The 461373-nt window shown below is 66.2% G+C and carries 393 protein-coding genes, 2 tRNA genes, 3 rRNA genes and 15 pseudogenes (2 of these 413 cut by a window edge); 204 read left to right on the forward strand and 209 right to left on the reverse strand.

Annotation, left to right across the window (positions count from 1 at the left end; translation table 11 throughout):
* Positions 1-476: the 3' portion of a glycosidase gene (locus ACHMXB_RS00755; RefSeq protein WP_395401892.1), read on the forward strand. The gene continues 388 nt to the left of window position 1, outside the view; the window shows 476 of its 864 coding nt (coding positions 389-864); the start codon falls outside the window, past its left edge; it ends in the stop codon at positions 474-476.
* 214 nt (positions 477-690) lie between these two features.
* Here ACHMXB_RS00755 and ACHMXB_RS00760 read toward each other — a convergent pair whose 3' ends face one another.
* A complete protein-coding gene (locus ACHMXB_RS00760) occupies positions 691-954 on the reverse strand; it encodes a hypothetical protein (protein ID WP_395401894.1) in 264 nt (87 codons plus the stop codon).
* A gap of 1 nt (position 955) precedes the next feature.
* Here ACHMXB_RS00760 and ACHMXB_RS00765 point away from each other — a divergent pair, with 1 nt between their 5' ends.
* Both ACHMXB_RS00765 and ACHMXB_RS00770 read left to right on the forward strand, forming a co-directional pair.
* Positions 956-1462: a hypothetical protein gene (locus ACHMXB_RS00765; RefSeq protein WP_395401896.1), complete on the forward strand. Its 507-nt coding sequence runs from the start codon at positions 956-958 to the stop codon at positions 1460-1462.
* A gap of 80 nt (positions 1463-1542) precedes the next feature.
* On the forward strand, positions 1543-1845 hold the full coding sequence (locus ACHMXB_RS00770; protein ID WP_395401898.1) for an acylphosphatase: 303 nt from the start codon (positions 1543-1545) through the stop codon (positions 1843-1845).
* Here ACHMXB_RS00770 and ACHMXB_RS00775 read toward each other — a convergent pair.
* A complete protein-coding gene (locus tag ACHMXB_RS00775; protein ID WP_395401900.1) occupies positions 1838-5677 on the reverse strand; it encodes a TM0106 family RecB-like putative nuclease in 3840 nt (1279 codons plus the stop codon). The genes ACHMXB_RS00770 and ACHMXB_RS00775 overlap by 8 nt on opposite strands.
* Positions 5678-5822: 145 nt before the next feature.
* Positions 5823-6125 (reverse strand): DUF1540 domain-containing protein, encoded by a 303-nt coding sequence (locus ACHMXB_RS00780; RefSeq protein ID WP_395401902.1) that lies wholly within the window; start codon positions 6123-6125, stop codon positions 5823-5825.
* 324 nt (positions 6126-6449) lie between these two features.
* On the opposite strand from ACHMXB_RS00780, the gene fdhA reads away from it, so the two are divergent.
* Positions 6450-7661, forward strand: a complete 1212-nt coding sequence (fdhA, locus tag ACHMXB_RS00785; RefSeq protein WP_395401904.1) for a formaldehyde dehydrogenase, glutathione-independent — start codon at positions 6450-6452, stop codon at positions 7659-7661.
* A 128-nt stretch (positions 7662-7789) separates the two neighbouring features.
* Positions 7790-8086: a hypothetical protein gene (locus tag ACHMXB_RS00790; RefSeq protein ID WP_395401906.1), complete on the forward strand. Its 297-nt coding sequence runs from the start codon at positions 7790-7792 to the stop codon at positions 8084-8086.
* A 69-nt stretch (positions 8087-8155) separates the two neighbouring features.
* Here the strand turns inward: ACHMXB_RS00790 and ACHMXB_RS00795 are convergent, their stop codons facing one another.
* Positions 8156-8890, reverse strand: a complete 735-nt coding sequence (locus tag ACHMXB_RS00795) for an HNH endonuclease family protein (protein WP_395401908.1) — start codon at positions 8888-8890, stop codon at positions 8156-8158.
* 361 nt (positions 8891-9251) lie between these two features.
* Between ACHMXB_RS00795 and ACHMXB_RS00800 the strand changes: the two genes are divergently transcribed.
* Positions 9252-9797, forward strand: a complete 546-nt coding sequence (locus ACHMXB_RS00800; RefSeq protein ID WP_395401910.1) for a YceI family protein — start codon at positions 9252-9254, stop codon at positions 9795-9797.
* Positions 9798-9874: 77 nt separating this feature from the next.
* On the opposite strand, the gene ACHMXB_RS00805 is transcribed toward ACHMXB_RS00800, so the two are convergent.
* Positions 9875-10606, reverse strand: a complete 732-nt coding sequence (locus ACHMXB_RS00805; protein ID WP_395401912.1) for a GntR family transcriptional regulator — start codon at positions 10604-10606, stop codon at positions 9875-9877.
* 203 nt (positions 10607-10809) lie between these two features.
* On the opposite strand from ACHMXB_RS00805, the gene ACHMXB_RS00810 reads away from it, so the two are divergent.
* The 7 genes from ACHMXB_RS00810 (at position 10810) to ACHMXB_RS00840 (ending at position 18026) form a co-directional block, all read left to right on the forward strand.
* Complete coding sequence (locus tag ACHMXB_RS00810; RefSeq protein ID WP_395401914.1) at positions 10810-12219, forward strand: MFS transporter; 1410 nt, start codon at positions 10810-10812, stop codon at positions 12217-12219.
* A gap of 93 nt (positions 12220-12312) precedes the next feature.
* Entirely contained in the window at positions 12313-13524 is a 1212-nt protein-coding gene (manD, locus tag ACHMXB_RS00815; protein WP_395401916.1) for a D-mannonate dehydratase ManD, read from the forward strand.
* Positions 13525-13562: 38 nt separating this feature from the next.
* Positions 13563-14534 (forward strand): PfkB family carbohydrate kinase, encoded by a 972-nt coding sequence (locus ACHMXB_RS00820; RefSeq protein WP_395405053.1) that lies wholly within the window; start codon positions 13563-13565, stop codon positions 14532-14534.
* A gap of 101 nt (positions 14535-14635) precedes the next feature.
* Positions 14636-16021 (forward strand): mannitol dehydrogenase family protein, encoded by a 1386-nt coding sequence (locus ACHMXB_RS00825; RefSeq protein WP_395401918.1) that lies wholly within the window; start codon positions 14636-14638, stop codon positions 16019-16021.
* Entirely contained in the window at positions 16014-16640 is a 627-nt protein-coding gene (gene eda / locus ACHMXB_RS00830; protein WP_395401920.1) for a bifunctional 4-hydroxy-2-oxoglutarate aldolase/2-dehydro-3-deoxy-phosphogluconate aldolase, read from the forward strand. The genes ACHMXB_RS00825 and eda overlap by 8 nt, the downstream gene beginning before the upstream one ends.
* 181 nt (positions 16641-16821) lie before the next feature.
* The gene (locus ACHMXB_RS00835; RefSeq protein WP_111902874.1) at positions 16822-17019 is read left to right on the forward strand and encodes a hypothetical protein; all 198 of its coding nucleotides are present in this window, start codon (positions 16822-16824) and stop codon (positions 17017-17019) included.
* A gap of 92 nt (positions 17020-17111) precedes the next feature.
* Positions 17112-18026 (forward strand): serine hydrolase domain-containing protein, encoded by a 915-nt coding sequence (locus ACHMXB_RS00840; RefSeq protein ID WP_395401922.1) that lies wholly within the window; start codon positions 17112-17114, stop codon positions 18024-18026.
* An 18-nt stretch (positions 18027-18044) separates the two neighbouring features.
* Here the strand turns inward: ACHMXB_RS00840 and ACHMXB_RS00845 are convergent, their stop codons facing one another.
* From ACHMXB_RS00845 to ACHMXB_RS00860, 4 genes are all read right to left on the reverse strand, one after another.
* Positions 18045-19241, reverse strand: coding sequence for a TerC family protein (locus ACHMXB_RS00845; protein ID WP_395401924.1), 1197 nt, complete (start codon positions 19239-19241; stop codon positions 18045-18047).
* An 86-nt stretch (positions 19242-19327) separates the two neighbouring features.
* Positions 19328-20083: an SRPBCC domain-containing protein gene (locus tag ACHMXB_RS00850; protein ID WP_190607954.1), complete on the reverse strand. Its 756-nt coding sequence runs from the start codon at positions 20081-20083 to the stop codon at positions 19328-19330.
* A 150-nt stretch (positions 20084-20233) separates the two neighbouring features.
* Positions 20234-21985 (reverse strand): RecQ family ATP-dependent DNA helicase, encoded by a 1752-nt coding sequence (locus ACHMXB_RS00855; RefSeq protein WP_395401926.1) that lies wholly within the window; start codon positions 21983-21985, stop codon positions 20234-20236.
* A gap of 156 nt (positions 21986-22141) precedes the next feature.
* Positions 22142-22447 carry a YegP family protein gene (locus ACHMXB_RS00860; protein ID WP_395401928.1) on the reverse strand — a complete coding sequence of 102 codons (306 nt, stop codon included), beginning with the start codon at positions 22445-22447 and terminating at the stop codon, positions 22142-22144.
* A 183-nt stretch (positions 22448-22630) separates the two neighbouring features.
* On the opposite strand from ACHMXB_RS00860, the gene ACHMXB_RS00865 reads away from it, so the two are divergent.
* From ACHMXB_RS00865 to ACHMXB_RS00875, 3 genes are all read left to right on the forward strand, one after another.
* A complete protein-coding gene (locus ACHMXB_RS00865; RefSeq protein ID WP_395401930.1) occupies positions 22631-23047 on the forward strand; it encodes an ester cyclase in 417 nt (138 codons plus the stop codon).
* Positions 23048-23455: 408 nt separating this feature from the next.
* Complete coding sequence (locus tag ACHMXB_RS00870; protein WP_395401932.1) at positions 23456-24535, forward strand: TM2 domain-containing protein; 1080 nt, start codon at positions 23456-23458, stop codon at positions 24533-24535.
* Positions 24536-25550: 1015 nt separating this feature from the next.
* Positions 25551-27515: a hypothetical protein gene (locus tag ACHMXB_RS00875; protein ID WP_395401934.1), complete on the forward strand. Its 1965-nt coding sequence runs from the start codon at positions 25551-25553 to the stop codon at positions 27513-27515.
* A gap of 123 nt (positions 27516-27638) precedes the next feature.
* Here ACHMXB_RS00875 and ACHMXB_RS00880 read toward each other — a convergent pair whose 3' ends face one another.
* Complete coding sequence (locus tag ACHMXB_RS00880) at positions 27639-28322, reverse strand: haloacid dehalogenase type II (protein WP_395401936.1); 684 nt, start codon at positions 28320-28322, stop codon at positions 27639-27641.
* Positions 28323-28512: 190 nt separating this feature from the next.
* Positions 28513-29592: a glycerophosphodiester phosphodiesterase family protein gene (locus ACHMXB_RS00885; protein ID WP_395401938.1), complete on the reverse strand. Its 1080-nt coding sequence runs from the start codon at positions 29590-29592 to the stop codon at positions 28513-28515.
* Positions 29593-29976: 384 nt separating this feature from the next.
* Here ACHMXB_RS00885 and ACHMXB_RS00890 point away from each other — a divergent pair, with 384 nt between their 5' ends.
* Positions 29977-30399 carry an ester cyclase gene (locus tag ACHMXB_RS00890; protein WP_395401940.1) on the forward strand — a complete coding sequence of 141 codons (423 nt, stop codon included), beginning with the start codon at positions 29977-29979 and terminating at the stop codon, positions 30397-30399.
* Between the two features lie 63 nt (positions 30400-30462).
* On the opposite strand, the gene ACHMXB_RS00895 is transcribed toward ACHMXB_RS00890, so the two are convergent.
* From ACHMXB_RS00895 to ACHMXB_RS00905, 3 genes are all read right to left on the reverse strand, one after another.
* Positions 30463-31392 carry an SAM-dependent methyltransferase gene (locus ACHMXB_RS00895; protein ID WP_395401942.1) on the reverse strand — a complete coding sequence of 310 codons (930 nt, stop codon included), beginning with the start codon at positions 31390-31392 and terminating at the stop codon, positions 30463-30465.
* Positions 31393-31517: 125 nt separating this feature from the next.
* Positions 31518-31670, reverse strand: coding sequence for a hypothetical protein (locus ACHMXB_RS00900; protein WP_190607788.1), 153 nt, complete (start codon positions 31668-31670; stop codon positions 31518-31520).
* Between the two features lie 217 nt (positions 31671-31887).
* Entirely contained in the window at positions 31888-32589 is a 702-nt protein-coding gene (locus ACHMXB_RS00905) for an HAD hydrolase-like protein (protein ID WP_395401945.1), read from the reverse strand.
* Between the two features lie 69 nt (positions 32590-32658).
* Here ACHMXB_RS00905 and ACHMXB_RS00910 point away from each other — a divergent pair, with 69 nt between their 5' ends.
* Positions 32659-33126, forward strand: a complete 468-nt coding sequence (locus tag ACHMXB_RS00910) for an Lrp/AsnC family transcriptional regulator (protein WP_395401947.1) — start codon at positions 32659-32661, stop codon at positions 33124-33126.
* 30 nt (positions 33127-33156) lie between these two features.
* Here the strand turns inward: ACHMXB_RS00910 and ACHMXB_RS00915 are convergent, their stop codons facing one another.
* Both ACHMXB_RS00915 and ACHMXB_RS00920 read right to left on the reverse strand, forming a co-directional pair.
* Entirely contained in the window at positions 33157-34581 is a 1425-nt protein-coding gene (locus ACHMXB_RS00915) for an aldehyde dehydrogenase family protein (protein ID WP_395401949.1), read from the reverse strand.
* Positions 34574-35626 carry a homoserine dehydrogenase gene (locus ACHMXB_RS00920; RefSeq protein WP_395401951.1) on the reverse strand — a complete coding sequence of 351 codons (1053 nt, stop codon included), beginning with the start codon at positions 35624-35626 and terminating at the stop codon, positions 34574-34576. The genes ACHMXB_RS00915 and ACHMXB_RS00920 overlap by 8 nt, the downstream gene beginning before the upstream one ends.
* A gap of 298 nt (positions 35627-35924) precedes the next feature.
* Here ACHMXB_RS00920 and ACHMXB_RS00925 point away from each other — a divergent pair, with 298 nt between their 5' ends.
* Positions 35925-37364, forward strand: a complete 1440-nt coding sequence (locus tag ACHMXB_RS00925) for an amino acid permease (protein ID WP_395401953.1) — start codon at positions 35925-35927, stop codon at positions 37362-37364.
* 123 nt (positions 37365-37487) lie between these two features.
* On the forward strand, positions 37488-38288 hold the full coding sequence (locus tag ACHMXB_RS00930) for an IclR family transcriptional regulator (RefSeq protein WP_395401955.1): 801 nt from the start codon (positions 37488-37490) through the stop codon (positions 38286-38288).
* Here ACHMXB_RS00930 and ACHMXB_RS00935 read toward each other — a convergent pair.
* Genes ACHMXB_RS00935 through ACHMXB_RS00945 form a run of 3 tightly spaced genes read right to left on the reverse strand, consistent with a single transcriptional unit; the run spans position 38285 to position 40292 of the window.
* The gene (locus tag ACHMXB_RS00935; protein ID WP_395401957.1) at positions 38285-39061 is read right to left on the reverse strand and encodes an IclR family transcriptional regulator; all 777 of its coding nucleotides are present in this window, start codon (positions 39059-39061) and stop codon (positions 38285-38287) included. The genes ACHMXB_RS00930 and ACHMXB_RS00935 overlap by 4 nt on opposite strands.
* 32 nt (positions 39062-39093) lie before the next feature.
* Positions 39094-39846, reverse strand: a complete 753-nt coding sequence (locus tag ACHMXB_RS00940) for a cyclase family protein (protein ID WP_395401959.1) — start codon at positions 39844-39846, stop codon at positions 39094-39096.
* Entirely contained in the window at positions 39843-40292 is a 450-nt protein-coding gene (locus ACHMXB_RS00945; RefSeq protein WP_395401961.1) for a hypothetical protein, read from the reverse strand. Before ACHMXB_RS00945 ends, ACHMXB_RS00940 begins: the two co-directional genes overlap by 4 nt.
* A 177-nt stretch (positions 40293-40469) precedes the next feature.
* Between ACHMXB_RS00945 and mmuM the strand changes: the two are divergent.
* Positions 40470-41432 (forward strand): annotated as a pseudogene (gene mmuM / locus ACHMXB_RS00950) (homocysteine S-methyltransferase); the annotation flags it as partial.
* A gap of 151 nt (positions 41433-41583) precedes the next feature.
* On the opposite strand, the gene ACHMXB_RS00955 reads toward mmuM, so the two are convergent.
* From ACHMXB_RS00955 to ACHMXB_RS01005, 11 genes are all read right to left on the reverse strand, one after another.
* Positions 41584-42990: a glycoside hydrolase family 32 protein gene (locus ACHMXB_RS00955; RefSeq protein WP_395401963.1), complete on the reverse strand. Its 1407-nt coding sequence runs from the start codon at positions 42988-42990 to the stop codon at positions 41584-41586.
* 25 nt (positions 42991-43015) lie between these two features.
* Positions 43016-44380 (reverse strand): glycoside hydrolase family 172 protein, encoded by a 1365-nt coding sequence (locus ACHMXB_RS00960; RefSeq protein WP_395401965.1) that lies wholly within the window; start codon positions 44378-44380, stop codon positions 43016-43018.
* Positions 44381-44407: 27 nt separating this feature from the next.
* On the reverse strand, positions 44408-45295 hold the full coding sequence (locus ACHMXB_RS00965) for a carbohydrate ABC transporter permease (RefSeq protein ID WP_395401967.1): 888 nt from the start codon (positions 45293-45295) through the stop codon (positions 44408-44410).
* Positions 45288-46244: a carbohydrate ABC transporter permease gene (locus tag ACHMXB_RS00970; RefSeq protein WP_395401969.1), complete on the reverse strand. Its 957-nt coding sequence runs from the start codon at positions 46242-46244 to the stop codon at positions 45288-45290. The genes ACHMXB_RS00965 and ACHMXB_RS00970 overlap by 8 nt, the downstream gene beginning before the upstream one ends.
* Positions 46241-47545, reverse strand: a complete 1305-nt coding sequence (locus ACHMXB_RS00975) for an ABC transporter substrate-binding protein (RefSeq protein WP_395401971.1) — start codon at positions 47543-47545, stop codon at positions 46241-46243. Before ACHMXB_RS00975 ends, ACHMXB_RS00970 begins: the two co-directional genes overlap by 4 nt.
* 93 nt (positions 47546-47638) lie before the next feature.
* Complete coding sequence (locus ACHMXB_RS00980; protein WP_395401973.1) at positions 47639-48634, reverse strand: LacI family DNA-binding transcriptional regulator; 996 nt, start codon at positions 48632-48634, stop codon at positions 47639-47641.
* A gap of 183 nt (positions 48635-48817) precedes the next feature.
* Positions 48818-49822, reverse strand: coding sequence for a LacI family DNA-binding transcriptional regulator (locus tag ACHMXB_RS00985; RefSeq protein WP_395401975.1), 1005 nt, complete (start codon positions 49820-49822; stop codon positions 48818-48820).
* A gap of 55 nt (positions 49823-49877) precedes the next feature.
* Positions 49878-50981, reverse strand: coding sequence for a hypothetical protein (locus tag ACHMXB_RS00990; protein ID WP_395401977.1), 1104 nt, complete (start codon positions 50979-50981; stop codon positions 49878-49880).
* A gap of 134 nt (positions 50982-51115) precedes the next feature.
* Positions 51116-52366 carry a S8 family serine peptidase gene (locus ACHMXB_RS00995; protein WP_395401979.1) on the reverse strand — a complete coding sequence of 417 codons (1251 nt, stop codon included), beginning with the start codon at positions 52364-52366 and terminating at the stop codon, positions 51116-51118.
* Positions 52367-52635: 269 nt separating this feature from the next.
* Complete coding sequence (locus ACHMXB_RS01000) at positions 52636-54081, reverse strand: SLC13 family permease (protein ID WP_395401981.1); 1446 nt, start codon at positions 54079-54081, stop codon at positions 52636-52638.
* A gap of 29 nt (positions 54082-54110) precedes the next feature.
* The gene (locus ACHMXB_RS01005) at positions 54111-55229 is read right to left on the reverse strand and encodes a PrpF domain-containing protein (RefSeq protein ID WP_395401983.1); all 1119 of its coding nucleotides are present in this window, start codon (positions 55227-55229) and stop codon (positions 54111-54113) included.
* A 221-nt stretch (positions 55230-55450) separates the two neighbouring features.
* On the opposite strand from ACHMXB_RS01005, the gene ACHMXB_RS01010 reads away from it, so the two are divergent.
* Entirely contained in the window at positions 55451-56410 is a 960-nt protein-coding gene (locus ACHMXB_RS01010) for a LysR substrate-binding domain-containing protein (RefSeq protein ID WP_395401985.1), read from the forward strand.
* A gap of 71 nt (positions 56411-56481) precedes the next feature.
* Here ACHMXB_RS01010 and ACHMXB_RS01015 read toward each other — a convergent pair whose 3' ends face one another.
* On the reverse strand, positions 56482-56955 hold the full coding sequence (locus ACHMXB_RS01015; RefSeq protein ID WP_395401987.1) for a DUF4383 domain-containing protein: 474 nt from the start codon (positions 56953-56955) through the stop codon (positions 56482-56484).
* 345 nt (positions 56956-57300) lie between these two features.
* Between ACHMXB_RS01015 and ACHMXB_RS01020 the strand changes: the two genes are divergently transcribed.
* Entirely contained in the window at positions 57301-59583 is a 2283-nt protein-coding gene (locus ACHMXB_RS01020) for a phytase (RefSeq protein ID WP_395401989.1), read from the forward strand.
* A gap of 34 nt (positions 59584-59617) precedes the next feature.
* On the opposite strand, the gene ACHMXB_RS01025 is transcribed toward ACHMXB_RS01020, so the two are convergent.
* Together ACHMXB_RS01025 and ACHMXB_RS01030 are read right to left on the reverse strand one after the other, a co-directional pair.
* Complete coding sequence (locus ACHMXB_RS01025) at positions 59618-60364, reverse strand: DUF2306 domain-containing protein (RefSeq protein WP_395401991.1); 747 nt, start codon at positions 60362-60364, stop codon at positions 59618-59620.
* Positions 60365-60373: 9 nt separating this feature from the next.
* Complete coding sequence (locus ACHMXB_RS01030) at positions 60374-61435, reverse strand: NAD(P)-dependent alcohol dehydrogenase (protein ID WP_395401993.1); 1062 nt, start codon at positions 61433-61435, stop codon at positions 60374-60376.
* 114 nt (positions 61436-61549) lie between these two features.
* Here ACHMXB_RS01030 and ACHMXB_RS01035 point away from each other — a divergent pair, with 114 nt between their 5' ends.
* Together ACHMXB_RS01035 and ACHMXB_RS01040 are read left to right on the forward strand one after the other, a co-directional pair.
* Positions 61550-62284 carry a TetR/AcrR family transcriptional regulator gene (locus ACHMXB_RS01035; protein ID WP_395401995.1) on the forward strand — a complete coding sequence of 245 codons (735 nt, stop codon included), beginning with the start codon at positions 61550-61552 and terminating at the stop codon, positions 62282-62284.
* 170 nt (positions 62285-62454) lie between these two features.
* On the forward strand, positions 62455-63552 hold the full coding sequence (locus ACHMXB_RS01040) for a TerC family protein (RefSeq protein ID WP_395401997.1): 1098 nt from the start codon (positions 62455-62457) through the stop codon (positions 63550-63552).
* A 69-nt stretch (positions 63553-63621) separates the two neighbouring features.
* On the opposite strand, the gene ACHMXB_RS01045 is transcribed toward ACHMXB_RS01040, so the two are convergent.
* On the reverse strand, positions 63622-64551 hold the full coding sequence (locus ACHMXB_RS01045; protein ID WP_395401999.1) for an NADP-dependent oxidoreductase: 930 nt from the start codon (positions 64549-64551) through the stop codon (positions 63622-63624).
* Between the two features lie 93 nt (positions 64552-64644).
* Positions 64645-65448 carry a FadR/GntR family transcriptional regulator gene (locus ACHMXB_RS01050; protein WP_395402001.1) on the reverse strand — a complete coding sequence of 268 codons (804 nt, stop codon included), beginning with the start codon at positions 65446-65448 and terminating at the stop codon, positions 64645-64647.
* Positions 65449-65544: 96 nt separating this feature from the next.
* Here ACHMXB_RS01050 and ACHMXB_RS01055 point away from each other — a divergent pair, with 96 nt between their 5' ends.
* The 3 genes from ACHMXB_RS01055 to ACHMXB_RS01065 are packed head-to-tail and all read left to right on the forward strand — an operon-like array spanning position 65545 to position 68611.
* Complete coding sequence (locus ACHMXB_RS01055) at positions 65545-66423, forward strand: carbon-nitrogen hydrolase family protein (protein WP_395402003.1); 879 nt, start codon at positions 65545-65547, stop codon at positions 66421-66423.
* A 10-nt stretch (positions 66424-66433) separates the two neighbouring features.
* Positions 66434-67783: an APC family permease gene (locus tag ACHMXB_RS01060; protein ID WP_395402005.1), complete on the forward strand. Its 1350-nt coding sequence runs from the start codon at positions 66434-66436 to the stop codon at positions 67781-67783.
* Between the two features lie 45 nt (positions 67784-67828).
* The gene (locus ACHMXB_RS01065; protein ID WP_395402007.1) at positions 67829-68611 is read left to right on the forward strand and encodes a carbon-nitrogen hydrolase family protein; all 783 of its coding nucleotides are present in this window, start codon (positions 67829-67831) and stop codon (positions 68609-68611) included.
* Positions 68612-68692: 81 nt separating this feature from the next.
* On the opposite strand, the gene ACHMXB_RS01070 is transcribed toward ACHMXB_RS01065, so the two are convergent.
* The 5 genes from ACHMXB_RS01070 to ACHMXB_RS01090 form a co-directional block, all read right to left on the reverse strand.
* Positions 68693-69541: a GIY-YIG nuclease family protein gene (locus tag ACHMXB_RS01070; protein WP_395402009.1), complete on the reverse strand. Its 849-nt coding sequence runs from the start codon at positions 69539-69541 to the stop codon at positions 68693-68695.
* Positions 69542-69616: 75 nt separating this feature from the next.
* Entirely contained in the window at positions 69617-70546 is a 930-nt protein-coding gene (locus ACHMXB_RS01075; RefSeq protein ID WP_395402011.1) for a hypothetical protein, read from the reverse strand.
* 278 nt (positions 70547-70824) lie between these two features.
* On the reverse strand, positions 70825-71556 hold the full coding sequence (locus ACHMXB_RS01080; protein WP_395402013.1) for an excalibur calcium-binding domain-containing protein: 732 nt from the start codon (positions 71554-71556) through the stop codon (positions 70825-70827).
* Between the two features lie 382 nt (positions 71557-71938).
* Complete coding sequence (locus ACHMXB_RS01085) at positions 71939-72607, reverse strand: class F sortase (protein WP_395402015.1); 669 nt, start codon at positions 72605-72607, stop codon at positions 71939-71941.
* 27 nt (positions 72608-72634) lie between these two features.
* A complete protein-coding gene (locus tag ACHMXB_RS01090) occupies positions 72635-73051 on the reverse strand; it encodes an excalibur calcium-binding domain-containing protein (protein ID WP_395402017.1) in 417 nt (138 codons plus the stop codon).
* A gap of 244 nt (positions 73052-73295) precedes the next feature.
* Between ACHMXB_RS01090 and ACHMXB_RS01095 the strand changes: the two genes are divergently transcribed.
* Positions 73296-74684 (forward strand): MFS transporter, encoded by a 1389-nt coding sequence (locus ACHMXB_RS01095; protein WP_395402019.1) that lies wholly within the window; start codon positions 73296-73298, stop codon positions 74682-74684.
* A 20-nt stretch (positions 74685-74704) separates the two neighbouring features.
* Here the strand turns inward: ACHMXB_RS01095 and ACHMXB_RS01100 are convergent, their stop codons facing one another.
* Genes ACHMXB_RS01100 through ACHMXB_RS01110 form a run of 3 tightly spaced genes read right to left on the reverse strand, consistent with a single transcriptional unit; the run spans position 74705 to position 77000 of the window.
* Positions 74705-75721, reverse strand: coding sequence for a TDT family transporter (locus ACHMXB_RS01100; RefSeq protein ID WP_395402021.1), 1017 nt, complete (start codon positions 75719-75721; stop codon positions 74705-74707).
* The gene (locus ACHMXB_RS01105) at positions 75718-76242 is read right to left on the reverse strand and encodes a PaaI family thioesterase (RefSeq protein WP_395402023.1); all 525 of its coding nucleotides are present in this window, start codon (positions 76240-76242) and stop codon (positions 75718-75720) included. The genes ACHMXB_RS01100 and ACHMXB_RS01105 overlap by 4 nt, the downstream gene beginning before the upstream one ends.
* A 41-nt stretch (positions 76243-76283) precedes the next feature.
* Entirely contained in the window at positions 76284-77000 is a 717-nt protein-coding gene (locus ACHMXB_RS01110; protein ID WP_395402025.1) for an SDR family oxidoreductase, read from the reverse strand.
* Positions 77001-77126: 126 nt separating this feature from the next.
* Here ACHMXB_RS01110 and ACHMXB_RS01115 point away from each other — a divergent pair, with 126 nt between their 5' ends.
* Positions 77127-77609 (forward strand): winged helix-turn-helix transcriptional regulator, encoded by a 483-nt coding sequence (locus ACHMXB_RS01115; protein ID WP_395402027.1) that lies wholly within the window; start codon positions 77127-77129, stop codon positions 77607-77609.
* A 59-nt stretch (positions 77610-77668) separates the two neighbouring features.
* On the opposite strand, the gene ACHMXB_RS01120 is transcribed toward ACHMXB_RS01115, so the two are convergent.
* Together ACHMXB_RS01120 and ACHMXB_RS01125 are read right to left on the reverse strand one after the other, a co-directional pair.
* Positions 77669-77992, reverse strand: a complete 324-nt coding sequence (locus tag ACHMXB_RS01120; protein WP_395402029.1) for a hypothetical protein — start codon at positions 77990-77992, stop codon at positions 77669-77671.
* A 7-nt stretch (positions 77993-77999) separates the two neighbouring features.
* A complete protein-coding gene (locus tag ACHMXB_RS01125) occupies positions 78000-78590 on the reverse strand; it encodes a hypothetical protein (protein ID WP_395402031.1) in 591 nt (196 codons plus the stop codon).
* Positions 78591-78825: 235 nt separating this feature from the next.
* On the opposite strand from ACHMXB_RS01125, the gene ACHMXB_RS01130 reads away from it, so the two are divergent.
* A complete protein-coding gene (locus ACHMXB_RS01130) occupies positions 78826-80343 on the forward strand; it encodes an MFS transporter (RefSeq protein WP_395402033.1) in 1518 nt (505 codons plus the stop codon).
* Between the two features lie 15 nt (positions 80344-80358).
* On the opposite strand, the gene ACHMXB_RS01135 is transcribed toward ACHMXB_RS01130, so the two are convergent.
* Complete coding sequence (locus ACHMXB_RS01135; RefSeq protein ID WP_395402035.1) at positions 80359-80487, reverse strand: hypothetical protein; 129 nt, start codon at positions 80485-80487, stop codon at positions 80359-80361.
* A gap of 436 nt (positions 80488-80923) precedes the next feature.
* On the opposite strand from ACHMXB_RS01135, the gene ACHMXB_RS01140 reads away from it, so the two are divergent.
* Entirely contained in the window at positions 80924-81457 is a 534-nt protein-coding gene (locus ACHMXB_RS01140) for a hypothetical protein (RefSeq protein ID WP_395402037.1), read from the forward strand.
* Between the two features lie 303 nt (positions 81458-81760).
* On the opposite strand, the gene ACHMXB_RS01145 is transcribed toward ACHMXB_RS01140, so the two are convergent.
* On the reverse strand, positions 81761-82996 hold the full coding sequence (locus tag ACHMXB_RS01145) for an MFS transporter (protein WP_395402039.1): 1236 nt from the start codon (positions 82994-82996) through the stop codon (positions 81761-81763).
* Positions 82997-83236: 240 nt separating this feature from the next.
* On the opposite strand from ACHMXB_RS01145, the gene ACHMXB_RS01150 reads away from it, so the two are divergent.
* Positions 83237-83485 carry a hypothetical protein gene (locus ACHMXB_RS01150; protein ID WP_395402041.1) on the forward strand — a complete coding sequence of 83 codons (249 nt, stop codon included), beginning with the start codon at positions 83237-83239 and terminating at the stop codon, positions 83483-83485.
* Between the two features lie 698 nt (positions 83486-84183).
* Here ACHMXB_RS01150 and ACHMXB_RS01155 read toward each other — a convergent pair.
* Positions 84184-84624, reverse strand: a complete 441-nt coding sequence (locus ACHMXB_RS01155) for a phosphohydrolase (protein WP_395402043.1) — start codon at positions 84622-84624, stop codon at positions 84184-84186.
* A 139-nt stretch (positions 84625-84763) separates the two neighbouring features.
* Between ACHMXB_RS01155 and ACHMXB_RS01160 the strand changes: the two genes are divergently transcribed.
* Complete coding sequence (locus tag ACHMXB_RS01160; RefSeq protein WP_395402045.1) at positions 84764-85246, forward strand: hypothetical protein; 483 nt, start codon at positions 84764-84766, stop codon at positions 85244-85246.
* Positions 85247-85267: 21 nt separating this feature from the next.
* Here ACHMXB_RS01160 and ACHMXB_RS01165 read toward each other — a convergent pair whose 3' ends face one another.
* From ACHMXB_RS01165 to ACHMXB_RS01205, 9 genes and pseudogenes are all read right to left on the reverse strand, one after another.
* Positions 85268-88552, reverse strand: coding sequence for a UvrD-helicase domain-containing protein (locus ACHMXB_RS01165; protein ID WP_395402047.1), 3285 nt, complete (start codon positions 88550-88552; stop codon positions 85268-85270).
* A complete protein-coding gene (locus tag ACHMXB_RS01170) occupies positions 88549-91377 on the reverse strand; it encodes a PD-(D/E)XK nuclease family protein (protein ID WP_395402049.1) in 2829 nt (942 codons plus the stop codon). Before ACHMXB_RS01170 ends, ACHMXB_RS01165 begins: the two co-directional genes overlap by 4 nt.
* A 173-nt stretch (positions 91378-91550) precedes the next feature.
* A pseudogene (locus tag ACHMXB_RS01175) lies at positions 91551-92246 on the reverse strand (sigma-70 family RNA polymerase sigma factor); the annotation flags it as partial.
* Between the two features lie 144 nt (positions 92247-92390).
* Positions 92391-94106: pseudogene (locus ACHMXB_RS01180) on the reverse strand (DEAD/DEAH box helicase); the annotation flags it as partial.
* A gap of 100 nt (positions 94107-94206) precedes the next feature.
* Positions 94207-95886, reverse strand: a complete 1680-nt coding sequence (locus ACHMXB_RS01185) for an NERD domain-containing protein (protein WP_395402051.1) — start codon at positions 95884-95886, stop codon at positions 94207-94209.
* Positions 95887-96293: 407 nt separating this feature from the next.
* Entirely contained in the window at positions 96294-97580 is a 1287-nt protein-coding gene (locus tag ACHMXB_RS01190) for a hypothetical protein (RefSeq protein ID WP_395402053.1), read from the reverse strand.
* 36 nt (positions 97581-97616) lie between these two features.
* On the reverse strand, positions 97617-97790 hold the full coding sequence (locus ACHMXB_RS01195) for a sigma factor-like helix-turn-helix DNA-binding protein (RefSeq protein WP_395402055.1): 174 nt from the start codon (positions 97788-97790) through the stop codon (positions 97617-97619).
* 76 nt (positions 97791-97866) lie between these two features.
* Positions 97867-99333 carry an ADP-ribosylglycohydrolase family protein gene (locus tag ACHMXB_RS01200; RefSeq protein ID WP_395402057.1) on the reverse strand — a complete coding sequence of 489 codons (1467 nt, stop codon included), beginning with the start codon at positions 99331-99333 and terminating at the stop codon, positions 97867-97869.
* On the reverse strand, positions 99330-100292 hold the full coding sequence (locus ACHMXB_RS01205) for an ARPP-1 family domain-containing protein (protein WP_395402059.1): 963 nt from the start codon (positions 100290-100292) through the stop codon (positions 99330-99332). The genes ACHMXB_RS01200 and ACHMXB_RS01205 overlap by 4 nt, the downstream gene beginning before the upstream one ends.
* 92 nt (positions 100293-100384) lie before the next feature.
* Between ACHMXB_RS01205 and ACHMXB_RS01210 the strand changes: the two genes are divergently transcribed.
* The 3 genes from ACHMXB_RS01210 to ACHMXB_RS01220 all read left to right on the forward strand — a co-directional run bounded on the left by ACHMXB_RS01210 (position 100385) and on the right by ACHMXB_RS01220 (position 102481).
* Entirely contained in the window at positions 100385-101056 is a 672-nt protein-coding gene (locus ACHMXB_RS01210; RefSeq protein ID WP_395402061.1) for an NUDIX hydrolase, read from the forward strand.
* Between the two features lie 100 nt (positions 101057-101156).
* Complete coding sequence (locus tag ACHMXB_RS01215) at positions 101157-101804, forward strand: hypothetical protein (RefSeq protein ID WP_395402063.1); 648 nt, start codon at positions 101157-101159, stop codon at positions 101802-101804.
* Between the two features lie 41 nt (positions 101805-101845).
* Positions 101846-102481: a hypothetical protein gene (locus ACHMXB_RS01220; RefSeq protein WP_395402065.1), complete on the forward strand. Its 636-nt coding sequence runs from the start codon at positions 101846-101848 to the stop codon at positions 102479-102481.
* 278 nt (positions 102482-102759) lie between these two features.
* Here ACHMXB_RS01220 and ACHMXB_RS01225 read toward each other — a convergent pair whose 3' ends face one another.
* Positions 102760-103899, reverse strand: a complete 1140-nt coding sequence (locus ACHMXB_RS01225) for an IS30 family transposase (RefSeq protein WP_395405055.1) — start codon at positions 103897-103899, stop codon at positions 102760-102762.
* 152 nt (positions 103900-104051) lie between these two features.
* A complete protein-coding gene (locus ACHMXB_RS01230) occupies positions 104052-104690 on the reverse strand; it encodes a hypothetical protein (RefSeq protein WP_395402067.1) in 639 nt (212 codons plus the stop codon).
* A gap of 1173 nt (positions 104691-105863) precedes the next feature.
* Between ACHMXB_RS01230 and ACHMXB_RS01235 the strand changes: the two genes are divergently transcribed.
* Positions 105864-105992 carry a hypothetical protein gene (locus ACHMXB_RS01235; protein WP_395402069.1) on the forward strand — a complete coding sequence of 43 codons (129 nt, stop codon included), beginning with the start codon at positions 105864-105866 and terminating at the stop codon, positions 105990-105992.
* 153 nt (positions 105993-106145) lie between these two features.
* Here ACHMXB_RS01235 and ACHMXB_RS01240 read toward each other — a convergent pair.
* Positions 106146-106472, reverse strand: a pseudogene (locus ACHMXB_RS01240) (Lsr2 family protein).
* Between the two features lie 125 nt (positions 106473-106597).
* Between ACHMXB_RS01240 and ACHMXB_RS01245 the strand changes: the two are divergent.
* Positions 106598-106846 (forward strand): helix-turn-helix domain-containing protein, encoded by a 249-nt coding sequence (locus tag ACHMXB_RS01245; protein ID WP_395402071.1) that lies wholly within the window; start codon positions 106598-106600, stop codon positions 106844-106846.
* Between the two features lie 125 nt (positions 106847-106971).
* Here the strand turns inward: ACHMXB_RS01245 and ACHMXB_RS01250 are convergent, their stop codons facing one another.
* Positions 106972-107991 (reverse strand): hypothetical protein, encoded by a 1020-nt coding sequence (locus ACHMXB_RS01250; RefSeq protein ID WP_395402073.1) that lies wholly within the window; start codon positions 107989-107991, stop codon positions 106972-106974.
* A gap of 934 nt (positions 107992-108925) precedes the next feature.
* On the opposite strand from ACHMXB_RS01250, the gene ACHMXB_RS01255 reads away from it, so the two are divergent.
* Positions 108926-109714, forward strand: a complete 789-nt coding sequence (locus ACHMXB_RS01255; protein ID WP_395402075.1) for a hypothetical protein — start codon at positions 108926-108928, stop codon at positions 109712-109714.
* Here ACHMXB_RS01255 and ACHMXB_RS01260 read toward each other — a convergent pair.
* The 5 genes from ACHMXB_RS01260 to ACHMXB_RS01280 form a co-directional block, all read right to left on the reverse strand.
* Positions 109649-109969 (reverse strand): hypothetical protein, encoded by a 321-nt coding sequence (locus ACHMXB_RS01260; RefSeq protein ID WP_395402077.1) that lies wholly within the window; start codon positions 109967-109969, stop codon positions 109649-109651. The two genes, ACHMXB_RS01255 and ACHMXB_RS01260, sit on opposite strands and share 66 nt — an antisense overlap.
* Positions 109970-110052: 83 nt before the next feature.
* Positions 110053-110523: a hypothetical protein gene (locus tag ACHMXB_RS01265; RefSeq protein ID WP_395402079.1), complete on the reverse strand. Its 471-nt coding sequence runs from the start codon at positions 110521-110523 to the stop codon at positions 110053-110055.
* Positions 110516-110707 (reverse strand): hypothetical protein, encoded by a 192-nt coding sequence (locus ACHMXB_RS01270; RefSeq protein WP_395402081.1) that lies wholly within the window; start codon positions 110705-110707, stop codon positions 110516-110518. The genes ACHMXB_RS01265 and ACHMXB_RS01270 overlap by 8 nt, the downstream gene beginning before the upstream one ends.
* Positions 110708-111301: 594 nt before the next feature.
* Positions 111302-111916, reverse strand: a complete 615-nt coding sequence (locus tag ACHMXB_RS01275; RefSeq protein WP_395405057.1) for a helicase associated domain-containing protein — start codon at positions 111914-111916, stop codon at positions 111302-111304.
* 122 nt (positions 111917-112038) lie between these two features.
* On the reverse strand, positions 112039-112911 hold the full coding sequence (locus ACHMXB_RS01280; protein ID WP_395402083.1) for a ribokinase: 873 nt from the start codon (positions 112909-112911) through the stop codon (positions 112039-112041).
* A 140-nt stretch (positions 112912-113051) separates the two neighbouring features.
* On the opposite strand from ACHMXB_RS01280, the gene ACHMXB_RS01285 reads away from it, so the two are divergent.
* Both ACHMXB_RS01285 and ACHMXB_RS01290 read left to right on the forward strand, forming a co-directional pair.
* Positions 113052-114485: an MFS transporter gene (locus ACHMXB_RS01285; protein WP_395402085.1), complete on the forward strand. Its 1434-nt coding sequence runs from the start codon at positions 113052-113054 to the stop codon at positions 114483-114485.
* A gap of 32 nt (positions 114486-114517) precedes the next feature.
* Positions 114518-115516: a nucleoside hydrolase gene (locus tag ACHMXB_RS01290; protein ID WP_395402087.1), complete on the forward strand. Its 999-nt coding sequence runs from the start codon at positions 114518-114520 to the stop codon at positions 115514-115516.
* A 24-nt stretch (positions 115517-115540) separates the two neighbouring features.
* On the opposite strand, the gene ACHMXB_RS01295 is transcribed toward ACHMXB_RS01290, so the two are convergent.
* Positions 115541-116704, reverse strand: a complete 1164-nt coding sequence (locus tag ACHMXB_RS01295; RefSeq protein ID WP_395402089.1) for an MFS transporter — start codon at positions 116702-116704, stop codon at positions 115541-115543.
* Positions 116705-116809: 105 nt separating this feature from the next.
* The gene (locus ACHMXB_RS01300; RefSeq protein ID WP_395402091.1) at positions 116810-118507 is read right to left on the reverse strand and encodes an amidohydrolase; all 1698 of its coding nucleotides are present in this window, start codon (positions 118505-118507) and stop codon (positions 116810-116812) included.
* Positions 118508-118790: 283 nt separating this feature from the next.
* Between ACHMXB_RS01300 and ACHMXB_RS01305 the strand changes: the two genes are divergently transcribed.
* Entirely contained in the window at positions 118791-120125 is a 1335-nt protein-coding gene (locus tag ACHMXB_RS01305; RefSeq protein WP_395402093.1) for an MFS transporter, read from the forward strand.
* A gap of 247 nt (positions 120126-120372) precedes the next feature.
* Positions 120373-121638, forward strand: coding sequence for a S8 family serine peptidase (locus ACHMXB_RS01310; RefSeq protein WP_395402095.1), 1266 nt, complete (start codon positions 120373-120375; stop codon positions 121636-121638).
* A gap of 616 nt (positions 121639-122254) precedes the next feature.
* Here the strand turns inward: ACHMXB_RS01310 and ACHMXB_RS01315 are convergent.
* Positions 122255-122746: a hypothetical protein gene (locus ACHMXB_RS01315; RefSeq protein ID WP_395402097.1), complete on the reverse strand. Its 492-nt coding sequence runs from the start codon at positions 122744-122746 to the stop codon at positions 122255-122257.
* Positions 122747-123996: 1250 nt separating this feature from the next.
* Between ACHMXB_RS01315 and ACHMXB_RS01320 the strand changes: the two genes are divergently transcribed.
* Entirely contained in the window at positions 123997-125265 is a 1269-nt protein-coding gene (locus ACHMXB_RS01320; RefSeq protein ID WP_395402099.1) for a S8 family serine peptidase, read from the forward strand.
* A 156-nt stretch (positions 125266-125421) separates the two neighbouring features.
* Here the strand turns inward: ACHMXB_RS01320 and ACHMXB_RS01325 are convergent, their stop codons facing one another.
* Both ACHMXB_RS01325 and ACHMXB_RS01330 read right to left on the reverse strand, forming a co-directional pair.
* Positions 125422-126150, reverse strand: a complete 729-nt coding sequence (locus ACHMXB_RS01325; RefSeq protein WP_395402101.1) for an SDR family oxidoreductase — start codon at positions 126148-126150, stop codon at positions 125422-125424.
* Between the two features lie 115 nt (positions 126151-126265).
* Positions 126266-126934: a nitroreductase gene (locus tag ACHMXB_RS01330; RefSeq protein WP_395402103.1), complete on the reverse strand. Its 669-nt coding sequence runs from the start codon at positions 126932-126934 to the stop codon at positions 126266-126268.
* 158 nt (positions 126935-127092) lie between these two features.
* On the opposite strand from ACHMXB_RS01330, the gene ACHMXB_RS01335 reads away from it, so the two are divergent.
* Positions 127093-127743 carry an FMN-dependent NADH-azoreductase gene (locus ACHMXB_RS01335; RefSeq protein WP_395402105.1) on the forward strand — a complete coding sequence of 217 codons (651 nt, stop codon included), beginning with the start codon at positions 127093-127095 and terminating at the stop codon, positions 127741-127743.
* A 210-nt stretch (positions 127744-127953) separates the two neighbouring features.
* Here the strand turns inward: ACHMXB_RS01335 and ACHMXB_RS01340 are convergent, their stop codons facing one another.
* From ACHMXB_RS01340 to ACHMXB_RS01370, 7 genes are all read right to left on the reverse strand, one after another.
* On the reverse strand, positions 127954-128439 hold the full coding sequence (locus ACHMXB_RS01340) for a MarR family winged helix-turn-helix transcriptional regulator (RefSeq protein WP_395402107.1): 486 nt from the start codon (positions 128437-128439) through the stop codon (positions 127954-127956).
* Positions 128440-128525: 86 nt separating this feature from the next.
* Positions 128526-129308 (reverse strand): GntR family transcriptional regulator, encoded by a 783-nt coding sequence (locus tag ACHMXB_RS01345; RefSeq protein WP_395402109.1) that lies wholly within the window; start codon positions 129306-129308, stop codon positions 128526-128528.
* 234 nt (positions 129309-129542) lie between these two features.
* The gene (locus tag ACHMXB_RS01350) at positions 129543-130190 is read right to left on the reverse strand and encodes a hypothetical protein (RefSeq protein ID WP_395402111.1); all 648 of its coding nucleotides are present in this window, start codon (positions 130188-130190) and stop codon (positions 129543-129545) included.
* A 435-nt stretch (positions 130191-130625) separates the two neighbouring features.
* The gene (locus ACHMXB_RS01355; protein ID WP_395402113.1) at positions 130626-130922 is read right to left on the reverse strand and encodes a prevent-host-death protein antitoxin of TAS system; all 297 of its coding nucleotides are present in this window, start codon (positions 130920-130922) and stop codon (positions 130626-130628) included.
* The gene (locus tag ACHMXB_RS01360; protein WP_395402115.1) at positions 130882-131460 is read right to left on the reverse strand and encodes an HNH endonuclease; all 579 of its coding nucleotides are present in this window, start codon (positions 131458-131460) and stop codon (positions 130882-130884) included. The genes ACHMXB_RS01355 and ACHMXB_RS01360 overlap by 41 nt, the downstream gene beginning before the upstream one ends.
* Positions 131461-131696: 236 nt before the next feature.
* Positions 131697-133097, reverse strand: a complete 1401-nt coding sequence (gene xylB, locus ACHMXB_RS01365) for a xylulokinase (RefSeq protein ID WP_395402117.1) — start codon at positions 133095-133097, stop codon at positions 131697-131699.
* On the reverse strand, positions 133094-134044 hold the full coding sequence (locus ACHMXB_RS01370; protein ID WP_395402119.1) for a sugar-binding transcriptional regulator: 951 nt from the start codon (positions 134042-134044) through the stop codon (positions 133094-133096). Before ACHMXB_RS01370 ends, xylB begins: the two co-directional genes overlap by 4 nt.
* Positions 134045-134259: 215 nt before the next feature.
* Between ACHMXB_RS01370 and ACHMXB_RS01375 the strand changes: the two genes are divergently transcribed.
* Genes ACHMXB_RS01375 through ACHMXB_RS01395 form a run of 5 tightly spaced genes read left to right on the forward strand, consistent with a single transcriptional unit; the run spans position 134260 to position 140121 of the window.
* Positions 134260-135606 carry an ABC transporter substrate-binding protein gene (locus tag ACHMXB_RS01375; protein WP_395402121.1) on the forward strand — a complete coding sequence of 449 codons (1347 nt, stop codon included), beginning with the start codon at positions 134260-134262 and terminating at the stop codon, positions 135604-135606.
* A gap of 26 nt (positions 135607-135632) precedes the next feature.
* Entirely contained in the window at positions 135633-136601 is a 969-nt protein-coding gene (locus ACHMXB_RS01380; RefSeq protein ID WP_395402123.1) for a carbohydrate ABC transporter permease, read from the forward strand.
* Complete coding sequence (locus ACHMXB_RS01385) at positions 136598-137527, forward strand: carbohydrate ABC transporter permease (protein WP_395402125.1); 930 nt, start codon at positions 136598-136600, stop codon at positions 137525-137527. The genes ACHMXB_RS01380 and ACHMXB_RS01385 overlap by 4 nt, the downstream gene beginning before the upstream one ends.
* Before the next feature lie 35 nt (positions 137528-137562).
* Entirely contained in the window at positions 137563-138636 is a 1074-nt protein-coding gene (locus tag ACHMXB_RS01390; RefSeq protein WP_395402127.1) for an NAD(P)-dependent alcohol dehydrogenase, read from the forward strand.
* Between the two features lie 12 nt (positions 138637-138648).
* A complete protein-coding gene (locus tag ACHMXB_RS01395; RefSeq protein WP_395402129.1) occupies positions 138649-140121 on the forward strand; it encodes a mannitol dehydrogenase family protein in 1473 nt (490 codons plus the stop codon).
* Between the two features lie 435 nt (positions 140122-140556).
* Here the strand turns inward: ACHMXB_RS01395 and ACHMXB_RS01400 are convergent, their stop codons facing one another.
* Together ACHMXB_RS01400 and ACHMXB_RS01405 are read right to left on the reverse strand one after the other, a co-directional pair.
* On the reverse strand, positions 140557-141270 hold the full coding sequence (locus ACHMXB_RS01400) for a hypothetical protein (protein WP_395402131.1): 714 nt from the start codon (positions 141268-141270) through the stop codon (positions 140557-140559).
* A complete protein-coding gene (locus tag ACHMXB_RS01405) occupies positions 141267-141653 on the reverse strand; it encodes a PadR family transcriptional regulator (RefSeq protein ID WP_395402133.1) in 387 nt (128 codons plus the stop codon). Before ACHMXB_RS01405 ends, ACHMXB_RS01400 begins: the two co-directional genes overlap by 4 nt.
* Before the next feature lie 175 nt (positions 141654-141828).
* Between ACHMXB_RS01405 and ACHMXB_RS01410 the strand changes: the two genes are divergently transcribed.
* On the forward strand, positions 141829-142257 hold the full coding sequence (locus ACHMXB_RS01410) for a YybH family protein (RefSeq protein WP_395402135.1): 429 nt from the start codon (positions 141829-141831) through the stop codon (positions 142255-142257).
* A gap of 122 nt (positions 142258-142379) precedes the next feature.
* On the opposite strand, the gene ACHMXB_RS01415 is transcribed toward ACHMXB_RS01410, so the two are convergent.
* On the reverse strand, positions 142380-143246 hold the full coding sequence (locus ACHMXB_RS01415; protein ID WP_395402137.1) for a GyrI-like domain-containing protein: 867 nt from the start codon (positions 143244-143246) through the stop codon (positions 142380-142382).
* A 138-nt stretch (positions 143247-143384) separates the two neighbouring features.
* Between ACHMXB_RS01415 and ACHMXB_RS01420 the strand changes: the two genes are divergently transcribed.
* Entirely contained in the window at positions 143385-143894 is a 510-nt protein-coding gene (locus ACHMXB_RS01420; RefSeq protein WP_395402139.1) for a hypothetical protein, read from the forward strand.
* Positions 143895-143914: 20 nt separating this feature from the next.
* Here the strand turns inward: ACHMXB_RS01420 and ACHMXB_RS01425 are convergent, their stop codons facing one another.
* The gene (locus ACHMXB_RS01425; RefSeq protein ID WP_395402141.1) at positions 143915-144547 is read right to left on the reverse strand and encodes a flavin reductase family protein; all 633 of its coding nucleotides are present in this window, start codon (positions 144545-144547) and stop codon (positions 143915-143917) included.
* A gap of 265 nt (positions 144548-144812) precedes the next feature.
* On the opposite strand from ACHMXB_RS01425, the gene ACHMXB_RS01430 reads away from it, so the two are divergent.
* Positions 144813-145253 (forward strand): VOC family protein, encoded by a 441-nt coding sequence (locus tag ACHMXB_RS01430; RefSeq protein WP_395402143.1) that lies wholly within the window; start codon positions 144813-144815, stop codon positions 145251-145253.
* Positions 145254-145258: 5 nt separating this feature from the next.
* Here the strand turns inward: ACHMXB_RS01430 and ACHMXB_RS01435 are convergent, their stop codons facing one another.
* Positions 145259-146938 (reverse strand): thiamine pyrophosphate-binding protein, encoded by a 1680-nt coding sequence (locus ACHMXB_RS01435; RefSeq protein ID WP_395402145.1) that lies wholly within the window; start codon positions 146936-146938, stop codon positions 145259-145261.
* Between the two features lie 121 nt (positions 146939-147059).
* Positions 147060-147560, reverse strand: coding sequence for an Lrp/AsnC family transcriptional regulator (locus ACHMXB_RS01440; protein WP_395402147.1), 501 nt, complete (start codon positions 147558-147560; stop codon positions 147060-147062).
* A 93-nt stretch (positions 147561-147653) separates the two neighbouring features.
* Here ACHMXB_RS01440 and hisC point away from each other — a divergent pair, with 93 nt between their 5' ends.
* The gene (hisC, locus tag ACHMXB_RS01445; RefSeq protein ID WP_395402149.1) at positions 147654-148763 is read left to right on the forward strand and encodes a histidinol-phosphate transaminase; all 1110 of its coding nucleotides are present in this window, start codon (positions 147654-147656) and stop codon (positions 148761-148763) included.
* 69 nt (positions 148764-148832) lie between these two features.
* Entirely contained in the window at positions 148833-150263 is a 1431-nt protein-coding gene (locus ACHMXB_RS01450) for an amino acid permease (protein ID WP_395402151.1), read from the forward strand.
* A gap of 95 nt (positions 150264-150358) precedes the next feature.
* On the opposite strand, the gene ACHMXB_RS01455 is transcribed toward ACHMXB_RS01450, so the two are convergent.
* From ACHMXB_RS01455 to ACHMXB_RS01465, 3 genes are read right to left on the reverse strand one after another with little or no spacing between them, the layout of a single operon-like run.
* Complete coding sequence (locus ACHMXB_RS01455) at positions 150359-150937, reverse strand: hypothetical protein (RefSeq protein ID WP_395402153.1); 579 nt, start codon at positions 150935-150937, stop codon at positions 150359-150361.
* Between the two features lie 2 nt (positions 150938-150939).
* Entirely contained in the window at positions 150940-151269 is a 330-nt protein-coding gene (locus ACHMXB_RS01460) for a hypothetical protein (protein ID WP_395402155.1), read from the reverse strand.
* A gap of 56 nt (positions 151270-151325) precedes the next feature.
* Positions 151326-151646, reverse strand: coding sequence for a hypothetical protein (locus tag ACHMXB_RS01465; protein ID WP_395402157.1), 321 nt, complete (start codon positions 151644-151646; stop codon positions 151326-151328).
* A 219-nt stretch (positions 151647-151865) separates the two neighbouring features.
* On the opposite strand from ACHMXB_RS01465, the gene ACHMXB_RS01470 reads away from it, so the two are divergent.
* Positions 151866-152294 (forward strand): YybH family protein, encoded by a 429-nt coding sequence (locus ACHMXB_RS01470; RefSeq protein ID WP_395402159.1) that lies wholly within the window; start codon positions 151866-151868, stop codon positions 152292-152294.
* Here ACHMXB_RS01470 and ACHMXB_RS01475 read toward each other — a convergent pair.
* The 4 genes from ACHMXB_RS01475 to ACHMXB_RS01490 all read right to left on the reverse strand — a co-directional run bounded on the left by ACHMXB_RS01475 (position 152197) and on the right by ACHMXB_RS01490 (position 155987).
* Positions 152197-154131 (reverse strand): glycoside hydrolase family 15 protein, encoded by a 1935-nt coding sequence (locus ACHMXB_RS01475; RefSeq protein WP_395402161.1) that lies wholly within the window; start codon positions 154129-154131, stop codon positions 152197-152199. The genes ACHMXB_RS01470 and ACHMXB_RS01475 overlap by 98 nt on opposite strands.
* A 25-nt stretch (positions 154132-154156) precedes the next feature.
* Entirely contained in the window at positions 154157-154633 is a 477-nt protein-coding gene (locus ACHMXB_RS01480; protein ID WP_395402163.1) for a hypothetical protein, read from the reverse strand.
* Between the two features lie 127 nt (positions 154634-154760).
* A complete protein-coding gene (locus ACHMXB_RS01485) occupies positions 154761-155312 on the reverse strand; it encodes a hypothetical protein (protein ID WP_395402165.1) in 552 nt (183 codons plus the stop codon).
* A gap of 75 nt (positions 155313-155387) precedes the next feature.
* A complete protein-coding gene (locus ACHMXB_RS01490) occupies positions 155388-155987 on the reverse strand; it encodes a helix-turn-helix domain-containing protein (protein WP_395402167.1) in 600 nt (199 codons plus the stop codon).
* Between the two features lie 92 nt (positions 155988-156079).
* Here ACHMXB_RS01490 and ACHMXB_RS01495 point away from each other — a divergent pair, with 92 nt between their 5' ends.
* On the forward strand, positions 156080-157153 hold the full coding sequence (locus ACHMXB_RS01495) for an NAD(P)/FAD-dependent oxidoreductase (RefSeq protein WP_395402169.1): 1074 nt from the start codon (positions 156080-156082) through the stop codon (positions 157151-157153).
* A 108-nt stretch (positions 157154-157261) separates the two neighbouring features.
* Here the strand turns inward: ACHMXB_RS01495 and ACHMXB_RS01500 are convergent, their stop codons facing one another.
* From ACHMXB_RS01500 to ACHMXB_RS01510, 3 genes are all read right to left on the reverse strand, one after another.
* Positions 157262-157420 carry a hypothetical protein gene (locus tag ACHMXB_RS01500; RefSeq protein WP_395402171.1) on the reverse strand — a complete coding sequence of 53 codons (159 nt, stop codon included), beginning with the start codon at positions 157418-157420 and terminating at the stop codon, positions 157262-157264.
* Positions 157421-157471: 51 nt separating this feature from the next.
* The gene (locus ACHMXB_RS01505; protein ID WP_395402173.1) at positions 157472-157681 is read right to left on the reverse strand and encodes a hypothetical protein; all 210 of its coding nucleotides are present in this window, start codon (positions 157679-157681) and stop codon (positions 157472-157474) included.
* 105 nt (positions 157682-157786) lie between these two features.
* Positions 157787-158038 carry a hypothetical protein gene (locus tag ACHMXB_RS01510; protein ID WP_395402175.1) on the reverse strand — a complete coding sequence of 84 codons (252 nt, stop codon included), beginning with the start codon at positions 158036-158038 and terminating at the stop codon, positions 157787-157789.
* Between the two features lie 227 nt (positions 158039-158265).
* Here ACHMXB_RS01510 and ACHMXB_RS01515 point away from each other — a divergent pair, with 227 nt between their 5' ends.
* Positions 158266-158412, forward strand: coding sequence for a hypothetical protein (locus ACHMXB_RS01515; protein ID WP_395402176.1), 147 nt, complete (start codon positions 158266-158268; stop codon positions 158410-158412).
* 152 nt (positions 158413-158564) lie between these two features.
* Positions 158565-159254 (forward strand): TetR/AcrR family transcriptional regulator C-terminal domain-containing protein, encoded by a 690-nt coding sequence (locus ACHMXB_RS01520; RefSeq protein ID WP_395402178.1) that lies wholly within the window; start codon positions 158565-158567, stop codon positions 159252-159254.
* Positions 159255-159273: 19 nt separating this feature from the next.
* Here ACHMXB_RS01520 and ACHMXB_RS01525 read toward each other — a convergent pair whose 3' ends face one another.
* On the reverse strand, positions 159274-159660 hold the full coding sequence (locus ACHMXB_RS01525) for a TfoX/Sxy family protein (RefSeq protein WP_190606247.1): 387 nt from the start codon (positions 159658-159660) through the stop codon (positions 159274-159276).
* A gap of 270 nt (positions 159661-159930) precedes the next feature.
* Between ACHMXB_RS01525 and ACHMXB_RS01530 the strand changes: the two genes are divergently transcribed.
* The 6 genes and pseudogenes from ACHMXB_RS01530 (at position 159931) to ACHMXB_RS01555 (ending at position 164210) form a co-directional block, all read left to right on the forward strand.
* On the forward strand, positions 159931-160398 hold the full coding sequence (locus ACHMXB_RS01530) for a hypothetical protein (protein WP_395402181.1): 468 nt from the start codon (positions 159931-159933) through the stop codon (positions 160396-160398).
* Positions 160395-161622: pseudogene (locus ACHMXB_RS01535) on the forward strand (Nramp family divalent metal transporter). The gene ACHMXB_RS01530 and the pseudogene ACHMXB_RS01535 overlap by 4 nt, the downstream one beginning before the upstream one ends.
* Positions 161619-162059 carry a hypothetical protein gene (locus ACHMXB_RS01540; protein WP_395402183.1) on the forward strand — a complete coding sequence of 147 codons (441 nt, stop codon included), beginning with the start codon at positions 161619-161621 and terminating at the stop codon, positions 162057-162059. Before ACHMXB_RS01535 ends, ACHMXB_RS01540 begins: the two are co-directional and overlap by 4 nt.
* The gene (locus ACHMXB_RS01545) at positions 162046-162393 is read left to right on the forward strand and encodes a PRC-barrel domain-containing protein (RefSeq protein WP_395402185.1); all 348 of its coding nucleotides are present in this window, start codon (positions 162046-162048) and stop codon (positions 162391-162393) included. Before ACHMXB_RS01540 ends, ACHMXB_RS01545 begins: the two co-directional genes overlap by 14 nt.
* Positions 162394-162622: 229 nt before the next feature.
* Entirely contained in the window at positions 162623-162826 is a 204-nt protein-coding gene (locus ACHMXB_RS01550) for a cold-shock protein (protein WP_190606256.1), read from the forward strand.
* A gap of 127 nt (positions 162827-162953) precedes the next feature.
* Positions 162954-164210, forward strand: a complete 1257-nt coding sequence (locus tag ACHMXB_RS01555; RefSeq protein ID WP_395402187.1) for a plasmid pRiA4b ORF-3 family protein — start codon at positions 162954-162956, stop codon at positions 164208-164210.
* Between the two features lie 142 nt (positions 164211-164352).
* Here ACHMXB_RS01555 and ACHMXB_RS01560 read toward each other — a convergent pair whose 3' ends face one another.
* On the reverse strand, positions 164353-166197 hold the full coding sequence (locus ACHMXB_RS01560; RefSeq protein ID WP_395402189.1) for a tetratricopeptide repeat protein: 1845 nt from the start codon (positions 166195-166197) through the stop codon (positions 164353-164355).
* A 120-nt stretch (positions 166198-166317) separates the two neighbouring features.
* Between ACHMXB_RS01560 and ACHMXB_RS01565 the strand changes: the two genes are divergently transcribed.
* On the forward strand, positions 166318-166485 hold the full coding sequence (locus ACHMXB_RS01565; protein WP_395402191.1) for a hypothetical protein: 168 nt from the start codon (positions 166318-166320) through the stop codon (positions 166483-166485).
* 57 nt (positions 166486-166542) lie between these two features.
* Here the strand turns inward: ACHMXB_RS01565 and ACHMXB_RS01570 are convergent, their stop codons facing one another.
* Both ACHMXB_RS01570 and ACHMXB_RS01575 read right to left on the reverse strand, forming a co-directional pair.
* A complete protein-coding gene (locus tag ACHMXB_RS01570) occupies positions 166543-167043 on the reverse strand; it encodes a hypothetical protein (RefSeq protein ID WP_395402193.1) in 501 nt (166 codons plus the stop codon).
* 273 nt (positions 167044-167316) lie between these two features.
* The gene (locus tag ACHMXB_RS01575; protein WP_395402195.1) at positions 167317-168051 is read right to left on the reverse strand and encodes a FadR/GntR family transcriptional regulator; all 735 of its coding nucleotides are present in this window, start codon (positions 168049-168051) and stop codon (positions 167317-167319) included.
* A 190-nt stretch (positions 168052-168241) separates the two neighbouring features.
* Between ACHMXB_RS01575 and ACHMXB_RS01580 the strand changes: the two genes are divergently transcribed.
* The 3 genes from ACHMXB_RS01580 (at position 168242) to ACHMXB_RS01590 (ending at position 170682) form a co-directional block, all read left to right on the forward strand.
* A complete protein-coding gene (locus tag ACHMXB_RS01580) occupies positions 168242-168802 on the forward strand; it encodes a gluconokinase (protein WP_395402197.1) in 561 nt (186 codons plus the stop codon).
* 72 nt (positions 168803-168874) lie between these two features.
* Positions 168875-170278 (forward strand): GntP family permease, encoded by a 1404-nt coding sequence (locus tag ACHMXB_RS01585; RefSeq protein ID WP_395402199.1) that lies wholly within the window; start codon positions 168875-168877, stop codon positions 170276-170278.
* 137 nt (positions 170279-170415) lie between these two features.
* Positions 170416-170682, forward strand: coding sequence for a hypothetical protein (locus ACHMXB_RS01590; protein ID WP_395402201.1), 267 nt, complete (start codon positions 170416-170418; stop codon positions 170680-170682).
* 105 nt (positions 170683-170787) lie between these two features.
* Here the strand turns inward: ACHMXB_RS01590 and ACHMXB_RS01595 are convergent, their stop codons facing one another.
* The gene (locus ACHMXB_RS01595) at positions 170788-171489 is read right to left on the reverse strand and encodes a type 1 glutamine amidotransferase domain-containing protein (protein WP_395402203.1); all 702 of its coding nucleotides are present in this window, start codon (positions 171487-171489) and stop codon (positions 170788-170790) included.
* A gap of 92 nt (positions 171490-171581) precedes the next feature.
* On the reverse strand, positions 171582-172901 hold the full coding sequence (locus ACHMXB_RS01600) for a class I SAM-dependent methyltransferase (protein WP_395402205.1): 1320 nt from the start codon (positions 172899-172901) through the stop codon (positions 171582-171584).
* 337 nt (positions 172902-173238) lie between these two features.
* Here ACHMXB_RS01600 and ACHMXB_RS01605 point away from each other — a divergent pair, with 337 nt between their 5' ends.
* The 3 genes from ACHMXB_RS01605 to ACHMXB_RS01615 all read left to right on the forward strand — a co-directional run bounded on the left by ACHMXB_RS01605 (position 173239) and on the right by ACHMXB_RS01615 (position 176172).
* On the forward strand, positions 173239-173706 hold the full coding sequence (locus tag ACHMXB_RS01605) for a hypothetical protein (RefSeq protein WP_395402207.1): 468 nt from the start codon (positions 173239-173241) through the stop codon (positions 173704-173706).
* A gap of 239 nt (positions 173707-173945) precedes the next feature.
* The gene (locus tag ACHMXB_RS01610; protein WP_395402209.1) at positions 173946-174413 is read left to right on the forward strand and encodes a hypothetical protein; all 468 of its coding nucleotides are present in this window, start codon (positions 173946-173948) and stop codon (positions 174411-174413) included.
* Positions 174414-174531: 118 nt separating this feature from the next.
* Complete coding sequence (locus ACHMXB_RS01615; protein ID WP_395402211.1) at positions 174532-176172, forward strand: alkaline phosphatase D family protein; 1641 nt, start codon at positions 174532-174534, stop codon at positions 176170-176172.
* Positions 176173-176197: 25 nt separating this feature from the next.
* On the opposite strand, the gene ACHMXB_RS01620 is transcribed toward ACHMXB_RS01615, so the two are convergent.
* Positions 176198-176569 carry a GYD domain-containing protein gene (locus tag ACHMXB_RS01620; protein ID WP_395402213.1) on the reverse strand — a complete coding sequence of 124 codons (372 nt, stop codon included), beginning with the start codon at positions 176567-176569 and terminating at the stop codon, positions 176198-176200.
* A 144-nt stretch (positions 176570-176713) separates the two neighbouring features.
* Here ACHMXB_RS01620 and ACHMXB_RS01625 point away from each other — a divergent pair, with 144 nt between their 5' ends.
* From ACHMXB_RS01625 to ACHMXB_RS01635, 3 genes are all read left to right on the forward strand, one after another.
* Positions 176714-176986 (forward strand): hypothetical protein, encoded by a 273-nt coding sequence (locus tag ACHMXB_RS01625; RefSeq protein WP_395402215.1) that lies wholly within the window; start codon positions 176714-176716, stop codon positions 176984-176986.
* A 155-nt stretch (positions 176987-177141) separates the two neighbouring features.
* On the forward strand, positions 177142-178197 hold the full coding sequence (locus ACHMXB_RS01630) for a hypothetical protein (RefSeq protein ID WP_395402217.1): 1056 nt from the start codon (positions 177142-177144) through the stop codon (positions 178195-178197).
* 161 nt (positions 178198-178358) lie between these two features.
* Positions 178359-179114 (forward strand): ZIP family metal transporter, encoded by a 756-nt coding sequence (locus ACHMXB_RS01635; RefSeq protein ID WP_395402219.1) that lies wholly within the window; start codon positions 178359-178361, stop codon positions 179112-179114.
* 80 nt (positions 179115-179194) lie between these two features.
* Here the strand turns inward: ACHMXB_RS01635 and ACHMXB_RS01640 are convergent, their stop codons facing one another.
* The 3 genes from ACHMXB_RS01640 to ACHMXB_RS01650 all read right to left on the reverse strand — a co-directional run bounded on the left by ACHMXB_RS01640 (position 179195) and on the right by ACHMXB_RS01650 (position 183515).
* On the reverse strand, positions 179195-181543 hold the full coding sequence (locus ACHMXB_RS01640) for a multicopper oxidase domain-containing protein (RefSeq protein ID WP_395402221.1): 2349 nt from the start codon (positions 181541-181543) through the stop codon (positions 179195-179197).
* A gap of 175 nt (positions 181544-181718) precedes the next feature.
* Positions 181719-183116, reverse strand: a complete 1398-nt coding sequence (locus ACHMXB_RS01645) for a GAF domain-containing serine/threonine-protein kinase (RefSeq protein WP_395402223.1) — start codon at positions 183114-183116, stop codon at positions 181719-181721.
* 141 nt (positions 183117-183257) lie between these two features.
* Positions 183258-183515: a hypothetical protein gene (locus ACHMXB_RS01650; RefSeq protein WP_395402225.1), complete on the reverse strand. Its 258-nt coding sequence runs from the start codon at positions 183513-183515 to the stop codon at positions 183258-183260.
* A 723-nt stretch (positions 183516-184238) separates the two neighbouring features.
* Here ACHMXB_RS01650 and ACHMXB_RS01655 point away from each other — a divergent pair.
* The 4 genes from ACHMXB_RS01655 to ACHMXB_RS01670 all read left to right on the forward strand — a co-directional run bounded on the left by ACHMXB_RS01655 (position 184239) and on the right by ACHMXB_RS01670 (position 191060).
* Positions 184239-185763, forward strand: a 16S ribosomal RNA gene (locus ACHMXB_RS01655).
* Positions 185764-186291: 528 nt separating this feature from the next.
* Positions 186292-189417, forward strand: a 23S ribosomal RNA gene (locus tag ACHMXB_RS01660).
* Positions 189418-189628: 211 nt separating this feature from the next.
* A 5S ribosomal RNA gene (gene rrf, locus ACHMXB_RS01665) occupies positions 189629-189745 on the forward strand.
* The 16S, 23S and 5S rRNA genes sit together here, the layout of an rRNA operon.
* Before the next feature lie 460 nt (positions 189746-190205).
* Positions 190206-191060 carry an SDR family NAD(P)-dependent oxidoreductase gene (locus ACHMXB_RS01670; RefSeq protein ID WP_395402227.1) on the forward strand — a complete coding sequence of 285 codons (855 nt, stop codon included), beginning with the start codon at positions 190206-190208 and terminating at the stop codon, positions 191058-191060.
* A gap of 26 nt (positions 191061-191086) precedes the next feature.
* Here ACHMXB_RS01670 and ACHMXB_RS01675 read toward each other — a convergent pair whose 3' ends face one another.
* The 6 genes and pseudogenes from ACHMXB_RS01675 to ACHMXB_RS01700 all read right to left on the reverse strand — a co-directional run bounded on the left by ACHMXB_RS01675 (position 191087) and on the right by ACHMXB_RS01700 (position 198842).
* Entirely contained in the window at positions 191087-191749 is a 663-nt protein-coding gene (locus ACHMXB_RS01675) for a hypothetical protein (protein WP_395402229.1), read from the reverse strand.
* Positions 191750-192068: 319 nt separating this feature from the next.
* Positions 192069-194216: a putative bifunctional diguanylate cyclase/phosphodiesterase gene (locus ACHMXB_RS01680; protein ID WP_395402231.1), complete on the reverse strand. Its 2148-nt coding sequence runs from the start codon at positions 194214-194216 to the stop codon at positions 192069-192071.
* 181 nt (positions 194217-194397) lie between these two features.
* A pseudogene (locus ACHMXB_RS01685) lies at positions 194398-195779 on the reverse strand (UDP-glucose dehydrogenase family protein).
* Complete coding sequence (locus ACHMXB_RS01690; RefSeq protein WP_395402233.1) at positions 195776-197032, reverse strand: glycosyltransferase family 4 protein; 1257 nt, start codon at positions 197030-197032, stop codon at positions 195776-195778. Before ACHMXB_RS01690 ends, ACHMXB_RS01685 begins: the two are co-directional and overlap by 4 nt.
* An 80-nt stretch (positions 197033-197112) precedes the next feature.
* Positions 197113-197358 carry a hypothetical protein gene (locus tag ACHMXB_RS01695; RefSeq protein ID WP_111902693.1) on the reverse strand — a complete coding sequence of 82 codons (246 nt, stop codon included), beginning with the start codon at positions 197356-197358 and terminating at the stop codon, positions 197113-197115.
* A 47-nt stretch (positions 197359-197405) separates the two neighbouring features.
* Entirely contained in the window at positions 197406-198842 is a 1437-nt protein-coding gene (locus tag ACHMXB_RS01700) for a flotillin family protein (RefSeq protein ID WP_395402235.1), read from the reverse strand.
* Positions 198843-199132: 290 nt separating this feature from the next.
* On the opposite strand from ACHMXB_RS01700, the gene ACHMXB_RS01705 reads away from it, so the two are divergent.
* A complete protein-coding gene (locus ACHMXB_RS01705; RefSeq protein WP_395402237.1) occupies positions 199133-199342 on the forward strand; it encodes a DUF2945 domain-containing protein in 210 nt (69 codons plus the stop codon).
* A 5-nt stretch (positions 199343-199347) separates the two neighbouring features.
* The gene (locus ACHMXB_RS01710; protein ID WP_395402239.1) at positions 199348-200646 is read left to right on the forward strand and encodes an NAD(P)/FAD-dependent oxidoreductase; all 1299 of its coding nucleotides are present in this window, start codon (positions 199348-199350) and stop codon (positions 200644-200646) included.
* Positions 200647-200768: 122 nt separating this feature from the next.
* Here the strand turns inward: ACHMXB_RS01710 and ACHMXB_RS01715 are convergent, their stop codons facing one another.
* From ACHMXB_RS01715 to ACHMXB_RS01725, 3 genes are read right to left on the reverse strand one after another with little or no spacing between them, the layout of a single operon-like run.
* Positions 200769-201410: a DUF3618 domain-containing protein gene (locus ACHMXB_RS01715; protein WP_395402241.1), complete on the reverse strand. Its 642-nt coding sequence runs from the start codon at positions 201408-201410 to the stop codon at positions 200769-200771.
* Positions 201407-201838, reverse strand: a complete 432-nt coding sequence (locus ACHMXB_RS01720; protein ID WP_395402243.1) for a phage holin family protein — start codon at positions 201836-201838, stop codon at positions 201407-201409. The genes ACHMXB_RS01715 and ACHMXB_RS01720 overlap by 4 nt, the downstream gene beginning before the upstream one ends.
* Positions 201835-202818, reverse strand: a complete 984-nt coding sequence (locus ACHMXB_RS01725) for a hypothetical protein (protein ID WP_395402245.1) — start codon at positions 202816-202818, stop codon at positions 201835-201837. Before ACHMXB_RS01725 ends, ACHMXB_RS01720 begins: the two co-directional genes overlap by 4 nt.
* A 414-nt stretch (positions 202819-203232) precedes the next feature.
* Between ACHMXB_RS01725 and ACHMXB_RS01730 the strand changes: the two genes are divergently transcribed.
* Together ACHMXB_RS01730 and ACHMXB_RS01735 are read left to right on the forward strand one after the other, a co-directional pair.
* Positions 203233-204105: a PRC and DUF2382 domain-containing protein gene (locus ACHMXB_RS01730; protein ID WP_395402247.1), complete on the forward strand. Its 873-nt coding sequence runs from the start codon at positions 203233-203235 to the stop codon at positions 204103-204105.
* A 101-nt stretch (positions 204106-204206) separates the two neighbouring features.
* Positions 204207-204956, forward strand: coding sequence for a MarR family winged helix-turn-helix transcriptional regulator (locus tag ACHMXB_RS01735; protein ID WP_395402249.1), 750 nt, complete (start codon positions 204207-204209; stop codon positions 204954-204956).
* A gap of 118 nt (positions 204957-205074) precedes the next feature.
* Here ACHMXB_RS01735 and ACHMXB_RS01740 read toward each other — a convergent pair whose 3' ends face one another.
* Together ACHMXB_RS01740 and ACHMXB_RS01745 are read right to left on the reverse strand one after the other, a co-directional pair.
* Positions 205075-205254 carry a hypothetical protein gene (locus ACHMXB_RS01740; RefSeq protein WP_395402251.1) on the reverse strand — a complete coding sequence of 60 codons (180 nt, stop codon included), beginning with the start codon at positions 205252-205254 and terminating at the stop codon, positions 205075-205077.
* 88 nt (positions 205255-205342) lie between these two features.
* Entirely contained in the window at positions 205343-205705 is a 363-nt protein-coding gene (locus ACHMXB_RS01745) for a hypothetical protein (protein ID WP_395402253.1), read from the reverse strand.
* A 997-nt stretch (positions 205706-206702) separates the two neighbouring features.
* Between ACHMXB_RS01745 and ACHMXB_RS01750 the strand changes: the two genes are divergently transcribed.
* Positions 206703-206885 carry a hypothetical protein gene (locus ACHMXB_RS01750; RefSeq protein WP_395402255.1) on the forward strand — a complete coding sequence of 61 codons (183 nt, stop codon included), beginning with the start codon at positions 206703-206705 and terminating at the stop codon, positions 206883-206885.
* Positions 206886-207087: 202 nt separating this feature from the next.
* Here the strand turns inward: ACHMXB_RS01750 and ACHMXB_RS01755 are convergent, their stop codons facing one another.
* The gene (locus tag ACHMXB_RS01755) at positions 207088-207483 is read right to left on the reverse strand and encodes a DUF4383 domain-containing protein (protein ID WP_395402257.1); all 396 of its coding nucleotides are present in this window, start codon (positions 207481-207483) and stop codon (positions 207088-207090) included.
* Between the two features lie 239 nt (positions 207484-207722).
* Here ACHMXB_RS01755 and ACHMXB_RS01760 point away from each other — a divergent pair, with 239 nt between their 5' ends.
* A complete protein-coding gene (locus ACHMXB_RS01760) occupies positions 207723-209042 on the forward strand; it encodes a DUF6350 family protein (protein WP_395405059.1) in 1320 nt (439 codons plus the stop codon).
* 39 nt (positions 209043-209081) lie between these two features.
* Here ACHMXB_RS01760 and ACHMXB_RS01765 read toward each other — a convergent pair whose 3' ends face one another.
* Positions 209082-209525 (reverse strand): hypothetical protein, encoded by a 444-nt coding sequence (locus tag ACHMXB_RS01765; RefSeq protein WP_395402259.1) that lies wholly within the window; start codon positions 209523-209525, stop codon positions 209082-209084.
* Between the two features lie 39 nt (positions 209526-209564).
* On the opposite strand from ACHMXB_RS01765, the gene purN reads away from it, so the two are divergent.
* On the forward strand, positions 209565-210143 hold the full coding sequence (gene purN, locus ACHMXB_RS01770) for a phosphoribosylglycinamide formyltransferase (RefSeq protein WP_395402261.1): 579 nt from the start codon (positions 209565-209567) through the stop codon (positions 210141-210143).
* A gap of 6 nt (positions 210144-210149) precedes the next feature.
* Here the strand turns inward: purN and ACHMXB_RS01775 are convergent, their stop codons facing one another.
* Positions 210150-210845: a GIY-YIG nuclease family protein gene (locus tag ACHMXB_RS01775; protein WP_395402263.1), complete on the reverse strand. Its 696-nt coding sequence runs from the start codon at positions 210843-210845 to the stop codon at positions 210150-210152.
* 264 nt (positions 210846-211109) lie between these two features.
* Positions 211110-212462 carry an MFS transporter gene (locus tag ACHMXB_RS01780; RefSeq protein WP_395402265.1) on the reverse strand — a complete coding sequence of 451 codons (1353 nt, stop codon included), beginning with the start codon at positions 212460-212462 and terminating at the stop codon, positions 211110-211112.
* A 204-nt stretch (positions 212463-212666) separates the two neighbouring features.
* Between ACHMXB_RS01780 and purH the strand changes: the two genes are divergently transcribed.
* On the forward strand, positions 212667-214337 hold the full coding sequence (gene purH / locus ACHMXB_RS01785) for a bifunctional phosphoribosylaminoimidazolecarboxamide formyltransferase/IMP cyclohydrolase (protein WP_395402267.1): 1671 nt from the start codon (positions 212667-212669) through the stop codon (positions 214335-214337).
* A 118-nt stretch (positions 214338-214455) separates the two neighbouring features.
* Here the strand turns inward: purH and ACHMXB_RS01790 are convergent, their stop codons facing one another.
* Together ACHMXB_RS01790 and ACHMXB_RS01795 are read right to left on the reverse strand one after the other, a co-directional pair.
* Positions 214456-214626 carry a hypothetical protein gene (locus tag ACHMXB_RS01790; protein ID WP_395402269.1) on the reverse strand — a complete coding sequence of 57 codons (171 nt, stop codon included), beginning with the start codon at positions 214624-214626 and terminating at the stop codon, positions 214456-214458.
* Positions 214610-215611 carry a trypsin-like serine peptidase gene (locus tag ACHMXB_RS01795; protein WP_395402271.1) on the reverse strand — a complete coding sequence of 334 codons (1002 nt, stop codon included), beginning with the start codon at positions 215609-215611 and terminating at the stop codon, positions 214610-214612. The genes ACHMXB_RS01790 and ACHMXB_RS01795 overlap by 17 nt, the downstream gene beginning before the upstream one ends.
* A 371-nt stretch (positions 215612-215982) precedes the next feature.
* On the opposite strand from ACHMXB_RS01795, the gene ACHMXB_RS01800 reads away from it, so the two are divergent.
* Positions 215983-218202 carry an NADP-dependent isocitrate dehydrogenase gene (locus ACHMXB_RS01800; RefSeq protein WP_395402273.1) on the forward strand — a complete coding sequence of 740 codons (2220 nt, stop codon included), beginning with the start codon at positions 215983-215985 and terminating at the stop codon, positions 218200-218202.
* 112 nt (positions 218203-218314) lie between these two features.
* Here ACHMXB_RS01800 and ACHMXB_RS01805 read toward each other — a convergent pair whose 3' ends face one another.
* The gene (locus ACHMXB_RS01805; RefSeq protein ID WP_395402275.1) at positions 218315-219202 is read right to left on the reverse strand and encodes an SRPBCC family protein; all 888 of its coding nucleotides are present in this window, start codon (positions 219200-219202) and stop codon (positions 218315-218317) included.
* 273 nt (positions 219203-219475) lie between these two features.
* On the opposite strand from ACHMXB_RS01805, the pseudogene ACHMXB_RS01810 reads away from it, so the two are divergent.
* Positions 219476-221693: pseudogene (locus tag ACHMXB_RS01810) on the forward strand (catalase).
* A gap of 73 nt (positions 221694-221766) precedes the next feature.
* Here ACHMXB_RS01810 and ACHMXB_RS01815 read toward each other — a convergent pair.
* From ACHMXB_RS01815 to ACHMXB_RS01865, 11 genes are all read right to left on the reverse strand, one after another.
* Positions 221767-222303, reverse strand: a complete 537-nt coding sequence (locus tag ACHMXB_RS01815; RefSeq protein ID WP_395402277.1) for a mucin-associated surface protein — start codon at positions 222301-222303, stop codon at positions 221767-221769.
* The gene (locus ACHMXB_RS01820) at positions 222300-223520 is read right to left on the reverse strand and encodes a serine/threonine-protein kinase (RefSeq protein ID WP_395402279.1); all 1221 of its coding nucleotides are present in this window, start codon (positions 223518-223520) and stop codon (positions 222300-222302) included. The genes ACHMXB_RS01815 and ACHMXB_RS01820 overlap by 4 nt, the downstream gene beginning before the upstream one ends.
* A gap of 256 nt (positions 223521-223776) precedes the next feature.
* Positions 223777-225450 (reverse strand): hypothetical protein, encoded by a 1674-nt coding sequence (locus ACHMXB_RS01825; RefSeq protein WP_395402281.1) that lies wholly within the window; start codon positions 225448-225450, stop codon positions 223777-223779.
* 87 nt (positions 225451-225537) lie between these two features.
* Complete coding sequence (locus ACHMXB_RS01830; protein ID WP_395402283.1) at positions 225538-226740, reverse strand: hypothetical protein; 1203 nt, start codon at positions 226738-226740, stop codon at positions 225538-225540.
* Between the two features lie 122 nt (positions 226741-226862).
* Complete coding sequence (locus tag ACHMXB_RS01835) at positions 226863-227933, reverse strand: Gfo/Idh/MocA family protein (RefSeq protein ID WP_395402285.1); 1071 nt, start codon at positions 227931-227933, stop codon at positions 226863-226865.
* A gap of 237 nt (positions 227934-228170) precedes the next feature.
* Entirely contained in the window at positions 228171-228878 is a 708-nt protein-coding gene (locus tag ACHMXB_RS01840) for an ABC transporter ATP-binding protein (protein ID WP_395402287.1), read from the reverse strand.
* A 2-nt stretch (positions 228879-228880) separates the two neighbouring features.
* Positions 228881-230323 carry an ABC transporter permease gene (locus ACHMXB_RS01845; RefSeq protein ID WP_395402289.1) on the reverse strand — a complete coding sequence of 481 codons (1443 nt, stop codon included), beginning with the start codon at positions 230321-230323 and terminating at the stop codon, positions 228881-228883.
* 221 nt (positions 230324-230544) lie between these two features.
* Positions 230545-231645, reverse strand: a complete 1101-nt coding sequence (locus tag ACHMXB_RS01850; protein ID WP_395402291.1) for a substrate-binding domain-containing protein — start codon at positions 231643-231645, stop codon at positions 230545-230547.
* A gap of 55 nt (positions 231646-231700) precedes the next feature.
* A complete protein-coding gene (gene mmsB / locus ACHMXB_RS01855) occupies positions 231701-232978 on the reverse strand; it encodes a multiple monosaccharide ABC transporter permease (protein ID WP_395402293.1) in 1278 nt (425 codons plus the stop codon).
* A 44-nt stretch (positions 232979-233022) separates the two neighbouring features.
* Complete coding sequence (gene mmsA, locus ACHMXB_RS01860; protein WP_395402295.1) at positions 233023-234579, reverse strand: multiple monosaccharide ABC transporter ATP-binding protein; 1557 nt, start codon at positions 234577-234579, stop codon at positions 233023-233025.
* Positions 234580-234708: 129 nt separating this feature from the next.
* Positions 234709-235899: an ROK family transcriptional regulator gene (locus ACHMXB_RS01865; RefSeq protein WP_395402297.1), complete on the reverse strand. Its 1191-nt coding sequence runs from the start codon at positions 235897-235899 to the stop codon at positions 234709-234711.
* 201 nt (positions 235900-236100) lie between these two features.
* Between ACHMXB_RS01865 and ACHMXB_RS01870 the strand changes: the two genes are divergently transcribed.
* Positions 236101-236925, forward strand: a complete 825-nt coding sequence (locus ACHMXB_RS01870; RefSeq protein WP_395402299.1) for a nitrilase-related carbon-nitrogen hydrolase — start codon at positions 236101-236103, stop codon at positions 236923-236925.
* Here ACHMXB_RS01870 and ACHMXB_RS01875 read toward each other — a convergent pair.
* Complete coding sequence (locus ACHMXB_RS01875) at positions 236912-238702, reverse strand: helix-turn-helix domain-containing protein (protein ID WP_395402301.1); 1791 nt, start codon at positions 238700-238702, stop codon at positions 236912-236914. The genes ACHMXB_RS01870 and ACHMXB_RS01875 overlap by 14 nt on opposite strands.
* A gap of 102 nt (positions 238703-238804) precedes the next feature.
* Here ACHMXB_RS01875 and ACHMXB_RS01880 point away from each other — a divergent pair, with 102 nt between their 5' ends.
* The gene (locus tag ACHMXB_RS01880) at positions 238805-240343 is read left to right on the forward strand and encodes an amino acid permease (RefSeq protein ID WP_395405061.1); all 1539 of its coding nucleotides are present in this window, start codon (positions 238805-238807) and stop codon (positions 240341-240343) included.
* Positions 240344-240381: 38 nt separating this feature from the next.
* Positions 240382-242115 (forward strand): FAD-dependent oxidoreductase, encoded by a 1734-nt coding sequence (locus ACHMXB_RS01885; RefSeq protein ID WP_395402303.1) that lies wholly within the window; start codon positions 240382-240384, stop codon positions 242113-242115.
* A gap of 66 nt (positions 242116-242181) precedes the next feature.
* Here the strand turns inward: ACHMXB_RS01885 and ACHMXB_RS01890 are convergent, their stop codons facing one another.
* From ACHMXB_RS01890 to ACHMXB_RS01900, 3 genes are all read right to left on the reverse strand, one after another.
* Positions 242182-242706: a gamma carbonic anhydrase family protein gene (locus ACHMXB_RS01890; protein WP_395402305.1), complete on the reverse strand. Its 525-nt coding sequence runs from the start codon at positions 242704-242706 to the stop codon at positions 242182-242184.
* 128 nt (positions 242707-242834) lie between these two features.
* Positions 242835-243155, reverse strand: coding sequence for a DMT family transporter (locus ACHMXB_RS01895; protein ID WP_395402307.1), 321 nt, complete (start codon positions 243153-243155; stop codon positions 242835-242837).
* Between the two features lie 96 nt (positions 243156-243251).
* On the reverse strand, positions 243252-244664 hold the full coding sequence (locus ACHMXB_RS01900) for a PLP-dependent aminotransferase family protein (protein WP_395402309.1): 1413 nt from the start codon (positions 244662-244664) through the stop codon (positions 243252-243254).
* Between ACHMXB_RS01900 and ACHMXB_RS01905 the strand changes: the two are divergent.
* Positions 244663-245630, forward strand: a pseudogene (locus tag ACHMXB_RS01905) (DMT family transporter). The gene ACHMXB_RS01900 and the pseudogene ACHMXB_RS01905 overlap by 2 nt on opposite strands.
* On the opposite strand, the gene ACHMXB_RS01910 reads toward ACHMXB_RS01905, so the two are convergent.
* Both ACHMXB_RS01910 and purU read right to left on the reverse strand, forming a co-directional pair.
* Complete coding sequence (locus ACHMXB_RS01910; RefSeq protein WP_395402311.1) at positions 245627-245986, reverse strand: class I SAM-dependent methyltransferase; 360 nt, start codon at positions 245984-245986, stop codon at positions 245627-245629. The pseudogene ACHMXB_RS01905 and the gene ACHMXB_RS01910 sit on opposite strands and share 4 nt — an antisense overlap.
* 81 nt (positions 245987-246067) lie before the next feature.
* Entirely contained in the window at positions 246068-246928 is an 861-nt protein-coding gene (gene purU, locus ACHMXB_RS01915) for a formyltetrahydrofolate deformylase (protein WP_395402313.1), read from the reverse strand.
* A gap of 304 nt (positions 246929-247232) precedes the next feature.
* Here purU and glyA point away from each other — a divergent pair, with 304 nt between their 5' ends.
* The 13 genes from glyA (at position 247233) to ACHMXB_RS01980 (ending at position 259138) form a co-directional block, all read left to right on the forward strand.
* Positions 247233-248537, forward strand: coding sequence for a serine hydroxymethyltransferase (gene glyA, locus ACHMXB_RS01920; protein WP_395402315.1), 1305 nt, complete (start codon positions 247233-247235; stop codon positions 248535-248537).
* Positions 248538-248540: 3 nt separating this feature from the next.
* The gene (locus tag ACHMXB_RS01925; RefSeq protein ID WP_395402317.1) at positions 248541-249440 is read left to right on the forward strand and encodes a bifunctional methylenetetrahydrofolate dehydrogenase/methenyltetrahydrofolate cyclohydrolase; all 900 of its coding nucleotides are present in this window, start codon (positions 248541-248543) and stop codon (positions 249438-249440) included.
* A gap of 160 nt (positions 249441-249600) precedes the next feature.
* Positions 249601-250797, forward strand: coding sequence for a sensor histidine kinase (locus ACHMXB_RS01930; protein ID WP_395402319.1), 1197 nt, complete (start codon positions 249601-249603; stop codon positions 250795-250797).
* On the forward strand, positions 250794-251459 hold the full coding sequence (locus tag ACHMXB_RS01935) for a response regulator (RefSeq protein ID WP_395402321.1): 666 nt from the start codon (positions 250794-250796) through the stop codon (positions 251457-251459). The genes ACHMXB_RS01930 and ACHMXB_RS01935 overlap by 4 nt, the downstream gene beginning before the upstream one ends.
* A gap of 139 nt (positions 251460-251598) precedes the next feature.
* Positions 251599-251907, forward strand: a complete 309-nt coding sequence (locus ACHMXB_RS01940; protein WP_395402323.1) for an SHOCT domain-containing protein — start codon at positions 251599-251601, stop codon at positions 251905-251907.
* A gap of 245 nt (positions 251908-252152) precedes the next feature.
* Positions 252153-253124 (forward strand): ABC transporter ATP-binding protein, encoded by a 972-nt coding sequence (locus ACHMXB_RS01945; protein WP_395405063.1) that lies wholly within the window; start codon positions 252153-252155, stop codon positions 253122-253124.
* Positions 253125-253218: 94 nt separating this feature from the next.
* The gene (locus ACHMXB_RS01950; protein ID WP_395405065.1) at positions 253219-254016 is read left to right on the forward strand and encodes an ABC transporter permease; all 798 of its coding nucleotides are present in this window, start codon (positions 253219-253221) and stop codon (positions 254014-254016) included.
* A complete protein-coding gene (locus tag ACHMXB_RS01955; RefSeq protein WP_395402325.1) occupies positions 254013-254846 on the forward strand; it encodes an ABC transporter permease in 834 nt (277 codons plus the stop codon). The genes ACHMXB_RS01950 and ACHMXB_RS01955 overlap by 4 nt, the downstream gene beginning before the upstream one ends.
* 62 nt (positions 254847-254908) lie before the next feature.
* The gene (locus tag ACHMXB_RS01960) at positions 254909-255472 is read left to right on the forward strand and encodes a hypothetical protein (protein WP_395402327.1); all 564 of its coding nucleotides are present in this window, start codon (positions 254909-254911) and stop codon (positions 255470-255472) included.
* Between the two features lie 10 nt (positions 255473-255482).
* On the forward strand, positions 255483-256316 hold the full coding sequence (locus ACHMXB_RS01965; protein ID WP_190606535.1) for an exodeoxyribonuclease III: 834 nt from the start codon (positions 255483-255485) through the stop codon (positions 256314-256316).
* Positions 256317-256334: 18 nt separating this feature from the next.
* Positions 256335-257423 (forward strand): tryptophan--tRNA ligase, encoded by a 1089-nt coding sequence (gene trpS, locus ACHMXB_RS01970; protein ID WP_111904062.1) that lies wholly within the window; start codon positions 256335-256337, stop codon positions 257421-257423.
* A gap of 16 nt (positions 257424-257439) precedes the next feature.
* Positions 257440-258036 carry a 2'-5' RNA ligase family protein gene (locus ACHMXB_RS01975; RefSeq protein WP_395402330.1) on the forward strand — a complete coding sequence of 199 codons (597 nt, stop codon included), beginning with the start codon at positions 257440-257442 and terminating at the stop codon, positions 258034-258036.
* 37 nt (positions 258037-258073) lie between these two features.
* Entirely contained in the window at positions 258074-259138 is a 1065-nt protein-coding gene (locus ACHMXB_RS01980; RefSeq protein WP_395405067.1) for a YihY/virulence factor BrkB family protein, read from the forward strand.
* Here the strand turns inward: ACHMXB_RS01980 and ACHMXB_RS01985 are convergent.
* From ACHMXB_RS01985 to sdhC, 5 genes are all read right to left on the reverse strand, one after another.
* Positions 259095-259865, reverse strand: coding sequence for an alpha/beta hydrolase family protein (locus ACHMXB_RS01985; RefSeq protein ID WP_395402332.1), 771 nt, complete (start codon positions 259863-259865; stop codon positions 259095-259097). The genes ACHMXB_RS01980 and ACHMXB_RS01985 overlap by 44 nt on opposite strands.
* 120 nt (positions 259866-259985) lie before the next feature.
* A complete protein-coding gene (locus ACHMXB_RS01990) occupies positions 259986-260768 on the reverse strand; it encodes a succinate dehydrogenase iron-sulfur subunit (RefSeq protein ID WP_111904067.1) in 783 nt (260 codons plus the stop codon).
* A 1-nt stretch (position 260769) separates the two neighbouring features.
* Entirely contained in the window at positions 260770-262572 is a 1803-nt protein-coding gene (gene sdhA, locus ACHMXB_RS01995) for a succinate dehydrogenase flavoprotein subunit (RefSeq protein WP_395402334.1), read from the reverse strand.
* Positions 262573-262677: 105 nt separating this feature from the next.
* Positions 262678-263169, reverse strand: coding sequence for a succinate dehydrogenase hydrophobic membrane anchor subunit (locus ACHMXB_RS02000; protein WP_395402336.1), 492 nt, complete (start codon positions 263167-263169; stop codon positions 262678-262680).
* Positions 263170-263172: 3 nt separating this feature from the next.
* Entirely contained in the window at positions 263173-263553 is a 381-nt protein-coding gene (gene sdhC / locus ACHMXB_RS02005; protein ID WP_076798412.1) for a succinate dehydrogenase, cytochrome b556 subunit, read from the reverse strand.
* A 257-nt stretch (positions 263554-263810) separates the two neighbouring features.
* Between sdhC and ACHMXB_RS02010 the strand changes: the two genes are divergently transcribed.
* From ACHMXB_RS02010 to ACHMXB_RS02110, 21 genes are all read left to right on the forward strand, one after another.
* Positions 263811-264944, forward strand: a complete 1134-nt coding sequence (locus ACHMXB_RS02010) for a mannose-1-phosphate guanylyltransferase (RefSeq protein ID WP_111904070.1) — start codon at positions 263811-263813, stop codon at positions 264942-264944.
* 158 nt (positions 264945-265102) lie between these two features.
* Entirely contained in the window at positions 265103-266302 is a 1200-nt protein-coding gene (locus tag ACHMXB_RS02015) for an amidohydrolase (RefSeq protein ID WP_102970631.1), read from the forward strand.
* A gap of 194 nt (positions 266303-266496) precedes the next feature.
* Complete coding sequence (locus ACHMXB_RS02020) at positions 266497-266931, forward strand: MarR family winged helix-turn-helix transcriptional regulator (RefSeq protein ID WP_395402340.1); 435 nt, start codon at positions 266497-266499, stop codon at positions 266929-266931.
* A 54-nt stretch (positions 266932-266985) separates the two neighbouring features.
* The gene (locus tag ACHMXB_RS02025) at positions 266986-267417 is read left to right on the forward strand and encodes an organic hydroperoxide resistance protein (RefSeq protein ID WP_395402342.1); all 432 of its coding nucleotides are present in this window, start codon (positions 266986-266988) and stop codon (positions 267415-267417) included.
* On the forward strand, positions 267414-268442 hold the full coding sequence (locus ACHMXB_RS02030; RefSeq protein WP_395402344.1) for an NADP-dependent oxidoreductase: 1029 nt from the start codon (positions 267414-267416) through the stop codon (positions 268440-268442). The genes ACHMXB_RS02025 and ACHMXB_RS02030 overlap by 4 nt, the downstream gene beginning before the upstream one ends.
* 201 nt (positions 268443-268643) lie before the next feature.
* Positions 268644-269075 carry a cytidine deaminase gene (locus tag ACHMXB_RS02035; RefSeq protein WP_395402346.1) on the forward strand — a complete coding sequence of 144 codons (432 nt, stop codon included), beginning with the start codon at positions 268644-268646 and terminating at the stop codon, positions 269073-269075.
* Entirely contained in the window at positions 269072-270385 is a 1314-nt protein-coding gene (locus tag ACHMXB_RS02040; RefSeq protein WP_395402348.1) for a thymidine phosphorylase, read from the forward strand. The genes ACHMXB_RS02035 and ACHMXB_RS02040 overlap by 4 nt, the downstream gene beginning before the upstream one ends.
* A 2-nt stretch (positions 270386-270387) precedes the next feature.
* A complete protein-coding gene (locus ACHMXB_RS02045) occupies positions 270388-271005 on the forward strand; it encodes a DedA family protein (RefSeq protein WP_395402350.1) in 618 nt (205 codons plus the stop codon).
* Between the two features lie 102 nt (positions 271006-271107).
* Positions 271108-271794: a DedA family protein gene (locus ACHMXB_RS02050; protein WP_395402352.1), complete on the forward strand. Its 687-nt coding sequence runs from the start codon at positions 271108-271110 to the stop codon at positions 271792-271794.
* 117 nt (positions 271795-271911) lie between these two features.
* Positions 271912-273057, forward strand: a complete 1146-nt coding sequence (locus ACHMXB_RS02055) for an adenosine deaminase (protein WP_395402354.1) — start codon at positions 271912-271914, stop codon at positions 273055-273057.
* A gap of 82 nt (positions 273058-273139) precedes the next feature.
* Entirely contained in the window at positions 273140-273763 is a 624-nt protein-coding gene (locus ACHMXB_RS02060; RefSeq protein ID WP_395405069.1) for a MazG nucleotide pyrophosphohydrolase domain-containing protein, read from the forward strand.
* Positions 273764-273883: 120 nt separating this feature from the next.
* Positions 273884-275164, forward strand: a complete 1281-nt coding sequence (eno, locus tag ACHMXB_RS02065; RefSeq protein WP_395402356.1) for a phosphopyruvate hydratase — start codon at positions 273884-273886, stop codon at positions 275162-275164.
* 88 nt (positions 275165-275252) lie between these two features.
* Positions 275253-276083 (forward strand): septum formation initiator family protein, encoded by an 831-nt coding sequence (locus ACHMXB_RS02070; protein ID WP_395402358.1) that lies wholly within the window; start codon positions 275253-275255, stop codon positions 276081-276083.
* Positions 276084-276158: 75 nt separating this feature from the next.
* A complete protein-coding gene (locus tag ACHMXB_RS02075; RefSeq protein WP_395402360.1) occupies positions 276159-276833 on the forward strand; it encodes a DUF501 domain-containing protein in 675 nt (224 codons plus the stop codon).
* Complete coding sequence (locus tag ACHMXB_RS02080; RefSeq protein WP_395402362.1) at positions 276830-277786, forward strand: exopolyphosphatase; 957 nt, start codon at positions 276830-276832, stop codon at positions 277784-277786. The genes ACHMXB_RS02075 and ACHMXB_RS02080 overlap by 4 nt, the downstream gene beginning before the upstream one ends.
* An 18-nt stretch (positions 277787-277804) precedes the next feature.
* A complete protein-coding gene (locus ACHMXB_RS02085) occupies positions 277805-279202 on the forward strand; it encodes a S8 family serine peptidase (protein ID WP_395402364.1) in 1398 nt (465 codons plus the stop codon).
* Positions 279203-279236: 34 nt separating this feature from the next.
* On the forward strand, positions 279237-280718 hold the full coding sequence (locus tag ACHMXB_RS02090) for an NAD(P)/FAD-dependent oxidoreductase (RefSeq protein WP_395402366.1): 1482 nt from the start codon (positions 279237-279239) through the stop codon (positions 280716-280718).
* Between the two features lie 183 nt (positions 280719-280901).
* On the forward strand, positions 280902-281852 hold the full coding sequence (locus ACHMXB_RS02095; protein ID WP_395402368.1) for an N-acetyltransferase: 951 nt from the start codon (positions 280902-280904) through the stop codon (positions 281850-281852).
* Between the two features lie 20 nt (positions 281853-281872).
* Positions 281873-281946: transfer RNA gene (locus ACHMXB_RS02100), tRNA-Leu, on the forward strand.
* Between the two features lie 173 nt (positions 281947-282119).
* A complete protein-coding gene (locus ACHMXB_RS02105) occupies positions 282120-283466 on the forward strand; it encodes an ABC transporter substrate-binding protein (protein WP_395402370.1) in 1347 nt (448 codons plus the stop codon).
* A 370-nt stretch (positions 283467-283836) separates the two neighbouring features.
* Positions 283837-284589, forward strand: a complete 753-nt coding sequence (locus tag ACHMXB_RS02110; protein WP_395405071.1) for an IS3 family transposase — start codon at positions 283837-283839, stop codon at positions 284587-284589.
* 120 nt (positions 284590-284709) lie between these two features.
* On the opposite strand, the gene ACHMXB_RS02115 is transcribed toward ACHMXB_RS02110, so the two are convergent.
* The 4 genes from ACHMXB_RS02115 to ACHMXB_RS02130 are packed head-to-tail and all read right to left on the reverse strand — an operon-like array spanning position 284710 to position 288793.
* Positions 284710-285480 (reverse strand): ABC transporter ATP-binding protein, encoded by a 771-nt coding sequence (locus tag ACHMXB_RS02115; RefSeq protein WP_395402372.1) that lies wholly within the window; start codon positions 285478-285480, stop codon positions 284710-284712.
* Complete coding sequence (locus ACHMXB_RS02120; RefSeq protein WP_395402374.1) at positions 285477-286523, reverse strand: ABC transporter ATP-binding protein; 1047 nt, start codon at positions 286521-286523, stop codon at positions 285477-285479. The genes ACHMXB_RS02115 and ACHMXB_RS02120 overlap by 4 nt, the downstream gene beginning before the upstream one ends.
* Positions 286520-287488 carry a branched-chain amino acid ABC transporter permease gene (locus ACHMXB_RS02125; RefSeq protein ID WP_395402376.1) on the reverse strand — a complete coding sequence of 323 codons (969 nt, stop codon included), beginning with the start codon at positions 287486-287488 and terminating at the stop codon, positions 286520-286522. The genes ACHMXB_RS02120 and ACHMXB_RS02125 overlap by 4 nt, the downstream gene beginning before the upstream one ends.
* A 9-nt stretch (positions 287489-287497) precedes the next feature.
* A complete protein-coding gene (locus ACHMXB_RS02130; protein WP_395405073.1) occupies positions 287498-288793 on the reverse strand; it encodes a branched-chain amino acid ABC transporter permease in 1296 nt (431 codons plus the stop codon).
* A gap of 348 nt (positions 288794-289141) precedes the next feature.
* Here ACHMXB_RS02130 and ACHMXB_RS02135 point away from each other — a divergent pair, with 348 nt between their 5' ends.
* The gene (locus tag ACHMXB_RS02135) at positions 289142-290035 is read left to right on the forward strand and encodes a Bax inhibitor-1/YccA family protein (protein WP_395402378.1); all 894 of its coding nucleotides are present in this window, start codon (positions 289142-289144) and stop codon (positions 290033-290035) included.
* A gap of 99 nt (positions 290036-290134) precedes the next feature.
* On the opposite strand, the gene ACHMXB_RS02140 is transcribed toward ACHMXB_RS02135, so the two are convergent.
* The 4 genes from ACHMXB_RS02140 to ACHMXB_RS02155 are packed head-to-tail and all read right to left on the reverse strand — an operon-like array spanning position 290135 to position 294732.
* A complete protein-coding gene (locus tag ACHMXB_RS02140) occupies positions 290135-291373 on the reverse strand; it encodes an acetyl-CoA C-acetyltransferase (protein WP_395402379.1) in 1239 nt (412 codons plus the stop codon).
* A gap of 49 nt (positions 291374-291422) precedes the next feature.
* On the reverse strand, positions 291423-292583 hold the full coding sequence (galK, locus tag ACHMXB_RS02145) for a galactokinase (RefSeq protein ID WP_395402380.1): 1161 nt from the start codon (positions 292581-292583) through the stop codon (positions 291423-291425).
* On the reverse strand, positions 292580-293773 hold the full coding sequence (galT, locus tag ACHMXB_RS02150; protein ID WP_395402381.1) for a galactose-1-phosphate uridylyltransferase: 1194 nt from the start codon (positions 293771-293773) through the stop codon (positions 292580-292582). The genes galK and galT overlap by 4 nt, the downstream gene beginning before the upstream one ends.
* Positions 293770-294732 (reverse strand): DeoR/GlpR family DNA-binding transcription regulator, encoded by a 963-nt coding sequence (locus tag ACHMXB_RS02155; protein WP_395402383.1) that lies wholly within the window; start codon positions 294730-294732, stop codon positions 293770-293772. Before ACHMXB_RS02155 ends, galT begins: the two co-directional genes overlap by 4 nt.
* A gap of 175 nt (positions 294733-294907) precedes the next feature.
* Here ACHMXB_RS02155 and ACHMXB_RS02160 point away from each other — a divergent pair, with 175 nt between their 5' ends.
* The 4 genes from ACHMXB_RS02160 (at position 294908) to ACHMXB_RS02175 (ending at position 299189) form a co-directional block, all read left to right on the forward strand.
* Positions 294908-295885, forward strand: coding sequence for an aldose 1-epimerase family protein (locus ACHMXB_RS02160; RefSeq protein WP_395402385.1), 978 nt, complete (start codon positions 294908-294910; stop codon positions 295883-295885).
* A gap of 68 nt (positions 295886-295953) precedes the next feature.
* A complete protein-coding gene (locus ACHMXB_RS02165) occupies positions 295954-297333 on the forward strand; it encodes an AI-2E family transporter (RefSeq protein WP_395402387.1) in 1380 nt (459 codons plus the stop codon).
* 3 nt (positions 297334-297336) lie between these two features.
* Positions 297337-298575: a threonine ammonia-lyase gene (ilvA, locus tag ACHMXB_RS02170; RefSeq protein ID WP_111904099.1), complete on the forward strand. Its 1239-nt coding sequence runs from the start codon at positions 297337-297339 to the stop codon at positions 298573-298575.
* 8 nt (positions 298576-298583) lie between these two features.
* Positions 298584-299189 (forward strand): rhomboid family intramembrane serine protease, encoded by a 606-nt coding sequence (locus ACHMXB_RS02175; protein ID WP_395402389.1) that lies wholly within the window; start codon positions 298584-298586, stop codon positions 299187-299189.
* A 108-nt stretch (positions 299190-299297) separates the two neighbouring features.
* Here ACHMXB_RS02175 and greA read toward each other — a convergent pair whose 3' ends face one another.
* Positions 299298-299792 carry a transcription elongation factor GreA gene (gene greA, locus ACHMXB_RS02180; RefSeq protein ID WP_111904101.1) on the reverse strand — a complete coding sequence of 165 codons (495 nt, stop codon included), beginning with the start codon at positions 299790-299792 and terminating at the stop codon, positions 299298-299300.
* A 216-nt stretch (positions 299793-300008) separates the two neighbouring features.
* Positions 300009-300479, reverse strand: a complete 471-nt coding sequence (locus ACHMXB_RS02185) for a DUF4307 domain-containing protein (RefSeq protein WP_395402391.1) — start codon at positions 300477-300479, stop codon at positions 300009-300011.
* 84 nt (positions 300480-300563) lie between these two features.
* On the opposite strand from ACHMXB_RS02185, the gene mca reads away from it, so the two are divergent.
* The 3 genes from mca (at position 300564) to ACHMXB_RS02200 (ending at position 304068) form a co-directional block, all read left to right on the forward strand.
* Positions 300564-301469, forward strand: a complete 906-nt coding sequence (gene mca / locus ACHMXB_RS02190) for a mycothiol conjugate amidase Mca (RefSeq protein WP_395402393.1) — start codon at positions 300564-300566, stop codon at positions 301467-301469.
* Positions 301470-301628: 159 nt separating this feature from the next.
* Complete coding sequence (locus tag ACHMXB_RS02195) at positions 301629-301907, forward strand: hypothetical protein (protein ID WP_395402395.1); 279 nt, start codon at positions 301629-301631, stop codon at positions 301905-301907.
* The gene (locus ACHMXB_RS02200; protein WP_395402397.1) at positions 301885-304068 is read left to right on the forward strand and encodes a thioredoxin domain-containing protein; all 2184 of its coding nucleotides are present in this window, start codon (positions 301885-301887) and stop codon (positions 304066-304068) included. Before ACHMXB_RS02195 ends, ACHMXB_RS02200 begins: the two co-directional genes overlap by 23 nt.
* Here the strand turns inward: ACHMXB_RS02200 and ACHMXB_RS02205 are convergent.
* Positions 304049-304690, reverse strand: a complete 642-nt coding sequence (locus ACHMXB_RS02205; protein ID WP_395405075.1) for a hemolysin III family protein — start codon at positions 304688-304690, stop codon at positions 304049-304051. The genes ACHMXB_RS02200 and ACHMXB_RS02205 overlap by 20 nt on opposite strands.
* A gap of 264 nt (positions 304691-304954) precedes the next feature.
* Here ACHMXB_RS02205 and ACHMXB_RS02210 point away from each other — a divergent pair.
* A pseudogene (locus tag ACHMXB_RS02210) lies at positions 304955-305717 on the forward strand (isoprenyl transferase).
* 303 nt (positions 305718-306020) lie between these two features.
* Positions 306021-307457 carry a PhoH family protein gene (locus ACHMXB_RS02215; RefSeq protein WP_395402399.1) on the forward strand — a complete coding sequence of 479 codons (1437 nt, stop codon included), beginning with the start codon at positions 306021-306023 and terminating at the stop codon, positions 307455-307457.
* 417 nt (positions 307458-307874) lie between these two features.
* Here ACHMXB_RS02215 and ACHMXB_RS02220 read toward each other — a convergent pair whose 3' ends face one another.
* The 3 genes from ACHMXB_RS02220 to ACHMXB_RS02230 form a co-directional block, all read right to left on the reverse strand.
* Positions 307875-308531, reverse strand: coding sequence for a GNAT family N-acetyltransferase (locus ACHMXB_RS02220; protein WP_395402401.1), 657 nt, complete (start codon positions 308529-308531; stop codon positions 307875-307877).
* A gap of 50 nt (positions 308532-308581) precedes the next feature.
* On the reverse strand, positions 308582-309136 hold the full coding sequence (locus tag ACHMXB_RS02225; RefSeq protein ID WP_395402403.1) for a hypothetical protein: 555 nt from the start codon (positions 309134-309136) through the stop codon (positions 308582-308584).
* A gap of 116 nt (positions 309137-309252) precedes the next feature.
* Positions 309253-310035, reverse strand: coding sequence for a hypothetical protein (locus ACHMXB_RS02230; protein WP_395402405.1), 783 nt, complete (start codon positions 310033-310035; stop codon positions 309253-309255).
* 58 nt (positions 310036-310093) lie between these two features.
* Between ACHMXB_RS02230 and ACHMXB_RS02235 the strand changes: the two genes are divergently transcribed.
* Both ACHMXB_RS02235 and ACHMXB_RS02240 read left to right on the forward strand, forming a co-directional pair.
* Positions 310094-310648, forward strand: a complete 555-nt coding sequence (locus tag ACHMXB_RS02235) for a prepilin peptidase (RefSeq protein WP_395402407.1) — start codon at positions 310094-310096, stop codon at positions 310646-310648.
* Positions 310649-310708: 60 nt separating this feature from the next.
* On the forward strand, positions 310709-311179 hold the full coding sequence (locus tag ACHMXB_RS02240) for an NUDIX hydrolase (RefSeq protein ID WP_395402409.1): 471 nt from the start codon (positions 310709-310711) through the stop codon (positions 311177-311179).
* Between the two features lie 15 nt (positions 311180-311194).
* On the opposite strand, the gene ACHMXB_RS02245 is transcribed toward ACHMXB_RS02240, so the two are convergent.
* From ACHMXB_RS02245 to ACHMXB_RS02265, 5 genes are all read right to left on the reverse strand, one after another.
* Positions 311195-312811, reverse strand: a complete 1617-nt coding sequence (locus ACHMXB_RS02245) for an MDR family MFS transporter (RefSeq protein ID WP_395402411.1) — start codon at positions 312809-312811, stop codon at positions 311195-311197.
* On the reverse strand, positions 312808-313500 hold the full coding sequence (locus ACHMXB_RS02250; protein WP_395402413.1) for a TetR family transcriptional regulator: 693 nt from the start codon (positions 313498-313500) through the stop codon (positions 312808-312810). Before ACHMXB_RS02250 ends, ACHMXB_RS02245 begins: the two co-directional genes overlap by 4 nt.
* 140 nt (positions 313501-313640) lie before the next feature.
* Positions 313641-315068 (reverse strand): class II fumarate hydratase, encoded by a 1428-nt coding sequence (locus ACHMXB_RS02255; protein ID WP_111904113.1) that lies wholly within the window; start codon positions 315066-315068, stop codon positions 313641-313643.
* Between the two features lie 87 nt (positions 315069-315155).
* Complete coding sequence (locus ACHMXB_RS02260) at positions 315156-315770, reverse strand: carbonic anhydrase (RefSeq protein WP_395402415.1); 615 nt, start codon at positions 315768-315770, stop codon at positions 315156-315158.
* 11 nt (positions 315771-315781) lie between these two features.
* Complete coding sequence (locus tag ACHMXB_RS02265; protein WP_395405077.1) at positions 315782-316450, reverse strand: DUF4245 domain-containing protein; 669 nt, start codon at positions 316448-316450, stop codon at positions 315782-315784.
* Between the two features lie 220 nt (positions 316451-316670).
* On the opposite strand from ACHMXB_RS02265, the gene glpX reads away from it, so the two are divergent.
* Positions 316671-317693, forward strand: a complete 1023-nt coding sequence (glpX, locus tag ACHMXB_RS02270) for a class II fructose-bisphosphatase (RefSeq protein WP_190243102.1) — start codon at positions 316671-316673, stop codon at positions 317691-317693.
* A gap of 293 nt (positions 317694-317986) precedes the next feature.
* Entirely contained in the window at positions 317987-318784 is a 798-nt protein-coding gene (locus ACHMXB_RS02275) for an endonuclease domain-containing protein (protein WP_395402417.1), read from the forward strand.
* 45 nt (positions 318785-318829) lie between these two features.
* Here ACHMXB_RS02275 and ACHMXB_RS02280 read toward each other — a convergent pair whose 3' ends face one another.
* From ACHMXB_RS02280 to ACHMXB_RS02300, 5 genes are read right to left on the reverse strand one after another with little or no spacing between them, the layout of a single operon-like run.
* Positions 318830-319789: a lipid II:glycine glycyltransferase FemX gene (locus tag ACHMXB_RS02280; protein ID WP_395402419.1), complete on the reverse strand. Its 960-nt coding sequence runs from the start codon at positions 319787-319789 to the stop codon at positions 318830-318832.
* 5 nt (positions 319790-319794) lie between these two features.
* Complete coding sequence (gene manA, locus ACHMXB_RS02285) at positions 319795-321045, reverse strand: mannose-6-phosphate isomerase, class I (RefSeq protein ID WP_395402421.1); 1251 nt, start codon at positions 321043-321045, stop codon at positions 319795-319797.
* 42 nt (positions 321046-321087) lie between these two features.
* Positions 321088-322752 (reverse strand): LCP family protein, encoded by a 1665-nt coding sequence (locus ACHMXB_RS02290; protein ID WP_395402423.1) that lies wholly within the window; start codon positions 322750-322752, stop codon positions 321088-321090.
* 9 nt (positions 322753-322761) lie between these two features.
* A complete protein-coding gene (gene purE / locus ACHMXB_RS02295; RefSeq protein WP_111904122.1) occupies positions 322762-323349 on the reverse strand; it encodes a 5-(carboxyamino)imidazole ribonucleotide mutase in 588 nt (195 codons plus the stop codon).
* Positions 323346-324539 (reverse strand): 5-(carboxyamino)imidazole ribonucleotide synthase, encoded by a 1194-nt coding sequence (locus ACHMXB_RS02300; RefSeq protein ID WP_395402425.1) that lies wholly within the window; start codon positions 324537-324539, stop codon positions 323346-323348. Before ACHMXB_RS02300 ends, purE begins: the two co-directional genes overlap by 4 nt.
* A 195-nt stretch (positions 324540-324734) precedes the next feature.
* Between ACHMXB_RS02300 and ACHMXB_RS02305 the strand changes: the two genes are divergently transcribed.
* Positions 324735-325301 (forward strand): GtrA family protein, encoded by a 567-nt coding sequence (locus ACHMXB_RS02305; RefSeq protein ID WP_395402426.1) that lies wholly within the window; start codon positions 324735-324737, stop codon positions 325299-325301.
* A gap of 52 nt (positions 325302-325353) precedes the next feature.
* Here ACHMXB_RS02305 and ACHMXB_RS02310 read toward each other — a convergent pair whose 3' ends face one another.
* Positions 325354-326052, reverse strand: coding sequence for a TIGR03089 family protein (locus tag ACHMXB_RS02310; protein ID WP_395402428.1), 699 nt, complete (start codon positions 326050-326052; stop codon positions 325354-325356).
* A 351-nt stretch (positions 326053-326403) separates the two neighbouring features.
* Between ACHMXB_RS02310 and ACHMXB_RS02315 the strand changes: the two genes are divergently transcribed.
* The 3 genes and pseudogenes from ACHMXB_RS02315 (at position 326404) to ACHMXB_RS02325 (ending at position 332062) form a co-directional block, all read left to right on the forward strand.
* Positions 326404-326964: a WhiB family transcriptional regulator gene (locus ACHMXB_RS02315; RefSeq protein ID WP_395402430.1), complete on the forward strand. Its 561-nt coding sequence runs from the start codon at positions 326404-326406 to the stop codon at positions 326962-326964.
* A 29-nt stretch (positions 326965-326993) separates the two neighbouring features.
* A pseudogene (locus ACHMXB_RS02320) lies at positions 326994-330357 on the forward strand (glycosyltransferase).
* Positions 330350-332062: a DUF5719 family protein gene (locus ACHMXB_RS02325; protein WP_395402432.1), complete on the forward strand. Its 1713-nt coding sequence runs from the start codon at positions 330350-330352 to the stop codon at positions 332060-332062. Before ACHMXB_RS02320 ends, ACHMXB_RS02325 begins: the two are co-directional and overlap by 8 nt.
* Positions 332063-332140: 78 nt before the next feature.
* Here ACHMXB_RS02325 and ACHMXB_RS02330 read toward each other — a convergent pair whose 3' ends face one another.
* Positions 332141-332653 (reverse strand): metallopeptidase family protein, encoded by a 513-nt coding sequence (locus tag ACHMXB_RS02330; protein ID WP_395402434.1) that lies wholly within the window; start codon positions 332651-332653, stop codon positions 332141-332143.
* Positions 332654-332775: 122 nt separating this feature from the next.
* Here ACHMXB_RS02330 and ACHMXB_RS02335 point away from each other — a divergent pair, with 122 nt between their 5' ends.
* The 4 genes and pseudogenes from ACHMXB_RS02335 (at position 332776) to ACHMXB_RS02350 (ending at position 336444) form a co-directional block, all read left to right on the forward strand.
* Entirely contained in the window at positions 332776-333159 is a 384-nt protein-coding gene (locus ACHMXB_RS02335; protein WP_102970687.1) for a DUF3499 domain-containing protein, read from the forward strand.
* Positions 333160-333251: 92 nt separating this feature from the next.
* On the forward strand, positions 333252-333491 hold the full coding sequence (locus ACHMXB_RS02340) for a Trm112 family protein (protein ID WP_111904130.1): 240 nt from the start codon (positions 333252-333254) through the stop codon (positions 333489-333491).
* Positions 333492-333543: 52 nt separating this feature from the next.
* On the forward strand, positions 333544-335025 hold the full coding sequence (gene ahcY, locus ACHMXB_RS02345; protein ID WP_395402436.1) for an adenosylhomocysteinase: 1482 nt from the start codon (positions 333544-333546) through the stop codon (positions 335023-335025).
* A 187-nt stretch (positions 335026-335212) separates the two neighbouring features.
* Positions 335213-336444: pseudogene (locus ACHMXB_RS02350) on the forward strand (Ig-like domain-containing protein).
* A gap of 24 nt (positions 336445-336468) precedes the next feature.
* Here the strand turns inward: ACHMXB_RS02350 and ACHMXB_RS02355 are convergent.
* A complete protein-coding gene (locus ACHMXB_RS02355; RefSeq protein ID WP_395402438.1) occupies positions 336469-337281 on the reverse strand; it encodes an RDD family protein in 813 nt (270 codons plus the stop codon).
* Positions 337282-337351: 70 nt separating this feature from the next.
* Between ACHMXB_RS02355 and ACHMXB_RS02360 the strand changes: the two genes are divergently transcribed.
* Both ACHMXB_RS02360 and ACHMXB_RS02365 read left to right on the forward strand, forming a co-directional pair.
* On the forward strand, positions 337352-338344 hold the full coding sequence (locus ACHMXB_RS02360; RefSeq protein ID WP_395402440.1) for a stage II sporulation protein M: 993 nt from the start codon (positions 337352-337354) through the stop codon (positions 338342-338344).
* A gap of 155 nt (positions 338345-338499) precedes the next feature.
* Positions 338500-339735, forward strand: coding sequence for a TIGR01906 family membrane protein (locus ACHMXB_RS02365; RefSeq protein ID WP_395402442.1), 1236 nt, complete (start codon positions 338500-338502; stop codon positions 339733-339735).
* A 24-nt stretch (positions 339736-339759) separates the two neighbouring features.
* On the opposite strand, the gene ACHMXB_RS02370 is transcribed toward ACHMXB_RS02365, so the two are convergent.
* From ACHMXB_RS02370 to ACHMXB_RS02380, 3 genes are read right to left on the reverse strand one after another with little or no spacing between them, the layout of a single operon-like run.
* On the reverse strand, positions 339760-341013 hold the full coding sequence (locus ACHMXB_RS02370; protein WP_395405079.1) for an AMP-binding protein: 1254 nt from the start codon (positions 341011-341013) through the stop codon (positions 339760-339762).
* Complete coding sequence (locus tag ACHMXB_RS02375; protein WP_395402443.1) at positions 340896-341183, reverse strand: hypothetical protein; 288 nt, start codon at positions 341181-341183, stop codon at positions 340896-340898. Before ACHMXB_RS02375 ends, ACHMXB_RS02370 begins: the two co-directional genes overlap by 118 nt.
* Positions 341184-341238: 55 nt before the next feature.
* The gene (locus ACHMXB_RS02380; protein ID WP_395402445.1) at positions 341239-342945 is read right to left on the reverse strand and encodes a dolichyl-phosphate-mannose--protein mannosyltransferase; all 1707 of its coding nucleotides are present in this window, start codon (positions 342943-342945) and stop codon (positions 341239-341241) included.
* Positions 342946-343139: 194 nt separating this feature from the next.
* On the opposite strand from ACHMXB_RS02380, the gene rsmI reads away from it, so the two are divergent.
* The gene (gene rsmI, locus ACHMXB_RS02385; protein ID WP_395405081.1) at positions 343140-343961 is read left to right on the forward strand and encodes a 16S rRNA (cytidine(1402)-2'-O)-methyltransferase; all 822 of its coding nucleotides are present in this window, start codon (positions 343140-343142) and stop codon (positions 343959-343961) included.
* Between the two features lie 209 nt (positions 343962-344170).
* The gene (locus ACHMXB_RS02390) at positions 344171-345670 is read left to right on the forward strand and encodes an NAD-dependent succinate-semialdehyde dehydrogenase (RefSeq protein WP_395402447.1); all 1500 of its coding nucleotides are present in this window, start codon (positions 344171-344173) and stop codon (positions 345668-345670) included.
* Positions 345671-345781: 111 nt separating this feature from the next.
* On the opposite strand, the gene ACHMXB_RS02395 is transcribed toward ACHMXB_RS02390, so the two are convergent.
* From ACHMXB_RS02395 to ACHMXB_RS02410, 4 genes and pseudogenes are all read right to left on the reverse strand, one after another.
* Positions 345782-347191, reverse strand: coding sequence for an MFS transporter (locus ACHMXB_RS02395; RefSeq protein WP_395402449.1), 1410 nt, complete (start codon positions 347189-347191; stop codon positions 345782-345784).
* Between the two features lie 248 nt (positions 347192-347439).
* Positions 347440-350051: pseudogene (locus ACHMXB_RS02400) on the reverse strand (transglutaminaseTgpA domain-containing protein).
* On the reverse strand, positions 350048-351472 hold the full coding sequence (locus ACHMXB_RS02405; protein ID WP_395402451.1) for a DUF58 domain-containing protein: 1425 nt from the start codon (positions 351470-351472) through the stop codon (positions 350048-350050). The pseudogene ACHMXB_RS02400 and the gene ACHMXB_RS02405 overlap by 4 nt, the downstream one beginning before the upstream one ends.
* Positions 351473-351486: 14 nt before the next feature.
* Complete coding sequence (locus ACHMXB_RS02410; RefSeq protein ID WP_395402453.1) at positions 351487-352599, reverse strand: AAA family ATPase; 1113 nt, start codon at positions 352597-352599, stop codon at positions 351487-351489.
* 258 nt (positions 352600-352857) lie between these two features.
* Here ACHMXB_RS02410 and ACHMXB_RS02415 point away from each other — a divergent pair, with 258 nt between their 5' ends.
* From ACHMXB_RS02415 to ACHMXB_RS02435, 5 genes are all read left to right on the forward strand, one after another.
* Entirely contained in the window at positions 352858-353745 is an 888-nt protein-coding gene (locus tag ACHMXB_RS02415) for a TatD family hydrolase (RefSeq protein ID WP_395402455.1), read from the forward strand.
* A 271-nt stretch (positions 353746-354016) separates the two neighbouring features.
* Positions 354017-355210: a ubiquitin-like domain-containing protein gene (locus ACHMXB_RS02420; RefSeq protein WP_395402457.1), complete on the forward strand. Its 1194-nt coding sequence runs from the start codon at positions 354017-354019 to the stop codon at positions 355208-355210.
* 187 nt (positions 355211-355397) lie between these two features.
* Entirely contained in the window at positions 355398-356285 is an 888-nt protein-coding gene (gene rsmA, locus ACHMXB_RS02425) for a 16S rRNA (adenine(1518)-N(6)/adenine(1519)-N(6))-dimethyltransferase RsmA (protein WP_395402459.1), read from the forward strand.
* Positions 356285-357253 carry a 4-(cytidine 5'-diphospho)-2-C-methyl-D-erythritol kinase gene (locus ACHMXB_RS02430; protein ID WP_395402461.1) on the forward strand — a complete coding sequence of 323 codons (969 nt, stop codon included), beginning with the start codon at positions 356285-356287 and terminating at the stop codon, positions 357251-357253. The genes rsmA and ACHMXB_RS02430 overlap by 1 nt, the downstream gene beginning before the upstream one ends.
* A 35-nt stretch (positions 357254-357288) precedes the next feature.
* Positions 357289-359115 carry an ABC-F family ATP-binding cassette domain-containing protein gene (locus tag ACHMXB_RS02435; RefSeq protein WP_395402463.1) on the forward strand — a complete coding sequence of 609 codons (1827 nt, stop codon included), beginning with the start codon at positions 357289-357291 and terminating at the stop codon, positions 359113-359115.
* A 162-nt stretch (positions 359116-359277) separates the two neighbouring features.
* Here ACHMXB_RS02435 and ACHMXB_RS02440 read toward each other — a convergent pair whose 3' ends face one another.
* Complete coding sequence (locus ACHMXB_RS02440; RefSeq protein WP_395405083.1) at positions 359278-359877, reverse strand: TetR/AcrR family transcriptional regulator; 600 nt, start codon at positions 359875-359877, stop codon at positions 359278-359280.
* 246 nt (positions 359878-360123) lie between these two features.
* Between ACHMXB_RS02440 and ACHMXB_RS02445 the strand changes: the two genes are divergently transcribed.
* The 9 genes from ACHMXB_RS02445 to sufU all read left to right on the forward strand — a co-directional run bounded on the left by ACHMXB_RS02445 (position 360124) and on the right by sufU (position 372324).
* Positions 360124-360195 (forward strand) — tRNA-Gln (locus ACHMXB_RS02445).
* Between the two features lie 122 nt (positions 360196-360317).
* Positions 360318-361808: a bifunctional UDP-N-acetylglucosamine diphosphorylase/glucosamine-1-phosphate N-acetyltransferase GlmU gene (glmU, locus tag ACHMXB_RS02450; protein WP_395402465.1), complete on the forward strand. Its 1491-nt coding sequence runs from the start codon at positions 360318-360320 to the stop codon at positions 361806-361808.
* 5 nt (positions 361809-361813) lie between these two features.
* Positions 361814-362794, forward strand: coding sequence for a ribose-phosphate diphosphokinase (locus tag ACHMXB_RS02455; protein ID WP_111904505.1), 981 nt, complete (start codon positions 361814-361816; stop codon positions 362792-362794).
* Positions 362795-363026: 232 nt separating this feature from the next.
* A complete protein-coding gene (locus ACHMXB_RS02460) occupies positions 363027-363635 on the forward strand; it encodes a 50S ribosomal protein L25/general stress protein Ctc (protein WP_395402467.1) in 609 nt (202 codons plus the stop codon).
* A 117-nt stretch (positions 363636-363752) separates the two neighbouring features.
* Entirely contained in the window at positions 363753-364337 is a 585-nt protein-coding gene (pth, locus tag ACHMXB_RS02465; RefSeq protein WP_395402469.1) for an aminoacyl-tRNA hydrolase, read from the forward strand.
* 174 nt (positions 364338-364511) lie between these two features.
* Complete coding sequence (locus ACHMXB_RS02470; protein WP_395402471.1) at positions 364512-367250, forward strand: LuxR C-terminal-related transcriptional regulator; 2739 nt, start codon at positions 364512-364514, stop codon at positions 367248-367250.
* A complete protein-coding gene (locus tag ACHMXB_RS02475; protein WP_395402473.1) occupies positions 367228-369993 on the forward strand; it encodes a LuxR C-terminal-related transcriptional regulator in 2766 nt (921 codons plus the stop codon). Before ACHMXB_RS02470 ends, ACHMXB_RS02475 begins: the two co-directional genes overlap by 23 nt.
* 513 nt (positions 369994-370506) lie before the next feature.
* Positions 370507-371832, forward strand: coding sequence for a SufS family cysteine desulfurase (locus ACHMXB_RS02480; RefSeq protein WP_395402475.1), 1326 nt, complete (start codon positions 370507-370509; stop codon positions 371830-371832).
* Positions 371833-371874: 42 nt separating this feature from the next.
* Positions 371875-372324, forward strand: a complete 450-nt coding sequence (gene sufU, locus ACHMXB_RS02485) for a Fe-S cluster assembly sulfur transfer protein SufU (protein WP_395402477.1) — start codon at positions 371875-371877, stop codon at positions 372322-372324.
* A 175-nt stretch (positions 372325-372499) separates the two neighbouring features.
* Here the strand turns inward: sufU and ACHMXB_RS02490 are convergent, their stop codons facing one another.
* The 3 genes from ACHMXB_RS02490 to ACHMXB_RS02500 are packed head-to-tail and all read right to left on the reverse strand — an operon-like array spanning position 372500 to position 374791.
* Positions 372500-372721: an SCO4848 family membrane protein gene (locus tag ACHMXB_RS02490; protein ID WP_395402479.1), complete on the reverse strand. Its 222-nt coding sequence runs from the start codon at positions 372719-372721 to the stop codon at positions 372500-372502.
* A gap of 4 nt (positions 372722-372725) precedes the next feature.
* Positions 372726-373223 carry a DUF2505 domain-containing protein gene (locus ACHMXB_RS02495; RefSeq protein ID WP_395402481.1) on the reverse strand — a complete coding sequence of 166 codons (498 nt, stop codon included), beginning with the start codon at positions 373221-373223 and terminating at the stop codon, positions 372726-372728.
* A gap of 47 nt (positions 373224-373270) precedes the next feature.
* Positions 373271-374791 carry an SDR family oxidoreductase gene (locus tag ACHMXB_RS02500; RefSeq protein ID WP_395405085.1) on the reverse strand — a complete coding sequence of 507 codons (1521 nt, stop codon included), beginning with the start codon at positions 374789-374791 and terminating at the stop codon, positions 373271-373273.
* A 363-nt stretch (positions 374792-375154) separates the two neighbouring features.
* On the opposite strand from ACHMXB_RS02500, the pseudogene mfd reads away from it, so the two are divergent.
* Both mfd and ACHMXB_RS02510 read left to right on the forward strand, forming a co-directional pair.
* A pseudogene (gene mfd, locus ACHMXB_RS02505) lies at positions 375155-378905 on the forward strand (transcription-repair coupling factor).
* A gap of 5 nt (positions 378906-378910) precedes the next feature.
* On the forward strand, positions 378911-379732 hold the full coding sequence (locus ACHMXB_RS02510; protein ID WP_395402483.1) for a metal-dependent hydrolase: 822 nt from the start codon (positions 378911-378913) through the stop codon (positions 379730-379732).
* A gap of 115 nt (positions 379733-379847) precedes the next feature.
* Here ACHMXB_RS02510 and ACHMXB_RS02515 read toward each other — a convergent pair whose 3' ends face one another.
* The 6 genes from ACHMXB_RS02515 to nirB form a co-directional block, all read right to left on the reverse strand.
* Positions 379848-380081 carry a hypothetical protein gene (locus ACHMXB_RS02515; protein WP_395402485.1) on the reverse strand — a complete coding sequence of 78 codons (234 nt, stop codon included), beginning with the start codon at positions 380079-380081 and terminating at the stop codon, positions 379848-379850.
* 46 nt (positions 380082-380127) lie between these two features.
* On the reverse strand, positions 380128-380871 hold the full coding sequence (gene deoC, locus ACHMXB_RS02520) for a deoxyribose-phosphate aldolase (protein ID WP_395402487.1): 744 nt from the start codon (positions 380869-380871) through the stop codon (positions 380128-380130).
* An 83-nt stretch (positions 380872-380954) separates the two neighbouring features.
* A complete protein-coding gene (locus ACHMXB_RS02525) occupies positions 380955-381815 on the reverse strand; it encodes an FAD-dependent oxidoreductase (protein ID WP_395402489.1) in 861 nt (286 codons plus the stop codon).
* 252 nt (positions 381816-382067) lie between these two features.
* Entirely contained in the window at positions 382068-383249 is a 1182-nt protein-coding gene (locus tag ACHMXB_RS02530) for a uroporphyrinogen-III synthase (RefSeq protein WP_395402491.1), read from the reverse strand.
* A gap of 14 nt (positions 383250-383263) precedes the next feature.
* Positions 383264-384298 (reverse strand): uroporphyrinogen-III C-methyltransferase, encoded by a 1035-nt coding sequence (cobA, locus tag ACHMXB_RS02535; RefSeq protein WP_395402493.1) that lies wholly within the window; start codon positions 384296-384298, stop codon positions 383264-383266.
* 2 nt (positions 384299-384300) lie between these two features.
* Positions 384301-386931 carry a nitrite reductase large subunit NirB gene (gene nirB, locus ACHMXB_RS02540; RefSeq protein WP_395402495.1) on the reverse strand — a complete coding sequence of 877 codons (2631 nt, stop codon included), beginning with the start codon at positions 386929-386931 and terminating at the stop codon, positions 384301-384303.
* A gap of 294 nt (positions 386932-387225) precedes the next feature.
* On the opposite strand from nirB, the gene nirD reads away from it, so the two are divergent.
* Entirely contained in the window at positions 387226-387591 is a 366-nt protein-coding gene (gene nirD, locus ACHMXB_RS02545; RefSeq protein ID WP_395402497.1) for a nitrite reductase small subunit NirD, read from the forward strand.
* A 58-nt stretch (positions 387592-387649) separates the two neighbouring features.
* Here nirD and ACHMXB_RS02550 read toward each other — a convergent pair whose 3' ends face one another.
* Complete coding sequence (locus tag ACHMXB_RS02550) at positions 387650-389434, reverse strand: phospho-sugar mutase (RefSeq protein WP_395402499.1); 1785 nt, start codon at positions 389432-389434, stop codon at positions 387650-387652.
* A gap of 130 nt (positions 389435-389564) precedes the next feature.
* Between ACHMXB_RS02550 and ACHMXB_RS02555 the strand changes: the two genes are divergently transcribed.
* A complete protein-coding gene (locus ACHMXB_RS02555; protein ID WP_395402501.1) occupies positions 389565-390059 on the forward strand; it encodes an RrF2 family transcriptional regulator in 495 nt (164 codons plus the stop codon).
* Positions 390060-390069: 10 nt separating this feature from the next.
* Here the strand turns inward: ACHMXB_RS02555 and ACHMXB_RS02560 are convergent, their stop codons facing one another.
* Positions 390070-390888 carry a purine-nucleoside phosphorylase gene (locus ACHMXB_RS02560; RefSeq protein ID WP_395402503.1) on the reverse strand — a complete coding sequence of 273 codons (819 nt, stop codon included), beginning with the start codon at positions 390886-390888 and terminating at the stop codon, positions 390070-390072.
* 118 nt (positions 390889-391006) lie between these two features.
* Between ACHMXB_RS02560 and ACHMXB_RS02565 the strand changes: the two genes are divergently transcribed.
* Together ACHMXB_RS02565 and ACHMXB_RS02570 are read left to right on the forward strand one after the other, a co-directional pair.
* The gene (locus ACHMXB_RS02565; protein WP_395402505.1) at positions 391007-392422 is read left to right on the forward strand and encodes an NAD(P)H-quinone dehydrogenase; all 1416 of its coding nucleotides are present in this window, start codon (positions 391007-391009) and stop codon (positions 392420-392422) included.
* Positions 392423-392602: 180 nt separating this feature from the next.
* Positions 392603-392983, forward strand: coding sequence for a hypothetical protein (locus tag ACHMXB_RS02570; RefSeq protein WP_395402507.1), 381 nt, complete (start codon positions 392603-392605; stop codon positions 392981-392983).
* A gap of 11 nt (positions 392984-392994) precedes the next feature.
* On the opposite strand, the gene ACHMXB_RS02575 is transcribed toward ACHMXB_RS02570, so the two are convergent.
* The 5 genes from ACHMXB_RS02575 to ACHMXB_RS02595 all read right to left on the reverse strand — a co-directional run bounded on the left by ACHMXB_RS02575 (position 392995) and on the right by ACHMXB_RS02595 (position 400068).
* Entirely contained in the window at positions 392995-393684 is a 690-nt protein-coding gene (locus ACHMXB_RS02575) for a hypothetical protein (RefSeq protein WP_395402509.1), read from the reverse strand.
* Between the two features lie 156 nt (positions 393685-393840).
* On the reverse strand, positions 393841-394494 hold the full coding sequence (locus ACHMXB_RS02580) for a hypothetical protein (RefSeq protein ID WP_395402511.1): 654 nt from the start codon (positions 394492-394494) through the stop codon (positions 393841-393843).
* Positions 394495-394872: 378 nt separating this feature from the next.
* The gene (locus tag ACHMXB_RS02585; RefSeq protein ID WP_395402513.1) at positions 394873-396435 is read right to left on the reverse strand and encodes an FAD-dependent oxidoreductase; all 1563 of its coding nucleotides are present in this window, start codon (positions 396433-396435) and stop codon (positions 394873-394875) included.
* Positions 396432-398633 (reverse strand): molybdopterin oxidoreductase family protein, encoded by a 2202-nt coding sequence (locus ACHMXB_RS02590; protein ID WP_395402515.1) that lies wholly within the window; start codon positions 398631-398633, stop codon positions 396432-396434. The genes ACHMXB_RS02585 and ACHMXB_RS02590 overlap by 4 nt, the downstream gene beginning before the upstream one ends.
* A 1-nt stretch (position 398634) precedes the next feature.
* Positions 398635-400068 carry an MFS transporter gene (locus tag ACHMXB_RS02595; protein ID WP_395402517.1) on the reverse strand — a complete coding sequence of 478 codons (1434 nt, stop codon included), beginning with the start codon at positions 400066-400068 and terminating at the stop codon, positions 398635-398637.
* A gap of 280 nt (positions 400069-400348) precedes the next feature.
* Between ACHMXB_RS02595 and ACHMXB_RS02600 the strand changes: the two genes are divergently transcribed.
* Positions 400349-401761: an MFS transporter gene (locus tag ACHMXB_RS02600; protein ID WP_395402519.1), complete on the forward strand. Its 1413-nt coding sequence runs from the start codon at positions 400349-400351 to the stop codon at positions 401759-401761.
* 73 nt (positions 401762-401834) lie between these two features.
* On the opposite strand, the gene ACHMXB_RS02605 is transcribed toward ACHMXB_RS02600, so the two are convergent.
* The 4 genes from ACHMXB_RS02605 to ACHMXB_RS02620 all read right to left on the reverse strand — a co-directional run bounded on the left by ACHMXB_RS02605 (position 401835) and on the right by ACHMXB_RS02620 (position 407765).
* Positions 401835-403646 (reverse strand): acetyl/propionyl/methylcrotonyl-CoA carboxylase subunit alpha, encoded by a 1812-nt coding sequence (locus ACHMXB_RS02605; RefSeq protein WP_395402521.1) that lies wholly within the window; start codon positions 403644-403646, stop codon positions 401835-401837.
* A gap of 102 nt (positions 403647-403748) precedes the next feature.
* Positions 403749-404408 (reverse strand): Maf family protein, encoded by a 660-nt coding sequence (locus tag ACHMXB_RS02610; RefSeq protein ID WP_395402523.1) that lies wholly within the window; start codon positions 404406-404408, stop codon positions 403749-403751.
* Between the two features lie 14 nt (positions 404409-404422).
* Entirely contained in the window at positions 404423-406978 is a 2556-nt protein-coding gene (locus tag ACHMXB_RS02615) for an MMPL family transporter (protein WP_395402525.1), read from the reverse strand.
* Position 406979: 1 nt separating this feature from the next.
* Positions 406980-407765, reverse strand: coding sequence for a TetR/AcrR family transcriptional regulator (locus ACHMXB_RS02620; protein ID WP_395402527.1), 786 nt, complete (start codon positions 407763-407765; stop codon positions 406980-406982).
* 183 nt (positions 407766-407948) lie between these two features.
* Here ACHMXB_RS02620 and ACHMXB_RS02625 point away from each other — a divergent pair, with 183 nt between their 5' ends.
* Entirely contained in the window at positions 407949-408512 is a 564-nt protein-coding gene (locus ACHMXB_RS02625; protein WP_395402529.1) for a hypothetical protein, read from the forward strand.
* A 56-nt stretch (positions 408513-408568) separates the two neighbouring features.
* Here the strand turns inward: ACHMXB_RS02625 and ACHMXB_RS02630 are convergent, their stop codons facing one another.
* From ACHMXB_RS02630 to ACHMXB_RS02650, 5 genes are all read right to left on the reverse strand, one after another.
* A complete protein-coding gene (locus ACHMXB_RS02630) occupies positions 408569-409273 on the reverse strand; it encodes an alpha/beta fold hydrolase (RefSeq protein ID WP_395402531.1) in 705 nt (234 codons plus the stop codon).
* A 121-nt stretch (positions 409274-409394) separates the two neighbouring features.
* Positions 409395-410798 (reverse strand): dicarboxylate/amino acid:cation symporter, encoded by a 1404-nt coding sequence (locus ACHMXB_RS02635; protein ID WP_395402533.1) that lies wholly within the window; start codon positions 410796-410798, stop codon positions 409395-409397.
* A gap of 210 nt (positions 410799-411008) precedes the next feature.
* Complete coding sequence (locus ACHMXB_RS02640) at positions 411009-412694, reverse strand: DUF885 domain-containing protein (protein WP_395402535.1); 1686 nt, start codon at positions 412692-412694, stop codon at positions 411009-411011.
* A gap of 50 nt (positions 412695-412744) precedes the next feature.
* Complete coding sequence (locus tag ACHMXB_RS02645) at positions 412745-412990, reverse strand: acyl-CoA carboxylase subunit epsilon (protein ID WP_395402537.1); 246 nt, start codon at positions 412988-412990, stop codon at positions 412745-412747.
* Complete coding sequence (locus tag ACHMXB_RS02650) at positions 412987-414570, reverse strand: acyl-CoA carboxylase subunit beta (protein ID WP_111904537.1); 1584 nt, start codon at positions 414568-414570, stop codon at positions 412987-412989. Before ACHMXB_RS02650 ends, ACHMXB_RS02645 begins: the two co-directional genes overlap by 4 nt.
* Before the next feature lie 230 nt (positions 414571-414800).
* On the opposite strand from ACHMXB_RS02650, the gene ACHMXB_RS02655 reads away from it, so the two are divergent.
* The 14 genes and pseudogenes from ACHMXB_RS02655 to ACHMXB_RS02720 all read left to right on the forward strand — a co-directional run bounded on the left by ACHMXB_RS02655 (position 414801) and on the right by ACHMXB_RS02720 (position 440849).
* Positions 414801-415703, forward strand: coding sequence for an SDR family oxidoreductase (locus ACHMXB_RS02655; RefSeq protein ID WP_395402539.1), 903 nt, complete (start codon positions 414801-414803; stop codon positions 415701-415703).
* Positions 415704-415764: 61 nt separating this feature from the next.
* Positions 415765-416796 carry a biotin--[acetyl-CoA-carboxylase] ligase gene (locus ACHMXB_RS02660; RefSeq protein ID WP_395402541.1) on the forward strand — a complete coding sequence of 344 codons (1032 nt, stop codon included), beginning with the start codon at positions 415765-415767 and terminating at the stop codon, positions 416794-416796.
* A complete protein-coding gene (locus ACHMXB_RS02665; protein ID WP_395402543.1) occupies positions 416789-417388 on the forward strand; it encodes a PH domain-containing protein in 600 nt (199 codons plus the stop codon). Before ACHMXB_RS02660 ends, ACHMXB_RS02665 begins: the two co-directional genes overlap by 8 nt.
* Positions 417378-418613, forward strand: coding sequence for an adenylate/guanylate cyclase domain-containing protein (locus tag ACHMXB_RS02670; RefSeq protein ID WP_395402545.1), 1236 nt, complete (start codon positions 417378-417380; stop codon positions 418611-418613). The genes ACHMXB_RS02665 and ACHMXB_RS02670 overlap by 11 nt, the downstream gene beginning before the upstream one ends.
* A 238-nt stretch (positions 418614-418851) precedes the next feature.
* Positions 418852-424965: pseudogene (locus ACHMXB_RS02675) on the forward strand (Ig-like domain-containing protein).
* Positions 424966-425024: 59 nt separating this feature from the next.
* Positions 425025-425996 (forward strand): MoxR family ATPase, encoded by a 972-nt coding sequence (locus ACHMXB_RS02680; protein ID WP_111904543.1) that lies wholly within the window; start codon positions 425025-425027, stop codon positions 425994-425996.
* A gap of 67 nt (positions 425997-426063) precedes the next feature.
* Entirely contained in the window at positions 426064-427338 is a 1275-nt protein-coding gene (locus ACHMXB_RS02685; protein ID WP_395405087.1) for a DUF58 domain-containing protein, read from the forward strand.
* On the forward strand, positions 427335-429776 hold the full coding sequence (locus tag ACHMXB_RS02690) for a transglutaminase domain-containing protein (RefSeq protein WP_395402547.1): 2442 nt from the start codon (positions 427335-427337) through the stop codon (positions 429774-429776). Before ACHMXB_RS02685 ends, ACHMXB_RS02690 begins: the two co-directional genes overlap by 4 nt.
* Positions 429773-431206 carry an RDD family protein gene (locus ACHMXB_RS02695; RefSeq protein WP_395402549.1) on the forward strand — a complete coding sequence of 478 codons (1434 nt, stop codon included), beginning with the start codon at positions 429773-429775 and terminating at the stop codon, positions 431204-431206. Before ACHMXB_RS02690 ends, ACHMXB_RS02695 begins: the two co-directional genes overlap by 4 nt.
* Positions 431203-432081, forward strand: coding sequence for a PP2C family protein-serine/threonine phosphatase (locus tag ACHMXB_RS02700; RefSeq protein WP_395402551.1), 879 nt, complete (start codon positions 431203-431205; stop codon positions 432079-432081). The genes ACHMXB_RS02695 and ACHMXB_RS02700 overlap by 4 nt, the downstream gene beginning before the upstream one ends.
* Positions 432068-433909, forward strand: a complete 1842-nt coding sequence (locus tag ACHMXB_RS02705) for a hypothetical protein (RefSeq protein WP_395402553.1) — start codon at positions 432068-432070, stop codon at positions 433907-433909. Before ACHMXB_RS02700 ends, ACHMXB_RS02705 begins: the two co-directional genes overlap by 14 nt.
* A complete protein-coding gene (locus ACHMXB_RS02710; protein WP_395402555.1) occupies positions 433906-435567 on the forward strand; it encodes a serine/threonine-protein kinase in 1662 nt (553 codons plus the stop codon). Before ACHMXB_RS02705 ends, ACHMXB_RS02710 begins: the two co-directional genes overlap by 4 nt.
* A 108-nt stretch (positions 435568-435675) precedes the next feature.
* A complete protein-coding gene (locus tag ACHMXB_RS02715) occupies positions 435676-436380 on the forward strand; it encodes a hypothetical protein (protein ID WP_395402557.1) in 705 nt (234 codons plus the stop codon).
* Positions 436377-440849: an FtsK/SpoIIIE domain-containing protein gene (locus ACHMXB_RS02720; protein ID WP_395402559.1), complete on the forward strand. Its 4473-nt coding sequence runs from the start codon at positions 436377-436379 to the stop codon at positions 440847-440849. Before ACHMXB_RS02715 ends, ACHMXB_RS02720 begins: the two co-directional genes overlap by 4 nt.
* Before the next feature lie 93 nt (positions 440850-440942).
* On the opposite strand, the gene ACHMXB_RS02725 is transcribed toward ACHMXB_RS02720, so the two are convergent.
* Entirely contained in the window at positions 440943-441290 is a 348-nt protein-coding gene (locus ACHMXB_RS02725; protein WP_395402561.1) for a hypothetical protein, read from the reverse strand.
* On the opposite strand from ACHMXB_RS02725, the gene ACHMXB_RS02730 reads away from it, so the two are divergent.
* The 3 genes from ACHMXB_RS02730 to ACHMXB_RS02740 all read left to right on the forward strand — a co-directional run bounded on the left by ACHMXB_RS02730 (position 441289) and on the right by ACHMXB_RS02740 (position 444951).
* On the forward strand, positions 441289-441621 hold the full coding sequence (locus tag ACHMXB_RS02730; RefSeq protein WP_395402563.1) for a hypothetical protein: 333 nt from the start codon (positions 441289-441291) through the stop codon (positions 441619-441621). The genes ACHMXB_RS02725 and ACHMXB_RS02730 overlap by 2 nt on opposite strands.
* A gap of 127 nt (positions 441622-441748) precedes the next feature.
* Complete coding sequence (ligA, locus tag ACHMXB_RS02735) at positions 441749-444115, forward strand: NAD-dependent DNA ligase LigA (protein ID WP_395402565.1); 2367 nt, start codon at positions 441749-441751, stop codon at positions 444113-444115.
* Positions 444112-444951, forward strand: coding sequence for an inositol monophosphatase family protein (locus ACHMXB_RS02740; protein WP_395402567.1), 840 nt, complete (start codon positions 444112-444114; stop codon positions 444949-444951). Before ligA ends, ACHMXB_RS02740 begins: the two co-directional genes overlap by 4 nt.
* 52 nt (positions 444952-445003) lie before the next feature.
* Here the strand turns inward: ACHMXB_RS02740 and ACHMXB_RS02745 are convergent, their stop codons facing one another.
* Positions 445004-445516: a cupin domain-containing protein gene (locus ACHMXB_RS02745; RefSeq protein ID WP_395402569.1), complete on the reverse strand. Its 513-nt coding sequence runs from the start codon at positions 445514-445516 to the stop codon at positions 445004-445006.
* Between the two features lie 182 nt (positions 445517-445698).
* On the opposite strand from ACHMXB_RS02745, the gene ACHMXB_RS02750 reads away from it, so the two are divergent.
* The 3 genes from ACHMXB_RS02750 (at position 445699) to ACHMXB_RS02760 (ending at position 448325) form a co-directional block, all read left to right on the forward strand.
* Positions 445699-446211, forward strand: coding sequence for a GNAT family N-acetyltransferase (locus ACHMXB_RS02750; protein ID WP_395402571.1), 513 nt, complete (start codon positions 445699-445701; stop codon positions 446209-446211).
* Positions 446212-446252: 41 nt separating this feature from the next.
* Positions 446253-446636: a RidA family protein gene (locus ACHMXB_RS02755; protein WP_395402573.1), complete on the forward strand. Its 384-nt coding sequence runs from the start codon at positions 446253-446255 to the stop codon at positions 446634-446636.
* A 165-nt stretch (positions 446637-446801) separates the two neighbouring features.
* Positions 446802-448325, forward strand: a complete 1524-nt coding sequence (locus tag ACHMXB_RS02760) for a DUF222 domain-containing protein (protein WP_395402575.1) — start codon at positions 446802-446804, stop codon at positions 448323-448325.
* A 130-nt stretch (positions 448326-448455) separates the two neighbouring features.
* Here ACHMXB_RS02760 and ACHMXB_RS02765 read toward each other — a convergent pair whose 3' ends face one another.
* A complete protein-coding gene (locus ACHMXB_RS02765) occupies positions 448456-449118 on the reverse strand; it encodes a response regulator (RefSeq protein WP_190606827.1) in 663 nt (220 codons plus the stop codon).
* A gap of 41 nt (positions 449119-449159) precedes the next feature.
* A pseudogene (locus tag ACHMXB_RS02770) lies at positions 449160-450861 on the reverse strand (ATP-binding protein).
* Between ACHMXB_RS02770 and ACHMXB_RS02775 the strand changes: the two are divergent.
* The 4 genes from ACHMXB_RS02775 (at position 450860) to gatB (ending at position 456306) form a co-directional block, all read left to right on the forward strand.
* Positions 450860-452533 carry a CitMHS family transporter gene (locus ACHMXB_RS02775; RefSeq protein ID WP_395405089.1) on the forward strand — a complete coding sequence of 558 codons (1674 nt, stop codon included), beginning with the start codon at positions 450860-450862 and terminating at the stop codon, positions 452531-452533. The pseudogene ACHMXB_RS02770 and the gene ACHMXB_RS02775 overlap by 2 nt on opposite strands.
* Before the next feature lie 402 nt (positions 452534-452935).
* Positions 452936-453232 (forward strand): Asp-tRNA(Asn)/Glu-tRNA(Gln) amidotransferase subunit GatC, encoded by a 297-nt coding sequence (gatC, locus tag ACHMXB_RS02780; RefSeq protein WP_190606833.1) that lies wholly within the window; start codon positions 452936-452938, stop codon positions 453230-453232.
* A 3-nt stretch (positions 453233-453235) separates the two neighbouring features.
* The gene (gene gatA / locus ACHMXB_RS02785; RefSeq protein WP_395402578.1) at positions 453236-454798 is read left to right on the forward strand and encodes an Asp-tRNA(Asn)/Glu-tRNA(Gln) amidotransferase subunit GatA; all 1563 of its coding nucleotides are present in this window, start codon (positions 453236-453238) and stop codon (positions 454796-454798) included.
* Entirely contained in the window at positions 454798-456306 is a 1509-nt protein-coding gene (gene gatB / locus ACHMXB_RS02790) for an Asp-tRNA(Asn)/Glu-tRNA(Gln) amidotransferase subunit GatB (RefSeq protein WP_395402580.1), read from the forward strand. The genes gatA and gatB overlap by 1 nt, the downstream gene beginning before the upstream one ends.
* Positions 456307-456398: 92 nt before the next feature.
* Here the strand turns inward: gatB and ACHMXB_RS02795 are convergent, their stop codons facing one another.
* The gene (locus ACHMXB_RS02795) at positions 456399-457307 is read right to left on the reverse strand and encodes a LysR family transcriptional regulator (RefSeq protein WP_395402582.1); all 909 of its coding nucleotides are present in this window, start codon (positions 457305-457307) and stop codon (positions 456399-456401) included.
* 135 nt (positions 457308-457442) lie between these two features.
* Between ACHMXB_RS02795 and tdh the strand changes: the two genes are divergently transcribed.
* The 4 genes from tdh to hutI all read left to right on the forward strand — a co-directional run.
* A complete protein-coding gene (gene tdh / locus ACHMXB_RS02800) occupies positions 457443-458489 on the forward strand; it encodes an L-threonine 3-dehydrogenase (RefSeq protein WP_395402584.1) in 1047 nt (348 codons plus the stop codon).
* A gap of 74 nt (positions 458490-458563) precedes the next feature.
* On the forward strand, positions 458564-459760 hold the full coding sequence (locus tag ACHMXB_RS02805; RefSeq protein ID WP_395402586.1) for a glycine C-acetyltransferase: 1197 nt from the start codon (positions 458564-458566) through the stop codon (positions 459758-459760).
* 45 nt (positions 459761-459805) lie between these two features.
* Positions 459806-460936: an NAD(P)/FAD-dependent oxidoreductase gene (locus tag ACHMXB_RS02810; protein ID WP_395402588.1), complete on the forward strand. Its 1131-nt coding sequence runs from the start codon at positions 459806-459808 to the stop codon at positions 460934-460936.
* An 11-nt stretch (positions 460937-460947) separates the two neighbouring features.
* Positions 460948-461373 carry the 5' end (the start) of an imidazolonepropionase gene (hutI, locus tag ACHMXB_RS02815; protein ID WP_395402590.1) on the forward strand. It continues 786 nt past the right edge of the window, so the window shows 426 of its 1212 coding nt (coding positions 1-426); its start codon is at positions 460948-460950; its stop codon lies off the right edge, out of view.

Raw genomic sequence — 461373 nt, forward strand, 5'->3', positions numbered from 1 at the left:
CGGAGGCAGCCCCGGCAGAGGCCGAGAAGGCTCCCTCCAAGGCAGCGAAGGTTGTCGACAAGGCGGCCAAGCTGATCGAGGACGCAGTAGCTCCCGTAGCCAAGGCTGTGCGCAAGAAGGCAGAGGCCGACGCCGAGGCGCAGGCTCCCGTGGTCGAAAACTCCGCGGAAACAATCGATCAGCCCGCCGCCGTGGCCGTGGCCGGTGACTTCAACACCCTGCTGGGAGCCCCGGAGAACTGGGCGCCGCAGTACGACGAAGCGCAGATGAAGCTGGACGAGCTGGACCAGCTGTGGAAGCTCTCGGCTGAGATCCCGGCCGGCTACTACAACTTCAAGATCGCCCTCAACCGCTCCTGGGATGAGAACTACGGCGCGTTCGGCGCCTTCGATGGTGCGAACCACGAACTGCACCACTCCGGCGGCCAGGTCACCATCCGCTACAACCACCGGACGCGGGACATCACGGTCAACTGATCCCGTCCGGCCGAAGCCCCGCTGCAGCACATGCTGCAGCGGGGCTTCGTCGTTCCCGCCCGCCTGTCGAGCTTGTCGAGACCCCGGGGGAGCCGCTTCGTTCGCGTGCCTTCAGAGCCGGTTCGTTATTGATGGCAACACTTTGGATGCGGTCCTCTCCAACGTCTTCCCCAGTCAATGGACAAAAGCCCAAAATGGGGAGCACGTTCGCAACTCAAGGAGGAGCCTTGCGCTGTTCAGGGTTTTTGTCCGGGGCCGCAGTCTTGGCCGCCGTCGTCGCGCTCGCCGGCTGCGGCGCGCCTGCCTCGCCCGGCGGAGGGGGCTCTGCGGCACTCACAACGACAGCCTCTTCGTCGAATGCGGCCTCTGCGACGGGAAGCGGTACTGCGACGGCAACCGACAGCCCCGCCTCTGCCACTGCCACGCCATCCGCAACGCCGCCGGAGGACTGGAAGACGTTCACGACGTCGGATGGCACGTTGGCCTTCGACCTTCCGTCCGAGTGGACCATCAAGGACCCTGCCGGACAGACGCCGCAGGGCGGCGGCGTGTTCGTCGAGGTCCGAAACCCTGCGGGCAAGGCGATGGCCACGCTGCGCACCAACATGGTGGTAGGCGCGGAATGCACAACGAAGCAGCCGTACGGCATGTACGACTCCGAACCGCTCCCGGCACTGAAGCAGTCCGGCAGCACGCCGAGGTTCACGTTCGAGTCGAGGCAGGACGATACCGCCACCGATCCCGCGAAGATGACGACGCTGGCCTACGGCATCACCTCGGCGCCGGAACCGACCGGGCCCACGGCCTGCCCGATAGCCCATTTCTTCACCTGGCCACCCAGTGGCGCGATGTTCGGCGGGGTCTACAACCCGTTCGACACCACCCCGGGTAACCCGCCGAACGTGGACACGCCTGAGGCGTACATGGAAACGCCCGAATACAAGAACATCCGCGGCATGATCACCTCCCTCCGCCCGGCGGGATAGCGCCGCTGGTCAAGCCGCATCTGGTTGAGCCCCTTTCGTCGAGCCTGTCGAGACGAAGGCGCCGGCGCTACATTGGTTCCATGACTGACTCGAACGCAGCCGACCCGGACAGCGTCCGCCTCACCGCACGGGTCACGGGCATGGTTCAGGGCGTCGGCTTCCGGTACTGGACCGCGCGCAAGGCCGATGAGCTGGGGCTGACCGGTTCGGTCAGGAACGAGAACGACGGTTCGGTTGCCGTCGTCGCCGAGGGCCCGCAGCCGGATATCGTCGAATTCAGGCGCTGGCTAGGATCATCCCACGCACCGGGGAAGGTGGCGCACGTCGACGAGAAGGTCTCCCCGGCTGAAGGCGGATTCCGGAGCTTTCAGGTTGTCAGCTGAATCTCCCCGGGCTGAGACCCAGGAAGGCCCCGAGCTCCTCGAGCGCGAACGGCCGTGACGGCATGTAGTTCGTGAGCTCAGGGGAGCGGACCACCATCGCCCGCCACTGGCCCCGGGACACAGCCACGTTGATCCGGTTGCGGTTGAGCAGGAACTCGGCGCCGCGCGGTGCCTCGGCGATGGCCGAACACGCCATGGACACGAGCACCACGGGAGCCTCCTGGCCCTGGAACTTGTCCACCGTGCCCACCCGCACCCCGGACAGGCCCTCATGGTCCAGGGCGTGCCGGATGGCCTGCACCTGGGCGTTGTACGCGGCCACCACCAGGACGTCCTTGGCTTCCAGCCGCCGGATCGGCTCGCCCTTGCCCGGCGTCCACTTGAGCCCGATATGTTCCCGCGCCAGTCCGACGACCGCTGCCGCTTCCTCCACCGAGCTGGTGGTGTTGCCGGCATGCGGCACCAGAACGGTTTCCACGCCCGGAGGTACCCCGTCAAGGTGGCGCAGGGATGCCGCCGGTGCGGATTCCAGCTTGCCGTCGTAACTGAGCACCGACACCTTGCGGCAGAGTTCCGGATGCATCCGCCAGGAATCGGCGAGGAAGTAGCCCCGTTCGGCAGGCATCGTGGCGTGCCCGGCAGACAGCCACCCCAGAGCCGACTCATCGACCGGCTCAGGATGCGAGCCCTGGGTGACCTGGGGAAGCTGCTGCGGGTCGCCGAGCAGCAGGAGCCGCCTCGCAGCGCAAGCCACGGCCAGGGTATTGGCCAGCGAGTACTGGCCCGCCTCGTCGATGACCAGCAGATCCAGGGATCCTGCTGGCACGCATTTGCCCGTCATGGTCCAGGCGGTACCGCCAACCAGGCAGCCGTCGTCGGCGTCCAGGAGCCTCGCGATGTCCTCGTCGGCGACGCAGGTCCACGGGACGTCGTGCGGTTGGGACAGTTTCTTGGCCACCACGGCGGGATCCACCCCGGCTTTCGCAATGGCCGTGCAGAGCATGTTCTCGACGACGGCGTGCGACTGGGCCACCACGCCCACCTTCCAGCCGGCCTGCACAAGCCGGGCGATGACGTGCGAGCCGACGAACGTCTTGCCCGTTCCCGGAGGGCCCTGCACCGCAAGGTAGGACCGGTCAAGGTGTCTCAGCGCGTGGGTAATCGCAGACACGTAGTCGGCGTTCCCGTCCGCATCATTGCCGACGGCAGGCAGATTCGCGATGCCGGCCAGCCGGGGTGCTGTCCGGCGCAGGATGTCCACGCCGGGATGCTTGGGAAGTTCTGGCAGCGAGGAGCCGACGAGGTGCGCGAGTTCCGCCAAAGCCGCTTCAATGCTGGCGGTGGGAATGGGGCGGTCGTCTGTCAGCGCCATGGGCAGCTGGAAGTACGGTGGCACCTTTCCCGTGGACTTCTCCGTGATGGTGATTACGGTCCGGCCGGGCTGACCGGGATGGTCCTCGACGGCTTCCACGAGCGTGCCGAAGATGCCGTCCCGCGAGGGCGGCATGGTGGCTTCGTAGCGTGCTTCAGCAGCGCCTCCAGCTGCATGCTGACTCGCTGCCGCGCGCCTCGGGGTCCGCCCGCCGTCGACCTCTCCGAGGCCGTCCGGCAGGGGGTCCTCGAACATCCTGAACCAAGCGGAACCGGGCTTGAACTCCGAGCCCTCGCTCATGATTCCGGTGAGCCGCAGGGTGCGGGACTCCGTCCGGGCACGGGCCGTGGGCGGCGCCCAGTCCGACACGACCTCAGCCGCTTCGACGATGAACACGTTGCGCTGGTCCCGCCACCTGTCGACCTCGGATTCGAGGCGGTCGAAGTGTTCCCACCAGAACTGCTTGCGTTCCCGCCGGTGGTAGCCTGTGGCCGCCGCGACCATGGCCACGGCCTGCTCGTCCGGCGTTAGCTCGCGGTGCTCCGGGATGGCGTCCAGGAAGGCGCGCAGGCTTGCTTCCTCCGGTGAAGGTTCAGCGTCCGGGACTGCATCCGACGGCGTTTCGGAGGGGGCAGCTGTCCCCGCGCCGGCAGTAGTGGTCCCCACACCGGGCGTCTCCAGGCCGGCCGCGCCCGTACCGGCCTGGACCAAAGGGCCGCCCTCGCCGGGCGCGCCACTGCCACGCAGTTCCAGCAGCCAGTCGCGGAGGCGCAGGGTGGAAAGGCAGTCGTACTGGTTGTAGTCGGAAATGGACGCCAGGATGGCCGCCGCCTCGGCCTGCGTCTCGGGTCCGGCGTCGCGCGCTTCGCAGTAGGCGGCGTATGCCACCACCGAAGCACCGGCGTCCTTGACGTCCCCGGAGCGCAGGTTGTCGCCCATGTACAGGGGCTCGAGCTTCTTGATGGAGTACGAGGCCTCGGAGATGCGGACTGAGTGCCGGACGGTCGCATAGAGGTCCACGAGGAGCCCGTCGCGAAGCCATGAGTCCACAACGTCTTCGCCGGCGACGTGATTCAGCGAGAGGTTGCGCAGGGCCGTTTTTTCGTAGGGCGCGTAGTGGTAGACGTGCATGTCCGGATACCGGGCCCGGCGTTCCTCCACGTAGGCGAGGAAGTCCAGGAACGCCTGCCGTTCCTCTGCGCGCGAGTGGGCCCAGAACGGCCGGAACACCGGTTCCTGGCCCGGCGGATCAGTGGGCCGCGGAGCCTCAATCACGCCGAAGAGGTACTCCAGGCCCCATTGGCCTCCGGGATCCTGCCAGAGGGGGTCGCCCTCGAAGTCGAAGAAGATGTCGCCGTCGCTCGGGGCAGGAATCCCGGCCAGCGCGTTTTCTGCCAGCACCTTGTAGGTAACGGTGCGCGGCTGGCCGTCCTTCACGAAGGTGCGTGAACCGTCCTCAACCTCACGGCCGGTCTGCATCCTTGCCTGGTCGCGCAGCCGCCGCCGCGAACCTGTGGCCAGATGCAGAGGCAGTTCGGCCAGGGCGTCGATGGTGGTGATGCCGTCCGCAACCAGCTTCTTCCGCTGGACGGAGCTCATGCCTGCCACCATCAGCAGGTCCCGGTGTTCGGCCACCTGCTCGGCACAGTAGGCGCACCTGCCGCAGTAGCTGACCCCGGGCTGCTGCCACGCCACGGGGGCATCCGTGTGGCGGTGCGCGGCGGTGAGCTCACGGAACCGTGCCCGGCGCTCCCGGTACACGGGCAGCAGGTCCGGCAGCGAGTGGAAGCTGCGCTCCATGTTGCCCAGCACCAGGGTAACGCGCGGGGCGGGTTCGAGTCCGAGACTGATCAGCTGGTCGCCATAGGCAGCGAGCTGCAGCAGGGCCCCCACCTTGGCGTGCCGCGCCAGCTTGGTGTCCCAGACCGCATACCGTGGGGCGCCGCGGTCCCCATCCGGCAGGCCGGGACCATGCAGACCGGGACCAGGCAGACCGAAACCAGGCAGACCGAATCCACGCACGTCAGAATCAGGCGAGCCAGCTTCCTCCCGCACCAGGAAGTCCGCATAGCCGAGGAATTCTCCGTCGAAGAAAGTGGCCTGGAAGACGACGTCGGCGCCGGTGCGGAGGGCTGCGGCAGTTTCCCGGGCTTTGTCCGCGAGGTCCGCACGGTCCATGGTTCCCCGCTCCACGCAGTAGACGCCGGCGCCGCGCGCCGGATCCCAGAGGCCGTGCTCGTCGATGAGGGAGGCGAGCACCTTGTGCTCGTGGAGGTCGCCCAGTTTGCCGGCGCGGGCCTGCATTTCGTCGGCGGGGAAATCGGCCTTGGGGGAGCGGCCAAGCTTCTCGTCCAGGATCCGCAGCGTGCGGTACTCGCACTCGCTCGCGGCAACGAGGTCGCTGGCTGAGAACACCAGATCAGCTGGCACTCCAGGCGTGGTCGGGTGGAGCAGGAACATGGGGCCTCCCCATTGGCAGCCTCGCTCCGGGACGGTTCCCGGTGCACTGATTTGAATCTAGCAAGAGGCTATGACAATCAAGCCGCATCGGGAGCTTTGCTGAGCGAGGAGCAGCGCCAATGGGGGACCCACACGCGTGCGCAGATTAGTGGGCGGCCTGCCGTCCGTTGTGGGAGTAGGTGAGGCAGTCGGCGTTGTCCGGGCCCGGGCCAACGTGGACTTCCGGTGCCTTGCACATCAGGTGGTCGTTGTGGACGCATTCCGCCCGCTGGCAGGCACCGACGCCGGCAAGGACCTTGGGCAGGCCGCCGTGCGTGCCGGTGTCGATGAACGTGGCACACGAGGCGTGGTCTGTGGTGCCGGCGACCGTGATGGCCTCGGCATTGCACTCAGAATGGTCGTTGAAGGAGCAGTTGGTGACGCTGCAATCGGCTACATGCGTGCTCATGAGATTCCTCCAAGAGTCCGGCCGCCCCGGGCTGGGCGACTCGCTCTTCCCAACGTAGGCCGGATGGGGCGGATCAAAAAGACCCAATTGTGTTGCGTAATTGACGTAATTGCTAAACCCAACTCCTGAGTGCCTGCTCTCAATTTCCCGTCCAACCCATGGACCCTTTGCGGGCACCGTTCTAGACTGTCAGGACCCTCCACCTGTAAGGCCCGACGGCGTCGTCCGGCCTTCCGGGGGAATGCCCTGGAGGGCGCATCACATCACTCATGAATTCACCGCCGACCCTTCACGGGAAGGGTCCGTGACGCCAGGAGGAAAGAGATGGAAGGGAACAAAGCCGTTGCCTACAAGGGACCCGGCAAGGTGGAAGTCATCGATATCGACTACCCCACGTTTGAACTTAAGGACGGGCCGGGCGTAAATCCGGCTAATGTTGGGCGCCAGGTTCCACACGGTGCGATTATCAAGACGGTGGCCACCAACATCTGCGGTTCGGACCAGCACATGGTTCGAGGACGGACCACGGCGCCGCCGGACTTGGTGCTGGGCCACGAAATCACCGGCGAGGTGGTGGAGGTGGGGCCCGGCGTCGAATTCATCAAGGTCGGGGACATCTGCTCGGTGCCGTTCAACATTTCGTGCGGCCGCTGCCGGAACTGCAAGGAGCGCAAGACCGGCATCTGCCTCAATGTAAACCCGGACCGGCCGGGCAGCGCCTATGGCTACGTGGACATGGGCGGCTGGGTGGGCGGCCAGGCCAACTACGTGCTCGTGCCGTACGCGGACTGGAACCTGCTCAAGTTCCCGGACAAGGACAAGGCCATGGAGAAGATCCTGGACCTGGCCATGCTCTCGGACATTTTCCCCACTGGCTACCACGGTGCCGTATCGGCGGGGGTCGGCGTCGGCTCCACCGTATATGTCGCAGGGGCGGGTCCTGTTGGACTGGCGGCGGCGACGAGCGCGCATTTGCTGGGTGCCGCCGTCGTAATTGTGGGCGACATGAACAGCGACCGGCTGGCGCAGGCCCGCAGCTTCGGCTGCGAAACGGTGGACCTCACCAAGGGCGGGCCCGCGGAGCAGATCGAACAGATCCTCGGTGTTCCTGAGGTGGACTGCGGCGTGGACGCCGTGGGCTTCGAGGCAAAGGGCCACGGCCAGGGTGCACAGGAGGCGCCCGCCACGGTGCTGAATTCGCTGATGGATATCACGGCGGCCGGCGGTGCGCTTGGCATTCCGGGGCTGTACGTGACCGGGGACCCGGGCGGCGTCGATGAGTCTGCCAAAAAGGGTGCGCTGAGCCTGAGCCTCGGCACGGGCTGGGCGAAGTCGCTGAGCTTTACCACAGGCCAGTGTCCGGTGATGAAGTACAACCGGCAGTTGATGATGGCCATCCTCAACGACCGCGTGAGCATCGCCAAGAACGTCAACGCCAAGCCCATTCCGCTGGAGGACGCACCGAAGGGGTACGCCGAATTCGACGCCGGCGCCGCCACCAAGTACGTGCTGAACCCGAACGGATACCTCAGCTGAGGTAGGTACAGCGACGGGGGACCGCGTGCGGCCCGGCATTAGGGGTCGGGCCGCACGCGGTCCCCATTGCCGTCGCCCGGGAGTAGGGCCAGACTCATGAAAGAGCAACCCCGCTCAGGAGGAGATCCATGAACAGCCAGCAGGACGAAACACCGCTCGAAGTGCCGGACGTCGATGCGTTTGAGCAGCGCCAGTCGGCGGGCGGGGAGCCCGGGGACGAGGAACAGCGGCCGTTGCCCGAGGACGTTCCCGAGGCGGATGCCCTGGAGCAGCGGACCCCGCTGAGATCCAACGGCCCGGCCGCCGCCCCCGATCTCTCTGCCGAGGAAGCCGCCGAGGCCGATGCCATTGAGCAGGCCGCGGGCACGCCCGGCAGCGACGAGGACGACTACCCGTTCGCGGGCGAGGTGCCGGAAGAGGGCTGAACCGGCCGTTTGGCCGGGCTCCCGACGGCGGTGCGGCCGTTGACTTGCCGCCCGTTACGGTGCCGCCGGTTACTTGCCGCCGGCCACCGTGCCGCCGCACTGGGCCAGGACAGCGGCCATCGCGGTGCGCTCGCCCTGGGTCACCCACAGCTTGTACTTCGCCTTGACCGAAATCTGCCGCGCGACGTACGGGCAGCGGTAGGCCTTGCTGCTCGGCAGCCAGGTGGCGGCGTCGCCGTCGGACTTTTGCTGGTTGGCGGGGCCGGACGCGGCCAGCAGGTTGAGGGGATCGTTGGCGAACGCGGTCCGCTGTGCCTTGCTGAGGCGCTGGGCGCCTTTCTGCCACGCGTCGCTCAGGGCAACGACGTGGTCGATCTGGACCGCGCTGCTGGTCTTGCTGCCGCGGGTGAAGGCGATGGTGGTGGCCGTGTACGGATCAGCCAGGGAGCCGGTCAGGACGATGCAGTTCTTCGTTCCGGGTTTGAAGGTTGTGGCCTTGAGGTCCCGGGCGAGGATGTCGTTGCGGGTGTCGCAGCCGTTGTGGTCCGTGTCCGACCATGCCGGCCCAAACTCTTCCCGGTTGTAGCCAGTTTTCGGTGCGCGTCCTTTGACCGGCAGCGTGGCGAGGAGGTCGGCTGCTTTGACAGCGTAGCCCGGCGCGTTGCCGGCTACGCCGGGAACAGTGTCCGACGACGGCTGCCGGGTTGCGCTAACGACCCCGCCGCAGGCGGTGGTGGCCAGGATGACGGCGGCAAGGGCGCCGGCTGCAAACCAGTTCCTTCTGCGGGGCGGTGCTTGGTGCAAGGCGGTGTACTCCCGTGGCGCTGGTGTCGATTCAACGATCGAGCGTACCGGCCGGCCGGGCGGAGCTGGCGGTGCCACGCGGATGACGTCCTGAAACGCAGAGAGCCCCGCACTGCCTGACGGCGTTGCAGGGCTTCTCCTAGCGGCAGGACCACCTCGGATGGGGGATACGCGGTGGGCCTGTTCCTAGGCTAGAGAAGTTTCCTGAAAATTAGCTAGGAATGTGCCAGATTTCTTTCTGACCCGGTTTGGGCGCCCGAGCGGCCCGCGGAGAAGCTACTCGTCCTTGACTTCACCGCCGGGCTAAACCAGTGTTGAAATCGCACTGACCAGCTGGTTTTTCCTTCAAAGGAGATGCGCCATGACTCTTCCCGCAGGCCTGACCCCCGGCATCTGGACACTTGATATGTCCCACAGTGAGATCGGCTTCAGCGTGCGGCACGCCGGGATCAGCAAGGTCCGCGGGCGGTTCCGGGAAGCAACCGGCGAAGCCCATGTTCGGGATTCCCTGGCCGATTCGTCGCTGCATGCCACCGTCAGCACCGCCAGCTTCGATTCCGGCGATGCCAACCGCGACGCCCACGTGAAGGGGGCGGACTTCTTCGACGTCGCGGAATTCCCGGAGATGACCTTCAAGGGCACGCACATTGAGGGCGACGGCGAGGACTACACTCTGACCGGCGACCTCACCATCAAGGGCATCACCAAGCCGGTCGAGCTCGAGGTCGAGTTCACGGGCGTCGCCGTCGATCCCTTCGGCGCCACGCGTGCAGGCTTCTCCGCCGAGACCGACATCAGCCGCAAGGAGTTCGGCCTGACCTGGAACGCGGCCCTGGAAGCCGGCGGGCTCCTGGTCAGCGACAAGGTGAAGATCAACCTTGAGGCTGCGCTGGTTAAGCAGGGGTAAGCCGACGCCGGGGCTGAGTGGGCCCACGCCGTCAGGGTTCCCTGGCCGAGCTTGCGAGGTTAGGGAGACGGTGGGGATTAGGAGAGCCGGGCGATGCTGCGCCTTACTGGGCGGGATGCTGTGCCGTCCGAGAAGAGCTCGGGTGATGAGGCCTGGATGCGCTTGACGTCCTCGAAGACGCCGCGCAGGTGCACGCGCAGCGAGCTGTCGGCTTCGGTGCGGTTGTTGGCTTCGAGTGCGTCCACTACGGCGGTGTGCTGTTCGATCAGCGTGGACACGGGCCGGGTATCGATCAGGCTGAGCCGGCGGGCACGGTCCAGGTGGGCCTTGGCTGAGTTGACCGCGGTCCAGGCCGACTCGTGCCCCGCCAGGCGAAGGAGCTCGCGGTGAAAGTCCTCGTCGAGCCGGAAGAACTCCTCGACGTCGCCTGCGGCCTCTGCGGTTCGCTGATCGGCCAGGATCTCCCGCAGTCCGGCGAGTCCGGCGGCGTCCACCACCGCCTCCTTCAGGGAGGCGCATTCAATGGCCTCGCGGACGAACTGGGCCTCGGCTACGCGGCCCAGGTCCACCAGCGAGACGAATGAACCGATCTGCGGGAAGACCTGCACCAGTCCCTCTTCGCGCAGCAGGATGAGGCTTTCGCGCACGGGCGTCCGGCTGACGCCGAGCTCCTGGGCGAGCTCGTTTTCGGACAGCGGCTCGCCGGGAGGAAGCTGCAGGGAGATGATGCGACGCCGGAGCGTATCCAGTGTCTGGTCCCGCACGGAAAGCCGCGGAGACTGCCCTTTTTCGGGTTTGCCGGTTGCCATGCATCCAGTGTAGCCATCGTTGACAAACTAGAATGGTAGTGCTTGTATGGTAGTCAACCGAGCGCGAAGACGGAGCAAATTCTTCCGCGAGTGCTCCTTCACCCGAGGCTTTGATCGGGTTCCCCAACTCAGTAGAACGGCATCCTCGCCGCGCTCTCAAAGCCTCCTCACAGCACAGAACCTCCAAGGAAGAAGGACTGGAAATGCAGGAACCAACTGCCGCATCGGCAGGCACCCCCGCCGCGCCTCCGAAGTACGATCTGAAGAAGGTCCGGCGCACGGCGGCCGCATCATTCATCGGAACGATGGCGGAATACTACGACTTCTTCATCTACGGAACAGCGTCCGCTCTCGTTTTTAACAAGATCTTCTTCCCTGAGATTGACCCCCTGCTGGGAACGCTTGCAGCCTTTTCGACCTACGCCGTAGGGTTCTTCGCCCGGCCCTTGGGCGGCATCGTCTGGGGCCTCATCGGCGACCGGATCGGCCGGAAGAAGGCCCTCGTCTACACGTTGCTCATCACGGGTCTCGGCACATTTGCAATCGGTCTTTTGCCCACTTACGAAACGATTGGCCTGTGGGCGGCAGTGATTCTCGTCCTCGTTCGCCTGATCCAGGGATTCGGAGTCGGCGGCGAGCAGGGCGGCGCAGTGCTCCTCACAGCTGAGGCTGCCCCGCCAAACCGAAGGGGCTTCTTCGCGAGCCTGGTCCAGCTGGGATCTCCGGCTGCCTACCTGGTTCCCTCCGCCCTATTCGCTTTCCTGACCACTCAGTTGTCCGAGGAGCAGTTCCTTCTGTGGGGCTGGCGCGTGCCGTTCCTCCTCAGCATCGTTGTTGTCGCCGTCGGCCTGTACATCCGGTTGCGGGTCGATGAGTCGGAGACCTTCAAAGCGGTAAAGGAAAATGCCGCCTCCCAGCAGGCGCCGATCAAGGTCATCTTCAAGACGAGCCGCCATGAAGTCTTTTTGGGCATGGGCTCCAAGTTCGTCGAAGCCGCAGTGTTCCCCTTCTACACCGTGTTCCTGGTCGCGTACTCCAAGCACCTCGGCAATGACTCGGCATTTGTCCTCCAAGCCATCATCATCGCCATCGTCGCCGAACTCATCATGATCCCGGTCTGGGGGCACCTGACCGACCGCTTCGGACGCAAGAAGATCTTCCTGGGCGTGGCCGTTCTGAATCTCTTCCTGATCTGGCCTGCCTTCAACGCCATTGCCAGCGGAGACCCGCTCCCGATCATCGCGATCCTCATCGCCGGTCTGGCTTTGGGACACGCCGGAACGTACGCACCGCAGGCTTCGTACTACCCCGAGCTCTTCCCGGTCCGCGGCCGTTACACGGGCGTCTCTATCGTGTGGCAGTTCGGAGCCATGATCGCCAGCGGTCCCTTCACTGTCGTTGCCACGGCGCTGCTCGCCGCCGGTGGTGGCTCGGTGACCGGCGTGGCTATCTATGTCTCAGTACTGATCCTGATCAGCGTCGTCTGCCTCGCGTTCCTTCCCGAGACCGCCCCGGGCCGGCTCGGAGGCAAGGAATATGCGGACTGGGCTCTCGACTCGCAGCCCTCCAACGACGGCAGCATCGACACCGCCCACCGGGCGCCCCTCTCCTGACCCAACTAAGTAGCAGCAGATGGCGTTCTGAGGGCTCATAACGCCATCTGCTGCGACCTACTTGCAACACTCGACACACAAAAGGACCCACCAGTGAAGATCACCGACGCACGAGTAGTGGTTTCGTCGCCAGGACGGAACTACGTCACGCTCGTTATCGAAACCGAGGACGGGATTACCGGCATCGGCGACGCCACCCTCAACGGACGTGAACTGGCCGTGGCGTCCTACCTGTCGGAGCACCTCTGCCCGCTGCTGATCGGCCGCGACGCACGCCGCATCGAGGACGCCTGGCAGTACTTCTACAAGGGTGCCTACTGGCGCCGAGGGCCGGTGACCATGACCGCGATCGCCGCGATCGACGTCGCGCTTTGGGACATCAAGGGCAAGGCCGCCGGCATGCCGGTGTACGAGCTGCTGGGCGGCGCCGCCCGTGAGGGCGTCATGGTTTACGGCCACGCTAGCGGCTCCTCGCTGGAGGACCTCAGCGCCGACTTCCAGCACCACCTGGACCTCGGCTACAAGGCGATCCGCGCGCAGGCCGCCGTGCCGGGTCTGGAGAAGACCTACGGGATCGCGCCGGTGGACGGCAAGACCTACGAGCCTGCCAGCGGCAACATCCCGCAGGAGGACCTGTGGGAGACGACGGCGTACCTGGACTTCGCGCCGAAGATGATGGCGCACGTGCGGGAACAGTTCGGCTACGGCGTGCACGTCCTGCACGACGTCCACCACCGCCTGACGCCGATCGAAGCGGGCCGGCTGGGCGCCTCGCTGGAGCCGTTCCGCCCGTTCTGGATCGAGGATCCGACGCCGGCCGAGGACCAGTCCGCGTTCCGCCTGATCCGCCAGCACACCACCACACCGATCGCCGTCGGCGAGGTCTTCAACTCGATCTGGGACTGCCAGCAGCTGATCACCGAACGCCTGATCGACTACATCCGCACCTCGGTCTCGCACGCCGGCGGCATCACGCACCTTCGCCGTATCTTCTCGCTGGCGGACCTGTACGGCGTCCGCTCGGGCTCGCACGGCGCTGGCGACCTCTCGCCGGTGTCCTTCGCCGCGGCCCTGCACGTGGACATGAGCATCCCCAACTTCGGCGTCCAGGAGTACATGGGCCACCGCGACCCCGCGAACGAGGTGTTCAAGACCTCCTACACCTTCACAGACGGCTACATGCACCCCGGCGACGGTCCCGGCATAGGCGTCGAGTTCGACGAGGAAGCCGCCGCAAGGTTCACGTTCGACCCCAAGTACCTGCCCATCAACCGCCGCCTCGACGGGTCGGTGCATGACTGGTGAATAACCCGACAGAAGCACAGCCGTTCGACGTCGTCGCCATGGGGGAGATCCTCCTCGAAGTGGCCACCGACGTCCCGTTCGGCCACGGCGTTCCGGCCCAGCTCGGCATCTCCGGCGACGCGCTGAACGTCGCGGCGGCCGCCGCTGCGGCCGGTGCCCGCACCGCGCTGCTGGCAGTACTGCCCGACGACGACCTCGGCCAGGCGGTCGCCGCCAGGATCGCTGAGCTCGGCATTTCCACCGACCTGCTGAAGTTCCGGCCCGGACAGCAGGGCGTGTACCTGGTGCACTGCGATCCCGACGGGCAGCGCGAGTTCTCCTACGCACGCAGCGGCAGCGTCGGCTCCACACTGGGGCCGGACGACGTGGACCCGGACGTGTTCTCGACGGCCGGCGCCGTGATTGCGGGCGGCATCGCCTGCGCCATCTCGGCCACGTCCCGCGCCGCCGTGTACCGGGCAGCCGAGGTTGCCCGCCGCTTCGTCTTTGACCCCAACTACCGGCCGCGGCTCACCTCCGTGGAGGAGGCGGCGGCGGCCGTGTTTGAGCTCGCGCCGAAGGCCTTCCTGGTGACTCCGTCCTTCCCGGGGGAGACGTCCGCTTTGCTGGGCACGTCCTCGCCTGCCGGGGCGGCCGCGAAGCTGCGCGCGCTGGGCACTGCCAATGTGGCAGTGACGTGCGGGGCCGAGGGGATCCAGCTGGAGAGCGACACGGAGTCCGCATGGATCGACGCCATCCCCGCGCCGGCTGTGGTGGACCAAACCGGGGCAGGCGACGCCTTCGTGGGCACGCTGACTGCGCGGCTGGTCCTCGGCGACAGCGTTCCAGAGGCTGCCCGGTACGGTGCCGCCGCGGCCTCGTTGGTGGTGGGCGGCAAGGGCGGCACGGGCTTCATTCCGAGCTTCGAGCAGACCCGCGCCCACGCCCTGGGGGCGGACTCACTGGGGGCGGACACCCCGACGGCGGGGATCGTGGAGACATCCGAAGGAGAGCTGTCATCGCACGCCTGAGCAGCGTCTCCGTCAGCAGTGCCAACCTGGGCAGTAACCCGGGAACGGCGGCCGAGTTCCCGGGCGCCGAGCTGCGGGCGAACGGCCTGACGCCCGGCATCGTGCACCTGGGCCTGGGCGCCTTCGCCCGCGCCCACACCGCCGTCTTCACCGAGAACGCCATGCTCGCCAGCGGCGAGACAGGCTGGGGGATCACCGGCGTCACCCAACGCTCGGACACGGTGGCCCGGCAGCTCGCGCCGCAGGACGGGCTCTTCACTGTGGCCGAACGCGGCGTGGGTGCCGCGCCGATCCGCGTGGTGTCGAGCATCGTGGACGCCATCTCCGGGCGGGACAACCCGGCCGCAGTAGTGGACCGGATCGCCGCGCCGGAGACCCTCGTGGTCACGCTGACCATCACCGAGAAGGGCTACCGGATCCACCCGCAGACAGGATCCCTCAATCTGGAGGATGCGGACATCCGCGCGGACCTCGGCGGGCGTGCGCCGCTTACGGCCATCGGGCAGATCGCCCGAGGGCTGCAGCAGCGTTCCCGCACAGGCGCCGGGCCGCTCACCGTGGTCTCGTGCGACAACCTTCCCGGCAACGGCGAACTCACCGGCAAGCTGGTCCGTGCCTTCGCGGCAGAACTGCCGGCCGCCGAAGCCGAACCGCTCACCGCCTGGCTGGGCGCGAACGTCACGTTCCCCAGCACCATGGTGGACCGGATGGTGCCGGCCACGACGGCGGGTGACCTGGACGCCGTCGAACGTGAACTTGGGCTGCGGGATGAGGCGGCCGTGGTGGCCGAGCCGTTCATGCAGTGGGTCATCGAGGACAACTTCGCCGCGGGCCGACCGCGGTGGGAGGAGGCCGGGGCCCTGTTCAGCAGCGACGTCGCGGCCTGGGAGGCGGCGAAGCTACGGCTCCTGAACGCGAGCCACTCGCTGCTGGCCTACCTCGGACTGGCCGCGGGCAAGGAGACCATCAGCGACGCCGTGGCCGAGGACGCGTTCTTCACCGCGGCGCGGCGCATGATGGCCGAGGACGTCCTGCCCACCATCACCCTTCCCCAAGGCCTCGACGCGGACGAGTACTGCGCCCAGGTGCTGACCCGCTTCGCCAACCCCGCCCTCGGCCACACCACGGCCAAGGTAGGCAGCGACGGGTCGCAGAAGATCGGCCTGCGCCTGCTCAGCACCGTGCGGGGAAACTTCGACGCCGGACGGTCACCTAAGTGGGCGGCGCTCGCCGTCGCTGCGTGGATGCGGCACGTGGCCACCACACCCGCGGATGAACTGAACGATCCGCTGGGTGCCGAGCTCCAAGCCGCGCTGCCGGCCTCGCGGTCCGCGGCCGACGTGGTTCCCGCTCTTCTGGGCTGCCGCAGCGTCTTCGACCCTGAACTCGCGGCGCACCCCGGGTTCGCCGACCTCCTCATCCACTGGTACAGCATCATCGACACGCACGGGCTGGACGGCCTGAGAAAAGAGATCAACCATGGCTGACGCCACCAGCATTCTGAACGTCTCCCCGGTCATCCCCGTGGTGACCATCGACGATCCGCAGCATGCGTTTCCGGTTGCCAGGGCCCTGGCCGACGGCGGTGTCCGGATCATCGAGCTCACCCTCCGGACGGACACGGCGCTGACCTCGCTGAAGGCCATCGCCAACGAGGTGCCGGACATCCTGGTGGGCGCGGGCACCATCCTCACGCCCGCGCAGGCGGACGCTGCCGTGGCCGCCGGCGCGCAGTTCCTGGTGAGCCCCGGCGTGACTCCGTCGCTGCTGGACCACATGCTCTCCCTGGAGGTGCCGGTGCTTCCCGGCGTGGCCACGGTGGGCGAGGTGATGGCCGTGCTGGAGCGCGGGCTGGACACCATGAAGTTCTTCCCGGCCGGCCCTGCCGGTGGCCCGTCATACCTGGCGGCCATCGGGGCACCCATCCCGCAGGTGACGTTCTGCCCCACCGGCGGCATCAGCCTTTCGACGGCACCGGATTACCTCAGGCAGCCCAACGTCTGCTGCGTCGGAGGCAGCTGGCTGACGCCGCGCGCCGCCGTCGAAAGCGGGGACTGGCAGCAGATCACCGAACTGGCACGGGAAGCGGCAGCGCTCCGCGTCTAGGAATTCTCGCCTGTTGAGCCTGTCGAAACCCGAGACCAGCCCTTGACCTGACAAAGCTTCGTCAGCGGGCTGTCGCCTTGTACTCCGCCGTAGCCATGCCTTCGGTACGCGCGTAAAGTCGGGAAAGACCGGTCCTAAACCGGTCGCAGCCTGAACAGACGCACAACCTAAGGAGTTCATCATGAACTTGGGCAACATGATCAGGAATGCCGCAGGACGTATTTCCGGACGGACCACCCAAGGAACCACCGGAGGATACACACGGGGCTACACGCGGGGCACCAGGCCCTACACCACGGGACGGACCTCTTCCATGGGCCGCGGCCGCACCGCCGGGGGTATCGGAGACAAGATCCGCCACATGCTCCACAGGCACTGACGCTGAGGCACACCAGTCCGGTCCCTGAGGTCCATGGCGACCCGGGGCTGGCACAACAATTACAAGAAGCTTTTGGCCGCAGCCATCCAGTGGTGGCTGCGGCCACTGTTTCCGCAGGGGAGGTTGCCGTGGCGAGCCGCGGCGCCTCCCTTGCTGCTGACTTCGAAATTGGCTCGGTCTCCAAGGGGATCACGGGGCTGCTGTATGCCGACGCCTCGGGCCGCGGCGAGCTGGGTGCCGACACCACGTTGGGGGAGCGGCTGCCGCTCGGCGACTGCCCCGCGGCCGGCGTGACGCTGGTTTCCCTAAGCCGGCATTCTTCGGGCCTGCCGCGGCTGCCGCGGCAGGCAGGGACTCTGTGGCGCACCCTTGACCTTCTTCTGCACGGCACCAACCCCTACGGCGAAACCCTGGCGGAACTGCTGGACCAGGCCCGCGCCGTGCGGCTACCTGACCGGGTTCCAGCGTCGCGGCCGCGTTACTCCAACTTCGGCTTCGAGCTCCTTGGCCATGCCGTCGCCGCCGGTGCAGGCCTGAGCTTCCAGGACCTGCTCCGCAAGCGGCTCGCAGTTCCGCTCGGGCTAAGTTCTGTTTACGCGCCAGCCACTGCCGCTGAGGTGCGTCCGACGGCGGTCACCGGCCGGAGCCGCTCGGGCCGGGTGATGCAGCCATGGACTGGCGAAGCGGTTGCTCCGGCCGGCGGGATCCGTGCCTCGATCGGCGACATGGCCCGGCTCGTCCAGGCGCTGCTGGACGGGTCAGGCCCGGGCCTTGCCGCGTTGGATCCCGTGGCGAACTTCGCCGGACCTGCGGCCCGCATCGGTGCCGGCTGGATGACCCTGGACGTGAAGGGCCGCGCAGTCACGTGGCACAACGGCGGCACCGGCGGTTTCCGCTCCTGGGTGGGGCTGGACCGGAAGGCGGGGACCGGCGTCGTACTTCTGACCGCCACAGCGGCACCCGTGGACCACCACGGCTTCCGGCTCCTGGCGGAGGCCGGCGCATAAACCCTCCGGACAGGTGGGCTACTTTTCGCCGGCGCGCTCCAGGGCCTGGTCGTGCTCAGTGTGGGCCTGGCGGATCAGGTTCATGAACTCGGTCTCGTTGCGGATGAGGCGCTTGTACTTCTCCGGGAGCTTCTTGAGTTCCTGCTCCTCGTGGACCAGCTTGTCGAAAATCCGCTCGCGCTCGGCGATGTCCGTCTCGTAGTTGAGGTCCACGTACGTGGTGGCGTGCCGTCTGGCGCCGGAGACCATGGTCTTGGCCTTGCCCTTGGGGCTGAGGAGGGAGCCGACGATGGTGACGGCGAGTACGCCGAGGATCACGCTGAGCGACAGGCCGGTACTGATTTCGACGACATTCACGTGTTCGCCGTCGTTGATGAACGGCAGGTTGTTCTCGTGCAGGGCGTGCAGGATCAGCTTCACACCGATGAAGCCGAGGATGGCGGCGAGGCCGTAGGAGAGGTAGATGAGCCGGTCGAGGAGTTCGTCGATCAGGAAGAACAGCTGCCGCAGGCCCATGAGCGAGAATGCGGTGGCGGTGAAGACGATGAACACGTTCTGCGTCAGGCCGAAGATGGCCGGGATGGAGTCCAGCGCGAAGAGAATGTCCGTGGCGCCGATGGCCACCATCACCAGGAGCATCGGCGTCAGGACCTTCTTGCCGTCCACCTCGGTGAAGAGCTTGTCGCCGTCGAAATGTTCGGAGGCCGGCAGGAATTTCTTGGCGAGCCGGACCACGAGGGTTTCGCTGTCGTCGTCGTGGTTGTCCGGCTTGAGCAGGTTCCCGGCCGTGATGAGCAGGATCAGCCCGAAGATGTAGAACACCCACGCGAAGCTGTTGATCAGCGCGGCGCCGAGGAAGATGAAGCCGGTCCGGGCGAGCAGCGAGAAGACGATGCCGAACAGGAGCACTTTCTGCTGGTCGGCGCGCGGCACTTTGAAGCTGGACATGATGATCAGGAAGACGAACAGGTTGTCCACGGACAGCGCCTTCTCGGTCACGTAGCCGGCGAAGTACTCGGTGCCCATTTTGGAGCCGCCAAAGAGCCAGACGCCGAGGCCGAACACGAGTGCCATGCCCACGTAGATGGCCGACCACGTGGCGGATTCCTTCAGGGATGGGGTGTGGGCCTTGCGGACGTGGAAGAAGAAGTCGAAGGCCAGGAGCGCAACGATCCCGGCAATCGTGAGGGTCCAGACAATAGCGGGGACTTCCATGCTGCCTCTTTCCTGAGCGTTTCGGGTGGGGCGTGCAAGACAACCCTACCCAGTGCGCTCTGCCCGCCCGCAAGGCGCCGCTGCACTCAGCCGTACATCAGCGAGCCCGGCGTGGTGAGCTTTTCCCCGGTCTCAAGCCAGGTCTTCAGGCCGGAGAGGATCATCGGCCAGCCGCCGTAGAGCTGTTCGTTGGCGCCTTCGCGGAGCTGGTCGTGCGTGACGGTGAGGTGGCAGGAGTCGTCACCGACCGGCTCGATTTCCCAGGTGACGCGGGACGTGCCTTCGGCCTTGACGTCCTCGCCCCAGAGCGCCCGCATGGTCTGCACCAGCCGGCGCGGGGGATCGACTTCCAGGTTCTCTCCCTCGCCCAGAAGCTCTCCGGCTTTGGGGTTGCCCATTTCGAAGCGGGAGCCCGGCGTCCAGTCCGACTTCAGCGTGTTTCCGAACTGGTACTTGCTGCGGATGTCGCTGTCCGTGATGGCTTCCCAGAGCCGTTCGGGAGTGGTCTTGATGTAGATTTCGAAGATCTTTTCCATGGGACTTTCCAATCGGGATTTGAGGTCGCTGAGCGCAGCGGCCCATGGTTCTGCGTATTTGCTCACCCAGCGGTCGTGGACGAGCCTGATGGGCACCGGATTGAGGAAGTGCAGCTTCTCGCGGCCGCGGCGCCGGGTCACCACGAGGCCCGCCTCTTCCAGGATCTTCAGGTGCTTCATGACGCCGAACCGGGTGATCTCGAACCGCGACTCCAACGCGCTGAGGGTCTGGCCGTCCTCGCTGAAGAGCGCGTCAAGCAGGTCCCTGCGGATGGGGTCGGCGAGGGCCTTGAATACGGCGTCCACACGGCCAGAATAGGTGACCATTTGGTCACATGTCAATGGTCCGGAAGCGTCCCTGACCACCTCCCCAACTAGGTAGCACTTCAGGGCGTTCCCAGCGCTGGGAACGCCCTGAAGTGCTACCTAGTTGGGGGTGGGAGGGGAACGACGGCGTCAGTCCGCCAGCGTCAGGATCTTCCCCTCCGTCACGGCCTGGCGGGAGAGCGTCTTGTAGCCCTCCTGCTCGAAGAGCACAGTGATCACGTCCTCCTCGTGCCGCATGACGATGCCCGCGCCCCACTCCTTGTGCACCACGGCCGCCTGGAGCGGGAAGGCCTCCCCGCCGGCGGCGGCCACGGCGCTGTCGTCGTAGTCCTCTTCGTAGGCCGAACCGTCGGCACAGTTGTCGCAGTTGCCGCACGGGTCGGGGAGGTCCTCGCCGAAGTAGCCCAGCAGGAACTGGCGCCGGCAGGCGTCCGTCTCCGCGTAGCCGCGCGCCATTTCGATGCGGGAACGGTCCACGCGCTGGCGTGCTTCGGCGAGTTCGACGGCGTGTTCCACCACCTTGGGCAGCTTGGCGTCAGTGTCCAGCCGGATGCCCCGTTTGAGGGCCTTCACGGAGCGGGTCTCCTGCAGCTCGTTGAGCAGGCCGGTGAGCCGGCGGGTGGGGATGCCGGTCTGCTCGGCGAGCGCCTTCTGGGTGACCGGGCCGTCGGCGGCGCGCAGGGCGGTGAGGACAGCGAGCAGCGCCTCCTCGTCCGGCTTGTGGGTCCCGAAGAATTTGCGCAGGCCCAGGTCCTCGGGCCGGTAGTGCAGGACGGCGGAGGCAGGGTCTCCGTCCCGGCCGGATCGGCCGATCTCCTGGTAGTAGGCGTCGAGGGATTCGGGGATGTCGGCGTGGATCACGAAGCGGACGTTGGGCTTGTCGATGCCCATGCCGAACGCGGTGGTGGCCACCACGACGTCGAGTTCGTCGTCAAGGAACTGCTCGTGGACCTGGTCGCGCTCGCTCTGCTTCCGGCCGGCGTGATACGCCTCGGCACGAAGCCCGCGTTCGGTGAGTTCCGCCGCGTAGGTTTCAGTGTCCTTGCGGGTGGCGGCATACAGCAGGCCGGGCCCCTTGAGCTCGGCCACCTGCTCGACGACTGCGCGCCGCTTGTCCCGGTCCTCAAGGTGCCGGACGACGTCGAGCCGGATGTTGGGCCGGTCGAAGCCGTGGACCAGCACCAGCGGGTCCTTCATGCGCAGGCGCTGCTGGATCTCGTCACGCACCGGCGGAGAGGCGGTGGCGGTGAGCGCGGCGACGGGCGGGTTGCCGAGTTGCGCGCGCACCTCGCCCAGGCGCAGGTAGTCGGGGCGGAAGTCGTGCCCCCAGGAGGAGACGCAGTGGGCCTCGTCCACCACGAACAGCGAGACATCCATGGCGGCGAGCCGCTCCACGGTTTCGGTTTTTGCCAGCTGTTCGGGGGCCAGGAAGAGGAATGTTGCCTCGCCCCGTTCGGCGGCCTCCCACGCGTCCTGCACCTCCGAATCCTTCCGGCCGGAGTTGATGGCGGCGGCGGACTCCCCGCCCAGGTCCTCCAGCAGGCCGTCCAGTTGGTCCTCTTGGAGGGCGATCAACGGGGAGACGACGACGGCGGGACCGCGCCTTGCGCCGTCGGCCGCGGTGGCGTCGGGGTGCTTGCCTTGGTGGCCGCGGTGGATGAACAGGGCGGCAACCTGGTAGATGGCTGACTTGCCGTAACCGGTGGGCATGACGGCGAGGACGTCGCGGCCAAGGGCCAGGGCGCGCATGCCCGCGAGCTGGCCGTCCCGCAGGTGGGGGAGCCCGTAGGCGTCGGCGGCGAGCTGGCGGAGGCCGGCGTCGGGATCTGTGCTGGTGGGGCTTGCGGTTGTGTCGGGTGTGGCGGCGAGGGCTTCGGTCATGGTGGCAGCTCCGTACGGGCGTTCCAAGGCCGGGTGTCTTCAGCCGTGGAACCCACCCTAGTGCGAGGTTCGCCCGGCGTCATGTCCTCCGCAGCGCACGGGCATCCGCGGACCGGCCGGCCACGTGGCCGGCGGGCCCGTCATTCCGCCACTCCGTCAGAGCGAGCGGACCCTGCGGACCCCGGGACCGCGGTCCGCGGCCGGGAAGCGCGTATGGGAGTGGAATCTCACGGTTGCGTGGGCGGCCCGGGACTTCGGGTTGATGAGCTCCCCATGCCCGCCGCGGCTCATGTCGCGGATGAGTCCGGTCCCGGCGACTTCCCTGGTCCAGGAAATCCCCGCCACGGCTGCCTCTTTGGTGGGGTAGTTCACTGAGACGGCCACCAGGGTGCCCGTCCCGTCCAGAAGCCTGACGCGGAAGCCGCCGTCCGGGGCGTCGATGATTTCAAAGTAGCCGGCCATGACAAACCTCTTCGGTCCTGCACATTCTTGGCATGTCCCCTAAGCCTATTTTGGACCTCTCCGACCCGGAAGGACCGCCCTGTTGGGCGCCGGAATTCGGAAAACAATTGACTGTTGTAGCCCGGAAGGACCGGTGGGAAGATCTAGCTGCCGAAGACGGCCACAAGCTCAAAGGAGACGGAGATGGCTGGCGGACAAGGATTGATCAAGCGGTTTTACAACGAGGTGCTGACCGGCGGAAACCTGGCGCTCATCGACGAGATGGTGGCGGACGACGTCGTCGATCACGAGGAGGGCTTTCCGGGGCAGCCGCCGGGCAAGGAGGGCGTGAAGTTCTACGTGAACGCCGTGCGGGCCGCATTTCCGGACCTCGCGGTCAAGACCTCGGAGCCGGCGCTCGCCGATGGAGACCTCGAGGCGGTACACGTGACCCTCACCGGAACGCACCAGGGCGACTTCGCGGGCGTGCCGGCCACCGGCAAGTCGGTGGAATTCTCGGGCATCGACATCATCCGGGTGCAGGACGGCAAGGTGGCCGAACACTGGGGATCGACGGACACAATGAGCCTGATGCAACAGATTGGAGCCGTGCCAAGGTAGGGCCGAATTAGCGACCCGAAACAAACAAGAAGTACGACGACGGCGGGCGACGCGCGCCGTCGTCGTGCGTCTTCTCGGCGCGTCGTCCGGGACGCGCCGTGGCGTCCCCGTGAGCCCACGCGAAGCCCTGTATCATCCCTTCAGGGGGCGGTGACGCCGAAGCGTCAACCTGGGGGACAGCAGCAGATGTGCAAGCCATAAAGCCTTAAGAAAACGGGCTTTTGAAGCCATGTGCCCGCGGTCCAGCCACGTGTTATCCACCACAGGTCTCGCTCACGCGGTGTTCCTGTCCCAGGTGGATTCCGCTCGACCAACCCTACTGCACCACCCCCTTCCGCACTGCCCACCCTTCTTCCTCACTCCGCCACTTCGGCGACCCCTGCCGTCGCCTGCCCTGAAAGGACTGCAATGAGCCACCCCGGCCCAACCCTGCCACCGCCCTCCGACTACACCACCTACGGGGCGCCGCAGTATGCGAACGGGCAGTTGCTGGACGGGCAGAACCCGGGGCAGGCGTATCCGGGGCAGTACGGGTCCTTCCCGGGGCAGTACGGGGCGGAACCGCAGAAGTCCTTCCTGGTCACTTGGCTTTTCGCGCTGCTCCTGGGCGTGCTGGGCGTGGACCGGTTCTATCTCGGCAAGACCGGCACGGGCATCGCCAAACTGCTGACGCTGGGCGGAGTGGGCTGGTGGGCGCTGGCGGATCTGGTCATTACGCTGGCCGGGAAGCAGACGGACAAGAGCGGCCGGCCGCTGGCAGGGTATGCGCAGCTCAAGAAGGTGGCTGTTGTGGTCACGATTGTCTTTTTGGTGGTCAACATGGTGATTGGCGTGTTCATCGGGATTGCCGCCGCCGCTGTTGTCCGGCAGGCCTCCACCCCGCCGATCGTCACCGCCGCTCCTGTCGCGACGGAGAACGCCGCGGCGGATCCCTCGGCGGATCCGACGGCCACCGGGGAAGCAGTTGCAGGGGAAGACCGTCAGCACCTGGCGGCGCAGACGCTCACGGGTACCGGCGACGCCGTCAAGACCGTGGACCTCAAGGGCGTCCCCGCCGTGGTGACGTTCACGTGCAAGGCCTGCAGCGGCAACACGGTGCTGGAAACCAACGGGCATGAGATGCTCCTGGTCAACGCCGTTGGCGCGTACGCAGGGTCGCACCTCGTGGACACCAGCACGGCGGCCACCACTGAGTTGGCCATCAGCGCCGATTCTGCGTGGACGCTTAAGATCGAGGACATCGACAGCGTTCCCACCTCAACGGACAAGGTGAGCGGCCACGGCGACATGGTTCTCTACTGGGATGCTTTCAGCGACAAGGCTGCGGTCACCAACAAGGGCGAAGGCAACTTCGTGGTGCAGGGCTTCGGCAGCGAGGTTCCCGAGCTGCCCGTCAATAAGATCGGCGATTACAGCGGCACCGTGAAGCTCACCCCCGGCTTCGTCCAGGTCAACTCCGACGGCGACTGGACCATCGCGGCGAAGTAGCGTTCCGCTACCCAACTGAAGGCCCCGCGGGACCCGGCACTTGTGCCTGGTCCGGCGGGACCTTTTGCGTCCGTCGGTTGAGCGCGGCGAAGACAGGGACCCGCTGGTTGAGCCTGCCGAAACCTGAATTCCACGCGTGGGCATACAGGTTGAGCTACAAGGTTTCCTGCGCTCAGCCAGGCACGACATAGCCCCTCGACTGCTCCGTAACCGCCCTTATGGGGCCGCAAAACGGCAGGTACGGAGCAGTCGATGGTAGATGCGACGACGGCGCTTCCGTGGTTGAGCGCGTCGAAACCTGCGGGTTGAGCCTGTTGAAACCGGCGTGTCGACGAGCTCGGTCGGCGGAACCCGGGCCCCGGTGGTTGAGCCTGTCGAAACCCGCGTGTCGAAATCGCACTCATCGCCTCTCGAAACCATGTTGTATTGCCGTCTTTCCCTTTGGCCCAGCTGAGCGCACAATGTCCCTGCGAGCCGCAGGATGACCGTGCGGCTCCGTAGGCTGGCGGTAGACATGGGCAGGAAACTTTCAAAGGCGTCTGTTTCGGCACTCAAAGCAAATTCAATATCTAGTTCGGAGCGACACCGGCTCTTGAAAGCCGGGGCCCCGGTTCTTGGTGTTCTGCTGGTATTGGGCATGCTTTGTCTGGCGGAGGTTGGGACCGTGCCGGCCGCGGCAGTGAACACAGCTGTCGGGGCGCAATTCACGCCGCGTCTGGCGTCCACGCCTACACCGACGGAAGATCTTGGCCCGCTGTGTGCCCAAGCCGCTGGTCTGACCAAGGCAGGCAAACCTGCGGACGCCTTGGCCCTGATTGAAAAGGTCCGCGGCCAGGGACGGAGCCCCGCTCTGCCAGCGACGACGGCCTGCGAGCTGGAGCGGCTTGCGGCCGTCCGAGCGGCAGCGCAGCCCGCGCCACCGGCCCCACCTCAGAACCCGGCCGAGAAGGCAGGCGCCAACTGGGACCGGTTCAACGCGGAGTGGATAACGCCCCTTTCGAAGGCTGGACTCGCGTTGCTGGGGCTGGTCGTTTCCTTTCTGCTGCTCGCGCGGCTTTTGGTGATTGTTCCAAAAATGCCCTTCATCAAGATGCGTCCGGAGTGGCGGGCAGGACTGTTGTTCGGTGGGCTGGGCCTGATACTCCTGGGTTCCGTCGGCATGGTTCTTGCGCTCGGCTCAGCAGCTACGGGCGCTGGCCTCATCGGCATCGTCTGGGGCTTCGTCGCCCTCGAGTGGGCTTTTATCGCGACATGCGGTGCTGCGGCTGTCGCCCTTTATCTCAGCAGCCGGCTGCGTGTGTCGTTGGACGTGCGCGGTTCGGATGGCAAGAGCAGCGGAGCTGACACTGGGCACATTGCTGCCCTTCTGCATGAGTTCGGCACCGCACCACCGAGGGGAGTCGAGACCACTGTAGGCACCGACGTCAATGACCTCGGCGACACCGCTGTGGCCCTGACGTTCAGCAACAAGTTCCTGGCTACGGCTCAGAAGGTCTTGACTTCTATTTTTGGAGTCACTCCATGGAGGGTGACCGCTTCCCCCGTAGGCGAGGACACACTGACCGTCGCCATCACGCGAAACGGCTGGACGGTTAACGCGGCCAACATCGACCGGAGGGCCTTGGGTCTGGCAACGGCACAGGTCGGGGCTGCCGAGGGCAGAGCAACAGCGTCGAAGGCGGGCTCCGATGTGCAGGCAGAACTGCATAAGATGGCGGCCGCCTTTGTTCTGACTTCACTCGCCCTCAAGCATCATGGGTTCGAAGGGCTTTGTGGTGCCACGGACTGGCGCAGCCTCGGGCTTCACTGCATCGCCACTACCGACTCCGGCATTGCAGAGGAGCAGAAAAGGAAGCTGCTGGGCGCTGCCCTTGATTACGACGCCGGAAACATGCCCGCCGAGGCGGCATTGCAACATTCGTTGTTCCGGGAAAGCACCAATGAAAAGACGCTTCGGACCTATGCGGAGTGGTTGCTAGGCAGGGCTACGGGGATCAGGGAGGACATCAGGCGGCGAGCGAAATCGGCAGCAGGCTACATGCCTCTCGTTTACCGGATTGAACTGACGTTACTCAACGTTGTCCTGAACCTGCCGGCCCAGGACCCAGAACTAGGTCCGTGGCGCAAACTGGCACGAGACATCGCTGGGAACATGGTTCGCGAACTCGGGCCGTCGGAGCGGCTGCACGTCCCTGGCCCCTGGGCCCATGCGATGCGCCTGTACGCCGCGCTCGCCTACGAGGACCTCCGTCCCTCCCGTGTCGGGAAGGTCGCTCCGCGCAGTGAGCTGTACGTCCAAGCGCTTGCGTCTGTTGCGCCGCGCACTGCATACAACGCGGCATGCAGCATCGCCCGGAACAAAGGTGCGGTAGCCGAAGCGGACGTGACCCAGCGGCTGGAGTACGCTTTTGCCGACTCCGAGTTCAAGGCCTGGGCCAGGAAGGACCCCGAGCTCGCGGAACTGCGGCAGCAGGAAACTTTCCTGAAGTTCCTGGGGATACAGCCGCGGCAGGACTTCTGGAAGCTCGAAGCGTTTGAGCCTTACGAAAAGCAGCTGCGTAAAGCAGGGATAGCAAGCCCACGCGATCTGTACGCACACGATGTGGGACAGAGTGACATCAGCGCGTACCTGCAAGTAAACCCGTTGCTGATCAAGCGCCTTGCCCGGCTGGCAGCCCTTGTCCGCCGAGCCGAGGCAGTGCCGTCCTGGGGCGCGACTAAGCCGGCGCAGACGTTTCGGGTGGAAGTGATTGGGGCGCTTGTGCAGGCCGGCATTGAACGTCCAGAGGACATTCCCTTTGCGGGCCAGCCCGGTATTGACGACACCTTCGTTAAGAAGCTGCAGGACACCATTAGGGAGCGGGTTCTCATAGCCCCGGACGCCGCGCCGCTGAAGGAGTGGCTGCGCCGGCTGAAGAAGAAGCGGCCGGTGGAGCAGGAAGCCGTTCAGCCTTCCGAGGTCTCCGACGAGGAGACATGAAAGATGGTCTCCTCGGGCTCGGCTTCCAATGAGCGTTCGAAGACCTTGAGTGCCTTCGCAACTTCGGGAAGGGATTCCTGCCGGTCCAAAGCGAGGTTTCCTGAGCCCTCTGAGGCGGTGGGTTCACCCAGCGGCGTTGGCCAGGGCCGCGGCGAGGTCCGGCAGTGACGCCACTGTGTAGTCCGGGGTAGTGAAGTACGCCGGGTAAGGCGCGCCCGAACGGTTGATCCAGGCGGTCCGGAGTCCTGCTCGCGCGGCGCCGTGGATGTCCCAGGGGTGGACCGCCACCAGCAGCAGCTGCTCCGGATCCGTGCCGCAGGCTGCCCCGGCATGGTCGTAAGCCGCGCGGGCGGGCTTCCACGCCGGGGCGTCCTCGACCGACAGCAGACGGTCGAAGCTGCCCCGGATTCCGGCGGCGGTGAACAGTTTCTCCGCAACGCTGGTGGAGCCGTTGGTCAGCGTCACCAGCCGGTATCCGGCTGCCTTCAGGGCCGACACTCCTTCCGGCACGTCCGGGTGGAGTCCCAGACCGGCCATGCCCTGCATGACGTGGTCGACGGCGGCGTCGGTCGCCCGATTCAGGTCCACACCGGCCAGGAGTCCGCGCAGCGCCTCGGCGCCGATTTCGGCGAACGCGGTGTTGTCGCCTGCCGCGGTGAGGGCGAAGCCGTCACGCAGGAGGGTGGCGAACCACAGCTTGGCGAGCGACGCCGGTGCGCCGGTTTCGGCGAACCGCTCGGCCAGCGGGGACATGTCGGAGAGCGTTTCGTTGACGTCGAAGACGACGACGGAGGGTTGGGTCGGCACGGAACGGCTCCTTCTGCTGCGGCTGGGTCGTGCCCAGTCTTACGCAGCCCGCACCTCGGCGGTAGGGCTCACGGATGGGGAAGTTCGACGGCGGTACTCGCCTCCGTGCGAACCTCCAACTCATCGAGTGCTCCATAACTGCCCTAATGGGTGCGCAAAAGGGCCGTTATGGAGCAATCGATGGAAGAAACTACCCAGCCGCCGCGTAGGCCTTCGGCAGCTTCAGTCCGCGCTGGTCCATGAGGGTGCGCAGGCGGGTGGGGTAGTCCGTGATGATGCCGTCCACTCCGATGTCCATCAGGCGGGCCATGTCCGCGGTGGTGTTCACGGTCCACGGGATGACGGGCAGGCCGTACTCGTGGGCCTCGGCGATCATCTGCGGGGTGACGGAACGGAACGTGGGGGAGATGACGTCGTAGCCCAGGGCCTTGGCGGCCTTGGCGAGGGAGCCGTCGTAGTCATCGATGTCGATGCCGCCCAGCTCCGGTGAGGCGCCGGGCTTGCCCACCTGCAGCCAGGCGTCGCCGCTGGAGAGCGCCACGACAGGCAGTTGCGGGGCAATCTTCTTGGTGTAGTTCAGCGTTGACCAGTCGAACGACTGCACAGTGGTGCGGCCGGACATGCCCGCCATGTAGATCTCGGTGACCACGGCCTTGGTGAGCGCCACCGCGCCCTCGCCGCCCGCCTGCCCGTCCTCCACCTTGGTCTCCACGTTGAAGCGGATCTTCTTGGCGCCGTAGTCGCGGACCAGCTGGAAGACATCCCTGAGCTCGGCGATGCGGTTGCTCTCGATTACCTGCTGCTCCGGGTATCCGGCCAGCTGGGCGTAGCCGCAGTTGAGCGTCTTGATCTGGGCCAGCGACAGCTCTGCCACCCGGCGGCCCGCATAGGGGAACTCGGGATCGTTGGGCGTGGCGGGAGCGGTGTCCGCGCACTTGTTGGCCTGCATCGTGTCGTCGTGCCAGACGATCACCTTGCCGTCCTCGGTCAGGTGGGTGTCCAGTTCGAGCGTGCTCACGCCCAGCTTCAGCGAGTTCCCGAAGGCGGCCAGCGACTCCTCGGTCCACTCGCCGCGGCCGCCGCGGTGCGACTGCAGGTCGAAGGAGCCGTTGCGCTCGTTCGTCGTGATGGCTGAGGTGGCAGTACCGGCAGCGTTCGACGACGGCGTCCCGGCGTCCGCCGTCGGGGCAGCGACGGCGGGTCCCGCCGTCGCTGTTAAGACGGCGGTGAAAAGCGCGACGGCGGCCGCTGCGGTCAGGACTTTGCGCATGGTTTTGGTTCCTCCCGGATGACGGTGGCCGGCGCTGAGCCGCCGACCCGTTCACCCTAGGGAGGCCAGGTGGCCTGCGGTCTGCAGGGAGGTGGCGCTGAGGTTAACAGGCCGCAGCGGCCCATTGATAGTCACCCTGGTGCTCGCATGCCTTCCGGTTGCCTTGCGTATTGACAGGCCGATGAGGCGGGAATATCTTCTGGTTTGACGGGGCTTTAGCCCTTGTTGCTCATTGTTTCGGCACTGGCTTCGGGCCGCTTCCGGTGTGGCGACGGCGCCGCCGGAAAGGGCACCAGCCGCGCGTGTCCGGGCATCATCCCGCTACGGCGCGGCGGCCTGGCACCCTGGGGAATATAAACGGTCTCATTCAATTGGGAGCAAGAAATGTCCGACGGGGCAGGCCTGATCAAGCGTTTTTACACGGAAGTAATGGAGGCCGGAAACCTGGCGCTTATCGACGAGTTGGCAACGGATGACTACGTCGATCACGAGGAGGCTCTTCCTGGACAGCCGCCGGGCAAGGAGGGCGTCCGGTACTTTGTGACTGCGGTCCGGACTGCCTTCCCGGACATCAGGGTCAAAAGCATCGAGCCGTCGTTCTCCGACGGGAACATGGAAGCGTGCCACGTCATTCTCACCGGTACCCACGGAGGGGAAATGAGTGGTATTCCGGCAACGGGAAACACCGTCGAATTCGCCAGCACAGACATCATTCGCGTGATGGACGGAAAAGTCGCTGAGCACTGGGGCACCACCGACAACATGACGCTCATGCAGCAGATCGGCGCCCCAGGCACAACAGGGTGATCCGACAGCGGTGCCTGGGGCGCGCTTCGATGTGCCCGTTTGAGCCGGCTCGGGGCCGCCCGGTCACGGCAGCCAGGCGGTGACGAAACCGCCACGGGACTGGTCGGGGGACGGCTGTTCCCGCTCAGATCCGGCCAGATTGGCTGTGCCCGAAGCGTCCAGCGACAGCACCCGGCCGTACATCGAGCACAGCTCCTCAACTGTGTGAGTGCTGCAGCGCCAGCCTGCCGGTTCGAGCAGCTCCACCGGGTCCGGCGGGTCGGCCCGCGCCAGCAGTTCGCTCATGGGCAGGCCCGTCTGCTCACTGAACTCGCGCAGCTTGGCTTCGATGTCGTCCGTCTTCGGCAGGGCCACGGCGCGCTCAATCACCGCCCGCGATCCCGGCGCCGACAACGCCGCCACTTCCCCAAGCACGGCACGCTGCGAAGCGGCGTCCAAGTACGGCAGCAGGCCTTCGAGGACCCACGTGGTGGCCTGCCCAGGGTCAAAACCGGTAGCGAGAAGTTGCTCCCGCCACGGCAGGGACAGGTCCGCGGGCAGGGAAATCAGTTTGCAGCGGGGCTCCGCGGCAAGTCGGCTCATCACGTGGGCCTTGAACTTCAGGACGGTGGCACTGTCGATCTCAAAAACCTTGGAGCCGTCGGGCCAGTCGAGCCGGAACGCCCGGGTGTCGAGTCCCGCCCCGAGAACCACGTTCTGTGCGGTGGGTGTATCGGACTGCAGGAAATCGTCGATGAACCGGGTCCGCATGCCGATGTAGATGGACGCCAGCAGAAGTGGCTGCTGCAGGGGAGGGGCCTCCGCCGGTTCCGCCGGCCACACCGTCGGCAGGTCCAGGTGGGAGCGGGCGGCCACCACCAGGGCGGAGGCGAACGGATCCGCAACCAACGCGTCGGCCCGTGACGTCTCAACGGCACGGCCCGCCGCCACCGCAAGGGCCGTCAGCGGCAGCCCCTGGTCCTCCAGTTCGGTACTGCCTGCAGGTTCAGTCATGCCTGGCCTCCCGCCGTCGTGGATCTTGTAGGCGAGCCTACCGTGATGGCCATAACGGTTCCCCAGAACGGCTTTCCAAGGCAGCCCCGGCGCGACGGTTCAGCGGCCGGCGGTCCCCATGCGCGTCAGGCCTGCGCGGGGTTGTCCCACCAGCCTTCCCAGGCCGAAGACGTGAGCTGGCCCTGGGGGAAATCGGTGTTCGATCCGGCATCGCCGAATGCGGAATTCCCGTCATTGCGCGAGGAATTGAAAAACAGGTTCAAGGTATTCCAAAGCATGGCTAATTCCTTTCAATTGACCTGCGGATGACTCTCTTCTTTCAGGTAGGAATTAGCGTAGCCACGGCATGTTTCATGGCGTCGACCCAACGTTTCGTTCTTGTATCGGTCTGCTCACATGGCATCGCGAACCGAATCGCGGACCTGTTTGGCGAGGAGCACCTAGAGCCTGTCTGCCGGAGGCTTGATCTCGACAGGCTCGATCAGCGCTTGCTGGTCATGCAACGGGCGGCCGGCTGGCCAGGATCAGTGGCAGCAGGGCTGCGGGGGAGGTGACGACGGCGGCCGCCTCCGACGCTTCCCCGGCGTCCCCGTAGCCCCAGCGCGCGAATATTGTCGGGATTCCATGTTGGGCGGCTCCGGCGATGTCGTAGCTTCGGTCTCCCACCATCGCGGGGCTGGAGATGTCTACGCCTTCGGATTGGAGCCGCACCAGCAATTCGGCGATCACCTCTGACTTGCTCGCTCTTCCGTCGTGGTCTGACGCGCCGCAGATGTTGACGAAGTAGCCGTCAATTCCAAACCTTCGGGCGAGTCTTATCGCTTGATCCTCCACCTTGGAAGTGGCGACAGCCATTGGCATGCCGGCCGAGTGCAGGTGGTCAAGCAGTTCTACGATCCCGTCGTAGGGGATGGACTGTTCGGCGCCGTGAGCGGCGTACTCTCTGCGGTAGTGTTGGAGAGCTTTTTGGGCGGTTTTTTCGTCCAGCTGTGAGACTGTTCTGAAGGACTCGATCATCGGCGGCCCGACGAAGCGGCGCAGTTTGTCCATCGATGGGACCGGTGCGCCTACAGTTGCCAGGGCGTGGGCCGCGCTTGCTGTAACGCCGGGAGCTGAATCCAGCAGCGTTCCGTCCATGTCGAACAGAATGCAGCTATTGCCAGTAAGGGCGGGCCGGATCTGCTGCAGAAGTGTCATTTTTTCAGGGGCTTTCGGTCTTGGAGCGGGTTCCGGTTGTCCGGGCAATTTTTGTGGTGAAGGGTAGGCATGGATCGAGTGAGTCTTGATCAGATAGATCAGAGGATTCTTGCGGAGCTCACGAAGAACGCCCGCATGAGCCACGCAGAGCTGGCCACCAAAGTCCTCTTGTCGAGGAACGCTGTGCGCCAGCGGATCGACCGGATGGAACGGCAAGGGTATATCCAGGGGTACACGATTGTTGCCGGCCCGCCCGGTCAGGGGCCGGTGTCCGCGTTCCTCATGGTTTACAGGAAGGACCGGGTACGTGGTGCAGACGTCATCAACGTATTGCGGTCGATTCCGGAAGTGGTCCTGTGTGACGTCGTGAGCGGTGACTTTGACCTGCTGGTGAGGGTCGAGGCCCGCTCGCTGGAGAGGGTTCAGGAGATCTGGGAGCAGATCGCGGCCATTCCCGGCGTCACGGACACGGTCACGGCCATGACGCTGTCCAGTTATATCAGGCGGGGCGCCGGAGGTGCCGGCGCCACCGAGTGAAGGTGATCAGCCTCCGGACATGGCGGCACTTCAGGAACTCGGCCAGTTCTTGATGCAGATGACCTTGGGCTGGGTCATCTCCTCATACGCGAAATGGACGCCCTCCCTGCCCATGCTTCCGTACTTCGCCCCGCCGAACGGCATGCCGTCGAACCGGTAGTCGGAGGAGTCGTTGATCATGACGCCGCCAGCTTCGAGCTGCTGGGCTGCCTCCATCGCCCTGGCCAGGGAGTCGGTGAATATGCCCGCATGGAGACTGAACTCGATGGCATTCGCGACTTCGATGGCCTCTTCGAAGGTGTCGAACTTGCGAAGCATGACCACGGGCCCGAAAACTTCCTCCCGCCACAGGCTGCTGTCCTCCGGGACGGCTTCCAGTACGGTCGGCTGAAGCACATTACCGTCACTGACATTGCCTGCGAGGAGTACAGCGCCGGCGCCGAGGGCGGCGTCCAGCTTGCTTTGCAGCCCCTGCAATGCCGCGGGGCTGATTATGGGCCCGACATCCGTCTGTTCATCCGATGGATCTCCGGCAACCAACCTGGCCGTTGCCTCCAGGAATCGACGGCGGAACTCGCCGTACACCGGGGCGGCTACGAGGATCCGCTGCACGCCCACGCAGTTCTGGCCGGCTGCCCAGAACGCTCCGGAGACGCAGGATTCCACGGCGTTTTCGATGCAGGCATTATCCAGGACAATCACGGGGGCGTTTCCGCCGAGATCCATCGACAGCTTCTTCAGGCCTGCGGTGCGGGCGATACTCTCACCAGTGGAGAACCCTCCGGTAAAGGACACCATTCGTACGTCCCGGGACCTGATTATTGTTTCGGCTACCTCCCGGTCGCCATGAACAACGGTGAGTGCCTCCGGCGGGAGCCCGCAGTTCACGAGAACGTCCGTGAGCAGCTGGGCCGACAGCGGAGTCAGTGCGGAGGGTTTGAGAATCACGGCGTTTCCTCCGGCGAGTGCCGGGCCGACCTTGTGTGCCACGAGATTAAGGGGGTCATTGAACGGGGTGATCGCGGCAATGATGCCTAGTGGCTCCCGCGAGTACCAGCCGGTGCGCTCCTCCGAGCCTTCATAGGAGTCGAAGGGGATGACTTCACCTGCGTTCCGGCGCGCTTCGGCAGCAGAGAGGCGGAGCGTGTTGACCGCGCGCAGTACTTCCTTCCGTGCCTGGCGAATCGTTTTCCCGGCTTCGGACACAATTGTTTGTGCGAACTCCTCGGTGCGCTGCTCGATCTCCGTTGCCGCGCTGTCCAGTATCTTCCCGCGCGCGTTCCGGGACAGTGCCTGTGCCTTCCGGGCGCCGATGCGGGCCGTTTCGATCACGGCTTTTCCGGCGTTGGCTTCGGTCAGCGAAACCGCGCCGACCACCCTTCCGTCGTACGGACTCGTCACGTCACGGAACTGCGGCAGCGCCGTTTCCGTCGAACACAGTGTGGATTCAGGCATTTGCAGATACTTCCGTCCTGGCTGCGTGGATGGCGATGATGTCAGAGAGCAGGGCATAGGCGGTCTCCACGCGGCCGGCCCCCGGCCCTGACACGGTGACTGCCCCCAGAAGATCGGTCTCGAAGGACACTGCGTTGGTCGCACCGGAAACGCCGGCCAGACCATGATCGAGTGGGAGCGCTACAGGGGAAACGCCTGCGGTCACGGTCCCGTCCGGGTTCCGCCGTGCCGCACCGATGAGCTTCCAGCGGCGCCCCTCGCGGGCTGCCTTCTGAATATTCTCCGGCGTCACGGTCGAAAGACCCCGCCGCTGAACGTCCTTAAGCCCGATGCCTGCATCGAGCAGCTCGTTGGCCAGGATGAGGACCTTGAGCTGGACGTCGTAACCCTCGATGTCTGCTGAGGGGTTTGCTTCGGCGTAGCCGCGTTCCTGTGCCTCGCTGATGGCCGTTTCGAAGTCCAGGCCGTCTTCCATCCGCCCGAGCACGTAGTTGCTGGTGCCGTTGAGAATGCCTTCGAAGCCGTTCAGCTCAAGCCCCGCGAACATCTTCTTGGCCAGGCGGATGACGGGGGTGCCGCTCATGACGGCGCCCTCGAATTCGAAGTGCACGCCGTTCTGTTCGGCCAGGGAAGTCAGCTCGGCACCACGAAGGGCAACCGGGCCCTTGTTCGTTGTGCAGACGCTCTTGCCTGATTCGAGTGCCCAGCGCACGTGCGAAACGGCCGGCTCGCCGTCCTGCGGATTCGTGAAGGTGGCCTCGCAGATGATGTCTGCGCTGCAGTTGCGGATCACTGCCTCGTTGTTGGTGTCCGCGGACCCTCCGTGCGCGGCGAAAGACTCGCTGCCGGCGGCCAGGCTGAGGGGGATTGAGAGGTCAATTCCTTCGGGCTGGACCAGGGATCCGAGGCGCAGATCGGTGATGGCCACCACCCGGAGGCCGAAGCCCAGCTCGGACCGGAGTGTCTCGCCTCGTGTTGCTATCAATTCGGCCAGCGTCCTGTTGACGCCGCCGAAGCCGATCAGCGCAATGTCATAGGTGGTCATGGTGCTCCTTCATCAGTTACATCGGTCCTCCAATGCTGACCGCATTCCATGTCCGTCGGTGCATGTGATTGTGACCGAAAAGCAGGGCACATTGACCATCGGACTGCCGATTCGGCAGCGGGGCTTGCCGTAACCTTCGGTCAACATAGACATGTTCAAATGTTTTTAATGACCAAAACGGCATTTTTGTGTTACTTTCGTCACCACCGCTACTGCACCGCCCGCGTCGGCTTGTCCCCTGCGCCCGGGCAACGTGCGCACTCTTCGCATCAGACTTGCCACTCACCTGGGAGAAACCATGGAACCCTCATCACCCGTCCAGCTAGAACCACAGCCAACGGTTCCGCCGTCGACCGATTCCGGTCTCCGGCGGTCCATGGGGGCAAGGCATTTGGTCATGATCGCCATGGGTGGGGTGATCGGTTCCGGGCTTTTCCTGAGCTCGGGCTACACCATTTCCCAGGCCGGGCCACTCGGTGCGGTCATCGCCTATCTCATCGGCGCCTTTGTTGTGTACCTGGTGATGGCCTGCCTCGGCGAACTCGCCATCGCCTATCCGGTCTCCGGCGCCTTCCATATCTACGCGGCGAGGTCGATAGGGCCGGCCACCGGGTTCACCACGGCCTGGCTCTACTGGCTCTGCTGGGCAGTGGCCATCGGATCCGAGTTCACTGCCTCCGGACTCCTGATGCAGCGCTGGTTTCCGGGTGTTGACGTCTGGGTCTGGTGCGTCATCTTCGCCTCTGTCCTCTTCGGCCTCAATGCAGTTTCTTCGAAGTTCTTCGGCGAATCCGAGTTCTGGTTTGCCATCGTCAAGGTCGGCGCCATCGTGGTCCTCATCGTTCTCGGCGGCGCGGCCCTGTTCGGCCTCCACCCGCTCAGCCAGGGGGCCAACCACCCTGCCATGTTTGAGAACTTCAACACCGCCAGCGGACTCTTCCCCAACGGCTTCACCGGCGTTCTCGTCACCGCACTTGCAGTGTTCTACGCCTTCTCCGGCTCAGAGCTCATTGGCGTGGCAGCCGGCGAAACCGCCGACCCCGCCACCAGCATCCCCAAAGCGATGCGCAGCACCGTCATCCGTCTGCTGATCTTCTTCGTCGGGGCAATCGCTGTCATCGCCGCCACCATCCCGTTCGATCAGGTGGGACTGGATGAAAGCCCGTTCGTGACGGTCTTCTCATCCATCGGCATTCCTTATGCCGCCGACATCATGAACTTCGTCATCATCACCGCACTCCTTTCAGCCGGAAACAGCGGTCTCTTCTCCTGCGCACGGATGCTCTACTCCCTGGCCGACGAGGGGCATGCCCCCCGGGCGCTGAAGAAGCTGACCCGCCGAGGCATCCCCATGACTGCGCTTTCGGTCAGCATGCTCGGTGGCCTGGCATCACTCATCAGCAGCGTCGTTGCCCCTGAAACTGTCTACTTGGCCCTCGTCTCGGTGGCAGGATTCGCCGTCGTCGGAGTCTGGATGTCCATCACGGCCTCGCATTTTTTCCACAGGAGGTCCTTCGTCAAGAACGGCGGCGATGTTGCGGCTCTTTCCTACAAGGCCCCCCTGTTCCCGCTGGTGCCGATCCTGGCCTTCTCGCTCTGCCTCATTTCGCTCATCGGCATCGCCTATGACCCGAACCAGGTCGCCGCCCTCTATTTTGGATTCTCTTTCGTTGGCGCCTGCTATGCCTTCTTCTACTTCAAGTACGGACGCAAGGCGCGCGCAGACCAGCTGTCCTGACGCCGTCGTCCACCATCCTCCAGACGCTTGGTGGCGGGGGAGTTCCGTCCCCGCCACCAAGCTCGGAGATCAGCTCCAACATGTGAGAATAGGCGTAGTCATCGGGCGGAAGGAGCATGGACGGTGGATTCTTCCTCGGAAGCGTCATCCATGGCCCAAGGGCTTCGGATAGTTCGGCTGGTCGCGGATCGGGAGAAGCGGGGAAGACGCCTGCTCGGCGTTTCGCAGATCGCGTCCGAGCTGGAGATGGAACAAAGCCGTGTCTCCCGGCTGACGCAGGAGCTGTGTGAGCTGGGACTGCTGGAACGCGTGGAACGCGGGCCTTTCCGGACGGGCCCACGTTTTTTCGGTCTGGCCGCAGCGCTGAATACCGGCTGGGTCCGCGAATCAAAAGCCGCACTTGAGTCTTTGGTGGCTTCGTTCGGCCTGAGATCCCGGATTTCCGTGCGTGAGGGCTTCCGCGTCATTCTCCTGCGGACCTCCGGCCAGGACGCGGTTCCCGGCAGCTTCGTCAAACCCGGCATGGTGACACCCGTGTGGTGCACCGGGTCCGGCCGGGCCCTGCTTTGGGACGAGCAGCAGCCGGCCGTTCAGGCCCTCCTTGAGGCCGTCAACTTCATTGGCGTGGGCGGCCCGGGGGCGGCCCATTCACCGCAGGAAGTCGTCGAACTGATGGACCGGGACAGGGCGCGGGGCTTCATTGTCGCGGCGGAAGAATTCGAGCACGGAGTCTACGAGCTGGCCGTTCCGGTCCGCGGCGCTGACGGCTCCATTCTTGCCGCGCTCAGCGTCCTGGGCAGTCGGGCCGAGATCATGTCCGGCACCGATGACATCGCAACGGCCCTCATGGCAGCGGCCAAACGGCTTGGCTCCAGTGAGGGGCGCACGCGGCACGACGCCGGCCGGAAGGGCCTTGCCAGCTAAGGCCCGTTTTGCGGCGCGACCTGACCCAGCGTCGACTCAAGCCACTTTCCCCAGGACACGAGGGCAGCGGCGCAGGACTCCATCCTCGGCTGCAGGCGTGTCTTGGCGCCTACCACCTGCAGCGCTGCCACTACCTCGCCCTTGAAGTCGCGAACCGGAACGGCCAGGGAATACAGCCCCGGCTCGGCTTCCTCGTCGACGATGGAGTATCCCCGTGCCCGGGCGGCGCGCAGCCGTGACAGGAAATCCTCGACGTCGTGGGGTGTGTTGGGGCCGTGGCGCACGAACGCGACGCCGGAGAAAAGGGTTCGGACGTCGTCGTCCGACGCTTCCCATAGCAGCGCCTGACCGGCATCGCTGCAGTAGGCCGGGTAGGGCCGGCCCAGCCAGGAACCGATCATGTTGCTGCTGGCCGGCACACGCTCACCGACCGTGACCGTGCTGTCTCCGCTCAGAACTCCGAGGAAACATCCTTCATCAGTTTCACCGGCCAAGCCTTCCAGGGCAGTCGCGCCGTCAGTCTGCAACCGCTGTTCTGTCAACACTTGGGCGTCCGTCAGGAGCGACCAGTCCAGGGTGTAGGTCCGATGGTCGCTGCGCGCCAGAAACCCCTCCTGCTGGCCCGTCCGCAGGCTGCGCGCAACCTGGCTGCGGTCTTTGCCCAGATCGGCTGCTATATCCGCGACCGTTCCGCCGGGCAGGCCTTCTGCGTTGCGCGAGCCGACCGCTAGGACAGCCATAATTCCCCGGCCCATGCTGGATGTCTTGGACATGGATCCGATTCTAGTCACTGGACGAGCGCGTCTTAGTGGATGGCGAAGACCCGGGCAGGAAAACCGCTGCCGTCCAGTGGCTTGGGCCAGCTGGCAATGAGGGCAGCGCCCGCTTCTGGAAGTCCGTCCAGGTTGGCCATCAGCTCGATCTGCCACCGGTTCTGCGCCAGGACGTAGGTTTCCAGGGTGAAATCCTGGCGGGATGTGGCCAACCCGGGGTCTGTGTCCGTCTGTTCATGACCGACGGCGGTAACCGACCGTTCCTCAACCAGGAAGGAGAGGACTTCCTGCGACCAGCCAGGTGTGTGGCTGACACCGTCATCGTCCCTGTTTGCCATGGCGGCAGCGTCGGGCCAGTGGTGGCTCCACCCCGTCCTCAGTGCCACAAAGGCCCCCGGCGGGATGGCACCGTTGCGGTGTTCCCAGGCCTTGACGTCCTCCAACGTCGGAGTGGCGTCCGCATTTGCCCTGACGCGCTCGGTGATGTCGAGGACGGCCAGCGGAAGGACCATTTCCTTCACGGGAATCTGGTCCAGGGTCCGTCCGTGGGAGGTGAAATGCGAGGGGGGATCAACGTGTGTTCCCCATTGTCCGATGATCGAGTAGCGGTGAGCAGTGAAACCGTCACCCTTCTCCAGGTCAAATACGGCCTCCCTGACTTCGTCGGGGAATGCCGGGAAGTGTGGCTGGCCGGGGTGGAAGGCGTGCGTCAGGTCAGTGAATGATCTGCCGGCAAGCAGCGTCTGCAGACCGTCCCAAAGGGAGGTTGTTGCGACTTCACTCATGATGCAGCCTGGCTTTCAGCGAATGCCGGAAGGGCAGTGCTGGAAACGCTGATTGGCCCGGACAGCTCGATGACAGGGACCTCCCACGGGTGGATATCCACGATGTGCTGAAGGAAGAGTTCCACCGTGGCGTCGTCAAGGGCTGCATCGAAGTACGTTGTCAGCACAAGGGTCGGCGAAATCGTCTGCTGGCCCACCTGCCCCAATGTAGGGTTGGCGCCGGCGGCGCAGGTGAACCCCTCGAAACCCAAGCCTGATTCGAAGACGTGCCGGTAGTTGCCGAAATCCCCGAGGTCAGGGGATTCCGCCACAGCCTGGAGCAGGGCTTCAATGCCTGCCTCATCCTTGAATGCTTCTGCCTCGCCGTCGGCCAGCCGCGAGAAGGTCTCCGAGGCTATGGGCCAATGCACACGCAGCTTGCGCACTGGTTTCATGTCAATTTTCAAGGAAAGCCTCCTGATCGGTTAGCAGCGGCGGTGTCTGATTGCCATGGTGACACGGTGTGGTGATCATTACAAGCATTGAAAAATGCTTATTATGAACATAAGCGCGGGGTAATGCGCTCACCGCAGCGCCTCATGCCGAGCCGGCAAAGACGAACCGAACCGCTTGGAGCCCAGAGAATGCCCAGTAACACCACGCTCTCCCGCATCCTCGATGCCGGAGCAAACCTGACCTTGGATGGCGCACTTGCCACCGAGCTTGAAGCGCACGGCTGCAACCTGGACGACCCCTTGTGGTCGGCTAAACTCCTCCTGGAGCAGCCGCTGCTCATCAAGCGCGTGCACCGCGATTACTTCCGCGCCGGTGCCACAGTCGCCACCACGGCGAGCTATCAGGCAACACCTCTGGGATTTGCGCGGCGCGGCATCGGTGAGGCAGAGGCCTTGGAGTTGGTGGCCCTGAGTGTTCGCCTGGCCGACGAGGCGCGCCGCGAGTACCTGGCCGAAAACGCTGGCGCGGGCTCCCTGTTAGTTGCAGGATCGGTGGGCCCCTACGGCGCCTACCTGGCTGATGGATCCGAATACCGGGGGGACTACGTCCTCAGCCGAAGCGAGTTTTTGGAGTTCCATCGGCCGCGAATCGCAGCCCTGGTGGAGGCCGGAGCGGACGTGCTTGCGTGCGAGACGCTGCCCTCCCTGCCGGAAGCGGAGGCCCTCTTGGCGCTCATGGAAGAGTTCGACGTCGAAAGCTGGCTGTCCTTCACGCTACGGGACGGCGGGCACATCAGCGACGGTACTCCATTGGAGCAAGTGGCAAAGCTCAGCGGGGCGCAGCCGCTAGTTGTGGCCATTGGCGTGAACTGTGTGCCGCTGGAGATGGTCTCCCCAGCCCTCGGCGCTCTGGGCCAAGCCACGGACACGCCCCTGATCGCGTATCCAAATTCCGGCGAAAGCTATGATGCCGTCACCAAAACATGGGGGCCGGCGTCGGCCGTTGCGGAAGCGGGCAGTCCACAGGCCGCAAGCCTTGCCGAAGGAGCCGTGATGTGGCGTGAACTTGGTGCCCGGCTCGTTGGCGGGTGCTGCCGGACCACCCCGAAGGATATTGCTGCTGTTGCCAGGTTGATGGGAAATCCGCAGCCGCCCACCCCCAACTCCAACAGTCGGTGGCCTTGCACGCTCCACCCATTCCTGAAGCGGGATGCGCGTTTCCTGGGAGGGCTTTCCGCTGCGGCCGCAGTTTCTGCACACGAATCGCGGCCGCAGGGGAAGCCGAACCTGCCCGACGGCGGTGTTAGCCGAGGATGTACGGCAGCGAGGTGGCAGCCAGATACAGATCCTTCTCGTCGGCCTCCTCGTTTGCCGCCGCTCTGCTCACCGGCCTGGTCAGCGTGCTGAGTAGGGGCGTGCCGGCGGTGCCGCCCACGGTCAGCGTCACCGGGGCGTTCAGGATGGGCAGCGGCACTGCCATGATCCCTTGCCGGCCGGAGAGTTCCAGCACGCCGGCGTCGATAATCAGGCGCAACTCGGACTCCTTATCCGCAGGGAGGAACGATTCGGCGAAGTCGGCGTTCCCGTCGACCGTCACCCGGATGCCCTCGCCGTCGTAACTGACGGTGGCCAGGATCGCGGCCTCGGAACCGGACAAGCCTCCTTCGGCACCCGACAGACGGATGACCGTCCCGGCGGTGAGGGTGCAGAGCAGGTCCGCGCCGCCGTCGAGCACGGTCTCGAAAACCCCGGGAGGCATCTCCTCCAGCCGGCCCGGCTGCGAGTAGTTGGCAAGGTCCGCGTGCGGCGTGGCCACCAGGACGTCGCCGTCGAGGGTCAGGGTGTGCGGGATGCTGAGCGCACTGGCCCATTTCCCGCCGGGGTCCAGCACGCCGCGGACCCAGAAGATTAGCGACGGTGCACCGTCCTTGTCCCGGAAGAAGGACGGTGCGTAGTAGCTCTTGCCAAAGCTGAGCTGGCCCCACGACCGGGCGGTGAACTGTGCGCCGGAGTAGCTGCCCACGCCGTAGGCCACGTAGTGCAGCACGTCGTCCTCCCAGATGGAGGTGACCAGGACGTGTGAGCCGTCGATCTCGAACAGCTGCGGGCATTCCCACATCGTGCCGGTCCAGACGGGGTCCGTTTCGGTGCCGTTCCGCTGCGCGGCGATCCCGTCCAGGGTCCATTCGGCGAGGTCGGGCGAGCTGTAGGAAACCGCGGCGGCCGTCCCGCCCTCCAGTCCGGCGCCTACGAACATGCGCCACTGTTCGCCGTCGCGGAAAACGAACGGGTCACGGTAAGCCACCACGCCAAGGTCCGGTGCAGTCGTCAGCTTCGCGCCCTTGGTCCACGTGTTCCAGGAGGTGTCTTCAGGCGTGGCGGTGCGGACGGTGCCGATGCCGATCTCGGGTTCGGTGACCGACGTGTAGAACATGGTGGCAGCACCATCCTGGCCGGTGACGATGGAACCCGACCAGACGCCGTCGTCCCCTTCCCCGGGTGCCACCGCAACACCCTGCTCGGTCCAGGCGATCATGTCCGGGGAGGTGGCGTGGCCCCAGTGGCAGTTGGAAGCCCACGTGGTGCGGCCGGGAACGTACTGATAGAAGAGGTGGTACTGGCCGTCCCTCCAGGTCACGCCCAGCGGGTCGTTGATCCACCCTTCGGCGGCGGTGAAGTGGAGGGCGGGGCGGGGGTCCTGCGTGTTCATGCTGATCCTTCCGTGCTGTGGGTGGTCAGAGGGCCGGGACGCTGCTGGCGGCGAGGAACCGCTGCCGGATCTCGCGCGCCTGCTCGGCGTTGCCCTTCTCCCAGTCGTCGATTTCTGCCCGCCGTTCGTTCCGGACGGCGTCCCGCGCCTCGGTGAACCGCTGCATCCGCTCGGCGGCCGCGTCCCGGGCGGCCTGCTGGGTGGGCGTCAGTTCCGGCAGGGGACGTTCTTCCACTTGGTCGCGCGGCCGCAGCGGCAGGCGTTCCTCGACGGGGTCGATGTCCAGCGTCGGGGAGGGGAGGGTCTGGTACCAGTAGGCGGTGGAGGACCAGTCATCGGAGAGGTGGTTGGCGTGGCCGTGCTCGAAGGTGACCTTGATGCGCTTCTGGAACCTGATGGGGTCAGTCATGTGGAAGCGGTAGCTGTGGTGGAAGCCGGGGACGTTTTCCTCGTGGACCATGGTGCCGTTCATGAGGAAGGCGTTGTGCTGCATGCCCCAGGCGTGGCCGAAGTAGTCCTCCATGCCGGTGCCGTGGAGGCTGGGCGGCCAGGTGTCGTCGTCGATGAAGATCATGTCGTCTCCCTCACCCCACCAGGAGCCTTGGAAGTGACGGACGGCGAGGTTGCAGCCCACATAGTGGCCCTGGCCCTCCGTCTCCAGGACCACGTAGTTGTCCTCACCGGTGAGGTTGGGGATGGCCACCTCTATGCTGTTGGTCTGCAGGTCCGGCGCCCAGCCGGCGTTGGGCTTCTGCCGGCGCCAGTGGGCGTGGAAGTAGGCGGTGTCCTCGGGAAGGGGGTCGGTGTAGAGCTCGTAGTCGATGTAGAAGTACTGCAGGTACGGGATATCGTTCTGGTTTTCGACGACGATCCGGGCCCGGGAGTTGAACGGCATCTCGAAGTAGCTGTTGAACGCTGCACTGCCGCCGAAGGTGTTCAGTTCCCCTTCCTTGGCCGAGACCGAGAGCGGGAGGGAGTCGTAGGAGCCGGACAGGGAGTTCAGCAGTCCGAAGAAGTCGCCCAGGGGTGCGATGACGCTGGGGGTGTCCTGGCCATCCCAGTACATTTTGAGGACGATCTTGCGGTAGTAGTCCGGGTCCACCACTTCCCAGCTGACGCCGAGGGCGTTGTGGATTTCCAGCATGGGGACGCCCACCAGTTCTGGGGAGATCTGGCCGGGGCCCGGCTGGATCCGGCACGACTGGGTCATCCAGATGTGGGTGATGGCGCCTGGGCCTTCAATGTCGGCCAGGACCCGTTCCTCGCCGGGCATGATGATCCAGTTGTCGCGGTTGCGGCCGGTCTGGTCCCAGCTGGAGGCGCGGGCGGTGCGGGCGGTGGAGAGCTTGGTCAGGCTTGAGAGCAGACCGGAGCGCGGTGATGAAGCCAAGGTGGTGTCCCTTCGAAGAGTGGTTTTTTAGCCTTTGACGGCTGACTGGGTGAGGCTGGCGATGATCCACCGCTGGGCCACGAGGAAGACGATGAGTGCCGGGGCGATGGCGATGGTGGTTGCCGCCATCACCTGGGCCACGTTCCCGGCGCCGTAGGGGCCGAGCATCAGGACCAGGCCCAGCGGGAGGGTGGCGGTGTCGGTGCTGTTGAGGAAGATTGACGGGGCGAAGTAGGCATTCCAGCTGCCCAGGAACGTGATGACGCCGAGCGTGCTGACTGCGTTCTTGGCCAGGGGCAGCGCGATCAGGCGGTAGGTCTGCCACGCGGTGGCACCGTCCATGCGGGCGGCGTCGATGATTTCCTGCGGCAGCCCCAGGAAGAACTGCCGGAGCAGGAATACGCCCAGTGCCCCGGTGATGCCGGGCAGGATCAGGCTGAGCGGGTTGTCCAGGAGGCCGAACGTCCGCATCAGGAGGAACAGCGGAATGATGGTCACCTGTGCCGGCACCATCAGCGAGGACAGCAGTCCCACAAAGATCGAGTTGCGGCCGGGGAATTCCAGCTTGGCGAAGGCATATCCCGCCATGGGTGCCGTGATGATCATGCCGACGCTCACCGCGATGGCGATGACTGCGCTGTTGAACATGTTCCGGAGGATAGGCACCGGTCCCGTGACGGCCCCGGCATAGTTGGACCAGTCCCACTCCGTGGGCAGCCACTGCGGCGGCAGGTCGTACGCGTGGCTGGCGTCCCGGAGCGATGTGGTGAACATCCACAGGAAGGGGGCCACCATGCCGATGGCACCGAGGATCAGGAGAGCCACGGAAACGGACTTCCCGACGCCGGGCCGCCGTCGTACGGCTTTTCCGGCACCTTTGCCGGACGCAAGGATTGGGACGTTGAGATTACTCATTGTTCACCCATGACTTCCTGAGGCGGAACTGGACCATGGTCACCAGCATGATGATCAGGAACAGTGTCACCGCGATGGCTGAGGCATAGCCCATGTCGAACTTGTTGAAGGCCACCTCGGCGATGTACATGACCACGCTGCGGCTGGCATCGCCCGGGCCGCCCCTGGTCAGCACGATGATGGATTCGTAGATCTGGAACGCGCCGATGATGGTGATGGTGATGTTGAAGAACGTTGCCTGGCTGATCATCGGCAGGACGATCCGGCGGAAGACCTGCCATTCGTTGGCTCCGTCCATGCGGGCGGCCTCCACCATGTCCTTGGGGACTTCCTGCAGGGCTGCCACGTAGATCAGCATGGCGAACCCGACGTTCCGCCAGGTGTCCACGATGATCACGGAGACCTTGGAGAACTCGGAACTGTTGAGCCAGTCGATCCGTTCCCCGCCCAGGGCGGTGATGTAGTAGTTCAGGATGCCCGTGTCCTTCTGGAACAGTGCCTGCCAGATGATGGACACGTACACGAGGGCCACGAGGTAGGGAAAGAAGTAGGCGGAGCGGAACACGTAGGTCAGGGCCCGGGGGAGCCGTTGGTTGATCAGGACCGCGAACAGGAGCGCGAAGCCATTGATGAGGACGACGGCGGCCCCGACGTAGAGGACCGTGTTGCCGTAGGTGGTGGCCAGCCGTTCGTCCCGGAACATCCGGGCGTAGTTGTCGAGGCCCACGAACTTGGGTGCCGTCAGGATGTTGTACTTGGTGAGGCTGAGGTACAGGGCGGCGACCAGTGGTCCCAGGACGAAAACCAGGAACCCTATGACGGTGGGTGCCGTGAAGGCGTACCCGGTGAGGGCTTCTCGACGCCGGGCGCCGCTGAGGTGCCCGGGGCGCCTCCCGCGCCCCGAAGGGGGCGCAGGCAGCGGCGCGGTTTTGTGGGCGGTGACAGTCACTGCTTCAACGCCTCCTCAACATCCTTTTGGCCCTTCTCCAGCGAGGAGCCGATGTCCTGGCCGGACATGATCTCGTCCATGGCCCGCATGAACGCGGGGTCCAGCACGTTGTAGGCGCGGGGAGCAGCTACCGGCTTGGCGTAGGACAGGGAGTTATAGAACTCGTCCGCGTGCTTTGGGGAGGCAAGGAACTCCGGTGTTGAAGCGGCAGTCTTGGTGGACGGAACGGCGGCGCCGGCGTCGGCCCATTGCTTCTGCGTCTGCTGGTCGGTGAGCATCTTGATGAACTCCCAGGACAGCGCCGGGTTCTTGGATGTCTTGGAGATGGCGAACGCTCCTGCGCCGAACACCGTGGACTTGGTGGTTCCCTTCGGCCAGGGGAGGATGTCGTAGTCGGTGAAGCCAGCCTTCGCGAACCCGCCGGTGACGAAGTGGCCGGCGCCGGTCATGGCTGCCTTGCCCGCGGGGAACAACTGGTAGGGGTCCGCTCCCTTGGGCTGCGGCGACACCCCGTGCTCGGTGACCAGGTCGCGGACCCAGCCAAGTGTCTCCTTGACCTTCGGATCAGTGAGCTGTGCTGTTTGCAGGTCAGCGCTCATCATGGACGTGCCGTTGGAGTACAGCCACGGGGTGATGCCGAAAGAGTAGTACGGCATGGCGAACCCGTACACTTTGTTAGCGCCGGAGCCCGTGGTCAGCTTCTTGGCGATCGCCAGGAAGTCATCCCAGGTCCAGTCATCGCTGGGCCGTTCGATACCGGCCGCCTTGAACATTTTGGTGTTGTAGTAGATCACCATGGTGTTGAACGTGTTGGGCATCAGGTAGGTGGAACCGTCCTTCCTGAATCCCTCCAGCAGTTTCGGGTCGATGTCTTTCCGCAGGGACGCCGCCTCGGGGTCGTTCTTGAGGAAGCCGTCCAGGGAAGTGAATAGCTCGTTCGACATGCCGAGCTCCACACCTTCGGTGGCGATGTTGATGACGTCCGGCGCCTGCCCTGCTGCGGCCTGGGTGACGAGCTTGTTGACGTATTCGGTCCAGGTGGTGATGGGGGTGAAGTTGTTGTTCACCGTCACGTTGGGGTACTTCTCCTTGAAGCGCTTGGCGACGCCGTCGTACACGGCCTTGTCTCCCGGGTCGCCCCAGTTGGAGACGGAGATGGTGGCGGTGATGTCCTTTGCCGGGGCCGTGTATGGTCCGTCGGCTGCGGGCGCCGAGGAATCGGTGCTGCTTCCGCAGGCGGTGAGGGCCAACAGCGCGGCGGCGGCCGCCGCGGCGATGGACGTGCGGACTGTTTTTCTCATGTGATGCTCCTTTGCATGCGGCGCAGAGGCGCGCTGACGGGATGCGGTGGGGTGTGTGGATGTTATTGGGGGGGCAGGTACTGGGTAGAGCAGTTATTCGGTGGAGCGGCGGAACTCGATCTCGGATTCGAGCCGGAGGGTTCTGGTGGGAGCAGAAGGGCTCTCGAGGCGCCGCAGCAGCAAGCTGACGGCGCTCTCGCCGAGTTGGAATGCCGGTTGGCGCACGGTGGTGATCTGGGGCTGGAACAAGTCCGAGTAGGTGAAGCCGTCGAACGTGGCGAAGGCCATGTTCCCGGGCACCCGCAGCCCTTCGTGCTGGACGGCCCGCAGAGCCCCGGCCGCCAGAAGCGTGCTGCAGGCCAGGATCGCGGTCGGGCGCTTTGGCCCGGTCGCCAGCAGCGCGCGGACGCGGTCGAAAGTGGCGGCCGCGGTGACCGTGCCGTCGCACAGCAAGCCTTCCCGCGCTTTCAGGCCCAGCCGCTGCATGGCGGCCCGGAAGCCGTCATGGCGCTCGCGGAGTGAGGAGACGCGCAGATCGCCCGAGACGAGCATGATCCGCTCGTGGCCGCGGTCGGCGAGGTGTTCAACCAGGGCAGCCATGGCGGACCGGTTGTTCACCCCCACCTGGTCCACGTCCAGGTCCGCGAGCCGGTCCAGCAGGACCAGTGGCTTCTTCTCGCCGCGGATCCGCTCAAGCAGCCCGGCACTCGAGCCGGCGGCCCGGGCGATGATCAGGCCGTCGACCCGGCGGTCGAGGAGGGCTTCCACCGCAGCGCGTTCCCGGGCGGGATCTTCCGCCGAGTTCGCCAGCAGCAGGGACAGTCCGTGCTGTGCCGCGGCCTCCTCCACGCCATGCACCATGTCCGCGAAGGCCGGCTCCCCGGCGTCCGACACGACGAGGCCGATCGAGTCGGTCCTGGCGCGGCGCATGGAGCGCGCCAGTGCGTCCCGTCGGTAACCGGTCGCCTGCACGGCGTCCATGACCCGGGCCTTGGTCTCCGGTTCGACGTGCCGGGTTTCGTTAAGGACGTGCGAGACCGTCGACGTCGACACGCCTGCCAGGGATGCGACGTCGACGATGGTTGCCACGATTCCTCCTAGAAAAACGATTGCGCGAACGTTTCGATGGTAGGCGCAAACGTTTCGCTGTGCAATAGGTCACAAGAAGTTTCTTAAAGTCGGCTGGCCGCGGCCGCGGTGGGGAGCAGCAGTGACGTCCAGTTGTGGCCCCAGCTGCCGGGGCCTCAACTGTACGTTCGCGCTTGAGTGGTCTTAGGAGGTCGAACGCTCGCCTGTGGAGGACCGGTATTCGATCGTGGGCGCCAGCCGGACGATGGAGGGCTCGGCCGTCTTGTCAGCGATTCTCTTGGTCAGCAGCTCCGCGGCGGTGGCCCCCACCTCGAATGCGGGCTGCCGGACGGTGGTGAGCTGGGGTTCGAACAGCTCGGCGTAGGCGAAGCCGTCGAATGTGGCGAAGGCGATGTCCTCCGGCATACGTAGCCCGCGCTGCTGGATGTGCCGAAGTGCGGCCGCGGCCAGGACGGTGCTGCAGGCGATCAGTGCCGTGGGCCGCCTGGCGGCTGACAGCGCGGCGCGGATTCCGGCGTCGGTCTTTTCCGGCTCTGCGGTGGTGATGGCCATCTGCTTCTTGGCCGGGATCCCGGCGGCGGTCATGGCTTCGGCGAAGGCTTCGTGCCGTTCCCGGAGCGTGGAGACGCGGGTGTCGCCGGCGACCAGCAGGATCCGCTCATGTCCCTGCGATACGAGGTGCTTCACGAGCTCCTTGGTGGCCTCGCGGTTTTCCACCCCCACCTGGTCAAACGGGTCCTCGGACAGCCGGTCCATCAGCACCAGCGGGGTGTCCTGGTTGGCGAATTCCGCCAAGGCGTCAGGTCCTGAGCCGGCTGCACGGGCGAGAATGATGCCGTCAACCCTGCGCTCCAGCAGGGTCCGCACAGCACGGGCTTCACGTTGCGGATCTTCGGCGGAATTGGCCAGCAGCAGCGTGATGCCCTGGCTGGTGGCGGTTTCCTCCACGCCACGGATCATTTCGGCGAAAGCCGGTTCGCCGCCGTCGGAAACTATGAGCCCGATGCTGTCCGTCCGGGAGCGCCGCATGGCACGGGCGAGCGCGTCCTGGCGGTAGGACGTTTCCTCGATGGCTTTCAGTACGCGCTGCCGCGTCTCTTCGCCCACGTGTCGGGTGCCGTTCAGGACGTGGGAAACAGTGGAGATGGAGACGCCGGCAAGCTTGGCCACTTTTACCATCGTCGTCATCGTCGCCGCCCTCGGGGAATCGTCTATGCGAACGTTTCGCGTAGCATCCGCCAGTTTACAGAGGCTGTCCCGTCCGGGCTGTTCCACCGCCCTCGTATGTAGCGTCCGGCGCCGGACGCGCTCCCCAGGAGCTGAGGAGTGCGAGGCCGGCGGCTACCGCGGCGCTGAGCACCACCGCTCCCAGCCACAGCGAGACCGGCCAGCGGATCGCGTCCGTCACCGCGAACGCCACGAGCTGGCCCGTCCACAGCATCGCCGCGATTCCTGCCGCCACGGCCGGCAGTTGCCGGCCCAGCCACTCGTCCGGCACCCGGGTCAGCAGCAGGTCGACGACGACGGCGGCAACCGTCGCCCCGGCGGCTCCGGCGATCGAGTAGGGGCGCAGGCCGATCATCACCACGGGCAGCCAGGCCGCCGCCACCACAAGCAGGGTGACGATTCCGCGGGCGGGGCGCCGGGTGGCGGAGAGCGTGAAGAGGAAGGGCGCGACGATCAGCGCGGTGGTCAGCAGGTAGCTCAACAGGCTGATGATCACCGGCATCTCGGCCTGGATGCGGCCGGGCGTACCCACCGGCAGCGGGGTGAACACGGCCGTCGGCCCCGGCCGGACGAAGATGGACGCGTAGACGAGGAAGAACGCCCCCAGCCCGGTCATGAGTACGACGGCGAACATCGCCGCCGGGGTCGACGTCAGGTTCGCGCTGCGGCCAGCTGCGCTGTGGCCGGCTGCCCGGGCGCTCCGCACGGCGGTGCCCAGGATGAGGAAGAGGCTGAAGCCGAGCAGCAGGTGGGTGGGGCTGACCAGGGCATCCAGCGAGACCTCGATGCCGAGGAGCTCGTGCCACAGCAGGTCCAGGCCGCCGGCCACACCGAAGAGGACCACGCCCACCGCGGTCCCGCGGTAGCCCGGCGGAGCTGCCTGCAGCAGCGGCTGCCCGGGTGTCCGGTTTCGCGAGATCACGACGGCGGTCCACGCCGTCGTCGCCAGCATGCCGGAGTAGAGGGCCGCGTGCCATGGCGTGAAGAACGTCTCCAGGCTGGGCAGGTTAATGTGCGCCCAGCCGTCCAGAAATACGGCCAGCAGCAGCCATAGGCCCAGTAGCTCGGTGACCAGGTCGCGGCGGCTGTCGGTTCCGGTGTTGTGCGCAGTCTCGAGCATTGTTGCCCACCTCCAGGAGCCTCACCTGATATGGAACCTTCAGGTGAGGGGATGGTACTGCTGGGCTGATTGGCTCACAAGAGAAGGGCCGCGGCTGACCGGGTGGGCCGGCTGCCAGCTACGGACCGGCGCCGTTACGGGGCCTTGACGGCCGCTAAGGTGTCCACGCGGCCATGGGCCCAGTAGGTGCCGGCGCCAAAAACTTCCTTGTCGGCGCTGGATTCCACGTTTGCGCGCACTGATGTGTTTGTGGCGCCCGGGTGGGAGCTCCAGGCAAGCGCGGCGGTTGCGGCGACGATGGGTGCGGACATCGACGTCCCGTTGCCCACGTCGTAACCCCAAGAGCGCTTGTTCTGCGTCCCGATGACGGTTTTGTGGTTCGGGAACGTTGAGTACACATTGACTCCGGGCGCCGCCATGTCCACCCAGCTGGCACCGTAGGTTGAGAAGTCTGCTTTGACGTCCTTATTGTCGGTGGCGGCGACGGCGATGACGTTGGGGTAGGCAGCCGGGTAGATCTTGGTCTGGTTGCCGCCGTTGCCTGCTGCGGCAACCAGCACCACACCCTTGCTCCAGGCGTTGTTGACGGCGGTTTCCAGGGTCCGTGACGCCCGCACTCCGATGCTCATGTTGATCACCTTCGCGCCGTTGCTGACGGCCCAGTTGATGCCGTTTGCGAGGCCGGAGCTGGATCCCACCCCGCTGTCGTTGAGGACCTTGCCGGCCAGGATGGTGCATCCCGGGCAGACGCCGGCCACACCCTCGGTGTTGTGAACGGCGGCGACAATGCCGGCCACGTGGGTCCCGTGGCCATAATTGTCTTCATTGCTTGTTGTACCGCTGAAGTTGGCCCGCAGGACAACCTTCGGGGTGATGTCGGGGTTGTCGGTTGCCACCCCCGAATCGAGGACAGCCACCTTAATGCCGTTTCCGGTAGTGACGCTCCAGGCTTCGACTGCGTCCACATCGGCGTCGGGTTCGCCGGCGGGCACCTTTATGGTGCCGTCGGTGTTGGTAAACGACTGGCCGGTGTTCTGCAGGGCGTACTGGCGCGGGAAATACGTGTCGGCTGTCGTGGCAGTAACAAGCTCGTCCGGCTCCGCGTACTCGACCGCCGGGTTCCGGTTCAAGGCGTCGATGACCTGCGATTCCTTGCCCGCCGGCACTTTGATCAGGTGCGCGCCCGTGCTCCCGATGCCGGTGCCGTCGCTCAGGCCCTGCTGGCGCAGCAGGCCGGTTGCCGCGCCGTTGTCGCGGAACTTAACGATGATTTGCCCCGTGAACTGCGACGGCTCGGGGGCCGCGGCGTTGCTCGTGGCTGCCACGTTGATGGCACCGAACCCCATAACTGCCGCTGTGATGCCGGCGATCATCATTTTTTTCATGGGGTTATTTTGCGCCGGGCCGCACCGGCTGGATAGTCCTGTCCACTAATAAGACGACGGGCCGTTGGCCCGGCAAGCCAAAAGGCAGGGCGGCTGAGCCGCCCTGCCTTTTGGTGCGTACGGGTTCATTCCTGCGCCCGGCTTTCGGGCTTCCTGTTGCGATGGGGTGCAGGGCCGTTCCGTCCGCTTGCCGGATGTGTATCCGGCAGTCCTGCCCGTCAGTGGTCACCGACGGGCAGCAACCCTTGGGTGTTCCATCCGGGAGTGGATCACATGATGCCGGTGGGTACCAGCAGGGCCCAGGCCAGGGCCGGAGCCGCGAGGACCACGCCGCCGGCGTACATCATGAGCTGCTTGTAGACGCGCTGGCGGTCGTTGTCGCGGGCGTTGGCGACCACGAGGGCGCCGTCGGTGGAGAAGGGGGAGACGTCCACCACGGTGGCCGCGATGGCCAGTGCTGCGACGGTTCCGGAGGCGCTCAGCGAACTGGTGGCCAGCAGCGGACCGGCCATGGGGATGAAGGCGGTGAGCAGTGCCGTGGAGGAGGCGAAGGCGGATCCGACGCCGATGACGTAGCAGAGGACGAGGGCGATCAGGAGCGGTGCTCCCAGGGCGAGGGCCATCTCCGCGAGGGTGTCGATGACGCCGACGTGCTGGAGCAGTGAGACGTAGGTGATCATGCCTGCCACCAGCAGGACGGTGGACCAGGAAACGCCGCCGATGAAGGTCTTGTGTTCCTTGATGTTGACGAAGGCCAGGAGGAGGCCGGCGGAGAGGGCAACGAAGCCGATGGGCATGTGGAACCCGAGGGTGCAGACGAGGATCGCAGCGATCAGTGCGAGCGTGAAGATCTGCTGGCCCTGGGGACGTCCGGCGCGGGGCGTTTCCAGGCCGGCGTACTCGTTGGCGTGCTTGTCGCGCAGCTTGCCGAGGAGGGCGAACACCACGATGGTCAGGGCCGAAAGGATGAAATTGAGCGCGAAGCTCGCCGTGAACAGCGCGCCCTGCTCGATGGGGAATCCGTTTTTCACCGAGATGTCATGCACCAGCACACCGGCGACGGACAGCGGGGAGAAACCGCCGGCGTGGGCTCCGTTGATGACGAACGCGCCCATGAGGACCGGGTGGATGCGGGATTCGTAGGCAAGTCCCAGTGCTGCCGGGGCCAGGAGTGCGACGGCGGCCGGGGAGAAGGTGCCCAGTGCCGTCAGCGCGGCAGCCAGGAGGAAGAACACCCACGGGAGAAGCATGGTTTTGCCCCTGACCAGGCGGACGCAGGTCTGGACGATGATGTCGATGGACCCGTTCCGCTGGGCCATGCTGAAGAAGTAGGTGACGCCAATGATCGTCAGGACGATGCTGGCCGGGAAGTCCGCGAGGATCTCCTTGTCGCTCATTCCGAGCATGAAGTAGCCGACGCCGAAGGAGGAAACCAGCCCCATCACGCCGATGTTCAGCGGCCATTTGGTGGCGACGACGAACATCACGACGAGGATGACGAGCGGGATGATCTGGGTGGCTGTCATGGTCGGCTCCGATTCCGAGGCCGCCGCGGGGCTGAACATCACACCCCCGAACAGGAGGGCGGCCAGACCCAGAATAGCGGTGGCGACCACCGTCATCAGCAGGATACGGCGGCGACGGTTGGGACGCGGGGAGCGGTCGTCGAAGGTGTCGGTGTCCAGGAGTGCTGTTTGTTCTTCAGTCTTAGTCATGATGCTGTCTCCTCGTTGAGTGGCGCTGGTCAGTTGGTGGCGCTGGCGAAGGAGGCGTCGACGGCGCTGCCGAGGGCCTCGGGGAGGTGGATGGTGGTGGTGGCGATGGTGCGGGCGGTCCTGTCGACGCCGACCAGCAGCGAACCGTCCCGTTCCTCACTCCAGGTTTCGATCACGCCGGCCGGAGTCTGCAGCCGCAGGGTGGGGCGAACCGTGCTGCCGGTGATGTCGTTAAGCACAGTGCCCGGGGTGCGGGCCGCGAGGGTCAGCGCGATGCTGCCGGTGATGGCGAGCGCCGGGTGGGGCTTGCCCATCGAGAGCATCATGACGCTGACGTCGCTTTCCGAGTCTGCCTGGGCCGGTGAAGCTGCGATCGCCACCTTGGGGACGGCACGCGCCGCCTCGGCCGTGGTGGCTGCGAGCCCCATCCGCACTGCCGCCTGGCGACGGATGTGCTCCAGCGTCTCGAGCTGCAGCTCTACCCCGGCGGACCAGCTGCTGTAGCGCTCCGGGTCAAGGCCCAGGTCCTCAGCCCGGAGAATGACTACCGGTGCTCCGGCGTCGACCATGGAGACGGTCCAGCGGGTTCCGCCGGCCGTGAGGGTGTCTGAGGCTGAACCTGTTGGAAGCAGTTGGCCGGTGGTTTTGCCGGCTGGATCCTGGAAGCCCAGCCCCACCCGGTACCCGGGGAACGGGACGCCGGGCATCTGGGCCTGCGGAACGATGGGCAGGGCACCGGACGGCGTGGACACCCGCTGGATGATGATCTGGCCGGTGTTGGTGTTGCGGGTGACGATGCGGGTGACGTCGCCGGTGGGCACCACCCAGCCCTTTTCGATGGCGTACAGGCCCACCACTGCCGAGCAGTTGCCGCAGTTGCTGCCCCAGTCCACAGCGGCCTCTTCGATGCTTACCTGGGCGAAGGTGAACTCGACATCAACGTCATCGTCCGCGGGGCGGTGAAGGATCATCGCTTTGCTGGTGGTGGAGGTCGCCCCGCCAACGCCATCGATCTGCCGGTGGTCCGGGCTGCCGAACAGCCGGGGAAGCAGCACATCCGGGCTGGTTCCCGTCTCGCCCAGCTGTCCGGTTTCGAAGACCCAGCACTTGCTGGTGCCTCCGCGCATCCACTCCGCTTCGATCTTCATGATCCCATTCCTTGCTTCTCGTACAGCCCGAAATGTTCGGAGCCTTGATTCGAGATTGAGCCAGATCACACTTGAAGACAATGTTGGATTTCTGTCCGTCTATGTAGCATTCCTTCATTCACTGAGATCCAGAGGCTTGCGGCCCGGTAAACACGCCCTTCGGCGTTCGAACCGAGCCGCCATATCCTGCGAGTAGAGTGCCGGGTGCATAGAATGAACCGTTGGAGGAGAAGGGTGAAGAAGTGGTTAACGATGAAGCCCAAGATTTATTTGATATCCGGCGGCTGGCTCTGCTGGTAGAGGTTGTCGAGCAGGGATCGATCACCGCTGCAGCGGAGCTGATGCTGTACACGCCCTCTGCGGTCTCCCAGCAGCTGCGCAAGCTCGAGCAGGAAGTCGGCCAGCCGCTCCTTAACCGGCGGTCCCGCGGGGTGGTCCCCACGGAGGCCGGCCAGGTGCTCGCCGGCCACGCCCGCAAAATCGTCGGGCAGATGCGCGCCGCCCAGTCCGACCTGGACCAGATCGCCGGGCTTAAACGCGGGTCCCTGACCGTCGGGACTTTTCCGACCCTCGCCGGGTCCTTCATGCCGATAGTCATCCGGGCCTTCAAGAAGAGGTACCCGGCCATTGGCCTGTCCCTGCGGAGCGCCCGCTTCGAAGAACTGGTTTCGGACCTGCAGTCAGGGGTAACCGGGCTGTGCCTCCTGTGGGACTACCCCTGGAACCGCTTCCATGACGATTCCATCCGCATCACCGAGGTCTTCCAGGAAAGCACGGTCCTGCTGGTGTCGCGCGGGCACCCCCTTGCGGACCGGGACGAGATCCGCATGGAAGAGCTCCGCAAGGAATCGTGGATCGTGCGCGCCGAGGCCCACCCCGTGGTGGAGGTGCTGCAGCGCTCCGCCCACGCGGCTGGGTTCGAGCCCACCATTGGCTTCCTCGCCAACGACTACCAGGAGGCCCAGGCGATGGTGAGCGTCGGGATGGGCGTGGCCATGGTGCCCAAGACCGCTGTGGCCCTGCAGCACCCTGACGTCCGGGTCATCAGCCTCGGTTCCGCCGCGCCCTTGCGGCGCGTACTGCTGGCCCAGCGCCAGGACAAGGTCTACGCCCCGGCCGAGGTGGCTTTCCACTCCACCTTGCTGGAAATCGCCCGCGAACATGCCGGCGACTACCTGTAGCAAACGTGACGAAAGCCGCCCCCAAAGGGGACGGCCGCCGTCGTTGGTTAGTTCAGGACCGTGGGTCCGCGCTATGGCGTTGCGGTTCCCCTCGTCCGGTCCATGGCATCCCTGCCGAGCCAGAGGCCCAGGCCGACCATGGCGAGGCCGAGGATCAGGTGCAGCCAGTTGTCGGCAGTGTTGAACGGGACGAAGTTGGCGCTCCCGTCCATGTCGATGACCAAGCCATAGATCCACAGAACGATGTAGACGATGCCGCCGCCAAGCAAGAACCAGCGGGCCGACGAAGCGGTTCGGGCCATTGCAATGCCGGCCGCGCCGAACAGCAGGTGGACGATGTTGTGCAGCACGGACACCTGGAATACGCCAAGCAGCATTGCCCCGGAGTCATATCCGGCAAAGCTCATGGCGCCGTAGTTGGTGGTAATTCCCGGGATGAACCCGAGGATACCGACCAGCAGGAAAACCACACCAAGACCCATGGCGGTGTTGTGAAGGGACAACCCCATGGCGTGGTGGTGTGCGGGGTGTGAAGCGGTTGTCATTAGTCTCCCTTTCACGGTGACTGCCGGTTCTTCAGGTGGAGAACCGGCTCGCGGCAAGGAGTCGCAGGAATCCTGCCGACGCCCATAGCCTACTCCTGAAAACCGCGCGTGGGCAGTTTCCCGCACCCCCATCCTCGGGGTGCCCCACCCGGTGGCTTCAAGGTTTTTCCAAGGAGGCTTGGAAGAATCTTTTATCTCCCGGTGGCCCCGCGGTCATCGCGGTCCTTGAACTGTGGCGGTGCTTTTGTTCTCTCCGCCAGGTGCATTCGCGTCCGTCTGCACCTCAAGCGACTCTCGCACACGTCGTCGCCGCCCGGGTGCGGCATCAAAAAATTGGGGCCAGACATGACACTCAAATCGAAGCTTGCTGCCGTGCTGACGTCGGCTGGACTGCTTGCCGGGCTACTTGTGGGGCTCACCGCTCCGGTGGCGAGTGCGGCGGTAGTGCCGGTGAGCGCAACGGTCGAAACTGCCCCGATACACGGATCAGGGGATGCCGCGGACGATCCTGCCATATGGATCCATCCCACCGACCCCTCGCGGAGCACCATCATCGGTACGGACAAGAGCACGGACGGGCACGGTCTTGTCGTTTATGATCTGTCGGGACGGGAGCTGTTCTACTACCCGGACGGGCGGATGAACAATGTCGATGTCCGCTACAACTTCCCCCTCGGCAGCAGCCGCGTCGGCCTGGTCGGTGTCACGAACCGCGTACGGAGCCTTGACTTCTACAAGGTCAACGAGTCGGACCGCTCGCTGACGAAGGTCGGCAGCTTCGCACCCACGGCCAACATCGCCACGCCCCGCGGGTTCTCCTTCTACCACTCCCCGGATACCGGCAAGTACTTCGCTTATGTCACGGATATCGGCAAGGTCGAGCAGTGGGAGCTTGACGGTTCCACCGGATCAGTGACCGGCCGGCTTGTACGCAGCTGGACGGTGAGCGGCCCGGCCCACACTGAGGGCCTGGTAGCCGACGATGAGATGAAGCGGATCTACATCGCGCAGGAGGACATCGGCGGAATCTGGCGCTACGGCGCCGAGCCCGGGGACCCAACCGCCGGGACGAAAGTCGTCAGCACCACCGAGGTCGGCGGCGATATTGTCCAGGACATCAAGGGCATCAGCATCTACTACGGCAGCGGTGGTGCCGGTTACCTGCTGGCCGCAAGCCAGGGCGGCAACCGATTCCATGTCTATGCCCGCGACGACAACCGGCCACTGGGAGCCTTCAACATCCCGGCCGCGAACGGGATCGATGCGGTCACCGGCATGGACGGGATCGACGTCACCAACTTCGGCGTCGGCGGGCCCTTCCCGCAGGGCTTCTTCGTCACTCAGGACACCGCCAACGACACCGGGAGGCAAAATTTCAAGGCGGTGCCGTGGCAGTCCATCGCTGCCGCCTACGCACCGGCGTTGCTGGTCGATGCGGCCTATGACCCGCGCAAGATCGGGGCCGCGCCGGGCACTCCCGCTCCGCCTGACACCACGATCACAGGCCAGCCGGCCAACCCGACGACCTCGACGTCGGCGCAGTTCAGCTTCACCTCGACCTCCGCCGGCGCGACCTTCGCGTGCTCGCTCGACTCGGCAGCATTCGTCAGCTGCACCAGTCCGGCGTCGTACACGGGACTGTCCAGCGGCTCGCACACCTTCCAGGTTCGAGCCTCTGACCAGAATGGTGTTGACCCGGCCCCCGCCAGCTACACGTGGACCGTGGACACGGCGCCCCCGGGCGGGGACACCACACCTCCGGACACGACGATCACGTCGGGACCCCCTGCCACTTCGACGTCGACCAGCGCCTCGTTCGCGTTCACCTCAAATGAAGCCAATTCGACGTTCCAGTGCAGCCTGGACGGTGCGGCGCGCACCGCGTGCACCTCACCCCAGAGCTACACCGGGCTGTCCGCCGGAACCCACACCTTTTCTGTCTGGGCCACCGACGCGGCCGGCAACACCGACACGACAGCAGCGACGCAGAGCTGGACCATCAGCACCAGCGGCACGGGCAGCACCATCGTCCGGGCGTCGGTGAGCCAAGCGACGAACAGCACGGCGGCCACCACGCTCACGATCCCCAAGCCGGCCAATGTGGTCCAGGGCGACCTGCTGGTCAGCTGCGTCGCCCTCAGCGGCGGCACCATCGGCACAACTGGTGCCCCGGCCGGTTGGACGCGGCTGGCGGCGGTGACCAGCATCGCAAACCCGAAAGTCTACGGGTACTACAAGGTGGCCACCACAACCGAGCCGGCCAGCTATGCCTGGACGACAACCTCGACGACGAGCGGAGGCGGCATCGCGAGGTACTCGGGAGCCTCGGGGCTGGACACGGCCGCCACGTCTGCGTCGGGCGCGGCAGCCTCCTCGGGCACCGTTCCAGCAGTGACCACCACCACCGCGAACGCGATGCTCGTCGGATGCATGAGCGTCAACTCCAGCTCGGTTACCCTGACTTCGCCGGCCGGGATGGCGCAGGCAGTGGAGACGGGTGCACGCCGCTTCGAGCTTGCCGACGGCACCCAAGCGGCCGCGGGACCGAGCGGGACGAAGAGCTGGACGTTCAGCGCCGCCCGCGAGTGGGCCGGCTGGCTGGTTGCGCTTCGGCCGAAGACCCCGTAACCGGTCTCGCGCTCGCAGGTATTTGTGGAGGTATTTATCGCTCAGGGAAGGTTGTCGCCGCCCGGTCGGCCCGGGTTGGCGGTGCCTTCCTGTTGCTCCGGGCCCGGCGGCGGATGACGTATTCGGCCACGGTCAGATTGATCATCCAGGCTGCCCCCATGAGGACGGCCCGGGTTGTCACGTCGGGCGGCCCGGTCAGCAGCTCGGGGATGATGAGGATGATGCCCTGTGTTCCCGCCGCAATTCCGATGGCGTAAGCCCGCGTCATCCAGGCGCCGTGTTTGGCGAAGTCCCGGCGGGTGATGGCAAGGACCCCGAGGATCAGGCTCACCAGCATGGCGCTGCCGAAGACCAGCCGGAGGATAAGCAGGAGGAGCCCGTCGCTGGGTGGCAGCGCGTAGAACAGGGCCATCCACAGTCCGGACAGGGCCACCAGGAATCCCGCGGGTATCAGGATACGTCCCGCCGTGCGGTGCCAGCTGCGCCCGCCCCGGTGCAGGGATGGGGTGAATTGGAAAGCCCCCAGGAGGGAGTAAACGGTGACGCTGACGATGTGCGTAACCACCGGGACGGGGGAGGTGAAGAACCTCTCGTTCCTGGGGGTGATGGTGGCGCCGCCGGTCAGTTCGGTGAGGCGTGCCGCGCCGGCGATCAAGGGGATGAGGGTGAGGAAGATCAGGCCCGCCGGCACCAGCCAGCGATGCCGAGGTCCTCGTCGGGAGCCGGGCCTGTGGTTGCCGGGGCCCAGAGCTTGAGCGGCAGTGTTTTCGGTGGCGTTCACGGGAATCTCCTATTCGCCGGCGACGCGGAGGAGGACGTTTCCCTTTTTGCGTCCGGCATCCACATAGCGGTGCGCCTCGATGATCTCGGGAAGGGCGTAGGTCCGGTCAATGACGGCCCTGTATCCGCCCGCTTCCGCGAGGCGGACGAGCCATGCGAGGTCCTCGGCGGTGTACCTGAGCTTCAAGTCGCCGGCGGTGACCAGTTTTCCGCTTCTGCGGCTGTTGGCGGACGCCTGGAGAATCCCTTTCAGATCGGCGACGACGAGAAGCAGTTTGCCGCCCGCGTTCAGGCAGTTGGATACCCGGCTGAAGGGAGCATTGCCGACGCAGTCCACGATCACGTCGTAGCTGCGGTCCCCGGCGGCAAAGTCCTGAGCGGTGTAGTCGATCACCCGGTCGGCACCCAGAAAGGTCACCAGATCCCGGTTTTCGTTGCTGCAGACGGCAGTGACATGGGCTCCCAGGTTCTTGGCGAGCTGCACCGCGGCTGTGCCCACGGCACCGGAGGCGCCGTTGACGAGGACGGCGTCGCCGGGCTTGACGTGAGCGCTGGCCAGGAAGCCACAGGCCGTGAGGCCAGCGAAAACGATCGTGACTGCCTCTTCGAAACCCATGGTCCGTGGTTTGGCCGTGATGGCTGCGTCCTGGGCGACCGTGACGTATTCGGCATGGCCGCCGAATTTTGCCCCGAGCATGGCGACCACCTCGTCACCTGCCCGGAACTTGCTCACGGCGGATCCGGTGGCTTCGACCACGCCGGCGACGTCCATACCCAGAACCCGGTTCCGTGGCCTGAAGATGCCGAGTCCGAGGGCCGTCGGGACTTTCAGACCCGCGGGGACAGTGCGGCTGCGGGCGCGGTGGTCGGCGGCGCTGACCGTGCTGGCGCGGACCTTGATGAGGACCTCGTCCGGACGCGGGGACGGTTGCGGGATTTCCTCGATCCGGACCACTTCGGGTGCACCGAACCGGCGGTGGGTAGCCGCTCGCATGGTGCCCGCCGAGTGACTGGGGCTGCCTGCGTCAGTGGGACGCCGGCCGAGATCAGTGCTTGACTGCCGTGCCTTCATGGGAAGCTCCTTGAACCCCATTGGTGTACGACGTACACCTTCATGCAAAGGAGAATAAAGTGTACGCAGTACACCTGTCAATGGCGTAAATTTGACTTGGCGAAAGGATGGTTCGTGACCCAGCAGATTGAAGGGCGGCGCCGGGTGCGGCTGAACCGAGACCGTGTGCTGCAGGCTGCCGTTTCACTGGCAGACGAGGCTGGAATCGACGAGCTCAGCATGCGCAGGCTCGGACAGGAGTTGGGCGTGGTGCCCATGGCGCTCTACAAACACGTCGCCAACAAGGAGGAGCTCCTCGACGGCATGGTCGAGGCAATCATCTCCGAGATCGACACTGCGGTAGGCGGCGCCGACTGGAAGAAAGCCGTCAAGCTGAGGGTGCTGTCGGCCAGGGCTGTGCTCCAGCGGCACAGGTGGGCCCGGCAGGTCCTGGAATCACGAACCAACCAGACCCACGCCGTCCTCGGCTACATGGACTCCTTCATCGCCATGTTTCTGGCCGGCGGCTTCTCAGTGGACCTCACCCATCACGTCATGCACGCCATGGGCAGCCGCATCTGGGGTTTCACCCAGGAGCTGTTCGATGACGGCCCGGGTGGGGGAGCCGCCGTTGAGGTGTCACCCGAAGTGCAGGCTGCAGTCTTCGAGCAGATGGCGGCACGCTATCCGAACATCTTTCAGGTGGCTACCGCAGCGAGCCATGATGAAGGCTCTGTTGTGGGCCGTGGCTGCGACGACCAGTTTGAGTTTGAATTTGCGCTCGACCTGCTCCTGGACGGCTTCGAACGCCTCCACCGGCAGGGCTGGACATCGCGGCAGGCCAAAAAGCAGCAACGGAACGAAGGCTGAGGCCTCGCCCGTTAATCAGTTACGATTTAACCCATCAAGGGGAGTACTCCCGTCAGCGAGTGGCCCGTCAATACGGATGCAGCGACGCATCCCGGGCCGCCGGCTCCGGTTCAACCGGGCGGAGGAGACCTTGGCGTACATGTCAACGCCTACCCCTTGGAGCGCCCACCATGCAGGTAACCCCTCTGGTATGGATCATCACCATCGCCGTGACCATCCTGTTCTTCGTCTACGAGTTCTTCGCTCACGTCCGCAAACCCCACGAACCGTCAATCGGTGAATCGGCGCGCTGGTCGGCTTTTTACATCGGACTCGCGCTGCTGTTCGGCGTCGGGATAGGAGCGGTGTCGGGCTGGACGTTCGGCGGCGAGTACTTCGCCGGTTACCTCACCGAAAAAGCCCTGTCCGTCGACAACCTGTTCGTCTTCCTCATCGTGATGACGGGGTTCGCTGTGCCCAGGAAGTTCCAGCAGAAGGTGCTGATGGTGGGCATCATCATCGCCCTCATCCTGCGCGGCGGCTTCATCGCCATCGGGGCCACGCTGATTGAGAACTTCTCCTGGGTGTTCTACATCTTCGGCGCCCTGCTACTCTTCCTCGCGTACCGGCAGGCCTTCGGCGGCCATGACGCCAACCCGGCCGACGGCAGGTTCATGAAACTTGTGCGCCGCGTCCTGCCGGTCACCCCGGACTACCACGGGGACAGGCTCACTGTGAACCTGGACGGCAAGCGGGTGGTGACGCCGATGCTCCTCACCATCATTGCCATCGGCTTCGTGGACCTGATCTTCGCGGTCGACTCGATTCCCGCAATCTACGGCCTGACGAGCGAGGCGTATATCGTCTTCACCGCCAACGCTTTCGCCCTGATGGGCCTGCGGCAGCTGTTCTTCCTCATCGGAGGACTGCTGGAACGCCTGGTGTACCTCGCGCAGGGCCTGGCCGTCATCCTGGCGTTCATCGGTGTGAAGCTGGTCTTCCACGCCCTGCACGTCAACGAGGTGTCCTTCATCAACGGTGGCCAGCCGCTCCTGTGGGTGCCTGAGATCCCCATCTGGTTCTCGCTGCTCTTTATCGCTGCCGCCATCCTGGTGGCCACGGCGGCCAGCCTGGTCAAGACCCGCAGCGGCAGGGTTGGCGACGGCGGCGAGGATGGCCCCGGTGACAGAGCGGTCCAGGACCACACCTCCGCGGCTGCCGTGGCGTACCAGGATGCGGACGCTGGCGTGGGTGAGGACACGGACAGCACGGCCCGCAGCGGCCGGTAGCCTCCGGCCGGCTACCCACGCAGGATGTACGACGGCGGCACCAGGGCTTAGGTGCCGCCGTCGTCCGGATCAGGAATCCTGGTCCACGGCAACGACGATCTTGCCGCGGGTATGTCCCTCCATGTTGGACCGGAAGGCATCCGCGGCCTTTTCCAGCGGGAAGACTTCGGCAACTTCAACACGGATTTTCCGGCTGTCCACCAAGTCGGCCAGTTCCTGCAGGTCGGCACCCACGGGGCTGACCCACATCCAGGTGCCGCCATGCTTCTCCGCTTCACTGTCCGCGATCGAAGCATGCCGGCCCCCTTCGGCCAGCACCGCCAGCGTTGCTTCGAGGTTTCCGCCCACGAAATCTGCAACGACGTCCACGCCGTCAGGGCGCAGCGTGCGCACGCGCGCTGCGAGCCCGTCCCCGTAGGCAACCGGCTTGGCGCCCAGGGAGCGGAGGAAGTCGTGGTTCTTCTCCGAGGCGGTGGCAATGACGCTGGCGCCCCTGGCTACGGCGATCTGGATGCCAAGCGATCCCACGCCCCCGGAGCCACCGTGGATCAGAACAGTTTCGCCCGCCGTCAGGCCCAACCGGTTGAGGACCTGGTAGGCGGTCAGCCCGGCCAGGGGCAGGCCCGCCGATTCATTCCATCCCAGCGAGGCAGGCTTCCGCGCCAAGACCCGCTCCGGCAGCGCGATGTACTCGGCAAAACTTCCGCCGTGGACGTAATCCTTGCGGCCGTAGGCAATGACCTCGTCGCCGGGCTTGAACTGCCGGGCATCAATGCCTGCCGACTCCACGACCCCCGCCACGTCCCAGCCGGGGATCGCGGGAAACTCCAGGTCCATTGCCGCGTCCAGGTAGCCGGCCATGATCTTCCAGTCCACCGGGTTCACTGCCGCTGCCTTGACCCTGACCAGGACCATTCCGGGCCCGACTTTGGGCATCGGCTGATCGCCGTATTCGAGGACGTCCGGGTTTCCGTATGTGCTGTAAGTGATTGCCTTCATGTTTGCCACAACCGCGTGGCCGGACTTCGCTATTCCGGATCCGGACAGGAAGTGTCGTATCGCACCGGGCGGCAGACCGGGCATCTGGGTGGTTCAGTGCGCAGGTTGGGATCCACCCCGTGCCAGCCCCATGAACATGGTGCGGTGCAGGATGTCCACGTGCTTCCGGGAGATCTCGACGGCGGTGTCCCCGTCTCCGGCGCGCAGCGCCGCCACCAGCGCCACATGGTCGCAGTTCGACTTGTGCAGCAGCTCTATGGGGTACGGGATGAAGTAGGCGTAGAGCTCGGCCAGCGTCTCGTGATAGACCCCGACGGCGGTCCCCAAGCAGGAGGCTGTGCCGACCAGCTGGTGGAACTGCTCGTCCGCCTGGTGATAGGCGGACCAGTCGGTTGAGTCGGCCATCTCCCGGGTCAGCCGCTCCAGCTCGTCCAGCTGTTCGCCCGTTGCGTTGACGGCCGCGTAATGGGTCACCGCGCATTCGAACAACAGTCGCCGGTCCACCAGCCGGTTCACGGCCTGGGACTCGGCAGGCGACGCCGTCAGTTCGGCCAGCACCTGACGCGGGGGATCGTCCGCCACGAACGTTCCCCCGGCCCGGCCGCGGCGGCGCACCACCACGCCCTGGTCCGCGAGGCTCGCCAGTGCCCGCCGGGCCGTGATCGGGCTGACGGACAGGCCCAGCGCCACGTCCTCCTGGTCGGGCAGGCGCTCGCCGGGTTTCAGCAGCCCCAGTGATATCGCCATGCCGATGCGCAGCCGCACGGCGTCGATGGCACTCCGGCGGTCGATGCCGGCCAGCGCCCCGGAACCGATGCGGGAGGCATCAGTGCGGGAAGCGCCGGCGTCGCTGCCGGGAGAGGCGGGGGAGGCGCTGTCCTCCAACTGACGGGTCATATCCGCTACTTTACGGCCCATCCGCAGCCCCTTCCCATAATTGGATCATTCTGATCTAATATTATCCGGATCACACCCCAACCCGGAGACAAACCCATGCCACGCATCCTTCCCCTCGTCGCAGCCCAGGCCCGGCCCCGGCTCATCGGCGAACCCGTTTCGGCCTTCGCGGACGAGGTCACGGCTGCCCTCAAGGCCAAGCCGGACAGCAAACTCGTGGTCTTCCCGGAGCTCCACCTCTTCGGCGACGGCACCCCGGACCGGCAGCGCACCGAAGCGCTGCAGGACTCCGCCGAACCTCTGGACGGGCCAAGAATCAAGGAACTGCAGCAGCTCGCCGCGGACCTGGGCATCTGGCTGGTCCCCGGCAGCGTCTGCGAGCGCGGCCCGGAAGGCCAGCTCTTCAACACCCAGCTGGTCCTTTCGCCGGAGGGAGAGCTGGCAGGCTACTACCGGAAGATCTTCCCCTGGCGCCCGTTCGAGCCCTACGACCCCGGCGACCGGTTCACCACCGTGGACCTGGCCGGGATCGGCAGGGTGGGCCTGAACATCTGCTACGACGCCTGGTACCCGGAGGTCTCCCGCCAGCTCGCCTGGATGGGCGCCGAGGTGATCCTCAACGTCGTCAAGACCACCACCCCGGACCGGCGCCAGGAGCTGGTGCTGGCGAAGGCGAACGCCATCGTCAACCAGGTGTTCGTGGTCAGCGTCAACTGCGCCGGCCCCACCGGCCAAGGCAGGAGCATCATCGTCGATCCCGAGGGCAACACCATCGCCGAAGCCGGGGAGGACGCACCGGTGCTGCTCACAGCGGACCTGGACCTGGCCGCCGTCGGGCACGTCCGCACCCACGGGACGGAGAACCTCAACCGTCCCTGGTCCCAGTTCCGGGACGGCGAGGCCGCCGTCGAACTGCCCGTCTACCAGGGCCGGATCAATCCGCTGACCTGGACGCCCCCTACTTTCAACGCTTAAGGAACCACCCGTGACTACAACCCTGACCCGCACGCTGAAGCTGCCGTCGCTGGTGCTGTTCGGCCTGGCGTACCTGACCCCGCTGATTGTCCTGGCCATCTTCGGCCTGATCGCCGAGACCACGGGCGGGGCGGCGCCGTCGGCGTACCTCGTGGCGATGGTGGCCATGCTGTTCACGGCCCACAGCTACGGCCGGATGGCGGTGGCCTACCCGGTGGCCGGCTCCGCCTACACGTACGTGCGCAAGTCCATCGATCCGCGGGTGGGCTTCCTGGTGGGCTGGGCGATCCTGCTGGACTACCTGTTCCTGCCCATGGTGATCTGGCTGATCGGCGCCTCCTACCTGAGCGCGCAGTTCCCGGGAGTGCCCATGTGGCTGTGGATTGTCGGGTTCATCCTCATCACCACGGTCCTGAACATCCTGGGCATCAAGGTGGCGGACAAGGCGAACTACGTGCTGATGGCGTTCCAGCTGCTGGTGATCGTGTTCTTCGTGGCGCTGGCCATCGGCAACGTGGTGTCCGCCTCCGGCGCGGGCGGCCTGGCCAGCACGGAGCCGTTCTTCAACGGCACGTCCAGCTTCGCCACCATCTCCGCCGGCGCGGCCATCGCGGCATACTCGTTCCTCGGGTTCGACGCCGTCACCACGCTCACCGAGGAAACCGTGGACCCGCGCCGCAACGTGCCGCGCGCCATCATGCTCATCGCGCTGGTCGGCGGCGGTATCTTCGTGGCCGTCTCCTACGTCACCCAGCTGGTGCACCCGGGCGGCGTGTTCGAGGACTCGGCCTCGGCGGCCAGCGCCATCGCGCTGCAGATCGGCGGGCAGGTCTTCGGCGCGGTGTTCCTCGCCGGGCTGGTGGTGGCGCAGTTCGCCTCCGGCCTCGCCGCGCAGGCCAGCGCCTCCCGCCTGATCTACGCCATGGGCCGCGACTCGGTCCTGCCGAAGGCCATCTTCGGCCGGCTCAGTGCGAAGTTCCACACGCCGGTGGTGAACCTGGTGATCACCGGCGTCGTGGGCCTGATCGCGATCTTCCTGGACGTGGCCACGTCCACGTCGTTCATCAACTTCGGTGCCTTCACCGCCTTCACGCTGGTCAACGTGTCCGTGGTGTTCCACTACGTGCGCCGGCGCCGTGCGGGGGAGCAGCTGAACGCCGTCTCCTACGTTTTGGTTCCGGCGGTGGGCGCCATCGTCTGCGCGTACCTGCTCTCCCAGCTGGACAGCAACGCCATTACGCTGGGACTGAGCTGGCTCGCGCTGGGCATTGTGGTCCTGGCGCTGATCACGCGCGGCTTCCGTGCCGCGCCGCCGGAGATGACGACGACGGAGAAGGCCACGGTGCAGGCCGCCGCGTAGCGTCGGGGTGCTTTAGGTTCTGGGATTCATTGGGAAGGGGCGGGCGTGAAGATAGCCCTCGGGCAGCTGGAGTCCGGCACGGACGTCGCGGCGAACCTGGCCGCGATCGACCGGTTCGCCGCGTCCGCCGCCGGCGACGGCGCCATGCTGGTGGCCTTCCCCGAGTACGCCACGTACGAGAAGAAGATCGTGGACGCCTCGTTCCCGGCGGCGGCCGAGCCGATGGACGGCCCCGTCTGCAGGGAACTCGGGGCCACCGCGGTCCGGCACGGCATCGCGCTCGTGGCCGGTGTGGTGGAAACCTCCGATGAGGAGGGTCGGGCGTACAACACCCTGGTGGCCTTCGGCCCGGACGGTGCGCGGCTGGCCGTGTACCGGAAGATCCACCTGTTCGACGCGCAGGGCTTCGGGGAGTCGACGTACATCAAACCGGGACCGTCCACCGAGCCCGTGGTGTTCGAGGCTGGGGGAGCGCGGTTCGGGCTCATGACCTGCTACGATCTGCGGTTCCCGGAACTGGCCCGGTCCCTGGCCGACGCGGGCGCTCAAGTGCTGCTGGTCTGCTCGTCGTGGGTGCCGGGCACGCACAAGACGGAGCAGTGGCTGGCGCTGAATGCCGCCCGTGCGATCGAGAACAGCGTGTACGTGGCGGGCGTCTGCCAAGCCCCGCCGGTGTCCGTGGGCCGCAGCCTGCTGGTGGATCCGATGGGGTATGTCGAGGCGGATCTTGGGCTGGAGCCGGGCGTGCGGGCGGTGGAGGTTGCGCTTTCTACTGTGGCGCGGGCTAAGGAGCAGTTTCCGATGTTCCGGCAGCGGCGGCTGGGGTAGGGGTTTGGGGGCAGGTGTAGCCCCGTAAACAAGAAGCGCAGCCGCTCCCCGCACGGCGGACCTGCGCAGTCGGGCGTCGGCCTATCGCAGATCTTCGGAACTCTTCATGCCGGCCGTCTCAAGGCGCATTCGTTCCAACTCATCAAGGGTTCTCCCGGCTGCGTTTTTCCAAGAGGTCCTGCCGTTGATCGAACGTCCTACTAACGTTGCGGCGGCAGCTGAGGGACTTGCAAAAAGGTGATCTCTGACCAGAACCAACCGGTCGCCACTTATCTCGATGACTCCCTTTTCCTGGAGCTTGCGTCGGAGGTTAATGATCCATGGCGGACAGCTTTCCGTCTCATCGGGACGGCCATATGAGCCGGCGTCCACTACCAGACCCTCTGGCGTCAAGGTTCCAGTACCCTGACAGGCCGGACGGATGAACGAGAGATGGTGTGTCGAAGTTGCAGCTGACTGGGTGGAAGGGGCGCCTAAATCCCTTTTCTGGATGGGCTCCATCGCTGGAAAGCCGAGCGTTGTGAGGAGAACGGAAATCGTGTCCAGATATTCGTTGCAGTCGGCTTCCAACGGAGCCGGTGTATGCCGGTTTGATGCACCATTGCCATTCATTAGCCTGAAGCGCTCCGACCGGATCGCCTGATCAATGGCTTTCCATTCCATGTAGCCCACATGCGTGTCGGTCCAAGTGTTGGTCAATGACACAGCGACCAATGCGCGTTCCCAGTAGTCCTTATTTGCAGTGTGCTGTTTTAGACGGTTGCCGACATTGCCGGTCTGCCCGATGTAGCAAACATCTGAGGCTTCCTCTGATGCGCCAAAGAGGAAATAGAGGCCCACTTGGTTGGACTCGGGCATGCTCAGGAAATCGGTCAGCAACGTTCGAGGCACATCAAACACCCGAACGGTCCGGGTCGTTATCTCGGCCATGCGAATGCCAGCGGGATCTCCGTAAGGGAGGAATATTTGTATCGTCTGTGGTCGGTTAAGCAACGCTCGTACATCTCATTTCGATTGGGCCAAGTGGGATCGTGCGGCGAACTGCGGTGCGGTGAGTTCATTATGTGCTGTGCACTTTTTCCCGATGAGCAGGTCGACCGCGTCCCTGACTCCTTCCGTTTCTGCAGTTCGTCCTCGGCGCACGATGCCGCTGTCATCGACACTTATGTAGCCCCACTCGAAGAGGGCGTCGCAGCCGAGGGCGCAAACCAACATGGCGGCACTCTTGAAGTCTTTTCGTTCCTCTTCGGTGGATTCACTTCGCGGCTTGATGTGTCCCGCGATGAGCAGTTTTGCCGGCAGTATCTCGCCGCAAACCGCGCACGGAGCAGACGGGCGTCCTCCAAGAAGATGTCTGCGGAGGGCGGCCTGCTCCTGGCGAACGGCGGCAAGCGCTACGGCGTCGGTCTCCCCTAGACCCCAAGTGTCCTCTGGCAGACCAAGAAATGTTCCTTCGTCAGAGACAGGTGGGGAAATGCCCAGCTCAGTAACCAACGCTAGGCCGTCCTCCTCGGCCAGCCGAGACATGTATTTCAGAGCCGGGACTCCGTCTCTACGAAGAGGGCCGGGGGACCCCCATCGAATCAGTTCAGCCACGCGCTGCCAGGGCAGATTCAAATTTTTCATTATGGGGTCGACTGTGATCAACCAACCCTGGTCAGTCTCATCTGGCATCTTTGTGTATCCCGGCGGACGTTCAAAGGGGACACAATCATGGGTCACTGTGCTGACCGCGCGGAGGTATTGCTGGCCGTAATGGAACACTATATCGCCGGGCTTCATGTCCCAGAGCAGACGTCGGGCTTCAGGGACCACGCCGTTGCCCTGCTTGCAGGTCCAGAGTGTTCCGTGGTCAATCACAATGGAATGGTTTCTTCCCTGGCTCGCCCACCAGAAGTTCATGAAGGCACCCCCCTTATTCGTCGCGCTTCTCAACCTGCACAGCTTATGACAAAGGATTCAGTCAAAGGGTTCTTGGTCTGCAGCGACTCGAGACGTACGCGAATTCCTCGGTCGGTCGGGTGCCGCGGAAAACCTTTGTCTTGTGCCACTCTCCCGGCCCAGCAAAGTAACAGCCAGCGATGAGATGGCATTTCCGACGGGCTTGGTCCGGTCCAACGCCTCAACGGCAGCCGGTGCGGCGTGGGCACGTGCTCCGAGTATGACGAAAGGGGCCCACTGCTGAAAACAGCGGGCCCCTTTCTTTCGGGGCACTATTCGCAGCCGATTCCGTCGCCGTCGCGGTCAAGGTGGGACGCGTACCCGGGGCTGCCTGCGTATACGGGTGCAGCGCCTGCCGCCCTAGCCGCAGTGCAGTTCTTGTAGTAGACGAAAGCGGGTGCAGGGGCGGCGGGTACTGCCGCTTGCTGGGCCTCCTGTTCGGCGGCAGCCTGCTGTGCGACGCGGTCCGCAGCCGCCTGAGCAGCCGCAGCCTGATCTGCGGCGGCCTTTTCTGCTGCTTTGCGTGCCGCTGCTTCACGAGCGGCTGCTTTTTCGGCGGCGAGCTTGTCAGCCGCTGCCTTTGCAGCTGCCTTCTCCGCGGCGAGCTTGTCTGCCGCCGCTTTGGCAGCGGCCTTTTGAGCTGCGGCCTTGTCGGCTGCGATCTTTGCTGCCGCGGCCTTGGCCTTTGCCTCACGTGCTTCGACGATCTTGTGCGAGTCTGCTTCGGAGAGCCACACGAGCTGCGCGTCGTCACCCTCGGTGCAGATGAAGGTTTCGCCGTTGTAGGTCTGGGACTCGTCGACGGCCGAGCAGGTGGTCTGGGCCGGATTCGTTTCGGTTGGCGTGGCTGAGGCCGTGGCCGTTGTCTCCTGCGCGGTCACGAGGGCTGTCTGGCTGCCACCGGTACTAGGTGCAGCCCCCGCTGCCACGACGCCGCCCAGCATGAACACAAGGATTCCGGAAATGGTTACTGTCAGCGCACCCTTTCGGTGCGGAATATTCACCCAAGTGCGCCGCCTAAGGAGCAATGCGTAAAGTCCGGTGAGAACGGCAATTATCCCCAGAAATACCATTACGGCAGCAATGCCGCCGGCGATGGCGGCAATCAAGAGAATAAATAGCACGATCGCCGTGACGATCCAAAAGAGCGGACCAGGACGCCAGCCGGTTTTCGGGCGCGCGGGCATAGCGGAGTTATCGTTCATGGTTTTCCCCAAAGAAAGTTTTTGTGCGAGCGAGCGTAATCACGCTAGGGCCCGGGAATCAAGAAAAGCCGAAGAAAGCCGCAGGATTCTCGAAGGCCATCCGGCAATGACGACGCCCAGTAGCGAGGGCCGAATGGTGACGAAGCGGTGGCTGGTCTGCGCACCGAACCACCGCCTTGTCCTAGGCGACGACTTTCGCATAGACAACATAGTTGTCTTCGAAGAGACCCGTCGCCGGATCGTAACCGTCACACGTGATGAGCCGAAGCTCCGGTCCCTCCGTATTCCCGTATACGGTCTGCGTCGGGAAGGCGTCCTTCGCGTAATGGTCAGCATGATCAAACTTGAAAACGCTCGTCGTGCCGTCGTGGCGAGCTACCGTAATGAGGTCACCTGTTTTGAGTTGGCGGAGGTTTGCGAAGACGCCTGGACCTCCGTCTGTTGCATTGACGTGTCCCAGAAGGACGGCGGGTCCGAGCTCGCCGGGCGTTGGAGAACCGTTGTACCACCCAGCTGGGGCGCCTGGACCATCCGGCGGCACTTCCACGGAGCCGTCTGACTTAAGGCCAAGGCTTAGCAGTTCGGAGTCGATGCCGGCGGACGGAACGCTGACGGAAACCGGGTCCGAAGCTGGCAGAACCTTCTGCGGCGCAGAGGCAGACGTTGCTGACGGCACTACGGTGTCGGCGGCAGCCGAAGTCTGGACTGGAGATGCGGGTGTAACAGTGGCTGCCGCTGGAGCGGCGACGGATTGCACCGAAGCGCTGCTTGCGCAGCCTGTGAGAAGGAGCACGGCGACCGCCGCAGACGCCAGTTGGCATCTGCGACGGGCGCTGGTTGAGCTAGTCATACGACCCGTTGTTTCCGGTCCCGCAGCCTACGCGCGGACGGACGCGCGACGACGCACGATCATCGACCCGGCCAGTGCAGCGACGGCAAGACCGCCAATGGCAAGGAATTCCGTGCCATTGTTTACAGGCTGAGCAACGCCGGTCTCAGCGCCGCCGACGGGCATCTGTGCAACCTGGGCCGGAACCTGGTTGCCGACAGCCGGAGCCGGAGCGACATTCGTGGTTCCGCTGCCGAAAGCGGAGTTTTCACAGGCGATGCCGTCGTTGTCGCGGTCAAGGTGCGAACCGTAACCGGGTGCCCCAACCGGAATGTTGTAAGCGCCTGCGGCTGCTGCTGCCGTGCAGTTCGGGAAGGCCATCGGTGCCGCGTTTGCTGGGGCAGCCGCCATTGCTGACAGTCCGACCACTGCTGCTACTGCCAAGGCAGATACGCTCTTCTTCATTTCTTGTCCCCATTCTTCTGGTGCGCGCCACACAGAGCGAGTGCAGACCATCGCGAAGGGGGAAGTCTGCGGCACGCGCGGCGGGCGAGTGATATTGGCATTTGCCTTGCCAGTTATATCAACCGAAATGGTTGAAGTGTCAATGTGACGTGGGCCGCAAAAGCGTGTCGGCTTTACCGTGCTACGCTGGCGCGCTTACTGCCAATATTGTGGACTTGCGCCCGTGGTGCGAAAGACTGTTGCCGTGAGCAACTCTCCCCCCACCGGCAACCAAACTCGCCAGCGCACAGGCCTCGCCGTTGCCGGCCTCAGCCTGGGCACGTCGCTGAACCCGCTGAACTCATCGATGATCGCCGTCGCACTGGTGGTGCTGCGCGAGGACTTCCGGCTCGACGTCGCCACGGTCACCTGGGTGATCACCGCCTTCTACATCACCTCGGCCGCCGGCCAGCCTCTGATGGGCAGGTTGGCCGACCGGTTCGGGCCGCGGAAGCTCTTCATGCTCGGAATGGCCCTGGTGGCGGTGGCCTGCGCGCTGGCGCCCTTCTCGCCCAACTTCGTGTTCGTCTGCATCGCCCGCGCGCTCATGGCGCTGGGGACCGCGACGGCGTACCCGAGCGCCGTCGTCATGGTCGGGGAACTGGCCAGGCAGGCCGACGTGCCGTCCACCCGCCCTCTGGGCCGGATCCAGATGGCCAACACGTCCGGGGCCGCGGTCGGCCCGGTGGTCGGCGGTCTGCTGGTGAGTCTGGTCGGCTGGCAGGCGCTGTTCCTGATCAACGTGCCGCTGGCGCTGGCCGCCCTGCTCGTCGTGCGGAAGTACGCCCCCGCGGACCAGCGGCGGGAGCACGGCAGCATCGCCACGCTGCTGCGTGACTCGGATATACCCGGCATCCTCGCCTTCGTGGGCAGCATGGTGCTGCTGCTCATGGGACTGTTGAATGCGCTGCCCGGCCTCCGCTGGTGGCTGCTCGGCGGTGCGATGGTGTTCGCCGTGCTGTTCGCCTGGCGCGAGCTGAGCTTCAATCGCCCGTTCCTGGACCTGCGGCTGCTGGGCAGGAACCGGCCGCTGCTGCTGGTGTACTTGGGCTTCACGGTGTTCAGCGGCGTCTACTACTTCGCGTTCTTCGGGCTGCCCCAGCTGCTGCAGGACGCCGCCGGATATGACCCCGGCCTGGTCGGCGTGCTGATGCTGCCGCTCGCCGCCATGTCGGTGGTCGTCACGCCACTGGCTGCCCGCGCGATCGACAGGTTCGGGGTGCGGCGGGTGCTGCTTGCCGGCGTCGTACTTTTGGCGGTGGCGGCAGCGGCACTCTGGCTCCTGACGGCGTCGTTCTTCATCCCGCTAGTGCTGGTACTGACCGCCCTGATGGGCGTGCCGTATGGGTCGGTCAGCATCGCCTCCAACCAGGGGCTGTACCTCTCGGCCGCGCCCGAGGACAGGGGAGTGGCCGCCGGGATCTTCCAGACCTGCCGGTACGTCGGCGCCATCAGCGCCACCGTGATGATCGGCATCTTCTACAGCACCGGCGTCAACCAGGAGAACTGGGGCCGGATCGTACTGGTGATGCTGGCGCTGAGCGCGGTGACGTTCGTGGTCTCGCTGCTGTGGCGGGAGCGGAAGACTGCGTAAACGTCCCGGCGATGGTCTCGTCAGCGGCCTGCGCGGCCGCTTCGGCGGGCACTTCGTGCCGGCGCGGTGCGGACTGCAATGGCCAAAGTAAAGGCTGTCGCGAGGCCGAGAACCGTCCAGGCGTAAACTTCACGGCCGGGGAGATCCGTTGTTGCAAGCCAGCGGATGGAATAGTTCGCGGTTGCACCAACAGGGAAGGTGAATACCCAGAACATCTGCGTGAAGGGAAGCTTGCGGTACTCGGCCAGGAGCATGACCTGCATCAGCGCCATGATCACCAGCACGCCTGTCAGGCCGAGCTGCACTGCCCCCACGGGCCCCGGATGTGCCACCATCCAGGCGATGTTGGCCGTTGCAGGCGCAGCCAGATACGCGGACAGTCCGGTCTTGGCGGCTGGCGGCACCTCGCCGCCGGTCATCAGCCGCACGGTGACGACGGTTCCCATGACCAGCCAGAAGAACGCGCCGACGCCGTACGCTGCCAGGGCCGCATCATGGGCATGGATGCTTGAGAATCCGATGCTGGCGACGAAGAATCCGGGCACGACGGGCAGCAGGTAGCCGGGATGGATGGATTGCATGGATACCCCGTCGGTGACCCAGTGGGCGAGGAGCTGGGCGGCGACGATGGCAAGGGCGGCAATGAAAGCCATGCACAGCCAGGCGCCCCATGGCGGCAGGTACTGGCTGTAGTGCGCCGAAAGCAGGATCCCCACCAACGGGATGAAGGACGCAAACGGCCCCGCCAGTTCATGTCTCAGGTCGGCCCGGAATGCTCCTTTTTGACGAAGGCCGCGGAACACGTAGAGGGCGGTCAGGATCAGCCACAGAGTGCTGGCTGCTCCGTACAGAATTTCCTCAGGCCACATCGGGGATCCGAGGGAGCTCCTCGCGGCGGACCAGCCGCCGCCGAGTCCGGCAAGGCCCAATGGAATGCCGAAGCGGCTCAAAGCCGGCATTCCCGAGGGGGTGGCCGGGGGCAGGGCGCGATCCTGAGGGGCCGGCGCCAGCGCCGCAATGGTGCCGGTATCAGTCATCTCGTCGGTCCGTCCGGTTGGTGGGGGAAGATGAGCAGCGTGCTCGTCGCGGTGGCGAGGAGTTCTCCGCTGGCGGTGCTGAGGCGGCCTTCGGTGAATATCACCCGCGGGCCGGATTTCACCACCGACCCCTCTGCCCGAAGAGCGCCTTTCTGGAGCGTGATGGGCCGCAGGTACTTGACCGCCAGGTCGATGGAGGTGTAGCCGATCCCGGCTTCCAACGTACTGTGTGCTGCGCAGCCGAGTACCGTGTCGAGGAGCGTGCAGGCCAGGCCGCCGTGCACCATTCCGAGGGGGTTGTAGTGCGCTTCTCCCGGCTCGCATTGGAACTCGACGTGTCCGTATTTCGCGTCGACGAGATCGAACTTCATGAGGGAAGCGATCGGCGGCGGTGCAATGCTGCCGTCGCGGAGGCCGGAAAAGTAGTCCAGGCCCGACAGCTGCGGCAGCTGTTCGAGCGCGATTGCCGGATCCGTCCAGGTGAAGGTTTCCGAGCGTTCCGCCGAGGTGTTGGTTGACATGGGGATTTACTCCTCAGGCTCTCTGCAGAGGTTTGGCGCCGTCATGCCGCGGCGTTGGCAGCCAGGGCAGGGTACAGATCCGAGATCGGACCCGACAGGCCCAGCTTCACTCCGGCGCTGATGTCGTCCACGATGACCTCGTAATCACCCTGCTCGAGTCCATCGAACGCCTTCCGCGCCACTTCCTCTGGGGAGGTCTTCGGGGCATCCACGCCCTTGGCCATGGCAGTGTCGATGTAGCCGACGTGCACACCCGTGACCTGCGTGCCCTGGGGTGCCAGCTCCACCCGGAAGGAGTTGGTGGCCGACCACAGCGCCGCCTTTGATGCGCTGTAGGCGCCGGTGAGCGCAATCCAGCTCAGCACCGAGTGGATGTTGAGGACCGCTGATGCCCCGCTGGCGGCGAGCACCGGCGCGAATGCCCTGGTCAGGGCGACCGGTCCGAAGAAGTTGGTCTCCATGACTCCACGGAACTCCCCGTCGGAGAGCGCCAGCAGAGTGTCCGATTCGACGCTCATGCCGGCGTTGTTGATCAGGACCGTGACGTCCCGGGTCTGGGTGACGGCGGCCCGGATCGAGTCGGCGTTGGTGATGTCGAGGGCGAGAGGGATGATCCGGGAGTCGCTCCACTCTTGCGGACGGCGGGCTGTTGCGTACACCTTCGCAGCGCCCCGGTCGAGGGCCTGTTCCACGAGCTCACGGCCCAAGCCGCCGTTCGCACCGGTGACAAGGACGACGGCGCCAGATAGCAGTGGCATGGTTTCTCCTGGTGTCGGATCGAGCGGCGGCACGGTTGCCGCGGCCTCAGAGTCTCAGGTTAGCGGAGTTAGTTGGATTTTCCAACTGACTGTATGATTGGAGAAAGTACCGAAAGCAGGTGAACAATGAATCGGCCGACCGAAAAGGCAGTGGATGCTCCGAGGGCATGTTTCATCGCGGCGGGCCTGGACGTGCTGGGGGAGCGATGGGCACTCCTGGCGCTTCGTGAGATGTCGCTCGGCGTTCATCGGTTCGATCAGATCGCGCGCAACACAGGCGCATCCCGCGACATCCTGACGGGCCGACTGCGCACCCTCGAAAACCGTGGCGTGATCGAACGCGTCCAGTACTCCGAGCGCCCCGCGCGCTACGAATATCACCTCACAACTTCCGGAGCCGAAGTCGCGCCCATCCTCATTTCACTCGCGGCCTGGAGCAGTACGTGGATGCGCGACGAGACGCCCCGTGCCTCCTACAAGCACAGCTGCGGGGCCGACCTGAAGCCGCTGGTCCTGTGTGCGGAATGCGGTGAGGAGTTCAAACCGGGAAGTCTGATGCTCGGACCGCTGGTGTCAGCGGGCGGTACGGACCCGGCGTCGGACCAGTAAGAACAAAACCGAAACAGAGGACGACGGCGGTGCATCCCGCCGTCGTCCTCTGGCCACCGTTACTGGGCAGAGCGCCGGTTGCGTGCTTGGCGCGCCAGCCGGCTGAAGGCGAAGATGAAGACGGCCTCGATCAGCACCATCAGTCCGAGCAGCAGCCACCGCCCGTGGCTGATGAACACCACCGCGCCGGTGAGGACCAGCATGGTTCCAAGCGCCAGGGCGTAGACGGCGAACCCCAGAGCCACCTTGGCACTGCGCACACCTGTGCGGAAACCAAAGCCCTGCGGCTGTCCGCCGGGCAGTCCGCGGACGCGGTCGGGTCCTGCAGGATGGAGCCGGTCGAACTCCTGCCACAGATCCTCGTCGTGATCCCGATCCGTCATGCTTCAATTATCCCGCGCAGCGGGGCGCCTGTTCCCTGTCGGCGGCCCCTGCAGGAAGTGCCGTGCCGACGGGATTCCCTGACGAGATCTGCCGCTTCACCAGCTCAAGCTCCAGTTTGAGCTGGTCAACGGTGGCACGGTATTTATCGAAGTCCGCCTTTCGGCGCCTTTCCATGAAGTAACTGACGACCGTGGCGAGAATGCCAAGCGGGAAAGACACCAGCAGGGCCCAGCCGGACGTGCCAAGGAAGCCCAACGCTACGGGCAGTGCCTGCTGGAATGCCATGAACGCGTTCATTCCGTCGAACACCGCGTTCAGGGCGGAATCCAGGGGGCCCAGAAACTGCCCCACCATGGGCGTCCCGGAAAGCGACGGAGCGTTCAGCGGTTCCCCTGGAGACCAGCGCGGGTCGCCGACATGGTTCAGGACGTAGATCCCGGCACCGGCGTTGAGTGCCGCGAAGAGCAGGACGGCACCGAGCACAGTCCAATGAAGCCTGCGGGGACGCCAAACACCGGCCGCAAGCCCGAAGACGGCGGCCGCAACCCACGAAAAGATGCTGAGTTCGTCACGGCCCAGGCCGCTCAATGGATCCAAGGAATTTCCCGCCCTAACAGTTATGTCGAGGCCTGTTCGGCCGCAAGCGAGCCTATCCCAGTCGCCGCTGAACGAACGACGGCGGAGGCCAGGGTCGTGTGAGTAAGGTGCGGTTTTTCATTGTTGTGCCAGAATGCTGGTGGGAAGATGGACGGAGAGTTGGGCTTCCACCGAAACGGGGTTGCCGGCGATCTGGCGGCACGTGCCCAGCCTGATAACAGGCGGTGACCGAGCCATGACAGAGCGCCATTTGCAGCAGCGACGATTGCGTGTGTCCGACGTCAACGTCGTCAACCACCGGACCCTGAGGAAAGCACTCGGCGGGACCATCGTGGGTAACACCATGGAGTGGTACGACGTCGGCGTGTTCGGCTACCTGATCACCACGATGGGCCCGGTGTTCCTGCCCGAGGCGGACAGGGCAGTGCAGAACCTGTTCCTACTGGGAACCTTCGGCGCCACGTTCATCGCCCGTCCTTTGGGCGGCATCTTCTTCGGCTGGCTGGGCGACAAGATCGGCCGGCAGAAGGTGCTGGCGATGACCCTGATGATGATGGCCGCGGCGACGTTCGCCGTCGGCCTGCTTCCCGGGTACGCGGTGCTGGGCATCTGGGCCGCCGTGCTGCTGGTGGTCACCAAGCTGGTCCAGGGCTTTTCCACCGGCGGCGAGTACTCCGGGGCCACCACCTTCGTATGCGAGCACTCACCGGACCACCGCCGTGGCTTCTTCGTCAGCTTTTTGGACATGGGCAGCTATCTGGGCTTCGCGCTGGGCGCCGCACTGGTGTCAGCGCTCCAGCTGATACTCGGCCAGGGGCAGATGGAGGCGTGGGGCTGGCGCATCCCGTTCCTGATCGCGGGCCCCCTGGGCATCGTGGCCATCTACTTCCGCATGAAGATCGAGGAGTCACCCGCCTTCAAGGCCACGCAGGAGGCGGAAGCCGTGGCCGCCCAGCATCACGAGACCGACGACGAGCTCCGCCCCGTCGGCCCGGTGGGGATCTTTAAGGACCACTGGCGCCGCATCGTGCTGGCCATGATCCTGGTGGCCGCCGGCAACACCGTGGGCTATGCCCTCACGTCCTACATGCCCACGTACCTGACCACCAACAAGGGCTACGACGAGATCCACGGGACGCTGCTGACGGTTCCGGTGCTGGTGGTCATGTCCCTGTGCATCCCGCTGACGGGACGCCTCTCGGACAGGATCGGGCGGCGGCCTGTGCTCTGGATCGGGGCCATCAGCACAGTGGTGTTTTCGCTTCCGGCGTTTCTTCTGATCTCGATCGGAACCGTGCCGGCCACGCTCGCCGGGCTGGCGCTGGTCGCGTTTCCCGTGGCGTTCTTCGTGGCCATCCTCGCGTCCGCGCTGCCTGCGCTGTTTCCCACAGCCCACCGCTACTCCGCCATGGGTATCGCCTACAACTTCGCTGTGGCGATTTTCGGTGGCACCGCTCCGTTCATCATCGCCGCGCTCATCCAGGCAACAGGCAACGACCTGATGCCGGCATTTTACCTCATGGCGACGTCGGCCATCGCGGCGGTCGCCATCTACTTCCTGCCGGAATCCGCACAGCGGCACCTCCCCGGGTCCATGCCCAGCGTGGATTCGGACGAAGCCGCCCGGGAACTGGTGGCCACCCAGGACAGGAACCCGCTGCTGGAGATAGACACCCTGCCGTTCGACAGCAGCTACGAGGCCGCGCGGGCTGCGCATACGGGAGGGCCTCCTGACAGGCCGACGGTCATGTGACGCCAGGCTGGGCGGTCACCAAGCGTCGTCAAAGCCGGTCAGCTTGCGTGGCAGTCGTACCGCCTCGCCGCTCAGGCATTCGAGCTGTAAGCCGTCAATGGTCTGGTATTGGGTCAGATTGAGCACGGCGTTGTCGGTGGTCACGCGGATGTGCCGTGGGCGACAACCAAAGAGGCCGCGGTCGCTGAGCTCCTCGCCAGTGCTTAGCGAATGTTGTGAGGCGCAGGGCACCACCGGCCCCGATGGGGAACGTGCTCGGCGTACCACTGCGGCCTGATGACAACGCCGGCGCCTTGGCGCGCCCTGAAACAGTCCGAGGCCACCGATGTCGTTCGGGGCAGCATTGAACGAAGGATGAGCAAGGCTTTCCGAAGAAGATCGAAATAAATATCTCAACACAGGGGAAAGTATTAATCAATACCTCTGACCGCTTCTTATTTTGGGAATCCGGACGTACGCTAAACCTCTCACGCCACTGAGAAACATGACGTTCCGACTCTTAAGAGCGCAATTTAGATTTGCGTAACTCACAATGATATTTCGCGGCCAAAGGCGGCCGCCGAGTACCTCGGAGAAACTAATGAAATGCACCAAAGTACATGCTTTTGCGTCCTCCGCGTTGTTTATCACCACTCTGCTGGCGGTTGGACCGACCGCAGTTGCCGTCCCTCCAGTCGAGGGCCCTACCCCCGGTGACTTCGTGTTCGACGCGACAAAAGGGCAAGCCTGCGAGGACTTCCCTCTGCGCATCGAGGCATCCGGTTCGAATGTGACCGTGAGAACTTTTCTCGATAGAAAAGGCAAGCAGGTCCGCATACTCCAGGCCGGAAGAGGGTACACCCTTACTTATACCAATCTTGACACTGGTAAATCATTAACAATTAGGCCGACTGGCTCGAATCGGACCACGGTGGACAACGGTGACGGAACGTTGACCGTCACAGAAACTGGAACAGCTGGCATTATTCTGTTTCCGACTGACACGCCCAAGGGACCGATCAGTACTCAGTTCTACGGCCGAATAATATACACCCTGCTCAATGACGGGTCCAACACGCTGACCTCGCTGAGATCCTCTGGTACGAGCATTGATATCTGCGCTCAACTGGCGTAGTGGCAGTTCGGGGTCGTTTAGCTGATAGCAGCCCCAATAATTGCGTCAAAAAAGCGCATTGGTCGACGCAGGCTTGCGCTCACGGCGTTTCGCGCGGCGAGGGATCATCTCGAAACCCAGAACCAATGGGTCGAGAAAAGTCCTTCGCCGTTCGAACGAGCCGCCGGCTCCTAAAACCGTGGGAATACCCTCATCTCATGTCTGAGCTTTCTAGCGCGCTTGAATTGCGTCCTACGCCAGTCTCGTCTGGAGAGCTGATAGGACAAGTGTCTGGAGTCCGACGTCGGATCGCTTGCATTGCCGCTAGCGTTGCTGCACTGGTACCGCTGCCTCGCGCTCTGTTTGTGGAGATTCCTTGCGGCCAGGCGGATAGGCGTGCCTCCGGCCCGCCAGCGTAATGAAAAGTGCGACGACGACCGGAACCGCCGCTGCGACCGGCACCATGAGCGGGCCGGCCAGGACCAGGGCAGCCGAGCCGTAGAGCGCTCCGATGGTGATGCCGAGCTGGATGGTCAGGACGGTGAGGCCGTTGGCCGCGTCCCGGTCCTCGCGTCCGGCGCGGAGGATGGCCGCCTGGTTGTAGATGCCGATCGCCCCGAGTCCAGCACCCCACACAGTCATGAGGATCATGGCGCCCGGGATAGTGCCGCCGCCGAGCGGCAGGAGGAGCATCGCGGCGGCGACGGCCGCCGTCGTGATCAGCAGCGAACGGCGGGGCCGGGAGTCCACGGTGATGCCCGCGATCCAAATGCCGATGAGGCCGGAGGCGCCGAGTACGGTGAGGGAGAGGCTGGTGGCGTAGTCGGGCAGGCCGGCTTCGCGGATGAACGGCGCGATGTAGGTGAAGAGCGCGAAGTGCGCCAGGACCAGCAGCGGCCACGCTATCGCCACAGACTTCACGCCGGGCTGAGCGATGGCCTTGCGCATCGACGGGCGGACAGCGTCGGGGACCCGGCGGACCTGCGGCAGCAGCCAGACAGCCAGGCCGGTGAGGAGCAGGCTGAAGCCGGCCAGGAAGAGGAAGGAGGCGCGCCAGCCGAGGAGCGCGCCGAGCGCGGTGCCCACGGGCGCTCCGATGGCCATACCAAGGCTGTTGCCGCTGAAGACGATGGCCAGGGCCTTGCCCACCTTATCGGCCGGGACAACCCGCGAGACGAATGGGGCCACGGTGGTCCAGAGCAGGCCGTGCGCCAGGCCTCCGACAAGCCGCGCGCCCATAGCCGCTGCGAAGTTGGGTGCGAGCCCGACGAGGACGTTGCTGAGCGCAAAGGTGAGGACGAGCGAGATGAGCAGGGTCTTCCGCGGGATCTTCGCCAGCAGCCGTGCGGCCGGGATTACGGTGATCACAATGACGGCGGCATACGCGGCGGCAAGGTAGCCGGCCACCGGCTCGGAGACGTTCAGGCCTTCGCTGATTTGGGGCAGCAGGCCGGATGGCATGAGCTCGGTGGTGATGGCCGTGAACGTGATGGTGGCAAGGACCAGCATCGCGGCGAGCGGTAACCGTTTGGGCGCAGGTAGGGGCAGGGCGGAAGACATGGGGGAGCGGTTCCATTCAAAGGGGTAAGGCGGAAAAGGACGTCGCTGGCCCGGAAGTTCCAACCACAAAGTTACCGAATTTATTCGCGAACGCTCGTACAAATCTCACCCGAGGTCCAGGATTTGCCACGGGGTTGGGCTTCGCCAGCGTCCAGGATCAAGCAGTTACAAAACTTGCTTAGGTGCTAAGCGTTTTTTGTAACTGCTGCAGACGTCGGTAGCCCTGGATACATTGCATCTATGACCAACGATGTGAACCCGGCTAAGAAGCGGGAAGCTGTCCGCAGATGCCCCGTTTGCGGCCTGGAAGCGTGGCGGATCGCGTACGGCATGATGATGGCGGAGGCCATGGCCGCGAACCCGAAGACGGAGTTTGCGGGCTGCTGCGTGACTGAGGAAGTACGGATCTATCCCGCCACCGGCAAGGTTGAATCCGGGGTACCGAAGTGGGCGTGCCAGAACCCGGAGTGCCGGCACCGCTGGTGGTGACGGGCGGCGGGCGTTTCCCGCTACGCCGCTGGGACCATCCAGAATCCGGCGAGGGCTGTGCGGCCCGGGTCGGTGGTCACATGAGTGATGCGGACGGAAACCGGTCCTGCTTCAAGGTCCAGCTTCGCGCGCGCTGTAGTTCCGCAGTCCAGAGCCACTTCATGTGTTGTTCCTCGTCGCAAGTCGGACTGCGAGAGTGTGAGCGATGCTTTGAGAATTCCCACGCATTCAGCGGTGATGATGTAGCTTCCCTTCGGTATTTCAGTCGCCGACGCCCCGAGTCCGCCATCGCCCAGTCCGCCTGATCCGCCCAAGATAAGACCGTCAGGCGGGAGGCCCAGGCGCTTGTCCAGCTGGGCCTGGTTTCTTACCCGGACTCGGGCATGAGCAGGGTCTTCCGTTGGTACGGGAGGGGGCGCTGACCGGGAGATTATGGCTGACGGGTCGGCCATTGGCACGGGAGGGGAGACTACGGATGAAGGGTCAGTCGGAGCCGGGCTTGCGTCCTGGTACTCGCAGGCACTTAGTGCGATTCCGCAACTGGCCGAAACCAGCAAAAGCGCCATAGCCCGAGACCGACGATTTCCCCCATGTGCTGCCATGCGCCCACCCTACCGGCACCGACGGCGGATTCGTCGTGCTGGAGTGGGTCCGACGCTGAATCGGCACGCCGGCAACGAAGAATGCCGGCCAGGCTATTACTGGCCGAGCAGCTGAAGGGCGGTCTTGTACTTGTCGGCAAGCCGCGCCCGGTCTTTGAGTTCCAGGCGTGCCGTCCGCGTCGGGTCGGTGTTGTCTGCGATGTCGGCCAGTTTCACCGCTAGGGCAATGGGATTCTCGCGAATGTCCTCGTAATACTTGTCGCCCTCGTTCTCGAGGGTGCGCGTAAGCAGGACGACGGCGGAAATCACCTCGTAGCTGATGCCGGCGGCCTTAAAGATCCCGGCTGTTATGGGACAGTCCTCGATAACGTCGTGCAGCCATGCCGCCGCAACATGCTTCGGGTCGTCGAGCCTGTTTGCCACCCTGTGGGGATGCTCGATGTAGGGATCACCGTTTTTGTCGACTTGCTGACTATGTGCGCTGATTGCAATTGCTTTCGCTGCACCCACCTCAGGATTGTTGTCGTAATTAGCCACCGGGAGCCTTCCTTTCCGGGCCCACAGGCCCTTCTCCATCCACACCGGCAGGCTATCAATGTGGGCTGACATTCAGGGGGTATCGCACGGGCGGAAGAAATGTCAGTGGGGCCTCTGACAATGAGGGGATCGGTTAGAGATGAAAGGCACCGACATGCTGGATACGATCGCACATCCCGAAACCTCGCTGGAGCTAATGCTGGAGCTTCAGCCAGAAGAAGCGCTGGAGTGGAAAGCTCGGGTGAATCAGCAGCACATAGGTTGGCAGGACGTAGAGTCAGCGGCCCATCTGGTCGCACTCATCCAGGGCATGTGCCGCGATGGCGATTGGCTGGTCGTGCAGACGAAGGGCTCGAGCTCACAACCGATCGGGCGCTATGCCCAGGCCATGAACACCGGCAGCGGATTCCAGGTGGAGGTCGCCCAGATCTGCCGCGGTGTCGCACGCAACTGGCGCGTAGGGCTGGGCGCCGCCGCAGATGAGGCCGGCAACACGCCCTTCGGAGGGGTCTCGGCATCACAGAACCTGAGTCTGGCGGGGGCTTCGGAAGTGATGGTGTCCTGGCTAAACGGCCACGGGCTGCCGTTGGGCTACGGTGCGGCACTCCATGTTTATCAGTAGGCCGGAGTGCCGCCCGGGCCGTTAGTTCTGCTCCCCATTGCGTCGTCGAAAGAGCTCAGGTTGTCCCGGCCTGCAGAAGATCAAGACCAGCTCGCCCACCGTCTGCCCGGTAATACGCTGCACCATCTGTGCGTAGGTCGACAACTGGCGCCAGTATGCTGCCAATGTCTCCTGCTGGACGCTGATGTCTGTCTTGAAGTCGGCAATGACCAGGCTTCCGTCGTCTTCGCGATACATCAGGTCGATTACGCCTTCCACTGTCACGCCATCAAAGGATGTGACCACGGGAAGCTCGAGCCAGTGCTCCCGGTCCGCGGCCCTCTGAACCAGTGCGCTCCTCAGGGCAGAGCGGGCGCGCTCGGCGAGGCCGGCAGGATCATTGAGACCGGATGCGCTGGCCACCCTTTCTGCCAGCACCTCAAAGTTCTCAGCCTCCCGCAGGTCGGTCAGTTCGAGCAGCCGGTGGAGCGCGGTGCCGAAAACCGTGCCGTGGTCCCCTCCTGGCTCCACGAATGACGGTAGCTGAGCGTCGTCTTCCGTGGCCACAAACCGGAGTGCCTCATCGGTTGCCAGACCCTTCTGTCCGTTCCCAGCACCCTTCGCCATCGCCGTGACTGACGTGGAGGACTCTATCGCCGAGGACCTTTGCCACGTCTCGCGGCATTGCTGCCATGCATCGAAGGGTTCGACTGGCCGAGCCTCGTGCGGCGTTCGGGCCTGCGCTGGCATGTCCTCCGGGATATGCAGGTCCGGCGCTGAGGCTGCGTCGTCGGAGTCCTTGAGGAACTGGCCCAGACTATTCTTGGCGTTCACGTAGTGGGAGACGACGAGGTGGCTCTCTGCGCGGGTACAGGCAACGTAGAGGAGACGACGTCGCTCGGCGTCATCAAACAGCTTTTCCACGCCCTCCGCGCTACCGTAACCGGCCGAGCGGATATCGCCGATGAAGTGCACTTGCAGTTGCGACTTTTGATCCCAGAGGGCTGCGGACTTCTGATTGTTGGGACCGGATCCGGTCCCGGCCAGAATCACCATGGGGAATTCCAGGCCCTTGGAGGCGTGGATGGTCATGATCCGTACGGCCTGGACGTCGGTTTCCGGCACCACAGCTTCCTTGACCCGCGAGTTGTCCTCCTGCTGCACGCCAGCCCACACCAGGTAGTCGCGCAGTCCGCCATGTGTGGCCTCCGTCCAGGCCCTGGCCTGGTCAATCACGAAGCGAAGCCTGCGCCAGACGTCGCGGTAACGGGGGGCGTCAATTGCTGCCTCCAGCATGCGCCTGTCGGTAACTAGACGCTCCATGATCTCAGCGGGCGTCAGTACTTCGATGTCCCGGCACAGTGCGGCCAGGTACTGAAGGGAGCGCGCTATGGTGGCGTCTTTGACCGCATCCGGCGTGGGGGAGAAGAGGTTCCAGCGGCCTGCGGCTTTCTTCCACTCGAACAGTTCATCATCGCCGCAGCCGAACATCGCCGAACGAAGGGTCAGCACGAGTGCTGCTTCGTCCGCCGTGTTTGAAATTGCCCGCAACGCGAGCAGCAGGTCGGTGACCTCTTGGGTTGAGTAGACCAGAGACGATGCTTCGGCCCGGTACTCGATGCCGGCGTCATCAAACGCGTCTTCGAGGGCGGCAAGGGACGTGCGGGTGGGGATCAGGACGCAAATGTCCTTCAGCTGTACCGGTGAACACGTGAAACCGCCGGACCGTTTGCTTTGCTTCTGCCATGCCGGAAGCCCTGCGGTGCCGGTCGCGATTCTGATCGCAGCAGCAACGTCGGCTGCCTCCTGCCGGCGCATGTCGTCAGCGGAGACCTTCCCCGATTCGCCGGGCTGGGCACCTGCGCGCCCGATGACGGAGACAGCCGGACCGTTTTCTTCGCTCCATTCGGGCCGCTGCGGATCGGGCGTCAGCGGGTGGTACTCAGGCTGAATCGTGCCGCTCGGCTTGATGAGCTGCCCGAATGTCGCGTTGATCCATTCGAGGAGGCGTCCGGACGACCGGAAGTTGGTCTGGAGCGAAGCGATTGCCGAGCTTTGGTCGTCGGAGAAGCGCTCCTGGGCCGCCAAGTAAGTGGCGATGTCGGCCCTGCGGAAACGGTAGATGGATTGCTTCGGGTCGCCCACCGTGAACAGCCGGCCTGGAGGGATGCGTAGCTGCTCCCACCCGTCGGGTCCGCAGACGTCGTCGGCCGAGATCCGGGTGGCAAGTTCCGCCTGGATGGGATCCGTGTCCTGGAACTCGTCCAGCATGATGCAGCGGTAGCGATTGTGGAGCGCCGTATGCACGGCCTGCTTGTCTTCGCCGACCAGCAGGTCTCGGGCGTGGATGAGGAGATCGTGATACTCCAGCTCACCGCTGTGCTGGCGTTCGCGTGCGGCCTGCACGAGTACCTCAGCCATTGCGGCCGTGACCGTTTCGACGGCGGGTTCGACAAAGCTGTTGCGCAGGGCGGTAGCTTGGTCGGCCAGGTCCTTGCAGGAGGTTCGCACGTCGGCCACGTTAACGGCCCAGTTGCCTTTTTGTCCGCCGCCGAATCCCTTCTGCGGAACAGAATGCAGGAGCTCGAGCACCAGGCCGAGTTCCCCGGTCTCGGCCTCGGCCAGCCGGCCATGCCAGCTCCTGATGTGCTCGAAAGCGGTGAACAACTTGTCGGCCGGATCGGTGCAATGATCAGCGTGTGCGAGGACCTCGGCAGTCTGACGCAGGATCGGACCAAGGTCCACAGCCGGGATGTGCCGCTTCCGCGGAGGGTGGCTTTCCAGCCGGTCCCAGTTCGCGTCCAAGTCTGCGGCCACATTCTGCAGGTGGTCCAAGGAAACGCCGACGGCGAGGATGATGCGGAGGGCGTCGTCGATGGACGTGTCCGTGAAGAGCTTTTGCCGGGCCGCTTCCCACCGGCGCGTGAAGGCGATCTGGGACCGCAGCTCGTCCACCACGGTGATTAGGGGTGGTACCCCGGCTTCGATGGGATGTTCGCTGATGATCCGCGCCGCGAATGAGTGGATGGTGCCGATGGGAGCGGTGTCCAACTGATTCAGCGCCCTAAGGCGCAGCTCGGTAGGGGCTGGGTCGGACAGCTTCCGGCGGACTCGTTCCCGGAGCTCACCTGCTGCCTTTTCCGTGAAAGTGATGGCGGCGACGCTTTTGAGTTCGACGCCGGCGTCGACCATAGCGCAGATGCGCTCGACAAGTTCATGCGTCTTGCCACTGCCTGCGCCTGCTTCTACGAAGATGTTGGCTCCGAGCTCCTGCTCGATCAGCGTGCGGTCGGTCTGGTCGGTGAGTTCCATGACTAGGGATTTCATTTCTCCGCCTTCAGGAGCTTGGCATACGGCTGCAGTTCGTGGGCGTTTTGAAGCTTTAGCCACTGCTGGCCAAGCTCCTGGGCCCCCATCATGGTGGTGAAGTTGATGTAGCGGTCAGACTCGGGCCGCGGGGGGAATACGCCGTTCCGCAGCGCCGACATGATGAGGCCTGCGTCTTCACGAAGCTGCTCCAAGACGTCGTCAGTCAGGGTGTAGCCGATCTTCGCGAAGTTGCCCGCCTTGGAGATGAACCAGTACTCGGCGGCGACAGGTGACTGAGGATCTGCCAGCGTCCGCGCGAACAGGCCGTAAACCGGAAGCTGGTACCGGGTGCCGTCCGCGGTGGGATGGTTTTTGAGTGGTGCGTACTTGTCGGCCTTGCCGGTCTTGTAATCAATGACCTTGACGGTGCCGTCGGCATTCCGGTCGATCCGGTCCACCTTTCCCCGGAACCGGATCACGGTGCCGTCGTTGAGGGTCAGTTCGACGGGCGGGTGGCTATCGGTGTCCTCCGGCCCGAAGCTTGCCTCCTCGGCGAGGTAGCTCCAGCCCTCGGTGAGACTGCGGTGGTCCTCAGCTGCTACCCGCTGCAGGTCTTGGCGGATCATGGCCTGATTCCGCTCCCAGACGTGACTGAGCCACGCAGGGTTGGCGAATTCCTCCAAGGCGGCATCTGCCAGCTCCATGAGGCGGTCCGACGAAGGGGAAAGGCCGTCTTTGGTGATGCTGCGGACGTAGTCTTCCAGCACTTGGTGAACGAGAATGCCCCGCTGCTGAGGCGAAATCTGAACCTCCAAGGTGACGTCTTCCAGGATGTTCACCTTCAGGACGTGCTTCAGGAAGTAGCTGAGCGGACTGGTCACCCAGTCCTCGAGGCGAGTCGGCGACAACGCCTTTTCCGCTTCAACGATGGTTCCCGCATGCGCTCCGAGATTGCCGTTGAATCTGGAGAAAATGCCGTCGCGCCGGTCCCGGGTAACAGTCAGTGCCTGCTGCAGCGCCGTATCATCCCGAAGCGCCGCCGTACGCTCCTCGGCGGTGAGGATGCGTCGCAGCCGCCACTCCTGGGCCGTTGCGGGAAGCCCGGCCTTGGTAGGGGAACCGTTCTCTATGCCGTGGGCGAAGGACTGCAGTTCCTTGTCGGGACGGGCGCTCAGCCATCGGGAAATCTGGTAACTTCCGGATCCACGTAGGTCCCCCCGGGGGCTTGTGACGATACGCTCCGATCCCGCGGCCAGCGCGGCAAAGAACTGTTCCTTGCTGGCTTCCGCCCGCTGCTCCACAGTGGGGAGACCACAGGCCATCGTTGCCCTGACGGTGTCCGGAAGGAGCGGGTTCTCCCGGATTCTAGCCGGCGCCAGCCCTTCGGCCGCTCCGACAAGGAACAGAACGTCCAGATCCCTGGCAACGGCGTCGGCGTAGCTGCCGATGACGACGCCGGTTCCACTCTTCCCGGTCCAGCCACCCTTCGAAGCTATCGCCTCCTCTATTGCACTCTGCACAAGCGATGGGCGAGGCTGCGGGCCGACGAGGTCCAGGTGTCGGAGGTCAAAAGCGGCCTGGTTCAAGGCGTCACGGGCAGCCGTCTTCTCCGGCCGTTCTGTTGCTGTTCGCGGGCCCATGAAATCTTCAAGAAGCGAGACCATCCGAGCTGACGCGTCGCTCCAGGTTTCGCTAGTGTGGATCTGCTCAAGCCGGGCTGCGAGTGCCGCGACAAAGGATTGGAATATTCCGAACTGCTCAAGTTGACGGGCTCGGCTATCCGAGATCTTCTCTCCGGTCTCGTCTTCCGCGGGTGGACTGGCGTGCAGCTTTTCGCAGACGGCGCTGCTGGGCAGTTTCTGTTCCTGCCACGCGAACGTTCCCTCGGCGTGGATGTTCAGGATTGCGCGCGTGTCAGGTTGCTGAGGATCGAGTTTCAGTAATTGAAGAAGGCCGCGGGCGAGCGGCGAGTCGGTGAGCCGATGGGCCGCCGGACCGACGAAAGTTACTCCCGACTCGCTGAGCCGCTGGGACAGCAAAGCGGCGTAGGGCCGGGAGGCTGAGTGGAATATGCCGATGCGGTGGCCAGGAGTGCCCGCTGCCAGTCTTTCGACGACAAGCCGGACGACGGCGCGGACTTCGTCATCCGCATCCGAGGCTGTCATCAGGGTTGTGCTGTCGCCCACGGCACCGGACGCAGCGATGGTTTGCATGCCGGCCTCTTCGAGGCTCTGCCGGAAGGAAGATTCGGAGGGGCTGGGCTCGGTTCCGAGCATGAAGCCAATGACGGTCCCAAGCCGCCGCTTCATTAGTGTGGTTCCAAGTTTCTGGCCCGCGAGGATGAAGGCATCATGGTCGGTGTACCACTGGGAGGCCAAGGCCTTCTTGGCAGTCCCGTGAATCCGAAGCACTTCATGCGTGAGGCCGGGAAGCGCGGGATCGGATGGGTCCGGTGCGGCGTCCAGCAGCTCGGCTGTCTTAGCTATGGCGCTGGCCGTGGCGGGCCGGTCGGCAACATCCTTGAAGAGACCCGGAGCATCGTTCAAGACTTTGCTGACGGCGCCCAGTCTGAGGACCGGCAGGAGCGGGCGCTTTCCATTTAGGGCTGCGTCGTCGGCGATGAGTTCAGTTGCCAGGTCCTTCAAGGTGAACGCTCTGACGCCCGCACTTCCTGCGCCTGAGTTCAGCGTCCGGCCGAGGTACCTGGTTACGTCCAGACCGGAAGCATGGGACGGGACCAACACGGTGACAGGCGCCAGAGGATCCGTGGCCTGTGCATGGCCGATAATTCCGGCGAGCTCAGCCAAGGCGTCGCTTACCGAAGAGAAGTTACTGCAGGTCATTTCGTTCCCTCATCCTGACGTTTCACACAACATAGCAACCTGCACTGACAGGATTGTCATTGCGTCCCATCCCCGTTGTTCCGACCGATGTCCTCGGTGGGCTGTACCGAGGTGGTGACAGGCTCTGATGAATCCGCCTGCCGGGCGGCTGGCGCCGGCTCGCAATCAAAGTGGAACTCGCGCAGCGGCCCCGAGACGGCCGGATCCTTGAGCAGGTCCATCGTCTTCTTCTCGATTTGGCGGATACGCTCCCGGGTGACTCCATAGATCTTCCCGATTTCGTCCAGTGTTTTATGCTCGCCATCCGTGAGACCGAATCGCATGGCGAGCACGCCGGCCTCCCGCTCGGTGAACGTGTCGAGGATGGTGTGGATCTGTGCAGTGAGCTCAGCCGCCGCTATCCGTTCAATGACATCCATGTCCGAAGGATCGATCAGTTGTTCTCCAGCCGGCTCCAGTCCGCCCCTGCCGTTGGGAACCAAGAAGTCCAGCGAATACACCAACCTGTCCAGGTTCAGGAGATACTCGACTTTCGAAGCGGTGGTACCAGCGCGCTCAGCGATATCCGCGCTGGTGCAGGAGAGGCCTTCCAGAGCCGCGCCACGCTGCAAAGACAGGACCTTCTGAATCTGCTCCACCATGTGGACGGGAAGCCGAATAAGGCGCCCCTGATCAGCCAAAGCGCGAGTGACTGCCTGACGGATCCACCATGTTGCATAGGTCGAAAACTTGAAACCCTTTGTGTAGTCGAATTTGCAGACTGCACGGTGGAGGCCGAGGTTTCCTTCCTGGATGAGGTCCAAGAAGTCCAGACCGTGATTCACGTACCGCTTGGCGATAGACACCACGAGCCGCAGGTTTGCTTCGAGCAGGGCGTCGGCAGCCCGTTGACCGAGCAGCCCAATTGCGCGCAGTTCGCGTGATTCCCTGCGTCCGCGAGGAGTGCCGTCTTCCAAGAGGTGCGTGGCGAAGAGCCCTGCTTCGATCTCCTGCGCCAGCTCCACTTCCTGCTCGGCTGTCAGAAGGGCTGCCCGTCCGGCACGCCTGAGGTAATCGGACACGGCGTCATCACTGAAGCCTTCTATGCCGGCGAGTTCCTCCGGCCACTCCGGATCTTCAAGATCGAAGGAAGTCGGCGCGGCTTCATCCTCATCGTCGTAGCCGGGCGGCGGCAGGAGGTCCTCCAACCCGACGTCATCCAAGGCATCCTCGCCGGGCTCGATCTCCTGCTCATCCGAGGTATCTTCCCCGGCCGGGACCTGGTGGTCATCTGTACGCCCGGGTGGTGCCGGCTTGGGTCCAGGGACCGGCGGCTCCACCGGCTCCCGTTGCCGGAGGAATTCCTGCAACCGGCTGAGGTCGGTCTTCATGTCGAAGAAATCGACCTCGCGAGCAAAAGGCAACACTTTGCCGAGGAACTCCTCGCCCTGCACGTCCGGATCCTCCACAGTCCCCTTGGAGTAGAGAACAACAAGCCGGCCCACCCGCCCGTCCGTCTTCTTGCGGATGACACGTCCCAGCCGCTGGACCATCTGCCGCTGGCTGCGGTTGGCCGCCACGATGACGCCGAGGTCCGCTTCCGGCACGTCGATGCCTTCGTCGAGCAGCCGGGGGGCAGCGAGGATCTGGGAGCCGCCGCTGCGGAAGTCCTCCATGCCCTGTTTCCGGTCGTCCTTGGCCATGCCGCTGTACAGCGCGGAGGCCCTGGAGCCCAGAGCCGTGTAGACCTGCTCGGCCCGGCGCGCGGACTCCTGGGTCTGGGTGAAGACCAGCGTGCCGCGGGACTGGTCCACGGTCTCCTTCAGCGCGGCCAAGGCAAGGTACTTCGTCCGCGCCTCTGCCAGCAGCGTGAGCCGGGATGACATGGCGCGCATGTACCTCCGGGCGAGGGTCGCTTCCCTGCTCGGGGACTCGGAGGCTGCCAGCGCAGCGACGGCGGCGATGAACTGGTGGAAAGGCCGTCGCGGAATTCCGGCATAGGACTCCAAATGGCGGGCCGTCTCCGCCATCGTGTCGGAGAACTCGTCGTAGCTGACCTGCTCTGAAGCCGTCAGGTCCACCCCGACGAGCGCAATGTCGAACGGCGCAATGACCTCGTCCTGCAGTGCTCGGTCATACCAGAGCTTGTAGACCACCCCGCCGAAGTACGGAGTAAGGAGGTTCTCGTGCTCACCGTCGGACCGCTCGTAGGTGGCCGTGAGCCCAAGGCGCCAGGCATACCCTTCCTGGAGAGCGCCCGTGAACATCGGCGCTGCATAACGGTGGCACTCGTCGGCGATGATGAGGCCAGCCTTGTGGCTGCGCAGGGTCTCGCGGTTGGAGGCCGAGTGAACGATCGCAACGAGGATGTCGACGTTGTCCAGTGAGTCTGTGCGGCCGTTGCCGAGCGCGCCGCGCCGGGCCTTCGGCAGGTCACGCTGGAGCGAGGACAGCCACTGGATTTGGAGTTCGGCGGTCGGCACTAGGATGAGGACCTTGATTCCCTGCCGGACTGCCTCGAATGCCGCAGCGATGCCAACGCGCGTCTTACCGGCACCGGTTACGGCCTCGATGACCCCGCGACGTGCATTGGAATGCCAGGCCTTCAGCGCCTCCTGCTGCCAGGTGTAAAGGAAGGCATAGTCGTACTCGGCAGGAACAGACGCGGTAGGGACCGCTTCAGGCACCCGGGTGAGCGTGGCACTTAGGTGCGACGTGTCGTCGGCAAGTTCTGGCATTTCATCCCCCATTGGACGGTTTGGAACTCAGTGAGTGAAGACTATGGGGCGGGTCTGACAAAAACTGAACTGCCCGCCGTCGTGCTCGCCCAAACAGCGGTCAGCAGTGACGTCACGCCTGAGGAGGCCACCACGCCTGCGCCCTCGAGAGCGCCATCTTCAGCTCCCTGCCGCCGGCTTCCTCCAGCAGAGCGCTGTCCCCGACCACCACCAGCAGGCTCCTCGCGCGGGACAGGCCGACGTACAGCTGCTCCGCTGCGCGTTCCATGTCCTTGAATCCGTTCACGCACAGCACAACGACAGAGCGCTCCAGGCCCTTGAAGCCCAGCACGTGGCCGTAGAATTCAGCTTCGCCTGCGTGGAACTCGCGCCAGTAGTCTTCGGTGGCGCCACGTTCGAAGAAGTCCAGATGGATTGGGTGCCGCTCCTTTGTGGTGAGGAGCGCAATCTGGTTGTTGGCCCACCCTTCGGTGATGAGCGCATCCACGCAGTCTCCGCCGATGTCGAGCGCCTCGTCTGAAGCGCAATCCACGAAGCGTACGGGCAGGCCCGTGCTGCCGCGGGGAGTGAAATGCTCTCCGGCCAGGGGTTTGAAGGTTTCGGCGATCTTGCGAGTGTTGCGTAGGTTGTCATCAATGTGGATGGGCACAAAGCTTGCCGTGGGCCCAAAGGTGAAGTCCGTCGTCGCCCCGCCCCACCTGCGGTAGACATCCTGACGGTCATCCATGAAGGCATACACCTCGCCGCCGTCGGGATTCTTGGTACAGGCGAGCAGCGCATCCCACCACAGCGGGGCAAAGTCCTGTGCCTCATCGACGACGACGGCATCCAGCCGCTTATGATGCTCCATCGTTGCTGCCAGTTCCTTTAGCAGGCGGGGCATCTCCACATCGAAATACTCCTGCCCCGAACCGTCGGGAACGCCCAGCCCCCGTACATATTCGTGGAACTCGCCGGTGAAGACGGGCTTTGCCTGGCGCCAGCCGGAAACTCGGTCCTGTAGGTACTGCCCGAGGCCCTTGTTGTAGCAGAAGAGTCCTACGCGTTTGCCCTGCTTGCTGAGCAGACGGGCCTTCTCCACGGCGAGCCAGGTCTTCCCGCTGCCGGCACCGCCGGTGAACCTCACCCGGTTGAGTGACCTCGTGGCCTGAAGCAGCACTGCCTGCCGCTCCGTTAGGTGATCCTGTGCGTCCTCGGCTTCCTGTGGATTCAGGGAATCAACGGCCTGCCTATTCAAATTCCCGCTCAGGTGCTTGACGATGCGATCCATGAAGGACGAAGCCAGCACGTTGGCTCCGCCGCCTTCGCGCTCTATCGCTTCACGTACCAGCTCCGCCGGCGACGCGACGTCGGCCTGGTCAAGGACAAGGGTCCGCGGGCAGCCAGCCATATCCCAGTCCTGCCGCACGGGGGTGTACGGCAGCGCAACCATATAGGCGAACCGGCTGGTCACGGGCGTACCAAGCTGCCTGCCAATCCAGCTCTTGAACGCGTGGAGCGATCCCTGGGATTGGGCGATGGGGCTAAGGATGCGGTGTTTCCCGCTTCGGTCGGACTGGTGCCACTGCCCGTTGTCGATGGAGACAAGCCCGCCCTTCACTTCGATCGCGGCCATGCCGACGCCGGGCCACAGCACGAGCAGGTCGATCTCGTGCTCGCGTATGCCGTCCCGTACTTGGACCGAGTGGGCCAGCACGCAGTCATCCGGCAGGCTGTTCCGCAGCGCTTCCCATACTGCCTTCTCGGCCACCTGTCCGTCGCCGAACTCCGGTTCTTCCGGAATACACCTCACTGTGCCTCTATTCTCATGCATTGTCCTTTCGGGTTCGCGGATGCGACGGCAATCGAGCGCTCATCGAGCGCTCATCGAGCGCCGCCCAGTCGCGAAACATTCTCAGCTAGGCCTTCACCCCGGCCACAGCTATCATCCTGATTCCGCGGTTTACTCAGTTGGCATTTCGCACGGTCTGAACTACTCCTCTTAGGGCAGCGTCCAGCGTTACGCCGCCGGCGGGGGCGGAACCATCCGGTACGTGCCCAACGCTCCACATCAGCTCGCTTGCCTCCACAGGTACGCGGCCGAAACGTATTCCATTGAGGATTTGGGCAGCGGCCTCAGCGCGAGGCACGCCCGCCTTGTGCCAGTTCGCGTTATTTTCGTTTGGAGCCGACCAACCGTCACCGGATAGACGATGCTTGCTAAGACGCCATTCGTGCGGGGTTAGGCCAGCATCCGAGACGATTTCCGCAGTAGACCCCTTCGGGCCCGGTCATCGCACGTGCGTAGGGAGCGGGCTGTCGACCTGCGGGGGCGGCGTACCGTATATGTAGAAAAGAATCGGCGGGCATAGCTTCAACGAGCTGGCCTATGAGTTTCCCGGCGGCCTGCCAGTCGTTGTCCAGGTTCTGCTCCCATTCCTCCAGCTCTTCCAGCGTTCCCCAGCCGGAATCGTAGTCAACGTACCCAGGCTCCCCCTCGTCAGGTTTAGTTTCCTCTGTGCACTGCGGCGGAAGCACGGATGCGAGGGCTGCAGCCCAGGTCCCATAGCGGCGGATCAATTCCGCCGCTGAGGGGCATTCGTGACGTATGGCCGTTTCGGCAATGACCCAACGATCGTAGACGTCGATGTCCATCGGATACTCGAATTCGATGCATTCTTCGGTATAGCCGTCGAGGGCCTCAAAATAATCGAGCTCGCTGAAACGGTCCTCGCCGGAGGCAAGGTGCAGACCCACTGTTCTCAGCGCTTCCTCCCAGAATCCATGACCATACCGGCGTCGGAGGATGGATGCTGGAACCGGCCATGGGTCATCGGGGTCATTTGTGGCTGTGACCCGACGCCGGGAGTGCGTTTCGACTGTTGCTTCGTAATCAGCGTAGGCGAGTGTCGTGATCGTTCGGGCCCGGATCGCGAGTGCCGTTGTTTCTATGACTGCCAAGATCTCAGCGAGGCGCCGGTAAGGGAGGACCGGGTGCAAAAGCTCCCTGAGTTTGGTTACAGCGTTCAGTGAAATTTTGCCCAGCGCGAGCTCGTAGTCCGGTTCGATTCCGTGATACTTACCTGTGATGTAGAGCAGACTGAGTTTGTCGCTCAGTCTTCTCGGGGGGAGGGGTTCTTCAAGTTGACCTCCGGGGACACCTGGAATGTGCAGCAGTTCGACGGCGATGTCATTATCCACCTCGATGCCGAGGGCTGACAGAACCTTCGGAATGTCTTCCCTGGAAATGTCAGCTGCAAACAGCCTCTCCACCATGTCTTCGTTGCCAGCGAGCACCCCGGTGGTGGCAAGGCTTCGCCGTCTAATAGATCTTGAACGCTTGAGGTCGTCTTCGGAATCTGACTGGTCCGAAATCGTGTAGGCGATGTCATTGATGCTGCCGCCAAAAGCTGCCGCGACTGTCTGGATCGGATCCCCGTTCCGATAAGCCTTCCTCAACGCTTCGGGATCCGTGAACCAGCCGGGTGGAGGAATCATGCCACTCATGACAGGTCCTGAATTAGTTGCTCCATGACATCCCTTCTACTTCTGAACTGAACGGACAGCGTCTAGCCATGTCCTGTCGGTCATCTGACGGACGCGCTCGCGGGTGACGCCGAAGCTCTGCCCGATGGCGTCGAGGGTCTCACCGTTTGAGTAGCGCTCCACCATCGCGGCGTCTCGCTGCTCCCGACTGAGTTCAGGAGTTGTTGTCATGGTCACATTCTTACCAGTAGGTTCGGACAATTTCGCAACTGTGATGCAGGATTAGCTGCATCGCTGCCGGCTGAAGTTACGGACGGCCCAGCAGCTCCATAAACAACGGGTTCGGCTGCGCTCCAGGCAGGACCCGCCGCACGTCCTCCAAGGCTCGCAGTGGAGTAAGCCCTGCCACCCGAGCACCGTACAGCGCCGCCACAGTAGGCGTTCGTGACGCCGCCTGGACGCAGTGCAGGAGAACGGTCTTGCCCTCCGCCCGGAAGCGTTCGACGGCGGCCGTCGCCTCCCGGAGCACAAACTCCGGATGGGCGTTGTTCCCCGAGTCAGCTACCCAGAAAGTTGCGTGGTCATGAACTGGAACAGATGTGACTTCCTCAGTGCCGAGCCGGCACAGAGACACCACGGCGTCGATGCCCAACTCCGCCACGCGGGCGACGGATCCCACTCCGCCCAGCCAGAGGCCGTCGTCATGCGGGTGCCGCACAACCGTATCGGTGGGAGCCCAATCGCTGTAGTCCTTGAACGCCACCCGAGGCCACTTGTTCATGTAGCGGCCTTCGCCGTCAGCCAGCTCCGTACCGAGCGCCATCAGGTCGCGGGCGCGCAGCCCTGGCCAGCCGTGCAGGTGCTGCCGCCACTCGAACGGGACCGCGGAGTAGCCGTAGGCGGCTCCGAGCAGCCCGCCGGCGATGGCGGCCACCGTGTCCGTGTCGCGTCCGCCCCGGACGGCCTCTTCCAAGGCAGCACGGAGGTGGGCCGGACCAGCAATGGAGGTCGACGTGAAGTGGATGGCACTCCACGCCCCCTGGAACGCCTCCACCACCCAGCCGTTGCGGGCAAAGTCCCGAGGTCGGGACCGCTCCGCGACCTCGATCCGCTCCAGCCAGACGGATGCCCGCCCGGCCGGCAGCAGCGAAAGGCCAGCCCGGACGTCCAGTTCGCCGGTGAGCACAGCCTTCCGGATGGCGACGCACCACAGGCCGCACGCCTCCTGAGCGTCGGTATCGGCGTGGGTCAGGGCGCTCACCACCCCGGCCTGGGCCATGAGTTCCTCAGGGCTCCGGTCCAGGTGCGCCAGCGCCAGGGGAGCGGTGCGCATCAGTGAACCGTTGCCGGCGCTCCGGCCGGTGCGGGCGTGAAACTCGGCAGCAGCGGCGCTGAAGTCGCCGGCGTCGGTTTCGCTCCTGCCGGCGGCAGCCGCCAGCCGCCGGGCAGCTGCAATTACGGAGCTGGTCTGCGCTCCCACGTCCTTGGCATCGGTGGCCCATCCTGTCCAGGCCCGGACGACGGCGGTCAGCGCCGAAGCGAAAGCGGGCGCGGACGGGAAGTCCACCAGTCCCTCGGCGAGGGCGATGGCCATGGACGTGTCGTCGGTCCACTCGGCGGGGGCGAAGCCGAACGGGCCGCCGCCCTTCATGCTCACCGGGGTGCCGTCCGGCAGCGGTGCGCCGAATTCGTAGCCGGCGCCGAGGGCGTCGCCGGCGGCCAGCGTGACCAGGACGCCGGCAGCGCGGTCGTTCTGCAGTGGGTTCAGTTTCATGCGATCTCCATCAGGGGGTGGTGGGTGTTCCAGCCGGTCAGGTGTGCCAGCTCGGGCTTGCGGTGGGGGAGGGCGACGGCGATCCCCGCCACCGCGAGCTGCCCCGTGGTCTGGGTAATGTTGCGGCTGCGCAGGGAACCGTGGTTCCGGACCTCCAGAGCTGGCAGACCGTCGTCGAACGCCCCGAACTCCAGAGCCTGGACCGCGGCGGCGAAGTCGCGGGCCCGCTGGGCAGGCATCGGGCCGGACGCCATCACGTGTGGCGCCAGGAGCTCCAGGTCCAGCAGCGCGGATTCGACCAGTTGGCGGTAGTGGCGGCGGAACAGCGTGTGCGTGCCGAAGACCTCCAGCAGCAGCGGCCGCGTGCCGAGCCCGAGCACTACGCCGCGTTGGCCCTCGAGCGGAGCCGGGGCGTCGTCGGCACCGAACCGGCGGTCCTTCCGTGGCTCGGCGGTGAACCGGTCCAGGTGCTCCAGGAGCGAGCTGGTGGCCGACCGGCCACGGGCGGCGTCGAAGCGGGCAACCCGGTTCCAGATGCGGCCCTGCCGGCCGGCGCCGCCCGGGTTAGACGGGCTGGTGGCGAGTTCGGCCCGGACGTTGAGCGGGGCGCGGCGGGCCTGGCGGCGGTGGCTGTGCGTACCTTCCCAGCGGCCGGCCTCCACGCAGTAGGTGTCGATGTCGCGGGTCTCGCCCGGGCCGAGGACGACGTCCCGTGCGCAGGTCCGGTGCTGCTGGCCGCCCTCGAGCAGCTCGCCTTCGAGCAGCAGAGCCGGGCGCGGGCCGTTGTTGGTGACGGTGAGCCGGGGAACCTGCGGGCCGCTGGCCAGTTCGGTGACGGCGACGTCGGCGTGGGCGCCGGTGCTGATGCCGAGCTCACCGGGACCGCCGGTCCACACCGGAAAGATCGTGAGCGGACCCAGCGCGGTGGCGGCCCCGACGTGGAGCTGTTGAACCTTCAAGATGACCTCCAGAATTTTTAGCTCAGATCTGAGCTAATTGCCCAAGTATGCACGGCTTGAATCTTTAGCGCAATACTGAAATAAATAATTCTGTGAAGACCCCGAAGGATGCCTCCGTCTCGTCCCTGCTCGACTACCCGCGGCCGTCCGTGGCGGTGGACACCGCGGTTCTGACCGTCGCCGAGGGCACCCTTCAGGTACTGCTGGTGCGCCGCGGCGGGGAGCACCACCACGGCGAATGGGCGCTGCCGGGCACCTTCCTGCGCGAGCGGGAGAAGCTGGCGGACGCGGTGCTGCGGTCCCTGCGGGAGAAGGCGGGGATTTCGGGGCGGGTGCCCCGGCAGCTGCAGGTCTTCGACGACCCGGGACGGGACGACCGGGGCTGGGTGCTGTCGGTCGCGCACGTCGACGTGGTGCCGCTGGCAGAGCTGGACGACGCGTTGAAGTCCGACGGCGTCCGGCTGGTTTCCGTGGGCGGGGAGCCGGAGACGATCGCCGGGCTGCCGTACGGGCATGCCGAGATGGTGTCGGAGGCAGTGGAGTGGCTGCGGGCAGCCTACGCTGAGTCGCCGGATCCTGGCGCGCTGCTGGCGGAGCCGTTCACTCTGAAGGAGCTGCGGGATCTGCACGAGGTGGTGGCGGGCCGCTCACTGATGCGGGACACGTTCCGGCGGTTCATGGAGCCGCAGCTGGCCGGGACCGGGAAAATGTCCGACGGGACACGGGGGAGGCCCTCGCGGTTGTGGGTTCGGGCGAATCCGTAGCGACTGCTCCGCCGGGCGGTCACTAGAACTGCGGTCCTCCCATGAAGAATGATGTCAATGACGACGGAACAAGGGCATGCAGTGTCCAATTGGGAGCACAATGATCTACGCAGAACACGGGACACTTCGATATCGCCAAATCAATGCACTGTCGTGGCGCGTGGCAAGTGAACTGAGCCGGCGGGACCCAGGTCTTTACATCGGGTTGACGGGTGATGGAGGCTCTGCCGCCCATGCTGACTCGTTGATGATGACCAACGCGGGCGGCCCGGACTATCAGGCACGACGCTGCGGACTGGGTTTCACTGCTGGTTCGAGCGGGGACTTCCAGATCCCTTGGGACAGGGCATTGGGCATGCGAAGCGCTCGGGCGATTGCAATCGCGCTCGAAGAATCCCAGGGAATCCATCGCCCTGAGAAGTCGCCAGTAACCACACCCCGGGCGCTCGGTTATCGGCTGATGGCGTCGATACTGGAGCTGACCCTTGGCGACCGGCAGTACTGGTCAACTGGGGAGGGTGCCGGTGGGCCTCTGGACCCGGAGTCGTCGGCCACCCGCGACCGGCTGCAGCCGTGGGAAGACACACGCTGGACCCTGCTTCGTGACCACGAACCCGTCGCAACGATCGACAACTTTGGTTCGCTGGAAACTAAGGGCAGACTGATGGACCTGCATTCCAGGTACCGCGAGCTCAACGGCCGTCTGTATCCGCTTGTGCTTGAGGTTTTCGACGACCTTTTGCCGTAGCGCTTGGTATTGAATCAACTACATCCAACTGAGGGGGAGCAATGCAGCAAGCGTTGGCAAAGGATCTCGAACAGAAACCGCTGCCCGCAATTGATCGTCCGGCTGTAATGTTCGTGATCAGTAAGACATACGCTGAAGGTGTCTCGCAGGAACGTCTCTACGAGGCGACGCGCGGCAACTGGCGCATAGGCGCAGGAAGTCGAGCACAGGCCGAGGTTGCTCTGGGCATTGCGGACGGCATAGTCCGGACAGCGTTTGAAATCGACCGTTGGGGAGGGGCGGACGAGTCCGCGGCACCGTGGACGGCCAAGGCCGAAGACAACCGTTGGTACTTCGAAGGCCACGAGACCGGACAAACGAGCAGCTGGCTGGGATTGTCTGTCCGGCATCTCGCGCCGCCCAAAGGTGCTGCAAATCCGGTCCGCCTGTTCCTAGACGGCATCCCCGGCCCAGAGCAAGAGGCTATTGCCGACAGTTCAACCGTTCTCCAGGACGAGGCGCTCGGACGGATCATGTATGGACGCCATCCTGTGGCGCTACGGCAAGGACCATGGCATCAAGGGCGGGCGGGCCGGCAAACTCGGAATCGCCGGCTGAAGCACAGCGAAGCCACGACAATCTTGGTCGAATCCCGCAACCGCCCGCCAGCTTCGCAGCCGGCCGATGTCGTCCGATGAAGGAATAGCTACGAGTTCGGAGCTTCGTATGAGTACGGAAACGAGGCCCCGACGCGACCCGACAATGCAGTCAGTTCTGCCTCGGTTTCCCTGAACCGGATCACTTGAGGGCCCAATGTGTTGACCCCCTCCGGTCCCTTCACCACGAGGGTCCGCGCTATGGTCCTGCCCAGTTGATCCAGTTCCTGGTTGAGTCGCCCCAACTCTGCCTGGTGTCAGCGATGGTCGAAAACTGAGCCATTTCGTGGGCGGCGGATTTCAGCGGTCGTTGCAACGGTTTATGAATCTGTGAGTGGTGAGGCCAGTCTAGTCAGGTGCTCCAGAGGGCTCACCCAGCCAAGAACTTCGCGTGGACGTCGATTGAGCTGATCAGCGACTGTTGCTAGGTGTTCGGGTGTGTGGACGGCTAGATCCGTTCCCTTTGGAAAGTACTGCCGGAGAAGGCCGTTAGAGTTCTCATTCGAGCCGCGTTGCCAGGGGCTGGCGGGATCGCAGAAGTACACCGGTATGAGGGTCCGCTGCGTGAAGTCCTGGTGGCAGGCCATTTCAGTGCCCTGGTCCCAAGTCAGAGAACGACGTAAGTGGGCAGGGAGAGCGCTCATCGTTTCTGCCAATCGGTCGCGTAGATTCTCAGCTCCGCGGTTGCCTGCAAGATGCACGAGGATGAGGAAGCGAGTGGTCCGTTCGACCAGTGTCGCAATGGCCGAACGGCTGCCTTTCCCAATTATTAAATCGCCCTCCCAATGCCCTGGTACGAGCCTGCTGGTCACTTCTGTGGGCCTGTCACGAATCATGACCATGTCGGGGAAGCGCTTGGTCCGGTGTTCCTTCCGGCGGCGTGGCCGGCGACCGGTCCTTCCGGTCCGCAGTGAGACTGCTGGATTCACCGCCAGATCGAAGCCTCCGCGCCCGTACAGGGCCTGATAGACGGTCTCGGGGACGACGTGCATTTCCGGTTGCTCAGGGAACACGGCGCGCAGCCGGTTGCTGATCTGGCGAGGGCTCCAGCGTTGTTCGAGGTGCTCCCGGACGAAGCCCTGCAGCTCCGGGTTGCCGGCAATCTTCCCGGTTCGCTGGCGGCTCCTTCTACGTTCCGCGCTGCGCTGGGCCGTCCGCGGCCTGTAGTTGCCAGAGGGTTCGTGCAGGTTGCGTCGAATTTCCCTGCTCACGGTTGATGGGCTGCGCCCGAGCTCCCTGGCAATGGCGCGGATGCTGCGGCGGGCGTGCAGCAGGTCCGCGATCGTGATCCGCTCCGACTCGGACAGAAACCGGGCGGAGATCACCGTCGGCCTCTGATGCGAGATGGGAGCGTACTTCTTGGTGTCCCCGGACTTCAGAACGACCGTGTGACCGTGCCGCCACCGGGTGCCCGAACTACGGCTAATTCCCACAATCCGGCATGCTTCGGAATTGCCCATTCCCTGTTTCATCAGCCGATCATAATGAGCACGTGCAGCGTTCTTTGGAGGCGCTCCCCGGGACTTCCTCGGCCTTTTCATCTCTGCCAATTGCAACTCCTAAATCAATCAGGTGTTGCAACGACCACTGGACGCCAAGCCGTCACAATGGCTCAGTTTTCGACCGTCACCGACACCTGGTCGAATTTGGAGCGCTTCATCGCTTCAGGGTCCCTGTCGCATTGCGTGCAGCGTCCCCTCGGGCCCACATCAGCCATCATGGTCACGTAGATGCCTCTTTGGCCGGCCCGCCACTGACCATCCATGATCGAGCACCACTGAGTGTGGAACAATTTCCCGGTTCGCGTCACGTACACCTGTCCGTCACCTGCCACAGGTGACCCGTCCTCACGGTGGCTTTGCGGCTCAACGCGAACGAGCGGCCGTTCCTTTGCCCGGTGCTCGGCTTTCGCTTCTTCTTTGAGTCGCAGCCTCTCTGCCCGCTTCTCCGCCCGCTCCAATTTGGAGCGCTTCTTCGCTTCAGGGTCCTGGTCGCATTGCGGGCAACATCCCCGCAGGCCCACATCCGCAATCATGGTCACGTAGATGCCTCCATTGACGGCCCGCCAGTGGCCATCCATGATCCCACACCATTGAGTGTGGAACAGCTTGCCCGACCGGGTCACATACGCCTGACCTTCACCTGCGATGGGCGACCCGTCCTCGCGGTGGCTTTGCGGCTCAACACGGACGAGCCGACGCTTCGTTTTCGCCCCGTGGTCGGCTTTCACTTCTTCGTGTGTGGTGCTCACAACCCGTTCCTTCTCCCATATCAGGTGCACGTCGAATTCATCGGGCCGCACCACCTCGTCCCGTACCAGTCGAAGAACTGAGAGCAGCCCTGCCGAGAACGGGGAGCCTGCAGCGGCAAGGAAAATCAGCCCGCGCCTGACGGCAACGGGCTGATCATGATGGTCCGATTCTACGTCAACCTCACGATCATCTCGAAGTCGGCTGCAGTTCCAGCCCACTTGGGCTGCATTTTCATATCCCACTCCTGACCATCACGGCGTACCTTGAGCGCAATGTGATCCCATGGCTGCCTAAGTCTCCGGAGGAGTTCGACCATTCTTCAGCGACCGGCATAAAGCGCTCGCGTTGCGCATCACGCGGCTTCTCGGGGCCGACACTGCGCCCGACAACGAGGATTTGGGCTGGCCTGCCTCAGTTCCGGAGACGATCGACGATGAACTTGCCGTCGCCGGCGACACCTGACTTCTGCCTCCAAGGATTTGCATGGATTTGAGGCTAAACCTTGCAAAATCACGGGATAATCGACCCCGCGCTGCATCAAGCAGTACTACGTGCTCGACCTACGCACCGAGATTCTGGGCGAGACCGACCGCCGTCAGGCGACGTTCGATTGGCTCCGCGGGGACCGGTACCTTCTGCAGCCGCGCGGCAAAAACTGCCTGTGGATGACTTCTGGTCCAATCGCAGCTCGCATCAACGCCGGTCTGGGTCGCCCTCGAGTGTGGCCAGACGCTCTTGGTCTCGACGGATCGCGATGGCGGCCGCGACAGTGGCCCCTGAGCGAATGGCCTCCGGGGGGTTCGGCCGCAACGCGATGGCTTTGGCAGCGGCCTCGGAAGAAGCCTGCGCCTCTTGACCTTTGCGCTCCATGGGTTCAATTCTAAGTGTGGTCACTGCCACGCACTGACGCGTTCACGTTTCTGATCATCCGTGCCTGTCCCCTCTCGGGTGCTAATGGCTTGATCTGCAGACCAGCGCACCGGGTGGGCCCTCGGGCCGCTTGCGGGGACTGGCCTTCCCACTATCTGGCTCCGAGCAAGACGGTGGAGTGCCATTTGGCGTCGGGTCCCTGATAACTGGTCTTATCAACGTATGGAAAAGTCGGGCCCTCGCGTGACGCGCTGGGCTTAACCGAGAGTCCCGGACTAAGTCATCCCGTACAAGGCGGCCCGATGGCCGTCCGCTACGACGACGAGTTCCGGTCCCTGTTTGCCGTGGCGAATGCGGAAAAGAGCTTCGACAGCTTCCTGCAGTACCACGAGTACCGTCAAGCACATAGACAACGTGGACTACTAGCGTGAAATCCGATTTCGTGAGCACGAATAAATTCAACTACAGGAACACCATGTAATTCCTGCCGTTTTTCCTGGCTTGGCTCTCTCCGGCCGGGCAGTTTGCGGTGGAAATAGTCAGTACCAGCCGATGGCCCCCATATTGCTGGTACTGACTATTGCTTAGTGTGATGCCTGGTACTTTTCGAGAATCTCCTGCTGGATACGACCGCGGGTGTTCACCTTGAGCCCGTTATTCAAAGCCCACATCCGAACTGCTTTGGTGTCCACCCCGCAACCGCCGGATTTGCGTCCCGCCGGACGTCCACGGCCGCCGGATACATTGCGTCCGGCATTGGCAAAGCGTTCCAAGGCTGAACGCAGCTAGCTGGCGTGAGCCTCATTCAGGTCAATTTCGTATTCCGACCCGTCAAGGCCGAAGGTGATGGTTTCATTGGCATCCGAGCCGTCAAGGTCATCGGAAAGAATTACTACTGTTTTCTGGGCCATGAATTAAGGCTATCAGTTTGTGTTTTCTGGTGCAGACAGTAGGAAATGGCATCCTTATCCATATCCTTTCCGATCTCCCTCTGGCGGGGAATGCCCCGCAGCGAGGCAACACATATGATGGCCCGATGCCTGATGAAGCAAAGCAGCCCCGTTTCCTGACCTTGGCCCAGGTCGCAGACGAGTTGAACGTGAAGCAAAGCCTCGTTCAAGGTCTCATCAGGACGGGGGAGTTGCGTGCTTTTCAGGTCGGTGGAAGGGGCATGTGGCGCATTGGCCGCCAGGACGTTGAAGACTACATCGCGCGGTCCTACCAGCGCACCGCTGAGCGCATCGCGGCCGGTGATCTCGAAGATGGGGCTGAATCCGAGGATTAGGAGTAGCTAGTCCTCTTGACCCGGCAGCCAGAGACTCGCACGGGACCAGCGGCGGTGTTCTTCTTCCCAGTGAGCTGCGCCCCATCAATTTAACAGTGCGTCGAGAGTCAATGACGGTCCCTCGTCTAGGCGATGTGAGACAGGGCTTGCTCAATCCGCTCTGCCGTGGGCTTATCGCGGTTGCCATCCACCAGGACCGTGCCCGCAAAGGAAAATGGAGCGTCTTCGCGAACCCGTTCCAACACCTCGACGAAGCGCCTGTCTGCGGTCAGGAACAGGTCACAGTCGACCAGGTACGAGGCCTGCTGAGCGTCCCCCGGGTTGCCCGAGCCGACTTTGGCTGTCAACTGCACGACATCGACTGCCCAGTTCAGCCAATTCCGAGGGAGGTCAGCAACGCGGGCCTCATCCAGCCACATGTGTACGAAGCTCTCCGGGCTGGACCGCAACTTCCCGAGGTCCACCCAAGGCTCGATCCAGTCGGTCATGGTGCGGTCCTCGCCCGTGATCCGGGCTCGAGGACCGATCACTCCCAGCTCGTACCAAGTGACGTGCGCGAGATTGAGTCGCCACAGGGCCCTGGGTGAGCCGTCCCATCCTGGCAGGTTCCCGAGAAGGGAGGGCTTGTCCGACTCGGGATCATCCTTTCCGTGGAGCTCGGTAAGGACACCCACCTTGAACTTCTCTTCCAACATCCCTCTGCGGTTCTGCTTCTGTCCGTCGACGATATGATCTCTCATCGGGGACTGGCCCTGTTGATGCTGATGCAGGGCCGTCGAGTCCTCCAGAGCCTGCCTCCAGATCTTCTTCAACCAGAAGGTACGGAGACGTTCCACCTCGGCACGGTCAGGAATCGGGCGAAGCCACTCAGGACGAGTACGTCTGATGAGTTCCACGACTTCCTCAGCGAACAGATCCGCCTCGGTACGAACGCGCGTTCTCCTGGAACCCCTGGCAAGGCCGGCCACCAGTTTCCTGCGGACCTCCTCGAGCGGGATGTCGACGATCTCAAGTAGTGTGCTGGGCAAGACCTGCACCTGCAGGTCCAGTTCTTCGAGGAGGGTCTCCAGCCGGGGCAGTGACCCGTCATCCAGCGTGGACCACAAGTTCGTATCAAGGATGATCCGCGTGCTTTGAGTCGTCATTCTTCGACCATAGTGCTGCCAGTACGTGATTCGTTCGACCTTGCGCTTGTCCTCGTCGGTGACGGGCCTCGCGGGTAACCAGCCGGTATGTTCGTGTCCTTCGAACGTCGCTGAACGCGGCCGGCGAGATGCTGTGCCCAACACTTCCCCATCTCACGCGATCGGGATCTCCCCGCCTTTGAAGTGGGACTTATCAGGAACCCGGTATGTTGTGGTCGTTGAGCACCGTGCTCCCTCCGGCCCATCGGGTCCCGCACGTAGGGCACACGATGTGCCACTCATCCGTGCCGGGGAACTCGATCATCGAGCCGACGTTCCGGCCACTGGACGGACACCAGCTGTTCATGTCCTCCTCTTTCTGAGGGATCGCCTCCTCGATTCCGCGAAAGTCCGGACCGTCGCCGTTGCTCGTCATAGTGTGAACCCTACCCCGGGCCTCGGACAGTTACGTCGGAGCCAAGAGACAGGGCCGGCGGAACATCGAACCTTCGGCCTGCGACCTACTTAGGCGGCGGAAACCGGCGGGCATAGTCTTGCTGCACTTCCAAGGGGAGGCTCATCCAGATAGCTGCAATGTTTGCCCAGAAGCGGGCCCAGCACTCCTCTTCGGTCGGTCGGGCCAAGGGATCTTGGCCGCCAGCGCTCACGTTTAGATCCCTATGACTGCGAGAAGGCATGAACACCACCTGAGTACGTGCCGCTTACGAGTGTTGCCCTGTCAGCCCTGAACATTGGAGCCGACCAGTGACGGTCGTGCTCGGGCGCTTCAGTCCAGCTGGGCGGGGCCGGGTGGGTGACTCGAGGGGCACGTCCAGTCTGTGGACTGCGACGGTGCCCCGCCAGGCGCTGGACCAGATGTTCAGGCTGCGCGCGCGCCGCCGCACACTACGCACGAAGGAGGCGATCGCACACACACGAACTGAAGGAGAGCATCATGCAAGCCACAACTACCACCAAGGTCATGAAGGGCATCGTCCTCGCTGTCGCAGGGGTTGGACTGGCCGTCAGCCTTTCAGGCCGCTCTGAGGGCTCGGACCTCGACGGCACGTATAACGTCACGGAGATCAACGGCACGTCAGATCTTGGTCAGCTCGTTGTGGACGGCGACACGGTCGCTCATCACGAGTATGGCTGTGACGGCGTTTACGAAGAACCGGATGTCACCAGTACAGGCGAGCTGAGCAGCGACAAGGGCCGAGTGGTCTGGACGGTTGCCGGCGACGACGCTCGCAACGAACGCACCGGCACCGAGACCGTCACGGTCAGCGACAGTTCCATCACGGTAGGCGGCGATGTGTATGTACGCGACAACTCGGAGGCTGGCCGATCACTCATCGAGGCGTTCGAGGCCGGCTGTGCGCAGGAAGTCGCCCATTCACAGCGAACGGAGCACTGCGGTCGTTCATCCGATGGGTGCTCCGTGAGATCGTGGTTTTTGAGGGCTGATCGGCAGGTGCCAGCGGGTCTGGTAGCTGGCGCGCTGTTTTGGCAGTCACCCTGGACCCTCGCGCAAGTGCCCGTCAGGTTTCGACCTGGCGGGGCACTTGCCGTTTCATGCTTTTGGCGCTCCGGCGTGCCAGGGGTTGGCAGCGTCCTCAAGCTAGCCCTTGGACGTGGCCCTGTTCGTGCCGGCAGGCGCGAGCAGCCACCTACCAGGTTAGAGCGCAGCTTCGAGTTCCTCCCAGGAATACCCGAACATGTAATCCTCATCCTTGCCGTGTGAAGCCCAGATCTGAGCTGCATCGTAGACGTTCAGAGCCTCGGTGCCGTCATCATCGTCGTCGTCATCGTCATCTAGACCGTAGCGGCAATCAAGGCAGTACATCTCGGAGTAAACAAACCTCTTCACCAGAGGAGTACCGCAGTTGGGACACGGGGGCGTTTCACCCTTATAGGCATCGATCTCGTCCCAGCTTTTTTCCTTTTTCGCAAGGAAATCAAAGAAGCCCAAATGTCCTACCGTCCCGATGCGTTCCACCGAAGCGGTCTTTTGGTACGAGATCAACCGCTGACGACAAGCACATCCGCTATTCTCGTCACGGCCAGTATCCCATACGCCTGTTAGGCACTGCCTCCACGGGAGTACGGCGAGACCTGGACGATCTTTGTTTCTGTGCGGCCCGGACCGTAGTGCTGCAAGCGCGGGTGGCCACTGACACTATGCTCGGTCGGAGACTTTCTGATGGCTTCGTCGCCGATGCCTTCGAAAGCCGCCTCCGTAAACTCAGGGACTTTCTCCAAGAGCGCGGTGCTGACCTGCTTGAATGCTTCGGGCGACCTCAGTGTCAACAACGTGACCGCGCCAGCAGCCGCAAGAGCGCCAACGGCGAGACCTGTCTTGAAAGCCGGATGCTCCTTGATCCGCTGCCAGCGGGTCGGGCTCTGGCTCATATCTTGTTCTGCGGTACCCGCCGCAAGCTTGTGCTCTTCAACGGGGTCAGACTTGGCTGGTTTGTCCTTCGGCTGCTGAAGGCGTGATGGATCCAGCGGCTGTGCCCGATCGAACGGGCCTTCTTGGTCATGATCAGGCACTCAGCCAGTCTATCCTCATGCCGGTAAGCCCGGCCCGGAGCATTTTTGTCGACAGGTCTACCGGATTGAGCTGAGTTTCTTTCTCCAGAACCTTCACCAATTGATCAGGGCGGAAGCAGGTTTCTTCGGTTGCACCGTAACCGTCGACCACGAAGATCTTCCCCGGTGAATCACTCAGAGCCATAAACACCTTGTTGGAAGCCAGTAACGGCAACCTTCTGTCATCTAGGCCTGCCCTTCTAGTCTTCGAAGTGCGCCGGCCGCCTGTAGACGCGAAGAATGGGGACGTCGTCCCGGAAATGGAAGTGTCCCAATCGCTCTCTCCGGGATCAGGATGCCGAGCGACGCCAGGGCGCATCCGGATCCGACAACGTCTCCAGCATGAGCTGACACCAGACCTGCGCCGCTCCAACGACTTCTTGGTTCCGAAGGTGGTGACAAACGCGCTGGGCAAGATTCCTTGCTTGAGCGTCCGGTGACCAGAGGGGACCGGTTTGCGGCTCGGTCCTGTGCTTCGACCGGCGGGCGAAGCCCGCCCGGGTGAGGGTCGGGAGGGTTCGACGTCGAGGCGGACCCTTCCACCTCGACACGCCTCGACATGGAAGGCCCCGAGTTCCTTGATTTCTCAAGGAACTCGGGGCCTTCTACGTGGCGGTGACGGTGGGATACCCCACGAACCGCAGTCTGCGTGGGGTCACGCGAGGCTCAAATTTCATCCAGGTGTTCCTCGCGGAACACCTGGATCGGGTATAGAGGGGCGCTATAAGTCCCTTCTTATTCAGCCATCTATCAGCGGCCGTCTGCCACGCTTTCTCCCTACCCGCCACCCCGGCAGGTTTGAGTCCAACATGTCGGTCTTCTCCGAGTTGAGCTCACCGTTCCGGAGCTTGTACCGCTGACTGTGCAGCCAGACTCCTAGCTCATGCTCTTCGCCGGAATCAGACGCCTTGTGCCTCGGCCACTCGTGGCCGGTTGCCCGGTATCTGGCCAAGGCCTGGAGTCGCTCCAGCCAGCGACTCTCGTCCGCCTCGGCACGAGGCGGTGTCTGCCAAGCGGGCAGCGCAGCCAGACCGTCCCGAATTGTTGGTGGCAGGGCTCCTGTCCGGGCCTCTTGGCGCCTGCGCTGCAGCCACGCCGCCAGGGTGCGCTCTGATTTGGTCCCGCTGTGCCTTGATGGGTAACGCCCCGTCTCCTGCACGAAAGCGAGCAGCTGCTGCATACGCTCCAGGCCCTGTACTGTGACTTTTGAGGGCTTTCTACCCGCTGCCTCCTGATGCTCTGCCTGCAGGCCAGGATCAGCCTTTCGGGCGATGCCGAGGTGGTAGCCAACTGTAGCCGGTGCTGCTTTAACTAACTCCGCTATTTGGCGCCGGCCGAGGCCACGACGATACATCAGTACCCATTCTTGGTTCGGTGCCCTGCCCCGAATGTTGGTAGTCACGCCACCATCCTGCCACGACGCATGGAGGGGTGTTGGCGGCCCGTAGCCGCGGCAATGCAGGGCCCGGAGCAAGCCTATTGCCCGAGGGATGTGTGGTTGGTATTCCGGCCAATATATTGTGCCAGCGGGGCCAGCGCCGGCTGGGAAGAGGGGTCACCCACCGCATCCGCCCCCACGGCGTTAGCCACAGCCAGCGCCGCGGAGTAGTCCAGCCCAGCCCTCAGCGCCAGAACCAGGGCCGCACAGAACGCATCGCCCGCACCGATCGTGTTCGCCACGGTCACGGCAGCAGCCGGAGCCTCGGCCACGCGCTGCCCGCGCTCGAACATCGCCGACCCGTCCTTCCCGTACGTCACCGCGACAAGCTTCGCATCAGCCAGCGCAGGGATCAGCTCGTACTCGGTCTCGTTGACGATCACCAGGTCGCAGCGCTCCAGAAGCTCCGCCGGCAGGTCCATCGCCGGGGCCGCGTTCAGGACGAAAAACCCGGTGGAGCGGCGCGCGGCGTCCAGCACCACAGGCAGACCCACCTCGAGCTGGCACAGCACCGTCTCGTCCGGCCCAAACTCGATGCCCTCCAAGGAGAACTTGGAGTTCGCGCCCGGGCACACTACGATCTGGTTTTCGCCGTCACTATCGACCACGATCAGCGCGGTGCCGGTCGCGTCGCCGTCGAGCACTGCAACGTCAGAAGTGTCCACGCCGGCGTCGGACAGTGCCTCCAGCATCAGGCGGCCCTGGGCGTCGTTGCCCACGGCGCCGATCATCCGGGAACTCCCGCCCAACCGCGCGGCGGCCACGGCTTGGTTGGCTCCCTTGCCGCCGGGCTGCTGCTGTAGGACGCCGCCGCCGATGGTCTCGCCGGCGGTGGGCAACCGGTCCGTGGTGGCGATGATGTCGAGGTTGATGCTGCCGACGACGGTGACGGCAGGAAGTCGAGTTCTCATGGGGAAGTCCTATCAGGTCGGGCCTGGGGCGGCTGAATTAGGAAATAGTGTACGGCATGGTTGTACTTGTTCGTCATACATGGTTGTATAACAACTCGCATCCCACGGCAGAACCAGCCTGCAGAACAAAGGAGTTTGATGTGAACACACCAGCCGCCGGCACCGCCTCGCCGCCTCCCGCCGTCGAAAATGAAGACGTGGACCGAACCAAAGTCAGCGGCCGCAGCGCCGCCCTGCTCATTTCCACCCTGCTGCTCGGGGTGCTGTCCTTTCAGCTCAACGCCAGCATGGTCACCCCGGCGCTGCCGCAGATCGCCGCGAGCTTCGGCCTGAGCGCCGACAGTGCGGCGCCTGTGCAGTCCATGTTCTTCCTCGCCGGCGCCATCGCCGGCCCCGTGATCGGCAGGTGGAGCGACTTCATCGGCCGCCGCGCCGCGCTCCTGCTGGTGCTGGCCATCATGGGCGCCGGCACGGTCCTCTGCATCGCCGCTCCCACCCTGCCGCTGCTCGTCACCGGCCGCTTCCTGCAGGGCGTGTCCAGCGCCGTCTTCGCCCTCTCCTACATCGTGCTCAGCGAAAACCTGCAGCCGCGCGTCTTCGGCACCTCCGTGGGCATCATCGCCGCCATCAACGGCGGCATCGGGGGAGTGGACGGCTACGTCGGCGGCCTGATGTCCGAGACCCTCGGCTTCCGCTCCATCTTCGCCGTCGTGCTGGTGCTCACCGCCGTCGCCGCCGGCTGCATTCTCAGGACCGTCCCGAAGGGGCGGCCGGAGCACGTCCGCGGCGCGATGGACTGGTGGGGCGCAGGCTCGCTCTCGGTGTTCCTGGTGTTCATCACCTACTTCGTCTCCGGCGGGTCGGCCGCCGGCTGGACCGCCCCGAGCACGGTGGCCCTGCTGGCCGGCACCGTGGCGTCCTTCGCCGCGTTCTGGATGATCGAGAAACGGCGCAGCCACCCGCTCATCGCCGTCCACCACCTGCGCTCCCGCCAGGTGTGGCCCGTCATCGCCACCACCGTCCTGACCCTCGCCGGCATCTTCGCCGTCATGAACTTCACCGTGGTGCTGCTCAGTCAGGATCACGACGCCGGGTTCGGGCTCAGTGCCTCCCTCTCCGCCCTGCTGTTCCTCACCCCGGCGGCGCTCATCGGCGTCTTCGCCGCCCCGCTCGCCGGCTGGCTGGCCGGGCGCCGCGGCTGGATCAAGACCCTCCGCACAGGTACTGCACTGAGCCTGGCCTGTGCCATCGCTGCTGCCACGTTCTCCGGCAACCAGGTGGCCGTGATGATCGCCGTCGCATGCCTCGGCATCTTCTACAACGGCCTCTTCCTCACCGCCATCAACGGGCTCTCCGTCCTGCTCTCGCCCAAGGAGGCTCCAGCTTCCCTGCCCGGCATCAACGGTGCCTCCTTCGGCATCGGGGCGAGCCTCGGCGTCGTCATTGTGGCGCCGTTCGCCGCGCAGGCGACGCCCGCCGGCTACGCCACCGCCCTCTGGATCTCGGTGGCCATCACCGCCGCCGCATTCATCGTCAGCCTCTTCGTGGCCGCCCCCAAGGGCGAGACCCACTAGACCTTCAGCACCAACCGAAAGAAGAACCACCCATGACCAGCTTCCCGTTCTACCTTGACTGCGACACCGGCATCGACGACGCGCTCGCCCTGGCCTACCTGCTCGCCTCCCCGCAGGCGGACGTGCGGGGGATCGGCACCGTCAGCGGCAACGTCAGTGCCGCCGTCGGCGCCCGCAACACCCTGGACCTGCTGGAGCTCGCAGGGCACGCGCACATCCCCGTCGCCCTCGGCGCGCACGACCCCCTCGCCGGGTCCTTCGGCGGGGGAGCGCCGTGGGTGCACGGCTCCAACGGCATCGGTGAGGTGTCGCTTGCTTCGTCCTCTGTTTCCTTGGCGCCCGAGACCGCGGCGGAGATGCTGGTGCGGCTCGCGCACGAGCACCCCGGCACGCTGCGGGTCCTGGCCATCGGCCCGCTCACCAACATCGCCGAGGCCCTGCGGCTGGAGCCCTCCTTGCCGCAACTTGTTGCGGAGATCACGATCATGGGCGGCGCTGCCCTGGCCCCTGGGAACCTCACACCCGTGGCAGAGGCGAACATCGCCAACGACCCCGAGGCCGCCGCCCTGGTGCTGTCGGCTGGCTGGGACGTGACCCTGGTGCCGCTGGACGTGACCATGACCAACGTGCTGGAGGAGAACCACCGGCAGGAGTTGCTGGCCTCGTCCGGTCCCGTGCCGCGTGCGCTGGGGGAGATGCTGGGCTACTACTTCCGGTTCTACGAGGGCATCTTCGGCCGTGCCTGCTCGGCGATGCACGATCCTCTTGCTGCGGCGCTCGCTGTGGGCGCCGTGCGTGCTGCGGTGGCTCCGGTGGTGCATGTGGACGTCGACACCACTTCGGGTCCCAGCCGCGGGCAGACCGTTTGCGACCTGCGCGGGCTGTACATGGACTACCCGGAACAGCCAGGGGCGCGCTGCAAGGTGGTGCTGTCGCTTGAGGACGACTTCGCGCCGCATCTGGTGGAGACGCTGCTGGACTACTTTGAACGGACGACGGCGGAACTCGCCGGGACGGGTTCGCTCGCCTGAGGCGCGCGCCCGCCCCAGAGGGGGCTAGCGGCGCTGGGCCATGAGGACGAGGGCGCACGAGGCCAGCACACCGGCCAGGGCGAAGACGAGCATGCCTGTGAATGAGCCCCCGCCGGACTGGATCAACGCTCCGCTGACAATCGGGCCAATGGAGAAGCCGGTGCCGATCATCAGGTTCGTGGTGTTCATCAGGTGTCCGCCGCTTGAAAGAGACGACAAGGTGGACAGCAGATACGGCAGGATGAAGGTCCAGGCAAACTTGAAGATCACGGCGGCCACGGCGAATTGAATGAGGGCAGGTGAACCGAACAGCAACACAATGCTCAGGGCCATGCCAGCGTAACCCGCCGCCAGGTAAAGCCTCCGGCGCGGCGTCTCACCAAGGGCTGTGGCAACAAGGGCGGACAGGATGCCGCCGACGGTTGCGAGGGAGAGGATAAGGCTGCTGGCGGAAAGGTCGATACCGGAGCCCGCCGAAATCTGGGCTATGAACGACCAGACGCCGCTGAGCGCGATGTAGAAGAGCAGCACCGCAGCCATTCCTGCGGCCGCCTTGAAGACCGGGACCCGGTTCGGTGACTGCCCTGGGACGGGAACCGTGGCGCTTCGCAGCGCTTCCCCGTCGATCCGGTTGACCACGAGGAGGCACAGCACTGCGAGTCCGGCCAGAGTCCAGTAGATCGCCGCAACGCCTGCCGCCGCGAACAGTGACGGGAAAACCGCCAGAATGAGTGCTCCCATGGCCAGCTGGAAAACGACGAATATTCCGAACGCCCGGCTGGGGTTCGCGGTCTTGCCACTGAGGGTCAGGATGATCACCGTGATGGAGCCGGCCGCGAGGCTGGTCACCACCCTGGAGAGCATCAACAGGCCGAAGTCGTCCACAAAACCCGAAACCACGTTGCCTGCAATGACGACGGCGGTGAAGATGTAGCTCGCCGTCCTCAGATTCATACGGCGGAGCCACAGGTACGCCGGTACCGTGGCCAGGCTGAAGGCTCCGAGCTCCAGTGAGAAGAGCGTCCCCACCTGGACCGGGGTCAGACCGAATTGCTCGATCAGCTTGCCGGCGATGACAGGGGCAATCAGCAGGACGGTGTACAGGACTGCACTGAATACGGCGATATAGGCGTACGTCCCCTTGTCCGAGGAGACGGTAGCCGGAGTGGCTTGTGCGGTAGTGGTCATGTCAATGTCTTTCGGGCAGGACGAAGCGTCACAGGGCGCCGTCGGCGGGAAATGAGGTGGTGGTCCCTGCATGGGCTGTAAACGAGCAGGGGTGATGCTGAACCGTCAGGCGCGCTGCGCTGCGCGTCCTTCGGCCGGGGTTGCTGCGGGTTCCGTCGACTCGGCATCGAAGACCTTGCGGCCCGCGAACCAGGTCTGCCGGGTTTTGATGTGCGCGACTTTTTCGATGTCGATCTCGTACGGATTGTCACTCAGGATGATGAAATCTGCTGATTTTCCCGGGGCCAAGGAGCCGGTGACATCATCCAGGCCCATCGCCTCGGCGGAGTTGGTGGTGTAGACCCTGATGGCTTCCGGGAGGGATATGGCCTGTTCGGGCCAGAGCGTGCCCGGGAATTGTCCTGTCGGGTCCTGCCGCGTTACCAGTCCGTAAATCCCTTCCCAGGCGTTGGGCGACACGCTGACCGGCCAGTCGGAGCCGCCCGCCATACGGGCGCCGGCGTCCAGAAGGGAGCGGTTGGGCTGCATTTTCGACGCCCTTTCCGCTGGGAGTACCGTAGCAATGGCCTCGGAGATGACGCCCGGGAACCACAACGAGGGGGAGATGTCGGCGGTGACATCGAGTTCCGCGAACCGGGGGATGTCCTGTTCCTGGACGAATTGGCCGTGGGCGATGTGGTACTTCGTTTTTGTGTGTCCCGCCGAACGGACCTTGGCCACGGTGTCCAGCACCAGCCGGACCGACGCGTCTCCCGTGCAGTGGATCTTCGCGGAAATACCGCGCTCCGCCGTGCCCATAAGCCAGCGCTCAAGTTCCGCTGCGGGCATGGTGGTGCCTCCGCAGTGGCACTCCGGGAAGCCGACTCCGGACAAGTACGGTTCAATGAATGCTGCGGTCCCCGCCGGCGGAACCCCGTCAAGGAAGATCTTGATGAAGTCCGGCCGGTGGTGCTCGGACCGTGTGTCCTCCCGGTGGGCGATGATGCCCTCTCCCAGTGGAGCAGTGCCGAAAATAAAGTCATTGGCCTGCATTGAGGTCACCACCCATGCAGAGAGTTCACCGGAGTCGTCGAGCTCTTTCAGCGCCTGCAGCAGTTGGAGGGATGAGGCGGCATCCTGGAACCCCGTGACGCCGTAGGAATGCAGAATTTCAATACCGCGCGCCGCGGCCCGGGCCAAGTCCTGCGTGGACTGGGGCTGCAGCCGCGCCACCGTCTGTTCCACCAGAACGCCCCCGGCCTCGATGAGGACACCAGTGGCACGCCCCGAAGCGTCCCGCATAATCTGGCCGCCCTCGGGATCCGGCGTCCGCTCGTCGATTCCGGCCAGTGCCAGGCCTCGGGAATTTACCCACCTGTTGTGCTTGCTGTCGTCTTTCAGGATGGCGGGCCGTCCGCCGGTCGCGGCATCAAAGCGGGCCAGCGTTTCCGTGGAGTTGAGTTCGGCGAGGAGCCCGGAACCCCAGCTTCCGCCGATAACCCACTCGTCCGGGCCGAGCTTCTTTGCGTACTCCTCGATGGCGGTGAGGAGATCATCGAGCGATTTGTTGGGCGCCTCGTTGAGCTCGAACAGGTCCATTTGCCCTGCCAGCATGTGGTGATTGTGGACGTCCAGCAGTCCGGGCATTACATAGGCGCCCGCGAGATCGATGATGTCAGTGCCCGGACCGGCTGCAGCCTCGGCAGACGAACCGACGGCGAGGACCTTGCCGGCCTTGACCGCGAGTGACGTGACGTGACGATGTTCATCGTGCAGGGTGTCGATGACGCCGTTGATCAGAAGAAGGTCAGCTGTATTGTCCATAACCCCAGTCCCTAAAGGTGCGTTGGATCACAACACTAAGTTGCAGAACTCCTGGATACTTTGACTTTCCGTGCACGGCTTTTGGAAATCGGGGCAGACGTGCAGGAACGGCTCATGCCGCGGCGAGCCCGCTTGCCCGCCTAAATGGAGGCGGGATGACTTCCGGGTATCTGTATATGTAAAGACAAATTGACAAACTCAGTCTGGTGCCGAAAACTGCTTGAGTGCAGGCGAGAGCCAGGCACCACTTCGCACCCATAAGCAGCTATACGACAAGGACGTCATGACCGTTCACCTCACCCCGGAAGGCCGGCTTGAGCACGCCCTCTCCCGGCGGGTCCGCTTCAAGACAGCGTTCTCAGGGACCTTGGGCACCGCGCTGGAATTCTATGATTTCGCCATTTACGGACTTGCCGCAGCCACAGTCTTCAAACAGGTGTTCTTCGCCGAAGCAACCCCCGCCGTCGGCCTCATCGCAAGCCTGGCCACGTTCGCCGTCGGTTACGTCGCTCGACCCGTCGGCGGAATTATCCTGGGCGCGGTGGGGGACCGGATCGGCCGGAAGGCCATCTTGGTTGGGACGGTGGTGCTCATGGGCGTGGCCTCCACGCTTATCGGAGCCCTGCCCACCTACGGCCAGATCGGGGTCTGGGCGCCGGCACTGCTCGTGCTGCTGCGCATCATTCAGGGACTCGGCGCGGGCGCCGAGCTGGCTTCAAGTTCCACCCTGCTGGTCGAGTCCGCCGAACCCACCCGGCGCGGATTTGTCGGCTCCCTGGTGGGCATCGGAACCAACGGCGGCACCCTCCTGGCCTCTGCAGTCTGGCTGGCAGTCTCCGCCCTGCCCAAGGACCAGCTTCTGGCCTGGGGCTGGCGCATCCCCTTCCTGCTCAGCATCATCATCGCCGGCGTCGGACTCTGGATGCGGCGGTCTGTGGCTGAAAGCCCCACGTTCGACGCGCACAAGGAAAGCGCCGAACAGCAGAGCATCGTCAGCATCTACCGCCAGCTCCTGAAAACCAGCCGCGGCAAAATGCTTGCCAGCCTAGGCCTGCGGTGGGGCGAAAACGGCATCTCCACCATCTTCCTGGCCTTCTTCGTGGGGCAACTGGTCACCGTCGCCAAGGACAACCCCGGGCTCGGTTCGCTGGCCATCATAGTTTCGGCCGTCGTCGGTTTCGTCACCGTCCCCCTGGGCGGCCTGCTGTCCGACCGGTTCGGCCGCCGCCGCATGTACCTCGCCCTGAGCACCTTCCAGCTGGTGGTGGCATTCCCTGCCGTGTGGATGGTCCAGACCGGCGAGACCATTTGGGTACTGCTGGCGTTCGTTCTGGCCTACAGCGTGGGCGTCATGGGAATGTATGCCGTCCAGTCGGCCTACATGGCGGAGCTCTTCGGATCCCGGGCACGCCTGGCCGCCGTCACCTCGTCGAAGGAGCTCGGCGCTCTGACCTCCGGCGGTGTGGCGCCGCTGGTCTGCGCGGCGCTCGTCGGAGCTTTCGGCAACCTCTGGGCCGTGGGAGCCTACATGGCGCTGCTTGCCATCGTTTCCGTTGTCTCGGCGCTGGTCCTGCCGGAAACGAAGGGGCGGGACCTGCTGGCCGAGGCAGACGCCTGAGTAATGCCTAATCGGAGCGTCCGGCGGGCTCCCCGCCGGACGCTCATGGAGAGGGCAAAGAGTAAGGTGGTACCGCCGTCGTCCGTCTTTCAGGGCGCGGCGGCGCCTAAATGCCGGCAAAGTCCCGAGTTTTTGTCCAGCAGTCGTCCTCCTGGCACGATTCACGCCGCCATAGCTGGACAAAAACTCGGGGTAATGTTCCGGCAGGCACTAGGTCGCCGGGCCGGATTGAAGCAAGATGCTCGGTATGAAAAAAGTCGTTACAGCCAGCCTCGCCGCAGTTGCCGTAGGTTTTGGCGCACTCACCGTAACTGTCCCGAGCAGCGCGGCAACGGAGCCGCAGCAGGTCTCCGGTCAGATCATCGTCAAGTTCCGCGACAACGGCGCGGCGCTTGGCCTGCTTCGCCAGAACGGTCTCAGCAACGGCGCTGGCATCGGCAGCACCGGTGCGCATCTCATCAAGGTGCCTGCCGGCAAGGAATCCCAGCTCATCGAATCCCTGAGCCGGAACGCGGCCGTAGAATACGCCGAACCGGACCAGCTCGTGACCGCCGCCGTCGACGACCCGTACTTCGGCCGCCAATACGCACTGCAAAACCTGGGTCAGTCATTTACCAACACCGACGACACGCAAACCATAGCCAAGGGCACAGACGACGCCGATGTGGACGCTGTCGAAGCGTGGAGCCTCACGACCGGTAAGGGCATCACGGTTGCCATCGTCGATACCGGTGTCGCAATCGACCACGAGGACATCTCGGAGAAGGTGGTGGCACGCGAGAACTTCAGTGATTCGAAAATCGTCAATCCCGAGGACTATGACAAGTACGGCCACGGCACGCACGTTGCCGGCATCGTTGCCGCCGTCCATAACTCCACGGGTGTTGCAGGGGTGTGTCCGGACTGCTCCATCCTGGATGCCAAGGTGCTTAACGACAGCGGGTCCGGCTCCAGCTCAGCCATCGCCAACGGCATCAACTGGGCAGTCAAAAACGGCGCCAAGGTCATCAACATGAGCCTCGGGCAGCGCGTCTCTTCGCGCGTGCTCGAAACAGCGGTTAACAATGCCTGGAACGAGGGCGTGGTGCTGGTGGCTGCAGCCGGCAATGCCGGTACCCAGGCCAAGATCTACCCCGGTGCCTATCCCAACGTCATCTCCGTGGCTGCAACCGACAACAATGACAAGAAAGCATCCTTCTCGACCTACGGCAAGCGGGTGGATGTCGCGGCTCCGGGTGTCGACGTTTACTCGACGTTCCCGATCCACCCCTTTGCTTTGGGTACGCAGAGCGGACGGTCCATGGGTTATGACATAGCCAGCGGCACGTCCATGGCCTCACCTGTTGTCGCCGGCGTCGCCGCGCTTGTCTGGAGCACTCCTGCCGGTACCGCCAACAACTTAGTCCGTGAAAAAGTTCAATCCACCGCTGACGCCAAGGTTTTCGGGACCGGCACCTACTGGAAATACGGCCGGGTGAACGCATGTAGGGCTGTCGGTAGCGACTGCAAATAACGGTAATACTGGAAAGGTCTTGAGCCGGCGTGACTCAGCAAAAAACTGACGGGCTAGCGGCACTGTCTTACCGACAATCTGTCCGCCGGCTCAAGGTCCGCCAAGGGGTGTTGAGCCAGGGGCCCCTTGGGTTGGAACGGGACGGTCTATTGGTCGGGCTCAATTGGTCCGGCGCGCGAGCCACCAGATACGACGTACTGCCCTCATGCTGCCCTGTCATCCTCCGCATGGGGGATATGGAAAACGAAACCTGTCTTGAAAGTGGCAAAGCGACGATGCGTCTGGCTACTGACAGGATCCTGCATCTCGTTGGCTAGGAATACAACGCTTCAGCTTGCGGACGTGGTGGAAGCCATCGAGGCCGCCCACTCGCTAAGCGGAGGACGTAGTCTCCCGCTGCTTGTGGAGATCAACGGCATCCATCTGGCACTAGAAGTCAGGGAATACATGCTGAAACACGGGACCGCTTCTGCGGTCGCGACCGTGGGTGCGACAAGCATGGACCGGGTACAGGCTGCATGGATGCGCCGGAACAGCAGCTTCCCCCAAGCGTATTTCACCTGCCAGGAGGATGCCCTGGAACGGCTGACCGCAACGATACCCATGTGCCGTACTTCTAATCGGCCCCCGGCGCAGCAGCATTGCTGATTGAGGGACGCTGCCCGGACCGGTAGGCAGAGGCGATGACTGGTTCGAGTTCTTCGATCACGGTACGGTTCCCGGGGAGAACCACATGGGCGAGAAATTCCGATTCGAACGTAGCAACCCCTGCTGCCACCGCTGCGAGTTTGGCGTCTGTCGACAGGGCGAAGGCATGCCAGAACCTGCGGGCATTGAGCTCCTGGGCTTTTGCTGTAACTTCCCGGCTATGGACCTCCGCGACGTCACTCCGGACAGCGGGGCTTCCGTCAGGCTGCGGTAAAGAGATGACAATGCGGAACTGCCGTCCGCAGGCCCTGAACGCGATGGCGTTGATGTGCCCGCGTTGACTGAAACGAACATCGGTGGCCCCAAAGTTTAGGAGCGCCCGCTCGACGTGTGCCCGTGAATCCCCAGCGCTGAAGGAGTCACCACGCGTGTAAAAACTCCGGGTATCAAAAGTTGTCATCGTCCAACTATGCGCCCCAATGGCGCCCTCCGGGATGAATAGAGCTACAGCAACGCTTTTCTTCAAGAACTGCAGGTGCAATGCGGTCTGCCAGGCCTAGTGTTGGGTGTGTCGGCACATGCCGCGCAACTACCCTCAGGGAGGGTGCATGAACTCCAGACAGTCCAGCTCCGAACAATTCATGCTGTATCTGAAAAGTCTGGGTGGTTCAGAAGCTGACGTTACCGGACCTGCCTGCGCGGTCAGCGATGAGGACACCGTGGAGACCGTAGTCTCGCGGCTGAGGATGGGGAAGTACGCGCGTGGCAGTAACCTCGTGGACCCTTCAATTCTTCACACCTCCGCACAGGTCCTAATCAGCAGGCGCGACGAGAGCGATCCCAGCCACTAGCGGAGATCCGAAGAAGGGGATTAACAGCTCGATATCCACCTCAGTGGTTCCGGCGCAACCAGGGAAACCATTCCCATGAAGTGCCTGAAAGACGCCAAGGTCTGGGCGAGGGTACTACTGGACGCCGGTAGCCCTAATAGACGGCCAGCTGGCTATTAGGCGCTAATGCGCCCATGCTGGTCAAGAGCAGAGCGATGAATCGGTCGAGCAACGGCCTCGGAATCGTGAACCTCAGGCGTTCCCCCGTCAGTGCCGTTACGCAGTCAGCGGTTCTGACGGACTGCGTCACAGCCCGCGGCAACGCCCTATTTCGAGCATCAACGTGTCCGGTGCTCTACCTAGCCGGCATGCAGATCAAGTCCCGGGTTCCATGACCGAGGCCGTACGCTACGCGGATGGAACAAGTCTGAAGGCCTAGCGGCTGCGCCGTTACCTGGTCCATCCGGAAATCTGCTCCCTCCGTGGCTAAGTCCACCGAGGCTTTGAAGACCTTACCGTTGCACGGGACCCGCACTGGGCGAAAACTTCCCCTACTTGCGCGAAGGTGACCGCCTGGAGATCAGCATCGAGAAGCTGGGCCGCCAGGAGCAGAAGATGGTCTCATTCACAATGCAGTAATGCCGCCTGAGGGCCGCCCTTTGCCCGATCCCGCCGCTTTGGTGAGGGCAAAGAGTAAGGTGGTGCCGCCGTCGTCCGCTTTTCAGGGCGCGGCGGCGCCTAAACGCAGGCAAAACCCCCGAGTTTTTGTCCGGCTATCGTCGTCTTGGCCCGTTTCAAGCCACGACAGCTGGACAAAAACCCGGGGTAACTTTCCGGCAAACGCTAGGTAGCCGGGGCGCCGTGAAGCAAGATGCTCGGTATGAAAAAGCTCGTTACAGCCAGCCTCGCCGCAGTTGCCGTAGGTTTTGGCGCGCTCACCGTAACTGTCCCGAGCAGCGCGGCAACGGAGCCGCAGCAGGTCTCTGGGCAGATCATCGTCAAGTTCCGCGACAACGGCGCGGCGCTTGGCCTGCTGCGCCAGAACGGCCTCAGCGACGGCGCTGGCATCGGCAGCACCGGCGCACACCTCATCAAGGTGCCGGCCGGCAAGGAGTCCCAGCTCATCGAATCCCTGAGCCGGAACCCGGCCGTTGAATATGCCGAGCCGGACCAGCTCGTCACCGCCGCCGTCGGCGAACCCGACCCGGACTACTTCCCCCGCCAGTACGCCCTGAACAACGAAGGGCAGTCATTTACCAGCACCAACAACTCGGTAGCCGTGGCAGGGGGCACTGTCGACGCCGATGTTGACGCGGTCGAAGCATGGGACGTCACTACCGGCGACGGCATCAAGGTTGCGGTGCTCGACACCGGTGTCGCCACGGACAATGACGACATTGCAGCGAAGGTGGTTCTACGCGCCAACTTCAGCACCGCCGCAACCGGGGAAGACAATTACGGCCACGGCACCCACGTGGCCGGCATCATTGCCGCCACCAAGGACACGGATGGTGTCTCCGGCGTATGCCCGGACTGCTCCATTCTGGACGGCAAAGTTATAAGCGACAGCGGTTCCGGCTCTACATCGTCCATTATCAATGGCATCAACTGGGCGGTTGCAAACGGCGCCAAGGTCATCAACATGAGCCTGGGTCAGCCCGTTCCGTCGCAGGCCCTCGAGGCTGCCGTCAACAATGCATGGAATAACGGGGTGGTGGTCGTAGCCGCGGCCGGCAATGCCGGTACCGAGGTCCCGATGTACCCGGCCGCCTACCCCAACGTCATTGCCGTCGCCGCGACCGACAACAACGATGCCAAAGCCTCCTTCTCCACCTACGGCCAGTGGGTGGATGTGGCAGCGCCCGGGGTCGATGTCTACTCGACGTTCCCGAAACACCCCTTCACCATCGGTACCCAGAGCAACCGCGAGATGGGCTACGACATCGCCAGCGGCACCTCGATGGCCTCACCCGCCGTCGCCGGCGTTGCCGCGCTTGTCTGGAGCACACCTGCCGGCAGTGACAACAAGTCAGTCCGTGCCACAGTCGAATCAACCGCCGACGCCGCGGTTGTGGGCACTGGTTCTTACTGGGCGCATGGCCGCGTGAACGCGTGTAAGGCCGTGGCTGGTGTGTGCGACCAGCCGTGAAGTTAGGACTGGAGCGACTGCACCACTGACAGGTGTCCGGCGCGGTCCGTGATGAGGCACTTAGCCAGGTAGAGCGGCCGGTTCGAGGGCCGTGAGCAAGGTGGTGCCGCCGTCGTCCTTAATTTCCAAGGGCGCGGCGGCGCCGTCGCGGGCGAGTCAGGAGAGCCAGTCGGCGTAGTGGGTGGGGGCGAGGTGGGCGTTTCTGTCGGTGAGGACGTCTCCCTTGACGACGGCGAACATGCCGGCACTCGGGTCGGGAACGACGGTACGGCTGTCGCCCTTGCGGGACAGGGTGATCCGGCCCAGCTCGTCCAGCGAGAAGATCTCGGGGCCGGCAATGTTCCGGATGCCATTCAGCGGTGCGCCTGCGGCAACCTCGGCCACGGCGTTGGCAACGTCCTTGGCGGCGATCGGCTGGATCGGCGTGGCGGGCAACCGGACAGTGTCGCCGTCGGCGGTCCAAGACAGAACTGCGTCCACGAACTCTATGAATTGCGTGGCCCGGACGATGGAGTAGGGGATCGGCCCGGCCGCGAGGATGTCCTCCTGGAGCACCTTGGCCCGGTAGTAGTCCAGCTCCGGCACTTGCTCCGCGCCGACAATGGAGAGGATGACGAAGTGGCCGACGCCGCCCTTCTGGGCCGCGGCCAGAAGGTTGTCCATCGAGGTTTGGAAGAAGGCGGGGGAGGCTTCGTCGAAGGTTGGGGAATTCGTCAGGTTAACGACGACGTCGGCTCCCGCCAGCGCTTCGTCCAGTCCCTTGCCGCTGATGACGTCTACGCCGGTGGACTGCGAGTGCGGTACCGCCTCGTGCCCGGCGGCGTTAAGGTTCTTGACGACCTGGGACCCGATCAGCCCGGTACCGCCGATGACTGCGAACTTCATGACATGCCTTTCGTTGGGATTACGTGCGGAATACCTGACGCATGAACCACATGTGGGTGGCCTGCGCCCCACTCAGACAGGTTCTGTCCGAGTAAATCGGCCGAGGGCGCCGGTGTTAGTAAGCATCGACGAACGTGGCCGTCTCGTCCAGAGGCGCCCGGCCCGTACGGTCATCGCCCACGGTGGGGTCCTGGTACCCAATCGACATGCCACAGAAAAGGACGAGCTCGTCCGGAGGTGACAGGACCTCCGCGACGGTCCTGCGATACTTCGCCCATGCCATCTGCGGGCAACTGTGCAGCCCTTCGGCGCGGAGAAGCAGCATGACGGTCTGCAGATACATGCCGACGTCTGCCCATTGGGCAGGGCCCATGTCGCGGTCGATGTAGCAGAACAGGGCGGCGGGCGCGCCGAAACAGTCCCAGTTCGCGGAAGCAGCCCTCTGGCGCGCCTCCAAGTCCTCGCGCGGAATACCGAGTGCCCCGTAGCGCTGTTCTCCGAAGGCGGACCGGCGCTCGAGGTACGGGGACTTCAGTGCGGGCGGGTACATCTCGTACTCCGGCTCGTCCCAAGGGTCGCCCGCGGCCACGCGCTCACCGGCGCGCTTCTTGAGTTCGGCCAGCGGCCCGTCGGTCAGCACGTATGCGTGCCACGGCTGGAGGTTGGATGAGGACGGCGACCAAGCCGCTGCGGACAGCACGCCTTCCAGCACTTGCCTCGGGACATGCCGATCGGTGAATCCGCGCACCGCTCGTCGGCTGGTAACCGCCTCATAGACGTCCATCGTCGTCTTTTCTCCTGCCTCTCAACGTGTGTGTTTTCGTCACATACGAGATAGTATCATTCGATACTATCTCGGGACTAGCTTTCGCCGAGTAGTAATCGCCTAGCCCACGATTCCCCGCTCCGGCGGGAGCGGGCACCTTAATTAGGAGAAAATCCATGACAACTCTGCTGCACATCAACTCGTCTGTGTTCCCAGGCGAGGCGTCCTCGTCCCGGTCGGTCGCGGACGTGTTCCGCAAGGCCTGGGAGGAGCAGTACCCAGAGGGCGCGGTGATCTACCGCGACATCGCCGCCAACCCTGTCCCGCACATCACCGCCGATGCCCACACTGCCGGGTTTGCCGCGCCGGCCGAGCGGACGCCGGAGCAGTCGGCCGCGTTCGCCGCGCGCGTGAAGCTCATCGAGGAGCTGGAGCAGGCGGACGCCGTCCTGATCGGCGCCCCCATGTACAACTTCTCGATCCCGTCCACCCTCAAGGCGTGGCTGGACAACGTGATCCTGCTGGGACGCACCGCTGGGGAGACCCCCTCCGCCCAGGGCACCCCGGTCACCGTAATCGCCAGCCGCGGCGGCTCATACGCGCCGGGCACCCCGCGCGAGGGCTTCGAGTTCGTACAGAACTACCTCGAGTCAGTCCTCAAGGGCGCCCTCGGCCTGGACGTCGACTTCATCGTCCCGGAGCTCACCATGGCACCCCGCAATCCGGCCATGTCTGAATTGGTTCCGTTCTACGAGGCCTCCCGGGAGCGCGCGTTCGAGGCCGCGACCACCAGGGCCAAGGAACTCGCGGCTCGGCTCACCGCGTAAATCCACGGGCTGAGGACGCCGTGTGACGCCTCGACCCGGGGCCGCCACGCGGCGTCTTCGTGGCCCGCGCCATCAGGGACGGTGACGGGGCACTTTCCGAAGCAGGGGCGGCGGGCAGCGACCATGCTCGGAGCTTGCAAGGGCGGGTTCGCCGCGAAAGCCGCATGAGGGGAAACGCGCCCTGCCGGCACGCGATCCGTGCGCGGGGGCTTACGCCTCGTCGTCTTCAGGGTAGGCAAGCCGGGTAAGAAGGTCCGTCAGCTGCTCGGCCTCGCCCGTCCCCAGTTCGGCGACCAGACGCTCAGCCAGCGGCTCGGCCGCCACATGGGCTGCATCGAAAAGCTCGAGTCCCTGAGGCGTGATCTCCACTGCCCGTGCCCGCCGGTCCCCCGGAACGGACTTGCGTACGGCAAGCCCCTTACGCTCCAGGTCGTCCACGACCCGCATGATTCCCGCCTTGTCCGACCCCGTCAACGCTGCCAAGTCTCGCTGCACCGTGGGTCCGCGATCGACGAGCACAATTAGCACGGCAAAATGCCGCAACTCGATGCCGTGCGGCCGAAGTGCTTCCGCCATCACCGAGGCCGCGTGCCAGTGCGCCCGACGCAGCAGCAGGCCGAGGGCGAAAGGCGACTTATCACCGGGGCGGTCGGTCGCACGCGAGGCAGTGGTTTTGTGAGGAGCATCGGGGGTCATGAGGCCACGTTACAACCATCCGTTCACTCGAGACGGTATCAAGTGAAATTAGGCCCGGGCGGAGTGCACGAGTACCTGTTGCAGTACTAGGACTGGAGCGACTGCATCACTGAGAGGTGCCCGGCGCGGTCGGCGATCAGGCACTTCGCCAGGTAGAACGGCCGGTTTGCGTGCCGGACGTACTGGGTCAGAACCAGCACCGGGTCCGAGGGCCGCAGGTCCAGCAGTTTGGCCCGGCTCGGTCCCACCTGGCTCAGGCCGATCTGGCACTCGCCGGGTCCGAGTCCCCGGCCAGCCGCTTTATTGAGGGCCGTGAGCAAGGTGGTGCCGCCGTCGTCCTTTACTTCCAGGGGCGCGGCGGCGCCGCCGGCGAAACTGACCGGCTGGGCGGAGATGTTTTCCTGCAGGTGCGCCATGGGCTCGCCGTCGCGGATCAGGACGGACTCCCACAGCCAGACCTCGGTGCCGGGTTCGACGCCGACGCCGGGGGCGACGAATTCGGAGGCCGGCTGCTTCTCGACCTGGATGCGCTTGATCTCGACCTGATGCCCGGGGCCGCCGAGGACGTCCTCGAAGGGGCGGATGCGTTCGATGCCGATGCGGGGGAGGGTGTCGGAGACGAACCGGCCGACGCCGCGGCGGGCGCGGATGAGGCCGTCCTCCTCGAGGAGCATGAGGGCTTCGCGGACCACGGTGCGGCTGACCAACATGCTCGTGCCGAGCTCGGTCTCTGTGGGGAGCATGGAGCCGGGCTGCAGCAGGTTGTTGCGGATGGCTTCGGCGATCCGTGAGTAGACGGCGACCCGGAGCGGTGAGCCAGGCTGGGCCTCCACCGGCTGGGACAGGAACCGGACGGCGTCGTCGTGCACGTTATGCCTCGCTTGCGGGTTGTTTGGGGATTCCCAGCGTAGCAAGTGGTACGGGCTTGTTGGACAAGCTGCGATGCTCACGCGTGCTCGTAGCAACACCTTCGCATGGAAAAGAGTGGATGTGGCCACCTGAACCAGGTGGCCACATCCACGGCGGTTGGCAAAGAATGCGATTCAACGCAGACTGCCACCTGCGTCGGTTTTACCGGTGTACCGGCTCCGTTACCGAATCATCTAGAAGGTCCATTCCCAACCGGCATTGCCGGTGGTCAGGTAGCTCTTGAAGACAAGAGTGCCCTTCGTCTGTGGGAGATCAAGAGCGATCTTGGCCTTCACCTTTTCTGCGGGACCTACTCCAGTGGTGGGCACCATCTGCTCGTCGGGGAGGCACGAGAAGGCCCCGTTCGTCCCGAGATTGCCATTGAAAGTCGTTCCATTGGCGCCGACAAATTTGAACATAGCGCCGTTCATGTCGAACTTGTCGTAGCCATCCCCCTCCTTGGCAAGCTCTGGCGTGGTTTCGATCGTTACGTCCAGCACTACGAGATGGCCGTTTTCCAGGGCCTGTGGGTATGGGCCGGTGCATGGGGCGTCTACAGTAATGGAATTGACCGTGAAATTGACGAGACGGTTGTTCTCCTCGTCGCTTACGCCCGATGCTTGGCGCAGCTTTTTCACGATGTTGCCCCGCGCGGACCGCACGACAGCAGGAGTCGTCGGCGTCGTTGTTGTGGGTGATGGTGTGATCGCCTCGACTGATGGTGAGGACGGAGGGTTCGACGCCGTAGTCGGAGCGGTGGACGATGGTCCGCCGCAGGCAGCCAAAGCTAGGCCTGCTGCCGCAATCGTGGCAGCGCTTGCCACATGCTTTAGGTAGTTCATTCTCGGGTCCCCATGAAATCGTTGATGCGGATGGTGCCTGAATCATATTGGATTCGGCACACACATTCTGTACCGACGGCTCCGGCTGCCGGCCGAGGTTTCTTTGATTCGGCCCGGTGAAGGCGGCCACGAAGAACGGGACGGCTAGCGGGGCGTTCTGGGCGCGCGCAACAGGGACCAGTCTGCGTGGTTCTCACGCAGCGCGTTGATTGCGTAGTAGTCCATCGAGTCCTTCGTGCGGCGGCTTACACCCACTCTAAATGGCGCCACGGACATTCACTGTGGAGGACGAGTCACACCCGCCGTCTAAGAAGCGAAAATCCATCCCGATAAGAAACGAAAATCTATCCCGAGTTTTTGTCCAGATAATGGCCGCTCCAAGGCCTTCAGGAGCCATTTTATCTGGACAAAAACTCTTCAAAAGTACCGCAATGATCAACGGTCGCCGCGCAGGTCGGACAAAATTTCGGCGGTAATAGCACCAGATTGAACGCGCGCCAGGATCTGGAAATCGACAGGGTTTGCGCTCGCTCGGCGCACGCTCCGGGTCAGAAGCAGGTGCTCAAGAGGGGAAGCGGCAGGAGGTATCAATGTCGCTGCCACTCCGCCGTTGCTAGTGACGCCGATGGTTTCGCCGTTCTTAACGCGCTCGAGAATCTTCGTACAGCGCTCAAGAGCGAACGACACCGGTTCACGGGAGCGGCTGCCGCGCGCCGACCCGGACGGCATCATCGAACAGAGCGTAAACGGAACGCCGTCGTTCCAGTCTTTCCTGCAGCGCAGTCGATGGGATCCGGGCGCCCTTGGCCCGGTTGCACTTGCTGCACGCCGCGACGAAGTTCTGCAGGCTGGTGGAGCCGCCCTTGGACCACGGGTAGAAATGGTCGCCGTGCTCTGCAGGGCGCGAACAGCGCCGGCTGAAGCCCCCTTCCATTTCACATTGACCGCCTGCCCTAGCCATCCCTTCGCGGCGCTGCTGCCGGGTGAAGCGGCGGACCGGATCCCGGCGTCTAACGTCGCGGCTCTGGATGACGCGCACGGTGACGATCAAGACGACGACGAGCACACCCGGGAGCGCGACCGCGGCCAGGACGGCGTCGAACATCTGGCTGAATACCCCGGTCACGGTAGTGGCCCGTGGGCTAACCGCGGGGTGCAGGGTATTCGACCTGACCGCGAAGAAAGCGGCGGCGATGATCCAGATCGTCAAGGCGACCATGGCCAGCCGGAGCGACTGACGGGCCCAATAGATGAGCTTCAGTTCCAACATCCGGGTCTCTCCCCAATAAGACGCCGCCAACGTGATTTCAGGCGATGTCCTGGTCACTGAGGGAGATCGTACTGCGGGTTCGGCAGAAGCTTGGTTTCGACAAGCTCAACCAGCGGGGAATGGTTTGGACAAGGCTCAACCAGCGGGGGTTGGTTTCGACAGGCTCAACCAGCGGGGCTTGGTTTCGACAGGCTCAACCAGCGGGGCTTGGTTTTGACAGGCTCAACCAGCGGCGCTCACACCCCGTAGAAGCTCTTCCGCACCTCGGCGTAGCGTTCCCGGACGCCGAAGCCCCAGTCTCCTTCGGGTTCGTAGGCGGCTTCGATGCTTCGCTTCCAGTCGGGAAGTTCGCCAGTGGCTGCCCATGCGGCCTGTTTGGCTGCGCCGAGGGCGACGTACTCCCTGGTTGCCGGAATCTCGACCGGCAGATTGAAAATACTTGCTGCAGCCTGCCGCAGCGCCTGCGATTTGGAGCCTCCGCCAATCAGGAGAATCTTGTCCGGGGCGCCACCGGACTGCCTCAGGACATCGATGCCGTCGGCCAGTGAGTTCAGCACGCCCAGCACGGAGGCGTGGGCCAGGTTCTCCGGGCTCATGTTGCTCCTGGTGAGGCCGGCCAGGCTGCCTGTTGCGTGGGGAAGATTGGGGCTGCGCTCGCCGTCCAGGTAGGGAAGGAAGGTCAGTCCGCCGGCGTCGCTGCCGGCTGCCTGTGCCAGCGAATCCAGTGCTGCAAGGTCGACGCCGAGCATGGCGGCGGTCGCTGCCATGACGCGGGCAGAGTTGAGCATGGCCAGCAGCGGCAGATGTCCGCCGGCGGCGTCCGCGAATCCGGCAACAGCACCGGTGTGGTCCCGCATCGCGGAGGGGGTGCTGGTGAAGACGGTGCCGGAGGTGCCGATCGAGACCACCACCTCGCCTGGGCGCAGACCGAGCCCCAGCGCTGCTGCGGCGTTGTCGCCGGCCCCGGCGGCGAGGACGGCGCCGTCGATGCCCCAGCCGTTCTGCACGGTGCCGGCCTGCTCGTTCGATGCCACCACGCGCGGAAGACGCGGGACCCGCCCGAAGAAGCGTTCCAGCAGGTCTGTCCGGTAGCTGTTGGTGACGGGGGAGAAGTATCCGGTGCCGGAGGCGTCGCTCCGGTCCGTGGTGAACTCTCCGCCCATGGCACCGTTGAGCCAGTCGTGGGGGAGGACCACCTGGTCGACGCGGCCCGCTGCATCCGGTTGGTTCTGCGCCAGCCACGCCAGCTTGGAGATGGTGAACGAAGCGACCGGGACAAGATTGACGGCGTCCACCCACTCTTCGGGCCCAAGTTCGTCCCGCAGCCTCGCCGCGTCCGGCGCGCTGCGGGTGTCGTTCCACAGCAGTGCGTCGTGCACGGGCGTCCCGGAACTGTCGAGGGCCACCATCCCGTGCTGCTGGGCGGCGATGCCGGCAGCGGAGACGGAACCGCTCAGCCGGTCAGCGCCGGCGGAATGCCATGCTTCCCGCAGCGCGGAGGTCCACACGGACGGGTCCACGGCGGTGAGGTCAGGGTGGGCCGCCGCGCCGGACGTAATCACGTCACCGGTTTCGGCGTCCACGGCAAGGACCTTGCAGGACTGGGTGGAGGAATCCACCCCGACAACAATGCTCATTGACTCTTCTCCTCGTCGATCAGGTCAGTCAGGGCCTGGGCCAGCGGCGTATCAATGATCAGCGTGGTGACAAAGCCGGCCTTGGCCACAGCCAGCACCGCGTCAGCCCGCGCTTCCCCCTGGGCCACGGCAATCACCTTCGGGGTCCGCTGCAGCTGCTTGATGGTGACGGCGATGATTTGTTCGTCCAGCCCCGATTCCACCGCAACGCCTTTGGCGTTCACGAGCCGGCCGGAGCATTCCCCGACGGCGCCTGCCTCCACTGCCGCCTGCCTCACCTCGGCGTCGGCCCTGTCCCAGATGGTGGACGTGCCCGGCTTCCAGGCACCGATTGCCACGACGGCCAGGTCGAGTGAATCCGCCTTTGCCAGAGCCTCGGCGATCTCCGGCTGGCGGCGCAAGCCGGCCGCCGTCGTCGGATCTTCCACCACCAAAGGTGCCCACAGCGGCCAGGTGAGCCCCCCGCTCACATGTCCCAGCCGCTGGATCAGCTCGAGGGGATTGCTCTCGCCTTCCGTGGGAAGGGCACCGGCAAGCTGGACGACGTCGCACCGGGGGAGCTCACGCACCAGCCGCGAGGCCACGTCCAGGGTGCGGGACCAGGAGATGCCAATGGTGCCGCCGGCGGGTGCCTGCCGGGAGATTTCGACGGCGGCCGCTTTGGCCAGGATGCCGCGCGCCTGGATTACGTCCCCGGTGGTCTCCGCGACGATTACCTCGCTGATCCCCAGTGCGGACTCGATGCGCCGGATATCAGTAGCGGAAACGCGGGAGGGGAAATGCACCTTGATCTCCACGATGCCCTTCTCGAATGCCTCGGTTAGCAGACGGGCAACCTGGAACCGCGAGATCTTGTAGCTAGCGCCAATCTCCACTTTGGAGCGGTTTTCCAAGTAGTACTCGCTGCTGACGCGCGCAAGAAGCTCGTCATGGGACTGCTCCGTCATGCTGGTCACCTCTCCCACATCTGATCATTTGAGAATTCCCTCTTGCTCAAATGAGTATATATGACTAGAGTCACATGACAGATGAGCAGCATCAGTTCGCTCATATGAGCAAGCTCAGATGAGAACTAAAGCTGCACGGGGCCGAGCGGCCCTTGATTCTGGCCCGGCGACTTCCCCGGACCGGCATCCTGACTTTTGAGCACAAAGGAGTTCTTATGCGTCCGAACATGCGGGCGGCCTCAATGGCTGCAGGTGCCCTGTGCATCGCCCTGTCCGCCTCAGCCTGCGCGGGAGCCGGCGGTGGCAGCACCGCGGGTGACCCGAACAGCATCAACGTCCTCATGGTGAACAACCCCCAGATGGAAGACCTGCAGCGGCTCACGGCGGAGAACTTCACCAAGGAAACCGGCATCAAGGTCAACTACACGGTCCTGCCGGAGAACGATGTCCGGGCGAAGATCAGCCAGGAGTTCTCGAGCCAGGCCGGCCAGTATGACGTCGCGTCCCTGTCGAACTACGAGATCCCCTTCTTCGCCGCCAACAAGTGGCTGGCACCGCTGGACAGCGTGGCCAAGGATCCCGAGTTCAACCAGGCGGACATCCTGCCCGCCTACACCGCATCCCTCACCGGTAAGGACGGCAAACTCTACGGCGAACCCTTCTACGGGGAATCGTCCTTCCTGATGTACCGCAAAGACATCCTGGAGGCCAAGGGCCTGACCATGCCGGAGAAGCCCACCTGGGACCAGGTCGCCGATCTTGCCGCGAAGGCCGACGGCGCGGCGCCGGGCATGAAGGGCATCTGCCTGCGCGGCCAGCCGGGCTGGGGCCAGGTCTTCGCCCCGCTGACCACCGTAATCAACACCTTCGGCGGCACCTGGTACGACAAGGACTGGAACGCGAAGGTCAACTCCCCGGAATTTGTCGCCGCCACCGAGTTCTACACCAAGCTGGTGCGCGAGCACGGCGAGGCCGGCGCCGCGCAGGCCGGGTTCACTGAGTGCCTGAACAACATGAGCCAGGGCAAGGTTGCCATGTGGTACGACGCCACCTCCGCCGCCGGAGCACTGGAAGCCGATGCGTCACCGGTGAAGGGCAAGATCGGCTACGCCCAGGCACCGGTGAAGAACACGAAGTCCTCCGGCTGGCTGTGGACGTGGTCCTGGGCCATGCAGGCGGCCTCGAAGAAGCAGGATGCCGCCGGGAAGTTCATCGCCTGGGCCAGCTCGAAGGAATACGAGGAACTGGTGGCCTCCAAGCTTGGTTGGGCAAAGGTCCCCTCCGGCAAGCGCATCTCCACCTACGAGAACGCCGAGTTCCAGAAGGCTGCGCCGTTCTTCAGTGCTGAACGCTTCGCGATCGAGAACGCCGACCCGAAGAATCCCGGCGCCCAGGCGCGCCCCGCCGTCGGTATCCAGTTCGTCGGCATTCCCGAGTTCGCCGCTCTGGGCACCAGCGTCTCCCAGGGGGTCAGCTCCGCCATCGCGGGCCAGGGCACCGTGGCCGACGCGCTGGCCAAGGGCCAGGAAGCCGCCCAAAAAGTCGGCAACAAGTACAAGTGACCTCAACCGAACCGCAGGAGAACATCATGACTACCGCAACGGCGCGCATCTCCCGTCCGGGGCACAGCGCAGCCACACCGCCACGGAACACCCGGTCGCGGGAACGCGCCCTGGCCTGGGCGCGGCGCGCACCACTGCTGCCGGCCCTGGTCTTCCTCATCATCGTCACCCAGCTTCCGTTCGTGGTGACACTGATCATCTCGTTCCTGAACTGGAACAGCCTCAGCCCTGACAAGACCGCCTTCGCCGGCCTGGAGAACTACGTCACGGTCCTCACGGACCCGGACCTGCGCCAGGCAATCTTCACCACCATCCTCCTCACCGTCTCCGTGGTCCTGTTCAGCCTGCTCATTGGCCTGGGCCTGGCACTGCTGCTGGACAAGAAATTCATCGGCCGTGGCCTGGCCCGGACCCTGCTGATCGCACCGTTCCTGGTGGTCCCCGTGGCCGCGGCCCTCATTTGGAAGCATGCCCTCCTCAACCCCACGTACGGGCTGATCAACGGCATCCTGACCTGGGTCTGGTCCCTGTTCGGCAGCGACGCGGCGCCCCAGCTGGACCTGCTGTCCCAGGCACCACTGATGGCGGTCATCGTCTCCCTGGTCTGGCAGTGGACCCCGTTCATGATGCTCATCCTGCTCGCAGGCCTGCAGTCACGTCCCATGGACACGGTGGAAGCTGCGCAGATGGACGGCGCCACGCCGTGGGGCATCTTCCGGCACCTGACCCTGCCGCACCTGCGCCAGTACATCGAACTCGGCGGCCTGCTCGGTGCGATCTACATCGTGCAGAACTTCGACTCCGTCTTCACCCTCACCGCAGGGGGGCTGGGCACCGCGAACCTGCCATACGCCATCTACCAGACGTTCTACTTCGCCAACGAGTACGGCCTGGCCTCCGCGGCCGGCGTCGTGGTGGTCATCGGCACCATCATCGTGGCGACCTTCGCCCTCCGCACCGTTTTCTCGCTCTTCAAGAAGGAAGCAGCACGATGAGCACCCTCACCGCACCCCGCAGCACTTCGCCGGCCAGCACCGCCGCGAACTCCCGCACTTCCCGCCGCAGTTTCGGAAGGTTCGGCGGCAAATCCCGGATGGACCCCACCCGGAACAACACCGCGGCCGGCATCGCCGCCTGGCTGCTGGCCCTGCTATTCGCCACACCGGTCCTGTGGATGATCCTGACCTCCTTCCATTCCGAAACGGACGCCGCCACGAATCCGCCCTCCATCGCGGCCAACCTCACCCTGGACGCCTACAAGGAGTTCTTCGGCGCGAGTTCCGGGGTGAGCCCGTGGCCGCCCATGATCAACTCCGCCACGGCCTCGATTCTCTCCACCGTCCTGGTGCTGGCGCTGGCCATCCCGGCTGCCTACGCGCTCTCGATCCGGCCGGTGAAGAAGTGGACGGACGTGATGTTCTTCTTCCTCTCCACCAAGATGATGCCGGTGGTGGCCGCGATCCTGCCGCTCTACCTCTTCGCCAGGACCGTCGGCGCGCTGGACAACATCTGGTTCCTGATCCTGATGTACACGTCCATGAACCTGCCCATCGCGGTCTGGATGATGCGCTCCTTCCTCGCCGAAGTGCCGGAGGAAATGCTCGAAGCAGCACAGATCGACGGCGCCAACCTCCTGCTCATCCTGCGAAAGATCATCGCCCCCGTCGCGATGCCCGGAATCGCCGCCACCGCCCTGATCTGCTTCATCTTCAGCTGGAACGAACTCCTGCTGGCCCGCGTCCTCACGGGCGTGGTCGCCGGCACCGCCCCGGTGTTCCTCACCGGCTTCGTCTCGGGCCAGGGCCTGTTCCTGGCCAAGGTCTGCGCCGCCGCCGTGGTGATCTCCCTGCCCGTGCTGTTCGCCGGCTTCGCCGCCCAGGACAAACTCGTCCAGGGCCTCTCGCTTGGCGCCGTGAAGTAACGCCTTCCCCTTCCGATCTTTCAAGGAACACTTCGATGACTACATCAACCGCACAGTCTCCTGCCCATACGCAGCCAGCACTGCCCGCCACCATGCGCGCCTCCGTCCTGCAGCGCCAGGGCGAGATGGCCCTGGAAACCCTGGCCGTCCCGGACCTCGAGCCGGACCAGGTCCTGGTCCAGGTGGCCGCCGTCGGTGTCTGCGGCAGCGACGTCCACTACTACGAACACGGACGCATCGGCGAGTACGTGGTGGACCACCCGCTGGTCCTCGGCCACGAACTCTCCGGCCGGATCGCCGCCGTCGGAACCGCCGTTGACCCTGCCCGCATAGGCCAGCGGGTCGCCGTCGAACCCCAACGCCCCTGCCGCACCTGCAGGCAATGCAAGGCGGGACGCTACAACCTCTGCCCGGACATCAAGTTCTACGCCACCCCGCCGGTGGACGGTGCGTTCGCCGAATACGTGGCCATCCAGAGCGACTTTGCCTACGACATCCCGGACAGCGTCAGCGATGAGGCTGCCGCCCTCATCGAACCGCTCTCTGTGGGCCTCTGGGCCTGCGAACGCGCGGACATCCGCCCCGGAAGCCGGGTTCTGATCGCCGGCGCCGGACCCATCGGCATCATCGCCGCGCAGGCTGCCCGCGCGTTTGGCGCCACCGAGATCTACATTTCCGACATCGCCGAGGACCGCCTGGCCTTCGCGCTGAAACACGGCGCAACCCATGCGATCAATGCCAGGACCGACAGCGTCGAGGGCCTGGACGTGGACGCCTTCATCGACGCCTCCGGTGCACCTCAGGCAGTCCGTTCCGGCATCAAGGCCGTCGGGCCCGCCGGGCGGGTCATCCTCGTGGGGCTGGGGGCGGACGACGTCGAGCTTCCGGTCTCGTACATCCAGAACCGTGAGATCTGGCTCTCCGGAGTCTTCCGCTACACCAACACCTGGCCGCTCGCGATCCAGCTCATCGCCGACGGCAAGGTGGACCTGGACATCCTGGTGACCGGCAAATTCACCCTCGCCGAATCCGAAGAGGCACTCATCGCGGGCAAGCAGCCCGGGCAGCTAAAGCCGTCGTCTACCCGGGCCGCTGACAGCCCGCACTGAAAGGAAAAGCATATGGAACAGCTCACCGATTCCGCACTGGCAGAACTTCCGGCCAACCTGGGCAAACCGTCCTACGACCGCTCAGCGTTGACGGCGGGAATCGTCCACTTCGGCGTCGGCGGCTTCCACCGCGCCCACCAGGCCATGTACCTGGACCAGCTGATGAATGACGGCCTCGCCCACGACTGGGCCATCTGCGGCGTGGGCGTCCTGCCCGGCGACGCCCGCATGAAGCAGGTCATGGACAAGCAGGACTGCCTGTACACGCTGGTGGTGAAGAACCCCGACGGCACACGCGAAGGCCGGATCATCGGTTCGATCATCGAGTACCTTTTCGCCCCCGACGATCCGGAAGCCGTCGTCGAAAAGATGGCGTCCGACGCCGTCCGGATCGTTTCGCTGACCGTCACGGAGGGCGGGTACAACTTCCACCACGTCACCGGGGACTTCGACGCGGAAAACCCGGACGTGCTCCACGACCTCCAGGCCGGAGCCGCGCCCCGGACAACCTTCGGACTGGTCACCGAAGCCCTGCGCCGCCGTCGGGAACGCGGACTGGCACCTTTCACTGTGATGTCCTGCGACAACATCCAGGGCAACGGCGATGTGGCCCGGAAGATGTTCACCGCCTTTGCTTCGCTTAAGGACCCGGCCCTGGGCGCCTGGGTCGCGGCGAACGTGCTCTTCCCCAACAGCATGGTGGACCGGATCACCCCCGTAACCACCGACGAGGACCGCCAGTCAATCGCCCGGGATTTCGGTGTGGAGGACGGCTGGCCGGTGGTCTGCGAACCCTTCGAACAGTGGGTTCTGGAGGACCACTTCAGCCTGGGACGCCCGCCGTTCGAAAAGGCCGGCGTGCAGCTGGTGGACGACGTGGAGCCCTACGAGCTGATGAAGCTGCGGCTCCTCAACGCGAGCCATCAGGGCATGTGCTACTTCGGCTACCTCGCCGGCTACCGCTACGCCCACGAGGTGGCGCAGGACCCGCTGTTCGCCCGGTTCCTGCTGGACTACATGGACAGGGAAGCCACCCCGACGCTGCAGCCGGTGCCCGGCATTGACCTCGACACCTATAAGCGCACGCTGATCGAGCGCTTCTCCAACGAGTACGTGCGCGACACCCTGGCCCGGCTCTGTGCGGAGAGCTCCGATCGGATCCCGAAGTGGCTGCTGCCGGTGGTCCGCATCAACCTGGAGAACGGGGGAGAGATTAAGCGGTCGGCTGCCATCGTGGCGAGCTGGGCCCGGTATGACGAAGGGACGGACGAGCAGGGCAACCGGATTGAGGTGGTGGACCGGCTCAAGGACACCCTCATGGCCGCTGCCGCACGCCAGCAGCAGGAGCCGCTGTCCTTCATCTCGGACCGTGAAGTCTTCGGCGACCTGATCGATAACGAGCGCTTTGTCACCGCGTACTCCGAAGTTCTGGCCAGCCTGCACCAGCACGGCGCCAAAGAGACGCTGAGGAGCCTGGTGTCCTGAGTTCCCTTTGTCAGGCGGGTCTGGTTGTGAACGGTCACCGGACCTGGCGGCGTCGTCGAAGTATGGCTCACTCAAGGGTCGCCGCGGACATTTCTTCGGAGTTTTTGTGCAGATAATGGCCGTTCCGAGGCTTTCAAGGCCCATTATCTAGACAAAAACCCTCCGCACATTTCCATGGACAACCCGGCGGCCCTGGCGTCAGACCTCGGCGCTTCCGGAGCGCTGAGGCTTCCGGCGTTCTAGGCTCTTGCGTACCCTGCCTTTGCCCGCGGCCCTTCTGTGAAGGAACACGTGCTCGACGAAGGTCAGCACTCCTTCAACCAGCAAGAGTATGAAGTCAACGACCATGCGGCCCCCATCTGTGGCTTCCGTTGGAAGTGCTGGTGAGATCCAGATTTGCCCAGTCTTCCCTATGGCTTGAGTTTTCGCAGTGGCCTAGCGGAACAACAGTGCGAGGCCGAGCATGGCCAGGGCGAGCAGGGGAAAAAGCCAGTTGGTAATCAGCACGATTATTTTCGTCCCCGCTCGGCTGCCGTGCGTTGTAGTGGAGCTCGGGTCGGTGATGTCGTCGTCATTGGGGCGGAGAGACCGGATGGTGTTCATGATCGACAGGAGCACCATGATTAGGGCGCTCCCGATCAGCCATGGCAGCGGGTCAATCGCTAGCCATGCGTCGGAGCGGCTCGTCGGCGCTAAGACGCCGGAGAGGAGTCCGGCCAGCGCGCAGATTGCACTCAGGGCGGTAAGTACCCAGATGCGTCGGATGGCGGCGGTGAGATAGAGCGGCAGGAAGGCTATGAGCACGACGGGTGTGGCAACGAGAACTAGCTGCGCCGCTGAAACCAGCATCTGCTCCGACCGGGCCCAGGACACCAGTGCCTGATTGAAGAGAAGGAAGGCCAGCAGCCCGAGCAGTGAGGGCCAGAGCGCCCTCCGCACCCACTCATGTTGCGGTGCAGAGGGCAGTTCGAGCGCAGCGGCGTAGACGCGGGCCGGTCCGAATGCTTCCTCAGCCCGCTGGCCGGTGTCGCCGAGGAGTTCGCGCGCGCTTGCCACGGTGTCACCTATGGCGCTCCCGTGTACCTGGCGCAGGCGAAGTTCCAGGACGAGTTCGTCGAACCACTTCTTGTCGGTGGTCTCATGCATCATCTGGAGGACTCCTTCGCGTGCCCCGCGGGGTCGAGGTAGTGCGTGCTGAGGTCGGTAAAGCGTAGCCAGTCCGCGCTGAGGCGGCTGAGTTCGGCGCGGCCCTGGTCGGTCAGCGCGAAGTACTTTCGGCCGGGGCCGCCGTCGCCCGCCCTCCATTCGGTGGTTACCATGCCGGCAGCCTCATAGCGGGTGAGGAGCGGGTACAGGGTGCCGCCCTTGATGGTGCCGAACCCGCTGCGTTCGAGTTCACTGATGATCGCGTAGCCGTAGGAGGGCCCGGCGGATAGTGCGCGGAGGGCGAGGAAACCCAGCGTTGCTCTAAGCCAATCGCTTGGCCAGTGCGTGCCCCCTGCGGTTTCGGGCGCTGAACCGGAAACATCCATGACTACATTGTCAGTCTAAGTAGTTAGCCTGTAAAGGAGTCTGGTTACCCATTCGGTTCATGCCTGCGGGTTGCAGGAACTACGGCGCTACCAACGGGGAGGTGCTATCCGGGACCGTGAGGCGCATACTGGCCTCAGCACCAGAAGGCGCGGTCCCGTGGGAGTGGTGAGGGTGATGGTTGAGTCAAACTTTGATGGCGTGGTGGAGCGTCTGCGTGCCGCGCTTGCCGAAATCCTGAAGGGGGATCCTGCGCCCTGTCAGGTGCTGTTCGCCAAGAACGAAGAGGTGACTCTGGCGAATCCTTTCGGCGGTGTGTCCCGGGGCTGGGACAACGTCGCGGCCACCATCGCCAAGGCAGCGGCGAACTACCGGGACGGTGAGGTGGTGTCCATGGAAGACCAGGCCACCGCCGTCGTCGGAGACCTTGCGTACGTGGTGCTGATCGAACGGTTCAGGGTGCGGGTTGCGGGACGGGCCGACCTGGACGATGTCGCCCTGCGTACCACGAACATCTATAGGCGGGAGGGCGACGAATGGCTGCTTGTCCACCGCCAGGCCGATCCCCGGGTTGGTGCGCAGGCGCCCGAGTCGGTAGTCCAGTAGGGGAGTGCCCCGACCGGCACGAGACTCCCACCGGCCGCAGAGATCGACAATGGGAAGGAATTTTCCTAGGCACGAGCGCACGGTGCCTCGCGCTGCTCCGCATGCTTGAACCGCTGCAACGGCTAGGCGCGTTCCACGGGGAGCCACAATTCACAGCTGGCCGTGCTGAAGTCGGCGGCGCGGTCGAGGATTGCCACGATCGAGGGTCCGGGCCGCAGCCGCCACGGACTTGACGGGAACCAGTCGGTGGCGGTGGCCGCCCACGTGGACTGCAGGACTGCCGGGTACTCTCCTTCGGCTTTGAACACCGCCCAGGTGCCGGCAGGAACCTCGATCGCGTCGAGCTGCCCGGGCACCGGCGTCTTTTCGGCGACGGCGACGCCGTGGAGGTAGGTCAGTTCGCTGCCCTCCGTGTAGTCCGGGTCCACATCCGCGCTCACCTGGAGCAGGCCCGCCGGCTCGGTGTTGCTCAATGCCTTGAGCCGAAGGTGCTCGGCTGCTGGCAACGAGGCGATGTGCGCCTGGATGTGCGGATTGACGCCGTGATGGATGAGCGGCACACGGGCCGAATGGCCGACGAGGCGGAATGCCGGCCGATCTGCGATGCGAGTGTCCATTGTGTTGTTCCCTTCTACGGTCAGGCGGAACCTGAGCTGCGGTTGCGTACGAAGGGGGCCGCCGTCCCGGCGCACGTCACCAGGGGCGACGCCATGCACCGACCGGAACGCCCGGCCGAATGCCTCGGTGGAGCCATAGCCGTACTTCACCGCGATGCCCAACAGCTCGCCCTCTCCGAGAACCTCGGCGGCGGCGACCGCCATGCGGCGCCGCCGGACATACTCGGACAGCGGCATGCCGGCCAGCGATGAGAACATCCGGCGGAGGTGGTACTCCGTCGTGCCGAGACTCATCGCCAGGCCGCCGACGTCGATCTCGTCTGTTAGGTGACACTCGACGAATTCAACGAGACGAGTAAGCACTGCGATCACGGTTCCCCCTTCCGCTTCAAGCCTGCCCGTCTGCTTCGCCCCGCACCCGACTATCGCGGTCGGATCCGATCATTATCCATCTCGCAGGCCTGCCCGTAAGCTGGTCCGTCTACCCCAGAGAAACTTGAGGAACACTCATTGCCGATCAATAAACAGACGCTGAAAGACGACGGGTTCGCCGGATTCAGACCGTTTGATCAGCTGGATATCAACCGGGTTCCACGGGCCCCCGGACTCTATGTGGTGCTCAAGCCCGAGGGCTTCGAGCGGGTGTTCCTTGCGAAGAGCCTGGGAGCCCGCTTCAAGAAGCGGGATCCATCCCTGCCCCGTACCGCCTTGGAGGCGGAGTGGGTCGAGAACGCGGATGTCCTGTACATCGGAAAAGCCGGCCCCGGAAGCACGGGCAACCGCGGACTGCGCAAGCATGTTCAGGAGTTCACTGACTTCGGCCGCGGGAAGCCTGTCGGCAACTGGGACGGGCGGTTCATCTGGCAACTCGCCGGCTCCCAATCGCTTATCATCGCGTGGAAGGAGCTGGCAGCAGAGGAGCTGAATCCTGCCGAAGCCGCCTACCACGCGGAGTTCGTCAGAATTTACGGAAAGCTGCCCTTCGCCAACCTGGTCCAAGCCAGGACAAAGGGAGTTTAAGCCTCAGACTCTGTAACCGTTCACTTATCCTGGCCAGCCCGGCCAAAGTGACCCGGCCAGTCCTTTGCCCGGATGCGGCGGATCTCTTGGACTGGACCAAGCGTCGCCCATTCATTGCGCCCCAGCCGGGACAACGGCTCCAAAAGATCAATCTGCGGATGGTCACCCTCCAGCACGCGGGTGGACACGACGGCGTAGACCACCTCGCCAAACACCAGCGTGCAATTACCCAACGGCAAGGTGCTGTGCAACCGGCATTCCAAAGCCACCGGCGAATCCTTCACCCGCGGAGGACGCACCACAGCGCTCGGTTCCCGGGATAAACCAACGGCGTCGAACTCACTCGTCTTTGGCGGAAAGTCAGTCCCGGTGGCGTTGACTTCTTCAAACAGGGAGGCCGGGGTGAGGTTCACGACGAACTCGCCCTGCGCCTCGATGTTGCGCAACGAATCCTTCTCGCCCACCGAAGTGAACTGAACTATGGGCGGATCCACGGACGCCACCGTATAGAACGAATGCGGCGCCAGATTGTCCACACCCTCCACCGAGGTCGTGGACACCCAGGCGATCGGTCTCGGAACCACCACCGCAGTGAGCAACTGGTAAAAATCCCGCGATGACATCTGTGCCGGATCAAAATCCTTCCGCTCCATGTGCCCTCCTGCTCTCTCCAGCCACCCGCCCCACCCCGGCGCCGGCATCCTTCCTTGACTGTAGCCCCTGCCCACCCGATAGTTGATTGATACCCAACGCCGCGCTGCCTGGGACGTCGACCGTCTCTTCACCCAGCTCATGGGCCTGTCCTGGGCAGAACCCGCCCATGGGACTCACCATGACTAAGGCGTTCCCCAGGGATCGTCGTTTCCTACCCAGCCTTGCCACTGGAGCTAATTGCTCCGCCTTGGTAGCTTTCAACCCATGGCCATCAAACTTGAGAACGTGGGTATCGCTGTCCGCGACATCGAAGCGGCAATCGCCTTTTTCACCGATCTCGGTCTTAAGGTCGTCGGCCGTGACATAGTCAGCGGCGAGTGGACCGATACCGCCGTCGGACTTGACGGAAACCACGCCAAAATCGCGATGCTCGAGACCCCGGATGGGCATGGTCAACTTGAGCTCTTCGAATACATCCATCCCGAAGCGATCGAGTCGGAGCCGACGCGTCCCAACGACATTGGCATGCACCGCGTTGCCTTCTCGGTAGACAATATCGATGAGGCCCTTGATATAGCTGCAAAGCACGGATGCTATCCGCTGCGCGGCGTGGGGACCTACGCCGACCTCTACAAACTCTCGTACCTCCGCGGTCCCAGCGGGATCATCGTGATGCTCGCCGAGGAACTGAAGAAAGGCAGCTGAGGCACCTAGCTTGCCACCGTCTCCTTTGCAGCCGTCTCCTTCGCCTTCATCCATTCGCTCAGCCACGGTGCCCGGACGCTGGAGGTGATGCGGCAGTCGGCCACGAAGGTTCCCTTCGCGCCGGCGTCGATCCAGTCCGTGAGCGCAGAAAGGTCCGACAGTTTGCGGATGATCGCCGATTCCGCCCCGATCGCGCGGGCAATGCCGCTGAAGTCCACCTCGGGGATCAGCATGGGCTTTTCGGTCAGGCCCTGCGAGCCATACTGATGAATCTCGGCCCCGTAGGCGGCATCGTTATAGATCACGACGACGGCGCTGCTCGCCGCGCCCACGAGCGACTCCAGGTCGGACAGGCCCATCAGGAACCCGCCGTCGCCTGAGGCCAGCACCAGGGTGTTGCCGTCGTCCACTGCCCGGGCGGCCCCGACGGCGCTGGCGAGGCCGAGCCCGATCGACTGGAAGGCGGTTCCCACCATGACCAGGTCCTGGGGGCGAGGGATGCGCCAGTACATCGGTGCCCAGCCGAGGAAGTGTCCGCCGTCCTGGACCACGGTGCGGCGTTCCGGCAGGACGGCATCCAATGCCGTGGCAAGTGCCCGGGGGTCAAGCCGGCCGTCCGGCGTTTCCGCGGAGCCGGGGTGGTGGGAGGGGCCTTCGGCCAGGCGCTTGAGTGCCTCCGCCCGCCAGGCCTTCGGTGCCTCGGCCCCCGAGAGGGCGGAGTTCTCCAGCAGGCCGAGGATCCGGCCCGCGGCGCCCTTCGCGTCCGCACTGACGAACAGGTCCACCCGCGGGTCCGTCGGCTCCAGACCGGCGTCAATCTGGATCACGGTAGCGTCCGGGCCGATCAGGTGCCCGAAGCGCATGGTGAAGGGGCTCAGGCTTGCTCCCGCCACGAGCACCACGTCCGCCTCGTGCATGAGCCCGGCGGCGGTATCCCTGCCGAAACCGCCCGCGACGCCGAGGTAACCCACGCCCTGCAGCAGGTTCAGCGCCAGTGCTGTCCCGGCGGTAAGCGCGCCGAGGCGGTCGGCCAGTTCCCGGAGTTCGGGGCCGGCACCGGCGAGGTGCGCACCGCGGCCGGCCAGGATAAGCGGCCGCTTCGCGCCGGCCAGCAGTTCGGCCGCCCGGTCGAGTCCGCCGTCACCGTCGTCCCTGACGGCAGCCGCCGCCGGCGGCGCGGGAAGCTCTTCGTCCGCCGCCTCAACGGCCGCCAGGTCGTACGGAATGGCGATGACGACGGCGGTGCGCCGGGCAAGTGCATACTCCAGCGCTTCCTGGGTGATGGAGCCCGCCGCTTCACGGGTGACCGTGAACGTCGCCGCGCCCAGCCCGGCGGCGATTGCCGCCTGGTCCACGTCCCAGGGGCGGGCGCCGCTGCTCGGGGCGTCCCCGGTGACGAGCACGGTGGGGATCTGTGCCCTGACCGCTTCCGCGAGGGCCGTCAGGGCGTTGGTGTAACCGGGGCCGTAGGTGGTGGTCCCCGCCGCGAGGCGCCCGGATGCCCGGTAGTAGGCGTCCGCTGCCGCGATGGCGGCGCCCTCATGGCGTACGGCCGTGAAGCGGAGGCCCTCCTTCTCGGCGGCGTCCAGGAAGTAGACGTTGCCGTTGCCCATCACACCGAACACGTCGCTGACATAGCTGCTGAGAACCTGTGCCACCCGGCCGGACACTGTAAGAGAAGTCATGCAGGAATCGTCGGATCTGGACCGTCGATTAGCAACACACTGGATATCTGTTGGGACTTTTGGCAGTTTCTCCTAGTGCCTACTGAAAATATGACCAAAGGTGGCACAGATCACCCATGCCCTAGCCGGGCTGGCGGCTCTCCTGTGACAGCCTCGCGAGCAGGCCGTCGTAGCGGGGCGGCATGAGCTCCACGACCGAGATGGCCGTGCTGGTGCGTTGGATCCCGTCGATTTCCAGGATCTGGTTGGTGATCCTGTAGAGATCAGCCGTGTCCCGGGCCACCACCTTGGCCATGAGGTCCGCGTCTCCCGTGGTGGCGTGGACCTCGATGACCTCCGGAATCGCTTCGAGCCCGCTTTCAACCGACTTGGCGCGGGCCTGGCTGATGGCCAGGGAGAGGAAGGCCAGCAGGCCGTAGCCCAGCGCTGCCGGGTCCAGCCTCCGGCTGAAGGACCTGAGGGCGCCGCCGCTCTCCAGCTTCGCTAGACGTGCGTGCACGGTGTTCCGTGCGACGCCGAGCGTCCGGGACAGTGCCAGCGCGCTGGCTTCCGGGTCCTTGTCGAGCGCAAGGATGATCCTGGCATCCAAGGAATCAAAGGTGCGGGGATTCGGGATGGTCATATTTTCACCACAGACGATAGAAGTTGAGCAGAAATCCCAAGGGAACAAGAGTATCTTGCAATGTGGCCCGGGTCACTCCCATGATCAGGACCCATGACCAGTGATCAGATACTGATGGCTCCGGAGACTGCACACCCCACCCTGCGTGCAGCGGTCTCCGGCCTCCCGTCCTACGTCCCGGGCCGGCGCAGTGCCGGCGAGGACATCGCAGCCCTCGCCAGCAACGAAAGCCACTACGAACCACTGCCCGCGGCTGCCGCTGCGGTGGCCGAAGCGGCCGGCAGGATGAACCGCTACCCGGACATGGCCGCCGTCGAACTCCGGGAACGGATCGCCGGGCACCTCGGCGTCAGCGCCGGGGAAGTCGCGGTGGGACCCGGCAGCGTCGGCGTCCTCCAGCAGATCATCACCGGGCTTTGCGACGCCGGGGATGAAGTGATCTTCGCGTGGCGGAGCTTCGAGGCCTACCCCATCCTGGTGGAGCTGGCCGGCGCCCGGGCCGTCCGCATCCCGCTGGACGACGTAGAGGGCCACGACCTCGAGGCCATGGCCGCCGCCGTCACCGAACGGACCAAGGTGGTCCTGCTCTGCACCCCCAACAACCCGACCGGCGTCCCCATCAGCCATGAACGCCTCGAGGCGTTCCTCCGCTCAGTCCGCTCCGACATCCTCGTGGTGATCGACGAGGCCTACGTGGAATACGCCGAGGCGGGCAGCGGGCCCGACTCCCTGGCGCTCTACCGCGAGTACCCGAACGTCTGCATCCTGCGCACGTTCTCCAAGGCCTACGGGCTGGCCGGCCTGCGCGTGGGGTACGCCGTGGCCGCGCCGGCAATCGCAGAGGGACTGCGCCGGACCGCCATTCCGTTCAGCGTGACGGCCCTGGCCCAGAAGGCTGCCGTCGCTTCGCTGGACGCTGCCGGCGAGATGGAGGCGAGGGTCGCCGTCGTCAAGAAAGAGCGCTCGCGGCTGGCCGCACTGCTGGAAGCCCAGGGCTGGAAGCTCCAGCCAAGCCAGGGCAACTTCCTGTGGATCCGGGCAGACGATGACCTCACGGCGAGGCTCGTGGCCGCATTCGACCAGGCGGACATCATGGTCCGCGCCTACCAGGGCGACGGCATCCGGATCACCGTTGCCGACCCCGCCTCCAACCACCGTGTACTCCAGGTTTTGACAGCCGTCACGGCTGCCCACGCGGCCTGAAACCCCCACCCGTTCCACCTTTACCCGTTCGATCTCTATCTGTTCGACAGACAACCCAGAGGACTCCCCATGGAACAACAGACAATGACGTCTGCCCCGGCGCTTGGCGCCGCCCTGAAACCCCGCCAGCTCACAATGATGGGACTCGGAAGCGCCATCGGCGCGGGTCTCTTCATTGGTTCGGGCGCCGGCATCCAGGCCGCCGGCCCGGCGGTGCTGATCTCCTACCTGGTGGCAGGCACCCTCATCATCCTGGTGATGTGGGCCCTTGGTGAGATGGCTGCCGCCAACCCCGACAGCGGCGCCTTCTCCGTCTATACCGCCCGGGCCTTCGGGCCCGTGGCCGGTGCCACGGTGGGCTGGCTCTGGTGGCTGCAGCTTGTGGTTGTCATCGCAGCGGAGGCACTCGGTGCGGCCGGCCTGCTTTCCACGATCTTCCCCGCCCTGCCGGTATGGCTGATGGCCTTCGTGTTCATCGCGGTGCTCACCGCCGTGAACCTCACCAAGGTGAAGAACTTCGGCGAATTCGAGTTCTGGTTCGCGCTGCTCAAGGTGGCGGCAATCGTCGGGTTCCTCCTCATCGGCGCCGCCCTCCTGTTCGGCTGGCTGCCGGGCGTCCAGTCGCCCGGCCTGGCCAACTTCAACTTCACCGGTGACGGTTTCGCCCCGCACGGTTTCGCAGGGATCGCCACGGCGCTCTTCGTGGTGGCTTTCGCCTTCGGCGGCACCGAGATTGTCTCCGTGGCCGCCGCCGAAACCCAGGATCCTGCCCGCAGCGTCGGAATGGCCGTCCGCACCGTCCTCTGGCGCATCCTCGTCTTCTACATCGGCGCGATTTTCATCATCGCGGCCGTGGTTCCCGTGGGGTCGGCCGGCCTGAAGAGCCCGTTCGCTGCCGTGCTGGATGCCGCAGGCATGCCCGGCGCAGCAACCGCCATTACCTTCGTTGCCGTCGCGGCACTGCTCTCCGCCCTCAACGCCAACCTCTACGGGGCCTCCCGGATGGCGTTCTCCCTCGCCGAGCGCGGTGAAGCGCCGCGCGTCCTCGCTTCCCTGTCCAAGGCCCGGGTCCCGGTGGTGGCAGTCCTGGCCAGCGTCTCCTTCGGCGTCGTCACGGCCGTGCTCGAGGTGGCGTTCCCGGAGAAGGTCCTTCCCCTCCTGCTGAACATCGTGGGCTCGACGTCCCTGCTGGTGTGGACCTCCGCCCTGCTCGCCCAACTTGCACTGCGTCTCCGCGCCGACCGTGAAGGAACTTTCCTTCCCTTGCGGATGGCTGGCTTTCCCTGGCTGACGGGCCTTGGCCTGCTCATCCTCGCGGCCATCTTCACGGTGGGCTTCATCGGCGAGGACTCCCGCCCGCAGCTCCTGAGCACGTTCGCCCTCGTGGCGGTCCTGGCGGCGGGGAACTGGCTGCACCACCGTTCCATGAAGCGCTCCGCCAAGTCTCCGGAGCGGGTCGGGTCCCCGGAGGGCGTCGAGCCGCCGGTCCTCGTCGACTGAAGCCCGGTTAAGGATTCCGCGCGGATTGAAGGGCGCGTCCGGCCTGGCCGGGCGCGCCCGCTTGTCCCGCGCTCCGGGGCGGGGTGGCCCCTGCGCTAGGAGGCGGCCGAATTGAAGCCGGGATCGCTGGTGGCAGTTTCCAGGAGCCGGTCGAAGCTGCGGATGCCGTAATCCGGCGGGGTGGCTGCGATGACGATCCGCGTGGTGGTGATTCCATCAGCTTTCGGCTTGGCATTCTGCTGTGCCTTCGGTGAGCGCGGCGCGATGACCTTCAGGTGCAGCACGGACACGCCGTTCACGGACAGTGGCAGGCTTCCGCCGTCGAGGAGCAGTGAGCGGAGCCCGTCAGCCGAAAGCTGTTGGGTCCGGTCCGCCGTCAGTTCAAGAATCACGTCATTGACGGTCCCGGTCAGCCGCTGCAGGAACGCCCGCTCGCTCGCACTCTTGGCCCGGATGCCCAGCGCCGTGAAGGCGGTGGCGAAGAGCCCGACAAACAGCATTGTGGCGCCGACGTCCCGAAGGCCGGGCACAAAGAGCATCAGGATCAGGCACACGACGAACCCGATGACGGAGAACCGGCCAAATATGCCGCCCGCTTCCTCGCCCGGCCTGCCCGTCCACTGCTTGGAGGTGAAGCTGCAGACTTCCCGGGACTCAGTCCGTGGAGTTGCCATGATCAGTTCCCTTTCACTTCCAGCAGGGCCTCGGCCAGCATGATTGCTTCCCGCGCTTCGCGAAGGCTTTCCCGTAGGCCCGGATCCGGGAAGCCGAGGCTGGTGCCCTCCGGGGAGACGGCAAGGTCATCGGCGACCTTCCGCAGGTTGTCCCGCTCCAGCGCGAGCATTCGTGACGACGTCAGCTTGACCCTGCTCTTCTCCAGCTCGAACAGCGACGTGTTGATCCGGTCCTGGCGGGCCCGGATCGAGTGGCAGACTCCCTGGATGCGCTGAGTGCGGCTGGTGAACATCCGCTCCATCTTGGCTGCAACGTCATGAAGTTCCTTCAAAGTGCTGTATCTGCGCGCCTCATCGGTTCCGCTGTGCCGGGCCAGGAGCTGGCTGATCAGCGAGAGGCGCTGGCCCCACAGCTCGAGGCCTGTCTGGTCTGGGCGAGGAGCAGCTCCGCAGCGCCGAGGGCCGTGGCCAGGGCATCCCGACGCGGAGTCAGTTTTCCGGCGGCTGCGTCCAGCCGCGCGATGAACTCCCCGTAGTTGTCGAGCGCGGGACTTTCCTCCCGGCTGGCCACCGCCATGGTGGGCGGGGCAGGCGGCCCGTTGGCCGCCGTCGGGCTTTCCTTTGGTGTTCCGATACGCGGGGGAGCAGGCGGCTTTCGCGGCGGGACGGCGCGGGGTTCTGATCCGGAGTCAGGTGCGCCGTCACTCATGATCAATCGTCCCCGTTCATGATCCGTCCAGGGCAGCTCCACACCGCCACGAACGAAGCAGGAGCGCCTGCGCACCTGCCTGTGAATCCTCATTCTAAAGCGCGGGACGGGCGTTGTCTGCGGGCCCGGTTTCGGCACGCTCAACATGTCCGTTGACGCCGCCATGTGGAACTGCCACTCTGACGGCAAAGCCCTGGAAAATGTGCGAAGGAGACGGGAATGGGCGAGCTTGAGGACTTCCTGACGGCGATGCTTGACCGGCAGATCGCGGCGGAAACGGCCATACACAACGGAGATGCGGAGCCCCGAATGGCACTGTGGTCACGCTCCGAACCTGTCACCTTGTTGGGCGCGATGGGCATGTCCAACCTGGGCTGGGACGCCGTCAGCCAGACGTTCCGCCGGGTAGCCGCGCGGTTCTCGGACTGCACCGCCTACAGTTTCGAGCTGCTGGCCGCCGGAGCCAGCGGAGACCTTGCCTACACGGTCGGCTTCGAACGGGCGGACCTGTCCGTCGACGGCGGGCCGCCCCAGTCAACCAAGCTCCGCGTCACCCACGTCTATCGGCGGGAAGGTGGGGAGTGGAAGATCGTCCACCGGCACGGCGATTACGTTCCGCTGGACGGGGAACCGGCTGCGGAGGGTTAGCCTGCGCCCGGGACCTGACGGCGGGTTCGGTTTCGACGAACTGCTCCCGGGCAGCAACGGAGCGGAGGGCCAGCGCTGCCTGGACCAGCGCGGCGTGTGTCAGCGCCTGCGGATAGTTGCCGAGCAGGGCCCCCGAACCGGGATCGATCTCCTCGCTGAACAGGCCCAGCGGACTTGCGTGCTCAATGAGGGCCCCGAACAGTTCGGCGGCCTCCGCTGTCCGTCCCGTGAGCGCGAGTGCCTGGGCGAGCCAGAACGAGCAGGGCAGAAAAGCTCCCTCGTCGCCCGGCAGCCCGTCCTGGCCCGGAGGGTAGCGGTACAGGAAGGGGTAGCCGGCCGAAAGCTCCGACCACACCGCATCGACCGTGCCCCGCAGGCGGTCCGAGTCCGGTGCCTCGAAGCCGGTCACAGGCAGGATCAGCAGGGCGGAATCGAGATCAGCCGAGCCGTACGAGCGGGTGTACGTGTTCTTCGCGGCGTCGAATCCGTTGGCCCTGACGTCGGCGGCAAGTGCTTCGTGCGCGCTTTCCCACCGGCGCCGCCGCCGCGCACTGATGCGGTGGTTCCGGGCGATCCGCAGCGCCCGGTCCAGGGCCAGCCAGCCCATGATCTTGGAATGCACGTGGTGCGCCGCGTCGGCCCTGATTTCCCAGATGCCGGCATCGGGCTCCGGCCAGCGCCGCGCTACGAGATCGGTGAAGCTGCGCATGGCCCGCCACGTCTCCGAATTGAGCCGGTGCCCCTGCCGGACGAGGTTCCACGCGGCGTCAAGGACCCAGCCGTAGCCGTCGAGTTGGTGCTGGTGCGCGGCGCCGTTGCCCACCCGCACCGGAGCGCTGCCGGCGTAGCCCGGCCAGCTCTCGAGAGTGCGCTCGCGGGGAACATGTCCTCCGGTCAGCGTCAGCAGCGCCGGCAGCCGGGGCCGCTGCAGCCTGCTCGCGTGCAGCAGCCAGTTCAGGAAGTTCAGGGCCTCGCCGTCCTTGCCCAGGCCGAGGAAGGCGGCGATGCCGATGCTGGCGTCCCGCGGCCAGGCGTACCGGTAATCCCAGTTGCGGATGCCGCCCGGGTCCTCCGGCAGTGATGTGGTGGGGGCCGCGACCGGCGCGCCCGAGGGTGAGTAGGTCAGCAGCTTCAGCGTCAGCAGGCTCCGCAGCACCGCTTCACGGAACGGGACGTCCTCGCTGATGCCGGCCGCCCACTCCCGCCAGCGGGACTCGTCCTCCTCCACCAGATCCCACGCGGTTTCGGGATCGACCCAGACCAGGGGTTCCGTGTACGCGAGGGCGAGCACCATCACCACGGGACAACCGGGCTCAACCGTGATTGCCGTCGTCGTACCCGGCTCCACCCGCACCCCGCCGCATACGCCGAGCGACATGGCCAGGGCGCCCCATTCGCAGACCAGGTGCCGGTCCCGCCGGATGCGGGGGTGGAGATGGCGCTCGCCGAAGCGGGGGTTAAGTTCGACGGCGGCCTCCGCCGGAGCGCCGTCGGCCTCCAGCCGCCGGATGAGGAGGGTGGTGGGCAGCAGGCGGCCGGAGACTTCCGCCACCATCGCTTCGGTGAGTGTCAGCGTGCCGCCGTCGGTGGCCCAGACCGTTTCGAGCGTGGCGGTGTGCGGCCGGTAGCGGCGGACGATTTGCTCGGCGGCCCGGGCGGGACCGGCGCGGAAGGTGCCGGCGTCCGGTCCGCCGAGCAGGGCGCCGAAGACGGGATCGCCGTCGAACGTGGGCGCGCAGAGCCAGTCGATGCCGCCGTCGGCGGAGACCAGGGCGGCCGTGCGCGTGTCCCCCAGCAGGCCGTAGTCCGCGAGGGCGGGGCAGTGCCTGGCTTCCATGGTGCGTCCACCTTCTCTCGCTGGGTCAGCCGGCAGTGAGCAGCAGCCCGAGTAAGGAGCCGTAGACCAGATGGGCCGCCACGGCCACCGCCGGCGTCTGGATTCCGTAGTTCAGGCCCAGCAGACCCGGCGGTTCGAGTGCAGCCCGGCTGCCCGGACCCGCCCTGGTGCTGGCCATCCTGGGATGGATGCCGGGCAGCAGCGGCAGGATGACGGTCAGCGCCACGGCGACGTGCAGGAGTCCCAGCAGCGCCCCGATCCACCACGTTGCCTGGCCCAGCAGCGCAAACACCGCGGCGTAGCCCAGCGCGAAGACCTGCCCTGCCGCGAGGTGGATGAAGAAGCCGGCGATCCGTGCCTTGTCCGGATCCGGGGTGACCAGGCTGCCCAGGACCAGGGGCAGGTCGAGCCGGGTCCAGCCGGCCATCTGGAAGGCAATCATCACCGCGGTCAGGGCTGTGGTGGCGAGCAGCCCGAACAACGCCCAGCCTTGCCAGTCCATCTCAACCGCCGCCCCGCTGCTTCGAGGCTGTTTGCGGGTATGCCGCTTTCATGACGCACCTTCTAAAACTAAGTTGTCTAATTTTAGAACCCGCGATGAACGGTGGGCAATAGCCTCAGTTAGCTCGTCACTTACCGAGGCCTTCTGCGCTGACCCCGGCGCGGGTGGGCCAGCGGCCGGTGGCTTCGTGGAAGTCAATGGCCTGGAGCAGGGGTGTCATGTCGTAAGCCCTGATGTTCAGGCTGAGCTTCACACCGTGAATGGACTTGACCGTCAGGTACGGCTGGCCCTTCATTACCTGCACCCGGTACTGGGCGATATCGCTGTAGGGCAGCACATGTTCCTTGCCGAGCACGCTGCGGAAGGCCACCTCATAGGCGCGCGGAGCCACGTAAAAGTTGCGGTACATCGCCACGAATGCGATCCCGCCCAGGACGATAGCCACCGAAGCGATACGGGCTCCGAGAGGGGCGCGGGCCGACGCGAAGGCGAACAGCCCCATGAGGAGCCCCACGCTCAGTAAAAGCCAACCCACAAAGGGCACCATCTTGGGCATGCGAACCTGTTCCGGGTACTCCTTGGACCGGTTCGGGTGCTTCCGCGCCCACCAGGTAATCGCTGCAATAAGCAGGGTCGTGATTGCCGTGATGACGAGCTTCAGGATGAGTGCGGTTGACATTTTCCCAGCCTACAGCCGGGTTGCGGCGTGATACGGGCGCTTCACCACCCAAGGCACAATCGACTGGCTAGCTGTCTATTCCGGCTGCGCGTTGGACGTTTTCGGTCGGGCCCGGACGTGCATGCGCTCCCCTTGCTGCCCAAAGAGGCTGATGAATTCGACCGACCGTCCGTTGGCGCTGGCGAACCAGTGTGGTGTGTGGGTGTCGAACTCGGCCGCCTCGCCTGGCCCCAGCACGAAATCGCTGTCACCCAGGACTAGGCGCAACGAACCATTCAGGATGTACAGCCACTCATAGCCCTCGTGGACCTGCAGATCCGGCTCGGTGCCGCGCGCGGTGCCGTCGAGCACCATCTTGAACGCCTGTACACCCCCAGGGCGCCGGGTCAGCGGGATGGCCGTTTTCCCGTGGTGCCTGATGGGGCGGAGGTGGATGCGCGGGTCACCGGTTGGTGGGGCTCCGACGAGATCATCGAGCGGCACCCCGTACACCTGGGCGATAGGCAGCAGGATCTCGAGGTTCGGGCGCCGCTGGCCCGACTCGAGCCTGGACAGTGTGCTCACTGAAATGCCTGACGCTGCGGATACGTCACCGAGCGTCAGGTTGCGCTGGCCCCTGAGGGCACGCAGTCGGGGTCCTACGGCGTCGAGGACGGCGTCCAGGTCTGAGGTCATTGATCTAGTTTGCCACACTGGCAAACTCGCTTGCAGTTTCTTGAATTGCTGCTCGATGCTGGATGTACCCGCAGAACAGAAGGAGAACCACCATGTCAGTTACAGGTCGAGCCCTCCGCGAGCGATATGACGTCGTCGTCATTGGAGGCGGCGCCGCGGGGCTGAGTGCGGCTGTCACCCTCGGCCGCGCGCTTCGCGCCGTCGTCGTCATTGACGCTGGAGCGCCGCGCAATGCTCCGGCCCAGGGCGTTCACGGCTTCCTGTCCCGCGAGGGAATGAGCCCCCATGCTCTGCTCGCCTCCGGACGTTCGGAGGCGGAGTCCTACGGCGCAACGATCATCGGTGCCGAAGCCACTACTGCCCGGCGAACCGCCGAGGGCTTTGAGGTGGTGTTGGCTGACGGGCGCCAGGTGGTGGGGCGCCGGTTGCTTTTGACTACCGGCCTGGTCGATGGTCTGCCCGCAATTCCGGGCCTGTCCGAGCAGTGGGGCGCCGGCGTAGTGCACTGCCCCTACTGCCACGGTTATGAAATTCGTGGACAGCGCATCGGCGTCCTCGGTACAAACCCCCTCTCCGTCCACCAGGCCCTCCTGTTCCGGCAGTGGTCAGAAGACATCACGCTTTTCCTCAATGACGCCGTGGCGCCCACGGAGGAAGAGTGGGACAAGCTCGCAGCGCGATCCGTACGCGTGGTCGAAGGGGCCGTAACCTCCGTGGACGCGGCGGACGGCGTCCTCAATGGCGTGACGGTGACCGGCGGCAGCAGCTTCGATCTGCACGCCCTCGCCGTGGGAACAAAGATGGAGGCACGAGCTGGTTTGTTCGAGTCCCTCGGACTTACGACGCAGGAGCACCCGTCCGGCATGGCGAGCTTCCTTGAACCCGGCCCCATGGGCACAACAGCTGTCCCGGGCCTCTACGTCGCGGGTAACGTCTCCAACATCGCGGCGCAGGTCATCGTGGCTGCGGCCGAAGGCACCTCCGCGGGAATGATGATCAATGCACACCTTATCGAGGAGGAAACTGCCTGGGCCGTGGACGGATGGCTCGGTCCCTTCTCCGCCCAGATGGAGGCGAAAGTGTCCGAACGCGTCCTGGGCGCACGTCGACACGGGCTCGATGACTCAGCCGCGGGTGCCCCCGCGCCTGTCGAAACGCAGGGATAACGGCAGGCATAGGAGGTCGATGTGCCGCACCTGCCGCCGGCGATGGCTGCCTCAAGCGGTTGGGTGCGGGTGGTGTCAGCAGGGGGCGCACCGCGGGCGGGCGGGTGTTTAGCTGTTTCCGGTATGGACGATGCTCCCTGAGTCCTCTTGGTTGGCCGGGGCATCGGAGAGACCTGCCGGTGTCAAATCAAAAGTATCGATGCAGAAAGGAGTCTTTTTCCCCAGAACGGCGGTGGTTAGTGGTTCGTTGTGAAGGGTGTTCGTCATGATTGATCCTTTGTTGATCCCGTCGCAAAGGCGCCCGGGGCAGGTGGTGGTTTAGCGGGGCAGCTCCATCTGGAACCCGCAGTGAAAATACCCTTCGCTGCGGTGGACCAGATCCTCATGCTTTGACCCCGAACGGGGAGGAACGGTGGCGATGTATTCCGCGGTGGTGTCAAAGACCCTGGACAGGCCGCAACTGGAGCAGTGGAGGGCGACGGCCAGAATGCCTGTCCGCCCGTCCGTGACGGCTGGGGATTCAACCAACAAATGAACGTCGGTATCGCACCCAAGGCACCAGGGCTGCTTCCCCGTGGCTGATGGGCGCCACGGGGGATGTAAGTGTTCGAGGTTGTGGTCATATCCGGAGGCTCACACCACAGCCTGGTAACTGGAAAGGATAAAGTCCGCGGCGGCCGGGCCCTTCATCCTCAGGCACTGGCCGGGACTGACGCGCTGTTTCATAGCGGCCCAGAAGGCGTGCTCCGATTTCGGAGCGTTACCCGACAGATAACACCAGCTGGTGTACATGCCGTAAAAGGAATCCCTGTCAAGAGTCGCATCGGACTCCCGGTCAGAATAGGTGGCTTCGCTGAGGAACTGGTCGAACTGTGAATGTGCCATGATGGCTCTTTTCACTACGGTGCGGGTGTCCGCCGTTCGGCTACAGCGGCTGAAACTCCAATGCCTTGCACGGGGCATCGAGCGTTTTGCCGGAACAATGACCTTAATGATGCTCCGGCAAGCTAGTACATAGGTGAGGCATATGACTCTGGCGCAGCACCGGTCAGGATGGTCCGTCAGGATCAACCATTTCCCGGCGGTGTGTGCCTGCAAGGTGCGTTTTAGCCGTGGTTGTTGTGGGCGCGGTTGCCGGCAATGGCAAGGCCGCGGGCAATCATCAGACCGCGTGTGAGTCAGGTGATGTACTGCATCGCGTCATTGGCATTGAAACGTCGTGGTTTGAGAAGTCATTGGTTCTCCTGAAGGTGATGTGAGCAGCCTGGACGGCTATGCAAACTCTGATCCCTCTACTGAAACCATGTCGACAAGTTCTCTACGCTGTAGACTTTAGCCGTAGACTCTTCTGTAAGCAAACCTAGAACATCCCTCGCATGGGGATGACGCGAAACAACAGGACGGTTCCTCTATGGCCTCCCCCGAAGGCACCACCAAAGCTCTGAGTCCTCGGAAGGCGCGCCTGAGCAGGGAGGTCGTCCTGTCTGCCGCGTTGGAATTGGTGGACGCCGAGGGCCTGGATGCCCTCACTATGCGCCGGTTGGGCCAGGAACTCGGGCGGGACCCCATGAGCCTTTACCGCTACGCGGCCAACCGCGCTGCTCTGCTGGATGGGGTTGCCGAAATGGTGCTCAATGAGTTGACCATCTTTGTCGATGATCGCGACTGGCAGGCCCAGCTTCGGCGGATCGGGCACGATCTGCGGCTCCTGGCCCTGCGGCACCCTAACGTCGTGCCGCTGCTCGTCACCAGGCCCCTGTCCACTCCTTTGGGCCTGCGTCCGCTGGGCACACTGCGCCCGCTCGAACAAATACTGGCCCTGCTGATAGCGGCGGGCTTTTCACCAACCGACGCCCTGCACGTCTATCGCGCTTACTACGGATTCCTCTACGGCCACATCCTCAACGAACTCCAGGAATACATCGTGGACCCGGACGAGAACGAAGCCATCCTTCGCCTCGGTCTGCACCACCTGCCGGCAAAGGAATTTCCGCACCTGCGGGCACTGGGCCCAGTCCTGGCCGAGTACGACGGCGACGTTGAGCTTGATCAAGGACTGAGCATCCTGCTCTCGGGCCTTGCGGCGCAACTCTCGCCCTGAGCACGCGGAGGGTGCGCGGCTACTTCTTGGCGGCCTTCGGCTTGGGCTCTTTCGCGGCCTTGGGCGGCAGGCTGGCGACGTACGCGAACGCCTTCTCCGTCCAGGCCCTGGCCCGCGCGTCGTCGCCCTCACCCTCTTCGTTCCAGATCTCCGGCAGGCCTGTGTAGCCGCCCATGGGGCGCTCGGGCGGGCCGAAGGGAACGGTGCGTTCCCCGGACTCGAGCGCCTCCCGGTCCTCGTCGGAAAGCTTGATGCCGATGGTCGGCCCGAACAGCCCGGCGAACATGTTGCCGTTGACGAACGCCCCGAGGTTCCCGAACATCGGCTTGATGACCACCTCCGGATGGTCGGGCACCACGGCCCGGAAGTGCTCCTTGTCAGCCTCGGTCGCTTTGGGCATTTCCATCGGTGCGCCTCCGGGTAGCAGTGCTCGGGCAGAAGATGTGGGAATTGGCCGTGCGCCATCCCATGCCCCGGATCATACGCCCGCCTGTCGGCACCGGCTACCGTCAACGGGCCGGGCCCAACTGTCAGGCAGCCGCGCCAATTTCACCCACCCGGCCCTCTAAATTTTGCTGGCCCGCAGTGCTATACCTAGCTCAAGGCAACTAAATGTGCGGCTGTCTGCAGTGCGGCGATTCGGACGATCCGGGCCTGCCCGGAGGCTGGAGGAAAGGTGCTGACCAGGCCAGCCGGAGCGCGGACAGGCCGCCGGGCACTCCTCGCCGTTGCCTGCCTCGGGGCGCTCGCCGTCCTCACCTCCTGCTCCGGCTCCGTCACGGACACCGTGTCCACAGCCGCCGAGGACAGCGCCTCCGCCATCGCCACAGCCCGGCTCGCCATCCGGCAGGACGCAGACGGCAAGCTCACCCGTGCCGCCACTTCCACCGCTCTCGAGGACGCCCTCAAGGAACTGCAGACCAGCCGCGACACCGTCCTGCGGCTCTCACCCACCTCCCCGGAGGACCGGCAGGTGCGGGAGGATGCGCTGAAGGTGCTGGACAGTTCGGCTGCCGGCCTCACCACTGCACGGGACGCCGTGTCGTCCGACGACGGCGGGCCGGCCCTTTCGGACGGGAACCGGGCGCTCGCTGCGGCAGAGGAAGCCCTGAACGGGCTGAAGTCGAAAGCGGGCGGGAAATGAAGCGCCTGCTCGGTGTGGCCCTCGGCATCCTGACGGCCATCGGCGGCTTTGTGGACATCGGCGACCTGGTGACCAATGCCGTCGTCGGATCCCGGTTCGGACTGTCCCTCATCTGGGTGGTGGCGGTCGGCGTCGTGGGGATCTGCGTGTTCGCCAACATGTCCGGGCGGGTGGCGGCCGCCTCCGGCCGGGCCACCTTCGAGGTGATCCGTGAACGGCTGGGGCCGCGCGCCGGGCTGGCGAACCTGTCCGCTTCCTTCCTCATCAACCTGATGACGGTGACCGCGGAGATCGGCGGCATCGCCCTCGCTCTGCAGTTGGCCAGCAGCGTCAACTATCTCCTCTGGATTCCACTGGCGGCGGTGACGGTATGGCTGGTGATCTGGCGGGTCAAGTTTTCCATCATGGAAAACGTCACGGGGCTTCTGGGCCTGACCCTGATCGTGTTCGCCGTGGCACTGTTCCTGCTCAAGCCCGACTGGGGCAACCTGGCCAGCCAGGCCATTCCCGCCGTCCCGGCCGAGGAAACCGGAGCCACCTACTGGTACTTCGCCATCGCCCTGTTCGGCGCCGCGATGACACCGTACGAGGTGTTCTTCTTTTCCTCCGGCGCTGTGGAGGAGGGGTGGAAGATCAAGGACCTGATCCAGTCGCGGATCAACGTCCTGGTGGGGTTCCCGCTCGGCGGGCTGCTGTCCGTCGCGATCGCCGGATGCGCCGCCGTCGTGCTCCTGCCGGCGGGAATCTCCGTCACGTCCCTCTCCCCAGGTGATCCTTCCGGTGGCGGAGGGCGCCGGGAAACTGGGGCTCGCCGTCGTCCTTCTGGGCATTGTGGCCGCGACGTTTGGCGCGGCCCTGGAGACGACGCTGTCCAGCGGTTATACGCTGGCGCAATTCTTTGGCTGGTCCTGGGGCAAGTTCCGTTCGCCGGCGCAGGCGGCACGGTTCCATCTGGCCATGATCATCTGCCTGCTGGTGGGCCTCGGGGTGCTGGCCACCGGCGTGGACCCCGTGCTGGTCACCGAATACTCCGTGGTGTTCTCCGCCGTGGCGCTGCCGCTGACCTACCTGCCCATCCTGATCGTGGCCAACGACCCGCAGTACATGGGCAGACACGTCAACGGCCGCGGCGTGAACGCAGTGGCGATGGTCTACCTCGTGGTGATCCTCGTGGCCTCGCTGGCGGCCATACCCCTGATGATCGTGACAGGAGCCGGCGCATGAAAACGCCCCGCCCTCTGGGCTCTGGTCCCTTGTCCCCGGTTCCTCCCGTAGCCGGGCAGACACTGGACGCCCAGCTCCACCTGCTGGACCGCCAGGTCCTGGACAGCGACGGCGTCCCCGTCACCACTGTCGACGAACTAGAACTCGGCGCCCCCGAGGGAGAAGCTGAGACTCCTGTGGGGACGGTAATCCCGCCAGGAACACCGGCCCCGGTTCTCACCGCACTGCTGACCGGCCCCGTCCTGGGGACGCGCATCTTTGGCGGCAGGCCGCCGTCGTCCCGTCTGATCCGGGTCCCGTGGACGGACGTGGCCAGCGTCGGCGTGGTGGTCCGGCTCGGCGTCAGCGGCCAGGGCCTCGACGCCGACTGGGTGGAGCGCTGGATCCGCGACAAGATCATCGCCCGGATTCCGGGAGGCCGCCGTGATCCTCGGTGATCTCTTGGGTACTCCGGTGCATGACGACGACGGCGTTCGGCTGGGGCGGGTGGCTGACGCCCGGTTTGTGGTGAATGGCGCCCCGCACCGGCTGATGGCCGACGCCCGGCTGCTGGGCCTGGTGATCAGCCCGCACAGCTGGTCGTCGTTTCTGGGCTACGAGCGGAACAGTCTCACGCAGCCATGGCCGCTGCCTCAGCTGCTGCGGTGGCGGCACCGTGGATCCTTTTTCGTGATGTGGGAGGACATCGCGGTGCTCGGCGACCGGTCCGTCCGCTTGCGGCCCGGGTACACGCCGTACAGCCCGGCGCTGGACGGGAACGGGCAGGAGTAGGTTCCGCCGACGGGCCCGGCTGGGCCTTGAAAGGTTGTTTGCTCAACTTTGTCGCCTAGTGCCGAAATTGTCCTGTACAGTTGATTTCGTTGTTGTGTTTGCATTGTGTAGTTCAGGCAGTACGCGCGGTCGAAAGTCCGCGTTCTTCTGAAGTAGCGGTTTTGAACACCCCACACCGGAGGACCCGAAAGTCGGGACAGTTCCTCCACCTTCACGAAGGACAAAAATAATGGCTACTGGTACCGTCAAATGGTTTAACGCTGAAAAGGGCTTCGGCTTCATTTCCCCCGATGACTCCTCGCAGGACGTTTTCGCGCACTACTCCGCGATCAACTCCGGCGGCTTCCGCTCCCTCGAAGAGAACCAGAAGGTCTCCTTCGAAACCGAGCAGGGCCCCAAGGGTCCCCAGGCCGTCAACATCCAGGCTCTCTAATTTTCTAGAGAACCGGGACCGTTAGGTTTCGAGCAGGGTCCGTCTTATGACGGGCCCTGCTTTTGTTAACCCGGGTGTGCTGCAAGGCCGGCGCCACGACCCTACGCGCTCTGGAACAATGGCCATCATGCAATCGACCGACGCCGTCCCTGCCTTCGACCTGCGCATCAGCATCGAAGGCGCCGAACCCGAGATCTGGCGGCGGCTTCAGGTGCCGGAAACCATCACCATTCCGGAATTCCACCGCGTCCTTCAAGCGGCCTTCGGGTGGGAAAACCGGCACCTCTACGGGATCCGCTGCACTGACCTCCGCGGAGAACGGCGCGTCATCGTTGGCCCGGACGAAGCGGCCGATGACATCGATGCTGAGCCGGTGTCGCGCGTCGCGCTCTTCGAACTTCTGGATGCACAGAAGACCGGAGCCTCCGACTTCGAATACGAATACGACTTCGGTGATGCCTGGACGCACACCGTCGAGTTGATGGGGCCCGCAGAGCTTCCCGAGAAGACCCTGCACTGCACAGACGGCGCCAACCGCGGGCCGGTGGAAGACTCAGGCGGTTCATCCGGCTACCGGCGGATCGTTGAAGTCCTGCGCGGCCCCGGGCACCCGGAATACGAGGATGTTGCGGGCTGGTACAAGTTCGCCACCGGCGAGGACGCCACAACGTTCGCGCCGACCGTGTTCGACGCCAGCGCGCTCAACGCCCGCCTGGACGAGCTCGCCCTGCAGCTGTGGCCTGAGCCGCCCACGGATGGCGAGATCGACGCCGTCGTCCATTCTGTCCATTGGTTCCTGTCCCAGGTTCCCGCCGTCGGACTGCCTCTGACCCAGGACGGCTACCTCAAACCGGCCTTCGTCAGGGAAACCTTTGAAGCCCTCGGCCTCGGTGACAGATGGTCCGGCAAGGCTAACCGCGAGGTCCAGACTCCGCCCGTCCTGCGGCTCCGGGGGCAGCTGCAGGCCTGGAAACTGCTCCGGAAGTCCAAGGGCCGGCTGCTGCTTACGCCCGCGGGGCGCAAAATGTCCGACGGCGGCCGGCCCCTCTGGGATTACCTCGCCAACGCCGTCGGCAACCCTCCGGAGGAAGCGGCAGTCACGGTGAACGGTCTCCTGGTGCAGTGGCTGCTCGATGGCACCACGCCGCGTTGGGATGAGCGGGCACGGATCATTGCCGACACCCTCACCGTCGAAGGGTTTCGTACTAAGACCGAGACGCGCATCCCGCTGGACCTTGGCCGAGACATGTACCTCCGCAGCCGCTGTACCCTGGAATGCCTGCAACTGACGGCTCCCGGGGGAGGCTTTTCCGACCGTCCTGTGCTGACGGGCGGTGGCCGAAAGTTCCTGCTTCAGGTGCAGGGGCTGAGCAGCGGGGGATAGGCAGTGATTGAGCCGGTCGCCGCTGACTGAGCTTGTCACCGCTGATTGAGCTTGTCGAAATCAAGGCGCGCTGATCCCCTCGATTTCGACAGGCTCAACCAGCGGGTCCCGTGGTTTCGACAGCCTCAACCAGCGGGGCCCGTCAGAGTTGGCCGCGGGCTGCCAGGAACGCCGTCAGCGCTGGGCTGTCGATCTCCTTCGCCAGCCAGGGGACGGCCTGGGCGGCAGCCTTGTCGCCGAGTAAGGCGTGGTGGGACTGCGCCCGGACCACGAATTCGCGCATCCCGCTCCGGCTCGCCAATGCTCCGAGACGCTCAACCACTTCGACGGCCCGCTCGGCCCGCGCCGCGATGGCCACCTCCGCCGCAACATCCAGCAGCCGGGCCGAATACCAGAGGTACCAGGGCTTGGGCTCCATCCCCCGGTCCACCCAGTGCTGCGCCGCGGCAAGGTCGCCGTGCGCGAGGAACAGACGCGCCTCCGCCCCCGCGGCGAGAGCCATGTAGCAGTGGTCCCCGGCCAGGTCCGCCATCACCCACGACCGGTCGATCATTTCTGCGGCAGCCTCGAGGTCTCCCGCAGCCAGGTAGGTTTCGCCGCGTACCCCGGCCACGAAAGGCTCGAACGCTGTCCAGTGCTCGGCGAGGATCCATCCCAGTGCGCGGTCCAGGGCCTCCGCCGCCGGTTCCAGCTCGCCGCGCAGCAGCCACACCCGGCCCAGGAGCGCGCTGCTGAACGCCAGCTGCCGGCGGTTCCGCGCCTCCCTGGCCAGTCTGACGGACGCGGTCAGCGCCTCCACCGCGTCGCCGTAACGTGCGGTGTCCGACGCCAGCATTCCCTGGATCGCCAGCACCCGGGCCTGCTCCTCAGGGAACCCCGATGCGGCCGCGCCGGCCCGCTCCAGCCAGCCGGCGGCGCGGTCCGGGACACCCCGCTGGACGGACAGGTACCCCAGCTCGCGGTAGGCGGCCGCCGTAGTGGGGGACGCGCCGTCGTACTTTTCCGCCGCTGCCGTCGCCAGCGACGGCACCGCCGCCGGTGCCTCGGCTGATAGGGCCCGGTGCAGGAAATCCGCCACCTCCGCGCCGCGGCCGCCCGCCTGGTGGATCATCGCCCCTGCTAGCGTGACCAGCGACTCGGCGAGGAGGTGCCGGTCGGGGGTGCGCTGGGCCAGGACGACGGCGAGCCGCAGCTGATCCAGCCCCCGGTCCACGGCTCCGGCCGAGAGCGAGGCGCCGCCGGCGTCGAGATAGGACCGGACAGTGGCCCCGGTGGCAGGAACTCCAGGGTCGGTCTCCGGGGCCGCAGCCGACAGTGCCCGGCGGATTTCCGGCGGCAGCGGCAGGCCCAGTTCATCGCGGTAAAGGTTGGCGCACTTGGCCACGTGCTCGCGGGCATGCCGGTGCTCACCGATTGCCACCAGCGCCCGGACCAGCACGGCGTTGCAGTCGGTGTGGAACGGGTCCCGCTGCAGCGCCCGGCTAGCCAGCTCCGCTGCTTCCCCCGGATCACCGGAAGCCAGCGCGGACACCGAGGACTCGTAGAGCAGCGACTGCGCGCAGTTCTCCAGCCGGTAGCGCTGGTCCGCCAGCCAGGAATCGAACACCGGGCAGTCGGCGAATGACAGCCCCTCCAGCAGTTGGCCGTCCAGGCTGTGGGGGTCGGGGCGGGGGATGGCACCCGCCCCGACGAGTTCGACGGCGTCGCAGCGCCACGGTGGCTGCAGCGCCAGCCGCAGCGGATCGCCGTCGAGCGTTACACCGGTGAGCGTCCGCCGCAGCTCCGAGAGGTTCCAGCGCAGGGCACCGAGGGGGTCGGCGGCGTCCGGAAACAGCAGCGAAGCCAGCCGCGGCCGCCCGGCGCCGTCCGGCTGGAGGGCAAGGTAGGCAAGCACGGCCCAGGCCTTGCGGCCCCTGGGCTGCAGGGGAGAGGTGCCAGCGGACTCGATCGCCGGCGGACCGAGGAGCCGAATGGTGCTGCCGGCCATACGCGCCATTTTAGCCCCGGCCTCCCACTGCGTCAGCGGGCGTTCACACGTTTGCTCACACGCCGGCCGCGGACACTGAAATCACCCCATCCGCACACAACCACTCGAGGCACAAACATCATGGCACTGCTCGTTATCCTGCTTCTCACCGGACTCTGGGTTGTCACCGCCACCGTCCGCTCCGTCCTCACCGACGGCCGGGGACACCATCCGCGTGTCCGTTCCCATGAGTCGTGGAACGCGGGAGACCTGCCCAGCGTGCCCTACTCCAGCGCCCGGCTCTGGTAGAGCGAAAGAACGACGGCGGGAGGCCGGCAGAACTGCCGGCCTCCTGCCAGTCTTGGGCTACTTCTTCGGGCACTTGAGGTCCGGGTTGTAGGCCGCGAACATGCCGTCGGGGTTGTCCCGCCAGACCCAGGCGTGCAGCGCGAAAGTCCCGGGGAACGGGCCATTCTCGAATTTCAGGCCTGCAATTTCCGGCCTCGTCTTGGCCGTGGAGAGGAACTCGACGGCAACCAGCTTGTACCGGCCGTCCTTGTTGGGCATGTACACCAGCACTTCGGGCTTGCGGGCATCGGTCTTGCCATCGATCAGTGAGTTCTTGGCGTAATGGAATCCCATCGCTCCAACACCCGGCTTGTCGACGCATTCGGACGCCTTCTTGTAACCGTCCTCCATCGCTTCCTCCAGCGAACGGTAGTCCTCGGTAACGTCCTTCAGCGTCCTGACCAGCTTGCGCTGCTGCGAGGTGAGCTTCGAGTCATGGTCGTCGTCATCATGTGCGGAGCTCCCGTAGGCGGCAGCGCCGGGCATAAGTCCTGCGGCCAGGCCAGCAGCCGCGGCCATGGAGATCAGTCCTGTTTTGCTGCGATACAACATTTTCTTCTCAACCCTCTGAGACCGGTTTTCCCATTTCGGTAAGGGTAGGAAGCAGTGGACCGAGCGGGCCCACCTTCCCCAAATGCCGGCAGCCCGATGGGCCGGCCGGTGAATTGACCGCTCGCGTGCAGGGCACTTAGAAGTTTTTGAGCGGCGTTAAGATTATGCTCCCAGCGCCGGGGTTTCGACAGGCTTGGTTTCGACAGGCTCAACCAGCGGGGCCGCAGGCTCAGTCAGCGCCTAGTGCAGCCCCATCGCTTCGCGCACTTCGTCCAGGATGTGGTGCACGGCGCTCTCCGCCGCCGTCGCGTCCCCGGCCGCGACCGCCGCGGCCGCTTCTTCATGGGCGTCCAGGGCCTCGGGCCGCGGCTTGAACGGCATGAGTCCCTGATGGGTGCGGCTGGTGAGAACCTCGGCCACCATGCCTTCGAGCGACGAGAACATCTCGTTGCCGCAGCTCTTCAGCAGCAGCCGGTGATAGGCGATGTCGGCCGCCAGGAACCCCTCGAGCTCGCCGGCCTCACCGAGCCGGCGCAGGTCCGCGGCCAGTGCCACAAGCTGGGTGCGTTCCGCGGCGCTGGCCCGGCGTGCGGCGCCGGCAGCGGCGATGGGTTCGACGGCGATGCGCAACTCAGTGAGGCTGGCGTACTGTTGCGCCCGGCGATCGGATGCGAGGCGCCACCGCACCAGCTTGGGGTCATAGACGTTCCAGAGGTCCGGGGTCTGCACCACGATCCCCACGCGCCGGCGTGAGTAAACCAGGTTCATGGACTCGAGGACCTTCATGGTGTCCCGCGCCACCGTCCGCGATATGCCGTATTCCTGCTGCAGGCCTTCAAGGGTCAGACGGCTTCCCGGCGCCAGTGCGCCGGACGCGATAGCCACGCCCACTGCGTCAAGAACGCGTTCGTGCATGGCGGGTGACAACCCGCCGTCGTACGCGTTTTCCGCGTGGTCTTCTGTCGCCGTCGACATGGTCCTGCCTTTCCTCTGCGCTGAGGCGCCCCTCCAGAGTACCGGAAGAAGATGCCAAAGGTATGACCTGTGACACCCAAAGATAGTATCTTTGCGGTGAATTGGTGATACCTTATCTCCAGCGCAGTTCGAGTCGGGCTGCAGATTGAGCTTCTTCCACAAGCCAAAGACGTCTTCTTCGGAGGTAAACATGCAGTATCCAGCCACGCATCTGGTGGTGATGGGCGTTGCCGGTTCGGGCAAGTCCACGATCGCCGCGGCCCTGTCCAAGCACCTCGGCTGGGCATCCGCGGAGGCGGACGAGTTCCACCCGCAGTCCAACATCGACAAGATGAGCCAGGGCACCCCGCTGCAGGACGAGGACCGCTGGCCCTGGCTGCAGCAGATCCAGAACTGGATGACCGAACAGGCACGTGCCGGCCAGAGCACCGTGCTCACGTGCTCGGCCCTCAAGCAGAGCTACCGCAAGCTGCTGGCCGAAGCCGAAGGCCGCGTGCTCTTCATCCACCTGCACGGCGACGCTGCGCTGATCAGCCAGCGGATGCAGGGACGCGAAGGCCACTTCATGCCGCCCACGCTCCTGCCCAGCCAGCTGGCCACCCTGGAACCGCTGACCGCCGAAGAACTTGAGGCCGGAAGCCTCCGCCTCGACATCACCCGCTCGCCAGAGGAACTCATCGCCGCCATCCTGGCCGCACTGCAGCTCCCGGCGAAGGAGCTCCCCTCCAACCTGGCGCCCGGCGCCAACTAGCTGCACCAACCGGGGGCCGTGCCTTCTGAGGCTCAGCCCCTATCCCCAACACATCTGTTTCAAAGGAGAACCATGACCATCGAAGGATGGACACAAACGATGGGCGCAGGACCGCTGCTGCTCATCGCGGCCGCGGCGATCGGCGTCCTGCTGTTCCTGATCATCAGGCTGCGCATGCACGCGCTGCTGGCACTGATCCTGGTCAGCCTCGCTACGGCCTTCGCCACCGGAATCCCCGCTAACCAGGTGGTCCCGGTGCTTGTCAACGGCTTCGGGACAACCCTCGGAACCGTGGCGCTGCTCGTGGGCCTGGGCGCCATGCTGGGCCGCATCGTGGAAACCAGCGGCGGCGCGAAAGTGCTGGCCGACTACCTGATCGGCATCTTCGGTGAAAAGCGCGCCCCGTTCGCGCTGGGCCTGGCCTCCCTGATCTTCGGCTTCCCCATCTTCTTCGACGCCGGCCTGGTGGTCATGCTGCCCGTGGTCTTCGCCGTGGCCCACCGCCTGGGCGGGGGAGTGCTGCGCTACGGCCTCCCGGCTGCCGGCGCGTTCTCCGTGATGCACATCTTCATGCCGCCCCACCCCGGTCCCGTCTCCGCGTCGGCCTTCTTTGAAGCGAACATCGGCCTGGTGACCATCGCCGGCCTCCTCACGGCCATCCCCACCTGGTACGTCACGGCGTACCTGTACGGCCTGTGGACCGGCAAGAAGCTGCACCTCCCGGTTCCGGAACTGCTGGGCCACGCCTCCGCCGAGGCCGAATCCCACCCGCCGCGCTTCCGCACCATTATTGGACTGCTGCTTCTGCCGCTCGTCCTGATCTTCATCAACACGGGCCTGAACACCCTGGCCGCCTCCGGTGTGCTGCCGGCATCCGCGAAGAACGAACAGTGGTTCCAGGTGCTGCGCACCCTGGGTGAAACACCCGTGGCCTTGCTCATCTCCGTCATCGTGGCGATGTTCGTCCTGGGGGCCCGCCGCGGCGTCCACAACGGCGCGCTGGAGAAGCTGCTCGAATCCTCGCTGGGACCTGTCTGCTCCGTCATCCTCATCACCGGCGCGGGCGGCATGTTCGGCGGCGTCCTGCGCACGTCCGGCATCGGCGACGCTCTGGCTGACGTGCTGGGCAACATGGGCATCCCGCTGATCCTCGCCGGCTTCCTTATCTCGTCCATCCTTCGCATCGCCCAGGGCTCGGCCACCGTCGCCCTCACCACCACCGCCGGCCTCATCGCTCCCGCTGTGGCGACCGCCGGGCTGAATGGCATGCAGATCGCTGCCCTGGTGATCGCCGTGGCTGCCGGTTCCGTGGTGGTCTCGCACGTGAACGACTCCGGCTTCTGGCTGGTGGGCCGCTTCTTCGGCATGGACGTCAAGACCACCCTGAAGACCTGGACCGTTATGGAAACCCTGATCGGTGTGATGGGCTTCGCCATCGCCGCGACCATCTTCGGTGTCGCGGGGCTGGCGGGCTAGCTTCACTTACCGCCACTTTCTTTAGTACGACGGCGGGAGGCCGGCAGATCTGCCGGCCTCCCCGCCGTCGTACTTGTGTCCGCTGATCCTGCAAAAGTGGGGCAGACTGGAACCCCCAACCACAAAGGCGGACCACATTGATTACTCTCCAGCAGGATTCCGAAGGCTTCATCCGGATGAACCGGCACTTCCCGGAGAGCATCCGCGTCTCCGTCACGTTTTCCGACGGCACAGTGGAGGAAGTCTCCGGCCAGCGGCTCAACCAGGCGTACGACGAAGCGCTGGCCGAGTTCCGCGCGCAGAACCATCTGGACGCGAAGAGGTTCTCGCGTAACCAGAAGAGCCGGACCAACCCCGGAAACAAGGTCGACTTCGTGCGCGTCCAGCCCGGCATGGGCGACTGAGGGCGCCGGCCTTCTAATCCAGCCGTTCCAATCCAACGCGGGGTCAGATGTCGCCCAATCCGCTGCCGCGATCGGGCGATATCTGACCCCGCGTTGCTGTCTGACCTACTCGACGAGGGCCTTGATAACCTCCTTGGCCACGTCCTCGCTGGACTGCGGGTTCTGGCCGCTGATGAGGTTGCCCTCGCGCACCACGTGGCTTGCCCAGTCCGGGCCGGTTTCCACGTTGGCGCCCTTCTCCCGCAGCGCCGTCTCCACCAGCCACGGCGTGTTCTCCCCGGTGCCGCCGCCCAGTTCCTCTGAGTTAGCGAACACCGTCAGCTTGCGGCCCGCGAAAGCGAACGCGCCGTCGTCGGCCGTGGCGCTGAGCAGGCCCGCCGGGCCGTGGCAGAAGGGGGCGATGATCTTGCCGACGCCGTCGGCCTCCACGAGGATCCGGCCGAGATCCTTGTCCTGGAAGAGGTCCGCCATGGGGCCGTGGCCGCCCGGCAGGACCACGGCGTCGTACCCGGACATGTCGACGTCGGCCAGCACTAGCGGTGCGAAGAGGTCGACGTCGATCATCTCCAGATAGGTGCGGAAGTCCTCTGCCCGCTCCTCGCTGCCCACCGTCTCAGCCTGCAGACTGAGCTTGTCCACCGTGGGCTTGACGCCGCCGGGGGTGGCGAAATCCACGTTGTGCCCGGCCTGCTGCAGGGTCCGGTGCGCCACCACCAGCTCCTCGGCCCAGAATCCGGTGGGGTGCTGGCTGCCATCCTTCATGGTCAGCGAATCGGCCGCCGAGACGACCATCAGAATGTTAGCCATTGTCCTTGCTCCTTATGTGGGTTTCTTGTTTTCGACGCAGCCGCTGATCGAGCTTGTCGAGGCGTGACCGGGGTTACTTGTTTTCGACAGGCTTAGCCGGCGGTCCATTCCCTCAGCCGCAGCGGCGGTTCCTGGCCGCCCGGCTTCTGCACCAGCACCTGGTTCACGCCGGTGAGGCCGCTTTCGAAGCCGAGTGCACTGGCCGCCATGTACAGCCGCCAGATGCGGGCGCGGCCGTCCGTTGTGAGCCGCACGGCCTCGTCCCAGTTCTCCTCCAGGTTCTTGACCCATGCGCGGAGCGTCAGGGCGTAGTGCCGACGGAGGGCCTCGACGTCCAGCACCTCGAAGCCGCCGCCCTCCAGCGCCGTCATGACCTCGGAAAGGCTGAGCATCTGGCCGTCGGGGAAGACGTAGCGGGGGATGAAGGAATCGGGATCGTCCTCGGTGGGCCCGGCGTTCCAGGAGATGGCGTGATTGAGCATGCGGCCGCCCGGGCGGAGCAGGCCGTGGAGCTTCGAGACGTAACGGTCCAGTTGCTCGCGGCCCACGTGCTCCGACATGCCGATGGAGCTGATCGCGTCGAACGGGCCGTCGTCGATGTCGCGGTAGTCCTGGACGCGGATATCCACTCGGTCCGTCAGTCCGGCTTCGGCGACCCGCTTGCGGACCAGCTCGGCCTGTTCGGTGGAGATGGTGATTCCGACGACGGTGACGCCGTACCGCTCGGCGGCGTGCAGGGCGAAGCTGCCCCAGCCGCAGCCGACGTCCAGCAGACGCTGGCCGGGTTGCAGGCCCAGCTTGCGGCAGACCAGATCGAGCTTCTCCTCCTGGGCTTCCTCCAGGCTCTCGCTTTCGTCGGACCAGACAGCGCAGGAATACACCATCGACGGGCCGAGAACCAGCCGGTAGAAGTCGTTGCCGACGTCGTAATGGTGTGAAATTGCAGCGGCGTCCCGCTTCTTCGAGTGCCTGCGGCCGTGCTTTTCCACCTTCGCCTCCTCCGGCGGGGGAGCGGGGTTGGGGCCCAGGGCGCCGAGCCGGATGCCGGTTTTCAGCAGCGTCCAGAGTTCCCGTGGCGCCGGCGGGCTGAACGGGCCCGGCTCGGCGAACTTGCCGGCGGAACTCAGGGCGGCGAAGGCCTCGAAGATGTTGCCGTGTGCGGTGATTTCACCGGCGACGTACGCCCGGCTCAGGCCCAACTGCCCGGGCGACCAGAGGATCCGCCGCAGCGCCCGGCGCGACGTGAACTCGATCAGCGGCGCATCAGCGGGGCCTGCTTCGGAGCCGTCCCAGGCCCGCAGCCGGACGGGTATCTGGTCGGTTCCCGGTTCTCCCGTGCCGAACTCCCCGGTACCCAGGACGGCGGCCAATGCCCTGGCCAGCTTTGGTGCCGCTCCGGTCGTCTTTGCCATAGTCGTCGCCTCTCATCCCGTGCCCCAGCTCAGGCTGCGCCATTGCAGTCCCGTGGAATTAAGCTACACAAGCCTGCCTGAGGCCGACAGAGAGACAGACCTGTCTCCCTCGATGCGGAGTGGTTGAGGCCGTGCCTTGGCCCTTGGCCGCTTTCACGAATTCGCGGGAGACCTGCCCGCACGCCGGAAGCTTCCGGCGTCGTCGACGCGTTCCGGCGAACTCGGGGCTCATCGGGTCAGGCGGGGCGGCGATGCCCCAGCATCTCGCCTCTGGACCGGCACGCCCGCCGGTGGGATCCTGATCGAAAATACCGTCGGAGAGGGAGGCCGATACGCCATGGACGACTCGCCGGAGACGCGCCAACGGCTGTCCGGCAGCATCGAAGAGAAACAGTCGGAACTCCGCTCCTACCTGGAACGGCTGCGGCCGCGCCGGCACAAGCTGACGGAATTCAGCGTCGTCGGGAGCGTGCTGGCGGCAATGCTCACAGCCGGTCCGGCGTTCGGGGGCACAGGGTTCACCGCATCAGTCCAGGCCATGTTCTCCCTGAACGACGCTTCTGTGGTGTGGCGGGTCCTTTGCCTGGGAGCGGTGATTCTGTCCGTCGGGGCAGGGCTCGCCACGAACTTTGCGAACTCCCAGGCAATGGCCGAAAAGGTCACCGCGGCGGAGACGGCGATCGCCCAGCTGGAAGGGCTGCAGCTGTCCCTCGGCTTCGGCCATATCGCGACTGACGAGGCAGCGATGCTGTACAAGCAGTTTGTTTCCCACGTGGCCTTCGTAGGCGAGGTACCCGCACGCTGACGGGGACCGGCGGCAGCCACGCAGGAGGCCGCCGTCGAATGACCCGCGCGTTCTCCCGCTCCTTGCTCATTCCTCCTTCCGCGGCTGCGGTCTCTCTGAGGCTGTGGCACAACTCTGGTTGAAGCCTTGCTGCTCAGTGTCCGACGGCGGGGCTGGAGCAGCCGAGTCTGGACCGGAATTCAGGGCGGTGGGATCCTGAACCAAACGTCGACCGGGGGGGAGAAGGGTTGTAGCAGACCATGGATGAATCCGCGGATACGCGCCAACGGCTGTCCGACCGCATTGACCAGAAGCAGCGGGCCATCCGCACCTACCTGGGGCGAGAGCGGCCGCGCCGGAACAGGCTCTCCAACATCAGTATCGTGGGCAGCGCCCTGGCGGCCATGCTTACCGCCGGCCCGGCCGTGGGAGGAACGGGATTCACCGAGGCGATCCAGGGCATCTTCCGGCTGCAGGAAGACTCAGTGGTATGGCGGTTCCTCTGTCTGGCGGCCGTGATTTTTTCGGTCGCTGCCGCGCTGGCCACCAACTTCGCGAACTCCCGCGCCCTGGGCGAGAAGGTCAGTGCCGCCGAGAGTGCCAATGCCCAGCTGGAAGGCCTGCAGCTGTCCCTGAGCTTCGGCAACCTGGCCGTTGCCGACGCCCTCAAGCTCTACCAGCAGGCCGTGGCGCCGGTGGCGTTCGTGGACGAGGTCCCGTCCCGCTGAGGTTTTTTACAGGAATGTACGACGGCGGGCGGCCGGCTTGGTTCTGCGGCACTCCGTCACCGCCGTGATCCACCCGGTTCACCCCGCCGTCGCCAGCCCTTAACCCGGCCCGTCAAGCATGGGCCTCATGACTGCTCTCTCCCGCCGAATCGTCCTCAAAGGTGCCATCGCCGCTGCCGGTGCCGCCGCCGTCGCCCCTTCGCTGGTGGTCCCGGCGCACGCCGCCCGTCCTGCCGCGGTTCCCCTGGTCCGCAACCGCCTGACCCTGCCGTCCGGCATCTCCACTGGAGACGTCACCGCCAACTCGGGCGTCCTGTGGTCCCGCGCGTCAGGCGCAGGCCGGCTGGTGGCCAACCTGGTCGCGGTGGGCGAGGACGGGTCCGCGCTCCGCGGCAGCCGCGCCTTCAGCCGTGTGCTGCGCGGCACCGCTGCCAGCGATGCCACCGACTTCACCTCCAAGATCCACGCCCGCGGCCTGCCGCCGGGCACGAGCTTTGCGCTCGCCATGCACTTCGAGGACCCGGACGGCAACGCGGGCGAGACCGCCCGCGGCTCATTCAGCACTCCGCCCGGCTCGAAGGCCAACAGCCCCTGGTCCCGCAGCGGCGGGACGAAGCGCGGCCAGAGCTTCGTGTGGACCGGCGACACCGCCGGCCAGGGCTGGGGCATCAACGAGGAGATCGGCGGCATGCGCGGGTATGCTGCCATGCTCGCCACCAAGCCGGACTTCTTCATCCACTCCGGCGACACCATCTACGCGGACGGCCCCATCGCCGCCCATGTCACCGAGCCCGACGGCCAGATCTGGCGCAACCTCGTCACCGAGGAGGTGTCCAAGGTGGCCGAGACCCTCGAGGAATACCGCGGCCGGCACCGCTACAACCTCATGGACAAGAACATCCGGGCCCTCTACGCCGAGGTTCCGGTCATCGCCCAGTGGGACGACCACGAAACCACCAACAACTGGTACCCCGGGGAAATCCTCACCGACTCCCGCTACACAGAGCGCCGCGTGGACGTCCTGGCCGCCCGCGGCCGCCAGGCCTGGCAGGAATACCACCCCATCGCCCAGCTCAGCGACGGCAGCACCGGATTCGAACCAGCCCGCATCTACCGCAAGATCTCCCGCGGCCCGCAGCTGGATGTCTTCTGCCTCGACATGCGCGCCTTCAAGGACCCCAACACCGACGGCAAGGAAACGCGCCTCACCCACATCCTCGGCCAGGAGCAGGCCGACTGGCTTATCCGTGAAGTCAGCAAGTCCAAAGCCACCTGGAAGGTGATCTCCGCGGACCTCCCGCTCGGCATCATCGTCCCAGACGGGGCCGCAGCGCAGGAATCCCTCGCCAACCGCGACGCCGGTGCCCCCTTGGGCAAGGAGCTCGAGATCGCGCGCGTGCTGTCCGCGTTCAAGCGCAACCGGGTTAAAAACATCGTGTGGCTCACCGCGGATGTGCACTACTGCGCCGCCCACCACTACTCGCCCGAGCGTGCCGCCTTCCAGGACTTCGACCCCTTCTGGGAGTTCGTCGGCGGCCCCATCAACGCCGGAAGCTTCGGTCCCAACCAGATGGACGGCACGTTCGGCCCGGAAGTGGTTTTCTCCAAGGCCGGCGCCTACGCCGGCGAGTCCCCGCGCAGCGGCGAAAGCCAGTACTTCGGCCATGTGGACCTTGGTGAGGACGACGTCTTCTCCGTCACCCTCCGCAACGCGAACGGCACCGTGATCTTCCGCAAGGACCTGAACCCGGAGCGCTAAGCCCGCTCCGACGGCGGCGCCCTGCTCAGTCGACGGTAACCTCGGGCTGCTCTGGGGTGCCGGGCTGCTCCGGGGTGCCGGGAGGCTGGTACTTGATCCGGGCGGCCTGCCGCATTGCGTCCATCGTTTCCTCGACCGTTAGGAGCACAGTGGTTTCGAATGTGCCCAGCGCTCCGCCTCCGCTGATGGCCAGTGCTACGGCCGCCATGGACACGTTGTCCGGAGCCTCCCAAAGGTTGTAGCCGTCGTGGGTGCCGAAGGCGTACCAGAATCCGTGAAGCTTCCCGCCGACCGATTCGATGTAGGCCTGTGCGGCCTTTCGTCGGTCTTCCGGGTTGCTGATCAGCCGTGCCCACGTCTCGGGTGTGTAGCTGAATCTGGACAGATAGAGCGGCATGGCCTTGCCTTTCGTTCGCCGTCGGAAGCGGGATTTACCCAGAATGGCAGGCCGCTCTGCCCCCAGCAACGGCGGAATTACTCGCCAGCGCGCGGGTGGACCAGATGGGTAGTCACCCGGCCCGTCCGGTGGGACGATTCAACTATGAGTGAGTTGTTTCCGGACCATGGGCCGCACCTGCACGCGCATGCGGCACCCACCACCCAGCAGATGCGCACGGTTGGTCAGCGCCGCCGGGACGCGGAAGAGAAGCTGGAACTTCACCTTCAGGAAGCCCGACACAAGGACCAGCCGCAAAATGATGAGCCGCTCACCCAAGCGGCAACTCCGACGTTCGACGGCCAAGACGCTGCCGGCGCGGAGAGCGACGGCGGATTGGGGACCACCGAGGCTGTGGATCCGAACCCGGGACGCTAAGTTCCGGCCAGCCCTTCCATTGAATGCTGCACGTCACATTTCCGCGGGCAGAACGTAATCCGGCATGCCGTCTGCAAGAATAGCGAAGTCATGTGCGGGAGGTCACAAGCAACGGCGCTTGGGACCTCCCGTGCAATGCCCTGGGGAGGCAAAGGATGTCAGGAATCAGTTTTACGGCCATCGACTTCGAGACGGCAAACAGCCACCGCGGCTCCGCGTGCGCCGTCGGCCTGGTGAAGGTCCGGGACGGGCGCATCGTGGACACGGCATCGTGGCTCATCAAGCCGCCGCCCGGCATCGACGACTTTGACCCCATCAACGTGGAACTCCACGGCATCGCCGAACCGGACGTCCAGAACGCCGCGGACTGGGAGATGTCCCTCGAAGGCATTCTGCAGTTCGTCTCCGAGGATCCGCTCGTGGCTTTCGATGCCGGCTACGACGCCTCCGTGATGCGCACAGCCACCGAGCACCAGCATCTGGACCTGCCGGCCAAGGACTTCTACTGCGCGCTGCACCTCGCGCAGGACCACCTGGCCCTGCCACGGCACCGCCTCAGCGACGTGCTGGCCGCGCTGGAACTTCCGCCCCTTGAGCGGGACGAGCCGCGGGCACACGCGCTGGCCTGCGCCCAGATCGTGCTCGCCATCGCTGCCCGCCGCGGCTTCACCACTCTGGCCGAGGTGTGGGAAGGGCCGACGACGGCGATCGGCAAGCGCCGCCGTGGCCGCCGCGTCCGCACCGACTCCGCGGAAGCTGAAACACCCGGCGCCAACCTCGCCGTGGTGCCCGACGCCGGTCCGCACCTGAGTGCCGACGGCGGCGGGACCGCTGAGGCCGGCAACGCTGACCTGCTGCAGCTGAGCCGGACCGAGGTTGAGCTCCCCGACTTCGAGCGCTCCGACTTTGAGCGCTCCGACTTTGAGCGCCCAGACTTTGAGCGCTCTGACCCTGACCGCATTGGACCGAACCCCGCCGCCGAACCGAGGGCCGCGAAGCGCGCATTCCGCACCGCAGCGGGGCTGGTCCTGTTCGCAGTGGGCGTGGCGGCCGCCGTCGGGCTTGCCTACCTTACGGGACTCACCATCCGGTACGTCGCCGCTGGCCAGACCGTTACAGCTGCACTGACACTCGCCGCAGCCGCGGCCACCATGTGGGCGATCTGGGCAAGCATCACCCGCGGGTGGCACCGGCTCCGCCCCGGCAACTGACGGGCGGTAACTGACCTGCCACGTCTGCGGCCTGCCGCCACCGGTTCATACTTCGCGTCTGCGAGAATGCTCATGGACCGGGGGCGGGCGTACCTGAACAGGGCCGTCCCCTCCGCCGACGAAGCTCAACGGGGCCATGTGGCCGGGGAAGGTGGACATCCATGCCCATGTGGGCCCAGGCGCTGTTTTGGGGAACTCTGGCCGGCGGTGCGCTGGTTCTCGGCTCGGGACTGTCCTGGAAATGGAACATCCCCGCCAAGCTTGTCTCCTCAATCATGGCGTTCGGCGCCGGCGTGCTTATCTCCGCGCTGGCCTTCGAACTCGTGGACGAGGCTGTACAGGGCGGGGGACTCTGGCCAACGGTCCTCGGCTTCCTCGCCGGCGCGGTGGTCTACGTCAGTGCGAACGCGCTGCTGGCCCGCTCCGGAGCCAAGCACCGGAAACGCTCCAAGGACCAGCAGCCCTCCGAAAAGGACGATCCGGGCAGCGGCACGGCCATCGCCGTCGGGGCACTCCTGGACGGCATTCCGGAATCGGTGGTCCTCGGCCTGGGCCTCATCACCGCCGGCACCGTGAGCCCGGCCATGCTCGCCGCCGTCTTCATCTCCAACGTCCCGGAAGGGCTGTCCAGCACGGCAGGCATGAAGAAGGCCGGCCGCAGCGCCAAGTACGTCTTCGGCGTATGGGGCGGCATTGCCCTGCTGAGCGGGCTCGCCTCGCTGCTCGGCTACACGGCGCTCGAGACCGCGCCCGACAGCATGGTCGCCTTCATCACCGCCGTTGCCGCCGGCGGGATTCTCGCCATGCTTGCCGACACGATGATCCCCGAGGCCTTCGAGGAGCACCACAACCTCACCGGCCTGGTGGCCGCCGTGGGCTTCCTCTCCGCGTTCACCATCCACCACGTAGGCGGCTAGTGGTGACCCCGACGACGGGTGGCCGGCGACGCTGGCGTCCACCCGCCGTCGAGCTTTAACGACCGGTCCGAACGGACCGGTCAGGCAGCCGTGACCGTAACTGTCCGTGTGGCGAGCACCTCCGATGTGATCCAGTGCAGGAAATCGATGCTGATGGTGTACTTTCCTGCGGCGGGCGGACGCAGCAGGAAGTCGAACTTCTCGGCGGCGCCTGACTTGATGATGTGGGTCAGGAGCGGCTGGCCGGCTGTCGAGGGCTGGACCGCGGCGCCTGTGGGGCTGGGGGTGGTCCAGAATGGCCGGCCGTCGTGGGCGATCAGTTCGGCAATCTTGGCGGGCCTGCCGGCCGCGTCCGTGATCCGTGTCAGGGTTGGGAAGTAGTCGACGTTCACCATGCGCACCAGCGTCGGGTACTTGCCGTTCCGCACGACGTTGGCGCGCATCTGGGAGACGGCCCAGACGATGTCGTCGCCTCTTGGCCGGGTGGGGATGTTGCCGCCCAGGAGGAAGAAGTGCCTCGGCTCGAAGCGGTTCAGCCCTGCGTCCTCGCCGTTGAGCCCCGCGGCGTGGTTCAGTTCGTGCCACCGGGGATCGAGCGAATAGGGCGCGATCAGGGTTTCCGTGGCGATGTCGTACAAGGGACCTTCAAAAGTATGACGGCGGGTACCGGCGGGGGCCAGTGCAGCGGGGTTGGGTCGGGGATCGACGACGATAGCGCCGAACATGCCCATCTGGACGTGGAGCGGGGTGTTGACGTGGCAGTGGTAGAAGTAGGTTCCCGCCGAGCCACGGTTGGGGTTGCCGCGTTCAGCGACGTCCGGCCTCCACTGGTACGTGTAGTGCCCGGTGACTTCGAAGGACGTGTGGCCCACGCCGTCGTTCCTCGGGTCGGGTTCGATGCCGTGCCAGTGGATGGTGTGAACCCTCTTGCTGGGCTTGATGGTGGACTGGAACAGTTGGCCCTCCTGCATCCGCACCGTGGTGCCGGGGATCTGGCGCCCGAATTTGTTGCCCTCGAAGCTCCACATCTCATGCTCGGAGCCGTCTGGGAAGGTGAACTTCCTGTTGAAGAAGTCCATCTCGAGGAATACATCAGGCTTTAGCGGAAACTCGGTCTCCGGGCTGCCCTCGTGGGGCTGGTTCGAGGCGAAGTCCACCTGGCTTCGGTACGTGTGGTGCGGATCCGCGGCCGTAGGGGGCGTCCCTTGCACCGGGGCGGACTGGGCTGCCAGCACCCAGTCCGCCACCAGCCCGCCGGGGTACAGCCCGCCGCGGGCTGTCTGCGACGGCTCCGCGTGGCAGTGCATGGGGTAGGTCCAGTCCTCGTTCCTCGCGTTCCATACCTGGTCGATCACCTCCGGCGGCCGCCGGACCGGGAGGATGGCCTCCTTGCGTTCCAGCGGCTGCAGCTGGATGGTGTCCTCCCACTGCTGGAGCACGACGTCGCCCTGGGGCGACACCCGGCCGTGTGACCGTGGGAAATCGATGCCATTGGCGCGAACCGTCCACACATGGTTGCCGTGGTAGTGAAGCTGGTGGTCCACGATGCCGGCATTGAGCATCCGCATGAGGTGCCCGGTGCGGATAGCACCCGCTGACGGGGAGGCGCTGAAGTTTCGCACATCGGTCTCGCGAGGGTGGCCTGAAGGCAGGGTGTCCTGATGCCGGCGCTCGTTGAACTCCAGATCAGTGGTAACCGCCAGCGACTGGAACCCGGCGAACCCGTTGATGGTGAAGTAGTCGGGCACCGGCGGCGTTGCGAGTGGATCGACCCTCTGGCCCCTCGATGCGATGCGCGCCCAGTTCGAGTCCACGTCATGGCACAGCCACAGCCACTGGCGTTCGAACTCCGCCGCGCCGGGCGCGAGCCGCCACGCGCTGCGGGGATCGATCACCACCAGGCCGCCGTACAGGCCAAGGGTCCGTTCCACCGGCTGGTTGCCCGGATCGGTGTAGATGTAGGTCCCGGGCCGGGGCGCTGGAAACCGCACGAGCTTCGATGCGCCCGGCGCGACCGGCCCGGAGGCGACGTCCGCCCCGCCCGGTCCGGCACCGTGGAACCGCATCTCGTGCGGCTGCGCCAGGTTGTTGTGCACCATGATCTCGATGATGCTGCCCGTCTCGGCGATCAGCGTCCGGGGCGGAAAGAAGCTGGCCCAATAGCCCTGCCGGGCAAGGAACTGCCGGGGGAATGCCGGGTCAGGCCGCAGCGGCGCGGGCCTCCCATGCGGCGGAACAGGAGCGCCCAGCGGGTACGTCCTGCTGGCCACCACCCGCCCGTTCGCGGTGATGACCCTCGGGCTCATCGCCACGGCCGGGTTCGGATCGTTCAAAGCCGTCCGGCGTTCCCCGAAGCCCCGGTGGTAGACGAGCGATCCGTCCACCATGGGAACGAATCCGTCGTTGATGTGGATGTCCAGAATAGCCACGCCCGACCTCCCGTGTGCTGGGGACCGGAGCTAAGCCGAAATGCAAGTCCATGTTCGCTCCCAATTGCGCTTTCAGACTGCCCCCATGGTTGTGGGTGGAGCCTAGGGAAAGCTTGGGACCGCCGTCGAAAAAGGCTATGTCCTTACATGGCCGCATCCGGCGCTATGGACGCCCCTACGTGACGACGCCGGTATCCAGCGGTGCAGGCATCCCGGCGGCTGCCTCAAGCCGCAGTTCCAGATCGGTCATGACCACCGCGGCCAGGTCCCGCAGGTTTGCACTGTCCTCGTCGGTCATGGTGCGGGGCTCGAAGTCCAGGATGCAGAGGGTGCCCAGGTTGAAGCCGTTCCGCGTTTTGAGGGGAGCGCCGGCGTAGAACTTCAGGCCGAACTCGCCAGCGACCAGCGGATTGAGCAGCGCCCGCGGGTCCTCCGGTGCGTTCTCCACCACCCAGAGATCGTCCTGCAGGATCGCCGATGCGCAGAGCCCCGGGCCCCTGCTGATCTGTTGAACGTCCAGGCCGTGGTGGGACTTGAACCAGATCCGGTCATGATCCACTATCGACACGATGGCCACCGGTACCGAGAACAGCCTGGCAGCCAACGCGGTGAGTCTGTCGAAGGCGCCGTCCGGGGGAGTGTCGAGGATGCTGTAGCGGCGCACTTCCTCCATCCGGGCTTCCTCGTCGGCGGGAATGACGGTGGCGCCCACCTTGTGCTTTCCCCGGCTGCTCAGGGACAGCTCATACAGGGCCTGGCTCACCTCGGTGGTCGACGGCCTGTCCTCCGGGTTCCGTGCGGTCATGGCCGCCAGGAGGAGCCGCCACTCGGGCTCGACGTCCTCCGGGATGTGGGGGTCGTCCATGAGGCGGGCCAGGGCGCTCTGCAAGGGGTCGCCGGGAAAGGCCTGCTGCCCGGTCAGGCTCTCGAGCAGCACCAGGCCAAGGGAGTAGACATCGCTGGGCGGGCCAATGGGCTCGGCCTTCGCCTGCTCCGGGCTGAGGTAGCCTGCGGTGCCAAGGAATCCGCCGTCGTGCAGGTCCGGCGCGTCAGCCATCAGCGCGATGCCGAAGTCCGTCAGCTTTGCGTGGATGCGGGCGGTGTCGTGCTGGTAATCGAAGACCAGGATGTTGCCGGGCTTGACGTCCCGGTGAACCACACCGCTTTCGTGGATGTAGGCGAGGGCGTCCGCCACGTCGTAACCGATTTGGGCCGTGTGCCGGGAGGAGAGCGGGCCTTCGGCGAGGCGGCGCTTGAGATCCGGGCCTTCCACCAGTTCCATGACGAGGTAAATGCGGGTGCGGCCCGGCTCTTCGCGGTCCACCCCCGCGTCGAGGAGCGTGATGAGGCTGTGGTGGTTCAGGGCCGCCAGGACTTTGACTTCGGCGTCATCGTCACGTGCTGTTTCGTGAGCGGCGTTGCTTTTGTTGATCACCTTGAGGGCCACATCGCGCTCGAGGGACAGGTCGACGGCCCGGTACACGTTGGCCATGGCGCCGGAACCAATCTGTTCCACCACCCGGTACCTTTCGCCAATGATTGCGCCTTCTGCAATGCCGGGTTGTACGGCCATGAGGTACCTTGATTTTCCCGCCTGGCCCGCAGGGCCGGCGATATTAGTGCCGTGAAGCGCTGTGACAGCAGTGTGCGCCGAATACATAGTTTTGGATATACAGAAAGAGCCGATTTGCATCGGCTCTTTCTGTGGTCCGGCCTAGATAAGGCTGGGGGCGCTCGCCAGTATGTAGTCAGCGGCTGCGGGACCCGTCATGGCCAGGTCGCAGTTGTCTGGATCGATGCCGCGCTCCCTCAGCGCTGTAAACAGGGAGCTGGGGGCGGCCGGCTGCAACTGGTGGATCAGGCACCAGCTGGTGTAGAGGCCGTAAAGCTCGTCAGGACCAAGGACTGTGTCGGTTTCCCGCTCAGTGGTCAGGGCTTCGGCGATAAATTGGTCAAACTTGGTGGCATCCATTTTTGGGCTCCTCTAAGGCATGCACGTTGATCCGCCGTTTCTGCTTCAGCGATAAACGGATCTCCGCCCATGGGGCCAGCGATCTACCTGAAACCTATGCGAGACAGACTGTTCTGTCTAGTTGAGCGGGTAACGCGCAGACCAATCCCCCCGCGCTGCCTACTGGTGGGTACGACTGGTGCCGCCGGCGCTCCGCTCGATGGTCCCTGAGAGGACGTGGGCGCAGTGCACCTTTGCGCTTGCATGCGCCTGATGCACGCCGGCTATCCGCTAATGCATGCTGGCCTCCCGTCGATTTGCACGCGCCCCGGCGGCCGTGTAGAGTCTTTCGAGTCGCCGCCGCTGAAGCGGAAAAATAGCGACCGACCCCCTTTCTAACAGCCTGAAAAATGGCGCACTCAACAGTGTGCCGCGGACGGGCCGGGACCTCCCTGCAAGCGAAAATCGCGGAAACGCCGATTTGCAAAGCTTCGCCGGAGCGGGTAAGTTTGAAAAGTTGCTCCGGAGCGATCCTGAACGTTGGTTTGGGTGGTGCCGGGTGTGTCTGTTGTTTGAGAACTCAATAGTGTGCCAAGTTTGTTGATACCGATTTTTTATTAAATTGGTTGAATTTGCCGGGCCTATCCGCCTCCGTGGTGTGGTCTGGTGTTTTTAGCTGGTTTCAAATTTTGTGCAGCTGGTTTCCGCGTTATTTCCGTGGTTTCCGGTTGTGTCTGTTTGTTTTCAACGGAGAGTTTGATCCTGGCTCAGGATGAACGCTGGCGGCGTGCTTAACACATGCAAGTCGAACGATGATCCGGTGCTTGCACCGGGGATTAGTGGCGAACGGGTGAGTAACACGTGAGTAACCTGCCCTTGACTCTGGGATAAGCCTGGGAAACTGGGTCTAATACCGGATATGACTCCTCATCGCATGGTGGGGGGTGGAAAGCTTTTGCGGTTTTGGATGGACTCGCGGCCTATCAGCTTGTTGGTGAGGTAATGGCTCACCAAGGCGACGACGGGTAGCCGGCCTGAGAGGGTGACCGGCCACACTGGGACTGAGACACGGCCCAGACTCCTACGGGAGGCAGCAGTGGGGAATATTGCACAATGGGCGAAAGCCTGATGCAGCGACGCCGCGTGAGGGATGACGGCCTTCGGGTTGTAAACCTCTTTCAGTAGGGAAGAAGCGAAAGTGACGGTACCTGCAGAAGAAGCGCCGGCTAACTACGTGCCAGCAGCCGCGGTAATACGTAGGGCGCAAGCGTTATCCGGAATTATTGGGCGTAAAGAGCTCGTAGGCGGTTTGTCGCGTCTGCCGTGAAAGTCCGGGGCTCAACTCCGGATCTGCGGTGGGTACGGGCAGACTAGAGTGATGTAGGGGAGACTGGAATTCCTGGTGTAGCGGTGAAATGCGCAGATATCAGGAGGAACACCGATGGCGAAGGCAGGTCTCTGGGCATTAACTGACGCTGAGGAGCGAAAGCATGGGGAGCGAACAGGATTAGATACCCTGGTAGTCCATGCCGTAAACGTTGGGCACTAGGTGTGGGGGACATTCCACGTTTTCCGCGCCGTAGCTAACGCATTAAGTGCCCCGCCTGGGGAGTACGGCCGCAAGGCTAAAACTCAAAGGAATTGACGGGGGCCCGCACAAGCGGCGGAGCATGCGGATTAATTCGATGCAACGCGAAGAACCTTACCAAGGCTTGACATGGACCGGATCGCCGCAGAAATGTGGTTTCTCCTTTGGGGCCGGTTCACAGGTGGTGCATGGTTGTCGTCAGCTCGTGTCGTGAGATGTTGGGTTAAGTCCCGCAACGAGCGCAACCCTCGTTCCATGTTGCCAGCACGTAGTGGTGGGGACTCATGGGAGACTGCCGGGGTCAACTCGGAGGAAGGTGGGGACGACGTCAAATCATCATGCCCCTTATGTCTTGGGCTTCACGCATGCTACAATGGCCGGTACAAAGGGTTGCGATACTGTGAGGTGGAGCTAATCCCAAAAAGCCGGTCTCAGTTCGGATTGGGGTCTGCAACTCGACCCCATGAAGTCGGAGTCGCTAGTAATCGCAGATCAGCAACGCTGCGGTGAATACGTTCCCGGGCCTTGTACACACCGCCCGTCAAGTCACGAAAGTTGGTAACACCCGAAGCCGGTGGCCTAACCCCTTGTGGGAGGGAGCCGTCGAAGGTGGGACTGGCGATTGGGACTAAGTCGTAACAAGGTAGCCGTACCGGAAGGTGCGGCTGGATCACCTCCTTTCTAAGGAGCACCTACAGGCCCACGCTTTCCGTGTATGCGGGGTGTGTGGTTTGTCAGGAGTAAAGGCCCGTTGCGCAGGCGATCGTTCTGCGGCGGGTGCTCATGGGTGGAATATCAGCAAATAGGTGCCTGGTGGCACGGGCCGTTGGTTAGTACGGAGTGGTTCCTCTTTGGGGGCTGGTCCTGGAACGCGGGTGGTTCGTGGTTGTTGGGTAGTGTTTGGCACACTGTTGGGTCCTGAGGCAACAGGACCGGGGAGGGTTTGGTTCTTTCCCGGGATGTTTGTTTCTGGTTTCCTGGCTGCACCGATCGCACGGTTGCCTCTTTTGGGGGGGTGTGTGTGGGGTGTGTGGTACGGGGTTGTTGTTTGAGAACTACATAGTGGACGCGAGCATCTTTTATAAGAAGCAATTTCCAAGAATATGAACCTGGATCTGGCTGCGCGTGATGATGGCACTCTTCGGGGTGTGGTTGTTGGGTGTGGTTGGTTTCTGTGGTTCTCTCGAAAATTACTCCTTGATCTTTTGTGGTCAAGTTTTTAAGAGCACACGGTGGATGCCTTGGCATTAGGAGCCGAAGAAGGACGTAGGAATCTGCGATAAGCCTGGGGGAGTCGATAACCGGACTGTGATCCCAGGGTGTCCGAATGGGGAAACCCCGCCAGACGCGCGAGTGATCTGGTGACCCGCATCTGAACACATAGGGTGCGTGGAGGGAACGCGGGGAAGTGAAACATCTCAGTACCCGCAGGAAGAGAAAACAACAGTGATTCCGTTAGTAGTGGCGAGCGAACGCGGATCAGGCTAAACCGACCCATGTGTGATAGCCGGCGGGCGTTGCATGGGCGGGGTTGTGGGACTTGTTGTCCTGGTTCTGCCGGACCGGGGAGGTGTGAGTGCTGGTATAGGTGAACGGTCTTGAAAGGCCGGCCGTAGAGGGTGTGAGCCCCGTAACCGTAATGCTGTGCACCGCCTTTGATGAGTATCCCAAGTAGCACGGGGCCCGAGAAATCCCGTGTGAATCTGTCAGGACCACCTGATAAGCCTAAATACTCCCTAATGACCGATAGCGGACCAGTACCGTGAGGGAAAGGTGAAAAGTACCCCGGGAGGGGAGTGAAACAGTACCTGAAACCGTGTGCTTACAATCCGTCGGAGCAGCCTTGTAGTTGTGACGGCGTGCCTTTTGAAGAATGAGCCTGCGAGTTAGTGTTACGTCGCGAGGTTAACCCGTGTGGGGAAGCCGTAGCGAAAGCGAGTCTGAACAGGGCGTTGCAGTGGCGTGATCTAGACCCGAAGCGAAGTGATCTACCCATGGCCAGGTTGAAGCGACGGTAAGACGTCGTGGAGGACCGAACCCACTTCAGTTGAAAATGGAGGGGATGAGCTGTGGGTAGGGGTGAAAGGCCAATCAAACTTCGTGATAGCTGGTTCTCCCCGAAATGCATTTAGGTGCAGCGTTGCGTGTTTCTTACCGGAGGTAGAGCTACTGGATGGCTAATGGGCCCTACAAGGTTACTGACGTCAGCCAAACTCCGAATGCCGGTAAGTGAGAGCGCAGCAGTGAGACTGTGGGGGATAAGCTTCATAGTCGAGAGGGAAACAGCCCAGACCACCAACTAAGGCCCCTAAGCGTGTGCTAAGTGGGAAAGGATGTGGAGTTGCGAAGACAACCAGGAGGTTGGCTTAGAAGCAGCCATCCTTAAAAGAGTGCGTAATAGCTCACTGGTCAAGTGATTCCGCGCCGACAATGTAGCGGGGCTCAAGTACACCGCCGAAGTTGTGGCATTCACATGTTTTCCAAGCCTTCGTGGTTCAGGAGTGTGGATGGGTAGGGGAGCGTCGTGTGGGCGGTGAAGTCGCGGTGTAAACCAGCGGTGGAGCCTACACGAGTGAGAATGCAGGCATGAGTAGCGAAAGACGGGTGAGAAACCCGTCCGCCGGATGATCAAGGGTTCCAGGGTCAAGCTAATCTGCCCTGGGTAAGTCGGGACCTAAGGCGAGGCCGACAGGCGTAGTCGATGGACAACGGGTTGATATTCCCGTACCGGCGAAAAACCGCCCATGTTGAACAGGGGATACTAACCGCCCGAGACCTGCCCGACACCCCTTGTGGGTGAAGGGTTTTGGTGGAGCGCGGGACCTGATCCTGGGAGGCAAGCGTATTAACAGGTGTGACGCAGGAAGGTAGCCGAGCCGGGCGATGGTTGTCCCGGTCCAAGGATGTAGGGCGAACGGTAGGCAAATCCGCTGTTCATGTGCCTGAGATCTGACGGGACTCCCGTAAAGGGGGGATTCGGTGATCCTATGCTGCCTAGAAAAGCATCGGCGCGAGGTTTTAGCCGCCCGTACCCCAAACCGACACAGGTGATCAGGTAGAGAATACTAAGGCGATCGAGAGAATTATGGTTAAGGAACTCGGCAAAATGCCCCCGTAACTTCGGGAGAGGGGGGCCCCCAACCTTGAACACCACTTGCTGGTGGGAGGGGGATCGGGGCCGCAGAGACCAGGGGGAAGCGACTGTTTACTAAAAACACAGGTCCGTGCGAAGTCGCAAGACGATGTATACGGACTGACTCCTGCCCGGTGCTGGAAGGTTAAGGGACCGGTTAGCCGCAAGGCGAAGCTGAGAATTTAAGCCCCAGTAAACGGCGGTGGTAACTATAACCATCCTAAGGTAGCGAAATTCCTTGTCGGGTAAGTTCCGACCTGCACGAATGGAGTAACGACTTCCCCGCTGTCTCAACCATAAACTCGGCGAAATTGCAGTACGAGTAAAGATGCTCGTTACGCGCAGCAGGACGGAAAGACCCCGAGACCTTTACTATAGTTTGGTATTGGTGTTCGGAGTGGCTTGTGTAGGATAGGTGGGAGACGTTGAAGCCCGGACGCCAGTTCGGGTGGAGTCATCGTTGAAATACCACTCTGGTCACTTTGGACATCTAACTTCGGCCCGTAATCCGGGTCAGGGACAGTGCCTGATGGGTAGTTTAACTGGGGCGGTTGCCTCCTAAAAAGTAACGGAGGCGCCCAAAGGTTCCCTCAGCCTGGTTGGCAATCAGGTGTCGAGTGTAAGTGCACAAGGGAGCTTGACTGTGAGAGAGACATCTCGAGCAGGGACGAAAGTCGGGACTAGTGATCCGGCGGTACATTGTGGAATGGCCGTCGCTCAACGGATAAAAGGTACCTCGGGGATAACAGGCTGATCTTGCCCAAGAGTCCATATCGACGGCATGGTTTGGCACCTCGATGTCGGCTCGTCGCATCCTGGGGCTGGAGTAGGTCCCAAGGGTTGGGCTGTTCGCCCATTAAAGCGGTACGCGAGCTGGGTTTAGAACGTCGTGAGACAGTTCGGTCCCTATCCGCTGCGCGCGCAGGAAATTTGAGAAGGGCTGTCCTTAGTACGAGAGGACCGGGACGGACGAACCTCTGGTGTGTCAGTTGTACTGCCAAGTGCACCGCTGATTAGCTACGTTCGGATGGGATAACCGCTGAAAGCATCTAAGCGGGAAGCTCGCTTCGAGATGAGATTTCCATACACCTTGTGTGTGAGAGGCCCCCAGCCAGACCACTGGGTTGATAGGCCGGATGTGGAAGCGAGGACTAACGACTCGTGAAGCTGACCGGTACTAATAGGCCGATAACTTACACCACACACCACCCCCGCAAACGGATTCAAAAGCGTTTGCACCCAAGGGGGCGGTAAAAAGAAAACAAGACTGCTTGCGTCCACTATGTGGTTCCCAACCAACAAACCCGCCGGGTTTGACGGTTCAGGAACCAACACAACTAAATACAACACCACAGTTGTAACACCACAGTTTTCCCCTCCCCGGGCACACCCCGGGCGGACGGGACACAGGGTTACGGCGGTCATAGCGTGGGGGAAACGCCCGGTCCCATTCCGAACCCGGAAGCTAAGACCCACAGCGCCGATGGTACTGCACCCGGGAGGGTGTGGGAGAGTAGGTCACCGCCGGACAACCATTAAAACGGTCGAGAGCCCCAACCAGTTCACTGGTTGGGGCTCTCCCGCAGTTAACCCGCCCGCATCTAATCCACCAGTCACACCGGGGCCCGGTTCCGACGGGCCCAACAAACGCACCACCCCCAAACCCTCCCTCACATCCCGCAACGTTTTCCCCGACGCGTCCTCACGTCCTGCGGCTTTTCCGCGGACGCGTCCTCACGTCCTGCGGCTTTTCCGCGGACGCGTCCTCACGTCCTGCGGCTTTTCCGCGGACGCGTCCTCACGTCCTGCGGCTTTTCCGCGGACGCGTCCTCACGTCCTGCAGGGTTTCGCCCAACCCTTCCGCAGTTCGGCTGGAAGATGGGCCGCGTCCGGGTAGTCTGCCCGGCTGGGGAACATGTCCGGGCCGGGCGCCGTTGTAGGTGGGGAACCGTCTCATGGATCAGCGGTCAATCACAGCAAAGGACACCTTATGCCCCAACGCACCATCGTCATCACCGGCGCCAGCGACGGCATCGGGGCAGCGGCCGCGCGGAACCTGGCCCGGGCTGGGGAGCGGATCGTCGTCGTCGGGCGTTCCCCGGAGAAGACCGCGGCGGTGGGCGCTGAGCTGGGCGTTGACTATTTCGTCTGCGACTTCGCGGACCTGGCGCAGGTGCGCGACCTGGCCGTGGCGCTGCGGGCAAGGTACCCGCGGATCGATGTCTTGGTGAACAACGCCGGCGGGATCATGCGCGGCCACGAGCTGACACCCGACGGCCATGAGAAGACGTTCCAGATCAACCACCTGGCGCCGTTTCTGCTCACGACCGAGCTGCTGGACGTTCTCACCGCCAGCCGTGCCACCATCATCAATACTTCGAGCGCTGCCAACGCATTCGGGCGGCTGGATCTGTCGGACCTCAACTCCGAGCGGAGCTACTCGACAAATCGGGCCTACGGCACCGCGAAACTGGCGAACATCCTGTTTACCGCGGAACTGCAGAACCGCTACGGTAAGGACGGCATTGCGGTGGCTGCCTTCCACCCCGGCGTCGTGGCGACCAACTTCGCAGCGGAGTCCACGAGCTGGTTCCGCCATGCCTACAAGAGTGTCCTGAACCGTTTCCTGCTCTCGCCCGAGCAGGGCGCTGACACGCTCGTCTGGCTCGCTACTTCTACGCCCGGACAAGACTGGGTTCCCGGCGCCTTTTATGTCAAGCGTGCGCTGGCGAAGGCCAACAAGCAGGCCTACGACGCAGAGCTGGCGAGGGACTTCTGGGACCGCAGCTTGGAGCTCGTCAGTGCAGGCGAACCAGTGGATGCGTCCGAACTCGACAACGCCTGACGTCCGTGGCCCCCACAGGAACCGGGTCAGCCCTCGCAACCTACGCCGTCGCTGTTGCTGTCCAAGCGGTAGATGTCCGAACCAGTGACTGTCACGGGCCCCTGAACATAAGCAGGTCCGTTGCCGTTGCCACCGGCGCAGTCCACGTCTGAGGCGATAGGCACGCAGGCGCCGGAGTAATTCGGGTCGCAATTGGACGGTGCCGGTGCAGCCGCAGCGGGCGGTGCAACGAGGGCCTGCTGGGCAGCCTGGTCCGCGGCCGCTTGGGCTGCTGCGGCTTCCTGCGCGGCCTTGGCTTCTGCTGCACGTTGGGCTGCCTCAGCTGCGGCGGCCGCGTCCGCGGCCTTCTTGGTGGCAGCCTGCTGCGCCGCGAGTTTTGCGGCCTTCTCGGCAGCCGCCTTTTCGGCAGCGGCTTTTTCGGCAGCGGCCTTTGCCGCGGCTTTTTCCGCGGCGGCTTTGGCTGCCGCCTTTGCAGCTGCGGCCGTGGCGGCAACGTCGGCAGCGCGCTTTTCCGTTATTGCCTTGGAGGCGGATGCCTCAAGCCATACGAGTTGGCCTTGTCCATCCTCCGTGCAGATGAAGGTGTCCGCTCCCTGGGCGGTCTGCTCGTCCGCGATGGCGCACGGAGTCAACGCAAGTTCAGTGGGTGACGGCGCGGCTGAGGCCGCAGCGTCTTTGGTCGCGATCACACTGCTGCTGGCCGCCTGACCATTTCCGCAAGCTGTCAGGAGCAGAAGGCTCAGTACAGCAATCCCCTTGCCGTACCGCCGCGTGACTGACACAGCGGGAATCGCCTTATGGCACCCTATCGGCTGGTTTGTATTCATATTTCCCCCTGTGCCCAACAGCTGGTCTCCTGACTAATCGTCACTTGACCTACTTGATGAAACCTTGAGGGCAGAGCAAAAGGTCCCCTCAGGAAGGGCCCTGCGGGAGGTGTGGGTTACAGCGGCGAGAGGTGAGGAAGGGTCCGTCCAAACACGGCGAAAGGTGAGGGAGCGTGGGAACTCAGCGGCGCAGGCGGAGTCCCTCAAGCGCCTGCAGCGCCTCGGCGGATCGGCTGATGGCCTGGTCGAGGCCGGCCTCGGACTCGGGAACCGAGAACAGGTAGCCCTGCAGCGCGTCGCACTGCAGGTGCGTCAGGTAGGCGGCCTGCTCGGCAGTTTCGATGCCCTCTGCGGTGACGCTGAGGCCCAGGCTGTGGGCCATGTTGATCATGGAGCTGAGGATCGGCAGCTTCTCCGCCCCGGTGCGGACCATGGAGACAAAGGACTGGTCAATCTTCACCGCGTCCACCGGCAGGTCCTGAAGCCGGCCCAGCGACGAGTAGCCGGTGCCAAAATCGTCGAGGGCGACCCGCACGCCGGCGCTGCGCAAACTCGCGAGCTGACCGATCACGTGGTCGTCGGCGTCGAAAAACACGCTCTCCGTCACCTCCAGCACCAGCTGCCGGGGATCCATGCCGTGGGATTCGGCCATGCCCAGCACGTTGCCGGCGAAATCGCGGTCCCGCAGCTGGACACCGGACACGTTGACGGCTAAAGAACGCTCAGCGCCGCCGGTTAGCCAGGGCCCCAGCTGGATGAAACTTTCCCGCATCATCTGCAGGCCGATCGCAGAGATCAGTCCGCTGCGCTCCGCCGTCGGAATGAACTGCGACGGCGGGACATTCCTGCCGTCGCGCTCCCACCGGGCCAGCGCCTCGAACTGGATCACCTCTCCCAGCCGCGGCGAAACAACCGGCTGGTAGCTCACACGGATCTCGTCGTTGTCCACGGCGAGCCGCAGCCCCGCCTCCATGTCCGTCCGCTGCACCAGGGCCGTCATCATCTCCGGCTTGAACCGCATGTACCGGTTCTTGCCGGCGGCTTTGGCCGCGTACATGGCCACATCCGCGCGGCGCAGTAGCTCCGACGCAGCCACCGCGTCCGCGCATAGCGATGCGATCCCCAGGCTCAGGCTGGGCCGCAGCATGGACCCTTCGATCCACACCGGGACATTGAGCGACTGCACGATGCGTTCCGCGACGGACTCGGCATCCGCAGATCCGGTCAGGAGCACGACGAACTCGTCACCGCCCAGCCGGGCGACCGTGTCATCCGGCCGGACGCAGGCCCTCAGCCGGCGAGCCACCTCCACCAGCATCTGGTCTCCGGCGGCGTGGCCAAGAATGTCGTTGACCTCCTTGAAGTCGTCGAGATCCAGGAGGAGGACGTCGACGGGGGTACTGCTGCGGCTGTGCAGCGCTTGGGACAGTTGGTCATGGAACAGCTTGCGGTTGGCCAGCCCGGTGAGCGGATCCTGGAACGCCATGGCTTTCAGCTGTTCTGCCTGTTCGGCCAGATCCGCCATCGCTTGCCGGGCCTGTTCCTGGGCCCGGCGCCGCGGCGTGACATCCCGGAAGCTCCAGACCCTGCCCACCACCAGGTTGCCCACCCGCTGCGGCCGTGAATAGCGTTCGAAGGTGCGGCCGTCGAGGAACTCCAGGGTGTCGTGGCTTTCGGCGGTCGGGTGCGCGTACAGTTCGTTGACCTTGTCCAGGAAGCTCTCGGGGTGCGACAGCTGGCCAAGCACGAAATCAATCACCGCTGCATCGTCTCCCGCGGCCATGAGCTCACGGGGAATGCCCCACATCTTGGTGAACTGCTCGTTGATGCCGGCGATCTTGCCGTCGACGCCGACCACAAGGATCCCGTCAGCCGTCGACTCGAGGGTGGCGCTGAGCAGCGACATCGCCTCGCGCAGCTCGGCATCGGCCTCCTGCCGATGGAACGTGGCCCGGACTGATGCGACCAGGTATGGGCCGCCGTCGGAGTCCAGCAGCGAGCATGCCACCTCGCCGTGGAACTCCGTGCCGTCGCTGCGCAGGCCATAGGACTCGAAGGGGGTCTGCGCGGCCGTGATGTCTCCGGACTCGCTGCGCAGGCTGGCGAAGAGACGGTCGAAGCCGCTGCGGTAGCCTTCGGCGAGGAGCATGCGGTGGTCCTGGCCCACAAGCTGAAGCTTGCCGTAGCCAAAGAGACGTTCCGCGGCGGCATTAACCTGGGTGATGACGCCGTCGCTGCCTACCACCAGGACCGCGTCCGGCAGGGAATCGAACAGGGCGGCGTAGCTGCCGGCTGTCGTCCACTCAGGGCGTGGCGAAGCCGCCGTCATGCGACCGTTGCGTGAGACCGCGAGAAACTCATTGGGCGTCCACCCCCTCAGCAAGATCGTACCGCTGATCGAGCCTGTCTAGATGGAGGCCCCCGGTTTCGCTCCCCACCGGCCCCCTAACCTCGCAAGCTCGGTCAGGAATCCCTGCCGACGTGGGCCCAGCTCAACCAGCGGACCCGGCTCAGCCAGCGGAGATGTGCCCAACCACAGCCGCCGCCCGGGTGCCGAGGCCGCGCACCGTCCAGCCTTCGGCCTGCCACGCCGCAGCATCCAGCACGTTCCGTGCGTCCAGCACCGTCCGGCGCGAAACCAGCTGCCCGACGGCGGCCGGGACAGTTCGCGGTACTCAGCCCATTCGGTCAGCAGCAGCACCAGCTCGGCACCCTCGAGCGCCCTCGCGGCAGAGGCCTCGAACCGCAGCTGCGGGTAGCGCATCCATGAGTTGTTGATGGCCTTCGGGTCCGTCACCGTGACGTGCGCTCCGGCGGAGGCGAGCCGGAGCGCGACCTCGAGGGCAGGGGAGTCGCGGATGTCGTCCGTGTCCGGTTTGAACGCCGCGCCCAGCACGGTGACCGTCCGGCCGGCGAGCATGCCGCCGCAGAGTTCCCGGGCAACCTCCGCGGTCCGGGCGCGCTGGCCGAGGTTGATGGAGTCCACCACACCCATCCAGTCATCCACGGACCGGACCTCCAGCGCCTGCGCCTGGGCCCGGAAACTGCGGATGTCCTTGGGCAGGCAGCCCCCGCCGAACCCCAGCCCGGCGTGCAGGTAGCGGTTGCCGATGCGCGGATCCATGCCCATCCCCTCGCTCAGTTCGGTGACGTCGGCACCTGCGGCGTCGCACAGTTCCGACATCGCGTTGATGAAGCTGACCTTCGTGGCCAGGTAGGCGTTCGACGCCGACTTGATCAGTTCCGCCGTCGCGAAATTGCACACGAGCCGCGGGATGCCGGCCTGCAGCAGCGGCTCGTACACCGCGTCCAGCACGGCTGTCACACCGCGGGCCGCTCCCTGCGCGCCGTCGCTGCGGCGCCCGAACGCGCCCTCCTTGCCGCCGGGTACGCCGTACACCAGCCGGTCCGGCACCAGCGTGTCCTTGACCGCGGTGCCCTGGCGCAGGAACTCCGGATTCCAGCCCAGCAGCACGTCGGGCCGCGCGGCGAGCATGCGCCCCAGTCGGTCAACGGTGCCCACCGGCACGGTTGATTTGCCGACGACGGCGGCACCCCGGCCCAGGTGCGGAAGGAGACTCTTTGCGGCGGAGACCAGGTAGCTGAGGTCGGCGCCGTCGGAGGTCTTGGACTGCGGCGTGCCCACGCAGAGGAAGTGCAACTGCGCGCTGGCAGCGTCGGTAAAGTCCGTGGAGAAGATGAGGCGGCCGGTGGCGCGGCCGTCGCGCAGGAGCTCGTCCAGCCCCGGTTCGAAGAAAGGGGCCCGGCCGCCGGCGAGCTGCTGGGTCCGTGCGGGGTCGACGTCGATCCCCACCACGGTGTGGCCCATGGAGGCGAGGGTGGCAGCATGGACGGCACCGAGGTAGCCGCAGCCGATCACGGAGATCTTCACAGGGCGGCTCCCTGGCTGGTCTTGGTTTGCGGTTCGAGGAGCGATGCTGGCTCCGGCCGCGCTCCGTTGAATGACTCTGGGCCCACGCCGACAGGGTTCCCTGGCCGAGCTTGCGAGGCTAGGGTGTCGGTGGGGAGCAGGGCGCCGGCAATAGCCTCCTTGTAGTGCCGCACCAGCTCCGCGCACAGGGCCGGCCACGTCCGGCCCTGGACCGAGGCGTATGCTGCCGCCGAGAACGCGCGGCGCTTGGCGTCGTCACCCGTCAGGTCCATAACATGCCGGCGCAGGCCGGCGAGGTCACCGGGCTCGTAGAGCCAACCGGTGCGGGAAGTCTCCACCAGGTCCAAGGGCCCGCCGCGGCCCGTGGCCACCACCGGCACGCCGGACGCCATGGCCTCCTGGATGGTCTGGCAGAAGGTCTCGAACTCGCCCGGGTGGACGAACAGATCGAACGATGCCATGGCCCGGGCCAGCTCCTCGCCGCCGAGGAAACCGGTGAACACCGCGGTTGGAAGGGCCTCCTCCAGCGCCCCCCGCTGCGGACCGTCGCCCACGATCACCAGGCGGGTGCCCGGAACGTCTGCCAGCACGGCGAGGTCCTCCACCTGCTTCTCCACTGCCAGCCGGCCGACGTAGCCAATGATCCGCTGACCGTGAGACGCCACTGAAGCCCGCCAGCCGGCGTCGCGCTTTCCGGGCGCAAAACGCGCGGTATCCACACCGCGCCGCCACATGCCCACCCGCAGGATTCCGCGGCCGCGCAACTGGTTCAGCGCGAACGTGGACGGCACCAGCGTCCGGGACGCCAGGAGATGAATGTTTTCCACCCGGTTCCAGGCCCAGTTCTCCAGGAACGGCACCCCGTACCGGGCGGCGTAGCTGGGAACTTCGGTCTGGTAGATGGCCACGGTGGGGATCCCCAGCTGGTGCGCGGCCTGGGCCGCCCGCCAGCCGAGCACGAACGGCGACGCCAGGTGCACCACGTCCGGTGCGTAGTCGGCAAGGATTCTCTTGACCCGGTACACACCTCCCAGCGCCACCCGCACGTTCGTGTAACCGGCCAGCGGAACGGAGGGAAGCCGGTGCACAAACGCGCCGTGCACAACGTCCAGAACATCAGCGTCCGACGTCGACGGCGCAATCACCAGCACCTCATCGCCCCGCTCCTGCAGATGCTCAAGCACCCGCAGGATGGAGTGCGTGACCCCGTTCATGAGCGGCAAAAATGATTCGGCAACGATAGCGATCCTCACACCTCAACGGTGTTCCTGCCGTGTAACCGTGAGGGGGAACGGGCGTAACCGGGAAGGGAAGGTTGGATTAACAGGCGGGGCTACCGTCCCTCGTGGCGGAGAACGTCCGGCAGTTCATCCACGAAGACGGTCTGCGGCGGTTCGAAGTAGATGACCAGCACCTCGTCACCCACCGTGAAGACACTGACCTTGTCGAACGGGTGGGCGTGGAAGGCGCTGGTGCCGCCGCGGTATGAGAGCATCACTTCGCCCACGGTTCCGGGACCAATCTGCCCGCTCACCCGGCCGATCTTCCCGGTCAGGGTCCGGTCGACGTTCCTGTGCACCATGTCCTCCGGCTTCCTTGGGCTTTCCTCGGCTGGGGGCGCCGGTCCTAGGCGCCGGGCTGCTTCGGCGGCTGCTTGGCATGGTTTTGCCCGTTCTTCAGGGCACCCGAGAGCCGCGGCAGGAACGAGCCCGCCTGGGTGATGATCCCGCCCACCATGCTATTGAGGCCGTCCGCGCCGTTCAGGACGGTGAGCTGGTCCACGTGTCCAAACGGCTCGGCCGCCGCTGCCACGATGGACGGCATGTTCTCCGCCAACTGCTGGGCAATGACGGCGTCCTGGTTGCTCTCCAGCGCCTCGCCGCGGGCTTTGATGCCCTCAGCCTCTGCTAGCGCCTTCGCCTTGATGGCGGACGCCGCAGCATCGCCGCGCGCCTTCGTGGCCGCCGCCTCGGCCTCGCCCGTGACCCGGGTGGCTCCGGCAATGGCCGCCGCCGCGCTCGCGCTGGCCTGCGCCTCCACTTCCACCCGCCGGGCATTGGCCTGGGCCTCGAGTTCCGTCCGCTTGGCACGGGCTTCGGCTGCGCTGATGTCTGCGGCCTTCTGAGCCTCCGCCTCGGTTCGCTGTGCGTAGGCCTTGGCGTCGGCGGGCTTGCGGATTGTGGTCTGCAGCTTCTGCTCCTCGCGGTCCGCCTCGAGCTTGGCCACTTCGGTTTCCTGGACCACCACCTGCTGGCGGGCGGTGGCGTCGGCCAGCGGGCCGGCCTGCGCGGCGTTGGCCCTTGCCCGTTCCGCGTTGGCCTGTGCCGCCGACTGTTTGATGGCTGAGAGGCTCTGCGCATCCGCGACCTGGGCGGCGGCCTCGGCTTCCCGCTCCGCCGCCTCGCGGTTCCGGGTGGCCTCCGCGATGCGGGCCTCCATCTTGACCTGGGCGATGTGCGGTTTGGCGATGTTCTGGATGTAGCCGGTGGGGTCCTGGAGGTCCTTGATCTGCAGGGAATCAACTACGAGTCCCAGCTTTTCCATTTCCACGCCGCTCGCCCCGCGGACCTGGGACGCCAGCTTGTCGCGCTCGCGGATAATTTCCTCCACCGTCATGCTGCCGATAATGGAACGCAGGTGGCCCTCGAAGACGTTGTACACCTGGCTTTCCATTTTCGGCTGCTGGCCCAGAAACCGTCGGGCGGCGTTGGCAATGAACGCCGGCGCGTCCCCGATTTTGTAAATGACGACGCCCTCAACGATTACCTGGATACCCTGGGACGTGACGCAGGAGACCTTCAGCTCCGTCTCGTTCAGCGTGAGGGACAGCGTCCGGACGGTCTGCAGGCCCGGAACCACCAGTGCGCCCTTGCCGGTGACGATCTTGAAGTCCATCCCGTCGGTGCTCTCCAGGGTGCCGCGCGTCAACCCGGATATTATGAGCGCCTCGTTTGGCTCGGCCACTTTCCACATGAGTTTGACGGCCAGCCAGATAACCAGAATTCCCAGAAGCACCGAGGCAACGATGATGATCAGCGGCAGGATGGCTGCCAGGTTCTCCATGGCGGTGTCCTCTCAGAGCGAAGGCCGAATGAGGTTGGGCCTTACCCCACAAAGGCGGCATGACCAGCTGTAATACACAGTCTGGTGGTGCGCCGGGGCATAGTCCAGCGATTCCGGCGGCCGCAGGAGAGCGAGCTCTCAGGCACATCAGATCGGCACCGGCTCTGGCCGGTCATTGCCGCCGGCTGTAGTGTCGGTCCTGATGGCCGACGCCGGTACCCACCTTCCAGATCCAGCTCGCCAATCCTGATCCACCAGATCTCGAACCCATCCCGACCCGAGGAGCACGCGTGGCACTGACCAAGGGCACCGAAGTGGAGTGGAACACCCCGCAGGGAAAGACCCACGGCAAGATCGTGGAAAAGAAAACCAGCGACTTCGAGCTCGACGGCCACACCCACCGGGCCAGCGACGATGAACCCCAGTATGTTGTGGAGTCCGCAAAGTCGGGGGCAAGAGCCGCGCACAAGGCGGGCGCCCTGACGGAAAAGAAGGGCTAGTTCCCATGGCACCGGAATCCGGTCCCCCGCGTTCCAGCACACCGCCCGTTCCGCCGTCGTCCGGGAACCGTTTAGATGCCGCCGGGACCTCCGGGCCCGCCCGCAACGGACGACGGCGGTACAACGTGCTGGTGGTCGGCGGCGGGAACGCCGGGATATCGCTGGCCGCCCGGCTGCGGCGCTACGGCGTTCGTGACGTCGCCGTGGTGGAACCCAGCGGCAGGCACCTCTTCCAGCCGCTGTTCTCGCACATCGGCGGCGGTACCGCCGAGGCCGCCGAAGCTGTGCGCCCGCAGGAGTCCGTCATGCCGAAGGGCGTGACCTGGATTCCGGACAGCGCGGTGGATATCAAACCGGAAACGAACAGCGTGGAACTGGCCTCCGGGATCCGGCTCAGTTACGGCCACGTGGTGGTGTGTCCTGGTCTGCAGCTTGACTGGCACAAGGTGCCTGGCCTGGCCGAAGCCATGGAGTCGCCCCATGCCTCCTCGAATTATGTGTATGAGCTGGCTCCGAAGACCTGGGCCCTGCTCAGCGGGCTGCGGAGCGGAACGGCTGTGTTCACCATGCCCTCAGGACCGGTCAAATGCGCCGGTGCTTCGCAGAAGCCCATGTACCTTGCCTGCGACTACTGGCGCCAGCAAGGAGTGCTGTCCAACATCCGTGTGGTGATGGTGGTGCCGACCCCCACGGTCTACGGCGTGCCGGGCGTGGACGAGGAGCTGAACCGCAAGATTGCGGAGTACGGCATTGAGCTGCGGTGCAACAGCGAGGTGACCGCCGTGGACGCGGATGCCCGCGCCCTGCACATCCACGACGCCGCCAGCGGCTCGAGCGAGAGCCTCACCTATGACGTCCTGCACGCGGTGCCGCCGCAGTCGGCGCCTGACTGGCTCAAGAACACCGAATTGCCGGCGCCCGGCGACGACGGTGGCTTCGTGGAAGTGGATCCGGAGACGCTGCGTCACCCCCGGTATCCGAACGTATGGTCCCTGGGCGACGCCGCCGGCACCAAAAACTCCAAGGCCGGGGCTGCGCTGCGAAAACAGACCACCGTGCTGGCAAAGAACCTTAAGGCGGTTACCAGGGGCGAGGAGCCAACGACCAAGTACAACGGCTACTCCGCCTGCCCCTTCACCGTGTCCCGGTCAACGGTGGTGTTCGCCGAGTTCGACGACGAGTACAAGCCGATGCCCTCCATCCCCAAAGTGCGCGTGGCGAAGGAGCGGCATTCCACCTGGATCCTCGAGCGCGACCTCTTTCCTGGGATCTATTGGAACCTGATCCTGAAGGGCCGGGCCTGAGCCCGGGCTTATTGCCTGACCGCCGCCCCATGACCCGCGCGCCCCTGACCGCAGACAACGGCCGGCCCGCGTGAGGCGGGCCGGCCGGCGTCGTATTTTCTCCATTTAGAGCTTTACCGGGGCTACGTGTTCTGGACGTGGTCCTTGGCGTCCGTGGCGGTGGCTTTGACGTCGGAGGCTGCGGTTTGGCCTTCGTCCTTGACGTGTTGGGCGGCGTCGGTGGCGGTGGCCTTGACGTTTTCCATGGCGTCCTGGGCGGGTTCCTTCAGGCCTTGGGCCATGTCCTTTGCGGCCTCGGTGAGCTGGCTGGTCATGGGTTCGGCCGCGGTCTTGAGGGCGTCGGCGGCTTCGCGTTCCTTCTGGCTTGCCGGGATCAGGGAGGAGACGAGCAGCCCGGCGCCGAAGGCGATGAGTCCGGCGGCGAGGGGGTTGCCCTGGGTTTTCGCGGCGACCTGGTGGGGTGCGTCGGCGATCGCTTCGCCGGCGCCGTGGAGGGCGTTCCCGGCGGCGTCGGTGGCCTGGTGGACCCCGCCGCTGGTGGTGTGGGCGGCGTGGTGGAGGCTGCCGGTGGTGCTGTGGGTGGCGTGTTCGGCGGTGCCCATGATTTTGTCCTTTACTCCGAAGACGGCGTCCTTCACCTTGTCCGTTTGGCGGTGGACGATGTTGGAGGGGGTGACTTTGTCGGCGACGGCGTCCACGTTGGTGCCGAGGCGGTTGCGGGTTGCTTCGATGTCGGCGCGGATGGCGTCCGGGTTATCGCTCATCGGTGGTCTCCGTTCGGTTTGAGCGTGGGCGGGATTTCCTTGGCTGTCTCCATGGTCTGGGGCATGCCTTTGATGTTCTTGAGTTCCTTGCGTCCGATGGAGGCGAGGATCGCGGCGATGATGCCCCAGAGGATGGCGACGACGACGGCGGACCAGCCCAGGCCCATGAGCTCGCCGAGGGCGTACCAGAGGGCGATGGAGAGGAACAGGAGCACGAAGTGCCCGGCGACGCCGGCGCCGGCGAGCATGCCGCCGCCCTTGCCGGCGCGGGTGCCGGACTGTTTGAGTTCGGCTTTGGCGAGTTCGATTTCCTGCCGGATCAGGGTGGACAGGTCCCGGGTAACCTCACCAAGGAGATCACCGAGGGAGGTGGTATCGGCCTTCGCGTGCGCCGCCGTGGGAGGGGTATCGGGGATCTGGCTGCTCACAGCGGACGACCCCCACCCTCGGTGTCATCAGTATCCCGGCGCCTCGGCTCGCCGTACCCTGGTTCGCCATAGCCCGGCTCGCCGATGGCCGGCTCTCCAATGCCCGGTTCGCCGTAGGCTGGCTGGCCGGTGGCGGGTTCGCCGTAGGCCGGTTCACCATACGCGGGCTGGCCGTAGGCGGGCTGGCCGGTTGTCTGTTCCCCGTAAGTCTGCTCGCCGTAGGCCGGCTGGGTGTAGGCGGGCTCTCCCAAGCCGGCCTGGTCGTAAAGCGGTGTGCCCACCCCGGCGTCAAGGCTACTTTCGGTGACCGGCGGCTGGACGGGGTAAGGCGGAACTGTGCCCGCGTACCCGGCGCCTGTTCCGGTCTCGGGGGCGCCGGCCTGCAGGCTGCGGCCCAGGCGGCCGGCGAGCATGCCCGCCCCTGCGGCGAGGAGCAGGAAGGTGCCGGGGCGCTGGCGGGCGAAGGACTTCACTTCGTCCAGCAGTGAGCCCGGATCCCGGTTGTCCAGCCACGACGCGACTGACTCGGAGCGGTCTGCGGCCTGCCGGATCAGGTCCGCGGCCACGCCCTGCTGGTCCGGTGCGTCGGCCATGGTGCGCAGCTGCGAGGAGATGCTGCGGATGCCCTCGGCGGCCTTGGTCTGCTGGGTGCCGGCCTGGCTGGCCAGGTCCGACTTGGCCTGGTGAAGCAGGTCCTTGGCGCTGTTCTTCGCCTCGTACGCCACGTTCTTCGCCTCGGACTTGGCCGTCTCGGCAACGTTCTCGGCGGCGACTTTAGTCTCGCTGGCGACGTTCGCGGCCTCATACTTGGCAACGTCCTTCTTCGAGGACGCGTCATCCTGGTAGCCCGGGCTGCCGGTGTAGCCAGTGGTGCCCGCTCCAGTTGCGCCGTACCCGGTGGTGCCGGCGCTGTAACCCGTGTTCTGTGTGGCCGGGGGAGTGGAGAGGTCTTCATCCTGCGGCCATTGGTTCTCAGTCATCTTCGCTCTCTCTTTCCGAAAGGGTCAGTTGCTGTACAGGAACCAGCGTTGCTGGCATGCAATGGTAAGCATGTTTACTAATAAATAGTAAGCACCCTTGGCATTTTTTCCCATCCCTACTTCGGCCCCCCGGTGCGTGGCGGGACGAGTGCCGCGCATTGGCGCGGCATCCCGGCGCGCCTCGGGGTCGGGCATCAAGAAAAAAGCTAAGTAGGCTTGCCAATATGATAGTAAGCATGCTTAGGGTATAAGTGCGAGGCGGGAGTTTTTGCCTCGAACCGACGGCGGATGCCCGCCACGCACGGCAGTTGCCGCTCTTCGGCGGCATGCCGCGCCGTGCGGCGTCGCCCCGCCGCCGCCGGTTCAACGTGAACAGCCAAAAGTGGACAAGAAGTCAACATTCAAGGAGACAGAATGCTCGCCAAGGAACACATCGACGACCTGCTGAACAAGAACGGCAACATCCTCTCGGCAGACGGAGGCAAGATCGGTTCCGTCGGACAGGTGTATGCGGACGATGACAACGGGCAGCCTACCTGGGTAACCGCACGGACAGGCCTTTTCGGTACCTCCGAATCGTTCATCCCCCTCGAAGGCGCCCGGGTTGATGGAGCGGACATCGTCGTCCCTTACACCAAGGACCAGGTGAAGGACGCCCCGCGGGTAGATGCGGAGGGGCACCTTGATCCCGCCGAAGAGGACCGGCTGTACGAGCACTACCAGTTGAACGGAACGGTAACTTACACCGAAGCTGCGAACGGGCACACCGCCGACTCCGGCAGGACGACCGACCGGTCCGCGGCCGGCCTTTCCGCCACTGAGCGGGATGCGGGCTTCGCTGCCGCTGGCGGCGGCGGAACGTACAGTGCGGCGGACGAGAGGGCTGGTCGTGCCACGTCCGGACCGGCCGACGGTGACGCCATGACGCGCTCGGAGGAACGCGTGAATGTCGGCACAGAAAGGCAGGCTGCCGGCCGGGCGCGTCTGCGCAAGTACGTGGTGACCGAAAACGTGACCCAGACCGTTCCCGTGCAGCGCGAGGAAGTGCGGCTGGAGCGCGAACCGATCACCGAAGGAAACAGGGGCGAGGCGCTGGGCGGTCCGGACATCAGCGAGGCAGAACACGAAGTGGTGCTACACGAGGAACGTCCGGTGGTGGACAAGGAAACTGTGCCCGTTGAGCGAGTCCGGCTGGACACCGAAACCGTCACGGACGAGGTGACGGTGGACGAACAAGTCCGCAAGGAGCGCATTGAGGCCGACGGCGTAGAGGACACCCGCCGCTAGTTTGCCCCGCGCCGGGGCCGGCTTACCGGCCCCGGCGTTGCAAGCATTGTGGGCTGGCCATGTCGCCAGCACGGGCTCAAAGGGGAAAGAAGGTTAGACCGATGGTCCCGAATCCTGACGCAGAGCAGTGGGGGCCTCACCAGCTGCTGTCCATGGCCGCCAGGCTCGTCCAGCGAAGGCAGGACCAGGCGCTGGCAGAACTCGGCCTCACCCACGCCGCCGTCATCGCGCTGCAGGGCCTCCTTGCCGGTCCGCTGAACCAGGAACAGTTGGCTTCTGACATCAAGGTCCGCAGTCAGTCCATTGGCCGGGTTCTGTCGCGGCTTGAGGAGGCCGGCCTGGTGTCTCGCGAGTCCAGTTCCCTGGATAGGCGCCATAACGAGGTTTCCATTACGGAAGCAGGCCGCCAGGCACTGGAGGCGGCCAGGAAAGCCGAGCAGGATGCGCTGCCCCCCGACGTCGTCGAGGGTACCGTCCTGGGACGGGAGCTGGCGCGGGTCATCAGCTACTTTCCGGGCCGCGCCAAGCCCGGCTCGGCCAAGAACCAGAATCCGGCCGCAGCCGGCGGCAATCCAGCCGCGGACGACACCGCGGAAACGGGCTCTGCCGCAGCCGGTGCACCCGCAGAAGGCGCGGAGGTCGAAGGCGTGATGCCCGCAGCCAGTGCGTTTGCAGAAGGAGTGCCCGCAAGCGGGCAGCAGGCTTCGGGCGCTGATACTGCTGCGGAACCTGCCCTTCAGTCACCCGCTTCCGGAGACGAGGTTGCCGCGCAGGACGCTGCGCCGGCGCCGGAGGACCGCGCCGGAACAAGGCGGAAGCCAGACGGCGAGGACGGCTCCGCCCCCGAGTAGGCGGACTGATCATTGGGAAAGAAAGTGTCGCCGCGCCGTGCGCGGCGACACTTTCCTGGCTGGCACACTCCGGTCCGGGCGCAGTGCCGGACCGTCCTCCAGCTTCACTGGGACGGCTTTAGCGTCCCTGTTGCATCGGGTCCGGCCAGTTGCCGATGAGGCCGGACATGGGGTCGGGCCAGTTGCCGATCCGGCCGCGCATGGGGTCGGGCCAGTTGCCGATCCGGCCGCTAGCCGGGCCGGGGGACTGCGGGCGGGACGGGCGGTGGGCAGCAGACAGCGGGGCGTGTGTAGACATGACATGTTCTCCTGACTGAACAGATGGTCCTTGCGCAGGGTTGCGCAGGTGGTCTTTTCTGCCCCGAATGCGGGCAGAGCTGACCTGTTCAGTCGGGGGAAGACCCCGGATCGACGGCTAGACTGGAGGGAAGGTGCTGGGCAGCATCGAACACACGCACGCCGGCAAACAGGGGCGTCCGGTGCCAATCTCCCGTCACTTCGGCGGCCTGGGCGCCCGAGCCTTCTGAACCCAGGGAGGAGTTCCCCGGCGTTCCTTCGCTCACCGCAAACGATTGAAAATAGCCGTAGCCGTGCCGTGCGTCGAAGTGCGGTTGGTGGGCAGCGGGCCTGGCGCCTGCCAGTTCACGAACCTGGGGCGTAATCATCTGAAGCTTGGCCAGCGAGAGGCCCGTGCCGGCGAGCGGCAGTCCGGTGCCGGTAGCGGGCAGGACCTGGACTGCTGTTTCCACCGATGCTGCCGGCCGTGCACTGTTTCCTGCCCTCGGAGCGGTCGGCCCCGGCCCAACTGCCGAGGGCGAAGCGGCCTGTGGTGGCGCAGCAGGATCTGGCGACATCCCCCCGGCGTGCGGAACCGGCGTCGTCGGCCTGACTCCCCGCACAGGAGCCGCAGGCAGTTCCGGCGCATGCGCTGAAGGAACGAGAACCAAGGGAACAGGCACCGACGGAACGGGTACCGAAGGAATCGGAAGCGAAGGAATCGGAAGTGAAGGGACCGGAAGTGAAGGAATCGGAAGTGAAGGGACCTGCACTGACGGGACAGCCACTGAAGGAAGCGGCAGCGAAGGAATAGCGGGCACGGCAGGCGTTGCAGGCAACCGTGGCACAGACGAAACGATGTTTTCTGCGGCCGTTATCAGGCTGTCCGCCTTGCCGAGCGCGGGTGCCGTCGCCGTGGTCACGGAAGTGACCGTCGCCGACGCCCCGTTGGCCACGGCGCCCGCCGTGCCCGCTACTGTGCCGACGACACTCGACAAAGGCTTGGTGACTGCAGCCGGAAGGCTGGGTGCCGCCGGCAGGGCAGGTGCCACCGGCAACAGCTTCCGGGCCGGGGCAACTTGGGACACCGGGGAAGCCAGCGGAGCGGACAATGCGGACTGCGCGATGGCGGCGACGGGAGCTGTCGCGAGGGAACCGACGTTGGGGGTCCCGGAATTGAGGGAACCGGAATTCAGGGAACCAGAGCCAAACGAGCCGTTGTCCCCGGAAGCCGCGTCTGCGGAGGCCGCGCCCCAGATAATCCAGGCCGAGACGAGGAGAACGGGCAGCAGGAGGGCACGCACGACGGCAGCCTTGTCAAGGCGCAAGCTGTTGCCCATTCGAATCACCCCCCAGCGCAATGGGAGATCAGAATATGCCCGGCGGCCGGTTCCGTCCAGAGGAAAAAACAAATTTGCACGAGCGGACCCGCCAGACCGCAATAAAATTGAAGCGGAAGGTGCTTATGGGATGTCTGGATCCATCGTCGTCGTCCTCGTGCTGCTGGCCGCAATTGCCATCGTTGCCATTGCGGCAACAGTGCTGGCCGTCCTTCGCGACGGGCGCGGCGAAGTGCGCAGCGAACCGTCTGAAGAGCCGTGGACAGCGGGACATCTGCCCAGTGAGCCCTACGCCCTGATTCGCTTTAAGTAGCGAACCCTGAAACCATCTCGCTGCCCCTGGCCTCTGCATCCGGCGCCGTCACTCAGGTTGCGATGCACCCGCCCTGCCGGAGACAAAGTTGGTGCAGCCGCCCACGACATTGCGTGGCCGCCTGCACCAACCGGTAGTACGAATACTCAGATTAGATATCTACTCATTCGCGGCTCCTAGTTCCCGGCGTTCGCGGTCCGGGCTATCTCCTGTCCTCGACCGAATGCCGTGAAAACATCCAGCCACAGGCAATCATCAGCACGCCAAGCACCATGTGCGTCCAGTTGTCCGGCATATTCAGCGACAGGAAGTTGGCCGCCGAATCTACTCCGACACTGAGCCCGTAAATGCTGAGGATGATGTAAAGCGCACCGGCGCCCATGAGGAACCTGCGCGCACCCATTTCGCCCCGGGACATGGCCCAGCCGGTTGCGCCAATAACCAGCTGCACGATGTTGAGCAGCATGGATACCTGGAACAGGCCGAGGAACATCGCGTGCGAATCAGGCCCAAGGAACATCAGTTCGCCATACCGTGCGGTGATGCCCGGGATGAACCCCAGCACACCGACCACCATCAAGACAATACCTACACCCATGCCAGCGTTCTGGACGTCAGTCCTGCCAAAGTGAACGCCGTGTGCATGTGGGGATGCGGTAGTCATTTCTGCCTCCAACCACTGAATGCGGACAAGCTAATTTTACGTCCGGCCCTCTGAAAAAGCGCTCGCTGATGAGCTTGCCCGTAGTGGTGCCAGCGGAGTCCGGACCGACTTCTCACGCCGTTGAGCCTGTCGAAAACAGGCGGGCCGGGCCTCCCATGGCACGATGGGAGGCGATGAAACTGCGCGCTGACCAGACCGGAGACCGTGGCCTCCCCATGCCCCTGTGGCTGCAGGGCGGGCTCGAGTCCGCGCAGGCGGCGATTATTTCCGCACTGCTGGTCATCGCACCCATCGTTGCGGTGTGGGCCACCTCGGGCTTCGGGAGCAGCGGCCTAGATGCCCTGGCGCGGCTCGCCGGCCAGGCTTGGCTGGTCATCCACGGGGTGCCTCTTTACCTCACCGCGGTGGGGGAGGGGGCGGCCGCCAGGCCCGAGACCGGCACCCTGTCGCTGCTTCCGCTGGGCCTGACCCTCATCCCGTTCCTGCTGGCCTGGCGGGCGGGCAGGCGCCTGGCCCGTGCGTCGTACACGGACCAGCTGTGGCAGGCGCTGCTCGGCTCGTGGCTGGCCTATGCGGGTTTTGGCATCGCCACAGGATTCATCTGCCGGACCGAGGACGTTGAGGTCTTCCTGTGGTGGGCCGGGCTCCTGCCGCTGGTTCCGTTCGGCCTCGGCATGGTGATCGGCGCCCGGCGGGAGGCCGGTTCGTGGAGCCGCCTGATCGGCGTCGACGCCGTAGACTGGATCGCCCGCACCAGCCAGCATTCGCGGTGGGCGGGCTCGTACCTCGCTTCCGCCGCCAAAGCAGGCTTCGTGGCTGTTACCGCGGCGCTCGGCATTTCCGCGGCGCTGCTGGCCGTGGATCTTCTCATCCACTGGAACCTTGTGGTGGCGGTTTATGAAGGGCTCGACGCCGGACCCGTCGGAGGCGCGGCCCTCACCATTGCGCAACTCGGCTTCCTGCCCAACCTGGCAGTGTTCGCTCTCGCGTGGCTGAGCGGCTCCGGTTTCGCGCTGGGTGCCGGCTCGCAGGTGGGTCCGCTGGGGACCGCCGTCGGTCCGCTGCCCACCATCCCGGTTTTTGCTGCCATCCCTTCCGGCCCGCTCGACTTCGGACCGGTGGCGCTGGTGGTTCCCGTGCTCGCCGGGGTACTGGCTGGCTGGTGGTTCCTGCGCGAGGGGGAAAATCACTTCGACGAGTGGCTGTCCATCAAGCTCCACGTCCGCTGGCTGACCGCCGCGGCGTCCACCCTGTTCCTGGCCCTCATCGTTGGGGCTGCTGCCGGCGTTCTGGCCGCGGCCCTCGCCTGGCTTGCGCGCGGCTCGGCCGGCGTCGGCCGCCTTACGGACATTGGTCCGGACCCGCTGTGGACGGCTGTGTGGCTGACGGCGGAAGTCGGCATCGGCGTCGTAATTGGGTACGCGGCGGGACCGTGGCTGGAACGCCGCCAACTGCGGGACGCCGAGCTGGGAGCTGCACCCAACAGCAAGTAGCCTGCCGGGCGGACCGGCCGGGGCCGGTGGCTCGCGGAGTTAGCGGACCGGCTGCTGAAGCGGCCCAGGCAGTGAGTTCTCCAGCTGGACCCGGCACTCCGTGCTTGCCTTGCTGGTCAGCGCCTGGCGGGAGCACTGCTGGAAGTCGCGGACCTGGTTGAAGAACAGTGCCGTGGTCAGGACCAAGAGAACCAGCACGGCCGAAACCAACAGGCCGGAGATGGTTCCGAAGAGCACCAGCTTGGATTCCTTGAACCGGATGGCCCGGATAAGCACGATGATCCCCAGCGCGATGCCCGCCGCCGTCAGAAGTGCCGTGAGCCAGAGGTAGGCAATGTCCAGCTGGAACACGAAGAAGGCGCCCAGCACGGACACAATGAACATGCGGAACAGCGTGTGCGTCTTCTGGAGCGAGGCTTTGGCCGCCTCGCTGAGCGGACGCGCGGTCCGCTGCGGCCCTTGGGGGCCCTGAGTGGGGTTCATGTTTTCCAGCCTACGCGAGCAGCCGCCTAAGCTTGAGCAATGCGCATAGTAGTCCTCGTCTCCGGAACCGGTTCCAACCTCCAGGCCGTCATCGACGCCGTTCAGGCCGGGGACCTGGATGTTGAGATCGCCGCGGTGGGCGCGGACCGCCCGGGAACCTATGGCGTGGAGCGCTCTGCTGAAGCCGGGATCGACACGTTCGTGGTGGACTTCAAGGCCTACCCGGACCGCGCGGGGTGGAACGCGGCACTGACGGAAGCCGTGGCCGCGTACCAGCCTGATGTCGTGGTGTCGTCGGGCTTCATGCGGATCGTGAGCCCCGAGTTCATCGACGCCTTTGAAGGGAAGTACCTCAATACGCACCCCGCCCTGCTGCCGTCCTTCCCGGGCGCCCACGGCGTCCGCGACGCGATGGCCTACGGCGTGAAGGTCACCGGCTGCACGGTCCACTGGGCCGACGCCGGCGTGGACACCGGGCCCATCATCGCGCAGGAGGCGGTGGCCATCGAGGACGCCGACACTGAGGCCACCCTGCACGAACGGATCAAGGTGGTGGAGCGGCGGCTACTGGTCTCCACCCTCGCGTCGCTGGCCGCGGAGTACGCCGCAGCGAAGTAGCTGCCGCTAAGTGCCTTCGCAGGCGTGTGCCCAATCGATGATGGACTTGATCTCCTCAGGGTTTGAGCTGAACCACTCGCTGCCTGGAGCGTCATCCAGTTGTCGGCCGCGATAAAACAGGACGGCGTGGACCAAACGTTCGAGTTTCAGTGGGGTATCGCTTCGCCTAACGTAGGCCACCAAAGGTTGCTCGGGCATAGCCGTTCCCTGCTGGTCGCTGATGCGAATCTTCGCGTCACCCACAGACGTCATCCCGACTTTGATGGGCCAGCGGTCGTCTCGGCGAAGGTCAGCCAACAACCTGTAACCAGGGAAGTAATAAACATAGACACTCCCCGCCCCTGCTCCCTCAACGATCGAGTCGGTCAGATCCAGTTCATCCGTCTCGTCGTCGACGAGAGAAGAGCGGTCCTCCCTGACAGTTTGATCGGGCGGTGTGACCCAACGCCAGTATCCGTATGCCCCGGTGGGCTCCAACAACCCGCCATCTACCAGGTTCCGGAGCGCCTTTTTGGTGGCGGAAGTAAGGCTAAGGGCAGCCGCCCCACCGTTCTCCGCATGGTGCTGCTCCACCGCATTGATCAGCTCCGAGCGGCGAAACATCGGCGTTTTCAGCACTTCCCTTGCCAGCTCTGCAATTACGTTTGGCGTGAGCGGTAGGCCTTGATATTTGTAAGGTGCTGCCGCTCGTAGCTCAGGCATCGCGGGTGTCTTTCGTTAGGCACTGTTCCTCGCGCCCCTAAGCTGGCCTCATCGTGTACGGAGTCATTAGGGCCTCCCCATAATGGCCGGAGAACGTCCCCAACCCTTCTGCCAGAGACTAGCGGCACCCTGCGACATTTTGCGGCCAAGCACAACAAAGCGCGTCACCTGCATCCAGTAGCGACGGCGAGCGGCAAACCCCGAGTAGCAGCAGAGGGCGTTCCCAAGGCTGGAAACGCCCTCTGCTGCTACCTAGATGGGGTCTTACTCGAGGCGGCGCTGGCGGGTTTCGGGGGAGAAGAACGCCATCCACAGCACCGACAGGACCACCAGGCCGCCGGCGAGGGCGAATGATGTGGCCAGCCCCAGCTGCGGCCAGAAGTAGTTGGCAAAAATGAGCGGGCCGAAGCCTGCCCCCAGCCGCGAGAACGTGGACGCCCAGCCGAAGCCGCTGCCGCGAAGTTCCGTGGGGTACAGCTCGGAAACGTACGCGTAGAGCACCGGAATAGCCACCTGCACCGCGAACCCGAACACCAGCAGCCAGAACACGGCAGCCGTGGGCACATCCACCACGAACGCCACCACCACCAGGACCAGCGCGGATAGCGGCCCGGTAATGGCCAGCAGCCACTTGCGGCCCACGCGCTCCACAAGGAGCGCTGCCGCGATCACGCCCAGGAGCCCGACGGCGGCCATCCCCGCCGTCGTCAGGAACGCCTTGTACTCGGCGAACCCGGCGCCGATCAGGATCCGCGGCATCCAGGTCAGGGACAGGTAGTAGACCAGCAGGATGCTCATGAACAGCGCCCAGGCAGCGGTGGTGATCTTCCAGTTGAACTCCCAGACCCCGCGCAGCTGCTGCCACGCGCTGCCGGCGGAAAACCGCGGGACGGCCTGGGGCTCGGGCAGGCTGTAGGCCCGGGGTTCGGCTCCGGTGGCCTCGACCAGGCCGTCGATCACCCGGGCGGCTTCTTCGCGGCGTCCCTTGCGGATCAGGAACAGCGGCGACTCGGGAACGCTTCGCCGCACCCAGAACACCAGCAGGGCAGGCAGCACCATGACGAGCATCGTCAGGCGCCAATCGGCAAAAGCGGCGACGAGCCAGGCGGACACGAACCCGCAGAGCGCAGCACCCACGGGCCACCAGCCGTCCATCGCGGTGAGCACCTTGCCGCGCTGCCGTCGGGGCGTGAACTCGCCCACCAGCGCGTAGTCCACGGGAATGCAGCCGCCCAGGCCGAACCCGGCCATGAAACGGAACACGCAGAACCAGAGGAAGTCGGGGGAGAAGGCGCCTAGCACCGTGAAGAGCGAGAAGATCAGCAGCGTGGCCGTGAACGCCTTCCTGCGTCCGATGGTGTCGGCGATGGTGCCCCAGATGAAGGCACCCAGGGCCATGCCGATGAGGTTGGCCGTGCCGATCCAGCCGGCCTCGCCCGGGGTGAGGCTCCAGTGGGTGGACAGCAGCGGAATGAGAATGCCGTTGAGGGTGACGTCCCAGGCGTCGAACATGAACCCCAGGCCGCCGATCACGAAGATCCGGCCCTGCACTTTCCAGCGCCACGGCAGTTCCTGGACTACCTGCTCGCCACTGGGCACAGCGGTGTAAATATTCATCTCGGCCTCCTGCTTAAACCTTACGTTGCGGAACGTCCCGAAGCGGCGGACCGGGAACGCCCGGAAGGGCCGGTCCCCCACGCAGGGGGCGGCCCGGCCTTCACACTGGGTCCGCCAGCAGAAGGGGCTCCGCCGACACGATAAACTGGGCCGTATCCCCACCAACCGCGGCACATCCACCGCGAGATAAAGACGGAGACTTTTGTGAGCTTGACGCAGCTTGACCGTGTTCCCATCCGCCGGGCCCTGATCTCGGTATACGACAAGACCGGTCTGGAGGAGCTCGCCAAGGGCCTGCACGCAGCAGGCGTCAAAATTGTTTCCACCGGCTCGACCGCCAAGAAGATCTCCGCGGCCGGCATCCCGGTCCAGGAAGTCGAAGAGGTGACCGGTTCCCCCGAGATGCTCGACGGCCGGGTCAAGACCCTGCACCCGCGCGTCCACGGCGGCATCCTCGCCGACCGCCGCGTCCCCGCCCACATGGAGACCCTCACCAAGATGGAGATCGAGGCCTTCGACCTCGTCGTGGTGAACCTCTACCCGTTCGTGGAGACGGTCAAGTCCGGTGCCGCCCAGGACGACGTCGTGGAGCAGATCGACATCGGAGGCCCCGCCATGGTGCGCTCCGCCGCAAAGAACCACGCCGCCGTCGCGATTGTGGTGGACCCGGCGTTCTACGGCGACGTGGTCAGCGCCGCCACCGAGGGCGGCTTCGACCTCAAGACCCGCCGCCGGCTCGCCGCGAAGGCGTTCGCGCACACCGCCACGTACGACACCGCTGTGGCCACCTGGACCGCCAGCCAGTTCCTCGACGAGGACGGCGACGGCGTCATCGACTGGCCCGCCTACGCCGGCCTCGCCCTGGAACGCTCCGAGGTGCTGCGCTACGGCGAGAACCCGCACCAGCAGGCCGCGCTCTACGTGGACAAGGCAGCCCCGGCAGGCATCGCCCAGGCCGACCAGATCCACGGCAAAGCCATGAGCTACAACAACTTTGTGGACGCCGACGCAGCACTGCGCGCCGCCTACGACTTCGCCGAGCCCGCCGTCGCCATCATCAAGCACGCCAACCCCTGCGGTGTGGCAGTGGCCTCTGCCGACGCTGCGGACTCCATCGCCGACGCCCACGCCAAGGCCCACGCCTGCGACCCCGTCTCCGCGTTCGGCGGCGTCATCGCGGCCAACCGCACGGTCACCGCCGGCATGGCCCAGACCGTGGCGGGCATCTTCACCGAGGTGGTCATTGCCCCCGGCTTCGAGCCCGAGGCCGTGGAAATCCTCTCCAAGAAGAAGAACATCCGCCTGCTGACACTGCCCGAAGGCTACGGTCGCTACCCGACTGAAATCCGGCAGGTTTCCGGCGGGGTGCTGGTACAGGTCGCCGACAAGGTGGACGCCGACGGCGACAACCCCGCCAACTGGACGCTTGCCGCCGGCGAAGCAGCCGACGACGCCACGCTGGCCGACCTCGCCTTCGCCTGGACCGCCTGCCGCGCCGCCAAGTCCAACGCCATCCTGCTTGCCTCCAACGGTGCCGCAGTAGGCATCGGCATGGGCCAGGTCAACCGCCTGGACTCCTGCAAGCTTGCCGTTGAGCGGGCCAACACACTGGGTGTCCAGGTTGAGTCCGACGTCGACGGTGCCGGCGGCGCTTCGAACGCCGACGCAGCCGGCGCCCCCGCCCGTGCGCGCGGCGCGGTGGCTGCCTCCGACGCGTTCTTCCCGTTCGCCGACGGCCTGCAGATCCTGATCGACGCCGGCGTGCGGGCTGTGGTGCAGCCCGGCGGCTCGGTCCGTGACGAGGAAGTCATCGCTGCAGCCAACGCTGCGGGCATCACCATGTACTTCACCGGCGCCCGCCACTTCTTCCACTAATCCCACCGCCGCCCTAACCTCGCTGGCGCTCGGCCAGGGAACCCGGGCGGCGTGGGCCCAGCAAAGCCCGACGGTGGCTGCCCCTTAAGGGACGGCCGCCGTCGCGCTTTAACTTGCTTTAGCTTTCTTCCGTTTCCTCCTGGGCCGGCAACCGGATGTCCCGGGGGACCGCTTCCGCCATCCGTTCCGGCGACCAGTAGGCCAGGATTTCCTCGGGCGCCTGGCTGACGCTGTGGCTTACCTCAGCGTCGCCAGTGCCGCCCGGGTCATCCTTATTTCCTCTGTGCACTGTCGTAGACCTTCATGATGGTCGAGCCCCAGAACGGCCCGAACATCGTGGTGGAACTGGTTCCGTACCCGTAGCTGTTGACCGAGTTCTGGAAGCCGTCGGCTGAACTTGCAGCGTCCGTGCCGCCCCGGGCAAACCAAGGGCCGCCCGAGGAACCGCCTGTCATGTCACAGGAAATGCCCTGGGAGTTGAACTGGGGGTTGATCGTGTCGTTCTTGGCCGTGCCTGTGCAGCTGACCAGGGTCTTGCCGGTGAACGGGGCTGCCGCCGGGTACCCATAGGACTTGTATGTCATGCCCCGGGGCTGGCTGAACTCCACACCGGACGCACCCACCCTGTCTGCCAAGGTCCTGCCACCCACCCGGGCCACCACGGCGAAGCCGGTGTCGTAGCGGATATCGCCGCCGGACGTCCAGTTCCGTGCCGCGTGCAGCGACCGGGCCGGCCATTGACCATACGGGGACTGCCCGTTGTTGTAGCCGGGAACAAACACCCAGTTGGTGGCGAAAGCGCCAGGTCCCTCGTTTACACAGTGGCCGGCGGTGGCCACGAGGCTCCTGTTCTGGGCAGCGACTGAGTTGCCGGAGCAGACGTAGTTGATTCCGGCGAGGGTGAAGAATACCTTGCCGATGTGCGGCACCGGGTTTTCGTCTGCGTGCAGTGCTGTGGTTACCGTGGTCTGCGCGGCGGTACCGGCGATTCTCGTTGGCGTTCCGGTTGCCACGGCAGCCGAAGGGGAAGAGCCCTTGTTTTCGTGCCTTGCCACGGCCTTGACGGCCAACACATCGCCGGGGAGGGCGGCGCGCATGCGCTCGGGAGTCCAGTAGCCCTGCGGGCTGGACACGGGGGTGCTTGCAACCTGCAGCTGGGTTGAATCCTGCGACGTTGCAGAAGAGGCTGTAGCGCCGCCGATGGCGCTCACCACCAGCAGCAAGCCCGTGGACAGGCTCACGAGGCTGCCAGCCAGAGTCTTTTTGCTCGTCATTTGCGGTCCTACCTATCAGGTGGGGCGGGCCCGGGAGGCCCGCCGGGTGACTGATTGACCTACCCGGGGATGACAAGCTCGGTTCAAAACGATTCAAGTTTTCTTGCCAGGTAGGGGTGGTGCTGATGCCCCTGCCGCAAGGGGTTCCAACTCAGTTCAGCCGCCGAAGCGGTATTCCTTTATGAGAGAAAGATTAGAGCCCCACCGCGCTGGGGACAATGGATAGTGTGGCGGAAGACACAGAAGCGGGGTAATTCAAGGGCTTCCGGCCGTCCGGGTAAGGTTCAACCGGTTCACCTCGGGTAAGTTAAAGGTTGGTGAAATAGACCGGAATACCAGATACAAGCCGACCTTCAGGGAGACGCCCGAGCATGGCCAAAATTATCTATACCCACACCGACGAAGCGCCGATGCTGGCCACATATTCGTTCCTGCCGATCATTGAGGCGTTCGCGTCCACGGCAGGTGTGCAGGTGGAGACCCGCGACATTTCGCTGGCCGGCCGCATCATCGCCGTCTTCGGCGACTACCTCACTGAAGAGCAGCAGATCGGCGACGCTCTGGCTGAACTCGGTGAACTGGCGAAGAAGCCGGAAGCCAACATTATCAAGCTGCCCAACATCAGCGCATCCGTGCCGCAGCTGAAGGCCGCCATCGCCGAGCTTCAGTCCCAGGGCTACAAGCTGCCGGACTACCCGGACAACCCCACGTCCGACGAAGAGACTGCCATCCGGTCCCGCTACGACAAGATCAAGGGCTCCGCCGTGAACCCGGTCCTGCGTGAAGGAAACTCGGACCGCCGCGCACCGCTGTCGGTTAAGAACTACGCCCGCCAGAACCCGCACTCCATGGGTGCCTGGACCTCCGAGTCCAAGACCAACGTGGCCCACATGGACGCCAACGACTTCCGCGCCAACGAGAAGTCCGTGGTGGTCCCGGCCGACGGCACCATCGAAATCCAGCTGGTCCGCGAGGACGGCACGGTCAAGGTCCTGAAGAAGGCTTTCCCGGTCCTCGCCGGCGAGGTCATCGACGGTACCGTGATGCGCGCCGCCGCCCTGGACGAATTCCTGGCCGCACAGGTTGCCCGTGCCAAGGAAGAGGGCGTGCTCTTCTCCGCACACCTGAAGGCCACCATGATGAAGGTCTCCGACCCCATCATCTTCGGCCACGTGGTCAAGGCTTACTTCTCCGAGCTGTTCGACACCTACGGCAAGCAGCTCGCCGCGGCCGGGCTCAGCCCCAACAACGGCCTTGCCTCCATCCTCAACGGACTGGACGAGCTGCCCGAGGACGTCCGCGAAGGCGTCCAGGCCGCCATCAAGAAGGGCCTCGAAGAGGGCCCCGCGATCGCCATGGTCGACTCCGACAAGGGCATCACCAACCTGCACGTCCCCAGCGACGTCATCGTGGACGCCTCCATGCCCGCCATGATCCGCACCTCGGGCCACATGTGGGGCCCGGACGGCAAGGAAGCGGACACCCTGGCAGTCCTCCCGGACAGCTCCTACGCCGGCATCTACCAGGTTGTCATCGACGACTGCCGCGCCAACGGCGCCTTCGACCCCACCACCATGGGCACCGTCCCGAACGTCGGCCTCATGGCCCAGGCTGCAGAAGAGTACGGCAGCCACGACAAGACCTTCGAGGCCCAGGTCCCGGGCAAGATCCAGGTGGTCGACGGCTCGGGCAACGTCCTGATCGAACACGAAGTTGCCCCGGGGGACATCTGGCGCGCCTGCCAGACCAAGGACCTGCCCATCCGCGACTGGGTCAAGCTGGCCGTGAACCGCGCACGCGCTTCCCAGACGCCTGCTGTGTTCTGGCTCGACGAGACCCGCGCGCACGACGCCAAGCTCATCGAGAAGGTCCGCGAATACCTGCAGGAGCACGACACCGAGGGCCTGCAGATCGAGATCCTGTCTCCGGTGGAGGCCACCGCCTTCACCCTGGAGCGCATCCGCAAGGGCGAGGACACCATCTCCGTCACCGGTAACGTGCTCCGCGACTACCTCACGGACCTCTTCCCGATCCTGGAACTGGGCACCAGCGCCAAGATGCTGTCCATCGTTCCGCTGATCAACGGCGGCGGCCTCTTCGAGACCGGAGCCGGCGGCTCCGCCCCGAAGCACGTCCAGCAGCTGCTAAAGGAAAACCACCTGCGCTGGGACAGCCTGGGTGAATTCCTGGCCCTGGCCGTCAGCTTCGAACACCTGGCCAACACCACGGATAACGCCCGCGCGCAGGTCCTGGCCGACACCCTGGACCGCGCCACCGGCACGTTCCTGCTCGAGAACAAGTCCCCGAGCCGTAAGGCCGGCGAGCTCGACAACCGGGGCAGCCACTACTACCTGGCGCAGTACTGGGCGCAGGAGCTCGCCAAGCAGACCGAGGACGCCGAACTCGCAGCCTCCTTCGCATCGGTCGCCGACGCGCTTACTTCCAACGAGGAGGCCATCACCTCCGAACTCCTGGGCGCCCAGGGCCAGCCGGTGGACATCGGCGGCTACTACCGCCCGGACGCCGAGAAGGCTGCCGCAGTGATGCGGCCGTCCGCGACACTCAACAAGATCGTTGCCAGCCTGAGCTGATTCTCTGGCTCCCGGCCGCGTCTCCAAGCTGAGCACTGAAGCGCCCCGTCACTCGGTTGAGTGGCGGGGCGCTTCTTTGCTTGCCGGGACTGCCATCGGTTGGGAGTGTGACCTACCGGTCAGGAATGTCGTCGCGGCGGGTGTCCGTGTGCCGGGTCTCATTCCGCGGCTCGCCGGTGTCGTCGTCACCGTACGGGGCGTCGACCGCCATGTCAGGGTCGGTGCTGACGGGCCGCTCGGTTGCCGAGGCGTCGTAGGCGTCGCCTGATTCGTAGCTGCGGCCCGGGACCGCGTCCATGCCGGCCCCCTCGGAGTAGCCGGTGCTCGCGCCCGGGTCACCGTTGCCGCCGGCCGCTGTAGTGCCCATGCCGACGCCGGTCCCTGCCGTTCCAGCGCCGACACCGGTGGTCCCGGCTCCAGCGCCGGCAACACCCGCGGTCCCGGCTCCGGCCCCGGCGCCACCTGCGGTCCCAGCTCCGACCCCGGTGCCAGCACCCATGCCGCCTCCCATGCCAGCCGCCGTCGAACCCGTATCACCTTCCACCTCGCCGCCGCTGACGCTTTCACGCCAGGCGCCGGTTTCCGTGTCGCGTTCCTCGATGAATTTTTTGAATTTTCTCAGGTCCGAGGCGACCTGCCGGGAATCGAGCCCGGTGGCTGCACCGAGCTTCTCCATCGCCGATTCAGGCTCCCACGTCAGCTCGACGTTCACCTTGGTTTCGTTGGCGCCCACGGACTCGAACCATACTGTGCCGGCATTGCGGGGTTCGTTCAGGCTCTCCCAGGTGACCCGTTGGTCCGGCTCCTGGACGGTGATCTGGGCGTCGTACTCGCGCTTCACACCGGCGATGCTGGTTTCGAAATGAACAGTGGTGTCGTCGAGCTGGCGGACGGCGTCGACGCCGCTCATGAAATTGGGGAAATCCTCAAACTGGGTCCATTGGTTGTACGCCTGGCGTACGGGGACATCGACGGTGATCGATTCCTGGACAGTTGCCATGCTTGGTTCACTCCTTCGGCGTACGGGCAGCTGGCCCGTGGTTCTGATTGCCCTTGTTCGGATGGAACACCTCCAACGTAGCGGGAAGCCGTCGGCATTTGAAGAGCGAAACTAAGCCTGCTGACTATGAAGCTCAGGCGGGCCCAGATGACGGCACGCGGTTGTGGGAGGCCACACGTTTTCATAGGGTACTAAGCAGGCTTATCTTTCGGTCGGGTGCCCAGCGCCTAGGCCGAGCCCTGCTAGGCCGCCGTTTCGGAAAGGATCCTCTCTGTGCCTGAAGAACCAGCTATCAACATCCCGGGAGCGCCGGCAGGCGAGCAACCCGCCGTCGTCGAACCCACCACCCCGCGGGAACCGCTGCCGCCCAAGCCGGACCAGCAGGGCCCGGAAGCGGTGTCTCCCACCGGCAGCCCCACGGGGGCGCCGGAACACTCCCGGGCACAGTCCGGCCAGTACCTGACCACCGCACAGGGGCTCCGGCTGGCGGACACGGACCACTCGCTGAAAGCGGGGCCTCGGGGACCGATCCTGCTCCAGGACCACCACCTCCGGGAGAAGATCACCCACTTCGACCACGAGAGGATTCCGGAGCGCGTGGTGCACGCCCGGGGCGCCGGTGCCCACGGCGTCTTCCGTTCGTACGGTACCGCCGCCAACATCACCCGGGCAGGCTTTCTCGCCAAGGATGTGGAAACGCCGGTGTTCGTCAGGTTCTCCACGGTCCTGGGCTCACGCGGGTCCGCCGACACCGTCCGTGACACACGGGGTTTCTCCACGAAGTTCTACACCGACGAGGGAACCTACGACCTCGTGGGCAACAACATTCCCGTGTTCTTCATCCAGGACGGAATCAAGTTCCCGGACATCGTGCACGCCGCGAAGCCGCATCCGGACCGCGAGATCCCGCAGGCCCAAAGCGCCCACGACACGTTCTGGGACTTCGTGTCCCTGCACACCGAGGCGCAGGCGCACACCATGTGGAACATGTCCGACCGCGGGATTCCGCGTTCCTACCGGACCATGGAGGGCTTCGGAGTCCACACATTCCGACTGGTCGACGCCGAGGGCGCGACCACGCTGGTCAAGTTCCACTGGAAGCCGAAGCAGGGCGTGCACTCCTTGGTCTGGGAAGAGGCCCAGATCATCAACGGCATGGATCCGGACTTCCACCGGCGGGACCTGGCCGATGCGATCGAGGCCGGCGCGTACCCGGAGTGGGAGCTGGGCATCCAGACCTTCCCCGACACCGAAGACCAGATGTTCGAGGGGATCGACCTGCTGGACCCGACAAAGTTTGTGCCTGAGGAGCTCGCCCCGGTGCAGCCGATCGGCCTGATGACGCTCAACTCCAACCCGGTCAACTACTTCGCGGAAACGGAGCAGGTGGCCTTCCATCCGGGTCACCTCGTGCCGGGCATCGACGTCACCAACGACCCGCTGCTGCAGGTCAGGCTGTTCTCCTACCTGGACACCCAGATTTCGCGGCTGGGCGGCCCGAACTTCGCGCAGATTCCCATCAACCGCCCGCAGGCTCCGGTGAACGACATGCTGCGCGACGGCATGCACCAGACCGCCGTCCACGCGGGGGTGGCGCCCTTACCGGCCCAATTCCCTCGACGGCGGCTGCCCGTTCAAGGCCGGGGCGGACCTCGGGGCGTTCGTGGATGTCCCGGAAGCGGTGGCGGAAGCCATCAAGCAGCGCAAGAATCCCGCTTCCTTCGACGACCACTACAGCCAGCCGCGGCTGTTCTTCCGGAGCCTCACGCCCGTGGAGCAGGATCACGTGATCCAGGCTTACACGTTCGAGCTCGGGAAGTGCTACGAGAAGCCGGTCCGTGAGCGCCAGCTGCTCGCCCTGGCAAACATCGATGCCTCGCTGTGCGCTGCCGTGGCCCGCGGGCTCGGCATGCCCGCCCCTGAGGCCACCGAGGACGTGCCGGACGCCCAGCCCAGTCCCGCCGTGTCCCAGCTGGGGAAGACCTGGCCGGTGGCCGGCCGCGTCGTCGGAATTGTGGCGGACGAGTCGAGTGACCTGGAGGCTGTTCGGGATGCCCGCAAGGCGCTCGACGACGCCGGCATCGTGCCGCTGGTGATCGCACCATCCGGTGGGACGCTTGGCGGAGAGACCGACGGCGGGATCCCGGTTCAGCGGACCTACCTCACTGCCCGCTCCACCGAGTTCGACGCGGTCATCGTGGCAGGATCCGGTGCGCCGGCGGCCGACGCCGAACAGGGGCTCGATGCGAAGGCCGGTAAACCCGGTGCTTCGCTAGATCCCCGCATCGTGCTGCTGCTGTCAGAGGCTTTCCGCCACGCCAAGGCCATCGGGGCGTGGGGATCCGGCTCCGCAGGGGTGGATGCGGCCAGCATCCCGGACGATGCGGCAGGCGTGGTGCTGGGCGACAGTGCCGGCCAGGTGGTTCCGCAGATCCAGGAGCTGTTGGCCGCACACCGGGCGTGGGAGCGGTTCCCGGCAGCCGCTTCCTGACCGGCGACGAAGCTTTCTGACGGCGGAAAACCTTCCTGATCGAGTAAGAACAAGGGCTGGTCCCCGGTGGGCACTAGTCCTTGTTCTTGCCTGAACCCTTGTCCTTGCTCCCCTCCGATTTGCCCTTGCCGGAATTGTCCTGCCGTCCGCTGTTGGCGGGAACCGGTACGGGGGCGGGGAGGGGAGCCGGGACCACCACTGCGGGCGCAGTCGTCGGCGAGGGTTTCGCGGTTGCCGTGGCCTTTGCAGCGGCAGCCCGGGCAGCCGCGTCCGCCGCTGCCTTTTTGGCTGCCTGCGCTGCCGTGAGGTCGGCGCGCACGGAGTTGATGGCGGCAGTTATGCTCCGGTGGCGTTTGAAGGAGACCTGCCCGGCAGCCGCCGCAGCATCCAATTCGGAGGACAGGCTGTCCAGGGACTTCAGGGCGGCGGAGGGGTTGCTTCCGGCAGCAGCCCTGGTGACCTCCAGGACCTGCTGCTGAAACTTTGCAGCCGCGTTCGTCTCCAGCTCCGGGGCGGCGCCCGCGCAGCCGGCCAGTCCGGCTGCCAGCATGCACCCGGTGAGGACGGTGAGCGCCCGGCGCCACACGGCCGGTGCCCGGCTCGGGCTCATGGTTCAACGCTCCTTTGCAGCTGCACGAGATGGTCACCCAAGGTGCCGCTCACGCTGGGGTAAGGAACGACGTGGGGCGTATCAGCTGAGTTGGCGGCCACGGTCACGGCGGCTGCTCCGCCAAGCAGGGCTGCCGCCGCAAGGGCGGAACCGATCCGAAAGCGCCGGCTCCGGCGTTTGGTTCCGGCCGCGCGGCTGTTCCGGCCTGGAGCAGCTGACCTGCCCGGTGTCTTGGCTGTTGTTTTGGCTGTTGTTTTGGCTGTGGACTCCGTTTCAGAAATTCCGGCCGGAAGAATCGACGGCGGCCGCGACGGGAGTGCGGGGAGAACGCGGGTGTGCTCCTCGGCGAGGTCTCCGGGGGCGGAGTCCGGTGAAACGAGGGCGTGCCGGAGAGCCATTTCTAGATCTGCGGCGGAGGGCCGTTCCAGCGGTTCGAGGGCGGTCATAGACGCCAGCAGGTGCTGCCATTGGGTGGGCAGGTCGGCAGGAATTTCAGGGGCCCGATGCAGCCGGGCCACTGCCGATTCCACCGCGCTGCCGGGATACTCGACGGTGCCCTTGATGCATTCAAGCAGCACGAGGCCGAGCGAATAGATGTCTGACGCGGGCGAAAGCGGGGAGCCCATCGCCTGCTCAGGGCTCAGGTAGGCTGCCGTGCCCACCATGGTGCCGGTGGCGGTGAGGCGGGTCCCGTCCACGATCCGGGCAATGCCGAAGTCCGTCAGTTTCGGCCGCACCGGCTCGCCGGGCCGGACCTGGATGAGGAGAATGTTGGCGGGTTTGATGTCGCGGTGGATGATGCCCAGCCCGTGAACGTAGGCTAGGGCATCCGCAACCCCGGCGCCGATGACGGCCACCTCCTCGAGCGGAACACGGCTATGCCGGATGCGGCTGCGCAGGTCCTGCCCGTCTACCAGTTCCATGGTGAGGAAGGGCCTGGGCTGGTCCGGGACGCGCGTATCTACGCCGGCGTCGAACAGCGTGACTAGGCTGGGATGGTTCAGCGTCGCCAGGAGCCGGATCTCGGCTTCCTGGCGTTTGAGTTCATCGGCATCTGCGGTCTGGGGGGCGAAGAGCTTCAGGGCCACGTCCCTGCCCAGGTTCTGGTCCCTGGCCGCGTAGACCGATGACATGCCGCCGCGTCCGATCACCCCACCCAGCAGGTACCGCCCGCCCAGTACCTCCGTTGTCACCCCGCTGTGCGTTTCTTTCAACACGTTGCCGTCCTTCTCAGTTCTGGCTCGGTGTTAAGAGTAATACGTCTACTTACTAATTGATGCCGCAGGCTGATTTCCGGGGAGCGGCCCCGGATACCGGTGGGCCGGGACCTGGCGCGCCGGGTGCGCCGGCGGGGGCGCCGGCGGGCGGGGACGCGGCTTCGCCGGCGGCCCGGCATCCGGTAGTCCAGAAGACTGCCGCGATGCGGACCGCCGACGAAGAGCGGTTATTCCTGTCCGGACAGGATCCGGACTGTCAGGCCTTCTTCCTTTGGATCACCAGCAGCGCGCCGATAGCGAGCAGGGCCAGGGCGAGAGGCAGCAGCGCAGCATCGGCTCCGGTGTTGGCGAGCGTCTGCTGTGCGGTGGCCATGTTTCCCGTGGCCATGGTTGCGGTGCTTGCCGATGCCGAGGCGCCTGTGGTCAGCGAGCCGGCGGGCAAGATGGCCGCAGCACCAGTCGTCGTGGTCACGGTGCCATTGTCGGTGCCAGCTGCGGCTCCGCCGGTCGTGTCCATTCCCGTTCCACTACCGTCGGTTCCAGTCGTGTCGGTGCCGGTCGTGTCCGTTCCGGTTGCACTACCGTCGGTTCCAGTCGTGTCGGTGCCGGTCGTGTCCGTTCCGGTTGCACTACCGTCGGTTCCCGTTCCGTCTGTGGCGGTTCCATCAGTGCCCGTACCGTCGGTTCCGGTTCCGGCTCCATCGGTACCGGTTCCGTCCGTTCCGTCACCCGGATCGGAGCCGTTTTCGGTTCCATCACCCGGATCAACAGCGGGCGGCGTCGTCACAGTCCCTGCGCCGAGGCCGATGCCCAAGTCGACACCCAGGTCTACGGATGCATCAGTTCCCGTGCCGAGCCCGAGGTCAATGGTGCCTTCAGCACCACTTCCCAGGGAACCCGTGCCGCCGAGGTTGACGTCGACCAGGGCGGTGGCGTCGGCGGCGGGAACGGTGGTGTCGGTTCCGGTGCCGGTGGCGTTGCCCAGGTTGACGTCGAGTGCGGCTGCTACTTCGGCGGCCGGAACGGTGCCACCCGTTCCCGTCGTGTTGCCGAGATTGACGTCTGCGGCGGCTGCCACGCTGGCTACGGGAGCAGCCGGGGCGGTACCCGTCGAGTTGCCGAGGTTGACGTCGAGTGCGGCTGCCACGTCGGCGGCGGGAACGGTGGTGTCGGTTCCTGTCACCTGGGTGTTGCCGAGGTTGACGTCGACCAGGGCGGTGGCGTCGGTGGCGGGAACGGTGGTGTCGGTTCCTGTCACCTGGGTGTTGCCGAGGTTGACGTCGACCAGGGCGGTGGCGTCGGTGGCGGGAACGGTGGTGTCGGTTCCTGTCACTGCAGTGTTGCCGAGGTTGACGTCGACCAGGGCGGTGGCGTCGGTGGCGGGAACGGTGGTGTCGGTTCCTGTCACTGCAGTGTTGCCGAGGTTGACGTCGACCAGCGCTGCTACGTCAGCGGCAGGAACTGCGGTGTCCGTTCCGGTCAATGCAGTGTTGCCCACGTTGACGTCTGCGGCGGCCGCCACGTCGGCTACCGGAGCAGCCAGGGCGGTACCCGCCGTCGTGTTGCCGAGGTTTACGTCGACCACGGCGGTGGCGTCAGCCGCGGGAGCAGCCGGGGCGGTACCCGCCGTCGTGTTGCCGATGTTTACGTCTACCAAGGCGGTGGCGGCCGGTGCCACGGCGGTAGTGCTGCCGTTCGACGTACCGGTGTTGAGGTCGGCATTTACGCTGACCGTGGAAGAATTCGACGGCGCTGGGCCACCCAGCAGACCCAGCGACGTCGAAGCATTTAGGTCCGCCGAAGCGGTTTCAGACGCGATATTGACCGCGGCTGTGGCAGTGGTGTCCGCGCTCGCCGCGGTAGCGCCGAGGGCAAGTAGCCCGCCGGCAAAGAGGGTGCCTAATAGGCCCCTGCGAACTGTCTGGTGCATTGTGATGTCTCCTGAAAAGTTGTTGTCAGGTGCTCAAGGCAGCCTGATTGGCCGTGTGTCTGCCGCAGGGAGGCAGAAGGGGCCCAACTAGTCAGGAGAGGAGCCGGGGTCGATGGCCACCGGCGAAGGAACATGCTGAAGGGGGCCGCTGACAGGGACAAAGCCCATGAGCGGCAGGTATTCAAAGGGGCTGTTCAGCCAGGCGGCCGAAGCGGAAGGGCCGCCGGATGAGGTGCCGCTTCCCGAGCCTGAGGCCGGGGCCGGAAGCAGCGCCTCCGGTGATGGCGTACGGTCTTCACCGGATGGCGAGTCTCCGCCGGCAGGGACTTCCGGGCCGGACCCCGTGGGGTTGGCAGCTTTCGGCGCAACAGGGTGGCTGAAATGAGCCGGTGATCCGACGGCCGGTTGAACAGGCAGCGCGGACACCACCGAGGGCCCGGCGGCGATGCCAAGCGGGGCCTCTGGACTTGCGGGAATTTGCCTCGTTTCGGCGAGGTCAACTGCCGGGAGCCGTTCTGGTCCCGCGACAAGGCCCGCCACGACGTCCGTGACGGGTGCAGTGACCGGTGCCGTCAGAGGGGGCGCCTCGGTGAGCACGTCAGTGACCGTGTCGACGGGAAGCCCGACAGGGAGGGCATCAGTCACCGGGCTCACGGCGTCGGTTACTGGTTCCACGACGTCGGCTACTGGCTTAACGGCCTCGGCCACCGGCGTCACGACTGTTTCGGCCGTCTCCGTCAGTGCCCCATCAGCAGCGGAGGCTACGGGGCCGGTGACTCCAGCCAGGGTGTCATCAGGAAGCGCCTCGCCCAGAGGCAGTCCGCCGAGAGCGGCGTCAACGGGCTCCACTATGGACGCCACAACCGGCGCAACGACGGCGACGGGTGGCGCTGGTGTGGAAGGAACGGGGTCCACGGGTGGAGGCGCAACAACCGGAGGCTGTTCGGCCGGCACCGGCGCAACCGTAGCCGGCGATGAGGCCGGCAGGGCTGCCGGATCAATGGCCAGAAGCGGCAGGGGAGCTACAGCCTGCGTGGGCTGAGCAGCGGCGGGGGCTTCATGTGCTTTCGCGGAGACCAGCTCCACAACGGTTCCCGCCATGCCGCCCGTACTGCCTTCGACGGACGAGACAGCGGAGGAAATGCTGCCGCCCAGCGAATCAGATAGGTGTGAATTGTCGGCGTCCGCGGCCGGGGCGGATACCGCCAGCCAGGCCACAGCAGCGGCGCCGGCCAAAAGAACCGGGCGCAAAGGGCGCAGCGCAGACCACGACAAAGCTGCGATGGTCATGCTTTACACCCCCAATCCATCGAGTGAATCGACGATCGACTACAGCCTAAGCCTGCCCCAAAGTGAGAGTCCAGACCCGGGCGAGTATTTCTTTCGATTGGATGAAGGGCCGGAAGGGCTCCTCAGTGCGCATCGTTCGGATACGCGACACCGAGCTGGGCGCGCACGCCGTCGAACAGCCGCATCGTGTTAAGGGAGTCCTCCAGTGGCATGACCGGGCTCTCGGTGAGGCCCTGCTGGACGCACCGGGTCACCTCACGTAGCTCGTACGTGTAGCCCCGGCCCGTCACCTCGAAGTGTTCCGTCCGCGGTGTCTCCTGCCCGATCCCTACCACCAGTTTCTTGGGGTTGTTGATTGAGCCGAGTGTCTGCAGGTACCCCAGGCTGCCCGCAACCGTTGCGGCGCGGGGGCCATGGGCGAGCAGGGACGAGGTGAGCTGTGCCTGGGCGCCGTGATGGTAACCCAGCGTGAGCGCATTCTGGGCGTCCACGCCGTCGTCGTTCAAAGTGCCCATGGCACTGACCGTCTGCGGGAAACCCAGGGTGCCGAGGGCCCACAGCAGCGGGTAGACGGTGATGTCCAGAAGCGCGCCGCCGCCGTCCTGGACGGCCCAGAGCCGCGCGGTGGGAGAGTAGGGCGCGGGGAAGCCGAGGTCCGCCGTGACCCACTGGACGGTTCCGAGTTCGCCGGAATGCGCGATCTCGAAGGCCCGCTGCATGCTGGGCAGGAAGCGGCTCCACACGGCCTCCATCAGGAAAAGCTTCTTCTCACGGGCCACGTCGATCAGTTCGGACGCCTCACGGGCGTTGATGGTGAAAGCCTTTTCGCAGAGCACGTGCTTGCCCGCCCGCAGCGCAGCCAGCACCACCCGGTGGTGCTGGGCGTGGGGTGTGGCCACGTAGACCACGTCCACCGACTCGTCGGCGAGGAGCCGTTCATAGCCGTGCCGTCCGCCGTCGTCCCCGTACCCCACGGCAAAGCCGAACTCGGCTGCAAAAGCGTCCGCGGTGTGCTTCGCCCGTGAGCTGACGGCGTACAGTTCCGCGTCCTCCAGAAGCGCCAGGTCCTGCGACACCAGGGACGCAATCCGGCCGGTGGCAATGACACCCCAGCGCAGCCGGCGGCCTGTGGCGGCAAGGGGATCCTGGTTGGACTGGCTGAAGAGCCACGGCTTGGCGATCGGCGACGTCATGACGCCATCCTCTCACCCGGGTGCGGGAGCCTTGGGTCAAAACCCGCGAAAGGTGAGGGAGGATCGGGGTAAAACCTGCGAAAGGTGAGGAAGGATCGCATCAAAACCTGCGAAAGGTGAGGGAGGATCGGGGTAAAACCTGCGAAAGCTGATGGCGGGTTTTCGGCCCGCCCCCACCATTCCGACCCATCTGCGACGCTCCAGCTACTGCCGGCTGCTTGGAGTGCCGACGTCGACCTAGACTGCCGCCGGCTCCGCAGCCCGGCCGCGGACGGGTTCCTCCGTCAGCCTGCCCTGCTGCAGCCGGAACCGGCGGTCCGTCTTGTTGGCGAACGTGCGGTCGTGCGTGACCACCAGGATGGTGGTGTTGTGGTCGCGGCTGAGCGAGCTGAGCAGCTCGATGATGTGCTCGCCGGTCTGCTCATCGAGGTTGCCCGTGGGCTCGTCGGCGAGGATCAGCTTGGGTTCGTTGGCGAGGGCCCGGGCAATCGCCACCCGCTGCTGTTCGCCGCCGGAGAGCCGGTTGATGCGCCGGCCGTGCTTGTCCGGGTCGAGCTGCACCTGCTCCAGCAACGCCCGCGCCCGCTCTGCCCGGACGGCCTTCCGCACCCCGGCGAACTCCATGGGCAGCATGACGTTGTCCAGTGCGGACAGGTTGGGAACCAGGTTGAACTGCTGGAAGACGAACCCGATGTCGCGGCGCCTGTATTCGGTCAGCTTGCCGTCCGGCATGCCCGCCAGGCTCACGCCGTTGACGACGACGTCTCCGCTGGTGGGCTTGTCCAGCGCGCCCAAGAGGGACAAGAGAGTGCTCTTGCCGCTGCCGCTCTTGCCCACGATGGAGGCCAGCGTGCCCTGCTCCAGCTCGAAGCTGACGCCGTTGACCGGCTTGATGGTGCGGTCGCCCGACTTGAACGTGCGGACCAGATCCTTGACTTCAATCATGGCTATTCTCCTCGGAGGACTTCGATGGGGCGGATGCGGGCGGTGAGCAGGGCCGGAACCAGCGCGCCGATGATGGCGACGCCGAACACTGCCGCGATGCCGGCGGCAAGGATGCCGGGGGAGACGCTGGCGGTGACGGAGGTCAGCAGCTGGGAGGCGCCACCGAACGGTCCGCCCTGGCCGCCCGGGAATCCGCCGGTACCGCCGGCGAACCCGCCGCGCCCGGTGGGGGCCGCCGTCGTGCTTGTGCTGGAGCTGACCAGTGCCGAGGCGATGCCACCGCTGGCGAAGGAGGCGATGACGGCGCCCACCACGCTGCCGAGGGCCACCAGAACCAGGGCTTCGAGCACGAACTGCAGGCCGATGGTGCGGTTCGGTGCGCCGATGGCCTTGAGCACACCGATTTCGCGGCGTCGCTCGCGGACCAGCATGACCATGATCAGCAGGATGATCAGCCCCGCCGTGCCGAGTGCGGCGATGAACGCCACCATTGAGATGTTCTTGACGCTGTCCAGCGAGGTGAGGGCGGTTTCGAGGTTGCGCTGGCCCTGCGTGACATCGGCCTTGTCGGTGCCGAGCGCGTCCTGCAGTGCCGTCTTGGCGGCGTCGACGTTCTCCATGCTGTCCACCGTGACGATCATCGTGGACAGTTCGCCGGGCAGCTCGGCCAGGGTCTGCGCGGTGGGCAGCGTGACGTAGAGGGCGTTGTTGCCGAACGTGGTGCCGGCACCGAACAGGCCGGCGACGGTGAAGGTCTTGCTGTTGATGATGAAGGTGGAGCCCACCTTGAGGTTGTTCTTTTCGGCGAGGGTGGTGCCCAGCAGCGCCTTGGTGGACTCGGCCGTGTAGTCACCAAGTCCGGTGCCCGAAGTGAGTTCCAGCGCCTTGCCGGTGCTGTCCACCTCTGCGCCGGTTCCGGTCGCGGTTATGGGAAGGGACCGGGCCGGCTGGGTGGTTGCGGTGCTGCCGGTGGTGCCCGTGGTTCCGGTGCTGTCCTGGTTGCGGGCGCCGAGCGTTCCGGCGTCGACGGCGGCGGTGAGGCTGGTGGTCAGCGTGGTGGTGGTCTGGCCGCCGGGGCCGCCCTGCCCGCCGCCGGGGCCGGCCTGGTTGCCGGCTGCCGTCTGGGCTGCGGCCTCGGTTGCGTTGCGCAGCCTGAGCGCCTTGGTTCCAACGACGGCGGTCACGTTCGGGACGTCCGCCGCCGTCGCTGCCTGCTCGGCGGTGAGCGGCTCACCGCCGCCTTCGAAGCCCTGGCCGCCGGCCGGGTTCACCGTCAGCACGGTCCCCACGGAAGCGTTCAGCTCCTGGACTTTGGCGCCGACGGCCTGGTTGGCCACCAGCATGGCCAAAGCCAGGCCTATGGCGACCGCCAGTACGGCCACGACCGCCGCTGTTCGGACCTTGTTTCTAAACGCATTGCCTACACTTCGGGCGAGGACGCTCACTGCACTCCTTGGGATCACATGCCGGGGATTGTCCGGCTTCGGATCCCACACTGGTGCCCGCTGCTGTGCGCGCAACGGGCCGAACCTATGTTTGCGCTGTGAAGCCGGGACCCGTGAGAAGTGAACGAGCGTTACGGGGACACGCAAGAGCCCCGGCCCTCCCTGGTGAACTGGTCACGTGCGGGGGAGCCGGGGCTCTGCGGTGTCTGCGTCGGAAGCCGCTACTTGGTGATCGGGCCGAGAACCGGATCGTCCACGTAGGCCGTCTTGACGTTTTCCTTGGTCACGATGACCGGCTCCAGCAGGTAGGCCGGGACGGTCTTAACCTTGTTGTTGTAGGACTTGTCATCGTTGATCTCAGGCGTCTTGCCGGCCTGGATGTCCTTGACCATGACGATTGAGTGCTCAACGAGCTTGCGGGTGTCCTTGTTGATGGTGGAGTACTGCTCGCCGGCCATGATGGACTTGACCGACTCAACCTCGGAGTCCTGCCCGGTGACCACCGGAAGCGGCTTGCCGGCGGCCTTGACGGCGGTCAGCACTGCGCGGGCCAGGGTGTCGTTCGGGGACAGGACGCCGTCCAGCGACGCGGAGGTGTAGCTGCCGGTCAGGAGCGTGTCCGCACGGCGCTGGGCGTTTTCTGCCTTCCAGCCCTGGGTGACGGCCTGCTCGAAGGACTTCTGTCCGGAGAGAACCTTCAGGGTGCCGTCGTCGATCTTCGGCTGCAGGACGCTCATGGCGCCGTCGAAGAAGACCTTGGCGTTGGCATCGTCAGGGGAACCGGCGAAGAGCTCCACGTTGTACGGGCCGTTGGGCTTCTTGGCCTTCATGCCGTCCAGCAGCGCCTTGCCCTGCAGCTCGCCCACCTTGAAGTTATCGTAGGCCACGTAGTAGTCCACGTTCTCGGTGTTCAGCAGCAGGCGGTCGTAGGCGATGATGGTGGCGCCGGCGTCCTTGGCCTGCTTCAGCTGGGTGCCCAGCTGGGCGCCGTCGATTGCGCCGACGATGATGACCTTGGCGCCCTTGGTGATCATGGCGCTGATCTGGTTCTGCTGCTCCGAGACGCCGCCGTTGGCGAACTGCACGTCCGGCTTGAAGCCTGCCTGGCTGAGGCCGTCGTTGAACAGCTTCTCCGCCAGGACCCAGTTCTCACTGGTCTTCTGGGGGAGCGCGACGCCGATCGAGGAGTCCTTGGGGAACGCCTCGCCGCCGGCGGTGCCGCCGCCCGTCGTTCCTGTGTCGGAACGGCCGCAGGCTGTCAGCGCCAGTGCCGCAATGGCAGCGATTGCTGCCGCCTTTCCTGCCTTACCAATCATTCGCATTTGCTCGATTCACTTTCTATAGGGGTGGGAAATGCATCCGGGGAGCGGGCAGTGCTCAGGCTTCCCGGGAGATGGTTTCCTTGGTGGAAGTCACTTCGTCGGGCTGGAGCGGGGTGCCGCCGCTGGGGCGGTTGAAGCCCTGGGTCAGCATGCCGATGATGGAGCGCTTGCCCTGGCTCTTGTTGTAGACGTCGAACGCGACGGCGATCAGCAGGACCAGGCCCTTGATGATCTGGGTCAGGTCGGCACCGACGCCGAGGAGCTGAAGGCCGTTGTTCAGCACGGCCATGACCAGGCCACCGACGATCGAGCCGATCACGGTGCCGACGCCGCCGGTAACCGCCGCGCCGCCAATGAACACCGCGGCGATGGCATCAAGTTCCCAGCCGACGCCGTCGAACGGGCCGGATGCCGTGGAGCGGCCCACGAAGATCATGCCGGCGAGGCCGGCCAGGATGGCCATGTTCATCATGACCAGGAAGTTGACCTTCTTGGACTGGACGCCGGAGAGTTCGGCGGCGTGGCGGTTGCCACCCACCGCGTAGATGTGGCGGCCGACGACGGTCTTGGAGGCGATGAAGCCGTAGATCAGGACCAGGACGGCGAGGATGAGGCCGGGGATGGGGAAGGATGTGCCCGGGCGGCCGGTGGCGAACAGGTAGGTGGCATAAAGAATCGCACCGCAGACCAGGATGAGCTTGGTGGCCACCACCCAGCCCTCGGGGACTTCAGCGCCGAGGGCCTTCGCGGTGCGGCGGTTGCGGAGTTCGCTGAACACCACGAACGCGACGGCGAGCAGGCCCAGCAGCAGGGTCAGGTTGTTGAAACCGGTGTTCGGGCCGACCTCCGGAAGGTAACCGGAGCCGATGTACTGGAAATCCGACGGGACGGGGATGGTGTTGGACTTGCCGACGAACTGGTTGAAGCCGCGGAACAGGAGCATGCCGGCCAGGGTGACGATGAACGCGGGGATGCCCACGTAGGCGGTCCAGAACCCTTGCCACGCCCCGATCAGGGCACCGAGGGCGAGGCCCAGCAGAATGCCGGCGTACCAGGGGATGCCCCAGTCCCGGATGGCCAGCGCCACCGTGACGCCGACGAACGCCGCCACGGATCCGACTGACAGGTCGATGTGCCCGGCGATGATCACCAGCACCATGCCGATGGCCAGGATCAGGATGTAGGAGTTGCCGTTGAAAAGGTTGATCACGTTGCCCGGTGTCAGCGTGCGGCCCTGGGTAGCGAATTGGAAGAAGATGATCAGTGCCACCAAGGCGAAGATCATGCCGAATTGGCGGGTGTTGCCGCCAAAGAGCTTCTTGAGCGCGTTCATTTTGTCAGTCCTTGTTCTGGAAGGTTCTGGAGGGTTCCAGAGGGTCAGGCGGTTTTTCGGGCGGAGGTCATGAGTTTCATCAGGCTTTCCTGGCTGGCGTCGTCCTTGTCCAGGACGCCGGTGATGGAGCCTTCGAAGATGGTGTAGATGCGGTCGGAGAGTCCCAGCAGTTCGGGGAGTTCGGACGAGATCACGATGACGCCCTTGCCCTGGTTGGCCAGCTGCTGGATGATCCCGTAGATCTCGTACTTGGCCCCGACATCGATGCCGCGGGTGGGCTCATCGAGGATCAGCAGGTCCGGGTCAGTGAACATCCACTTCGCCAGAACCACCTTCTGCTGGTTCCCGCCGGACAGTTTGGCCACGCCCTCCTCCACGGACGGCGTCTTGGTCCGCAGGGACTTGCGGTACTGCTCGGCCACCGTGAATTCCTTGTTCGCATCGACCACAAGGCCCTTGGTGATCTTCTTCAGCGCCGCCGAAACGGTGGTGGTCTTGATGTCATCCAGCAGGTTCAGGCCCAGCGACTTCCGGTCCTCCGTGACGTAGCCCAGGCCTGCGTCGATGGCCTGCTTGACGTTCTTCAGGTGGAGTTCCTTGCCGTTCTTGTAGATCTGGCCGCTGATATAGCGGCCGTAGGAACGGCCGAACACCGATCGTGCCAGTTCGGTGCGGCCGGCGCCCATGAGTCCGGCGAAACCGACGATCTCGCCGCGGCGGACGAAGAAGTTCGAACCCTTGCAGACCAGGCGGTCCTGCACCTGCGGGTGCCCGACCGTCCAGCCCTTGACCTCGAACAGGACCTCCCCGATCTTGGGTTCGTGGTCCGGGAACCGCGATTCCAGGGTGCGCCCCACCATGCCCTTGATGATGCGGTCCTCGTCGACGCCGTCGGCCTTCACGTTGAGGGTCTCGATGGACTTGCCGTCACGGATGATGGTGATGGAGTCGGCGATCTGTTCGATCTCGTTGAGCTTGTGGGAAATGATGATGGACGTGATGCCGCGGCCCTTCAGGCCGAGGATCAGGTCCAGCAGGTGCTGGGAGTCGGATTCGTTCAGTGCGGCCGTCGGCTCGTCCAGGATGAGTAGCTTCACGGACTTGTTCAGCGCCTTGGCGATCTCCACCAGCTGCTGCTTGCCGACGCCGATTTCCTTGATCGGGGTGTCCGGGTCCTCGCGCAGGCCCACCCGGGCGAGCAGCTCGCGGGAGCGGGTGCGGGCTTCGGCCCAGTCGATCACTCCGCGCTTGACCGGTTCGTTGCCCAGGAAGATGTTCTCCGTGATGGAGAGCTCCGGGATGAGCGCCAGTTCCTGGTGGATGATCACGATGCCCGCGTGTTCGCTGGCCCGGATGTCCTTGAACTGCTGCACCTCGTTTTGGTACACGATGTCGCCGTTGTAGCTGCCGTAGGGATACACGCCGGAGAGGACCTTCATGAGGGTGGACTTTCCGGCGCCGTTTTCCCCGCAGATCGCGTGGATCTCCCCGGCCTTCACCACCAGGTTCACATCGGACAAGGCTTTAACGCCCGGGAATTCCTTGGTGATGGACCGCATCTCCAAGAGAACCGGCTCGCTCTGCGTGTTGAGGGACGTCATTTGCCCTTACGCCTCCAATGCATTGACTTCGTTGTCTTCCCTGCAATCCGCAGGGCCGTCTGATGAAAAAAGTAGATGGAGCATGCCCTTGTCGTCAAGTATTTAACGCAACGGCGGGATAACGAAACGCTACGTGCGCCGGATTCCGGCGTGCTGGAAGACCAGGGATGCGGCGCCGAGGGCCTCCGCACGGTCGTTCAGGGAGGACATGGTCAGGGTGGTGGTTTCGCCGATCACCGGGACGGCGTGCCGCACCAAACCCCGCCGGATGGGGTCCAGCAGGATGTCGCCCAAGCCCGCCAGGGGGCCGCCCACCACGATGACCTCGGGGTTGATCAGGTTGGCCACATTTCCGAGCGCCCGGCCCACCGCGAGGCCCGCGTCGTCCACCACGCGCAGGGTGGCGGCATCCCTCGCCAGCGCCTTGCGCACGATGTCCTCGGGGGTCAGCGGACGCTCCTCACCCCGGCTGAGCAGTTCGATCATGGTGGTGGTGGAGGCGATGGTCTCCAGGCATCCCCTGTTGCCGCAGCGGCAGATCAGGCCGTGTTCGTGGATGGTCGCGTGGCCGATTTCGCCGGTGATCCCGACGTTGCCGTAGTACGGGTTGCCGTTGAGGATCAGGCCCGCGCCGATGCCTGATCCGATCTTCATGAAGAGCAGGTTGCTGATGCCGCTGTGCGGCCCCCAGGTGACCTCGGACAGTGCACCAAGATTCGAGTCATTGTCTACGAATATGGGGAACTGGAACGCCTCCTCGAGGCGTTCCAGGATGTCGATGCCCACCCATTCGGGCAGGATGGCCCCCTGCGCGACGGTGCTGGTCCGGCGGTCGATCGGGCCGGGGATTCCGACGCCGGCACCCACCACGGCGCTGCGCTCCACGCCGCTGTCCGCCAGCAGTTTTTCGAGCAGGGCGACGGCCGCCTGGATGCCCTGCTCCGCCTGGTGGCCGAGGGGCAGGAGTACCGATTCCTCGGCGATGATGTGGTAGCTGAGCGAGGCCAGAACCACCCGCAGGTGCCGCCGGCCGAAGTCGATGCCCACCGCCACGGCACCGTTGCTGTTGAGCCGGACGTTGAGTGCGCGCCGGCCGGAACTGGTGGTCGGCTCGGTGGAAGCCAGCCCGGAGTCCTGCATGATTTTGACGATGTTCGACACCGTGGCGGTGGACAGTCCCGTCTGCCGCGCCAGTTCCGCCTGGGTGGAAGGACCATTGAGCAGGCATTCGATGATCCGCTGCTGGTTCAGGTGCCTGAGGGCGGATTGCGACCCGGGGTTTTTGGTTCGGCTCCTCGTTGAGCGCGCTGGTGAGGGCATGAAATGAACATTGCACCATCGGCGGCCTTGTAGTCAAGAAGTTAACGCAAGGATCCGGCACTTGTAAGGACTCGGCCGCCGGACAATCCGTCCCGCGGACTGTGGGGCGCGGTGCAAATGGACCGGATCGGCAGCCCCCGCCCGCGGATACGCTGAAGGAAACGGCGTCCGGTGTTGGCCGGGCGTCCACAAAGACTTGAGGTGATCACGGTGAAGCTGGCGCTGATGCAGGCGAACTCCAGTGTTATGGACATTGAACGGAACTGCGAAGCTATTGACCATGCGGCACAGACGGCCGCGGAAGCGGGTGCCGAGGTACTGCTGACTCCCGAGCTTTTCCCGGTGGGCTACGCTCCGCTGCGCGTCAGGGCGGAGCTGGATCCCGAGACCTTGCCCGGCATCGGGCGTACTCTTGCCGGCATCGCCGCAGGGCACGGGATCGCTTTGGTCTACAGCCTGCCCGCGGTCACGGCCGACGGGCAGTGGCAGATCACCGCGACGGTCCTGGACAACCGCGGAAATGAACTGCTCAGCTACGCCAAGGTCCACCTTTTTGGTCCGGAGGAGCGCGAGGCGTTCAGCCCCGCGGAAGCAGCCCCCGCCGTCGTCGATCTGGGCGGCATGAAGGCCTCGCTGGCCATCTGCTACGACGTGGAGTTCCCTGAAACCGTGCGCGCGGCCGCCGCGGCCGGCGCCCACCTGCTTCTGGTACCCACAGCGCTGGCCCACGGCTTCGAGTCGGTGCCGCAGGTGCTGCTGCGGGCCCGTGCGCTGGAGAGCCAGCTGACCGTGGCCTATGCCAACCACTCCGGGGAGGAGAACGGTTGCACCTTCCTGGGCGGAAGCGTCATTGCCGGCCCCGACGGTGAACTGCTGGCCGCAGCCGGCGCCGGTCCGGAACTGCTGTACGCCGAAGTCAGCGCCGAAGCGGCCCGCCAGGCCCGGGACGCCGTGCCTTATCTGCGGGAACGGCGGCCTGATGTCTACCGCGCCTGGGACGGGAACGGCGGCGTTAATCAGCGCTAGGTGGCAGCCCGTCCACGTACTGCATCGCAATCCAGAGTTCGGCCCGCACCTGCGCTTGATTAAGGTCAGTGTCCAACAGCTCGGCCACCGCGTTGATCTGCCGCCGGACGCTGTTGCGGTGCAGACCCAGCGCCTTGGCGGTGGCATCCCAGTTCCCGTTCTCGCCGAGCCATGCCCTCAGTACGGACAGGTGCGCGGTCCGGCGCTCGCTGTCCTGGCTGAGCACGGGCTCCAGCAGCCGCCTGGCCAGCATGGTCCCGGCTTCCTGCCCCAGCAGTCCGGCGACCGTCCACGTCACCTCACCTACCCTGGCGCTCTTGCCAGTGGTCTGGACGCGCTGCCGCAGCGCCGTCACCCGCTGGTAGGCGCTGCCCAGATCGGTGAGCTCGCTGGCGTCCCCGATAACCAGCCGCCACCCGAGCTTCTCCACTTCCCCCAGCAGGGCATCATCCACCCGGAGCCGGGTGATGGCGGCGAAGCCGTAGTCCGTGAGCTCCACAAGCTTGGTGTCGAAGAGGCGGCGCCACTGCAGCAGTTCGCGGACCGGGCTGTCAGCGGCGCGCCCGGCAGCCTGCCCCGCGGCCTGACCTGCCCGAATGCCTTTCTCAGCCCGGGTGCGCTGCTCAGCCCCGCTGCCCTGCTCATCCCCGCTGCCCCGTGCAGCGCTGACTCCCTGCGCCGCGCTGACTCCCTGCACGATGCGCAAGGGACCCGAACGCGTGGAGGATGTGCTCTGGGCCAGCAGGTCCCGTAGCCCGTTGAGCTGCCGGGCCCCGCCGGCGGACAGGCTGTCCGGGTGCAGCAGCAGCGACGTCGCCAGCTGGCTCGGTGCCAGTGAGCCGCTGGTCCGTTGCCGGACGAGGAGCTCCAGGAGCCCGACGGCGGAGGAGACCACGCTGTTCTGCGCTGGGGTCAGGGGCGTGTCGCTGCCCAGCACCAGCGCCCCGAGATTGGCGTCTCGTGTGCTGCGCAGCGGATGCCCAAACACGAGCCGGGACCCGGGGCGGTCCAGGGAATCCATCTCCACGCGGGGACCGCTTCCGCCCAGGAGCCGGCCGAGCAGCGGCTGCAGGGCGGCAATCTCGACGCCGGAACCCGCCCGGGCGCGCACGCGCCCGTCGGCACCGATCAGCATGGCCCACACGGGAACCCGCTGGGCGAGGGCGGCGAGCAGTTCGTGTTCCGGCCGGGCGGACAGGACGGCCCGCATCAGCTGCCTGTTGGTGTCGGCGAGGTGCCTGAACAGTTTCGCGTTGTCCGATTCGAGGAGCCGGGAGAACTCGAGGCCGATGGCGGCGAACGGGACCGTGCTCGGCACCTGCACGAGCGTCAGGTTGTGCCGGACGCAGGCGGCCACCACCGGCTCGGGGACAGCAGTGAAGTAGGGCTCCAGGCCGAAGCCGAGTGCCACCACCCCGGCCTTCACGAGGCGCCGGACGTAGGCGTCGACCCCGGATGCACCTCTTGCGGCGTCGCCTGCGTCGCTGCCGGCGTCGCCCGCGCCGCCCCCTGCGCCGCCCACGAAAGGCAAGCCCGCCGTCAGGAGGAATTCGCCGTCGAGCAGATACGGGGTAGGGTCCTCCAGCTCACTCGGTTCAACCCAGCGCAGCAGGCCGGAACCGTTGCCGCCGTCGTGGACCACCACCACCCCGTCAGGCAGCTTCGCCAGGAGCTGGTCAAGGGTGACCCCGCTCCGATGTTCTCCTGCGGAACCGGCCGCCGGAGGGGTGCCGCCGGCCGCCTCGGGCGGGCCCATCTGTTGTGCATTACGTCCCATGTCAGAACACTCTAGGTCATTTTGCACAGCAGTGAGAGGTGACTCACACGCCTAGGCTTGAGCGACGGAAAGCCCCCAACTACTTACGAACGGACGTCAATGATGACTGTGCCCACCCAAGCAGGACAGCGGCCTCCGGTGCAGGCCGGCCGCCCAGGACTTGCAGCCCAGCTGCTGCGTCGCAAGCCGATCGGGCAGATGGTCCAGGAGGCCGAGACGGGCCACGGCGGAACCCGCCTGGTGCGCAGCTTCGGGGTCATGCAGCTGACGATGATCAGCGTGGGCGCCACGCTCGGCACCGGCATCCTGGTGATCCTGGGCGAGTCCGTGCCGCTGGCCGGACCGGCCATCTGGATTTCGTTCGCCATCGCCGGCCTGGCCGCGCTGCTGTCCGCCGTGTCCTACGCCGAAATGGCCGGCCTGGTGCCGGCCGCGGGCTCCAGCTACTCCTACACGTACGCCACCATGGGCGAGGGCATGGCCTGGATCTGCGGCTGGTGCCTCGTGCTCGAATATGCCGTTTCCGTCGCTGCCGTGGCAGTGGGTGCCGGCCAGTACGTCAACGAGACGCTGGCAGTCTTCGGACAGGTCCTGCCCGATGCTGTCTCGCAGCCGCCGGGCGACGGCGGTCTGGTCAACATCCCGGCGATGGTGATTGTGGTGCTGGCCATGGTCCTGCTGGTGCGAGGCGCCAAGGAAAGCGCATGGATCAACACCGCGATCGTGCTGGTCAAGGTAGGCATCCTGGTCTTCTTCTGCGCCGTGGCCTTTACCGCGTTCAACGGCGGCCACTTCGAACCGCTCCTGCCGATGGGGGCAGCCGGCGTCTCCGCCGCCGCCTCCCGGGTGTTCTTCTCCTACATCGGCTTCGACGCCGCCTCCACCGCGGGGGAGGAAGCCCGCAACCCCAAGCGCGACCTGCCCCGGGCCATCATGCTGTCCATGCTGATTGTCACCACCATCTACGTGCTGGTTGCGGTGGCAGCCATCGGCGCCCGGCCGTGGGGGTGGTTCGACGGCACTGAAGCTGCGCTGGTGAAGATCCTGGAGGAAACCACCGGCCAGCCGTGGATCGCGCTGGTGTTCGCCGTCGGCGCTGTGCTCGCCATTGCCAGCATCGTGCTGACGGTCCTCTACGGACAGACCCGCATCCTTCTTTCCATGTCCCGCGACGGACTGGTTCCCCGCGTCTTTGGCCGCGTCTCCCACCGCACCGGCACACCCGTTGCCGGAACGCTGATCGTGGGAACCGCCGTCGCACTCACCGCCGGGCTGGTCCCGCTCGGGGCGCTCGCAGACGCCACGAGCATCGGCACCCTGTTCGCCTTCGCCCTGGTGAACGTGGCCGTTATTTACCTCCGCCGCACCCGGCCGGAGCTCACGCGGACTTTCCGGGTTCCACTGTTCCCGCTGACACCGATCCTGGGCGCGCTGATGTGCGTCTACCTAATGGCCAACCTGGGCGCCGAAACGTGGGTGACCTTCGGGATCTGGATGCTGGTGGGACTCGCCGCCTACTTCGGCTACGGCAGGCGGCACTCGCGGGTGGCCGCGCTGGCGCTGGAGGAATACCGTGAACTATCCGGCCGAGACTTTTCCCCAGCTTCCGCATCCGCTGAACAGACAACTTCCCACCAGTAAGACAAGACAACACACGAGACCACGGAGACAGACCTTCCATGACAACCGCTACCGAACTGCCGGCATCCGACCCGTCCAGTGCCACCACCACTGTTTCCGGCCTGCCGGAGGCCGGCGCGCCGGGCCAGGCCCCGGTGACCATGCTGAACCCGGATTTCCCGTTCAGCTACGACCACTACCTGTCCCACCCGGACGGACTGGGTTCGGTACCGCCGGAGCTGCACGGCACCGAAGTCGCTGTGGTGGGTGCCGGGCTGTCCGGGCTGGTGACCGCATACGAGCTGATGAAGCTTGGGCTGCGTCCGGTGCTCTACGAAGCGGACCAACTCGGCGGACGCCTGCGCACCGCCAGCTTCCCGTCGGCCCCGGATGTGGTGGCAGACCTGGGCGGCATGCGGTTCCCGGTGTCCGGCAAGGCCTTCTACCACTACGTGGACCTGCTGGGACTGGAGACCCAGGACTTCCCCAACCCGCTGGCACCGGCCACCTCCAGCACCGTGATTGAGCTGGCGGGGCAGAAACATTATGCCGCCACCTCGGCAGACCTGCCGCCGTTCTTCCGCGAAGTGGCCGACGCCTGGAAGGCCGCCGTGAACGACGGCGCGCAGTTCACCCAGATGCAGGAAGCCATCCGGGCGCGGGACACCGCCAGGATCAAGGAACTGTGGAACGAGCTTCTTCCGGAGCTCGACGAGGAGACCTTCTACGGCTTCATCGCCGGCAGCCAGGCGTTCCGGAAGGCGGGCTTCGCACACCGCGAGGCGTTCGGCCAGGTCGGCTTCGGCACCGGCGGCTGGGACACCGACTTCCCCAACTCCATCCTTGAGATCCTCCGCGTCGTCTACACCGACGCCGATGACCAGCACCGTCTCATCGCCGGGGGAGCGCAAAGGCTCCCCGAGGCACTCTGGCGCCACGCGCCGTCGGGCATGGTGCACTGGCCGGAAGGAACGTCCCTGGCGTCCCTGCACTCCGGCTCCCCGCGCGGAGCAGTGGAGCGGATCAGCCGTGGCGCTGACGGCGACCTCCGCATCCGGGAGCGCTGGGGGAGGGAAGCCTCCTACCCGGCGGTGGTCACCACCTGTCAGTCGTGGCTGCTGTCCACCCGGATCCACACCGAGGAGACGCTGTTCCCGGCTGAGCTGTGGACGGCTATCGAGCGCTCGCACTACATGCAGTCGTCCAAGACGTTCGTGATGGTGGACCGGCCGTTCTGGAAGGACATCGACCCGGAAACCGGCAGGGACGTGCTGTCAATGACGCTGACGGACCGGCTCAACCGCGCCACGTACCTGCTGGACAACGGCCCGGACCAGCCCGCCGTGATCCTGCTGTCCTACACGTGGAACGACGACGCGCTGAAGTGGCTGGCGCTCGACGCCGACGAACGCGTGGAGCTGATGCTGCACTCGCTCGAGCAGATCTACCCCGGCGTGGACATCGCCAGCCACATCGTGGGCCAGCCGATCACCGTGTCCTGGGAGGCCGACCCCAACTTCATGGGCGCCTTCAAGGCCAACCTGCCCGGCCACTACCGCTACCAGCAGCGGCTCTTCACGCACTTCAGGCAGGACCAGCTGCCGGAAAGCCAGCGCGGCATCTTCCTCGCCGGGGACGACGTTTCCTTCACCGCCGGCTGGGCCGAGGGCGCCGTGACCACCGGCCTGAACGCGGTGTGGGGCGTGGTGAACCACCTCGGCGGCTCATCTGCACCCGGCAACCCCGGCCCTGGCGACCTGCTGGACGAGCTGGGCCCGATCAGCCTGGACTGAGCGCCGGTTCCCAACTATGTAGCACCTCAGGGCGTTCCCAGCGCTGGGAACGCCCTGTGCTGCGACCTACATGGGTGCGTGCAGTTCGCGGTGCGCCTGGGCGAGCTCGCGGTAGTGCGCCGCGTTGCGCTTCACGCCGTCGAACTCCTCATCCGTAAGTTCGCGGCGCACCTTGGCCGGGACGCCGGCCACCAGCGAGCGGGGCGGGACTACCGTCCCTTCCAGCACGACGGCGCCGGCCGCCACGAGCGAGCCGGCGCCGATCACCGCGCCGTTGAGGATGGTGGCGCTCATGCCGATGAGGCAGTCGTCTTCCACGGTGCAGCCATGGACGACGGCGCTGTGCCCGACGCTGACCCGCGCCCCCACGCTGCAGGGGAAGCCGGGGTCAGCATGCAGCACCACGTTGTCCTGCAGGTTGCTGCCCGTGCCCACGGTGATGGCGGCGGTGTCCGCGCGCACCGAAACGCCGTAGAATGCGCTGGCGTCCTCGGCGAGCGTGGCGCGGCCGATGACTGACGCAGTCGGCGCAACGAAAACGGAGGGGTGGATGTCCGGCGTGTCACCGGCGAAGGGGTAAATGGGAGCCATGCCCCCAGCCTAGGACAAAGCGACCTGATGCCCCCTCCATTGGAGCTTTGTCCCGTTGTCGCGGGTTAGAGGGCGTTTAAGTCGGACATCTGGACAAAAACTCATGCGTGGGGGCGAGCTAGGGACCGTCAGTGGGCTCCGCCGACGTTCAGGACCACGACGCCGGCGACCACCAGCGCAATGCCGAGGACCTTCATCAGGTTCAGTTCCTCGCCGAGGAAGACGGCACCGATCGCCACGATGGCAACCGTTCCGAGGCCCGACCACAGGGCATAGGCCACCCCGACCGGCACACTCTTGACCACTTGGGACAGCAGGGCGAAGGCAATCCCGTAGGCCCCCAGGCACCAGACGCTGGGCCAGAGGCGGCTAAATCCTTCTGTCGACTTCAGGAGGCTGGTGCCCAGGACCTCCGCGGCGATCGCCAGTGCCAGATACACGTAGCCCAAGAAGCGTTGTCCTCTCTCAATGCTGGGGCCTGACCGGGCGTGCTGCCGGCGCTGCGCACCCAGGGTCCCATCCTAGGTGCGCGCAGGGCAGCGGACTCACCTGAGAGTCCGAGAGAGCTCCTGGCCGAGAATCCGGGTGCCTTCGGGGAAGGCGCCCGGGTTGGGGCCCGCGTAGTTGAGCCGGATGAAAGGCCCGGCCGCTTCGGCCGGGAACCACTCCGTTCCGGCCGCAATGATGACGCCGGCGCCTTCGCAGTTGCGGGCGAGGTGTTCGACGTCGGTCCCGTCGGGAAGCCTTGCCCAAAGGTTCAGCCCACCTTTGGGGACGTTCTCGACGTGCGCCTGCGGTGCGTGCTGAAGCAGGCTCGTGAGCAGAAGATCGCGGCGGGACTGGAGCTGGTGCCGGAGGCTTTTCAGGTGGGTCTGCCAGCCCGGCTGCGTGACGACGTCGAGCGCCGCCGCCTGGAGTAGCCCGCTGACATACATGGACTCGGCTGCCCGGTCGGCAAGGATGCGTTCGCGCGCGGGGCCGCGGGCGATGACCGCCGCCACGCGGACGGCAGGGGAGACACTCTTGGTCAGCGACCGGAGATACACCACGTGGCCGGAGTCGTCGCGGGCCGCCACAGGCTGGGCTGTGGTGGTGATGCCGAAATCGTGCGCCCAGTCGTCCTCGAGGAGGAAGGCGCCGTTCTTGCGCACGACGTCCAGCACCTGTTCGCAGCGCCGGCCGTCCCACTGCGCGCCGGTGGGATTCGCAAAGTTCGGCTGGGCATAGAACATCCGAGCCCCCGTCTCCTCGAAGGCGCGGGCCAGTTCCGCCGGCTCCGGTCCGCCGGCGCCGCTGGGCACAGGGATGACCCGGACGCCGGCCTGCGCCGCGGCCAGGATGGCCCCCCAGTAGGTCGGGGACTCGACGAGGAGCGGCTGCCCGTAGCCCACCAGCGCCCTGAAGATGGAGCTGAGGCCGCTTTGGCTGCCCGGAAGCACGACGACGTCGCTCGGGGTCGGCGGGGAGATGCCGGCCGGGGTGGAGCTTCCGAGCTCGTGGGCAAACCAGGATTGCAGCTCGGGCAGCCCTGCCGCCGGGGGACGCGACAACGCTGCCTCTCCGCGGGCCGCCCGTGTAAGCGCGGCGCGCACCAGCCGCTCGGGCAGGAGTTCGCGGTCCGGATAACCGGAATGGAACGCAATGACGTCGTTCGGTGCGGTGCGCATTGCCGCGGAGGCCGGCCGAAGCTGCGCCTTCGGTGACCGCAGGGCGGCCGTCTGCCAGCCGTAATCGGACGGCCGCGCTGTCCGGACGGCCCGCACGAATGTCCCCACGCCCGGGCGGCTCTCGATGGCCCCCTCCCTCGTGAGGGCCTGCAGTGCCTTCTGGACGGTCACAGGGCTGGCCTGGTACTCGGCGACGAGCGACCGGGTGGACGGCAGCCGCGACCCCGGTGCCGCGCCGGCAATCCATTCCCGCAATCGCACCGCGATCCGCGAACTGCTATCGTTGTTCATGAGACACAACAGTAGCGCTACTGTTCCAGTTCGCCCAGTGATATCGCCGCAGGCCGGATCGCCGCCCACCCGATCGTCACCCAAATCGTCACGCGCCGGAATCTGGTGGGGCCTGCTGGGTGTAGTGGCTTTTTCGTTCACCGTCCCCTTCACCCGCCTCGCAGTCGAGGGGCTGTCGCCGTTGTTCATTGGCTCGGCCCGGGCAGTGGTGGCGGCCGTCCTGGCCGCCGCGGCGCTGCTGCTCGCGCGCCAGCGCCTGCCCCGCGGCGTGCAGTGGCTTCGCCTGGCGGTGGTCGCCGGAGGGGTTGTGGTCGGCTTCCCCATGCTCACGTCCTTCGCACTCACCGCCGCTCCGGCCAGCCATGGGTCCGTGGTGATCGCCCTGCTTCCTGCGGCAACGGCGACGATGGCGGTGCTCCGTGCCCGTGAGCGTCCCGGGCAGGTTTTTGGGTCGCGACAGGAGCGGGGGCGATTGCCGCTGTCGGCTTCGCCGTCGCGCAGCCCGGTGGTTTTGGCCAGCTGCATTGGACGGACCTGCTGTTCTTGGGCGCCGTGCTGGCCGCTGCCGTGGGGTACGCCGAGGGAGGGCTGCTGGCGCGCGAACTGGGCGCGTGGCAGACCATCTCCTGGGCCCTCGTCCTGGCCTCGCCCCTGATGGTGGGCCTTGTGGCTTTCTCCGTGTCCCAGCAGCCGCCCTCCGGCACCCCGGTGCAGTGGGCCGCGTTTGCCTACCTCGGCGTCGTCAGCATGTTCCTGGGCTTCTTTGCCTGGTACCAAGGCCTCGCCATTGGACCGATGGCACAGGTGAGCCAGGTCCAGCTCGCCCAGCCGGTGATGAGCATCTGCTGGGCTGCGCTTCTGCTCGGCGAGCAGCTGTCGTGGGCGACCAACGTCGGCGGAGCCGCTGTCGTACTCTGCGCCGGCGCCGCGGTCCGCGTGCGGCTCAACCGGCCGCCAGCGCCCTAAGGAAGGACGACGGCGATCGGCGCACCCGGTTCTGCCACCCGCTCAAGCTCCCGCACGACGTCGTCCGCCTGGTCCGCCGTAAGCCCTTCCAGTGACTGGACAGCCCAGACCGCCGGGAACGTATTCGCGGCGAAGGGCAGGCGCGCGGGCTCCGCCACGGAGACGCTCAGCCTGCGCGCCATGGCGTACCGGACGTTGCCGTCGAAGGGGTCAACGCCCGTGTAGTGGATGCCGGCCTGGACGAACCGGAGGCCGTCGTCGCCTGGGCCGCAGCACACATCCAGCACGGAGTGCCTGCCCTGTGCTTTGAGCAGGGCTATGAAGGGTTCCAGCGAAGTTTCTGTCAGCAGAGTCATCGTGTTAACCAGTCTTGGTTAAACCCGCCTAGTGTGAACCGCGGTGCGAACCGCTCGCCGGCCCGTCATAAAGGCGGAGCGTCAGTTAAAGACGACCGTCCGGTTACCGTCCAGGAGCACGCGGTGTTCGGCGTGCCACTGCACGGCTTGGGCGAGGGTGCGGCCTTCCACGTCCCGGCCCATCTGCACGAACTGCTCCGGCGTGCGCGCATGGTCCACCCGGATGACTTCCTGCTCGATGATGGGGCCCTCGTCCAGTGCGGCGGTGACGTAGTGCGCGGTGGCGCCGATCAGCTTCACGCCGCGGGCATGGGCCTGGTGGTAGGGCTTGGCGCCCTTGAAGGACGGCAGGAACGAGTGATGGATGTTGATGGCCTTGCCGGTCAGTTCGGTGCACAGGTCGTCGGAGATGATCTGCATGTAACGGGCCAGGACGGTCAGTTCGACGCCCTCTTCGGCGATGATCTTCCGCAGCTGGTCCTCGGCCTGATCTTTCGTGTCGGCCGTCACCGGGATGTAGTGGAACGGAATGCCGTAGAACTCGGCCAGCCCGGCCAGGTCGCGGTGGTTGGAGACAATCGCCGGGATCTCGATGGGCAGGGTGCCGGAGCGCTGCAGGAACAGAAGGTCGTTCAGGCAGTGGGCGGACTTGCTGGCCATCAGCAGGGTGCGGACCTTCCGGCCTACGGGGTTCAGGTTCCACTGCATGCCGAAGGCTTCCGCCACCGGCTCCAGGGCAGCCACAACCTCGTTTTGGGGTGCGGTGGTGGTGGCCTCCACGCGCATGAAGAAGGTGCCGGTGGCCTCGCTGCCGTACTGCTGGGAGTCCGTAATACTGCAGCCCGCCACGAGCAGGGCGCCGGCGACGGCGTGGACGATTCCGGGGCGGTCCGGGCAGGACAGGGTTACGACGTACGATTTGGCGAGCTGGTCTTCATTCACGAAGAACAGCCTACCCGCGCGTCGGTCCCGCTTTTGATAGTGTGGTGGCGTCGCAACTGGCGTTTGGGTGGCTAACCACCAGGGAGCGGCGTTCACGAAGACCACGGATCGTACGCCTGGGCCGAGGGTCATGTTTTGCCGGTAGCGCCGCGCTTCTCGAAGAGCGGCCACCCGATCGCGCTGCGGCGCCCTGAATAGATCTGCGCCCGGAAGGCTTTCCGGATGATGGTCACCGACGGGCGGAGCAACGTCCCAGCCGGTAGCCTGACCTTTAGCAGTGCCCATCCCTAGCCAGGAGTTCTTCGTGACCACTTCACCGACTTCCGTTAGCACCTCCGCCGTGAGCAACCAGCCGCTGGCTGAGCTCGATCCCGAGATCGCCGCAGTACTGGACCAGGAACTCGGCCGCCAGCGCGGCACCCTGGAAATGATCGCCTCCGAAAACTTCGCCCCCCGCGCGGTCATGGAAGCCCAGGGCTCCGTTCTGACCAACAAGTACGCCGAGGGCTACCCGGGCCGCCGCTATTACGGCGGCTGCGAGTACGTCGACGTCGCCGAGCAGCTGGCGATCGACCGGGTCAAGGCCCTGTTCGGCGCCGAATACGCCAACGTCCAGCCGCACTCCGGTGCGCAGGCAAACGCCGCCGCGCTCTCCGCCATGATCACCCCCGGTGACAAGATCCTGGGCCTGTCCCTGGCCCACGGCGGACACCTCACGCACGGCATGAAGCTGAACTTCTCCGGCAAGCTCTACAACGTGGCCGCCTACCAAGTGGAGCAGGACAACTTCCGCGTCGACATGGACAAGCTGCGCGAGCAGGCCATCGCCGAGAAGCCGCAGGTGATCATCGCCGGCTGGTCCGCCTACCCGCGCCACCTTGACTTCGCCGCGTTCCGCTCCATCGCCGATGAAGTGGGCGCCCTGCTCTGGACGGACATGGCACACTTCGCCGGCCTCGTGGCAGCAGGCCTGCACCCGAGCCCGGTGCCGCACTCCGACGTCGTCACCTCCACCGTGCACAAGACCCTCGCCGGCCCCCGTTCGGGTGTGATCCTGGCCAAGCAGGAGTGGGCCAAGAAGCTCAACTCCAACGTCTTCCCGGGCCAGCAGGGCGGACCGCTCATGCACGTCATCGCCGCCAAGGCCGTGGCCTTCAAGATCGCCGGCACCGCAGAGTTCAAGGAGCGCCAGGAGCGCGTCCTGGAAGGCGCCAAGATCATCGCCGACCGCCTCAACCAGTCCGATGTTGCCGAGGCCGGCGTGTCCGTCCTCACCGGCGGCACCGACGTCCACCTGGTACTGGTTGACCTGCGTAACTCGCAGCTGGACGGCCAGCAGGCCGAGGACCTCCTGCACTCCGTGGGCATCACCGTCAACCGCAACGCCGTACCGTTCGACCCGCGCCCGCCGATGGTCACGTCCGGCCTGCGCATCGGCACCCCGGCCCTGGCCACCCGCGGCTTCGGCGCCACCGAATTCACCGAGGTTGCCGAGATCATCGCCACCGCCCTGAAGGCCGGCTCCGCCACGGACGTCGAGGCCCTGCAGGCCCGCGTGGACAAGCTCGCCGCCGACTTCCCGCTGTACCCGCAGCACGAGCAGTGGTAATCCATGACTGAAACCGCAAAAACCGCGCAGATCCTCGACGGCAAGGCTACCGCCGCTGCCATCAAGGCCGAGCTGACCGAACGCGTGGCCGCACTCAAGGCCAAGGGCGTCACTCCGGGACTGGGCACCATCCTGGTGGGGTCTGACCCCGGCAGCACCTGGTACGTGGGGGGCAAGCACAAGGACTGCGCCGAGGTGGGCATCAACTCCATCCGCCGCGACCTGCCCGAGGAAACCACCCAGGACGAGCTCCTGGCCGTGGTCCGCGAGCTGAACGACAACCCGGAGTGCACCGGCTACATCGTCCAGCTGCCGCTGCCCAAGCACATCGACCAGGACGTCATCCTGGAGGCCATGGATCCGGACAAGGACGCCGACGGCCTGCACCCGATGAACCTGGGCCGCCTCGTGGCCAACATCAGCGGCCCCATGAAGTCCCCGCTGCCCTGCACCCCCAAGGGCTGCGTGGAACTTCTCACTCGGCACGGCATTGACCTGAAGGGCAAGCGCGTTCTCGTGGTGGGCCGCGGCGTGACCATCGGCCGCCCGGTGGGCCTGCTGCTGACCCGCAAGGACGTCAACGCCACGGTGGTGCTGGCACACACCGGCACCGCCGACCTGCCCGCCGAACTCCGGCAGGCCGACGTCGTGATCGCCGCGGCCGGCGTGCCGCACCTGGTCAAGGCGGAGGACCTGAAGCCGGGCGCGATCGTGCTCGACGTCGGCGTGAGCCGTGTGGACGACGGCACCGGCAAGGCGGTGGTGACCGGAGACGTGCACCCCGACGCTGCCGACGTCGCCGCGTGGCTGTCCCCGAACCCGGGCGGCGTGGGTCCGATGACCCGCGCCATGCTCCTGGCCAACGTAGTGGAAACCGCCGAACGCCAGGCGGGTATTAGCTGAACCAGCGGCGTCGGTGCGACTGACTGGGCCCACGCCCGCAGGGTTCCCTGGCCGAGCTTGCAAGGTTAGGGAGCGCGTAAGGCGCTTACTCCTCCGGGAGTAGGCGCCCTACGCCGTTAAGCCGACGACGGTCCGGGCCTTCCCGGCTAGGCTCGGACCTATGCAGCGCCGTTTCCGGGGACCGCCCACAGCAGCCATCGTGGTGGCCGCGGCCGTCTTCGAGGTGGTGGGCACCGTCTTCGCCTCCGCGCGGCAGCCGGACTACCGACCGCTGGATGCCCTCGCGTTCGTCCTGCTGCTGGCCGGACCGGCCTCCCTGTCGCTGCGGCGCCGTGCCCCGCTGGTGATGCTTCCGGCCGCGGCGACGTCCGTGGCGGCGTATCTGGGGCTCGGCTACGCGTGGGGTCCGGTGTTCCTGTCCCTGGCGCTGGCGATCGTGTTTTCCGCCGCTGCCGGGAAGCGCTGGCAGACCTGGGCCGTGGCCGGGGCGTGCGCAGCCGTCCTGGTGGCGGGCGCGGCAGCCGGCGGCGACGAGTTCGCCCTGATCCGGGCGTTTGCCGGCACCTCATGGCTGGCCATTCTTGTGCTGCTGGGGGAGGGGGTGCGGCTGCGCACCGAACGGGTGGCGGAACGGCGCCGCCAGCACGAGGCCCGCGAACAGGCCGCCCGCGACGAGTACCGGCTGGCACTCGCCCGGGACATCCACGACGTCGTTGCCCATTCCCTGTCGCTCATCAACGTCCGTGCCTCGGTTGCGCTGCATCTCGGGGAGAAGGACCCCGCCCAGTTCCGCCCCGCGCTGGAAGCCATCAAGGCCGCGAGCAAAGATTCGCTCGCCGAGGTCCGCCAGCTCCTGGGCGTGCTCCGCGAGGACGCCCCGCTGAGTCCCGCCCCGCCGCCCCGGCTGGACCGTATTCCAGGGCTCGCCGACGACGCCCGCCGCGCGGGGCTCGAGGTCAGCCTGACCCAGCCGGAGCCCGCCGACGTGCAGCAGCTTCCGGATGCCGTCCAGGAAGCTGCATACCGCATCATCCAGGAGGCCCTGACCAACGTTGTGCGGCATTCCGGAGCGCGGAAGGCCGCCGTCGTGCTTGCCCTGGAGGGCACGACGCCGGGGGGAAACCCGGGAGGGCAGCTCACCGTGACCGTTGACGACGACGGCGCCGGCGCCACCGGAGTGCCGGAGGGCAACGGGGTGACGGGGATGCGGGAGAGGGCGGCCGCCGTGGGCGGCTCGCTGCACGTGGCGCCGCTGAACCTCGCTCCGCCGCACCGCGGCTGGCGGGTCCGCGCCGTGATGCCGGTGGCGGGGCCGCTGCCCGAAGCCTTTCCGCGGCCTGGAGGGGAGACGCCGTGATCCGCATCCTGCTGGCCGATGACCAGAACCTCATCCGCGCCGGGTTCCGGGCCCTCCTGAACGCCGAACCGGACATGGAGGTGGTGGCAGAGTGCGGCACCGGCCGCGACGCCGTCCGCCTCGCCGCCCGGGAGCGTCCCGACGTCGTTCTCATGGACATCCGCATGCCCGAGACGGACGGGCTGGAGGCCACCCGGAGAATCATGGCGGACCGGGGCCTGGCCGGCACGCGCATCATTATCCTCACCACCTTCGAACTGGACGAATACATCGCGGAGGCGGTGCGGGCCGGGGCGGCAGGGTTCCTGGTGAAGGACACCGAACCCGAGGAACTGCTCCGGGCCGTCCGCGTGGTTTACGACGGAGACGCCCTGCTCTCGCCGTCGGTCACCCGGCGCATCATGGCCCAGCTGGCGGTGCAGTCCCGGGCGACGGCGGCTCCGGCGTCGCTGGCGAACATCACCGAGCGGGAGCGCGAAGTCCTGCGGCTCGTGGGCGAGGGCCTGAACAACGCCGAGATCGCGGAGCGGCTGGTGATCACGCCGCTTACGGCCAAGACGCATGTCTCACGCATCATGACCAAGCTGCTGGTCCGGGACCGGGCGCAGCTGGTGGTGCTGGCCTACGAGTCGGGGCTCGTCCGGCCCGGCTGGGCCGGCTGAGGCAGCAGGCACCGGACTCCCGACGGAGTACGCGGGGCACCCAAGGTGACTCCCGGCGTCGGACGACCCGCCGGCGTCGGACGGCCAGACTCGAACCAGAGCCGAAAGACGGCCCGTACCGAGAATTTGGGAGCACGACATGACTTCATCCCTAGCCACCGCCTTCGCGGTCCAGTCCGCGCAACTGCTGGCCGATCCCGCCACCCACGGCCCGTGGGGCACAGGATTCTCGCCATGGTTCCTGCTGTTCCCGCTGTTCTGGATCCTGGTGATCGGACTGTTCATCTTCTTCGCCCGGCGCACCTGGCGCAGGAACCACGAGTGGGCCACCGCCCGGGGCGGCGAAAGCGTCCTGCGCGAGCGCTACGCACGCGGCGAAATTGATGAGACCGAATACCGGCAGCGGCTGGAGGTCCTGCGGGGGGACTCGCGGGGGAACCGCAGGTAGCGCCTCCCGCAAGGGGGCGGACGGGGGGAGGTCAGATGTCGCCCAATAAGGGGTCCGCATTGGGCGACATCTGACCCTCCCCACCCGCCCCCCTTCCCTCGCAAGCTCGGCCAGGGAACCCGGCTGGCGTGGGCCCACGTTGCTCTTCGGGTTTTTGAGATTTAGCTATTCCTTTGGCCCGCGCCGCGTACTAGCGTGATGGGGTGCCCGAACTCCATTCCGCTGAAGGAACGTCCAAGAAGCCTGTGCCCGCTCACGAGACAGGGCCCGCGAAACATCAAGAGCCCGCCGCGCCGCAGTACGTGATTACCGCAGAGAACCTGACCAAGACCTACGGCGACGTCATCGCCGTCGACGGCATTTCCTTCAGCGTTCCCGCGGGGGAGTCCTTCGGGCTGCTCGGGCCGAACGGCGCGGGCAAGTCCACCACCATGAAAATGATCGGCGGAGTGTCCCAGCGGACGTCCGGGAACCTGACCATCATGGGGCTGGATCCTGAGCAGAACGGTCCCGAGGTGCGGGCGCATCTGGGCGTGGTGCCGCAGCAGGACAACCTGGACGAGGAACTCAAGGTCCGGGACAACCTGCTGGTCTACGGCCGCTACTTCGGCCTGCCCATGAGCTACCTCAGGCCCAAGGCCGACGAGCTGCTCGAGTTCGCACAGCTGACGGACAAGGCCAAGTCCAAGGTGGACGCCTTGTCCGGCGGCATGAAGCGCCGCCTCACCATCGCGCGCTCGCTCATCAACGAACCCCGCATCCTGCTGCTCGATGAGCCCACCACCGGCCTGGACCCGCAGGCGCGGCACATCCTCTGGGACCGGCTGTTCCGCCTCAAGGAGCAGGGCGTCACGCTGATCCTCACCACTCACTACATGGACGAGGCCGAGCAGCTTTGCGACCGGCTGATCGTGGTGGACAAGGGCCGGATCATGGCGGAGGGATCGCCGGCCGCGCTCATCCGGGACTACTCCACCCGCGAGGTCCTGGAGCTGCGGTTCGGGTCGGAGCGCAACGCCAGCATCGGGGCCGAGCTCGAGGGCATCGGCGAACGCCTGGAAACGCTCCCGGACCGGGTGCTCATCTACACGCACGACGGCGAGGCGGCGCTGGAGGAAGTCCGCGGTCGCGGGCTGCGGCCGCTGACGTCGCTGGTGCGCAGGTCCTCGCTGGAGGACGTGTTTCTCCGGCTCACCGGCAGGAGCCTCGTTGACTGAGCCGTCGCCTGCTATGCCGGCCGACGGGGCGGCCACCGCCGTTTCAGCGGAAAGCCCGACGGCGGGACGCACCCTACGGGCGCACCCTCCCGAGATGTCGGCCGCCAGGGCGCGGCGCTGGGGCGCTTTCTACTACGCCGAGCAGGTGCTCCGCGTCATGAAGGGGTACGGCTGGTCCATCTTCCTGTACAGCGTGGGCCAGCCCGCCGCGTACCTGTTCGCGATGGGCGTCGGCCTGGCCACACTGGTGGACACCAACGCTGTCTCCGCATTCGGCGGCGTCAGCTACATCGCCTTCATCGCGCCGGCCCTGCTCGTCTCTGCCGCGGTCATGACCGCCGGCACCGAATTCACGTTCCCTGTGATGGACGGCTTCAAATGGCGACGGGTTTACTACGGGCCGCACGCCTCCCCGTTGACGCCTGAGCAGATCGCGGCGGGGCAGATCATCGCCGTGACCTTGCGGTTCCTGCTGCAGTCCGTCATCTACTTCGTGATCGTGGCACTGTTTGGCGCATCCCCCAGTGGCTGGGGCTGGGGCTCCGTGCTGGTGGCAACCCTCGCCGGGCTCTCGTTTGGCCTGCCGCTCATGGCGTACGCCGCATCCATCAAGGAGGACAAGGGCCAGTTCGCCATGGTGATGCGGTTCATCGTCATGCCGCTGTTCCTGTTCTCCGGCACGTTCTTCCCGCTGGACACACTGCCCGTGCTGGTCCGCTGGATTGGCTGGATCTCGCCCATCTGGCACGGCACGGAGCTGGGCCGGGTGATGACCTTCGGCTACGAGGAATCCCCGGTGCTGACCATCATCCATGTCGTGTTCCTGCTGGCCCTCGCCTGGTTCGGCTGGGTGCTCACCAAACGCCAATTCGTCAGGAGGATGGGGCAGTGACAGTCCTGACCCAGGGCCACGCCGTCACGGACGAAGCCCGGAACCGGCGCTTCGGCCCCCTGTACTCGCGCAACGCCCGGGCGGTGATCGGGCGCGGGCTGATGGCCACCAAGAGCAGCAACTGGATGGTCATGCTGTCCGGGTTCTTCGAGCCGGTGCTGTTCCTGATTTCCATGGGCGTCGGGATGGGTGCCGTGGTGGGGTCCGTGGCCGGGCCGGGCGGCCAGGAGATCAGCTACGCGGCGTACATCGCACCGGCGCTCCTTGCGGTCTCGGCCATGAACGGGGCGGTGTACGACTCCACCTGGAATGTCTTCTTCAAGATGAACTTCGCCAAGCTCTACCAGGGGATGCTGTACACGTCGCTCGGGCCCATGGATGTGGCCATCGGTGAAATCTTCCTGGCCCTGCTGCGCGGCCTGCTGTACGCCACCGGGTTCACGGCGGTCATGGGGCTGATGGGCCTGATCACCACCCCGTGGGCGCTGCTGATGATTCCGGCCTCGGTGCTGATCGCGTTCGGGTTCGCCAGCTTCGGCATGGGCATCACGAGCTTCATGAAGACCTTCCAGCAGATGGACTGGGTGAACTTCATCATGCTGCCGATGTTCCTGTTCAGCGCCACCTTCTATCCGCTGAGCGTCTACCCCGAGTACATCCAGTGGCTGATCCAGGCCATGCCGCTGTGGCACGGCGTGGAGCTGCTGCGGCAGATCAGCGCGGCCTCCTTCACCCCGGCGACGGCCGTCCACGTGGGCTACTACCTGGTGATGATCGTGCTCGGCCTCATGCTCACCACCGGCAGGCTGCGGAGCCTGTTCCTGAAGTAGGCGGGCGTTCGCCGCCGGTGGAAGCGTCCTGGGGCGGTCCGGGGGTTTGAGAGAATAGGTTCATGCAATCTCTGGGCAGCTCCAAGTCGTCATCCACCCCGGGCCGGGGCGGATTTTCCATGTTCCGCATCAGCGGTCCGGGCCTGCTGGTCCTGATCACCGCCTTCCTGGTGGCAGTGATCTTCGCCGCCAACCAGAACGACGTGGTCGGCTGGGTTGTTGCGGTCATCGCGCTGTTCTGGCTGGCGCTGGCATCCTTCGTGGTCTTCAGCATCCAGCGGGCGGCCAAGAAGGCCGGGGCAAAGATCAACGAGGCGCACAACGCGTTCAACGCCGCCGCGGGCCGCGCGCCCTCCACCGTTTCGGCCGACCACGGCGGAACCCGCCTGGTCCGCGAACGCGGCGAGGCCGAGGAGATCCGGGACATGAAGCTGGACCATTCCTTCAAGATCGTGCAGGTGCAGGTGCGCGTGGTGGAGCAGGAGCGGGCCAAGGGCGCAGCCGCGGACCAGGACACCATCCGCCGCGCCCTGGAGACCATCGAAATCACCGCCACCAACGCACGTGACATGATCAAGTCGTCCGGCGGCTCCGGCGAGCCCGTGACCGGAACCATCATCGACTAGAGTGGAACGGGTGAGCTCGGCATTGAAGAAGGACCACCTTCGCATCGCAACAGTCAACGTCAACGGCCTCCGTGCTGCCTACAAAAAAGGCATGTCGGAGTGGCTTGCGACCCGCGAAGTGGACATCCTGACGCTGCAGGAAGTCCGGGCCCCTGACGCCATCGTCCGCCAGCTCATCGGTGAAGGGTGGCACATCCTGCATGCCGAAGCCGAGGCCAAGGGCCGCGCCGGCGTGGCCATCGCCTCCCGCGAGGAGCCTCTCGTCACCCGCGACCACATCGGCGATGATTACTTCGCCACGGCCGGCCGCTGGGTGGAGGCGGACTTCCGGGTCCGTGACGCCGAGGGCAACGCGTCCCAGCTTACGGTCGTGAGCGCCTACGTGCACTCCGGCGAGGCCGGAACCCCCAAGCAGGAGGACAAATACCGCTTCCTGGATCTCATGAGCACGCGTCTGCCCGAGCTCACCAAGCACAGCGACCACGCCCTGGTCACCGGCGACCTGAACGTCGGCCACACCGAGCTGGACATCAAGAACTGGAAGGGCAACGTCAAACGTGCCGGCTTCCTGCCTGAGGAGCGTGCCTACTTTGACCGCTTCTTCGGTGAGGAGATCGGCTGGAAGGATGTTCACAGGGGCCTGGCGGGCAACGTCAACGGCCCCTACACCTGGTGGTCGCAGCGCGGCCAGGCCTTCGACAACGACACCGGCTGGCGCATCGACTACCACCTGGCCACCCCCGCCCTCGCGGCCGCAGCAGTTTCGGCCGTCGTGGACCGGGCGCCCTCGTGGGACACCCGCTTCTCTGACCATGCCCCGCTGGTAGTGGACTACCGGCTCTAGTTCCAAAGGCTCCTACGAATGACCTCCACTTCCACCGTGACCGACGCCGCAGCTGCGCAGCCCGAAGCAGCAAACGGCACCCAGCCGGCTGCCGGGATCCGGCACCGCATCCTGTCCGGCATGCAGCCCTCGGCCGACTCGCTGCACCTTGGCAACTACCTCGGCGCCCTCGTGAACTGGGTGCGGATGCAGGATGAGTACGACGCCATCTTCTTCATCCCCGACCTGCACGCGATCACCGTTCCCCAGGACCCCGCCGAGCTGGCACGCCGGACGCGGGTCACGGCGGCGCAGTACATCGCCGGCGGCGTGGACGTGGACAAGTGCACCCTGTTCGTCCAGTCCCAGGTTCCCGAACACGCCCAGCTGGCCTGGGTCCTGAACTGCATCACGGGTTTCGGCGAAGCGTCCCGCATGACACAGTTCAAGGACAAGGCGCAGAAGCAGGGCTCGGACCAGGCCAGCGTGGGCTTGTTCACCTACCCCATCCTGCAGGCCGCGGACATCCTGCTGTACCAGCCCCACGGCGTTCCGGTGGGCGAGGACCAGCGCCAGCACGTCGAGCTCAGCCGCGACCTCGCCACCCGGTTCAACTCCCGCTTCGGCGAGACCTTCACCGTGCCCAAGCCCTTCATCCAGCTGGAATCCGCGAAGATCTACGATCTGCAGAACCCCACCGCCAAGATGTCCAAGTCGGCGGAGTCCCCGGCAGGGCTGATCAACCTGCTGGATGATCCGAAGGTCATCGCCAAGCGGATCAAGTCGGCGGTCACGGACACGGAGACGGAAATCCGGTTCGAGCGGGAAACCAAGCCCGGGGTCTCGAACCTGCTGACCATCTACTCGGCCATAACGGGCCGGTCTGTGGATGCACTCGTTGGCGACTACCAGGGCAAGATGTACGGCCACCTCAAGGTGGACCTCGCCGAGGTGGTGACGGAGCGCCTGACCCCCATCCGTGACCGCGCGAACGAACTGCTGGCCGACCCTGCCGAGCTGGACCGCCTGCTGGCCCACGGCGCCGACAAGGCCCGCGCCATCGCCTCCGCCACCCTCGCGGACGTCTATGCCAAGACCGGCTTCCTGCCATATGCCGGAGCCCGCTAGCGAGATGCCGGCCCCCATGCCCGCCAACAGCGGAGTCAGCAACGGAATGAGCCTCGGGGTCATTCTGGGCTTCCCGCCTGAAATCGCCGAGGAGCTGCAGCGGTGGCGGGCATCTTTCGGGGACCCCATGGCCACCGTCATTCCGGCGCACATCACCCTTGTGACCACCACACCCACGCACGACTGGAAAGCGGCCCGCGACCACGTGCGGGATGTGGCCCGGACGCAGGCGCCGTTCATGGTGACCATCTGCGGAACCGGGTCCTTCCGGCCCGTTTCCCCGGTGGTGTTCATCAACGTGGAGGACGGCTTCCAGGAATGCGTCAACCTGCACGAAAAGCTCCAGACCGGACCGCTCGCACGTGAGCTGCCCTTTGCCTACCACCCCCATGTGACCATTGCCCACGACGTCGCGCCCGAAAGCCTCGATGAGGCCGAAACGGTGCTGAAAGACTACAGGGCCACTTTCCCGGTGGTTAGCATGGGACTTTACGAGCACGACACCGACGGTATTTGGCAGCTACGGGAAGAGCTTGACTTTGGTACCGAACCAGACGATGAACGGGACGCCCTCCGGGCACCAAACGCCGACGGAGCCACCGCTCCCCACTGAGCGTGCGCAGCTCAAGCTTGAGGTCATCCGCAAGCAGGTGGAGTGGGGCAAGGTCCGCAGGTCCGGCCAGGGGGCGTTTCCCCAGCTCATGGCCCTGGTCCAGTGGCTGCAGGCCAGGCTGAACGCCTTCCGCCCGATGCGGGCCTGGCAGCACTACACGCGGCAGCACGGCCCCCTGATGAGCGCGGGCACCGGCTTCAACATGTTCTTCTCCATCACCGGCCTGCTGGCCACCGGATTCTCCATCGCGGGCCTGGCGCTCCGCGGCCAGCCCGCGCTCCTGGACCGGATCGTTGCCAGCGTGGCCGCAAGTGCCCCGGGCCTGCTGAAGGTCGACGGCGGCGACGGGCTGGTGGACCCCAAGGACCTGCTGAACCCGGACGGTCTTGGCTGGACGGCAGTGATCGCCGCCGCCGTCACCGTCATTACGTCCCTGGGCTGGATCGCCGGCCTGCGGGAGGGGCTTCGCGGCGTCATGATGCTGGGCCCGCTCAAACTCAATCCCGTGGTCCTCAAACTGCACGACGCCGGCACCTTGCTGCTGCTCGGCGTCGCCCTGGTCATCAGCTCGGGCGCGTCCCTCGTGTTCGGCACCGCGGCGGGCTGGGCGATGGAGCAGCTCCGCCTGGACCCGGCCGTGGCCGGTCCGGTGGCGGCGCTGATCAAGATCGCCGTGCCGCTGGTCCTGAACTGGATCACGGCGCTGATCATGTTCCGGCTCGCCGGCGGCCTCAAACTTTCCAGGCAGGCACTGCTGGAAGGAACCATCCTCGCCGGTGTGGGCACCACGGTCCTGCAGGTCTTCAGCACCGAACTGCTGGCCGGCGCCGGACGCAACCCCATCCTGGCGCCGTTCGCGATCATCATCGGGCTGCTGATCTGGTTCAACCTGGTCAGCCAGGTTTACCTCGTGTCCGCGTCCTGGTCAGCCATCCGAGAGGGGGACCTGAAGGCGGCTCCGGCAGCCAAGACCGCAGGCTGGGGGTCACGCCAGGTGCAGCCCGGAAAGACGCCCGTGGAAGGGCGCCAGCCCGCCGAGCACCCGCGCCCCGTGGGCGTCAGTGTCCGGCGTCGAGGTACTGGTCGGCCCACGCCGCGATAATCTTCGCTGCCCGCGCCGCCTGCCCCTTGCCGGTCAGCAGGTGGTCGCTGCCCTCCAGCGAGACAAAGTTCCGCGGATGGCGGGCGGTCTGGAAGATGGTGCTGGCGTTCTCGATGCCCACGGTGTTGTCTGTGGGGGAGTGCAGGACCATCAGGGGCTTGTGCAGCCGCTTGATGCAGTCCGTGAGGTCGGCGTTCTCGAGGTCCTCCACGAAATGCCGGCGGATCTCCACGCGCTTGCCGCCCAGGTCCACCTCGGCGCTGCCTTCGCTGAGGATCTTGTCGAGCGCCGCATCGAAGACGTGGGCCACATGCTTGGGGGAGAAAGGCGCCCCGACAGTGGCGACCGCATCGAGTTCCGGGATCTCGGACGCGGCCGCCAGGACGGCGGCGCCGCCGAAGGAATGCCCCACCAGCAGGGAGATGGCCCGGCCCTCGGCCCGCATGTACTCCGCAGCCCGGACCGTGTCCGCCACCTTGTGGCTGAACGACCCGGCGGACCACTGGCCCGCTGAGCCGCCGAGGCCCACGTTGTCGAACCGGAGCATGCCGATCCCGCTGTCCGCCAGCGCCTTGCAGATCCGGGATGCCGCGGGACTGTCCTTGCCCAGCGTGAAGCCGTGCGAAAAGACGCCCCAGCCCTTGACCGGGCCGTCCGGGACATCGACGATGCCGGAGAGCTGTTCGCCGGTGGTGCCTTCGAACGAGACTTTTTCGGAGTGGTGCATCTGTTTCCTCCCCGGTGGTTTGAGCTTGTCGAAACCACCAGGTATCTGTAAACGACGACGGCGCCGCTCACCGTACGTTTACCGTACGTGGTGAGCGACGCCGTCGTCCGCGCTTAATCCTTAGATCTTGCGGGCCAGGATGGCCTGCTTGACCTCTGCGATGGCCTGCGTGACCTGGATGCCGCGGGGGCAAGCCTCCGAGCAGTTGAAGGTGGTGCGGCAGCGCCACACGCCTTCCTTGTCGTTGAGGATCTCCAGGCGCATGTCGCCGGCGTCGTCACGGGAGTCGAAGATGAACCGGTGGGCGTTCACGATCGCTGCCGGGCCGAAGTACTGGCCGTCGGTCCAGAACACCGGGCAGGACGACGTGCACGCGGCGCAAAGGATGCACTTGGTGGTGTCGTCGAAGCGCTCACGGTCCTCGGCGGACTGCAGGCGTTCCTTGGTGGGCGCGTGGCCCTTGTTGATGAGGAACGGCATGACCTCGCGGAAGGACTGGAAGAACGGCTCCATGTCCACGATCAGGTCCTTCTCCACCGGCAGGCCCTTGATGGGCTCAACGGTGATGGGCTTGGACGTGTCCAGGTCCTTCAGCAGGGTCTTGCAGGCGAGGCGGTTGCGGCCGTTGATGCGCATGGCATCGGAACCGCAGACGCCGTGGGCGCAGGAACGGCGGAAGGAGACGCTGCCGTCGATTTCCCACTTGATCTTGTGCAGGGCGTCCAGCACGCGGTCCGTGCCGTACATGGTCAGCTTGTAGTCGTCCCAGCGGGCCTCGGCGGAAACCTCGGGGTCGTAACGGCGGACGCGCAGGGTGATGTCGAACGTCGGGATTTCCCCGCCGCCGCCAACACCGGCGGGAAGTTCGATCTTGGAGGCTGGCTCAGCAAGTTCAGCGGACATATTAGTACTTCCTCACCATCGGCTCGTAGCGCGTAAAGACAACCGGCTTGGTGGCAAGCCGGACACCGGCGATTGCCTCCTCCGCGGAACCGTCGGCCGGTGCGTGGTCTTCTTTGTACGCCATGGAGTGCTTCATGAATTTTTCGTCGTCGCGGTCCGGGAAGTCCTCGCGGAAGTGGCCGCCGCGGGATTCCTCACGGTGCAGGGCAGCAACCGTCATGACCCTGGCCAGTTCCAGCAGGAACCCAAGCTCAACGGCCTCAAGCAGGTCAAGGTTGAAGCGCTTGCCCTTGTCCTGGACGTTGATGCGCTGGTAGCGCTCCTCGAAGGACTCGATGTCCCTGAGGACCTGGTTGAGCGTGTCAGCCGTGCGGAACACCTGCATGTTGGCGTCCATGGTGTCCTGCAGTTCCTTGCGGATCGCGGAGACCTTCTCGGTGCCGTTGGCGTTGCGGGCCACGTCCAGCAGCCCGATGGTGAAGGCTTCCGGGTCCTCCGGCAGCTCCACGAAGTCGGCCGTCTTGGCGTATTCGGCGGCGGCGATGCCGGCGCGCTTGCCGAACACGTTGATGTCCAGCAGGGAGTTGGTGCCCAGGCGGTTGGAGCCGTGCACGGAAACGCAGGCCACCTCGCCGGCGGCGTAGAGGCCCGGAACAACAGTGTCGTTGTCCTGCAGGACCTCGGTGGTGATGTTCGTCGGGATGCCGCCCATGGCGTAGTGGGCCGTCGGGAAGACGGGGACCGGCTCCGTGTAGGGCTCCACGCCGAGGTAGGTGCGGGCGAACTCGGTGATGTCCGGCAGCTTGGCGTCGATGTGGGCGGGCTCAAGGTGGGTCAGGTCAAGGAGCACGTAGTCCTTGTTCGGACCGCAGCCGCGGCCTTCGCGGACTTCGTTGGCCATGGAGCGGGCCACGATGTCACGCGGGGCGAGGTCCTTAATGGTGGGGGCGTAGCGCTCCATGAAGCGCTCACCCTCGGAGTTGCGCAGGATGGCGCCTTCACCGCGGGCGGCCTCGGACAGGAGGATGCCCAGGCCGGCGAGGCCGGTCGGGTGGAACTGGAAGAACTCCATGTCCTCCAGGGGGATGCCGCGGCGGAACGCGATGCCCATGCCGTCGCCGGTCAGGGTGTGGGCGTTCGAGGTGGTCTTGAAGACCTTGCCGGCGCCGCCGGAGGCGAACACCACGGACTTGGCCTGGAAGACGTGCAGCTCGCCGGAGGCGAGGTCGTAGGATACGACGCCGGCCACGCGCTTCTGCTTGAACGGCGTGCCGTCCTCGCGCACGGCGTCTTCCTCGACGGTCAGGAGATCCAGGACGTAGTACTCGTTGTAGAACTCAACGTTGTGCTTGACGCAGTTTTGGTACAGGGTCTGGAGGATCATGTGGCCCGTGCGGTCGGCGGCGTAGCACGCGCGGCGCACCGGAGCCTTGCCGTGGTCACGGGTGTGGCCGCCGAAGCGGCGCTGGTCGATGCGGCCCTCGGGCGTGCGGTTGAACGGCAGGCCCATCTTCTCGAGGTCCAGCACCGCGTCGATGGCCTCCTTGGCCATGACCTCGGCGGCGTCCTGGTCAACCAGGTAGTCGCCGCCCTTGATGGTGTCGAAGGTGTGCCATTCCCAGTTGTCTTCCTCGACATTGGCCAGGGCTGCACACATGCCGCCCTGCGCCGCACCCGTGTGGGAGCGGGTGGGGTACAGCTTGGTCAGTACTGCTGTTCGCGCACGCTGACCGGACTCGATCGCGGCGCGCATCCCGGCGCCACCGGCACCGACGATGACGACGTCGTACTTATGGACCTGCATACCAGACGCTCTTTCTCTCAAAATTCGCAATAAGACAGCGGGCGGCCTGAGCCGTCTCCGCACAAAACTGCGGCCCGCCAACGGATGGCGGGCCGCCACGGGATGCTACGCGGGGCAGAAGCCGCCGGGCAGCTGGACGCCGTCCACTACGGGGCAGGGGTTGAAGGTGAAAATCACCAGGGTGCCGAGGATGATGATCACGGCGGAGGCTGCGTAGAGGACCATCTTGAGCCAGAAGCGGGTGGAGTCCTTCTCGGCGTAGTCGTTGATGATGGTGCGCACGCCGTTGGTGCCGTGCAGCATGGCGAGCCACAGCATGGCCAGGTCCCAGAACTGCCAGAACGGATCTGCCCACTTGCCGGCAACGAAGCCGAAGTCGATGGCGTGGATGCCTTCGCCCACCAGGAGGTTCACGATGAGGTGGCCGAAGATCAGCACCACCAGGACCACGCCGGAGAGGCGCATGAACAGCCAGGCCAGCATTTCGAAGTTGCCGCGCGAGGTGCCGTTGCGGCGGTACTTCGGGGCGATCTTGCCGGACTCGGGCTTGCCGCCAATCTGTCCGCTACGCGGGGGCTGGATCTCAGTTGCAGACATGGCTTAGTGACCTCCGAGCGCGAGGGACAGGTGGCGGATGGCGAAGGCGACCATGGTGACGACCCACAGGCCCAGCACCACCCAAAGCATCTGGCGCTGGTACTTGGCGCCCTTCTTCCAGAAGTCGACGGCGATGATCCGCAGGCCGTTGAAGGCGTGGAACACGATCGCTGCGACGAGGCCCGTTTCACCCAGGGCCATCAGCGGGTTCTTGTAGGCACCGATTACTGCGGTGTAGGCCTCAGGCGACACCCTCACCAGGGAGGTGTCCAGCACATGGACCAACAAGAAGAAAAAGATCACTACACCAGTAATGCGGTGTCCAACCCAAGACCACATGCCCTCACGGCCGCGGTACAAGGTGCCAGCTGGTTTCGTCGGCACTGAATAAACCTCCCTGCAAAACAGTGGCGCTGGCGTGGGATCCACGCGGGGGGAACGCCTACTGCGAGAGCACTCGTAGCTCAGGCCTAAATCTAGGCTTCGCTCACAGCTTATTCAATTCAGGCGCTCCTTGCCCGCCACGTACTGTACGGATTTTCGGCAATTTTGAGACGAAGACCACATCTGTTGCCACTGTATCCACCTGCCGGCCGGCCGCGAAAGACCGTCATGAGGTGCGTCGGCTAAAGTAGGCCTTGATGAGTAACGACAAAGTGACAAGCCAGGATTCACCTCTCAGCCGTTTTATCGCTGTGATTCCTGCAGGCGGTGTGGGGACCCGCCTCTGGCCTCTGTCACGTGCAGCAGCTCCCAAATTCCTTCACGACCTCACCGGTTCCGGCAGCACGCTCCTGCGTGCCACCTACGACCGCCTTGAACCGCTGGCCGGCAACCGTGTCCTCGTGGTCACTGGCGTGGCGCACCGGAACGCCGTGTGCACCCAGCTGCCCGAGGTCCAGGACGGCGACCTCGTGCTCGAGAGCGAACCCAAGGACTCCGGGGCCGCCATCGGCCTGGCCGCAGCCATCCTGCACCAGCGGGATCCGGACGTCATCATGGGATCCTTCGCCGCGGACCACGTGATCAGCCCGGACGAGCTCTTCCAGGATGCAGTGCGCGAGGCCATCCACACCGCCGCCGCCGGCAAGATCGTGACCATCGGCATCAAGCCGACGCACCCGTCCACGGGCTTCGGCTACATCCGGTCCGGAAACTCACTGCATATCCCAGGCGCGCCCAGCGCCCAGGCCGTGGTGGAGTTCGTGGAGAAGCCGGACGAGGACGTCGCCCAGCAGTACGTGGACAGCGGCGAGTACGTCTGGAACGCCGGCATGTTCGTGGCGCCCGTTTCCCTCATGCTCAAGCACCTGGAAGCGAACCAGCCCGAGCTGTTCACCGGTCTCCAGGAAATTGCCCAGGCCTGGGACACCCCGCAGCGGGACGAGGTCACGGCCCGGATCTGGCCTACGCTGCCCAAGATCGCGATTGACTACGCGGTCGCCGAGCCTGCCGCGGCGGCCGGGGACGTCGCCGTCGTGCCCGGATCGTTCCGCTGGGACGACGTCGGTGACTTCGCTTCCGTGGGCCGGCTGAACAGCGCCAAGGAAGTGGACGAGGTGACCGTCCTTGGCGAGGGCGCCCGCGTCTTCACAGAAAACGCCAGCGGCGTGGTGGTCTCGGACACCAAACGCGTCATCGCACTGATCGGCATCAAGGACGTCGTCATTGTGGACACCCCGGATGCGCTGCTGGTGACCACCAAGCAGCACTCCCAGCGAGTGAAGCAGGCGGTGGACGCGCTCAAGGCCAGCGGCGACACCGACGTTCTCTAGCAAACCCACCTCTTGTTGGAGGGCACGGCCGATAATCCGGCTGTGCCCTCCAATAATGCGTTAAGGCGCCCTCAACCAATGCGTTAAGCGGAAATGGCGGACACGTAACGCGGAGAAGGCGATGCCGCTAATCTTTCCGGCCTCGCTACAGTTGAGGTGTGCGCAATTACACTACTGAAGCTGAGCCCACCGCCCTGGTGGGGCCGTGGCTCGAGCCCCTGCTGCCGGAACTGATCGATTTTCGCCGTGACCTGCATGCGCACCCCGAGCTGTCCTTCAGGGAATTTCGGACCACTGACAAGCTGGCCGAGCGGCTGGAGGCTGCCGGCCTCCAGCCCCGCCGGCTCGAGGGTACCGGCCTGACCGTGGACATCGGCGAGGGCCCGATTGCCACGGCGCTGCGCGGCGACATCGACGCGCTCCCGATCATCGAGGAAACGGGACTGCCGTTCGCCTCGAAAAACCACGGCGTCACGCACGCCTGCGGCCACGACGTGCACACCACCACCATGCTGGGCATCGCCCTGGTGCTGCACCGCATGCACCAGGAGTCCCCGCTGGGCGGCACCGTGCGCATCATCTTCCAGCCGGCCGAGGAGACCATGCCCGGCGGGGCGCACTCCTGCATCGAGCAGGGCGTCCTGGAGGGCGTGCCCCGCATCCTGGCACTGCACTGCGACCCGCGCATCGAGGTGGGCAAGATCGGCACGCGCATCGGCGCCATCACCTCGGCGTCGGACACCATTCGGATTGAACTGTCCGGCCGCGGCGGGCACACCTCTCGCCCGCACCTGACCGAGGACCTCGTTTTCGCGCTGGCGCAAATCGCCGTGAACGTGCCGGCGGTGCTGTCCCGCCGCGTGGATGTCCGCAGCGGCGTCTCGGTGGTGTGGGGACACATCTCCGCGGGCTCGGCGCCCAACGCGATCCCCGGCACCGGGTACATGGCCGGGACCATGCGCTGCCTGGACCGCGATGCGTGGCACAGCGCCGGCGAACTGCTGGATGAAGTGGTGCACCAGGTGGCTGCGCCGTACGGCGTCGACGTGCGGCTGGAGCACACCCGGGGCGTTCCTCCGGTGGTCAACTCGGAGCATGAGACAGCACTGATCGAGGCCTCAGCGCGCGCCGAGATCGGGGAGGGCGCCGTGGTGCTGACCCCGCAGTCCATGGGCGGGGAGGATTTCGCCTGGTTCCTCGCCGAGCTGCCCGGGGCCATGATGCGCCTCGGCACCAAGACCCCTGGCGGCGAGGAGTACGACCTGCACCGCGGCGACTACATCCTCGACGAGCGTGCCCTCGGTTTCGGCATCCAGGTCCTCACGGCCGCAGCGCTCCGCACCATCCGCGACCTCTAACCCCGGCCCGGCCCGGCCCGGCCCGGCCCGGCTAGGCGCGGCGCGGCATACCCCACCACGGAACGCCCCATACCTGAGCGCGAACCGGCAGGTAATGCCCTCAAATCCCACCTTTGAGGGCATTAGCTGCCAGTTCGCGCTCTCGTTTGTATAGGTAAGTTGTGCACAATTGAATTGACCGCTACCGTTAGGGTATGCCCGATGCTCCCCGCCTTGACCGCCAGGTGTGCTTTGCCCTCTACTCCGCGTCGCGGGCTGCCACGGCCGTCTACCGCCCGCTCCTGGAGGAGCTGGGCCTGACGTACCCGCAGTACCTCGTCATGCTGGTGCTCTGGGAAAACGAGCCGCGCGGTGTGCGGGAACTGGGAGAGGAGCTTGGGCTCGACTCCGGAACCCTCTCACCCCTCCTCAAGCGGCTCGAAGCGCTGGCCCTCGTGGACCGGCGGCGCTCGGCAGAGGATGAACGCCGTGTCGCCGTGCACCTTACTGACGCCGGGAGGGCCCTGAGCAGCAAGGCCTCCGGAGTGCCCCAGCAGCTGGCTGCCGCGGCGGGCCTGACGCCCAGCGAGCTTGACCAGCTGCGCGAAACCCTCGGCAAGCTCACAGCAGCCCTGCACGGTTCGCTCTAGCCAGCCCCCAACCACCAGCCCGCAATCCAGACTTCCCCACCAGAAGGAAACACAGTGAAGACTCTCTACACAGCCGAGGCCCTTGCGTCCGGCGAAGGCCGCGACGGTTCCGCCCGGACCAAGGACGGCAAGCTCGACGTCAACCTCGCCAGCCCGGAGGAGCTGGGCGGCAGCGGCGAGGGCACCAACCCCGAACAGCTGTTCGCGGCAGGCTATGCCGCATGCTTCCACTCCGCACTCCGCGTGGTGGGCCGGCAGGCCAAGGCCGACCTCACGGACTCCGCCGTCGCCGCCAAGATCCACTTCGGCGCCCTCGAGGACAGCGCCGGCTACGGCCTGGCCGCGGAGCTGGAAATCGCCCTCCCGGCGCTGGACCGCGGCACCGCCGAGAGCCTCATGGCCAAGGCGCACAGCATTTGCCCGTACTCCAACGTGACGCGCGGCAACATGGACGTCGCACTCACGCTCGTGGAGTTCGCAGCGTGAGCGCCGGCGCAGCGACGGAATTGCCGGTGACCACCCGCGAGATCCAGCTGGCCTCCCGGCCGGAAGGGCGCCCGGTCCCGGACAACTTCAGGCTCGCCGAGACGGCGGTCCCGGCACTCAAGGACGGCGAAGTACTCGTCCGGAACCTGTTCATCTCCGTGGACCCCTACATGCGCGGCCGCATGAACGACGCCAAATCCTATTCAGCGCCGTTTGCGCTGGACAAAGCGCTCGACGGCGGTGCGGTGGGTGAGGTGATCGCGTCCCGGTCCGATAAGCGCAAGGTGGGGGACGTCGTCGTCCATCAGCTCGGCTGGCGGGAGCATGCGGTGGTGGACGCGGAGCGGACAACTCCCGCGGACACGGACCTCGCCCCGGCCTCAGCCTTCCTGGGCGCCCTGGGCATGACCGGACTCACCGCGTACGCCGGCCTGCTGAAGGTCGCGGAGTTCAAGCCCGGCGATGCCGTGTTCGTCTCGGGCGCCGCCGGTGCGGTGGGCTCGCTCGTGGGGCAGATCGCGAAGGCGATGGGGGCTTCAAAGGTGATTGGCAGCGCGGGCACTCCGGAGAAAGTTGCCCGGCTGCTGGACCTGGGCTTCGACGCGGCGTTCAACTACCGCGATGCCCCGGTCCTGGACCAGCTGAAGGCGGCGGCCGGCAGTGATGGCATCGACGTGTACTTCGACAACGTCGGCGGCGACCACCTCGAAGCCGCGCTATCCGTCCTGAACGTCGGCGGCCGCGTGGCCATGTGCGGCGCCATCGCCCAGTACAACGCGACGGAGCCGCCGGCCGCGCCGCGCAACCTCGCCGTGGCGATCGGCAAGCAGCTCACGCTGCGCGGGTTCCTGGTGGGCGGCCAGCGCCAGCATGCCGCCGAGTTCGCCGGGCGGATGGCCGGCTGGCTGGCCGACGGCACCGTCCGCTACGACGAGACCGTGGTTGACGGCCTGGAGAACGCGCCGCAGGCCTTCATGGACATGCTCGACGGCGGGAACACCGGGAAGATGCTCGTCCGGCTTTAGCGAGCACAACAGTCGCCCCCGAGCGCGAACGTACACTTGTGGCCCTAGGGAAACGTTTCCCGAGGGCCACAAGTGTACGTTCGTGCCGGGCGCGTTGGCCGGACCGTGTTACCCGGGACAAGGGGTGGGACACTAAAGTGGGCTCATGAGTGCGCTGCTGCGCACCCGGGTGCCGGCCAGCGGCATCCCGTACGCCAAGGGGTGACGGCCGTGCAGAACGACGCCAACGAAGAGGGCGCCAGTATCGACTGGGCGGCCCTGGAGACCGCCGCGCGCGACGCCATGAAGAACGCCTACGCACCCTATTCGAACTTTCCGGTGGGTGCCGCGGCCTTCACGGCGGACGGCCGGATCGTCAGCGGCTGCAACGTGGAGAATGCCAGCTACGGCCTGACGCTGTGCGCCGAGTGCGTCCTGGTGGGCAACCTGCAGATGACCGGCGGCGGCCTGCTCCGCGCCTTCTGCTGCGTGGACGGCCGCGGCAATGTCCTCATGCCCTGCGGCCGCTGCCGGCAGCTGCTGTACGAGTTCCGGGCACCCGGCATGGAGTTGATGACCACACAGGGGATCAGGACCATGGACCAGGTGCTGCCCGACGCCTTTGGACCCGAACACCTGGAGGGAACCCGGTGACCCAGAAGAACGAGGCGTTCGACGCCGTCGACGTCATCCGGACCAAGCGCGACAAGGGCGCGCTCAGCCCCCAGCAGATCGACTGGACCATCGATGCGTACACCCGCGGCGTCATTGCGGAGGAGCAGATGGCCGCGCTGAACATGGCCATCCTGCTCAACGGCATGGACCGTGCCGAGATCTCGCAGTGGACCGCGGCGATGATCGCCTCGGGGGAGCGCATGGACTTCTCCGGCCTCCGGCGGCCCGACGGCGGCGTGAAGGTAACCACTGACAAGCACTCCACGGGCGGGGTGGGGGACAAGATCACCCTGCCGCTGGCGCCCCTGGTCGCGGTCTTCGGAGTTGCGGTGCCGCAGCTGTCCGGGCGCGGACTTGGCCACACCGGCGGCACGCTGGACAAACTCGAGTCCATTCCCGGCTGGCGCGCGGACTTGAGCAACGCCGGAATGCTGGCCCAGCTCCAAGAGGTGGGCGCGGTGATCTGCGCCGCCGGACCGGGGCTGGCCCCTGCCGACAAGAAGCTCTACGCACTGCGCGACGTCACGGGCACCGTCGAGTCCATCCCGCTGCTTGCCTCGTCGATCATGAGCAAGAAGATCGCCGAGGGCACGGGCTCGCTGGTGCTGGACGTCAAGGTGGGCAGCGGGGCGTTCATGAAGGACGAGGCCGGGGCGCGCGAACTTGCGGAGACCATGGTGGCCCTGGGCAAGGACGCCGGGGTGGAAACCGTGGCCCTGCTGACCAACATGGCCACACCGCTCGGACTGACCGCGGGCAACGCCATCGAGGTGGAGGAATCCGTTGAGGTCCTCGCCGGCGGCGGCCCGGCCGACGTGGTCGAACTGACGGTGCGGCTGGCGGAGGAGATGCTGCGGTGCGCCGGCGTTCCCGACGCCGATCCGGCCGCGGCGCTCAAGGACGGCAGGGCGATGGACGTCTGGAACCGGATGATCGCGGCGCAGGGCGGCGACCCGCGGGCGAAGCTGCCGGTGGCCCGGGAATCTGAAACCATCTATGCGCCCGCGGACGGAGTCCTCGTGAAGCTGGACGCGTTCGCCGTCGGTGTGGCGGCCTGGCGGCTGGGCGCCGGGAGGGCCCGGAAGGAAGACGCAGTGCAGGCAGCCGCGGGCGTCCGCATGCACGCCAAGCCCGGCGCAACTGTGCGTGCCGGCGAACCGCTGATGACCCTGCTGACAGACACGCCTGAGAAGTTTGCCCGGGCCAAGGCGGCGCTTGACCACGCCGTCACCATCGCACCGGCCGGCTCCAGGCCCGCCCAGCAGCTCATCATCGACCGCATCGCCTGACCGTGCAGGCCGTTAACGATTTCATCCTGGCTGCCGCCGGGCAGCCCTGGGTGCTTTTCATAGTCCTGGCCTGCTGCGTCATCGACGGCTTCTTCCCGCCCATCCCCAGCGAATCGGTGGTGGTGGGGCTGGCGGCCGTCGCCGCGACGGCGGACGTGCCCAACCCGTGGCTGCTCGCGGCCGTAGCAGGACTGGGCGCCTTCACCGGCGACAACGCCGCGTATCTCATCGGCCGGGGCGTGGGCACACAGCGCTGGGCCTGGATGCGCGGGCCGCGCATGCAGCGTGCGTTCCGGTGGGCCGGGCGGGAGCTGCGCAAACGCCCGGCGTCCCTGATCCTCGTGGCGCGGTTCGTCCCCATCGGCCGGGTGGCAGTGAACCTGACCGCGGGCGCCACCCACTATTCACATGTGCGCTTCGTCGGGCTGACTGTGCTTTCCGCCACCCTGTGGGCCTCGTATTCCGTGGCCATCGGGCTGTTCTTCGGCCAGTGGTTCGAGGAGAACCACCTGCTGGGGGCCGTGATCGCCATTGTTTGCGCCATTGTACTGGGCATCCTGGTGGACCTCGTCATCAACCGGCTGCGGGGCCGCATCGAGGATCCGCTGCAGGAAAGTTGACTTTCCAACCAAGGCGTAGCGGACTATCCTCCGGCCGTGCGACACTAAAGAGCGATTTGCGTCACTTCCTGTCTTGTTATATTGCCGAGGAGCAACACCCGCGTGGAGTTTATTAATGAGGCCGTGCTCCATGCAGCGGGTCAGTGGTGGATTTATCCCGTCCTGCTCTTGTTCTTCTTTGTTGACGGGTTCGCGATGGTGGTCCCGAGCGAGACGCTCATCGTGGCGCTGGCGGCCTTTTCCCGGCACAGCGGCGAGCCCAACCTGTGGATCCTCGGCCTGACTGCCCTGACCGGGGCCATGGCCGGTGACAACATGGCCTACATGCTGGGCCGGAAGATCGGCCTGGAGCGCTGGAAGTGGATGCGCCGGCCCAGGGTGCAGAAAGTCTTCGGCTGGGCGCGCTACGAACTGGAAAAGCGCGGCGCCGTTCTGATCTTCACGGCGCGCTACATCCCATGGGGGCGCGTGGCGGTGAACTACGTCGCCGGCACCACCGGATACCCGCACCGCAGGTTCTTCCTGCTGGACGCCTTCGCGTGCTTCACTTGGGTCGGTTACTCGATCGGGATCGGCCTCGTCGCCAGTTCCTTCCCGTGGCTCCACAGCAACCCGCTGCTTGGCGCCGGCATCGCCGTCGTGTTCGCCATCATTCTGGGCATCATCATCGACCACGCCCTCCGCTGGTGGCACAAGCGGCTCGGCCGGAATGACGCCCATGCTGCGCCGGAGGAGAGCCGGGCGCCGGAACAGGGCAGCATCCCGGAACAGGCCAGCCGCGTGGTTTAGCCCTTAGCGCTTAGAGGGCGGGCGGCTTGGCGCGGCCGTGCAGCGGCCTTTCGGGCCGCCCGTCGCCAGGCAGCGCGCCCGTTGGCATTGCCGCCGGTGCAACCCTAGAGTTGGTACGTGACTGAGCCAATCGTTGACGCCGCCCCTGCCCTTGACTTCGACCTGAAGAGCCTGCCCAAGGTATCCCTTCACGACCATCTGGACGGCGGCCTGCGCCCTGCCACGATCATCGAGCTGGCGGAGGCGGTGGGCCATACGCTTCCGTCCACCGACCCGACCGCGCTGGGCGAATGGTTCCGCGAATCCGCCGACTCCGGCTCGCTGGTCCGCTACCTTGAGACGTTCGACCACACGGTCGCCGTCATGCAGACCAAGGAAGGTCTGATCCGCGTCGCCAAGGAGTTCGTGGAGGATCTGGCGGACGACGGCGTGGTGTACGGCGAAGTGCGATGGGCACCTGAGCAGCACCTCCAGAACGGATTGACCCTGGACGAGGTTGTGGAGGCGGTCCAGGAGGGACTCGAAGCCGGCGTGGAGGCCGTGGCCGAGACCGGCCGCGAGATCCAGGTGGGCCAGCTGATCACGGCCATGCGGCACGCTGACCGCGGCCAGGAAATCGCTGAACTCGCCGTTCGGCACCGCGACAAGGGCGCCGTCGGGTTCGACATCGCCGGCGCCGAGGACGGCTTCCTGCCCTCGCGCTTCCGCGACGCCTTCACCTACCTGGCCGAGAACAACTTCCCTGCCACGGTGCACGCCGGTGAAGCCGCCGGGCTGGACAGCATCCAGTCCGCCCTCGTTGACGGCCGCGCGCTGCGCCTCGGCCACGGTGTCCGCATCGCGGAGGACATCATGGTGGAGTTCGACGAGGACGACGCCGACGACGAGGACAGCGACAATATTGGCCTGGTCACGCTCGGCAACCTGTCCAGCTGGATCCGGGACCGCGGCATCGCCCTGGAAATCTGCCCGTCCTCGAACCTGCAGACCGGCGCCATTGCCGCCTTCGGTGAGGGCATCGAAAGCCACCCGCTGGACATGCTCTACCAGTTGGGATTCAACGTAACCATCAACACGGACAACCGCCTCATGAGCGGCGTGACGCTCACCGATGAGTTCGAGCTCCTGGTGGAGACTTTCGACTACGACCTCGATGACCTGCTGGAGCTCACGCTCAACGCGGCCGAGGCGTCCTTCCTTCCCCTGGAGGAAAAGGAAGCCCTCGTGGAGTACATCAACGACGCGTACGGCGACCTTGGCTGAATCCAACGGCCAGCCTGAACCGACCGACGCGGTGGGGGAACTGCTGGGGGTGATTGCTGCCCTCCGCGAGCACTGCCCCTGGATGGGTGCCCTCACCCACGAGTCACTCTTGGAGTACCTGCTGGAGGAGGCCTATGAAGTGGCCGAGACCATCGAGACCGGCGCGGACGAGGCTGAACTGAAAGGTGAGCTGGGCGATGTGCTGCTCCAGGTGGTGCTGCACGCCCGGCTCGCCGAGGAGCGCGGCGTGTTCAGCTTCGGTGACGTGGCCCGCGGGCTCACCCAGAAGATGATCCGCCGCAACCCGCACGTGTTCCGTCCGGACGGATCTCTCCAGGACACCTTTCCTGCCACGGTGGAGGAGATCGTGCTCAAGTGGGACGCGGTGAAAAAGGCCGAAAGCCCGCAGCGCAGCACGCCCTTCGAGGGCATCCCGGTGGCCCTGCCCGCACTGGCCCAGGCCCAGAAAACCCTGGACCGGGCCGAGCGGGCCGGGCTGAAAGCCCCGGTGGCTGAGACCCCGCTGGTTGAGCTTGTCGAAACCTCGCTGGCCGAAACAATAAAAACCGAAGCCGAACTCGGCGAGCTGCTGCTCGCCGTCGTCCGTTCAGCCCGGAACAGGGGGTTCGACGCCGAACGCGCCCTCCGCGGGGCCGTCCGGCGGTACCAGAACCGACACCCGGAAACATCCGCCCCCGGATCATGACGTCCGGGTTCTGGATAGGTTTCCGTAACGTGCACCACTCTCGACTACGCTAGTCCCTGACGAGGACGTCGAGATTTTTTCCCCCAAGTCCCCAGTAAATCGCCCACAAGGAGCACATCCATGGCGCTTATCGATGCCATCCACGCCCGCGAGATCCTCGATTCCCGTGGCAACCCCACCGTCGAAGTTGAAGTTCTCCTCTCCGACGGCCAGATCGGCCGCGCTGCCGTTCCGTCCGGTGCGTCCACCGGCGAGCACGAAGCCGTTGAACTGCGCGACGGCGACAAGGGCCGCTACCTCGGCAAGGGTGTCCAGAAGGCCGTTGACGCCGTCATCGACCAGATCGCACCGGCACTGACCGGCTTTGACGCCACCGACCAGCGCAGCATCGACCAGGCCATGATCGACCTGGACGGCACCGCCAACAAGGGCAAGCTCGGCGCCAACGCCATCCTCGGCGTCTCCCTGGCAGTTGCCAACGCCGCAGCAGCCTCCGCTGACCTGCCGCTGTACAAGTACCTGGGCGGCCCGAACGCCCACGTCCTGCCCGTTCCGCTGATGAACATCCTCAACGGCGGCTCGCACGCGGATTCCGACGTCGACATCCAGGAATTCATGATCGCCCCGATCGGCGCCGAGACCTTCTCCGAGGGCCTGCGCTGGGGCGTCGAGGTTTACCACAACCTCAAGTCCGTGCTGCAGCAGAAGGGCCTCTCCACCGGCCTGGGCGACGAGGGCGGCTTCGCCCCGAACCTGCCGTCCAACCGTGCTGCCCTGGACCTGATCCAGGAAGCCATCCAGAACGCCGGCTACACCCCGGGCACCGACATCGCCCTGGCCCTGGACGTCGCCTCCTCCGAGTTCTTCAAGGACGGTGCCTACCAGTTCGAGGGCAAGGCCCTGAGCGCCTCCGAGATGAGCGCCTACTACGCCGAACTCGTTGCCGACTACCCGCTGGTTTCCATCGAGGACCCGCTGGACGAGAACGACTGGGAAGGCTGGAAGATCCTCACCGACACCATCGGTGACAAGGTCCAGCTGGTGGGCGACGACCTGTTCGTCACCAACCCCGAGCGCCTGCAGCAGGGCATCGACGCCGCCACGGCGAACTCCCTGCTGGTCAAGGTCAACCAGATCGGCTCCCTGACCGAAACCCTGGACGCCGTTTCCCTGGCCCAGCGCTCCGGTTACACCACCATCACCTCGCACCGCTCCGGCGAAACCGAGGACACCACGATCGCCGACATCGCCGTTGCCACCAACGCCGGACAGATCAAGACCGGTGCCCCGGCCCGCTCCGAGCGCGTTGCCAAGTACAACCAGCTGCTGCGCATCGAAGAGGAACTCGACGACGCCGCACGCTACGCCGGGCGCAGCGCGTTCCCGCGTTTCAAGGCCTAGTAGCCCAAGAAACAGCTGACCGGTGGCTATGGTGGAAAGACCATAGCCACCGGTTTTGTTTTAGGCGCCCACACGTTACAGGAGTGTCATGGCTACCCGCCGTCCCAAAGTTCCCAGGGTGACCCCACCAGCACAGCAGTCCTCCGCCGGCTCTGCCGGGGGAGACGTCATCCAGGCGGACTTCGGCGGCCCGCGTTCGCCCCACGCCACCCATGAAGCGGGAACGGGACACGAGGCCAAGGCGGCGGGCAGGGCCAGCGGCGCTGGTGCCAAATCCGGCGCTGGCAGCAGGACCGGCGCGGGTTCCACCGGTTCCACGGGTCCGGGTATCACGGCCGCCGGTTCGAAGGGCTCAGATTCGAGGGGCGCCGGCACCAAGGGCGCAGGTTCAGCAGCTGCCGCTGCCCCAAGAGCTGGCGCTGCCCCAAGAGCTGGCGCGGGCACCAAAGCCAGCACCGGGAAGACGGGGAGCAGCCGCGGGAAGTCCGGGTCGTCAGCCGTCACCGCCGGGGAAGACAACCTCGACCCCGTCCCCGCCAAGGCGTTCTCCGGCCGCATGCTGGCGCTGGCCGTGGTGATGGTTGCCATCACCATCATGCTGGCTCCCACCGTGAAGATCTTCATCGACAAGCGCGCCGAAATCGCGGCCCTGGAATCGGACATATCGGCCAGCAAGGCGGACCAGGACAACCTCAAGCGGCAGGTCTCGCGCTGGCAGGATCCCAACTACGTCAAGCAGCAGGCACGGGACCGCATTAACATGGTTATGCCGGGTGAGACCGGCTACTGGGTTTTCGGCAGCGACCTGCCGGCCGGCGCATCAGGCAGCCAGCCCAGTGCAGCAGAAACACAAGACCCCGCCGACGTGCCCTGGGTGGATTCCCTCTGGGAGTCCATCAGACGCTCGGCAACAGACTAGGAGCGGCGCCCGCCGCAGGACTGCCTACCGGAATTTCGGTGCAGCCAGATCCGGGCAGGAAGGACGGCCACGCCAGTGGACGACAACACGGCAACCGCCCCCGGTGACAACAGGCAGCCATCGGCACGGGACCTCGATTTGCTCAGCCGCCAGCTGGGGAGGCCGGTGCGCGACGTTGTGGAAATCCCGGCGCGCTGCGTTTGTGGGAACCCGCTGGTGGCCGCAACGTCCCCGCGCCTCAGCAACGGAACTCCCTTCCCCACCACGTTCTACCTGACCCACCCGGTCATCACGTCGGCGGTCTCCCGGCTTGAGGCGGCCGGCCTTATGAACGAGATGAACGACCGGCTTGCCGCGGACGAGCCACTGGCTGCCTCCTACCGGGCGGCGCACGAGGCCTACCTGGCTGCCCGCGCGGAAATCGGGGCACGGTCTGGGATCGGCGACGTCCCGGAGATCGACGGCGTCTCCGCCGGCGGCATGCCCACCCGCGTCAAGTGCCTCCACGTCCTGGTGGGACACTCGCTGGCCGCCGGGCCGGGCGTGAATCCGCTGGGCGACGAAGCCATCGCGGACATCAGGGAATGGTGGACCGCCGACCGCTGCTACTGCGAGGGTGCCTGGGACACGGCCGGCGAAGCGCCGTCCCGGGAACTCAGCCGCCACGGCCCGCAGGGGTTGCCGGACATCGTGGGCCGGCCCGCGCCCGTGCGGAAATCCAAGACCGATGCAACGGAGGCAGGCGCATGACCCGGGTGGCCGCCATCGACTGCGGAACCAACTCCATCCGCCTGCTCATCGCCGACATTGACCGCAGCAACGGGACCACCAAGCTCACCGACGTCGTGCGTGAAATGCGTGTGGTGCGGCTCGGCCAGGGCGTTGACGCCACCGGCGAGCTGGCACCCGAGGCGCTGGAGCGCACCTTTGCGGCGACGGCCGACTACGCGGCGCTTATCCGCGAGTACCAGGCCAAGAAGGTCCGGTTCGTGGCCACCTCGGCCAGCCGCGACGCCCGGAACCGCCAGGTCTTCGTGGACGGCATCCGGAACCTCATCGGGGTGGAGCCCGAGGTGATCACCGGCCACGAGGAAGCCGCGCTTTCCTTCGCCGGCGCCAGCAGCGTGCTGCCCATTGCGGCAGAGGACAAGGTGCTGGTGGTGGACCTGGGCGGCGGCAGCACGGAGTTTGTGCTGGGCGACGCCGGCGGCGTGATCGCCGCAAGGTCCGTTGACATCGGCTGCGTCAGGCTCACCGAACGCCACCTCACGTCGGACCCGCCCACGGCCGAGCAGATCGCCGCCGCGGAGGCCGACGTCGACGCCGCCATCGCCGAAGCGCGACTGGACGTCCCGCTGGAACGCAGCACCGCCGTCGTCGGGGTTGCCGGCTCCATCACCACCATCACGGCGCACGCGCTCAGGCTGCCCGAATACCTGCCGGGGGCCATCCACGGCGCCGAACTGTCCATCTCCGCCGTGCAGGCCGCGGCCACCGATCTGCTGCAGATGACCCGGGCACAGCGGGCGGAACTGCCGTACATGCACCCCGGCCGGGTGGACGTCATCGGCGCCGGCGCGCTGGTCTGGCGGCGCATCCTCACCCGCATGGGCGAGCTCAGCGGCGGCCGCATAATTACGGCCACCGCCAGTGAGCACGATATTCTTGACGGAATTGCCCTGAGTGCCGAGGCACCGAGTTAACCGAAAATTGGATTCTGAATGACCAGAGCAAGAGCCCGGCTCCGCCGGACGGTCTCGGCCCTTCTGTCCGCGGTGCTTGCCGGTGGCATCGCCGCGTCCGCCGTCGCCACCGCACCCGCTGCGCACGCCGATTCCTGGCGGGACAAGGAGTACTGGCTCAAGGAAGCCGGCATCACCAAGGCGTGGGAAGTCTCCAAAGGCGCCAACGTAAAGGTCGCTGTGATCGACAGCGGCGTGGACGGAAGCCATCCCGACCTCAAGGGTGTGCTGGCCGGCGGCCATGACGTCTCCGGTGCCGGCGCCCCCGACGGCGAGAGGAGCATCGGTGCCAAGCCCGAGCACGGCACCCTCGTGGCCACCATGCTTGCGGGCCGCGGGCACCAGGTTCCGAAGAAGGCATCTGCCAGTGCCAAGCCCTCCCAGAACGGCACCGCAGCGGCATCGAAAGCCCTGCCGGACGGCATCATGGGCGTGGCACCCGAGGCGCAGATCCTCTCCGTCTCCACCTGGCTGGGATCGGAAAACCCCGGCGGCAAGAGCGACCAGGACCAGATCCCGGAGGCTGTGCGCTGGGCGGTGGACAATGGCGCGAAGGTCATCAACATTTCGCTGGGCAGCACGTCTCCGGAGTGGCCGCAAAGCTGGGATGCCGCCTTCCTGTACGCCGAGCAGAAGGACGTGGTCATCGTCGCCGCTGCCGGTAACCGCGTCGGCGGCAACGTGCAGGTGGGGGCTCCGGCCACCATCCCCGGCGTACTGACCGTCGCGGGCCTGGACCGGAACGGACAGGCGAGCACGGATTCCTCCTCCCAGGGCATCAGCATCGGCGTGGCGGCGCCGGCGGAGAAGCTCGCCGGCGGACTGCCCGGCGGCAGCTATGCGGAATGGGCCGGCACGTCCGGTGCCACCCCCATCGTCTCCGGCGTTGCGGCGCTGATCCGCTCCAAGTGGCCGGAGATGAGTGCCAAGCAGGTCATCAACAGGATCGTCTCCACCGCCAAGGACGAGGGCACGCCGGGCAAGGACCCGCTGTACGGCTTCGGGGTCCTCAATGCCGAGGCGGCGCTCAAGGACGATGTGGCCGAAACGAAGGCCAACCCGCTGGGTTCGATCGCCGAGTGGATCCGCGTGCACCGGCGCGGGAACTTCGCCACTCCCGCTCCCGAGCCGACCACCGCAGCACCGGCACCGCAGGCTACGCTGCCCAAGGCGACGGTGCCGGTCGCGGTGCCGCCCTCACAGCTGGACAGTGCGCTGCCGGCCGCAGTGGTCATCGGGTTCGGTGCGCTCTTCATTGCCATTATTGCGGCGGGCGCGGTCCAGTTGCGGCGGGCGTACCGGGCGTCCGGCGGGGGAGTGGACGAACCCGAAACCGGCGCAGTGACGAGGGTGGATCCGGCAGACCGGCCGAGCTAGTGAAGATTTTCACAAAGTACTGTATTCTGGAGTTATGGCAACCACCCCACAGCTCCAGGATCGTCCGCGTGTGCTCGTCGTCGGCGGCGGGTACGTCGGCCTCTACGTAGCCCTCAAACTGCAGAAGAAGATCGCAAACGCAGGCGGCATCGTCACCGTCGTCGATCCGCTGCCCTACATGACTTACCAGCCCTTCCTGCCCGAAGTTGCAGGCGGAAACATCGAGGCCCGCCACGCAGTGGTCTCCCACCGCCAGCACCTCAAGCAGAGCGAGCTCATCCAGGGCCGCGTCGTCTCCATTGACCACGCCAACCGCACGGCCGTGGTTGCCCCGGCTGACGGCGGCGACAACTTCGAGGTGCCGTACTTCGACGTCGTGCTCTCCGCCGGCGCCATTACCCGCACGTTCCCCATCAAGGGCCTGGCGGACAAGGGCATCGGCCTGAAGACCATCGAGGAAGCCGTTGCGCTGCGCAACAAGGTCCTTGACCGCATTGAGGTCGGCTCCACCATGACCGACCCCGCCGAACGCGCCCGCGCACTGACCTTCGTGGTGGTGGGTGGAGGCTTCGCCGGTATCGAGTGCATCACTGAAATGGAAGACCTCGCCCGCGCCGCGGTCCGGAACAACCCGCGCGTCAAGCAGGAGGAAGTTCGCTTCGTCCTCGTCGAGGCCATGGGCCGCATCATGCCCGAGGTCACCGCCGCACAGGCTGAATGGGTTGTGGAGCACCTCCGCAGCCGCGGCATCGAGGTCCTGCTGAACACGTCGCTGGACAACGCCGAGGGCGCCCTCAAGCTCATCAACCTGCCGGACAAGACGCTGGCCCAGGAATTCGAGTCCGACACCCTCGTGTGGACCGCCGGTGTCCAGGCCAACCCGATGGTCCGTTCCACCGACTTCCCGCTGGAACCCCGCGGCCGCGTCCGCGTCCTGCCGGACCTGCGCATCGCGGGCGACGAAGGCATCATCGACAACGCCTGGGCTGCCGGCGACATCGCCGCGGTACCCGACCTGACAGGCTCTGGCCTGCCGGACGGCACCTGCGTTCCCAACGCCCAGCACGCACTGCGCCAGGCCAAGCGCCTGGCGAAGAACCTGTGGGCTTCCCGCTGGGACAAGCCGCTCGTCGACTACAAGCACAAGAACCTCGGTGCTGTGGCCGGCTTCGGCGAGTGGAAGGGTGTTGCCAACATCAACCTGCTCGGCCGCATCGGGCTCAAGGGCCCCCTCGCCTGGCTGGCACACCGCGGCTACCACGGCATGGCCATGCCGACGTTCGAGCGCAAGTTCCGCGTGATCCTCAACTGGATCCTGAGCTTCTTCGCGGGCCGCGACACCACGCAGCTGCTGGACCTGGACAACCCGCGCGGTGCCTTCGTGGCCGCCGCCACCCCGGCTCCGAAGCCCGCTGCTGCGGCTCCCGCCGCACCTGCCGCGACGGCTCCGGCTGAGAAGGCTCCGGCCGCCGCCCAGGGCGGCGCCAAGGATCCTGTCAAGGCTGAAGCCAAGTAATCCCCACTGCCTCCCCAATCTCGCAAGCTCGATTGGGGCCCCTCGGCAGTGTGGGCCCAGGCAGGCAAATTAACGACGGCGGCCGTTCCCTTTCGGGGGAACGGCCGCTTTCGCGTTTCCCCGAAAGGTTTCCCCGGCGGGGGAGCTCCCCGGCACGGCAGGGTGCACACATAGACTGGCTCCATGACGGGTGAAAAGAACCTCCAAACCCTCCTCGCGTCGATGCGTCCGGTCGTCCGGGAAGGGGAGTACGTCTACGCTCTCTGGCCGCACGGCAAGCCGCTGGCGGGGCATATCGAAGCCGCCGTCCGGGAAGCCGAGGGGCTCACGGTGGTCCTGCCCCGGGCCGAAGCAGATGCAATGGAGCTGCCCTACGATTTCGTTGCGGCCTGGATCACCCTGGAGGTCCACTCGGCACTGGAAGCGGTGGGCCTGACCGCAGCGGTCAGTCGGGCGCTGACCCAGGCCCGGATCAGCTGCAACGTGCTGGCAGGCTTCCACCACGACCATCTGCTGGTGCCCGTGGGTGACTCTGCCCGGGCGGTGGAGGTCCTGTCCGAACTTTCGGCCGCCAGCGCCCCCGAGCCCAAACTGGTGCGGGAAGTGGTGCTCCGCAGCGAGCAGCCCGGGGACCGCGACGCCGTCCTTGCCCTGACCGCCGAAGCCTTTGCCGTCTCTCCGGTCACGGGACTGCCCGTGGAGGGGGAGCCTGTTGAGGTGAGGGTGCTCCGCGAGCTGTTCGTCGCCGAGGAGTACCTGCCGGAGTTCAGCATCGTCGCCGAACTCGACGGCGAAATCGTAGGGCATGTGATCAGCACCCGCGCGTGGGTGGAGGACCTCGAGCTGCTGGGGCTCGGGCCCATTGGCGTGACGCCCCGGCTGCAGCGGCACGGCATCGGCTCGGCGCTGATGCGCGAAACAGTGGTTCGTGCGAACGCCGCGGGGGAGAAGGGCATCGCGCTGCTCGGAAGCACCGACTATTACCCCCGGTTCGGCTTCGTCCCCGCGTCGACCCTGGGCATCGAGGCGCCGGACAGGAAGTGGGGCGACCACTTCCAGTTGCTGCCTCTGGCCCTGTGGCCCGGCGGGGTCCACGGCACGTTCCGGTACGCCGGGCCCCTGGCCGCCGTCTGAGGCGATACGATTGACCGGGCGCCCCAGTAGCCCAATTGGCAGAGGCAGCGGACTTAAAATCCGCGTGTTGTGGGTTCGAGTCCCACCTGGGGTACTACATTTCTCCTTCGCGTCGCCGGTGTTCCAATATGCAACGAGTGTTATGAGGATGTGACCTTAGTCACTTATGTTCACGCTGGAATTGGATTAGCTTGAACTTAGCTCAGGAACCCCTGACCAAAAATCGCATCAAAGGCCATTCGCGCCTTTCGATCGAGGAGACTCTAAATGATTTCACTCCCCCAGGCGGCGCCCCGGGTTGCTAAGGTCACAGCGCTTAGTATCGGCGTCGCCCTTCTGGCCACGGCTTGTGGTGGCGGTTCCACCCCGAGTGCGACAGAATCCTCCGCAGCAGCCGGCGGCATCGCATGCCCTGCACCCAGTGATACTGCCGGGGCATCCAGCACCGCCACCGAGACCGGCGCCGTACCGGCAGCAACCACCACCACCCCTACACCGCTGAAAATTGGATCGCTTCTGCCGACGACGGGGTCGCTGGCGTTCCTCGGCCCGCCCGAAATTGCGGGCGTTAACCTGAGCGTCAAGGAAATCAATGCCGTTGGCGGCGTGCTCGGCAAACCCGTCCAGGTGGTGCACCGCGACTCGGGCGACACCAAGACCGACATCGCCACCCAGTCGACAACTGCTCTGCTGGGCCAGGGCGTCAGCGCCATCATCGGGGCGGCGTCGTCGGGTGTGTCGAAGACGGTCATCAATCAGATCACCGGAGCGGGTGTCCTGCAGTTTTCGCCGGCCAACACTTCTCCGGACTTCACCACCTGGGACGACAAGGGCCTGTACTGGCGTACGGCTCCTTCCGACGTCCTGCAGGGTCAGGTCCTGGGCAACTACATGGCCACCTGCGGCGCCCAGACGCTTGGCATGATGGTCCTGAACGATGCCTACGGCACCGGCCTGCAGAAGAACGTGAAGGCAGCGTTCACGTCTGCCGGCGGCCAGGTAGTGGCTGAACAGCTCTACAACACCGGTGATTCCCAGTTCAGCAGCCAGGTGGATGCGCTCGTCGCGGCCAAGCCCGACGCCATCGCCCTCATCACGTTCGATGAAGCCAAGAGCATCATTCCGCTGCTCACCGGCAAGGGCATCAAGCCGGAACAGCTGTTCCTCGTTGACGGCAACCTTTTCGACTACAGCAAGGACTTCAAGGCCGGCACGCTCAAGGGTGCCCGCGGTACGCAGCCCGGCACCTTTGCCAAGGAAGACTTCAAGAAGTCACTCCTTGCGATTGATCCCGCCCTCCGCACGTTCAACTATGCAGGCGAGGCGTACGACGCGGTCAACATGACCGCGCTTGCGTCGGAGGCGGCAAAGAGCACCAAGGGAGTGGACATCGCCAAGCAGCTGAAGGCGGTCTCCGAAGGCGGCGAGAAGTGCAACACCTTCCCGTCCTGCGTCACGCTGCTCCGAAACGGCAAGGACATCGACTACGACGGACAGTCCGGTCCGGTCACGTTCTCTGACGCCGGTGACCCCACGGAGGCCTACGTCGGCATCTACGAGTATGACGACAGCAACAAGCCCCAGCCCGCAAAGGAAGAGTTCGGCAAGCTGTAAGCCGCTCCCCGCCGCACACACGGAAGCCCCCGTCCAGTGAACTGCTCCCCGGAAGTTGGACTGAGAAATTCAGTTCCGACTTCCGGGGAGCAGTTTTATGCATGCACGTAGTTCGTTATCCGAGGCTCAGCGCGAGGCCCGTCGCGAAGGCGTGGATGCCTTGCGCCCCAAGCCCAAAGGCCGACCCCGGAAGCCCGACGCCCCACCGCCGGCGGAGACGTCCGAATTGGAGCGGTTGCGGCGGGAGAACGAGCGGTTGCGGGCGGAAGTGGCCTACCTGGGAAAATTGCGGGCCTTGAGGGCTCAAAAACAACGGTGAAGGCTTCAGGCTCTCATCGCCCTCAAGGCGGACTTCTCTCTTCCGGTTCTGCTGCAGGTCTCAGGTCTTGCCCGATCCACGTTCTTCTATCACCAGGCCCGGCTCCTGGCCCTTGACCCGCAAGAGGAACTCAAGTCCTCCATCATGGACATCTTCAAGAAGAACCATGGCCGCTACGGGCACCGCCGCGTGCATCGGGAACTGCTCAACCAAGGCTGGACGGTCGCGAAGAAAACCGTGCTGAAGATCATGCGCGCACTCGGGCTTGTCTGCAAGGTCCGGCAGCGGAAGCGCTACAACTCCTACCAAGGCGAACAGGGCACTGCCGCGCCGAACCTGCTGAACCGGGAGTTCGACGCCGCTGCCCCGAACCAGAAGTGGGTCACTGATGTGACAGAGTTCAGCGTCGGAGACCGCAAGCTCTACCTTTCGCCGGTCATGGACCTCTTTGACCGGCAGATCATCTCGTACTCCATCGGCCTGTCGCCAAACCTGAAGCTCACCAACAGTGCACTGCGTAATGCACTGACAACGCTCGACAGCGGTCAGAAACCGCTCGTGCATTCAGACCAGGGATTCCAGTACCGGCACACCTCGTGGCGGACGCTCCTGGAGGGCGCCGGCGCCGTCCAATCAATGTCCCGCAAAGGCAACTGCTACGACAACGCCGTGATCGAGAACTTCTTTGGACACCTCAAGGAAGAACTCTTCCACCACGTCCGATTCCTCAACACCGATGCACTGGCTACGGCACTGCACGAATACATCCGCTGGTACAACACCGAGAGAATCTCCACAAGCTAAAGGGCCTGAGCCCGGTGCAATACCGTGCTCAGGCCCTTGTGGCCTAGGCTCTAACTAAACCGCCCAACTTCTGGGGACCAGTTCACCAGCCGGACGGGGGCTTTTCTGTGTGTGCGGTCCCTAGTCCTCGTCGGCCAGCGTGCCGAGGTAGAGCTGGATGACTTTCGGGTCCTTCATGAGCTCACGGCCCGTGCCGGTGTACGCATCCCTGCCCTGGTCCAGGACGTAGCCGCGGTCGCAGATCTGCAGGCAGCGGCGGGCGTTCTGTTCCACCATGATGACGGACACGCCGGCACGGTTGATCTCATGCACCCGCAGGAATGTCTCGTCCTGTTTGACGGGCGAGAGGCCTGCCGAGGGTTCGTCCAGCAGCAGGACCGCCGGCTCCATCATCAGGGCCCGTCCCATTGCCACCATCTGCCGCTCGCCGCCGGACAGGGAGCCCGCACGCTGCGCCCTGCGCTTACCCAGCTCGGGGAAAAGGCTGGTGACGAACTCGAACCGCTTGGCGAAGTCCTTGGGCCGCTGGAACATGCCCATCTGCATGTTCTCCTCGATGGTGAGTGTGGCGAAGACGTTGTTGGTCTGCGGCACGAAGCCGACGCCCTGGGTCACCAGCTTGTTGGCCTTAAGCCCCGTCAGGTCCCGGCCCCTGACCACGACGGATCCGGAGTGCACCTTCACCAGGCCGAACATGGCCTTGAGCAGTGTGGACTTGCCGGCCCCGTTCGGGCCGATGATGCCGATCAGTTCGCCCTTGCGGGCCTCGATGCTGCACCCGTTGAGGATGTTGACGCCGGGGAGGTAGCCGGCCACGAGGTCGGTGACTTTGACGACGACGCCGTCCTCGGCTGCGCTGCTTGCGGCCGGGGCCGCGCTCGTGGCACTCATTCCTTGTCCTTGTCTGTGTTGCTGGCACCCGTGCGTCCGGTGTCCGGGCCCGCCTCGGTGATCGTGGGTGGGGTGGCGTCCACGGCGATCATGCCGGCGTTCTCGGTGCCGACGATCGACTCCTCGTCCGCCGCCAGTTCCTGCTCCAGTTCCTTGATGCCCTCGGTGTCGCCGAGGTCGACGTCGTGGTGGGCGCCCAGGTAGGCGTCGATGACGGCTGGGTCCTTCATGACCTCGCCCGGGGGTCCCTCGGCCACGATCTTTCCTTCGGCCATGACCACCACCCAGTCCGCGATGTGCCGGACCATGTGCATGTCGTGTTCCACGAAAAGGACCGTCATGCCCTCGGACTTGAGGTTCTTGATGTGGTCCAGCAGTGACTGCGTCAGCGCCGGGTTAACTCCTGCCATCGGTTCATCCAGCATCACCAGCTTGGGCCGGACCATCAGGGAGCGGGCCATTTCCAGCAGCTTGCGCTGGCCGCCGGACAGCGACGCCGCGTAGTCGTCCTTCTTGGTGTCGAGCTTAAACTTCTCCAGCAGGACGTTGGCGTGCTCGGTGATTTCCTTCTCGCGGCCGCCCCAGATGTTCTTGAACAGCGCCTTCGACAGACGCTCGCCCGGCTGGTTGGACGCGCCGAGCCGCATGTTTTCCATGACGGTCAGCTTGCCCATGACCTTGGTGAGCTGGAACGTTCGCACCATGCCCATCCTCGCCACCTTGTAGGAGGACACCCCGGCGATGCTCTGGCCCTCGAACTGCCACTTGCCCGAGTTCGGCGTGTCAAAGCCGGTGAGCAGGTTGAACAGGGTGGTCTTGCCGGCCCCGTTGGGGCCTATGAGTGCGGTGATCTTGTGCCGCGGGATCTCCAGGTACTCGACGTCGACCGCGTTGATGCCGCCGAAGCTGCGGGTGACGTTTTCGGCGACGACGATCGCGTCCCGCTTCTTGCAGCCCGGGGCGTTGTCCCCGACGGCGATCGGCCGGGCATCAGTCATGTAGTCGATGCCGGCTTCCATTGATTCTTCGCTGTGCTTGCTCATGCGAACGCCAGCTCCTTCTTATTGCCAAAGACACCCTGCGGCCTGAAGATCATCAGCAGCATTAGCGCGATGCCCACCAGGATGTAGCGCAGCTGGCCGGCCTGGACCGTGGTCAGCCAGGTCACCGCACCGGATTCGATGAGACCGTACAGGATGCCTTGGGTGAGGGACAGGACCACCCAGAAGATCATGGCGCCGATCACCGGTCCCAGGACCGTGGCCATGCCGCCCAGCAGCAGGCAGGTCCACAGGAAGAACGTCAGTTCGGTGCCGTAGTTGGCGGGCTGGACGGCGCCGCGGGGGAGCGTGAAGATCATCCCGGCCAGCGCGCCGAAGGTACCGCCGATCACCAGTGCCTGCATCTTGTGGGCGTACACGTTCTTGCCGAGCGAGCGGACGGCGTTTTCGTCCTCGCGGATGCCCTTCAGCACGCGGCCCCAGGGACTGCGCATCAGGAGCCAGACGAGGACGCAGCCGATCACCACGAGCCCCCACCCCACCACCCTGATGAAGAAGTCCCGGTTGTTCATGCCGAAGTAGGAGCCCTCGGGGAAGGGGTTCATGGAATAGAACCCGCCCTCGAAGGCGGCGAGCCCGTTGGCGGAGCCGGTCACAGACGTGAGCTGGTTGGTGGTGACGACGTAGCGGACGATTTCCGCTGCCGCGATGGTGACGATGGCCAGGTAGTCCGCGCGCAGGCGGAGGGTGGGAATGCCCAGCACCAGCGCAAAGAGCACCGAGCAGACGACGGCGATCAGGAGGCCCACGAAGAAGGGCGCCCGGAAGCTGAGCGTCGAAATCGCGAAGCCGTACGCACCCACCGCCATGAAGCCGGCCTGGCCGAAGTTCAGCAGGCCCGAGTAGCCGAAGTGCACGGCGAGGCCGAGCGCCGCGAGGGCGTAGGCCGCCGTCGTCGGGCTTAAAAGGCCGCCCGCCGCGCTGGAAAGAATTAGTCCGAAGTCCATGGCTGTCTCCTAACCCACGCGCTCGCGACGGCCCAGGATGCCCTGGGGACGGAACAAGAGGACAACGATCATGATGAAGAGTGCTCCCACATATTTGAGGTCGGCCGCGAGGCCGAACACGGTGGTCAGTTCGACGAAGATGCCGACAATGACAGAGCCGATCAGGGCGCCGAAAACGGTGCCCAGGCCGCCGAGGGTCACGCCGGCGAAGATGAGCAGCAGGATCTGCGAGCCCATGTCGAAGGTGACGCCCGGGCGGTAGTAGGCCCAGAGGATGCCGCCCAGCGAGGCCAGGACACCGCCCACGATCCAGACCAGGCGGATGACGCCGTCGACGTCGATTCCGGAGGCGGCGGCCAGGGCCGGGTTGTCGGCTACCGCGCGCGTCGCCTTGCCGAGCCTGGTTTTCAGGAGGACGATGCCGATGATGCCGATCACGACGGCGCTGATGACCAGGGACCACAGGTTGTTGGGCGAGATGGAGACCGGGCCCAGCTGGATTTCCGCGCTCTGCGCAAACGGCAGCTGCTGGGTGGCCCCGCCGAAGTAGAACTGGATGATGTAGCGGACCGCCAGGGCCAGGCCGATGCTGACGATCATCATCGGCACCAGGCCGGTACCGCGGCGGCGCAGCGGACGCCAGAGCCCGGCGTCCTGCGCATAGCCAAGGAGTCCGCCGCCAAGCAAGGCAAGGACGACGGCCAGCCAGAAGGGCAGGTTCATGGCGCTAAATCCAAAGACCAGCACGGCGCCGAGGGTCACCATCTCGCCGTGCGCGAAGTTGGTGAGCCCGGTGGTGCCGAAGATCAGGGACAGGCCCACTGACGCCAGTGCCAGCAGAAGGCCGAAGCTCAGGCCTGCCACGAGCCTGTTGAGCAGGTTCTGGCCAAAGTCCTGCTGCTGCACCACAATGCCCTTGCCGAAGGCGAAGATGACTGAGAGGTTTGATGTCTGGCTGAACGTGACGCTGCGGGGATTCGACTGCCCGTCGGCGAGCTTGATTCCTTCGGGAAGCGTGGATTCGTCCAGCTGGATTTCATAGGTGCCCTGACTGGGGACGCCTATCCGCCAGGACCCGTTGGCGGCCGAGGTTGCCTCACCGGTGAAGTCGCCATTCTTGGCGGTGATCTTGACGCCTTCGAGCGGGCGCCGTGCGTCGTCGCGGAGGAAGCCGCTGATGCTGTTCTGAAACTGCTGGTTCGACGGGGGTGGCGTCGGAGCTGGAGTGCCGGCCTGCGCTGCAGGCGCTGCGGCCAGCAGAAGTGCCACGACGGCGGAGGCAATGGCCCCCCATACCTTCAGCAGCCCGGCCGGCCGCCGGATAGGCAGGCCTCTCGGTGTGCGTCTCAAATTGAAAACCTCCACGTGGGGGTGGTTGCGGCTGCTTCGTTGCAGCCGCTGCGAACGGAGAATGGCGGATATCGCTGCTGGTGAAGCGGGTCTTGGCTTGCTGTGATATTCGTCACCCTGACCCGCTTATCGTACAGCGCAAGCAGTACAAACCGTGTGGGCGGAGCTGACCATCAGATAGCGATCCGGTAACAACTGAAAAGCCCGGTCCCCGGGCGGAACTTTCCCTGCCGCTGGTGCGTAGGAATTGATAGCGTGAGCTTTAGGACCATCACTCAACCCCCTAGACGGAGGACACCCGCAATGGCACTTGGCGGAAACCCGATCTTCAACGGAAAGAATTTCCGTGGAGCCACCCAGGCACCGCCTGTCCCGCAGGCGTACGGCCACAACAACTACGGCCACAACAACTACGGCCAGCCGGGTTATGGCCAGCAGGCTTATGGCCAGCCCGGCTACGGCCAGCAGAGCATGTCCAACGACCAGTTGCAGCAGATGTACAACCGGCCTGCGGCCGGCCCGGCCGAAACCGGGCGGATGACCTTCGACGACGTCATCGTCAAGACGGCGGTCTGCCTCGGCGCCGTGGTCGTCGGTGCCGCGGTCACCCTGTCGGTGGCCCTGGGCCTGGCATCCATGCTCATGATCGTCGGCGCGCTCGGCGGATTTGTGCTGGCCCTTGTCAACACCTTCAAGAAGCAGCCGTCACCGGCGCTGATCCTTGCCTACGCCGCGTTGGAGGGCCTGTTCCTCGGCGGCCTGACCCGTGTCCTCGACACCATGTACCCCGGAGTCGGCCTGCAGGCCGTGGTCGGCACGCTGTCCGTGTTTGCCGTGACGCTGCTGCTGTTCAAGAGCGGTAAGGTCCGGGCCACGCCCAAGGCCATGAAGTTCTTTATGATCGCCATCGTCGGGTACGCGCTGTTCTCCTTGGTGAACATGGTCATGATGATGACAGGGCTGACAACTGAACCGTTCGGCCTGCGCAGCGGAATCATCGGCGTCGTTATCGGCATTCTGGCCATCGGTCTGGCCGCGTTCTCACTGGTCATGGACTTCACCAACATCGAAGAAGGCGTCCGCAACGGCGCCCCGGAGCGGTTCTCCTGGACCGCCGCCTTCGGCCTCACCGTCACCCTCGTGTGGCTGTATGTGGAGATCATTCGCCTGCTGGCCATCCTCCGCGGCGACGAATAGAGCGACAAACCAAGGCGGCAGCCCGCCGTTGTAATTCAATAGCACCAGCAGCGTGGGTCTCGCCATTCGGTGGGGCCCACTCCCGCGTTAAGGCTGGAGCTAGGTGAGGCGCTCCAGCACCACGGCCATGCCCTGCCCGCCGCCGACGCAGAGCGTGGCCAGGCCCAGCGTTCCGTCCGTCTCGCGCAGGCCGTTGAGCAGCGTGGCGGTCATCCGTGCGCCGGTCATCCCGAACGGATGGCCCAGCGCGATGGCGCCGCCGTGCACGTTGAGTTTTGCCGGATCGATTTTCAGCTCGCGGGCGCTGGCCACCACCTGGACGGCGAAGGCCTCGTTGAGCTCCACCAGGTCGATGTCGTTCATGTCCAGGCGGGCTCGCGCCAGCGCCTGCCGGGAGGCTTCCACCGGCCCCATCCCCATCAGCTCGGGGGAGAGGGCGGTGGCTCCGGTGGAGACGATCTTGGCCAGCGGCTCCAGCCCCAGGTCCCTGGCCAGGTCGTAGCTCATGATGACCAGGGCGGCGGCGCCGTCATTGAGCGGGCAGGCGTTGCCCGCCGTGACCGTGCCCTCCCGGCGGAACACCGGCTGCAGGGCGCTGACGGCTTCCAGGGTCACGCCGGGCCGCGGCGAATCGTCCCGGTCCACTACTGTTCCGTCCCGCCGCTCGTACGGTGTGATTTCGCGGGCGTAGAATCCGGAAGCGATCGCGTCTTCGGCGCGGTTCTGGCTCAGCACGGCCCACTCGTCCTGGTCTGCGCGGCTGATCCCGTAGGAGGTGGCCACGTTCTCCGCCGTCTGGCCCATGGCGATATAGATGTCCGGCATCCGGCCCCCCAACCGGGGATCCGTCCACGGTGTGTTCGACTCGGCGCGTGCGGCCGTCCGATGGCGGGCCGGTTCGAACAGCGCGTTGTGGTTCCCGGCTCCGGTTTCACCAGCCCCGGCCCAGTCCTGGTAGCGCGACACGGCTTCCACGCCGGCCGCCACGAACGCCTGGCCCTCGCCCGCCCGGATGGCGTGGAAAGCCATCCGGAGCGTCTGCAGGCTGGAGGCGCAGAACCTGTTGACCGTGGCTGCGGGCACGTTGTCCAGGCCGGCGAGGATGGTGACGACGCGGGCCATGTTGGAGCCTGCCTCGCCGCTTGGTTCGGCGCAGCCGAGGTACAGGTCGTCCAGGCCGGGCCCGCTGTCCCCGGTGGCGTCGAATGCCGGCAGTTTGGCCAGCGCCGCGCTAACCATGGCCGCCGCCAGATCATCCGGCCGCTCGTCCTTCAGAGAGCCCTTGAAGGCGCGGCCGATCGGGCTCCTGGCGGTTGAAACAATGACTGCTTCAGGCATGCGACCAGCCTACGCCCGGATCCGCGCTAGCGCGGTCTGGAGTTCACAGCTACGCCAGCCGCATGGCCCCGGCCGCCGGGGTGACCGTAAAGATGTCCGGAGCGGTGTACCCCGCCTCCGCAAAGGCACGCACGACGGCGGCACGCACCTGCTGCTCCTCGCTCACCGGAGTCAGGGCGATGGCGGCGCCGCCGAAACCACCGCCGGTCATCCGGGCGCCGATGGCGCCGTTTGTGCGGGAAGCCTCGACGGCGAGATCCAGTTCGGCGCAGGAGATCTCGAAGTCGTCGCGCATGGACGCATGGCTGGCGTCGAGCAGGGCGCCGATTGACGACGGGCCCTGCTGCCCCAGGAGTTCCACGGTCTGCAGCACGCGGTCGTTCTCTGTGACGATGTGCCGGACACGGCGGAAGGTGACCTCGTCCAGCAGCCCGCCGGCTTCCTCGAGGTCGCCCGGCGTGACATCCCGGAGGGCCTTGACGCCCAGGACCTCGGCGCCCAGTTCGCAGGAGGCGCGGCGGGCGGCGTAACCGCCGTCGGCATGGGAATGGGAAACTTTGGTGTCGATGACCAGCAGGACGAGGCCGGCGGCCTCGGCCTCGAAGGGGACCAGCTGGACGCTCTGGTCGCGGCAGTCCAGGAACACGGCGTGGCCCTTCGAACCTCGCAGCGAGGCCGACTGGTCCATGATGCCGGTGGGTGCACCGACGAAGTCGTTCTCCGCGCGCTGGGTGGCCAGCACCATGTCCTCCGGACCCAGGCCAGCACCAGTGAGGTCATTGAGTGCCGAAATCACCGCGCATTCAATGGCGTGCGAGGAGGACAGCCCGGCGCCGAGGGGGACGTCGGAGTCCAGCAGGAGGTCCAGCCCGGGGACGTCGATCCCGCGCTGCTGCAGGGACCAGATGACGCCCAGCGGGTACTTGGTCCAGCCCTTGGCCGCCGGGCCCTCCAGCGAAGAGGTGTCCGCCGTCGTGATGCCCTGGTCGCCGTAGGTCGAGAGCAGCCGGAGGGTGGAGTCCGGGCGGACCCCCACGGCCACGCGGGCGGTCCGGTCGATGGCGAAGGGCAGCACGAAGCCCTCGTTGTAGTCCGTGTGTTCGCCGATCAGGTTGACCCGGCCGGGGGCCTGCCACACGCCGTCGGGCTGGCGGCCGAACGCAGCGGAGAACCGGGCCTCGAGGTCCGTGGTGGTGGCGGGGGCGGTCATGCGTGGGCTCCTTCGATGAGGTCTGGTTCGGTGAGGCCGGGTTCGGTGAAACCCGGTGCGGCCGGAGCGAGCGCCTCGGCCGGGGATGCCGGAACGGTCACCGAGCGCAGCCGCTCGGCCACCTGTTCGGGGGTGGTGTCGTTGATGAAGGCGCCCATGGCAGCCTCGGAGCCGGCCAGGAACTTGAGCTTGTCTGCCGCGCGGCGCGGGGAGGTCAGCTGCAGGTGCAGGTAGCTGGCGGGGCGCAGCAGGTCATCCACCGGGGCCTGGTGCCAGGCCGAAATGTAGGGCGTCGGGGTGGGGTAGAGGGCGTCGAGGCGTTTGAGCAGGTCCAGGTAGACGTGGGCCAGCTCGTCCTTTTCCTCCCCGGTCAGCCCGGCAAGGTCGGGGACCTGGCGGTGCGGAACGAGGTGGATCTCCAGCGGCCACCGGGCCGCGAACGGAACGTACGCGCTGAAGCTGTCGCTTTCCAGCACCATCCGGCTGCCGTCCTCCCGTTCGGAGCGCAGCAGCGAGCCGGTCAGCGTCTGCCGCCCGCCGGCGTCGTCATAAAACCTGCGCGCGGCGGCGCCCATGACGGCGGCGCGCGGCGTGACATAGGGGTAGGCGTAGATCTGGCCGTGCGGGTGGTGCAGGGTGACGCCGATGTCCGCACCCCGGTTCTCGAACGGAAAAACCTGCTTGATCCCGGGCAGAGCGCTGAGGGCTGCCGTCCGGTGCGCCCACGCCTCCACCACGGTGCGGGCGCGGGTCTCGCTCAGGCCGCTGAAGGACCCGGTGTGCTCCGGGGTGAAGGTGACAACCTCGCACCGTCCGAAGGCGGGACCCGTGGTGCCCCAGCCCGGGTTGGCGGGCACAGGGCCCGAGGCCGGGCCGAGGGAGGGAAAGCGGTTCTCGAACACCACGACGTCGTAGTCCGGGGCAGGGATCTCCGACGGGTTGGCTTCTGTGGTGGGGCAGATGGGGCACTGGTCAGCGGGCGGCAGGTGCGTGCGCGTCTGCCGGTGCGCGGCCACGGCCACCCATTCCCCGGTCAGTGCGTCGTAGCGGACTTCGCCGGGCTCCCCGCGGGGCGGGAGGTCCCTTCGGTCCTGGCTCGCCTCAACGGAGCGCTGGCGGGTTGAGTCGGCGTCGTCGAAGTAGAGCAATTCGCGGCCGTCAGAAAGCTGGGTGCTGGTGATGTGGGTCATGCGTCGTGTCCTTTGAACGCTGTGGCCGACGGCGTCTGGCCGTCCGGGATGCGGGTGGGGCGGGAAGTAAGTGGGTCGTTGTCCCAACTGGGTAGCAGCTCAGGGCGTTCCCAGCCTTGAGAAGGCCCTGACCTGCTACCTAGTTGGGAAGCCGGGGGTGCCACTGCCGGGGTAAGGGGTGCCAGCCGCAGCTCCCCGACGGACTGCCCGAGCAGCTCTTCGGCGGCCGGGCCGGCGGAGCCTGTGCTGATCCGGTCGTCGGTGATGAGGGTGCCGACAGCTGAGAGCGGGGCGATCCCGGCAAGCCCCACGCTCCCGTACTTCGTGGCATCTGCGAGCACTGCCAGCGTGTCCGATGCTGCGATCATGGCGGCGTTGACCTCGGACTCGAGGAGGTTCGGTGAGGTAATGCCGGCCTTCGGGTCGAAGCCGTGCACGCCCATGAAGCACAGATCGGCATGCAGGGTGTCCAGGGCGTGTACCGCCACCGGGCCCACCAGGGCCTCCGAAGGCGTGCGCTGGCCGCCCAGGACCACGGTGCGGATGCCGGCGTCGCCTGCCGACTCCAGGGCGCTGGCCACCATGAGGGAGTTGGTGGCCACCGTGAGCCCGAGGTCGCGGGGGAGCAGCCGCGCGAGCTCATGGGTGGTGGTGCCGCCGGAAACCAGCAGGGTCATGCCGGGGCGCAGCAGCGTGAGTGCCTCCGCGGCGATGGCCCGTTTCGCCTCCGTTTCCCGGGCCGACTTGGCGCCGAATCCCGGTTCGAGTGCGCTGAACGCCGCAGCGCGGGTGGCACCGCCGTGAACCCGGAGCAACTGGCCTTCGGCGTCGAGCGCGTCGATGTCGCGCCGGACGGTCATTTCGGACACGCGGAGCAGGGCTGCCAGTGCCGCCACTCGAACGGTGCCTTCGGCGTCGAGCTCCTGGAGGATGCGGTGTTGCCGCTGCGTTGCAAGCAAGTTGTTCTTCCTTCCTTCCGTGTGGGTTGGAAGCCTGTGGGCCCGGTCACTATCTGTCGCTGTTCCCATTGTGGCACAAAGCGATCAAAAACCAATACTTTCTAACAAAAGATAACAGAATGTGCTCCCTGCAGGCTGTGCAGGCGTTGGGGGGAGTGCGTTGTACGGTAGGTCCATGACTTCCGGTGCGACTTCCGAAACCAGCGATTTCCCCACGGCCAGCGGTTCCCAGACTGCCCAGCAGCGCTACGCCACGGGCAGGCAATACGAGCTCAGGCGGGGCGATGCGCTCGCCGTGGTCACCGAGCTGGCTGCCGGGCTGCGGTGGTACAGCCGCGGAGGCGTCCAGCTGACGGAGTCCTACGGGGACTCCGACATTCCGCCCGGCGCCACGGGCATCACCCTGGCGCCGTGGGCCAACCGGATAGAGGATGGCGTCTGGCACCTGAACGGCAAGAAGCAGCAGTTGGACATCACCGAGGTCTCCAAAAACAACGCCAGCCACGGGCTCCTGCGGAACGCGTCGTACTCCCTGGTTGCCGAATCCGAGTTTGCCGTGACCCTCGAGGCGACCATCTTTCCCCAGCACGGCTACCCGTTCCTGCTGCGGCACCGCGTGGAGCACTCCCTCGCGGAGGACCTTGGGCTGGAGGTGCGGCAGACGCTGGTCAACGATTCCGAGGCCGAGGCGCCGTTCGTGCTCGGGGCGCACCCGTATCTCCGGATCGGTGACATCCCCTCCGAGGACCTCACGCTGAATGTGGATGCCACTACGCGGCTGGTGGCGGATGAACGGCTCATCCCGCGCAGCTCCGAGCCGGTTTCGGGGGACAGCGATCTGCGCCAGGGGCGGACGGTGGGGGAGCTGGATCTCGACGCCGCCCTGACGGGTCTGGTGTTCGACGGCGGGATCGCCCGCCACACGCTGACCGCACCGGACGGCCGCAGCGTCAGTCTGTGGCAGGACCAAACCTGTCCGTTCGTCCACGTGTTTGTCAGCCGTATCTACCCGGGCCGGCCCGCGGCCGTGGCAGTGGAACCGATGACGGGTCCGGCCAATGCCTTCAACTCCGGGGACAGCCTCCGCTGGCTGGCTCCCGGGGACTCGTTCACCATCACCTGGGGTATCCGCGCTGACCTGGCTGGAGCCTAAGCCGGAGCAGTGCACAGTCGCGCCGTGGCGCGTTTCCCATAGCCGGGCGGCTAGGGAAGTATTGGGCTATGACGCCAGCAAAGGACGCCACACCAGACGACCCAGCCAATACGACAGGCACAGCAGGCAGTGGCAGCGCCACGGGCGGGACGAGCACACCAGGCGCTGCCCGGCCCTTCGGACGCCTGGAGCCGCGGCGCATCCGGACCGACCGTGAGCTTGAACAGGACATTCCGTACGGCGTGCGCATTGCGGCGGCATGGGCCTGGCGGCTGGGGCTGATCCTGCTGATCACCGGTGCCCTGGTCTGGCTGCTGGCCAAGGTCAGCTTCCTCATCATTCCCGTCATGGTGGCGGCACTGCTGGCCGGCCTGTTGAGCCCCGTGGTGCGGAGGCTGGGGGAGTCGCGTGTCCCCAACGGGGCCGCCGTCGCCATCACGGTCCTGGCCTTCATCGGGCTCATCGCCGGTTCCCTTGCCCTCGTGGGCCGGCAGCTGGCCCTTGGTTTCCAGGAGCTGTGGAGCCAGGCGCTGACCGGGGTCAAGCAGATTCAGGACTGGCTGTCGCAGGGGCCGCTGCACCTGAGCGCGGCGCAGATCGACCAGTACATCCAAGAGGCCACCGCCGCCCTGCAGAACAACAGCAGCAGCATCCTCAGCGGGGCACTCTCCTTCGGCAGCACGGCCGGGCATTTTGCCGCCGGGATGGTGCTGGCCCTGTTCATCCTGATCTTCTTCCTCCTCGAAGGCGGCCGCATCTGGGCGTTCCTGGTCCGGCTCCTTCCTCGGCAGGCGCGGATCCCCGCCGACGGCGCGGGGCGGCGCGGCTGGGCGTCAATGGTCAGCTATGCGCGGATCCAGATGTTCGTGGCCTTCGTGGATGCCGTGGGCATCGGCGTCGGCGCGGCGATCATCAGTGTCCCGCTTGCCCTGCCACTGGGCGTGCTGGTCTTCATCGGCTCGTTCATCCCCGTGGTGGGTGCCCTGGTGACGGGTGCCATCGCGGTGCTGCTCGCCCTGGTGGCCAACGGCCCGGTCAACGCCCTGATCATGCTGGGCATCGTGCTGCTGGTGCAGCAGCTGGAAAGCCACATCCTGCAGCCGCTGGTCATGGGCAAGGCTGTCGCCCTGCACCCGGTGGCCGTGATCCTGGCCGTTGCTGCCGGTTCCTACCTCGCCGGCATCCCCGGGGCGCTGTTCTCGGTCCCCATCCTCGCCGTAGCAAATTCGGCGATTCGGTATATTGCTGGCAGAACGTGGGAACATGAGCTTGTGCCGGCTGCCGCGGGTACCGCAGACCTGGCCTCTGCCGAAGAGGACAACACTTTCAAGGAAGCCCGGCTGCCGGGCTCGCATTCCGGCCACGGCAACGCTGCCGGCACTGAACACGGCACCCCGGGCGGCAAGTCCGCTCCCGGTGCCGACGTCGAATCACCCAAAGGAGAATAGCTCGTGAACACCCCCGAAAGCCTTCCCGTCACGCTGGACGATGTCCTTGAGGCGCAGAAGCTGCTGGACGGGATTATTGCGCGGACCCCGGTGGAGTCCTCCCGGGCTTTGGGCCGAATGGTGGGCGGCGAGGTCTACTTCAAGTGTGAGAACCTGCAGCGCGCCGGCTCCTTCAAGGTGCGCGGCGCCTACGTCCGGATGGCGCGGCTCTCCGAATCGGACAAGAAGCGCGGCGTGGTGGCGGCTTCCGCCGGCAACCACGCCCAGGGCGTGGCCGTCGCCGCCAAGAGCCTGGGCATCAAGGCCCGCATCTACATGCCGCTGGGCGTGGCACTGCCCAAACTCGCCGCGACGCGCAGCCACGGCGCTGAGGTGGTCCTGCACGGACACAACGTGGATGAGGCGCTGGCAGAGGCCCAGCGTTATGCCGACGATACCGGAGCGGTCTTCGTCCACCCCTTCGACAACGTGGACGTCGTGGCCGGGCAGGGCACCCTGGGGCTGGAGATCCTCGAGCAGGTGCCCAACGTCGACACCATCCTGATGGGCGTCGGCGGCGGTGGCCTGCTGGCCGGCGTCGCGGTGGCCGTCAAGGCCCGCGCCAAGGAACTCGGCCGCGACATCCGCATCATCGGCGTGCAGGCAGAAAACGCTGCCGCGTACCCGCCGTCGCTGGCAGCGGACGCCCTGGTGCCGCTCAAGAAAGTTTCCACCATGGCCGACGGCATCGCCGTGGGCCGGCCCGGCCAGCTGCCGTTCAGCATCATCCGCGAACTGGTGGACGATGTGGTCACCGTCAGCGAAGATTCCCTGGCGCGGGCCCTGATCTTCCTGCTGGAACGCGCCAAGATGGTGGTTGAGCCTGCCGGTGCGGTGGGCGTGGCAGCCCTCATGGACGGCAAGATCGAAAACCCCGGAACAACCGCCGTCGTCCTGTCCGGCGGCAACATCGACCCCATGCTGATGCTCAAGGTGATCCAGCGCGGCCTCTCCGCCGCCGGCCGGTACATGACCGTGCGGATGATGCTTGATGACCGCCCGGGCTCGCTGGCCACGATTGCCCGCATCATCGCCGAGAACGACGCCAACGTGACGGGCCTGGACCACACCCGCGTTGGCGGCTCCATCAGCATGGGCGACGTTTCCATCACGGTGAACCTCGAGACCAAGGGCCACGAGCACGGCGAACAGGTTCTCGGAGCCTTGCGCGCCGAGGGCTTCCAGCCAATCGTGGTGCACTAGGAGACGCGATGCTGGACAGCCGGGGAGAGGCGCCCGCCACCAAGGAAACGGCCGCCGCCCGTGCCAGGGGCGGGCTGCTGGTGGTGGGATCGTTCGTGGCGCTCCTGTTCGCCATCGAACTGCTCAACACGGTGCTGCTGCACTCGCTGAACGGCGTCTTCGGGCTCAGGCCCAGAAGCGCCGACGGCATCCTGGACGTGTTCACCTTCCCGCTGCTGCACGCCAACCTGAACCACGTGCTGTCCAATGCACTGCCGCTCATCATCTTCGGGTTCCTGGTGTTTCTGTCCGGGCTCCGGGTCTTCCTCACGGCCGTTGCCTGCAGCTGGCTGGGCTCCGGGCTGGCCGTCTGGCTGATTGGCGCCGGCGGGGTCACCGTGGGCTCGTCCGGACTGGTCTTCGGACTGTTCGCGTTTCTCCTGGTGCGCGGATTCTTCAACCGCAGCTGGTGGCAGATCCTTCTCTCGGTGGTGCTGTTCCTGACCTACGGCAGCATCCTTTTCGGGATCATTCCGAACATCGCCGGATACGTGTCCTGGCAGGCCCACCTCGGCGGCGCCGCAGGCGGGGTCCTGGCCGCCGTCGTGCTCCGGGCGCGGGCATCCCGGCGCTGACATTCCTCTAACGCTTCTTAGAGCGCGTCTTAACGCACGACGCCGGCCGTCCCCGAAAGTGGGGAGGCCGGCGTCGTGCGTTTGCTGCGACCGCGGACTGATGCGGTGTTAGCCCGAGTAGGGCTTGGCGGAAATGATCTCCACCGAGATGTCCTTGCCGTTGGGGGCGGTGTAGCTGAGCTTGTCGCCCTCCTTGTGACCCATGATCGCGGCACCGAGCGGGGACTTGTCGCTGAAGACGTCCAGGTCGGAGTCGCCGGCGATTTCGCGGGAGCCGAGCAGGAAGGTCTCCTCGTCACCGGCGATGCGGGCGACGACGATCATGCCGGGCTCGACGATTCCGTCGTCGGCCGGTGACTCGCCAACGTGGGCATCGCGGAGCAGGACTGTGAGCTGGCGGATGCGGGCCTCGATCTTGCCCTGCTCTTCCTTCGCAGCGTGGTAGCCGCCGTTCTCCTTGAGGTCACCCTCCTGGCGCGCAGCGTCGATCTTCTGGACGATTTCCGCACGGCCGGGGCCGGAAAGGTGGTCCAGCTCTGCCTTCAGGCGGTCAAAAGCTTCCTGGGTAAGCCAAGCTGCAGGCGCGCTGTTAGTGGTAGACACGGACTTCTCCTCTAGTGGATGTACAAGCGGTCATGCAAAACAAACACCCCGCCACGGTGGCCACCTGTGGAACTCAGTAACCATCTCAGCGGGGTAAAGGTATTGATCCATTGTAGTCAATCCCGTGGAGTAAACCCAATAACCGAGCGGCGTGGGTCACATGCCTTCTTCTGCTGTCCGTTTTCCTGCGGGCCCCTGGCAGGCTCCAGGAGCGCTCTAGGAGGCCGCGGGCTTCGGGATCCAGCAGCTGTCCACGACGCCCGAGACGGCCTGCGATTCGGTGCGCAGGAGAACCCGCTGGGCGAGGGTGCGGCCGCCGTCGGCACTCTGTCCCTGTGCGTCCTGCTCAACCGGCGGAATATCGACCACTTTCCAGCCGACCACGGCGAACTTGGAATCGAGCGCCTTGATGGCGCACTTGACTGGCGTGCCGGGTTCCCTCGTCACATGGAAGTCCACCTGGGCCTGGGTGGCATCTGTGGTCCGGTAGCCGATGTCTTTGAACGTCACCGACGCCGTCGCGTTGGACGTTGACACCCAGGCCAGGAAGCCCATTCCGATTGCCAGGGCAACGATAACCGCCCAGCGCCGGGCCTTTCGGGACATCCTGCGCTTTGGACGGCCATAGCGATTGGCTAGGCTAATGTCTGCAGGCTGGGAAGTGCCCGACTTGTCCTCGGTAGTCACCTTTCCAGTTTAGTGGCGATTCCGAAGGCAATTATCCGGCGCCAGCATTGCAGTCAGCCCCAGGAGAAAGAGGAGCAGTCCCAGATGACAGCGTCCACCAGCCAGTCGTCCACGCTTCGCCTGCTGGCCGTCCACGCCCACCCGGATGACGAATCCAGCAAAGGCGCAGCCACCATGGCCATGTACGCCGCGGCCGGTGTGGACGTTATGGTCGCCACCTGCACGGACGGCTCACGCGGTGACATTCAGAACCCGGCCATGGAGGGCGAGCCCCATCCGAAGCGCGACATGGCCGGTGCCCGCCGCCTCGAAATGAACGAGGCCGCCCGGATCCTGGGCATCCGGCAGCGCTGGCTGGGCTTCGTGGACTCGGGGCTGCCCGAAGGCGATCCGCTCCCGCCGCTGCCGGCCGGCTGCTTCGCGCTGCAGTCCCTGGAACGGGCTGCGGGCCCCCTCGTCAGGCTGGTCCGGGACTTCAAGCCGCACGTCATCGTCAGCTATGACGAAAATGGCGGCTACCCCCATCCGGACCACATCATGGCGCACCGGGTTGCGGTGGAGGCATTCGAGGCTGCGGGTGACCCCGCCAGGTATCCCGGCACCGGTGATGCATGGGAGCCGAGCAAGCTCTACTACGACCGCGCCTTCAGCCCGGAACGCTTCCGTGCCCTGCACTTTGCCCTGGAGGAGGCCGGGCTTCAGTCGCCGTACGCCCAGCGCCTTGCCGCTTGGCTTGAGGCCGACGCTGAAGGGCACACGCCGCCTCCGCCCGCGCATGAAACAACCACCCAGGTGGACTGCGGCGACTTCTTTGCAACCCGTGACGACGCCCTCCGCGCCCACCGGACCCAGGTGGACCCGCTGGGCTTCTTCTTCGCCGTGTCAGCGGAGATGCAGGCGCGTGCCTGGCCTTGGGAGGACTACACGCTGATCCAATCGAAGGTGGCCACGGAGTTGCCGGAGAAGGACCTCTTCGCGGGGCTAAGATAGAGACAAGAGACATTTTCTATCCCGTGTAGAAGACCGCGTAGAAGAACCCGCGCAGAACACCGTGTGGCGGCCAGGTCGGCCGCGGCGACGCGCCTACCAACGGGCCAGGCGTTAGCCCACGCGGTGGACGGCGGCCCCAGCCTTGAGAAGGTTTGAACAGTGCAGCATTTGCTCATCGCCCTGGCATCGTCCCCGGCACCCTCGCCGTCGCTGCGGCCCGGCCTGTCCCAGGACCAGGTCACGCCCGGCCTGCTGGGATTCCTGCTGACCGCCTTCATTGTGGTGCTCTCCGCGCTGCTGATCGTGGACATGGTGCGCCGCATCCGCCGGGTGCGGTACCGCGCCCAGGTGGAGGAGGAACGGATGGCCGCCGCCGAGGCCGCGGACATCTCCCGCGACGACGCCGCCAACGGCAATGCAGGCCGCGCCGACACCTGATTCAGGATCAGGGCAGCCCGCATCACGGGAGCCCCAGCCGGGGGAGCGCAACGCCCTCGGCGCGGAACCCTCTGCCTACCTGCGCCAGCACGCCGGCAACCCGGTGCACTGGCAGCCCTTCGGGGACGCCGCCTTTGCGAGTGCCGCGTCCCGGGACGTCCCCGTGTTCCTGTCCATTGGCTACGCCGCCTGCCACTGGTGCCACGTCATGGCCAGGGAATCGTTCGAGGACCAGGCCACCGCTGACTACCTGAACGGCCATTTCGTGGCGGTGAAGGTGGACCGGGAGGAGCGTCCGGACGTCGACGCCGTTTACATGGCCGCCACGCAGGCCATCAGCGGCGAGGGCGGCTGGCCGATGTCCGTCTTCCTGACCCCGGAGGGCCAGGCCTTCCATGCCGGCACCTACTTCCCGCCGCGGCCCATGCCCGGGCGGCCCTCCTTCCGACAGGTCCTCGAGGCCGTGCACGAGGCGTGGGTGGAGCGCCGCGGCGCCGTGGAGGAGAACGCCCGCTCCCTCGCGCAGAACATGGGCCAGGTGCAGCTCGCGGCGGCTGTGGACGTCTCCCGGCCGCCGGAACCGGTCGACGCCGGACTGCTGCCCGCCGCCGTGCGCTCCCTGGCCGGGTCTGAAGACCCCGACGACGGCGGGTTCGGCACCGCCCCCAAGTTCCCGCCGTCGGCCGTTCTGGAGTTCCTGGTCCGGCACGCGGCGGTGCCCTCCGACACCGCCGAAGAGGCCAGGGAGATGGCCGGGCGAACCCTCGCGGCCATGGCCCGCTCGGCGCTCTTCGACCAGCTCGACGGCGGCTTCGCGCGCTATTCGGTGACACGGGACTGGTCCGTTCCGCACTTCGAGAAGATGCTGTACGACAACGCCCAGCTGCTGCGCGTCTACGTGCACTGGATCAGGCTCGGCGGAACGGCCGGTTTCCCGGCCACCGAGGCCGCCGACGTTGCGGCGCGCACGGCCGACTGGATGCTCACGGCCCTGGGGCTGCCCGACGGCGGGCTCGCGTCCTCGCTGGATGCCGACAGCGTGGTGGACGGCGAGCACCACGAAGGGGCCACCTACCTGTGGACCCCCGGTGAGCTGGAGCGGGTCCTTGGCGCGGAGGATGCCGCGGCCGTCGCGTGGATGATGAACGTCGGCGCGCGCAGCACCGTCTCGGAGCTCGGCTCGCCGCTGCACCCGGGCCGGGCGCTGGACGGTGACGAGGCGCGGCTCTGGCTGGACGTGCGGCCCAGGCTCCGGGAGGTCCGGGCACGCCGGCCGCAGCCCGCGCGGGACGAGAAGGTGGTGGCGGGCTGGAACGGACTGGCGGTGGCTGCGCTGGCGGAGGCCGGGGCAGTCCTGGACCGCCCGGACCTTGTGGCGGCAGCCGGCCGGATCGCCGGATATCTGGAACGGGTCCACTGGAAACCGGCGTCGGGGGAGCCGGCAGCAGGGAAGCTGGTCCGGGTTTCGCATGGCGGCGCGGCCAGGGGGATCGGAGGCCTGCTCGAGGACTATGCGTTCTGCGCCGAAGGCTTCCTGGCTTTGTATTCGGCCACCGGCTCGCCCCGCTGGTACACGCTGGCGGAGGCAGACATCCAGGCGGCGTGCACGCGGTTCGTGGACGGCGGGCGGCTCGCCGACTCGGCCGGGGAATCGGCGCAGGTGGTCAGTGCGCAGGGCGGGAAGCCCGGCCTGGACTTCTTTGACGACGCCACGCCCAGCGGGGCTGCGGCCTTTGCCGGCGCCCTGCTGACCTACGCCGCCCTGTCCGGGTCCGCGGACCACCGGATCATGGCCGGGAGCATCCTCGTCCTGGTGCCCCCGCTCGCAACGCGGGCGCCGCGGGCGGCGGGCTGGCTGCTGGCCACAGCGCAGGCCGCGCTGGCGGGGCCGCTGGAGGCCGCCGTCGTCGGGCATGCCGGTGCCGAACGGGACGCCCTCCACCGCGCGCTGCTGCTGTCCCCGAGCCCGGGGCTGGTGGTGGCGGTTGGCGAGGCTGAGGGGGACGACGGCGGGAAGCCTGCCGAGGTGCCGCTGCTGCGGGAGAGGCCGGCCGGGCCCGGCGGTGCACCGCTCGTCTACGTCTGCCGCGGCATGGTCTGCGACCGGCCCGTCGCCACCGTTGAGGCGGCGCTGGAGCGGGTCAGCTCTGCACTGCGATGAGGATGGCCGCGAAGTGCGCGGCGAAGGCCAGCACCGTGAACGCATGGAACAGCTCGTGGAAGCCGAAGTGCCGGTAACTGAAGTTGGGCTTCTTGACGGCGTAGAACACTGCCCCGGCGATGTACAGGGCCCCGCCGACGCAGATGAGCAGCGCCGCCGGGACGCTCGCCGCGAAAAAGGCGGGCAGGTAGAAGAGGGACCCGCAGCCGAGGCCGATGTAAATGGGCACGTACAGCCAGCGGGGTGCGTCGGTCCAGAACAGCCGGAACAGCACACCCAGGATCGCGGCTGACCAGATCAGCCAGAGCAGGAACTCCGCCGTCGGCCTGTCCAGGAGGCTCCACGCGAGCGGGGTGTAGCTGCCGGCGATCACCAGCATGATGTTGGTGTGGTCCAGCCGTTTGAGGACGCGTTTGACGCCGGGGGACCAGTTGCCGCGGTGGTACACAGCGCTGATGCCGAACAGCAGGACTCCGGTAAGGGCGTAGATCGCGGACGTTATCCTGCGGTCCGCGGTTGGCGCCACCGTAACCAGGACGATCCCGGCAGCCAGGGCGAATGGCGCGGTGACCGTGTGGATCCATCCCCGCCACTTGGGCTTGATCGTCAGCAGTTCGGCCATGCGTGCCGCGGCGTCGTCCACGGCGGTGGGCTCTGCTTTCGACGGCTCCGGTCCGCCGGTTGCACCGTCCGGGGCGTTGCTTTTCATGTCATCCAGAATAACCTACGGTTCAGTAAGTTACCTACCGGTAACATCTTGCCTGCTGCGACCTTACGGCTCGTTAGGTGGAGGCTTCGGACTGCCACCTGCACGCGGCCGCAGCCTTAGGGCGGTAGCCTAGGACTTGCACAAAAGTCTTACAGAGGAAGTCAGGTGAGTCGCCGGATGGAATGGCCCGGGTTCCTCTATGGCTTCTACGAGCGCAAGCTTCTCCGCTCTCTGGAGCCGGAGCGGATCCCACGGCACATCGGCGTAATGGTGGACGGCAACCGGCGCTGGGCCCGGCAGTTCAATGCCCCCACCAGCCAGGGGCACCAGGCCGGCGCGGACAAGATCCATGAGTTCCTCGGTTGGTGCCAGGAGCTGGGCGTCAGGGTTGTCACGCTGTATATGCTCTCCACGGACAACATGAACCGATCCGGCGAAGAGCTTGACCTGCTCATGGGCATCATTGCCAACACGCTGGACCGCCTCGACGACGACGCCAACATTTCGGTCCACGCCATGGGCGCCCCGGAGCTGCTCCCCGACTACCTGGCGGAGCGTCTGACCACTCTCACGGCCCGGACGCCGGTGCGGGAGAAGCTGCACGTGAATGTGGCGGTCGGCTACGGAGGCCGGCGCGAGATCGTGGACGCAGTGCGCGAGCTGCTGCACGACGCCGTGGCGCACAAGGCGGACATCAGTGAACTGGCCGACTCCCTGAGCGTGGAGGACATCTCGCGCTTCCTCTATACCCGCGGCCAGCCTGATCCGGACCTGGTCATCCGGACTTCCGGCGAGCAGCGGCTCTCAGGTTTTCTGATGTGGCAGAGCGCCTACAGCGAGTTCTACTTCTGCGAGGCCTTGTGGCCGGCCTTCCGGAAGGTGGATTTCCCTCCGCGCCCTGCGCGACTACGCCGGCAGGCAGCGGCGCTTCGGTTCCTAACCGTTGCCGGCGTCCGTTGCGGCCTTATGGGCCGCCCTTTTGGGCCGCCGTCGTGCACGGTTTGGCCGCCGCCGTTCACGCCAAATTCACACACCGGCAACAGGAATCGCCGGAAGAAGACGTTGGAAATTAGTTCGGGGCGAATTACGTTGAATCCATCAGCAGGCAAACCGCCGGCTGATCGGGGAGGCCAGTACATGGAGCGATTCTTCGCACCGGTTGTATGGGAGGCCGGATCCGGCCTCGTGGCCGAGCCGCCTCACCAATAACAATTCCGGGCAGCGCCCCGGGGCTGGAGTCGATGTGGCTATTTCTGAACAACTGCCCGACGTCATCACGGACAAGGGTGAGAAGGCTACCTCTCGCGCCAAGCGAGCCAATTCAAAGACCGGTGCGGACACGAAAGACGCCGCAGCCGGTCTTGCTGTTTCCGGCCCACAGACTGAGTCCCAGCCATCAGTCTCCACTTTCGTCATTGATACCTCGGTGCTGCTCTCCGACCCCCGCGCCCTGCTGCGTTTTGCGGAGCATGAAGTCATTGTGCCGATCGTGGTGATCACCGAACTTGAAGGGAAACGGCATGACCCCGAACTCGGCTACTTCGCACGGAAGGCGCTCCGGCTCCTTGATGACCTTCGCATCCAGCACGGCGGGCTGAACCGGCCCATCCCGCTGGGCGACGCCGGCGGTACGCTCATGATCGAGATGAACCACATCTCGGCCGAAGTCCTGCCGGCCGGGTTCCGCGGCGGGGACAACGACAGCCGCATTCTCGCCGTCGCCAAGAACCTCTCCAACGAGGGGCGCAACGTCACCGTGGTGTCCAAAGATCTCCCCATGCGGGTCAAGGCCTCGGCCATGGGCCTGCTCGCCGACGAATACCGCAACGAGCTCGTTAAGGACTCCGGCTGGACCGGCGTCGCCGAGATCGATGCGAGCGACGAGGAGATCTCCACGCTCTACGGGCACGAACCGGTCTTCATCCCGGCGGCTGCCGAGATGCCGGTCAACACCGGCCTGATGGTGCTCTCCAACCGCGGCTCGGCGCTCGGCCGTGTCGGTGCGGACAAGCAGGTCCGCCTGGTCAAGGGGGACCGCGACATCTTCGGCCTCCACGGGCGCTCCGCGGAGCAGCGGCTCGCCATCGACCTGCTGATGGACCCCGCCGTGGGCATCGTGTCCCTGGGCGGGCGCGCGGGCACCGGCAAGTCGGCCCTTGCCCTGTGTGCCGGCCTGGAGGCGGTGCTGGAACGCCGTGAGCACCGCAAGGTGATCGTCTTCCGCCCGCTCTTCGCCGTCGGCGGCCAGGAGCTCGGCTACCTGCCGGGCTCGGAGCAGGAAAAGATGAATCCCTGGGCGCAGGCGGTTTTCGACACCCTGGGTGCGCTCGTAAGCCAGGAGGTCGTGGAGGAGGTCATGGACCGCGGCATGCTGGAGGTCATGCCGCTGACCCATATCCGCGGACGCTCCCTGCACGACGCGTTCGTGATCGTGGACGAGGCGCAGTCGCTCGAAAAGAACGTCCTGCTGACCGTCATGAGCCGGATCGGGCAGAATTCGAAGATCGTCCTCACCCACGACGTTGCCCAGCGCGACAACCTCCGGGTCGGACGGCACGACGGCATCGCAGCCGTCGTTGAAACCCTAAAGGGCCACCCGCTCTTTGGCCACATCACCCTCACCCGGTCCGAGCGCTCGCCCATCGCGGCACTCGTCACGGACCTGCTCGAAGGGGCGTAACTCCGCACCAGTGCTCGGAAGGGCCGTGGCCGGGTTCGCCGGGCCACGGCCCTTCGCCGTCGCTGTGGTCGGGTCCGCCGGGCCACGGCCCTTCGCCGTCGCTTAGCGCGAAGGTCCCTTCCCAAGGCTCGCAAGCTCGCCTCGGGGCCCTCGGGACGTCGCTTACGACGCATAGGGACCCCTTCGGTCGCGGGGCGACCTCACGGGGTCCGATGCGTCGCGATGCGCTCCTTTGCGAAGAACCGCGTCCCGGCGTGTGCCCTTGAGCGGCTTTTCGAGCACCCACAACCCGCTAGTTGAGCTTGTCGAAACCAGAGAGCCCTGCCTTGACCGACGTCGTTTTGCTAAATGTGGCCGCTTATTGCGGGGTCCCAGCGGCCGTTTTTGGTAACGCGCGAGTGGGAAGGCAAGCCAAGCTCAATCAGTATGGATTCCCAGGAGGAACCTTGCCGTGGGTTCGTGGCCGTCTACCCTCAATTGCCAGTCGGGGCGGCGGAAGCTCTCCGGGGTGAGGCGGACCCGTTGGACTGTCTCCTGCTTGCCGCCCCAGGACAGGCGGGTGACGCCGTTCAGTTCGTAGCCAAGCGACCGGGAGACGCCCAGGGAGGCGGCGTTCCAGTCGGCGGCCTCGGATTCGCAAACTTCGGCGCCAAGCCAGTCAAACGCGTAAAGCGCGACGGCGGCCCGCATCTCCTTTCCGAAGCCGCGGCCCTGCGCACTCTTCCGCAGCCACGATCCGGTGGCGACTGTGCGGAGGACCGAAAAGTCCCTCGCCACGACGTCCTGGCAGCCGAGGAAGGTGCCCTCGTGCCAGACGCCCATCGTGAGCGTCCAGGATTCGGGGGTGGAGGCGCCGCGGCACTGCCAGTACCAGCGGGCCATGTTGGCTCCAAGGTCACCAGTTGGGACAGCGGTCCATGGTGAGCTGAACGGGTTACGGCCCTGTTCGTGGATGCCGCTGGCCGCCGCTTCAACCGCGGCGGGGATGTGGTCGTCTCGCAGTGGCCGCAGCGTGAGCCGGGGCGTGGTCAGGGTGAGCGCGAACGGAGGCCACACGGAGATCAGCTCGGTCATGCCGGAAGCCTAAACGATGTGGGCCCTGCCTATGCCGCTGCGGTGCGCCGTCAGCTGGTGTGGTGCGACAGGCCGAGGGACAGCCGGGTGTTGCCGGGCCCTTCCAGCACTAGGGCGATCGCCTGGTTAGGCAGCTCAAAGACCATGGTGGCGTCCGCCGTATCTCCCTGCCGGAGCTGCGCCTTCCCCGGTGACGTCCACAGGGGATGGATGCTATTGGCACCCAGGCCCGTCACCGAGAACTGCGACGTGTCCAAGGTGAGGCCTTCACCTTCAAGAGCGGTGAACTGCACCAGAATCCTGACCCGGTGGGTCCCCGCGGACGCGCCCTCGTCCAAGACCTGGACGCGTTCCGGCGGAAGCCAGCCGTCCTTTTCCAGCGGGATGATGCCATTGACCCGCGCCGTTCCGCCGGGGATCACCGCGCTCGCACCCAGGGGGGTGCTGGCCTCGGGCTTGGCCGTAAGGAAGAGATATCCCAGCACGAGCCCTAGGGCGCAAAGCAGGGAAAGCGGGATCAGCAGCAGCTTCCGACGGCGCCGGGTACCGGTCCTGCCGGTGGTGGCCGTGTCAGGTGTCGATACGTCTGGAGCCATGGTTGACATGGCACGAGTTTGCGGCCGGCAGGTTGGAAAAAACCTGCGCGGCACCCCGCATTCCGGGTGGCCCGCCAGCGGGGTTTGTCGGGCGGGGTTCGTCAGGCGGGGTTCGTGAGTCGGCGTCAGGCCGGGTTGGGACGCAGCGGCCACTGGATGTGCTCGCGCACGTCAGTGAGGTTCACCGGTTCCGCCACGAAAAGATCGTCCAGCATGTACTCGTCCACGGCCAGGATCCGGATGCGGTGCCCGGGAAGCTGCCCCCCGCCGTCGAGCGGTTCGGCGAAAACACACACTCCGGTCCCGGCATCAATGCGGATTCGGGTCCGGCCCGGTCCGCACAGGGGTGCCGCCGGATCCAGCGGCCGGTACCCGGCGTTCGGTGACACCACGGTTTCCAGCGCCGCGCGGCCCTCGTGCGTCAACTGTTGAACCGGCTCCAGCAGTTCGACGGCGTTGGCGTTGGGGAACTCCAGCGGCACCGGGGCATTTCCCGCAAGCTCCACCGGATCCAGTGCAGCGGCGAACCGGCCGTTTCCGAACGAGGGTTCGCCGTACGCGGCCTCAGGGCGGCGCCGGACCAGCCCGCCGTCGTCGTACACCGGCGTCACCAGGTGTGCGGGTAGAAGCCATGACTTCCGCGTGGCGCTGATGTACAGGCCGTCTCGGGAATCGTTGATGCCCGTGGTGCTGCCCAGGCGCGTGCCGTCGTCGGACTCCAGGCGCAGCGCGCCGGGGCGGCGCAGCCAGGCGCGGACGGTGCCGGCGCCCGGAGTTTCGGCGTATTCGAAGCGCAGGGACTGCCACTTCCACGGGGACGAGCGGCAAAGGTTGCGGAAGGAAACGGCCGACGTGGGCGTGGCACCGCCGCCGTGTTCCTGCCGGTGTTTGGCGTCCCAGGTCCCCATATCCACAGTTTACGCGCGGCCCCGAGCGGCAGGCGGGCCAATCCAGTAGCATCCGAGAGTGATCCAACGACTGGGCGGACTATGGGAAGCGGCACCGCTCGCGTTCTGGCTGCTGCTGGCCGCCTGCGCCTACTTCGCCGTGATGGCGGTGCGGCTCACGGTCATTGACGTCCGGCACCACCTCCTGCCGAACCGGATTGTCTTTCCCTCCTATGGCATTGCCGGTGCGCTGCTGCTGGGGGCGGTGCTCACCCTCGCGGCGGTGGAACCGTCGGGGCTGCCCGACGGCGCGGCAAGCCTTTTCGGGGTGCCCGCGCTGAGGATTGCGGCCGGGGGAGCGGTGCTGTGGCTCTTCTATTTCGTGCTGCGTCTGGTGTATCCGCCCGGCATGGGCTTCGGGGACGTGAAACTTGCCGGCGTTCTGGGGCTGTACCTGGGCTACCTCGGCTGGCCGCATGTCTTCGCCGGGACGTTCGCTGCGTTCCTGCTCGGCGGTTTTTGGAGCATCGGCCTGCTGGCACTGCGGCGCGGGACACTCAAATCGGCCATTCCGTTCGGGCCGTTCATGCTGGCGGGGGCAGCCGCGGCGATGGTCTTGCTGCCCGCCGGTTAGCTGCGGACAGGGGCGCTGGTCCCGGTGTGGTTCGGGCTCCGGTCCGGCTAGGCTGAACCCATGCCGGCACCTGAATTTGTCCTGAAGCTCCGCGAAAAAATCGGCCACGACCCGCTGTGGGTTCCTGCTGTGCGGGGTGTGGTGTTCAACGACGACGGCCACATCCTGCTGGGCCAGAGGTCCGACAACGGCAGGTGGACCCTTATTACGGGGATGTTGGAGCCCGGTGAGCATCCCGCACCCGGACTGCTGCGGGAGATCTTCGAAGAGACCGCCGTCGTGGCCGAAACGGAGAGGATGGTGTCGGTCGGCGTAGTAGGGCCTGTGACGTTCCCCAACGGCGACGTCTGCGATTTCCTGGACATCGTGTTCCGCTGCCGCCACGTCTCCGGTGAGGCGCGGGTAAACGACGACGAGTCCCTGGCCGTGGGTTGGTTTGCGTTGGACGGGTTGCCGGATCTGCAGCCCGGAGACCGCGAATGCTTCCGCCGTGCACTGCTGCCGGGGGACTCAGTCCACTACGAGTCCTGAGTCCCCGGCAGCTCTTTAGACCGTGGCGGCTTGCCGCTCTGCCTCGAGAAGCTCGGCTTCCTCACCGCCCACCGCCTCGCCGCGGGCCACCATGCCGGCGGTGTCCGAGAGCGGGATCTGCTTCAGCGTGATGGCCAGAACCAGTGCAACGGCGATGAACGGAACGAGGTACCAGAACACCGGTGCGAGGGAATCGGCGTAGGCGTTGACGATCGCGTCGCGGAGCTGCCCGGGAAGCTGACTCAGGGTCTGCGGATCCAGCGTTCTGGTGGACTGGGAGGCCTGGCTGGCCGACGCTCCGGCGCCGGTGAAGGCGCTCGTCAGGGATTCCGCGAGCCGGTTCGTGAATATCGAACCGAACACCGCCACGCCCAGGGCAGCCCCCACTTCGCGGAAGTAGTTGTTCGTGCTGGTGGCCGTGCCGATCTGGTCCGCCGGAACCGAGTTCTGCACCACGAGGACGATGACCTGCATGATCAGGCCCAGGCCCGACCCGAACAGGAACAGCTGGACGCAGATGATCCAGATGGGCGTCTCGGCAGACAGCGTGGTGAACCACAGCATGGCGGCGATGGTCAGGATGGCTCCGAGAATCGGGAACATCTTGTACTTGCCGGTCTTGGAAATGCGGATACCCGAGTAGATGGACGTTCCCATCAGGCCGGCCATCATCGGGAGCATGAGCAGCCCCGACTCGGCGGCGGAGGTGCCCGAGGACATCTGCAGGAACGTGGGCACGAAGGCGATGGCGGCGAACATGCCCAGGCCCAGGGTGAAGCCGATGGCCGTGGAGTTCACGAAGATGCGGTTCCGGAACAGGCTCAGCGGGATGATCGGATCTTCCGCGCGGCGTTCGACGGCGACGAAGGCCGCCGCGGCGAGGACCAGACCGGCGCCGAAGGCCCACGTGACGGGCGAATCCCAGCCCTCGTCCTTCTTGCTCCCGAAGTCCGTGAAGAAGATCAGGCAGGTGGTGGAGACGGAGAGGAACAGGACGCCCAGGAAGTCGATCCGCTTTTCGGCCTTCTTGTTGGGAAGCGTCAGGGTGAACCAGGCGATGGTGAAGGCGGCGATGCCGACGGGGATGTTGATGTAGAAGGCCCACTCCCAGGTGAGGTGGTCAACGAAGAAGCCGCCCAGCAGCGGTCCGGCCACGGCCGAGAGGCCGAAGATGGCACCCAGCGGGCCCATGTACTTGCCGCGTTCCTTGGCGGGAACGATGTCCGCGATGATGGCCTGCGAGAGGATCATCAGGCCGCCGCCGCCCAGGCCCTGGATGGCGCGGAAGATGACGAAGCCCCAGAAATCCGTGGCGAAGGCACAGCCCACCGAAGCCAGCGTGAACAATGCGATGGCCACGAGGAAGAGGTTCCTGCGGCCGAGGATGTCGCCGAACTTGCCGTAGACCGGCATGACGATGGTGGTGGCGAGCAGATACGCGGTGGTGATCCAGGCCTGGTGCTCGACGCCGCCGAGCTTGCCGACGATGGTGGGCATGGCCGTCGAGACGATGGTCTGGTCGAGGCTGGAGAGCAGCATGCCGGCGATCAGCGCGGAAAAGATGATCCAGATGCGTTTCTGGGTCAGCAGCAGCGGTCCGGCTGCGGCTTTGGAACTGACGGCGGTGCTCATGACTGTCCTTCTGCGGAGGGGGCTTCAGTGTGGTGTGGATCGGAGGCGGGGCGGGAATACGGCTGGGAGAGCAGCAATCTGGCGGCTTCGAAATTCTCGAGCAGCAGGTCACGGTACGTGCGGGTGTTGCCTTCGGAGAAGTAGGCGAGGCTGGTGTGCCGGGCGATGTTGCCCATGACCACCACAGCCATCCGCACCACGGGGTGGCTGGCCGGAACCCCTTCGCGCCGGGCGAGGAGCTGCGCGAAATGGGCTTCCCGCTCCTCCGTGGCGCCAATGATCTTGAGCATCAGCTGCGGTTCCTTCTCGATGACGCCGATCAGCTGCCGGGTTTCCTCCTCGGAGCTGCTCATCCGCTCGGACATGCTGAGCGAAAGCTGGAGGAGGTCCTGGAGCAGGCTCGCGGAGATCTGTCCTTGAGGTGAACCCTGTCCGCCGCGGAGGAACTCCTCGAAGACGTCCTCGGGCAGCTCGTCGTCCACGTGGCCCAGGATGGCGTCTTCCTTGGTGGGGAAGTAGTTGAAGAAGGTCCGCCGGGAGATGCCCGCCTGTTCGCAGACGTCCTCCACGGTGTAGCCGTTGAGGCCGCGCTCGGACGTCAGGGAACGCGCGACGGCGGTAATCGCCGCCCGCGTCGCGGCCCGCTTGCGCTCGCGCAGGCCGCCGCCAATAGTTGCACTCTCGCTCACAAAGTAAAGTTTTGCACTGTCTGGATTTTAGTGCAACTTTTGCTCGCGGATGGCAGCGATTAAAAGCGAACGACGACGGCCGCCCGCCTTCGCTGGGAAGGTGGGCGGCCGCCGTCGTACTTTTGGAAAGCGGTGGGGACCTAGGCCTTGTGGGCGGGGGCCGTCATGGTGGTGACGTCCAGTGCCTTGTCCAGGTCGGCCTCGGAAACCTTGCCTTCGCCCTCACCGACGAAGCCGAGCTTCTCGGTGGCCTGGCGGACGGTCAGGCCCTCCTTGACGGCGGTCTTGGCGATCTTGGCGGCGTTTTCGTAGCCGATGTACTTGTTCAGCGGGGTAACAATCGACGGCGAAGCCTCGGCGAGGAAGCGGGCACGCTCGACGTTGGCGGTGATGCCGTCGATCATCTTGTCCGCCATGACGCGGCTGGTGTTGGCCAGCAGGCGGACGGACTCGAGCAGGTTCGCGGCCATGACCGGGATGCCGACGTTCAGTTCGAAGGCGCCGTTGGTGCCGGACCAGGCGATGGCCGTGTCGTTGCCAATGACCTGCGCGCAGACCATGATGGAGGCTTCGCAGATGACGGGGTTGACCTTGCCCGGCATGATGGACGAGCCCGGCTGCAGGTCCGGGATGGCGATTTCGCCGAGGCCGGTGTTGGGGCCGGAGCCCATCCAGCGCAGGTCATTGTTGATCTTCATGAAGGAGATGGCAATGTTGCGCAGCTGGCTGGAGGCTTCGATGAGGCCGTCGCGGTTGGCCTGGGCCTCGAAGTGGTCGCGGGCCTCGGTGAGCGGCAGGCCGGTGTCCGTGGCGAGCAGTTCGATGACGCGCTCCGGGAAGCCGGCCGGGGTGTTGATGCCGGTGCCCACGGCGGTGCCGCCGAGGGGAACTTCGGCCACGCGGGGGAGTGCGGCGTTGATGCGCTCGATGCCGTAGCGGACCTGCGCGGCGTAGCCGCCGAATTCCTGACCCAAGGTGACCGGCGTGGCGTCCATGAGGTGCGTGCGGCCGGACTTGACGACGTCCTTGAACTCAACGGCCTTGCGCTCCAGGGATTCGGCGAGGTAGCCGAGGGCCGGGATGAGGTCGTTGATCAGGGCCGAGGTGGCTGCAACGTGGACGGAGGTGGGGAACACGTCGTTGGAGGACTGCGAGGCGTTGACGTGGTCGTTGGGGTGGACCACCTTGTCGCTGCCGGCAGCCTTCAGGGCGCGCGTGGCCAGTTCGGCGAGGACCTCGTTGGTGTTCATGTTCGAGGACGTGCCGGAGCCGGTTTGGAAAACGTCGATGGGGAAGTCGCCGTCGTACTTGCCCGTAGCCACCTCGTCGGCAGCTTCCGCGATCGCCTTGGCCAGCTCGCCGTCGAGCACACCCAGTTCAGCGTTGGCCTGGGCAGCGGCCTTCTTGACCCGGGCCAGCGCCTCAATGTGCGCACGTTCCAGGGTTTTTCCGGAGATCGGGAAGTTCTCGACTGCACGTTGCGTCTGCGCGCGGTACAGGGCGTTCACGGGGACGCGGACTTCGCCCATCGTGTCATGTTCAATGCGGAACTCTTCAGTGGAAGTCATGGGGCTAGCTTAGGACGCCCGGGCACCGCATCGAAAACCGTGAACGGCTTGCTACAGACGGCCCGCCCGGGCGTCTTCAGGCTGCTTCTAGAGGTCGCCAATTCCGGAAACAAGCTCCGCGTGGCCCTCGGCGAGGCTGTAGGAGAGGCCGACGACCGCTGCCCGGCCGGACTCGATTGCGTCCGAAATCACACGCGAGCTGTCCACGAGGCGCTGGGAGGTCTGCTTGACGTGCTCCACCACCATGTCGTTGACCTCCGTCTGCTCGTTGCGCAGGGAGGTGAGGACCGACGGCGTGATGCGCTCCACGAGGTCGCGGATGAAACCCGTCGGCATCTGGCCCGTTTCGACGGCAGCCTTCGTGGCGCTGACCGCTCCGCAGCTGTCGTGGCCGAGGATCACGATCAGGGGCACGCCGAGCACGCCGATGCTGTATTCGAGCGAGCCGAGGACGGCGTCGTCGATGACCTGGCCGGCGGTCCGGACGACGAAGACGTCACCGAGTCCGACGTCGAAAATGATTTCAGCGGCGAGCCGCGAGTCCGAGCAGCCGAAGATCACAGCGAAGGGATGCTGGGTCTCCACCAGGGATGAGCGCCGGGAGGCGTCCTGGTTCGGGTGCGAGGATTCACTGTTAACGAAGCGTTCATTGCCTTCGCGCAGACGGCGCCAGGCCAGGGCAGGAGTCAGGTAAGTGGTCACGAAACCCCACCTTACGGTGCGGTGCTCGCCGAGGGGGAAACGGTGACAGCGGGGTTACTTTCCAGGGCCTTGACGACGGCGGCAGCCAGGACCGCGAATTCCTCCAGTTGGGCGTCGCCGGCCAGGACGACGGTGGTGCCGCGGTAGGCGAGCACCATGCTCTTCTCGCCCTTTCCCGTGTCATGGAGTTCCCACTCCTTGCCGCCGGCGTTGCGCGTGCCGGTGACCGGGGCGTTCTTGGTCTGCTGCACGAGCCAGGTGGGGTTGGCCTTGCTGGTCTGCGTCAGGCCAATGAATTTTTCCTTCGGGGTGACGTAGCCGACCTCCCAGGCCGCCACGCCGGTGCCGCCGGCCGCCGCCCAGCGCGCGTAATTCGGGTGGAATGTGTCGCCTGCTGTGGGGGCCACCGGTGTGAATCCCGCCACACCTGCGGCATTCTGAGCTACGGCGCTGACGTCGATGTTGGGGCGGAAGCCCTCCGACTTCGGGGACGGATTCATCAGGACGATGGGCAGGAACGCAGCCACGCTCACCAGCAGGGCGATGATCATTCCGATCACGGAGGCGTTGGCCCGTTTCGCGGCGGCCGCGGGGATTACGGGCCTGACGGGCTGGTCGGCCGACGCGGGGGAGGGGGCGGGAGCCTGCACGCGGCTCGAGGGGGCTGACTGGTCCTGCATATCACTCACCCTTCTATAGTCGCCCATGCGGGGTCCGAACTCACATTCGAAGCCGACGGCCGTGAGGCCCGCCGTCCGTTACGAGGCGTAGTCATCCCACGCCCGGGCCCCGCGGTGGCGACTATGATCAGTTACAGAGGAATCACCGCGATGGTCGACTCAGGCCTGGCGGGTCCAATGATCGCCACTCGAAGAAGAGGTTCACGTGTCACCAGCGTCCATGACCCAGAAGTACTCAACGCTTTCCCCGTCGCTCGCGGTCGGGATCGACGAGCCGGACCGCAACCTCGCCCTTGAGCTTGTCCGCGTCACCGAGGCCGCGGCTATCGCCGGCGGCCACTGGGTGGGCTTCGGCGACAAGAACAAGGCCGACGGTGCAGCCGTCGACGCCATGCGCTCCTTCCTCCAGACTGTCCACTTCAACGGCGTTGTGGTCATCGGTGAAGGCGAAAAGGACGAAGCCCCGATGCTGTTCAACGGGGAACAGGTTGGTGACGGCACCGGTCCTGAGTGCGACGTCGCCGTCGACCCCATCGACGGAACCCGACTGACCGCCCTGGGCATCAACAACGCCCTGGCCGTCCTGGCCGTCGCCGAGCGCGGCTCCATGTTTGACCCCTCCGCCGTGTTCTACATGGAGAAGCTGGTCACCGGACCCGAAGCTGCCGACATGGTCGACCTGCGTTTACCCGTCAAGCAGAACCTGCACCTGATCGCCAAGGCCAAGGGCGTGAAGGTCAACCAGCTCAACGTCATGATCCTGGACCGTGACCGCCACCGCCCGCTGGTCGAGGAGATCCGCGACGCCGGCGCGCGCACCAAGTTCATCATGGACGGCGACGTTGCAGGTGCCATCGCGGCTGCCCGCTCCGGCACCGGCGTCGACGCCCTCATGGGCATCGGCGGAACCCCGGAAGGCATCGTGGCGGCGTGTGCCATCAAGTCCCTGGGCGGCGTGATCCAGGGCCGGCTGTGGCCCACGAGCGACGACGAGAAGCAGAAGGCGATCGACGCCGGCCACGACCTCGAGCGGGTCCTGTCCACAAACGATCTCGTTACGAGCGACAACTGCTACTTCGCCGCCACCGGCATCACCGACGGCGACCTCCTCAAGGGCGTGCGCTACTCCAAGGACAAGGTCCTGACGCAATCGATCGTCATGCGTTCCAAGTCCGGCACCATCCGCTTCGTGGACGGCGAGCACCAGGCCAGCAAGTGGGAAGGCTACGCCCGCAAGAACTAGCCTCCGGCTTCCAGCGCGAACTGGCAGCTAATGACCCCAAATCTCGATTTTGCGGGCGTTAGCTGCCAGTTCGCGCTTAAGTGGTAGGTGGAGCTGTGGATAACTTCTTTAGGGGTGTCGAGTAGGGACCACAATGAAGCATGTCCCGGATCGCGATGCCTCCCCAGTTACCGCATGGATCGTTTCTTGTCGACGACGCAGACCAACTGGGGCTGAGCGTTAGACAGCTCAGCCGGGACGGGATCTTTACGCCGTCCCGCGGTATCAGGCTTCCGCTGCACAGTACCGGAAGCGTGGCGGACAACGTACGCGCTTACTCGCGGCTTGATCCGACCTGCGTGCTCACCCATTCGACCGGTGCCAGAATCTGCTGCATCTGCCTCCCGGGCTGGCTGGACCAGGACTGGCGCATCCACATTGCCCGTCCTGCGGACGGCTGCAAGCCCCGCCGCCGCAACGTTGTGGGACACCAGTTGTCGTTCAAACCCGGCGAAGTGGTGATGTTCGACGGCGTTCGCCTCACTTCGCCGGCACGAACCTGGCTCGATCTTGCGTCGCTGTTGAGCATCGATGAGCTCGTGGCCGCCGGTGACTCGATCGTCGTCGAACACGGGGAAGACTTCCCCGTGCCGCGGCGACCGCTGGCGGCCATTGGTGACCTGAAGGGCGTCGTCGGCCGGCATCCCGGCATGCGCGGGGTCCGGAAGGCCAGGCTGGCTCTCGACATGATCCGGGTGGGGGCGGATTCTGCGCCGGAAACAATGATGCGGTTGGCGCTGGTGCGGGCCGGGCTCCCTGAGCCCACGCTCAACGTTGTCCTGCGCAACCGGATTGGGCAGCCGGTGGTATGGCCGGACGCGGCCTACCCCGAGCTAAGGATCGCCCTGCAATACGACGGCGCGCACCACGGTGGCCCCGAGCAGTACCGCCGGGACATCAAACGCCAGGGCCTCACTGAAAGTCTTGGCTGGCGCGAGCTGCGGGTGCAGAGCAGCGACCTCGAGGGGGACCGCCCTTTCGTCGTGGAAAAGGTCAGGGCCGTTCTGCGAAGCCCGTACACGGCCGCCATGGACGAACGAACCGGCAGCTAATGCCCGCAAACGGCGCATTTGAGGTCATTAGCTGCCGGTTCGCGCTCAGCGGGTGGGGCGCTTGATGAGGGTTTTGATGCCGTCGCGGAGTTTGCGCGCCGCCTGGTAGGCCGCGTAGCGGGGCCGGTTGACGGGCAGGTCCCAGGTGCCGGGGTAGGCGATCTCGCGTCCGCCGAAGGACTTCTTGAACGCGGTGAATCCTGCCCACTTGTGGTCGGGCTCCCCGGCCGGGGCGACGCCCCACAGGTCCACGTGCTTCAGGCCCTTCTCCTGGGCATCGGCCATGAGCGTCACCAGAAGGGGGATGCCCGCGCTGAGCTTGCGGTGGGTGTCATCCATGGCCGCGTGGGCGTACGTCCGCGTGTCGGCGGAATCGTAGGCCAGCGCTGCCGCCACCGGTCCGCCGTGCAGGTCGGCGATGAACAGCGTCGCCGCGCCCGCGGGCATCAGGGACTCGGCTACCTGCGTCAGGTACTCGTCGCTTTGCGGCTTGAAGCCGTTCCGCCGCGCCGTCATATGGAGGAAGTTCAGGAGCACGCGGATGTCTTCGGGGTCCTGCGTGGAGCGGAACGTCACGCCCTTCTTGTGGATGTTCCGGTACAGGTTCCGGTTGACCGGCTTCATCCCCGCCAGGACCTCCTTGAAGTCCCGGTCCAGGTCCACGATCCAGCTGAGTTCGGGCTGCTGGTTGACCGGGGCGGGCTGCAGGCCACGGCTCCGCAGAGCGTCCGGCGCAGAATCAGGATCCAGGCCGGCAGTAACCGGCTCGATCCGGATGAAGACGGCGCCGCAGGACGTCGCCAGCTCCCGGAGCGCCGCCAGCGCGGCGTCGAACGCCTCGACTGATTCGGCCACCGGGCCGTAGGGCGCATACAGGACCTTGCCGGCGGGATTCTTTTCCTCGATGGCCAGGAAGCTCCAGCCGGGACCGGATTGCCGGTGCACACGGCGTCCCAGCGACCTCTGGAAATCCTCCCAGGCCTTCGTTTGCAAGAAGTACTCCACGGCGTTCAGGCCTTCATCGAGGTGGTCACGGCGAAGGCCACGGCGTTCTCCAGGGCCCCGGACACGGGATGGACGTTGACGGGCGCGTCGGCGGCCGGCAGGAAGGCACTCGCGCCGCGGTCCAGCTGCAGGTCGCCCTTCGGCGAGTCAAGGATCACGGACCCGGCCACGACAATAACCACCGCGGCGCCGGACTGTGCCAGCGGAACGGGCTCGCCGTCCGGCAGCAGTTCAATCCGCTGGAGCTGGAACTCGCGGAACGGCGGGCAGTACAGTTCCTGTCCGAGCTCGGAGGTCACCGGCCGCAGCATGGGGACGCCCACCGATTCGAAGGCGATGGTGTTCAGCAGCTCGGGAATGTCGATGAACTTGGGCGTCAGTCCGCCGCGGAGCACGTTGTCCGAGGACGCCATCACCTCGACGCCGAGGCCATGCAGGTAGGCGTGCACGTTTCCGGCGGGCAGATACACCGCTTCGCCCGGCTCCAGCGACAACCGGTTCAGCAGCAGGGAGATCAGGACGCCGGGGTCGCCGGGGTACTCGCCGTGAAGGCTCAGCACCGTCGAAAGCTCCTGCTGATAGGGCACCATGGGCGCACCAGAGGCCAGCACGTCAACCACCCGGGACGTAGCTTCCTGAATTGCCTCGCCCCCCGCGATCAGCCGCTCGAACGCAGACCTCAGCGCCGTGGCCTCCTCGGGTTGCGAGAGGTCCTCGATGACGTCCTTCAAGAGCTGCGGCACACCGTTGCCCGGAAGCTCCAGGCAGCCTGCCAGGTGGAGGAAGATGTCGCGGGACTTCTCCGGTGCACGGAAACCGCACAGCGCATCGAACGGGGTCAGCGCGAAGATCATCTCCGGCTTGTGGTTGTCGTCCCGGTAATTGCGGTGCGCAGCGCCGGCGGGCACGCCGTCGGCATTCTCGCGCGCGAAGCCGGCTTTAGCCTGGTCAAGGCTCGGGTGCACCTGAAGCGACAGCGGCTTGGCCGCGGCGAGGATCTTGGCCAGGAACGGCAGGCGCGGCCCGAATTCGGCCACCGACTCAGATCCCAGAAAATGTTCCGGGTCCTCGCCGATGAGCACGTTCAGCGGTGCCGTCGTGCCGTCCGGCCGGCTGGCCACCGACGGCGAGTCAGGGTGCGCGCCGATCCACAGCTCAGCTTCCGGTCCGCCCGACGCCGGCCGGCCGAGCAGGCCGGCGATCGCCGTCGTCGACCCCCAGGCATACGGCCGGAGGACGTTGTCGATTTCGTACAAGGCCAGGTGTCCTTCTCTCTTGCGGCAGGTGGGGCTAAAGGCTTAAAGGGCGGCGCACTGGCCGTTGGTGGCCACGAGGTCGCGGATGGCCTGCTCGTTGCCCTCGCGCTTGAACTGGTTCAGCATCTGCTCCGTGATCGGTTCCCCCTCAGGGGTGGTGGTCACCGGGGTGAAGTCCGACGACGACGATGGTGACGGGGAGGGGGTGGTGGCCGGAAGGCCCGCCAGGGGACCTGCTGTCGGACCCGCCGCGGAGAGCCCGGCGCCTGGTACGGAACTCGGCTGCAGCACAGCGTCCTGGAGCCCGGCGTCGGCCGCCGCGGCGGCCGGCGACGATTCGGAGCTGGCGGACGCGAGCAGCTTCTTGACACGGTCATGGATCTGGTCGAAGTCGGGCACCGTGGAGAAGGACGCGTCGAAGTCCGGCGGCCCGATGGTGAGCCTCTTGACGTCCGTGCCCTTGGCCTTGATCGCCAGGTCCACGAAGCTGCCGAGCTGGCTGGAGGAGATGTTGGAATCAACCACCTTGGTGCCGGCGTTGGCGATATCCTCGAACTTTGCCAGCAGGGTTGCCGGGTCCAGCTGTTTCAGCATGGCCTGCTGAACGCACTGCTGCCGCGCGATCCGGGCGTAATCGTCAACGAACTCGCGGGACCGGCCGTACCAAAGGGCGTGATATCCGTCCAGTTTCTGGTCGCCGGCCGGAATCCAGCCGTCGGGCATGCCGTGGATGCCGTTGGCCTCATCGACCATCGGCCCGCTGATGGGGACCCAGCCGCCGGCCTTGATCCGGATGCCGCCCATCGCGTCGATGAGCTTTGCGAAGCCGTCCATGTCCACCAGCACGTAGGCCTGCACCGTGATGCCGAGAGTGCCGGATACCGCTTCCAGCGTTGCTTGCGCTCCGGGGTCGGCGACGCCGGGGTAGAGGTCCTTGTGTTCGTTGGTGACCTCGGTGTTGATGGCGTTGATGAGGCATTCGTCGCCACAGTTGTAGCCCTCGGGATAGATCTGCCGCATGGGCGACCCCTCGCTGAACTGGGCGTTCTGCAGGTTTCGCGGAACCGAGATGATGGCGGTCTGGCCTGACTTGGCATCGACGCTGAGCACGGACAGGCTGTCCGGGCGGCGTCCGGTGCGGTCGGCACCCGCGTCACCGCCCATCATCAGGAAGTTGTAGCGGCCGTCGACGGGGTCAATGGCCGGTCCGGCGTTGAAGATGCTGCCGATCGCGTTCCGGCTGACATTGAGCAGGTAGGCGGCGTAACCCAGCGATCCGCTGCTCACCACCATGGCCAGGACAAGCGCAATCACGACGGCGGGCCTCATCCGGGCGGGCAGCAGCACCGGCCGGACGAGCCGCAGGGTGTTCACGAACAGCACCAGCCAGCCCACCGCCAGCGCGGCAAGGACCAGGACGATGAGCAGCGAGGCCACCGGATTGGTGATGATGTTGATCAGCAGGGTCCGGTTGGTGAACAGCAGTACCAGGGCAATGACCGCGAGCAGCCAGGCGCCCAGCGTCACGCGCAGCGCGATCCGGCCGATCTTGCGGTCCCCGGCCACGATCTGCGCGCTGCCGGGCACCAGCAGCGTGAGCAGGATCAGCAGGAACGCGCGCTTGGTCCGCACAGGTTCGGCGGCACTCGACGGGTTTCGGACGGGATCCGTCAGGAGGCCCTGGGACGGCAGTTCGTTACTGGACATGGCAGATCCCTATCGGCTGCTCCGGAGAGCCACATTTGCGTCGGAGAAGACTTCGTTGACTTTCTGGCGGAGGTTGGCGCCTTTTCGGCTGGCCACGTCGTTGAGTTCCTGGGCGAAGTCCAGGAGCTCCGTGCGGAGGCGGGCGGAGAGGTCGTCGGTGCCGGAAGCCAGCATGCGCACGGCGAGCAGGCCCGCATTCCGGGCTCCGGCTATAGAGACCGTGGCCACCGGAACACCGGCGGGCATCTGCACGATGGAGAGCAGGGAGTCCATGCCGTCCAGCGTCTTCAGTGGGACCGGAACGCCGATCACGGGCAGGGGAGTGACGGAAGCCAGCATGCCCGGAAGGTGCGCGGCACCGCCGGCGCCGGCAATGATCACGCGGAGGCCGCGCTCATGGGCCGTCTGCCCGTAGCGGATCATCTCCGTGGGCATGCGGTGGGCGGAGACAACATCCGCCTCGAACGGAATGCCGAACTCGGCCAGGGCGTCAGCCGCCGCCTCCATGACGGGCCAGTCTGAATCCGAGCCCATGACGAGGCCCACGAGGGGAGCGGGGGCGCCGGTTTCCGGTGCTGCATCGGATACGGGGCTCATGGGGTCTCCTCGGTGGTGCCTGTTGCCGCGGACGGCAGTCTGCCGTCACGGATGATGTTTGCCACGGTGGTGGCGCGCTGCCGGAGGGAGTCGACGTCCGAGGCGGATGCGCCCACCATGTTCACGTGGCCGATTTTCCGGCCCGGCCGCACGGACTTGCCGTAGCAGTGGACCTTTGCGGCCGGTTCCGCCGCCAGTGCGGTGGGGAAGGCGGAGAAGAGGTCCTGGTTGTCGCCGCCCAGGAAGTTCTTCATCACGGCAACCTGGCCCAGGACGTCAGTCGCCCCGAGCGGCAGGTTCAGGACAGCCCGCAGGTGCTGTTCGAACTGGCTGGTGACGGAACCGTCCTGTGTCCAGTGTCCGGTGTTGTGGGGGCGCATCGCCAATTCGTTGATCAGGAATCCGGCGCCGGCGCCGGGCGTCTCGAACATCTCCACGGCCATGACGCCGGTGACGCCGAGTTCATTGGCGATCCGGAGGGCAGCCTCTTCGGCGGCTGCAGCCACCTCAACGGAAATGTTCTGCGCCGGTGCGATCACTTCGTCGCAGACGCCATCCACCTGGATGGTGTGGACCACGGGCCATGCACGGGATGCCCCGTCCGGGGTGCGGGCCACGAGTGCGGAGAGCTCGCGGCTGAACTCCACCTTGGCCTCGGCGAGGAGGGGGCTCATGGCCTCGAACCAGTTGGCGGTTTCCGCGGCCTCCTCCGGGGATCCGACGATCCGCACGCCCTTTCCGTCGTAGCCGCCCCGCGGGGTCTTGAGCACCACGGGCCAGCCGATCCGGTCCCCGAAGGTGACCAGTCCGGCGACATCGTCCACTGCGGCCCACTCGGGGTTGGGCAGTTCGAGGCGGTCAATGGCCGCGCGCATGACCAGCTTGTCCTGGGCGTTGACCAGCGCGTCCGGGCCGGGCTGGACGTTCACTCCGGCTTCGATCAGGGCATAGAGGTGATCGCCCGGGACGTGCTCGTGGTCAAAGGTCATCACGTCCAGGCCCTTGGAGAATTCCATCAGGGCCGCGAGGTCCTTGTAGTCGCCCACGGGGGCGTTGGGGACAGCGGAGACCGCGGATACGTCTTCGCCCTCGGCCAAAACACGGAGTTCAAAGCCCAGGGCAGTGGCGGCAGGGGCCATCATGCGCGCAAGCTGGCCGCCGCCAACCACGCCGATTACTGGAAAAGTCACATCTTCCAGCCTACAGAAAAGGAGCGCGGTTGCCGTCTTTCATGGCTGAGAAGGTCCCGAAGTCGTCCGATTTTGGTGGCACGGGTGCCGATAGGACCGTCCGGGGCGGGGCGCTTTGAGGTTACTCCCGGCAAACGGCGCTAAAATGGGAGCTTGGCCCATCGGCCCCCACTATTCAGACGGCCACGGAGGGTCATGATTAACACACTTGCAGAGCGCATCCGGGGACTCGCCTCGCTTTTCTGGCGCGAGGTGGCGAAGTTCGGTGCCGTGGGCGGTGTGGCGTTTGTCATTGACAACGGGCTGACTTACTACCTGATGCACGGGCCCATGACGGACAGTGAGGCCAAGGCCCGCTTTGTGGGTGCCACCGTCGCCACTGTGTTTTCCTGGATCGCCAACCGTCTTTGGACGTTCCGGCACCGCCGCCAGGCCAACGTCCTGCGCGAATTCCTGATGTTCATCCTCATCAACGGCATCGGCATCGGCATCTCCACCGGGTTTACGGCCCTGGCGAAGTATTCGCTGGGCGTGACGGACAAGAACATGCTATTCGCCGCGGGAGTGGTGGGCATTCTGGTCGCCACGGTGGTCCGCTTCTTTGCCTACCGGTTCCTCGTGTTCAACCAGGAACTGGACCAGGAGCCGGAGTTCTCACACGACCACGAGATCCTCGAGGTCCACCACCACTCCGCCCAGCCGGCGGAGCGCGTCCTGGAATCGGACGTGGACGAGCCCGAGCGGCCCGTCCGGCCAAGCTAGTTCAAGCAGCCTGGCCCAGTCTGGTCGGGACAGTTCCGGAAGAGCAGCAGGCTCACTCGCCGTGGATCCGCTCCGCTGCGAGAAGCTTGTCCGTCAGCTCGACGTCGCCGTGGACCAGGACCACCGAGCCGTCGCTCTTCCACGCGCCAAGCGCGTTGGCCAGCGCCGCCTCAAGGCCGTCCGTGGCGCGCACCAGGAGCCGAGCGCTCGGCTCGTGTCCCGCTGCAAACTCCGCCAGGAGGGCTTCGTGCCGGACGGCTGCACCTTCCGAGTTCCGGACCGCGGGAGATACCGGGTCCGGGTCGTTGTGGGCCATGAACACGTCACCGTGGGACCGGACCTCGGCGGCGTAGTCGAGGACCCCGGCAGGCAAGTCGCCGGGCCACCGCATCGCCAGCGCCGGCAGCGGAACGGCGACGACGGCGTCGAACCCGTCCTCTGCCGCGTCCGGTTCAGACGTGGCGAGCAAGTCCGCGTCGCCGGATCCGAGCACCACCTCCATGCCCAGCTGCCAGGCGGCGAGAGCCCAGATAATTGATTTCCAGTGCGCGGGAAGGTCCAGCCGGAGCCGCATTCCCGGTTCGGCGTCGAGTTCGTCCTGGAGCAGGTTGCTGGTCTTTGCGACCCAGTTGTCCAGCACACGCCCGGAGAGTTCCACGCGTTCGGCGTCGGGCCCATACCAGGTCAGGCGCGGGGAAGTGGAGTGGCCCGAGCGCAGGGCCGTCATCAGATCAGTGGCCGGGAAGTTCATGGCTTCATCTTGCCACGCCTTCCTGCGTGATCTCCGGCACAACAGTTTGTAATATCGTTTGCCTTACGGCTCCGGCTGACGGCAGATTTGCCGGAATTGTGCGCGCTCAAAGCGGGATACTAAGCCTACTGTCAAATTCCGGCCGGACGCCGGGTGGTGCGGGCAAAAAAATCCCCGGGCGTGGCGCGCCTGCTGAATGGCCCTGACATTGATTATTATTCCGTCGCGGCTTGACTCCCCCTACTTACACGCGTGTAATTAGATATCGAAAAGCCGCGGCGAACTCTCAGGGACACCACGTAGTGTCCCTGAACGTCGGGCCGGGGGCTGCACTACTCAGGAGGGGACGCCATGGGGCAAGCGGAGCGTATGCAGGATGATGCTCTTGTGGCCGGCCAGGCCACAGCAAAGTACAGGTCTCGGGGGGTACCCAGTGACTGGTACGTAGATCCGGCTGATCCGGACGCCGCAGACCGGTACAACCTGGACGCGTCTGCGACTTTGCAGGACCAGGCCACAGCTTTCCTGGCCCAGCACGACGCCCTCCAGAACCAGTCCCTGCTGGCCGGACAGCCGGAGCAGGACGACGACGACCTCGATCCCCCCATGGAGATCCGGAACCCGGCGCCCTCCACCCTGGCCCAGCCGGTGTGGATCGGCTTGCCGCTGGGGCAGGATTTCGATGACGAGGGCGAGCTCGGCTGGCAGACTGATGCTCTGTGCGCCCAGACCGATCCGGAGGCTTTCTTTCCGGAAAAGGGCGGTTCCACACGGGACGCCAAGAAAGTCTGCGGAGCGTGCAGCGTGCGGTCACAGTGTCTGGAGTACGCCCTGGCCAATGATGAACGGTTCGGGATTTGGGGTGGCCTCTCCGAGCGTGAGCGCCGACGGCTGAGGAAGCGAGCAGTCTAATTCTTCAGGAAGTACACGTCACTGCCGTTGTGGTTGCCCACAACGGCAGTGATTATCTGCCCAGGACACTTTCAGCGCTGGCCGCGCAGACCCGGCCTGCGGACACCGTAATCGGGGTGGATACCGGCTCACAGGACAATTCGGCTGCCCTTCTGCAGCGCGCCCTCGGCGATGCCGATGTCATCACCGTCAATGGCGGCAAGGCGGGGATGGGTGCTGCAGTGCGGGCCGGCCTCGCCGCCTTGGCTCCATGGAGCCGGCAGGGCATGCGGGAGCGGTCCGAATGGATCTGGCTGCTGCACGACGATGCTGCACCTGCCCCCGAAGCGCTGGCCGAACTGCTGCACGCGGTGGAGCGCGCCCCGTCCGTTACAGTTGCGGGCTGCAAGCAGCTGGACTGGAACGCAAGCCGTCGCCTGATCGACGTCGGGCTTTCCACCAGCCGCTGGGCCGAGCGGCTCACGCTGATCGAGGCGGACGAACTCGACCAGGGCCAATACGACGGCCGTTCCGACACCTTCGCTGTCAACTCGGCCGGCATGCTGGTCCGGCGTGACATCTGGGAGCACCTCAAAGGGTTCGACCCGGCTCTCCCCGGCACCGGCGACGACGTCGACTTCTGCTGGCGGAACCGGCTGGCCGGACACCGGGTGGTGGTTGTTCCCAGCGCGATGATGTTCCACGTGTCCCACCGGCCGCATGCCCTTGGCACTGCCTCGGCCGCGCGCCGGGCGCAGGTGCACCTGCGGCTCAAGCACGCACCGCTGTGGGCGCTGCCGCTGCACGCTGTCGGCGCCCTCTTCGGGAGCCTCCTCCGGCTGATCTTCAGCATCGCCGTGAAGGATCCCGGATACGGTTTTTCGCAGCTTCTGGCAACAGCGGCAGCCCTCGCCAGGCCTGCCGCCCTCGCCCGGGGGCGGCGCAACGCCGCCCGCACCCGCCGTGTCCGCCGCTCCGTGGTCAAAGCGCTGCAGACCGAACGGCGCGAAGTGTGGGGCCACCGGCGCTCCCTGATGGAAGCCCTGGGGGCAGACGATGCCCGGGCCTCCGAGGGCAGCAATGATCCGCTGGAGGAACAGCCCAGCGGCGACTCGACGGACGACTTCGCGGCCCTGTCGACCAATGAGCGGGGCTGGGTGGGCAACGGTGCCGTCGCCGCGGTAATTCTCGCCAGCGTGGCGTCCTTCGCCGGCCTTGCCGCGCTTTTCCAGGCCGACGCCGCCGCCGGAGGCGCGCTCCTGCCCGTCTCAGCCCGGCTGGAGGACATCTGGCACCACGCCTCCACCTGGTGGATCGGACTGGGCGCCGGACTTCCGGGGCACGGCGACCCCTTCGGCTACGTCCTCTGGATCCTCGGCCTACTGGGCGGAGGCAATGCGAACGGGGCCGTTATCTGGCTGCTCCTGCTGGCCATGCCGCTCTCCGGCCTGGCTGCCTGGTTCGCCTCCGGCGCCCTGACCTCCTACCGCCGGTTCCGGCTGGCGGCTGCGCTGGTCTGGGCAGCGGCGCCGGCCCTGCAGGTCGCTGTCAACCAGGGGCGCGTCGGAGCCCTGCTGGCACACGTCATGATGCCGCTGCTGGTCCTGGCGCTGCTGCGGGCCACCGGTTCCGCTCTCGGACGCGGCCGCTTCGCCCCCGTTCCGGCCGGCAGCCTCGCGGACGAGCCGCCGGCCAAGCCGGGCGTCAATGGCACACCGTCGTGGACAGCAGCCGCAGCTGCCGGGCTGGCGCTGGCGGTCATCACCGCTGCAGCCCCGTCGCTCCTGCTGCCTGCCGCGGCCGTGATCATTGTCCTGAGCCTGCTGCTGGGCAAGCGCGGGCGCACGCTTTGGTGGGCACTGCTGCCGAGCGCTGCGCTGTTTGTGCCGTTTGCGCTGTCCACCCTCGACCGGCCCCGGGCCTTGCTTGCCGACCCCGGACTGCCGCTGCCCTTCCAGGCCGCTACGGTATGGCAGCAGATCCTGGGCCAGCCGCTCCGCTTCGACCCGGCCGGCGGTCTTTCCGGGCTGGCCCTCTTTTCCGGCGGCTCCGTCCCTTGGGCGCTGCTGCTGGCCCTCCTGATCGGAGCCCCGCTCCTGGCGCTGGCTGTTGCCGCCCTCTTTATTCCGCTCCGGACCCACCCGGACCGGCGTGGCCGTGTCGCCCGGGTCCTCTGGGCCGCGGCCCTGGTGGTGCTGGCCGGCGGCTGGCTGGCAGGACATGTCGCCACCGGCGCCGGCCCACAGGCCCTCGTGGCGCCTTTCACGGGCCCCGCAGTCTCCGCCGCCGTGTTCGTGCTGCTTGGAGCGGCCATTATCGGCGGCGACGGCCTCCTGGCGCTTGCCGGGTCCGGACCGGACAGCGTGTCCCGCAGCGGGGGAGTGCGGTTTGGTGTCGTGCCCCGCAGTGCCTTGGCCCGCGGTGCCGCGGCGCTGGCGCTGGTCCTCCTGCTCGCCGGCCCGCTGGCCGGGCTGGCGGCCTGGACGGTGCAGAATGTTGTGCAGCCGGCCGATGCCACGGTGCACGCTGACACCGCCGACCTCGGGACGCCCAGGCTGGTGGGTCCCACGGACCCGCGGATGCTGCCCGCCACCGCTGTGGACCGCGGCGAGGGACCGGAGCAGACCCGCACACTGCTGATCAGCACCGGCGAGGACGGAACGTACAGTGCCACCCTCATGCACGGAGGCGGCACCACGCTGGACAGCCTCTCAACCATCGCGGCCGCCCGGGACATCCTGGGCAACCCCGGGGGAAGAGTCGGTCCGCGATGACGACGAGGTCACCGCGGCGCTTCGCACCAGCGTGGCCACCCTGGTGGCTGCCCGCGGTGTCGATCCGCGCCCCGAACTGGAGCGGCTCGGCGTCGGATTCGTCGTCCTGCGCGCCGTTGACACGGCGGCGCAGCTGACCGCCAGCCGGATGGACGCGGTCCCCGGGCTGACAGCCGTGGGTCCCACGGATTCGGGCTGGCTCTGGCGCGTGACACCGCTGAATGACGCCGTCCTGCAGCCCGCCGACGTTGCCCACCGTGTGCGCATTGTGGACGGCAAGGGCGCCACAATCGGGCTGGTCCGGTCGGACCTGACCGGAGCCCAGGCCTCGGTGCCCAAGGGACCTGAGGGCCGGCTGCTGGTGCTTGCCGAGCGGGCAGATCCCGGCTGGACCGCATGGCTCGACGGCCGGAAACTGACCTCCACCACCTCCGGCTGGTCCCAGGCCTTCACGCTGCCACCGCAGGCCGGCCAGGTGACAGTCCGGTACGAAAGCCCCTGGGCGCTCTGGTCCGGCATCCTCCAGGCCGCCGTCATCGGCCTGACGGTCCTGCTGGCGCTCCCGATGCCGGCGCGCCGCCCCAACACCGGCCTGTCCAGGGACGAAGGCTCCCTGCGTAAGGAATACCAGAATGCATGAGGAAGAGAACGACGCCGGGACGTCGGCGAAGCGGGACAGCGGACCTGTAGCCCGGGCTACAGGAAGCGGGGCCTCCGGAACCCGCACTTCAGGAACCCGCGCTTCAGGAACCCGGTCCGGCGGTTCCAGCCGCATCGCCGGCCGCCGCGGCATCGTGGCCGGAGTGCTCTCCGGTGTGGCCATCCTCGCCGCCGGCGGAGGCCTCGTTGCGGCAACCGCCCTGGCGCCGCAGCCGTCGGCGGCCAGGCCGCTCGATGCTGCGGAAGCGGCTGTGCCGGCTGGAAGCGTCCAGGACGTCTGTCCTGCTCCGGCCCGGCTCCTCGAAGGAACGCCGGTCGGGACCGACCCGCAGTTCAGCCCCGAGTCCGCCACCGCCAGGAGCGCCGTGTCAGCAGCGGTGGTCAGTTCGGCGGGCGGCAGTCTTCCCGGCAGCGCGCTCTCCGCACTGAAGGGGTCAGAGCTGAGGCGGATAGCGAAGGCGCCTGGCTCGGCGACGGCACCAGCGGGCTCCTCCGGAGTACTGGCCGGGGTTGTAGAAGGGCAAGCCGTGGACGGCGTCAGCGTGCTGTCCGCGGACGCCCTGGCCAACCGGCAGCCGGCGGCGGGGGCGCTCATGGCCTACACGGCGACCGACGGGGACCTGCAGGGTTCGGCCGCAGCCGCCTGCCAGACGCCCTCGAACGACCTCTGGCTCAGCGGCGCCAACACCGCGGTGGGCCGTAGCAGCGTTCTCAACCTCACCAATGCCTCCACCACGCCTGCAACCGTAAACCTCGAGCTTTACGGAAAGGCCGGCCAGGTCAAGGCCTCCGGCAGCCGCGGCCTGCTGGTGGGGCCGAAGTCGACGCGCTCCATCATCCTGGCCGGTCTCGCTCCCGGGGAAGAACGGCTGAGTGTGCACGTCCGGAGTACAGGCGGGCCCGTCAGCGCCTTCATCCAGCAGAGCGTGCTGCGGGGGCTGACCTCCGGCGGCGTGGATTTCATAGCACCGGGGACTTCCGCGGCTCCGTCCCAGGTGATGACAGGCATCGACATCCAGGACGCCGGGGACGTGAAGTCACTGACCGGCGAATCCGGTTTTGACGACGCCGGACCGTCGCTGCAGATCACTGTTCCCGGCCCGTCGGACGCCGTGGTGGAGGTCAAGCTGTTTGGGCGCGCCGGCCAGCAGGCCCTCCCGCGAGGCGGGGTTGTCACAGCCAAGGCAGGGACCGTTTCCGAGGTTCCCCTGTCCGGCGTTCCGGCCGGCCAGTACACCGTTTCGGCCACGTCGGACGTCAGCATCGTTGCCGCCGCGCGCGTGAGTCGGGGGCTCAAGGCCAGCCAAAGCCTGGACTTCGCGTGGTCGCCCGCCACGGCCCAGCTGGGCAGCCAGCACGTGGTCCCTCTTCCCCAGGGCGGGGAGCGGCTGCTGGTCTTCGGAGCCCTGGATGGCAGGGCCACCATTTCCTACACCGCGATCACAGCCGACGGGAAACTCCGCACGGCAGCTACCGCGGACATCGCCGCCGGGACCACCACCACCCTTAAGGCGGCAGACCGGATCGGAGACTCCGCCGTCGTCGGCTATCTGGTGTCCGCCTCGGGCGGGGCCGCCTACGGCACGGTGCTTCTGGAAAAGGAAGGCCGGAACGATGTCTCGACCGTGGCCATCGCCCCGGGCGCAGAAGGACAGGAAAAAGTGCCGGTGACGCTGGGCTACTAGCCGCGGATTCCGCCGCCGTGGGCCGGACCGGCCGTGAGCTGGAACCCGCGGTGGGCTGGAACTGGTGGTGCCTGGCCTTTAGTAGCGGCGGCGGTAGACCGGGTCCAGTGTTTCCGGAGCGACCCCCAGCATTTCGGCGGTGTGCTCCACCACCACATCATGCACCAGGTCCTGGAGTTCCTCCTTGACGGGGCAGGCCTGCTCCACCACGCGGCGGTACAGCGTGATGATGGGGCCTTCGTCCTCGGTGGCGGGGGTGTAGCAGCCCAGGGGAGCGGGCGAGCCGTCGGCCAGCAGCTGTTCCAGGTTGGGCGGGATCTCGTCGACGGCGAACCGGACGCCGTCGAGCGGCTTGCCCCAGATGTCATGGAGCCGCTGGGCGGAGTCCATGACGAGCTCATCAAACCGGTCCGAGCGGCTCCGGTAGCCAGGGAGCGTGGGCAGCAGCAGTTCGCCCCGGAGGCCGCGGCCGTGCCGGTTGCGCCGGCGTTGCGTGAAGCTCCGGCCGGCGGGAGCGCCGTCGGCGTCCCGGGGCGCTTCCGGGTCAGCCAACCGGACCGTGAAACCCGAAGAATGGTGCGATGACTGCATATACAGACTTTAGACCCGCCGAATGATTTGTGCGACATAACCGGACCGGAGCCGCGCTGCCGTGGCGCGGGCCGTTCGTCAATGTCGGGAAATCTGCCTGAGGCGGAGTATTCTGTGTTTTCGTGGGTGCAATACGTCAGTGTTCCAGGTCAGCCTGCCGCCAGTCTGCGGTGGCAACTTTGACGTACGTCTACGCGGACTCCACCGCCGTCCTCGGCCCGCTGGCAACCTATGCGGAGCCGCACTGCTACGACCTTTGCGAGCAGCACGCCAATTCACTCACCGTCCCGCGCGGCTGGGAAGTGCTCCGCCTCGCGATGCCCTCGCAGCCACCCCAGCCCGGTCCGGATGACCTCCTCGCCCTGGCGGACGCTGTCCGTGAGGCTGCGTCCCGGCCCGCGTCCCCGGCCCCGGGGCAGCGCGCCGCCCACTCGGCGCTGGAAGCGCCCGCCGCAACCGAAGGCACCCGCCGCGGCCACCTGCGCGTCCTGCGCGAACCGTCCTAGGCTGCACCGGCCGTCCCCATACCGAACTGGCGGTAGGCTGGAAGCTGAAATCCGTCAGCCACAGCGCTTGTGCCCAGCAGGGAGCATCCACCATGCCAAAGATCAGTCCTGAACTGTTGTCCGTTCTGCGGTGCCCGGTCACCGGATCGGCTCTGACCCAGGAGGGCGAGGAACTCGTCTCAACGTCGGCGGCGGAGAGCGGCGAACGGCTGCGGTACGCCATCGAAGACGGCATTCCGCTGCTGCTTCCCCCGGAGCTCCGCGCCGCAGCCACGGCCGCCCGGTCAGACCAGCACGACGCCGGCCCGGCAGCGGCCGCCCCCACCGCCTAACACCCAGCCAGCACCGCAGAAGGCTAGACGCCGGATACAGCAAAGGATTCCCATGACGTTCGATTACAAGGTTGCCGACATCTCCCTGGCCGAGGCCGGGCGCCACCAGATCCGCCTCGCCGAGCACGAGATGCCGGGACTCATGTCGCTGCGCAAGGAATTCGGGGCGAGCCAGCCGCTCAAGGGCGCGCGGATCGCCGGGTCGCTGCACATGACCGTGCAGACCGCAGTGCTCATCGAGACGCTCACGGCCCTCGGTGCCGAGGTCCGCTGGGCCTCCTGCAACATCTTCTCCACCCAGGATGAGGCTGCGGCCGCCGTCGTCGTCGGCACCGGCACGGTGGAGAGCCCACAAGGCGTTCCCGTGTTTGCCTGGAAGGGCGAAACGCTGGAGGAATACTGGTGGACCGCCGAGCAGATCCTCACCTGGCCCGGCGCTGACACGAACCCCGAGCTGGGTCCGAACATGATTCTCGACGACGGCGGCGACGCCACGCTGCTGCTGCACCGCGGCGTGGAGTTTGAGGCAGCCGGCGCCGTTCCGGCCGCCGCCGCCAACGACCCCGAAGAATACGGGATCGTCCTTGACGTCCTGCGCCGGACGCTGGCCGAGGACCCGAAGAAGTGGACCCGGCTCGCCGCCGGCATCCACGGCGTCAGCGAGGAAACCACCACGGGCGTGCACCGCCTCTACCAGCTCGCCGAACAGGGCAAGCTGCTCTTCCCGGCCATCAACGTCAACGACTCCGTGACGAAGAGCAAGTTCGACAACAAGTACGGCATCCGTCACTCCCTGCCGGACGGCCTCAACCGGGCCACCGATGTCCTCATGGGCGGCAAGGTCGCCGTCGTCTGCGGTTACGGCGACGTCGGCAAGGGTGCCGCCGAGGCCCTCCGCGGCCAGGGCGCCCGCGTGATCGTCACCGAAATCGACCCCATCTGCGCACTGCAGGCCGCCATGGACGGCTACCAGGTGGCCAAGCTGGAGAGCGTGCTGGACCAGGGCGACATCTTCATCACCACGACGGGCAACAAGGACGTCATCATGGCCGAGCACATGGCCGGCATGAAGAACAAGGCCATCGTGGGCAACATCGGGCACTTCGACAACGAGATCGACATGGCCGGCCTCGCCCGGATCCCCGGCATCCGGAAGGTCGAGATCAAGCCCCAGGTCCACGAATGGGTCTTCGGCGGCGACGCGGCGGATAGCACCCGGTCCATTATCGTCCTGTCCGAAGGGCGTCTGCTGAACCTGGGCAACGCCACCGGCCACCCGTCGTTCGTCATGAGCAACTCCTTCGCCAACCAAACCATCGCCCAGATCGAGCTGTTCACCAAGAAGGACCAGCCCGAAGGCGAGCGGGAATACGAAAACCAGGTCTACGTGCTGCCCAAGATCCTGGACGAGAAGGTGGCGCGCCTGCACCTCGGTGCCCTGGGTGTTGAGCTGACCGAGCTCTCCAAGGACCAGGCCGAGTACCTCGACGTGGACGTGGCCGGCCCGTTCAAGCCGGAGCGCTACCGCTACTAAAAGTGGCCCGCCACGGCGCACAGCAGTGCGCCGTGGCCGCCGCAGTGCGTCATGGCTACCCGGCGCGCCGTGGGTCTCCGCGTCAGGGGCAGCGCCGCCGTGCGATAAAATCGACTGGTCAGCGTTGCCGCTGGGCACCCGGACGGATGCCGACCGGCAGCCCGGTGGGACACGGAGAAAACCAGTCATGACGGAAAAGAACAACCGCAAAACCGGCAAGATCATCGCCGTCGTCGCTATTTGCGCTGCGGTTGCCGCCGGCGGAATCGGCGTGGCCACCGCTCCTGGCTGGGCCAACCCCGCGCCCCAATCCGAGGCCTCCAACCCCGTTCGCAACGAGCCAGGCCTGGCCACCCCCGTGGTCGAGGCCGTGGAACTGGGTGTGACACCGCTGGATGGCGCCAAAGGCGTAAATCCGGCGGTGGCGCCCTCCGTCAAGGCGGTGAACGGCCGCGTCCAGGACATTGTGCTGGTGCCCGCCGCCGGGGGAGAGGCCGTCAAGGGCACTGTCAGCGCCGACGGCACCACCTGGACCGCCGTGGACCCGCTGCTCTTCAACACGCCCTACAACTACAGCTACACCATCGTGGACGAGGCCGGCCGCGAAACCAAGAAGGCCCAGACCTTCACCACCGTGGAGCCCGCCAATGAGGCGGACGCCGCCGTGTACCCGGAGAACGGCTCCACGGTTGGCGCAGGGCAGCCCATCGACATCGTGTTCAGCGAACCCGTCACCAACAAGGCGGCGGTTGAAAAGGCCGTCAAGATCACCGTCTCCTCCAAGCAGCCCGTCGCCTGGCACTGGTACTCGGACCAGAAGGTGCGCATCCGCCCCGAGAAGTTCTGGGCATCCAACAGCCAGGTCACCGTGGACATGAAGCTGTTCGGAGTGGACTTCGGCAACGGCATGATCGGCAACTTCGACGCCAAGGTGCAGTTCAAGGTGGGTCAGCAGCGCCTGGCAGTGGTGGACGACAACACCAAAACCATGAAGGTCTACTTCGACGGCAAGCTCGTCAGGACCGCACCCGTCACCCTGGGCGGTTCCGACTGGCTTTCCCGTCCGGCTACGCCGTGATCATGGAGCAGGAACGGAATTCCAAGTTCAACGCCGGGAGCATCGGCCTGAAGCCGGGCGACAAGGGGTACTATCCGCCGCTGACCGTGGAGTACGCCAACAGGCTCACGTCCTCCGGCGTCTATGTCCATCAGGCGCTCGAATCCGCATGGGGCTACGTGGGCGTATCCAACGTCTCCCACGGCTGTGTCGGGCTGCTGCCCGAGGACGCTGCCTGGTTCTTCAACAACATGAAGTCCGGCGACGTCGTCCAGGTCCTGAACACCGGCGCCGCGCCCGTGGAGCCGCTCGAGGGCTACGGCGACTGGAACATTCCCTGGGCCCAGTACGCCAAACGCTAGGCGCAGTACGCGCTACGCCAAACGCTAGGCGTCCCGCGACGCCGTAAACGGCAGCCGGTGGAGCCGTTCCCCGATCCTGTTGCTTTCCGTGCGTGCCGCGCCCAAACGGCGGAGTTCGCGGATGCGGCGTTCGGCCAGGACCGCCGCCAGGTAGTCGTCGGGAGTGGTCCCCGGCGGCGGCGACGGTGCCACATACCCGGACACTTCGGTGGCGAGGGCCGCAGCCATGCCGCTGCGCGACAGTTGCGACATCCGCGGCGCCTGACGCATGAACTGCGCGGCACGCCGTCCCAGGGCGTCCGGGATCCGGCCGATGTCCGCCGCTTCAGCCCAGGCGGCCAGGTGCCGCGGAGTGACGGGGACGATCGAGGGTTCCACCGGTACCCGGCGCCGCAGCGAGTAGGTGCCCGCCACAATGTCGCCCAGCCGGCGGGACCTGCCGTCGAAGAGGGCGACGGCGATGGCCACACCGCCGAAGGTCAGGTAGATCTCCAGGAAGCCGATCAGCGCCCTGATGACCGCGTGGCGGAAACGGATGGCCCCGCCGTCGTCACGCACTATCCTCAGCCCCGCCGCCAGTTTCCCCAGCGACAGGCCACGGGTCAGGGTCTCCACCGTTGCGGGGAGAACGACGAAACACAGCACCACGCTGACCAGGGTGAGGGCCCCGGCTGCCGCCTCGTCCAGTTCATCCCGCGCGGCGCCCATTGCCATGAGTATTGCTATCAGCAGCGCGGAATGCACCACGACGTCGAGCAGCAGGCCGAGGGAGCGGGCAGCGAAGGACGCCGGACGGAGTTCAAGGACGACTGCCTCGCCTGTGATGAGTGGACTCAATTCCTGCCCCGTACGTCGTTCCGGCCACCGGTCGCCTAAAGTCTAGTTCGCCACAGACTAGGGTAGGAGCGTGGACATGGACGCCTTCTCCGCCGTCAACTCTGACACGTGGTCGCGGCTGCATCACCTTGCGCACCAGCGGCGCCTGAGCGGTGCCGACGCCGATGAACTGCTGCGCCTGTACCAGGTGACCTCCGCCCATCTCTCCCTGCTGCGTTCCACCGGGCCGGAAAGCGGCCTGTCCGCGTCCCTCTCTGCCTCCTTGGCGCAGGCGCGCACCCGCTTCACCGGGGCACGGTCGAACTTCTTGGAGGACCTGGGGCAGTTCTTCGTGCTGGCCCTCCCGGCCGCGCTGTACCGGATCCGCTGGCTGACCGTGGCCTGCGGCGCCGCATTCTGCCTGGTTGGCTGCGCCTTCGCCCTGTGGATTGGCACTACACCCGAAGCCCTGCGTGCGGTTGCCACGGAAGCGGAAGTCCAGCGGTACGTGGAGCAGGACTTCATTGACTACTACTCGGAGAACCCGGCGGCGTCCTTTGCCGGAGCCGTCTGGACCAACAACGCGTGGATTAGTGCCCAGGCCGTGGCCCTGGGCATCACCGGCTTCTGGGTGCCCATGATCCTGTTCACCAACGCCCAGGGGGTGGGGGTGGCCGCCGGGATGTTCGCCGCGGTGGGAAAGACGGACGTGTTCTTCAGTTACATCCTGCCGCACGGGCTCATGGAACTGACAGCGGTATTCGTGGCCTGCGCGGCCGGGCTGAGAATCTTTTGGGCAATGGTGTCGCCGGGCACCAGGACCCGTTCCCGCGCCGTCGCAGCAGAGGGCCGGTCCATGATCACGGTGGCGCTTGGCCTGGTCCTGGTGCTGTTTGTGTCAGGCCTCGTGGAGGGTTTCGTTACGCCCAGCCCTTTGCCGGTGTGGGCGAAGATCAGTATCGGCGCGGCTGTGCTGGCGGCATACTGGTGGTATGTGCTGGTCTGCGGGGGACGGGCTTACCGCGCCGGCGCGCGCGGCGACTTGGGCAGCCAGGACGCCGGCTCTGCAGAACTTGCAGCCTGATTATTACCGTCGGCTGATTATTCCTGCCGCGGCGGGGTGGCACATCGCGGTGCCGGAGCGGCTGACGGTAGGCTCTTGAGCAGATACAAAGCGCTACCCGGCCCCGGGATTCCCGGTCGCCTCGGAGCGTGGACGCCTACGGAAGTGAAGCTGCAGTGAAAGACAATACTCCGACCCCGTCCGGACGCCTTGATCCGCGGCTGGATCCGGCGGCAAACCCCGCGCTGGATCCCGCGGAGGACACGGACGAGCCGGCGTTTGACTGGATGAAGCCCGCGCCTGCAGCACGCGCCGCCGAGGAGGAGGGCGCCGCCGGTCCTGCCGCGGCCCAGCCGGAAAGCCGTGCCGACCGGAAGGCGGCGGAGGCGGCCGCCGCCGAAGGTGCAGGGACAGACCACGCGGAAGCGGGCCGGGACTCTGTGGCAGGACACGCCGCTGCGACAGACCGGAAGACAGAGTTCCGCCAGCCGTCTCCGGCCGGTTCCTCCGCCATGGGCACCCACTACAGCGAGCCCCTTCCCACTTCCGCCCTGCAGGTACGTCCTCCGCAGGAGGAAGTGGAGCGCCGCAACGCCGAGCGGGAGCAGGCAGCCAGGGCCAAACCGGTGCTGCCCCGGTTCCTCCAGGTACTGCTGGCCATTTTCTATCCCGTCATCCTGCTGGTCCTGGCCGTGCGCGCCGTGACCAGCCCGCTCTTCCTCTGGGTGGAGTACCACCGGCCCGGTTTCCCCGGGGACGGCTACGGCTTCAACGCCGATGACCGCATGACCTATGGCTCCTACGCGGTGGACTACCTGAGCAACTGGTCCGGTCCGCGCTACCTGGGCGAACTGGTTAACCGCAGCGGTGAAAAGCTGTTCAAGGACGGCGAGGTCAGCCACATGGCCGACGTGAAGCTCGTCTTCCTGTCCGCGTTCGGGGCCGGGGCACTGCTGATCCTGCTCAGCATCATCGCCATCATCTACCTGCGGCGGCGCACGCCCGGCGGAGTGCGCCGGGGGCTGTTCGCCGGCTCCATTGTGACGCTGGTGCTCATCATCGGCCTGGGAACCCTCGCCGCCCTCGGCTGGCAGCAGTTCTTCACCGAGTTCCACCGCATCTTCTTCGCCGCCGGCTCCTGGACCTTCGCGCTTGAGGATACGCTGATCCGGCTCTTCCCCGGGCAGTTCTGGATCGACGCAGGCTTGGTCATCGCCGCGCTTGTCCTCATCACAGCGGTGGTGACGCTGATTCTGACCTGGCCCACCCGCAGGCGCCGCGGGCTGGCTCCGGCCAGGAAGGGCCGCAAGGGCAACGATGCTGAGGACGATACAGGGGGTAGCGACGTGAAGGACGACGACGGCGCCGATGAGGCTCCGCGGACAGGCAACGTCCGTCCCGTGAACCTGTAGCGGCCTTTCAGCAGGTACGGCTGTTCAGCCGTACAGCTCCTCGATTTCCGCTTCATAGTCTTTGACGACGGCGGCCCTCTTGAGTTTGAGGGATGGTGTCAGGTGCCCGGACTCCACGGTGAAGGCTGCATCCAGGATCCGGAACTTCCGGATGGATTCGGCCTTGGACACGAGGCTGTTGGCTTGGTCCACCGCTGCCTGGATGGCATCGCGCACTGCGGCGTCCGTGCAGGCTTCCGCGGCGCTGAGCAGCGGAACGCTGCGCGCCGTGCACCAGTGTTCGAGGCCCTCGGGGTCGAGGTTGACCAGGGCAGAAATGAACGGCTTCCCGTCACCCACCACCACGGCGTGGCCCACGAGCTGGTGTTCGCGGATCTTCTCCTCGAGCGGGGCAGGCGCCACGTTTTTGCCGGCGGCCGTGACCAGCAGTTCCTTCTTGCGGCCCGTGATGGGGCTCGCGCCGGAAACGGTACTCCATGTTGCCACCGAACACCTGGCGCAGCCGGGGATACACGAGACGGTCGAACAGTGCGTGCTGCGACCGCAGCATGGCGCCCGGCCCGCTGCCCTTCCCGCGCCGGGCGGCACCCAAGGCCGCCGAGTAGCGGACCGCAACCCCCGCGGCGGCACTGAAGAGCCGTGACTTCCCGGCATCCCTCGCCGTCTGCTCTGCCCAGAGTCACCCCCGGCGGTGAGGCACACCACCTGGACGGCGCGGGCCAGCACGTGGGCCAGCGGCAGTAACATCAGTGTCCTGGCGTCCTCCCGCTGCAGCAGCTCGGGGAGGGCGGCCACGATGTTCCAGGCAACGAGGGCGAAGTTTCCGTGCATGATCTCGCAGCCCTTGGGCTTGCCGGTGGTGCCGGATGTGTAGACGAGGGACTCCACATCGTGCAATTCGGCTGCCGAGCGGTGCCGCTCCAGTTCGGCGTCCGTCACCCCGGCCCCTGCGGCGGCAAGGCTGGCAAGGTTGGGGGCCTCGCCGTCGTAATCCATCCGGACCACAGGCACCAGGCGGCCGGTTAGGACGCTGGAGGCGGACAGGACCTGGCCCAGGAGCGCCGCCTTCCCGCGGTCTTCGACGAAGACCCGGCCCGCGCCGGAGTCGGACAGGATCCACTCCACCTGGCTCGCCGAGGAGGCTTCGTATATGGGCACGGTCACGCCGCCGGCGAACCAGATGGCGAAGTCCACCAGCGTCCATTCGTAGCGGGTGGCAGAGAGGACGGCGACTGTGTCCCCGGGGGCCAGGCCGCCGGCAATGAGGCCTTTGGCCAGGGCTGGACCTGGTCAAGTAAGTGCCCGGCGATGATGTTCCGCCAGCCGCTGGCGTCACGGCGGGCGTAGACAGCCTGCGAAGGGTTGTGCCGGTAGCTGTCCAGGAGCAGGTCGGTGACGTTGCTGCTGGCCTCCAGTGCAACCATCAGTTCCGTGCTTGCTTCCCTCACAGGCGGGTTTCCATTCCGTTGATGATCACGTCCGGACTCCGCCTGCAATCGTGCCTCAGATCCAGGAAGGCATCCACATTCTGAGCCGCCAGTCCTGGTACGTGATCATTTCGGCGGTCCAGACCGGGTAGAAGAAGGAGGAGATCAGGACCGCGGCCACAATGAAAAGGGCCACGCCATACAGCCCCGAACGCCGGCGCCACGGTGGGTCGGTGGTTTTCCCCAGTACCAGGCCCAGGCAATACACAAGCGCCAGGACCAGGAAGGGTTCGAAGGACACCGCGTAGAAGAAGAACATGGTGCGTTCCGGGTACATGAACCACGGCAGGTACCCGGAGCCGACGGCGGCCAGCACGGCCCCGGCCCGCCAGTCGCGCCTGCCCGCCCACCAGAACAGCAGGATGACGAGTGCTATGGCGGAGCTCCACCAGATCAGCGGGTTGCCGACGGACAGGATGGCCGAGGTGCAGTTGGCGAAATCGCAGCCGGGGGTGCCCTGCTTGGGGGACTCGTAGAAGAACGAGGTGGGCCTGCCCATCACCAGCCAGCTCCAGGCGCTCGCCTCATAGGGGTGCTCGGAGCTGAGCCCTTGGTGGAACTTGTAGGCCTCGAGGTGGTAGTGCGCCAGGGAACGAACGGCGTCCGGCAGCCAGCCCCATTCCGCGCTGGGGTTCGTCTCGGCCCACCGCCGGTAGTAGGCATCCGTGGACCGGAACCATCCCGTCCAGCTGGCGGCGTAGGTCACGGCGGCAACGGGCACAATGCTGACGAAGGCCGGGAGCCCGTCCTTGATGATTCCGGCGCTGATCCAGCCGCGGATGCCGGCGGTCCGTCGGGCGCTCAGGTCCCAGAACACCGTCAGGAGCCCGAAGCCGGCCACGAAAAACAGCGCCGACCACTTGGTGCCGACTGCCAGGCCCAGGCAGATGCCGGCCGCGATCCGCCACCAGCGGACACCCAGCCAGGGGCCGGACAGCAGCTGGAGGGTGGATGGCCTGCCGGTGGGGGAGGCCGCCGCCTGCCTGGCGAGCCTGGCCGCCAGGCGCCGCCGGCCGTCGTCGCGGTCCAGCAACAGGGCGCCGAACGCCGCCAGGACCCAGAACATCAGGAAGATGTCCAGCAGCGACGTGCGTGACATGACCAGGTGGTGCCCGTCGACGGCGAGCAGCAGCCCGGCTGCGCCGCCGAGGACCAGGGAGCCGAAAAGCTTCTGGGCTATCAGCGCGGTTAGCGCCACGGACAGGGTGCCGGTCAGCGCCGCGGCGAATCGCCAGCCAAAGGGGTTGTCGGCCCCGAAGAGCCACATGCCTGCGGCGATCATCCACTTGCCCACGGGCGGGTGCACGACGTATTCGGGCGTGTTCAACAGCACGTTGGGGTTGCCGGCCACGAACGCGTCGTTGGCCTTGTCCGGCCAGCTCCGCTCGTAGCCGCTCACCAGCAGCGAGTAGCCGTCCTTGACGTAGTACGTCTCGTCAAACACGAGGCTTCGGGGGGCATCCAGCCGGACGAACCTCAGGACGCCGCCCACGGCGGCCGTCAGGGCGGGAACCAGCCAGAACCAGAGCCGCAGCGACGGCGGGTAGTCCCGCCAGGTGCGGATGCCGCCGATCAGGCGCCGGGTGAGGGCGTCTGCCGTGAAGGCCTCCGAGGGGCGGCTGATCCAGCGCTTCCCGAGCAGGCCACGTTCTGCCGTGGCGGGTGCGGAAGCCGGGGTAATCGGTGGTTCGGCCCCGTCAGGCCGCACGGAGGTCTGCGTCACGAGCCCATGCTACCGTTCGCGGCTTGAAGAACGCCGGACGGCAGTAGGCTGGATCCGTGGACCATGAAGCGAGCACCGCCCCTGACAGCAGTTCCGGCCCCGCCAGCAATTCAGAGGCGGCCGCCAGTTCAGACCCGGACGCCGGGACGGCCGGCAGAAGGGAGCAGGACCTCCGCAGCGGCGGTCCGGGACGGATCGTCCTGGCGGCAACACCCATCGGCAACGTGGGCGACGCTTCCGCCCGGCTCGTGGAACTGCTGGCGACGGCGGACATCGTGGCTGCCGAGGACACCCGTCGGCTGCACCGCCTGGTGCAAAGCCTGAACGTCACCGTGAGTGGGCGGATCATCAGCTACCACGAGCACAACGAGGCCACCAAGACCGCGGAACTCCTCGAACATGTCCGCTCCGGAAAAACCCTCATTATGGTCACCGATGCCGGCATGCCCGCAGTCTCCGACCCCGGCTTCCGGCTGGTCGAAGGCGCCGTGGCGGCGGGCCTCACCGTCACGGCCGTCCCCGGGCCGTCGGCCGTCCTCACCGCCCTGGCCCTGTCCGGCCTGCCCACCGACAGGTTCTGTTTCGAAGGGTTCCTGCCGCGGAAGGCCGGCGAACGCTCCGCCCGCCTGGCGGATCTCGACGCCGAACGCCGCACCATGGTCTTCTTCGAGGCGCCGCACCGGCTTGAGGTGATGCTGCGGGCGTTGCACGAGCGCTTCGGCCCGGACCGGCGCGCCGCGGTCTGCCGGGAACTCACCAAGACCTACGAGGAGGTCCTCCGCGGCTCGCTCCGGGAGATGCTGCAGTGGGCGGAGGCCAATGAGGTGCGCGGCGAGATCGCCGTGGTGGTGGCAGGTGCGCCGGAGCGCGCGCCCGGCTCGCCGGAGGACGGCGTCGCCGCCGTCAATGACCTCGTGGCCAAGGGTGTCCGGCTCAAGGAAGCCGTCGCTGCCGTCGCCGAAGAAACCCGCGTGAGCAAGCGGGAACTTTACTCCGCCGTCCTCGCGGCGCGGTGACATCCCCCTCTGCTGAGCCCGCCGGGCCCGCTGTGCAGCTGCACAACGGATGACGGGACTGGCAGTGCGCCGATGCGTAGACACTGCCGAGACGCGGGCAGTACCGTGGCTTTTAATCCAGCCAAGCATGCAGCGGGCGGCAGGCGGCGGCACGCCGTGTGCAGGAGCTGCACATAACCGGCAATCCGATTGCTGACGAGGGAGTCACCGTGTCTGTTACTACACAGTCCACTGCCACCGCAGAACGCGAAAGCGAATTGCTCGCGTCTGTTCCCACCGGCCTGCTCATCAACGGCGAGTGGCGTCCCGCGGCGTCGGGCAAGACATTCGACGTCGAGGATCCCGCCACCGGGAAGGTGTTGCTGAGCATCGCAGACGCCGGTGCCGAGGACGGCGCCGCTGCACTGGACGCGGCCGCCGCTGCCCAGGAGTCCTGGGCCAAGGTCCCGGCCCGGGAGCGCGGCGAGATCCTGCGCCGGGCCTTTGACCTGGTCACCGAGCGGGCCGAGGACTTCGCGCTGCTGATGACCCTGGAAATGGGCAAGCCGCTGGCCGAAGCCCGCGGCGAGGTCACCTACGGCGCCGAGTTCCTGCGCTGGTTCTCCGAGGAAGCCGTCCGCGCCTTCGGCCGCTACTCCGTCTCCCCGGACGGCAAGTCCCGCCTGCTGGTGACCAAGAAGCCGGTGGGCCCCTGCCTGCTGATCACACCGTGGAACTTCCCCCTGGCCATGGCCACCCGCAAGATCGCCCCCGCCGTCGCCGCCGGCTGCACCATGGTGCTGAAGTCCGCGAACCTCACTCCGCTGACCTCACAGCTGTTCGCCGCCGTCATGCAGGAGGCCGGCCTGCCCGCGGGCGTCCTGAACGTCATCCCCACTTCCACCGCCGGAGCCACGACGGGTCCGCTGATCAAGGATCAGCGCCTGCGCAAGCTCTCCTTCACCGGCTCCACCGAGGTGGGCCGCCGCCTGCTGTCCGACGCCTCCGAAACGGTCCTGCGGACCTCGATGGAGCTCGGCGGCAACGCCCCGTTCGTGGTGTTCGAGGACGCCGACGTCGATGCCGCCGTCGCCGGCGCCATGCTGGCCAAGCTGCGGAACATGGGCGAGGCCTGCACCGCTGCGAACCGCTTCATCGTGCACGAGTCCGTCGCCGACGAGTTCGCGGAGAAGTTCGCCGCGAAGATGAAGGACATGACCACCGCCCGTGGCACCGAGCCCGAGTCCAAGGTGGGCCCGCTGATCGACGCGAAGAGCCGGGACAAGGTCCACGAACTGGTCACCGATGCGGTCTCCGCGGGTGCCGTGACTGTGGTGGGCGGTGCCCCCGTGGACGGTCCGGGCTACTTCTACCAGCCCACCATCCTCAAGGGCGTCACCGAGGGAACCCGTATCCTGTCCGAGGAGATCTTCGGCCCGGTCGCCCCGATCATCACGTTCTCCTCCGAGGACGAGGCCGTGCGCCTGGCCAACAACACCGAATACGGGCTGGTGGCCTACGTCTTCACGAAGGACCTCAACCGCGGCATCCGGATGGGCGAGCGGCTAGAGACCGGGATGCTGGGCCTGAACGCCGGTGTCGTCTCCAACGCCGCGGCACCCTTCGGCGGCGTCAAGCAGTCCGGCCTGGGCCGTGAGGGCGGGCTCGAGGGCATCGAGGAATACCTCTACACCCAGTACATCGGCATCGCCGACCCCTACGCCGGCTAACAAGCCGGGCACCGGATACAAAGCAACGCTCCGAGCGCAACAACAAAACGCACTGGCCCGCAGGAACCTGCGTGCCAGTGCGTTTTTGCGACGGGTAGATTGCCGCGGCGTTTAGCGGGCTGCGGCCCGGACGCTCGCGTACTCCTCGCGGGAGACCGGGGTGGCATCCGGCGATCCCAGCTCGCTGAGCGGAATCCGGTGCGTCTCCCTGGCGGACCAGGCCGCAATGGCCCCGATGACCGTGATGCCGAAGCAGATGGACCCGACGGTGAGCGGAACGTTTGCCGAACCCGGGGGAGCGACCACCGCGAAGAGGCTCGGCAGGAAGGACGTGATCAGGAGCCCGATGTTCTGCGAGATGGCGAACCCGGTGACCCGCGTCCGGGAGGGGAAGAGCTCCTGGAAGAAGCTGGCGAAGGTGGCGTTCCAAACCTGGTACAGCGTTCCCCACATCAGGATTGCGAGGACGATGGTCAGCGGCACGTTGTTCTGGCTGACCGCATACAGGTACCCGTAGGCCAGTGCGCCGGAGCCCAGCGACCCGACGATCATCAGGGGCCGCCGTCCGAAGCGGTCCGAAAGATCCCCGAACCAGGGGATGAGGGCCAGCGCGACGACGTTGGCCAGCACCGGGATCCAGAGGTAGACCGTGGTGCTCATGCCGATGCCGTACCCCGGCTGCGTGGCGTAGGCTGCACCGAAGACCGCCACGGTGACGCCCACAACGTTGACCAGCGTCATGCAGACCGCCCGCACGACGTTCAGCCCGCTTTCCCGCAGCACCTGGACCACCGGCATCTTGGGCACGTCCCGGTGCGCCTTCTCCTCCACGAAGACGGGCGTCTCCTCGACCCGGCGGCGGATGATGTAGCCGGCGAACACCACCAGGGCGCTGAGGACGAACGGGATGCGCCAGCCCCAGGCGTGGAAGTCCTCAGCGGACAGCACGGCCGAGAGCGGAAGGAAGACGGCGGCGGCGATGATCTGTCCGGCCTGGGTGCCCTGGAGGGCGAAGCTTGCATAGAAGCCTCGGCGGCCGAACGGTGCGTGTTCCACAATCATGGCGCTGGCCCCGCTCAGCTCCCCGGCCACGGCAAACCCCTGGATGAGACGAAGGACCAGCAGCAGGGCCGGGGCCAGGATGCCCACCTGGTCGTAGGTGGGCAACAGGGCGACCGCGAAGGTAGAGGCCCCCATCAGCAGCATGGCCAGGACCAGCACGTTTTTGCGGCCGTGCTTGTCGCCCCACTGGCCGAGGACGAAGGCTCCGATCGGGCGGGCGACGTATCCCACGGCGTATGTGCCGAGCGAGGCGATCAGTGCGACGGTCGGGTTTCCGGCGGGGAAGAAGACGGTAGGAAAGACCAGGGCAGCGGCCTGGGCGTAGATGAACCAGTCGTAGTACTCAAGGGCGCTGCCCACCCAGCCGCTGGCGGCCGCCTTCCTGGTGCTGCTCGACCGGCGCGCACCGGAATGTTGCGGTTCAGCCGAAGTCCGCAGCTTATGTGTGTCGCTCTTCATGTCGTCCTCCTTTGGACAATCGTGTGCTCCGCCGAAGCAACCCCGTCGCTGGGTGCCGGATCAGGCAGAAAGGTTGCGCTCGCGTCGCCAAGGCCGCCACGGTCCGCAGGCATTTTGCATCGGTGCGACTTCTTGGAAGGCTTGGAATGCGCTTTCCCGTTTCTCAAAGATAAGGTGGTGCCGGTCACATGTCAAACGTTGGGGCTGTCGGCGGGCAGGCCGCGGGCACTCAGCCTTTTCGCCGGCGGCTAGCCTGCGCGCAGGCGGCGGAGGCCGCTCCGGGTTCTGCGCCACAGCGCCGAGGCGGCGTGTCCCACCCGGGACGCCGCTAGGCCCAGGACGCCGAAAGGCCATAGGGCCACGGATCCCCAGCGGGACAGGACCGACGGCGGCAGCCAGTCGGCGCGGAGGCGGCCGACGATGCCGGCATTGCGGCGCAGCGCCTGCCGCACTTGGCCGATGTGTTCGATGGCGGTTTCCTCGGTAAGGCCGTGGCGCGTGGTGTCCTGGCCCGCGGGCCGGCCGTACTGATGCCGTTCGTAGGCATCCGTCAGTGCCGTCACTGCATGGACAGTTTGGGCATGGAAAGTCCCGGCGGCGTGCCCGGGTCCGTTGCGGGTGTCTGCTCCGTTGCCGGTGTGTGCTGCGCTGCCCGTGTCCGGTGCGCCGCCCGTATCTGGTGTGCCGACGGGGCCTGATGCGGTCCGCAGGCGCATGGCCAGGCAGCCGCGCAGCCGGGCCGAGAATGTCCGCGGAGTCTCACTGGGCTCAGGGCGCACGCCGTAGTCAGTGGCCAGGTCCTGGAGTTCGGACCAGACGAGCGGCGGCTCGGCCGGGCGGTTCCTGCCGGTACCGGTTCCCCTCAGGCGCCGTGCCCGGATGCCTCCCGCACCAGGCGGGGTGAGGCTGCCAGGAGGACCAGCAGCAGAACCCCGGCCGCGGTGTAGAGGGCGGGCGCCAGCTGGTTCCCGGCTTCGGCCGTTCCGCTCCCCGGAAGGGGGAGGGGGGCAGGTGCCGGCGCCGACGACGGTGCTGTGGCGCCGCTGCTAGGCACCAGGCCGTCATTGTTTTGTTCGTTGGTGCTGGTTCCGCCGGATGCCGAGGAGTCCTGCGCATAGGCCGGCACCACGCCCCGTGAGGGAGTGGGCTCGAACGGGACCCAGCCGAGGCCCTGGAAGTACAGCTCGGGCCAGGCATGGGCGTCCCGGGCGTCGACTTCGTACTCCGGGAGTGCTCCCTGGCCGGCGACGGACACCGTGGCGCCGGTCTGCCTGCCCGGCGCGTAGCCGACTGCGATCCTGCTCGGGATGCCCTCAAGCCGGGCCATCACGGCCATGGCCGAGGCGAAGTGGATGCAGTAGCCGCTCTTCTGGGTCAAGAAGTCCGCCAGGACAGACAGCCCATTTCCGTCATACCCGTTCTGGACGGGCGACTCCAGGGAATAGGTGAAGCCCGGGCCGCGCAGGAACCTTTGGATCGCCATAGCCTTGGCATACGCGGTTCGGCTGTCCGCGGTAACGGACTCGGCGGTAGTGCGGACGATGTCCGGAACATTGGACGGCGGCCGGATGAACTCCTCCGGCACGCCCTGGACGGGAGCGGAGGACGCATCCAGCAGCTCCGTAGTCAGCTTCGGCACCGTGGACTGCACCAGGTACTGCTGGTCCCGGGAGTTGGTGTCGGTGCCTTTGATGCTCAGGGTTGCAGGATCCCAGCTCCACCGCCCGGTCAGCCCGTTCACGGATTCGGGGGCGTACGGTACGGGAAGGTAGGGGCTGGTGAAATCGCCGGTGTTGACCACCGTCACCTGCCGGGTCTGTTCGGGTGCCAGGATCTCGTGTCCCGCGTCCATCCGTCCGGTGCCTGCCCGGCGGTTCGCGTTGCGGTCGTCCGGGGACCAGGACTCGCCGTCGAACCGGTCCACAGTGACCGAGCGCAAGTACAGCGGCGTGGTGGAGTTGGTGGCGTAGGTGATCCTCCCCTCGCCCGTCGGGGTGCGCAGGCTGTTGCCCAGGCTGATCATGGGGTTCAGCCCTGTGGCGGTACCCCAGGGGTTCAGCCGGGAGCCTTGGGGGAACGTGCCCTGGTCGAAGCCGGGAACCACCATCTGCAGCAGCAGCGTGACCACCAGCGCCACGCCTCCGGTCAGCGCGGCCCGCCTGACCTGGCCCGGGTTGCGGGCCGTGTCCGCCTGCGTCCGGGCATCGGGGGCAAACCACTGGCTGCACGCGAGGATCACCAGGTAGCCGGCCGCCGTTGTCACGAATCCCAGCCACCCGACGCTCTGCGGTTTGATCATGGCCGGAACCACCAGCACCGCCAGCAGGCCAAGTCCGCTCGTGGCCGGCATGCCCAAAGGGAGGGCCAGCGCATCCACGAGGATGACGACGAGTCCGAGCGCGGCGCAGGTCACCAGGACGATGCCGGCATTGGGTGCTACCGGCGAACTCTCGGCCAGCACCGTTTCGCTCGCCCGGCGAAGGTGCCTGCCCAGCGCGTCGAAGGTTGCCTGCGACGGGAGGAACCCCGCGATGCTGTCGCGCCGGAAGAAGGTGAACGTCAGGATGAATGCCAGGGAGGCAAGGCCTCCCGCGGCCACCAGCAAGGGCTGGGCCCGGAACGTGCGGAGCAGGGCCATGGTCAGCGAGACCACCACTACCGTGGTCAGGACAGGCAGGAACCACGCCCAGCCCCGCAGGACCCCGTTGAGGGACAGCGACGCGCCGCATACGGACACCGCCACTGCGCCGGCCATGACCCAGGGAAAAGCACCGGCCCCGAACCTTCCGCTGCCGGGGGAGCCCGGAACGGGCTGCGGCTGTACTCCGGTTCCCGCCTGCGGTTGTGATGTCAGTGTCATCGCCCCACCTCCGCCCCGCGGCGGACGTCCGCCGCAGCCGTCCACATGGCGGCATCGCCCTCGTCGAAATACGTCCAGGCGGCCGGCAGCGACGTGGACGCCTCGACGGCGACAGCGCGCCAGCCGCCGAAGCGCAGAGCCTCGAGCAGATCGTGGCACTCCGCGGGTTTGTCCGTGATCAGCACCGCAAACGCGTTGGCGGCGTAGCCGGCCGCGGGTGCGAGGGCCCGGGCCTCCGCGAGCGAGATCTTCCCGAGGAGCGCCAGGACGGGGCCGCGCATCCGGTGGGCCGCGAGCTTGTCCATAAGCCGGTCGTCAAAGACGGACTGGGCGGAATCGGCACTGCCTGCATGCTCGCGGCGCCCTGTGTCGTGTTCCCTGCGCGCGTGGTGCGGGCCGGTCAGTTGGATCGCGGCGAGGCTTTCGGCGATGGACTGGATTCCGGCCGCGCCGCTGTACAGGTCGTTGTCAGGCTCCGGGGCCGAGGACGAACGCTGGAAGGCAGGCTCACCCGCGGCGTCCAGGAACCGAAGGGAGTAGTTGAGTTCGGCGAGGTGGGCGCCCACGGACATGGCCGCCGTAACAGCCCACTCAAACGTGTCGCTGGTGACGAGGTCGCTTCCGTCGTCGGCCGGGCTGCCGAACACCGAGCCGTAGCCCGAGGAATGGGCCACGAACCGGTGGTCCAGGATCACCGTGGCCTCGGGGGTGGTGACCGATTCCTCCTGCCGGACCATCAGGGCGCCGTGCCGGGCGGTGGCCGGCCAGTGCACCCGGCGCATCGGATCCCCGTGCCGGTACTCGCGCGTCATGACGTCGTCGTCGCTGGGATTGGCCCTCGTCCGGGTGGCCGTAATGCCGTCGTTGCCGCGGGCGCCCGCAAGGCCGGTGGACGGGAGTTCGACGGCCGCCGGCGTAACGGTGAGGGTGTCGCCGTCGTCGATCGAATGCCTGTGCAGTGACAGCCCGAACGGATCCGTAAACTCGGCGGTGACGGGCCCGATGGTGAACTGTCCCCGCTTTCCGGACCGCAGATGGTACTCATAGCGGCTGGTGCCGCCCGAGGCGGACCTGGCGGGGAAGCGGAAGGCCGGGGAATCACCGAACCGTGGCGGCAGCCGCTCCTCCATGATGACCCGGCCTGTGCCCAGCCCGGTCCGGGCGACGGCAAGCCGGACCGTCGTGACGGAGTCTGTCTCCACCGTGGAAGGGCTGAACTCCCGGTACACCCGGAACCGCGGTTTGACCACCCTGATGCCAGCCAGCGAAACGAGCGGAAGGACAAGCAGCAGGACGCCGAGGGCCAGGAGGTCGCGGCGGCCCAGGACCTGGGCACAGAGCAGCGAGACGACGCCGGCCGCCAGGAGTCCCCAGCCCCGGGAGCTGAAGAGATGTCGCGGAAGGCTGTCCAGCAGTGCCACGGTGATGGTCCTGACTAGCGGCTGGGGCGGAGTTCGGGTGCGGTGGTCCGCCCGGAGTTTGCCTTCTCCGTCATCTCCCGGCTCACGGGGATCCGGGCAAGGACGCCCCGGATCACGCCCTGTGGGGTCTCACCCGAGCTTGCGGCCTTGCGGTCCAGGATGATCCGGTGGGCCAGCACCGCCTCGGCAACGGCCACGACGTCATCCGGCAGCACGAAATCCCGGCCGTCCAGCGCCGCCGTCGCCTTCGCGGCCCGGAGCAGCTGCAGCAGTGAGCGCGGGCTCGCGCCCAGGCGCAGCATGGCGCTGTCCCTCGTGGCCCGGCCGACCGCCACGGTGTACTCCTTGACGGCTTCGGAAACGAACACTTGTTGGACCGTGGCGATCATGGCAGCCACATCCGCTGCCGTGACGACCGCCTTGACCCGGGCAAGCGGCGATGTGGCCTGGTGGGTCTCGAGCATTTCGATCTCGGAGTCCTTGTCCGGGTAGCCCATGGAGATCCGGGCCATGAAGCGGTCCCGCTGGGCCTCGGGGAGCGGGTACGTTCCCTCCATCTCGATGGGGTTCTGGGTGGCCACCACCATGAACGGCTCGCCGAGCTTGTAGGAGTGTCCGTCCACCGTGACCTGGTGCTCCTCCATGCATTCGAGCAGGGCAGACTGCGTCTTGGCGGAGGCCCGGTTGATCTCGTCGCCAATGACGATGTTCGCGAACACGGCGCCGGGGCGGAACTCGAACTGCCGTGAGGACTGGTTGTAAATGGAGACGCCGGTGACATCCGAGGGGAGAAGGTCGGGTGTGAACTGGATCCGGCTGACGGAACAGTCGATGGTGCGGGCCAGGGTCTTGGCCAGCAGCGTCTTGCCCACCCCGGGGACATCCTCCAGGAGCAGGTGGCCCTGGGCGAGCAGGACAGTCAGCGCCAGCTTTGCGGCCTCGGCCTTGCCGTCGATGACTGTATTGATGGCCGAGAGGATGCGTTCGCTCGCGGCGCGGAATGCCGGAGCTTCCAGGGGAACAGACTTGTGGCCGTTGTAGGAATTGACGCCGCGCGCAGTACTTTCCGTGAAGCCCTGTCCGCCCGGAAGTGCTTCGTCGATTGTGATGCGTCGGTGCGGTTCCATCGGCAACCTTTCAGCCCAGTGTGAAGCGGAACGAAGCGGCGGAGGCCTGCCGTTGCCCGCGTTGGGCGCTCACATCCGTCCATACCAGCGTACTAACACAACTGCCGTGGCTAACAGAGAGTTCCCCGTAAATCTCCCGGGAATCCCAAGCGTAGTTCCCGGGTGGTGCCAGGCGGGAGGCGGCAGGGCAGGGCGGTGGGAAGGGCGCAGCCGGGGCCGTGGGACGGACGCAATCGTGGCGGCCGATAGGCTGGAGGAATGCGGCATTCACTGACTCCCCGGCCCTACCGGGCGCCCGGCAGCGACGGTTCCGGCAAGCGCGGGTTCCCGCCGGCACCCGAACCGTTGCCCGTCCCCGTGATGGACAACCACACGCACCTGGACTTCCCGACAGACGATGTCCGGGTGGATATCGCCGCTGCCCTCGATGCAGCCGAAGCGGTGGGTGTCTGTGGCGCCGTGCAGGTGGGCTGCGACCTCGAATCCTCGAGGTTTACCGTGCGCGCGGTCGACCTTGATCCGCGCCTTTTGGGGGCCGTGGCCCTGCACCCGAATGACGCCCCGGGGTATGCGGTCCGCGGTGAGCTTGAGGACGCCCTGGCAGAGATCGAGGAGCTCGCGGGCCACCCCCGGGTTCGTGCCATTGGCGAAACCGGCCTGGACTTCTTTCGCACGGAAGGGGAGGGACTGGCGCATCAGCGTTACTCCTTCCGCCGGCACATCGACATCGCGAAGCGGCTGGACCGGACCCTGCAGATCCATGACCGCGACGCGCACGACGACGTGGTCCAGGTCCTGCGTGAGGAAGGCACCCCGGAGCGGGTGGTTTTCCACTGCTTCTCCGGGGACGCGGAGCTCGCCCGGATCTGCAACGACGAAGGGTGGTTCATGTCCTTCGCAGGGACACTGACCTTCAAGAACGCCACCAACCTCCGGGAGGCGCTCGCCGTGGCGGACCCCGAGCTGGTGCTGGTTGAAACCGATTCGCCGTTCCTCACCCCGCACCCGCACCGTGGCCGCCCGAACGCCAGTTACATGGTGCCGTACACCGTGCGGGCGATGGCGGAATTGACAGAGACGGACCTGGCCGAGCTGTGCGGCCAAGTGAGCGCAAACACAGTGCGGGCGTACGGATCCTGGGACTGATCCGTGACGGGCACCCATCCGGGAATTACATACCTGGTATGCATGAATTTTGGCGGGTTTATAACGCTTCGGTTACAGTGAAAAACTATTAGCCGGGGTCGGGGAAGGCCTCCGGATGATGTAACTCACTTTCGTGACAGGCAGGGCGCCTCCGGATGCCCTGCCATGTGAGTGTGGCGACGCACATGTCTGCGGCGTGCTCCGGCCTGTCCGGAGCCCACCATCCCGGTGACCGCCGCGGGTCCCCCTGTGCGTTTTTCCCCGTGCCCGGATGGCTCAAAAGTTACGGGCAATCGTGGTCAACTTCTTCACGTCAGACGGCAAGTTCAGCTTCATCAAGGTCGGCACGCAACTGGTGGTGCTCTCGGCCCTCGTGCTGGGGCTCGTTGCCTTTGTGGGCAGCAACAAGACAGTCACCCTGAACGTCGACGGAAAAGTAAGCTCCGTCCAGACCTTCGGCGGCACCGTCGAGCAAGTGGTGAAGAGCGCGAATGTGGAGCTGCACCCGGCCGACCGCGTGTCTCCGGCGTTGGACTCCAGTGTTGCGAACGGCTCCGTCATCAACGTGAACATGGCCAAGGCCGTGAAGGTCAGCCTGGACGGCGCAGAGAAGACCGTGAGCACCACCGCCCAGGACGTGGCGGGGCTCGTGACCCAGCTCGGGGTTGCCAGCGCCTCGGAGCTCTCCGTGCCGAAGGACGCGCAGCTGGCCGTGGACGGTTCGTTCGTGGCCATCTCGACGCCGAAGACCGTCAGCATCATCGCCGACGGCAAGGCCAAGAAAACCACCACCACAGCCGCCAGCGTCGGCGAAGTCCTCAAGGATGCCGGAATCCGGCTTGCCGCCGCCGACCGGACGTCGCAGCCGGCACACGCCCCGGTGGTCAACAACATGGTGATCAAGGTGTCCCGCGTTGCCGGCAAGACCACCACCGTCACCGAAAAGGTCGCGTTCCAGACGCTCACCGCGGACAGCGACACCCTCCCCAAGGGCGAGGAGAAGGTCACCCAGGCCGGCGTGCCCGGTGAGACCACCCTCACCTACAAACTCGTCCTTGTCGACGGCCGTGAGGCCTCCCGGACGCTGGTTTCCAGGACCACCACCCGCGAGCCGGTGACCGAAAAGATCACGGTCGGCACCAAGGAAGAGCCCAAGCCCGCTCCCGCCGCGGCCCCCGAGGCCGAAAGCGGGAACACCGGAGCAGCAGCCCCGGCCATGATGAACGTGACCATGTGGGACAAGATCGCGCAGTGTGAATCGGGCGGCAACTGGTCCATCAACAGCGGCAACGGCTACTACGGCGGCCTGCAGTTCGACGTCCAGACCTGGATCGGCGCCGGCGGCGGCGCCTACGCCCCGAACGCCAGCCAGGCTACTAAGGCACAGCAGATTGACATCGCCAACCATGTCTACGCCGAGCGCGGCCTTCAGCCGTGGGGCTGCGGCTGGGCAGCCAGCAGCTAGGCACCGGCGCCAACAACCACTGGCGCAAGCAAACCCTCGCCGCTGCGGCAGCTGACCACGGCCGCGGCGGCCGCCAAGGCCGGGTCCGGAATCTCCGGGCCCGGCCTTCGCCGTCCCCTGATAACGATGACGTCCCCGCCCAACAGCGGGCCCCGCCCAATACGGAACTGCGGGATAGGATACCTAGGTGACTGACCCGATCCCCTCCGCCTCCGGCACTGCACCCGCTCCTCTGTTCGGTGCCTCCGATATTCGCAGGCTGGCCGGGGAGATTGGCGTCCGCCCCACTAAAACACTTGGCCAGAACTTCGTCATCGACGGCAACACCATCCGCAGGATCGTGGCCGCCGCCGGCATCGGACGGGACGAAACGGTCCTCGAAATCGGACCCGGGCTGGGGTCCCTGACGCTGGGGCTCCTGGACGCCGCCAAGGCGGTGGTCGCCGTCGAAATTGACCCGGTCCTGGCCACGAAGCTGCCTGAGACCATCCGGCAATGGCGGCCCGACTCAAGCGGTGACTTCCACCTGGTCCTCGCCGACGCCATGAAGGTGACCGAGCTGCCGGCCGAGCCCACAGCGCTTGTCGCCAACTTGCCATACAACGTCGCGGTGCCGGTGGTGCTCCACCTGCTGCAGCACTTCCCGTCGATCCGCCACGGCCTCGTCATGGTCCAGGACGAGGTGGCTGACCGGCTGGCTGCCGAACCCGGCTCCAAGATCTACGGCGTGCCCTCGGTCAAGGCCGCCTGGTACAGCAGCATGCGCAAGGCCGGCATCATCGGCATGAACGTGTTCTGGCCCGCGCCCAAGATCCAGTCCGGGCTCGTGGCCTTCACCCGGCGCGAGCCCCCGGCCACCACCGCCAGCCGCCAGGAGGTCTTCGCCGTCATCGATGCGGCGTTCGCGCAGCGCCGCAAGACGCTCCGTGCAGCCCTGGCCGGGTGGGCCGGCAGCGCCGCCGAAGCGGAACGCTGCCTGGTTGCGGCCGGGGTCGATCCCACCGCCCGGGGCGAAGTGATCGACATCGCCGCGTTCGCGAGGATCGCCGAAGCCCGCGCGGCTGCGGGCGCCTGATGGCGGTCCAGGGCGTGCGGGGGCGCTTTGCGGCAAGGACCGTCCGGGTCAAGGCTCCGGGCAAAGTAAACGTCTCGCTGGATGTCGGGCCGCTGCGGCCGGATGGCTACCACTCCGTGGCCAGCGTCTACCTCGCAGTGTCGCTGTACGAGGAAGTCGCGGCCACCAGCACAGCATCCGACGGCATCACGGTCAGCATCAGCCCGGACAGCACGCTGGATCTCGACGGTGTGGACATCCCGCTCGACGAGCGGAACCTCGCCTACAAGGCAGCTGCCATCATGGCCGATGTCTCGGAACACTCCACCGGGGTCCATCTTGAAATCACCAAACGAGTGCCCGTGGCAGGCGGCATGGGCGGCGGTTCCGCGGATGCTGCCGCCACGCTCCTGGCCTGCGACGCGCTGTGGAATAGCGGCCTGTCCCGGGACGAACTCGCCCACCTGGCCGCCGAGCTCGGCGCGGACGTTCCCTTCGCCCTGCTGGGTGGCACGGCCGTAGGGCTGGGCGTGGGCGATGAACTGTCTCCCGCGCTCGCCAAGGCGCAGATGGACTGGGTCCTTGTCACCGCAGAGTTCGGGCTGTCCACTCCGGAAGTATTCCGGACGCTGGACCGGCTCCGCGATGCCGAGGGCGTGGACGGCGACGAGCCCACGGCTGTGGACCCCAAGATCCTGCAGGCCCTGCGCAGCGGCGACGCCGATGCCCTGAGCCGGGTGCTGGTCAACGACCTCCAGCGCGCGTCCATCGAACTCGCCCCCGGGCTCCGGGACACACTGGGACTGGGCGAGTCCTGCGGAGCCATTGCCGGGATCGTTTCCGGCTCCGGGCCCACTGTGGCCCTGCTGGCGCACAATCCCGAAGCGGCGGAGAACCTCGCCGGGGAGCTGCAGCACAAGGGACTCAACGCACTGGCCGTCCACGGCCCCGTGCCCGGCGCGCGCATCATCTCCGATACGCTCCTTTAATACGTTCCAACCAACACACCAGAAAGCAGTTCCCCGTGGCACACCTGCTCGGCGGCGAGAACCTCACAGTTTCGTACGCAACCCGCACCGTTCTTGACGGCATCACCCTTGGACTCGAAGAGGGTGACCGGATCGGGATGGTCGGCAGGAACGGCGACGGCAAGTCAACGCTGATGCGGCTGCTGGCGCTGCGGTCCACCCCCGATTCCGGCCGGGTCACCAAGCGCGGGGACGTCAACATCGGCTACCTGGACCAGAGCGACGTCCTCGACGCAGACCTGACAGTGGGCGCCGCGATCGTCGGCGACCAGGCGGACTACGAATGGGCCCGCAATCCGCAGATCCGCGAGATCATGGGCGGACTGGTGTCCGACGTCGACTGGCACGCCAATGTGCATGCTTTGTCCGGCGGCCAGAAACGGCGCGTGGCCCTAGCAAAGCTGCTGATCGAAGACCACGACGTGATCATGCTCGATGAGCCCACTAACCACCTCGACGTCGAAGGCGTCGCCTGGCTGTCCCGCCACCTGAAGACCCGCTGGCGGGCCAATCAGGGCGCGTTCCTGGTGGTCACCCACGACCGCTGGTTCCTCGACGAAGTCTGCAACAAGACCTGGGAAATCCACGACGGCATCATGGACCCCTTCGAAGGCGGATACGCAGCGTACGTCCTGGCCCGTGCCGAGCGTGACCGCGCCGCGTCGGTGATGGAAGGCAAGCGCCAGCAGCTCGTCAAGAAGGAACTTGCCTGGCTGCGCCGCGGCGCCCCCGCCCGCACGGCAAAGCCCAAGTTCCGCATCGAGGCAGCCAATGCCCTGATCGCCGACGTTCCGGCGCCGCGCGACTCGATGGCGCTGAGCAAGATGGCCACGGCGCGCCAGGGCAAGGATGTGCTCGACCTCGAGCACGTTTCACTGGACTTCCTGGGTGGCGAGGCCGGGCAGAAGCTTTTCGACAACATCACCCTTCGTCTCGCACCGGGGGAGCGGCTGGGGCTGGTCGGCGTCAACGGCGCCGGCAAGACCACGCTCCTGAAGCTCCTCAACGGCGAAATCCAGCCCACCTCCGGCAAGGTCAAGCGCGGCAAGACGGTTGTCACCGCCGTACTGACCCAGGAGGTCAAGGAGCTCGACGACGTCAAGGACCTGCGCGTCATCGAAGTGATCGAACGCGAAAAGCGGTCCTTCAACGTTGGCGGCAAGGAATTCAGCGCCGGTCAGCTCGTGGAACAGCTTGGCTTCACCAACGAGAAGCAGTGGACCCCGGTCAGGGACCTCTCTGGTGGCGAACGCCGCCGGCTCCAGCTGCTGCGCCTCCTGGTGGGCGAGCCCAACGTGCTTATGCTCGACGAACCCACCAACGACCTCGACACGGACACCCTGGCCGCTGTCGAAGACGTCCTGGACGGCTGGCCGGGGACCCTCGTTGTGGTGAGCCACGACCGCTACCTGCTGGAGCGCGTCACGGACCACCAGATGGCGTTGCTGGGCGACGGCAAGATCCGCGCCCTGCCCCGCGGCGTGGACCAGTACCTCGAACTGCGCGAAGGTGCCCTGGCCGGCTCCACCATTACCGGCGGCGGCAACCCCGTGACGTCCGCCAGCTCCGCCCCGGCCGCCGCCACCTCCGGCGCATCCGAAGCCGAGAAGCGCGACGCCCGCAAGGCCAAGAACCGGATCGACCGCCAGTTGGGCAAGCTGACGCAGCAGGAAGAGAAGATCCACGCCCAGATGGTCAAGAGCACGGCCGACAACGACTTCGACGCCATGGCTGAGCAGAACAAGAGGCTGAAGGCCCTGGCTGAAGAACGCGAAGCCCTGGAGCTGGAGTGGCTGGAGGCCCTGGAGGTCCTCGGCGAGTAACCGGTTCCCGGAGGTGCGTAACGCACGAGTGGTGCCGGGGTCCTTCGCGTAGGAGCGCATCGCGAGCCATCGGGCCCTCAAGGTCGCTCAGCGACCGTTGGGCCCCTATGGCTCGTGTCTAAGCGACGGCGAAGGGCCACTGCACCGCGGAGGTGAGCAGGACTAAGCCTCGCTGCGGAGTTCCGGGTCCTTTTTCAGTCCGGTCAGACCGTTCCAGGCGAGGTTGACGAGGTGGGCGGCGACTTCCCGTTTGTCGGGCTGGCGGGCGTCCTGCCACCACTGGCCCGTCATCGCCACCATGCCCACGAGCATCTGCGCGTACATGGCGCCGTCGGCTGCGCTGAACCCGCGGCGGGCAAATTCGTCGGACAGGATGTGTTCAACGCGCGCAGTCACGTGGGAGAGCAGCGTGGAGAAGGCGCCTTCCGGCTGGGACGGGGGAGCGTCCCGCATGAGAATGCGGAAGCCGTCGGTTCGTTCCTCGATGTAGGTGAGGAGGGCCAGGGCGGCGCGCTCCACGAGGACCCTCGGCTTGGCTTCCTGTGTGAGGGCGTCATTGATGGCGGCGAGCAGGATCCGGAACTCGTACTCGACGACCTGCGTGTACAGGCCTTCCTTCGAGCCGAAGTGCTCGTAAATCACAGGCTTGGAAACGCCGGCGGCGGCCGCAATCTCCTCGATGGTGGTGCCGTCCAGTCCCCGCACCGCGAAAAGGGCCCGCCCTACTTCAATGAGCTGGGACCGCCGCTGGGGCCCGGTCATCCGCGACCGGGGGATGCGCCCCGCGGCTGCGTCGGGCCTTGCTGGCAGGTTCCCCGGACCGTCAGTTGTCCCTGTGCTGTTGCTCACCGTCCAATCATGCCTTACGTCAAGCGGCGGGCAGGGGTGGCGGCGGGTACCGGCGCGGTGCCCCGGCCGGCTCCGGAGCACTCGAAGCGCCGAGGTCGCACGAGCGTCAACGTTCGTGGCAGAATTGGTTCTCGTGCCCGGGCTTAGCGCCGGGCACGGTCCGCTCTGGTGTAATGGCAGCACCCCGGCCTTTGGAGCCGTGGAGTATAGGTTCGAATCCTATGGGCGGAACAGCTGCATCAGAGGTGTCCAGTAGGATGAACCCTGTTGCCGGTTCCGGGCACAGGCCTGGACACCGCCGCGCAGGCAGCCGCGGATGCAGTACAGCGCAACCGAGCAAGGAGAGCCCGTACGTGAGCCCCGACAAGTCCGGCCCAGCCGCCGTTATCGTCCTAGCTGCAGGCGCCGGTACCCGGATGAAATCCCGTACCCCCAAGATCCTCCACGAAATCGGTGGCCGCTCCATGGTGGGCCACGCCCTGCTCGCCGCCCGCAGCATCAGCCCCGAACGCTTGGCCCTCGTGGTCCGGCACGAGCGCGACCGCGTCGCCGCCCACCTCACCGAACTCGATCCTGACGCCCTGATCGTGGACCAGGACGAGGTTCCCGGCACCGGACGTGCCGTCGAAGTTGCCCTCGAAGCCCTGGACGCCAAGGAGCCTGTAGCCGGAACCGTCGTAGTCACCTACGGCGACGTCCCGCTGCTCACCGGTGACATGCTCGCCGAACTCGTGTCCACCCACCAGCGCGAGGGCAACGCAATCACCGTGCTCACCGCGATCCTGGACGACGCCACCGGCTACGGCCGCATTCTCCGCGGCGAAGACGGCACCGTCACCGGCATCCGCGAGCACAAGGACGCCACCGACGCGGAACGTGCGATCCGCGAGATCAACTCCGGCATCTACGCCTTTGACGCCGCTGTCCTCCGGGACGCCCTCGGCCACGTCACCACCGACAACTCACAGGGCGAAAAGTACCTGACCGATGTCCTCGGGCTGGCCCGCGAGGCAGGCGGCCGCGTGGCCGCCGTCGTCACCGCCGACCGCTGGCAGGTGGAGGGCGCCAACGACCGCGTCCAGCTCGCCGCCCTCGGCGCGGAGCACAACCGCCGGATCGTGGAAGCCTGGATGCGCGCCGGTGTCACCGTCGTTGACCCCGCCACCACCTGGATTGACTCCACGGTGACCCTGGCGGAGGACGTCCGGATCCTGCCCAACACACAGCTGCACGGCGCCACCACGGTGGCGCGGGACGCCGTCGTCGGCCCCGACTCCACGCTGACGGATGTCAGCATCGGCGAAGGCGCCAAGGTGACCCGGACCCACGGATCCGGCGCCGAAATCGGCGCGGGGGCCAGCGTTGGCCCCTTCACCTACCTGCGCCCCGGAACCGTCCTGGGCGAGACAGGCAAGATCGGCGCCTTCTACGAAACCAAGAACGTCACGATCGGCCGCGGCTCCAAGCTGTCCCACCTGGGCTACGCCGGGGACGCCGAGATCGGCGAGGACACCAACATCGGCTGCGGCAACATCACCGCGAACTACGACGGCGAGAAGAAGCACCGCACGGTGATCGGCTCGGGCGTGCGCACCGGCTCCAACACAGTATTCGTCGCTCCGGTCACGGTGGGGGACGGTGCCTACAGTGGTGCCGGAGCCGTGATCCGCAAGGACGTGCCTGCCGGCGCCCTGGCGCTGTCCATGGCAGCACAGCGCAACGCCGAGGGCTGGGTCGCGGCCAACCGCCCCGGCTCGCTCTCCGCGGAACTGGCAGAAGCCGCCGCGGCCCGTGAAGGCCGCAATGAGACCTCAAATTCCCCCGCATCTACAGAAGAGGGCTAGCAACCATGACCGAAATTACGGCTCACGGCGAGAAGAAACTGGTGCTCGCCGCAGGGCGTGCGCACCCGGAGCTTGCCCGGGAGATCGCCAAGGAGCTGGGCACGGAACTGCTGCCTGTGGACGCTTACGACTTCGCCAACGGCGAGATCTACGTCCGCGCCGGGGAAAGCGTCCGCGGAACCGATGCCTTCGTCATCCAGGCACACCCCGCGCCGCTGAACAACTGGCTCATGGAACAGCTGATCATGATTGATTCGCTGAAGCGTGCCTCCGCCAAGCGGATCACCGTTGTTTCACCGTTTTACCCGTATTCGCGCCAGGACAAGAAGGGCCGTGGCCGCGAGCCGATCTCCGCCCGCCTCGTGGCCGACATGTACAAGACGGCCGGCGCCGACCGGATCATGAGTGTGGACCTGCACACCTCGCAGATCCAAGGCTTCTTCGACGGCCCGGTGGACCACCTCATGGCCATCCCGCTGCTGGCGGACTACATCCGCACCCGCGTCAGCGCCGACAACATCACCGTGGTCTCGCCGGACACCGGCCGCGTGCGCGTGGCCGAACAGTGGGCAGAGCGCCTCGGTGGTGCTCCGCTGGCATTCGTCCACAAGAGCCGCGACCTGACCGTGCCTAACCAGGCCGTGTCCAAGACCGTGGTGGGCCAGATCGAGGGCCGCACCTGCGTGCTGATCGACGACATGATCGACACCGGCGGAACCATCTCCGGCGCCGTGCAGGTGCTCAAGAACGCCGGCGCCAAGGACGTCATCATCGCGGCCACGCACGCGGTGTTCTCCGAACCCGCCGCCCGGCGCCTCTCCGAGTCCGGTGCCCGCGAAGTGGTGGTCACCAACACGCTGCCCATCCCCGCCGACAAGCGCTTCCCCGAACTCACCGTCCTGTCGATCGCGCCGCTTATCGCCCGGGCCATCCGGGAAGTATTCGACGACGGTTCGGTCACCAGCCTGTTCGACGGCAACGCCTAATTCGGTGCCCGGCTCGTTTTCAGTAAACGGGCCGGGCGCTGGTAAGCTTTTTCCCGATACCTTGGCGAGGGAGAGCACCGACAATCCGCATGCGCGGAGCGCCGGTCTGCTGGTCTCCGTTATCGACTGGGTCTGAATCACCCTTCTGGTGGGCCGCCTTCGGGCCGCCGGCGTTGAAGGTCACTCCAGACCTCCGCCCTTGCTGAACCAATAAAACCACCAGGAGATTCATATGTCTGAGCAGAAGCTCGCAGCAGAAGCACGCACCGAATTCGGCAAGGGCTTCGCTCGCCGCGCCCGCATGGCCGGTCAGATCCCCGCAGTGATCTACGGCCACGGTGCAGAGCCCATCCACATCACTCTCCCGGCCAAGGCCACCACCCTGGCCGTGCGTACCGCGAACGCCCTGCTGTCCCTCGACCTCAACGGCGAAGGCCACCTGGCCCTGGTCAAGGACATCCAGCGCGACCCGATCAAGCAGATCATCGAGCACATCGACCTCCTGACCGTCCGCCAGGGCGAGAAGGTCACCGTTGACGTCGCCGTGCACGTTGTGGGCGAAACCGCTCCGGGCACTGTGCACAACCTGGAACTCACCGTCGTTTCCCTCGAGGCCGAGGCAACCCACCTGCCCGAGTCCGTCGAGGTCAACATCGAAGGCCGCGCGGCCGGCGAGCACATCCACGCCTCCGACCTCGTGCTGCCCAAGGGTTCCGTCCTGCTGACCGACGCCGAGGCCCTGGTGGTCAACATCTCCGAGGCCGCAGCAACGGCCGAAGAGGGCGAAGCCGAGGAAGCCGCCGCAGAAGCTGCTCCGGCCGCAGAAGCTGCTGCCGAGTAATTCGGGCACAACCTTCCCGCGCCACAGGGCGCGGACCGGTGGCCGGGTCCCCTTCGGGCCCGGCCACTGCCGTCCCTGCCCCGCTTGTGTGCAAAACCCCCGCCTTAGGATTGATTCATGACTGACACCTGGCTGATCGTAGGCCTTGGCAACCCCGGACCCGAGTACAGCGGCAACCGGCACAACGTCGGCCAGATGGTGCTGGACGGGCTGGCCGGACGCATTGGCGGGAAGTTCAAGGCGCACAAGGCCAGGGCCCTCGTCCTGGAAGGCCGGCTGGGGATCGGCGGTCCCCGGGTGGTGCTGGCGAAGCCGGGCACATACATGAACGTCTCCGGCGGCCCGGTGTCCGCGCTCGCCCGGTTTTACGACGTCGACCCGTCCAGCGTGGTGGCCGTCCATGACGAGATCGACATCCCCTTCAATACTGTAAAGCTGAAGATCGGCGGCGGTGAGGGAGGGCACAACGGTCTCCGCGACATCTCCAAGGCCCTCGCCACCAAGGACTACCTGCGCGTCCGGGTGGGAGTCGGCCGGCCGCCTGGCCGGATGGACACCGCAGACTATGTGCTCCGGGATTTCGGCACCGCGGAAAAGAAGGAACTGCCCTTCCTGCTCGATGACGCCGCCGACGCCGTAGAGCTCCTGATCAGGGAGGGCCTGACGGCCGCACAGCAGCAGTTCCACACCGCCAAGGTCTAGCGCCCTCCGCCTCGGTTTTTCCTCCGCACCACACGAACCCTCAAGGTCGCATCAAGGTCTGCGAAATGTGAACGCAGTGCCCTGTATCCCCGCAAAGTAACGGGGTAGTCTACTTTCTAAGCGGGGGAGGCGATGGAGCCTTTATCCTGCCGGGCGGGATGTAAGGAAAAGTTCATGTCAATTGAGCCACTGAGCTGGGGACGTGGGTCTACGGCGGGCGTGCTTGCCGGACCGGCGGGCGTCGCGGGCGGGACGGACCTCCAACGATGGTCGGTTCCGGCGCGCAGCGCAGACCTTGAAGCCATCCGCACTGCCCTGACAGATCCCGAGTCCTTGGGCGTTGTAATCACTGGTGCCCGCGGTGTGGGGAAGTCCTCGCTCGCGCGCACCGCCGTGGCCGAGCTGGGTCCCGACGTCTGGGCGCTTCAGCTGCGCAGCCCCCTGACCGGCTCGCAAACCTCGTACGGCTGCCTCGCCTTCCTCATGGCCAGGCTTCCGCAGTCGGCGCTGGCTTCCCCGACCGCGATCCTTCAGGGCATCACCTCCCTGATCCGGTCCGACGCCGCCGGGCGGGATTGCGTCATCACACTGGACACAACGGGCCAGATCGATGACATGAGTGCCGGCGTCATCCTGAATATCATGCTGACGCACACCGCCCGCGTCATTGCCATCGCCCCCAGCACCAGTGACCTTCCGGCGGACTTCCACTGGTTGCTTACCGACCGGCGGCTGACTGAAGTCCGGCTGGACAACCTCAACGAACTGCAGACCAGGCAGGTGCTGCTTACGCTGCTGGGCCACCGGGTCTCGGCCTCGCTTGTGAGCACCTACCACGCCATCGTGGGCGGCAATCCGCTCCTGCTCAAGGCGCTGGTCACCGAGCAGCGGCAGTCGGGAAATCTAGTCCTGTCGGATTCCGTCTGGACCCTGCGGGACAGGGTGGTGCTCGACGGCGCCACCGGGCTGGATGACATCGTCCGGTCCCGCTGGTCCCGGGAAGAACCGGAAACCCGCGAGGTCATCGAGATGCTTGCCTGTGCGCGGCGTGTCCCTCTGGCAAGGCTGACCGAAGTTTACGGCACCGCCACCGTGGCGGACATGGAGGACGCAGGGCTGCTTACGGTCGGAGATACTGGGGACCGCTGGGTCTCCCTGCGTGAGCAGTATCTTGGGGACGTGGTGCGCTCGTGGCTGAGCATCTCCCGCCGTCGTGAACTCCGGACCCTGTTGCTCGGCAGCCACGAGCCTGAGTTGTCCGCGCTGAGCATGGAGGAGCGGATAGAGTTCGCCGCCTGGACCAGGGAATGCCAGGCCGAACTCAGCCCTGCCATGGCGGTGGCGGCGGCGGAGGCGGCCGTGCAGCTCTTTGACCCGCGGTTCGCGATCTCCTGCGTTGAAGGCATCAAGAAGACCGACTCCGTCTGGGTTGAAGCTCAGCTGTACAAGGCAACCGCCTACCTGCTGCTTGACCTGCCGCTGCAGGCCATGGCCGCGTTGGAGGACATTTCCCGGGTACAGCTGGACGCGCTCGACGAGCAGGCCTTTGCCCGCGTAGTGGCAGCCAAGATCCGGGTCATGGTCTGGCTGCCGGAGCTGTGCGGCAAGGTGCCGGACGAGCTGGCGGCTGCCCGCAAGCGGCTGAACGTTGCCACTGGTGTGGCGCCGAGCTGGCCCGATCCGCTGGGCACGGCAGCGAACGTCATCACGCTCGCCGAATTCGAATACAAATCGTTCATCGGCGACTACGCCTCCATGATTGGGGAGCTGGAGGAGGCTACCGACTCCGCGGTTAACAAGGACCCGGGCCTGAGGATCCAGGCGGCGTTGATCCTGATGCAAGCCTTGTCGGCGGTCGGCCGGGAAATGGACGCCCTCCAGCTGATGCGGCGGGTGGGAGGACAGCTCTCGGACGCAGAGCCGCTGACCGGACTGCGGGAGCGGTTCGCGATGACGGCGTTCAACGTGCTGCTGCAGGCCGGCCAGTGGAAGCGGTGCCTGGAACTCGTTGGCCCGCCCAAGGGGCAGGAGGAGCGCCGGCTGGCCTACCGGACTTCTGCCACGGAACTGGCCGCCGGCATCGCCTACGTTTTCTCCGGCCGTGGCGCGGTGGCCCTGGATTCGCTGCTGTCCGCCGTCGCCCAGCTGGAGCTCCGCCCCGTGTTGAACATGCTGCAGGCCGCCTACGCCGCCACGGCCTTCGCGTACGCCCAGATCGGCAACGCCGGGCAGGCGCACAAGTACCTCGACAAGCTCCGCGGGGTGCGCGGGCACTGCAACTTCGGCACGCTGTTCGTCACCGAGTTCTGCGCGGACATGGCCGGACGTTGGCTGGGGGACACCGAGGCCGTGAAGCGCCTGCTTGAGGCAGCACACCGCGATATCGATGCCGGCCGGTACACGCTGGCGGGCATCAGCCTGCTCGGAGCGACCGTGAACGGGACTGATGAGGACTTCCGCCTGATGGAGGAGGTGGCGGGCCACCGCCAGGGGACCCTCGCCGAGATCTCCCGCCTCATCGCCGTGGGCACCCGCACCAAGGACGCCAAGGTTCTTTTGGAAGGCGCCCACCTGTGCGCGGAGCTGGAACTCGACGCCGTCGAGGCCCGGTGCGTTGCGCTGGCCGTCGACTTTGCCCGCCACTCCGGCGATTCCGCCTCAGCACGTGTTGCCCAGGCCCGTCTGGACACGCTCACTGCCACGGTGCCCAGCCTCCCGATCGTTCCCAGTAGCGGAAGCCCGCTTCTTACCGCGCGCGAACGCCAGATCTCCCGGCTGGCCGGAAGGGGCGTCTCCAACCGGGACATCGCCCTGGAGATGGGCGTATCAGTCCGAACGGTGGAGGGCCACCTCTACCAGGTCTTCACCAAGCTCGGCGTGACATCCAGGGGTGATCTGCCTGGCCTCGTTTAACAGCTCTTCAGCACCCAGCGCTTCGTCCAACTCTTCGTCGCACGGCGTCGCGTCCAATGGCCGCGGCGCCAAACCGGAATCCGAACTCCGGCAGCTGACCGGCCGCCGTGAGGCGATAGAGCACGTCTGCACCGTCATCCGCAGCCGGGCCAGCCAGGCGGTCTACCTGATGGCGGGCCCCGGCGTCGGAAAAACATCCGTGACTGACGCGGTGCGGGAGAAATTGGCGGCGGAGATGACCGTGCTCCGCATCCACGGCAGCTCTTCGCTGGCGAAGGTCCCCTACGGTGTGCTGGCACCCTACACCTCCGGCCTCGCCCCCGAGGAGGCCGACTCCCCGGTGGCGGTGCTGCGGGCCGTCTGGGCCCACTTCCAGGAGCTTAAGGGCATCAGCGACCTCAACGGCGGCACGGACGCCCCCGTGCTCCTGGTGGTGGATGACGCCCACCACCTCGATGAGGCCACGGCCAGCATGGTGGTGGACATGACCTCGGCCGGCTGGGCGACCGTGCTGGCCGCCGGGCGGCCGCGGCCGGGGCTGCCCCAGGCCCTGAACCAGCTCTGGTATGACGGCCTCGCCGAACGCATCGATCTCCGGCCGCTCAGCGGCGAGCAGGTCAGGGAAGTAGTGGAACACACCCTCCAGGGGACGGTTCCCGTCAGTACCGTCCAGTCGCTATGGTCTGCTTCGGGCGGCAACCCGCTGCTCCTCGACTGCCTGCTGGGGGACGCAACAGCCGCCGGAACGCTTGTCCAGCGGAACGGGATCTGGGTGCTGCTCGGACCGTTGCCGGCCGACGGACCCAGGCTTTCGGATCTCGTGGTGAAGGATCTCCTCCGCAGGACGCCCGAGGAGCAGGATGCGCTCAAGGTGATCGCCTTGGCCGAACCGGTGCCCAGGGGCCTGATCGAGGACGTCTGCGGTGCCGGCGTCGTGCGTTCCCTGCTGGACAACCAGGTAGTGAGCGAATCCGCCGCGATGCATACCGAGCTGCGGCTCACCCATGCCATCCTGGGCCAATCAATGCGGCGCCAGGTGTCCGTCTCGCGGAGCCTGCAGTTGCGGCAGAAGCTTGATGCCTATCTGGATCCCGCCGCCGCAAGTGCGGAAGGCAAGCTGCGGCTGGTCGAATGGTCGCTGGAATGCGGCATGGAGGTGCCCGACCGGGACCTGCTGGACGCGGGGCTGCTGGCCGCGACGACGTTCAACAATGCCGGCGCCCGGCTCATGGCCGGTCATGTGCAGGCACCCGAGCTGCAGGCCCGTGCGCTCTCAATCACCGCGCGGGCCAACTTCAATGAAGGCAAGTACCGCGAGGCTGCCGAACTCCTTGACGGCTGCTGGCTCGATCTGGCGGGGGATCCGGAAGCGCCGCAGGTCCTCATGCTCAGGGCGTCATCCCATATGGCGCTGGGCAAGTCCGTGCCGTCGCTCAGGGCTGAATCACGCCACCAGCTGGAGGCGGCCGGGATCGCCCCGGATGATGCCTGGCAGGACAGGATCCACGGGCTGCTGGAGATGGCGGCCGCCGGGGATCACGAAGGCATTAGCGCTGTCATCACGGCTCTGGGGACCACGAATCCGGATACGGCGTCGGGCGTCGAGGCGACACAGCACGCCGTGGCGCAGGCACTTCTTGCCCAGACGCTGGTCGCCGCCGGCAGGTCACACCAGGCCCACGCCGCCGCGGCGGCCGCCGGCCCTTTCCTGCCCGCACTCAGCGGCGGGCTGTATTTCTTCAACGAGTTTGTCCTGACCCGGCTGGCGATCAGCACCCTCGCTGCCGGCAACTGGGAGTCGGCCGAACATGAGCTGTCCGGTTATCCGGCGGAGCGCACGGAGGGTGCTTCGACCTTCGGCGGCGGGATCCAGGCACTGCGCGGCCTGGGACTGCTGCGGCAGGGGCAGCTCGAGCGCGCCTACCAGGTCCTCCTTCCTGCCGTTGAGGCGCTTCGGGTCAATGACCCGCTGCAGGAGTTCAGGTTCGGTTCGTCGCTTGCCTTCTACGCCGCGGCTCGCCTGGGCGATGCCGCCCAGGCGAAGCGGCTCGAACAGGACTTCATCTCGGCCAGACACGCCAGCGGACCCGGCTGCGACGCCGTCGCGGAGGCTTACGCGGCCGCCGCGGCTGAACATCTCGACCGGAAGGGCAGCGGCCTGGACCGGCTCCGTGAGCTCGCGGCGTCCGAGTCCGTTAAGGACCATCCCGGAACCAGGATGGAGTGCCTGATTCTTTGCTCGGATCTTGGCGAGCGGTCGCTGGCGGAGGAGCTCGCCGCGCTCGCCGCCACCGTCGAGGGCCGGTGGGCAGCCGGCTGGCGGCAGCTGGCCCAGGCCTGGGCGTCGGAGGACGCCGACGTGCTCACGGACACAGCCGCCGCCTTGGAGGAAGCGGGCCTGCTGAACCTGGCGCGCGAGGCGTACGCCCGTGCCGGCGCGCTGCTGGATGCCGCGGGGGAGCGGCGCCGCGCCCGGCAGGCAATCGCGCACCGGGAGAAATGCGACCAGGAGCTCGGCGAGCGGTTCCGGGAGAGCCCGTTTGTCGCCTCCGTCCCCAGCGTCCACCTGACCCGCCGCGAGCGGGACATCGTGGAGCTGGCGGTGCAGGGCCTCTCCGACCGCGAGATCGCCCAGCACCTGATGGTGTCCGTGCGGACCGTCGAGGGGCACCTGTACCGCAGCTACGTCAAGCTCGGCGTCCGCCGGCGCGACGAGCTCGCGCTCGCCCTGCCGAAGAAGTAGCGCTTCCCTAGCTGATTTTTTCTGGCCCCCTGAGGGCAGATTCCGCGCGCTTGCGCGCCGGACATCGCTACCTGCGGGAACCAGTAGTTGAGTACTCAGAAAAACGAGTACCTGATACTGGTGCCGCGGGCGCCAGTACGCGATTAACTAATAGTGGCAGCGGAAGCCGGGCTGATCTCCCCTCCGAAGCTGCCACCAGATTTTCCAGGTCTCGCACCAGATTTCCGGCCCCAGGGTCCGGGTGAAGCGGGGCCGGCGACGTCAGAGCCTTCTGAGACCGAGGCTCTCCCCCCAGCCGTCGCCGGTCCTTTCAAGTAGTAAGTCCAGAACAAGCAAATATCAGACGGTATGAAAAGGGCGGCCCGCAGCGACGGGGGCCGCCCTTAGCCTGTGCCCCGGGTCATGGCACGCCCGCTCCGCTCCTGCCATGCCGGGCCCATGCTGCTGAGAGCGCTACGGCCAGAGGTGCTGTGGGACAATTGAGAGGTACCTCAAGGCACCCAAGGAGTTCCATTGGCCGTAGTATCAACGCCAACCACGCTGACGCGTGCCCTTTCCGCGATGGACAATGCCGAGGTCTTGCGGATCCGCAACGACTTTCCTGTGCTGAGCCAGACGGTCAACGGCCGCCCGCTTATCTACTTGGATTCCGGCGCCACGTCGCAGAATCCGCTGAGCGTGATCGAGGCCGAGCAGGAATTCTATGAGCAGCGGAACGCTGCCGTGCACCGCGGGGCCCACCACCTTGCCGTGGAGGCCACCGAGGTGTTCGAGGACGCCCGGCAGACCGTGGCCGACTTTGTCGGTGCGGCCTATGAGGAGATCGTCTGGACCTCCAACGCCACCGAGGGCCTGAACGTCATCAGCTATGCGCTGTCGAACGCCTCGCTGTGGGCAGCCCAGGGACGCGGCGACTCCCGGCTGCGGGACCTGGCCCTGGGGCCCGGCGATGAAATCGTGGTCACCGAAATGGAGCACCACGCAAACCTGATTCCCTGGCAGGAACTGGCTTACCGGACAGGTGCCACGCTGCGTCACATCCCGCTGGACGACGCCGGGGTGCTGCGGATGGATGAGGCGGCGGAAATCGTGGGCGAGCGAACCAAACTGCTGGCGTTCACCCACGCCTCGAACGTGCTGGGCACCATCAACCCGGTCAGCGACCTTGTGGCCCTTGCCCGGCAGGCAGGCGCCCTGGTGGTGCTGGATGCGTGCCAGTCGGCACCGCACCTTGCCCTGGACGTCAAGCAGCTGGATGTCGATTTCGCCGTTTTTTCCGGCCACAAGATGCTGGGGCCAACGGGCGTCGGGGTGCTTTACGGCAAGCAGGAGCTCCTGGACGTCCTCCCACCGGTCCTGACCGGTGGGTCCATGATCACCACCGTGACCATGGAGCGTGCGGAGTACCTCCCCGCGCCGCAGCGGTTCGAAGCCGGCACCCAGAAAATTTCGCAGGCGGTGGCCCTTGCCGCCGCGGTCAACTACCTGACCGAAACCGGCATTGACCGGGTGCACCGCTGGGAGTCCGAGCTCGGCCAGCGGATGGTGGCGGGCCTGGAAGCCATCGACGGCGTCCGCGTGCTGGGTCCGGCCGCCGGCCAGGACCGCATCGGCCTGGCAGCCTTTGACGTTGCCGGTGTCCACGCACACGACGTCGGCCAGTTCCTTGACGCGCGGGGCATCGCGGTCCGCGTGGGCCACCACTGCGCCCAGCCGCTGCACCGGCGCCTGGGCCTGACGGCCACCACCCGGGCCAGCGCCTACTTGTACAACACCACCGACGACGTGGACGAATTCCTGGACGCAGTGTCCGGAGTCCGCGCCTACTTCCGGGCCTAGCCCCAAAGACTAGCCCCGATCCCCGACGACAGGTACCTGAGCATGAGCCTCGACCAGCTTTACCAGCAGATCATCCTGGACCACTCCAAGGCCCGGCACGGCAGCGGATTGGCCGCCACGGCTGCCCCGGACGGCGCGTCCACCGGCCAGTCACACCAGCTCAATCCCGTGTGCGGCGACGAGGTCACCCTGCGCGTCGCCGTGGACCACGGCACGGTGACCCAACTGTCGTGGGACGGGGCCGGCTGCTCGATCTCCATGGCCTCCGCCTCCGTCCTGAGCGAGATGGCCGAGGGCATGACCGTGGACGAACTCCGCTCCGTGATCGGGAACTTCCGCGACGTCCTGCGGTCCCGGGGAAAGATCCCGGCCGACCCGGAAATCCTGGGCGACGCGGCTGCCTTCGAAGGCGTGGCCCGCTATGCCGCGAGGGTGAAATGCGCCATGATCTCCTGGGTTGCGGCCGAGGACGCCCTGAACCAGGCAGCCTGACCGCGCCTCTTTAGAAGTCCTGACTTAGCCGTCCTGTTGGGGCCGTTCGAAGACATCCGGCATGCCCTCGCCGTCGTCGTCCCTTGTTTGGCTTGTCTCCGCTGGTTGAGCTTGTCGAAACCCGGTTTCGACAAGCTCAACCATGGCCGCAGCCCGTGCCCGTAAGCCCGTGCGGTCAGCTGACGAGCGCCGCGATTCCTATGGCGGCCGTCGCGGCACCCAGCACCATGGACACCGTCACCAGGACCACATGGACGGTGAGGAACTTTGTGGCCTTGCCGGCGGCGTCCCGGGCCCGCGGGTCCTTCATGACGCGGCGGAGGAACTGAGGCCACACCACCAGGGACCAAAGGCCCGAAACGATCAGGACCAGGGCTAGGAAGGCTGGGACGTCCACGAAACTAGTGGCTCTCGAGCCAGGCCTGGGCCTGCTGTGACTGGATGTTCAGTGCTTTGCCCACCATGGGCTCGGCGGCGTCGGCAATCTTCCCGCCCAGGAACGGCACGGAGGACGTGACGTTGCCTTCGAGTTCAATGCGCGTGCTGCCGCCGTCCGCCACGAGACGCTGCACTGCGGCCACGTCGATCGGCGCGCCGGCGATCTTCAGGGTGATAGTGCTCTGGCGCGAACCGTCGGCTGCCGGGGCGTCCCAGTTTTCCACCTGGGTCACCTTCAGGCTTTCGCCGACGAACTTGCGGGCGATTTCGGGCAGGCGCGTCGTGGGGAGGGTGCGCACCGAGGTGGTGCTGAATTCCCCGGCGATGTCGCCCGCTACGGTGAAGGACTCGAGGGTGCCGCCGACGTATTCGCTGGTGTGCCGCTGGAAGTCCTCGTTCGCGAAGACTGCGGTGACGCTGTCGACGCCGTGGGGAAGGGTGGTGGATGCACTCAGTGCCATTGATCCTCCGTCGTTGTGGGGTCAGAACGCTTTTTGCTCACCACATCCTACGGGGTTGGCCGCGCTTCCCCGGCACCGGTCCACCGGGCATCGGGCTCTGCGACGCCGGTTTTCTCCTCCGCGGACAGCCTCCGGGCCGCCGCGGTGATGTTGCGGGACATGGCCGGGAAGATGATGCTGTGGAACGGAAGAACGGCCAGCCAGTAGAGCCGCCCGCTGAGTCCTTTGGGGAAGAAAATCGCACGCTGGCGGTAAAGGCTTCCGGAACCGTCGCGCTCCACGCAGAGCTCCAGCCAGGCGCGTCCGGGTGCGCGCATTTCTGCCCGGAGGCGGAGTAGGCGGCCGCGCTCGATCCGTTCCACGCGCCACCAGTCCACCACCTCGCCTGCCACCAGATGGTGCGGATGCCGCCGGCCGCGGAGCAGGCCCGCTCCGCCCGAGAGCTTGTCCAGCCAGCCGCGTACGCTCCACGCGAGTGGGAGCGAGTACCAGCCGTTGCGGCCGCCGATCCCCTCGATGATCGTCCACACGTGTGCCCGGTCCACATCGCTGGCAAAGGTCCGCTCGTCGACATACACCCTGTGCCCGGCCCAGCCCGGGTCGCTCGGGAGCGGGTCGGCGTCCGCTCCGGCGTTGGCCCAGGTGGTTTCAACCTGGCCGTCGCGTTCCTTGCCGAGTGCCAGGGCCACTGCCCTGCGGTAGCCGGTGAGACCGCCGTCGGGCTGTCTGATGTAGGCGTCGATGTCATGTTCGGCCGAGACGGCATCGTGCTGGAGCGACTGGACCAGCGGCACGGACATGGACAGCGGAATCGGGGTCACCAGGGCAACCCACAGTCCGGCCAGCCTGGGTGCCGGCACTGGAAGTGCCAGGACCGGCCGCGCCGGCAGGCCTGCCTCGGCCGCGTACTCCTTCATCATGCCGGCGTACGTCAGGACATCCCGGCAGCCGATGTCGAAGGTGCGGTTGAGGGGTTCCGTCAGTGCGGCGGCTCCGACGAGGTAGTAGAGCACGTCCCGGACGGCGATGGCTTCGATCCGGTTGCGGACCCAGCTGGGCGCCGGCATGAGGGGCAGGGTTTCGGCGAGGTGGCGGATCATTTCAAACGACGCCGAGCCGGAGCCGATGACCACTCCGGCCTGGAACACGATGGCGTCCACGGGGCCGGAGAGAAATACCTCGCCCACGGCCTCGCGGGAGCGCATGTGCGTTGACAGTGCCGTGTTGCGCGGGTGCAGGCCGCCCAGATAAACGATCCGCCGGACGGAGGCAGCCGCGGCGGCACCGGCCACAAGCCCGGCCATCGCTTTTTCCTTGGCCTCGAAACCGGAGCCCGCCGCCATGGAATGGACCAGGTAGTAGAGCACGTCCACGCCCTGCAGGGCTTCCTCCAGCGCCGTGGTGTCATCGAGGCTGCTGCGGACCACCTCGACGTCGTCGAACCACGGCACGCCGGCGATTTTCTCGGGGGACCGGACCAGCACCTTGACGCGGTGTCCGGCGTCCAGCAGCCGGGGGACCAGCCGCCCGCCGATGTACCCGGTGGCGCCGGTGACAAGTACTGTCAGGGCCTCGGGGCTACGGGGCTCGGCTGTCCGGGGCTCTTCCGTCCGGGCCTCGGGGCCGGCGCTGGCTCCTGCCGTGCCGCCAGTGCCGCTGTCATGTCCGCTGCTGTCATGTCCGCTGCTGTCATTTCCGGTCTGGTCGCTCACGGGAGTCTCCTTGGGGGCGGCGGCATGGCTGTGCTGGACTTGAAGTGCTGGCTTCAGGATGTGCCGAATTTCATCTGTTCAGCAAGCTTATCAATGCGGCCCCGGGGGCCCGGATGCCGCCTGCCTGCCCGCGGGGGTAGGCTGGAAGCCCCGGCATTCGCAAGAATCTCGGCTTTTCGTGTTGCCTGCGTTCGAATGAGATTCCAGGAGATCCTGCCCATGAGCTCCAAAGGCCAGCGCCTTACCGGCCAGCCCTCCAACGGCCTGCCCCTCGACGGCCTGCGCCGCGCCCTTCAGGCGGACAGGACGTTCACCCGGGTGCAAACCGAGGCGGCGCGGAGCTTCAGTGGCCGCAGCGAGGACTACCAGATCAGCGCCCCCGCAGGTTTGCGGCCCGTGCTGCTGGCAGAGATGGCGGATGGCCTGCTGAAAACAGCAGAAAACGACGGCGCTGCCTCGGATCACACCGCTCCTGGGGTGGTTCTTGCCGTCACCGCCACGGGACGCGAGGCCGAGGATCTTGCCGCCGCGCTCCGCGCCTACCTGCCGGCCAACGCCGTGGCCGAGTTCCCCAGCTGGGAAACCCTCCCGCACGAGCGGCTCTCCCCGCGTTCGGACACGGTGGGCCGCCGCCTGTCGGTCCTGCGGCGCCTGGCGCATCCTGAAGACGAAGCACACCGTGATGGCGCAGCCCATCCTGATGGCGCAGCCCACCCGGAAAACGCGGCGGGCCCGCTCCGTGTGGTGGTGGCCCCGGTCCGGGCCGTGGTCCAGCCGATCGTGGCCGGCCTGGGGGAACTAATTCCGGTGACGCTGAAGGTGGGCCAGGAGGTCCCGTTCAATGACGTGATCCGGAACCTTGCGGCCGCCGCCTACTCCCGCGTGGACATGGTCACGCACCGCGGCGAATTCGCCGTCCGCGGCGGCATCCTGGACGTGTTCCCGCCCACCGAGGACCACCCCATCCGGGTGGAGTTCTTCGGCGACGAGGTGGACCAGATGCGCTGGTTCGCCGTCGCCGACCAGCGCTCGCTGTCCGCCCCCGGCGTGCATCACCCCACCGAACTCCACGCCCCGCCCTGCCGGGAAATCCTGATCACTCCCTCGGTCATGTCCCGGGCTGCCACGCTGAAGTCCCAGCTGCCCGCCGCTGCCGACATGCTGGAGAAGATTGCCGGCGGCATCGCCGTGGAAGGCATGGAATCCCTGGCGCCCGTCCTCGTGGACGCCATGGTCCCGTTCATGGAACAGCTGCCCGCGGGGTCCATCTCCGTGGTCATCGAACCGGAGAAGGTCCGCACCCGCGCCCACGACCTCGCGGCCACCAACGAGGAGTTCCTGGAGGCGGCATGGTCCACGGCCTCGGACGGCGGAACCGCGCCGCTGGATCTCAGCTCGCAGGCCTCGGCAGCCCTGCATTCCGCCAGCTTCCGTTCCCTGGCCGAGACCCGCTCAGCGGCGTTGGGGCACGGGGTGTCCTGGTGGTCCATCACGTCGCTGGCCACGGACGAGGAACTGACGCCGGACATCGACGTGCTCAACCTCCACGCCCGCGAACCTCGCGGCTACCAGGGCGACGTGGCGGAAATGATGGACTTCATCGGCTCGCACGTGCGGGACCAGTGGCGGATCGTGGTGGCCACCGAAGGCCCGGGCCCGGCCCAGCGCCTGGCCGAACTGTTCCACGACGCCGACATCCCCTGCGCCCGGGTGGACACGCTGGACCACGAACCCCAGGCGGGGATCATCGAGGTGACCACTGCCGCCGTCGGACGCGGTTTTGTCCTGGACGGACTGAAACTCGGTCTCCTGACCGAGGCCGACCTGCTGGGCCGCACCTCGGCAGGTTCCACGAAGGACATGCGCCGCATGCCGTCCAAGCGGCGGAACGCCGTGGATCCGCTGCAGCTGGTGGCCGGCGACCACGTGGTCCACGAACAGCACGGCATCGGCCGGTTCGTGGAACTGATCCAGCGCAAGGTGGCCGGCGGCGGTGACGGCGTCCGCGAGTACCTGGTGCTGGAGTACGCGGCATCGAAGCGCGGGGCGCCGGGGGACAGGCTGTTCGTGCCCACCGACCAGCTGGACCAGGTGACGCGCTACGTGGGCGGCGACACGCCCGTGCTCAGCAAGATGGGCGGCGCGGACTGGGCCAGCACCAAGTCCAAGGCGCGCCGGGCGGTCAAGGAGATCGCCGGCGAGCTTATCCGGCTCTACTCAGCCCGGATGGCGTCGCGTGGCCACGCCTTCGCGCCGGACACGCCGTGGCAGCGCGAGCTTGAGGAGGCCTTCCCGTACGTGGAGACCCCGGACCAGCTGACCACCATCAACGAGGTCAAGGCCGACATGGAGCGGGAGATCCCCATGGACCGGCTGGTCTCCGGCGACGTCGGCTACGGCAAGACCGAGATCGCCGTCCGCGCGGCCTTCAAGGCGGTGCAGGACGGCAAACAGGTGGCGGTGCTAGTGCCCACCACGCTGCTGGCCCAGCAGCATTATGAGACGTTCACCGAGCGGTTCTCCGGCTTCCCGCTGCGCGTCAAGCCGCTGTCCCGGTTCCAGGCGTCCAAGGAGGCCAAGGAAACCGCCGAGGGCGTGAAGAACGGCTCCGTGGACGTGGTGATCGGCACGCACCGGCTGCTGTCCAAGGACTTCGAGTTCAAGGACCTCGGCCTGGTGATCGTGGACGAGGAGCAGCGTTTCGGCGTCGAGCACAAGGAAGCGCTGAAGAAGATGCGCACCAACGTCGACGTCCTGGCCATGAGCGCCACCCCGATTCCGCGGACCCTGGAGATGTCCCTGACCGGCATCCGCGAAACGTCCACGCTGGCCACACCGCCGGAGGAACGCCACCCCGTGCTTACCTACGTGGGCCCGTACACGGACAAGCAGACCTCCGCTGCCATCCGCCGCGAACTGATGCGCGAGGGCCAGGTGTTCCTCGTCCACAACCGCGTCTCCACGATTGAAAAGACCGCAGCCAAGATCCGCGAACTTGTCCCCGAAGCCAGGGTCGAGGTGGCACACGGCAAGATGTCCGAGAGCCGCCTGGAGCAGATGATCGTGGACTTCTGGGAGAAGCGCTTCGACGTCCTCGTGTGCACCACCATCATCGAAACCGGCCTGGACATCTCCAACGCCAACACCCTGATTGTGGACGGCGCGGACAAGTACGGCCTGTCGCAGCTCCACCAGCTGCGCGGACGCGTCGGCCGCGGACGCGAACGGGCCTACGCCTACTTCCTCTACCCCTCCGAGAAGCCCCTGGGCGAGGTGGCGCTGGAACGGCTGAAGGCCGTGGCCACCCACAACGAACTCGGCGCGGGCATGCAGCTGGCCATGAAGGACCTGGAGATCCGCGGCGCCGGCAACCTGCTGGGCGGTGAACAGTCCGGCCACATCCAGGGCGTCGGCTTCGACCTCTACATCCGGCTGGTGGGCGAGGCCGTGGCCGAGTACCGCGGCGAGGCCGAGGAGAAAGCCGCCGAGATGAAGATCGAGCTGCCCGTCAACGCGCACCTGCCGCACGACTACGTGCCGGGGGAGCGGCTGCGGCTGGAGGCCTACCGGAAGCTGGCGTCGGCACTCACCAACGAAGCCATCGACGAAGTCCTCGCCGAGCTCGTGGACCGCTACGGCGAGCCGCCGCTGCCCGCCCAGAACCTGGTCGCCGTCGCGCGCTTCCGGGTGGGTGCCCGCGAAGCCGGGCTGTCCGACGTCGCCCTGCAGGGGAACTTCATCAAGTTCTCCCCGGCACAGCTTCCCGAATCGAAAACCATGCCGGCTTAACCGCATGTACCCGGGCGCGCAGTCCAAGCCCGCCCTCGACGCCGTCCTCATCCCCAAGCCGAAAACCGCACGGATCGGCGGCCGCGACCTGCAGGACGCCGAAATCCTGGCATGGGCCGACGGCGTCATCCGCAACATTTTCTCCGACGCTCCGGTCCCGCTCGAAGCCACGAAGGGCTAGCCGTGATGGGAGGACACCACGCCGCGTCAGGGGCCGCGGCGTGGGTGGCTATTGCCTCGACGGGGCCGTATACCCTGGGCTGGTATCCCCTGGATGCCACCGGCGTGCTGATCGGCGGCATGGCGACGGCGGGCACCGCCCTCGTGTGCGACTGGGACCACCGCTCCAGCACCGTGGCGCACTCCCTGCCGCCGCTGTCCAACATGATTGCGGTGGGCATCGAGAATGCCAGCGGCGGCCACCGGCAAGGTACGCATTCGGTGCTGGGGGCGGCCATGTTCGTGCTGCTCGCCGCGGTGGCGGCGCAGATCCAGGTGGACACGCCGTGGGGCGTGCTGTCCGTCGGCGCCGGGCTGCTGTGCATGTTCATGATCAACATCGCGGCCAAGGCTCTGAAGCTGTTTCCGAAGTCCGGGTGGATCAGCAACTGGATCTTCGCCCTGGCCATGGCCGGCCTGGTGACCTGGTTTGCACCGCACCAGTGGACCTGGCTGCCCATGTCCATGCTGATCGGCGTCGTGGTCCACATTGTGGGGGACATGGTGACCACCGGGGGTGTTCCGCTGCTCTGGCCGCTGGTGATCAAGCCGCCGCGGTTCCTGCGCCGGTTGTGGGTGCTGCGGAACTTCTGGCGGCCCAACGGCGCCTTCTCCATCCCGCTGCTGGGCCGGGCGGGCTCCCGGCGCGAGTGGCTGGTGCTGATTCCGGTGAGCGGCTACGCCATGGTGGGAATGTGCCTGGCGGCCTGGTCGCTGGCCGGCACGCATTTCCCTGCGGCGCTGGCCCTGGCCGGCCGGCTGGCCAGCAGCCTGCTCGGACTAACCTGACCGCGGGCTGCCCTGAAGGACAGGACTGCCGTGATGCACAGTTAACGTGATGCACAGTTAAAAAGCCGAAGCCCCGGAACGTTCCGGGGCTTCGGCTGCAAAGTCTGGGTGGCGTTTAGTATTCGCCGGCCGAATCCGAGCGGCCGGTGATGGTCTGCGGGATCCAGAACGCCAGGGCGAACAGGCCAAGGCAGACGGCCATCGGCCACGGGTTCTCCAAGGACAGGAAGGACAGCGAGTAGATGGCGCCCAGGAACAGGGCCATGATGACCACGAAGAGAACGATGCTGCCAACCAGGCTGTTCTCGTTCTGGGGCGTCTTTACCTGCTGGTCAATCTTGCTGGACATTCATTCCTCCTCGGCCCCGCGGGGCTCAAACTGTGGCTGCCGCCGGTCAGTACGCAGACGAACCCTGTTCGCCTTTGACGATTGCAATACCGGAGCTGGCGCCAATACGTGTTGCACCTGCAGCAATCATAGCCTGTGCGTCCTCGAGGGAACGCACGCCGCCGGAGGCCTTGACCCCCAGGTCCGGGCCCACCGTGCGCCGCATGAGGGCCACATCTTCGACCGTAGCGCCGCCGCCGTTGAAGCCCGTTGAGGTCTTGACGAAGTCGGCGCCCGCCTCCACGGCCGCTTCGCAGGCCAGGACCTTCTGGTCATCGCTGAGCAGGGCAGTCTCGATGATGACCTTCAGGATCGCCTCGCCCTGGTGGACGGCCTCGGCGACAGCCTTGATGTCATCCACCAGGGCGCCCTTGTCCGAGGCCCTGGCCGCAGCGATGTCGATGACCATGTCCACTTCGTCGGCGCCGTCCAGCACGGCCCCGCGGGCCTCGAACGCCTTGACGTCGGCGGGCGTGGCGCCCAGCGGGAAACCCACCACGGAACACGTGAGCACGCCGGTGCCCCTGAGCGCTGTCTTCACCGTCTTGACCCATACGGGGTTCACACACACCGACTTGAACCTGTACTCGGCGGCCTCGGCACACACCTTGAGGATTTCCGCCTCACTGGCCTCCGGCTTCAGCAGCGTGTGGTCGATGAAGGAAGCGATGCCCCGCGTCCCGCTGCCCTCCCCGGGAGATCCTGCGGGGCTGGTCGCGGTGCCCGTTCCGGGGCTGGCTTCGTTGCTCATGCTTGTCCTTTCCATGGGCCTTTGGCCGAAGGCGCCCCGGGTGTCGCGGCGCCCTTGCGAACCATCCTGCCACAGCAGGAAAGCTAGGCAGCGGTGGCCAGTTGCCCCACGGAAAGCGCGGCCATGAGCTCGGCCGCGCAGACGCCGGCAGCGGACCCGGACGCCACCAGCAGTCCCAGCCGCACGCCGTCGAACGCTGCCGCGTCCCCGACGGCCCAGATGCCCGGCACGGACGTGCGGAAGTCGCGGCCGACGACGATCCCTCCGGTCGCCGCCGTCTTCACGCCGGCGGCGGCCGCCAGGTCATCCCGGGGCGTGCGGTCCTCGGCGAGGACCACCAGGTCGCCGCTCATGCGGCTGCCGTCCTCGAACACGACACCGGCAGCCGGCAGGACGGAGCCGGCAAGCGTTGGCACGACGGCGGCGGGCCGGGCAGTGGTGCGGACCGGCCGGACGCCGCGGGCGCGGAGCACTGCTTCGGCCTGTCCGGCGGCTGGACCCGTGCCCACCAGGATGCCCAGCGGCCTGCGGCCGAGGACCCGGGTGACTTCCTTGACGGCGTGGCCGATCTTCGCGGCGTCATCGATGGTGGAGTAGCTGAGGCAGCGTCCGGCGCCGTCGACAGGGGAGTCCACCGGGGCCGAGCCGGTGGCGATGACCAGCTGGTCGTAACCGAACTCCATGCCGTCCACGGTGGTGACCACCCTGGCGGCGGCGTCGATGTGGCTGGCGGGCTGGCCGAAGCGCACGGAGACGAACGGCAGGGCGGCCAGTTCCATCAGATCGTCGGGGGCGTCGTCGCGGCTGCTCAGCACCGTGACGGTTCCGGGGAACCGTGCGGCGGCCAGCTGGGCCACGAGGGCCTGGGCTGCCGGGCCTGCCCCGGCGATGACGATCTTGGCGGCAGGGGTGGCGGTGGACGGAAACTGTGCCGGAGCGGACATGTGCGGGCCCTTTCGAATGCTGCACCAGGCGGGCCGATCTGGGGCCCTGTTGTGCTGATGGGACCCAGCCTAGGGGGAACGTTTTTCGCGGGTGTTTCCCTGCCATTGCGGAATTGTCCCCGGCTGTTCCCTGCTTGTTACCACCGGGCAACAAAAGGGAGTTTTTGTCCAGATATCGCGCCCTAAACCACGTTTTGGGGCCATTATCTGGACAAAAACTCCCTCTGTTATTCGCGTCATACCGCGTGTCCGTTAGACGCGGATGCGGTAGCCGCGCTTCACCACTGTTTCCACGAGCTTGCCGTCGGGCAGGGAAGACCGCAGCCGGCTGACCGTCATGTCCAGCGCGTGCACCGAGCCGCGCAGTTCCAGCAGCTCGGAGAGGGACTCCCGGGAAAGGACCGCACCGCCGGCGCCCAGGAGCGCGCGGAGCAGCAGCAGCGGCGCCGGAGCGATCTCCACCGCCTCGCCATCGATCCGCAGTGAACGGCCGCGCAGTTCCACCTTTCCGGACCGTGTGTCCAGGCGGCGCACATGGTTCAGCGCGAGGTGCTCGCACACCAGCCGGATCAGCGCGCCCATCCGGAACCGTTCCGGCACCAGGGGAGTGATGCCGGCGTCCAGCAGCGGCTGCGCCGTCACCGGGCCAACGACGGCGGTTGTCACCGTGGTCTTGAGGCTCTCCACGAGCTGCTTGTACAGCCCCATCTCGTGGGCCGTGCTCCACATGGCGTCCACGGCGGGGGCACTCGTGAAGGTGAGGACGTCCAGGTTGCCGCTGCACGCGGCCTCGATCAGGCGGGGGAGCCGGTCAGCGCCGTCGGGCTTGACCCAGCGGTACGGGGTCACGGTCAGGACGGTGGCTCCGGACATCCGCAGCCGTTCCAGCTGGCGGACATCCGTGTAGCCGTGCAGCTGCACTGCCACGGTTTTGCCGCGCACGCCCTCGGCCAGCAGCATGTCCACCAGCGTTGCGGTGGTTTCGTCGCTGCTGATTCCGACGTCGGCCAGGCCGGCCGCGCGCACGGCGCCGCGGGCTTTGGGTCCTCGCACGAACATCCGGCAGGCGCCCAGGGTTTCCAGCAGCTCCTCACCGATCCCCGAAGCGTCCGCGGCCTCGCACCAGCGGCGCATGCCGTAGGCGGTGGTGGCGATGCAGAGGTCGGGCTTGGCCGCGATAATCGCCTTGGTGTCCTCGATGAGGCTGATGTCCTCGTTCACGGGGGCGATCTTCAGTGCCGGGGCGTGCAGGACCTCGGCGCCGCGGCGTTCCAGGGCCTCGATGAGGTCCCGCGAACGGCGGTGGGACGTCACGCCGATCCGAAAACCCTCCAGCGGGGCCTCGGCCGCAGCCTCCGGAGCGCTTTCGGTCAGTGCGGTCTCGGTGAGTGCGGTCTCGGCGGGTGATGTTTCGGTGGGAGCTAGTGCATTCATTGCGTTCATGCCTATCACGAACCCAGCAGCGAGGCCGCCAGACGGTCGAGTTCCGCCTCGGCCTCGGCATGCCCGCGGTTGGCCTCAGCCACCCGCACCACCTCGCCGATCACCAGGACGGCGGGGTTGCTGCAGCCGGCGGCGGCAGTTGCGATGGTGCCCAGTTCCGCGATGGTGGTCTTCTGGCCCGGCCGGTAGCCGCGCTCCACCACGGCCATGGGCATGTCGCTGCGCATCCCGGCGCGGCGCAGGCCGGCGGCGAGGTGGTGCAGCGTGCCGATGCCCATCAGCACCACGATGGTCCCGCCCAGGCCGGCCAGGTGCGTCAGTTCCTTCTCCGTGAGCGGCGCGTGGCCGGACACGACGGTGAACATGTGGCTGACTTCACGGTGCGTCACGGGGATGCCGGCGGCAGCCGGTACGGAGATGGCGCTGGTGACGCCGGAAATCACCCGGACGGGGACGCCGGCGGCGACGCAGGAAGCAACTTCCTCCCCGCCGCGGCCGAAGACGTACGGGTCGCCGCCCTTGAGGCGCACCACGTTGTTGCCTTCCAAGGCGGAAGCGACCATGAGCTTCTCGATGTCGCCCTGGCTCACCTTGTGGTGTCCCGGGCGCTTTCCGACGTCGACGAGCTCGGCGGAGGTGAGGGACGCCAGCTCCTGGTACGGGGCCAGCCGGTCGTAGAACACGACGTCGGCATCGCGCAGGGCCTTGACGGCCGCCACGGTCAGCAGCTCGCCGGTGCCCGGGCCGCCGCCAACCAGCGTGACGTGGCCGGCCCGGCCGGCGGCCGGCTCGGCCGCCACCGGAATGCCGGCGGCGCGGCAGCGGTCCAGCAGCGGCTCCCAGCCGGTCTGGCCGTCGTCGACCGCCGCGACGAGGAACGGGCGCTCGGGGAGGGGACCGTCGTGTCCGGCACCTTGCGGGGTGCTGAGGCGGGAGATGACCGCGCCGGCTGCCTCGTAGCGGCGGACGGCCTGGCGGGCGGCGAAATCCGAGCCGGTGACCAGGACGTCGCGGCCGGTGAGATCAATGCTGAGCTGCATGCCTATACCTCGTTCTCATCGCGGGGCCGCATCGGAATGGAAGCGCCGATCAGGACCTTCCCTTTTTCCTCGGCCGTTGCCGGGCGCATCTGGCCGCGCTCGTCCGGGACGAAGGTGATGGAATCGTCCTTCTGGTCGGGGGCGTTGACGAAGGAGCGGAACCGGCGGAGGCGCTCGGGGTCCTTCAGGGTGTCTGCCCACTCGTCGATGTAGGTGTCGACGTGCTTGGCCATGGCTGCCTCGAGGTCCTCGGCGATGCCCAGGGTGTCCTTGACCACCACGTCCTCGACGTGCTTGATGCCGCCGTCGAGCTCTTCCTGCCAGCGTGCGGTGCGCTGCAGTCGGTCGGCCGTGCGGATGTAGTACATGAAGTAGCGATCGATGTACTTGATCAGGGTTTCATCGTCGAGGTCCTTGGCCAGCAGCTGGGCGTGGGCCGGGGTGGCACCGCCGTTGCCGCCGACGTACAGGTTCCAGCCGTCCGCGGTGGCGATCACGCCGACGTCCTTGCCGCGGGCCTCGGCGCATTCGCGGGCACAGCCGGAGACGCCCATCTTGAGCTTGTGCGGGCTGCGGAGGCCGCGGTAGCGGAGCTCGAGCTGGATGGCCATGGCCACCGAGTCCTGAACGCCGAAGCGGCACCAGGTGGAACCGACGCAGGACTTCACCGTGCGCAGGCTCTTGCCGTAGGCCTGGCCGGACTCGAAGCCGGCATCCACCAGTTCCTTCCAGATTTCCGGGAGCTCCTCCAGCCGGGCACCGAACATATCGATGCGCTGGCCGCCGGTGATCTTGGTGTACAGGTTGTACTTTTCGGCGACGGCGGCGATGACGCCGAGCTTCTTCGGGGTGATCTCGCCACCGGCGATGCGGGGGACCACCGAATAGGTGCCGTCCTTCTGCATGTTGGCCAGGGCGCGGTCGTTGGTGTCCTGCAGGGTGCCGCGGCCGGCGTCCAGCACGTAGGCGCTGTTCTGGCTGGCGAGGATATTGCCGATGGTCGGCTTGCAGATGTCGCAGCCTGCACCGGTGCCGTACTTGGCCATGATCTCTTCGAACGAGGTCAGTTCGAGGACACGGATGGCGTCGAACAGTTCCTGGCGGGACAGCTCGATGTGCTCGCAGAGGGCCTTGGAAACCTCGACGCCGGACTTGGTCAGTTCGGTTTCGAGCAGCTTCTTGAGCATCGGCACACAGGAACCGCACTGGGTGCCGGCGCGGGTGCAGCCCTTGAGTTCGCCGAGTTCCTGCACCGGGGCGTTGCCTTCGCAGGCGCCGCAGCCGTTGATGGCGTCGCGGATGGTTCCGGCTGCGACGTTGTTGCAGGAGCACAGGGTGGCGTCGTCCGGCAGTTCGGTTTCGGGGGCGTCGCCGCCGCCGGCCGCGCTGAGGAACGCTCCGGGCTCGGCGGGAAGTTCGCGGCCCAGGAGCGGACGCAGGCTCATGTACGGTGAGGCGTCACCCACGAAGATGCCGCCGAGGAGGGTCTTGGCGTCGTCGGTGGTGACAATCTTCTGGTAAACGCCGCGGGCGGGGTCGGCGTAGACGATCTCGAGGGCGTGCTCGGTCTTGGCGAAGGCGTCGCCGAAGCTGGCCACATCCACGCCGGACAGCTTCAGCTTGGTGGCGGTGTCGAATCCGGGGAAGGTTGCATCCCCGCCGTGCAGGCGGTCTGCCACGATCTCGGCCATGGTGTTGGCCGGGGCAACGAGGCCCAGGCACATGCCGCCGAAGTTGGCTACTTCACCAATGGCCCAGATGCCCGGTACCTCGGTGGCGCAGTAGTCGTTGATGACCACGCCTCCGCGCTGGCCAAGGCTGAACACCTGTTCCTCGCCCTCGGCGGCGCGGAAGAGTTCGTCGCGGGGCCGGACGCCGATGGCGACGATCACTATGTCTGCATCGATGGTGCGGCCGTCGGCCATGAGCACACCCGTGACCTGGCCTTCGCCGTCGGAAAGGACCTCCGACGGGAAGACGCCGCCGTGGACTTCAAAGCCCTTGGCCTTGATGAGCCGGCCCATTGCCTGGCCCGCTCCTTCGTCGAGCTGCGTGGCCATCAGCCACTGGGAACCGTCGATGACGATTGGCGTGGCGCCCAGCTGCTCCGTGCCGGCTGCCGACTCGAGGCCGAGGAGGCCGCCACCGATGGTGACCGCTTTGACCTTGCGGCCGAGCTTTTCCGTCAGTTCGGCGATGGCCTTGTTGATGGCCCAGACGTCTTCCAGCGTGCGGTACACGTGGGTGAGTTCGGCGCCCGGGATCGGCAGACGGGCGGCATTTGAACCCGTGGCGACCACCAGTTCGTCGTATTCGAACGTGTTGCCGGCAGCGGTTTCCACCGTCTTGGCCTCGGCATTGATCTTGATCACGCGCTCGCCGGTCTTCAGGTCCACGGAAGCGTGCTCCCACATGGCGGCCTCGCCCAGGGTGAGGTCGTAGTCCATATCGGTGAGGGCCTTGGAGAGCGCAACCCGGTCATAGGGGAGGTGGGCTTCCTCAGTAAGGACAGTGACATGCCAGCCTTCGAGGCCGCGGGCATGCATGGCATCAGCAAAACGGTGGGCTGCAGGGCCGCCGCCGGCGACCACAATGCGGCGCGGAGTCGATGAGGTTGAAGTCTGTTCGGTCACTGTGGGCCTTTCGCTGGGCCGCAGACGGTGCTCTGCAGCTTGTGCATCCAGCCTAGGGAGGCGCAGTTTCGCTTCAGTTTCCCAATTGTTTCGTGAACTTAACTTCTGCATCACGGGATTGTTTCGGGTCCCGTGAGGTGTCTTTTACGTTCTTGACACATTGACTGCACCCCGCCGAAACACCGTCATCCTAGCTTTGGTATACGGCCGCAGCGGCGGCAACAGCAGGCGCAAACACACGCCTCGCAGGACCGGCCCGCCGCCGGAAAGCACGCAAAGGGAGAGGAGCCGGACATGACGGCAACACTGGAACTTGAGGATCTCGTCACCGGATATGCAGCAGGCTGGCACCGCGTCTGCGCGGTGGAGGACCTGGAACTGGCCTGGGGTGAAGCGGCACTCGTGGCCGGCCAGCAGGTGGCGCTGTTCCGCACGGGCCCCGGTGAGGTTTTCGCGGTCGCTCAGGAGGACCCGGCCACCGGCGCCTTCGTTATGGCGCGCGGCATCCTCGGATCGCGCGGCCTTCGCCCCACCATCGCCTCGCCGCTGCACAAGGAGGTTTACGACCTTGAGACGGGCGAGTGCTTCGGCAACGGGGACCTGCGCCTGGCCGCGTTCAGCACGCGCATCGTGGACGGCTTCATCGAGGTTGAGCTCTAAGGCCCAAGCTTTCAGCGCCGCCCTTCTAAGGGGCGGGGGACTAAAGGGCCCGGGCCGCCTACAGCCCCAGGGCCTCGCGCACGTCAGTGAGCACCTGGTCCAGGGCGGCCCTCGCCGCCAGCCGGGCCTCGGGCAGTTCAGCGGCCGAGCCGACGCTCTGGATGACCTCCAGGTAGCACTTCAGTTTCGGCTCCGTGCCGCTCGGCCGGATGATCACGCGGCTGAGGTCGCGGGTCATATAGAGCAGCCCGTCGGTCGGAGGCAGCTGTTCGCTGCCTTCGGCCAGATCCACGAATGACTCCACCGCCGACCCGCCAAACGATTCGGGCGGGTTCACGCGCAGCCGGTTCATCATGGCATCCAGCAGGCCGAGGTCAGCCACGCGGATGCTCAGCTGGTCACTCGCATGGAGGCCGTGCACCAGATAGAGCTCGTCCAGGGTGTCGAAGATCGTCTTGCCCTCGGCCTTTGCAGCGGCGGCCAGTTCCGCGATCAGCACCGCGGCGGACAGTCCGTCCTTGTCACGGACCAGGTTCGGCGCAACACAGTAACCCAGCGCCTCCTCATAGCCGTAGACGAGGCCCGGCACCCGGGAAATCCACTTGAACCCGGTCAGCGTTTCCTCATGCGCATACCCGGCTGCGGCGGCGATGCGTGAAAGCAGCCGCGACGAAACAATCGAATTGGCGAACACGCCGCCGCCCGCGTCCGCTCCGGCATCATCCGCTCCGGCAGCGTCCGCTCCGGGCGAGTCCGCTTTGGAGGCGGCCAGGCGCGCCACGACGTGTGCTCCCAGGAGGGCGCCCACCTCATCGCCCCGCAGCATCCGCCACGCACCCGTGTCCGGGTCCTTCGCGGCCACCGCGGCACGGTCCGCGTCCGGGTCGTTGGCCAGGACAATGTCTGCGTCCGCCTGCATCGCCTCACCCAGGGCCAGATCGAGGGCGCCGGGTTCTTCAGGGTTGGGAAAACTGACCGTGGGGAAGTCCGGGTCCGGTTCGGCCTGTTCGCTGACCAGGGTTACGTCGGTGAATCCGGCTGCCTGCAGGACGGAGACAGCCGTTGCTCCGCCGACGCCGTGCAACGGTGTCATGACGATTTTAAGGTCCCGGGCCGGGAAAAGCCCGCGGTCGGCCAGCCCTGCCGTGGCAGCCCCGTAGTCCTGGACGATCCCGTCGTCCAAAACTGTCCAACCGTCCTGGGCCAGGGGGATCGAGGCAAGGTCGCCCGCCTTGCTGATTTCGGCGGCGATCAGGGCGTCGTACGGCGCCACGATCTGCGCGCCCCGGCCGCTTTCTTCCACCGCATGCCGGCCCAGGTACACCTTGTAGCCGTTGTCCTGCGGAGGGTTGTGGCTCGCTGTGACCATCACGCCGCCGTCGCACTGCAGCGCCCGGACCGCATACGCCACCAGCGGCGTCGGCAGTGGAGCCGGCATCAGGAACGTCTCGATGCCGGCCGCAGTGAACACCGCCGCCGTCTCCGTTGCGAAAATGTCGGAGTTGTAGCGGGCGTCGTAGCCGACGACGGCGCGTGGCCGGGTTCCGGACGCAGCCTCCGCCACCGCCCGGACCAGGAAATTGGCGAAGCCCGCCGCCGCGCGGCGGACCACGACGCGGTTCATCCGGTTGGGCCCCGGGCCCAGGGCGGCACGCAGGCCGGCCGTTCCGAACTGCAGCGTTCCCCGGAAGCTGTCTTCAAGGTCCTGCCGGGCGGCGGGCGTGCCGTTCTCGGCGAGCTCCACGAGTTCGGTCAGCGCTGCCGCGGTCCGGGGATCCGGATCCTGGGCGGCCCAGGCGCGGGCGTCGTTGAGCAGCTGCAGATCGGCTTCGGAGGACGTCATACAGTCCAAACTATCGTCAAAGTGCGGCGGAGCGGTGCCGGGCGGAACTGCTGACCCGTCACAACCTCACCGGTCCATGGGGCCCCGAGCGCTTCTTGACAAGAGATTCTGGACACGTACTGTCTTGGTTGTGAAGTTGAACCAGGGGGTGGAGTGGGCCCTTCATTGCTGCGTCAACATGGCATGGGCGCCCGCCGGGGAACCGATCAGCAGCGGCAGGCTGGCGGAGCTGTATAAGCTGCCACCGGCGTACCTGAACAAGCAGCTTCAGTGCCTGGTGCGGGCAGGCGTCCTGCAGTCCGTGTCCGGCCCCAGGGGTGGGTTCCAGCTGGCGCGGCGGCCTGACCGGATCTCGGTGCTGGACGTGGTGCTGGCCATCGAAGGGCGGGACCTGGCCTTCCGCTGCGACGGCATCCTGGCGAACTGCCCGGGCGGTGATGCGGACGAGGACTACTTCCGCAGCTGCATCATTTCCCAGTCCATGCGCCAGGCGGAGCTGGCCTGGCGGACCGAACTCGCGCGGCAGACCGTGGCAGGCATTGCGCAGTCGCTCGAACGGCGGTTCCCCGAGGCCCGGGCCAGCTCGCTCGCCCAACTCCTCGGCGCAAACGGCGCGCGGGACTAGAAGAGCGGGCTCAGAGCCGGCCGATAATCTCCGCGAGGAGCTTGGAGATGCGGGGCCCGGCAGCGTGTCCGGCTTCGAGCACTTCCTCATGGCTCAGCGGCGTCGGGCTGATGCCGGCCGCGAGGTTGGTGACCAGCGAGATGCCGAAGACCTCCATGCCGGCGTGCCGCGCAGCGATGGCCTCCAGCGCCGTGGACATGCCCACCAGGTCGGCACCGATCCGCTTGGCGTACTGCACCTCGGCCGGCGTCTCGTAGTGCGGGCCGGTGAACTGGGCGTACACACCTTCGTCCAGGGACGGGTCCACCTCGCGGGCCAAATCCCGGATCCGCGAGGAGTACAGATCGGTCAGGTCCACAAATGTGGCTCCCTCGAGCGGGGACGCCGCGGTGAGGTTGATGTGATCTTTGATGAGCACGGGAGTGCCGGGTGCCCAGTCTTCATTCAGCCCGCCGCAGCCGTTGGTGATCACCAGGGTCCGGCAGCCCGCGGCAGCTGCGGTGCGCACGCCGTGGGCAACGGCCCGGACGCCCTTGCCCTCGTAGTAGTGGGTGCGGGCGCCGAGCACCAGTGCGCGCTTGCCTTCACGCGTCAGCACCGACCGGATGGTGCCCACGTGTCCCTCCACGGCGGGAGCCGAAAAGCCCGGGACCTCGGAAGCCGCCAGCGTGGCGGTGGTTTCGCCGATGAGGTCGGCGGCCTCGGCCCAGCCCGAGCCCAGGACCAGGGCGATGTCGTGCGTTGCGACGCCGGTCTCCGACGCGATGTAGTCTGCGGCCGTCCGCGCTGCCTCGAAGGGATCCGTGTCCGGGAATTCTGTTGTGCTCACCCGGTCCAAGCTACCGTGCCGGAGCGGGTGCGGGCAGCAGAAACGCCCCCCTTGCGGGCTGCCCGGCCAGGCCCGGAAGATTGGTGGTCCGGCGCCGGATGCAGGAGAATGACTTCTTGTGACTATGCATCCTGATTTCAGCGCCCCCCGAATCGCGATTCTCGGCGGAGGTCCGGGCGGCTACGAAGCCGCCATGGTGGCCGCCTCGCTGGGAGCCGTAGTCACCATCATCGAGCGTGCCGGCCTCGGCGGTTCGGCGGTACTGACCGATGTCGTGCCGTCCAAGACGCTGATCGCGACGGCGGACCTGATGACACGCGTCGGCGGTGCCGGCGAGCTGGGGGTCAAGTTCGACGTCGACGGCGGGGACTTCGTTCCGGTCATGCGCGCGGATCTCAAGCACATCAATGACCGCCTGCTCGGCCTCGCCCGCCAGCAGTCCGTCGACATCCAGACCGGCCTGGAGCACCAGAACGTCCGGATCCTGAACGGCTCCGGCAAGCTGGTGGACAACCGCACCATTGAGGTCCTGACGGTCGACGGAACCGAAACCGTCGAGGCGGACGCCATCCTGCTGACCGTCGGGGCGCACCCGCGGGAACTGCCGACTGCGCGGCCGGACGGCGAACGGATCCTGAACTGGGCCCAGATCTACAACCTGGACGAGCTGCCGGAGGAACTGATCGTGGTGGGGTCCGGCGTGACCGGCGCCGAGTTCGCGTCCGCCTACAACGGCCTGGGCTCGAAGGTCACCCTGATCTCCAGCCGCGACCGCGTGCTTCCGGGTTCCGACACGGACGCCGCCGAGGTGCTGGAAGAAGTTTTCGAACGCCGCGGCGTGAAGGTGCTGTCCCGTTCGCGGGCCGAGACGGTGGAACGGACCGACGACGGCGTGGTGGTCACCCTCGGGGACGGCTCCAAGGTCACGGGCAGCCACTGCCTGGTGTGCGTGGGCTCCATTCCCAACACGGCCGGCATCGGCCTGGAGGAAGCCGGCGTCGCACTGACCGAAAGCGGCCACATCAAGGTCGACGGCGTCTCCCGCACCACCGCCCCGAACATTTACGCCGCCGGCGACTGCACCGGCGTCCTGGCCCTCGCCTCCGTCGCGGCCATGCAGGGCCGGATCGCGATTGCGCATTTCCTGGGCGATCAGGTGACCCCCATCAAGCTGCACCAGGTGGCCTCCAACATCTTCACCTCGCCCGAGATCGCGTCGGTGGGCGTGTCCGAGGCGGAGATCGAGTCCGGCAAGTACCAGGGCGACATCATCAAGCTGTCCCTGAAGAGCAACGCCCGCGCCAAGATGCGCAACGTCAAGGACGGCTTCGTCAAGATCTTCGCCCGCAAGGGGTCCGGGACAGTGATCGGCGGCGTCGTGGTAGGCGCCAACGCGTCCGAGCTGATCTTCGCCATCTCCATCGCGGTGAAGCAGAAACTGCACGTCGACGACGTCGCCAGCACCTTCACCGTGTACCCGTCGCTGAGCGGCTCCATCTCCGAGGCTGCACGCCGGCTGCACGTGCACATCTAACCAGTGCCATGCAACCTGTGAATGGCAGCGTTCTCCTAGTCGGCACCTGCACAGCTGAGTAAAATTCGAACTGTCGATCCCCGGGGTTGGCGGCACCGGGCCACGACAGACCGATCACGTGCGGTCAGCCAAGCGGAGAGTACTTCCGGACGGTCGGACCGCGGAAGCCAGGAGCATGCCATGATCACTGTTCAGAAAGCCGCAATCAACACCGCCCTCGTAGCGGCCCTCGTGGGCGGCGGTGCCTACCTCGCCATGGGCTATCCCATTCTTTCTTTGGCAACAAGCAGCACCGGAAGCCAGTCCAGCACGGACTCCGCCAAAGGTGGCCACCAGGCCAACGGGATTACCGAGCAGCTGCTGACGGGGACCACCGCCACCCGGGTGAAGAATGCGGTGCTCGCGGCCAACCCCGGCGCGACGGTCCACCGGGTTGAGACGGACGCCGAGGGCGCGGTCTACGAAGCACACATTACGAAGGCTGACGGCTCGCGGGCCACAGTGAAGCTGGACGGTTCCTTCAACATCACGGCGACCCAAGCCGGGCACGGACTCAGGTAACTGGCAGGGGTTCAGGAACAGGCGTAAGGAGGAACGGCGTCGCCAGGCGTGAAGGGCTCGAACCAGTGCCGAATATCCAGCTGGTTAGCATCCTGCTCGCTGGCGCCGTCCGCGTACAGGAATGCTGAGTCGGCGTCCTCCAGCAGGACCTCCTCAACGATGGCCCGCCACTCCTCGGGCAGGTCCAGTTCGTAAATGTCCTCGGTGATCCTGGCCTGGTCGAGCAGGCAATGGACAGCGAGCTCGCCGGCGAGACAGCCGGGAGCAGCCCAGCCACGGGCAAAGGATGCGGTGACGTCTGCTGCCACCACGATGAACCGCTGCGTGAACTTCGCGTCATAGCTGGACGCGAACTGCGGGGGCAGCGAGGACAGCACGGACGTTCCGGCGATGGCCTCGGGCGTGACCGTCTCCAGCTCGTGCAGAGTGCCGAGGTCGCGGAACAGCTGGTCGATGAGGATGCTGGACGAATTCCACAGCAGGCCCGCCAGCAACCGCGTCTGGCGCGCGGCCCGCTCCCGGTCGTCGGAGCCCGCAGAGGCCATCTCCGCCAAGTCCTCGGGGTCGAACTCGAGCCGCTGCTCGGCGGTCATGTCGTCGGGATGCGGGTCCAGCCCCAGGAGCTCGAGGCTCAGCCCGGTGAGCTTCTCGGAGTCGGCCAGCAGTTCTTCGGTGATGTCGTCGTCTTCGTCGGCATTCATGCTCCCGATGCTACCGGCCAGCAGCGGCACGCCCGATTTGTGTGACGCGGCACCCTCACAGGTAAGGAGCCCAGTTACAAAACAGCCTTATACACGGCACCGGCCTGCCAGGCGAAGTTCCGGCAGGCGCGGGCCGCAGATCCTGGATTTTGCTGATCAGCCGGTGATGGTCAGGTGATACGTTGCATTGATGGAGAATTTGAAAAGCGTTCCCTCATATGCGCCCGTGAATTTGAGCGTATGCTCGCCGGGAGTTGTGCCTCGGATGAGAGCGTAGTAGCCGTTATCCGCGCAAGGATCATAAACTCCCGCAGGACTTGAAAAGATATTATGCTGGGGAAGAGTGACCGCAAAAAACGGACTTTCCTCGTACTGGATGACGTTCGGACCGATTTCCTTTCCATCTAAAGTAACCGTCAAATTGCTCGAACCCTTCTTGACGTCCAAGCCTGCGAGTATTTTGCGAACGGCACCAGGTGTGACGTTATCCGACTTGGCCTCAACGTCCACAATATTGATGAGGGGAAAGAAGAGGTCGGACCCGGCGGGGACCGTGCATGTACGGGAAACGTTGCCGCCGCCGCTGACACCCGCGAGGAACCATGTGTTCCCGGTCTGGCCGTTGGCGCAGTCCTTGCCGGTTTTGTCTACGAGGGGGTTTGTGGGAACCGGTTGGGAACCAGCCCAGATCCACCACCGCGCCGCCAAGGAGGCGTAGCTCTGCTGAGTGGTGGGGGCGGCCGAGGCCGAAAGGGGTGTAGCCATGGCCAACGCCGTTGCGGCCATCAAAGTGAGAAGTCTCTTGATCATGATTGTGACCCATCGTTGTAGGATCGCGGAATGCCCCGAGGGCGTACCGCCACCTGCGGTACGCCAGAACAATTGGGCGCCTTTGCCCATAAGGGAGTACATTCCTCGAGCCGGAAAGGCTGGCGCACCAGCATAATCAAATACAGGAGACCGTACGCCGAAAAGAATTCGGGACAAAGCCCTGACTGCGGTCGTATGGAATACCGCCGCTCATTCTGCCGGAAACGCCGGCGCAAGTGGAAATGATGTTATTCGCCTCTGCGGCACGAGGCAAGGGCTGGGCTTCATTAGTAGGCCGGATTTTTATCCGATACTTTCATCCCATATTGGTAGCTAATAAACACACTCTTTGGCACTCCTGCCAAGAGCCGTCAGCCTTCACGCGGCAGCCCCCTGAAAGTGCTTCTCGATCAGCCCCTTGATGTCCTCGTGGCAGCCGCCGCAGCCGGTGCCGGCACGGGTGGAAGCGGAGACCTCGGCCACCGTGGAGCAGCCGCCGGTCACCGCTTCGGCGATCTTGCCGCCGCTCACGCCGGCGCAGCGGCACACCGTGCTCTCTGGGTCGTTGGAGGCACCGGCCGGGGCCAGCTGGTCGGGTCCGTCGAGGCGCAGGAGCAGGGACCTGTCCGCAGGCAGTTCGGCGCCGCGTTCGAAGAGCTGCACCAGCTCTCCCGCGGTGCGTGGCATGCCCACGCTGACCAGGCCCTCCAGCACACCGCCGCGGGTGGTCATCTTGACGTAGCGCCCGTGCTCCGGGTCGGCCCACTGGGCGATCTGCAGCCGCGGTCTGCCGTTGACGGCGCCGGCCGTCAGGACTTCCTCATCCCAGGGATCGGCGGAGTTGTCTCCGGCCACCGCCATGTTCATGCCACGGGCCTTCAGCACGATCACACCCGGCTTTTCCTGGGGGAGCGGGGGCAGCGAGTCGGCGTCCTCCGCGGAACCCTCGGACAGCAGCAGGAGGTATTCGGCCAGCCATTCGGCCTGGCGCCAGCCGGGACCTACCAGGCCGGAGGGTCCGCGCACGGTGCGGCACTCGATGCAGGCAGGATCCGGGCAGCGGACCTCGGCGCAGTCGCCAATGGCAAAGATGTGCGGCTCGTGGTGGGCGCGCAACCGGTGGTCGACCAGGATGCCCGTCCCGGTGGAGAGCCCGCAGCCCTCGGCGAGCTCAGTTCGTGGGCGGACGCCGCAGGACAGGACCAGCAGGTCGCCGTCGATCGCCGATCCGTCGTCGAGCAGCAGAGCCGAGAACCCGCCGTTGGGCGCGTTGTGCTCAATGCCCGTGGAACGGGCGTTGCCGGCCACCCGGACGCCGCAGCTGCGCAGGCCGGCGGCCAGCACGGCGCCGCCGCCGCGGTCGATGTTCCGGCCCAGCGGGTGGGGCCCGTTGTGCACCACCGTGACCGTGGCGCCTTCCTCTGCTGCCGCGAGGGCCGTCTCAAGCCCCAGCACGCCGCCGCCCAGCACCACCACGCGCTTGCGGCCAGCCACCGCCTGGCGCAGCACCTCGGCGTCGCGGAGGTCGCGGAGCGCGGTGACACCCGGCGGAAGCACGGGAGCAGCAGGGTCCGGGTTTAGCCCCGTGAGGTTGGGGATCACGGGCCGGGAACCGGTGGCGAAGACCAGCCGGTCGTAGTGGGCGGAAGTGCCGTCGGAGAGGATGACGGACTGCCGTGCGCGGTCCACGCGCCGGACCTTCACACCGAGCCGGACGTCCACGCCGTCGGCCACCAGCGCTGCTGCGTCGGCGAGGGCCAGCGCCTCGGGGGTGGTGCGGCCAACCCCAAGGTCGGCCACCAGCACGCGGTTGTACGCGGCCTCGGCTTCCTGGCCGATGACCGTCAGTCCTACCTGCCCGGCACGCAGTGCCGGCAGCAGTTCGTCGACCAGCCGTGCCGCCACCGGACCGAATCCGACAATTACAATCTGCTCGCTCATGAGGCCTCCGCTGTCTGAAGAAGACTGGTGTCCGGGGTGGCCGCTGCCAGCCGGACCCACACTTTGTTGAACTTGAATTCGGGCATCCCCGAGATGGGATCCGTGGCCGCTTCCGTCAGCCGGTTCGCGCTTTCCAGTTCGGGAAAGTGGAACGGCAGGAAGACGGTTTCGGGGCGGATGGCGGTGCTGAGCTCGGCCCGGCAGACCACCTCGCCGCGCTCGTTAGCTACAGAGACCTCTGCGCCGTCCGTGATGCCCATGGCCGCCGCGGCGGCCGGATGGATCTGCATCCTGGCCTCTGGCTGGGATGCCAGGAGCTCGGCCACCCGCCGGGTTTGCGCACCGGACTGGTAGTGCTCCAGCAGGCGGCCGGTGATGAGGGTCATGGGCTTGGCGGCCGGGTCGGGATGCGCCATGGAAGTACGACGGCGGCGGGGCGCCACCGGGGTCATAACTGCCTTGCCGTCCGGGTGGGCAAAGCTGTCCAGGAACATGCGCGGAGTTCCGGTGCTGCCGGCAGGGTAGGGCCAGTACGCGGCTGCGCCGCTGTCCAGCATGGCGTAGTCGATGCCGGAGTAGTCAGCCGCCCCGCCGGCGGAGGCCAGGCGCAGCTCCTCGAACACTGTCTCCGGATCGTCGCTGTAGGTGGACGGTGCGTCGAGTGCCTCGGCCAGCCGGGCCATGATCCACAGTTCGCTACGGGCACCGGCGGGAGGCTGGATCGCCTGGCGGCGGCGGAGGACGCGCCCTTCGAGGTTGGTCAGGGTGCCTTCCTCCTCCGCCCACTGCAGCACCGGCAGGACGAGGTCGGCCTCGGCCGCGGTCTCGGACATGAAGAAGTCGCAGACCACCAGAAAATCCAGGCTGCGGAGCCCGCGGATGACGGCGTTGGCGTCCGGCGAGGCCACCGCGATGTTGGAGGCGTGCACGAAAAGGCAGCGGACGCCGTCGGGCTGTCCCAGTGACTTGAGCAGCTGCACGGCCGGCAGGCCGGGACCGGGGATGAGCGACTCGTCCACGCCCCAGACCGAGGCCATGTGCGCCCGGGCGGCGGGGTCGGTGATCTTGCGGTAGCCGGGCAGCTGGTCGGCCTTCTGGCCATGCTCGCGGCCGCCCTGGCCGTTGCCCTGGCCGGTGAGGGTGCCGTAGCCGCTGCGGGCGCTGCCGGGCAGGCCCAGCAGGAGGCTGAGGTTGATGGCGGCCGTGGCGGTGTCGGTGCCGTCCACGTGCTGCTCCACGCCGCGTCCGGTCAGGATGTAGCTGCCGCCCCGGCGGGCCCCGGCGGCCAGCCGCCGGGCCGTCTCGCGGATGAGGTCGGCGGGAACGCCGGTGATGGACTGGACCCGCTCCGGCCAGTAGGCGTTGACGGACCGGGCCACGGCGTCGAAGCCGGTGGTGCGCGCCTGGACATAGTCGGTATCGAGGAGGCCTTCGTGGATCACCACGTGGGAGATGCCCAGCAGCAGGGTGAGGTCGGTGCCCGGCAGGGGCTGCAGGTGGATTCCGCCGCCGTCGGAGGTGAACTTGGCCGTGGCAGAACGCCGCGGGTCCACCACAATGAAACCGCCGGCGTCGCGGACCCCCTGCAGGTGCTGGACGAACGGCGGCATGGTCTCGGCCACGTTGGAGCCGAGCATCAGAATGGTGCTGGCCGTGTCCAGTGCCTCAAGCGGGAAGGGCAGCCCGCGGTCCAGTCCGAAGGCCCGCATGCCCGCGGCAGCCGCCGACGACATGCAGAACCGGCCGTTGTAGTCGATCCGGGAGGTGCCCAGCGCGAGTCGGGCGAACTTGCCCAGCTGGTACGCCTTTTCGTTGGTGAGGCCGCCGCCGCCGAACACACCGACGGAGTCCGCGCCGTACCTGGCACGGGCATCCTTGACGGCGGCGGTGACGCGGCCCAGGGCCTCGTCCCAGGAGATGGGGCGGAACACGCCGTCGGGCCCCTTGAACATGGGCTCGGTGACGCGTCCGGGGTGCTGCAGGAGCGATGCGGACGTCCACCCCTTGCGGCAAAGGCCGCCGCGGTTGGTGGGGAAGTCGCGGCCGCTCACTTCAAGGGCCGGCACAGCCGGCACGGGACCTGGCCCCGGCTGCACAGCCGGGGCCAGGTCCGTAGCGGCCGGAGCCGCCGGGGACTTGAGCGTCATGGCGCACTGCAAGGCGCAATAAGGGCAGTGCGTGTCGGCGCTTTTGGTCATGTTAGACGTGTCCCATCGCGTTTCGGTTGGCGTTGCGGATGTAGCAGGACCAGCAGACGGCCAGCATCAGGACGTATGCTCCGACGAAGCCGTAGAAGGCCGGGGTGTAGGAGCCGCTGGCCGTGTTGGAGGCGTTCAGCACCTGCGGGATGACGAACCCGCCGTAGGCGCCGATGGCGGAGATCAGGCCGAGTGCGGAGGACGCCAGGCGCTGGGTCTGCACCGCGCTGGCTCCGGAGCGGGCCGCCCGGCTGGACGTCGCGAAGATCACCGGAATCATGCGGTACGTGGCGCCGTTTCCGAAGCCGCTGGCGGTGAACAGCATCAGGAACAGGACCAGGAAGAGCCAGAAGTTCTTCAGCGGCAGCGTCCAGATCATCGTCAGCGTGATGACGGCCATGGCGGCGAAGGCTGACACCGTCATCCGGGCCCCGCCCATGCGGTCAGCCATGCGGCCGCCGTAGGGGCGGGCCAGCGAGCCGACCAGCGGGCCGAGGAAGGCCAGGGAAAGGGCCACGGCACCGACCGAGATGGAGGAGAAGGCCGGGAAGTAGTCCTTGATGAGCTTGGGGAAGACGCCGGCGAAGCCGATGAAGGAGCCGAACGTTCCGATGTAGAGCAGTGCCATGACCCAGAGGTGGGGTTCCTTGATCGCTGCGAGGGATCCGGCCACGTCGCCCTTGGCGCTCGTGAGGTTGTTCATGTACTTGTAGGCGCCGAAGGCTGCCAGGAGGATCAGCGGAACCCACATGAGGCCTGCGACGGGGAGGTTGACGGTGCCGGCGGCCAACAGGGTGATGGCGATCGGCACGGCAAGCTGTGCCACAGCTGCGCCGAGGTTGCCGCCGGCGGCGTTCAGGCCCAGCGCCCAGCCCTTTTCGCGGGCCGGGTAGAAGAAGGTGATGTTGGCCATCGAGCTGGCGAAGTTGCCGCCGCCGAAGCCTGCAAGGGCCGCCACGAACAGCATGACGCCAAACGGTGTTTCCGGATTGGAGACGCACAGCGCGAGCCCGGTGGAGGGGATCAGCAGCAGCAGGGCGGAGACGATGGTCCAGTTCCGGCCGCCGAAGCGCGGAACCATGAAGGTGTAGGGGATCCGGAGCGTGGCGCCGACGAGGCTCGGCATGGAAATCAGCCAGAAGATTTCGGACGTGCTGAACGTGAATCCTGCGGCGGGGAGCTGGACCACCACGATGGACCATAGCTGCCAGACGACGAAGCCAAGGAACTCGGCGAAGATGGACCAGTTAAGGTTGCGGCGCGCGATCGAGCGGCCCTGGGATTCCCACTGCTGCTTGTTCTCGGCGTCCCAGTTGGCGATCCAGCGTCCGGGACGCACTTCGAGAGCAAGAGTATCGGGTGCCTCGGTGGCGGCGGCGGCAGCAAGATCGAGGGAATTGTGGGTCCCGGCGTCTGCGGTGCGGTCAGCAGTCACGGTATACCTCCTTGGGGAATGTTGTCCTTCCAAGGTAGGGATGGCGCGTTTCGCAGACGGTCGCCGTTTGTTAACGTGCTGTGACATTTGCCTATCAGCCCGCGTCGGGCGGCGTTAGGCTTGCAGGACGACCTCATGCTGAGACAACTTTGGAAGTCCGTATACTGGACCGCTTGTCCGTTGCGTGGACGGCGGGAACTAAGATTGAACTCTGTTTTATCCCCATGTTTGGAGGGGCTTCCGAGCGAGGTCCGTCCAGCTCTCATGAAAGCGTCCCCACATGTCATCGCCTGCAACGTCAACGGAACATGGCACCGCCAAACCGGTGAACTCCAAGGGCAAAGTGATCTTTGCCAGCCTCATCGGAACGACGATCGAGTTCTATGACTTCTACATCTACGCAACCGCGTCGGTGCTGGTCTTCCCCAAGCTGTTCTTCCCCCAGGCCACGGAGATCAACGCCCTCCTGAGCTCTTTCGCAATTTTCGGCGTCGCGTTCGTCGCCCGGCCCATCGGCTCGGTCCTGTTCGGACACTTCGGCGACAAGTTCGGCCGCAAGGGCACCCTGGTGGCCTCCCTCCTCACCATGGGCCTGGCCACCTTCTTCATCGGGCTGCTGCCGACCGCCTCGGTGGCCGGCTGGACTGTCCTTGCGCCGCTGATGCTGGTGCTGCTGCGCTTTGCGCAGGGGCTCGCGCTCGGCGGTGAGTGGTCCGGCGCGGCACTGCTGGCCACGGAGAACGCCCCCGAAGGCAAGCGCGCCATCTACGGCACGTTCCCGCAGCTCGGTGCCCCCATTGGCTTCATCCTGGCCAACCTGCTGTTCATCTGGTTCAACGCCGCCCTCAGCCCGGAGGAATTTGCGGCCTGGGGCTGGCGGGTTCCGTTCCTGCTCAGCGCCGTCCTGGTGATCGTGGGCCTGTATGTGCGCCTCAAGCTGGTGGAGAGTGTCTCGTTCCAGAAGGTCCTGAAGGAAGACAAAGTGGCAAAGGTTCCGTTCGCGGCAACCTTCAAGAACCACTGGCGCCCTGTGCTGGCCGGAACCTTCATCATGCTGGCCACCTACGTGCTGTTCTACATCATGACTTCCTTCACCCTGACGTACGGCACCAAGCCTGCATCCGTTGAGGCCGCCCAGGCCGCCGCGGAGAAGGCCGGCAAGCCGATGTCCGCCGCCGAGATTGCCAGCTTCGTTCCCGGCCTGGGTGTTTCCCGCGGTGACTTCCTCTGGATGCTGATCCTTGGCGTCGTCTTCTTCGGTATCTTCACCCTCGTGTCCGGCCCGCTGGCCGAGAAGTGGGGCCGCCGCAAGTTCCTCATGGGCGTCACCGCAGGCATCTTTGTGTTCGGCGCGCTCTGGTTCACCATGTTCGGCCCCGGCCCGGGAGCGGCCATCGTCGGCCTGATCGTCGGCTTCACCCTGATGGGCCTCACCTTCGGCCCGATGGCCGCGATCCTGCCGGAGCTGTTCCCGTCGAACGTGCGGTACACCGGCTCGGCTGTGGCGTACAATCTCTCCAGCGTCATCGGTGCCGCTCCGGCGTCGTTCATTGCCATTGCCCTGTGGCAGGCGACCGGCGGCAGCACCTGGCTCGTCGGCGTCTACATGGCAGCCGCTGCCGTGCTGACGTTCATCGCGCTGTGGATCACCCGCGAAACCAAGAACACGGACTACGAGAACAACGTGGCCTGATTCCCAGGTTTAGTTGCATTAACGAAAATGCCCGGTGTGGATCACACCGGGCATTTTCATGTGCTGGGGAGCTCTAGTCTTCGATCGTCGCGATCACGGCGCCTGCTGCCACCGTCTGGCCGGCCGCGGCGGACAGGCCTGTGATGGTGCCGGCACGGTGTGCCGTGAGCGGCTGCTCCATCTTCATCGCTTCCAGTACGACGACGAGATCACCTTCGGCCACGACGTCGCCGTCGGCAACAGCCACCTTGACAATCGTTCCCTGCATGGGGGAGGTCAGGGCGTTGCCGCCCGCGGCGGCGGTGGCGCCGCCGGTGCGGCTGCGCTTCTTGGACTTGGCCGGCTTGGCGCCGGAAGCTGCCGAGCCGCTGAAGCCGAGGCTGGCGGGCAGTGCCACCTCGAGGCGCTTGCCGCCCACTTCCACCACCACGGTGCGGCGCTCAGCGGCGTCCTCACCCTCCGGCGCGGCGCCGTTGGGCGTCCAGGCGGGAAGGTCATTGACGAATTCGGTTTCGATCCAGCGGGTGTGGACGCTGAACGGGCCTTCGGCAGGCGCGAACGCCGGGTTGCTGACCACGGCCAGGTCGAAGGGGATGACGGTGGGAATGCCTTCCACCACCATCTCCTCGAGGGCCCGGCGGGCGCGCTGCAGGGCCTGGGGACGGTTCGCTCCGGTGACGATCAGCTTGGACAGCATCGAGTCGAAGTTGCCGCTGATGACGTCGCCCTCTTCGATGCCCGAGTCAATGCGGATGCCGGGGCCGGTCGGGTTTTTGAGGGTGCTCACGGTGCCCGGTGCGGGCATGAAGTTGCGGCCCGGATCCTCGCCGGTGATGCGGAATTCAATGGAGTGGCCGCGGACCTCGGGGTCGCCGTAGCCCAGTTCTTCACCGCAGGCCAGGCGGAACTGCTCGCGGACCAGGTCGATGCCGGTGACTTCCTCGGAGACGCAGTGCTCCACCTGCAGGCGGGTGTTGACCTCGAGGAAGGAGATGGTGCCGTCCTGGCCGACGAGGAACTCGCAGGTTCCGGCGCCGAGGTAGCCGGCTTCCTTCAGGATGGCCTTGGACGATTCGTAGAGGCGCTGGTTCTGCTCCGCCGTCAGGAACGGGGCAGGCGCTTCCTCCACGAGCTTCTGGTTGCGGCGCTGAAGTGAGCAGTCGCGGGTGGAGACCACCACCACGTTGCCATGGGCGTCGGCGAGGCACTGGGTTTCAACGTGGCGCGGTGCGTCGAGGAACCGCTCGATGAAGCACTCACCGCGGCCGAAGGCGGCGGTTGCCTCGCGGACGGCGGAATCGAACAGTTCGGGGATTTCCTCGCGGGTGCGGGCCACCTTGATGCCGCGGCCGCCGCCGCCGAAGGCAGCCTTGATGGCCACGGGCAGGCCGAACTTGTCCGCGAATTCCAGGATTTCCTCGGCGGACTCAACCGGATCGGCGGTGCCGGGGACCTGCGGGGCGCCCACCTTCTCGGCGATGTGGCGGGCCTGGACCTTGTCGCCCAGGGCGGAAATGGCCTCCGGTGACGGGCCGATCCAGGTGATGCCGGCGTCGATGACCTTGGCCGCGAACTGGGCGTTCTCGGACAGGAAGCCGTAGCCGGGGTGGATGGCGTCGGCGCCGGACTGGCGGGCGATCTCGATCAGCTTGTCCATCACAAGGTAGGACTCGGCTGCCGTGTTGCCGCCCAGGGCATATGCTTCGTCGGCGAGCCGGACGTGGAGCGCGTCCCGGTCCGGCTCGGCGTAGACGGCGACGGAGGCGATGCCCTCGTCCCGGGCTGCGCGGATCACGCGGACGGCGATTTCACCGCGGTTCGCGATCAGAACCTTGGTGAGTTTTGAATGCACTGGACCTGCGGACTGCTCCGGCTTTACTGACAAGGCGTCTCCTTCTTTCCTTCAGGGAGCCTAGCCTGATTTTGAGGATTCCGCCGATATTACTGGCGGAATCCGCGGGTAAGAAGCCCGGCCTTTGTAGGGAACCTACAACTCCCCGGGAATTGCCGAGTCCGGCAGGTCCTGCCAGAACTCGGTGATGCTCACGTTCGCCTGGGCCAGCAGGGAGCGCAGGGTGGACACCGACAATCCCACGACGGCGTGCGGGTCGCCGTCGACTTTCCGGATGAACGCGCCGCCCAGGCCGTCGATGGTGAAGGAGCCGGCGCAGTGCAGTGGCTCGCCGGTGGCGATGTAGGCGTCGATCTCCGCGAGCTCCATCTCCATGAAGTGCACTTCGGCGGAGGCGACGCTGCCCAGCGTGGCGCCGGAGCCGCCGTCGTCGTCCGTGTCGCGGCAGTCGACCAGCCAGTGGCCGGTGTGCAGGACCCCGCTGCTGCCGCTCATCCGCAGCATCCGCTGCCTGGCAACGTCCACGGTGTACGGCTTGCCGTGCGACTCGCCGTCGAACTCGAATACTGAATCGCAGCCGAGCACCAGGGCCCCCTCGGCTTCCGGAAGCGAGGCGACGGCCTCGGCCTTGGCGCGGGCCAGGAGCAGGGCGGTGTCGTGCGGATCGGTGACGCCGTAACGCGCCTGGACGGCATCCTCGTCGACGTCTGACACGAGGACCTCGTGTTCGATGCCGGCCTCAGCCAGGAGCTTGGTGCGGGCGGGGGACTGGGAGGCAAGGATGAGGCGGGTCACGGCTCCAGCCTAATTCATCGGACTCCGACCTCCGCTGGCTCGGCGTCCGGCTCGGCGTCGGACTCGGCCGCCGCGGCTGGGGCGTGGCTGCGGAGCTTTGCCCCTTCCACGTCCACGTCCGGCAGGATGCGGTCCAGCCAGCGTGGCAGCCACCACGCCTTCTCGCCGAGGAGATACATGACGGCCGGAACGATCGTCATCCGCACCACGAACGCGTCAACCAGCACACCGAACGCCATCGCAAAACCGAGCGGGCGGACCATGTTCAGGTGCGAGAAGATGAAACCCGCGAAGACGCTGACCATGATGATGGCGGCGGCCGTAACCACCGCCGAGGCGTGGCTGAAGCCGGAGCGGACGGCGTGCTTCGCGGACTCGCCGTGCATGAAGGACTCACGCATGCCCGAGGCGATGAACACCTGGTAGTCCATGGCCAGCCCGAACAGCACGCCGATCAGGATGATCGGCAGGAAACTCAGCACGGCGCCGGGGTTGTCGACGCCGAACACCCCACCCAGCCAGCCCCACTGGTATACCGCCACCACGGCGCCGAACGCGGCCGCCAGCGAAAGCAGGAAGCCGCCGGTCGCCAGCAGCGGCACCACGATCGAGCGGAACACCAGCAGCAGGAGGATCAGCGAGAGCCCCACCACGATGGCCAGGTACGACGGCAGGGCGTCGCCCAGCTTCGTGGAAACGTCAATGTTGCCTGCCGTCTGGCCCGTGAGTCCGATGCTGACTCCGGTGGAGTCCTCGATATCGGCCTTCTCGGCGCGGATGCCGGATACCACGTTCACGGTGCTGGCGCTCGCCGGTCCTTCCTTCGGGATGACCTGGAACACGGCCGTCCCACGGTCCTCACTCAGTGCCACCGGAATGACTGCAGTCACGTTCTCCGTCTTGCGCAGGATGTCCGCAACGTCGAGCTGTTTGGCCTGCGCCTCGGTTTCACTCAGGCCCTCCGGGAAATCACCCACCACGATGATCGGTCCCGTCATGCCTTCGCCGAAGCTGCGTTTGGTGGCGTCATACGCCTTGAGCGCCTGGGAATCGGCAGGTTCCGAGCCGCCGTCGGGCAGGGCTAGCCGCAGCTGGGCAGCCGGCAGCGCCACAATGCCCAGCGCCAGGACGCCGGCCAGCAGGGCCAGAACCGGGTGCCGGGTGACCAGTCCGCCCCAGCCGTGGCTGCTGCGGTGTTCGTCCTTGACGCGGTCCTCAGCCTCCCGGTTGGGGTCGGCGTTGCGCTTCTCCGCCTTGGCCCAGGCACGCTTGGAGATCAGCTTCCTGCCCATGAAGGAGAGGATTGCCGGCGTCAGCGTCAGTGCGACGAGGACGGCGACTGCAACGGTGCCGGCCGCGGACACGCCCATGACCCCCAGGAACGGAAGCCCCGGGACCACCAGTGCGGCGAGGGCGATGATGACCGTCAGGCCGGCAAAGAGCACGGCATTGCCGGAGGTTCCGGCGGCACGGGCCACCGACTCTTCCGCGTCCATGCCCGCCAGCAGCTGACCGCGGTGGCGGTTGACGATGAACAGCGAGTAGTCGATGCCGACGGCGAGGCCCAGCATGAGCGCGAGCATCGGGGAAATGGAACTCATGTCAATGAGGCCGCTCAGTGCCATGGTGGCGCCGACGCCCACCGCCACGCCGATCAAGGCCATCAGCAGCGGCAGCCCGGCGGCCACCAGCGTTCCGAGCATGATGAGCAGGACCAGTGCCGCCACGCCGATGCCGATGATCTCCGCCACGCCGAAGATCTCGGAGACGTCCTCGCTGATTTCCTTGCTGGGCAGCGCGGTAACGCCGGCCGAGGAGACCTCCTGCACGATGTCCTGGACTTCCTGGCGCACAGTGGGATCCAGCCCGTTGATGGAGGTCTTGAACTGGACCTGCGCTATGGCCGCCTTGCCGTCCTCCGAGACGAAACGCAACCCCTGCGCCGCCTGGACCTGGCGCTTGGCCAGCTCCAGCCTGGCCGCGCCGGCCTCCGCTTCCCTGGTGCCGGCGTCGAGCTTTTCCTGGCCGGCGGCCAGGGCGGCCGTCTGCTGCCCCAGCTGGGCCTCGATCGCCGATGCCGGCAGCCCGGCGGCGGTCATCTGCGCCTCGGCCGCGGCCAGTTGTTCCTTACCGGCGGCCAGATCGGCCGCGGCCTTGTCCAGTGCGGTCTTGCCCGCGGCTGCCTTGGCCTCGCCGGCGGCGAGATCCCCGGAGGCCTTGTCCAGCTGGGCCTGGGTGGCGAACGGGTCGATGGTTCCCCTGACGTCCGGGAGGGCCTCGAGCTTGGTCAGGGCAGCGGACACCGCATCCTTGCCCGCCTGGCTGAACCGGGCGTCATTGGCCTGGAAGACAACCCCGGCAGAGCCGCCGGATGACGCCGGCAGCTCCTGTTGGAGCTTGTCGGCCATCTGCTGGGTTTCCGTGCCTGGAATCTGGAAGTTGTTGGACAGCGCGCCGGAGAAGGCTGCCGCTGCGCCGCCCACTGCCAGCAGGATCGCCAGCCAGAGCGCGACGACGAGCCACCGGTGACGGTAGGAAAACTTGCCGAGGCGGTACAGGAGTAGTGCCATGTCAGGACCGTTCTGCGTTGCGGGTGGAAGGTTTGGCGGAGGATTCATTCGACGGGGGATCCGATGCCGGCCCGGCGAAACCGGATCCGAGGAGGCCCATCGAATCGATGAGCAGTTGGCGGAGGATCGCCAGTGACTCAGGCGAGAGATCGGGGCCGCAGCGGCGGAACCATACGTCCATGGCCGCCTTGCCGCAGGAGACCACCGAACCCGCGAGGGCCCGGACGTAGAGCTCGTCCTGGTCGGCACCGAGATTGTTTTCAGTCCCGGTGCCCTGTTCAGACCCGGTGCCCTGGGGAGAACGCTCGCGCGCCGCAGCAACAATCTGCTCGGTGCAGTGGTCCCAGGCCTCCAGCTCGGAGCGCGCCATGAGCGGGTTGCCCTGGGTCAGGCCGAACAGTTCGGCCAGCGGCGCCACCGTCATGGGATCCGCCAGGGCCACCAAAGCGGCGCGGGCGGATTCGAGGATGGGTTCATCAGCGGGGCGCCGGCGGAACTGCTCGAGTGCGCTGTCCAGGAAACCGTGGGTCACCGACGCAATGGCGGCTTCGGTGCTGCTGAAGTAGTTGAAGAAGGTCCGGCGTGAGATGGCCGCCGCTTCTGCAATGTCCTCGACCGTGAAGTTGCCGGGGCCGTGTTGCCGCAGAAGGGCAAGCGTGGAACCGGTAATGGCCTGCCGGGTGGCGGCCTTGTTCAGCTCGCGCCGGGAAACGGGCCCGCTGGCGCTGGTTGACGGGGAATCTAACGCCGCAGTCGGCGACGGCGGGGAAGAACTGGAAGTGGACACCCAGTTACACTATGTGCAAGTTTACACTCTGCGCAACCGGGCGTGCGGTTTCAAGTACCGCAGGAAAATTCACAGCCTCTTCACAGCCGGGCAAAAGCCGTTCTTGAGGAGGAGGGTGCATCCTTATGTCGTAGCCGGCACGGCGGCAATGGTGCCTCAAGGCCGGCGGAGCGAGGAGTGAACATGGAGCGTTCAAAGAAGGTGGCTCTCGGCTTGGGCGCCACAGCCTTGGCACTGGGTGCCGGCTTCAGTGTCACCGGCATGGCGGCCGCAACGACAACCACTCCCACGCCCACACGGACATCAAGCAGCCCGTTCAGCGCTCCCGGTGACGGACCGCGTTTTGACGGCGGCGGGCACGGGCATGGACATGGGCGCGGCCACGGTGCCGTCAAAGCGGACTCAGCGGCGCTGGCCGCCAAGCTGGGCGTGGACCAGGCCAAGGTGGAGGACGCCCTGAGGGCATTCCGCGAGGCCAACCGTCCGCCCGGCCGCAGTGCCGACGGCACCAAGCCGGACAAGGCAGCCAGGGAAGCGGCACTGGCAGCCTCGCTGGCCAAGTCCCTGGGGATCGATGAGGCCAAGGTCAAGGCAGCACTGGAGGAACTCCGGACCCAGGCGCAGACGGACCGGGCGGCTGCCCTGAAAGGCCGGCTGGATCAGGCGGTGAAGGACGGCACACTTACGCAGGCCGAAGCCGACGCGGTGACGAAGGCTGTCGAAAAGGGCGTGATCGGCGGCCGTTAGGCTTATCGGCGGTTCCGGGAGCTGCTGCGGCCGGTCACGCCGGTGGGGCTAGCCCGTCAGTTTGTCCGGTCGACGGCGGCGAGGATCGCCGCTCCGAGCTCCAACGGTTTGGTGAACTGCGGCCAGTGCCCGGTGGGAAGGTCCACGAGTTCCACATCGCGGATGCGGGCCAGCTCCTCAACGTAGGGGTGCCCGGCGTCCATCCACTCCGTCAGCAGAGAGGTGGGGAACTCGCAGGCAATCACCGTGGCCGGGACCTCGTAGCGGCGCACGTCGTGGAGGTGCTGCTTGTCGCAGGCCACAGCCTTCGGCTGCGGAATGGACCGTGCACGGAATGCTTCGCGCAGTCCATCGTCGAGGTCGGTGAGGTCGGCGTCGTCGAACACGTCCCAGGAAGGCAACGGGATCTCGTCACCTTCGGCAGGCAGCTCATCATTGATGACGCCGCCTTCCCCGAGCGGTCCGCTGTCCACGTAGACCGCCCGTACGACGCGGTCAGGGCGTTCATCCACGGCGCCGTGGACGATGGCGCCTCCGCCGGAGTGGCCGACGAGCACCAGTGGCCCCTCAATGCCGTCGATGGCTTCCACCACCGCATTGATGTGGTCGCGGAGCCCGATGCCGGTCCGCTTGGCGTCCTTCGCCTCCAGCCCCGGAAGGGTCAGCGCATGGATCTGGTGGCCCGCCTCCACCAGCAGGGGAGTGACCCCGGACCAGGATGAACCATCGAGCCAGAAACCGGGAACCAGAATGATGTCCATGCCGGTACCCTACCCTTGCTGCCTGCCGGCCGGGACCCATTTCGGCGTCCGGTCTTAAGGGCCCGGTCTTAAATGGGTGTACCCCGGGGATGAACCCGGGGCACACGCATTCTTGCGAAGGTCAGGCCTTGGACGCGGCCAGCTCACGCTCGACGGCGGCGGGTGCCTCTTCCTCGCGGAAGGCCTCACCGGTGCGCGGTGCGTTGTAGAGGGTTTCATCGAGGATCCCCTGACGCTTGGCCACAATGGTGGGCACGAGTGCCTGGCCGGCCACGTTGACCGCCGTGCGGCCCATGTCCAGGATGGGGTCGATGGCCAGGAGGAGTCCGACGCCGGCCAGCGGCAGTCCCAGCGTGGAGAGGGTCAGCGTCAGCATGACGACGGCGCCGGTGGTTCCCGCTGTCGCGGCGGACCCGAGGACGGAGACCAGGGCGATCAGCAGGTACTGGCTGAAGTCGAGCTGGATTCCGAAGAACTGGGCCACGAAGATCGCGGAAACGGCCGGGTAGATTGCCGCGCAGCCGTCCATCTTGGTGGTGGCGCCCAGCGGAACGGCGAAGGAGGCGTAGCCCCGGGGAACGCCAAGGTTGCGCTCGGTGACGCGCTGGGTCAGCGGCAGGGTGCCGATGGAGGAACGGGAAACGAAGGCCAGCTGGATGGCCGGCCACGCGCCGGAGAAGTACTGCTTGACCGACAGGCCGTGGGAGCGGACCAGGGCAGGGTAGACGCCGAACAGCACCAGGGCGAGGCCGATGTAGATGGCTACGGTGAACTTGCCCAGCGAGCCGATGGTGTCCCAGCCGTAGACGGCCACCGCGTTGCCGATCAGGCCCACGGTGCCCAGCGGTGCGATGCGGATGATCCACCACAGCACCTTCTGGATGACGGCCAGCGCAGAGGCGTTCAGGGCCAGGAACGGCTCGGCCTGCTTGCCCACCTTCAGGGCGGCGACGCCGACGGCGATGGCGATCACCAGGATCTGCAGGACGTTGAAGCTGACGGACGTGGTCACGGCGCCGGAGTCGGTGACCGTGGAGCTGGCGCCAAGGCCCAGGAAGTTCTTGGGGAACAGGCCGATGAGGAATGCCCACCAGTCGCCCTGCTTGCCGTCGTACTCCGCGTCGCCGGCGATGCCCGTGTTTGCGCCCGGCTGCAGGAGCACGCCCAGGCCGATGCCGATCAGCACGGAAACGAGCGACGTGATGGCGAACCACAACAGCGTGTTCCAGGCGAGCCGGGCCGCGTTGGAGACCTCGCGCAGGTTGGAAATGGAGCTCACCACGGCGGTGAAGATCAGCGGCACGACGGCGGTCTGCAGCAGCGACACGTAGCTGGAGCCGATGGTCTGCAGCGTGGCGCCCAGCCCGTTGGGGTTGGTCTTGGTGCTGCCGGTGTACTTGGCCAGCAGGCCGAGGCCCAGCCCGACGATCAGGGCGGCGATGATCTGGACCCCGAAGGAACCTGCCCACCGCGGCAGCTGGAAGCCGGAACGCCCGGCCGTGGATGAAGTGGTTTGATTGCTCACTCGAACAAGTTAGGGCGTGGAAAATACAGCTTCCACTCGATATTGAGAAATGTTACGCGCCCGGACTGGCCACGCGCGGCGCGGATGCCCGGAAATCCGGTGCCATACGGGACTTTTATGAAGTTATTCCCCCGACGGGTGTGGCAAACGTCTCGCCCCCCGCCGGGTCCCCTCAGCGGATTCGACGGGCCCAATCAGCGGAGAGACGGGTCAGCCGAGCATGGCGCGCTTGAGGGTGTCGAGGCCCACGGAGCCGATGTTGAGGGCCTTGGTGTGGAAGGCCTTGAGCTCGAAATCCGGCCGGGCCTCGAGCTCCGCGCGGATCTGCTCCCAGAGGCGCTGGCCCACCTTGTAGGACGGGGCCTGGCCCGGCCAGCCGAGGTAGCGTGCGAACTCGAACTGCAGGTTGCCCTCGCTGATGTCCAGGTTGGCCTTGAGGAAGTCCAAGCCCTTCTCCGGCGTCCAGGTGCCCGTTCCCCAACGTGAGGGAACATCGAGTTCCAGGTGGACGCCGATGTCGAACACCACCCGGGCAGCCCTCATCCGCTGCATGTCCAGCATGCCCATGTGGTCGCCCGGATCCTTGAGGTAGCCGAGTTCCTCCATCAGCTTCTCGGCGTACAGGGCCCAGCCCTCACCGTGTCCCGAAGTCCAGCAGACATTGCGCCGCCAGCTGTTGAGCAGTTCGCGCCGGTGAACGGCGGTGGCGATCTGCAGGTGGTGTCCGGGCACACCCTCATGGAACACGGTGGTGGTCTCGGCCCAGGTGGTGAACGTGTCCTCGCCCGCGGGCACTGACCACCACATCCGCCCCGGCCGGGTGAAGTCGTCCGACGGTCCTGTGTAGTAGATGCCGCCCTCGTCGGTGGGGGCGATCCGGCATTCAAGGGTCTTCATGACGTCGGGAATCTCGAAGTGGATGCCCGCAAGGTCGGAGACGGCACGGTCGGACAGCTCCTGCATCCACGCCGTCAGGGCATCCGTTCCCTTGAGCCGGCGGGCGGGATCAGCGTTAGGGATCTCCTTGGCCTCCGCAATGGAGGCGCCCGGCTTGATCTGTCCGGCCACCTGTTCCTGGGCGGCAATAATCCGGTCGAGCTCCTCAACACCCCAGGCGTAGGTTTCTTCGAGGTCGACGGCGGCACCAAGGAACACCCTCGAGGCCAAGGCGTAGCGTTCCCGGCCTACAGCGTCCTTCTCCGGGGCCGCGGGCAGCAGTTCCTCCCTGAGGAAGGCGGCCAGTTCGGCATACGCCGCCCGGGCGGCGGCAGCGCCGGCGCCGAGCTTCTCCTGCAGTTCCGCCGGCAGCGGGCCGTCCGCTGTTTTGGCGTCGGCGGCGAGCTTGGCGAAGAAGCCGTCCTCGGCGGCGTACTTGGTGGTCTGCTCGATAACGATCGACACCTGGCGCCGGGCCGAGACCTTGCCGCCATCTTTGGCCGTCCGCAGCGACTCGATGTAGCCGCTGACGGCCGCCGGCACGCTGTGCGTGCGGCCGGCGATGTTCGCCCAGTGCTCCGCGGTGTCCGTGGGCATGAGGTCGAAGATCGACCGGATGTTCTGCGCCGCGGAGTCGATGTTGTTCAGTTCGGCGAGGTCCCAGCCCGAGTCGTGGATCTCCAGCTGGAGTCCCAGGCGTTCGCGCAGGGCATCGAGGGTGACGGCGTCGACGTCGTCAACGGGTTCCAGCCCCTCGAGGGCCGCCAGGGTCCTTCGCTCCGCCTCGGCGAACCTGCCGAGTCCGGCGGGGGAAAAGTCCTGGAACTCGGTGTCGTGCCCCGGGATGCCGAGCGTGGTGGCCAGGCTCGGATCCAGGGCGACGAGCGTGTCCGTGTAAGCGTCGGCGACGGCGTCGATGGCGGTCCGGGGGCGCGCTGGGGCAGCAGATTCAGTAGTCACCCCACGAGACTAACCGCGGGGTTCCGGTTATGAAAGACTTACTGAACTATTTAGCCCCGGCTCCGCTTCCAGGCACCCGGACCCGGCGTCGGCTCCAGCCGCAGCTGCTGCCGCCGCACCCAGTGGCGTGTGCTGGGCTTCGCCGGGCCGGCTGCCGCGGCGGAGCCCAGGGAAAGTACGACGGCGGTAAGAGCCGCCAGCTCCTCGGGCGTCGGTTCGCCCTTGGTAACAGAGAACAGGGCCGCGGCCGGCCCAACCGTTTCGGCGGGTTCGACAGCCGGAGTCTGGGCGCTCACAGCGGGATGTTCCCGTGCTTCTTCGTCGGCAGGCTCGCCCGCTTGTCGCGCAGCGCCCGCAGCCCCTTGATGATCTGCAGCCGCGTGTCCGAGGGTGCGATGACGGCGTCAACGTAACCCAGCTCTGCGGCCTGATACGGGTTAAGCAGCTCCTCCTCGTACTGCCGGATGACGTCGGCGCGCTTGGCCTCGACGTCGCCCCCCGCTTCGGCAACGGCGGCGAGATCGCGCCGGTAGAGGATGTTCACGGCGCCCTGCGCGCCCATCACGCCGATCTGGGCGGTGGGCCACGCGAGGTTCAGGTCGGCCCCAAGCTTCTTGGAGCCCATCACGATGTAGGCGCCGCCGTAGGCCTTCCGGGTGATCACGGTCAGCTTGGGCACGGTGGCTTCGGCGTAGGCGTACAGAAGCTTGGCGCCGCGGCGGATGATTCCCTGGAACTCCTGGTCCTTGCCGGGCAGGAAGCCCGGGACATCGACGAGGGTGATGATCGGAATGTTGAAGGCGTCGCAGTGGCGGACGAAGCGGGCCGCCTTTTCGGAGGCCGAGATGTCCAGGGTGCCGGCGAACTGCAGCGGCTGGTTGGCCACGATCCCCACCGTGTGGCCCTCGACGCGGCCGTAGCCGATGATCACGTTCGGAGCGTACAGCGACTGCATCTCCAGGAAGTGGGCGTCATCGACGATCTGTTCGATGACCTTGCGGATGTCATAGGGCTGGTTCGCGGAGTCCGGGATCAGCGTGTCCAGGGTGAGGTCGTCGTCGTCGAGCTCCAGCTCCTGCTGGTGCTCCTGCACCGGTGCCTCGGAGAGGTTGTTGGAGGGCAGGAAGTCCAGCAGTTCCCGGACGAACTCGATGGCGTCGGCCTCGTCGGAGGCCAGGTAGGTGGAGGTGCCGGTGGTGGCATTGTGCTGCCGGGCGCCGCCGAGGGTCTCCATGTCCACGTCCTCGCCGGTGACGGTCTTGATGACGTCAGGGCCGGTGATGAACATGTGCGAGGTCTTGTCCACCATGACCACGTAGTCGGTCAGGGCGGGGGAGTAGGCCGCGCCGCCGGCGCACGGGCCCATGATGAGGGAGATCTGGGGCACCACGCCGGAAGCATGGACGTTGTTGCGGAAGATGTCCGCGAACATGGCCAGCGAGGCGACACCCTCCTGGATCCGGGCTCCGCCGCCGTCGTTGATGCCAACCACCGGGCAGCCGTTGCGCAGCGCGAACTCCTGGACCTTCACGATCTTTTCGCCGTTGACCTGGCTCAGGGAGCCGCCGTAGACGCTGAAGTCCTGGCTGTAGAGGGCCACCAGCCGGCCGTCCACGGTTCCGTAACCGGACACGACACCGTCGCCGAGCGGCTTCTTCTTCTCCATGCCGAAGGCGGTGGAGCGGTGGACCGCCAGGGCGTCGAACTCCACGAAGGAGCCCTCGTCCACGAGCAGGTCGATGCGCTCGCGGGCGGTGTTCTTGCCGCGCGCATGCTGCTTCTCGATGGCTTCAGGGCCGGACGGCTGCTCAGCACGGGCCTGGCGGTCGCGGAAATCGGCAATCTTTCCCGCCGTCGTGGTCAGATCGTGGCTCATGAAGTGTCTCCGGCTCTGTAGCTGTTGTGCTGTGGCTGTTCTGCTGCGGCAGCGTGACGCGGGCCTTGGCTGCCGGTTTAAGTAGCATCCGTACAAATCCAAAGCCCTGTTGGCTAGTCTAGTGACGCAAATTCCCGGGACCGCTGTAGGGTTCCTACAATTTTCGTCCGTGGCGCCGACGGATGGGTCGATGTTACTCGCGGGTAACAAACTGCGGTTAGAGTGTCCCTATGACTTCGAGCAGCGACGCTTACCCTGTTCCGGCCACGCCTTACCGGGCCACCGGCAGCCTTCATGGCCGGACCATCCTGATGTCAGGAGGCAGCCGGGGAATTGGCCTGGCCATCGCACGCCGTGCGGCCCGCGACGGGGCCAACGTGGTGCTGCTCGCCAAGACCGGAGAGCCGCATGCAAAGCTCGAGGGCACTGTCTACAGCGCCGCCGAAGAATTGGAGGCCGCCGGCGGGAGTGCCCTGCCGCTGGTGGGGGACGTCAGGAACGACGAGGACGTCGCGCGCGCCGTGGACGCCGCCGTCGACCGCTTTGGGGGAATCGACATTGTCATCAACAACGCCTCCGCGATCGACCTTTCGCCGACGGATGCCGTAGACATGAAGCGCTACGACCTCATGCAGGACATCAACGTCCGCGGCACCTTCCTGCTCTCCAAGCTGGCGCTCCCTGCCCTGCGCAAATCCTCCGGCGGCCACATCCTCACGCTCTCGCCGCCCCTGAACCTCGACCCGAAGTGGGCGGGCCGGCACCTGGCCTACACCATTGCGAAGTACGGCATGAGCCTGACCACCCTTGGCCTTGCCGAGGAGCTCAGGAACGACGGCATCTGCGTCAACTCGCTGTGGCCGCGGACGCTGATCGATACGGCCGCCATCCGGAACATGGCCGGCGGTGAGTCACTGGTCCGGGCTGCCCGCGGACCTGAAATCATGGCCGACGCAGCCCATGCCGTGCTGACGGGTGCTGCGAACCGGGCCGGCGATGTCAATGCCGGCACCGTCAACACCGGCAACTTCTATACGGACGAGCAGGTCCTGGCTGCCGCCGGCGTCACGGATTTCACGCCCTACAGCCTGGGGGCCGCCGAGGAAGACCTCGTCCCCGACATCTTCCTGTGAGCCGGCTTCCCACCACGGGCCTTCCCGGCCGTGCAGCCCTGCGAGTCGCTAGGATTCAACTATGGATGCCGCACGCCCTGACGATAGCCGTGGACCACAGGAAAACCTGACCGGAGCGGGGGTCCTGCCCGAGCGGCCTGCCCTGGACCGGGAGGCCCTGTCCGACGCCAACTTCCTCGCCGCCACCGGCATCGCCCAGCTGACCGTTGTGGAGACAACCGGGTCCACCAACGCCGACCTTTTGCGGGCCGTGACCGTGGATCCCAAGGCCTGCCCGGACCTGGCAGTCCTGACGGCGGAGCATCAGACTGCGGCCCGTGGGCGGCTGGACCGCGCGTGGGAAGCGCCCGCCCGCAGCTCCGTTCTGGTCTCGCTGGTGCTGCGGCCCGTCAATGCTGACGGCCGCCCCCTGCCCACCCAGACCTACTCATGGCTGTCCCTCCTGGCCGCCGTCGCGCTGCGCGACGCGCTGGAGGAGACGGCGGGAATCCCGGCTGAGCTGAAATGGCCGAATGATGTACTGGTGCGCGGCGGAAAAATCGCCGGCATTCTCGCCCAGCTCGGCCCCCTCGGCGACGGATCGGTGCCGCCCGTCATTTTGGGCACCGGACTGAATGTCACGCTCACCGAGGACGAGCTGCCCGTGCCCACTGCCACGTCCGTCCAGCTGCAGGGTGCCGGAACAGTGAACCGCACGGACCTCCTGAAGAGCTATCTCTCCCGTTTTTGCACGCTCTACCGCAGCTTCTGCAATGCCGACGGCGATGCCACGGCCGGCCTGGCCGGCGGACCGTCGCTGCACAAGCGCGTAGAGACGGCGATGGTCACCCTCGGCCAGCAGGTCCGCGCCCAGCTTCCCGGCGACCACGAAATCATCGGCCACGCCTCCCGGCTTGATGACTCGGGCTCCCTGCTGGTGGTGGATGCCTCTTCCCACGAGCACGTAGTGACTGCCGGGGATGTGGTCCACTTGCGGCCGTGGTCCCCGCAGGGCGCGGAGAAGCACGGGGCCGCCAAGCACAGCTCCACGAAGCACAGCTCTGAGACACACAGTTCTGACCAGCAGGGGTTCGGCGAAAGCGGTTATGCGTAAAGAACTCCTCCCGGGTGAGCAGGTCATCGTGGTGACCCGCCCGCAGCCCAGGGTGCTGTTCGTTCCGGCGGTGGTTTTCGTTGTGGTGCCCGCCCTTGCCGCATTCGCAAGTGCGTGGATCATCCGCGGCGGCCTGTCCGTGCTTGCCCCGGACATCACCGGGGAAGGGACGTTCTGGGCGGTGGCCGGCTGCGTGCTGGCCGGCCTGTGGATCCTCCTGGGGTATTGCCTGCCAAGGCTGCTGCGGTGGCAGACCACCAGGTATGTCCTGACCAGCCAGCGGGTCCTGGCGCGCTACGGCATGCTCCGGCGCCGGGACCGGCAGGTTTTCCTGGCCTCGGTGCGTAATGTCACAATCAGCCAGTCGATGCTCCAGCGGATGTTGCGTTCGGGGAATATATCCTTGGATGCCGGGCACCATTTCGGCAACGTGCTGAAGGATGTGCCGGAAGTTGCCACCTTCCACAGGTTCTTGCTGGACGCCCTCGATGAGCTTCCGGACGAGGAACCATTTGGATTGGGTCAGGCGCCGGATGAGCCCGGCGCCCGGTTTTCGCGGGATGTGAGAGAAGGTGGAAGAGATGAACGATGAGGATCAGCGCGGCGCCCAGCAGACAGGCACCCACGAGACCGGCGCAGACGGGTATGGCACCCACGAGACTGCCACCGACGGGTTTGGCGCAGACGGTTTTGACACAGACGGGTCCGGCGCGCAGGACACCGGCCACCGGGAGGTTACGAACGGCGTCGTCGAGAATCCGGCCACCGGCACAATGTCCGCGGAACGCATTGCGGCCAAGGCCCTCGAATCAAGGCTTCTGGGCGGGGAGCGCAAGCTGCGCCGCCGCGAGGTGGCTGCCGGCGTTGGCCTGTCGCTGCTCTCGGCGCGCAAGCTGTGGCGTGCCCTGGGCTTCCCCAACTGGGGTGACGACGACGTCGCCTTCACGGAACGCGACCAGGCGGCCCTGTCCACGGCGGTGGGCATGGTCAGGGCCGGAATGCTCACCGAGGAAGCCGCCATCTCGGTGACCCGCGCCATCGGGCAGATGACGGACCGCATGGTGGTGTGGCAGATCGAGGCCCTGGTTGAGGACATGGTGCACGAACAGGGGCTGACCGACGCCCAGGCCCGCAAGCGCCTGGTCCATGAGCTGCCGGCGCTAGTGGACCCCCTGGAGGAAATGCTTGTCTACTCCTGGCGGCGCCAGCTCAACGCCGCCGTGCAGCGGCTGGCTGTCCGGGCCGAAGCCGGCCTGCAGGCCAGCGAGGAAGGCCGCGAAGGGGACGAGGACGACGCCCCGCTGCCGCTGGCGCGTGCCGTTGGCTTCGCCGACCTGGTGTCCTATACGAGCCTTTCCCGGCGGATGAACGAGAAGACGCTCGCCAAGCTGGTGCAGCGGTTTGAGAACAAGTGCGCGGAGATCATCTCCGTGGGCGGTGGCCGGCTGGTGAAGACCGTGGGCGACGAAGTCCTCTACATCGCCGAGACGCCGGCTGCGGGCGCCGAAATATCGCTTGCCCTGGCCGAAGCGTTCACACGGGATGAGATCCTGCCCGAGGCACGGGTTGCCATGGTCTGGGGGCGGATCCTTTCCCGCCTGGGCGACATCTACGGGCCCACCGTCAATCTTGCCGCCCGCCTCACCACGCTGGCCGATCCGGGGACCGTGCTGGTCGACTCGATGACGGCGGCGGCCCTGGACCAGGACGAGCGGTTCGTGCTCATTCCCCAGGCCGTGGAGAACGTCCGGGGATTCGGGGAGATCCAGCCGGTCACCCTGGCGCGGGGACGGGGCAAGGGCCTGGTCCTGGACTGAGGCGGCGTGGGCAGTCCTCCCCATCGCGGCGACAGGACTGCGCGGGTAGGGTGGCAGCGTAATGAACGGCCCCGGCGGCCGTTCTTGGACAAGCCGCCAGCGCCCATGTAATAGTCGAGGCTCAGAATTGTTCCGACGTCTCTACGGGGGAGTGGCGGAATGTCACCGGTCCGTGATGAACATCAGGGGCTAGCAAGTCGCGCTCAGGCGGCTGTGATTTCAGGGGAATAATAACGCTGTGTCAACTTTGTTCGGCAAGCTGGGGCTGAGGAACCGCCGCAACAAGATCGTCACTGGAACCGTCTTTTCCGTTGCTGCTGCAGCGCTGGTGGCCGGTGCCGTGATCTACCCCGGGTTCAAGACAACCGAGGTTGACCTTAACGACGGCGGCGTCTGGGTGGTCAGCAAGGCACGGAACGCTGTCGGCCGCCTCAACTACCCCTCGCGGGTCCTTGACGGTGCGGTGACCCCGGCCAGCACCACGTTCGATGTCCTGCAGAGCGCCGGAAAGGTATTCGTCGACGACGAGTCCGGCTCCACCCTGAACCAGGTGTCCGCCGCCAACATGAGGCTCGGCGGAGACAAGCAGCTTCCCGGCTCGGCGCAGGTGAGCTTCGGCGCCGACACCATCTCGGTCACCGACCCCGCCGCCGGGAAGATGTGGGCGATGTCCCCGTCGACGGTTAACGCTTTCGATGAGGAGTCCAGTGAGCCCGCCGTGGCGGGCTCCGAAGGGCTGGTGTCCGCGGTCGGCTCCGATGACCGCATCTATTCGGCGGATCCGAAGACGGGGCAGGTGACAGTGACCACGGTGGACGCCGCGGGGGCAGCCACCGGCACCGAGTCCGGCACATGGGACGGGCTGAAGGGCGCCGGGGACCTCCAGATCTCAGTCGTGGGGGACCAGGCTGTGGTCCTGGATGCAGCCGCCGGAAAACTGTTCCTGCCCGGCGGGCGCGAGGTGCCGCTGGCTGACGCGCGGGAGGCGAAGCTCCAGCAGCCGGGCCCGGCCTCCGACTCTGTGGCCGTGGCCACCGGCCAGGCGCTCCTCAGGCAGCCGCTGAACGGTGCCGCCGCGAAGGCCGTGACGTTCGGCGGCCAGGGGGGTACCGGCGGCGCCGGTGCAGCTGGGCGGCTGTGTCCACGCCGCGTGGTCGGGAGCCAACAAGTATGTCCGGGACTGCGAGAATGCCGCGGACAACAAGAACGTGCCCGTGCCCAAAGCCAGCGCCTCGCCCAGCTACGTTTTCCGGGTCAACCGGGACCTCGTGGTCCTGAACGACGTGAACTCGGGAAACGTGTGGCTGGTCAACCAGAACATGCAGCTGGTCAACAACTGGGACGACGTTGTCCCGCCCAAGAACCAGGCTGACGACCCTGACGAGGAGTCGGCAGACGACAACACCATCAACGTCCTGCCCGACCGCACCAAGCCGAACCGTCCGCCCGAAACGAAACCCGACGCCGTCGGCGTCCGGCCGGGGCGCACCACGGTCCTGAGCGTCCTCGACAACGACTCCGACCCCGACGGCGACGTCCTGACCGCCTCGCTCGGCGCAGAAGGGCCGCGGGCCGGCAGCATCGAAAGCATCTACGGCGGGTCCGCCTTCCAGATCACGGTGCCGGCCGATGCCGCGCCCGGAACCGAAACTTTCGACTACACCGCGGCTGACGGCCGCGGGCTCTCGGCCGGCGGCAAGGTCAACCTGAGTGTCGTGGGCCCGGACGAGAACCGGCCCCCGGCCTTCAAGCGCGGGGACCCCACCACGCTCCTCGTGGAGCAGGGCAAGACCGTCAGCCAGAACATCCTCACCGACTGGGCCGATCCCGACGGCGACGACCTCGTCCTGATGTCGGCCACCGCCGACAACGAGCAGGACCAGGTCAAGGTCCGCCGCGACGGCCTGCTTACCTTCCAGGACTCCGGGGCCTCGGCCGGCAAGAAAAGCGTCACCGTGTCCGTCTGGGACGGCCGCGCCACCACCACCGGCAAGGTGGTGGTCAACGTCCAGCCGCCGGGCGCGCTCGCTCCCGTGGTCAACGCCGACCACGTCACTGCGGTGGTGGGGCAGGACCTGGTCATCGGGCCGTTGAAGAACGACGTCGACCCCAACGGCGGCGCGCTGCGCCTCGCCCAGGTGGAGGCCGCCGGAGCCGCAGAGCTGGGCCCGGTCACCGACGGCGGCACCTTCACCTTCCGCAGCCGCACGCCGGGGCCGGTGTACCTGACATACCTGGCCAGCAACGGGCCGCAAAGCAGCCAGGGCCTCATCCGGGTTGATGTGGAATCCGGCAAGGACTCAGGAAATCCGGTCGCCGTCCATGACGTGGCGCTCCTTCCGGTGGGCGGCAGCGTGCTGCTGGACCCGCTGGCCAACGACTCGGACCCCTCCGGTGGCGTCCTGGTGCTGCAGTCCGTTGCGGTGCCGGAGAACGCCACGGCGTCCGTAAGCGTGATCGACCACAGCGTCCTGCGGATCACCGACATCGCCGGCACCAAGGACCCCTTCCTGTTCCGCTACACAATGTCCAACGGCAAGTCCTCCGCCACGGGAAGCGTCTCGGTGGTGCCTGTTCCCGCCCCGGCTGTGGTGGAGGCGCCGCAGCCCAAGCCCGATGAAGTCAACGTCCGCGTCAACGATGTCGTGACCATCCCCGTCTGGACAACGACACGCACCCGCAGGGCGAAAAGCTGACCGTTGACCCGGTCCTGCCGCAGGCCGTCCCGGCGGAGGACGGCAAGAGCTTCGTCTCCGAGAACACACTCCGCTTTATCGCCGGCAGCCAGCCCAAGACCGTCCGCGCCATCTACAACGCCGTGGACCCGCAGGGCCAGAAGAGCGCCGCCGCCGTCACCATCCACATCCTGCCGCTGGAGGGTGCCGAAAACTCCCGGCCGCAGCCCAGGAACCTGACCGCCCGGGTGGTGGCTGGCGGCACGGTGCGCATCCCTGTGCCGCTGGACGGCATTGACCCCGACGGCGACTCCGTCCAGCTGACGGGCATCGACAGCACGCCCGGCATGGGCACCGCGACGGCGGGCAGCAGCTTCATCGACTTCGTCGCGGCCGGCAACGGTGCCGGGACCGACACGTTCCGTTACAAGGTTGTCGACCGGCAGGGCGCCGTGAACACCGGCACCGTCACCGTCGGCATCGCACCGCGCAGCGACACCAACCAGAAGCCAACGCCGGTGGACGACCAGGTCAAGGTCCGGCCCGGGCGGCAGATCGCCGTCGAGGCTGCCGGCAACGACACCGATCCGGACGGGGACCTGATCAGGATAGTCAGCGACGGCATCGAAGCCGATGCCGCACTGAAGGCCACGGTCAGCAAGCAAAGCGGCCGCATCCTGCTGCAGGCGCCGGCCACCGAAGGCACCGTCAACGTCCGCTACACAGTGGCCGACGAACGCGGGGCCTCCGCGCAGGCGGCCATCCGGATGGTGGTGGACAGCAACGTTCCGCTCCAGGCACCGATCGCCCGGGATGACCGGGTGACCTCTGCGCACGCACTTGGCAAGACCGCCGTCGAGGTCCCCGTCCTCAAGAACGACGAGGACCCTGACGGCGTAGGCGAGAACCTAAAGATCAGCAGTGGCGCCGAGACCGCCCGCCCCGGTCCGGAGGGCAGCATGATCGTCGAACTGACGGGCCAGCCGCAGCTGGTGCCCTACACGGTTGAGGACGTCGACGGCCAGAAGTCGACGGCGATCATCTGGGTGCCGGGCCTCGGCCAGCAGGTTCCCACCCTTGCCAAGGACGAGGTCCTCGAAGTGGTCGCAGGCCAGTCCGTGACCGCGAACCTCGCCGAATGGGTCAAAGTACGGGGCGGACGTTCGCCCCGGCTGACCCAGGCCGACCGGATCAAGCTCATCGGTGCGGACGGCAGCAACCCGGTGGCCGGCAACGGCACAGCCGTCAGGTACACCGCGGACAAGGACTACGTAGGCCCCGGGTCCATCACCTTCGAGGTGACGGACGGTTCCGGCCCGGACGACCCCGCCGGACTCAAATCCACGCTGAGCATCCGCACCAAGGTGCTGCCCGACCCCAACCGGAACAACCCACCGGTACTGCTCGGCGGCGCGGTGGACGTTCCGCTGGGCGACCCGGCCGCCGCGGACCTGGCCAAACTGACCACCGACCCGGATGGCGACGACGCCGCGAACATGTTGTACGAGATCGCCGGCGCAGTTCCCCAGGGCTTCAACGTGTCCATCGACGGCGCGTCCCTGAACGTCTCCGCCAAGGACGGGCTGCGGCCCGGCGACGGGGGCGCCGTGCAGGTGAAGGCGAAGGACCCCCGCGGCCTTGACTCCACCGCCACGTTCCGGCTCGCCGTTACGGCGACCAACCGGGCCAAGCCGGTGGCCAATGACGACGTGGAGGCAAACGCCGCGGCGGGCAAGCCGGTGACTGTCAGGGTGCTGGCGAACGATGCCAACCCGTTCCCGGATACCCCGCTGAAGATCGTGGCGGCAACGGCCGAGACGGGCACGGGTAACGTCGTTGTGGAGGAGGATAGCGTTGTGGTTACGCCGGCCTCGGGGTTCTCCGGAAGCATGGTTGTTGCGTACACGGTTGCGGACAAGACCGGGGATGCCTCGCGCCAGGCGACGGCTAGGATCCGGCTCACGGTCAAGGACGAGCCGCTCGCTCCCACCACGCCCCAGGCACAGAGTGTGGGCGACCGCACTGCGCTGCTGAACTGGACTGCCCCGGCGGACCGCGGTTCACCCATCACCAAGTACACGGTGTACGGCGAAGGCGGCTACCGGCAGGACTGCCCGGCCAACTCGTGCACCCTGACCAATCTGGTGAACAACTCCAAGTACCACTTCCAGGTGACGGCGACGAACGAGTTTGGCGAGTCCGATCGCTCGCCGGCGTCGGCTGAGGTCCGGCCCGATGTCAAGCCGGAGATGCCGCTGGCGCCGGGTCTGAAGTTCGGAGACAAGCAGCTCTCCATCGCCTGGAAGGCACCGGCCAGCAAGGGCTCGCCGATCAAAACCTACGATCTGGAAATCTCACCGGCACCCAGCGGCCAGAACCCGCAGATCCAAAACCTGACGTCCACCAGCTACGTCTGGAAGGGACTCACCAACGGCGTGGCCTACAAGGTACGCGTCCTCGCCCGGAACGATGCGAAGGACCCCTCGGAGTGGAGCACCTACTCCGCGGCCGAGGTGCCAGCGGGGGTGCCGGTGACGCCGGCGGCCCCGAGCGTGTCCGATGGCGGGTCCGTGGGGGACCAGAGCCAACTGCAGGTGAACTGGACTGCTCCGAACAACAACGGTGATGCCGTTTCCGCCTACACACTCACCACGCTGCACAGTGGGGCAGTGGTCAAGAGCCAGCAGGTGGCCTCCGGCACGTCCCTGAACGTCACCGTGGGCAACTCCGAGGCGGACTATGTATTCACGGTTTCCGCCACAAACAAGGCCGGCACGTCCGGAACCAGCGCCCAGTCCGCTCCCATCCGGGCCGCGGGAAAACCAGGGTCGGTTAGCAGCGGTACTGTTCATGCCCCCGGAAACACCGGACAGCTGAAGGTCACGTTCACGCCGCTGACCCAAGCCCAGCGAAATGGATCGCAGGCATCGGAGATTGGCTACCGCTGGTCCACTGCCTACGGTTCCGGCCCCATCAATGCACCCGGCGGCACCATCTACGGGCAGCCGAACGGCAAAAACATCACGGTGAACATCATTGCCTTCTCCACGAAGAACAACGTTTCAGGGGATGCCAAGGCCATTGGTTCGGCTGTTCCCTATGGTGCGCCGGCCACGCCAGTGGTCACCGGCGAGACGTCAGCCAAGGGGGACCCGCAGGTTCACTGGACCTGGAACGCGCCCTACGACAACGGCCGGGTCATCAACCGCTACGAGGTCAGCTTTGACGGCGGCGGATTCACGTCTGTGGGGCTGAAACGCCAGTACAACCGTGACGGCGGAGGCTGGAACCAAAAGCATAGACTCCAGGTCCGTGCCTGTAACGGCACCGACGGCGACAAGGACTGCGGACAGCCGGGCTCTGCCGTGGCCACGTCAGGTGCTGATCCGACTCCTCCACCCCCTACGTCCTGGAGTATCAGTGCCACCCCGGTGCGCACTTGCACTGAGCCCAACAGCAGTACTGACAGCTACCGGAACAGCAATCCCGATCAGTGCCTCAGCCCTGGAAAGTGGTTCGATACGGGCATCTCCGCCCAGACCGACTACTACGTGCGGTGGGGCTCATCGGGCCGGCTCTGGTATCACCTGACTTCGGGACCCGCCGCGGGGAACTTTGCGCGCGGGGACACCACGTCCCTGGGGACCAATCCGCCGGCCGGAATGCCGCGACGGTAATCCCCGGTGCGCCAGCCGCCACACGAACTACGACTGCACGAAACAGAAGAGGAACAACCATGACAATGACTAGCGAGCAGGCCGACTGGTTTGCAGGGACGTTCGAGAAGCTTGTCGCCAATGTGGGCCAGGCCGTCCTGGGCAAGGCGCACGTCATCCGCCTGACCTTTACGGCGATGCTCGCCGAGGGCCACGTCCTCTTTGAAGATGCACCCGGTACTGGAAAGACCTCGCTTGCCCGGGCCCTCGCCGCCACCGTCCAAGGGTCCAACAGCCGCATCCAGTTCACCCCGGACCTGCTGCCCTCCGACGTCACCGGCGTGACCATTTACGACCAGAAGACCCAGAAGTTCGAATTCCACAAGGGACCGATCTTCAGCAACATCGTGCTCGCCGACGAAATCAACCGCGCCTCGCCCAAGACGCAGTCAGCTCTGCTGGAAGTCATGGAGGAGTCCCGCGTCACTGTGGACGGCACCACCTACGAGGCCGGGCGGCCGTTCATGGTGCTGGCCACCCAGAACCCGATCGAGCAGGCGGGCACGTACCGGCTGCCCGAGGCCCAGCTGGACCGCTTCCTGCTCAAGACCTCCATCGGCTATCCGGACCACGCCTCCACCGTCCAGCTCCTGGGTGGGTCCAACCTCAAGGACCGGTCCCGGGACCTGCAGCCCGTCATCACCACGCAGGCCGTGGCTGACATGGCAGACCTTGCCGCCACCGCGCACGTCGACACCGCCGTGCTGGAGTACATCTCCCGGCTCTGCGAGGAGACCCGCAACGCTCCCGAGACCCGCCTTGGTGTGTCGGTCCGCGGCGCCCTGGCCATGGTCCGGGCAGCCAAGGTGTGGGCCGCGAGCCAGGGGCGCAACTTCGTCCTGCCGGATGACATCAAGGACCTCGCAGGCGTCGTCTGGACCCACCGGTTCGTGATGGATCCCGAGGCAGAGTTCTCCGGGGCGACGGCGGAAGCCGTTCTGGGACGTGTCCTGGCTGATGTCGCAGCGCCGCAGCAGCGCGCCGCCGTCTAGCGTGCAGCGGTTTAAGGTGCGGCTGCCCCAGGTGCGGAGCTCTAGCGTGCGGCGGCCCGGGCTGCAGCTGCCCAAGGTGCAGCACCAGATTCGGCCGGCCAGGGTTTGGTCCGAGGCCAGCAGCCTGGCGCGGCTCGCGCTCGGCCCCGCCTGGCGAATGGCCGGCGGCGTGTGGGGCCGCCGCGTCCGGCCTGTCCTTTCCGTGGTCAGCGTCCTGGGCTGGTCCGTGCTGGCCGCTGCAGTTCTCCTGTGGGCGGCCGGAAACGCCTATGGCTGGCAGGAGGCCAAGGCTGCCGCCATTGCGGCCGTGGTCCTCTTTGTCATCGCCGGCGGCTTCATCCTGGGCAGGTCCTCCTATGGGGTCCTGCTTGACCTCGCGCGGACCAGGGTGGCGGTGGGGGACAGCGCCGTGGGAAGCATTGCTGTGTCCAACACGTCTGCCCGGCCTCTCCTGCCAGCTGACCTCGAACTGCCCGTCGGGGCAGCCACCGCCGTCTTCCACCTCCCGCGAATGAAGCCGCAGCAGGTGCACGAGGACCTGTTCACCATCCCGACGGCGCGAAGGGCCGTCATCGTGGTGGGTCCTGTGCGCTCCGTACGTGCCGATCCGCTGCACCTGCTCCGCCGGCAGGTGCTCTGGACGGAACCGCAGGACCTGTACGTGCATCCCCGGACCGTGGCGCTGGCCGGCTCCGCCGCGGGGTTCATCCGCGACCTGGAAGGCATGCCCACCACGGAGCTGTCCAGCGCTGATGTTTCCTTCCACGCGCTGCGCGACTACGTCCCGGGGGACGACCGGCGGCACATCCACTGGAAAACGACCGCCCGGACCAACAAGCTCATGGTCCGCCAGTTCGAGGAAACCCGCCGTGCCCACCTGGCCATTTCGCTGTCCATCAACACCGACGAATACGCCTCGGAAGAGGAGTTCGAGCTGGCCATCTCGGCAGCCGCGTCGATCGGACGCCAGGCCATCCGCGAGCAGCGCGAACTGGACGTCCTGACCCAGGCGGGTCCGCTGCGCTGCGAGACCGGCCGCAACATGCTGGACGACATGACCCGGGTCGTCGGCACCCCGCTGCGGAAGACCGCCGTCGACCTCGCCCGCACGCTTGCCGACACGGTGCCCAACGCCTCCGTGGTCTTCTTCGTGGTGGGCAGCCAGGTGACGCCCACCCAGCTGCGCTCGGCGGCCGCCTCGGTGCCGCCCGGCGTCCGAAGCCTCGCTGTGCTCATCGACCTGGGCGCCGCCCCGGCCCGCGCCAACATCGGCGACCTCACAGTCCTCACCGTGGGGGACCTCTCCGACCTTCCCTCCGTCCTGCGAAAGGCTGCAGCATGAGTGAAGCCACAGGTCTCCGCCCCCGCCGTTCAACCCGGACAGGCCGCCCAGAAAGCCCCGGCCGCCCGGTCACGCCGGCTGCGCAGTCCGCCTTCGCCGATGGCCGCCCGCTGTGGCATTTTGTGCTCGACGGCGCTGCCCTCACCGTTCTGCTGGGGCTCGGTGTCCTCGGGTTCAGCCTCAGCTTCGGCGGCGACCCGTATTACCTGATTGCCGGTTTTGGCGGGATCATCCTGGGCCTGTCCATCGCTGCCTGCAACGCCCACTTCCGGCTGGGGCTGGTGATCACCACCGCTGCGGCCTTTGGCGCCTACCTGGTGCTGGGGACAGTCCTCGCCGTACCCGATGCCGCGGTGGCGGGATTCGTCCCCAGCCTGGAATCCCTGCGGACGCTGTTGCTCGGCGTCGTCTTCTCGTGGAAGGACATGCTGACCGTCGGAGTGCCCGTGGGCACCGCGGGCGGTGTCCTGATCGTTCCGTTCCTGAGCTCCCTCATCACGGCCGTGGCCACCGGTGTCCTGACCTGGCGGGTCCGGAGCCCCTACTGGCCGCTGCTCCCGGTCCTCGTCCTGTTTGTCACCGGCATTGCCTTCAGCACCAACGCCGGGTTCCTGACCGTGGAACGGGGCATCGCGCTGACGGTGGTGGGGATCGCCTGGGCCACTTTCCGGCGGGACGCCCTGCGCCGGCGTGACACGCGCAAGGTCTCAGTGAACCGCCCCCAGTACGACGCCGGCACCGCGGGTAAGGCGCGCATGCGCCGGCTCGCAGCCGGAGCCGCGGTCCTGGCGGCAACGGTGGGAATTACCGCGGCCGTGTCGCCGCTCATCGCGGCCGGCGACGAGCGGCGCGTCCTCCGCAACGTCGTCGTTCCGCCCTTTGATCCCAAGGACTACGTCACGCCGCTGGCGAGCTTCCGGAACTTCGTCAAGGACAAGAAGGACGACGCCCTGTTCACGGTCAAGGGGTTGCCCAAGGACGCCCGCGTCCGGCTCGGGGCACTCGATTCCTTTAACGGCACCAACTACGCAATGGATCCGAACGGTTCCGGCAGCTTCAGCAAGGTCGGTGACGCGAAATCGATCAACACGCTCGCCGACGCCACGGACACGGTCCCGACGAATGACTACAGCCTGGACATCACCATTGATGACTACCAGGGCTACTTCGTTCCGGGCGGACGGAAGACCACTGGCCTCAGCTTCGGCCAGGGCTCATCCGGCGCAGCTTCAGGGCTGTACTTCAACTCCGGAACCGACACCGCGGTGACCACCCAGGGCCTGTCCAAGGGCGACTCCTACACGGTCCAGGTCTCGGACCCGGTCAAGCTGGAGCACGGGCAGCTGACACAATACGATTTCGCCAAGGTCAGCCTGCCTGACACCAGCGAAGTGCCGCCGGTGGTGGGCGCCCAGGCCAACGACCTGGCCGCGGACGCCCCGACCGCTGTGGACCAGGTCCGGCAGATCGAGGCCCATTTCCAGAAGAAGGGGGCCTTCAGCAACGGGCTCATAGCCGACGGCCAGCTTCCCAGCGTCTCCGGGCACGGTGCGGGGCGCATCCGCGACCTGCTGACCGCCGAGCAGATGCTGGGCGACGATGAACAGTATGCCGTGGCGATGTCCCTGATGCTGCGGCACCTGGGCATCCCCTCGCGCGTGGTCATGGGGTTCTACCCCGATCCTAAGAGCCCGGAGAATGGAGCCGGCGAAATCAAGATCATGGGCAAGGACGTGCACGCCTGGGTGGAGGTGGCGTTCGACCGGGTGGGCTGGGTGGCCTTCGACCCCACACCGCCCAAGGACAACGTTCCCATCCCGCCCGACCCGGAAAGCAAGTCCAAGCCGAAGCCCCAGGTCCTGCAGCCGCCGCCCCCGCCGCAGGAACCCGCCGACCTGCCGCCGGACTCCTCTCCCGACGCGCTCGACGCCGACGAGAAGAAGAACAATCCGTGGCTGCTGTGGGGTCCCATCCTCACGGCCATCGGCATCGCCATGATTCCCGTAGGCATCCTCGCCCTGCCGCTGCTGCTCATCGCCCTGCTGAAGTCCCGGCGCCGGAAGGCCCGCTTCACCGGCGGCGACCCTGCCCAGCGCGTCGGCGGCGGCTGGAACGAGGTCCTCAGCCTGGCAACGGACATGGGCGCCGCCGTGGACAGCCGCGCAACCAGGCGGGAAACCGCGGCGGTGGTTGCCGAGGCGTTCCCCGCCACCGGCGCCACCACCACCGTGCTGGCGCACCGGGCTGACGCCTCCATCTTCGGGGCGGGCCAGCCGAGTGAGGATGAGGTCCGGGAGTACTGGGACGTGGTGGATGGCTCGCTCAAGGAGATGACCGGGACGGTCGGCTTCTGGCGGCGCCAGCGGGCGCGGTTCTCGCCCCGGTCGCTGCTGGCCGAGGCCCGGACCGCCCTGGCAGCGCGGGGGTTCCGGCGGTGAATGCTGCACCTGAAACCGGTGGCGGACCAGTTGCTGCCGGAGGGTCTGCGGCTGCCGGGGGAGCCGGGCCCTGCCCGCGCTGCGGGCAACCTGTCCGCACCGGGGCAAGCTTTTGCGGCGCGTGCGGCACGCCACTGCCTAACCGGGGGCCCCGGCTCGACCGGGGAGCCACGCGCAATCAGGGCGTTCCGCCTGGCCCGGGCGGGAGGCAGACCGCTCCGATTCCCGGTAGCATCCCGGTAGGGCTGGGGGAAGGAACGGAAATGTCAGGCACGCTCACGCTGGTTCCAGCGGCGCCGGGCAAGCGTCTCGGCGCTGCCGTCCTCGATTGGCTGGCCCCGGTGGCCATTCTGACCGTTCTGATGTCCTTCGGGTTCGCTGGCATCACCAGCACGCGCAGCGCCGGGCTCATCATCTACGACACAAGCCTACTGGCCATCCTGTCGGGCATCGGCGCCGTATTGGTGCTTGCCTACGCGTTTGCCGCCGCAAGTGTCGAGGGCCGCTCCGGCAACACCATCGGCAACCAGCTCATGGGCATCCGCAGTGCTGACAAGGACGGGTACGCGCCAGGCTTCGGTGCTGTGTTCCTGCGGGGCGTCGTGACCGGAGCCGGCATCCTGCTGGCCGTCCTGGCCGCAGTATTGTTGGTTGTCTTGAGGTTGTTCGATGCCGCCCTGCTCATTCTGGGGCCGTTACTGCTCCTTGGGACTGCCTGGGCTGTGGTGGTGGTGCTCTCCAGCGCCTGGGACCGGAACGGCAGGCTTCGCGGATGGCATGACCGCGCGGCCAAAACCCTCGCGTTCGACGTCGTCCGTGGCCGCAACCCCGTGGCCACCGGCGGCATTGAAGGCCCGTACAGCTTCGCGCCGCTGGACCTGCCCCCGGTGCAGCAGGTGGCCTCCCCGGTTGCCTCCCGCACCCCGGTTGCTTCCCGCACCCCAGTTGCTTCCAACTCACCGGTTGCCTCCAACACCGCCGCTGAGCCGGCACCGCCGGAAGGCCCGGACGCCACGGGCCAATCGGTGAACGCTGTTCATCCGGATGACGCCATGGACCGCACCCAGGTGCGTGCCGGGGCGCGCCAGGACGCCCCCGAGGCGGTGCTGAGGATAAGGCTCGACGACGGCCGCGACTTCCGCCTGGAGCGGAGCGTCCTGATCGGCCGGAACCCTGCCCCCGCTGCCGGAGAATCCCAGGCGCAGCTGCTGCCCGTCCCGGACCCCGGCAGGACCATTTCCAAGACCCACCTCCACCTGCTCACGGACGGCACAGGCGTCTGGATAACCGACCGCCACTCGACCAACGGCAGCGCCATCACCACAGCCGACGGCATGCGCACGGCGCTGCAGCCCGGCGTACCCGCATTTGTCAGCCCCGGAACCACAGTTCACTTCGGGGACCGCACCTTCAACGTAGGACAGGCATGAATTCACAGCAGGCGGCCGGAACCCCAGGGACCGGCAGCGAGCCCGGCCTCAAGCTGAACTATGGCTACGGCACGGACCGTGGCCTTCGCCGCGAGCTCAATGAGGACTCCTACATCGCTTCGGATCCTGTGTTCGCCGTCGCGGACGGCATGGGCGGCCATGAAGCCGGCGAGGTGGCCAGCGGCATGTGCGTTCGAGCACTGGCCCAGCTGCCGCAGCTGGCCACGGGGGAGCGGACAGCCACCGCGGGAGTGGTGCAGCAGTACCTCGCCAGCGCCGACGAATCGATCCGTTCCGCAACCGGCTCGCGCGCAGGAACCACGCTCAGCGGCGTGGTGGTGGTGGAACAGATGGGAGTTCCCTACTGGCTGGTCATGAACATCGGGGATTCCCGGACGTACCGGCTGAGCCAGGGCCGGCTCAGCCAAGTCAGCGTGGACCACTCCGAGGTCCAGGAGCTCGTCGAGAGCGGCGAGATCACGGCCGAGGAGGCGGCGGTGCATCCCCGCCGGCACGTCGTGACACGCGCGCTCGGCGCCGGCGACGACACCGAGGCCGACTACTGGCTCCTGCCCATAGAGGAAGGCGACCGGGTGATGGTGTGCTCGGACGGGCTCAACGGGGAACTGACGGACGGACAGATTCTGGACGTCCTCAGCACTGTCGAGGACCCGCAGGAGGCGGTGGACGCCCTGATCCAGGCAGCTCTGCGGCGCGGAGGCCGGGACAACATCACGGTAATCGTCGTCGATGCCAGGAACGTGCTCAATGATGCCGGTGTGGCCACCACCGCACCCCGGACGGCCGCCGACGCGGAAGAGGAGGACACGCTGCCGCGTGCCGGAAGCGAGGATGCTGTCAATGGCCGCAGCTAGCTATGTCCCCGGCGGATGGCTGGGCCTCATCCGCTCGGGAACTGCGGTGATCCTCGACCCCGCCACCCCGGCCCCGCTTGTCAGCACGGTGTGGGATTTGCTGGAGACCAGCCCGGACGCAGCCGAGGTCCTGCATGCCGTCACGGGAGGGTTCGGTGCACCGCTGTCCGCCAGCCCGTGGTTCGGCATCATCGGGTTCAGCGACTCGCTGCGGGTGTTCCTGCGCGGCGACATCGACCTGACGGTCCAGCTTCCGTCGGGTCCCGTGAACCTCGACGGCCGGAACGTGACCACCTGGACCGAGCGCTGGCTGGAAGCCCCCGAGTGGTTCAGTGTTTCGGCGCCGGCCGGGGCGGCATCCCTGCAGTCAGAGTTGCCCGTGGTTGAAGGGGCCGTCCTCTTGCAGTCACTGCGGGTCAGTGTTGCCGGATCAGTCGGTTCCATGCCAGCCGGCGCCTTGCCGGCCGGTGCCTTGGCGGCCGGTGCCTTGGCGGCCGGTGCGGCGCCAGCCGGCGCTTTGCAGGCCGGTGCCGAGCCCGCTGGTGCCCTGCCCGCCGGCACGCCGACTGCCGCCGAGCTTCCCGACGCTCCGGAGGCTGAGGCCGCCTACTCCGAAGTGTCGGCTGAGACCATGGTGGGACTCACCGAGGACGCTTCCGTCGAGGCGCAGGAACCGGAGGAATCGGGGTTACCGGAGGCCGCCGTGCGTGCGACCGAGGCGCCGGCCCAGGCGGACGAGCACGAGCCCGCCGCGGAACTCACCGGTTCAGCCACTGAGTTCACCAGCTCGTACGACCATCTTTGGGACAAGACCGTGGTGCGCAGCATCGAGGACGCCGCCGTGCGGACCGGCGAGGAGGACGACGGCGGCGCTCCGGCCACTGGGGAGATGGCGGTTCCGGACATGGCAGTTCCGGAAACAGCAGACGAGGAAACAGAGGCTCAGGAGGCGCCAGCCCCGGCGCCCCCTTCACAGGCGGGACTGATCGACTCGGTGCCGTGGGCGACCGGAGGCGATCGTGCCCCGGGACCGGAGGTCCCGACGCCGTTCCCAGCGTCGGAGGTCCCGGCGTCGTTCCCAGCGCCGGAGGTCCCGACGCCGTTCCCAGCGCCGGAGGTCCCGGCGTCGTTCTCCGGGGCCCGGGTGCCGCCCTCATTCTCTGCGCCCGACGTCCCAGCGTCGTTCGCCGGCCCCCAGGTCCCGCCGTCGTTCATCTCCATGCCCGCCTCCGGGCAGGCGGCGGAAGGGGACCACGACGGCCAGACCATCCTCAAGAGCGAGCTCCCCAGCTCCGGAGCGCAGCAGGCAGGACACGGACAGGAAGGCGGGCCGGGCGCAGACGTCGGACAGGGCGGGGTGGCGGGCAACGGCCCGCTAGTGCTCGCCCGGGTGTGCCCCGGCGGCCATGCGAACCCTCCCACCAGCAGCCAATGCTTCACCTGCGGCACGCAGCTACCGGATGTGGCCGTCCAGGTGCCGCGCCCCAGGCTGGGCCGGCTGCGGTTGTCCACGGGTGAGCTGATGGACCTGGACGAGTCGATTGTGATCGGGCGGCAGCCGTCCGTGTCGCGGGTCCAAGGCGGCACCATGCCCCGGCTGGTCCAGGTGGCGAGCCCCGGCGGCGACATTTCGAGGTCGCACGTGGAGGTCCGGCTGGAGGGCTGGCACGTGATGCTGTGCGATCTGAAAGCTACCAACGGCACCGTGCTGGTCCGCGAAGGGCAGCCGCCGCGGCGTCTTGCCCAGAATGAAATGGCCATTATCTTGGACGGCGACATCGCAGAACTGGGCGATGACGTTTCCTTGCGCTTTGAGGAGATTCTGTGAGTTCCAAGCGGCCGGCGGCCCCACCGCCGCGCATCCCCGGTTTCAGCTACGTGAGCCTGCTCGGCTCGGGCGGATTCTCTGACGTCTACCTGTACGAGCAGGACCGGCCGCGCCGAAAGGTGGCGGTTAAAGTGCTGCTGTCCGGCCTGAAGACAGAGGGCGCGCGGCGCCGGTTCGAGTCCGAGGCCAACCTGATGGCCCAGCTGTCCTCGCACCCCTTCATCGTCACCATCTTCGAGGCCGAGGTGACCGGGGACGGGCATTCGTACCTCGCCATGGAGTACTGCTCGCGGCCCAGCCTGGACGTCCGGTACCGCCGGCAGCGCTTCAGCGTGGACGAGGTCCTCACCGTCGGCATCCAGGTGGCATCCGCCGTCGAAACTGCGCACCGTGCGGGCATCGCCCACCGGGACATCAAGCCCGCCAACATCCTGGTCACCGACTACAACCGCCCGGCTCTCACAGACTTCGGCATCTCCGGCACCCTGGCCGGCGACACCGACGAGGACGCCGGTATGTCCATTCCCTGGTCCCCGCCGGAACAGTTCAGGGACGGCAACGTCGACGGCGTGATGGTGGACGTGTGGGCCCTCGGCGCCACTTTGTACACACTGCTCGCAGGACGGTCACCGTTCGTGCTGCCGGGGGCCGACAACTCCCAGCGGGAGCTCATCTCACGCATCACCAGCATGCCCGTTCCGCGGCTGGGCCGCGCCGACGTGCCGGAATCCCTCGAACTGGCCCTCGCCACGGCCATGGCCAAGTCGCCGGCCTCACGCTATTCGTCGGCTCACGCTTTCGCCCTTGCGCTGCAGCGGATCCAGGCCGAGCTCAACCTGTCCGTTACGCCGTTCGAGGTGCTCGAGGAACGCCAGGACGACATGCACGTGGACGACGGCGTCGAGGAGACGCGTGTCCGCAACGTCGCCTCCATCGACCCGGACCGGACCGGAAGCGCCCCGACGTTCCCGGCCCGCACCAAGCCGCTGGACGGCGGAGTTGTTTCCCCGGGCACGGCCCAGGGGCGGGCTCCGGGGACCGCTGCACCAACGCCGCGGCCGGCCCGTGTGGCGTCCCAGGCCACCTTCTCGACGACGGGTACCGCGCCGGCCGCGGCGCCTGCGGCGGTGGTTCCGCCTGCGGACGACTGGGCGGGCGCCACGGTCCTGCGCAGCAACCAGCCCAAGGCCGCGGAGGATGATGCGCCCGGCCAGGCGGGGGACCAGCCGGCCGATCACGGGAAGCGCAACCTGTGGCTCGCCATCACCGGCGGAACGCTCCTGGTGCTGGCGGTCATCGTGGGCATTGTGGTGGCATCAGCCAGCCCGCAGCCGCAGGCCCGGCCCACCGAGACCGTCAGCAAGCCGCCCGCCGACGCCGTCGACGACGGGTCCGTGCCCGACGTCGCCAAGCTGGCCGGCAGCGCAGGCGCACAGGGCAAGGTGCGCTTCACCTGGACCAACCCGCAGCCGAAGCCGGGGGACATGTACAAATGGCGGATCAAAACGGTCAAAGGCGGCGGAAGCTATCTGTCGACGTCGGCAACCCGGGTGGACGTCACCGCGAATCCGGCGGAACCCACCTGCGTCCAGGTCATCCTGGTCCGCAGCGACGGAACCGCATCACCGGCGGGCGAGGATTCCATCGCCTGCCTGTAGCCCGGGCTGCCTTAACAGCCGGCAGCTTTGACATCCGCCAGCGGCAAGACGCATTAGGCGTAAACAGCTGCCCAGCATCGATCAGCACCAACGACAAGACAGGGAAACATGGGAGACCTGGCCATAGACTTCTGCGGCGAATGGTATGAGCCGGCCGATGAGGACATCTTCAGCATCGGCCGCGAGGGCGACCTGGAAGTGGACGACAACCCGTACCTGCACCGACGCTTTCTGCAGATCGCCAGGTATGACGGCATCTGGTGGCTCAGCAACGTGGGCAGCCGCCTCTCCGCCACGGTGGCCGACGGCACCGGCGGCATGCAGGCCTGGCTCTCGCCCGGCGCGCGGCTGCCGCTGGTCTTCAGCCACACCAGCATCATCTTCACGGCCGGTCCCACCACCTATGAATTCGCCGTCCACCTGAAGACGCCGTCGTTCCGGCAGGAGGCCAGCAGCGAAACCAGCGGCGGTGACACCACCATCGGCCCGGTGGTCTTCACGGACTCGCAGAAAGCCCTGATCGTGGCGCTTGCCGAGCCCATGCTCCGGCGTGAAGGCACCGGATTTACCGCCATTCCCTCCTCCGCGGAGGCGGCCCGGACCCTGGGCTGGGCCCTCACCCGGTTCAACCGGAAGCTCGATAACGTGTGCGACAAACTGGACCGTGCCGGAGTCGCGGGCCTCCGGGGAGGCGGCGGGAAGCTGGCCACCAACCGCCGGGCACGCCTGGTCGAGCACGCTGTCACCTCACACCTGGTCACCGCCAGCGACCTTCACCTCCTGGAAAAGATGCGCGAGGACAGCGAAGCATGAGGATCCGACTGACCCTGCGCCGGGACCCCGCCGAGGCCAAGGACCTGGCAATTACCGTGGACGGCCGCGCCACCGTCGCGGACATCGCCGCCGAGCTGTGGACGGCCGACCCCGCTCGGCGGCAGCAGCCTGCCCCGCCAAACCTCTCCCTCCGCATTGACGAGGCGTTCGTTGCCGGCGGCATGCGCGGCATCGTCTTGGACCGGACGGACAACCTCCTCGAGTCGGGGCTGCGGCCTGGGTCGGTCGTTTCGCTCACCCAGGTCAGCGACCGGTTCGGGAACCCGAACGACGCCGGCCCGGCCGCAGACCGCGGCCCCGCCGCGGCGACGCTGCGTATCGTCTCCGGGCCCGACGTCGGGCGGGAATTTTCCCTGCCCTCCGGCACTAGCTACATCGGACGGGACCGGGACGTGGACGTCCGGCTCACCGACCCCCTGACGTCGAAGCGGCACGCCCGCATCACCGTGGGGGAGAGCATCGAAATCGTTGACACGAACTCCGCCAACGGCCTCCAGATGGACGGTCTGCCGGTCACGCGTGCCACGCTGAACTCCTCGGACACCGTCACGCTGGGAGACACCGAGCTCACCGTGGTGCCGCTGGCGCGCAGCGGCGCGGCAGCTCCGACGTCGCCCCTGATGGACTTCAACCGGTCCCCGCGGGTGATTCCCCGGTTCGCCCCGGCCAAGCGCGTGCCCCCGGCCGGACCCAAGCGGCAGGAACACCACCCCTTCCCGTACATCATGCTGATCGCCCCGCTGATGATGGGCGCGGTGCTGTTCACGGTGACGCAGAGCATGATGTCAGTCGTGTTCATGCTGATGATGCCGCTGTTCATTGTGGGCCACTATGTGGACCAGAAGCTGCGAAGCCAGCGCGAGCGCAAGGAACGGCTGAAGCAGTTCCGGGCGGCCATGGCCGCCTTCCGGCAGGACACCACCGAGCTGCAGCGCGTTGAGCGGGCCGTTCGGCTCCAGGAGGCGCCGTCCGTCAGTGACACGGTCGACTCCATCTATAAGCTGGGTCCGCTGCTCTGGACCCACAGGCCGGAGCACTCCGGGTTCCTGGCACTCCGGTTTGGGCTCGGCACAGTGCCGTCCAGGATTCCGTTCGAGGAGCCGAATTCCTCGGAAACCGAGACAGAGTACCGGCGCGAGATTGAGGGCTGCCTGGACCAGTTCCGGCAGATCGAGGGCGTGCCGGTGGTTTCACAGCTGCGGACCGCCGGTTCGTTCGGCCTCGCCGGGCCGCGCGGACTCGTCGATGACGTAGCGCGTGGAGTGGTGCTGCAGCTCGTGGGCCTGCACTCCCCGGCGGAAGTAGCTGTCGCCGCCATCACCTCCGCCCGGTCCCGGGAACGCTGGGACTGGCTGCAGTGGCTGCCGCACGTCGGCTCGAGCCACAGCCCCGTCAGCGGCGACCACCTTGCTGCCGGCTCGGCAGGCGGCACCAGCCTGCTGTCCCGGCTCGAGGACCTCGTGGAACTCCGGGAAACTGCGATGCGTTCGCACGGCCCAGCGCAGGGTCCCGTACACCGGCCGGGCATTCCCGATGAAACCGCGGATGTTCCGGCGCCGGTGCTGCCGGCCGTGCTGGTAATCATCGAGGACGACGCGCCGGTGGACCGCGGCCGGCTGACCCGGCTCGTGGAACGCGGACCCGATACCGGTGTCCACATCCTGTGGGTGGCTGCTGGCGTCGAATCCCTTCCGGCCGCCTGCCGTGACTTCCTGGCAGTGGACGGTGAGCACGGCAACACCACCGGCCAGGTCCGGCTGGGACGCCACACCTACCCCGTGAGCTGTGAAAGCCTCGACGCCGAACTGGCAGGCCAGCTGGCCCGCATGCTCTCGCCCGTGGTCGACGCCGGTAAACCGCTGGAGGACGACTCGAACCTGCCCCGTGCCGTCTCTTACGCGACGCTTATCGGCAAGGACTTCCTGGAAAATCCGCAGGCCGTGGCGGAACGCTGGCAGGAGAACAACTCCGTCCGCTCCACCGCCGTCGCCAACCGCAAGGACAACGGTTCGCTGCGTGCCCTGGTGGGTTCCAAGGGTGTGGAACCTCTCCACCTGGACCTCAAGAACGAGGGGCCGCACGCGCTGGTGGGCGGCACCACCGGCGCCGGCAAGTCCGAGTTCCTGCAGTCGTGGGTGATGGGCATGGCTACCGCGTACAGCCCGGACCGCGTCAGCTTCCTGTTTGTGGACTACAAGGGCGGCGCCGCGTTTGCGGACTGCGTCCACCTGCCGCACACCGTGGGCCTGGTCACCGATCTCTCGCCACACCTGGTGCGCCGCGCCCTGACGTCCCTGCGGGCTGAGCTCCACTACCGGGAACAGCTGCTCAACAGGAAAAAGGCCAAGGACCTGCTCTCGCTCCAGCGCGAGGCGGATCCCGAGGCCCCGCCCTACCTGGTGATCGTGGTGGACGAATTCGCTGCCCTTGCCACCGAGGTGCCCGAGTTCGTGGACGGCGTGGTCGACGTCGCTGCCCGCGGCCGGTCCCTCGGGCTGCACCTGATCCTCGCCACCCAGCGCCCGGCCGGCGTCATCAAGGAAAGCCTGCGCGCCAACACGAACCTTCGGGTGGCGCTGCGGATGGCCGACGAGGACGACGCCACGGACATCCTGGGCGTGCCGGACGCCGCGTACTTCGACCCCTCCATCCCGGGCCGTGGCGCGGCGAAGACCGGTCCGGGCCGCATCCAGGGCTTCCAGACGGGCTACGCCGGGGGCTGGACCACCGAACGCCCGCAGCGCCCGCAGATCGACATCGTGGAAATGGCCTTCGGGTCCGGTCCTGCCTGGGAAACACCGGCCACCGACACTGCGGTGCAGGACGAACCGGCCGGGCCCAACGACATCGCAAGGATGACCGCCAACGTCATCGCCGCGGCGGACCTGCTGGCCATCGAACCGCCGCGAAAGCCGTGGCTGAACGAACTGGCCACCACCTACGATTTCTCGCTGCTGCCGAACCCACGCACCGACGAACGGCTCCTGCTGGGCGTGGCGGACGACCCCGCCCGCCAGGACCAGCCCACCGTCTTCTACCAACCGGACAAAGACGGCAACATGGCCATCTACGGCACGGGCGGCTCAGGCAAGTCCGCGGCCCTGCGGGGCATCGCCATCGCCGCTGCCGTCACCCCCCGCGGCGGCCCCGTCCACGTCTACGGGATCGACTGCGGCTCCGCCGGGCTCAAGATGCTCGAAGAACTGCCGCACGTGGGCGGGATCATCAACGGCGACGATGTGGAACGCGTGGGCCGGCTGCTGCGCTGGCTCAGCGACCTGGCCGAGGACCGGTCAGCCCGTTTCGCCGAGGTCCGGGCCTCCACCATCGGGGAGTACCGCAAGCTCGCGGGCCTGCCGGATGAGAAGCGCATCTTCGTGCTGGTCGACGGCATGTCCGCCTTCCGCGAGGCCTATGAGTACAGCAAGCTCTCCGGCCTCTGGGACCTCTTCCTGCAGCTGGCGACCGACGGCCGTCCCCTGGGCATCCACCTCGTCGTTACCGGTGACCGCCCCAACTCCGTCCCGGCGTCGTTGCTTGCCTCCATCCAGCGAAGGCTGGTGCTCCGGCTGAACGCCGAGGACGATTACCTGTCCATGGACGTGCCAAAGGACGTCCTCGGCAAGGCCTCGCCTCCGGGACGGGGGCTGCTGGGCGGCCACGAGGTTCAGCTCGCCGTCCTGGGCGGCAACTCCAACCTGGCGCTACAGGCGCGCGAAGTCCACAAGCTCAGCGAGGCCATGCTCCGCCAGGGTGTGGAACGGGCTCCGCGGATCGAGCGGCTGCCCGAGCAGGTCGACCTGGACATCCTCCCTGCCGGGCTGCCGGACCTTCCGGTGGTCGGCGTGGACGACGAAACGCTGCAGCCCGCCACTCTCATGGCCAAGGGCCCGCTGCTGCTCGCCGGCCCGCCCGGCGCCGGCAGGACCGTGGCCCTGGTGACCATGGCCTACGCGCTGCGCCGGTGCAACCCCGGCACCGAACTGGTCTACCTTGCCGCCAGGAAGTCCGCCGTGGCGTCCCTGCCGGTCTGGGACCGCTCGCTGGTGGGGGCCGACGACGTCGGGGATGCGGTGGAAGCGCTCACGGACCACGCCTCGGCCAATCCGGGCAAGGTGGCCATCTTCATCGAGGGACTCACGGAGTTCACGGACACCCTGGCCGAGTCCGGCATCGGGAGGCTCGTGGCGGCGTCCATCAAGGCGGACCAGTGGGTGGTCGGGGAATCCGAAACGTCCACCTGGTCATCGGCCTGGTCTCTCGCGCAGCCGTTCAAGTCGGGCAGGAGGGGCCTGCTGATCAACCCGGGCGATATCGACGGCGACAGCCTCCTCAATACCTCACTCGGACGCGTCGGCGCCGGCTTCATTCCCGGCCGCGGTTACATCGTCGGGAGGGGCAAGGTGCGCAAGCTCCAGATCGCGCTGCCGCCGGAAAACCGGCAGTAGTTGAGTATTAGTTAATTTGGTGCGCCGCGCGGGACTGTAGGAAGATACCCGGGACACAACTCGGCGCGGGAGGGTCCCGCGCGGGTGTAAAGGTTACTCCATGATCCGTCTTCCTCTTCTGCGCGGCGCACTGGTGCCCGGAACTGCCGCTGCCATGCTGGCTTTCACGGTTATGACCGGCGCCGCCGGGGCTGCCCAGGCGGCCTGCTTGCCGGAGGGACCCTGCCCGGAGTCGCCCGCGCCTGTGACTTCGCCGTCGTCCCCGGCCCCGGCCCCAGCCCCGACGGCGACGGCGACTCCCGTCGCACCCGCACCCGCGCCGCCGGTCCAGAAGGCGCCGGCACCTGCACCTGCACCCGCACCTGCGCCGGCGCCCGCGCAGCCGGTGCGACCGGCGGCGCCTGTGGCGCCGGTTCGGCCGGTTGCGACCGCGACGCGCATGGCTCCCGTACCGGTCACACCCGTCCCCGCTCCCGCCGTCGTCCCGGCGGCGAATGCCGGTGTTGTGGTCGCGGTCCCCGCCGCAACACCTCCGGTGACCACCGCCTCCGCCAGCCCGGACCCGTCGTCGTCCGTCTCTTCTGCCGAGTCCAGTTGGACCAAACCGATCGCCAGCCCCGCCGCCAGCCAGGCCGCCGCCGTCGTGGTCGCGGACAAGGGGTCGGGCCTCGGCGTCTTCGGCCTGTTTGCCGTCATGGGCGGCGTCCTCCTGGTGGGTCTGGGCGGACTGGCCTTCGCTTTGTGGAGCCGGAACCGTCCCGGTCACTGGTGAAGGCCTTCGCCGGGGGCGGTTCTGACCGGGACTTGGCATCCCCGGCACGTCCGGCACGTCCTGCACGTCCGGCACGGGTGGCCGGGGGCCTCGGCAAAATGTCCGGGCTGTAGGGCAAGATAGGTCTGTGAGCACACCATCAGGCCCCACAGAGCAGATATCCAGCACAGACAGCGCAGCCACCGCAACTGACCAGCTTGAGCCGGAAGCCATTCCCTCTGAGTCGGTCCGGGATGAGTACGAAAACTTGGCGGACCTCGTCCGGAAGTACCGGTTCGCGTACTACCAGGAGGACGAGCCGCTCGTTTCCGATGCCGAGTTCGACACTCTCTTTCGCCGGCTGGAGGAACTCGAGGCGCTGCATCCGGAGCTTGTTTCCAATGATTCGCCCACCCAGGAGGTTGGCGGGGAAGTGTCTGCGGCGTTTGCCGCCGTTGAACACCTCCAGCGCATGTACAGCCTCGAGGACGTGTTCTCCCTCGAGGAACTCCAGGCTTGGATTGCGAAGGCGGAAGCCGGGGTCGCCAAGTCCGGGAATCCGGAGGCCGCCTGGCTGACCGAGCTGAAAATCGACGGCCTCGCCGTGAACCTGCTCTACCGGGACGGCAAGCTGGTCCGGGCGGCCACCCGCGGCGACGGCACCACTGGCGAGGACATCACGCATAACGTGCTCACCATCAAGGAGATCCCGCAGCAGCTCAGCGGCAGCGGTTTTCCCGCCGAAGTGGAAATCCGCGGCGAGGTGTTCATCCCGTCCAAGGCGTTTGCCGAATTCAACGAGGCGCTGATTGAAGCGGGCAAGGCGCCGCTGGCCAACCCGCGGAATGCCGCGGCGGGTTCGCTCCGCCAGAAAGACCCGGCAGAAACCGCCAAGCGCCCGCTCCAGATGTTCGTCCACGGGATCGGCGCGCGCGAGGGCCTCGAGGCGGCCAGCCAGTCGGAGACCTACCGGCTTCTGGCGGAGTGGGGGCTGCCGGTCAGTCCGTACTTCGAGGTGCTCGGCAGCCCGGCCGAGGTGCTGGACTTCATCGAGAAATACGGGGACAAACGGCACAGCCTGCTCCACGAGATCGACGGCATCGTGGTGAAGATCGATGACTTCGCCACCCAGCGTGCCCTGGGCTACACCACGCGGGTTCCGCGCTGGGCGGTCGCCTACAAGTACCCGCCTGAGGAAGTGCACACCAAGCTCCTGGACATTTCCGTGAACGTCGGGCGCACCGGACGCGTCACACCGTTCGGCATCATGGAACCGGTCAAGGTGGCGGGCTCCACCGTGGGAATGGCGACGCTGCACAACCAGGACGTGGTCAAGGCCAAGGGCGTCAAGATCGGCGACATCGTGGTCCTGCGCAAGGCCGGCGACGTCATTCCGGAGATCGTCGGTCCGGTGCTGGCGCTGCGGGACCAGCAGGACCCGCCGGTGCGTGACTTCGTCATGCCCACGGAATGCCCGTCCTGCGGCACGCCGCTGGCACCCGGTAAGGAAGGCGATGTGGACATCCGCTGCCCCAACGCCAAGTCCTGCCCGTCCCAGCTGCGTGAGCGCGTGTTCCACGTTGCCAGCCGGGGAGCATTCGACATCGAGGCCCTTGGCTGGGAGGCCGCGATCGCGCTGACCCAGCCGACGGAGCCTGAAGTCCCGCCGCTGGTCAGCGAGGCGGCCCTTTTCGACCTGACGCCGGAGGACCTCGAACCGGTGAAGATCCGGCGCGAGAAACGGTCCAAGGGTGTTCCCACCGGCGAGTTCGAGCTGGTGCCGTACTTCTACAGCAAGGGCACGGCCAAGACGCCGTCAAAGCCCACGGCCACCACCGGGAAGCTCTTCAACGAACTCGAAAAGGCCAAGACCCAGCCGCTGTGGCGCGTCCTCGTGGCGCTGTCCATCCGGCATGTCGGTCCCCGGGCGTCACGTGCCCTGGCCAACCACTTCGGCACCATGGACGCCATCCGGCAGGCATCGGAGGAAGAGCTCGCGAGCGTGGACGGCGTCGGCCCCACCATTGCGGCTGCACTCAAGGAATGGTTCGCCGAGGACTGGCACGTCGAGATCATCGACCGCTGGGCGGCAGCCGGGGTCCGGATGAAGGACGAACGGGACGAGTCCACTCCGCGCACGCTCGAGGGACTGACCGTGGTGGTCACCGGGACCCTGGAAGGCTTCAGCCGCGACGAGGCCAAGGAGGCCATCCTGGTCCGCGGCGGCAAAGCGGCAGGGTCGGTGTCGAAGAAGACCAGCTATCTGGTGGCCGGGGACAACGCAGGCACCAAGCGGGACAAGGCCGAGCAGTTGGGTGTGCCCATCCTGGACGAGGACGGGTTCCGGGAGTTGCTGGCCAACGGGCCCGCCATGGCTGACGGGGATGGTGCTGCAGACGGTGCTGGCGCTGGGGGAGCTGGGGGAGCTGGGGGAGCTGGCGCTGGGGGAGCTGAAGCCCCGGCTGAGGATCCTGAGGCAACGCCGCACCCGGCCGACGGGGAGGATTCCGAGTGACACCGGATACCGCAAACAACTTGGACGTTACCGGGCTACTCGCAGTGGCCAAGGCCGCCGCGGCCGCCGGTGCCGGTGTCCTCGGCGAGCGCAGCAACGGCGCTCTGGACTCGGGGTCGGTGGCCAACAAGGGCGAAGCCGGTGACTGGGTAACCGCCTTCGATGTGGCCGCAGAGGAAGCCGTGCGCACCGCCATCCGCAGTCAGCGGCCGGACGACGTGATCACGGGCGAGGAGCACGGAACAACACGCCCCGAGCAGCCCACCGGGCTGCGGTGGTCCATCGATCCGCTCGACGGCACCACTAACTTCATCCGCAATATCGTCTATTACGCCACCTCAGTGGCGGTTGCCGATTCCGACGGCGTCTGGCTGGCCGGCGTCGTACATGCCCCCGCGCTGGGGCGCGTGTACTACGCCTCGCGTGGACAGGGCGCGTGGCTGGAACAGGACGGGAAGCGGGTGCAGCTCAACGGTCCGGTTCCCGGCCGCGCCGGCCAGATCCTGTCCACCGGCTTCAGCTATGACCCGGAGGTGCGCGCGGAGCAGTTCGCGGCGCTGGGCGGCTTCGTGGACGGCTTTGCGGACGTGCGCCGGCTCGGCTCGGCCGCCCTGGACCTGTGCATGGTTGCCGACGGAACCGTCGATGCCTTCGGCGAGCGGGGCCTGAACGAGCACGACTTCGCCGCCGGCGCCCTGGTGGCCGAGGAGGCCGGCTGCTGGGTGCGGCGCCCCCGGCTCACCAGCCCGCTTGACGGAGGACCCTCCGCCGAGGAACGGCTGTCCGCCTGGACATGCGCGGGCACGCTCGAGATGTCCGGCAAGTTCCCGCTCTAGCTCATCTGCGCATTACTCGTGACGCCGCCCGGGCCGACTGCGGCCGGGCGGTTCACATTTGCGGCGGCGTCAGGTTGTAGCGCGCGATGATGTCCGGCAGCCAGGGCGCTTCGGCGAAGCGCAGGCCGAAATGGGCCGCGAGTTTCTCGACCGTCTCGGGGTCAGGCAGTCCGGCTTCAATGTGGTTGGCAAGGCCCCAGAAGAAATGCTCGAATCCGGCCGGGCTGATCACCTCAATCATGCGGGCGGGCACCTTTCCCGCGTTCCACATGGTGTGAAGTTCATTCCGAGGCTTGGTGATGTACCCGCCTGCACCCAGGACCGCCTCGCGGTCACCGGAGCGGAACCCTATTTCGCCCTCAAGGACGATCGAGTATTCGTCTTCGCGGGTGTGGATGTGCGGCGGTACCAGCGCGCCAACCGGGAACGGGTGTTCCACGATGGACAGTTGCTGGTTAGTGTCCTCGCCAAGGAGCTTAAATACGACGCCTACGCCGCCGAGTTGCGCTTCCCTGCCCTGTCCGGGCTGCACGACGGTCAGCCGCGGAGCCCCTTCCTCGTTCATGGGCTCGTCCCTTCCTTGCCACGGAGTTTGCGGTGCAGGAATTATCGTCCCGTTAACCGTGCCGGTCCATAGGGAAAACAAAGCAGAGGCTATTCCGCCGCTGTCAGCCCGGACCTGATAGTTCAGTCACGGAAACAGCCGTTTCGCGGGGCGCATCGCTCTGCCGGCACTACCATTGACGGGTGCAGCCGCAGATCACCGTCCGTCCCGCAGTCCCAGCCGACTTTGCGGCCATCGCCCGTATCACCCGGGACGCCTATCTGGCGGCGGGCTACTTCGAGACCGCGGACCACCCGTACATGAAGCAGATCCAGGACGTCGCCACCCGCGCAGGCCGGGCCACCATCTGGGTGGCGGAGCGCGCCGGCACGATCGTTGGTTCGGTAACGCTGGCGCTGGCCGGCGAAAAGTACGCCGATATCGCCCTTGACGACGAGCTTGAGTTCCGCATGCTGGTGGTGGACCCGGCCGTCCAGCGCAGCGGCGCCGGCCTGGCCATGGTCGAAGCGATCATCGCGCACGCCAGATCGCTGGACGGGATCCGTGCCGTGGCACTGACCACCGGCGGGGACTGGGAAAGCGCCCACGGGCTGTACCGGAAGACAGGCTTCCGCAGGGTGCCGGAGCGCGACTGGTACGTGCCCGGCACCGACATAAAGCTGCTGGTTTTTAGGCTTGACGTCCAGCCCGCCTAGAGTGGAGCCGACTTAAAACCCCTAGTGAAAGGCGCAGCAGCATGCGCAAGACGTTCGGCACCGGCTCGGTCTGGGAACAGAAGCTCGGCTACTCCCGCGCGGTCCAGGTGGACAACACGCTCTACATTTCGGCCACTTCTGCCAGCGGCGAGAACGGCATTGTCGGCAACGACTTCTACGAGCAGACCCAGTTCATCCTGCAGAAGCTGGAGACCGTCCTGGCCGACGCCGGATTCGGGCTCGCCGACGTCGTGCAGTCCAAGCTGTACCTGACGGACATCACCAAGTGGGAGGACGCCGGCCGTGCGCACGGCGAAGTTTTCGGCGAGATCCGCCCCACGCTGTCGCTGGTCCACGTGCTGCCGTTCCTGGATCCGGAAATGCTCGTGGAGATCGAACTCGTCGCGCAGAAGAGCGCCAGCTAGAACTTCCCCCACCTGAAGCGCGAACTGGCAGCAGATGCCCTCAAATCCCGGTTTTGAGGGCGTCAGCTGCCGGTTCGCGCTTTTGTTTTCCCGACGCCCGGCCGCGGCCCAGGTGCCTGTCTCGACCGCCGCTAAATTGTCAGTGGCTCGTGAAAGGCTTCGGGCATGGAAAGCAGTGCAGCTGTCGAGACGATGGAGGCCATCGACGCCTCGGTCTCGGCGCTGGCTGTTTTGGTTCGCAGCACGACGGGTGACGGGGCCTTGTCGGGCGATCCGGCCGCGGATGGCGGAGGTGTTGATCCGTTGCGGGACCAGGCTGACGCGCACCTGGACGGGCTGGCCGAGCTGGCCAAAGTCGAGGCTCAGCTCGCGGCTTTGAAGGTGCAGCTCGTCGCCGGGTACGCCAACGCTGAGAAGGCCCTGGCGTCGCCGGCCGAGTCCCCGCAGGACCGCACCGTCAGGGAGATGGCTGTGACCTCGGAGATCGCGTGTGTCCTGACCATCAGCGAACGCGCCGCGAGTGCACTGCTGTGCGACGCCCTTGAACTGACCGGCGTCCGGCCGCTGACGCTGTCGGCGCTGCAGGCAGGAGCCCTGTCGTGGCAGCACGCCCGGATCATGGTGGACGAGACCGCGAACCTCGATCCTGCCGGGGCGGCGGCGCTGGAGGCGCACTTCCTGGACCCAGACGCGGCGGAGGCGGCCCGGGGCATCCCGGCTGGGGAGCTTGTCCCGTGCCGGTTCCGGGCGAAGGTGCGTACCTGGCGGGAGCGGCACCACCCGGTCAGTATCGAAACCCGCCACGCCCGGTCTGCGGCGGACCGGCGGGTGGAGTACGTCCCGGACCGTGACGGGATGGCATGGTTCTCGGCTTATCTGCCGGCGGATCAGGCGGCCGGGATCTGGGACCGCACCACCGCTGCCGCGCGGGCCATGCAGGGACCGGACGAGGCCAGGACCCTTACCCAGCTCCGCGCCGATGCCGCCTCAACCTGGCTCCTCACCGCCGGCCTCGAAGCCACATCCGCAGGTGGTGTTCCCTCGCCCGTGGCGCAGGTCCTGGTTACCGTTCCGGCGCTTTCCCTGCTCGGCGTGACTGAGGACCCTGCCATGCTCGACGGCTACGGGCCGATCCCGCCGTCCATGGCCCGGGCACTCGTCGCCGGCGGGGCCCAGTCGTTCCACAGAGTGCTGACCGATCCCCGCGACGGCGCACCGTTGGAGATCGGACGGACGAGCTACCGATTGACGAAGCCGATGCGGCAATGGCTGCGGCTTCGGGATGCCAAGTGCACGTTCCCGGCTTGCAACAACCATTCCCTGGACAACGAGGCCGACCACCTCCTCGCCTGGGCCCGCGGCGGACCCACCGGCATCAGCAACCTGGCCCAACCCTGCCCGAAGCACCACAGGCTCAAACACAACACCGCCTGGACCCCCACCGCCGCCAGCGCCAACGACCCGCCCAGCTGGACCTCACCCACGGGCCGGCATTATCCCAGCGAACAGCCCGACTGGGAACCACCACACTGGCCACTACAGATCCAAGCCATACTCGATGACCGGACCATGACCACTGGCCTTCACCCTGGCATGCCTAAACAAGCCGGTGTGCCCGAAACCACCGACCTGCACGAAAGCTCCGCTCCTCCAGAGACTGCGCCGGGGACAGGCAGGGAAGCAGCCTAAAAGGCGAGCTGGGAGTCAGCCTCCAATGTTCCGTGCCGTTTCTGGACCCAAACCAGGCGCGAACTGGCAGCAGATGCCCTCAGATTCCGGTTTTGCGGGCGTTACCTGCCAGTTCGCACTAATAGGAGGGCTAAGAAGCCGGGAGGCCGTAGCGGTGTTCGGGCCGGCCGGTGGTGCCGTAGCGGAGCTGGATCTCGACGGCGCCGTCGTCCGCCAGCGAGGACAGGTACCGCTGCGCGGTGGCCCGGGACACTCCCACCCGCCGGGCGACGTCGGCCGCCGAGTACTGCTCGCCGGGCACCAACGATTCCAGCACCGCAGCCTCCGTCGCCGACCGCGGCTTGGCCGACGGCGAGACGTCACCCGGAATGAGGGCCCGCTTCGCCCGCTCCACGGTGTCCTGGTCCAGGGAACCGGGCTGGCCGAGGATCCGCCGGTAACGGGCATACGAGCGCAGTTGCTGGGACAGGGATTCGGCCGTGAAGGGCTTGAGCAGGTACCCGAGGGCGCCGCGCCGGAACGCCGTCCGCAGCGACGCGGCGTCCGACGCCGCACTGAGAATCATCGTGTCCACGTCCAGCTGATGCAGGAGGTCAAGGCCCGAGGCGTCCGGCAGGTACACGTCCAGCAGCACCAGGTCCGGGCGCAGGCTGTGGATGGACTGCAGCGCCAGCGACGCCGAACCGGCCGGGGGCAGCGCCAGGAACCCCGCCACGGAATCCACATAGGCGGCGTGGAGCTTGGCGACGTGGAAGTCGTCATCCACGATTAGCACCCTGAAATCCTCAGACATCCTCGTCCTTCCGTCCGGTATTCATCGTCTTTGCGCGCCCATCAGTCCTTGCGCGCCGTGGTGGTTCCCGGCAGCGTGGCCATGAACACGGCACCGGGTCCGCCGGCGTTGCCGGGTTCAAGGACCGTGACGTCGCCCCCGCGCCGCCGCGCCAGCTGCCGCGCCAACGCCAGGCCCAGGCCCTGGCCGCCGGCGCGGCCCTGTCCCTGGAGAACACTGCCGCCTGCCGTCGTGAACCCCTCGGCGAACACCGCCTCGGGGTTGCCGCCGTCCGGCAGCCCGTCGCCGGAATCCGCGACGACGACGTGCAGGGTGCCGCCGCCGTCGCCCTCGTCATCCAGCAGTTCAAGCTCCACCCAGCGCTCGGCGGCCGTGCCGGCCACCGCCGCGTTGACCGCGTTGTCGATCAGGTTTCCGAGCACCGTGGTGACGTCCTGCGGCTCCGTCACCTGGCCCCGCACGAGGGTTTCCGGCCCGATCCGCAACGATACCCCGCGCTCGTCGGCCTCCACGCCCTTGGCCCCGATGAAGGCCTGCAAGTAGGGGTCCTGCAGCAGTTCGGCCTGGTCCACGGGGAACTTCAGCGGGCCAGTGGCGGCGAGCCTTTCGAGGTAATTGCGCGCCTGCTGGTGCTGGCCGATGCTCATGAACCCCGCGATCGTGTGCAGCTGGTTGGCGAACTCATGCCGCTGCGCCCGCAGTGCCGTGGACATGGTCCCCACGGCGTCGAGCTGCCGGGTCAGGTGCTGGAGTTCGGTGCGATCGCGGAGCATGACCACCCAGCCCAGGTCTTCGCGGCGGTGCAGGGCCTTCCGGGCGCTGGCCACGAGGACCTGCTCCCCGGCCACCAGCTCCACGGCCTCGCCCTCTCGGGCGTCGGGCAGAGTGAGGGCCTTGAGCCGGACTGGCACCGGGGCGTCCTGCCAGAGCTGGCCGGAAAGGTCAGGCTGGCCAAGGAGACGCTGGGCCGCGGCGTTGAACACGCTGATCCGGCCGTCAGCGGAGATGCCCACAACCCCCTCGTCCACCCCTTCCAGGACCGCCACCTGGTCATGCACCAGCGCGCCGATCTCCTCCGGTTCCAGGCCTAGCGTGAGCCGCTGCAGCCGGCGCCGGAGCAGGAAGGAGGCCAGGACCCCGGCGGCCAGCGAGCCGGCCGCCGTCAGCACGATCGGCACGATGTCCCGGGCGAGGCTCTGGCCGATGGACTCGGTGGAATAGCCGACGCTGACCTCGCCCACCACGGTCCGGGAACCTGAACCAGGTGCGAACACGGGGACCTTCGCCCCGGCCGACGGGCCCAGCGTGCCGGTGTTGCGGGTGGTCACCTCGCGGCCGGCAAGCGCCTCGGACGGGTCCGTACTGACGCGCTCGCCCAGCCGGTCGGCGTCGGGATGGGCCAGCCGCAGCCCCGTTTCGTCGGTGATCACCACGAACAGCGCACCGGTACTGGCCCGGGCGCCCTCGGCCACAGCCATGAGCGGCCCGGCCTTCAGTTCCGCGGGTGGGGGAGTGCCGGGCCGCCGGCTGATGGCCTGCACGTTGGCGCGGACGGAAGGGTCCGAGGCCACCGTCCGGGCCAGGGTCAGCGCCTGGTTTTCAGCCTCGCGGCCCAGCCGTTCGAACGTCAGCCACGCATGCACCGCACCGCTGAGGAGCACCACCAGTAACACCACGCCCAGCTGCAGAAGCAGCGTCTGGGGTGGAGAACCTGAGCGGAAGCCTGCCGGCGGGGCTCATCATGGCACTCCTTCGTGGGTCGGGCGGGCTGCAGGGCGGTTTGGGCCGGCTGCGGGCGTTTGAGCAGAATGAGCAAAATGCTCCCAATAAGCAGTATGCCAATCAATCGAGCCAAAGGCACTGCCGTGACCGCGGCCACTCTAACGTCTGTAGTACGCATCACACCGGGGTGGTGCTGTTCACTAAAAAGGAGCCGGCTGTGCTGGTATTACTTGGATTCGCCATGATCGCGGTTTTCATGGTGCTGATCATGACGAAGAAGTTGACGCCAGTACTGGCGCTGATCATCGTCCCCACCGTTTTCGGTCTGTTCGCAGGCGCCGGCCTCGGCATCGGCGACATGGTCATGGACTCGATGAAGTCCATGACCTCCACCGCCGCTCTGCTGATGTTCGCCATCATCTACTTCGGCCTGATGATCGACGTCGGACTGTTCGATCCGCTGGTCCGGTTCATTCTGCGCAAGCTCGGCAATGACCCCGCCAAGGTGGTCCTGGGCACCGCGCTCCTGGCCGCTGCCGTGTCGCTCGACGGCGACGGCTCCACCACCTTCATCCTCACCACCGCAGCCATGCTGCCGATCTACCTCCGCCTGAAGATGAGCCCGGTGGTCCTCACCTGCGTGGCCGGCCTGGCCAACGGCACCATGAACATCGTGCCGTGGGGCGGCCCCACCGCCCGCGCCGCCACCGCCCTGAAAATCGACGTCAACGATGTCTTCGTCCCCATGATCCCGTCGCTGGTCGCCGGCCTCGCCGTCGTCCTGGTCTTCGCCTGGGTGCTCGGCCTGCAGGAGCGCAACCGCCTCCGTGCCACCCAGCCCGAGCTCTGGGGAACGCCGGAAACCGCTGAAGGGTTCGACGGCGGTACTCCCGCCGGCGGCGCTGGTTCCACCGGCCGCGGTGGTTCGGGCCGTGGTACCGCACCTGTTCCCGCAACGGGCAGCCCCGCCGTCGGCGGTTCCTCGGTTGCAGTCCTGGAACGCACCGAGACCCTGGTTGACGACAGTGACACCGCCATGGCGGACACCGCCCTGGACCCCAACCGCAAGACCCTGCGCCCCAAGCTGCAGTGGTTCAACCTGGCCCTCACCGTCGCCGTCATGGGCATGCTCATCGCCGACCTCGTGCCCCTGCCTTACGTCTTCATGGTGGGCTCCGCCATCGCCCTGCTGGTGAACTTCCCGCACGTCAAGGACCAGGGCGCGCAGCTCGTGGCCCACGCACCGTCGATTGTGGCCGTCGTCAGCATGGTCATGGCCGCCGCAGTCCTCACCGGCGTCCTGACCGGAACCGGCATGGTCGAGGCAATGTCCGCCTGGCTGGTCCAGATCATCCCGTCCAGCATGGGACCGTTCATGGCAGTCATCACCGGCCTCCTTAGCATCCCCATGACGTTCTTCATGAGCAACGACGCCTTCTACTTCGGCGTGCTGCCCGTCCTCAGTGAGACCGCGGCCCACTATGGCATCAGCGGCGCCGAGATGGCCCGTGCCTCCATCACCGGCCAGCCGTTCCACATGCAGAGCCCGCTGGTGCCCGCCATCCTCCTGCTGGTCTCCCTGGCCAAGGTAGACCTGGGCGACCACCACAAAAAGGTCCTCTGGAGGAGCGCAGTAGTAGCCCTCGTCATGCTGGCAGTAGCAGTCCTAACCGGAGCAATCGGCATCCACTAGCAAGGCCGGGACCTGCAGGACGGAGCTATTCTCCGCGTGCTCGCTCGTTCCTCGCTTAGACGCACGCTTCCGAATACCCCCGCCCTGCAGGCCCCCAGCAATGAACACCTCGAGACAGCCGAGTTCGGAGAGTTTTGCGGACTCGGCTGTCTCGTTGGTGAGTTGGGCACACCGGCAGCGGGACGGACATCCGGAAGCGTGCCAAGGCGTGGGCCCACGCCGTCAGGGTTCCCTGCCCGAGCTTGCGAGGGAAGGGGGACGGTGGGGCGAACGAGCAGCACGCGGAGGATCGTCCGGCCCGGGGCCGGAAGGCGACCACAACTGCGCGAGCGAGTGCGGAGCGGCAGGGCAACGTGACAGTAGACTAGTCCGGAAACCCATTCCGAACTTGCAGGGAGATCCATGGCTGCGATCAACCGTGACGACGTCGCGCACCTAGCGCGGCTCGCGCACATTGAGATGAGTGCTGAAGAGCTGGACAGGATGGCCGGCGAACTTGCCGTCATCGTAGACGCGGTGAAATCCGTGAGCGAGGCCGCAGGTGACGGTGTTCCCGCAACTTCGCATCCGATTCCGCTGAGCAACGTGTTCCGCGAGGATGTGGTGGGCCACACCTTCACCGCCGAACAGGCACTCTCCGGCGCTCCGGACTCAGACGCAGACCGCTTCAAGGTCCCGGCAATCCTGGATGAGGACTAGAACATGACTGAAACCAACAGCACGGAACTCATCCGTCTTTCCGCAGCCCAGCTGGCCGCGAAGCTCGCCGCCCGCGAGGTAACGGCCGTCGAGGTCACCCAGGCGCACCTGGACCGCATCGCCGCCGTCGACGGGGGAGAACGCGGCGTCAACGCGTTCCTGCACGTCAACACGGAGGAAGCGCTCGCCGTCGCCGCCGAGGTGGACGCCATCCGCGCCGCCGGCGGGCAGGCCGCCGAGGAACTGCACGAGCTCGCCGGTGTTCCGATCGCCGTCAAGGACCTCATCGTCACCATCGGCCAGCCCACCACGGCCGGCTCCAAGATCCTCGAAGGCTGGCACAGCCCGTACGACGCAACCGTCGTCAAGAAGCTTCGCGCCGCGAAGATGCCGATCCTGGGCAAGACCAACCTGGACGAGTTCGCTATGGGCTCCTCCACCGAGCACTCGGCCTTCGGTCCCACCCGCAACCCGTGGGACCTGGACCGCATCCCCGGCGGTTCCGGCGGCGGGTCGGCAGCCGCCGTCGCAGCCTTCGAAGCACCGCTGGCCCTCGGCACGGACACCGGCGGATCCATCCGCCAGCCCGGCGCCGTCACCGGCACCGTGGGCGTCAAGCCCACCTACGGCGGCGTGTCCCGCTACGGCGCCATCGCCATGGCGTCCTCGCTGGATCAGATCGGCCCCGTCTCCCGCACCGTCCTGGACTCGGCGCTGCTGCAGCAGGTCATCGGCGGCCACGACCCGCACGACTCCACCTCCCTGCCGGACCCGCTCGGCGACCTTGTGGCCGCGGCGCGCCTCGGCAACGTGGACGGCATGAAGATCGGCATCATCAAGGAACTCCACGGCGAGGGCTACCAGGCCGGCGTCGAGAACCGCTTCAACGAATCCCTCGAGCTGCTCAAGGAGGCGGGTGCGGAGATCGTTGAGGTGTCCTGCCCCAACTTCCAGTACGCGCTGGGCGCCTACTACCTGATCATGCCGTCGGAGGCCTCCTCCAACCTGGCCAAGTTCGACGGCGTCCGCTACGGCCTGCGCGTTCTTCCCGAGGAGCCGCCGCTGACCATCGAGCGGGTCATGGGCGCCACCCGCGCCGCCGGATTCGGCGACGAGGTCAAGCGCCGCATCATCCTGGGCACGTACGCGCTGTCCGCCGGCTACTACGACGCCTACTACGGCTCCGCCCAGAAGGTGCGCACGCTCATCCAGCGCGACTTCGACGCTGCCTTCGAAAAGGCCGACGTCCTGATTTCCCCCACGGCGCCCACCACGGCGTTCAAGCTGGGCGAGAAGCTGGATGACCCGCTGGCGATGTACCTCAACGACGTCGCCACCATCCCCGCCAACATGGCCGGCGTCCCCGGCCTGTCCCTGCCCGGCGGCCTGGCCGACGAGGACGGACTGCCCGTGGGCATCCAGCTGCTGGCACCGGCCCGCGAGGACGCCCGCCTCTACCGCGTGGGCGCCGTCCTGGAATCCCTGCTGGAAGCGAAGTGGGGCGGTCCGCTGCTGGACAAGGCGCCGTCGTTGGCTGAGCTTGTCGGAACCCAGGAGGCAAAATAATGAGCACCGACGCAACCCTGAGCTTCGAAGAAGCAATGGAGAAGTACGACCCCGTACTGGGGTTCGAGGTCCACGTTGAACTCAACACGAAGACCAAGATGTTCTCCTCCGCGCCCAACGTGTTCGGCGACGAGCCCAACACCAACGTCAACGAGGTGGACCTGGGCATGCCCGGCGTCCTTCCGGTGGTGAACAAGACCGCCGTGGAGTCCTCGATCAAGATCGGCCTCGCGCTGAACTGCAAGATCGCCGAGTCCTGCCGCTTCGCCCGGAAGAACTACTTCTACCCGGACACCCCCAAGAACTTCCAGACATCCCAGTACGACGAGCCCATTGCGTATGACGGCTACCTGGACATCGAGCTCGAGGACGGCACCGTGTTCCGCGTCGAGATCGAGCGCGCGCACATGGAGGAGGACGCCGGCAAACTGACCCACCTGGGCGGCTCGGCCGGACGCATCCAGGGCGCTGAGTACTCGCTGGTTGACTACAACCGCGCCGGCGTTCCGCTCGTGGAGATCGTCACCAAGCCGATCGAGGGCGCCGGTTCCCGCGCCCCTGAGCTCGCCAAGGCCTACGTCGCCGCCGTGCGGGAAATCGTCAAGAACCTCGGCGTCTCGGACGCCAAGATGGAGCGCGGCAACGTCCGCTGCGACGCCAACGTCTCGCTGCGCCCGCACGGCCGCGAACGCTTCGGCATCCGCTCCGAGACGAAGAACGTGAACTCGCTGCGCGCCGTCGAGCACGCCGTCCGCTACGAGATCCAGCGCCACGCCGCCGTCCTGGACTCCGGCGAGCCGGTAATCCAGGAAACCCGCCACTGGCACGAGGACACGCGCACGACGACGTCGGGCCGGGAAAAGTCCGACGCAGACGACTACCGCTACTTCCCCGAGCCGGACCTGGTTCCCGTGGTTCCCTCCCGGGAGTGGGTGGAGGAGATCCGCGCGACGCTGCCCGAGCCGCCGGCCGAGCGCCGCAAGCGGCTGAAGCAGGACTGGGGCTACTCGGACCTGGAGTTCCGCGACGTCGTCAACGCCGGCGTGCTGGACGAGATCGAGGAAACCATCACCGCCGGCGCCACGGCTTCCGTGGCCCGCAAGTGGTGGATGGGCGAGATCGTGGGCCGCGCCAAGAACGCCGACGTCGACCCCGGCCAGCTCGGCGTCACGCCGTCCACCATCGTGGAACTCAGCAAGATGGTGGAAGCGGGCAAGATCAACAACAAGATGGCCTCCGCGGTGCTGGACGGCGTCCTCGCCGGCGAAGGCACCCCGGCCGAGGTCGTCGAGAAGCGCGGCCTCGCCGTGGTGTCCGACGACGGCCCGCTCCTGGAAGCCATCGACGCAGCCCTGGCCGCCCAGCCCGACGTCGCGGAGAAGATCCGCGGCGGCAAGATGCAGGCCATCGGCGCCATCGTTGGCGGCGTCATGAAGGCCACCCGCGGCCAGGCCGACGCCGGCCGCGTCAAGGAACTGATCCTGGAGAAGCTCGGCGTCACCGCCTAAGTACTCCCACCCAAACTGGGTCGCAGTTGTTGTCGTTTTGAGGGCTCATAACGACAACAACTGCGACCCAGTTGGGTTTAAACCAGTTGGGTTTAACCGTGGCTGAGCCGGGCCATGATGTCCTGCAGCGCCTCGCACACCACGCGGACCGACGCGCGCTTGAGGTTTTCCGGGCGCGCCAGGATATCGATCCGGCGCCGGGTGCTGATCCCGTGCAGCGGGATCAGCACGATGTCCGGGTTCAGCACGGGCCGTGCCGTGTGCCGCGGCAGCAGGCCAATCACGCTTCCCGAGGCCACCAGCGCCGCCACCGTGGAGTAGTCGTTGATCCGGTGCACGATGTTCAGCTCCCGGCTGGACACCGCGGCGACGGCGGACAGCACGTCCGCGGGGGAGTAGCCGGCGCGGCTGGTCACCCAGGGTTCGCCGACGACGTCGGACGCCGTCAGCGCCGCCTGGCCGGCCAGGCGGTGGCCCGCCGGGAGCGCAACATCCAGCGGCTCATGCGCCAGCGGTATCACCGCCACCCTTTCCTCCGGCCACTTGGGGCTGTGGTCCATCCGGTGCGCGAGCACGAGGTCGTACCTCGCTGTCAGCGCCGGAAAATCCTGCTGGGCGACGTCCTCGTCGGAGAGCAGCACCTTCGGCTTGTCGGGGCCGTCCAGGAGCCGGGCCAGCGGCGCAAACAGCGCCTGCCCCGCACTGTGGAAACCGCTTACGGTCACCGGCGCCACCGTTGAGCCGTGGTACGCGCCGATCGCCATCCGCGCGTCGGCCATGGCGCTGACGACGGCGGCACCGGCGTCCGCGAGCACCTGGCCGGCCTCTGTGAGGACCAGGTTCCGGCCCTCCTTGCGGGTCAGCGGCACCTCAACGCTTTTCTGCAGCTGGGCAAGCTGCTGGGACACGGCGGAGGGTGTAACGAGCAGGGTGTCGGCGACAGCCTTGACACTTCCGAGCGCGCCTAGCTCCCGCAGCATTTCGAGCTGGTGGATCTCCATGCGCTCCATCCTATTCCTTAGCGATTCCTTAATCGTCGATTGAGAAAATTCCCCTTGTGCTAACGGGTCGGGGGTGGCTCTAATAAAGGGAGAATTCCCCCCGCATGCCACCGCATGCCGAACGTAAGGAAGCCAATGAAGGCCCTCTATAAGGCTGGCGCCCACGCCGGGTTTGAGCTGACCGACCGCCCGGAACCCGAAGCCGGACCCGGCGAGGTCAAGATCCGCGTGTTCACCACCGGCATCTGCGGCACGGACCTGCACATCCAGTCCTGGGACGCCTGGGCACAGGGCATCATCGAGGCCCCGCTGATCGCCGGCCATGAGTTCTACGGCGAGGTGGTGGCCACCGGCGAGGACGTGCGCTACGTCAAGGTGGGTGACCGGGTGTCCGGCGAAGGCCACATCGTCTGCGGGATCTGCCGCAACTGCCGCGCCGGCCGCCGGCAGATGTGCATCCACACGGTCAGCGTGGGCGTGCAGCGGGACGGGGCGTTTGCCGAATACGTGGTCATTCCGGAGACCAACGTCTGGGTGCACCAGGACCCGTCCGTCACGCCCGAGCTTGGCGCCATCTTCGACCCCTTCGGCAACGCGGTGCACACCGCCTTGAGTTTCCCGCTGGTGGGCGAGGACGTGCTGATCACCGGGGCCGGGCCCATCGGCCTCATGGCCATCGCCGTCGCCCGCCATGCCGGCGCCCGCAAGATCGCCATCACCGACGTCTCCGCACCGCGGCTGGAGCTTGCCCGGCAGCTCGGCGTGGACCTCGCCATTGACGTCTCCAAGACGCGGGTCCGCGAGGCGCAGCAGGAGCTGGGCATGCGCGAGGGCTTCGACATCGGGCTGGAGATGTCCGGCCACCCCACGGCGCTGCCGGAGATGATCGACAACATGAACCACGGCGGCCGCATCGCCATGCTGGGCCTTCCCAGCCAGTCCATCGACATCGACTGGGGCAAGGTGGTCACGCACATGCTCACCCTGAAGGGCATCTACGGCCGCGAGATGTTCGAGACCTGGTACGCCATGAGCGCCATGCTGTCCTCCAGCCCCGCGGTGCACGCCAGCATCTCCGCCGTAGTCACGGACGTGCTGCCGGCCACCCAGTGGGAGAAGGGCTTCGAAATCGCTAAGGCTGGCGTCGGCGGCAAAGTGGTGCTCGACTGGTCGGAAATCTGACCCGCAACCTTGCCCGAAACCTGGCCCCAGCCCACACACCTTTCTGACAGTTTCCCAGCCGAGGAGAATCCGCCATGTACTCAGCCATCAAGAACCAGCTCCGTGCCGAGCTCGACGACATCCGCACCGCAGGCCTCTACAAGACGGAGCGCCACATCGACTCCGCCCAGGCCAGCCACATCACGGCCGGACAGATCGGTGAATCAGGCTCGCCCGTCCTGAACTTCTGCGCCAATAACTACCTGGGCCTGGCCGACCACCCCGAGATCATCGCCGCGGCCAAGTCCGCCATGGACGAGCGCGGCTTTGGCATGGCCAGCGTCCGGTTCATCTGCGGCACCCAGGACCTGCACCTCGAACTCGAAGCCAGGGTCTCGAAGTTCCTGGGCACGGAGGACACCATCCTGTTCTCCAGCTGCTTCGACGCGAACGGCGGTGTCTTCGAATCCCTCTTCGGCCCCGAGGACGCCATCATCTCCGACGCCCTGAACCATGCCTCGATCATTGACGGCATCCGGCTCTGCAAGGCGCAGCGGTTCCGGTACGCCAACCAGGACATGGCTGACCTGGAGGCGAAGCTGGTGGAAGCGAAGGACGCCCGGCGGAAAATCATCGTCACCGACGGCGTCTTCTCCATGGACGGCTACCTCGCCCCGCTGGAGGCCATCTGCGACCTCGCCGAGAAGCACGACGCCCTGGTGATGGTGGACGACTCCCACGCCGTCGGGTTCATGGGAGCCACCGGAGCCGGGACCCCGGAGCACGCCGGAGTCTCCCACCGCGTGGACATCTTCACGGGCACCTTCGGGAAGGCGCTGGGCGGCGCCTCGGGCGGCTACGTGTCCGGCCGCGCCGAAGTGGTGGCCATGCTCCGGCAGAAGGCCCGCCCCTACCTCTTCTCGAACTCGCTCGCCCCGGCCATCGTGGCGGCCACCATCAAGGCCCTCGAGCTCGTGCAGGCCTCCGGCGAGCTGCGGAGCGCGCTGTTCCGCAACGCTGAGCTGTTCCGCCGCCGGATGACGGAGGAAGGCTTCGAGCTGCTCGACGGCGAGCACGCCATTGTGCCGGTCATGTTCGGCGACGCCGTGCTGGCGGCGAAGGTGGCCGACCAGATGCTCCAGCACGGGGTCTACGTGACGGCCTTCAGCTTCCCCGTAGTGCCCCGCGGTGCCGCCCGGATCCGTGTCCAGCTGTCAGCCGCGCACTCAGCGGACGACGTTGAAACCTGCGTCCAGGCGTTCGTCAAGAGCCGGGACGGCGTGGCTGAGTAGGCTCCGGCCACCTGTAGCGTCCGGTCATCTGTAAAGATGGAGCCCATGGCATCAACGTATGACGTAGTCATTGTGGGCGGCGGGATTGCCGGGCTGTCCCTGGCCTCCGCGCTGGCCGGCAAATGCACCGTGGCACTCGTGGAGGCGGAGCAGCAGCTGGCGTACCACACGTCCTCGCGCTCGGCCCGGCAGCTCATCCCCAGCTACGGTCCGCCGGTGGTGCAGGAACTCACCGTCCGCACCCTCGAGCTGATTGCGGCGGAGGATGCCGGACGGCCCGAACCCGTGCTCTCCCCGCGGAGCTTTCTGCTGATCGGGGACGAAGAAACGGTGCGGGCCGAGGCCAGCGGCGAGATGCGCTTGATAAGCCACGGCGAAGCGCTCGGGTTGTGCCCGGCCCTGAAGCCTGAGTCCTTCTCCGCCGCTGGCCTGGACACCGGCTCCTTCGGCTGCGACGCCCCGGTGGTCCTGGAGGGGCACCGGGCGCGTGCCGAGGCTGCCGGCGTGGACATCATCACCGGCGCCCGCGTTCACTCAGCCCAGCGGCTGGGATCCGGCTGGGAGGTCGGCGCCGGGCAGGAAGGCTTCTCCGCCGGCGTTCTGGTCAACGCGGCCGGCGCCTGGGCGGACGAGCTGGCGGTGCTGAGCGGCGTCGAGAAGATCGGCCTGCAGCCGTACCGGCGCACGGCGGCGATTGTCGGCGTCGACCATCCGCTGCCGGAAGGCAGCCCCATGGTGGCCGCAGCCGACGATTCCTTCTACTTCCGCAGGGAAGGCAGTGACGTCCTGATCTCGCCGTCGGAACACGTGGCCAGCCCGGCGGAGGACGCACGTCCCCGTCCCGGGGACGTGGAGCGGCTCATCTCCCGGCTCAATACGCTGACGACGCTGGGAATCGGCCCGGTCCGGACGGCCTGGACCGGCCTGCGCACCGAGGCGGCCGACGGCGTACCGGTGGTGGGGTTCGACGCCGAGGCCCGCGGGTTCTACTGGCTCGCCGGCCAGGGCGGCTACGGTTTCCAGACCTCGTCCGGAATCGCGGAACTGGCCGCGGCCCAGATTCTGGCCGGGCAGGACGCCGGGCAGGACGCCGGTGCCGGGCAGGATGCCGGCACCGGTCCGGTATCCCGGACGGCGGATGCGCTGGCTGCGACGCGCTGGTCCATCCGGCGCTGAAGAATGGATGCATGAGCACCCTGATCACCAATATTGCCGAACTGATGACCCAGGACGCGGAGCACCGTGTCCTCAAGGATGCGGCAGTGGTGGTCGAGGGCGAACGGATCTCGTGGATCGGCCAGGCATCCGCCGCCCCGGCCGCCGACGACGCCGTGGATGCCGGCGGCCGGGCCATGCTGCCCGGCTGGGTGGACTCCCACACGCACCTCATTTTCGCTGGCGACCGGACGGCGGAGTTCGAGGCCCGGATGGCAGGGGAGGAGTACAGCGCCGGCGGCATCGCCGTCACCACTGACGCCACCCGGAACACCGGCGACTACGACCTGACGCGGCTGGCGCAGGGCCGCGTCGCCGAAGCTGTTTCGCAGGGCACCACGTACCTGGAGACGAAAACCGGCTACGGCCTGGACGTCGAGCAGGAGGCCAGGAGCGCA

The organism is Arthrobacter sp. UC242_113, assembly GCF_044054585.1.
GTDB lineage: Bacteria > Actinomycetota > Actinomycetes > Actinomycetales > Micrococcaceae > Arthrobacter.

Excerpts from the sequence above, each read along its gene's own strand:
- ACHMXB_RS00770 (WP_395401898.1), top strand. The coding sequence starts at position 1,543 with ATGACTGACTCGAACGCAGCCGACCCGGACAGCGTCCGCCTCACCGCA.
- ACHMXB_RS00775 (WP_395401900.1), bottom strand. The coding sequence starts at position 5,677 with ATGTTCCTGCTCCACCCGACCACGCCTGGAGTGCCAGCTGATCTGGTG.
- ACHMXB_RS00780 (WP_395401902.1), bottom strand. The coding sequence starts at position 6,125 with ATGAGCACGCATGTAGCCGATTGCAGCGTCACCAACTGCTCCTTCAAC.
- fdhA (WP_395401904.1), top strand. The coding sequence starts at position 6,450 with ATGGAAGGGAACAAAGCCGTTGCCTACAAGGGACCCGGCAAGGTGGAA.
- ACHMXB_RS00790 (WP_395401906.1), top strand. The coding sequence starts at position 7,790 with ATGAACAGCCAGCAGGACGAAACACCGCTCGAAGTGCCGGACGTCGAT.
- ACHMXB_RS00800 (WP_395401910.1), top strand. The coding sequence starts at position 9,252 with ATGACTCTTCCCGCAGGCCTGACCCCCGGCATCTGGACACTTGATATG.
- ACHMXB_RS00805 (WP_395401912.1), bottom strand. The coding sequence starts at position 10,606 with ATGGCAACCGGCAAACCCGAAAAAGGGCAGTCTCCGCGGCTTTCCGTG.
- ACHMXB_RS00810 (WP_395401914.1), top strand. The coding sequence starts at position 10,810 with ATGCAGGAACCAACTGCCGCATCGGCAGGCACCCCCGCCGCGCCTCCG.
- ACHMXB_RS00820 (WP_395405053.1), top strand. The coding sequence starts at position 13,563 with ATGGGGGAGATCCTCCTCGAAGTGGCCACCGACGTCCCGTTCGGCCAC.
- eda (WP_395401920.1), top strand. The coding sequence starts at position 16,014 with ATGGCTGACGCCACCAGCATTCTGAACGTCTCCCCGGTCATCCCCGTG.
- ACHMXB_RS00835 (WP_111902874.1), top strand. The coding sequence starts at position 16,822 with ATGAACTTGGGCAACATGATCAGGAATGCCGCAGGACGTATTTCCGGA.
- ACHMXB_RS00845 (WP_395401924.1), bottom strand. The coding sequence starts at position 19,241 with ATGGAAGTCCCCGCTATTGTCTGGACCCTCACGATTGCCGGGATCGTT.
- ACHMXB_RS00855 (WP_395401926.1), bottom strand. The coding sequence starts at position 21,985 with ATGACCGAAGCCCTCGCCGCCACACCCGACACAACCGCAAGCCCCACC.
- ACHMXB_RS00860 (WP_395401928.1), bottom strand. The coding sequence starts at position 22,447 with ATGGCCGGCTACTTTGAAATCATCGACGCCCCGGACGGCGGCTTCCGC.
- ACHMXB_RS00865 (WP_395401930.1), top strand. The coding sequence starts at position 22,631 with ATGGCTGGCGGACAAGGATTGATCAAGCGGTTTTACAACGAGGTGCTG.
- ACHMXB_RS00870 (WP_395401932.1), top strand. The coding sequence starts at position 23,456 with ATGAGCCACCCCGGCCCAACCCTGCCACCGCCCTCCGACTACACCACC.
- ACHMXB_RS00885 (WP_395401938.1), bottom strand. The coding sequence starts at position 29,592 with ATGCGCAAAGTCCTGACCGCAGCGGCCGCCGTCGCGCTTTTCACCGCC.
- ACHMXB_RS00890 (WP_395401940.1), top strand. The coding sequence starts at position 29,977 with ATGTCCGACGGGGCAGGCCTGATCAAGCGTTTTTACACGGAAGTAATG.
- ACHMXB_RS00895 (WP_395401942.1), bottom strand. The coding sequence starts at position 31,392 with ATGACTGAACCTGCAGGCAGTACCGAACTGGAGGACCAGGGGCTGCCG.
- ACHMXB_RS00900 (WP_190607788.1), bottom strand. The coding sequence starts at position 31,670 with ATGCTTTGGAATACCTTGAACCTGTTTTTCAATTCCTCGCGCAATGAC.
- ACHMXB_RS00905 (WP_395401945.1), bottom strand. The coding sequence starts at position 32,589 with ATGACACTTCTGCAGCAGATCCGGCCCGCCCTTACTGGCAATAGCTGC.
- ACHMXB_RS00910 (WP_395401947.1), top strand. The coding sequence starts at position 32,659 with ATGGATCGAGTGAGTCTTGATCAGATAGATCAGAGGATTCTTGCGGAG.
- ACHMXB_RS00915 (WP_395401949.1), bottom strand. The coding sequence starts at position 34,581 with ATGCCTGAATCCACACTGTGTTCGACGGAAACGGCGCTGCCGCAGTTC.
- ACHMXB_RS00920 (WP_395401951.1), bottom strand. The coding sequence starts at position 35,626 with ATGACCACCTATGACATTGCGCTGATCGGCTTCGGCGGCGTCAACAGG.
- ACHMXB_RS00925 (WP_395401953.1), top strand. The coding sequence starts at position 35,925 with ATGGAACCCTCATCACCCGTCCAGCTAGAACCACAGCCAACGGTTCCG.
- ACHMXB_RS00935 (WP_395401957.1), bottom strand. The coding sequence starts at position 39,061 with ATGTCCAAGACATCCAGCATGGGCCGGGGAATTATGGCTGTCCTAGCG.
- ACHMXB_RS00940 (WP_395401959.1), bottom strand. The coding sequence starts at position 39,846 with ATGAGTGAAGTCGCAACAACCTCCCTTTGGGACGGTCTGCAGACGCTG.
- ACHMXB_RS00955 (WP_395401963.1), bottom strand. The coding sequence starts at position 42,990 with ATGAACACGCAGGACCCCCGCCCCGCCCTCCACTTCACCGCCGCCGAA.
- ACHMXB_RS00965 (WP_395401967.1), bottom strand. The coding sequence starts at position 45,295 with ATGAGTAATCTCAACGTCCCAATCCTTGCGTCCGGCAAAGGTGCCGGA.
- ACHMXB_RS00975 (WP_395401971.1), bottom strand. The coding sequence starts at position 47,545 with ATGAGAAAAACAGTCCGCACGTCCATCGCCGCGGCGGCCGCCGCCGCG.
- ACHMXB_RS00985 (WP_395401975.1), bottom strand. The coding sequence starts at position 49,822 with ATGACGACGATGGTAAAAGTGGCCAAGCTTGCCGGCGTCTCCATCTCC.
- ACHMXB_RS00990 (WP_395401977.1), bottom strand. The coding sequence starts at position 50,981 with ATGCTCGAGACTGCGCACAACACCGGAACCGACAGCCGCCGCGACCTG.
- ACHMXB_RS00995 (WP_395401979.1), bottom strand. The coding sequence starts at position 52,366 with ATGAAAAAAATGATGATCGCCGGCATCACAGCGGCAGTTATGGGGTTC.
- ACHMXB_RS01000 (WP_395401981.1), bottom strand. The coding sequence starts at position 54,081 with ATGACTAAGACTGAAGAACAAACAGCACTCCTGGACACCGACACCTTC.
- ACHMXB_RS01005 (WP_395401983.1), bottom strand. The coding sequence starts at position 55,229 with ATGAAGATCGAAGCGGAGTGGATGCGCGGAGGCACCAGCAAGTGCTGG.
- ACHMXB_RS01015 (WP_395401987.1), bottom strand. The coding sequence starts at position 56,955 with ATGACAACCGCTTCACACCCCGCACACCACCACGCCATGGGGTTGTCC.
- ACHMXB_RS01020 (WP_395401989.1), top strand. The coding sequence starts at position 57,301 with ATGACACTCAAATCGAAGCTTGCTGCCGTGCTGACGTCGGCTGGACTG.
- ACHMXB_RS01030 (WP_395401993.1), bottom strand. The coding sequence starts at position 61,435 with ATGAAGGCACGGCAGTCAAGCACTGATCTCGGCCGGCGTCCCACTGAC.
- ACHMXB_RS01040 (WP_395401997.1), top strand. The coding sequence starts at position 62,455 with ATGCAGGTAACCCCTCTGGTATGGATCATCACCATCGCCGTGACCATC.
- ACHMXB_RS01045 (WP_395401999.1), bottom strand. The coding sequence starts at position 64,551 with ATGAAGGCAATCACTTACAGCACATACGGAAACCCGGACGTCCTCGAA.
- ACHMXB_RS01050 (WP_395402001.1), bottom strand. The coding sequence starts at position 65,448 with ATGACCCGTCAGTTGGAGGACAGCGCCTCCCCCGCCTCTCCCGGCAGC.
- ACHMXB_RS01055 (WP_395402003.1), top strand. The coding sequence starts at position 65,545 with ATGCCACGCATCCTTCCCCTCGTCGCAGCCCAGGCCCGGCCCCGGCTC.
- ACHMXB_RS01070 (WP_395402009.1), bottom strand. The coding sequence starts at position 69,541 with ATGGCCGAGATAACGACCCGGACCGTTCGGGTGTTTGATGTGCCTCGA.
- ACHMXB_RS01085 (WP_395402015.1), bottom strand. The coding sequence starts at position 72,607 with ATGACTAGCTCAACCAGCGCCCGTCGCAGATGCCAACTGGCGTCTGCG.
- ACHMXB_RS01090 (WP_395402017.1), bottom strand. The coding sequence starts at position 73,051 with ATGAAGAAGAGCGTATCTGCCTTGGCAGTAGCAGCAGTGGTCGGACTG.
- ACHMXB_RS01100 (WP_395402021.1), bottom strand. The coding sequence starts at position 75,721 with ATGACTGATACCGGCACCATTGCGGCGCTGGCGCCGGCCCCTCAGGAT.
- ACHMXB_RS01105 (WP_395402023.1), bottom strand. The coding sequence starts at position 76,242 with ATGTCAACCAACACCTCGGCGGAACGCTCGGAAACCTTCACCTGGACG.
- ACHMXB_RS01110 (WP_395402025.1), bottom strand. The coding sequence starts at position 77,000 with ATGCCACTGCTATCTGGCGCCGTCGTCCTTGTCACCGGTGCGAACGGC.
- ACHMXB_RS01115 (WP_395402027.1), top strand. The coding sequence starts at position 77,127 with ATGAATCGGCCGACCGAAAAGGCAGTGGATGCTCCGAGGGCATGTTTC.
- ACHMXB_RS01120 (WP_395402029.1), bottom strand. The coding sequence starts at position 77,992 with ATGACGGATCGGGATCACGACGAGGATCTGTGGCAGGAGTTCGACCGG.
- ACHMXB_RS01130 (WP_395402033.1), top strand. The coding sequence starts at position 78,826 with ATGACAGAGCGCCATTTGCAGCAGCGACGATTGCGTGTGTCCGACGTC.
- ACHMXB_RS01140 (WP_395402037.1), top strand. The coding sequence starts at position 80,924 with ATGAAATGCACCAAAGTACATGCTTTTGCGTCCTCCGCGTTGTTTATC.
- ACHMXB_RS01145 (WP_395402039.1), bottom strand. The coding sequence starts at position 82,996 with ATGTCTTCCGCCCTGCCCCTACCTGCGCCCAAACGGTTACCGCTCGCC.
- ACHMXB_RS01150 (WP_395402041.1), top strand. The coding sequence starts at position 83,237 with ATGACCAACGATGTGAACCCGGCTAAGAAGCGGGAAGCTGTCCGCAGA.
- ACHMXB_RS01160 (WP_395402045.1), top strand. The coding sequence starts at position 84,764 with ATGAAAGGCACCGACATGCTGGATACGATCGCACATCCCGAAACCTCG.
- ACHMXB_RS01165 (WP_395402047.1), bottom strand. The coding sequence starts at position 88,552 with ATGAAATCCCTAGTCATGGAACTCACCGACCAGACCGACCGCACGCTG.
- ACHMXB_RS01170 (WP_395402049.1), bottom strand. The coding sequence starts at position 91,377 with ATGACCTGCAGTAACTTCTCTTCGGTAAGCGACGCCTTGGCTGAGCTC.
- ACHMXB_RS01190 (WP_395402053.1), bottom strand. The coding sequence starts at position 97,580 with ATGAGTGGCATGATTCCTCCACCCGGCTGGTTCACGGATCCCGAAGCG.
- ACHMXB_RS01195 (WP_395402055.1), bottom strand. The coding sequence starts at position 97,790 with ATGACAACAACTCCTGAACTCAGTCGGGAGCAGCGAGACGCCGCGATG.
- ACHMXB_RS01200 (WP_395402057.1), bottom strand. The coding sequence starts at position 99,333 with ATGAAACTGAACCCACTGCAGAACGACCGCGCTGCCGGCGTCCTGGTC.
- ACHMXB_RS01215 (WP_395402063.1), top strand. The coding sequence starts at position 101,157 with ATGATCTACGCAGAACACGGGACACTTCGATATCGCCAAATCAATGCA.
- ACHMXB_RS01220 (WP_395402065.1), top strand. The coding sequence starts at position 101,846 with ATGCAGCAAGCGTTGGCAAAGGATCTCGAACAGAAACCGCTGCCCGCA.
- ACHMXB_RS01225 (WP_395405055.1), bottom strand. The coding sequence starts at position 103,899 with ATGGGCAATTCCGAAGCATGCCGGATTGTGGGAATTAGCCGTAGTTCG.
- ACHMXB_RS01235 (WP_395402069.1), top strand. The coding sequence starts at position 105,864 with ATGGCCGTCCGCTACGACGACGAGTTCCGGTCCCTGTTTGCCGTGGCG.
- ACHMXB_RS01245 (WP_395402071.1), top strand. The coding sequence starts at position 106,598 with ATGCCTGATGAAGCAAAGCAGCCCCGTTTCCTGACCTTGGCCCAGGTC.
- ACHMXB_RS01250 (WP_395402073.1), bottom strand. The coding sequence starts at position 107,991 with ATGACGACTCAAAGCACGCGGATCATCCTTGATACGAACTTGTGGTCC.
- ACHMXB_RS01255 (WP_395402075.1), top strand. The coding sequence starts at position 108,926 with ATGCAAGCCACAACTACCACCAAGGTCATGAAGGGCATCGTCCTCGCT.
- ACHMXB_RS01270 (WP_395402081.1), bottom strand. The coding sequence starts at position 110,707 with ATGGCTCTGAGTGATTCACCGGGGAAGATCTTCGTGGTCGACGGTTAC.
- ACHMXB_RS01275 (WP_395405057.1), bottom strand. The coding sequence starts at position 111,916 with ATGTATCGTCGTGGCCTCGGCCGGCGCCAAATAGCGGAGTTAGTTAAA.
- ACHMXB_RS01280 (WP_395402083.1), bottom strand. The coding sequence starts at position 112,911 with ATGAGAACTCGACTTCCTGCCGTCACCGTCGTCGGCAGCATCAACCTC.
- ACHMXB_RS01290 (WP_395402087.1), top strand. The coding sequence starts at position 114,518 with ATGACCAGCTTCCCGTTCTACCTTGACTGCGACACCGGCATCGACGAC.
- ACHMXB_RS01295 (WP_395402089.1), bottom strand. The coding sequence starts at position 116,704 with ATGACCACTACCGCACAAGCCACTCCGGCTACCGTCTCCTCGGACAAG.
- ACHMXB_RS01300 (WP_395402091.1), bottom strand. The coding sequence starts at position 118,507 with ATGGACAATACAGCTGACCTTCTTCTGATCAACGGCGTCATCGACACC.
- ACHMXB_RS01305 (WP_395402093.1), top strand. The coding sequence starts at position 118,791 with ATGACCGTTCACCTCACCCCGGAAGGCCGGCTTGAGCACGCCCTCTCC.
- ACHMXB_RS01310 (WP_395402095.1), top strand. The coding sequence starts at position 120,373 with ATGAAAAAAGTCGTTACAGCCAGCCTCGCCGCAGTTGCCGTAGGTTTT.
- ACHMXB_RS01315 (WP_395402097.1), bottom strand. The coding sequence starts at position 122,746 with ATGACAACTTTTGATACCCGGAGTTTTTACACGCGTGGTGACTCCTTC.
- ACHMXB_RS01320 (WP_395402099.1), top strand. The coding sequence starts at position 123,997 with ATGAAAAAGCTCGTTACAGCCAGCCTCGCCGCAGTTGCCGTAGGTTTT.
- ACHMXB_RS01325 (WP_395402101.1), bottom strand. The coding sequence starts at position 126,150 with ATGAAGTTCGCAGTCATCGGCGGTACCGGGCTGATCGGGTCCCAGGTC.
- ACHMXB_RS01330 (WP_395402103.1), bottom strand. The coding sequence starts at position 126,934 with ATGGACGTCTATGAGGCGGTTACCAGCCGACGAGCGGTGCGCGGATTC.
- ACHMXB_RS01335 (WP_395402105.1), top strand. The coding sequence starts at position 127,093 with ATGACAACTCTGCTGCACATCAACTCGTCTGTGTTCCCAGGCGAGGCG.
- ACHMXB_RS01340 (WP_395402107.1), bottom strand. The coding sequence starts at position 128,439 with ATGACCCCCGATGCTCCTCACAAAACCACTGCCTCGCGTGCGACCGAC.
- ACHMXB_RS01350 (WP_395402111.1), bottom strand. The coding sequence starts at position 130,190 with ATGAACTACCTAAAGCATGTGGCAAGCGCTGCCACGATTGCGGCAGCA.
- ACHMXB_RS01355 (WP_395402113.1), bottom strand. The coding sequence starts at position 130,922 with ATGATGCCGTCCGGGTCGGCGCGCGGCAGCCGCTCCCGTGAACCGGTG.
- ACHMXB_RS01360 (WP_395402115.1), bottom strand. The coding sequence starts at position 131,460 with ATGTTGGAACTGAAGCTCATCTATTGGGCCCGTCAGTCGCTCCGGCTG.
- xylB (WP_395402117.1), bottom strand. The coding sequence starts at position 133,097 with ATGAGCATTGTTGTCGGGGTGGATTCCTCCACCCAGTCCTGCAAGGTC.
- ACHMXB_RS01370 (WP_395402119.1), bottom strand. The coding sequence starts at position 134,044 with ATGACGGAGCAGTCCCATGACGAGCTTCTTGCGCGCGTCAGCAGCGAG.
- ACHMXB_RS01375 (WP_395402121.1), top strand. The coding sequence starts at position 134,260 with ATGCGTCCGAACATGCGGGCGGCCTCAATGGCTGCAGGTGCCCTGTGC.
- ACHMXB_RS01380 (WP_395402123.1), top strand. The coding sequence starts at position 135,633 with ATGACTACCGCAACGGCGCGCATCTCCCGTCCGGGGCACAGCGCAGCC.
- ACHMXB_RS01385 (WP_395402125.1), top strand. The coding sequence starts at position 136,598 with ATGAGCACCCTCACCGCACCCCGCAGCACTTCGCCGGCCAGCACCGCC.
- ACHMXB_RS01390 (WP_395402127.1), top strand. The coding sequence starts at position 137,563 with ATGACTACATCAACCGCACAGTCTCCTGCCCATACGCAGCCAGCACTG.
- ACHMXB_RS01395 (WP_395402129.1), top strand. The coding sequence starts at position 138,649 with ATGGAACAGCTCACCGATTCCGCACTGGCAGAACTTCCGGCCAACCTG.
- ACHMXB_RS01400 (WP_395402131.1), bottom strand. The coding sequence starts at position 141,270 with ATGATGCATGAGACCACCGACAAGAAGTGGTTCGACGAACTCGTCCTG.
- ACHMXB_RS01405 (WP_395402133.1), bottom strand. The coding sequence starts at position 141,653 with ATGGATGTTTCCGGTTCAGCGCCCGAAACCGCAGGGGGCACGCACTGG.
- ACHMXB_RS01410 (WP_395402135.1), top strand. The coding sequence starts at position 141,829 with ATGGTTGAGTCAAACTTTGATGGCGTGGTGGAGCGTCTGCGTGCCGCG.
- ACHMXB_RS01425 (WP_395402141.1), bottom strand. The coding sequence starts at position 144,547 with ATGGAGCGGAAGGATTTTGATCCGGCACAGATGTCATCGCGGGATTTT.
- ACHMXB_RS01430 (WP_395402143.1), top strand. The coding sequence starts at position 144,813 with ATGGCCATCAAACTTGAGAACGTGGGTATCGCTGTCCGCGACATCGAA.
- ACHMXB_RS01435 (WP_395402145.1), bottom strand. The coding sequence starts at position 146,938 with ATGACTTCTCTTACAGTGTCCGGCCGGGTGGCACAGGTTCTCAGCAGC.
- ACHMXB_RS01440 (WP_395402147.1), bottom strand. The coding sequence starts at position 147,560 with ATGACCATCCCGAATCCCCGCACCTTTGATTCCTTGGATGCCAGGATC.
- hisC (WP_395402149.1), top strand. The coding sequence starts at position 147,654 with ATGACCAGTGATCAGATACTGATGGCTCCGGAGACTGCACACCCCACC.
- ACHMXB_RS01450 (WP_395402151.1), top strand. The coding sequence starts at position 148,833 with ATGGAACAACAGACAATGACGTCTGCCCCGGCGCTTGGCGCCGCCCTG.
- ACHMXB_RS01455 (WP_395402153.1), bottom strand. The coding sequence starts at position 150,937 with ATGGCAACTCCACGGACTGAGTCCCGGGAAGTCTGCAGCTTCACCTCC.
- ACHMXB_RS01465 (WP_395402157.1), bottom strand. The coding sequence starts at position 151,646 with ATGAGTGACGGCGCACCTGACTCCGGATCAGAACCCCGCGCCGTCCCG.
- ACHMXB_RS01470 (WP_395402159.1), top strand. The coding sequence starts at position 151,866 with ATGGGCGAGCTTGAGGACTTCCTGACGGCGATGCTTGACCGGCAGATC.
- ACHMXB_RS01475 (WP_395402161.1), bottom strand. The coding sequence starts at position 154,131 with ATGGAAGCCAGGCACTGCCCCGCCCTCGCGGACTACGGCCTGCTGGGG.
- ACHMXB_RS01480 (WP_395402163.1), bottom strand. The coding sequence starts at position 154,633 with ATGGACTGGCAAGGCTGGGCGTTGTTCGGGCTGCTCGCCACCACAGCC.
- ACHMXB_RS01485 (WP_395402165.1), bottom strand. The coding sequence starts at position 155,312 with ATGTCAACCGCACTCATCCTGAAGCTCGTCATCACGGCAATCACGACC.
- ACHMXB_RS01490 (WP_395402167.1), bottom strand. The coding sequence starts at position 155,987 with ATGACCTCAGACCTGGACGCCGTCCTCGACGCCGTAGGACCCCGACTG.
- ACHMXB_RS01495 (WP_395402169.1), top strand. The coding sequence starts at position 156,080 with ATGTCAGTTACAGGTCGAGCCCTCCGCGAGCGATATGACGTCGTCGTC.
- ACHMXB_RS01500 (WP_395402171.1), bottom strand. The coding sequence starts at position 157,420 with ATGACGAACACCCTTCACAACGAACCACTAACCACCGCCGTTCTGGGG.
- ACHMXB_RS01510 (WP_395402175.1), bottom strand. The coding sequence starts at position 158,038 with ATGGCACATTCACAGTTCGACCAGTTCCTCAGCGAAGCCACCTATTCT.
- ACHMXB_RS01520 (WP_395402178.1), top strand. The coding sequence starts at position 158,565 with ATGGCCTCCCCCGAAGGCACCACCAAAGCTCTGAGTCCTCGGAAGGCG.
- ACHMXB_RS01525 (WP_190606247.1), bottom strand. The coding sequence starts at position 159,660 with ATGGAAATGCCCAAAGCGACCGAGGCTGACAAGGAGCACTTCCGGGCC.
- ACHMXB_RS01540 (WP_395402183.1), top strand. The coding sequence starts at position 161,619 with ATGAAAACGCCCCGCCCTCTGGGCTCTGGTCCCTTGTCCCCGGTTCCT.
- ACHMXB_RS01550 (WP_190606256.1), top strand. The coding sequence starts at position 162,623 with ATGGCTACTGGTACCGTCAAATGGTTTAACGCTGAAAAGGGCTTCGGC.
- ACHMXB_RS01555 (WP_395402187.1), top strand. The coding sequence starts at position 162,954 with ATGCAATCGACCGACGCCGTCCCTGCCTTCGACCTGCGCATCAGCATC.
- ACHMXB_RS01560 (WP_395402189.1), bottom strand. The coding sequence starts at position 166,197 with ATGGCCGGCAGCACCATTCGGCTCCTCGGTCCGCCGGCGATCGAGTCC.
- ACHMXB_RS01565 (WP_395402191.1), top strand. The coding sequence starts at position 166,318 with ATGGCACTGCTCGTTATCCTGCTTCTCACCGGACTCTGGGTTGTCACC.
- ACHMXB_RS01570 (WP_395402193.1), bottom strand. The coding sequence starts at position 167,043 with ATGGCCGCGGCTGCTGGCCTGGCCGCAGGACTTATGCCCGGCGCTGCC.
- ACHMXB_RS01575 (WP_395402195.1), bottom strand. The coding sequence starts at position 168,051 with ATGTCGACGGCGACAGAAGACCACGCGGAAAACGCGTACGACGGCGGG.
- ACHMXB_RS01580 (WP_395402197.1), top strand. The coding sequence starts at position 168,242 with ATGCAGTATCCAGCCACGCATCTGGTGGTGATGGGCGTTGCCGGTTCG.
- ACHMXB_RS01585 (WP_395402199.1), top strand. The coding sequence starts at position 168,875 with ATGACCATCGAAGGATGGACACAAACGATGGGCGCAGGACCGCTGCTG.
- ACHMXB_RS01595 (WP_395402203.1), bottom strand. The coding sequence starts at position 171,489 with ATGGCTAACATTCTGATGGTCGTCTCGGCGGCCGATTCGCTGACCATG.
- ACHMXB_RS01600 (WP_395402205.1), bottom strand. The coding sequence starts at position 172,901 with ATGGCAAAGACGACCGGAGCGGCACCAAAGCTGGCCAGGGCATTGGCC.
- ACHMXB_RS01605 (WP_395402207.1), top strand. The coding sequence starts at position 173,239 with ATGGACGACTCGCCGGAGACGCGCCAACGGCTGTCCGGCAGCATCGAA.
- ACHMXB_RS01610 (WP_395402209.1), top strand. The coding sequence starts at position 173,946 with ATGGATGAATCCGCGGATACGCGCCAACGGCTGTCCGACCGCATTGAC.
- ACHMXB_RS01615 (WP_395402211.1), top strand. The coding sequence starts at position 174,532 with ATGGGCCTCATGACTGCTCTCTCCCGCCGAATCGTCCTCAAAGGTGCC.
- ACHMXB_RS01620 (WP_395402213.1), bottom strand. The coding sequence starts at position 176,569 with ATGCCGCTCTATCTGTCCAGATTCAGCTACACACCCGAGACGTGGGCA.
- ACHMXB_RS01625 (WP_395402215.1), top strand. The coding sequence starts at position 176,714 with ATGAGTGAGTTGTTTCCGGACCATGGGCCGCACCTGCACGCGCATGCG.
- ACHMXB_RS01630 (WP_395402217.1), top strand. The coding sequence starts at position 177,142 with ATGTCAGGAATCAGTTTTACGGCCATCGACTTCGAGACGGCAAACAGC.
- ACHMXB_RS01635 (WP_395402219.1), top strand. The coding sequence starts at position 178,359 with ATGCCCATGTGGGCCCAGGCGCTGTTTTGGGGAACTCTGGCCGGCGGT.
- ACHMXB_RS01645 (WP_395402223.1), bottom strand. The coding sequence starts at position 183,116 with ATGGCCGTACAACCCGGCATTGCAGAAGGCGCAATCATTGGCGAAAGG.
- ACHMXB_RS01650 (WP_395402225.1), bottom strand. The coding sequence starts at position 183,515 with ATGGATGCCACCAAGTTTGACCAATTTATCGCCGAAGCCCTGACCACT.
- ACHMXB_RS01670 (WP_395402227.1), top strand. The coding sequence starts at position 190,206 with ATGCCCCAACGCACCATCGTCATCACCGGCGCCAGCGACGGCATCGGG.
- ACHMXB_RS01680 (WP_395402231.1), bottom strand. The coding sequence starts at position 194,216 with ATGACGGCGGCTTCGCCACGCCCTGAGTGGACGACAGCCGGCAGCTAC.
- ACHMXB_RS01700 (WP_395402235.1), bottom strand. The coding sequence starts at position 198,842 with ATGGAGAACCTGGCAGCCATCCTGCCGCTGATCATCATCGTTGCCTCG.
- ACHMXB_RS01710 (WP_395402239.1), top strand. The coding sequence starts at position 199,348 with ATGGCACCGGAATCCGGTCCCCCGCGTTCCAGCACACCGCCCGTTCCG.
- ACHMXB_RS01715 (WP_395402241.1), bottom strand. The coding sequence starts at position 201,410 with ATGAGCGATAACCCGGACGCCATCCGCGCCGACATCGAAGCAACCCGC.
- ACHMXB_RS01725 (WP_395402245.1), bottom strand. The coding sequence starts at position 202,818 with ATGACTGAGAACCAATGGCCGCAGGATGAAGACCTCTCCACTCCCCCG.
- ACHMXB_RS01730 (WP_395402247.1), top strand. The coding sequence starts at position 203,233 with ATGCTCGCCAAGGAACACATCGACGACCTGCTGAACAAGAACGGCAAC.
- ACHMXB_RS01735 (WP_395402249.1), top strand. The coding sequence starts at position 204,207 with ATGGTCCCGAATCCTGACGCAGAGCAGTGGGGGCCTCACCAGCTGCTG.
- ACHMXB_RS01740 (WP_395402251.1), bottom strand. The coding sequence starts at position 205,254 with ATGTCTACACACGCCCCGCTGTCTGCTGCCCACCGCCCGTCCCGCCCG.
- ACHMXB_RS01750 (WP_395402255.1), top strand. The coding sequence starts at position 206,703 with ATGTCTGGATCCATCGTCGTCGTCCTCGTGCTGCTGGCCGCAATTGCC.
- ACHMXB_RS01755 (WP_395402257.1), bottom strand. The coding sequence starts at position 207,483 with ATGGGTGTAGGTATTGTCTTGATGGTGGTCGGTGTGCTGGGGTTCATC.
- ACHMXB_RS01760 (WP_395405059.1), top strand. The coding sequence starts at position 207,723 with ATGAAACTGCGCGCTGACCAGACCGGAGACCGTGGCCTCCCCATGCCC.
- ACHMXB_RS01765 (WP_395402259.1), bottom strand. The coding sequence starts at position 209,525 with ATGAACCCCACTCAGGGCCCCCAAGGGCCGCAGCGGACCGCGCGTCCG.
- purN (WP_395402261.1), top strand. The coding sequence starts at position 209,565 with ATGCGCATAGTAGTCCTCGTCTCCGGAACCGGTTCCAACCTCCAGGCC.
- ACHMXB_RS01775 (WP_395402263.1), bottom strand. The coding sequence starts at position 210,845 with ATGCCTGAGCTACGAGCGGCAGCACCTTACAAATATCAAGGCCTACCG.
- ACHMXB_RS01780 (WP_395402265.1), bottom strand. The coding sequence starts at position 212,462 with ATGAATATTTACACCGCTGTGCCCAGTGGCGAGCAGGTAGTCCAGGAA.
- ACHMXB_RS01795 (WP_395402271.1), bottom strand. The coding sequence starts at position 215,611 with ATGACGAGCAAAAAGACTCTGGCTGGCAGCCTCGTGAGCCTGTCCACG.
- ACHMXB_RS01800 (WP_395402273.1), top strand. The coding sequence starts at position 215,983 with ATGGCCAAAATTATCTATACCCACACCGACGAAGCGCCGATGCTGGCC.
- ACHMXB_RS01805 (WP_395402275.1), bottom strand. The coding sequence starts at position 219,202 with ATGGCAACTGTCCAGGAATCGATCACCGTCGATGTCCCCGTACGCCAG.
- ACHMXB_RS01815 (WP_395402277.1), bottom strand. The coding sequence starts at position 222,303 with ATGAGCCCGAGCCGGGCACCGGCCGTGTGGCGCCGGGCGCTCACCGTC.
- ACHMXB_RS01825 (WP_395402281.1), bottom strand. The coding sequence starts at position 225,450 with ATGCACCAGACAGTTCGCAGGGGCCTATTAGGCACCCTCTTTGCCGGC.
- ACHMXB_RS01830 (WP_395402283.1), bottom strand. The coding sequence starts at position 226,740 with ATGACCATCGCAGCTTTGTCGTGGTCTGCGCTGCGCCCTTTGCGCCCG.
- ACHMXB_RS01835 (WP_395402285.1), bottom strand. The coding sequence starts at position 227,933 with ATGACGTCGCCGATCGCCAAGCCGTGGCTCTTCAGCCAGTCCAACCAG.
- ACHMXB_RS01840 (WP_395402287.1), bottom strand. The coding sequence starts at position 228,878 with ATGATTGAAGTCAAGGATCTGGTCCGCACGTTCAAGTCGGGCGACCGC.
- ACHMXB_RS01850 (WP_395402291.1), bottom strand. The coding sequence starts at position 231,645 with ATGCGAATGATTGGTAAGGCAGGAAAGGCGGCAGCAATCGCTGCCATT.
- mmsB (WP_395402293.1), bottom strand. The coding sequence starts at position 232,978 with ATGAACGCGCTCAAGAAGCTCTTTGGCGGCAACACCCGCCAATTCGGC.
- mmsA (WP_395402295.1), bottom strand. The coding sequence starts at position 234,579 with ATGACGTCCCTCAACACGCAGAGCGAGCCGGTTCTCTTGGAGATGCGG.
- ACHMXB_RS01865 (WP_395402297.1), bottom strand. The coding sequence starts at position 235,899 with ATGCCCTCACCAGCGCGCTCAACGAGGAGCCGAACCAAAAACCCCGGG.
- ACHMXB_RS01875 (WP_395402301.1), bottom strand. The coding sequence starts at position 238,702 with ATGGGACGTAATGCACAACAGATGGGCCCGCCCGAGGCGGCCGGCGGC.
- ACHMXB_RS01880 (WP_395405061.1), top strand. The coding sequence starts at position 238,805 with ATGACTGTGCCCACCCAAGCAGGACAGCGGCCTCCGGTGCAGGCCGGC.
- ACHMXB_RS01885 (WP_395402303.1), top strand. The coding sequence starts at position 240,382 with ATGACAACCGCTACCGAACTGCCGGCATCCGACCCGTCCAGTGCCACC.
- ACHMXB_RS01890 (WP_395402305.1), bottom strand. The coding sequence starts at position 242,706 with ATGGCTCCCATTTACCCCTTCGCCGGTGACACGCCGGACATCCACCCC.
- ACHMXB_RS01900 (WP_395402309.1), bottom strand. The coding sequence starts at position 244,664 with ATGAACAACGATAGCAGTTCGCGGATCGCGGTGCGATTGCGGGAATGG.
- ACHMXB_RS01910 (WP_395402311.1), bottom strand. The coding sequence starts at position 245,986 with ATGACTCTGCTGACAGAAACTTCGCTGGAACCCTTCATAGCCCTGCTC.
- ACHMXB_RS01925 (WP_395402317.1), top strand. The coding sequence starts at position 248,541 with ATGACTGAAACCGCAAAAACCGCGCAGATCCTCGACGGCAAGGCTACC.
- ACHMXB_RS01930 (WP_395402319.1), top strand. The coding sequence starts at position 249,601 with ATGCAGCGCCGTTTCCGGGGACCGCCCACAGCAGCCATCGTGGTGGCC.
- ACHMXB_RS01940 (WP_395402323.1), top strand. The coding sequence starts at position 251,599 with ATGACTTCATCCCTAGCCACCGCCTTCGCGGTCCAGTCCGCGCAACTG.
- ACHMXB_RS01950 (WP_395405065.1), top strand. The coding sequence starts at position 253,219 with ATGTCGGCCGCCAGGGCGCGGCGCTGGGGCGCTTTCTACTACGCCGAG.
- ACHMXB_RS01960 (WP_395402327.1), top strand. The coding sequence starts at position 254,909 with ATGCAATCTCTGGGCAGCTCCAAGTCGTCATCCACCCCGGGCCGGGGC.
- trpS (WP_111904062.1), top strand. The coding sequence starts at position 256,335 with ATGACCTCCACTTCCACCGTGACCGACGCCGCAGCTGCGCAGCCCGAA.
- ACHMXB_RS01975 (WP_395402330.1), top strand. The coding sequence starts at position 257,440 with ATGCCCGCCAACAGCGGAGTCAGCAACGGAATGAGCCTCGGGGTCATT.
- ACHMXB_RS01985 (WP_395402332.1), bottom strand. The coding sequence starts at position 259,865 with ATGCACCACTCCGAAAAAGTCTCGTTCGAAGGCACCACCGGCGAACAG.
- ACHMXB_RS01990 (WP_111904067.1), bottom strand. The coding sequence starts at position 260,768 with ATGTCCGCTGAACTTGCTGAGCCAGCCTCCAAGATCGAACTTCCCGCC.
- sdhA (WP_395402334.1), bottom strand. The coding sequence starts at position 262,572 with ATGCAGGTCCATAAGTACGACGTCGTCATCGTCGGTGCCGGTGGCGCC.
- ACHMXB_RS02000 (WP_395402336.1), bottom strand. The coding sequence starts at position 263,169 with ATGTCTGCAACTGAGATCCAGCCCCCGCGTAGCGGACAGATTGGCGGC.
- ACHMXB_RS02010 (WP_111904070.1), top strand. The coding sequence starts at position 263,811 with ATGAGTAACGACAAAGTGACAAGCCAGGATTCACCTCTCAGCCGTTTT.
- ACHMXB_RS02020 (WP_395402340.1), top strand. The coding sequence starts at position 266,497 with ATGCCCGATGCTCCCCGCCTTGACCGCCAGGTGTGCTTTGCCCTCTAC.
- ACHMXB_RS02060 (WP_395405069.1), top strand. The coding sequence starts at position 273,140 with ATGGGTGCCCTCACCCACGAGTCACTCTTGGAGTACCTGCTGGAGGAG.
- eno (WP_395402356.1), top strand. The coding sequence starts at position 273,884 with ATGGCGCTTATCGATGCCATCCACGCCCGCGAGATCCTCGATTCCCGT.
- ACHMXB_RS02070 (WP_395402358.1), top strand. The coding sequence starts at position 275,253 with ATGGCTACCCGCCGTCCCAAAGTTCCCAGGGTGACCCCACCAGCACAG.
- ACHMXB_RS02080 (WP_395402362.1), top strand. The coding sequence starts at position 276,830 with ATGACCCGGGTGGCCGCCATCGACTGCGGAACCAACTCCATCCGCCTG.
- ACHMXB_RS02085 (WP_395402364.1), top strand. The coding sequence starts at position 277,805 with ATGACCAGAGCAAGAGCCCGGCTCCGCCGGACGGTCTCGGCCCTTCTG.
- ACHMXB_RS02090 (WP_395402366.1), top strand. The coding sequence starts at position 279,237 with ATGGCAACCACCCCACAGCTCCAGGATCGTCCGCGTGTGCTCGTCGTC.
- ACHMXB_RS02095 (WP_395402368.1), top strand. The coding sequence starts at position 280,902 with ATGACGGGTGAAAAGAACCTCCAAACCCTCCTCGCGTCGATGCGTCCG.
- ACHMXB_RS02105 (WP_395402370.1), top strand. The coding sequence starts at position 282,120 with ATGATTTCACTCCCCCAGGCGGCGCCCCGGGTTGCTAAGGTCACAGCG.
- ACHMXB_RS02115 (WP_395402372.1), bottom strand. The coding sequence starts at position 285,480 with ATGAGTGCCACGAGCGCGGCCCCGGCCGCAAGCAGCGCAGCCGAGGAC.
- ACHMXB_RS02120 (WP_395402374.1), bottom strand. The coding sequence starts at position 286,523 with ATGAGCAAGCACAGCGAAGAATCAATGGAAGCCGGCATCGACTACATG.
- ACHMXB_RS02125 (WP_395402376.1), bottom strand. The coding sequence starts at position 287,488 with ATGGACTTCGGACTAATTCTTTCCAGCGCGGCGGGCGGCCTTTTAAGC.
- ACHMXB_RS02135 (WP_395402378.1), top strand. The coding sequence starts at position 289,142 with ATGGCACTTGGCGGAAACCCGATCTTCAACGGAAAGAATTTCCGTGGA.
- ACHMXB_RS02140 (WP_395402379.1), bottom strand. The coding sequence starts at position 291,373 with ATGCCTGAAGCAGTCATTGTTTCAACCGCCAGGAGCCCGATCGGCCGC.
- galK (WP_395402380.1), bottom strand. The coding sequence starts at position 292,583 with ATGACCGCCCCCGCCACCACCACGGACCTCGAGGCCCGGTTCTCCGCT.
- galT (WP_395402381.1), bottom strand. The coding sequence starts at position 293,773 with ATGACCCACATCACCAGCACCCAGCTTTCTGACGGCCGCGAATTGCTC.
- ACHMXB_RS02160 (WP_395402385.1), top strand. The coding sequence starts at position 294,908 with ATGACTTCCGGTGCGACTTCCGAAACCAGCGATTTCCCCACGGCCAGC.
- ACHMXB_RS02165 (WP_395402387.1), top strand. The coding sequence starts at position 295,954 with ATGACGCCAGCAAAGGACGCCACACCAGACGACCCAGCCAATACGACA.
- ACHMXB_RS02175 (WP_395402389.1), top strand. The coding sequence starts at position 298,584 with ATGCTGGACAGCCGGGGAGAGGCGCCCGCCACCAAGGAAACGGCCGCC.
- mca (WP_395402393.1), top strand. The coding sequence starts at position 300,564 with ATGACAGCGTCCACCAGCCAGTCGTCCACGCTTCGCCTGCTGGCCGTC.
- ACHMXB_RS02200 (WP_395402397.1), top strand. The coding sequence starts at position 301,885 with ATGCAGGCCGCGCCGACACCTGATTCAGGATCAGGGCAGCCCGCATCA.
- ACHMXB_RS02205 (WP_395405075.1), bottom strand. The coding sequence starts at position 304,690 with ATGGCCGAACTGCTGACGATCAAGCCCAAGTGGCGGGGATGGATCCAC.
- ACHMXB_RS02220 (WP_395402401.1), bottom strand. The coding sequence starts at position 308,531 with ATGACCGAGCTGATCTCCGTGTGGCCTCCGTTCGCGCTCACCCTGACC.
- ACHMXB_RS02225 (WP_395402403.1), bottom strand. The coding sequence starts at position 309,136 with ATGTCAACCATGGCTCCAGACGTATCGACACCTGACACGGCCACCACC.
- ACHMXB_RS02230 (WP_395402405.1), bottom strand. The coding sequence starts at position 310,035 with ATGGGGACCTGGGACGCCAAACACCGGCAGGAACACGGCGGCGGTGCC.
- ACHMXB_RS02240 (WP_395402409.1), top strand. The coding sequence starts at position 310,709 with ATGCCGGCACCTGAATTTGTCCTGAAGCTCCGCGAAAAAATCGGCCAC.
- ACHMXB_RS02245 (WP_395402411.1), bottom strand. The coding sequence starts at position 312,811 with ATGAGCACCGCCGTCAGTTCCAAAGCCGCAGCCGGACCGCTGCTGCTG.
- ACHMXB_RS02255 (WP_111904113.1), bottom strand. The coding sequence starts at position 315,068 with ATGACTTCCACTGAAGAGTTCCGCATTGAACATGACACGATGGGCGAA.
- ACHMXB_RS02265 (WP_395405077.1), bottom strand. The coding sequence starts at position 316,450 with ATGCAGGACCAGTCAGCCCCCTCGAGCCGCGTGCAGGCTCCCGCCCCC.
- glpX (WP_190243102.1), top strand. The coding sequence starts at position 316,671 with ATGACCCAGAAGTACTCAACGCTTTCCCCGTCGCTCGCGGTCGGGATC.
- ACHMXB_RS02290 (WP_395402423.1), bottom strand. The coding sequence starts at position 322,752 with ATGTCCAGTAACGAACTGCCGTCCCAGGGCCTCCTGACGGATCCCGTC.
- purE (WP_111904122.1), bottom strand. The coding sequence starts at position 323,349 with ATGAGCCCCGTATCCGATGCAGCACCGGAAACCGGCGCCCCCGCTCCC.
- ACHMXB_RS02305 (WP_395402426.1), top strand. The coding sequence starts at position 324,735 with ATGATTAACACACTTGCAGAGCGCATCCGGGGACTCGCCTCGCTTTTC.
- ACHMXB_RS02310 (WP_395402428.1), bottom strand. The coding sequence starts at position 326,052 with ATGAACTTCCCGGCCACTGATCTGATGACGGCCCTGCGCTCGGGCCAC.
- ACHMXB_RS02315 (WP_395402430.1), top strand. The coding sequence starts at position 326,404 with ATGGGGCAAGCGGAGCGTATGCAGGATGATGCTCTTGTGGCCGGCCAG.
- ACHMXB_RS02325 (WP_395402432.1), top strand. The coding sequence starts at position 330,350 with ATGCATGAGGAAGAGAACGACGCCGGGACGTCGGCGAAGCGGGACAGC.
- ACHMXB_RS02330 (WP_395402434.1), bottom strand. The coding sequence starts at position 332,653 with ATGCAGTCATCGCACCATTCTTCGGGTTTCACGGTCCGGTTGGCTGAC.
- ACHMXB_RS02340 (WP_111904130.1), top strand. The coding sequence starts at position 333,252 with ATGCCAAAGATCAGTCCTGAACTGTTGTCCGTTCTGCGGTGCCCGGTC.
- ahcY (WP_395402436.1), top strand. The coding sequence starts at position 333,544 with ATGACGTTCGATTACAAGGTTGCCGACATCTCCCTGGCCGAGGCCGGG.
- ACHMXB_RS02395 (WP_395402449.1), bottom strand. The coding sequence starts at position 347,191 with ATGAAGAGCGACACACATAAGCTGCGGACTTCGGCTGAACCGCAACAT.
- ACHMXB_RS02410 (WP_395402453.1), bottom strand. The coding sequence starts at position 352,599 with ATGGAACCGCACCGACGCATCACAATCGACGAAGCACTTCCGGGCGGA.
- ACHMXB_RS02415 (WP_395402455.1), top strand. The coding sequence starts at position 352,858 with ATGCGGCATTCACTGACTCCCCGGCCCTACCGGGCGCCCGGCAGCGAC.
- ACHMXB_RS02420 (WP_395402457.1), top strand. The coding sequence starts at position 354,017 with ATGGCTCAAAAGTTACGGGCAATCGTGGTCAACTTCTTCACGTCAGAC.
- ACHMXB_RS02430 (WP_395402461.1), top strand. The coding sequence starts at position 356,285 with ATGGCGGTCCAGGGCGTGCGGGGGCGCTTTGCGGCAAGGACCGTCCGG.
- ACHMXB_RS02440 (WP_395405083.1), bottom strand. The coding sequence starts at position 359,877 with ATGACCGGGCCCCAGCGGCGGTCCCAGCTCATTGAAGTAGGGCGGGCC.
- ACHMXB_RS02455 (WP_111904505.1), top strand. The coding sequence starts at position 361,814 with ATGACCGAAATTACGGCTCACGGCGAGAAGAAACTGGTGCTCGCCGCA.
- ACHMXB_RS02460 (WP_395402467.1), top strand. The coding sequence starts at position 363,027 with ATGTCTGAGCAGAAGCTCGCAGCAGAAGCACGCACCGAATTCGGCAAG.
- pth (WP_395402469.1), top strand. The coding sequence starts at position 363,753 with ATGACTGACACCTGGCTGATCGTAGGCCTTGGCAACCCCGGACCCGAG.
- ACHMXB_RS02470 (WP_395402471.1), top strand. The coding sequence starts at position 364,512 with ATGTCAATTGAGCCACTGAGCTGGGGACGTGGGTCTACGGCGGGCGTG.
- sufU (WP_395402477.1), top strand. The coding sequence starts at position 371,875 with ATGAGCCTCGACCAGCTTTACCAGCAGATCATCCTGGACCACTCCAAG.
- ACHMXB_RS02495 (WP_395402481.1), bottom strand. The coding sequence starts at position 373,223 with ATGGCACTGAGTGCATCCACCACCCTTCCCCACGGCGTCGACAGCGTC.
- ACHMXB_RS02510 (WP_395402483.1), top strand. The coding sequence starts at position 378,911 with ATGGGAGGACACCACGCCGCGTCAGGGGCCGCGGCGTGGGTGGCTATT.
- ACHMXB_RS02515 (WP_395402485.1), bottom strand. The coding sequence starts at position 380,081 with ATGTCCAGCAAGATTGACCAGCAGGTAAAGACGCCCCAGAACGAGAAC.
- deoC (WP_395402487.1), bottom strand. The coding sequence starts at position 380,871 with ATGAGCAACGAAGCCAGCCCCGGAACGGGCACCGCGACCAGCCCCGCA.
- ACHMXB_RS02525 (WP_395402489.1), bottom strand. The coding sequence starts at position 381,815 with ATGTCCGCTCCGGCACAGTTTCCGTCCACCGCCACCCCTGCCGCCAAG.
- ACHMXB_RS02530 (WP_395402491.1), bottom strand. The coding sequence starts at position 383,249 with ATGAATGCACTAGCTCCCACCGAAACATCACCCGCCGAGACCGCACTC.
- cobA (WP_395402493.1), bottom strand. The coding sequence starts at position 384,298 with ATGCAGCTCAGCATTGATCTCACCGGCCGCGACGTCCTGGTCACCGGC.
- nirD (WP_395402497.1), top strand. The coding sequence starts at position 387,226 with ATGACGGCAACACTGGAACTTGAGGATCTCGTCACCGGATATGCAGCA.
- ACHMXB_RS02550 (WP_395402499.1), bottom strand. The coding sequence starts at position 389,434 with ATGACGTCCTCCGAAGCCGATCTGCAGCTGCTCAACGACGCCCGCGCC.
- ACHMXB_RS02570 (WP_395402507.1), top strand. The coding sequence starts at position 392,603 with ATGATCACTGTTCAGAAAGCCGCAATCAACACCGCCCTCGTAGCGGCC.
- ACHMXB_RS02575 (WP_395402509.1), bottom strand. The coding sequence starts at position 393,684 with ATGAATGCCGACGAAGACGACGACATCACCGAAGAACTGCTGGCCGAC.
- ACHMXB_RS02580 (WP_395402511.1), bottom strand. The coding sequence starts at position 394,494 with ATGATCAAGAGACTTCTCACTTTGATGGCCGCAACGGCGTTGGCCATG.
- ACHMXB_RS02585 (WP_395402513.1), bottom strand. The coding sequence starts at position 396,435 with ATGAGCGAGCAGATTGTAATTGTCGGATTCGGTCCGGTGGCGGCACGG.
- ACHMXB_RS02590 (WP_395402515.1), bottom strand. The coding sequence starts at position 398,633 with ATGACCAAAAGCGCCGACACGCACTGCCCTTATTGCGCCTTGCAGTGC.
- ACHMXB_RS02600 (WP_395402519.1), top strand. The coding sequence starts at position 400,349 with ATGTCATCGCCTGCAACGTCAACGGAACATGGCACCGCCAAACCGGTG.
- ACHMXB_RS02615 (WP_395402525.1), bottom strand. The coding sequence starts at position 406,978 with ATGGCACTACTCCTGTACCGCCTCGGCAAGTTTTCCTACCGTCACCGG.
- ACHMXB_RS02625 (WP_395402529.1), top strand. The coding sequence starts at position 407,949 with ATGGAGCGTTCAAAGAAGGTGGCTCTCGGCTTGGGCGCCACAGCCTTG.
- ACHMXB_RS02630 (WP_395402531.1), bottom strand. The coding sequence starts at position 409,273 with ATGGACATCATTCTGGTTCCCGGTTTCTGGCTCGATGGTTCATCCTGG.
- ACHMXB_RS02650 (WP_111904537.1), bottom strand. The coding sequence starts at position 414,570 with ATGAGCCACGATCTGACCACGACGGCGGGAAAGATTGCCGATTTCCGC.
- ACHMXB_RS02655 (WP_395402539.1), top strand. The coding sequence starts at position 414,801 with ATGACTTCGAGCAGCGACGCTTACCCTGTTCCGGCCACGCCTTACCGG.
- ACHMXB_RS02660 (WP_395402541.1), top strand. The coding sequence starts at position 415,765 with ATGGATGCCGCACGCCCTGACGATAGCCGTGGACCACAGGAAAACCTG.
- ACHMXB_RS02665 (WP_395402543.1), top strand. The coding sequence starts at position 416,789 with ATGCGTAAAGAACTCCTCCCGGGTGAGCAGGTCATCGTGGTGACCCGC.
- ACHMXB_RS02670 (WP_395402545.1), top strand. The coding sequence starts at position 417,378 with ATGAACGATGAGGATCAGCGCGGCGCCCAGCAGACAGGCACCCACGAG.
- ACHMXB_RS02680 (WP_111904543.1), top strand. The coding sequence starts at position 425,025 with ATGACAATGACTAGCGAGCAGGCCGACTGGTTTGCAGGGACGTTCGAG.
- ACHMXB_RS02690 (WP_395402547.1), top strand. The coding sequence starts at position 427,335 with ATGAGTGAAGCCACAGGTCTCCGCCCCCGCCGTTCAACCCGGACAGGC.
- ACHMXB_RS02700 (WP_395402551.1), top strand. The coding sequence starts at position 431,203 with ATGAATTCACAGCAGGCGGCCGGAACCCCAGGGACCGGCAGCGAGCCC.
- ACHMXB_RS02705 (WP_395402553.1), top strand. The coding sequence starts at position 432,068 with ATGGCCGCAGCTAGCTATGTCCCCGGCGGATGGCTGGGCCTCATCCGC.
- ACHMXB_RS02715 (WP_395402557.1), top strand. The coding sequence starts at position 435,676 with ATGGGAGACCTGGCCATAGACTTCTGCGGCGAATGGTATGAGCCGGCC.
- ACHMXB_RS02720 (WP_395402559.1), top strand. The coding sequence starts at position 436,377 with ATGAGGATCCGACTGACCCTGCGCCGGGACCCCGCCGAGGCCAAGGAC.
- ACHMXB_RS02730 (WP_395402563.1), top strand. The coding sequence starts at position 441,289 with ATGGCTCCCGTACCGGTCACACCCGTCCCCGCTCCCGCCGTCGTCCCG.
- ACHMXB_RS02725 (WP_395402561.1), bottom strand. The coding sequence starts at position 441,290 with ATGCGCGTCGCGGTCGCAACCGGCCGAACCGGCGCCACAGGCGCCGCC.
- ACHMXB_RS02745 (WP_395402569.1), bottom strand. The coding sequence starts at position 445,516 with ATGAACGAGGAAGGGGCTCCGCGGCTGACCGTCGTGCAGCCCGGACAG.
- ACHMXB_RS02755 (WP_395402573.1), top strand. The coding sequence starts at position 446,253 with ATGCGCAAGACGTTCGGCACCGGCTCGGTCTGGGAACAGAAGCTCGGC.
- ACHMXB_RS02760 (WP_395402575.1), top strand. The coding sequence starts at position 446,802 with ATGGAAAGCAGTGCAGCTGTCGAGACGATGGAGGCCATCGACGCCTCG.
- ACHMXB_RS02765 (WP_190606827.1), bottom strand. The coding sequence starts at position 449,118 with ATGTCTGAGGATTTCAGGGTGCTAATCGTGGATGACGACTTCCACGTC.
- ACHMXB_RS02775 (WP_395405089.1), top strand. The coding sequence starts at position 450,860 with ATGGCACTCCTTCGTGGGTCGGGCGGGCTGCAGGGCGGTTTGGGCCGG.
- gatC (WP_190606833.1), top strand. The coding sequence starts at position 452,936 with ATGGCTGCGATCAACCGTGACGACGTCGCGCACCTAGCGCGGCTCGCG.
- gatA (WP_395402578.1), top strand. The coding sequence starts at position 453,236 with ATGACTGAAACCAACAGCACGGAACTCATCCGTCTTTCCGCAGCCCAG.
- gatB (WP_395402580.1), top strand. The coding sequence starts at position 454,798 with ATGAGCACCGACGCAACCCTGAGCTTCGAAGAAGCAATGGAGAAGTAC.
- ACHMXB_RS02795 (WP_395402582.1), bottom strand. The coding sequence starts at position 457,307 with ATGGAGATCCACCAGCTCGAAATGCTGCGGGAGCTAGGCGCGCTCGGA.
- tdh (WP_395402584.1), top strand. The coding sequence starts at position 457,443 with ATGAAGGCCCTCTATAAGGCTGGCGCCCACGCCGGGTTTGAGCTGACC.
- ACHMXB_RS02805 (WP_395402586.1), top strand. The coding sequence starts at position 458,564 with ATGTACTCAGCCATCAAGAACCAGCTCCGTGCCGAGCTCGACGACATC.
- ACHMXB_RS02810 (WP_395402588.1), top strand. The coding sequence starts at position 459,806 with ATGGCATCAACGTATGACGTAGTCATTGTGGGCGGCGGGATTGCCGGG.